The 461,373-nt window shown below is 67.2% G+C and carries 400 protein-coding genes and 2 pseudogenes (2 of these 402 only partly in view); 206 read left to right on the top strand and 196 right to left on the bottom strand.

What is annotated here, in order from left to right; genetic code table 11:
- Both WS57_RS18265 and WS57_RS18260 read left to right on the top strand, forming a co-directional pair.
- Positions 1-1,309, top strand: partial view of an amidohydrolase gene (locus WS57_RS18265; RefSeq protein WP_069244671.1) — the 3' portion only. Its footprint begins 569 nt before the window's first position; the window shows 1,309 of its 1,878 coding nt (coding positions 570-1,878); the start codon falls outside the window, past its left edge; the stop codon is at positions 1,307-1,309.
- 92 nt (positions 1,310-1,401) lie between these two features.
- Entirely contained in the window at positions 1,402-2,073 is a 672-nt protein-coding gene (locus tag WS57_RS18260) for a hypothetical protein (protein WP_059605251.1), read from the top strand.
- Between the two features lie 71 nt (positions 2,074-2,144).
- Here the strand turns inward: WS57_RS18260 and WS57_RS18255 are convergent, their stop codons facing one another.
- On the bottom strand, positions 2,145-3,257 hold the full coding sequence (locus WS57_RS18255; RefSeq protein WP_059605459.1) for an alkene reductase: 1,113 nt from the start codon (positions 3,255-3,257) through the stop codon (positions 2,145-2,147).
- Between the two features lie 166 nt (positions 3,258-3,423).
- On the bottom strand, positions 3,424-4,641 hold the full coding sequence (locus WS57_RS18250; RefSeq protein WP_009692466.1) for an MFS transporter: 1,218 nt from the start codon (positions 4,639-4,641) through the stop codon (positions 3,424-3,426).
- A gap of 243 nt (positions 4,642-4,884) precedes the next feature.
- Here WS57_RS18250 and WS57_RS37150 point away from each other — a divergent pair, with 243 nt between their 5' ends.
- Positions 4,885-5,130 (top strand): hypothetical protein, encoded by a 246-nt coding sequence (locus WS57_RS37150; RefSeq protein ID WP_155741102.1) that lies wholly within the window; start codon positions 4,885-4,887, stop codon positions 5,128-5,130.
- A gap of 78 nt (positions 5,131-5,208) precedes the next feature.
- Here the strand turns inward: WS57_RS37150 and WS57_RS18245 are convergent, their stop codons facing one another.
- The 12 genes from WS57_RS18245 to WS57_RS18190 form a co-directional block, all read right to left on the bottom strand.
- Positions 5,209-6,126: a LysR family transcriptional regulator gene (locus tag WS57_RS18245; RefSeq protein ID WP_069244670.1), complete on the bottom strand. Its 918-nt coding sequence runs from the start codon at positions 6,124-6,126 to the stop codon at positions 5,209-5,211.
- A 54-nt stretch (positions 6,127-6,180) separates the two neighbouring features.
- Complete coding sequence (locus WS57_RS18240; protein ID WP_069244669.1) at positions 6,181-8,442, bottom strand: xanthine dehydrogenase family protein molybdopterin-binding subunit; 2,262 nt, start codon at positions 8,440-8,442, stop codon at positions 6,181-6,183.
- Complete coding sequence (locus tag WS57_RS18235) at positions 8,442-8,942, bottom strand: (2Fe-2S)-binding protein (protein ID WP_069244668.1); 501 nt, start codon at positions 8,940-8,942, stop codon at positions 8,442-8,444. Before WS57_RS18235 ends, WS57_RS18240 begins: the two co-directional genes overlap by 1 nt.
- Positions 8,939-10,219: a c-type cytochrome gene (locus tag WS57_RS18230; protein ID WP_069245446.1), complete on the bottom strand. Its 1,281-nt coding sequence runs from the start codon at positions 10,217-10,219 to the stop codon at positions 8,939-8,941. The genes WS57_RS18235 and WS57_RS18230 overlap by 4 nt, the downstream gene beginning before the upstream one ends.
- 269 nt (positions 10,220-10,488) lie before the next feature.
- Positions 10,489-11,187 carry a hydrolase gene (locus WS57_RS18225; protein WP_069244667.1) on the bottom strand — a complete coding sequence of 233 codons (699 nt, stop codon included), beginning with the start codon at positions 11,185-11,187 and terminating at the stop codon, positions 10,489-10,491.
- Between the two features lie 176 nt (positions 11,188-11,363).
- Positions 11,364-12,494, bottom strand: a complete 1,131-nt coding sequence (locus WS57_RS18220) for an FAD binding domain-containing protein (RefSeq protein ID WP_009692459.1) — start codon at positions 12,492-12,494, stop codon at positions 11,364-11,366.
- A 46-nt stretch (positions 12,495-12,540) separates the two neighbouring features.
- Positions 12,541-13,674: an amidohydrolase family protein gene (locus WS57_RS18215; protein WP_069244666.1), complete on the bottom strand. Its 1,134-nt coding sequence runs from the start codon at positions 13,672-13,674 to the stop codon at positions 12,541-12,543.
- A 40-nt stretch (positions 13,675-13,714) separates the two neighbouring features.
- A complete protein-coding gene (locus WS57_RS18210; RefSeq protein WP_069244665.1) occupies positions 13,715-15,349 on the bottom strand; it encodes a cation acetate symporter in 1,635 nt (544 codons plus the stop codon).
- Positions 15,346-15,705 carry a DUF485 domain-containing protein gene (locus tag WS57_RS18205; RefSeq protein WP_059513631.1) on the bottom strand — a complete coding sequence of 120 codons (360 nt, stop codon included), beginning with the start codon at positions 15,703-15,705 and terminating at the stop codon, positions 15,346-15,348. The genes WS57_RS18210 and WS57_RS18205 overlap by 4 nt, the downstream gene beginning before the upstream one ends.
- Positions 15,706-15,769: 64 nt before the next feature.
- Positions 15,770-16,996 carry an FAD binding domain-containing protein gene (locus WS57_RS18200; RefSeq protein ID WP_009688485.1) on the bottom strand — a complete coding sequence of 409 codons (1,227 nt, stop codon included), beginning with the start codon at positions 16,994-16,996 and terminating at the stop codon, positions 15,770-15,772.
- A 1-nt stretch (position 16,997) separates the two neighbouring features.
- Positions 16,998-17,480, bottom strand: a complete 483-nt coding sequence (locus WS57_RS18195) for a VOC family protein (protein WP_009688484.1) — start codon at positions 17,478-17,480, stop codon at positions 16,998-17,000.
- Between the two features lie 134 nt (positions 17,481-17,614).
- On the bottom strand, positions 17,615-17,887 hold the full coding sequence (locus WS57_RS18190) for a ubiquitin carboxyl-terminal hydrolase 14 (protein WP_059513634.1): 273 nt from the start codon (positions 17,885-17,887) through the stop codon (positions 17,615-17,617).
- A gap of 216 nt (positions 17,888-18,103) precedes the next feature.
- On the opposite strand from WS57_RS18190, the gene WS57_RS18185 reads away from it, so the two are divergent.
- The gene (locus tag WS57_RS18185) at positions 18,104-19,375 is read left to right on the top strand and encodes an NAD(P)/FAD-dependent oxidoreductase (protein WP_009688482.1); all 1,272 of its coding nucleotides are present in this window, start codon (positions 18,104-18,106) and stop codon (positions 19,373-19,375) included.
- Between the two features lie 24 nt (positions 19,376-19,399).
- Here WS57_RS18185 and WS57_RS37145 read toward each other — a convergent pair whose 3' ends face one another.
- Genes WS57_RS37145 through WS57_RS18175 form a run of 3 tightly spaced genes read right to left on the bottom strand, consistent with a single transcriptional unit; the run spans position 19,400 to position 22,026 of the window.
- On the bottom strand, positions 19,400-19,561 hold the full coding sequence (locus WS57_RS37145; RefSeq protein ID WP_009688481.1) for a hypothetical protein: 162 nt from the start codon (positions 19,559-19,561) through the stop codon (positions 19,400-19,402).
- 24 nt (positions 19,562-19,585) lie between these two features.
- A complete protein-coding gene (locus tag WS57_RS18180; protein WP_069244664.1) occupies positions 19,586-21,013 on the bottom strand; it encodes an efflux transporter outer membrane subunit in 1,428 nt (475 codons plus the stop codon).
- Positions 21,010-22,026 (bottom strand): HlyD family secretion protein, encoded by a 1,017-nt coding sequence (locus tag WS57_RS18175; RefSeq protein ID WP_059513640.1) that lies wholly within the window; start codon positions 22,024-22,026, stop codon positions 21,010-21,012. The genes WS57_RS18180 and WS57_RS18175 overlap by 4 nt, the downstream gene beginning before the upstream one ends.
- Positions 22,027-22,109: 83 nt before the next feature.
- On the opposite strand from WS57_RS18175, the gene WS57_RS18170 reads away from it, so the two are divergent.
- Together WS57_RS18170 and WS57_RS18165 are read left to right on the top strand one after the other, a co-directional pair.
- Positions 22,110-23,690, top strand: a complete 1,581-nt coding sequence (locus WS57_RS18170; protein ID WP_059605461.1) for an MFS transporter — start codon at positions 22,110-22,112, stop codon at positions 23,688-23,690.
- 321 nt (positions 23,691-24,011) lie between these two features.
- Positions 24,012-24,437: a DUF3331 domain-containing protein gene (locus WS57_RS18165; RefSeq protein ID WP_009692701.1), complete on the top strand. Its 426-nt coding sequence runs from the start codon at positions 24,012-24,014 to the stop codon at positions 24,435-24,437.
- Positions 24,438-24,476: 39 nt separating this feature from the next.
- On the opposite strand, the gene WS57_RS18160 is transcribed toward WS57_RS18165, so the two are convergent.
- Entirely contained in the window at positions 24,477-25,118 is a 642-nt protein-coding gene (locus WS57_RS18160) for an HD domain-containing protein (protein WP_009692702.1), read from the bottom strand.
- A gap of 468 nt (positions 25,119-25,586) precedes the next feature.
- Between WS57_RS18160 and WS57_RS18155 the strand changes: the two genes are divergently transcribed.
- Together WS57_RS18155 and WS57_RS18150 are read left to right on the top strand one after the other, a co-directional pair.
- Entirely contained in the window at positions 25,587-27,386 is a 1,800-nt protein-coding gene (locus WS57_RS18155) for a winged helix-turn-helix domain-containing protein (RefSeq protein ID WP_059605272.1), read from the top strand.
- 367 nt (positions 27,387-27,753) lie between these two features.
- Positions 27,754-29,217 carry a mechanosensitive ion channel family protein gene (locus WS57_RS18150; protein ID WP_059513644.1) on the top strand — a complete coding sequence of 488 codons (1,464 nt, stop codon included), beginning with the start codon at positions 27,754-27,756 and terminating at the stop codon, positions 29,215-29,217.
- Positions 29,218-29,289: 72 nt separating this feature from the next.
- Here the strand turns inward: WS57_RS18150 and WS57_RS18145 are convergent, their stop codons facing one another.
- Positions 29,290-30,198 (bottom strand): LysR family transcriptional regulator, encoded by a 909-nt coding sequence (locus tag WS57_RS18145; RefSeq protein WP_059513646.1) that lies wholly within the window; start codon positions 30,196-30,198, stop codon positions 29,290-29,292.
- 210 nt (positions 30,199-30,408) lie between these two features.
- Positions 30,409-30,687, bottom strand: a complete 279-nt coding sequence (locus WS57_RS18140) for a XapX domain-containing protein (protein ID WP_009692707.1) — start codon at positions 30,685-30,687, stop codon at positions 30,409-30,411.
- Positions 30,688-30,998: 311 nt separating this feature from the next.
- On the opposite strand from WS57_RS18140, the gene WS57_RS18135 reads away from it, so the two are divergent.
- From WS57_RS18135 to WS57_RS18120, 4 genes are all read left to right on the top strand, one after another.
- Entirely contained in the window at positions 30,999-31,685 is a 687-nt protein-coding gene (locus WS57_RS18135; RefSeq protein WP_059513649.1) for a hydrolase, read from the top strand.
- Between the two features lie 168 nt (positions 31,686-31,853).
- Positions 31,854-32,021, top strand: a complete 168-nt coding sequence (locus WS57_RS18130; protein WP_009692709.1) for a DUF1427 family protein — start codon at positions 31,854-31,856, stop codon at positions 32,019-32,021.
- Positions 32,022-32,040: 19 nt separating this feature from the next.
- Complete coding sequence (locus WS57_RS18125; RefSeq protein WP_059513652.1) at positions 32,041-33,930, top strand: amidohydrolase; 1,890 nt, start codon at positions 32,041-32,043, stop codon at positions 33,928-33,930.
- 1 nt (position 33,931) lies between these two features.
- Entirely contained in the window at positions 33,932-34,378 is a 447-nt protein-coding gene (locus WS57_RS18120; RefSeq protein WP_059513656.1) for a DoxX family protein, read from the top strand.
- A 99-nt stretch (positions 34,379-34,477) separates the two neighbouring features.
- On the opposite strand, the gene WS57_RS18115 is transcribed toward WS57_RS18120, so the two are convergent.
- A complete protein-coding gene (locus tag WS57_RS18115; protein WP_059605275.1) occupies positions 34,478-36,331 on the bottom strand; it encodes an ABC transporter ATP-binding protein in 1,854 nt (617 codons plus the stop codon).
- 308 nt (positions 36,332-36,639) lie between these two features.
- On the opposite strand from WS57_RS18115, the gene WS57_RS18110 reads away from it, so the two are divergent.
- From WS57_RS18110 to WS57_RS18100, 3 genes are all read left to right on the top strand, one after another.
- A complete protein-coding gene (locus WS57_RS18110; RefSeq protein ID WP_009693721.1) occupies positions 36,640-37,206 on the top strand; it encodes a TetR/AcrR family transcriptional regulator in 567 nt (188 codons plus the stop codon).
- A gap of 177 nt (positions 37,207-37,383) precedes the next feature.
- Positions 37,384-37,809, top strand: a complete 426-nt coding sequence (locus WS57_RS18105; protein WP_069244663.1) for an organic hydroperoxide resistance protein — start codon at positions 37,384-37,386, stop codon at positions 37,807-37,809.
- A gap of 44 nt (positions 37,810-37,853) precedes the next feature.
- A complete protein-coding gene (locus tag WS57_RS18100) occupies positions 37,854-38,891 on the top strand; it encodes an alpha/beta hydrolase (protein WP_069244662.1) in 1,038 nt (345 codons plus the stop codon).
- 81 nt (positions 38,892-38,972) lie between these two features.
- On the opposite strand, the gene WS57_RS18095 is transcribed toward WS57_RS18100, so the two are convergent.
- Positions 38,973-39,794, bottom strand: a complete 822-nt coding sequence (locus tag WS57_RS18095) for an alpha/beta fold hydrolase (protein ID WP_069244661.1) — start codon at positions 39,792-39,794, stop codon at positions 38,973-38,975.
- A 440-nt stretch (positions 39,795-40,234) separates the two neighbouring features.
- Between WS57_RS18095 and WS57_RS18090 the strand changes: the two genes are divergently transcribed.
- The 3 genes from WS57_RS18090 to WS57_RS18080 all read left to right on the top strand — a co-directional run bounded on the left by WS57_RS18090 (position 40,235) and on the right by WS57_RS18080 (position 41,846).
- Positions 40,235-40,606 (top strand): CidA/LrgA family protein, encoded by a 372-nt coding sequence (locus WS57_RS18090; protein WP_069244660.1) that lies wholly within the window; start codon positions 40,235-40,237, stop codon positions 40,604-40,606.
- A complete protein-coding gene (locus WS57_RS18085) occupies positions 40,603-41,337 on the top strand; it encodes an LrgB family protein (RefSeq protein ID WP_009693727.1) in 735 nt (244 codons plus the stop codon). The genes WS57_RS18090 and WS57_RS18085 overlap by 4 nt, the downstream gene beginning before the upstream one ends.
- Positions 41,338-41,528: 191 nt before the next feature.
- Positions 41,529-41,846, top strand: a complete 318-nt coding sequence (locus WS57_RS18080; RefSeq protein WP_059605281.1) for a hypothetical protein — start codon at positions 41,529-41,531, stop codon at positions 41,844-41,846.
- A 115-nt stretch (positions 41,847-41,961) separates the two neighbouring features.
- On the opposite strand, the gene wrbA is transcribed toward WS57_RS18080, so the two are convergent.
- Positions 41,962-42,564: an NAD(P)H:quinone oxidoreductase gene (wrbA, locus tag WS57_RS18075; protein ID WP_059513665.1), complete on the bottom strand. Its 603-nt coding sequence runs from the start codon at positions 42,562-42,564 to the stop codon at positions 41,962-41,964.
- Positions 42,565-42,624: 60 nt separating this feature from the next.
- Positions 42,625-43,350 carry a pirin family protein gene (locus WS57_RS18070; protein WP_009692386.1) on the bottom strand — a complete coding sequence of 242 codons (726 nt, stop codon included), beginning with the start codon at positions 43,348-43,350 and terminating at the stop codon, positions 42,625-42,627.
- Positions 43,351-43,476: 126 nt separating this feature from the next.
- Here WS57_RS18070 and WS57_RS18065 point away from each other — a divergent pair, with 126 nt between their 5' ends.
- The 10 genes from WS57_RS18065 to WS57_RS18020 all read left to right on the top strand — a co-directional run bounded on the left by WS57_RS18065 (position 43,477) and on the right by WS57_RS18020 (position 53,613).
- A complete protein-coding gene (locus WS57_RS18065; RefSeq protein ID WP_038455189.1) occupies positions 43,477-44,361 on the top strand; it encodes a LysR family transcriptional regulator in 885 nt (294 codons plus the stop codon).
- A gap of 188 nt (positions 44,362-44,549) precedes the next feature.
- Complete coding sequence (locus WS57_RS18060) at positions 44,550-44,744, top strand: DUF3311 domain-containing protein (protein ID WP_009692389.1); 195 nt, start codon at positions 44,550-44,552, stop codon at positions 44,742-44,744.
- Between the two features lie 78 nt (positions 44,745-44,822).
- Positions 44,823-46,217 (top strand): sodium:solute symporter family protein, encoded by a 1,395-nt coding sequence (locus WS57_RS18055; RefSeq protein ID WP_060253865.1) that lies wholly within the window; start codon positions 44,823-44,825, stop codon positions 46,215-46,217.
- A 37-nt stretch (positions 46,218-46,254) separates the two neighbouring features.
- A complete protein-coding gene (locus tag WS57_RS18050; RefSeq protein ID WP_009692391.1) occupies positions 46,255-47,922 on the top strand; it encodes an amidohydrolase in 1,668 nt (555 codons plus the stop codon).
- Positions 47,919-48,926 (top strand): CobW family GTP-binding protein, encoded by a 1,008-nt coding sequence (locus WS57_RS18045; RefSeq protein ID WP_069244659.1) that lies wholly within the window; start codon positions 47,919-47,921, stop codon positions 48,924-48,926. The genes WS57_RS18050 and WS57_RS18045 overlap by 4 nt, the downstream gene beginning before the upstream one ends.
- Before the next feature lie 131 nt (positions 48,927-49,057).
- On the top strand, positions 49,058-50,173 hold the full coding sequence (locus WS57_RS18040; protein WP_009692394.1) for a lysozyme inhibitor LprI family protein: 1,116 nt from the start codon (positions 49,058-49,060) through the stop codon (positions 50,171-50,173).
- A gap of 324 nt (positions 50,174-50,497) precedes the next feature.
- Positions 50,498-51,295, top strand: a complete 798-nt coding sequence (locus WS57_RS18035; RefSeq protein ID WP_059513671.1) for a TonB family protein — start codon at positions 50,498-50,500, stop codon at positions 51,293-51,295.
- Between the two features lie 34 nt (positions 51,296-51,329).
- Positions 51,330-52,133 (top strand): MotA/TolQ/ExbB proton channel family protein, encoded by an 804-nt coding sequence (locus tag WS57_RS18030; RefSeq protein ID WP_059513674.1) that lies wholly within the window; start codon positions 51,330-51,332, stop codon positions 52,131-52,133.
- 2 nt (positions 52,134-52,135) lie between these two features.
- The gene (locus WS57_RS18025; protein ID WP_009695129.1) at positions 52,136-52,570 is read left to right on the top strand and encodes an ExbD/TolR family protein; all 435 of its coding nucleotides are present in this window, start codon (positions 52,136-52,138) and stop codon (positions 52,568-52,570) included.
- Positions 52,567-53,613, top strand: a complete 1,047-nt coding sequence (locus WS57_RS18020) for an LLM class flavin-dependent oxidoreductase (RefSeq protein WP_009695130.1) — start codon at positions 52,567-52,569, stop codon at positions 53,611-53,613. The genes WS57_RS18025 and WS57_RS18020 overlap by 4 nt, the downstream gene beginning before the upstream one ends.
- A 306-nt stretch (positions 53,614-53,919) precedes the next feature.
- Here the strand turns inward: WS57_RS18020 and WS57_RS18015 are convergent, their stop codons facing one another.
- From WS57_RS18015 to WS57_RS17985, 7 genes are read right to left on the bottom strand one after another with little or no spacing between them, the layout of a single operon-like run.
- Positions 53,920-55,254 carry an LLM class flavin-dependent oxidoreductase gene (locus tag WS57_RS18015; RefSeq protein WP_069244658.1) on the bottom strand — a complete coding sequence of 445 codons (1,335 nt, stop codon included), beginning with the start codon at positions 55,252-55,254 and terminating at the stop codon, positions 53,920-53,922.
- A 28-nt stretch (positions 55,255-55,282) separates the two neighbouring features.
- Entirely contained in the window at positions 55,283-56,971 is a 1,689-nt protein-coding gene (locus WS57_RS18010; RefSeq protein ID WP_069244657.1) for a dipeptide ABC transporter ATP-binding protein, read from the bottom strand.
- Positions 56,968-57,837, bottom strand: coding sequence for an ABC transporter permease (locus WS57_RS18005; RefSeq protein ID WP_060253878.1), 870 nt, complete (start codon positions 57,835-57,837; stop codon positions 56,968-56,970). The genes WS57_RS18010 and WS57_RS18005 overlap by 4 nt, the downstream gene beginning before the upstream one ends.
- 13 nt (positions 57,838-57,850) lie before the next feature.
- A complete protein-coding gene (locus tag WS57_RS18000; protein ID WP_059513685.1) occupies positions 57,851-58,849 on the bottom strand; it encodes an ABC transporter permease in 999 nt (332 codons plus the stop codon).
- 56 nt (positions 58,850-58,905) lie between these two features.
- Positions 58,906-60,546: an ABC transporter substrate-binding protein gene (locus WS57_RS17995; RefSeq protein WP_069244656.1), complete on the bottom strand. Its 1,641-nt coding sequence runs from the start codon at positions 60,544-60,546 to the stop codon at positions 58,906-58,908.
- On the bottom strand, positions 60,543-61,166 hold the full coding sequence (locus WS57_RS17990) for a GNAT family N-acetyltransferase (RefSeq protein ID WP_155774324.1): 624 nt from the start codon (positions 61,164-61,166) through the stop codon (positions 60,543-60,545). The genes WS57_RS17995 and WS57_RS17990 overlap by 4 nt, the downstream gene beginning before the upstream one ends.
- Positions 61,163-62,323 (bottom strand): MsnO8 family LLM class oxidoreductase, encoded by a 1,161-nt coding sequence (locus tag WS57_RS17985; RefSeq protein ID WP_009694320.1) that lies wholly within the window; start codon positions 62,321-62,323, stop codon positions 61,163-61,165. Before WS57_RS17985 ends, WS57_RS17990 begins: the two co-directional genes overlap by 4 nt.
- Here WS57_RS17985 and WS57_RS37650 point away from each other — a divergent pair.
- From WS57_RS37650 to WS57_RS17975, 3 genes are all read left to right on the top strand, one after another.
- Positions 62,310-62,471: a hypothetical protein gene (locus WS57_RS37650; RefSeq protein ID WP_167361735.1), complete on the top strand. Its 162-nt coding sequence runs from the start codon at positions 62,310-62,312 to the stop codon at positions 62,469-62,471. The genes WS57_RS17985 and WS57_RS37650 overlap by 14 nt on opposite strands.
- A gap of 133 nt (positions 62,472-62,604) precedes the next feature.
- On the top strand, positions 62,605-63,912 hold the full coding sequence (locus WS57_RS17980; RefSeq protein WP_059513898.1) for an NtaA/DmoA family FMN-dependent monooxygenase: 1,308 nt from the start codon (positions 62,605-62,607) through the stop codon (positions 63,910-63,912).
- A gap of 160 nt (positions 63,913-64,072) precedes the next feature.
- Entirely contained in the window at positions 64,073-65,290 is a 1,218-nt protein-coding gene (locus WS57_RS17975) for an acyl-CoA dehydrogenase family protein (protein WP_059513691.1), read from the top strand.
- Positions 65,291-65,340: 50 nt separating this feature from the next.
- On the opposite strand, the gene WS57_RS17970 is transcribed toward WS57_RS17975, so the two are convergent.
- A complete protein-coding gene (locus WS57_RS17970; RefSeq protein WP_069244655.1) occupies positions 65,341-66,525 on the bottom strand; it encodes a porin in 1,185 nt (394 codons plus the stop codon).
- A gap of 438 nt (positions 66,526-66,963) precedes the next feature.
- Between WS57_RS17970 and WS57_RS17965 the strand changes: the two genes are divergently transcribed.
- The 3 genes from WS57_RS17965 (at position 66,964) to WS57_RS17955 (ending at position 69,201) form a co-directional block, all read left to right on the top strand.
- Positions 66,964-67,308 carry a DUF3088 domain-containing protein gene (locus WS57_RS17965; protein ID WP_069244654.1) on the top strand — a complete coding sequence of 115 codons (345 nt, stop codon included), beginning with the start codon at positions 66,964-66,966 and terminating at the stop codon, positions 67,306-67,308.
- 321 nt (positions 67,309-67,629) lie between these two features.
- Positions 67,630-68,160, top strand: coding sequence for an OsmC family protein (locus WS57_RS17960; RefSeq protein ID WP_069244653.1), 531 nt, complete (start codon positions 67,630-67,632; stop codon positions 68,158-68,160).
- Positions 68,161-68,202: 42 nt separating this feature from the next.
- Entirely contained in the window at positions 68,203-69,201 is a 999-nt protein-coding gene (locus WS57_RS17955; protein WP_069244652.1) for an ABC transporter substrate-binding protein, read from the top strand.
- 24 nt (positions 69,202-69,225) lie between these two features.
- Here the strand turns inward: WS57_RS17955 and WS57_RS17950 are convergent, their stop codons facing one another.
- The gene (locus WS57_RS17950) at positions 69,226-70,581 is read right to left on the bottom strand and encodes an LLM class flavin-dependent oxidoreductase (RefSeq protein WP_069244651.1); all 1,356 of its coding nucleotides are present in this window, start codon (positions 70,579-70,581) and stop codon (positions 69,226-69,228) included.
- A gap of 432 nt (positions 70,582-71,013) precedes the next feature.
- On the opposite strand from WS57_RS17950, the gene WS57_RS17945 reads away from it, so the two are divergent.
- From WS57_RS17945 to WS57_RS17910, 7 genes are all read left to right on the top strand, one after another.
- Entirely contained in the window at positions 71,014-71,427 is a 414-nt protein-coding gene (locus WS57_RS17945; RefSeq protein WP_009694300.1) for a DoxX family protein, read from the top strand.
- Positions 71,428-71,560: 133 nt separating this feature from the next.
- Positions 71,561-72,526 carry a dTDP-4-dehydrorhamnose reductase family protein gene (locus WS57_RS17940; protein WP_059513703.1) on the top strand — a complete coding sequence of 322 codons (966 nt, stop codon included), beginning with the start codon at positions 71,561-71,563 and terminating at the stop codon, positions 72,524-72,526.
- Positions 72,527-72,682: 156 nt separating this feature from the next.
- Positions 72,683-74,080, top strand: coding sequence for a DUF389 domain-containing protein (locus WS57_RS17935; protein ID WP_059605316.1), 1,398 nt, complete (start codon positions 72,683-72,685; stop codon positions 74,078-74,080).
- A 307-nt stretch (positions 74,081-74,387) separates the two neighbouring features.
- The gene (locus WS57_RS17930; RefSeq protein ID WP_059513707.1) at positions 74,388-75,737 is read left to right on the top strand and encodes a reverse transcriptase family protein; all 1,350 of its coding nucleotides are present in this window, start codon (positions 74,388-74,390) and stop codon (positions 75,735-75,737) included.
- A 353-nt stretch (positions 75,738-76,090) separates the two neighbouring features.
- Complete coding sequence (locus tag WS57_RS17920) at positions 76,091-76,420, top strand: H-NS family nucleoid-associated regulatory protein (protein WP_009694378.1); 330 nt, start codon at positions 76,091-76,093, stop codon at positions 76,418-76,420.
- Between the two features lie 294 nt (positions 76,421-76,714).
- A complete protein-coding gene (locus tag WS57_RS17915; RefSeq protein WP_009694377.1) occupies positions 76,715-77,962 on the top strand; it encodes an MFS transporter in 1,248 nt (415 codons plus the stop codon).
- A 45-nt stretch (positions 77,963-78,007) separates the two neighbouring features.
- Positions 78,008-78,586: a Rossmann fold nucleotide-binding-like protein gene (locus WS57_RS17910; protein WP_009694376.1), complete on the top strand. Its 579-nt coding sequence runs from the start codon at positions 78,008-78,010 to the stop codon at positions 78,584-78,586.
- 37 nt (positions 78,587-78,623) lie between these two features.
- On the opposite strand, the gene WS57_RS17905 is transcribed toward WS57_RS17910, so the two are convergent.
- Positions 78,624-79,520, bottom strand: a complete 897-nt coding sequence (locus WS57_RS17905; RefSeq protein WP_069244650.1) for an NAD(P)-dependent oxidoreductase — start codon at positions 79,518-79,520, stop codon at positions 78,624-78,626.
- Positions 79,521-79,680: 160 nt separating this feature from the next.
- A complete protein-coding gene (locus WS57_RS17900) occupies positions 79,681-80,931 on the bottom strand; it encodes a LysR family transcriptional regulator (RefSeq protein ID WP_069244649.1) in 1,251 nt (416 codons plus the stop codon).
- A 75-nt stretch (positions 80,932-81,006) separates the two neighbouring features.
- On the opposite strand from WS57_RS17900, the gene WS57_RS37140 reads away from it, so the two are divergent.
- The 9 genes and pseudogenes from WS57_RS37140 (at position 81,007) to WS57_RS17860 (ending at position 90,631) form a co-directional block, all read left to right on the top strand.
- Positions 81,007-81,243, top strand: coding sequence for a hypothetical protein (locus WS57_RS37140; protein WP_155755095.1), 237 nt, complete (start codon positions 81,007-81,009; stop codon positions 81,241-81,243).
- 173 nt (positions 81,244-81,416) lie between these two features.
- Positions 81,417-81,935 carry a hypothetical protein gene (locus WS57_RS17895; protein ID WP_236871965.1) on the top strand — a complete coding sequence of 173 codons (519 nt, stop codon included), beginning with the start codon at positions 81,417-81,419 and terminating at the stop codon, positions 81,933-81,935.
- A gap of 88 nt (positions 81,936-82,023) precedes the next feature.
- Positions 82,024-83,328 carry a gallate dioxygenase gene (locus WS57_RS17890; RefSeq protein ID WP_069244647.1) on the top strand — a complete coding sequence of 435 codons (1,305 nt, stop codon included), beginning with the start codon at positions 82,024-82,026 and terminating at the stop codon, positions 83,326-83,328.
- Positions 83,329-83,455: 127 nt separating this feature from the next.
- The gene (locus WS57_RS17885) at positions 83,456-84,805 is read left to right on the top strand and encodes an MFS transporter (RefSeq protein WP_059513724.1); all 1,350 of its coding nucleotides are present in this window, start codon (positions 83,456-83,458) and stop codon (positions 84,803-84,805) included.
- A gap of 79 nt (positions 84,806-84,884) precedes the next feature.
- Positions 84,885-85,910: an amidohydrolase family protein gene (locus WS57_RS17880; RefSeq protein WP_009694367.1), complete on the top strand. Its 1,026-nt coding sequence runs from the start codon at positions 84,885-84,887 to the stop codon at positions 85,908-85,910.
- 2 nt (positions 85,911-85,912) lie between these two features.
- Entirely contained in the window at positions 85,913-86,596 is a 684-nt protein-coding gene (gene ligK, locus WS57_RS17875) for a 4-carboxy-4-hydroxy-2-oxoadipate aldolase/oxaloacetate decarboxylase (RefSeq protein ID WP_009694366.1), read from the top strand.
- Positions 86,597-86,610: 14 nt separating this feature from the next.
- On the top strand, positions 86,611-87,318 hold the full coding sequence (locus WS57_RS17870) for a substrate-binding domain-containing protein (RefSeq protein ID WP_059513901.1): 708 nt from the start codon (positions 86,611-86,613) through the stop codon (positions 87,316-87,318).
- Positions 87,319-87,413: 95 nt separating this feature from the next.
- Positions 87,414-89,349: pseudogene (locus WS57_RS17865) on the top strand (tannase/feruloyl esterase family alpha/beta hydrolase).
- Between the two features lie 64 nt (positions 89,350-89,413).
- Positions 89,414-90,631: a porin gene (locus WS57_RS17860; protein WP_069244645.1), complete on the top strand. Its 1,218-nt coding sequence runs from the start codon at positions 89,414-89,416 to the stop codon at positions 90,629-90,631.
- A gap of 110 nt (positions 90,632-90,741) precedes the next feature.
- Here WS57_RS17860 and WS57_RS17855 read toward each other — a convergent pair whose 3' ends face one another.
- Complete coding sequence (locus WS57_RS17855) at positions 90,742-91,830, bottom strand: porin (protein WP_069244644.1); 1,089 nt, start codon at positions 91,828-91,830, stop codon at positions 90,742-90,744.
- Positions 91,831-92,066: 236 nt separating this feature from the next.
- On the opposite strand from WS57_RS17855, the gene WS57_RS17850 reads away from it, so the two are divergent.
- Complete coding sequence (locus WS57_RS17850; protein WP_038455131.1) at positions 92,067-93,413, top strand: MFS transporter; 1,347 nt, start codon at positions 92,067-92,069, stop codon at positions 93,411-93,413.
- Between the two features lie 14 nt (positions 93,414-93,427).
- A complete protein-coding gene (locus WS57_RS17845) occupies positions 93,428-94,267 on the top strand; it encodes an IclR family transcriptional regulator (RefSeq protein WP_009694358.1) in 840 nt (279 codons plus the stop codon).
- 45 nt (positions 94,268-94,312) lie between these two features.
- On the opposite strand, the gene WS57_RS17840 is transcribed toward WS57_RS17845, so the two are convergent.
- The 6 genes from WS57_RS17840 to WS57_RS17815 form a co-directional block, all read right to left on the bottom strand.
- Positions 94,313-95,431: a polyamine ABC transporter substrate-binding protein gene (locus WS57_RS17840; RefSeq protein WP_069244643.1), complete on the bottom strand. Its 1,119-nt coding sequence runs from the start codon at positions 95,429-95,431 to the stop codon at positions 94,313-94,315.
- 256 nt (positions 95,432-95,687) lie between these two features.
- A complete protein-coding gene (locus WS57_RS37865) occupies positions 95,688-95,909 on the bottom strand; it encodes a hypothetical protein (protein WP_052102108.1) in 222 nt (73 codons plus the stop codon).
- 395 nt (positions 95,910-96,304) lie between these two features.
- On the bottom strand, positions 96,305-97,651 hold the full coding sequence (locus WS57_RS17830; protein ID WP_069245445.1) for an amidase family protein: 1,347 nt from the start codon (positions 97,649-97,651) through the stop codon (positions 96,305-96,307).
- 2 nt (positions 97,652-97,653) lie between these two features.
- A complete protein-coding gene (locus WS57_RS17825) occupies positions 97,654-98,985 on the bottom strand; it encodes an MFS transporter (protein ID WP_069244642.1) in 1,332 nt (443 codons plus the stop codon).
- A 2-nt stretch (positions 98,986-98,987) separates the two neighbouring features.
- Entirely contained in the window at positions 98,988-100,463 is a 1,476-nt protein-coding gene (locus WS57_RS17820; RefSeq protein ID WP_059513739.1) for an N-acyl-D-amino-acid deacylase family protein, read from the bottom strand.
- 135 nt (positions 100,464-100,598) lie between these two features.
- On the bottom strand, positions 100,599-101,501 hold the full coding sequence (locus tag WS57_RS17815; RefSeq protein WP_059513742.1) for a LysR family transcriptional regulator: 903 nt from the start codon (positions 101,499-101,501) through the stop codon (positions 100,599-100,601).
- A gap of 158 nt (positions 101,502-101,659) precedes the next feature.
- On the opposite strand from WS57_RS17815, the gene WS57_RS17810 reads away from it, so the two are divergent.
- On the top strand, positions 101,660-102,829 hold the full coding sequence (locus WS57_RS17810; RefSeq protein ID WP_059605342.1) for a porin: 1,170 nt from the start codon (positions 101,660-101,662) through the stop codon (positions 102,827-102,829).
- Positions 102,830-102,878: 49 nt separating this feature from the next.
- Here the strand turns inward: WS57_RS17810 and WS57_RS17805 are convergent, their stop codons facing one another.
- Entirely contained in the window at positions 102,879-103,856 is a 978-nt protein-coding gene (locus WS57_RS17805) for a bifunctional helix-turn-helix transcriptional regulator/GNAT family N-acetyltransferase (RefSeq protein WP_059605344.1), read from the bottom strand.
- Between WS57_RS17805 and WS57_RS17800 the strand changes: the two genes are divergently transcribed.
- Positions 103,855-104,445, top strand: a complete 591-nt coding sequence (locus tag WS57_RS17800; RefSeq protein ID WP_230945614.1) for a hypothetical protein — start codon at positions 103,855-103,857, stop codon at positions 104,443-104,445. The genes WS57_RS17805 and WS57_RS17800 overlap by 2 nt on opposite strands.
- Positions 104,446-104,543: 98 nt before the next feature.
- On the opposite strand, the gene WS57_RS17795 is transcribed toward WS57_RS17800, so the two are convergent.
- The 3 genes from WS57_RS17795 to WS57_RS17785 form a co-directional block, all read right to left on the bottom strand.
- On the bottom strand, positions 104,544-105,050 hold the full coding sequence (locus WS57_RS17795) for a hypothetical protein (protein WP_059513751.1): 507 nt from the start codon (positions 105,048-105,050) through the stop codon (positions 104,544-104,546).
- A 96-nt stretch (positions 105,051-105,146) separates the two neighbouring features.
- The gene (locus WS57_RS17790) at positions 105,147-105,974 is read right to left on the bottom strand and encodes a DUF2262 domain-containing protein (RefSeq protein WP_069244641.1); all 828 of its coding nucleotides are present in this window, start codon (positions 105,972-105,974) and stop codon (positions 105,147-105,149) included.
- A gap of 106 nt (positions 105,975-106,080) precedes the next feature.
- Positions 106,081-106,965, bottom strand: coding sequence for a LysR substrate-binding domain-containing protein (locus WS57_RS17785; RefSeq protein ID WP_069244640.1), 885 nt, complete (start codon positions 106,963-106,965; stop codon positions 106,081-106,083).
- Between the two features lie 166 nt (positions 106,966-107,131).
- Here WS57_RS17785 and WS57_RS17780 point away from each other — a divergent pair, with 166 nt between their 5' ends.
- Genes WS57_RS17780 through WS57_RS17770 form a run of 3 tightly spaced genes read left to right on the top strand, consistent with a single transcriptional unit; the run spans position 107,132 to position 108,872 of the window.
- Entirely contained in the window at positions 107,132-107,689 is a 558-nt protein-coding gene (locus tag WS57_RS17780; protein ID WP_069244639.1) for a sugar ABC transporter, read from the top strand.
- Entirely contained in the window at positions 107,682-108,008 is a 327-nt protein-coding gene (locus WS57_RS17775) for a hypothetical protein (protein WP_069244638.1), read from the top strand. Before WS57_RS17780 ends, WS57_RS17775 begins: the two co-directional genes overlap by 8 nt.
- 18 nt (positions 108,009-108,026) lie before the next feature.
- On the top strand, positions 108,027-108,872 hold the full coding sequence (locus tag WS57_RS17770) for an MBL fold metallo-hydrolase (RefSeq protein WP_069244637.1): 846 nt from the start codon (positions 108,027-108,029) through the stop codon (positions 108,870-108,872).
- A 79-nt stretch (positions 108,873-108,951) separates the two neighbouring features.
- On the opposite strand, the gene WS57_RS17765 is transcribed toward WS57_RS17770, so the two are convergent.
- Positions 108,952-109,836 (bottom strand): LysR family transcriptional regulator, encoded by an 885-nt coding sequence (locus tag WS57_RS17765; RefSeq protein ID WP_009693348.1) that lies wholly within the window; start codon positions 109,834-109,836, stop codon positions 108,952-108,954.
- 140 nt (positions 109,837-109,976) lie between these two features.
- Between WS57_RS17765 and argC the strand changes: the two genes are divergently transcribed.
- Positions 109,977-110,903, top strand: a complete 927-nt coding sequence (argC, locus tag WS57_RS17760; protein ID WP_059513763.1) for an N-acetyl-gamma-glutamyl-phosphate reductase — start codon at positions 109,977-109,979, stop codon at positions 110,901-110,903.
- A 140-nt stretch (positions 110,904-111,043) separates the two neighbouring features.
- Here the strand turns inward: argC and WS57_RS17755 are convergent, their stop codons facing one another.
- Complete coding sequence (locus tag WS57_RS17755) at positions 111,044-111,898, bottom strand: LysR family transcriptional regulator (protein WP_009693350.1); 855 nt, start codon at positions 111,896-111,898, stop codon at positions 111,044-111,046.
- Positions 111,899-111,996: 98 nt separating this feature from the next.
- Between WS57_RS17755 and WS57_RS17750 the strand changes: the two genes are divergently transcribed.
- Genes WS57_RS17750 through WS57_RS17745 form a run of 3 tightly spaced genes read left to right on the top strand, consistent with a single transcriptional unit; the run spans position 111,997 to position 114,735 of the window.
- Entirely contained in the window at positions 111,997-113,412 is a 1,416-nt protein-coding gene (locus WS57_RS17750; RefSeq protein WP_069244636.1) for an MFS transporter, read from the top strand.
- A gap of 10 nt (positions 113,413-113,422) precedes the next feature.
- The gene (locus WS57_RS37135; protein ID WP_155774323.1) at positions 113,423-113,659 is read left to right on the top strand and encodes a hypothetical protein; all 237 of its coding nucleotides are present in this window, start codon (positions 113,423-113,425) and stop codon (positions 113,657-113,659) included.
- Positions 113,656-114,735: a tartrate dehydrogenase gene (locus tag WS57_RS17745; RefSeq protein WP_060253948.1), complete on the top strand. Its 1,080-nt coding sequence runs from the start codon at positions 113,656-113,658 to the stop codon at positions 114,733-114,735. Before WS57_RS37135 ends, WS57_RS17745 begins: the two co-directional genes overlap by 4 nt.
- Positions 114,736-114,776: 41 nt before the next feature.
- Here WS57_RS17745 and WS57_RS17740 read toward each other — a convergent pair whose 3' ends face one another.
- From WS57_RS17740 to WS57_RS17725, 4 genes are all read right to left on the bottom strand, one after another.
- Entirely contained in the window at positions 114,777-115,847 is a 1,071-nt protein-coding gene (locus WS57_RS17740; RefSeq protein ID WP_069245444.1) for a PAS domain-containing protein, read from the bottom strand.
- 162 nt (positions 115,848-116,009) lie between these two features.
- Positions 116,010-116,975, bottom strand: a complete 966-nt coding sequence (locus WS57_RS17735; RefSeq protein ID WP_009693355.1) for a PDR/VanB family oxidoreductase — start codon at positions 116,973-116,975, stop codon at positions 116,010-116,012.
- A gap of 87 nt (positions 116,976-117,062) precedes the next feature.
- Positions 117,063-118,523, bottom strand: a complete 1,461-nt coding sequence (locus tag WS57_RS17730) for an NAD-dependent succinate-semialdehyde dehydrogenase (RefSeq protein WP_059513775.1) — start codon at positions 118,521-118,523, stop codon at positions 117,063-117,065.
- Positions 118,524-118,548: 25 nt separating this feature from the next.
- Positions 118,549-119,697, bottom strand: coding sequence for an aromatic ring-hydroxylating oxygenase subunit alpha (locus WS57_RS17725; protein ID WP_059513778.1), 1,149 nt, complete (start codon positions 119,695-119,697; stop codon positions 118,549-118,551).
- Between the two features lie 372 nt (positions 119,698-120,069).
- On the opposite strand from WS57_RS17725, the gene WS57_RS17720 reads away from it, so the two are divergent.
- From WS57_RS17720 to WS57_RS17705, 4 genes are all read left to right on the top strand, one after another.
- Entirely contained in the window at positions 120,070-121,512 is a 1,443-nt protein-coding gene (locus WS57_RS17720; RefSeq protein WP_052102105.1) for a purine-cytosine permease family protein, read from the top strand.
- Between the two features lie 32 nt (positions 121,513-121,544).
- Complete coding sequence (locus WS57_RS17715) at positions 121,545-121,760, top strand: hypothetical protein (protein ID WP_009693360.1); 216 nt, start codon at positions 121,545-121,547, stop codon at positions 121,758-121,760.
- A complete protein-coding gene (locus WS57_RS17710; protein ID WP_059513781.1) occupies positions 121,757-122,659 on the top strand; it encodes a LysR substrate-binding domain-containing protein in 903 nt (300 codons plus the stop codon). Before WS57_RS17715 ends, WS57_RS17710 begins: the two co-directional genes overlap by 4 nt.
- A gap of 230 nt (positions 122,660-122,889) precedes the next feature.
- Positions 122,890-123,444: an NADPH-dependent FMN reductase gene (locus WS57_RS17705; protein ID WP_009693363.1), complete on the top strand. Its 555-nt coding sequence runs from the start codon at positions 122,890-122,892 to the stop codon at positions 123,442-123,444.
- 76 nt (positions 123,445-123,520) lie between these two features.
- On the opposite strand, the gene WS57_RS17700 is transcribed toward WS57_RS17705, so the two are convergent.
- The gene (locus WS57_RS17700; protein ID WP_009693364.1) at positions 123,521-124,822 is read right to left on the bottom strand and encodes an NAD(P)/FAD-dependent oxidoreductase; all 1,302 of its coding nucleotides are present in this window, start codon (positions 124,820-124,822) and stop codon (positions 123,521-123,523) included.
- Between the two features lie 411 nt (positions 124,823-125,233).
- Between WS57_RS17700 and WS57_RS17695 the strand changes: the two genes are divergently transcribed.
- The 4 genes from WS57_RS17695 to WS57_RS17680 all read left to right on the top strand — a co-directional run bounded on the left by WS57_RS17695 (position 125,234) and on the right by WS57_RS17680 (position 129,908).
- Positions 125,234-126,745, top strand: coding sequence for an aldehyde dehydrogenase family protein (locus WS57_RS17695; RefSeq protein WP_009693365.1), 1,512 nt, complete (start codon positions 125,234-125,236; stop codon positions 126,743-126,745).
- 54 nt (positions 126,746-126,799) lie between these two features.
- A complete protein-coding gene (locus tag WS57_RS17690) occupies positions 126,800-127,492 on the top strand; it encodes a helix-turn-helix transcriptional regulator (RefSeq protein ID WP_167361734.1) in 693 nt (230 codons plus the stop codon).
- 103 nt (positions 127,493-127,595) lie between these two features.
- Positions 127,596-129,035 (top strand): APC family permease, encoded by a 1,440-nt coding sequence (locus WS57_RS17685; RefSeq protein WP_009693367.1) that lies wholly within the window; start codon positions 127,596-127,598, stop codon positions 129,033-129,035.
- 54 nt (positions 129,036-129,089) lie between these two features.
- Positions 129,090-129,908, top strand: a complete 819-nt coding sequence (locus WS57_RS17680; RefSeq protein ID WP_059605378.1) for a molybdenum cofactor biosynthesis F family protein — start codon at positions 129,090-129,092, stop codon at positions 129,906-129,908.
- 70 nt (positions 129,909-129,978) lie between these two features.
- Here the strand turns inward: WS57_RS17680 and WS57_RS17675 are convergent, their stop codons facing one another.
- Positions 129,979-130,695: a TetR/AcrR family transcriptional regulator gene (locus tag WS57_RS17675; RefSeq protein ID WP_167361733.1), complete on the bottom strand. Its 717-nt coding sequence runs from the start codon at positions 130,693-130,695 to the stop codon at positions 129,979-129,981.
- 77 nt (positions 130,696-130,772) lie between these two features.
- On the opposite strand from WS57_RS17675, the gene WS57_RS17670 reads away from it, so the two are divergent.
- Positions 130,773-132,158: a porin gene (locus tag WS57_RS17670; RefSeq protein ID WP_230945616.1), complete on the top strand. Its 1,386-nt coding sequence runs from the start codon at positions 130,773-130,775 to the stop codon at positions 132,156-132,158.
- A 64-nt stretch (positions 132,159-132,222) separates the two neighbouring features.
- Here WS57_RS17670 and WS57_RS17665 read toward each other — a convergent pair whose 3' ends face one another.
- Positions 132,223-134,658 carry a PEP-utilizing enzyme gene (locus WS57_RS17665; RefSeq protein WP_069245443.1) on the bottom strand — a complete coding sequence of 812 codons (2,436 nt, stop codon included), beginning with the start codon at positions 134,656-134,658 and terminating at the stop codon, positions 132,223-132,225.
- Positions 134,659-134,966: 308 nt separating this feature from the next.
- Positions 134,967-136,061 carry an AraC family transcriptional regulator gene (locus tag WS57_RS17660; protein WP_009693374.1) on the bottom strand — a complete coding sequence of 365 codons (1,095 nt, stop codon included), beginning with the start codon at positions 136,059-136,061 and terminating at the stop codon, positions 134,967-134,969.
- Between the two features lie 232 nt (positions 136,062-136,293).
- On the opposite strand from WS57_RS17660, the gene WS57_RS17655 reads away from it, so the two are divergent.
- The 4 genes from WS57_RS17655 (at position 136,294) to WS57_RS17640 (ending at position 141,881) form a co-directional block, all read left to right on the top strand.
- Positions 136,294-137,658 (top strand): APC family permease, encoded by a 1,365-nt coding sequence (locus WS57_RS17655; RefSeq protein WP_038455069.1) that lies wholly within the window; start codon positions 136,294-136,296, stop codon positions 137,656-137,658.
- Positions 137,659-137,707: 49 nt separating this feature from the next.
- Complete coding sequence (locus WS57_RS17650) at positions 137,708-139,096, top strand: aspartate aminotransferase family protein (protein ID WP_069244635.1); 1,389 nt, start codon at positions 137,708-137,710, stop codon at positions 139,094-139,096.
- A gap of 27 nt (positions 139,097-139,123) precedes the next feature.
- Complete coding sequence (locus tag WS57_RS17645) at positions 139,124-140,548, top strand: aldehyde dehydrogenase family protein (RefSeq protein ID WP_069244634.1); 1,425 nt, start codon at positions 139,124-139,126, stop codon at positions 140,546-140,548.
- A gap of 145 nt (positions 140,549-140,693) precedes the next feature.
- Entirely contained in the window at positions 140,694-141,881 is a 1,188-nt protein-coding gene (locus tag WS57_RS17640; RefSeq protein WP_060253975.1) for a beta-propeller fold lactonase family protein, read from the top strand.
- Between the two features lie 50 nt (positions 141,882-141,931).
- Here the strand turns inward: WS57_RS17640 and WS57_RS38200 are convergent, their stop codons facing one another.
- Positions 141,932-142,066 (bottom strand): hypothetical protein, encoded by a 135-nt coding sequence (locus WS57_RS38200; protein ID WP_006405345.1) that lies wholly within the window; start codon positions 142,064-142,066, stop codon positions 141,932-141,934.
- 466 nt (positions 142,067-142,532) lie between these two features.
- Between WS57_RS38200 and WS57_RS17630 the strand changes: the two genes are divergently transcribed.
- A complete protein-coding gene (locus WS57_RS17630; protein ID WP_069244632.1) occupies positions 142,533-143,006 on the top strand; it encodes a hypothetical protein in 474 nt (157 codons plus the stop codon).
- Positions 143,007-143,080: 74 nt separating this feature from the next.
- Positions 143,081-143,893 carry an alpha/beta fold hydrolase gene (locus tag WS57_RS17625; protein WP_009688578.1) on the top strand — a complete coding sequence of 271 codons (813 nt, stop codon included), beginning with the start codon at positions 143,081-143,083 and terminating at the stop codon, positions 143,891-143,893.
- A 15-nt stretch (positions 143,894-143,908) separates the two neighbouring features.
- Here the strand turns inward: WS57_RS17625 and WS57_RS17620 are convergent, their stop codons facing one another.
- From WS57_RS17620 to WS57_RS37130, 4 genes are all read right to left on the bottom strand, one after another.
- A complete protein-coding gene (locus tag WS57_RS17620) occupies positions 143,909-145,897 on the bottom strand; it encodes a DUF4034 domain-containing protein (RefSeq protein ID WP_236871944.1) in 1,989 nt (662 codons plus the stop codon).
- A 14-nt stretch (positions 145,898-145,911) separates the two neighbouring features.
- The gene (locus WS57_RS17615) at positions 145,912-146,691 is read right to left on the bottom strand and encodes a DUF1266 domain-containing protein (protein WP_069244630.1); all 780 of its coding nucleotides are present in this window, start codon (positions 146,689-146,691) and stop codon (positions 145,912-145,914) included.
- A complete protein-coding gene (locus WS57_RS17610) occupies positions 146,688-148,004 on the bottom strand; it encodes a hypothetical protein (protein WP_059513793.1) in 1,317 nt (438 codons plus the stop codon). Before WS57_RS17610 ends, WS57_RS17615 begins: the two co-directional genes overlap by 4 nt.
- Before the next feature lie 354 nt (positions 148,005-148,358).
- On the bottom strand, positions 148,359-148,556 hold the full coding sequence (locus WS57_RS37130; protein ID WP_155648694.1) for a hypothetical protein: 198 nt from the start codon (positions 148,554-148,556) through the stop codon (positions 148,359-148,361).
- Between the two features lie 37 nt (positions 148,557-148,593).
- Here WS57_RS37130 and ampC point away from each other — a divergent pair, with 37 nt between their 5' ends.
- On the top strand, positions 148,594-149,763 hold the full coding sequence (ampC, locus tag WS57_RS17605) for a class C beta-lactamase (RefSeq protein WP_069244629.1): 1,170 nt from the start codon (positions 148,594-148,596) through the stop codon (positions 149,761-149,763).
- 177 nt (positions 149,764-149,940) lie between these two features.
- Positions 149,941-150,603, top strand: coding sequence for an ankyrin repeat domain-containing protein (locus WS57_RS17600; RefSeq protein ID WP_081337642.1), 663 nt, complete (start codon positions 149,941-149,943; stop codon positions 150,601-150,603).
- A 62-nt stretch (positions 150,604-150,665) separates the two neighbouring features.
- Here WS57_RS17600 and shc read toward each other — a convergent pair whose 3' ends face one another.
- Positions 150,666-152,711, bottom strand: a complete 2,046-nt coding sequence (gene shc, locus WS57_RS17595; protein ID WP_069244627.1) for a squalene--hopene cyclase — start codon at positions 152,709-152,711, stop codon at positions 150,666-150,668.
- Between the two features lie 52 nt (positions 152,712-152,763).
- Between shc and WS57_RS17590 the strand changes: the two genes are divergently transcribed.
- On the top strand, positions 152,764-153,474 hold the full coding sequence (locus WS57_RS17590) for a TetR/AcrR family transcriptional regulator (RefSeq protein ID WP_059513802.1): 711 nt from the start codon (positions 152,764-152,766) through the stop codon (positions 153,472-153,474).
- Positions 153,475-153,483: 9 nt separating this feature from the next.
- Here the strand turns inward: WS57_RS17590 and WS57_RS17585 are convergent, their stop codons facing one another.
- The gene (locus WS57_RS17585; protein WP_059513805.1) at positions 153,484-154,587 is read right to left on the bottom strand and encodes a helix-turn-helix transcriptional regulator; all 1,104 of its coding nucleotides are present in this window, start codon (positions 154,585-154,587) and stop codon (positions 153,484-153,486) included.
- A 377-nt stretch (positions 154,588-154,964) separates the two neighbouring features.
- Between WS57_RS17585 and WS57_RS17580 the strand changes: the two genes are divergently transcribed.
- Entirely contained in the window at positions 154,965-155,216 is a 252-nt protein-coding gene (locus tag WS57_RS17580; protein ID WP_038455045.1) for a hypothetical protein, read from the top strand.
- A 201-nt stretch (positions 155,217-155,417) separates the two neighbouring features.
- Here the strand turns inward: WS57_RS17580 and WS57_RS17575 are convergent, their stop codons facing one another.
- Positions 155,418-156,113 carry an alpha/beta hydrolase gene (locus WS57_RS17575; RefSeq protein ID WP_069244626.1) on the bottom strand — a complete coding sequence of 232 codons (696 nt, stop codon included), beginning with the start codon at positions 156,111-156,113 and terminating at the stop codon, positions 155,418-155,420.
- 47 nt (positions 156,114-156,160) lie between these two features.
- Between WS57_RS17575 and WS57_RS17570 the strand changes: the two genes are divergently transcribed.
- Positions 156,161-157,213, top strand: coding sequence for an AraC family transcriptional regulator (locus WS57_RS17570; RefSeq protein WP_155774322.1), 1,053 nt, complete (start codon positions 156,161-156,163; stop codon positions 157,211-157,213).
- Between the two features lie 101 nt (positions 157,214-157,314).
- Here the strand turns inward: WS57_RS17570 and WS57_RS35890 are convergent, their stop codons facing one another.
- Positions 157,315-157,656 carry a DUF4189 domain-containing protein gene (locus WS57_RS35890; RefSeq protein ID WP_167361732.1) on the bottom strand — a complete coding sequence of 114 codons (342 nt, stop codon included), beginning with the start codon at positions 157,654-157,656 and terminating at the stop codon, positions 157,315-157,317.
- Positions 157,657-158,193: 537 nt separating this feature from the next.
- Between WS57_RS35890 and WS57_RS17565 the strand changes: the two genes are divergently transcribed.
- The 4 genes from WS57_RS17565 to WS57_RS17550 all read left to right on the top strand — a co-directional run bounded on the left by WS57_RS17565 (position 158,194) and on the right by WS57_RS17550 (position 162,127).
- Positions 158,194-158,577: an ATP-dependent protease gene (locus WS57_RS17565; protein ID WP_069245442.1), complete on the top strand. Its 384-nt coding sequence runs from the start codon at positions 158,194-158,196 to the stop codon at positions 158,575-158,577.
- Between the two features lie 629 nt (positions 158,578-159,206).
- Positions 159,207-160,193 (top strand): TRAP transporter substrate-binding protein, encoded by a 987-nt coding sequence (locus tag WS57_RS17560; RefSeq protein ID WP_059513812.1) that lies wholly within the window; start codon positions 159,207-159,209, stop codon positions 160,191-160,193.
- Positions 160,190-160,768 (top strand): TRAP transporter small permease, encoded by a 579-nt coding sequence (locus WS57_RS17555; protein WP_069244624.1) that lies wholly within the window; start codon positions 160,190-160,192, stop codon positions 160,766-160,768. Before WS57_RS17560 ends, WS57_RS17555 begins: the two co-directional genes overlap by 4 nt.
- Before the next feature lie 6 nt (positions 160,769-160,774).
- A complete protein-coding gene (locus tag WS57_RS17550) occupies positions 160,775-162,127 on the top strand; it encodes a TRAP transporter large permease (protein ID WP_038455020.1) in 1,353 nt (450 codons plus the stop codon).
- Positions 162,128-162,183: 56 nt separating this feature from the next.
- On the opposite strand, the gene WS57_RS17545 is transcribed toward WS57_RS17550, so the two are convergent.
- The 5 genes from WS57_RS17545 to WS57_RS17525 all read right to left on the bottom strand — a co-directional run bounded on the left by WS57_RS17545 (position 162,184) and on the right by WS57_RS17525 (position 169,065).
- Complete coding sequence (locus tag WS57_RS17545; RefSeq protein WP_069244623.1) at positions 162,184-163,266, bottom strand: PHB depolymerase family esterase; 1,083 nt, start codon at positions 163,264-163,266, stop codon at positions 162,184-162,186.
- A 423-nt stretch (positions 163,267-163,689) separates the two neighbouring features.
- The gene (proP, locus tag WS57_RS17540; protein WP_069244622.1) at positions 163,690-165,159 is read right to left on the bottom strand and encodes a glycine betaine/L-proline transporter ProP; all 1,470 of its coding nucleotides are present in this window, start codon (positions 165,157-165,159) and stop codon (positions 163,690-163,692) included.
- Positions 165,160-165,499: 340 nt separating this feature from the next.
- A complete protein-coding gene (locus tag WS57_RS17535; RefSeq protein WP_069244621.1) occupies positions 165,500-166,336 on the bottom strand; it encodes a formate/nitrite transporter family protein in 837 nt (278 codons plus the stop codon).
- Between the two features lie 315 nt (positions 166,337-166,651).
- On the bottom strand, positions 166,652-168,013 hold the full coding sequence (locus WS57_RS17530; protein ID WP_069244620.1) for a nitrate regulatory protein: 1,362 nt from the start codon (positions 168,011-168,013) through the stop codon (positions 166,652-166,654).
- 155 nt (positions 168,014-168,168) lie between these two features.
- Positions 168,169-169,065 carry a helix-turn-helix domain-containing protein gene (locus WS57_RS17525; RefSeq protein ID WP_060297333.1) on the bottom strand — a complete coding sequence of 299 codons (897 nt, stop codon included), beginning with the start codon at positions 169,063-169,065 and terminating at the stop codon, positions 168,169-168,171.
- A gap of 182 nt (positions 169,066-169,247) precedes the next feature.
- Between WS57_RS17525 and WS57_RS17520 the strand changes: the two genes are divergently transcribed.
- The 5 genes from WS57_RS17520 (at position 169,248) to WS57_RS17500 (ending at position 174,567) form a co-directional block, all read left to right on the top strand.
- Positions 169,248-170,075 carry an SDR family NAD(P)-dependent oxidoreductase gene (locus tag WS57_RS17520; RefSeq protein WP_060297338.1) on the top strand — a complete coding sequence of 276 codons (828 nt, stop codon included), beginning with the start codon at positions 169,248-169,250 and terminating at the stop codon, positions 170,073-170,075.
- Between the two features lie 89 nt (positions 170,076-170,164).
- Complete coding sequence (locus WS57_RS17515; protein WP_069244619.1) at positions 170,165-171,928, top strand: FAD-dependent oxidoreductase; 1,764 nt, start codon at positions 170,165-170,167, stop codon at positions 171,926-171,928.
- 14 nt (positions 171,929-171,942) lie between these two features.
- Positions 171,943-172,284, top strand: a complete 342-nt coding sequence (locus WS57_RS17510) for an NIPSNAP family protein (protein WP_009694882.1) — start codon at positions 171,943-171,945, stop codon at positions 172,282-172,284.
- A gap of 32 nt (positions 172,285-172,316) precedes the next feature.
- Positions 172,317-173,084: a glucose 1-dehydrogenase gene (locus WS57_RS17505; RefSeq protein ID WP_059513831.1), complete on the top strand. Its 768-nt coding sequence runs from the start codon at positions 172,317-172,319 to the stop codon at positions 173,082-173,084.
- A 100-nt stretch (positions 173,085-173,184) separates the two neighbouring features.
- Positions 173,185-174,567, top strand: a complete 1,383-nt coding sequence (locus tag WS57_RS17500; RefSeq protein ID WP_069244618.1) for an MFS transporter — start codon at positions 173,185-173,187, stop codon at positions 174,565-174,567.
- A 68-nt stretch (positions 174,568-174,635) separates the two neighbouring features.
- On the opposite strand, the gene WS57_RS17495 is transcribed toward WS57_RS17500, so the two are convergent.
- The 7 genes from WS57_RS17495 to WS57_RS17465 form a co-directional block, all read right to left on the bottom strand.
- Positions 174,636-175,466 (bottom strand): aldo/keto reductase, encoded by an 831-nt coding sequence (locus tag WS57_RS17495; RefSeq protein WP_059513837.1) that lies wholly within the window; start codon positions 175,464-175,466, stop codon positions 174,636-174,638.
- Positions 175,467-175,535: 69 nt separating this feature from the next.
- Complete coding sequence (locus tag WS57_RS17490; RefSeq protein WP_059513839.1) at positions 175,536-177,350, bottom strand: FAD-binding protein; 1,815 nt, start codon at positions 177,348-177,350, stop codon at positions 175,536-175,538.
- A 228-nt stretch (positions 177,351-177,578) separates the two neighbouring features.
- Positions 177,579-178,799, bottom strand: a complete 1,221-nt coding sequence (locus tag WS57_RS17485; RefSeq protein ID WP_069244617.1) for a porin — start codon at positions 178,797-178,799, stop codon at positions 177,579-177,581.
- Positions 178,800-178,928: 129 nt separating this feature from the next.
- Positions 178,929-179,771 (bottom strand): shikimate dehydrogenase family protein, encoded by an 843-nt coding sequence (locus tag WS57_RS17480; RefSeq protein ID WP_069244616.1) that lies wholly within the window; start codon positions 179,769-179,771, stop codon positions 178,929-178,931.
- A complete protein-coding gene (locus tag WS57_RS17475; RefSeq protein ID WP_069244615.1) occupies positions 179,768-182,329 on the bottom strand; it encodes a branched-chain amino acid ABC transporter ATP-binding protein/permease in 2,562 nt (853 codons plus the stop codon). The genes WS57_RS17480 and WS57_RS17475 overlap by 4 nt, the downstream gene beginning before the upstream one ends.
- A complete protein-coding gene (locus tag WS57_RS17470) occupies positions 182,326-183,195 on the bottom strand; it encodes a branched-chain amino acid ABC transporter permease (protein ID WP_059605439.1) in 870 nt (289 codons plus the stop codon). The genes WS57_RS17475 and WS57_RS17470 overlap by 4 nt, the downstream gene beginning before the upstream one ends.
- Positions 183,196-183,312: 117 nt before the next feature.
- Positions 183,313-184,611 (bottom strand): ABC transporter substrate-binding protein, encoded by a 1,299-nt coding sequence (locus WS57_RS17465; RefSeq protein ID WP_069244614.1) that lies wholly within the window; start codon positions 184,609-184,611, stop codon positions 183,313-183,315.
- 183 nt (positions 184,612-184,794) lie between these two features.
- Between WS57_RS17465 and WS57_RS17460 the strand changes: the two genes are divergently transcribed.
- Complete coding sequence (locus tag WS57_RS17460) at positions 184,795-185,853, top strand: Gfo/Idh/MocA family protein (RefSeq protein WP_069244613.1); 1,059 nt, start codon at positions 184,795-184,797, stop codon at positions 185,851-185,853.
- Here WS57_RS17460 and WS57_RS17455 read toward each other — a convergent pair.
- The gene (locus WS57_RS17455) at positions 185,850-186,770 is read right to left on the bottom strand and encodes an NAD-dependent epimerase/dehydratase family protein (RefSeq protein WP_069244612.1); all 921 of its coding nucleotides are present in this window, start codon (positions 186,768-186,770) and stop codon (positions 185,850-185,852) included. The two genes, WS57_RS17460 and WS57_RS17455, sit on opposite strands and share 4 nt — an antisense overlap.
- Positions 186,771-186,908: 138 nt before the next feature.
- On the opposite strand from WS57_RS17455, the gene WS57_RS17450 reads away from it, so the two are divergent.
- From WS57_RS17450 to WS57_RS17430, 5 genes are all read left to right on the top strand, one after another.
- A complete protein-coding gene (locus tag WS57_RS17450; RefSeq protein ID WP_060254042.1) occupies positions 186,909-188,654 on the top strand; it encodes an FAD-dependent oxidoreductase in 1,746 nt (581 codons plus the stop codon).
- Entirely contained in the window at positions 188,651-189,262 is a 612-nt protein-coding gene (locus WS57_RS17445) for an NIPSNAP family protein (RefSeq protein WP_069244611.1), read from the top strand. The genes WS57_RS17450 and WS57_RS17445 overlap by 4 nt, the downstream gene beginning before the upstream one ends.
- A 30-nt stretch (positions 189,263-189,292) precedes the next feature.
- A complete protein-coding gene (locus WS57_RS17440; protein WP_060254046.1) occupies positions 189,293-190,126 on the top strand; it encodes a sugar phosphate isomerase/epimerase family protein in 834 nt (277 codons plus the stop codon).
- 107 nt (positions 190,127-190,233) lie between these two features.
- Positions 190,234-191,643 (top strand): MFS transporter, encoded by a 1,410-nt coding sequence (locus WS57_RS17435; RefSeq protein ID WP_081337639.1) that lies wholly within the window; start codon positions 190,234-190,236, stop codon positions 191,641-191,643.
- 95 nt (positions 191,644-191,738) lie between these two features.
- Complete coding sequence (locus WS57_RS17430) at positions 191,739-192,608, top strand: IclR family transcriptional regulator (protein ID WP_038454979.1); 870 nt, start codon at positions 191,739-191,741, stop codon at positions 192,606-192,608.
- Between the two features lie 139 nt (positions 192,609-192,747).
- Here WS57_RS17430 and WS57_RS17425 read toward each other — a convergent pair whose 3' ends face one another.
- The gene (locus WS57_RS17425; protein WP_069244610.1) at positions 192,748-193,422 is read right to left on the bottom strand and encodes an HAD family hydrolase; all 675 of its coding nucleotides are present in this window, start codon (positions 193,420-193,422) and stop codon (positions 192,748-192,750) included.
- 206 nt (positions 193,423-193,628) lie between these two features.
- On the opposite strand from WS57_RS17425, the gene WS57_RS17420 reads away from it, so the two are divergent.
- Positions 193,629-194,840 (top strand): sugar transporter, encoded by a 1,212-nt coding sequence (locus WS57_RS17420; RefSeq protein ID WP_038454975.1) that lies wholly within the window; start codon positions 193,629-193,631, stop codon positions 194,838-194,840.
- Here WS57_RS17420 and aliA read toward each other — a convergent pair.
- The 4 genes from aliA to badH are packed head-to-tail and all read right to left on the bottom strand — an operon-like array spanning position 194,821 to position 199,299.
- A complete protein-coding gene (gene aliA, locus WS57_RS17415; protein WP_069244609.1) occupies positions 194,821-196,479 on the bottom strand; it encodes a cyclohexanecarboxylate-CoA ligase in 1,659 nt (552 codons plus the stop codon). The two genes, WS57_RS17420 and aliA, sit on opposite strands and share 20 nt — an antisense overlap.
- A 39-nt stretch (positions 196,480-196,518) precedes the next feature.
- Positions 196,519-197,670: a cyclohexanecarboxyl-CoA dehydrogenase gene (gene aliB, locus WS57_RS17410; RefSeq protein WP_009695261.1), complete on the bottom strand. Its 1,152-nt coding sequence runs from the start codon at positions 197,668-197,670 to the stop codon at positions 196,519-196,521.
- A gap of 48 nt (positions 197,671-197,718) precedes the next feature.
- Positions 197,719-198,501 carry a 2-ketocyclohexanecarboxyl-CoA hydrolase gene (badI, locus tag WS57_RS17405; RefSeq protein WP_060254056.1) on the bottom strand — a complete coding sequence of 261 codons (783 nt, stop codon included), beginning with the start codon at positions 198,499-198,501 and terminating at the stop codon, positions 197,719-197,721.
- Between the two features lie 30 nt (positions 198,502-198,531).
- The gene (badH, locus tag WS57_RS17400; protein WP_009695263.1) at positions 198,532-199,299 is read right to left on the bottom strand and encodes a 2-hydroxycyclohexanecarboxyl-CoA dehydrogenase; all 768 of its coding nucleotides are present in this window, start codon (positions 199,297-199,299) and stop codon (positions 198,532-198,534) included.
- 218 nt (positions 199,300-199,517) lie between these two features.
- Here badH and WS57_RS17395 point away from each other — a divergent pair, with 218 nt between their 5' ends.
- From WS57_RS17395 to WS57_RS17380, 4 genes are all read left to right on the top strand, one after another.
- Positions 199,518-199,946, top strand: coding sequence for a MarR family transcriptional regulator (locus tag WS57_RS17395; RefSeq protein ID WP_081056688.1), 429 nt, complete (start codon positions 199,518-199,520; stop codon positions 199,944-199,946).
- Positions 199,947-200,157: 211 nt separating this feature from the next.
- Entirely contained in the window at positions 200,158-201,264 is a 1,107-nt protein-coding gene (locus tag WS57_RS17390; RefSeq protein WP_006483756.1) for an S-(hydroxymethyl)glutathione dehydrogenase/class III alcohol dehydrogenase, read from the top strand.
- Between the two features lie 16 nt (positions 201,265-201,280).
- Positions 201,281-202,129 carry an S-formylglutathione hydrolase gene (gene fghA / locus WS57_RS17385; RefSeq protein ID WP_069244608.1) on the top strand — a complete coding sequence of 283 codons (849 nt, stop codon included), beginning with the start codon at positions 201,281-201,283 and terminating at the stop codon, positions 202,127-202,129.
- An 89-nt stretch (positions 202,130-202,218) separates the two neighbouring features.
- Positions 202,219-202,602, top strand: a complete 384-nt coding sequence (locus WS57_RS17380; protein WP_059518782.1) for a VOC family protein — start codon at positions 202,219-202,221, stop codon at positions 202,600-202,602.
- A 55-nt stretch (positions 202,603-202,657) separates the two neighbouring features.
- Here the strand turns inward: WS57_RS17380 and WS57_RS17375 are convergent, their stop codons facing one another.
- From WS57_RS17375 to WS57_RS17360, 4 genes are all read right to left on the bottom strand, one after another.
- Positions 202,658-203,671 carry a GlxA family transcriptional regulator gene (locus WS57_RS17375; RefSeq protein WP_081056886.1) on the bottom strand — a complete coding sequence of 338 codons (1,014 nt, stop codon included), beginning with the start codon at positions 203,669-203,671 and terminating at the stop codon, positions 202,658-202,660.
- Positions 203,672-203,741: 70 nt separating this feature from the next.
- Positions 203,742-204,533, bottom strand: coding sequence for an ABC transporter ATP-binding protein (locus WS57_RS17370; RefSeq protein ID WP_059518780.1), 792 nt, complete (start codon positions 204,531-204,533; stop codon positions 203,742-203,744).
- A gap of 38 nt (positions 204,534-204,571) precedes the next feature.
- On the bottom strand, positions 204,572-205,336 hold the full coding sequence (locus WS57_RS17365; protein ID WP_059518778.1) for an ABC transporter permease: 765 nt from the start codon (positions 205,334-205,336) through the stop codon (positions 204,572-204,574).
- 15 nt (positions 205,337-205,351) lie between these two features.
- Positions 205,352-206,074, bottom strand: coding sequence for an ABC transporter permease (locus tag WS57_RS17360; protein ID WP_009692137.1), 723 nt, complete (start codon positions 206,072-206,074; stop codon positions 205,352-205,354).
- A 294-nt stretch (positions 206,075-206,368) separates the two neighbouring features.
- Between WS57_RS17360 and WS57_RS17355 the strand changes: the two genes are divergently transcribed.
- The 3 genes from WS57_RS17355 to WS57_RS17345 are packed head-to-tail and all read left to right on the top strand — an operon-like array spanning position 206,369 to position 209,323.
- On the top strand, positions 206,369-207,406 hold the full coding sequence (locus WS57_RS17355) for an aromatic ring-hydroxylating dioxygenase subunit alpha (protein WP_069244607.1): 1,038 nt from the start codon (positions 206,369-206,371) through the stop codon (positions 207,404-207,406).
- Positions 207,407-207,423: 17 nt separating this feature from the next.
- Complete coding sequence (locus WS57_RS17350) at positions 207,424-208,410, top strand: PDR/VanB family oxidoreductase (RefSeq protein ID WP_069244606.1); 987 nt, start codon at positions 207,424-207,426, stop codon at positions 208,408-208,410.
- A gap of 52 nt (positions 208,411-208,462) precedes the next feature.
- Positions 208,463-209,323, top strand: coding sequence for a transporter substrate-binding domain-containing protein (locus tag WS57_RS17345; RefSeq protein ID WP_069244605.1), 861 nt, complete (start codon positions 208,463-208,465; stop codon positions 209,321-209,323).
- 94 nt (positions 209,324-209,417) lie between these two features.
- On the opposite strand, the gene hutH is transcribed toward WS57_RS17345, so the two are convergent.
- Both hutH and WS57_RS17335 read right to left on the bottom strand, forming a co-directional pair.
- A complete protein-coding gene (hutH, locus tag WS57_RS17340; RefSeq protein WP_059518768.1) occupies positions 209,418-210,986 on the bottom strand; it encodes a histidine ammonia-lyase in 1,569 nt (522 codons plus the stop codon).
- Positions 210,987-211,162: 176 nt separating this feature from the next.
- Complete coding sequence (locus WS57_RS17335) at positions 211,163-212,092, bottom strand: LysR substrate-binding domain-containing protein (protein WP_069244604.1); 930 nt, start codon at positions 212,090-212,092, stop codon at positions 211,163-211,165.
- A gap of 292 nt (positions 212,093-212,384) precedes the next feature.
- Here WS57_RS17335 and WS57_RS17330 point away from each other — a divergent pair, with 292 nt between their 5' ends.
- The gene (locus WS57_RS17330; protein WP_059518764.1) at positions 212,385-213,158 is read left to right on the top strand and encodes an ABC transporter substrate-binding protein; all 774 of its coding nucleotides are present in this window, start codon (positions 212,385-212,387) and stop codon (positions 213,156-213,158) included.
- A 60-nt stretch (positions 213,159-213,218) separates the two neighbouring features.
- Here WS57_RS17330 and WS57_RS17325 read toward each other — a convergent pair whose 3' ends face one another.
- Positions 213,219-214,172, bottom strand: coding sequence for a LysR substrate-binding domain-containing protein (locus tag WS57_RS17325; protein WP_069244603.1), 954 nt, complete (start codon positions 214,170-214,172; stop codon positions 213,219-213,221).
- A 162-nt stretch (positions 214,173-214,334) separates the two neighbouring features.
- Here WS57_RS17325 and WS57_RS17320 point away from each other — a divergent pair, with 162 nt between their 5' ends.
- The 3 genes from WS57_RS17320 (at position 214,335) to WS57_RS17310 (ending at position 217,738) form a co-directional block, all read left to right on the top strand.
- Complete coding sequence (locus tag WS57_RS17320) at positions 214,335-215,384, top strand: aromatic ring-hydroxylating dioxygenase subunit alpha (RefSeq protein ID WP_060299271.1); 1,050 nt, start codon at positions 214,335-214,337, stop codon at positions 215,382-215,384.
- A 1-nt stretch (position 215,385) separates the two neighbouring features.
- Positions 215,386-216,537: a 2Fe-2S iron-sulfur cluster-binding protein gene (locus WS57_RS17315; protein WP_069245440.1), complete on the top strand. Its 1,152-nt coding sequence runs from the start codon at positions 215,386-215,388 to the stop codon at positions 216,535-216,537.
- A gap of 76 nt (positions 216,538-216,613) precedes the next feature.
- The gene (locus WS57_RS17310; protein WP_069244602.1) at positions 216,614-217,738 is read left to right on the top strand and encodes a DUF2817 domain-containing protein; all 1,125 of its coding nucleotides are present in this window, start codon (positions 216,614-216,616) and stop codon (positions 217,736-217,738) included.
- A gap of 150 nt (positions 217,739-217,888) precedes the next feature.
- Here the strand turns inward: WS57_RS17310 and WS57_RS17305 are convergent, their stop codons facing one another.
- Positions 217,889-218,830 carry a dihydrodipicolinate synthase family protein gene (locus WS57_RS17305; protein ID WP_009692150.1) on the bottom strand — a complete coding sequence of 314 codons (942 nt, stop codon included), beginning with the start codon at positions 218,828-218,830 and terminating at the stop codon, positions 217,889-217,891.
- Positions 218,831-219,416: 586 nt separating this feature from the next.
- Here WS57_RS17305 and abaF point away from each other — a divergent pair.
- From abaF to hutC, 10 genes are all read left to right on the top strand, one after another.
- On the top strand, positions 219,417-220,796 hold the full coding sequence (gene abaF, locus WS57_RS17300; protein ID WP_069244601.1) for a fosfomycin efflux MFS transporter AbaF: 1,380 nt from the start codon (positions 219,417-219,419) through the stop codon (positions 220,794-220,796).
- Between the two features lie 161 nt (positions 220,797-220,957).
- Positions 220,958-221,638 carry a GntR family transcriptional regulator gene (locus WS57_RS17295; protein WP_009692153.1) on the top strand — a complete coding sequence of 227 codons (681 nt, stop codon included), beginning with the start codon at positions 220,958-220,960 and terminating at the stop codon, positions 221,636-221,638.
- 110 nt (positions 221,639-221,748) lie between these two features.
- Positions 221,749-222,765: a GlxA family transcriptional regulator gene (locus WS57_RS17290; RefSeq protein WP_009692154.1), complete on the top strand. Its 1,017-nt coding sequence runs from the start codon at positions 221,749-221,751 to the stop codon at positions 222,763-222,765.
- Between the two features lie 135 nt (positions 222,766-222,900).
- A complete protein-coding gene (locus WS57_RS17285) occupies positions 222,901-224,112 on the top strand; it encodes a M24 family metallopeptidase (protein ID WP_009692155.1) in 1,212 nt (403 codons plus the stop codon).
- Between the two features lie 671 nt (positions 224,113-224,783).
- On the top strand, positions 224,784-226,166 hold the full coding sequence (locus WS57_RS17280; protein ID WP_081056885.1) for an MFS transporter: 1,383 nt from the start codon (positions 224,784-224,786) through the stop codon (positions 226,164-226,166).
- A gap of 340 nt (positions 226,167-226,506) precedes the next feature.
- Entirely contained in the window at positions 226,507-227,370 is an 864-nt protein-coding gene (locus WS57_RS17275; RefSeq protein ID WP_059518752.1) for a substrate-binding periplasmic protein, read from the top strand.
- 9 nt (positions 227,371-227,379) lie between these two features.
- On the top strand, positions 227,380-228,153 hold the full coding sequence (locus tag WS57_RS17270) for an amino acid ABC transporter permease (RefSeq protein WP_009692158.1): 774 nt from the start codon (positions 227,380-227,382) through the stop codon (positions 228,151-228,153).
- Positions 228,143-228,934, top strand: a complete 792-nt coding sequence (locus WS57_RS17265; RefSeq protein WP_059518750.1) for an amino acid ABC transporter ATP-binding protein — start codon at positions 228,143-228,145, stop codon at positions 228,932-228,934. The genes WS57_RS17270 and WS57_RS17265 overlap by 11 nt, the downstream gene beginning before the upstream one ends.
- Before the next feature lie 172 nt (positions 228,935-229,106).
- The gene (gene hisC, locus WS57_RS17260; RefSeq protein ID WP_009692160.1) at positions 229,107-230,249 is read left to right on the top strand and encodes a histidinol-phosphate transaminase; all 1,143 of its coding nucleotides are present in this window, start codon (positions 229,107-229,109) and stop codon (positions 230,247-230,249) included.
- Positions 230,250-230,355: 106 nt separating this feature from the next.
- Positions 230,356-231,090: a histidine utilization repressor gene (hutC, locus tag WS57_RS17255; RefSeq protein WP_059518748.1), complete on the top strand. Its 735-nt coding sequence runs from the start codon at positions 230,356-230,358 to the stop codon at positions 231,088-231,090.
- 45 nt (positions 231,091-231,135) lie between these two features.
- Here the strand turns inward: hutC and WS57_RS17250 are convergent, their stop codons facing one another.
- The 5 genes from WS57_RS17250 to WS57_RS17230 form a co-directional block, all read right to left on the bottom strand.
- Positions 231,136-232,515, bottom strand: coding sequence for an FAD-binding oxidoreductase (locus WS57_RS17250; RefSeq protein WP_009692162.1), 1,380 nt, complete (start codon positions 232,513-232,515; stop codon positions 231,136-231,138).
- A gap of 188 nt (positions 232,516-232,703) precedes the next feature.
- The gene (locus WS57_RS17245) at positions 232,704-234,011 is read right to left on the bottom strand and encodes an MFS transporter (protein ID WP_009692163.1); all 1,308 of its coding nucleotides are present in this window, start codon (positions 234,009-234,011) and stop codon (positions 232,704-232,706) included.
- Positions 234,012-234,118: 107 nt separating this feature from the next.
- The gene (locus WS57_RS17240) at positions 234,119-234,970 is read right to left on the bottom strand and encodes an NAD(P)-dependent oxidoreductase (protein ID WP_009692164.1); all 852 of its coding nucleotides are present in this window, start codon (positions 234,968-234,970) and stop codon (positions 234,119-234,121) included.
- Between the two features lie 14 nt (positions 234,971-234,984).
- The gene (locus tag WS57_RS17235) at positions 234,985-235,986 is read right to left on the bottom strand and encodes a transketolase family protein (RefSeq protein ID WP_059518744.1); all 1,002 of its coding nucleotides are present in this window, start codon (positions 235,984-235,986) and stop codon (positions 234,985-234,987) included.
- The gene (locus WS57_RS17230; RefSeq protein ID WP_009692166.1) at positions 235,983-236,864 is read right to left on the bottom strand and encodes a transketolase; all 882 of its coding nucleotides are present in this window, start codon (positions 236,862-236,864) and stop codon (positions 235,983-235,985) included. The genes WS57_RS17235 and WS57_RS17230 overlap by 4 nt, the downstream gene beginning before the upstream one ends.
- A gap of 183 nt (positions 236,865-237,047) precedes the next feature.
- On the opposite strand from WS57_RS17230, the gene WS57_RS17225 reads away from it, so the two are divergent.
- Positions 237,048-237,938, top strand: a complete 891-nt coding sequence (locus WS57_RS17225; protein WP_009692167.1) for a LysR substrate-binding domain-containing protein — start codon at positions 237,048-237,050, stop codon at positions 237,936-237,938.
- A gap of 370 nt (positions 237,939-238,308) precedes the next feature.
- On the opposite strand, the gene WS57_RS17220 is transcribed toward WS57_RS17225, so the two are convergent.
- From WS57_RS17220 to WS57_RS17185, 8 genes are all read right to left on the bottom strand, one after another.
- Positions 238,309-239,034 carry an aspartate/glutamate racemase family protein gene (locus WS57_RS17220; protein ID WP_155741263.1) on the bottom strand — a complete coding sequence of 242 codons (726 nt, stop codon included), beginning with the start codon at positions 239,032-239,034 and terminating at the stop codon, positions 238,309-238,311.
- A 14-nt stretch (positions 239,035-239,048) separates the two neighbouring features.
- Entirely contained in the window at positions 239,049-240,431 is a 1,383-nt protein-coding gene (locus tag WS57_RS17215) for an amidohydrolase family protein (protein WP_059518784.1), read from the bottom strand.
- Between the two features lie 77 nt (positions 240,432-240,508).
- A complete protein-coding gene (locus WS57_RS17210) occupies positions 240,509-241,882 on the bottom strand; it encodes a nucleobase:cation symporter-2 family protein (RefSeq protein ID WP_069244600.1) in 1,374 nt (457 codons plus the stop codon).
- Between the two features lie 58 nt (positions 241,883-241,940).
- Positions 241,941-243,038: a CobW family GTP-binding protein gene (locus WS57_RS17205; protein WP_069244599.1), complete on the bottom strand. Its 1,098-nt coding sequence runs from the start codon at positions 243,036-243,038 to the stop codon at positions 241,941-241,943.
- Positions 243,035-243,637 carry a UbiX family flavin prenyltransferase gene (locus tag WS57_RS17200; protein ID WP_069244598.1) on the bottom strand — a complete coding sequence of 201 codons (603 nt, stop codon included), beginning with the start codon at positions 243,635-243,637 and terminating at the stop codon, positions 243,035-243,037. The genes WS57_RS17205 and WS57_RS17200 overlap by 4 nt, the downstream gene beginning before the upstream one ends.
- Entirely contained in the window at positions 243,634-245,028 is a 1,395-nt protein-coding gene (locus WS57_RS17195; protein WP_059518738.1) for a UbiD family decarboxylase, read from the bottom strand. Before WS57_RS17195 ends, WS57_RS17200 begins: the two co-directional genes overlap by 4 nt.
- Before the next feature lie 77 nt (positions 245,029-245,105).
- Entirely contained in the window at positions 245,106-246,011 is a 906-nt protein-coding gene (locus WS57_RS17190) for an amidohydrolase family protein (protein WP_069244597.1), read from the bottom strand.
- A 32-nt stretch (positions 246,012-246,043) separates the two neighbouring features.
- Positions 246,044-246,946 carry an amidohydrolase family protein gene (locus WS57_RS17185; protein ID WP_009692178.1) on the bottom strand — a complete coding sequence of 301 codons (903 nt, stop codon included), beginning with the start codon at positions 246,944-246,946 and terminating at the stop codon, positions 246,044-246,046.
- Between the two features lie 243 nt (positions 246,947-247,189).
- Between WS57_RS17185 and WS57_RS17180 the strand changes: the two genes are divergently transcribed.
- Positions 247,190-248,080 carry a LysR substrate-binding domain-containing protein gene (locus tag WS57_RS17180; RefSeq protein WP_038454940.1) on the top strand — a complete coding sequence of 297 codons (891 nt, stop codon included), beginning with the start codon at positions 247,190-247,192 and terminating at the stop codon, positions 248,078-248,080.
- Between the two features lie 13 nt (positions 248,081-248,093).
- On the opposite strand, the gene WS57_RS17175 is transcribed toward WS57_RS17180, so the two are convergent.
- A complete protein-coding gene (locus WS57_RS17175; RefSeq protein ID WP_069244596.1) occupies positions 248,094-248,987 on the bottom strand; it encodes a LysR substrate-binding domain-containing protein in 894 nt (297 codons plus the stop codon).
- 105 nt (positions 248,988-249,092) lie between these two features.
- Here WS57_RS17175 and WS57_RS17170 point away from each other — a divergent pair, with 105 nt between their 5' ends.
- Together WS57_RS17170 and WS57_RS17165 are read left to right on the top strand one after the other, a co-directional pair.
- A complete protein-coding gene (locus WS57_RS17170) occupies positions 249,093-249,563 on the top strand; it encodes a (2Fe-2S)-binding protein (protein ID WP_069244595.1) in 471 nt (156 codons plus the stop codon).
- Between the two features lies 1 nt (position 249,564).
- Positions 249,565-251,811, top strand: a complete 2,247-nt coding sequence (locus WS57_RS17165; protein ID WP_069244594.1) for a xanthine dehydrogenase family protein molybdopterin-binding subunit — start codon at positions 249,565-249,567, stop codon at positions 251,809-251,811.
- A gap of 88 nt (positions 251,812-251,899) precedes the next feature.
- Here the strand turns inward: WS57_RS17165 and WS57_RS17160 are convergent, their stop codons facing one another.
- Positions 251,900-253,204, bottom strand: coding sequence for a spinster family MFS transporter (locus WS57_RS17160; protein WP_236871943.1), 1,305 nt, complete (start codon positions 253,202-253,204; stop codon positions 251,900-251,902).
- Positions 253,205-253,759: 555 nt separating this feature from the next.
- On the opposite strand from WS57_RS17160, the gene WS57_RS17155 reads away from it, so the two are divergent.
- Both WS57_RS17155 and WS57_RS17150 read left to right on the top strand, forming a co-directional pair.
- The gene (locus WS57_RS17155; RefSeq protein WP_009692184.1) at positions 253,760-254,122 is read left to right on the top strand and encodes a hypothetical protein; all 363 of its coding nucleotides are present in this window, start codon (positions 253,760-253,762) and stop codon (positions 254,120-254,122) included.
- A gap of 64 nt (positions 254,123-254,186) precedes the next feature.
- Positions 254,187-255,431, top strand: a complete 1,245-nt coding sequence (locus WS57_RS17150; RefSeq protein ID WP_038454930.1) for an aromatic ring-hydroxylating oxygenase subunit alpha — start codon at positions 254,187-254,189, stop codon at positions 255,429-255,431.
- A gap of 185 nt (positions 255,432-255,616) precedes the next feature.
- On the opposite strand, the gene WS57_RS17145 is transcribed toward WS57_RS17150, so the two are convergent.
- The 3 genes from WS57_RS17145 to WS57_RS17135 are packed head-to-tail and all read right to left on the bottom strand — an operon-like array spanning position 255,617 to position 259,715.
- Positions 255,617-257,281, bottom strand: a complete 1,665-nt coding sequence (locus tag WS57_RS17145) for a GMC family oxidoreductase (RefSeq protein ID WP_069244593.1) — start codon at positions 257,279-257,281, stop codon at positions 255,617-255,619.
- Positions 257,282-257,284: 3 nt separating this feature from the next.
- Positions 257,285-258,781: an aldehyde dehydrogenase family protein gene (locus WS57_RS17140; protein ID WP_059601694.1), complete on the bottom strand. Its 1,497-nt coding sequence runs from the start codon at positions 258,779-258,781 to the stop codon at positions 257,285-257,287.
- A 25-nt stretch (positions 258,782-258,806) separates the two neighbouring features.
- The gene (locus WS57_RS17135; protein ID WP_059601692.1) at positions 258,807-259,715 is read right to left on the bottom strand and encodes an MBL fold metallo-hydrolase; all 909 of its coding nucleotides are present in this window, start codon (positions 259,713-259,715) and stop codon (positions 258,807-258,809) included.
- Between the two features lie 334 nt (positions 259,716-260,049).
- Between WS57_RS17135 and WS57_RS17130 the strand changes: the two genes are divergently transcribed.
- On the top strand, positions 260,050-261,705 hold the full coding sequence (locus WS57_RS17130) for a methyl-accepting chemotaxis protein (protein WP_081074379.1): 1,656 nt from the start codon (positions 260,050-260,052) through the stop codon (positions 261,703-261,705).
- 84 nt (positions 261,706-261,789) lie between these two features.
- Positions 261,790-262,569, top strand: a complete 780-nt coding sequence (locus WS57_RS17125; protein ID WP_059601690.1) for an enoyl-CoA hydratase/isomerase family protein — start codon at positions 261,790-261,792, stop codon at positions 262,567-262,569.
- Positions 262,570-262,599: 30 nt separating this feature from the next.
- On the opposite strand, the gene WS57_RS17120 is transcribed toward WS57_RS17125, so the two are convergent.
- The 6 genes from WS57_RS17120 to WS57_RS17095 form a co-directional block, all read right to left on the bottom strand.
- Positions 262,600-263,592 (bottom strand): LysR family transcriptional regulator, encoded by a 993-nt coding sequence (locus tag WS57_RS17120; RefSeq protein WP_059601688.1) that lies wholly within the window; start codon positions 263,590-263,592, stop codon positions 262,600-262,602.
- Between the two features lie 230 nt (positions 263,593-263,822).
- Positions 263,823-265,004 carry a CaiB/BaiF CoA transferase family protein gene (locus WS57_RS17115; protein ID WP_059518726.1) on the bottom strand — a complete coding sequence of 394 codons (1,182 nt, stop codon included), beginning with the start codon at positions 265,002-265,004 and terminating at the stop codon, positions 263,823-263,825.
- Positions 265,005-265,022: 18 nt separating this feature from the next.
- Complete coding sequence (locus WS57_RS17110; protein ID WP_069244592.1) at positions 265,023-266,975, bottom strand: AMP-binding protein; 1,953 nt, start codon at positions 266,973-266,975, stop codon at positions 265,023-265,025.
- Positions 266,976-266,990: 15 nt separating this feature from the next.
- Positions 266,991-268,196 (bottom strand): acetyl-CoA C-acetyltransferase, encoded by a 1,206-nt coding sequence (locus tag WS57_RS17105; RefSeq protein WP_069244591.1) that lies wholly within the window; start codon positions 268,194-268,196, stop codon positions 266,991-266,993.
- Between the two features lie 92 nt (positions 268,197-268,288).
- Positions 268,289-269,038 carry an SDR family NAD(P)-dependent oxidoreductase gene (locus tag WS57_RS17100; protein ID WP_009692197.1) on the bottom strand — a complete coding sequence of 250 codons (750 nt, stop codon included), beginning with the start codon at positions 269,036-269,038 and terminating at the stop codon, positions 268,289-268,291.
- Positions 269,039-269,062: 24 nt separating this feature from the next.
- On the bottom strand, positions 269,063-269,938 hold the full coding sequence (locus WS57_RS17095; protein WP_069244590.1) for a MaoC/PaaZ C-terminal domain-containing protein: 876 nt from the start codon (positions 269,936-269,938) through the stop codon (positions 269,063-269,065).
- Between the two features lie 241 nt (positions 269,939-270,179).
- Here WS57_RS17095 and WS57_RS17090 point away from each other — a divergent pair, with 241 nt between their 5' ends.
- The 6 genes from WS57_RS17090 to WS57_RS17065 all read left to right on the top strand — a co-directional run bounded on the left by WS57_RS17090 (position 270,180) and on the right by WS57_RS17065 (position 278,916).
- Complete coding sequence (locus WS57_RS17090; protein WP_009692199.1) at positions 270,180-271,331, top strand: acyl-CoA dehydrogenase family protein; 1,152 nt, start codon at positions 270,180-270,182, stop codon at positions 271,329-271,331.
- 710 nt (positions 271,332-272,041) lie between these two features.
- Positions 272,042-275,560 (top strand): pyruvate carboxylase, encoded by a 3,519-nt coding sequence (locus WS57_RS17085; protein WP_069244589.1) that lies wholly within the window; start codon positions 272,042-272,044, stop codon positions 275,558-275,560.
- Positions 275,561-275,914: 354 nt separating this feature from the next.
- Entirely contained in the window at positions 275,915-276,784 is an 870-nt protein-coding gene (locus WS57_RS17080; RefSeq protein ID WP_038454906.1) for an IclR family transcriptional regulator, read from the top strand.
- Positions 276,785-276,791: 7 nt separating this feature from the next.
- Positions 276,792-277,580, top strand: coding sequence for an IclR family transcriptional regulator (locus WS57_RS17075; RefSeq protein WP_059601677.1), 789 nt, complete (start codon positions 276,792-276,794; stop codon positions 277,578-277,580).
- Between the two features lie 93 nt (positions 277,581-277,673).
- Positions 277,674-278,387: a nitroreductase gene (locus tag WS57_RS17070; protein WP_059601675.1), complete on the top strand. Its 714-nt coding sequence runs from the start codon at positions 277,674-277,676 to the stop codon at positions 278,385-278,387.
- Between the two features lie 115 nt (positions 278,388-278,502).
- On the top strand, positions 278,503-278,916 hold the full coding sequence (locus tag WS57_RS17065; RefSeq protein ID WP_009692206.1) for a YybH family protein: 414 nt from the start codon (positions 278,503-278,505) through the stop codon (positions 278,914-278,916).
- Between the two features lie 45 nt (positions 278,917-278,961).
- Here WS57_RS17065 and WS57_RS17060 read toward each other — a convergent pair whose 3' ends face one another.
- Complete coding sequence (locus tag WS57_RS17060) at positions 278,962-279,801, bottom strand: alpha/beta fold hydrolase (protein WP_009692207.1); 840 nt, start codon at positions 279,799-279,801, stop codon at positions 278,962-278,964.
- A 578-nt stretch (positions 279,802-280,379) separates the two neighbouring features.
- Between WS57_RS17060 and WS57_RS17055 the strand changes: the two genes are divergently transcribed.
- The gene (locus WS57_RS17055) at positions 280,380-281,015 is read left to right on the top strand and encodes a TetR/AcrR family transcriptional regulator (RefSeq protein ID WP_009692208.1); all 636 of its coding nucleotides are present in this window, start codon (positions 280,380-280,382) and stop codon (positions 281,013-281,015) included.
- A 31-nt stretch (positions 281,016-281,046) separates the two neighbouring features.
- On the opposite strand, the gene WS57_RS17050 is transcribed toward WS57_RS17055, so the two are convergent.
- From WS57_RS17050 to WS57_RS17030, 5 genes are all read right to left on the bottom strand, one after another.
- A complete protein-coding gene (locus WS57_RS17050) occupies positions 281,047-281,946 on the bottom strand; it encodes an alpha/beta fold hydrolase (protein WP_063837284.1) in 900 nt (299 codons plus the stop codon).
- A gap of 265 nt (positions 281,947-282,211) precedes the next feature.
- Complete coding sequence (locus WS57_RS17045) at positions 282,212-283,321, bottom strand: porin (RefSeq protein WP_009692210.1); 1,110 nt, start codon at positions 283,319-283,321, stop codon at positions 282,212-282,214.
- 670 nt (positions 283,322-283,991) lie between these two features.
- Positions 283,992-284,810 carry an SDR family NAD(P)-dependent oxidoreductase gene (locus WS57_RS17040; RefSeq protein ID WP_009692211.1) on the bottom strand — a complete coding sequence of 273 codons (819 nt, stop codon included), beginning with the start codon at positions 284,808-284,810 and terminating at the stop codon, positions 283,992-283,994.
- A 48-nt stretch (positions 284,811-284,858) separates the two neighbouring features.
- Positions 284,859-286,331, bottom strand: a complete 1,473-nt coding sequence (locus WS57_RS17035; protein ID WP_059518712.1) for an aldehyde dehydrogenase — start codon at positions 286,329-286,331, stop codon at positions 284,859-284,861.
- 29 nt (positions 286,332-286,360) lie between these two features.
- Complete coding sequence (locus tag WS57_RS17030; RefSeq protein WP_069244588.1) at positions 286,361-287,800, bottom strand: MmgE/PrpD family protein; 1,440 nt, start codon at positions 287,798-287,800, stop codon at positions 286,361-286,363.
- 328 nt (positions 287,801-288,128) lie between these two features.
- Between WS57_RS17030 and WS57_RS17025 the strand changes: the two genes are divergently transcribed.
- The 6 genes from WS57_RS17025 (at position 288,129) to WS57_RS17000 (ending at position 296,255) form a co-directional block, all read left to right on the top strand.
- The gene (locus WS57_RS17025; RefSeq protein ID WP_009692214.1) at positions 288,129-288,941 is read left to right on the top strand and encodes an enoyl-CoA hydratase/isomerase family protein; all 813 of its coding nucleotides are present in this window, start codon (positions 288,129-288,131) and stop codon (positions 288,939-288,941) included.
- A gap of 212 nt (positions 288,942-289,153) precedes the next feature.
- Positions 289,154-290,644: an aldehyde dehydrogenase family protein gene (locus tag WS57_RS17020; protein WP_069244587.1), complete on the top strand. Its 1,491-nt coding sequence runs from the start codon at positions 289,154-289,156 to the stop codon at positions 290,642-290,644.
- 39 nt (positions 290,645-290,683) lie between these two features.
- Positions 290,684-292,147, top strand: a complete 1,464-nt coding sequence (locus WS57_RS17015; RefSeq protein ID WP_069244586.1) for an aldehyde dehydrogenase family protein — start codon at positions 290,684-290,686, stop codon at positions 292,145-292,147.
- A 55-nt stretch (positions 292,148-292,202) separates the two neighbouring features.
- Entirely contained in the window at positions 292,203-293,273 is a 1,071-nt protein-coding gene (locus tag WS57_RS17010; RefSeq protein WP_009692219.1) for a zinc-dependent alcohol dehydrogenase family protein, read from the top strand.
- Between the two features lie 43 nt (positions 293,274-293,316).
- On the top strand, positions 293,317-294,771 hold the full coding sequence (locus WS57_RS17005) for an MmgE/PrpD family protein (RefSeq protein ID WP_059601668.1): 1,455 nt from the start codon (positions 293,317-293,319) through the stop codon (positions 294,769-294,771).
- 59 nt (positions 294,772-294,830) lie between these two features.
- Positions 294,831-296,255, top strand: a complete 1,425-nt coding sequence (locus WS57_RS17000) for an MmgE/PrpD family protein (protein ID WP_069244585.1) — start codon at positions 294,831-294,833, stop codon at positions 296,253-296,255.
- Between the two features lie 153 nt (positions 296,256-296,408).
- Here the strand turns inward: WS57_RS17000 and WS57_RS16995 are convergent, their stop codons facing one another.
- The 6 genes from WS57_RS16995 to WS57_RS16970 all read right to left on the bottom strand — a co-directional run bounded on the left by WS57_RS16995 (position 296,409) and on the right by WS57_RS16970 (position 302,314).
- Complete coding sequence (locus tag WS57_RS16995; RefSeq protein ID WP_009692222.1) at positions 296,409-297,269, bottom strand: HpcH/HpaI aldolase/citrate lyase family protein; 861 nt, start codon at positions 297,267-297,269, stop codon at positions 296,409-296,411.
- 3 nt (positions 297,270-297,272) lie between these two features.
- Positions 297,273-298,472: a CaiB/BaiF CoA transferase family protein gene (locus tag WS57_RS16990; protein WP_069244584.1), complete on the bottom strand. Its 1,200-nt coding sequence runs from the start codon at positions 298,470-298,472 to the stop codon at positions 297,273-297,275.
- A gap of 10 nt (positions 298,473-298,482) precedes the next feature.
- A complete protein-coding gene (locus WS57_RS16985) occupies positions 298,483-299,352 on the bottom strand; it encodes an FAS1-like dehydratase domain-containing protein (protein WP_069244583.1) in 870 nt (289 codons plus the stop codon).
- 71 nt (positions 299,353-299,423) lie between these two features.
- Positions 299,424-300,356 carry an electron transfer flavoprotein subunit alpha/FixB family protein gene (locus WS57_RS16980; RefSeq protein ID WP_060336437.1) on the bottom strand — a complete coding sequence of 311 codons (933 nt, stop codon included), beginning with the start codon at positions 300,354-300,356 and terminating at the stop codon, positions 299,424-299,426.
- Positions 300,357-300,371: 15 nt separating this feature from the next.
- The gene (locus WS57_RS16975) at positions 300,372-301,121 is read right to left on the bottom strand and encodes an electron transfer flavoprotein subunit beta/FixA family protein (protein ID WP_069244582.1); all 750 of its coding nucleotides are present in this window, start codon (positions 301,119-301,121) and stop codon (positions 300,372-300,374) included.
- A 20-nt stretch (positions 301,122-301,141) separates the two neighbouring features.
- Positions 301,142-302,314 carry an acyl-CoA dehydrogenase family protein gene (locus WS57_RS16970; protein WP_009687910.1) on the bottom strand — a complete coding sequence of 391 codons (1,173 nt, stop codon included), beginning with the start codon at positions 302,312-302,314 and terminating at the stop codon, positions 301,142-301,144.
- A gap of 113 nt (positions 302,315-302,427) precedes the next feature.
- On the opposite strand from WS57_RS16970, the gene WS57_RS16965 reads away from it, so the two are divergent.
- Positions 302,428-303,357: a LysR family transcriptional regulator gene (locus tag WS57_RS16965; protein WP_038454876.1), complete on the top strand. Its 930-nt coding sequence runs from the start codon at positions 302,428-302,430 to the stop codon at positions 303,355-303,357.
- Between the two features lie 12 nt (positions 303,358-303,369).
- Here the strand turns inward: WS57_RS16965 and WS57_RS16960 are convergent, their stop codons facing one another.
- From WS57_RS16960 to WS57_RS16920, 9 genes are all read right to left on the bottom strand, one after another.
- Positions 303,370-304,866, bottom strand: a complete 1,497-nt coding sequence (locus tag WS57_RS16960; protein WP_069245438.1) for a class I adenylate-forming enzyme family protein — start codon at positions 304,864-304,866, stop codon at positions 303,370-303,372.
- 70 nt (positions 304,867-304,936) lie between these two features.
- Entirely contained in the window at positions 304,937-305,623 is a 687-nt protein-coding gene (locus tag WS57_RS16955) for a nitroreductase family protein (protein ID WP_059602330.1), read from the bottom strand.
- 99 nt (positions 305,624-305,722) lie between these two features.
- Complete coding sequence (locus WS57_RS16950) at positions 305,723-306,889, bottom strand: CaiB/BaiF CoA transferase family protein (RefSeq protein WP_069244581.1); 1,167 nt, start codon at positions 306,887-306,889, stop codon at positions 305,723-305,725.
- 2 nt (positions 306,890-306,891) lie between these two features.
- Positions 306,892-308,130 (bottom strand): CaiB/BaiF CoA transferase family protein, encoded by a 1,239-nt coding sequence (locus WS57_RS16945; RefSeq protein WP_009691438.1) that lies wholly within the window; start codon positions 308,128-308,130, stop codon positions 306,892-306,894.
- A 112-nt stretch (positions 308,131-308,242) separates the two neighbouring features.
- Positions 308,243-309,409 (bottom strand): acyl-CoA dehydrogenase family protein, encoded by a 1,167-nt coding sequence (locus WS57_RS16940; protein WP_009691437.1) that lies wholly within the window; start codon positions 309,407-309,409, stop codon positions 308,243-308,245.
- Between the two features lie 25 nt (positions 309,410-309,434).
- Positions 309,435-309,899 (bottom strand): MaoC family dehydratase, encoded by a 465-nt coding sequence (locus tag WS57_RS16935; protein ID WP_027785836.1) that lies wholly within the window; start codon positions 309,897-309,899, stop codon positions 309,435-309,437.
- A 29-nt stretch (positions 309,900-309,928) separates the two neighbouring features.
- Positions 309,929-310,816 (bottom strand): HpcH/HpaI aldolase/citrate lyase family protein, encoded by an 888-nt coding sequence (locus WS57_RS16930; protein WP_069244580.1) that lies wholly within the window; start codon positions 310,814-310,816, stop codon positions 309,929-309,931.
- A gap of 201 nt (positions 310,817-311,017) precedes the next feature.
- Positions 311,018-311,638, bottom strand: a complete 621-nt coding sequence (locus WS57_RS16925) for a TetR/AcrR family transcriptional regulator (RefSeq protein WP_059602336.1) — start codon at positions 311,636-311,638, stop codon at positions 311,018-311,020.
- A 165-nt stretch (positions 311,639-311,803) separates the two neighbouring features.
- Positions 311,804-312,718: an alpha/beta hydrolase gene (locus WS57_RS16920; protein WP_069244579.1), complete on the bottom strand. Its 915-nt coding sequence runs from the start codon at positions 312,716-312,718 to the stop codon at positions 311,804-311,806.
- A gap of 331 nt (positions 312,719-313,049) precedes the next feature.
- Between WS57_RS16920 and WS57_RS16915 the strand changes: the two genes are divergently transcribed.
- From WS57_RS16915 to WS57_RS16875, 9 genes are all read left to right on the top strand, one after another.
- Positions 313,050-313,271, top strand: coding sequence for a hypothetical protein (locus WS57_RS16915; protein WP_035956503.1), 222 nt, complete (start codon positions 313,050-313,052; stop codon positions 313,269-313,271).
- Positions 313,272-313,283: 12 nt separating this feature from the next.
- Positions 313,284-315,329, top strand: coding sequence for a hydantoinase/oxoprolinase family protein (locus WS57_RS16910; protein ID WP_069244578.1), 2,046 nt, complete (start codon positions 313,284-313,286; stop codon positions 315,327-315,329).
- 8 nt (positions 315,330-315,337) lie between these two features.
- Positions 315,338-317,308 (top strand): hydantoinase B/oxoprolinase family protein, encoded by a 1,971-nt coding sequence (locus WS57_RS16905; protein WP_069244577.1) that lies wholly within the window; start codon positions 315,338-315,340, stop codon positions 317,306-317,308.
- 205 nt (positions 317,309-317,513) lie between these two features.
- Positions 317,514-318,305, top strand: a complete 792-nt coding sequence (locus tag WS57_RS16900) for a helix-turn-helix transcriptional regulator (RefSeq protein WP_009691427.1) — start codon at positions 317,514-317,516, stop codon at positions 318,303-318,305.
- A 289-nt stretch (positions 318,306-318,594) separates the two neighbouring features.
- Positions 318,595-319,587, top strand: a complete 993-nt coding sequence (locus tag WS57_RS16895) for an AraC family transcriptional regulator (protein ID WP_009691426.1) — start codon at positions 318,595-318,597, stop codon at positions 319,585-319,587.
- Positions 319,588-319,653: 66 nt separating this feature from the next.
- Positions 319,654-320,109 carry a nuclear transport factor 2 family protein gene (locus WS57_RS16890; protein ID WP_009691425.1) on the top strand — a complete coding sequence of 152 codons (456 nt, stop codon included), beginning with the start codon at positions 319,654-319,656 and terminating at the stop codon, positions 320,107-320,109.
- Between the two features lie 112 nt (positions 320,110-320,221).
- Positions 320,222-320,584 (top strand): hypothetical protein, encoded by a 363-nt coding sequence (locus WS57_RS37645; protein ID WP_009691424.1) that lies wholly within the window; start codon positions 320,222-320,224, stop codon positions 320,582-320,584.
- Between the two features lie 56 nt (positions 320,585-320,640).
- Positions 320,641-321,885, top strand: a complete 1,245-nt coding sequence (locus WS57_RS16880; protein ID WP_069244576.1) for an aromatic ring-hydroxylating oxygenase subunit alpha — start codon at positions 320,641-320,643, stop codon at positions 321,883-321,885.
- Between the two features lie 46 nt (positions 321,886-321,931).
- Positions 321,932-322,762: an aspartate/glutamate racemase family protein gene (locus tag WS57_RS16875; protein ID WP_009691421.1), complete on the top strand. Its 831-nt coding sequence runs from the start codon at positions 321,932-321,934 to the stop codon at positions 322,760-322,762.
- Positions 322,763-322,850: 88 nt separating this feature from the next.
- On the opposite strand, the gene WS57_RS16870 is transcribed toward WS57_RS16875, so the two are convergent.
- The 4 genes from WS57_RS16870 to WS57_RS37125 all read right to left on the bottom strand — a co-directional run bounded on the left by WS57_RS16870 (position 322,851) and on the right by WS57_RS37125 (position 326,797).
- Positions 322,851-324,311, bottom strand: coding sequence for an aldehyde dehydrogenase (locus WS57_RS16870; RefSeq protein ID WP_069245437.1), 1,461 nt, complete (start codon positions 324,309-324,311; stop codon positions 322,851-322,853).
- Between the two features lie 63 nt (positions 324,312-324,374).
- The gene (locus tag WS57_RS16865) at positions 324,375-325,430 is read right to left on the bottom strand and encodes a zinc-dependent alcohol dehydrogenase family protein (RefSeq protein ID WP_069244575.1); all 1,056 of its coding nucleotides are present in this window, start codon (positions 325,428-325,430) and stop codon (positions 324,375-324,377) included.
- A gap of 107 nt (positions 325,431-325,537) precedes the next feature.
- Positions 325,538-326,338, bottom strand: coding sequence for an SDR family NAD(P)-dependent oxidoreductase (locus WS57_RS16860; RefSeq protein ID WP_069244574.1), 801 nt, complete (start codon positions 326,336-326,338; stop codon positions 325,538-325,540).
- Between the two features lie 72 nt (positions 326,339-326,410).
- Complete coding sequence (locus WS57_RS37125; protein WP_155774320.1) at positions 326,411-326,797, bottom strand: hypothetical protein; 387 nt, start codon at positions 326,795-326,797, stop codon at positions 326,411-326,413.
- Between WS57_RS37125 and WS57_RS16855 the strand changes: the two genes are divergently transcribed.
- The 3 genes from WS57_RS16855 (at position 326,780) to WS57_RS16845 (ending at position 330,694) form a co-directional block, all read left to right on the top strand.
- A complete protein-coding gene (locus WS57_RS16855) occupies positions 326,780-328,045 on the top strand; it encodes a CaiB/BaiF CoA transferase family protein (RefSeq protein WP_069244573.1) in 1,266 nt (421 codons plus the stop codon). The genes WS57_RS37125 and WS57_RS16855 overlap by 18 nt on opposite strands.
- A 172-nt stretch (positions 328,046-328,217) precedes the next feature.
- Positions 328,218-329,165 carry a LysR family transcriptional regulator gene (locus tag WS57_RS16850; RefSeq protein WP_230952669.1) on the top strand — a complete coding sequence of 316 codons (948 nt, stop codon included), beginning with the start codon at positions 328,218-328,220 and terminating at the stop codon, positions 329,163-329,165.
- 215 nt (positions 329,166-329,380) lie between these two features.
- Positions 329,381-330,694 carry an MFS transporter gene (locus tag WS57_RS16845; protein ID WP_059667938.1) on the top strand — a complete coding sequence of 438 codons (1,314 nt, stop codon included), beginning with the start codon at positions 329,381-329,383 and terminating at the stop codon, positions 330,692-330,694.
- A gap of 73 nt (positions 330,695-330,767) precedes the next feature.
- On the opposite strand, the gene WS57_RS16840 is transcribed toward WS57_RS16845, so the two are convergent.
- On the bottom strand, positions 330,768-331,403 hold the full coding sequence (locus WS57_RS16840) for an SDR family oxidoreductase (protein WP_069244572.1): 636 nt from the start codon (positions 331,401-331,403) through the stop codon (positions 330,768-330,770).
- Between the two features lie 163 nt (positions 331,404-331,566).
- The gene (locus tag WS57_RS16835; RefSeq protein WP_059785826.1) at positions 331,567-332,487 is read right to left on the bottom strand and encodes an alpha/beta hydrolase; all 921 of its coding nucleotides are present in this window, start codon (positions 332,485-332,487) and stop codon (positions 331,567-331,569) included.
- Between the two features lie 149 nt (positions 332,488-332,636).
- Between WS57_RS16835 and WS57_RS16830 the strand changes: the two genes are divergently transcribed.
- On the top strand, positions 332,637-333,584 hold the full coding sequence (locus WS57_RS16830) for a LysR family transcriptional regulator (RefSeq protein WP_069244571.1): 948 nt from the start codon (positions 332,637-332,639) through the stop codon (positions 333,582-333,584).
- A gap of 79 nt (positions 333,585-333,663) precedes the next feature.
- Here WS57_RS16830 and WS57_RS16825 read toward each other — a convergent pair whose 3' ends face one another.
- A complete protein-coding gene (locus WS57_RS16825) occupies positions 333,664-335,175 on the bottom strand; it encodes an aldehyde dehydrogenase (RefSeq protein ID WP_069244570.1) in 1,512 nt (503 codons plus the stop codon).
- Positions 335,176-335,281: 106 nt separating this feature from the next.
- Positions 335,282-336,076 carry an SDR family NAD(P)-dependent oxidoreductase gene (locus tag WS57_RS16820; RefSeq protein ID WP_069244569.1) on the bottom strand — a complete coding sequence of 265 codons (795 nt, stop codon included), beginning with the start codon at positions 336,074-336,076 and terminating at the stop codon, positions 335,282-335,284.
- Between the two features lie 374 nt (positions 336,077-336,450).
- On the opposite strand from WS57_RS16820, the gene WS57_RS16815 reads away from it, so the two are divergent.
- Positions 336,451-337,413 (top strand): PDR/VanB family oxidoreductase, encoded by a 963-nt coding sequence (locus WS57_RS16815; protein ID WP_069244568.1) that lies wholly within the window; start codon positions 336,451-336,453, stop codon positions 337,411-337,413.
- Positions 337,414-337,556: 143 nt separating this feature from the next.
- Here the strand turns inward: WS57_RS16815 and WS57_RS16810 are convergent, their stop codons facing one another.
- Both WS57_RS16810 and WS57_RS38055 read right to left on the bottom strand, forming a co-directional pair.
- Positions 337,557-338,738 carry a porin gene (locus WS57_RS16810; protein ID WP_069244567.1) on the bottom strand — a complete coding sequence of 394 codons (1,182 nt, stop codon included), beginning with the start codon at positions 338,736-338,738 and terminating at the stop codon, positions 337,557-337,559.
- A gap of 345 nt (positions 338,739-339,083) precedes the next feature.
- The gene (locus WS57_RS38055) at positions 339,084-339,599 is read right to left on the bottom strand and encodes a hypothetical protein (RefSeq protein ID WP_236871942.1); all 516 of its coding nucleotides are present in this window, start codon (positions 339,597-339,599) and stop codon (positions 339,084-339,086) included.
- A 368-nt stretch (positions 339,600-339,967) separates the two neighbouring features.
- Between WS57_RS38055 and WS57_RS16800 the strand changes: the two genes are divergently transcribed.
- From WS57_RS16800 to WS57_RS16760, 9 genes are all read left to right on the top strand, one after another.
- Positions 339,968-341,158 carry an acetyl-CoA hydrolase/transferase family protein gene (locus tag WS57_RS16800; RefSeq protein ID WP_069245436.1) on the top strand — a complete coding sequence of 397 codons (1,191 nt, stop codon included), beginning with the start codon at positions 339,968-339,970 and terminating at the stop codon, positions 341,156-341,158.
- Between the two features lie 140 nt (positions 341,159-341,298).
- Positions 341,299-342,453 (top strand): CaiB/BaiF CoA transferase family protein, encoded by a 1,155-nt coding sequence (locus WS57_RS16795; RefSeq protein ID WP_059516607.1) that lies wholly within the window; start codon positions 341,299-341,301, stop codon positions 342,451-342,453.
- Positions 342,454-342,757: 304 nt separating this feature from the next.
- Complete coding sequence (locus WS57_RS16790) at positions 342,758-343,900, top strand: acyl-CoA dehydrogenase family protein (RefSeq protein WP_009688657.1); 1,143 nt, start codon at positions 342,758-342,760, stop codon at positions 343,898-343,900.
- A gap of 79 nt (positions 343,901-343,979) precedes the next feature.
- Positions 343,980-344,477: a MaoC/PaaZ C-terminal domain-containing protein gene (locus WS57_RS16785; protein ID WP_009688658.1), complete on the top strand. Its 498-nt coding sequence runs from the start codon at positions 343,980-343,982 to the stop codon at positions 344,475-344,477.
- A gap of 11 nt (positions 344,478-344,488) precedes the next feature.
- Entirely contained in the window at positions 344,489-345,700 is a 1,212-nt protein-coding gene (locus tag WS57_RS16780) for a thiolase family protein (protein ID WP_059516609.1), read from the top strand.
- Positions 345,701-345,719: 19 nt separating this feature from the next.
- Positions 345,720-346,139: a Zn-ribbon domain-containing OB-fold protein gene (locus WS57_RS16775; protein ID WP_009688660.1), complete on the top strand. Its 420-nt coding sequence runs from the start codon at positions 345,720-345,722 to the stop codon at positions 346,137-346,139.
- A gap of 106 nt (positions 346,140-346,245) precedes the next feature.
- Positions 346,246-347,466 carry a CaiB/BaiF CoA transferase family protein gene (locus tag WS57_RS16770; protein WP_069244566.1) on the top strand — a complete coding sequence of 407 codons (1,221 nt, stop codon included), beginning with the start codon at positions 346,246-346,248 and terminating at the stop codon, positions 347,464-347,466.
- A 21-nt stretch (positions 347,467-347,487) separates the two neighbouring features.
- Positions 347,488-348,636: a CaiB/BaiF CoA transferase family protein gene (locus WS57_RS16765; protein WP_059516613.1), complete on the top strand. Its 1,149-nt coding sequence runs from the start codon at positions 347,488-347,490 to the stop codon at positions 348,634-348,636.
- A 284-nt stretch (positions 348,637-348,920) separates the two neighbouring features.
- Positions 348,921-349,853 (top strand): LysR family transcriptional regulator, encoded by a 933-nt coding sequence (locus WS57_RS16760; protein ID WP_009688663.1) that lies wholly within the window; start codon positions 348,921-348,923, stop codon positions 349,851-349,853.
- Between the two features lie 15 nt (positions 349,854-349,868).
- Here WS57_RS16760 and WS57_RS16755 read toward each other — a convergent pair whose 3' ends face one another.
- Entirely contained in the window at positions 349,869-350,765 is an 897-nt protein-coding gene (locus WS57_RS16755; protein WP_009688664.1) for a LysR family transcriptional regulator, read from the bottom strand.
- Between the two features lie 105 nt (positions 350,766-350,870).
- Between WS57_RS16755 and WS57_RS16750 the strand changes: the two genes are divergently transcribed.
- From WS57_RS16750 to WS57_RS16730, 5 genes are all read left to right on the top strand, one after another.
- Positions 350,871-351,806, top strand: coding sequence for an alpha/beta hydrolase (locus tag WS57_RS16750; protein ID WP_009688665.1), 936 nt, complete (start codon positions 350,871-350,873; stop codon positions 351,804-351,806).
- A gap of 114 nt (positions 351,807-351,920) precedes the next feature.
- Positions 351,921-352,787 (top strand): oxidoreductase, encoded by an 867-nt coding sequence (locus WS57_RS16745; RefSeq protein WP_059516617.1) that lies wholly within the window; start codon positions 351,921-351,923, stop codon positions 352,785-352,787.
- Between the two features lie 239 nt (positions 352,788-353,026).
- A complete protein-coding gene (locus WS57_RS16740; RefSeq protein ID WP_069245435.1) occupies positions 353,027-354,472 on the top strand; it encodes an MmgE/PrpD family protein in 1,446 nt (481 codons plus the stop codon).
- Positions 354,469-355,047 (top strand): DUF2889 domain-containing protein, encoded by a 579-nt coding sequence (locus tag WS57_RS16735; protein WP_009688668.1) that lies wholly within the window; start codon positions 354,469-354,471, stop codon positions 355,045-355,047. Before WS57_RS16740 ends, WS57_RS16735 begins: the two co-directional genes overlap by 4 nt.
- Before the next feature lie 292 nt (positions 355,048-355,339).
- Positions 355,340-356,245 carry an alpha/beta hydrolase gene (locus WS57_RS16730; protein WP_069244565.1) on the top strand — a complete coding sequence of 302 codons (906 nt, stop codon included), beginning with the start codon at positions 355,340-355,342 and terminating at the stop codon, positions 356,243-356,245.
- Positions 356,246-356,415: 170 nt separating this feature from the next.
- Here the strand turns inward: WS57_RS16730 and WS57_RS16725 are convergent, their stop codons facing one another.
- Positions 356,416-357,156, bottom strand: coding sequence for a carboxymuconolactone decarboxylase family protein (locus tag WS57_RS16725; protein ID WP_009688670.1), 741 nt, complete (start codon positions 357,154-357,156; stop codon positions 356,416-356,418).
- 478 nt (positions 357,157-357,634) lie between these two features.
- Here WS57_RS16725 and WS57_RS16720 point away from each other — a divergent pair, with 478 nt between their 5' ends.
- Positions 357,635-358,579, top strand: coding sequence for an alpha/beta hydrolase (locus tag WS57_RS16720; RefSeq protein ID WP_009688671.1), 945 nt, complete (start codon positions 357,635-357,637; stop codon positions 358,577-358,579).
- A gap of 24 nt (positions 358,580-358,603) precedes the next feature.
- The gene (locus WS57_RS16715) at positions 358,604-359,509 is read left to right on the top strand and encodes an NAD(P)-dependent oxidoreductase (RefSeq protein ID WP_060255200.1); all 906 of its coding nucleotides are present in this window, start codon (positions 358,604-358,606) and stop codon (positions 359,507-359,509) included.
- Positions 359,510-359,605: 96 nt separating this feature from the next.
- Here the strand turns inward: WS57_RS16715 and WS57_RS16710 are convergent, their stop codons facing one another.
- From WS57_RS16710 to WS57_RS16695, 4 genes are all read right to left on the bottom strand, one after another.
- On the bottom strand, positions 359,606-360,385 hold the full coding sequence (locus WS57_RS16710; RefSeq protein WP_059516670.1) for an IclR family transcriptional regulator: 780 nt from the start codon (positions 360,383-360,385) through the stop codon (positions 359,606-359,608).
- Between the two features lie 48 nt (positions 360,386-360,433).
- On the bottom strand, positions 360,434-361,186 hold the full coding sequence (locus WS57_RS16705) for an IclR family transcriptional regulator (RefSeq protein ID WP_236871941.1): 753 nt from the start codon (positions 361,184-361,186) through the stop codon (positions 360,434-360,436).
- Positions 361,187-361,447: 261 nt separating this feature from the next.
- Complete coding sequence (locus WS57_RS16700; protein ID WP_069244563.1) at positions 361,448-362,386, bottom strand: alpha/beta hydrolase; 939 nt, start codon at positions 362,384-362,386, stop codon at positions 361,448-361,450.
- A gap of 166 nt (positions 362,387-362,552) precedes the next feature.
- Positions 362,553-363,125 carry a nuclear transport factor 2 family protein gene (locus tag WS57_RS16695; protein ID WP_069244562.1) on the bottom strand — a complete coding sequence of 191 codons (573 nt, stop codon included), beginning with the start codon at positions 363,123-363,125 and terminating at the stop codon, positions 362,553-362,555.
- A gap of 286 nt (positions 363,126-363,411) precedes the next feature.
- On the opposite strand from WS57_RS16695, the gene WS57_RS16690 reads away from it, so the two are divergent.
- From WS57_RS16690 to WS57_RS16675, 4 genes are all read left to right on the top strand, one after another.
- Complete coding sequence (locus WS57_RS16690; RefSeq protein WP_069244561.1) at positions 363,412-365,070, top strand: flavin-containing monooxygenase; 1,659 nt, start codon at positions 363,412-363,414, stop codon at positions 365,068-365,070.
- Positions 365,071-365,146: 76 nt separating this feature from the next.
- Positions 365,147-365,899 (top strand): SDR family NAD(P)-dependent oxidoreductase, encoded by a 753-nt coding sequence (locus WS57_RS16685; protein ID WP_059516632.1) that lies wholly within the window; start codon positions 365,147-365,149, stop codon positions 365,897-365,899.
- Positions 365,900-366,024: 125 nt separating this feature from the next.
- Complete coding sequence (locus WS57_RS16680) at positions 366,025-366,780, top strand: SDR family NAD(P)-dependent oxidoreductase (protein ID WP_059516633.1); 756 nt, start codon at positions 366,025-366,027, stop codon at positions 366,778-366,780.
- 132 nt (positions 366,781-366,912) lie between these two features.
- On the top strand, positions 366,913-367,695 hold the full coding sequence (locus WS57_RS16675; protein WP_069244560.1) for an SDR family oxidoreductase: 783 nt from the start codon (positions 366,913-366,915) through the stop codon (positions 367,693-367,695).
- A gap of 215 nt (positions 367,696-367,910) precedes the next feature.
- Here the strand turns inward: WS57_RS16675 and WS57_RS16670 are convergent, their stop codons facing one another.
- Positions 367,911-369,533, bottom strand: a complete 1,623-nt coding sequence (locus WS57_RS16670) for a GMC family oxidoreductase (RefSeq protein WP_069244559.1) — start codon at positions 369,531-369,533, stop codon at positions 367,911-367,913.
- A gap of 12 nt (positions 369,534-369,545) precedes the next feature.
- The gene (locus WS57_RS16665; RefSeq protein ID WP_038454793.1) at positions 369,546-370,829 is read right to left on the bottom strand and encodes an MFS transporter; all 1,284 of its coding nucleotides are present in this window, start codon (positions 370,827-370,829) and stop codon (positions 369,546-369,548) included.
- Here WS57_RS16665 and WS57_RS37120 point away from each other — a divergent pair.
- A complete protein-coding gene (locus WS57_RS37120) occupies positions 370,828-371,355 on the top strand; it encodes a hypothetical protein (protein WP_155774319.1) in 528 nt (175 codons plus the stop codon). The two genes, WS57_RS16665 and WS57_RS37120, sit on opposite strands and share 2 nt — an antisense overlap.
- A gap of 20 nt (positions 371,356-371,375) precedes the next feature.
- Here WS57_RS37120 and WS57_RS16660 read toward each other — a convergent pair whose 3' ends face one another.
- From WS57_RS16660 to WS57_RS16645, 4 genes are all read right to left on the bottom strand, one after another.
- Positions 371,376-373,490 carry a TonB-dependent receptor family protein gene (locus WS57_RS16660; protein ID WP_069244558.1) on the bottom strand — a complete coding sequence of 705 codons (2,115 nt, stop codon included), beginning with the start codon at positions 373,488-373,490 and terminating at the stop codon, positions 371,376-371,378.
- Between the two features lie 165 nt (positions 373,491-373,655).
- Positions 373,656-373,976 carry a DUF2946 family protein gene (locus tag WS57_RS16655; RefSeq protein ID WP_230945519.1) on the bottom strand — a complete coding sequence of 107 codons (321 nt, stop codon included), beginning with the start codon at positions 373,974-373,976 and terminating at the stop codon, positions 373,656-373,658.
- A gap of 76 nt (positions 373,977-374,052) precedes the next feature.
- Positions 374,053-375,516: a PepSY-associated TM helix domain-containing protein gene (locus tag WS57_RS16650; protein WP_059602405.1), complete on the bottom strand. Its 1,464-nt coding sequence runs from the start codon at positions 375,514-375,516 to the stop codon at positions 374,053-374,055.
- Between the two features lie 245 nt (positions 375,517-375,761).
- The gene (locus WS57_RS16645; protein WP_059602407.1) at positions 375,762-376,247 is read right to left on the bottom strand and encodes a hypothetical protein; all 486 of its coding nucleotides are present in this window, start codon (positions 376,245-376,247) and stop codon (positions 375,762-375,764) included.
- Positions 376,248-376,738: 491 nt separating this feature from the next.
- Here WS57_RS16645 and WS57_RS16640 point away from each other — a divergent pair, with 491 nt between their 5' ends.
- The 4 genes from WS57_RS16640 to lpdA are packed head-to-tail and all read left to right on the top strand — an operon-like array spanning position 376,739 to position 381,762.
- Positions 376,739-377,971, top strand: coding sequence for a 3-methyl-2-oxobutanoate dehydrogenase (2-methylpropanoyl-transferring) subunit alpha (locus WS57_RS16640; RefSeq protein WP_009694724.1), 1,233 nt, complete (start codon positions 376,739-376,741; stop codon positions 377,969-377,971).
- Positions 377,972-377,973: 2 nt separating this feature from the next.
- The gene (locus WS57_RS16635; RefSeq protein ID WP_038454783.1) at positions 377,974-379,014 is read left to right on the top strand and encodes an alpha-ketoacid dehydrogenase subunit beta; all 1,041 of its coding nucleotides are present in this window, start codon (positions 377,974-377,976) and stop codon (positions 379,012-379,014) included.
- 1 nt (position 379,015) lies between these two features.
- Positions 379,016-380,365, top strand: coding sequence for a dihydrolipoamide acetyltransferase family protein (locus WS57_RS16630; RefSeq protein ID WP_059516645.1), 1,350 nt, complete (start codon positions 379,016-379,018; stop codon positions 380,363-380,365).
- Between the two features lie 5 nt (positions 380,366-380,370).
- On the top strand, positions 380,371-381,762 hold the full coding sequence (gene lpdA / locus WS57_RS16625; protein ID WP_059516672.1) for a dihydrolipoyl dehydrogenase: 1,392 nt from the start codon (positions 380,371-380,373) through the stop codon (positions 381,760-381,762).
- Positions 381,763-381,879: 117 nt separating this feature from the next.
- Here the strand turns inward: lpdA and WS57_RS16620 are convergent, their stop codons facing one another.
- Together WS57_RS16620 and WS57_RS16615 are read right to left on the bottom strand one after the other, a co-directional pair.
- Positions 381,880-382,095, bottom strand: a complete 216-nt coding sequence (locus WS57_RS16620; RefSeq protein ID WP_038454741.1) for a DUF3820 family protein — start codon at positions 382,093-382,095, stop codon at positions 381,880-381,882.
- 39 nt (positions 382,096-382,134) lie between these two features.
- Positions 382,135-382,449: a hypothetical protein gene (locus tag WS57_RS16615; protein WP_009694717.1), complete on the bottom strand. Its 315-nt coding sequence runs from the start codon at positions 382,447-382,449 to the stop codon at positions 382,135-382,137.
- 268 nt (positions 382,450-382,717) lie between these two features.
- On the opposite strand from WS57_RS16615, the gene WS57_RS16610 reads away from it, so the two are divergent.
- Genes WS57_RS16610 through yjfF form a run of 4 tightly spaced genes read left to right on the top strand, consistent with a single transcriptional unit; the run spans position 382,718 to position 387,374 of the window.
- Positions 382,718-383,680, top strand: a complete 963-nt coding sequence (locus WS57_RS16610) for an ABC transporter substrate-binding protein (RefSeq protein ID WP_009694716.1) — start codon at positions 382,718-382,720, stop codon at positions 383,678-383,680.
- Positions 383,681-383,737: 57 nt separating this feature from the next.
- Complete coding sequence (locus WS57_RS16605; RefSeq protein ID WP_059516647.1) at positions 383,738-385,252, top strand: sugar ABC transporter ATP-binding protein; 1,515 nt, start codon at positions 383,738-383,740, stop codon at positions 385,250-385,252.
- Positions 385,249-386,289, top strand: coding sequence for an ABC transporter permease (locus WS57_RS16600; protein ID WP_059516649.1), 1,041 nt, complete (start codon positions 385,249-385,251; stop codon positions 386,287-386,289). The genes WS57_RS16605 and WS57_RS16600 overlap by 4 nt, the downstream gene beginning before the upstream one ends.
- Entirely contained in the window at positions 386,286-387,374 is a 1,089-nt protein-coding gene (gene yjfF, locus WS57_RS16595) for a galactofuranose ABC transporter, permease protein YjfF (protein ID WP_038454705.1), read from the top strand. The genes WS57_RS16600 and yjfF overlap by 4 nt, the downstream gene beginning before the upstream one ends.
- Positions 387,375-387,441: 67 nt before the next feature.
- On the opposite strand, the gene WS57_RS16590 is transcribed toward yjfF, so the two are convergent.
- Both WS57_RS16590 and WS57_RS16585 read right to left on the bottom strand, forming a co-directional pair.
- The gene (locus tag WS57_RS16590; protein ID WP_009694711.1) at positions 387,442-388,530 is read right to left on the bottom strand and encodes an aldose epimerase family protein; all 1,089 of its coding nucleotides are present in this window, start codon (positions 388,528-388,530) and stop codon (positions 387,442-387,444) included.
- 27 nt (positions 388,531-388,557) lie between these two features.
- Positions 388,558-389,754 (bottom strand): XylR family transcriptional regulator, encoded by a 1,197-nt coding sequence (locus tag WS57_RS16585; RefSeq protein ID WP_069244557.1) that lies wholly within the window; start codon positions 389,752-389,754, stop codon positions 388,558-388,560.
- A gap of 261 nt (positions 389,755-390,015) precedes the next feature.
- On the opposite strand from WS57_RS16585, the gene xylA reads away from it, so the two are divergent.
- From xylA to WS57_RS16560, 5 genes are read left to right on the top strand one after another with little or no spacing between them, the layout of a single operon-like run.
- Positions 390,016-391,338 (top strand): xylose isomerase, encoded by a 1,323-nt coding sequence (gene xylA, locus WS57_RS16580; protein ID WP_059602424.1) that lies wholly within the window; start codon positions 390,016-390,018, stop codon positions 391,336-391,338.
- Positions 391,339-391,342: 4 nt separating this feature from the next.
- Positions 391,343-392,821: a xylulokinase gene (gene xylB, locus WS57_RS16575; protein WP_059602426.1), complete on the top strand. Its 1,479-nt coding sequence runs from the start codon at positions 391,343-391,345 to the stop codon at positions 392,819-392,821.
- A gap of 49 nt (positions 392,822-392,870) precedes the next feature.
- Positions 392,871-393,899 (top strand): D-xylose ABC transporter substrate-binding protein, encoded by a 1,029-nt coding sequence (gene xylF, locus WS57_RS16570; protein WP_009690583.1) that lies wholly within the window; start codon positions 392,871-392,873, stop codon positions 393,897-393,899.
- A 60-nt stretch (positions 393,900-393,959) separates the two neighbouring features.
- The gene (gene xylG / locus WS57_RS16565; RefSeq protein WP_009690582.1) at positions 393,960-395,519 is read left to right on the top strand and encodes a D-xylose ABC transporter ATP-binding protein; all 1,560 of its coding nucleotides are present in this window, start codon (positions 393,960-393,962) and stop codon (positions 395,517-395,519) included.
- On the top strand, positions 395,516-396,727 hold the full coding sequence (locus tag WS57_RS16560) for a sugar ABC transporter permease (protein WP_009690581.1): 1,212 nt from the start codon (positions 395,516-395,518) through the stop codon (positions 396,725-396,727). The genes xylG and WS57_RS16560 overlap by 4 nt, the downstream gene beginning before the upstream one ends.
- 534 nt (positions 396,728-397,261) lie before the next feature.
- Here WS57_RS16560 and WS57_RS16555 read toward each other — a convergent pair.
- Both WS57_RS16555 and WS57_RS16545 read right to left on the bottom strand, forming a co-directional pair.
- Entirely contained in the window at positions 397,262-399,334 is a 2,073-nt protein-coding gene (locus WS57_RS16555; RefSeq protein ID WP_059602431.1) for a Na/Pi cotransporter family protein, read from the bottom strand.
- A 452-nt stretch (positions 399,335-399,786) separates the two neighbouring features.
- Entirely contained in the window at positions 399,787-400,722 is a 936-nt protein-coding gene (locus tag WS57_RS16545) for a LysR family transcriptional regulator (protein ID WP_009690579.1), read from the bottom strand.
- A gap of 395 nt (positions 400,723-401,117) precedes the next feature.
- Between WS57_RS16545 and WS57_RS16540 the strand changes: the two genes are divergently transcribed.
- The 7 genes from WS57_RS16540 (at position 401,118) to WS57_RS16510 (ending at position 409,021) form a co-directional block, all read left to right on the top strand.
- The gene (locus tag WS57_RS16540; protein WP_009690577.1) at positions 401,118-402,731 is read left to right on the top strand and encodes an ATP-dependent acyl-CoA ligase; all 1,614 of its coding nucleotides are present in this window, start codon (positions 401,118-401,120) and stop codon (positions 402,729-402,731) included.
- 135 nt (positions 402,732-402,866) lie between these two features.
- Positions 402,867-404,213 carry an MFS transporter gene (locus WS57_RS16535; RefSeq protein ID WP_059602439.1) on the top strand — a complete coding sequence of 449 codons (1,347 nt, stop codon included), beginning with the start codon at positions 402,867-402,869 and terminating at the stop codon, positions 404,211-404,213.
- 25 nt (positions 404,214-404,238) lie between these two features.
- Positions 404,239-405,408, top strand: a complete 1,170-nt coding sequence (locus WS57_RS16530) for a thiolase family protein (protein ID WP_009690574.1) — start codon at positions 404,239-404,241, stop codon at positions 405,406-405,408.
- Positions 405,405-405,731: a Zn-ribbon domain-containing OB-fold protein gene (locus tag WS57_RS16525; protein WP_009690573.1), complete on the top strand. Its 327-nt coding sequence runs from the start codon at positions 405,405-405,407 to the stop codon at positions 405,729-405,731. The genes WS57_RS16530 and WS57_RS16525 overlap by 4 nt, the downstream gene beginning before the upstream one ends.
- Positions 405,721-406,434: an SDR family oxidoreductase gene (locus WS57_RS16520; protein ID WP_009690572.1), complete on the top strand. Its 714-nt coding sequence runs from the start codon at positions 405,721-405,723 to the stop codon at positions 406,432-406,434. The genes WS57_RS16525 and WS57_RS16520 overlap by 11 nt, the downstream gene beginning before the upstream one ends.
- 39 nt (positions 406,435-406,473) lie before the next feature.
- Entirely contained in the window at positions 406,474-407,712 is a 1,239-nt protein-coding gene (locus WS57_RS16515; RefSeq protein WP_069244555.1) for a dienelactone hydrolase family protein, read from the top strand.
- Positions 407,713-407,896: 184 nt separating this feature from the next.
- The gene (locus tag WS57_RS16510) at positions 407,897-409,021 is read left to right on the top strand and encodes a porin (protein WP_236871940.1); all 1,125 of its coding nucleotides are present in this window, start codon (positions 407,897-407,899) and stop codon (positions 409,019-409,021) included.
- Positions 409,022-409,182: 161 nt separating this feature from the next.
- Here the strand turns inward: WS57_RS16510 and WS57_RS16505 are convergent.
- Positions 409,183-410,393, bottom strand: a protein-coding gene (locus tag WS57_RS16505) for an IS3 family transposase (protein WP_155774291.1) whose coding sequence is annotated in 2 segments (ribosomal slippage) — positions 409,183-410,078 and positions 410,078-410,393 — 1,212 coding nt in all. Because the reading frame shifts where the segments join, the coding sequence is not laid out codon by codon here.
- Positions 410,394-410,453: 60 nt separating this feature from the next.
- Here WS57_RS16505 and WS57_RS37115 point away from each other — a divergent pair.
- The 3 genes from WS57_RS37115 to WS57_RS16490 all read left to right on the top strand — a co-directional run bounded on the left by WS57_RS37115 (position 410,454) and on the right by WS57_RS16490 (position 413,178).
- Positions 410,454-411,014: a hypothetical protein gene (locus WS57_RS37115; protein WP_155774318.1), complete on the top strand. Its 561-nt coding sequence runs from the start codon at positions 410,454-410,456 to the stop codon at positions 411,012-411,014.
- 321 nt (positions 411,015-411,335) lie between these two features.
- On the top strand, positions 411,336-411,800 hold the full coding sequence (locus WS57_RS16495; protein WP_009687183.1) for an Ivy family c-type lysozyme inhibitor: 465 nt from the start codon (positions 411,336-411,338) through the stop codon (positions 411,798-411,800).
- A gap of 367 nt (positions 411,801-412,167) precedes the next feature.
- Entirely contained in the window at positions 412,168-413,178 is a 1,011-nt protein-coding gene (locus WS57_RS16490) for an IS110 family transposase (protein WP_069244554.1), read from the top strand.
- Between the two features lie 372 nt (positions 413,179-413,550).
- Here WS57_RS16490 and WS57_RS16485 read toward each other — a convergent pair whose 3' ends face one another.
- The 7 genes from WS57_RS16485 to argH all read right to left on the bottom strand — a co-directional run bounded on the left by WS57_RS16485 (position 413,551) and on the right by argH (position 420,748).
- Positions 413,551-414,936 carry an MmgE/PrpD family protein gene (locus tag WS57_RS16485; RefSeq protein WP_059516806.1) on the bottom strand — a complete coding sequence of 462 codons (1,386 nt, stop codon included), beginning with the start codon at positions 414,934-414,936 and terminating at the stop codon, positions 413,551-413,553.
- Positions 414,933-415,847 carry a polysaccharide deacetylase family protein gene (locus WS57_RS16480; RefSeq protein ID WP_069244553.1) on the bottom strand — a complete coding sequence of 305 codons (915 nt, stop codon included), beginning with the start codon at positions 415,845-415,847 and terminating at the stop codon, positions 414,933-414,935. Before WS57_RS16480 ends, WS57_RS16485 begins: the two co-directional genes overlap by 4 nt.
- Positions 415,844-416,716, bottom strand: a complete 873-nt coding sequence (locus WS57_RS16475; RefSeq protein ID WP_069244552.1) for a polysaccharide deacetylase family protein — start codon at positions 416,714-416,716, stop codon at positions 415,844-415,846. Before WS57_RS16475 ends, WS57_RS16480 begins: the two co-directional genes overlap by 4 nt.
- Positions 416,717-416,723: 7 nt before the next feature.
- Positions 416,724-417,563 (bottom strand): ABC transporter substrate-binding protein, encoded by an 840-nt coding sequence (locus WS57_RS16470; RefSeq protein ID WP_069244551.1) that lies wholly within the window; start codon positions 417,561-417,563, stop codon positions 416,724-416,726.
- A gap of 82 nt (positions 417,564-417,645) precedes the next feature.
- A complete protein-coding gene (locus tag WS57_RS16465) occupies positions 417,646-418,449 on the bottom strand; it encodes an amino acid ABC transporter ATP-binding protein (protein WP_081337634.1) in 804 nt (267 codons plus the stop codon).
- Positions 418,446-419,321, bottom strand: coding sequence for an amino acid ABC transporter permease (locus WS57_RS16460; RefSeq protein WP_059516799.1), 876 nt, complete (start codon positions 419,319-419,321; stop codon positions 418,446-418,448). The genes WS57_RS16465 and WS57_RS16460 overlap by 4 nt, the downstream gene beginning before the upstream one ends.
- Positions 419,315-420,748 carry an argininosuccinate lyase gene (argH, locus tag WS57_RS16455; protein ID WP_069244550.1) on the bottom strand — a complete coding sequence of 478 codons (1,434 nt, stop codon included), beginning with the start codon at positions 420,746-420,748 and terminating at the stop codon, positions 419,315-419,317. Before argH ends, WS57_RS16460 begins: the two co-directional genes overlap by 7 nt.
- A gap of 126 nt (positions 420,749-420,874) precedes the next feature.
- Between argH and gcvA the strand changes: the two genes are divergently transcribed.
- Positions 420,875-421,753 carry a transcriptional regulator GcvA gene (gcvA, locus tag WS57_RS16450; protein ID WP_009688103.1) on the top strand — a complete coding sequence of 293 codons (879 nt, stop codon included), beginning with the start codon at positions 420,875-420,877 and terminating at the stop codon, positions 421,751-421,753.
- 29 nt (positions 421,754-421,782) lie between these two features.
- On the opposite strand, the gene WS57_RS16445 is transcribed toward gcvA, so the two are convergent.
- From WS57_RS16445 to WS57_RS16440, 3 genes and pseudogenes are all read right to left on the bottom strand, one after another.
- The gene (locus WS57_RS16445) at positions 421,783-422,313 is read right to left on the bottom strand and encodes a GNAT family N-acetyltransferase (RefSeq protein WP_059516796.1); all 531 of its coding nucleotides are present in this window, start codon (positions 422,311-422,313) and stop codon (positions 421,783-421,785) included.
- A gap of 228 nt (positions 422,314-422,541) precedes the next feature.
- A pseudogene (locus WS57_RS38050) lies at positions 422,542-422,658 on the bottom strand (RES domain-containing protein); the annotation flags it as partial.
- A complete protein-coding gene (locus tag WS57_RS16440; RefSeq protein WP_009688105.1) occupies positions 422,625-423,533 on the bottom strand; it encodes a LysR substrate-binding domain-containing protein in 909 nt (302 codons plus the stop codon). The pseudogene WS57_RS38050 and the gene WS57_RS16440, both read right to left, overlap by 34 nt.
- 99 nt (positions 423,534-423,632) lie before the next feature.
- Between WS57_RS16440 and WS57_RS16435 the strand changes: the two genes are divergently transcribed.
- The gene (locus WS57_RS16435; RefSeq protein ID WP_009688106.1) at positions 423,633-424,586 is read left to right on the top strand and encodes an AEC family transporter; all 954 of its coding nucleotides are present in this window, start codon (positions 423,633-423,635) and stop codon (positions 424,584-424,586) included.
- 27 nt (positions 424,587-424,613) lie between these two features.
- On the opposite strand, the gene WS57_RS16430 is transcribed toward WS57_RS16435, so the two are convergent.
- From WS57_RS16430 to WS57_RS16390, 9 genes are all read right to left on the bottom strand, one after another.
- A complete protein-coding gene (locus WS57_RS16430) occupies positions 424,614-426,008 on the bottom strand; it encodes a phosphomannomutase/phosphoglucomutase (protein WP_069244549.1) in 1,395 nt (464 codons plus the stop codon).
- 136 nt (positions 426,009-426,144) lie between these two features.
- The gene (locus WS57_RS38045) at positions 426,145-426,558 is read right to left on the bottom strand and encodes a flagellar transcriptional regulator FlhD (RefSeq protein ID WP_230945455.1); all 414 of its coding nucleotides are present in this window, start codon (positions 426,556-426,558) and stop codon (positions 426,145-426,147) included.
- A complete protein-coding gene (locus WS57_RS16420) occupies positions 426,548-431,053 on the bottom strand; it encodes a cellulose biosynthesis protein BcsC (protein ID WP_069244548.1) in 4,506 nt (1,501 codons plus the stop codon). Before WS57_RS16420 ends, WS57_RS38045 begins: the two co-directional genes overlap by 11 nt.
- A 1-nt stretch (position 431,054) precedes the next feature.
- A complete protein-coding gene (gene bcsB, locus WS57_RS16415) occupies positions 431,055-433,577 on the bottom strand; it encodes a cellulose biosynthesis cyclic di-GMP-binding regulatory protein BcsB (RefSeq protein ID WP_081337694.1) in 2,523 nt (840 codons plus the stop codon).
- Between the two features lie 4 nt (positions 433,578-433,581).
- Positions 433,582-435,780, bottom strand: coding sequence for a UDP-forming cellulose synthase catalytic subunit (bcsA, locus tag WS57_RS16410; RefSeq protein ID WP_059519300.1), 2,199 nt, complete (start codon positions 435,778-435,780; stop codon positions 433,582-433,584).
- Positions 435,777-436,556, bottom strand: a complete 780-nt coding sequence (gene bcsQ / locus WS57_RS16405; RefSeq protein ID WP_009689709.1) for a cellulose biosynthesis protein BcsQ — start codon at positions 436,554-436,556, stop codon at positions 435,777-435,779. Before bcsQ ends, bcsA begins: the two co-directional genes overlap by 4 nt.
- A complete protein-coding gene (bcsP, locus tag WS57_RS16400; protein ID WP_059519302.1) occupies positions 436,553-436,966 on the bottom strand; it encodes a cellulose biosynthesis protein BcsP in 414 nt (137 codons plus the stop codon). Before bcsP ends, bcsQ begins: the two co-directional genes overlap by 4 nt.
- Positions 436,967-437,002: 36 nt before the next feature.
- Positions 437,003-437,467, bottom strand: coding sequence for a cellulose biosynthesis protein BcsD (bcsD, locus tag WS57_RS16395; RefSeq protein ID WP_038454630.1), 465 nt, complete (start codon positions 437,465-437,467; stop codon positions 437,003-437,005).
- 733 nt (positions 437,468-438,200) lie between these two features.
- Positions 438,201-438,434: a flagellar transcriptional regulator FlhD gene (locus WS57_RS16390; protein ID WP_009689712.1), complete on the bottom strand. Its 234-nt coding sequence runs from the start codon at positions 438,432-438,434 to the stop codon at positions 438,201-438,203.
- Positions 438,435-438,767: 333 nt separating this feature from the next.
- On the opposite strand from WS57_RS16390, the gene galU reads away from it, so the two are divergent.
- The 4 genes from galU to WS57_RS16370 all read left to right on the top strand — a co-directional run bounded on the left by galU (position 438,768) and on the right by WS57_RS16370 (position 443,176).
- A complete protein-coding gene (gene galU, locus WS57_RS16385) occupies positions 438,768-439,652 on the top strand; it encodes a UTP--glucose-1-phosphate uridylyltransferase GalU (protein ID WP_009689713.1) in 885 nt (294 codons plus the stop codon).
- A gap of 95 nt (positions 439,653-439,747) precedes the next feature.
- Positions 439,748-440,329: a phosphatase PAP2 family protein gene (locus tag WS57_RS16380; RefSeq protein WP_009689714.1), complete on the top strand. Its 582-nt coding sequence runs from the start codon at positions 439,748-439,750 to the stop codon at positions 440,327-440,329.
- A gap of 143 nt (positions 440,330-440,472) precedes the next feature.
- A complete protein-coding gene (locus WS57_RS16375; RefSeq protein WP_009689715.1) occupies positions 440,473-441,738 on the top strand; it encodes a glycosyltransferase WbuB in 1,266 nt (421 codons plus the stop codon).
- A 31-nt stretch (positions 441,739-441,769) separates the two neighbouring features.
- A complete protein-coding gene (locus tag WS57_RS16370; RefSeq protein WP_059519305.1) occupies positions 441,770-443,176 on the top strand; it encodes a UDP-glucose dehydrogenase family protein in 1,407 nt (468 codons plus the stop codon).
- A gap of 149 nt (positions 443,177-443,325) precedes the next feature.
- Here WS57_RS16370 and WS57_RS16365 read toward each other — a convergent pair whose 3' ends face one another.
- Positions 443,326-444,225, bottom strand: a complete 900-nt coding sequence (locus WS57_RS16365) for a glycosyltransferase family 2 protein (protein WP_236871939.1) — start codon at positions 444,223-444,225, stop codon at positions 443,326-443,328.
- Positions 444,173-444,730 (bottom strand): putative acyl transferase, colanic acid synthesis, encoded by a 558-nt coding sequence (locus WS57_RS16360; RefSeq protein ID WP_009689719.1) that lies wholly within the window; start codon positions 444,728-444,730, stop codon positions 444,173-444,175. The genes WS57_RS16365 and WS57_RS16360 overlap by 53 nt, the downstream gene beginning before the upstream one ends.
- A 560-nt stretch (positions 444,731-445,290) precedes the next feature.
- Between WS57_RS16360 and WS57_RS16355 the strand changes: the two genes are divergently transcribed.
- Both WS57_RS16355 and WS57_RS16350 read left to right on the top strand, forming a co-directional pair.
- Positions 445,291-448,770, top strand: a complete 3,480-nt coding sequence (locus WS57_RS16355) for a hypothetical protein (RefSeq protein WP_155774316.1) — start codon at positions 445,291-445,293, stop codon at positions 448,768-448,770.
- Between the two features lie 151 nt (positions 448,771-448,921).
- Positions 448,922-450,055, top strand: coding sequence for an acyltransferase family protein (locus WS57_RS16350; protein ID WP_069244546.1), 1,134 nt, complete (start codon positions 448,922-448,924; stop codon positions 450,053-450,055).
- Between the two features lie 80 nt (positions 450,056-450,135).
- Here WS57_RS16350 and WS57_RS16345 read toward each other — a convergent pair whose 3' ends face one another.
- The 10 genes in view from WS57_RS16345 to WS57_RS16300 are tightly spaced (at most 50 nt apart) and all read right to left on the bottom strand, a layout consistent with a single transcriptional unit that may run on beyond the window.
- Positions 450,136-450,642 carry a hypothetical protein gene (locus WS57_RS16345; RefSeq protein ID WP_155774315.1) on the bottom strand — a complete coding sequence of 169 codons (507 nt, stop codon included), beginning with the start codon at positions 450,640-450,642 and terminating at the stop codon, positions 450,136-450,138.
- Positions 450,643-450,655: 13 nt separating this feature from the next.
- Positions 450,656-451,798, bottom strand: a complete 1,143-nt coding sequence (locus WS57_RS16340; RefSeq protein WP_009689724.1) for a glycosyltransferase — start codon at positions 451,796-451,798, stop codon at positions 450,656-450,658.
- Positions 451,799-451,845: 47 nt separating this feature from the next.
- Complete coding sequence (locus tag WS57_RS16335) at positions 451,846-453,000, bottom strand: glycosyltransferase (protein ID WP_009689725.1); 1,155 nt, start codon at positions 452,998-453,000, stop codon at positions 451,846-451,848.
- A 34-nt stretch (positions 453,001-453,034) separates the two neighbouring features.
- Positions 453,035-454,396, bottom strand: a complete 1,362-nt coding sequence (locus WS57_RS16330) for a hypothetical protein (RefSeq protein WP_069244544.1) — start codon at positions 454,394-454,396, stop codon at positions 453,035-453,037.
- Positions 454,396-455,604: a glycosyltransferase family 4 protein gene (locus WS57_RS16325; RefSeq protein WP_081337632.1), complete on the bottom strand. Its 1,209-nt coding sequence runs from the start codon at positions 455,602-455,604 to the stop codon at positions 454,396-454,398. Before WS57_RS16325 ends, WS57_RS16330 begins: the two co-directional genes overlap by 1 nt.
- The gene (locus WS57_RS38250) at positions 455,594-456,217 is read right to left on the bottom strand and encodes an acyltransferase (protein ID WP_081337631.1); all 624 of its coding nucleotides are present in this window, start codon (positions 456,215-456,217) and stop codon (positions 455,594-455,596) included. Before WS57_RS38250 ends, WS57_RS16325 begins: the two co-directional genes overlap by 11 nt.
- Before the next feature lie 4 nt (positions 456,218-456,221).
- A complete protein-coding gene (locus WS57_RS16315; RefSeq protein WP_059600728.1) occupies positions 456,222-457,523 on the bottom strand; it encodes a lipopolysaccharide biosynthesis protein in 1,302 nt (433 codons plus the stop codon).
- A gap of 1 nt (position 457,524) precedes the next feature.
- Positions 457,525-458,487, bottom strand: a complete 963-nt coding sequence (fcl, locus tag WS57_RS16310; RefSeq protein ID WP_009689730.1) for a GDP-L-fucose synthase — start codon at positions 458,485-458,487, stop codon at positions 457,525-457,527.
- A 5-nt stretch (positions 458,488-458,492) separates the two neighbouring features.
- Positions 458,493-459,611: a GDP-mannose 4,6-dehydratase gene (gmd, locus tag WS57_RS16305; RefSeq protein WP_009689731.1), complete on the bottom strand. Its 1,119-nt coding sequence runs from the start codon at positions 459,609-459,611 to the stop codon at positions 458,493-458,495.
- Positions 459,612-459,661: 50 nt separating this feature from the next.
- On the bottom strand, positions 459,662-461,373 hold the 3' portion of the coding sequence (locus WS57_RS16300; RefSeq protein ID WP_059519318.1) for a polysaccharide biosynthesis tyrosine autokinase. Its footprint extends 502 nt past the window's final position; the window shows 1,712 of its 2,214 coding nt (coding positions 503-2,214); its start codon lies off the right edge, out of view; its stop codon occupies positions 459,662-459,664.

Raw genomic sequence — 461,373 nt, 5'->3', positions numbered from 1 at the left:
CGGCATGCTGATCGCGCGCCCGGACATGGGCGTGCTTCACACCGCGCTCGAGAAGGGCCCGAAGCTCGGCATCGACGACCAGATGAATTCGATGCGGCATTTCATGCGCGAACTGAACCGCCTCGGCGTGACGAGCGCGATCGATGCCGGCGGCGATTTCCAGGCCTATCCGGACGACTATGCCGCGATCATGACGCTCGCGCAGCGCGGCGAGATGACGGTGCGCATCGCCTATAGCCTGTTCGTGCAGCATGCCGGACGGGAGCTCGACGACTACGCGCGCTGGGTGACGCTGGCGAAGCCCGGCGACGGCGACGCGTTCCTGCGGATGAACGGCGCCGGCGAGCTGCTGGTGTACTCGGCCGCCGATTTCGGCAATTTTCTCGAACCGCGCCCCGACCTGCCCGCCGCGCTCGAGGCCGAACTCGCCGCGGTGGTCCGCCTGCTGGTGCGGCACCGCTGGCCGTTCCGGCTGCACGCGACGTACGACGAATCGATCGGCCGCTTCCTGAACGTGCTCGAAGCGGTGAACCGTGACGTTCCGTTCGACGGGCTGCGCTGGTTCTTCGACCACTGCGAGACGATTTCGGATGCGAACATCGCGCGCATCGCCGCGCTCGGCGGCGGCGTGACGGTCCAGCACCGGATGGCGTTCCAGGGCGAGTATTTCATCGCGCGCTACGGCGCGCAGGCCGCGATGCGCGCGCCGCCGATCCGCACGATGCTGGCGGCCGGGCTGCCGGTCGGCGCGGGCACCGACGCGACCCGAATCGCGAGCTACAACCCGTTCCTGTCGCTGTACTGGATGGTGTCGGGGCGTACGGTCGGCGGCACGGCGCTCTATCCCGAGTGCAACCGGCTCAGTCGCATGGAAGCGCTGCGCCGCTACACGGTCGGCAGCGCGTGGTTCTCGAACGAGGACGATCGGAAGGGGGCGCTGGTGCCCGGTCAGTACGCGGATTTCGCGGTGCTGACCGACGATTACTTCACGATCGACGAAACGCAGATCAAGTCGCTGTCGTCGGTGCTGACCGTCGTGGGCGGCAAGGTCGTGCATGCGGACGCGGAATTTGCGCCGCTCGCGCCGCCGCCGCTGGCGATCAGCCCCGCGTGGTCGCCGGTGGCCGAGTTCGGTGGCACCGGCCGGCGACAGCCGGCGGTGTCCGTGCCGGTGTGCGCCGCGCCCGATCGCGGCCCGCACGACAGCACCGCGCGCGCGCGCACTCGTTTCACACAGTGCCTCCATGCAGCGGCGATGGACGCGCTGGAGCGCTGCGCAGGATTCCGTCAACCGAGCGCCGCCTGCTAGGGCGGCGTCAGGCGGCGCGTGACCGCTTGCGTCGACGGGCGCCGCGAACGATCGACAATTTGCCGCCCCGGCAGGGGGCAGAAGGAGACGAAATGAGTACAGCGCAAACGTGCGCACCTGCCGACGACGAAGTCGCGGGCGTGCGCATACCGCGGTCGCAGATGGCGGTCGAAGCCGCCGAGGCGGCGCGTGCGTCGCTGCCGCGCGCGATTGCCGATCACGCCTGCCGGCTATTCGTGCTCGCGTCGCTCGCGGCCCGGCGCGCGAAGGAGCCCTGCGACGCCGATGCGCTGTATGTCGCCGCGATGTACGCCAACATGGGGCTGAGTACGGCGTACGGCCGTTCGACCGCGCGCTACGAGCTCGACAGTGCCGATGCCGCCCATGCGTTCCTGCTGCGCCATCAGACCTCGCAGTGCATGCGCGACGACGTGTGGCGCGCGATCGCGCTCCATACGACGCCGGGCGTGGCCGCGCGCGTGTCGCCGCTCGCTCGCGCACTGGCGTCGGCGGTATCGACCGACCTGATGGGCGTCGACTTCGACGCGTATTCGCCCGAGGAGCGGCGCGCGCTGCTCGCGGCCTACCCACGTGGCGACGGGTTCGGCGAGGCCTTCCTCGACGCGGTTGCGCGCGGCGTCGCGCACCGGCCGGCATCGACGTTCGGCACCTGGAGCGCCGACGTGCTCGAGCGCGCCGATCCGGATTTTCATCGGCCGAATTTCTGCGGACGCGTGCTGGGCGCACGCTGGAAGGACGCCTGACATGAAGCCGGCCGGATCGCGCAGATCCGGCCGGCTTTGTCGGCAAGTCCGCTTGCCGACCGTATGGCCGATCAGGCGTCCGCGTCCGCGCCATCGTGGCGCGCATAGTCGACGTAACCGGCGCGGTCGCCGCCATACCAGCCGACCGCCTTCGGCGCCGCAAGCGGCGCATTTGCCGCGATGCGTTCAACGAGATCGGGGTTGGCGATGTACGCGCGTGCGAACGCGACGAGATCGGCGTCGCCTGCGTCGATCAGCGCCTGCGCGGCATCCGGCGCGATGCCGCCGTTGACGACCAGCGTGCCGCCGAAGTGCTTGCGCGTGTTCTCGACGATGCGCGGCAGGTCGGGCTCGCCGCTCCAGCCGTTGGTGTCCGCCGCGTGCACGTACGCGACGCCGGCTTCGTCGAGCAGGCGGCCGACATACGCGTACGTCGCATCGGGATCCGCGTCGCGCACGTTGTTGTACTTCGCGTACGGCGAAATGCGCACGCCCACGCGGCTCAGCGGCATCACGCCGCCGACCGCGTCGACGATCTCCGCAAGGAAGCGCGCGCGGTTCGCGAGCGAGCCGCCGTAGCGGTCGTCGCGGCGATTCAGCGTCGACGACAGGAACTGGTGCGGCAGGTAGCCGTTGGCGGCATGGATTTCGACGCCGTCGAAGCCGGCCGCCTTCGCGCGGACGGCTGCCTGGCGGAATTCGTCGACCGTTGCGGCGACTTCTTCGGTCGTCATCGCCCGCGACGGGGTCGCGTGAATCTTCGTGTAATAGCCGTTCTGCAACTGCGCCCATACCTGCAGTTGCTCGAGATCGTCGTTGACGCCGGACGGCGACAGCGGCGCTTCTCCGCCGAGCAGCGTCAGCGAGCTGACGCGGCCGCCGTGCCACAGCTGCGCGAAGATGCGGCCGCCGTTCGCATGGACCGCGTCCGTGATCCGCTTCCAGCCGGCCGCCTGCTCGTCGGTGACGAGCCCCGGCGTCAGTTCGAATGCTGCGGAGGCCGGGCTGACGTTGGTTGCCTCTGTCACGATCAGGCCGGCGGATGCGCGCTGCGCATAGTATTCGGCCATCAGTTCGGTCGGCTGGCCGCGCGACGGCGCGCGCGAACGCGTCATCGGCCCCATCACGATGCGGTTGGGAAGCGACAGGCCGCGCAGATCGTAGTGGCTGAGCAGGGAAGACATGATGGATTCCTTTTGCGTGATGCGGGGCGGGCGTCGCTGCGTAGCGTTCGATGGCGACGGCGCAACGACGGGCCCCGCGTAAAGTTCGGTAAGCGATGTGCCGGCAGCGTTCCGGCGCGCGAACGACCGGTGCGGCGTTCGCGCGTGAACCGGTGCCGGCGCCGGTTCAGGTTCGTGCGTGGCGTTCCGCGTGCGGACGCCCGATGGCGAGGTAGTGCGCGAGCGCAACGATCGGGAACGCGCCGGCGACGGCGGCGACGAGCGGCCAGCCGCCATGCTCGTAGAGCGGGCTCGCGAGCGCGGAGCCGACCGCGCCGCCGATGAAGATGCTCGTCATGTACAGTGCGTTCAGGCGGTTGCGGCTCGCCGCATGCAGCGCGTAGATTTCGCGCTGGCCGAGCACCATGTTCATCTGCACCGCGAAATCGAGCACGATGCCCGTGACGACGAGGCCGTACAGGCCGGCGCCATGGATCAGCGCGACGGCGTACGACAGCGCGCCGGCAACCAGCGCGATCAGCGTCGCCCGTACGGTATGGCCGGCGTCCGCGAGGCGGCCCGCGACCGGCGCCGACGTCGCGCCGATCGCGCCGACCAGCGCGAACAGGCCGATGGCCGATTGCGACAGGCCGTAGTGACGCGTCAGCTCGACCGGCACGGCGGTCCAGAACAGGCTGAACGACGCGAACATCAGGCCCTGGTAAAAGGCGCGATGGCGCAGCACCGGCATCGTGCGGACCAGATGCAGCAGCGACCCGATCAGTTCGAAGTAAGTCGCGCGATGATCGGGCCGGCGCGACGGGATCGTCAGCGCGAGCACGGTCGTCACGAGCGTCATCAGCACGGCCGCGGCGGCGAACACGAAGCGCCAGCCGAACGCGTCGGCGACCACGCTCGACAGCGGACGGGCGAGCAGGATGCCGAGCAGCAGCCCGCTCATGATCGTGCCGACCACGCGGCCGCGCGAATGATCCGGCGCGAGGTGCGCGGCGAGCGGCACCAGGATCTGGACGGCCACCGAGCTGAAGCCGACCAGCAGCGAAATCACGAGGAACAGGCCGGGCGTCTGCGCGGCCGCTGCCGCCGCGAGGCTGGCGATCGACACGAGGGCCGTGACGATCATCAGCTTGCGGTTCTCGAGCAGATCGCCGAGCGGCACGATGAAGAACAGGCCGAGTGCGTAGCCGATCTGGGTGAGCGACACGATCAGGCTCGCCGATTCACCCGACATATGGAGACTCGGCGCGATGAGTTCGGTTATCGGCTGCGCGTAGTACAGGTTGGCGACGATCGCGCCGCAACTGAACGCGAACAGCAGGATGAGGCCCTGCGTGAGCTTGGCCGCGTGCCCGTGGGCCGGGAGCGGGGTAGGTTCTGCTGACATGGTCGACTCCTTGGATTGAGATGTCGGGTGCCCGAAGACCGGGCGGGCGTTGCGATTGCCGTCGCGGCGAAACGGAGACCGCCGCATTGATGTCAAGCTTATTGATCGATCGATAACAGCGGAATGGGTCCGGCGCGCAATCGAGCATTGCGTGCCATGCAAAGGGGACGGACCGTAGGCGGGTTCATGTGCGGATGCCGAGATGGGCCGCGGACCGTACGCTGGCGCTGGCGAGGCCCGCCGATGCGACTCGTGCGTGGCCGCCTACGACGCGGTGCGCGACGTGATATCGGGCGCGGAAGCAGCGCCTGCGCGACGGTGACGGCGTCGGCGAGCGCCTTCGTCGCCGTGCGCGTCGAGAAATGCCGTCATGCGACGCAGCGCCCTGACGCCGCCGTCGAGATGCGGCCACAGCCCGCCGCGGCGCTCATGGACGACGACGTGGCCGACGCGGTTCAGCGTAATGGCGGCGGCCAGGGCCGCGATTGATTCACGTGAACCCGATCGATGCGGTGCCCGCCGCGGCGCGCGCCCGGCGGCGTCCACCGCGTGCTTCGGTTGCGTGATTCAGCTGCGCCTGCCCTGCAGCGTCGGAATCTGCGCGAACAGTCCCGCCAGCCAGTCGACGAACACCTTGAGCTTGACGGGCGTATGCCGGTTGGGCGGATACAGGATCGAGATCGGCCGCGGCGGCGTGTTGAAATCGGTCAGCACCTCGCGCAGGCGCCCCGATTTCAGATACGGCTCGACCAGGTACAGCGAGGTCTTGATCAGGCCGATTCCGGCGACGCCGCACGCGATGTAGGTATCGGCGTCATTGACCGCGACGGTGCCGCACATCTGCACGATGCGCGTTTCGCCGTCGACCAGGTAATCCCAGGGACGCGGCCGGCCGGTGTCGGCCGAGATGTGGCTGATCGCGACGTGCTGCGCGAGCTCGTCCACCGTTTCGGGGGCGCCGCATCGTTCGAGATACGCGGGGGCCGCGCAGGTGCAGGTGGTCAGGCTGCCGATCCGTTTCGCGACCAGCCCCGAGTCGTCTAGCGCGCCGATGCGCACGACGCAGTCGACCCCTTCGCCGACCAGATCGATCTGGCGATCGGTGACACCGAGTTCGACCGAGATGCCCGGATGGGCAGCGAGGAATTCCGGCAGCGCGGGCACCATGATCTGCTTGGCCATCGCCGGCGGCAGGTTCACTCTCAGCCGGCCGCGCGGCACGTTGCGCGCCTGCGATACCGCCGCTTCCATGTCGTCGATCTCGCGCAGCACGCCGACGCAGCGTTCGTAATAGGCCTGCCCGTCCTCGGTCAGCGAGATCCGGCGCGTGGTGCGGTTCAGCAGCCGGCAGCCGAGATGCTGCTCCAGCGTGCTCAGCAGCGCGGACACGCGCGGCGTCGTGAGCCCGGTCGTGTCCGACGCGCGCGTGAAGCTGCCCGTCTCGACGATGCGCGTAAACACGCGCATCGAAAGCAAGGTATCCATCGTTCAGAAGTCTCCCGGCTGTGTATTGCGGACGCGATTGTCGGTGGGGTGCCGCTACGCGTCGATCCGCTGCCTGAGCCCGTCGCCGGCGAACGGCATTTCCCGCATGCGCTGGCCAGTGGCGTCGAAGATCGCATTGGCCAGCGCGCCAGCGGTCGGCCCCATGGAGGCCTCGGCCGCACCGAGGAACGGCGCGCCCGGACGATTGATCAGGTGCACGTTGATGCTTTGCGGCGCGGCGCCAAAACGGAGGATCGGATAGCTGCTCCAGTCGAAGCTGCGGATGCGCTGCGAGTCGTATTGCAGCGCCTCGTACAGCGTCCAGCTGGCGGCCTGCACGATGCCGCCTTCGATCTGGTTGCGAATGCCGTCCGGCGACACGATCTGGCCGGCATCGACGGCGACTTCCGCGTGCTCGAGCGTCACCTGGCCCGTTTCCGGCACGACCGAGATGTCGATCGCGATCGCGACGTAGGCCATCAGGTTCTTGTACTTGCCGAACGCGAAGCCGACGCCGCGGTTGCGCTCGCGCGGCGGCCGCGGCCAGCCGAACCTGGTTGCCGCGAGCTGGATCACCTGGCGCGCGCGATGATCCTGCATGTGCCGCAGCCGGAATTCGACGGGATCGATGCCCGCGGCGTGCGCCAGTTCGTCCATGAAGCTTTCGATCGACCAGATGTTCGTATGCGCGCCGAGCGAGCGCATCGCCGATGTCTGCAGCGGCATCGTCGGCGAGAAGTTGTTGACGATGTGCATGTTCGGCAGCGCATAGAGCGGGATCGCGTTGCGATCGCCGCCGCCCTCCGGCTGCAGCATCGGCGTCGACGGCGCGGACACGAACGGCGGCTCCAGCATGCGCGCAGGCAGCAGCCGGCCCGCATTGACGATGCGCTCGTTGTGCGAGCTGCTCCACAGCGCGTAGTGCCAGTCGACGATGCGGCCGTTCGCGTCGAGCGAGGCACTGAGTTCGGTCACCATCGCCGGCGTGAAGTGGTCCCACGTATGTTCCTGCTCGCGCATCCATTGCACGCGGATCGGCTTGCCGGGCATCGCGGCCGCGATCAGCGCCGCATGCGCGGCCGCGTCGTCCGCGCCGTTGTGCCCGTAGCAGCCGGAGCCCTCGGTGTGAATGCAGCGGACCGTCGCCTTCGGCATCGACAGCATCTCGGCGAGCGCGTCGCGCAGCGGATAGACACCCTGCGAGTGCGTCCACACGGTCAGCGTGCCGTGCTCGAGATGCGCGACCGCGCACGACGGCCCGATCGAGCCGTGCAGCAGGTAGTTCTTCAGGAAGGTGGCGGTGAGCGTCTTCGTCGCCGGCGCGACGTCGGCATGCGTGTTGGCGATCTCGATGCGCTGCGTCGCGATTCGCTTCAGGTCCTGATGCACGGTCTTGCGATCGGGCAGCGCCCGGCCGGGCGACCAGCGGCTGCCGGCGGCCAGCGCGCGCTGCGCGACCACCGCCTGCCATTCGCCCTGCGCGACGACCGCGAGCAGGCTGCCGTTGCGCACGATGCGCACGACGCCCGGCATCTTCAGGATCGCGGCTTCGTCGAACGACAGCAGTTTCGCGTCGTAGACGGGCGGCATCACGACGCGCGCGTGCAGCATGCCGGGCAGCTCCATGTCCTGCACGTAGCTGATGCCGCCCGTGACCTTGTTCGGAATGTCGACGCGCGGAAGCGACGTGCCGATCACCGCGAACGTGTCCGGACGTTTCAGCGGAGAGGTCGGCGTCGCGTTGCGATGCAGGTCGACGGTGCGGATCGCGTCGCCGTAGCGCATCGTGCGGCCGTCCGGCGCCTTGATGACCGCGTCGGCGACCGTCAGCGTGCGCGGGTCGACGCCGAACTGCTTCGCCGCGCCGTCGACCAGCAGGCCGCGCACCTGTGCGGCGGCGTTCAGCAGCGCGGTGCCGCTGTCGGCCATCGTGTGGCTGCCGGCCGTCAGGCCTTCGTCCGGCGACGCGCCGGTGTCGGCGGTCAGGAACGTGATCAGCGAGGGCTTCATGTTCAGCTCCTCGGCCGCCACCTGCAGCAATGCGGTGCGCACGCCGGTGCCGAGTTCGACCTTGCCGGTAAACACGGTGACCTTGCCGTCGGGCGCGATCTTGATCCATGCATCGAGCAGCGGGTTGGTCTTCAGGCTGCCGGCCAGCGTTTCGGTGGCCGAGGACACGTGCACGGCTGCGCCTTCGTCGGCGAGCACGACTTCGGCGGCGGCGCGCGCCGTCGGCGCGAGGCTGAACGCGACGAAAAGCGCGCCGGAGACCATGAAGTGCCGGCGGCCTTCGTCGATGTCGTCGGGTGCGTTCATCAGATTCCCTTGCTGATCATCACGGGAGCGGCAGCCTGCTCCGGGGCCGGCAGGCCGGCGACCTGGCGAATGGCGGCCAGGATCCGCATGTGGGTGCCGCAGCGGCACAGGTTCGGTTCCATGTGCGCGCGCAGTTCGCGCTCGGTCGGCTTCGGATTGCGTTCGAGCAGCGCCTGCGCGCGCATGATCATGCCAGCGATGCAATAGCCGCACTGCGCGGCCTGGTGATCGATGAACGCCTGCTGAAGCTTGCCCGGATGCTCGGCGCTGCCGAGACTCTCGATGGTCCTGACGCGGCGCTCGCCGAGCGCGGCGACCGGCATCAGGCACGAGAACATCGGCTTGTCGTCGACGATCACGGTGCATGCGCCGCATTGCCCGAGGCCGCAGCCGAACTTCGCGCCGTGCAGATGCAGGTCGTTGCGCAGCGCGTACAGCAGCGGCGTGGACGGATCGATGTCGAGCGTGTGCCGCACGCCATTCACGGTGAGGGTGATCATCGCGCGCCGTCCTCCTTTCTGAGTTTGGCGGCCAGGGAATCGATATCGCTCCACGCGGGGCGATCGGAGTAGGTGGCGCGCAGGTAGGCGGCGAGGTCCGCGATCTGCGCGTCATCGTACTGGTCGAGGTAGGACGGCATGTAGTTCAGCGTGTCCTCGCCGTGCCAGCCGATGCCGTTGAACATCATCTGGATCGCGTTGCGCGGCGTGTCGGCGTTGACGGCCGTGCTGAACGCGAGCGTCGGCCGTTCGCCGATCGACTGCATCGGCGCAGCGGGGCCGTGGCACTGCGCGCACGAAGCCTGGAACAGCACCGCGCCGCGTTGCGCAGCGGGCGACGTCGCGCTGCGTTCGACGATGCTCGCCGCCGGCCGTCTGCCGCCCGGCTTCTGGATCGACAGCAGGTACGCGGCGATCGCCTCGACGTCTTCGACCGGCACCGTGGCGAGATCGCGCGTGACGGGCAGCATCGGGCCGGCCGCTGCGCCGTGCTCGCTCGCGCGGCCGGTGCGCAGGTACGTGACGAGCTGCGCCTGCGTCCACGGGCGGGGTGCACTGGCGAGCGTATTGAGCGGCGGTGCTTCCCAGCCGTCGACGATGCCGCCGTCGAACGCCTTGCCCGCTTGTTCGCCGCCGATCGCGTTCAGCGGCGAATGGCAGGAAGCGCAGTGCCCGAGGCCGTCGACCAGCGCCTTGCCGCGATTCCATTGCGCGGATTGGGACGGGTCGGGCTGGTACGCGCCCTTGCGCAGGAACAGGAGGTTCCAGAACGCGAGCGGCGGACGGAAGTTGAGCGGGAAAATCAGGTCGTTCGCCGGCGCGGTCGCGTGAACGGGCGTGCGTGTCATCAGGTACGCGTAGGCGGCCGAGATGTCCTCGTCGGACATGCGCGTGAAATGAATGTACGGAAACGCCGGGTAGAGCAGATGGCCGTCGCGGGCGATCCCGCTGCGCAGCGCACGCGCGAATGCGTCCCGCGACCAGCGGCCGATGCCGGTGTCGGCATCCGGCGTGATGTTGGTCGCGTAGATCGTGCCGAACGGCGTCACGAGCGGCAGGCCACCGGCGAACGGCTGGCCGTCCTTCGCGGTGTGGCAGACGACGCAGTCGCCGAGCGCGACGACGCGCGCGCCGGCGCGAACGAGCTGCGGATCGAACGACGCGCGCGCGGGCGGATCGATCGGCGCGATCGAAGGCTGAACCATGATGCCGATCGCGATCGCCAGGCCGACGAGCGCGACGCCGGCCGCGCCGAACCAGAGTCGTTTGTGCTTCATGCGGGCTCCACGCGGATCGGTTCGCTGCGCACGCGCGCGGCGGTCGCGTGGGCGCGACGTATCGACGAACGATTCGGCCGCTGGGCGCGTGCGCACCGGCGTCGATTCGCGACGGAATTCATGGCGTTACTCCATTGGGGGCCGCATCGCGTGTTCGTGCGGCAAACGATGCGGCCAGTCTACGCGGGCGGTGCTGTCAAATCCTGAAGTCGCGCTGAAACGTTCTGAACGCGCCGGCAGGCGCGGCCACACCTGCCGGCGCGCCAGCCTCACTTGTTCGAAACCGGCGCCGGCACGGGCGCGAGCATCGTGTGCGCCTGCTTCGTGCGCTGAGGCTGCTTGTGGACCATCGTGGCCGCATAGTCGACTCCCATCCCGTATCCGCCGGAATGCTCACGGACGATGTCCATCACGGCCTCGTAGGTTTCCCGACGCGCCCAGTCGCGCTGCCATTCGAGCAGCACCTGCTGCCACGTCACCGGCACGACCCCCGCCTGGATCATGCGCTGCATCGCGTAATCGTGCGCGTCCTTCGACGTGCCGCCCGACGCATCGGCGACCATGTAGATCTCGTATTCACTTTCGTCCATCGCGCACAGCGCGAAGGTGAGATTGCACACTTCGGTCCACAACCCGGCGGCTACCACCTTCTTGCGGCCGTTTTTCGCGAGTGCGTCGCGCACTTTCTGGTCGTCCCACGAATTCATCGACGTGCGTTCGAGCACGGGGTGGTCCGGGAATACATCGAGCAGCTCCGGGAACGCATAGCCGGAAAAGCTTTCGGTCTCCACCGTGGTGATCGTGGTTGGGATGTTGAAGGCCCGGGCTGCCTTCGCCAGCCCGACCGCGTTGTTCTTCAGCGTTTGCCGGTCGATCGACTGCACGCCGAGCGCCATCTGGGGCTGCAGGTCGATGAACAGCATCTGGCTGTTCTGGGGTGTCAGGACGTCGAGTTTAGGATTGCGCATGACTGGATCTCGCTGTTCCAATGAAAAGCCGGTTCGGGACGCCGGCGCGGATGTCGCAGCACCGGACGGGAGTCGGCGGACCGGGATTCGCGCAATGCGTCCGCCGTGCAATCGAGCGTAGGAGGCCATGTCGCGCAACGAAAATTAATCGTTATGAATCGGCATGCGCGTGCCCGCTATCGGCGGTGAGGCGTGCCGAGGTCGAACGACGCGGCGAGTTGCGGCCCCTTTTCCAGCAGCGACTTTACTTCCGTGCGTCGTTGCGCGGACCATCGCGCCAGTCGCTCCGCGACATCGGTCGCATTCGCCGGCAGCGCTTCGGCGAGCGACACCGCATCGTGCGCCGCCTTCGACGTGCCGGACGCGGTATGGGGGCGCACCGTGCAGGCAGCGTCGCCGATCAACGCGACGCGGCCGTCGACGAAGTCGGGACTCAGCGCATCGAAGATGACCTGCAGGAACGGCGCGCGGGTCGCCAGCACCAGTTGCGACAGCACTGCCGGCAGCCGCTCGGCGGCGAGCGAGCGCAGCGTCGCGACGGCCTCGTCGGCAAGCTGCCCGGGATGGAGCGAGGCGTGATGCACTTTGCCGGTTCGATCGGTCAGGTGTCGGCGCAGCGCGTCCGGATCGGCTTCGTTGCGATACCAGAGCCAGTTGAAGCGCCGTGTGCCCGGTTCGAGCGATCCGTCCAGCGCCGGAATCAGGAAGGCCATGAACAGCTCGCCCGGCGCCTTGTGGAGCGTCATGTTCTCGACCAGCGTCGCGATGGCGGACACGTCGAACCCGGCTTCGTCGACGATGCCTCGCCATGCGAGATAGCCGGCAAACGACGGCGCGTAGTCGGGAAAGAGCCGTGCGCGCAACCGCGAACCGGTGCCGTCGGCGGCGAGCAGCACATCGGCGCGCAGCCGTTCGTCGTCGATCTGGACGTCGACGCCGTCGGCGTCCTGTGTGAAGCCGGTCACGGTGCGGCCATAGCGAATCCGCCCGGCCGGCAAGGTCTCGCACAGCGACCGGTAGACGGCGTCCCACGACGAGAACGGCAGCATCTCGGGCTCGTCGCGCGTGAGCGTGCCGTCGCGGTCGATCCAGCGCCGCCGGTGGGTCGGTACGCTGATCATGTGGCGGCAATGACGGCCGTGCTGCTCGAGGAATGCCATCATGCGACGCAGCACGGCCACGCCGCCGCCCTGGCCGCGCAGCGGGACGGGCGAGCGTTCGTAGATCGTCACGTCGTGCCCGATGCAATCGAGCGTCAGCGCGGCCGTGAGGCCGGCGATCGAACCGCCTGCAATGACTATCTTCATCGTGCGTGACTCCGTGTTCGACAGAGGGCGCTCGCCGGCCGCCGCGCTAGATCCGCAGCAGCTTGCCCGCATTGCCGCCGAGGATCAGCGCGCGCTGTTCGGCCGTGAGGTCGAGGCGGTCGAGAAAGCGGACCGGCTGCGCGTAGCCCATGTCGAAACAATAGTCGCTGCCGAGCACGAGCCGGTCGATGCCGACGTGGGCGATCAGGAAATCCAGCACCGGCCCCGAATGAGACACCGTGTCGTAGCTGAAGCGCCGCAGGTAGCTGCTCGGCTTCTGCGCGAGCCGGCGCGTTTCCGGACGGACGGTCCAGCCGGCGTCGAGGCGCCCGACGAGGATCGGCAGCGCGCCGCCCGCATGCGGCAGCGTGACCTGCAGGTTCGGATAACGATCGAGCACGCCGCCGAGGATCAGATGCGAGCCCGCGATCGCGGTATCGAACGGATTGCCGAGCAGGTTGCTCAGGTAGTAGTCGCCGAGCCGCGCGCCGCCGACGGTCTGCTGCGGATGCAGGAACACCGGCAGGTTCAGCTGCTCGATGCGCGCAAAGACGGGCGCGAACCGCGGATCGTCGAGATCGCGGTTGTCGATGTTGGTGCCCATGTAGATGCCGCGCACGCCTGGCAATTGCACCGCGCGCTCGAGTTCGTCGATCGCGTCCGCGGCATCGAGCATCGGCAGCGTCGCGAGGACGACGAAGCGTGTCGGGTGACGCTGGTAGACGCGCGAGGCGGCCGTATTCCAGGCACGCGCGAGCTTCGCGTTGAACGAACGATCGCCCCAGTACGCCATCGGTACGCTGAGCGACAGCGCCTGCACGTCGACGCCGGACGCATCCATGTCGCGCAATCGTGCATCGACGTCGATGAACTTCATCGGCAACGGGCCCAGCCCGCCGGCGGGCGTGCGGAACGTGAACGACGTGTCGTCGCACGCGAACGAGCCGCCGAACCGTTTGCCTTCGCCGCCGACCAGGTCGCAAAAGCTTTCGGGGTAGTAGTGCGCGTGAATGTCGATCGAGCGGGGGCGGTGCAGCGGCAGGGCGACCGGGGCGGCCGGCGCGCTTACGGGTTCGGCCGCCGACGCGCGGCCGCCGGCGACGGCGCTGCCGGCAAGCGCGGCCAATGCGCCGAGCGCGCGGCGCCGCGCCGGAGAGATACAGCAGGTGCAATTCAGCATGTCGTGTTCTCGTGGTGGATCGGATCGTCGGAAACGCGGTTCAGCCGCGTGGCGTCATGCCCATTTCGCATGCGACGAGCTGCGTGTCGAACTGCTCGCGTTCCCGTCGCGCGCCGGCCGAGCGATCGGTCACGGAGAACAGGACGACGCCGACGAACGCCGCCGCCATCGAGAACAGCGCCGGATATTCGTACGGATAGACCGCATGCGCATGACCGAGTACCTGCACCCAGACGGTCGGACTGAGCACGGTGAGCGTGACCGCGGTGGCGAGCCCAAGCAGGCCGCCCAGTACCGCCCCGCGCGTGGTGAGGCCGCGCCAGTAGATCGAGAGCAGCAGCACAGGAAAATTCGAACTCGCCGCGATCGAAAACGTCAGGCTGACGATGAACGCGATGTTCTGTTTCTCGAACGCGATGCCGAGCAGGATCGCGAGCACGCCGAGCACCAGCGTCGTTGCGCGCGCCACGCGCATCTCCTCGTGGTCGGACGCGCGGCCGCGACGCAGCACGTTCGCATAGAGATCGTGCGAGATCGCCGACGAACCGGCGAGCGTCAGGCCGGCGACCACGGCCAGGATGGTCGAGAACGCGACCGCGCAAATGAAGCCGAGGAACACGTTGCCGCCGACCGCATGCGCGAGATGGATCGCGACCATGTTCACGCCGCCCGCGATGGCGCCGGACGCGTCGTGGTACTGCGGGTCCGACGCAACGAGCGCGATGGTGCCGAAGCCGATGATGATGATCAGCACATAGCCGGCGCCGACGATGCCCGTCGCATAGAGGATGCTCTTGCGGGCCGCCTTGACGTCGCCGACCGTGAAAAAGCGCATCAGGATGTGCGGCAGGCCGGCCGTGCCGAAGATCAGCGCGAGACCGAGCGAGACCGCCGAGACCGGATCGGAGACCAGCCCGCCCGGGCGCATGATCGCCGCGTGTTTCGGGTGGACCAGGATCGCCTGCGCGAACAGCGCATCGAGGCTGAAGCCGAAGCGGCTCAGCACCATGATCGCCATGAAGGCTGCGCCGGCGAGCAGCAGCACGGCCTTGATGATCTGGATCCAGGTGGTCGCCAGCATTCCGCCGAAGAACACGTAGACAACCATCAGCACGCCGACGATCAGCACGGCGACCGTGTAGTTCAGCCCGAACAGCAGTTCGACCAGCTTGCCCGCGCCGACCATCTGCGACACGAGGTACAGCAGCACGATGACGATCGAGCTCGATGCCGCGAACGCGCGGATCGGCCGTTGCCGCAGGCGATAGGACACGACGTCGGCGAGCGTGTACTTGCCGAGGTTGCGCAGCGGCTCGGCGATCAGGAACAGGATGATCGGCCAGCTCGCGAGGAAGCCGACCGAATAGATCAGGCCGTCATAGCCGCTGGTGAACACCAGCGCGGAGATGCCGAGCAGCGACGCCGCCGACATGTAGTCGCCGGCAATCGCCCAGCCGTTCTGGATCGCGGTGATCTTGCCGCCCGCCGCGTAGTGATCGGCCACACTGTGGTTCCTGCGCGCGGCCCAGCGCGTGATGACGAGCGTCGACGCGACGAACAGCAGGAACATGCCGATTGCGACCGGATTGTGCCCGTGCGCCAGCGCGGCAGGCCCGGCCGCGAACGCCGGTGCGGAGCCGGCCGCGGCCATCGATGCGAGAAGCAGGCGTTTCATTGATCGCCTCCGTGACGAATGGTCGCGACGATCGTGTCGTGCACCGCATTGGCCTGGAACACGTAGAGCGCGACCAGCGCGAACGTGACGACGAACATGCCGAACCCGACCGGGATGCCCCACGGGGTCGGGCGGCCCGGCACGATCGGCTGTCCCAGCAGCGTCGGCGAAAATGCCAGCGTGAGGATGAACGCGAAATAGAGCGCAAGCATGACAAGCGCGAGGGACCAGGCGAACAGCCTTCTGCGCCTGACGAACGCGCGGAAGCGGGCGTCGCGCAGCAGCGGATGGAGGGCCTGCGCCGGCGCGTCCGGAGCGGGCGCGGTGCCGGCGGCGGCCGGAATCGGGTGGTTCACGGTGTCTCCTTATGGTTGGGTATCCGGGCCGGGCTGCGGCGCTGCGCGCCGCGCCCGCCGTCGCTCAGAAATGCGGCGGAACGGCGGTGTCCCGCATCACGACTTCCGGCGTGCGATAGCGCTCGGCCATTTCGCGCTCGGTGTCGTCCTTGAGCTGCGCCTGCATGTAGGCGCCGAGATGGCGCGCGTGCTCGACGATCGCGGCGCCGAATGCGGTGCGCGTTTCGCTGTATTCGTGCAGAGCGTCGAGTGTGTCGGCGCGCGTGGCGAGTGCCGTGACGAGCGCGAGCGCATCGCCGGCGGCCTTCGTGACACCCATCCCGCAATGCGGCCGTGCGACGAATGCGGCGTCGCCGAGCAGCGCGATACGGCCGAACGCCATGTTCGGCACTTCGAGGTCGTAGATCGGCTGGAACAGCGGCTGCGTCGCGCGCGCCACGACCTCGGCGAACTGCGGGGCCAGCAGCGCGTGCGCGGCCTGTTCCATGTCGTCGAGAACGTCGCGCCGGATCAGCGTCGGCGGAATGCCGCCCGCCCACAGCTTGCCGGTCGCGTCGGTCAGCAGGTTCGGCAGGTCCGTGTCCTCGCGGGTCGCGCGATACCAGACGTAGTTGTAGCGCCGCTCGCCGGGCTGCGTGCTGTTGCCCTGGCCGGCGACGGGATAGCCGAGAATCTGCTCGTGCGGCGGCAGGCCGAACGCGAAATTGCCGAACAGCGTCGAGTGGGTCGCCTCCGACAGGTTGCGTTCGTCGACCAGTCCTCGCCACGCGACGTAGCCCGCATAGCGAAGCGTGGCGTCCGGCAGCAGCTTCTCGCGGATCGCCGAGCGGAATCCGTCGGCCGCGATGACCAGATCGGCGTGCACGACGGAGCCGTCGGACAGCGTGACGGAGGCGCGATCCGGCCCGTCCGCGACTTCGGTGACGACGGCGCCCGCGTGGTAATGCTGGTCGGGCAGCGCTGCGCGCAGCACGTGGTACATCTTGCTCCAAGCGGTGAGCGTCTGCGGCAGCCGGCGCTCCGATACCACGGTGCCGTCCTTGTCCAGCGTGATGCGCGACTCGACCTTCACGCCGATCGATGCGTCGATGCGCACGCCGGCGGCGAGCATCACGTCGAACAGTTCCGGATGCGTGACGATGCCGGCGCCGCGGCCCGACAGCGCCTCGGGCACGCGTTCGTAGACGTCCACGTCCCAGCCGTTGCGCAGCAGGAGATTCGCGGCGAACAGGCCGCCGAGCGAGCCGCCGACGATGGCGGCCTTGCGGTTCGTCGAAGTGCTGTGATTCATGTCAGTCTCCATGAGCGACACCGGCCGATGCGGCGGTGCCGGGGAGTGCCAGGCCGGCGACCTCGGCGGCAGGGAAATTGAGTTCGATCGTCACGCCGGACGGATCTTCGATGAAGACCTGGTGCAGCCCGAGGCTCGGCACGGTGCGGTCGCGCCACGCGATGTTTTCGGTACGCAGCGTCTGCCACATCGCCTCGACGCCGGTCGCGAGGAACGCGATGTGGTCGACGGTTCCGGTGCCGGTCGCCGGCAGGTCCTTGTCGCCGAGATAGGCCGTGAGCCCGTCCGGGTTGGCCGGATCGACGCCGATGACGTGAACCGTGCCGTAATCGGCTTCGTCGTCGCCCTTGTAGAGCCACGCGCCGGGAAAGTCGAACGGCGGGCGATAGCCGCGCCTTAAGCCGAGCACGCGTTCGTAGAACCGGCACGATCTTTCGAGATCGAGCGTGCGGATCGAGTAATGCGCAAGTTTGGAGACTGGCATGGGGCACCTCTTGTTTATCGATAGATAAGTTATCGTTCGATAAATAATAGTCGAAAAAATCGGCGAACAAAAGCTGCGAGCGGACCGTGTTAACCCGCGGTCCGAAACGGTGCCCGATGCCGCAGCGCGACGCGTTACGCCGGGACCTCGCCGGCCATGCCGCCGTCCGCATAGCACCAGATCCAGCGCTCGCCGGGCTCGATCGAGCGCGCCAGCGGGTGGCCGGTTTCACGAAAATGCCGGCTGGCATGGCGATTCGGCGACGAGTCGCAACAGCCGACGTGCCCGCATGTCAGGCACAGCCGCAGGTGCACCCAGCGGCTGCCGGATTTCCTGCATGCCTCGCAGTAGTCCTTGTCGGTGGTCAGGATGCGCGCTTCGCCGAGATGAGTGCAGATCGTGACCATCTTCCGCTCCGATGCCGGCGACAGGACCGCTCGCAGCAAGGCCGGCGCGGCGCTGCGAGCGGGGTGGGATACGGTTCATTGTGGACGGCCGGAACGCGGCCGGACCTTAATTCTTATTAAGCGGTGTGGTTCGGCGGTCGCGAGGACGTACAGTCTCGGGAACGGCCGGCGCGTGATCCGAGCGCGGTCCGGTATGGCGGTCGGCGGGAGAAACCCATGGCTCAGTCGCAGCATGTCAAGGTAATCGGTTTGCCGAACAGCAAGGAAGCCTATGCGATCCGCGACTTCCTGAAGCGCGGGGTGGTGGAGTACGAATGGTGCGAACTGACGTCGGACACCGATTGCATGCGCGAGCTCGGCATCGCGCCGCTGCGCGACATCCGGCTGCCGGTCGTCGTGTTTCCGGACGGCTCATGCCTCTACCAGCCGACGCTGCCGGAGATTGCCGCCAAGCTCGGCTGGGTTTCGCGGCCGCGTTTCGTCGAGTACGACGTATCGATCTATGGTGCGGGGCCGGCCGGCCTGTCGGCGGCCGTCTACGCGGCGTCGGAAGGGCTGCGGGCCGTCGTGATCGAGCGCGATGCGATCGGCGGGCAGGCAGGCACGAGTTCGCTGATCGAGAATTACATGGGATTCCCGGAGGGCATTCCGGGGGCGGAGCTGGCCGAACGGGCGCGCCAGCAAGCGGTGAAGTTCGGCGTCGAACTGCTGATGATGCGCGAGGGCGTGCACGCGACGTTCGTCGACGGAAAGATCCGCGTCGATCTCGCGGACGGCTCGATCCTGACCGCGCGGTCGAACATCTGCGCGACCGGGATCGAATACCGCAGTCTCGGTTTGCCCGACGAGCAGAAATTTCTCAATGCCGGGCTGTTCTACGGGGCGGGATCGAGCGAGGCGCCGATGTGCGAGGGCAAGCACGTGTTCGTCGTCGGCGGCGGCAATTCGGCGGGCCAGGCCGCGATGAATTTCGCGCGGCACGCGCGCGAAGTCACGATGATCGTGAGGGGAGCGTCGCTGGCGACGACGCTGTCGCGCTACCTGATCGACCGCATCGAGCGCACGCCGAACGTGACGGTCCGCTACGGCTCGACCGTCGACGCGCTGCACGGCGACGGCCGGCTCGAAGCGATCGGGCTGCGTTCGGAAGGCAGCGCGCGCGAAGTGCTGCCGGCCACGCACCTGTTCGTCTGCATCGGCGGCGCGCCGAATACCGAATGGGCGCGCGATACGAACATCATCCGCAATCCGGGCGGCTATCTGGTGACGGGCAGCGATCTTTACGACTGCCCCGAATTCGAGCGCGTGTGGCCGCTCGAGCGGCGGCCCTACTATCTGGAAACGAGCGTGCCCGGGTCGTTCGCGGCCGGCGATGTCCGCTCGGGTTCGGTCAAGCGGGTGGCGTCGGCGGTCGGCGAAGGGGCGATGGCCGTGACTTTTGTGCACCGGTTCCTGAGTGAGGACGCGCGTCGTGCGGGCGGAGCCTGATCTGCGCTGTGTAGGCTCCGCCGTTCACGCCGTCTCACCGCTTCGCTGCGTCGTCGACAGCGGCAGCCAGAACGTCGGCACCGTTTCCCGGTCGGCGTGCGGCGCGGCCGAAAGCGCGCCGCCGTGCGCCTCGACGATCGGCCGGCCGCCAGGTGATTTCGAATTCGCGCAGTGTGTCCGGTTCATCCATCGCGTCGCGCCGAGATCTTTTCAGAACCGCCCGGTGCGGTCGGCCACGTTCGCCGCGGTCGCTGCCGGCGCCGTCCATCCGCCGCCAAGCGCACGCACGAGGTTGACCGTCGCGATCGCGAGCGACTGACGGCTGTGAATCAGCTGGCGTTGCGCATTCAAAGCATCGCGATCCGCGTCGATCACCTCGAGATAGCTGACGTAGCCGTGCCCGTAGCGGCTCAGCGACAGGCGCGCCGCGGCTTCGGCGGCGCGCGCCGCATTGTCGTAGCGCACGATCCGCTCACGCTCGGCGGCAATATCGTTGAGCGCGTCCTGCACCTCGCGCAGCGCGCGCAACGCGGTCGCGCGATAGTTCGCATCGGCGAGTTGCGCACCGGCCGTCGCGGCTGCGACCGCGGCGTCGCGCTTGCCGCCGTCGAACACCGTTTCCGCCACACTCGCGCCGAGGCTCCATAGCGAGCTGTTGCGGGCGAGAAACGTGCCGAGGTCGCGGCTGGCGAACCCGCCCTGGGCAGTCAGCGTCAAGGTCGGCAGCCATGCAGTGCGCGCGACGCCGATTTCGAGCGACGCCGCGTCGACGCGCCGCGCCGCCGCATAGACGTCCGGCCGTTGCGCGAGCAGCGACGACGGCAGTCCGGGCGGCACGGTCGGTACCCGGATCGCAGACACAGTCGGCGCAATCGTGAATGCAGTCGGCGACGCCCCGGTGAGTGCGGCGAGTGCGTCGACGAGGTTTTCGCGCAGCCGCCGGCTGTCCGCGAGATCGGCGCGGGCCGTATCGAGATCGGCCGCCGCACGCAATGCGTCGAGATCGCCGGCGGCGCCGGCCCGCACGCGTGCGGCGATTACGTCGAGCGCGGTGCGGCGCAGCTCGATCGCGCGCGCGAGCGTGGCGAGATCCTGTTCGACGAAATGGAGTGTCAGATAGTCGCTCGCCACCTCGGTCGCGACGCGCAGCCGAACGGCCGCGCGATCCGCCGCGGCTTCCAGTACGTTTTGCTTCCCGATTTCCGCGTCGCCGCGCAGGCGCCCCCACAAATCGACTTCGTAGCTGGCGGCGAAGGGCACCGACCAGTTGTGCATCGTGCGTTTCGGCAACGCGTTGTCGACGGTGCCGGACACGCGCGCGCGGCTGAATGACGGCGCGACGCCGACGCGCGGCGCCAGTGCGGCTTCTCGCACGCCGAGCAGCGCCTGCGCCTGATCGACGCGCGCTGCGGCGGCGCGGATGTCGTCGTTGCCGGCGAGCGCGGCGTCGACGAGCGCGACCAGCGACGCGTCGCCGAACGACGCGGGCCATTCCGCGAGCGGCAGCGCTGCTTCGCCCGGCGCATCCGCATGGCGGAACCGGTCGTGGCCGACCGCGACGGGCGTGAGCGGTTGCGGCGCGATCGTGCACGCGCCCAGCGGGCCGGCGACAAGCAGCGCGACGACGATCCGCTTCATGGCAGCTCGCGGCTGCGCTGCAGCGTGACGACGACCGACAGGCCCGGCCGAATGCGCGGCTCGGCCGCAGCCGGGCCGTCGAGCAGGATCTTGACGGGCACGCGCTGCGTGACCTTCGTGAAGTTGCCGGTCGCGTTGTCGGGCGGCAACAGCGAAAACTGCCCGCCGGTCGCGGGTGACAGACTGTCGACGTGCCCTGCGAAGCTCAGGTCCGGCAGTGCGTCGAAGCGCAGGCGCACGGCGTCGCCGGCCCGCACATGCCGGAGCTGGGTCTCGCGGAAGTTCGCGACGACCCACGGATGCGGTTCGACGAGCGTCAGCAATGCCTGGCCGGGCGCGACATGCTCGCCGGTCTCGACGGTCTTCTTGCCGACATAGCCGTCGGACGGCGCGACGACGGTCGTGTACCGGCGCTGCAGCTCCGCATCGCGCAACTCGGCATCGTTCTGGTTCGACACGGCGTCGGCGGCCTGCTGCGCGGCCTGCGCGCTGCGACGCTGCGCTCGGGCCGCGTCGATGCGGGCGCGGGCGGACGTGCGCGCCGCATTGGCGGCATCGAATTCCTGTTGCGACAGCCCGCGTGGGGTTTCGCGGGTCAGCTCGCGCGCGCGGGCGTAGTCGAGCTCGGCCTTTTCCGCGTCGGCATGCGCGGATACGAGCGTCGCGTCGCTCTGCTCGACCAGCGCACTGGCGCGGCTTGCCTCCGAGCGTGCCTGCGCGACGCGTGCCCGCTGCAGTGCGACGCGCACGTCGAAATCGCGCGGATCGAGCTGCACGAGCGGGTCGCCCGCGTGCACGAACTGGTTGTCGTTCACCAGCACGCGCTCGACCGTGCCAGCCACGCGCGGCGAGATCACGTGCAGGTGGCCCGTCACGTACGCGTCGTCGGTGCCGCGATCGTGCGCATCGAATTCATAGAGCAGCAGCGCGACGAGCAGCAGAGCGCTTGCGGCGATCAGCGCGATCGGCCATCGGCGCGACCGCGCGGGCGTGTCCTGCGAAGGGGTGGTCACGGTCGGGATACTCCATCGAACAGACGGGTTTCGTCACATCGCGCTATGCTTGCGCGAGCCTCATGCACGGGAGCCGCTCGACGATGGACACCACATTCGCCCCCGCCGGCGCGACACAGGGGCCGGCAGCCGCGCCGGCCTCCGACATCCCGACATTTCGTTCGATCGCCGCGATCGCGGCCGTGCTGCTCGGCGCGATCATCTCGACGCTGACGTCGCGCATCACGTCGCTCGGGCTGGCCGACATACGGGGCGCGCTCGGCGTCGGGTTCGACGAGGGCGCGTGGATCAACACGGCGTTCACCGCAGCGCAGATGTTCGTCGGGCCGCTCGCGATCGCCGCGGCCTTCGTGTTCGGCACGCGGCGCGTCCTGCTGGCAGGCGCCGCAGTATTCCTGGTGGTCGAAAGCGTGCTGCCGCTGTGCACGCGCTTCAATACGTTCATCGCGCTGCAGAGCGTGGCCGGCTGCGCGTCCGGCGTGTTCGTGCCGCTGACCGTCGGCTTCGTCGTGCGCACGCTGCCGCCGCGGCTCGTTGCGTTCGGCATTGCCGCCTATGCGATGAACCTCGAGATGTCGCTGAACCTGTCGGCGACGCTCGAAGGGTGGTACAGCGAACACCTGAGCTGGCGCTGGCTGTTCTGGCAGAACGCGCTGCTGACCGTGCCGTTCATCGTCTGCCTGCTGCTGTCGCTGTCCACCGAGCCGATCAGGCGCTTCGCAGCCGGTATCGACATGCGCGGCATGCTGCTCGGCGCCGGCGGCTTCGCGTGCCTCTGTATCGCGCTCGATCAGGGCGAGCGGCTGTTCTGGTTCGAGTCGCCGCTGATCGTCACGCTGCTGGCCATCGGTATCGTGATGGTGGCCGCCTTCCTGATCCACGAACTGGCGTCGCGACGAGCCGGCCTCGATCTCGGCTATCTCGCGCTGCCCAACGTCGCGCTGCTGATCCTGCTCGTCGGCCTCGTTCGCTTTACCGTGCTCAACACGAGCTTCATTCCGTCGGCGTTTCTCGCGAGCACCTACGGGCTTCGCCCGCTTCAGATCGGCGATACGCTGCGCTGGATCGCGATGCCGCAACTGCTGTTCGCGCCGTGCGTGGCCTGGCTGTTGCAGCGCGTCGATCCGCGCCGGCTGATCGTGGCCGGATTCGCGATGGTGGGAGTCGCCTTCGCGCTCGGCGCGCGCCTCACGCCCGTATGGGCCGAACCCGACTTCATTCCGTCGCAATTGCTGCAGGCATTGGGCCAGACGATGGCGCTCACCTCGGTCGTGTTCTTTTTCGGCAAGCATGTGACGGCCGAGCACGCGCTGACGTTCGGCGCCGTCGTGCAGACGACGCGCCTGCTGAGCGGGCAGCTCGGCACGACTTCGATCGCGGTGATCCAGCGCATCATGGAAGCTACCCATTCGAATCTCGTCGGTTTGCATGTTACGCGGTCGGATCCGCAAACGCTGGAGCGCCTGCGTGCCGGTGCGGCATTGCTCGTGTCGCATGGCGCGACCTTCGCGACCGGCGATCAGGCGACCTATGCACTGCTCGACCGGGCGGTGCGCGTCCAGGCGACCACGCTCGCGCTGGCCGACAATTTTCGCGTCGCGATGGCTTTCGCGGCTGCGGGCGTGTTGATCGGATTGCTGCTGAGGCCGGCGCGTGTGCAGTGAACACCCGACGCCGGACGGCATGCATCGACGATCTTAGCGAGGGCGTGCACCGCAATGGAATGGCGGCGGCCTGAAGTGTCCTGAAACAGGCTAAAAGCGCGCCGGCGTGATGGCGGTGCGGCACCGCTCGGGCTGACCAGAAAAATTAAGCCCCGGAATCAAGACTCTTCAGCGGCGCTCGGTTATCGTCAGCATCAGGTCATCCCGTCGCGGTCCGGTCGCGATCATGGTCGTGGTCGGGGGCGCGCGTCGGCGGATGACTATCGTGATGCGAGCCGGTGCGACCAGTCCGGCCTGTGCCACTTGCCTGGATCCGCCGCCATGGACGCATTCAATCGCTGGGAGCACGTGATGACGCTCCTCGCCCCGTCGCCCGCTGCAAGCTGCGGTGCACCATCGAATCTGCGCGACCCGGTCGCCGCGCGCCGCCGCTATCGTGACGATCCGCCGCCTGCGTCGAGCGGCGACGTGCGCCGCCGTTGCGCGATCGTCGCGACCGAGCGGCAGACCGACTCATCGGTGCTGGTGTCGTGGAGCGACCCGACGCGCTGCCGGTACGACGAGCAGCGCTGGATCAGCGCCAGGTCGCGCGCGCTTGGGCGCTGCGCGCTGACCGGCATGACGATTCGTCCCGGTGACGCGATCTATAAGCCGCAGTGGCGCGGAGCGAAGCGCCCGGCGAACTATCGGGAGATGATCCTCGCGGCCGAACTGGACCGGTTCGTCATCCGGTTCGCCAGTTCATGAGCTGGAACGATCGGCCGGGGGCCGCCCGGCGCGGCGGACTCAGTCGATCCATTTGGAGCCGAGCACCAGGCCGCAGAAATTCGTCCGACGATAGTCCGGGTCGCAACGTTCGAGCACGTCGGCGCAGACGTTGCCGAACGCAGTCGCCGGGCGATGGGCGATTCCCGCACCAAGCGCCTCGAGGAACAACTCCTTGAAACCCGGGCCGCGCGGCCATGCGCGCAGGATTTCATCGCGTGCGGAGCGGCTCACTTCGTCGAAATGACGCGCGAAGAGATCCGTCTCGATGCCGGCGCCGAGCAGCATCGTCAATGGCGTCATGTACGGGTGAATGCCGAACGTCGCATGCAGCGCGATCGCGCGCCAGACCTCCGCCGCATCGTCGGCGGCGACGCCGTGTGCGTCGAGGAACGCGTGCGCGGCGTTCGCGCCGTCGATCTCGAAGCGTTGGCGCGAATGCCGGTAGCGCTCGGTCAGGCCGAAGTCATGGAACAGCGCGGAGACGTACAGCAGTTCGGCATCGAACGCGATATCGCGACGCCGACCGAGGATCGATGCAAACGCGAACACGCGCATCGCGTGGCGGAACAGCAGTTCTGGTTCGCTGGCGCGCACGATCGCGGCGGCCTCGCGCGCCATCGGGCCGTCGGGAATCCGGATGCCGGCGATACGGGTGCCCATGATCGTGTTCCTCGCGGCGTGGCGGCGGTCGCTTGACGCTGACGGCGTCGGAAGATGGTCGCGCGTCGCGCCGCTGAATGTCTTGAGCCGAACCTGAATTTTTCTGAACGGAAAATCGGCCGATCGCTGCCTCGGGAATCAGTCCAGCCGTGCATCTCAAGTCGTTTTTACCTGAGTGCAACTGTGTACGATTCATCCGTCAATTCGATTAACTATGCCGAATAAAGTCAGTGGAATCGATTCATGGATGAACCTCGATTTCGCGAATTGAAAATGCCGGACGCTCCCGGAGTGTCCCGCCATGCACCATGGGAAGGGCCGCTACCCGCGGTTTCCATCGATTCAAAAAATTTGCTCAGTGGGTTCTGATAATTTGAATCAATTGAATCGGTAAATGCCGTAGCATGTGCATCAAACCGGTGTCATTTCTGACAGGGCATCAATGAATGAAGTCGTTTAAAAATTCCCATGATCCGGATTGGAACCCTTCACGTTTTTCTCGACCGGCGTGAAATTCGCGCGAACGGCAAGCTGCTGCGCGTCGGCAGCCGCGCATTCGAAATTCTCGAACTGCTGATTCGGGCGAACGGTGCATTGGTATCGAAAGACGAAATCATGCAGCGCGTGTGGCCGCACACGATCGTGGAGGAAAACAACCTGCAGGTGCATATCGCCGCGCTGCGCAAGGCACTGGGCGACGACCGCAACCTGATCATCACGGTGCCCGGGCGCGGCTACCGGCTGGTCGGCGGCCGGGTCGAAAGCGCCGCGCCCGTGCGTCCTGCGGCGTCGCGGCTGACGGCCGCGCCGACCGCGCTGGTCGGCCGCGAGCAGACCGTCGCCGAGGTGCTGGCCGCGGTCGACAGCGCGCGGATCGTGACGCTGGTGGGCGCGGGCGGCATCGGCAAGACGCGGGTCGCGCTCGAAGCGGCGATGCGGGCCGAGGCGAGGTTTCCGGATGGCGCCGCGTTCGTGTCGCTGGCCACCGTCGCGTGTCCGCAGTTCGTGCCGGACGCGCTGGCGGGCGCGTTCGGCATCGTTCAGCCGGCCGGCTCGCTGACACTCGACGCGGTACTGGATACCGTCGCGCATCGCCGGATGCTGCTGGTGCTCGACAATTGCGAGCATCTGCTCGACGCCGCCGCGCAGATCGCGACCGCGCTGACCGAATCCGACGCCGGCCTGTGCGTGCTCGCGACCAGCCGCGAGGCGCTGCGTGTCCAGGGCGAGCGGCTGTGTCCGATTCCGCCGCTCGAGGTCCCCGGCGAAGACGCGGGGGATGCCGAGATCCTGAACGCAAGTGCAGTGCAGCTGTTCTCGGCGCGCGTGCGCGCGGCCGACCCGCGCTTCCCGCTCGACGAACGCAGCGTGTCGCTGATGGCGGCGGTATGCCGGCGTCTCGACGGCCTGCCGCTCGCCATCGAGCTCGCGGCCGCGCGCGCCGCGGTGCTCGGCATCGATGTGCTGGCCGCACATCTCGACGACCATTTCAGGCTGCTGACCGGCGGGTTTCGTACCGCATTGCCGCGTCACCAGACGCTGCAGGCGATGTACGACTGGAGCTACCGCCTGCTCGGCGATTCGGAACGCCGACTGCTCCGGTGGCTCGGCGTGTTCCGGGACAGCTTCTCGATCGATGCGGTGCGCGATATCGTGGGCACCAAGGGCCTGTCCGATGCGGAACTGCTCGACTCGATCGGCAGCCTCGTCGCGAAGTCGCTGCTCAGCCTCGACGGCGCGCACGACGCGCCGCGCTACCGGCTGCTGACGACGACGCGTGCCTACGCGCTGCAGCAGCTCGAGAACAACGGTGAATGCGCGGCCGCGGCACTCGCGCATGCGAACTATTTCCTTGCGTTGTTCAGGCTCGCGTCCCGCGCCGGCAACGGCGGTGACGGGCCGCGCGCCGAATCGCGGCGCGAAGTGGTCCGGCGCGAACTCGGCAATCTGCGCGCGGCGCTCGACTGGGCGTTTTCGCCGAACGGCAATGCTGAGGTCGGCATTGCGCTGGCGGCGGTGGCGGTGCCATGCCTGTTCGACCTGTCGCTCGTGGACGAGTGTCGCGAACGGGCGCGCACGGCGCTCGACGCGATGCGCAATATGACGGACACGCGCGCACTCGTGGATGCGCGCGTGCGTCTGCTGGCCGCGTATGCCGCCGCGCTCGCGCATACCGCCGGGCCGCCGCAGGTCGCGCACGACGCATGGTCGGAAGTGCACGCGCTCGGGTTCGAGGGGGGCGAGGCCGAGCCGCCGCGCGAGCCCTGATCTCGCGCGGCCGCCGCGAGTTCAGAACGTTTCAGCTTGAACACAGGACGGCGTCGATTGGTACGTCTACATTGCATGCACGGGGACTATCGGTGCTTCGCGCGCGCATGCGGGCGGGCCGACATCGGCGCACCGTCGCCCGTCGAGGTGTCGCGACGCCCGCATGCCAGCGTGGGGTGCCGGTCGGCGCCTGGGTCGCCGCGGCGGCCTCGCACGTCAACCAACGATGACCGCATGAAACCTGTCCAGTCCGCCCTGATGACTTCCGATACGCTGCCGGCGCGCGCTCGCCGGCGCCGGTAACCCGCGCCATGCGATCGCTCGGACTTCCGGCCTGTCTCGCAACGCGCGTGCGACCTGTTTCGGCATGCTGAACCTGTCCGCCACGGTCGTTTACGGCGCACCGATCGTCGTTGCCGATCTCGCCGCATGGCGGCTGCTCGGGGCCGGCCGTTCGACGACGAAGGCGGTCTGGCGCTGCGTGTCGTTCGCCGCGTTGACCTATGTGCTGTTTGCCACCGGCGTGAGCCCGCTCGCGGTTCCGCCATCGCCCGACCGGTTCGACCGGCTGGCGATCCAGGCGATCGGCGTCGCGTGGTGGCTGCAGTGCGCGCTGGTGTTCAGCCTGATGCTGGACCGCCTGTTGTTGCCGCGCGCATGGCGTACCCAGCGGCTGTTTCATGACATCGCCGCCGGCATCGTGTTCGGCGCGGCTGCGGTGGCCGCGCTGGGCAACCTGCTGGGCCTGCCGCTGAGCGGCGTGGTCGCGACGTCGGGCGCGATGGCCGTGATCCTGGGCCTGGCCGTGCAGAACACGCTGAACGACGTGTTCTCGGGCCTCGTGCTGAATACCACCCAGCCGTTTCGGCTCGGCGATACGGTGGCCATCGGCGCTCTGGAAGGGCGGATCGTCGAAAGCAACTGGCGCGCGACCAAGATGATCGACAGCCTCGGCAACCTGGTCGTCGTGCCGAACAGCGCGGCGGCGAAGGCGACGATCGTCAACCTGAGCGAACCCGCGAGCGTGCACGGCGTGACGCTGACCATCGAGATCGATCCGGCGGTGCGGCCGGCCATCGTCGTCGACGCGCTCGACCGCGCTGCCGCCAGTTCGCTCGACGTGCTGACGAGTCCCGCGCCGGTCTCGGTCGTCAAGGCATTCAGGACCAACTCCGTCGAATATGAACTCGTCTGTTACGTCGACGCGCTCGAAAAAAAGTTGAGGGTACGCAACCGGCTCTACGATCTCGCCCACCGGCATCTGGCAGCGGCGGACATCGCGCTGCGCCCGCTCGGTGGGACGGGTGCAGCCCACCGGCCGGTATTACGCGGTCAGCGGCTGTTGCACGCGGTCGAGCTCTTCAGGCAGCTCGACGACGAGGATCTGGCGGTGCTGGCCGATGCGCTGGCGTCGCGCGTATTCCATGCCGGGGAGACGATCTATGCGTCGAATTCCGATGCGCGCCTGCTGACGATCGTCGGGTCCGGCGTTGCGTCGGTGTTCGTGCCGGCCGCGACCGGCGACAAGGAAGTCAGGCGAATGGCGCCGGGCGACGCGATCGGTCAGTCCGTCGTGCTGGCCGGCACGCAACTGCATGCGACGGTCTACGCGGTGACCACCGTGACGGCCTATCAGCTGAGCAGCCGCGACCTGTCGCCGCTGATTGCGAGAAAACCCGAGCTCGGGCGCCTGATGTGCGAATCGCTGACCGAGCACATCGCGACCGAGGAGCGGATGATGATTCCGCCGGCCGCGCAGGCGCATGCGTCGTTCAAGCTGATCGAGTGGCTCGAGAAGGAGATGAAGCGCCTTCACGAGTCGTTCGGTTGACGCGGCCGCAGCATGACGGAAGCGTGCGTGCCGATCGGTGCAATCGGCGTGCGCGGCTCGCGCGCGACGGCATCAGGCGAGCGCGGTGAACCGGTCGACGAGGTTGGGGCGCGCGAGCTGCTCGACCCACCAGTGCAGCGCGCGCCCGGCCTCGTCGCCGCGCCATGCGATATAGCAATGGGTCGTGTCGCGCATGCCGGTGACCTGGCGCGCGACGAGCTTGCCCTGCGCGATCGCGCGCGCCGCGATGCACTCCGGCAGCGTGCCGACCGCGAGCCCCTCGCACTGCGCGGCCAGCTTGGCGGCGAGCGTGGGCACCGCGAGATACGGCTGCCCGGCGTCGATGGCGATCGAACGCGGCTGCAGTTCGCGCGAGGTATCGCTGATCACGGCGCCCCGATACTCGACGACCGACGCCATCGACAGCGGCTCGGGCAATGCCGCGAGCGGATGATCGGGCGCGACGGCGAACACGTGTCTGAGCGTACCGATCGGCCGCGCAACGATGTCAGGCAGCTCCGGCGGCTCGCCGGCCGCGCCGACGACGAGATCCGCGCGGCGCGAAATCAGCGCGTCCCAGGTTCCGCCGAGCACTTCGGTGGACAGGCGCAAGCGCGTGTCCATCTCGAGTCCGTAGAACGTATGCACATACGGCCACAACGCTTCGAAGGGCAGGATCTCGTCGATACAGAGGCGAAGCTCCGTTTCCCAGCCTTGCTGGGCGCGCTGCGCCTTGAGTTCGAGTTGTTCGGCCGCATGCAGCAGCCGGCGGCCCTCTTCGACGACCACGCGGCCCGCGTGCGTGAGCTTCGCACGACGTCCGCTGCGGTCGAACAGCGCGACGCCGAGGTCGCCTTCGAGCTTTTGTACGAGGTAAGTCAGCGCGGACGGCACGCGATGCAGCAGCTCCGCGGCTTCGGCGAACGTGCCGGTTCGGTCGATCGCGTCCAGCGCTTCGAGTGCTTCGAATGACAGCTTCATGATGGATTCCACGATGGCGTCGGGCTGTCATGTTATCGCCACGCACCGCTTGGTCCAATACGATTCAGAATAATTCATCCCGCAGCGGGGCCGCAGGCGCCATGCCGCTTCGCGCCGATCGCAGCGTGCCACGCCCGCGAGTTCGGCCGGCCCGCCAGTCGCGCCCCAGCATTTCCGTTTCCTCGAATCGCCGAATTCGGTCGACGCGCGTCACACCGGCGTCGATCGACGCTTCTTCGCCGCATCGGATGCGTGGCCGCCCGGCAGCGGACCGAACATGTGCTGGCTGCACTGCGCGTCGCTCCACGCGGCCTTCAAGCGGATCCCCGACAGCATCCGGCGGGCGATCGGCAGAATCTGCTCGCCCGCGAGAATGCCGAGCAGGCCGGCCAGCGCGATGGTCGGCGGAGCCGGCGACGCCACCCCGATCACGAAGTAAACGAGGCCGGCAAGAACGCCGGCCAGCAGCGAAGAAATATACGCTTTCATAATTCGGCTATGAACGAATGACTACCGTGTGAAAAATACGAGCAAATACCGATCGGATTGCGATCTTGAAGTTGTTGTCTAGCGTATCAGGCCTTTTTCGGGCTGTTCATTAAATGGGATGTTTTTAAGAACTTTTAAGGAATTGCTTGGGCGATTTTATTCGTCGAGTTGATTGGTTGGCGATACCATAAATCCGCGTTTTGAATTGCAGCGGCCGGCAGGCAAACCTTCCGGCCCAGCGCGTTGGCCGCCTCCCGGATCGCCGGCGAGGCAGGCTCTCTATTTCCCCCGCGTCAAAGGACACGACCGTCATGAGCAATCCGAAGCTTGAAGTACTCACCCCCCATAACAGCCAGCTGATTTTCATCGATCAGCAGCCGCAAATGGCGTTCGGCGTGCAGTCGATCGATCGGCAGGTGCTGAAGAACAACGTCGTCGGGCTCGCGAAGGCGGCCAAGGTGTTCAATATCCCGACCACGATCACGACGGTGGAAAGCGAAAGTTTCTCCGGCCACACCTATCCCGAACTGCTCGACGTGTTTCCGAACCAGAAGACGCTCGAACGCACGTCGATGAATTCGTGGGACGACCAGAAGGTGCGCGACGCGCTCGCCGCGAACGGTCGCAAGAAGGTGATCGTGTCGGGGTTGTGGACGGAAGTCTGCAATACGACGTTCGCGCTCTGCGCGATGCTCGAAGGCGACTACGAGATCTACATGGTTGCCGACGCGTCGGGCGGCACGTCGAAGGACGCGCACGACTTCGCGATGCAGCGGATGGTGCAGGCCGGTGCGGTGCCGGTCACCTGGCAGCAGGTACTGCTCGAGTGGCAGCGCGACTGGGCGCACCGCGAAACCTACGACGCGGTGATGGCGATCGTGAAGGAACATTCGGGCGCCTACGGGATGGGTGTCGACTACGCGTACACGATGGTGCACAAGGCCGCGCCGCGCACCGCGACGCCGCACGAATCGATCCCGCCGGTCCCGGCGAAGTAACGCAGTCGTTGCGACCGTCGATGCCGATGCGACGTGCCCGATGCGGACACGCGGCATCGGCCGACCTGAATCGCGGGCGGCGGCGCGTGATCGATTCGCGGCTGCCGCTCGCGGCGCGATTGCCGGCGCGTACGACCTGCCTTCCTACCTGTCCGAGAAATGGATCGTATGGAACCTTATCTGGTTTCCCTTGGCGCGGGCTTGCTGATCGGTGTGATTTACAGCGCAATCAAGGTCCGCTCTCCGGCGCCGCCGCTGATCGCCCTTGTCGGGTTGCTCGGCATGGTGATCGGCGTGCAGGCCATTCCCGCCGTCAAACAGCTTTTTGGCTTCTGATCGAAACGAGGTGACGTTTATGACCGCAACCGAGTCCCAACCGGATCTGATCCTTCACAACGGAAGGTTCACGACCCTCGACCGTGCGAACCCGGCCGCGACGGCCGTCGCGATTGCCGCTGGCCGTTTCGTTGCGGTTGGCAACGACGCCGACGTGATGCCGCTCGCCGGTCGTGAGACCAGGATCGTCGACCTCGACGGCCGAACGGTGCTGCCCGGCCTGATCGACAACCACTGCCACCTGATTCGCGGCGGCCTGAACTACAACATGGAGCTGCGCTGGGACGGCGTGCCGTCGCTCGCGGTCGCGATGGAGATGCTGAGACGGCAGGTCGCGGTCACGCCTGCGCCGCAATGGGTGCGCGTGGTCGGCGGCTTCACCGAGCATCAGTTCGTCGAGAAGCGCCTGCCGACGATCGACGAGCTCAACGCGGCCGCGCCCGATACGCCCGTGTTCATCCTGCACCTGTACGACCGCGCATTGCTGAACGCGGCCGCGCTGCGCGTGGTCGGCTATACGAAGGACACGCCGGAGCCGCCGGGCGGCACGATCCTGCGCGATGCCGCGGGCAATCCGACCGGCCTGCTGCTCGCGAACCCGAACGCGACGATCCTCTACGCGACGCTCGCGAAGGGGCCGAAGCTGCCGTTCGAATACCAGTACAACTCGACGCGCCACTTCATGCGCGAGCTGAACCGGCTCGGCGTGACGGGCGTGATCGACGCGGGCGGTGGCTCGCAGAACTACCCCGACGATTACGAGGTGATCCGCAAGCTGCACGACGCGGGCGAAATGACGGTCCGCATCGCGTACAACCTGTTCACGCAGAAGCCGAATGCGGAGAAGGAAGACTTCGTGAACTGGACGAAGAGCGTCAAGTATCACGACGGCACCGATTATTTCCGCAACAACGGCGCGGGCGAGATGCTGGTGTTCTCGGCGGCCGACTTCGAGGATTTCCGTGTCGCGCGCCCGGACCTGCCGGCGCAGATGGAAGACGATCTCGAAGGCGTCGTGCGCGTGCTCGCGCAGAACCGCTGGCCGTGGCGGCTGCATGCGACCTACGACGAAACGATCAGCCGCGCGCTCGACGTGTTCGAGAAAGTCGACAAGGACATTCCGCTGGCCGGCCTGAACTGGTTCTTCGATCACGCGGAAACCGTCTCCGAGAAATCGATGGACCGGATCGCCGCGCTCGGCGGCGGCATCGCAGTCCAGCATCGCATGGCGTACCAGGGCGAGTATTTCGTCGAGCGCTATGGCGCGCAGGCGGCCGAGGCGACGCCGCCGGTCGCGAAGATGCTGTCGAAGGGGCTGAAGGTCTCGGCCGGCACCGACGCGACGCGCGTCGCGTCGTACAACCCGTGGGTGTCGCTCGCGTGGCTCGTGACGGGCAAGACGGTCGGCGGGCTGCGTCTGTATCCGCAGCGCAACCTGCTCGATCGCGAGACGGCGCTGCGCATGTGGACCGAGTACGTGACGTGGTTCTCGAACGAGGAAGGCCGGAAAGGGCGCATCGCGGTCGGGCAACTCGCCGACCTGGTCGTCCCGGATCGCGATTTCTTCGCGTGCGCGGCGGACGATATCGCCGGCACGACCGCATTGCTGACGGTGGTCGGCGGCAGGATCGTGTGGGGCGCGGGCCCGTTCGCGTCGCACGACGCGCCGATTCCGCCCGCGATGCCCGACTGGTCGCCGGTGCGCGAGTACGGCGGCTATGGCGGCTGGGGCGCGACGCAGCGCAACGGCGCGCCGCTGCAGCGCGCGGCGGCCGCGGCGATGTGCGGCTGCGCGACCGCGTGCGGGTTGCACGGGCATGCGCATGCGAGCGCGTGGAGCCGTGCGTTGCCGACCTCGGACGCGAAGGGCTTCTGGGGCGCGTTCGGCTGTTCGTGCTGGGCTGTCTGAGATGTCGACGACAACCGGCCAGTACAGCCCCGGATGGATCCGGGTCCTGCTTGCTCAGCCGTGGGTCGGCGCACTGGTCCGACTGGCGCTGGTATCCGCCTTTCTGATCGGCGGCGTCGACAAGGCACTGCACTTCGACGACGCGATCGCGGAGCAGGCGCATTTCGGCCTGCATCCGGCCGCGCTGTGGGCGGCGCTGGCGATTGTCGTCGAGATCGGCGGTTCGCTTTGCGTGGTGCTGCGCCGCTTCACGTGGCTCGGCGCCGGCGGCCTCGGCATGCTGACGCTCGTCGCGATGCTGGTGGCGAACGACTTCTGGAACCAGACGGGCGTCGCGCGCTTCATGGCGCTCAACAGCTTCTTCGAGCACCTCGGGCTGATTGCGGCGCTCGTCCTCGTCACCGTGCTGGGTGACGTTCAACGCGGGGAGGCGGGGCGCCGCGCCTGATCGCGGGTCCGGCCGGTCGAAACGGGACGCGGATTCAATCCCGAACCCGCCCGCGAGCATCGCGTGCACACATGCTCACGGGCGGCTTCGCCGCAACGCTCACTGCGCGGGTGCCGCCTCGTCCGCCGTCTCGCCGAGGAAGCCGCCGCTCTGGTGCGCCCACAGCGCCGCATAGATCCCGCCCGCCTGCAGCAATTGCTGATGCGTGCCTTCCTCGACGATGCGCCCTTCGTCGAGCACGATCAGCCGGTCCATCGCCGCGATCGTCGACAGCCGGTGCGCGATCGCGATCACCGTCTTGCCGCTCATCAACTGGTCGAGGCTGTGCTGGATCGCGACCTCCACTTCCGAATCGAGCGCGCTGGTCGCTTCGTCGAGCACCAGGATCGGCGCGTCCTTGAGCATCACGCGCGCGATCGCGACGCGCTGCCGCTGGCCGCCCGACAGCTTCACGCCGCGCTCGCCGACCTCGACGTCGTAGCCGCTGCGCCCGTGCCGGTCGCGCAGCTGCTCGATGAACCCGGACGCTTCCGCGCGCACGGCCGCATCGCGCAGCTCGCGCTCGGTCGCATCGGGGCGGCCGTACAGGATGTTCTCGCGCATCGTCCGGTGCAGCAGCGACGTGTCCTGCGTGACCATGCCGATCGCGGCGCGCAGGCTGTCCTGCGTGACGTGCGCGATGTCCTGCCCGTCGATCCGGATCGCGCCGCCGTCGACATCGTAGAAGCGCAGCAGCAGGTTCACGAGCGTCGACTTGCCGGCGCCCGAGCGACCGATCAGCCCGATCCGTTCGCCGGCGCGAATCGTCAGGTTCAGGCCGTCGAACACCGGCTTGTCGTTGTCGTCGTGCGAGAACTGCACGTTGTCGAACACGATCGTGCCGTGCCGTACCACGAGCGGCCGTGCATCGGGCGCGTCGACGACGCTGCGCACGCGGGTCAGCGTCGTGATGCCGTCCTGGATCGTGCCGACGTTCTCGAACAGCTCGGTCATCTCCCACATGATCCAGTGCGAATAGCTCGACAGCCGCAGCGCCATTGCGATCACGGCCGCGACGACGCCCGCGCTGGCCTCGCCATGCATCCACAGATACAGCGCGAGCCCGGCCGAGCCGACCAGCAGCAGCGTCGACAGCAGGTGGTTGACGATCTCGAACGCGCTGACGAGGCGCATCTGCGCATCGCCGGTGACCTTGAACGCTTCCATCGCGCGGCGCGCGTGGTCGGCTTCGCGCCGCGTGTGCGAGAACAGCTTCACGGTCGTGATGTTCGAATAGGCGTCGGTGATGCGGCCCGTCATCAGCGCGCGCGCGTCGGCCTGCTGGCTGCCGACGCGTCCGAGGCGCGGCACGAAATAGGCGCAGGCCGCGCCGTAGCCGAGCGCCCACAGCGCGAGCGGCACCGTCAGCCGCCAGTCGAAGCTGGCCGCGAGCGCGAGGATGCCGATCAGGTACGCGGCGACGCCGATCACGACGTCGACCGACATGAACAGCGCGTCGCGTACGGCGAGCGCGGTCTGCATGATCTTGGTCGTCACGCGTCCGGCGAATTCGTTCGCGTAGAACGACAGGCTCTGGTCGAGCATCAGCCGGTGAAACAGCCAGCGCAGGCGCATCGGGAAGTTGATTGCCAGCACCTGATGCTTGACCATCGTATGCAGCGCAATCAGCAGCGCGCTGCCCGCGAGGATCGCCGCAAAGCCGGCCAGCGCGCCGAAGTGCCGGTCGCCGAAATTCGCCGGCGTCGCGGACGACAGCCAGTCGACGACGCGCCCCATCATCGCGAACAGCGCGGCCTCGTACGCGGCGAGCGCGGCGGAGGTCAGCGCGATCAGCAGCAGCCAGCCGCGCGCGCCCTTCGTGCACGCCCAGACGAACGAGAAGAATCCCTTCGGCGGCGTGACGGGGTCTTCGAGCGGAAAAGTCGGCAGGCGCCGTTCGAACCACGAGTACATCGAGCTTTCTCCTGGAGGCGATCGGCCGGGCATGCGCATCGGCCCGACCGGAGCGGCGCTTGTTGCCGCATCGTTCGGCAGCGAGTGTCGCATTGATCGGGGGCGGCTGCTTGCCGGTTGCCTGCCGGCGCCGCGTCGGACCGGCGTGTTGCCCGATGCGGGTCGAGGGGACACCGAGGCGCCGCGAAAGCGGCGGCCCGTCCGCCCGGGCGTCGCACGGGGTGCCGGGTTCCCGCATTTTCCGCGGATCGGATTGAAACCGAAAAAACCGCTTGACTCTCTATCTACGAGTAGATAAAGTTCGATCCATGGAAACGACACCGACCGTCCGCGAACAGATTCTCGACCACGCGATCACGCTGATGATGCTGCGCGGCTACAACGGCTTCAGCTATCGAGACCTGTCCGACCTGGTCGGCGTGAAGACGTCGAGCATCCATTACTACTTCCCGTCGAAGGACGACCTCGTGCTGGAAGCGGTATCGGTGTACAGCGACGACGTGCTCACGGCGATGCGCGCGATCGATCCGGCGCTGCCGGCCGACGCGAAGCTGAGCCGGTATACGAAGCTGTTCGGCCGAACGCTCGGCGACGGCGACCGGATCTGCCTGTGCGGAATGCTGGCGGCCGATATCGAATCGTTGCCGGACACCGTGCGGCACGCCGTGCAGACGTTCTTCCGGGCCAACGAGAACTGGCTCGCGGAACTGCTGGCGCAGGGCGCGAAGGAAGGTACGCTGGTGTTCAGCGGCGATCCGGAAACGGCGGCGCGAACCTTGTACGCGGCATTCCAGGGCAGTGTGCTGGCGAGCCGGCTGTTTCATACGCGGGCGCGCCTGGAGGATGTCGAGGCAGTCTGGAAAGCGCGCGCCTGACAGGCCGCGCAAAAGCAGGGCGGTTCGCCGCCCTTTGTTTGGGCTTTGTTATCTATCTTGTGGTAGATAGATGATGCAAGGCGGGTGCATCGGGCACCTGCTTTTTTTGGGCATGTTTATCTATCTATGAGTAGATAAACAAAAGCTGTTCCACTTACTTGTCGAAAGGAGTCTGTTATGTCGATCGAAAAAGTGCTCTACCGTGCTCACGCAAAGGCAACCGGCGGCCGCGACGGCCGCGCCACGGTAGCCGAGAGCAACCTGGACCTGAAGCTGACCACGCCGCGTGAACTCGGCGGCGCCGGCGGCGCGGGCGCGAACCCCGAACAGCTTTTCGCGGCCGGCTACAGCGCGTGCTTCATCGGCGCGATGAAGTTCGTCGCGGCCCGCGACAAGATCGCGATCCCCGCCGACGCATCGGTCGACGGCAGTGTCGGCATCGGCGCGATCCCGAACGGCTTCGGCATCGAGGTCGAACTGAAGGTTTCGCTGCCGGGCCTCGACCGCGACGTCGCGCAGACGCTGACCGACCGCGCACACCTCGTCTGCCCGTACTCGAACGCGACGCGCGGCAACATCGACGTCACGCTCACGCTCGCCTGATTCACGACTGTCCGAACCGTCCATCGATTACCAAGGAGTCCATCATGAAGATCGTCAAGCCGCTGTTGATCGCCGCCGCCGCCGTCGCAGCCATTTCGTCCGCCGCACCGGCCGCGTTCGCCGCCGGCGCCGAATCCGTGCAGCCCGATGCGGTGACCAGCCGGTTCCTCGCGGCGCTGAACGGGCAGAAGGGCCCGGGCCTCGAGACGCTGAGCCCCGCGAAGGCACGGCAGGTGCTGGTCGATGCGCAGAACGGCGTGAAGGTCGACCTGTCCGGCATCGACGTATCGAACCGTACGATCGAGCAGGACGGCGTGTCGGTGCCGGTCACGATCGTTCGTCCGCAGGGCGCGACGGGCACGCTGCCGGTGTTCATGTTCATCCACGGCGGCGGCTGGGTGCTCGGCGACTTCCCGACGCACGAGCGTCTGGTGCGCGATCTGGTCGTGCAGTCGGGCGCGGTGGCCGTGTTCGTCAACTACACGCCGTCGCCGGAGGCGCATTACCCGGTCGCGATCAACCAGGCCTATGCGGCGACGAAGTGGGTGGCCGCGCACGGCGCGGAGATCGGCGTCGACGGCAGCCGGCTCGCGGTGGTCGGCAACAGCGTCGGCGGCAACATGGCAGCGGTCGTCGCGTTGATGGCGAAGGACAAGGGCGGCCCGGCGATCCGCTTCCAGGGCCTGATGTGGCCGGTCACGGATCACGACTTCAACACGGGTTCGTACAACGCGTATCAGCAAGACCACTTCCTGACGCGGCCGATGATGAAGTGGTTCTGGGACGCGTACACGAAGAGCGACGCGCAGCGCAACGAGATCTACGCGTCGCCGCTGCGTGCGAGCACCGCGCAGCTCAAGGGTCTGCCGCCGGCGCTGATCCAGGTCGCGCAGTTCGACGTGCTGCACGACGAAGGCGAGGCCTATGGGCGCAAGCTCGATGCGGCGGGCGTCGAAGCGACGACCACGCGATACGACGGCACGATCCACGATTTCGGCCTGCTGAACGCACTGGCCGACGATGCGCCGACCCAGGCCGCGATGAAGGCGATGGCCAACGAAATCGCGACGCGCCTGAAGTAAGGCGGTGGCGTCGGGCCCTTGCCGCGCAGCAATGCGGCAGGGGCGCGAGCATTCCGCCGGCGGGCCGATGGCCGCCGTTACTTACGACTGCAGGAACGTGAGCAGTGCGGCATTGATCGTCGGTGCGTCGACCACGCACATCCCGTGCGAGCCGCCCTCGATCACCTTGAACTGCGCGTTTTTCACGATCTCGGCGGACAGGCGCCCCGAATCGTCGATCGGCACGATCTGGTCGTCGTCGCCGTGCAGGATCAGCGTCGGCACGTCGATCTTCCTCAGATCGTCGGTGTAGTCGACTTCGGAGAACTCGCGGATGCACAGGTACTGGCCGTGAATGCCGCCCATCATTCCCTGTGCCCAGAACGCGTCGATCGTGCCTTGCGACACCTTCGCGTCGGGGCGGTTGAAGCCGAAGAACGGGATCGCGAGATCCTTGTAGAACTGCGAGCGATTGTCGGCGACGCCCTTGCGGATGCCGTCGAACACGTCGATCGGAAGGCCGCCGGGGTTGGCGGCCGTCTTCAGCATCAACGGCGGCACCGCACCGATCAGCACGGCCTTCGCGACGCGTTTCGTGCCATGGCGGCCGATGTAGTGCGCGACTTCGCCGCCGCCTGTCGAGTGGCCGACCAGCGTCGCATCGTGCAGGTCGAGCGCGTCGAGCAGCGCGGCGAGATCGTCGGCATAGGTGTCCATGTCGTTGCCTTGCGACGGCTGGTCCGAGCGTCCGTGGCCGCGCCGGTCGTGTGCGATCACGCGGTAGCCTTGCTGCAGCAGGAACAGCATCTGCGCGTCCCAGGCGTCGCCGCACAGCGGCCAGCCGTGCGAGAAGACGACCGGGCGGCCGCTGCCCCAGTCGCGGTAGTAGATCTGCGTGCCGTCTTTCGTGGTGATCGTGGTCATGACTTGCGCTCCTGGTGAGTTGTGCTGGCGATGGACGGCGACCGGTATCGCGCGGCGTGATGGCGACGCGACAGCGGCGTGACGACGGTGCGGCGCGGGCCGGCTTCGACGCCGCCCCGCGCAGACTGTTGAGCAGCATAGGCCGATCCGGCCGGGCCGGCCTGAATTCCGCCTGAAATTTCATGAAGGCGCCGCCGGGCCTGCGGGAGAGGCGCGCCGGACGGGCGACAGTCCGCTTCGGGCAACGACGCGCGACAGAACATTTCAGAACGCCGAGGGCCGTCGAGGCGCTACGCGGCTATCGTGAACCGACCGGGCCGCACGCGGCCCGCGCCGCCGGCATTATTGGTACGATCGCGCCTATCGTTCACGCCGGCCGCCGCGCGCAGGCCGGCCCGTCGGCCGCGCGGCGTCGCGGCCACGTTCAGGAGAAGCGCTTCATGCTGCAGGCGTTCGCGGTGTTGCTGACCTTCCAGTGTCTCGGGGAAGGCGTGTCCTATCTGTTCGGGCTGCCGGTGCCGGGCCCGGTGATCGGCATGCTGCTGCTGTTCGGTTTCGTGATGCTGCGGCCGCAGGTGGCCGAGGCGATCGAGCCGACCGCGCTCGAACTGCTGCGTCACCTGTCGCTGCTGTTCGTGCCGGCCGGCGTCGGCATCATGGTGTCGGCCGATCGCGTGCGCGGCGATGCGCTCGCGGTCGTTGTCGCGCTGGCCGTGAGCACCACGCTCGCGATCGCCGTGACCGCGCTCGTCACGCGCGCGCTGCTGCGTCGCCAGCGCCGCGCGGGCGCCGGCGTGGAGGGCTCGCAATGACGGCCTTTCCGAAACTCGGCGCGATCTGGGTCTATCTCGCCGCGAGTCCGCTGCTCGGCCTGACGATCACGCTGCTCGCCTATCTGTTCGCGCAGGCCGTCTATGCGAAGGCGCGCTTCAATCCGCTCGCGAACCCGGTGCTGATCGCGGTCGCGGTGATCGTCGTGCTGCTGACGGTCACGCATACGCCGTATCCGACCTACTTCGAAGGCGCGCAGTTCGTGCACTTCCTGCTCGGCCCCGCGACCGTCGCGCTGGCGTTGCCGCTTTACCGCCAGTGGTCGAAACTGCGACGCAGCGCGCTGCCGCTGCTGATCGGCCTGCTCGCGGGTTCGCTGACGGCGATCGTGTCGGCGGTCGGCATCGCCGCGCTGTTCGGCGCGTCGCATCAGACGATCGCGTCGCTCGCGCCGAAATCCGCGACGACGCCGATCGCGATGGCCGTCGCCGCCGAGATCGGCGGGATTCCGTCGCTGACGGCGGTGCTGGTGATTTCGACCGGGATTTTTGGCGCGGTGTGCGCACGTGGCATCCTCAATACGCTGCGCATCGACGAGCCGGCCGTGCGCGGCTTCGCGCTCGGCGTCGCGTCGCACGGGATCGGCACCGCGCGCGCGTTCCAGGTCGGCGAGGAAGCCGGCGCGTTCGCCGGGCTCGGGATGGGGCTGAACGGCGTGCTGACCGCGTTCGTCGTGCCGATCCTGCTGCCGGTGCTGTCGCGCTGGATCTGAATCGGGCCGGTCGCGGGTATTCCCCGACGGCTGCCGCGGGTTGCCCGATACGGACGTATGCGGGCCGTTATCGGGAGAATTCAGGAACGCACACGGACAAGCATGCGGCGATCGGCTAACGTTGCAACGGCGCCGTCATTGAGGCCGGCGCTGCTTGACCCACAACCAACAATCGACAAGGAGATCCGGCCATGAAGCAGTCTCGCGTGGTTTCGGTGGCAGTGGCGGTAACGGCGTCGTTCGGTCTGTTGTTGACCGCCGCGCCGGCGGCGTTCGCGCAGGACCAGACGGACGCGTCGGCGGCATCCGCGCCGACGCAGAAGCAGCTCGACAAGGCGAAGAAGAAAGCCGCGCGCAAGGCGGCGCGGGCGCGGCATGCGTCGGACCTGAAGGCGATCGGTACCGGCACCGGCTACCGGCTGACCAACGACCAGAGCAACTATCCGCAGAACGCCGTGCAGAAGCCGCCGGCGAAAGCGGCGCCGGCCACGCCGGCTTCGGGCCAGTAACGGCCGGAACGCGCGCGGGCGGACGGCGGCCTGGCCGGCGCCGTCCGCCCGCGCGTTTTTGTCGCGGCGGCTGCCGCGACGCATTCGAGGCCGCGCAGCAGCGCGGCCCGTGCGTTTACGACGCGAGCTTGCTCGCGAGTTCCGCGACGTGCTTGCCCTGGTAGCGCGCGATGTCGAGCTCGTTCGCGCTCGGCTGGCGGCTGCCGTCTGCGCCCGCGAGCGTGGTCGCGCCGTACGGCGTGCCGCCCGTGATCTCGCTCATGTTGACGAGCCCGCTGCATGCGTAAGGCACGCCCGCGATCACCATCCCGTGGTGCAGCAGCGTCGTGTGGAACGACGTGATCGTCGTTTCCTGGCCGCCGTGCTGCGTGCCGGTCGACGCGAACACGCTGCCGAGCTTGCCGACCAGCGCGCCCTTCATCCACAGGCCGCCCGTCTGGTCGAGGAAGGTGCGCATCTGGCCGGCCATGTTGCCGAAGCGGGTCGGCGTGCCGAAGATGATCGCGTCGTAATCGGCGAGCTCGTCCGGCGTGGCGACCGGCGCGGCCTGGTCGACCTTGATGCCGATCGCCTTCGCCTGGTCGGCGGGAATGGTCTCCGGCACGCGCTTGACCGTGACCTCGACGCCGGGCACCGATTTCGCGCCTTCCGCGACGTGCTGCGCCATCGTTTCGACGTGCCCGTAGGACGAGTAGTAGAGGACGAGTACCTTGGCCATGTTGCGAATCTCCGATTGAAAGGCCCCGCATCGGGCGGGGCCAGGTTTTCCGGGCGGGCGTTATGCCCACTCGGCCGTGACTTCGACCGGGCGCAGGTCGAATACCAGCACTTCGGCATCTTTGCCGTCGGCGAACGTCAGCGCCTGCTCGCCGCGGATGCGCGCGCCGTCGCCTTCGCCGAGCGTCGTGCCGTTGACCGTCACGCTGCCGCGTGCGACATGCACGTACGCGAAGCGGTCCGGCGCCAGCTCGAGCGTCGCGCGCTCGTCGCCGTCGAACAGGCCCGCGTAGATCCGCGTGTCCTGGCGGATCTTCAGCGAACCGGCGTCGCCGTTCGGCGACACGACGAGCGCGAGCTTGCCGCGCTTGTCGTCGGCCGCGACATTCGTCTGCTGATAGCGCGGCTCGGCGCCTTTCTCGGCCGGCCCGACCCAGATCTGCAGGAAGTGGACCGGCGTGTCGTGCGAGTGGTTGAACTCGCTGTGACGCACGCCGGTGCCGGCGCTCATCAGCTGCACGTCGCCCGGCACGATCACCGAGCCGGTGCCCATCGAATCCTTATGCTCCAGCGCGCCTTCCAGCACGTACGACAGGATTTCCATGTCGCGGTGCGGGTGCGTGCCGAAGCCGCGGCCCGGCGCGACGCGGTCGTCGTTGATCACCAGCAGGTCGGAAAAGCCGACCTGCTTCGGATCGTAGTAGTTGGCGAACGAAAACGTGTGGCGGGAGCTGAGCCAGCCATGCTCGGCACGGCCACGTTGGTTTGCTGCACGGGTCTCGATCATGATGGTGTCCTTGATGTCGCCTCGCCTCGGAATGGGTTCGGCGCTTCGTTGACATGCATCGTAGGTCAATCTATTTGACAAATAAATGGCTATGGAGATAATCACCGTCACATCGAGGTGGACAATATGGAACTCAACGATCTCCGGATCTTCGTCGCGACGGTCGACGCGGGCAGCTTCACGGCGGCGGCCGACCAGCTGATGCTGTCGAAGCAGTTCGTCAGCCGGCGCACGATGGCGCTCGAGGCGTCGCTCGGCGTGCGTCTCCTGCATCGCAACACGCGCAATCTCGCGGTCACCGAATCGGGGCAGGAGTTCTATGCGCGCGCGCAGCGGATCCTGGCCGAGGTCGCCGACGCCGAGCAGGCGATGTCGGTGCGCAGCACCGAACTGCACGGCTCGCTGAAGATCAGCGCGCCGCTGTCGTTCGGGATCACGCATCTGTCGCCGCTGATCGCCGAGTTCCTGTCCGCGCACCCGGCCGTGCGGCTCAACCTCGACCTGACCGACCGGCGCGTCGACCTGATCGGCGAAGGTTTCGACCTCGTGCTGCGGATCGGCGCGCTCGAGGATTCGACGCTGATCGCGCGGCCGCTCGGCGCGTGGCGGATGATCGCGTGCGCGAGCCCGGCCTACCTGAAGCGGCACGGCGCGCCGGCGACGCCGGCGGAGCTCGCGAACCACACCTGCCTGCTGTACGGGCGCGAACGGCGCGTCGGCTGGGAGTTTCGCGTCGACGGTGCGGCGCGCACCTTCGACGTGCAGGGGCCGCTGGTCGCGAACAACGGCGAAGTGGTGCGCGACGCCGCGATCGCGGGCCTCGGCATCGCGCTGCTGCCGCATTTCATCGTCGGCGGGGCGCTCGACGGCGGCGCGCTGGTGCCGGTGCTCGACGCGTATGCGCCGGCGCCGATCACGCTGAACGCGGTGTTCCCGCAGCACCGCGAAGGCTTCGTCACGCTGCGCACCTTCATCGGGTTTCTGGCCGAGCGGTTCGGGCGCGCCGCGTAACGGGCCGCGCGCGGCGCGCCGCGTCGCCATCCGTCGCTGGTCCAAACGATTCCCCGTGTCTGGCACTATCCCGCGTCTTTTTGTCTTCGAATACTGGCCTCGACGATTTCGCGCGGCCCCGTCGTGCCCCATCGCGGCCGCGCACCCGCATCGCTGTTCCGGACGAATCCATGATCGAGGAGGCGCGCATGCTCAGGTATCTGATCGGCATCGGTATTCCGTATCTCGGCGTATTGGGCGTGCTGCCGTGGGTCGCGTCGCAGGATCGCTACGTGCTGGGCGTGCCGTTCGTCTTCATGTGGATCTTCGCGTGGTTCGTGCTGACCTCGGGCTGCCTGTTCGCGTGCTGGATGCTGTTCGACCGCCGCGCGAGCGGCGCATAGCCGGCGTTGCTTCGCGGTGCGCCGGCCGCGGCCGTTTTCCGGCGACTCCCTCGTTCCCGTCCTTCCGCAGAGGTGCGCATGTCAACGGTCGTTTTCGCCGCGCTGATCGCGCTGTCGCTCTACCTCGCGCTGCGTTCCCGTCGCGGGCACGGCAAGCAGAGCGTGCATGACTTCTTCGTCGCGTCCGGCCAGTTCGGCACCGCGCTGCTGTTCTTCCTGACCGCCGGCGAGATCTACAGCATCGGCACGATGGTCGGCTTTCCCGGCGGCATCTACGCGAAGGGGCCGACCTATGGCGTATGGTTCCTCGGCTATATCCTGCTCGCCTACCCGATTGGCTATTTCATCGGCCCGAAGATCTGGGAGGCCGGCCGCCGTCATCGCGCGATCACGCTCGCCGACCTGTTCAAGGGGCACTACGGCAGTCGCGCGCTCGAACTGATCGTTGCGCTCGCATCGATCCTGTTCCTGATCCCGTGGGGGCAGATGCAGTTCACGGGGCTGGCCGCGGCGCTCAAGGGGCTCGGCTGGCACGTCGAGCCGCTGTACCTGATCCTGGTATGCGCGGCGCTCGCGTTTACCTATATCGCGATCTCGGGCGTGCGCGCGTCCGCGTATATCGCGATCCTGAAGGACACCCTGATGCTGCTTGCGATCGTCGTGACGGGCGTGGCCGTCGCGTGGAAGGTGGGCGGCGTGCATCCGGTGTTCGACGCCGCGAGCCGGCAGGTCAGCAACACGATGACCGCGCCGCAGCTGCGCTTCTCGATGAGCACGATGCTGTATCAGTCGCTCGGCTTCTACATCATGCCGTTCGCGGTGCAGGGCTTCTTCACCGCGCGCGGACCGAACACGATCCGCCGCACGCAGGTCGCGATGCCGCTGTACATGCTGATGTATCCGTTCCTGGTGGTCGCGTCGTACTACGCGATCACCGCCAACCTGAAGCTCGCGTCGCCGAACGACGCGTTCTTCGCCGCGGTCGTGCATTTGCTGCCCGGCTGGCTGATCGGCCTCGTCGCGGCCGGCGCCGCGCTGTCGGGGCTGCTCGTGCTCGCCGGCATCTGTCTCGCGATCGGGCCGATCGTCACGCGCAACCTGATGCCGAACCTGCCCGAGACGCGCCAGAAGCGCGCGGCCAAATACGTGATCGTCGGCTATCTGCTGCTGTCGATCACGACCACGCTGCTCACGCCGAACCTGATGCTGACGCTGATCAACACGACCTTCTACGGCATCACGCAGTTCCTGCCCGGCGTGCTGATCCTGCTCGCGCAGCGCCGCGTGCGGCCCGCCGCAGTGGCTGCGGGGATGCTGTGCGGGCAGGCGCTCGCGATGCTGTTCTATCTTTTCCATGTCGATTTCGGCGGGATCAATATCGGCCTCGTGTGCCTGATCATCAACGTGCTCGTCGTCGCGGCCGTGCACGGCATGCTGCGCGGGCGTCCGGTCAAGCGTTACGCGGTGTCCTGACGCAGCGCCGATGCGTCGTACCGAGGGAGTCCAGTTCATGCAGGCAGTCGCACATCCGCTCGCGCCCGTGACGATCTTCACGGCGCGCCGCATCCTGACGATGAATCCCGCGCAGCCGGCGGCCACCCATGTCGCCGTGCGCGACGGCCGCATCCTCGCGGTCGGCGACGCCGCCGATGCAGCGGCATGGCGCGCGCAGCACGGCGCATGCACGACCGACGACACGCTGCGCGACAAGGTGCTGATGCCGGGGCTCGTCGAAGGGCATTGTCATCTGATGGAAGGCGCGATGTGGGATGCGGTGTACGTCGGCTACTACGACCGGCGCGGGCCGGACGGCACGCTATGGCCGGGCCTGCGCTCGCTCGACGCGGTGCTCGACCGGCTCGCCGCGGCCGAGCGCGCGATGACCGACGACGGGCCGCTGCTCGCGTGGGGCTTCGATCCGATCTTCTTCGGCACGGCGCGACTGACGGTGCGCGAGCTCGACCGCGTGTCGGCGCGCCGGCCGATCGCGATCCTGCATGCGAGCGTGCATCTGATGAACGTGAACGGCGCGATGCTCGCGCAGGCGGGCATCGACGAGGACACCGACATCGACGGCATTACGCGCGACGCCGACGGGCGCCCGACCGGCGAGCTGCAGGAGTTCGCGGCGATGTTCCCGGTCTATCAGACGATCGGCGGCAAGCTGGCGATTTCCGCGAGCGAGAAGCCGCACGCGATTCGCAACTTCGGCCGCGTCGCGCAGCTCGCGGGCGTGACGACGGCCACCGATCTCGTCAACGACCTGTCGCCCGATGGCAATCGCACGCTGCGCGACGTGACCGACGATCCCGACTATCCGGTGCGGATCGTGCCGGCATTCGCGCCGCAGCGCAATCCGGCCCGCGGCGCCGACAGCGTGCTCGCGGCGATCGGGCGCAATACCGACAAGCTGCGCTTCGGGCCCGTGAAGTTCATCGTCGACGGGTCGATCCAGGGCTTTACCGCGCGCGTGCGCTGGCCCGGTTATGCGGGCGGCCAGCCGAACGGGCTGTGGCTGATTCCGCCCGCGCAGCTTGTCGACGCGTTCGAGCCGTTCCATTGCGCGGGGCTGCAACTGCACGTGCATACCAACGGCGACGAAGCGACCGAGGTCGTGCTCGACGCGATGACGACGCTGCTCGCGCGCCACCCGCGCCCCGATCATCGCCATACGCTGCAGCATTGCCAGATGGCCGACGCCGCGCAGCTCGCGCGCGTCCGTGCGCTCGGCCTGTGCGTGAACTTCTTCGCGAATCATCTGTACTACTGGGGCGATGCCCATTACAGCCAGACCATCGGCCCCGATCGCGCAAACCGGATGAATCCGGCCGGCTCCGCGCGGCGGCTCGGCGTGCCGTTCGCGCTGCATTCGGACGCGCCGATCACGCCGCTCGATCCGCTGTTCACCGCATGGTGTGCGGTGCGGCGCGAAACCGCGTCGGGCCGCGTGCTCGGCGAGGGCGAAAGGATCGGCGTCGACGATGCGCTGCGCGCGATCACGCTCGGCGCCGCCTATACGCTGAAGATGGATCATCTGGTCGGCAGCATCGAGGTCGGCAAGTTCGCGGATTTCGCGGTGCTCGACGACGATCCGTCGGCATGTGCGCCCGAGCGCCTGAACGCGCTGACGGTATGGGGCACCGTGCTCGGCGGGCGTGTGTTCCGGTCGCCGCGATGAGCGCGCCGCTCGCGATGCGGCTCGCGCCGATCGATCTCGCGGTGGTCGGCGGCTATCTCGGCGCGGGCAAGACGACCGTCGTCAACGCGATCCTGCAGGCGCCGCACGGCCGGCGCATCGCGGTGCTCGTCAACGATTTCGGCGCAGTGAACATCGACGCGCGGCTCGTTCTCGCGCGCGGCGACGACCTGATCGAACTCGACAACGGCTGCATCTGCTGCACGATCGGCGGCGCGCTCGTCGATGCGCTGACGCGTGTCGCGACGCGCGGCGCGCGTCCCGATCTGCTGCTCGTCGAAGCGAGCGGCGTGGCCGACCCGGCGAAGATCGCCCAGATCGGATTACTGAACGGCGCGTTCCGGTTGACCTCGGTGCTGGTCGTCGCCGATGCGCTCGCGTTGCCGGACACGCTGGCCGATCCGCTCGTCGGCGCGATGGCACAGCGACAGCTGGATGGCGCGAGCGCGGTCGTCGTGACCAAGCTCGACCTGCTCGCGCCCGCGCAGCGCGACGCGGCGCTCGCCGGCGTGCGCGCGCATGCGCCGACCGATATCGTCGTCGCGGCGACGCACGGCGCGATTCCGCTCGCGCTGCTGTTCGATGCGGCGGTGCCGGATCGCCGGACGACGCTGCGCGTCGCGCGCGGGCACCGGCCGATCGGCAGCGACACGATGCCGGCGCTCGCGAGCACGACGATCGCGGTGCCGGACGTGCTCGACAAGGCACGCTTGCGCGCGTGGCTGAAGGCGTTGCCGCGCACGATCCTGCGCGCCAAGGGCATCGTCCGCGTCGCGGATGCCGACGGCGTCGCGCTGCGTGTATGCCAGCTCGCGGCGGGGCGAACCCGGTTCGCTTCGATCGAGGACGAAGGACCGACCGAGCCGCCGGGCGTGATGGTATTCATCGGGATCATCGACGCGTCGACCGACGCGATGCTGCGCGACGGACTCGCGCAATGCGGGACGATGGCCGGCAGCTTCGAGACAGCATCGAACGTCGATTGATCGACGCGATGCGTTCGGGTTACGCTTCGGCGGGCGACTGCATGCGTCGCCTGCAGGACCGGGCATTTTTACCTTGAACGTATCGGGCGCGTAGAAACTGCGCGCCCGCGATTCAGCGACGATCCCATCCGATGACAAACGACAGACGATCGAATGCTCGCATTGGCGAGCGAGGGCCGGCGACGCTTGCGTCGCGTGGTGCGTGGCATATCAACCTGCGATCGGTCGCGACCGCGGCGCTGCTGGGGTTGCCGATCGCCGCGCACGCGGCGGGCTTCGACTGCGCGAAGGCGGCGTCGCCGACCGAGAAGGCGATCTGCGCGGACGCCGCGCTGTCGAGGCTCGACGGCGAACTCGCGACCGCATGGAAAGCGGCGCTCGCGAAAGGCGGCGACACGGGCGCGCTGAAAGCGTCGCAACTGAAATGGCTGAAGCAGCGCGACCGCTGCGGCGCGGACCGCGACTGTCTGGGCGACCGCTATCGCGAGCGGCTCGCCAGCCTGAACGGCGCGCCGCTCGCGGCCGATCGCTGGCAGCAGACGTGGTACAGGGACAGCGACAATCCGTCTGTCGGCGGCGGCCTGACGTTTACCGGCACGGCGCCGCGCCTTCACTTCACGCTGAGCGGCAACAACGGCGGCAACACCGGCGCACTCGACGGCGACGTCGTGCTGCACGGCGACAGCGGCACCTACCGGTACGATCAATGCAGGCTCGATTTCAGTCGCAAGGGCGCACGCATCCACGTGACGCAGCACGGGGCGGACTTCGATTGCGGCGCCGGGGCGGGCGTTTCTTATGACGGCGACTACGTGACCGCCGCGCAGGACCAGGCCCGTTCGCCGGCCAGCCTGCTGAGCCTGAAGGTCCTGACCGACGCGAAGCAGGATGCGGCCGCGCACGCGCTGCTCGGTGCCGACTATCAGGCGCTGGTCGATACCGCCAATTCCGGCGCGAAGGAACAGGATCTCGACGGGCTGCATGCCGACGTGCAGTCGCTCTGGGTGCGCGGCATCGCGACGACGAACGCGGCCATCGTGATGAGCCGCGGCACCGATCTGTGGATCGGGCTGCTGGTGTTCGATGCAGGCAACAAGCTGCGGATGCGTTACTACTCGAACGTGCCGGCGTGGCGCAAGACGATGCCCAAGACGATTCGCGCGTGGCACGACAATCTCGACAAGGTCAATCGCGAGGTGGGCGGGCTGGCTGCCGGCGAGAGTATTCCGGTCGACGTGATGCGGTGAAGGGAGCGGTGCCGCACTGTGGCGAATACGGGATTCGTTATCAGGGTGGGGCAGTGAAGCATCGGAGCAATCGGTATTTTGCGTGCGGCCGCGCTTGACTAAGATCAAGCACTCGTGCGGACACCCGATTCGATAACCGGTCCGCCGGGCTCGGATCATGGACAACCGCACAGACTTCCCATCGCTGATTTCGCTGCCGCAACGCGAGCACCGTCCTCCTTCGGTGCGCGCGAGAGCACGCGCATTCGCGGAGCCCGCGTCGCGCGCGGTGCCGCGCTTCGTCGAGCATATCGGGCCGAGTTTGGCGCTCGAAAGGGGCCGCCGATGAGTACGCTCGAGCCGGGCTCGTTCGAGTTCGCGTTACCCGCCGTGCCGCCCCGTCCGTCCGGTGTCGCTGCGCGCTGGCGCGATGCGCGCGGGCCTGCAGCGTCGATCGCACTCCATGCGCTCGCGCTGGCGGCGCTGCTCGCATGGTCGACGCATGCGCCGCACGAACGGCAGCCTGGACGGACGATCGAACTCGTGTTGACGCAGTCCGCACCGGAGCCGGTCCAGCCGCCTTCGACGGCGCGGCCGCCGCAGCCGCCCCAGCCGAAAGCGCAACCGGCGCCGCCGCGTCGGACCGCGCCGCCCGTTGCGCGCGCACCCACTCCGCGCGCGGCCGCGCCGGCCGATACGTCGAAGCCGATCCAGGCGACGCCGGCTCCTTCTGCCGAACCCGCACCGGCCGCCGCACCGGCGGCGCAGCCAACACCGACGGCCGCACCCGACGCACCGGCCCGCTCCGCCGCGCCGAGCGCACCCGCGCCGGCGCGCGTGATCGGCCAGGAGGGCATCCCGAGCGATTACGTGCGGCAGGTGTTCGAGCGCATCAACCGCAGCGCGATCGACCGCTATCCGCGCCTCGCGCGCCTGAAGCATCTCGACGGCCGCGTCGGCTACCGGCTGGTGCTGGCGCCCGACGGTTCGCTGGTCCGCTGCGACATCCAGCCGTCCGGCGAAGACATGCTCGACGCCGCCGCGCTCGACGCGATCCGCGCGGCCGCACCGTTCCCGAAGCTGCCGGATCTCGGCGGCTCGTCCTACGTCCTCAAGGGGGCGATCGTCTACCAGTCCGAATGACGATCGTCGACCGACCTCAAAGGAAAACCGCACCATGACGACAGCACAGCTCGTGCAGCATCTTTCTCCGTGGGACCTCTTCGTGCAGGCCGACGCGATCGTGAAGGCGATCATGATCGTGCTGGCGCTCGCGTCGCTGCTGACGTGGGCCGTGATCGCCGACAAGCTGATCCGCTTTCGCGAACTGCGCGCCCGCGCGCGGCGCTGGAGCGCGGCGCTCGACACGCCCGAGCGCTTGCGTGCGCTCGCCGACGCGCTGCGCACGCAGCCGGCCGATCCGTTCGCGCGGATCTACGCGGCGCTCGGCAGCGAATGGGACGACAGCCAGCGGCGCGGCCTCGCGCGTTCGCCCGCGACCTTCGACAGCCTGAAGGAGCGGCTCGCGCGGATCGGCCAGATCGCGATCGGTGCCGAGCTCGACACGCTGCAGCGCGGGCTGCAGCTGCTCGCGACGGTCGGCGCGGTCGCCCCGTTCGTCGGCCTGTTCGGCACCGTGTGGGGCATCATCAATTCGTTCCAGGGAATCGCCGCAACCAACAACACGAGCCTGTCGGTCGTCGCGCCGGGGATCTCGGAAGCGCTGTTCGCCACCGCGCTCGGCCTCGTCGCCGCGATTCCGGCGGTGGTCGCGTACAACCGCGCGTCGGGCGATCTCGGCCGCTATGCGAACCAGCTCGGCGCGCTGACCGGGCGTGTCGAGGTCGAGCTGTCGCGGCTGCTCGATGCGGGTGAAGCGCGGCCCGATGCAGGCGGCGACGCGCAGCGCGTCGACGATACGCGCCGTCACGATGCGCGCGCGCCGGTCGCGGGCGCGCAGGTCGCCACGAGCGGAGCGTGATCATGGGCGCGAAACTGTCGGGCCCGCGCGGCCCGGGCGCATCGTTCGGCGCGCCGGTCAGCGAGATCAACGTCACGCCGCTCGTCGACGTGATGCTGGTGCTGCTGATCGTGTTCATGATCGCGGCGCCGCTGATGGCGTCGGGTGTCAAGGTCGATCTGCCGACCAGCAACGCGCGGCCGCTGAACGAGGAAAAGCCGCCGATCGCGGTCAGCATCGATCGTCGCGGGCAGGTGTTCGTCGACAAGTCCGCGGTCGCGGCCGGCCAGCTGCGCGCCGCGCTCGCGAGCGCGACCGGCGGCGATCGCGAGCGGCGCGTCTTCCTGCGCGGCGATCAGGCGCTGCCGTATGGCACCGTGATCGCGACGATGGGCGAGATCAGCGATGCGGGCTACGCGAAGGTCGCGCTCGTGTCCGAGCCGCCGAAGCAACGATGACGCTCGCGGCCGACGGCGTGCGCATCGCGCGGATCAGCTTCCTGACGCCCGGCAACTATGCGGCCGACGATCCGCTGCCGGGCCTCGAGCAGACGCTCGACCTGTTCCGGATCGGCGAAGCGCTCGGCTACGACAGTGCGTGGGTACGGCAGCGGCATCTCGAGCGCGCGGTGTCGTCGGCGGCCACGTTTCTCGCGGCGGCGAGCCAGCATACGACGCGGATCGGGCTGGGCGCCGCGGTGATCCAGATGGGCTACGAGAATCCGTTCCGGCTGGCCGAGGATCTGGCGACCGTCGACATCCTGTCGCGAGGCCGGCTCAACGTCGGGCTTAGCGCCGGCGCGCCGCCGCACGGCGCGTTGCTCGGCGACCGGCTGTTCGACGCCGCGCCGGAGCAGATCGACTTCTCGCATGCGCGCGTCGCACGATTGCGCGCGAATTTGACGGGCGAGCCGCTCGGCGACGAACACAGCTTCGTCGAATCGCCGGCCGGCCGCGAGCGGCCGCGCGTGATGCCCTACGCGCCCGGGCTGACGCAGCGGCTCTGGTATGGCGGCGGCTCGCTGCGCTCGGTCGAATGGGCGGGCCGTCACGGCTTCCACCTGCTGATCGGCAACCTGAACCGCGGCGAGTGCACCGACGACTTCTTCGTCGCGCAGCGCAGCCATATCGCTACGTACCGCGCGAACTGGCGCGGCGCGCAGCCGCCGCGCATCGCGCTCGGGCGCGTGATCGTGCCGACCGACAGCGCGGATCGGGCCAGCGTGCGGCGCTATCGCGCATTCGCCGCGCAACGGTTCGAGCGCACGCTCGGCCCGCAGGGCCCGAAGCGGACGCTGTATGCGCCGGACCTGGTCGGCAGTGCCGCGGAGATCGTCGAGCGGTTGCTGGCCGACCCGATCGTCAGGCTGACCGGCGAATTGCGGCTGGAGCTGCCGTATGACTTCGCGGCCGACGAGTACGTGCAGATCCTCACCGACTTCGTGCAGTATGTCGCGCCGCATCTCGGATGGCGAATCGGCGAGGCGGTTGCGGTCGCGTAATCGGAGACGAAGGGGGGATCGAGTGCCATGAGCGATCCCTCCATCGTTTCGCGGCAAGACAAGCGCACATTTGCGGCAGCAATGCCCGTTCTATCGGCGAGAAGTCCATCACCGTGACGACTCGCGGCGTCACCGTCGCCGAACAGCACGAACAGCACGAACAGCACGAACAGCACGAACAGCACGAACAGCACGAATCGCTCGACGGCACGGCGAACGAACGCGCGTTCTGCAAGGAGATCGACTTTCCCGACGAACGTCTACACGGCGCGCGTCGCCGCTCATCGCGCAGGGGCGGGCCGCGCGTTACGCGGCCCGCGCGTACCGGTTGCGCGGGTACGGCAACCCGAGATGCTCGCGCAGCGTCGCGCCGTCGTAATCGCGCCGGTATACGCCGCGTTCCTGCAGGATCGGCACGACGCGTGCCGCGAACTCGGCGAACGCGGTCGGCGTGCCGCCGCGCACGATGAAGCCGTCGGTCGCGCGCGCGTCGACCCATGCCTGCAGCCCGTCGGCGACCTGCTCGGGCGTACCGGCGAAACTCGGCCGCGGCGTGGCCGCCTCGAGTGCGACCTGGCGGAGCGTGAGGCCGCGTTGCGCGGCGTTGCGCTTGATCGTGTCGGTGGTGCTGCGGAACTGGTTGCTGCCGAGCTCACCGAGATCCGGGAACGGCGCGTCGAGCGCGTATTGCGAGAAGTCGTGGTGATCGAAGTAGCGGCCGAGATAGTCGAGCGCATGGTCGATCGTCACGAGCCGCGCGGTGTCCTGGTACTGCGCTTCCGCATCGGCCGCCGACGCCGCGACGATCACGCTGACGCCCTGGAACACCTTCAGGCTGTCGGGCGCGCGGCCGTGCGCGGCGAGCCGCTGCTGCACGTCCGCGTAGAACGCCTGCGCGAGCGGGATCGTCTCCTGGCGCGTATAGATCGCATCGGCATACTCGGCGGCGACACCCTTGCCGTCGTCCGATGCGCCGGCCTGGAACAGGACCGGCCGGCCTTGCCGCGAGCGGCCGATGTTCAGCGGCCCGGCGACCGAGAAGAATTCGCCGACGTGGTTCAGCGTGTGCAGCTTGTCGGGATCGAAGAACACGCCGCTGGCCTTGTCGCGCACGAACGCGTCGTCTTCCCATGAGTCCCACAGCCCCTTCGTCACAGTCAGGAATTCCGATGCGATCCGATAGCGCAGCGCGTGCTCCGGATGCGCGGCGCGCGAGAAATTCTTCGCGGATCCTTCGAGCGGCGACGTGACGACGTTCCAGCCCGCACGGCCGTCGCTCAGGTGATCGAGGCTCGAGAACTGCCGCGCCACGGTGAAGGGATCGCTGTACGACGTCGACAGCGTGCCGACCAGCCCGATGCGCTTGGTCACGAGCGCGAGCGCCGACAGCAGCGTCAGCGGTTCGAAGCGGTTCAGGAAGTGCGGGATCGATTTCGCGTTGATGTGCAGGCCGTCGGCGACGAACAGCAGGTCGAACTTCGCGGCCTCGGCCTGCTGCGCGAGTTCGCGCACGAAGTTCACGTTGATGCTGGCATCGGCGACGGCGTCCGGGTGTCGCCACGCGGACATGTTGCCGGACGCGCCCTGGATGATGGCGCCGAGATGAATCGGGCGGGAAGCAGTGGAGGTCGATGAGCTCATGGCGGGGTGAGGTGAAGGCGGATGGAGGTCAAGCGAACGCGGCGCGCGCGGGAACCGGATGCGCATCGGGCCGCATCGGCAGCCTGGGCAGCGCGTCGAGCAGCGATGCGGTGTACGGATGCGACGGCGCGTCGAACACTTGCTCGACCGGGCCGCCTTCGACGACGCGGCCGCGCCGCATCACGAGAATCCGGTCGGCGACGTGGTGGACGACGCCGAGGTCGTGCGAGATGAACAGCATCGCGGTGCGATGCTCGGCCTGCAGGTCGGCGAGCAGGTCGAGCACCTGCGCCTGGATCGACACGTCGAGCGCGCTGACCGGTTCGTCCGCGACCAGCAGCGCCGGATTCGATGCAAACGCGCGCGCGATCGCGACGCGCTGCCGCTGGCCGCCCGACAATTCGCGCGGATAGCGGTCGATGCACGCGGCGCCGAGCCGTACCTCGTCGAGCAGTTGCAGCACGCGCCGGCGCTGCGCGTCGCCGCGGATGCCGATCGCGTCGAGGCTTTCGCCGATGATCCGGCCGACCGGATAGCGCGGGTCGAACGAGCTGTACGGGTCCTGCGCGATCAGCCGCAGCCGTGCGCGCCGCGCGCGTCGCGCGGCCTCCGGCACGCCGCTCCACGGTTCGCCGTCGAGCGTGACGGTGCCGCTGTCCGGTTCGACGAGGCCGAGCACGATTCGTGCGACCGTCGATTTGCCGGAGCCCGACTCGCCGACGATGCCGAGCGTTTCGCCACGCGCGAGCGCGAACGATACGCGATCGACCGCGGCGGGCGCGTCGGGATCGCCGTAGTGCTTCGTCACCGTATCGACGGCGAGCACCGGCGCGCCCGCGTCGATCCGCTTGGGCGGCAGCGGGATGCGCGCGGGCGCAGTGCTCGTCGCGGCCGCCCGTTCGGCGGTTGCGAGCCGGAAGCCGCGCGACGCGGGCGTCGGAATCGCCGCGAGCAGCTGGCGCGTGTACGGATGCGCGGGCGCGGCGAGCACGTCGCGCGCGAGCCCCTGTTCGACGACCTGGCCGGCCTGCATCACGAGCACGCGGTCCGCCAGCTCGGCGACGACCGCGAGGTCGTGGCTGATCAGCAGCACCGCGTCGCCGGCGTCGCGGCGCGCGCGTAGCAGCGACAGGATTTGCCGCTGCACGGTCATGTCGAGCGCGGTGGTCGGTTCGTCGGCGATCAGCAGCGACGCGCCGCCGGCGATCGCGGTGCCGATCAGCACGCGCTGGCGCAGGCCGCCCGACAACTGATGCGGATACTGCGGCAGCCGCCGTTCGGGATCGTCGATGCCGACCGTGCGCAGCAGTTCGGCGCTGCGCGCGCGGACGTCGCGTCGCCGCGTGTCGTGCAGCGCTTCGGCGACGAGGTCGCGCACGCGCCACAACGGATCGAGCGACACGAGCGCGTCCTGCAGCACGTAGCCGATCCGGCGGCCGCGGATCGCGCGCCAGTCGCGTTCGCGATGGCGGCGCGCATCGACGCCGGCGATCTCGAAGCGCGCGGCGTCGATCACGGCGTGCGGGCCGTTGAGCCCGACGAGGCTGCGCGCGGTGACGGATTTGCCGGAGCCGGATTCGCCGACGAGCGCGACGCATTCGCCGGCATGCACGCGCAGGTCGAGCGGCCCGACGACGGGCTTCGTGCCGCGCGGCCCGCGAAACCCGATCGTCAGGCCTTCGAGCTGGACGAGCGGCGCGGAAGCGAGGGGCGTCATGCGGCCTCCCGGCGCTCGAAGCGCGCCTGCCAGTAGCCGCCGAGCGCATTGACCGCGACCACCGTCGCGGTGATCGCGAGGCCCGGCCAGACCGCGATCCACCATGCGTCGTACAGGTAGTTCCGGCCTTCGGCGAGCATCAGCCCCCATTCGGCGGCGGGCGGCTGCGGCCCCATGCCGAGGAAGCTCAGCCCGGACGTACCGATGATCGCGGTGCCGAGCCCGATCGTCGCGAGCACCGGCACTTGCGCGATCGCGTGCGGCAGTACGTGGCGCCACACCAGCAGCGCGGGCGCGAGGCCGAGCGTGCGCGCCTGCTCGACGTAGCCGGAGGTCGCGACGACGAAGGTCTGCGCGCGCACCACGCGCGCGAAACGTGGCACCGACGCGACGCCGAGCGCGAACACGAGGTTCGCCGCGCCAGGGCCGGTAAACGAGATCAGCATCAGCGCGAGCAGCAGGTCGGGAAATGCCGACACGACATCGAGAAAACGCGTGATCAGCTCGTCGAGCCAGCCGCGCGCGAGGCCCGCGAGGAGCCCGAGCGCGGTGCCGAACAGCGTCGCGACCGCGATCGCGGCCGCGCTGATCGACAGCGAGTAGCGCGCGCCATAGACGACGCGCGAGTAGATGTCTCGGCCGAGCTGGTCGGTGCCGAGCCAGTGCTCGACGCTGCTGCCGAGTTGCGCGGCCAGCGGGTCGGCCGCGAGCGGATCGTGGCGCGCGAGCCAGCCGGGCGCGACGACCGCGATCGCGTTCAGCAGCAGATAGACGGCCGCGAGCGCGAGCCCCGGATGGCGGCGCAGCCAGCCGATCGCGCCGGTTGCCGTGCGCGGGCGCAGCGGGAGATCGTAAGTCGTGGACATGGTCGCTCCTGGTTCAACGCCGCGCGCGCCGGTCGCGCAGGCGAGGATCGATCAGCAGGTAGAGCAGGTCGACCGCGGTGCTGAGCGCGACGTAGATCGACGCGGACAGGATCGCGATCGCGAGGATCACCGGCATGTCCCTGGACAGCACCGCGTCGACGGTGATCTTGCCGAGACCGGGCCGGCCGAACACCTGCTCGGTGATCACCGCGCCGCTCAGCAGCCCGCCGACGAGCCAGCCGGCCAGCGTGACGGCCGGCAGCGCCGCATGACGCAGCGCATGGCGCACGCGCAGCGCGAGGCTGCCGATGCCCCACGAGCGGACCGTCAGCGCGTACGGCTCGTCGAGCGCGCGCTCGATGCCTTGCCGCAGCACGCGGCCGATCACCGCGCCCTGCGCGAGGCCGAGCGACAGCGCCGGCAGCACCAGCGACGCGAAGCCGCGATCGCCGGCGACCGGGAACAGCTTCAGCGTGAAGCTGAACACGAACAGCAGCATGATCCCGAGCCAGAACGACGGTGTCGAGGCGAGCAGCAGCTCGATGCCGGATGCGGCGCGCCCGGCCCAGCGGCGGCCGGCCGTCGGCACCGCGAGGCCGACCGCAAACACGATCGTCACGACCAGCGCCGCGCCGGTCAGCTTCAGCGTCGGCCAGAGCTGGCCGATCACGAGCGGCGCGACATCGGTGTTCAGGATGTACGAGCGGCCGAAATCGCCGTGCAGCACGCGCCCGAGGTAATGCAGGTACTGGACCGGAAGCGGCGCGTCGAGTCCCCATTCCTGGCGGATCGCGGCCTCGATCTCGGGCGTGCTCAGCTGCTCGCCGATCAGGATGCCGACGATGTCGCCGGGCGCCAGGTGCACGGCCGCGAACGACAGCGTGACCGCGGCCCACAGCACCAGCGCGCCGGTGGCGAGCCGCGCCGCGACCGGCGAGCGCAGCCGACGGCGCAACGACGCGCGCGGCGCGGCGGCCGGTACGGCGTCCGGAACGGTGGTCGGATGATTCATGCGGGGATTCTCCTGTCGGCCCGGCGCAAAACGGGGGCGGCTCGGTGCGCCGTCGTCTACTTGTTGATCCAGACGTCGTACGGGTTCTCGGGCATCTGCGCGAACGAGCGGAAGCGCAGCCCCTGCACGGCCTTCGCGGCGGCGATCTGGTCTTCCGGTTCGTACAGCGGAACTGCATACGCCTGCTCGTTGATCGCGAAGCGCTGCAGCTCGCCGTACAGCTTCCTGCGCTCGGCGACGTTGTGCGTGCGCGCGGCCGCCTGCAGCCAGCGCGTCAGTTCCGGCGCCGCCGCGCGGCTGTAATTCAGCGCGCCGCCGCGATCGACGGGCAGGTAGTGCCCTTCGATGTCGATGCCGTCCGGCGGCGTGTTCGAGTTCGCGATCGAGCCGAATTTGCCGCTTCGGCGCGCATCGACATAGGTGCCGTCGTCGACGTACTGAATCTTCAGGTCGACGCCGAGCCGCTGCCGCGCCTGGGCCTGCAGCGCCTGCAGCAGCACGTCGCGCTGGTCCCGCACGGTCGCCTGCGCCTGGATCACCGCGATCGTCAGCCGCTCGCCGTTCCTGGTGCGGTAGCCGCCACCGTCGCGGGCGCTCCAGCCGGCCTCGTCGAGCAGCCGGTTCGCGAGCGTCGGGTTGTTGCCGTAGGTCTTTTCGATCGACGCGTCGTAGAGCGGATCGATCGGCGACGTGATGCCCCACGCGCGCGTGCGTTCGCCGCGATAAATCGACTGCACGATGCCGGTCGTGTCGAGTCCTTCGAGCAGCGCGCGGCGTACCTTCACGTCCTGCGTGGGGCCGTAGTCGACGTTCAGGAACAGCGAATACGGCGTGCCGGTGTTCAGCGCGCGGCGGTACGTGAAGTCCGGGTTCTGGCGGATCCGCGCCGCGTCGTTGCCCGATACGCCCTCGATCACGTCGACCTGGCCCGACAGCAGCGCGCCGGTGCGCACCGACGATTCCGGCAGGAACCGGTAGACGACGCGGTCGAGATACGCGGGGCCCTGATGGCCGGCGGTCGGCGACGCCCAGCGATAGTCGGGATTCTTCGCGAATTCGATTTCCTGCCCCTTCACGTAGCGGCGCAGGATGAACGGGCCGGTGCCGGCGATGTCGGGGCCTCCCGCTTTCAGGCCGGGCCGGCCGAACGCGTTCGGCGACAGCAGCGCAAACCGGCCAGCGAACGTCAGGAACGGCGCATACGGCGCGTCGAGCGTGATCACGACGGTGCGCGGGTCCGGCGTCCGGACGTCCGCGACGTGCGCGATCAGGCCCGCGAGCTGGCTGCCGCCCGAATACGCCGGATTGCGCGCGTTCAGGAAGTTGCGCGCGACGGCCTTCGCGTCGAACGGTGCGCCGTCGGTGAACTTCACGTCGTCGCGCAGCGTGAACGTGTAGGTCTTGCCGTCCGCGGAGACCTGATAGGCGGTCGCGAGCCACGGCACGTAGCTGCCGTCCGGCTTCTGCGCGAGCAGGCTTTCGTATGCGTTGCGCAGCAGCAGCTCGACCTTGTCCTGACCGTTCAATTGCGGATTCAGCGTGCGCGGCTCGGTTTCGACGCCCCAGGTCAGCGTGCCGCCGGACACGGGCGTGCCCTGCGCGAACGCCACCGACGGCAACGCGAGCGCGAGCAGCAGCGTGGCCGACACGGTGCGGCGCGAGGCGCGGAAAGCGAAATCCGGAAAAGCGAATGTCATGCGGGAGAGTCCTTCAGCAGAGACGTGGCGAGTGGGACGCGGCGCGCATCGATGTCACGCGCGTGCATGGATGCGCTCGGCGCGCCGACCTCCGACGGATCCCGGTAGAGCGCCGGGATCAGGATCTTTCTGAGCCAGACGAGCGGCGTGCCGAGCGCATTCGTGGAGCGGTCGAACGCGACATAGCCGTCGCGCTCGTAGTACGGCTGAAGCCACGGATGATTGCTCGCCGTCGCGAGATAGGTCGCAGGCGCCTTGACCTGTGCCGTCAGGAACCGCGACTCGACATGCGCGAGCAGCGCGCGGCCGAGTCCCTGCCGCTTGAATGCCGGTGCGACCGCGAACCAGTGCAGGAACGGATAGGGCATGCGATGGCGTTCGTCCGCGACCCACGGAAAGCGCACGGTGAGCGTCGCCGCGAGCGTCGTGCGGCCGTCGTCGTCCAGATGTTCGAGCACGAACGTCGTCTCGCGCGCGACCGTCTGCGCGATGCGCCCGATCGGCGCGCGCATGATCGTGAAATGCACGCCCTGCGGCACGAGCGGTGCATACGCGGCTTGCAGCAGCGCATGGAGCGCCGGCACGTCGTCGGCATCGGCGATGCGGATCGCGGCGGTCATCGTGCGGCGCTTGCAACGACGGGCTCGCGCGTGGCGACGGGCACGCTCGAGGTTTGCACGAGCGCGTCCGGCTCGCGTTGCGACGTCGCGTTGCTCGCGGCATGCGCAGGCGCGCCGGCGAGCAGCCGCAGCGACGCGACACGCGGCGCGGCATCGGCGAGCGGCGTGTCGACGACGAATTCGGCAATGCCGTAGCGGCGGTGCAGCGCATGGAGTTCATCGAGGACGTCGTCGCGCGTGCCGTGCACGATGCGCGTCTCGCGCGGCTCGATCCGGTGCGCGCCGCCGCCGGCCTGGCGGATATACGCGTGCGCCTGCTCGATGCTGCCGACGTTGACCGCCGGCGTGTCGCCGACCTGCACGCGAAAGCCGCGATGCCCGTCGGCGAGCCGCGCGGCCACGTCGCGCGTGTCGGCGACGATCACGGACAGCGCGAGCAGCGGCGTGCGGCCGCCGGATGCGTCGCGATACGCATCGAAGGTCCGTTCGAGATCCTCGGTGGACGCATTCAGATGCGATGCATAGACGAACGCCCAGTCGAGCCGCGCGGCAAGCGCCGCGCTGTCGGCGCTCGCGCCGAGCAGGAACGGCTGCGCGGAGGCGGGCGGTCGCGGGCTGGCCTGCAGCGTCGCATCGTCGGGTGCGGATTCGTCTGCCGGCGCATCGTTCTGTCGGAGATAACGGCCCAGCTCGGCCGCGAGCTCGGCGAACGACGCGCGTCGCGCCGGATCGTAGCCGGCCTGCAGCGCGCGCGTCGACAGCGGCAGGCCGCCGGGCGCCTTGCCGATGCCGAGATCGACGCGATCGGGCGCGAGCGACGCGAGCAGGTTGAAGTTTTCCGCGATCTTGTACGGACTGTAGTGCTGCAGCATCACGCCGCCGGAGCCGACCCGGATCCGCCGCGTCTGCGCGAGCACGTGGGCGATCAGGATCTCCGGCGACGGGCACGCGAGCGCGGCCGTGTTGTGATGCTCGGCGAGCCAGTAGCGGTGATAGCCGGCGGTGTCGGCGAAGCGCGCCAGCGACACGCTGCGCGCCAGTGCGTCGGCTGCGGTTTCGCCCGGTGCGACGGGGCTCTTGTCGAGCACGCCGAGCCGGAACGGCAGGGACGACAAGGCCGAAGGCGCGGAATCGGAATGAAGGATGTCGGACGTCATGATGGAGCGACCGGCGCGGGTGACGCGGCGCGATCGGCTGGTTAGGCATCCGGCATTATTTTTCGTCGCGATTCGCGCGGTCAAACAATCAAGAAGAATATCGAAAGCCGAAAATATTGGTTCCGGCCGGCCGGGCGGCTTGCGTTAAGGTCATGGGCTGGACGCCGTGAAGCTGGCAAGCGACAGGATGCGCCACCGTCATGCCAGTGCCGGATGGAATCATGAGGAAAGCTGATGAAAAACGTGATGAAACGATGCGCGGCGCGCGCCGGAGCCGCGAGATGAGCGGTGCACGCAGGCGGTTGAAGACGCTGGTCGGCGCCGCGAGCGTTCTTTACGCGCACGGCGACGCCGATGCGGGGCAGGGCATGCGCCGCGCGATCGCGCTCGCACGCCGGGCGGAGGCCGAGAAGATCACGGGCCTATTTACGGCCGATCTGCTGCAGGCCGATCCGGACGGACTCGCCGGCACCACCGGCAGCCAGGAGCCGATCGTCGCGCTGGCCGCGCTGAGCCAGGCGACGTCGTCGATCGGGCTCGTCGCGACGGTATCGACGACCTATCACCATCCGTACAACCTCGCGCGGCTGATCGGCACGCTCGATCATGTGAGCGGCGGCCGCGCCGCATGGAACGCGGTCACCTCGTCGGTCGGCGAGGAGAATTTCGGCGACGCCGCGCTGCCCGATCCGGAGCAGCGCTATGCGCGCGCAACCGAGTTCGTCGAAGTCGTCAACGCGCTGTTCGATGCGAACGATCCGGCCGCCACGCGTCGCGCGGCGAGCGGCGGCGTGTCGGTCGATCCGCGCAAGCTCGGCGCGATCGGCTATCGCGGCGCGCACTTCCAGGTGCGCGGGCCGCTGAACGTGCCGCCGTCGCCGCAGCGGCGCCCGGTGCTGTTCCAGGCCGGGCAGTCGGCGAGCGGCGTGACGCTCGGCGCGCGGTATGCGGAAGTCGTCTATACGTCGCAGCCGACGCTCGACGATGCGCGCGCGTTCGTCGCGGAACTGCACCGTCAGGCGGCTGCGTTCGGCCGCGGCGAGCGGCTGCCGTTCGTGATGAACTCGTTTCATTCGGTGATCGGCGAATCCGACGCCGACGTCGCGCGACGGCTGCGCGACAAGCACGAGCGCATCGACTACGAACAGGGCCGGCTGAAACTCGCCGACATGCTCGGCGGCGGTGTCGATCTGCGCGATCTGCCGCTCGACCGGCCGTTGCCGGAATCGCTGCTGCCGACGCTCGACAGCGTGCATCGGCGGCGCGGACGCGTCGCGATCTTCGTCGGCTATGCGCGGCAGCGGCTGACGCTGCGCGAGCTGATCATCCGCGCGCAGGAGACCGGCCACTGGTTCGTCGCCGGTACGCCCGAGCAGCTTGCCGACGCGATCGAGACGCGCTATCGCGCGGGGCTGGTCGACGTGCTGTCGCTGCACGGGCTGGGCCAGCCGGACCAGGAGGCGCTGTTGCTCGACGGGCTGCTGCCCGAGCTGCGTCGGCGCAAGCTGATCGACACCGATTATGTCGGCGACGATTTCCGCGCGAATCTCGAACTGCCGGCGTTGCGCTACGAGACCGAGCCGGCGTGAGGGCGCGTACGATCGAGCACGACCGGCCTATCCCTGCGCGCGCATAACCAAAGCTGAAATCGGCTTTTCTCGCGCGGCGCATGCGTCCCTATACTTTTCCGGATCGCGCGCGCCGGGTTTGCCCACGCGCGCGCAGCCATTCGAGAAAAAGGAACGCTGAATGAATGCCCGCGATGTCTCCGCCACGCATGACCGTCTTTCCAGCGCGCTTGCCGCGCTGCCCGCTCTTGCGAACGCGATCGGCGAGGATGCCGCGCAGCGCGAAGCGCGCCGCGAACTGCCGTTCGACGGCTTCGCCTTGTTCCGACAGTCGGCGCTCGGCGTGCTGCGGCTGCCCGCCGAATGGGGCGGCCTCGGCGGCTCGCTCGTCGACCTGTTCGACGTGATCGCGACGCTTGCCGCCGCCGATTCGAATCTCGCGCATGCGCTGCGCATCCACTACGACATGATCGAAACGCTGCGCCTGTCGCCGCGCACGCCGTTCAACGAGATCCAGCTCGAACGTGCGCTTGCGGGCGCGATCTTCGGCGGCGCGTCGACCGAGCGCGGCACGTCGCGGCCCGGCGAGAACACCGTCGTGCTGCGTCGCGACGGCGACGATTATCGCGTCACGGGCCGCAAGTACTACTCGACAGGCACCGCGTTTGCCGATTACGCGCGCATCAACGTCGAGGACGAGCACGGCGGCACGGTCGCGGCAATCATCCCCGTCGCGCGCGACGGCGTGCGGATCCTCGACGACTGGGACGGGATGGGTCAGCGGATGACGGCGAGCGGCAGCCTGCTGCTCGAGGACGTGCGCGTGTTCGCGGACGAAGTCGTCGCGCGCGATGGCGGCACGCTCGTCGGCCGGCATTGCGGCGCGCTGCGCCAGCTGCACCTCGTCGCGACCGGCGCGGGGATCGTCCGCAACGTGGTCGCCGATGCGCGCCGCTACGTGCTCGCGCATGGCCGCCCGGCGCTGCATAGTCCCGCATCGACCGCGCGCGACGATCATTTCGTGCAGCAGATCGTCGGCGAGTTGTCGGCGCACAGTCATGCGATCGACGCGCTGGTGCGCGACAACGCGCGTGCGCTCGACCGCTCGGCCGACGCGATCGCCGCCGGCGACGACGACGCGGATGCGCGCGTGCTCGACAGCGCGCTCGCGACCGCGCGCACGCAGCTGATCGTCAGCCGGCTCGCGCTGCATGCGGCCGAGCGGCTGTTCGAGGTCGGCGGCGCGTCGGCGACGTCGCGCGCGCACAACTTCGACCGGCACTGGCGCAACCTGCGCACGATCTTCAGCCACAACCCGTTGCTGCACAAGGCGCGCGTGATCGGCGACTACACGCTGAACGGCGTCACCACGCACCTGACCGAGGGGCGCGTGTTCTGACGCGCGCCGCCACGCCGCCGGCTGCCCGGCCCGAGAGCCGGGCGCACTGCTCAGAACTTCACGCGAATGCCGCTGACGACCGCCACCTGACGGTTGGTCGACGACGCGCTGCCGATGTTCGCGATCGACGCGATCGCGCGGTAGCCACCCGCCGTCGCCGTGCTCGGATCGCCGGCGGCGAGCTGATAGATCGCGGACAGGTAGAGATCGGTGCGCTTCGACAGCGCGTAGTCGAAGCCGAGCGTGAACTGATGCCAGCGCGGCTTCAGCGTCTGGCCGCCGGTGCCGGGCAGGCCGCTCGCGCGGCCGTCGGTAAACGTGTAGACGCCGATCAGCGTCGCGCTCGGCGTGAGCTGGTAGCGCGCGTTCACGTCGTAGTTGTTGAACTTGCGCGACGAGCCGTCGACATAGTCGAGCTGTGTATGGCTCCACGCGAGGCCGAGCGTCGCGGCGCCCAGCGCGTAGTTGCCGCCCACCACCGCGATCTGCTGCGTGCGCACGCCGCCGTTCAGCCCGTAGAAAAATGCACCGCCGTAGTCGTTGCCGGTCGTGCTGGTCGCGCCGCCCACCGCGCCGCTCGTGTTCGACGTCGCGTTCGGATGATTGAGGCGCACGTAGCCCGCGCCGGCCGACAACGGGCCGTTCACGTAGTTCGCGGCGACACCCCACGCGTTGTTGTTCGAGAAGCCGGTGCCGGCGCCGCCGTTCGCCTGGTTGCTGAACGCATACAGCACGTCGGCCGTGAAGCCGGCGATCGTGTCGCTGCGGAATTTCACCGCGTTGTTGATGCGAAAGCTCTGGTTCAGGTTGTCGTTGTCGCCGACGTGCGTCGCCGGCGACCAGAAGCCGGGCCCCGCATAGGCCGCGACGAGATCGGTGATGGGCTCGTACTGGCGGCCGAAGGTCAGCGTGCCGATCCCGGTCTTGCCGAGGCCGACGTAGGCGGAGCGGCCGAACAGGCGGCCGCCCTGGCCGAGACCGCCGTCGCTCGGCCGGAAGCCGCTTTCGAGCGTGAACACGGCCTTCACGCCGTCGCCCAGGTCCTCGACGCCTTTCAGGCCCCAGCGGCTGCCGCTCAGCTTGCCGCTCGTCTGCTGGATGTTGCGCGCGCCACCCTGGTTGTTCGTATACGCGAGCCCCGCGTCGACGAGCCCGTACAGCGTGACGGAACTCTGTGCGTGCGCGGCGAACGATGCGACGGAAGCCAAACCCAGTAGTGCAGTTTTCTTGATCATGAAAATCCTCTGGTTGTTATCGGTACGACGTTGAGGACCCCGATGCTATTGATTCGGGTCGCGATCGCGAATCGGCGATGTGCGTTTTGCAAATCTGTATTTCATCGATCGACGCTTGCGGCGGCCGGCGTCGAAGCGAATCCGAGGCGATCGCGCCGGCCTCGTTCGTTCGAGCGCACGCGCCGCGTCATCGACGGAAATCGCCGGGCGCCGATCGCCGCGTGCGCAGATATCGATAGATGAAATCGATCCGAGCGCACGCGCTGCCGCGATGCGTTTTTGCAACACCGCCGCGCACCGGCGCTCGTTGCCTGCGCGTCATATCGATGACAGAAATCGTTGGTTTGACGCGCGCGCGTCGCCCGCTACAGTCTGCGCTCCGGCATCGGGCCGGGGCGCGGCGCGCCGCCGCAACGCTTTCCATGGAGGTCGAAGAACATGAGTCGCGATGTGCTGTTTCTGCTGGAACCGGGGTTCGCCGATCCGAAGCATCCGGGCGAGCGTTTCGTTTGCCCGCACGGGCTCGCGATCGAAGGGCTGCTCGCGAGCGATCCGTCGCGTGCGGCCGGCCTCGACGTGAAGCGGGTCGGCTTCGCGCGTCCGCGGCACGACGTGATCGCCGCGCTCGACGACGCGCATCAGGGCTTGCCGGTGCTGGTGCTCGGCAACGATCGGGCGGCGCCGGACGATGCGCAGTCGCTCGGCGACGTGCGCTACGTCGCGGATTCGCGCCGCATTCTCGAATTGCTCGCCGAGCGGCACGGGTTTCCGAAGCTGCATTGATGCCGATCGATGCATCGCCGGCCGCCTGCCCGCAATTGAGGCATCGCGACGTCAAGCCGGCGGCGCGAACCTCGCCGAAAGTTGTCCACAGGGTTATGCACGAAAATTGTGGATAGATTGGCGTGCGCGCGGCGCGTGTCGGCGAACCGGCGTCGGCGCAGGTTCGATGCGCAGCGATGTGACGGCAAAGCGAATCACGCGCGTGCTGATTTGCTTTGCCGGAATGATCGTTTTGCCGGGAATTGACGACGCACTAGCATGAGAAGCCCGGCGATGCACGGCAGTTCGCGGTGCCAATCGACGGCATCACGCTCCCCGATCATGACGACACTGAACGACTACCTGATACAGAAACGCGACGCATGGCGCGCGAAGCAGGACGCCGCGCGCAACGATCCCGAATTCAAGGCGACTTCGCTGAAGGCGAACGTGCGCGCGCTCGGCCGCAGCGGCGTGCGCGAGATCCGCATCCGCGACTTCCAGGTGATCAGCGACAGCCCGCCGGATTTCGCGGGCTACAACCTCGGGCCGGCGTCGCCGGAACTGCAGCTGGGCGTGCTCGGCAGCTGCCTCACGCACATCACGCTGATCCAGGCCGCCGAGCGCGGGCTGAAGATCGATTCGATCGAGGTCGAGGTGACCGGCGACCAGCATCCGCTCGCGCAGCAGCCGGGCTTCGAGCACGTGCCGGTGTTCCCGCACAACATCCGCTACACGCTCGATATCGTGTCGCCCGAACCGGCCGACACGATACGCGAGCTGCATCGGGCAGTCGAAGCCGTGTGCCCGATCTTCAATCTGCTGCGCCTGCCGCAGACGATCGACGGCACGCTGCGGCATACGCACGCGTAGTCGCGCTTTTTCTCTGTTCACCTCGTTGCGCAGGAGTATCGGATGTCGTCAATGTCATGGATGCGTCGCCGCGTGCTGCTGGCCGGTGCGGCGCTCGCGGCGGGTGCGCGGGTTCCGCGCGTGGCGGCCGCTTCGCCGTCTGCTTCCGTCGATCTCGCCGGCACGACGCTGCGCGTCGCGACCTACAAGGGTATCTGGCGTCCGCTGTTGCAGGCCGCCGGTCTGGCCGATACGCCGTACCGGATCGACTGGCGCGAACTGAACAACGGCGTGCTGCATATCGAGGCGCTCAATGCGGACGCGCTCGACATCGGTTCGGGCAGCGAAATTCCGGCGGTGTTCGCCGCACGGCAGAAGGCCAGCGTGAAATTCATCTCGCGCACGCGCGAGGACCTGAACAACCAGGTCACGCTCGCGCGCAGGGAAACGGCGATCCGCGGCATCGCGGACCTGAAGGGCAAGCGCGTCGGCTACGTGCGCGCGACGACGTCGCATTATTTCCTGTACCGGCAGCTGGCCGAAGCGGGCCTCGGCTTCGACGACATCCAGCCGATCAACCTGTCGCCGACCGACGGCTTGTCGGCCTACGATCGCGGCGACATCGACGCGTGGGCGATCTACGGCTACAACGGCCAGCTCGCGCGCGACCGCTACGGCGCGCGCGTGCTGAAGACCGGCAAAGGCTACCTGTCCGGCAACTTCCCGATCTATGCGAATCCGCGTGCGCTCGACGATCCGCGCCGGCGCGCGGCGACAGGTGACCTGTTGCTGCGGCTGCGCCGCGCGTACGCGTGGGCCAATACGCATTTCCCCGATTACGCACGCGCACAGAATCGCGAGACGCGCGTGCCGGTCGCCGATCTCGTCGAGCTGTTCGACCGGCGCAGCGACGATTTCGCGCTGCTGCCCGTCACGCCCGATGTGATCGCGCAGCATCAGCAGGTTGCCGACGCGTTCGCGCGCATCGGTGTGCTCGACGGCCCGGCGAACGTCGCGCCGTTCTGGGACACGGCGTTCAATGCGCTGGTCGCGTCGGCCTGATGCGCCGGCCGGCGCGGCGTGCGTTCAGGTCGCGAGCGCCGCGTGTCGTTCGGCGGCGCGGCGGCCGGCCGCGCGCGGCAGCCCGAAGTGCTCGCGCAGCGTGCGGCCCGCGTAGGCGGTCCGGAACAGCCCGCGCCGACGCAGGATCGGCACGACGCCATCGACGAAATCCTGCAGGCCGCCCGGCAGCACGTCGGGCATCAGGTTGAAGCCGTCGGCTGCGCCGGCGATGAACCAGCGTTCGATGTCGTCGGCGATCTGCTCGGGCGTTCCGACCAGCACGCGATGCCCGCCGCCGCCGGCCAGCGCGCGGATCAGCTGGCGCACCGTGTAGCCGTGCGTGCGCGCGTGGGCGAGCGTCGCATGGAAGAACGTGTGATTGCCGTTGCCGCCGCCCGGCAGCGCGAGATCGGCCGGCAGCGGTCGATCGAGCGCGAGCCGCTCGGCGGCGATCCCGAGCGTGCCGGCCAGCCGATTGACGCTGTAGCGCCACGGAATCAGGTCGACCAGTTCGTCGCGCCGGCGAATCGCGTCGGCTTCGGTCGCGCCGATGATGGTCGTGAGGCCGGGCAGCACGCGCAGCGCGTCGTCGCCGCGCCCGAGCGCGGCGGCGCGCGACTTCAGCTGGCGTGCATACGCGAGCGCCTCGTCGAACGATTGCGACGCGGAGAACACGGCTTCGGCATGCCGCGCCGCGAGCTCGCGCCCGTCGGACGACCCGCCGGCCTGGACCAGCACCGGATGTCCTTGCGCGCTGCGCGGCAGGTTCAGCGGCCCGGCGACGTCGAAGTGCGCGCCGCGATGGTCGATGCGGTGCACCTTGTCGGGATCGACGAAGCGGCCGGCGGCCCGGTCGCCGATGAACGCATCGTCTTCCCAGCTGTTCCATAGCGCCTTCACGACCTCGGTGAACTCGGCAGCCCGTTCGTAGCGCAGCGCATGATCGGGCACCGCGTCGCGCCCGAAATTGCGCGCGGAGCCGAGGTCGGCCGTCGTCACGATGTTCCAGCCGGCGCGGCCGCCGCTCGCATGATCGAGCGACGCGAAGCGGCGCGCGAGGTTGTACGGCTCGTTGTAGCTGGTCGACGCGGTGCCGATCAGGCCGATGTGCGAGGTGGCCGCCGCGATGCACGCGAGCAGCACGGTCGGCTCCAGCGCGGTGATCGGCCGGAAGTCGATCTGGTCGGCGATCGACGCGTTGTCCGCGAGAAACACCGCGTCGAACGCGGCAGCCTCGGCGATTCGCGCGACGCGCACGTAGTGCGCGACGTCGACGAACGCGCGCGGATCGGCATCGGGCACGCGCCAGGCCGACGGCACGAAGCCCGAATGCAGGATGTTGACGTTCAGGTGAAGCTGGCGCGGCGGGACGGTTTTCACGGGACTCCCTGCAAGGGCGGCCGCATGCGCGGTCGATCGGCGACGACGCTGGCCGGGCGGACATTGTCGGCAAACCGCGTGCGCGCCGCCACGAAGAAATTCGCGGATGGTTATGCGGTGCGGGACTTTGCGAGTGGGCGGTGAGCCGGCCCCGGCATCGGTAGCGATCGCCGCGTATTGTCCACTTTATCGAGACAGCGAATCCTTTTTCGCCGGATTGATGATTTTTATTGAGACAGTAGACTGCACCCGTGCTTCGCCAGAACCGATCCGGAGCAGGCGCCCCGAACGCGCAAGCGGATCGATTCTTCGGCAGCAGGCCGCCATGCCCGTTGTCCGATCGTGCGAGGAGTCGTCCGTGCCGAGCCCGCCCGCCATCCCGGCGGGCGTCGGCGCCGGATGCGTCGAACCGTCCATTCAAGGGTGAATGCAATGCGTTACATGTCGCTGGAATCGAAGAAGGACGAGCTGCTGCTGGCCGCTCGCGTGCTGATGATGATCCTGTTCGTGCTGTTCGGCTGGCAGAAGCTGACCGGCTTCTCGGGCACCGTCGCGTACATGGCGTCGACCGGCGCGCCGTCGCCGGAACTGTCGGCGGCGATCGCGGTGGCGGTCGAACTGGTCGGCGGCGTGCTGATCGCGGTCGGCTTCTATACGCGTCCGCTCGCGCTGGCGTTCGCCGCCTATACGCTCGCGACCGCGTTGATCGGCCATCGCTACTGGGCGCTGCAAGGGATGGACCAGTATCTCGCGATGATCAACTTCTACAAGAACGTGGCCCTCATCGGCGGCTTCCTGCTGCTCGCGATGAGCGGGCCGGGGCGGTACTCGCTCGACCGCAAGTAAGTCGCCGCGCGCTTCGCGGATGCGGCGAGGCCCGGCGCACGGCGGTGCGCCGGGCCTTTTTGCCATCCCGCGCCCGCTTGGCTAAGATCTGCCGATCGCAAACAGAAAACGGCTTCGGCACGCATCGTCCGCCATGACAGTGAGTTCTTCGTCGACTTCCCCCGCCACCGTGCTGCTGATCGGCGCGTCCGGCCTGCTCGGCCGCGCGGTGGCCGCCGCGCTGGCCGGCGAACCGTCCGTCGCGCTGGTCGCGACGGTGCGCAACCCGCAGACGGCCGGCGCCCGATTGCTGACACTGCCGCCGGACCGGCTCGCGATCCTCGACGTGCTCGATCAGGCTGCGCTCGAGCGCGCGTTCGACACCTGCCGGCCGGCCGCCGTGATCGTCTGCGCGGCCGAGCGGCGACCCGACGTGTGCGAACGCGATCCGTCCGCCGCGCGTGCGATCAACGTCGACGCGCCGGCGCGCATCGGCGCGCTCGCCGCGCGCCACGGCGCATGGACGCTCGGCATCTCGACCGACTACGTGTTCGACGGCAGCGCGGCGCCGTATCGCGAAGACGCGGTCCCGAATCCGCTGAATATCTACGGCCGCACCAAGCTCGAAGGCGAGGCGGCGTTGCTCGCCGCGTCGCCGCTGTCGTGCGTGCTGCGCCTGCCGCTGCTGTACGGCCCGATCGCCGACTGGAGCGAGTCGGCGGTGACGAGCCTCGTGCCGGCGACCGTCGGTTCCGCGCGCCCGGGCGCCGACGCGGTCGGCATGGATGCCTGGGCGATCCGCTATCCGACCTACACGCCGGACGTTGCCGCGGTGATTCGCGATCTGACGCTGCGCCATCTGGCGGGCGCGAGCGTCACGGGCATTCGTCACTGGTCGGGCCGCGAGCCGATGACCAAATACGAGATCGCGCGGCGGATCGCCGCCGCGTTCGGCATCGACGCCTCGCTCACGCCGATCGACCGGCCCACCGACGCGACGCCGCGTCCGTACGACTGCCATCTGGACGCATCGCGCCTGCGCGCGCTCGGCATCGATCACGAGACGCCGTTCGATACGGGGCTGCGCGCGGTGCTGCGCAGTGCGCCGCCGGTGCCGTAAGCCGGTGCGCCGCGGCGCGTGCGATCCGTCGCCCACCCGCGCCGATTGTGCGAACGCGGCCCGTATGCGATGCTCTTCTCGCCGCGCGCGGGCCGGGCCACGCGATGCCGACGGCATGTCGTCGCGGCTTCCCCGGGGTAGAACCGAACAACAACCATGACCACCGTATCCTCCCGCCCGCCGGCTCGCACGCTCGTGCGGGCGCGCGCCGTGTTGCGCCAGTACTTCAGCCTGCGCGAAGGCCAGGCCGACCGCGAGACGATCGACCAGGACATCCGCAGCGGCGTCGGGCTGCGCGGCACGAACCTGTGGATCCTGATCTCCGCGATCTTCGTCGCGTCGATCGGCCTCGACGTGAACTCGACCGCGGTGATCATCGGCGCGATGCTGATTTCGCCGCTGATGGGGCCGATCATGGGGCTCGGCTACGGAATCGGCATCTACGACTTCGCGCTGATCCGGCGCTCGCTGAAGACGCTCGCCATCGCGACCGCGATCAGCCTCGCCACGTCCGCGCTGTATTTCTCGCTGAGCCCGCTGACGGGGGAGCATTCGGAATTGCTCGCGCGCACGTCGCCGAGCATCTGGGACGTGCTGATCGCGTTGTCCGGCGGCCTCGTCGGGATGGTCGGCGCGACGCGCAGCGAAAAGACCAACGTGATTCCGGGCGTCGCGATCGCGACCGCGCTGATGCCGCCGCTGTGCACGGCCGGGTACGGCCTCGCGCACGGCAGCCTGCCGTACTTCGCCGGCGCGTTCTACCTGTTCTCGATCAACTGCGTGTTCATCGCGTTCGCGACCGTGGTGGTGACGTGGGTGATCCGCGCGAAGCCGGTCGCGCCCGTCGACGAGACGATGCAGCGCCGCGTGCGGCGTTTCGTGCTCGCGGCGGTCGTGCTGACGGCCGTGCCGAGCGTGATCCTCGCGTATCGGCTCGTCACGCAGGAAGTGTTCAATGCGCGCGCCGAGCAGTTCATCAAGGCCGAGCTGTCGCTGCCGTTGTCGGTCGTCGCGAGCAAGCGCATCGATCCGCGCACGCGCGTGATCGAGGCGACGCTGGTCGGACAGCGGGTCGACCAGGCGAAGCTCGACCGGCTCGCGGACAAGCTGCCGGGCTACGGATTGCGCGACAGCCGGCTCGTGGTGCGGCAGGCCGGCGACGAGCGGATCGACACGGGCGCGCTCGCGTCGTCGCTGAAGGCGAGCATCGCGCAGGACCTGATCGCCGCGAACGACGCGACGCGCAGCGAAATCGACGCGAAGGACCAGACGATCGCGCGCCTGCAGCGCGAGCTCGACGCGCGCGCGACGCAGCAGGCCGAGCTCGCGCGCGTCGCCCGCGAGCTGCGCACGCAGTACCCGCAGATCCGCGAAATCCTGTACGGCGCGACCGACGCGTGGGATGCGGGTGCCAGTGCGCCGGCCGCGCAACCGTTCGTGACGTTCGTCGTCTCGAGCGCGAAACCGCTGCCGCGCGCGGATCGCCAGCGGATCGAACGCTGGCTCGGCGTGCGGCTCGATTCCCCGCGCGTGCGCGTGGTAACGAGCGGATGACGCGCGTCGCACGCTGATGCGTCGTCGTCGAGCGGGGCAGGCGAGCGGGCGTGCCTGTATCGCCGAAGCCGGTCGCGCGAGCCTGCCGCACATTTGACACACCGCGTCTTCGCCGCTTACAGTCCCGTCGCGGGGCGGTGGGTCAAGCACACCCCCGGAGCAGGCAGTCGATGTTCCAGGACTACGGGGCTACCCCGTGGATCAGACCGACACCCCGATGCGTCGCAAGAGCGTGAGCTGCGCGTTGCGCAGCGTGAGCTCTCGCAGGACCTGGCACGTTGACTCATCGTCCCGCCCTTCGATTTTCATGCACGCGTCCCTGTCCGACACCGTCCATACGATCGCCGAGGCGATGCTGGCCGGTTCGCCCGAGCCCGACGGCGTCGCGGCCCGCATCGCGGCCGTGACCGGCGACGCATCGCCATGGGTGCGCCCGCTCGCCGACGCCGCGACCGTACGCTTCGGCCCGCGCTGGCCCGATCTCGACATCGACATACTCGCGCGCTTCGGCGCCGATTCGCCCGGCTTCGTGCGCGCGTGGTACGGCGCCGACCGGCCGGCCGTGATCCGCATCGTGCGGCGGCCGCCGGTCCAGCGGCCGCTGCCGCCGCCGCTCGCCGGATGCGACGTGCCGCACTGGCCGACCTGCGGCGATCTGGCCGAGTGGCTCGGACTGGATGCAGCCGAACTCGACTGGCTGGCCGAGCGCTGGCGCGTCGACGCGCGCGGCAGCGAAACGCCGCTGCATCACTACACCTACATGGCCTGCGACAAGCGCCGCGGCGGCAGCCGGCTGATCGAGATTCCGAAAGGGCGGTTGCGCGAAACGCAGCGCCGCATCCTGCACGGGCTGCTCGACCGCGTTCCGCCGCACGCGTCCGCGCACGGTTTTCGCAAGGGGCGCGGGATCGTGTCGTTTGCGGCGCCGCACGCGGATCGCGAGGTCGTGATCCGCTTCGATCTCGCCGATTTCTTCGTGTCGGTGCGCGCCGCGCGCGTGCATGCGCTGTTCCACACGCTCGGCTATCCGGCCGAAGTCGCCCGTGTGCTGACCGCGCTGTGCACCAACCGGGTGCCGTCGGCGCGGCTGCTCGCTGCCGACCTGCGCGACCGGTTCGACTGGACCAGCCGCCAGCGCTACCGCAACCGGCATCTGCCGCAAGGCGCGCCGACTTCGCCGGCGCTGGCCAACCTGTGCGCGTTCCGCTTCGACATGCGGCTGGCTGCGCTCGCGCGTTCGCTCGATGCGACCTATACGCGCTACGCGGACGACCTGGCGTTCTCGGGCGGCGCCGCACTCGCGCGCGCGATCGACCGGCTGCAGGTGCGGGTCGCCGCGATCGCGTTCGACGAAGGCTTCGCGCTGCAGCTGCGCAAGACGCGCGTGATGCGGCGCGGCGCACGGCAGGAGCTGGCCGGCGTGGTCGTCAACCGTCATCCGAACCTTGCGCGCGACGAGTTCGACCGGTTGAAGGCGATCCTGACCAATTGCGTGCGGCACGGGCCGGCGTCGCAGAACCGCGGCGCGCATGCGGATTTCCGCGCGCATCTCGCCGGCCGCGTCGCGCACGCGGCTGCGCTGAATACGGCGCGCGGCGCAAAGCTGCGCGCGCTGTTCGAGCGGATCGCGTGGGGCGCCGCCGACGCGGGCCCGTGACGCGTCGCGCGGCGGCCGAAGCCGGCCCGCGCGCGCATGCCCGAGGCGACGCGACGAGCCGGCCGGAGTGCAACACGCGGGTCGCGCACTGCTATCATTCGCGCCATGCCGCCCCGTGCCAGGGGGCGAAGCCGGACGGTGCGGAGGCCGCCGGCGGCGGCGCGCGTTACCGCGTGCGCCGCGTGTTGCGATCGAACGGCCCGGTTTGACGCGCGCCGCGAAGCTTTCGGCGCGATTCGAAAGCCTTACAGAATCGATGCGCCGTTCACATATCGCAACACAGATCGGCGGAACTTCGTGTTAGGTTCCGCCATCGGAATTTTTCAGAAAACATGCCCAAAGAGGATGAGTACATGACCCAGGCCCTGCAGGATCTCGAGGCACAACTTCGGGACCTGAACATCAAGCTGTCGGAACTCAAGCAGAAGGAGAAGCAGGCCGCGCTCGCGGCCTTCAAGGAACAGGTCGATCTGTACGGAATCACGCAGCAGGAAGTGCTGAGCGCGCTTGGCTATATCGTCCAGCGAAAACGCAAGGCGCCGGCCAAGTATTACGATCCGACGTCGGGTCGCTCGTGGTCGGGGCGCGGCCCGAAACCCAAATGGCTCGAAGGCAAGGATCTCGACGCGTTGCTCGTCGATCGCGAAGCCAAGACCTGGTGGCCCGGCGAAGACCAGGGCTGACGCAGTGCGCGCCGGCATGCAGCCGGCGCGATTCGGCCCGCACGAGCGGGCTTTTTTCCGGCAACAGTCAAGGCCTTTCCGTCGATGTCCGGTCCGCGCGACATCGGCGGTTTCACCGCCGCCATCGGCCTTTCGCGGCCCCGGCCGGCAGCCGTCGTTTCCCTTCCTTTCCCGTCGATGGCCCGACGATGCGCGCCGTTTCGCGCAGCGCACGGCCGATCTGCGCGCTCGCTCGCGCGCTTCGTTCGCGCGAATAGGCCCTAGAATGTCGCCCAATCTCTCCGGCAGGACACCATGGCAGCAAACATGAAATCTTCGGCGCTCGGCGATCCGGCGGCGCCGCCCGTCGGGCAGGTCGGCCCGTACGCCTGGAAGGCGCTGGCCGGCTCGGCGATCGGCTACGCGATGGACGGCTTCGACCTGCTGATCCTCGGCTTCATGCTGCCCGCGATCAGCGCGGCGTTGCAGCTGACGCCCGGGCAGGGCGGCGCGCTGGTCACGTGGACGCTGATCGGCGCGGTCGCGGGCGGCATCGTGTTCGGCGCGCTGAGCGATCGCTACGGGCGCGTGCGCGTGCTGACCTGGACGATCATGCTGTTCGCGGTCTTCACCGGCCTGTGTGCGTTCGCGCGCGGGTTCTGGGATCTGCTCGTCTACCGTACGATCGCGGGCATCGGCCTGGGCGGCGAGTTCGGCATCGGCATGGCGCTCGCGGCGGAAGCGTGGCCGGCCAGCAAACGGGCGCGCGTGTCGTGCTATGTCGCGCTCGGCTGGCAGGCGGGCGTGCTGCTGGCCGCGCTGCTGACGCCGCTGCTGCTGCTTCATCTCGGTTGGCGCGGCATGTTCGTGGTCGGCGTGGTGCCGGCGCTGCTCGCCTGGGTGCTGCGCAACAAGCTGCACGAGCCGGAAGTGTTCGTGCAGCGCGCGGCGCAGCCGAAGGCCGGCGCGTTCCGCATGCTCGTCGCGGATGGCCGCACCGCGCGCATGAGCCTCGGCATCGTGATCCTCTGCGCGGTGCAGAACTTCGGCTACTACGGGATCATGATCTGGCTGCCGACCTTCCTGTCGAAGCAGATGGGTTTCTCGCTGACGAAATCGGGGCTGTGGACCGCGGTGACCGTGGTCGGCATGATGCTCGGCGTGTGGGTGTTCGGTCAGCTGGCCGACCGCATCGGCCGCAAGCCGACGTTCCTGCTCTACCAGCTCGGCTCGGTCGCGACGGTCGTCGCGTATGCGCGGCTGTCGGACCCGACCGCGATGCTGTGGGCGGGCGCGCTGATGGGGATGTTCGTCAACGGGATGGTCGGCGGATACGGGACGCTGATGTCCGAAGGCTATCCGACGGCCGCGCGCGCGACCGCGCAGAACGTGCTGTGGAACATCGGCCGCGCGATCGGCGGCTTCGGGCCGGTCGCGGTGGGCGCGCTGGCCGCGCACTACTCGTTCCAGACGGCGATCGCGCTGCTCGCGGGCCTCTATGTGCTCGACATGATCGCGACGCTGTTCCTGATTCCCGAACTCAAGGGCGTCGAACTCGAATAAGCGCGCCGCGCGGCGCAGCAACTTCAACGGAATACGGCACTGACGATGCAACGCAAGACGATCGGCGTCATGGGCTCGGGCAAGGAACCGTGGCTCGCCTTCTCGGAACCGCTCGGCGCGTGGCTCGCGCGGGCCGGCTTCAACCTGCTGACGGGCGGCGGCCAGGGCGTGATGCTGGCCGTGTCGCGCGCGTTCGCCGCGGTGCCGGAGCGCGCCGGCCGCTCGATCGGGATCCTGCCGACGCAGCCCGATCCGCACGCCGGCTTCGTGCCGCTCGACGGCTATCCGCATCCATTCGTCGAGATCCCGGTCCTCACGCCGCTGCCGCGCCGCGAACCGGACGCCGATCCGCAGCGGATCAACCGCAACTACGTGAACGTGCTGAGCAGCGATCTGATCGTCGCGCTGCCGGGCGGGCCCGGCACGGCCGAGGAGATTGCGCTCGCGCAGCGCTGGCGCAAGCCGCTCGTCTGCTTCGGGCCGGACGGCGCGTTCTGCGATCTCGCACCGGGCGCGACGTGCACGGCGTCGCTCGACGACGTGATCCGCTTCGTCGAGGCGGCGTTTTCGCCGGCAGCGGCGACGGCATCGGCATCGGTGCAGGCCGGCCCGGCATCCCGATAGCATCCGGCGCCCGCGGCGTGCCTGCGATCGACGGCCGCTATCGTTGCCGGCCGTCCAGCCGGTCGAGCAGGTTTGCCCAGTCGAACGGCTGCAGCGTCTGGTAGTCGATGTCGTGTTCGGCCATCCGGTCGACGAATCGATCCTGAAGCCGCGCGCACGCGGCGCTCATCTCCGGCTCGACGCCGCCTTCCCGCACCGTTTCGGCGACCTCGCGCATCTCGGCCGCGCGCCGGCGGCCATGCTCGGCGACGCGGCTGACCAGGTAGCCGGGCAGGTCGGGCATCGTTGCGAACCTGTCGAAGGTCTCGCGCAGCGACGCGAGCACGAGCGCGTCGGCGCCGTACGCACGCGCCGCGCCAAGGCATTCGACGGTCAGCGCCTCGATGCCCTTGATCATCACGCTGCGGCACATCTTCGCGGCCGACGCGACGCCCACCCGGGTCGACACGGCCCGCGCGTCGAAGCCGAGCGCGTTCAGTTCGCGCGCGACCGGCTCCGCGCGCGGGCCGCCAAGCAGCATCGGCACCGCGAGGCCGTAGGGCGGCACGGGCGCCATCACGGCCGCTTCGACGTAGTGGGCGCCGGCCGCCTCGATCAGCCGCTGGCCGTGCTGCTTCGTCGCTGGCGACACCGAGTTGATGTCGATGAAGGTCTGGCCCGGGCGGATGTGCGCGGCGACCGCTTCGGCAACCTGCACATCGGACGACGCGGTGACGGCGGACACGATCCAGCGCGCGTCGCGAATCGCGTCGCCGGGCGTCGCTTTCGCGGCGACGTTCGCGCGTGCCGCCTTCGCGCGCATCGCCGGCGCGAGCTGCGCATCGTCGAGCTGCCGGTCGTACATCGTCACGCGCAGGCGGCGGGCGGCGAGCGCGCCGCCGAGCAGGCCGCCGGCTTCGCCGAAGCCGATGAACGCGATCGTCGATTCGGTCATGCGTGTGCTCCTTCCTGAACCTCGCGCGCTGCGCGGGTATCGCACCCGTTTATTCCGGTGCGGCGCGCCGATGCCGGGCCGACGGCCCTTCATCGCGCATTGTCCGTGGACGTCTGCGTCGCATGCAATGCGAACCGGGCGCGATCGCCATGCGTTTTCCTTATTGCGCGGCGGTCGCGCGGGGCGTGCGCGCGACTTCGGTCGCGACGAGGCGAATCGCGTCGATCAGCGCGCGCGCGGCCGGCGACGGCGGGCTGCCGCTGCGCGTGATCAGGCCGATGTCGCGCGTCGTTTCGCGCATCGGGACGTCGAGCACCGCGAGCAGCCCCGATTCGCACTCGTAATGCAACTGCTGCGCGGACAGCACCGCCAGCATATCGGTATGCAGCAGCAGCCCGCGGATCACCGCGAGGTCGGCCGTCTCGACCGTCGGCATCGGCGGCTTCAGCTTGGTTCGCCTGAACAGCGCGTCGAACAGGCCGCGCGCGGGCGCATGGCTGCGCGGCAGGATCCACTGCGCATCGGCGAGGCTGCGCAGACTGAGGTTGCGCACGGCCGCGAGCGGATGGTCGTGCCGCGCGAGGACCACCAGGTTCTCGGACATCAGCCGCTCGTTCTCCAGGCCGCTCGCCGGATCGTTCGCGCGCAGCGCGCCGAGAATGAAGTCGATATCGCCCGCGCGCACGCCGGCGACGAGCGCCTCGTACGCGCTTTCGTCGGTGATCACGCGCACCTTCGGAAAGCGCGTGACCACGCGCGCGACGGCTTCCGGCAGGATCAGCGTGCGGCCGAGCGGCAGTGCGCCGACGGTCACGACGCCCTGGATGCTGCCGTGCAGCGCGGCGACGTCGTCGGCGACGTGACGCAGTTCGTTCAGCGCGCGGCGCACGTGCAGCAGGAAGGTTTCGCCGTCGGCGGTCAGCAGCAGGCCGCGCGGATGGCGATGGAACAGCGCGAAGCCCGCGCCGCTTTCGAGAATCCGGATCGCGCTGCTGACGGCCGGCTGCGTGACGCCGAGCGTGCGCGCGGCGCTCGGCATGTGCCGGTGCCGCGCGAGCGTCGAGAACAACTGCAGCCGCCGCGTATTGAGCAGGTAGGCAGGCAGCCCGCTTTCGGCCGGCGCGCGTCGGCGCGACTGGCGCAGCGCGCACCAGTTCGCCAGTTCGCCGAGCTCGGCAAACACGCGCTCGGCGCGCTTGAGCACCGCGCGCCCGACCGGCGTCGCGAGCATGCCGGACGGCTTGCGCTCGAACAGCGGCTCGCCGAGCGCCGCTTCGATTTCCTGTACGGCGCGCGTGACGGCCGACTGCGCGCGAAACAGCGTCGCGGCCGCGCGGCTGACGCTGCCGGTGTCGGCGACGCGCTGCACCGCGTGCAGGCATGCGAGATTCGGGAGTTCGGTGTGGTCCATGTATCGGGCGGCTCGCATTGCAGCGGCGACGGCGGTCGCGGCACCCTTTCACGCGATGCCCGCCGGCGCCGGCAGATGACGATCGACTTTACCGGAACGGCGGCGCCGGAGCTTGCGTCGTGCTTATCGGCCTATCTGTTTTGTTTATCGATTGTGAATCGTGCGGAATTGCGACGGGGTCGGGGAAGCTGGGCGAGGTCGGCCGCGACAGCCGTGCCGGACGGGCTTCCCGCGCAATGGACCGACACGCGCTTCGTCCCGGAAAGCCCGTTCGGGCATGCCGTTTCGACGAAATATAAGGGTTTACACTGACTTTTTGACCGTGCCGCCGAATGCGTAATTTCGAGTCCGACAGCCGCATCGGCGAGCTGAACGGCGCATCGGACCGCCATCTGTTTCATTGTTTGTCCGATCACAACGGGCGTCTCGCCATGCGAGACGATCCATCCGACGAATGAGGCAGCGCAATGGCACGACAGCATACGATGGGCATCGACGGGCAGCGTGACGCGGCGGATCGCCGCGCATGGGCGGACACGATTCGCGCGGGCGTGCGCGGCGGACTGACGGGCGCGGTGCTGATCTGGGTCTACGAGGCGCTCGTGTGGGTCGGTGCGCAGCATCTGATGCCGCTGGCGGGCATCCCGCGCAATGCGACCGGGCTGGTGTTCGGCAAGGCCGCGCAGGACGCGCTCGGCATCGCGGCATACTTCATCGGCACGGCGATCCACTTCGCGTTCGCGATGGGCTGGGGCGTCGTGTTTGCGGCGATCTGGCCGTGGTTTCGCCGGCGCGGCTATGAAGCGACCTTCGTCGCGCTGTTCTTCGCGATCGTCGCCTGGATCGTGATGCACGTGCTGATCATGATCGCGTCGAGCAATCACCCGAATTACTTCGACCCGAACGTGATCATCGGCGGGTTCATGTCGCATTTCGTCTTTGCGGTGCCGCTCGCGCTGGTGGTCAAGCGCAGCCTGGCGCCGCAGCCGCCCGGCCGCGCATAGGCGGCGGGCGCGGCACCCACGTATTCAATCTGTCGCGGACCGGCGAACCGGCCGGTCCGCATTCGAGCATCGCGAAGGAGCAACAGGCATGGCACGGATCATCGGGGGCACTGCGGCCTCCCACACGCCCACGATCGGGTTCGCGTTCGACAAGAACAAGCGCGACGATCCGGTCTGGGCGCCGATCTTCGAGAACTTCGCGCCGCTGGCCGCGTGGCTGGACGAACAGCGCCCCGACGTGCTGCTGTTCATCTACAACGACCACGTGACGTCGTTCTTCTTCGATCACTACTCGGCGTTCGCGCTCGGCGTCGGGCCGCAATGGCATCCGGCCGACGAGGGCGGCGGCGCGCGCGACCTGCCGCCGATCGCCGGTGATCCCGCGTTCGCCGCGCATATCGGCCAGTCGCTGATGGCCGACGAATTCGACATGTCGTTCTTCCAGAACAAGCCGCTCGACCACGGCTGTTTCTCGCCGCTGTCGGTGCTGTGCCCGCATCGTCCCGACTGGCCGGTGCGGCTCGTGCCGCTGCAGATGGGCGTGCTGCAGCTGCCGGTGCCGTCCGCGCGCCGCTTCTACCGGCTCGGACAGGCGCTGCGCCGCGCGATCGAAAGCTATCCGGAGGACCTGCGCGTCGCGATCGTCGCGACCGGCGGGCTGTCGCACCAGGTGCACGGCGAACGCTCGGGCTTCAACAACCCGGAATGGGACGCGCGCTTCCTCGACCTGTTCGAGCGCGACCCCGAGCGCCTGGCCGGCATGACGCTCGGCGAATATGCGACGCTCGGCGGCTTCGAGGGCGCCGAGGTCGTCATGTGGCTCACGATGCGCGGCGCGTTGCCGGCCGGCGTCGTCTGCCGGCACCGCAGCTACTACCTGCCGTCGATGACGGGCATCGCGACGGCCATCTACGAAAGCGCGGACACCGAGGTCGATGCGGTCGCGGCCGAACGCCACCGGCAGCGGCTGGCCGCCGAACTCGCCGGCGTCGAAGAACTGCCCGGCACCTATCCGTTTACGATCGCGCGGGCGGTCGGCGCTTACCGGATCAACGACTACCTGCACCGGATGATCGAACCCGCGCATCGCGCGCAATTCCTGGCCGAACCCGAAGCGAGCTTCGAGGCGGCCGGACTCAGCGACGAGGAGCGCGACCTGATTCGCCGCCGCGACTGGCCGGGCCTGCTGCGCTACGGCGTGATCTTCTTCCTGCTCGAAAAGCTCGGCGCGGTGACGGGCGTCTCGAACCTGCACATCTACGCGGCGATGCGCGGCGAATCGCTCGAGGATTTCCAGCGCACGCGCAATGCGCCCGGCGCGCTGTATTCGGTCGCGGGAAAGAGCGCAGGGCCGCTCGGCTGGGACGACGCGGGCCGCAAGGACGGCGCATAGCGGGACGCGCGGGCGCGGCAAGCGCGCGCCCGCATCGACCGGTTCGGCAACGTACCGAACCTCATGAACAGGACTGCGAATCGAAGCGAAAAGGAAGATTCGCCGTCAAGGAGACAGGAGAAACATGATGGCAAGTGGAAAGACAGTCGACATCAAGTCGTTCATCGACGACCGGCCGGTGTCGCGCTACCAGTGGCTGCTGGTCGTGCTGTGCTGCCTCGTCGTGATCGCCGACGGGATGGACGTCGCGATCATGGGCTTCGTCGCGCCGTCGGTGATACGCGACTGGGCGATCTCGCGGCCGGAGTTCGGCCTGGTGATGAGCGCGGCGCCGATCGGCCTCGTGATCGGCGCGCTGGTGGCCGGCCCGAGCGCGGACCGGTTCGGCCGCAAGCGCGTGCTGATCGCGTCGGTGTTCCTGTTCGGCCTCTTCACGATCGCGACCGCGCATGCGGGCTCGCCGGTCGAGATGGCGGTGCTGCGGCTGCTGACCGGCATCGGTCTCGGCGCGGCGATGCCGAACACGACGACGCTGCTGTCGGAATACGCGCCGCAGCGGATGCGCGCGCTGATGATCACGTTGATGTTCACGGGCTTCAACCTCGGCTCGGCGTTGATCGGCTTCGTCGCCGGCTGGCTGATTCCCGTGCACGGCTGGCGTGCGGTGCTGTTGTTCGGCGGCGCGCTGCCGCTGCTGCTGATTCCGCTGCAGCTCTGGCTGCTGCCCGAGTCGGCGCGGCTGCTGGCGGTGCGCGGCGCGCCGTCGCAACGGATCGGCGCGCTGCTGAACCGCGTGTGCGGCGGGCAGTTCAGCGGCGACGAGACGTTCGTGTCGAACGAGCCGCCGCTGCCGACGCGCAAGCCGATCGGCGTGCTGTTCTCGCAAGGCTACGGGTTCGTCACCGTGTCGCTGTGGATCACGTATTTCATGGGGCTGCTCGTGATCTACCTGCTGACGGGCTGGCTGCCCACGCTGATCAAGGACGCGGGGCTGTCCGTGAGCACGGCCGCGAACGTGACCGCGATGTTCCAGATCGGCGGCACGATCGGCGCGATCGGCGTCGGCTGGCTGATGGACAAGGTGCGGCCCGCGCCGGTGATCGGCGTCGCGTATCTCGGCGGCGGGCTGTGCGTGGCGCTGCTCGCATGGGCCGGTGCACTGTCGTCGTCGCTCGCGCTGCTGGTGTTCGCGGCCGGCTTCTGCATGAGCGGCGCGCAGACCGGGCTGAACGCGTATGCGCCGGGCCGCTACCCGACCGTTGCGCGGGCCACCGGCGTGAGCTGGATGCTGGGGATGGGCCGCTTCGGCAGCATCTTCGGCTCGGCGATCGGCGGCGCGCTGCTCGGGATTGGATGGAAGTTCGACGCGATCCTGTCGATGCTCGCGGTGCCGGCGACGCTGGCCGCGATCGCGATCATGACGACGCAGCGCGCAGGCGCGATCGAACCGCAGAAACTGGAAAACCCGGCGCACTGACCGCGGTGCGCGGGCGGCAAGCCCGCGCGGCGCGGCATTCGGTGAGCGGCCGGACAAGTCATCAATTGCAGGAGTGTCAATGATCATCGATATCCACGGCCACTACACGACCGCGCCGAAGGCGCTGGAAGCATGGCGCAACCGCCAGATCGCGAGCATCGGCAGCCCGTCGGAACAGCCGAAAGTCGCGGAGCTGAATATCGGCGACGACGAGCTGCGCGAATCGATCGAGCTGAACCAGTTGCGGCTGATGCGCGAACGCGGCCTCGACCTGACGATCTTCAGCCCGCGCGCGAGCTTCATGGCGCACCACATCGGCGACTTTGCGGTATCGAGCACCTGGGCGGCCGTCTGCAACGAGCTGTGCCATCGCGTGCACCGGCTGTTCCCCGATCACTTCGTACCGGCCGCGATGCTGCCGCAAAGCCCCGGCGTCGATACGTCGACCTGCATTCCGGAACTGGTGCGCTGCGTCGAGGAATACGGCAACGTCGCGATCAACCTGAATCCCGATCCGTCGGGCGGCCACTGGACCAGCCCGCCGCTGTCGGACCGCTACTGGTATCCGATCTACGAGAAGATGGTCGAGTACGACATCCCCGCGATGATCCATGTGAGCACGAGCTGCAACGCGTGCTTCCATACGACCGGCGCGCACTACCTGAACGCGGACACGACCGCGTTCATGCAGTGCCTGACTTCCGACCTGTTCGCCGATTTCCCGACGCTGCGCTTCGTGATTCCGCACGGCGGCGGCGCAGTGCCGTATCACTGGGGGCGGTTCCGCGGGCTCGCGCAGGAGCTGAAGAAGCCGCTGCTGAAAGACCATCTGCTGAACAACGTGTTCTTCGATACCTGCGTCTATCACCAGCCCGGTATCGACCTGCTGACCGGCGTGATTCCGGTCGACAACATCCTGTTCGCGAGCGAGATGATCGGCGCGGTGCGCGGGATCGATCCCGAAACCGGCCACTACTACGACGATACGAAGCGCTATATCGAGGCGTCGTCGCTCGACGCCGAGGCGCGCTACAGGATTTACGAAGGCAATGCGCGGCGCGTGTATCCGCGCCTGGATGCGCAACTGAAAGCGAAGGGGCTTTGATCATGACTGAACTCGGCGTGGTTTACCGCACGATCCACCGCGCGGACCGCGATGTCGCGGCACGGCTCGGTGCGCTCGGCTCGGCGACGGTGCACGAGGCGATGGGTCGCACCGGCCTGATGAAGCCGTACATGCGGCCGATCTATCCGCGCGCGCTGGCGTCCGGCACGGCCGTCACGGTGCTGCTGCATCCGGGCGACAACTGGATGATGCATGTCGCGGCAGAACAGATTCAGCCGGGCGACGTCGTCGTCGCGGCGATTACCGCGGACTGCACCGACGGTTACTTCGGCGACCTGCTCGCGACGAGCTTCAAGGCGCGCGGCGCGCAGGGGCTGATCATCGACGCGGGCGTGCGCGACGTCGCGGTGCTCGAGGCGATGCAGTTTCCGGTCTGGAGCAAGGCGATTTCGGCGAAGGGGACGATCAAGGCGACGCTCGGCTCGGTGAACGTGCCGGTGGTCTGCGCGGGCGCGCTCGTGCATCCCGGCGACGTGATCGTCGCCGACGACGACGGCGTGGTCGTAGTGCCGGCCGCGAATGCCGCCGCGGTGCTCGAGAAAGCCGTCGCGCGCGAGACGAACGAAGCGGCGAAACGCGCGAAGCTCGCCTCGGGCGTGCTCGGCCTCGACATGTACGACATGCGCGAGCCGTTGCGTCAGGCCGGCCTGCGCTATATCGACTGATGGGGACGCCGACGATGGAGCAGGCTGTGCGCACGGACGTCGCCGTCACCGGCATTTCGTCGATGGCGACGCGGCCGCTGCTCGTGCGGCTGGCGGCCGCGTATGCAGAGGACACGGGCTGCCGCGTGGCGGTCACGTCGGTCGGCGGCGTCGATGCGGCGAAGCGCGTGCAGGCCGGCGAGCCGTTCGATTTCGTCGTGCTCGCGTCCGACGCGATCGCACGGCTCGCGGCGGACGGTCGCGTCGTGGCGGACAGCCGCGTCGAGGTCGCGCGCTCGGGTATCGCGGTCGCCGTTGCGGCCGGCGCCGAGCGGCCCGATATCGACACCGAAGCGGCCGTGCGCGACGCGGTGCTGCGCGCGCGCCGGATCGGCTTTTCGACGGGCCCGAGCGGTGTTCACCTGAATCGGCTGTTCGCGCGCTGGGGGCTGACGGATGCGCTTGCGCCGCGCATCGTGCAGGCGCCGCCGGGCGTGCCGGTCGGCATGCTGATCGCGTCCGGCGAGGTCGACCTGGGCTTCCAGCAGTTGAGCGAGCTGATGCATGTGCCGGGCGTCGCAGTCGTCGGCGCGTTGCCGGATGCGATCCAGGCGATGACGGTATTTGCGGCGGCGGTGTGCGACTCGGCGCGCGACCGCGCGGCCGCGGCGCGGTTTCTCGCGTATCTCGCGTCGCCGCAGGCCGCGACCGTGAAGCGCGAGCACGGGATGGAGCCGGCCTGAGCGCAGATGCCGCACGCCGCAGCCGGTTCGAAGCGATAAACAGATCAGATGGCATTGCGGATTCTTCGCAACGCGGTCGAGCAAGTGATTTAGCTATGCTGATAAACGAGCGAAGCCGGTTTCGGCCTGCTTCGTTCGAGGATGGACGAACCCTCTCACCGGGCCGGAACGCTTCGCCGAAGCGCGGCCCGCCAATCAGAACGACAGGAGACAGTCATGCAGACGAACTGCAGGGCAGGGTGGATGCTGCGCGCGGCGCATCGCGCGGCAGATAGCGGACGCAACAGGCTGGCTCGCCTGCTGGCGGCCGGCGTGGTGTGGCTGTGCGCGGCGATGACCGGCTGGCCGGGCGCCGCCATCGCGGCGAGCAGCGCCGGCGGCCTCGCGAATCTGCCGGCCGTGATGCCGGCGATGTCGTGCCAGGCGGTCGCGGCGCTCGACTTGAGCGGCGTGACCGACGGCGCCGTCACGATCACCTCGGCGACGCTGCTGCCGGCCGGCACCGTCGTCGGCAACAACACGCTGCCTGCCCCCGTCTGCGACGTGAAAGGCACGATCGGCCCCGGCGCGTCGCTGTTCGAACTGCAGCTGCCGACGCAGGGCTGGACGCAGCGCTATCTGCAGACCGGCTGCGGCGGATTGTGCGGCAACCTGTCGGTCAATGCGCCGATGGCGTCGACCTGCGTGCCGGTGACCAACGGCACGATCGCGATGGCCGCGACCGACATGGGCCACGAAGGCGGCAACGACGGTTCGTGGGCGCTCGCTCCGACCGCGAAGCTCGACTTTGCGTATCGCGCCGAGCATGCGACCGCGCAGGTGGCCAAGGCGATCATCAACCGCTTCTATGCGCGACCGGCGCGCTACGCGTATTTCGACGGCTGCTCGGACGGCGGCCGCGAGGCGCTGATGGAAGCGCAGCGCTACCCCGACGATTTCGACGGCATCGCGGCCGGTGCACCCGCGAACGACCTGATCGTGCAGAACACGTTCCACCATGCATGGCCGAACGCAGTCAACACGGATCCGAAGACGGGCAACGCGATCCTGCTCGCCGGCAAGCTGCCGATGATCCACGCGGCCGTGCTGAAGGCGTGCGACGGGCTCGACGGTGTCGTCGACGGCGTGATCGACAACCCGCGCGCGTGCCATTTCGATCCGGCGACGCTGGCATGCGCGAACGGGCAGTCCACCGCGACGTGCCTGACGCCGCAGGAAGCCGACGTCGTGCGCCGGATCCACGACGGCGCGACCACCGCGGACGGCACGCGCCTCGAACCGCTCGTGTCGCGCGAGTGGGGCTCGGAGCTGAACTGGAGCCTGTTCGTTCCGGCCGCCGCGACGACGCCGAGCGGCACGATCAGCTTCGTGCTGCCGTTCCTGCGCTATCTCGACTACTACAACGCGTCGTATCCGTCCGCGACGATCGGCGACCTGAAGTTCACGCTCGACGGTTTCATGAAGACGGTGATCCCCGTGTCGAACTACCTGGCCGCGACCGATCCGGACCTGAGCCGCTTCGCCGGCCGCAACGGCAAGCTGCTGCTGTGGCACGGCCTCGAGGACCAGCATATCTCGCCGCGCTCGAGCATCGAATACTACGAAGCGATGAAGCGCTACATGGGCGATGCGAAGGTCGACCGCTTCGCGCGCTTCTACCTGTTCCCCGGCGTCGCGCACTGCGGCGGCGGCCAGGGGCCGAACGTGTTCGACATCCTGACGCCGCTGATGGCGTGGACCGAAACGGGCGCGACGCCCGGCCGGATCGTCGCGTCGATCGTCGATGCGAACGGCAACACGACGCGCACGCGCCCGGTGTTTCCGTATCCGGCCACCGCGCGCTATACGGGCAGCGGCAGCACCGACGACGCGGCCAATTTCGTCGCCGACACGCCGAAGGCCGCTCCGTTCGTCGACCTGCACTGGGCCGGCGAATGGCTGTACTCGCCGGGCTACGAAGCGACGTGCCGCGTGAACGGTTCGCAACTCGCGTGCACGGGCGGCAACGGCTGGCATGCCTATCGTCCGTGACGGGGCAGCGCGCGACGAACACGACAACCCACCCTCTCAATCACAAAACGAAGGAGACAGATCGATGAAGAAGCAGGCATTACGCGCGGCGCTGACCTCGGGCGTTGCGATGGCGGTCGCCGTACCGGCGCTCGCGCAGAGCAGCGTCACGCTGTACGGGATCGTCGACAACGGCATCGGCTACCAGAACAACTCGACGACGGTCGGCTCGACGACGGGCGGCAAGTCGATCGTCAAGATGAACCAGGGCGTGTGGGCGGGCAGCCGCTTCGGGCTGAAGGGTGCGGAGGATCTCGGCGGCGGCACGAAGGCGATCTTCACGCTCGAATCGGGCTTCAACTCGGCCACGGGCGGCGCGCAGTATACGGATGCGATGTTCGGGCGGCAGGCGTGGGTCGGCTTGACGAACGCAACCTACGGCACGCTCACTGCGGGCCGGCAATATGCGTCGTACTACCAGACGATGTCGCCGTTCAGTCCGACCACCTGGATCACCGGCTACTACGGCGCCCATCCGGGCGACGTCGACGGGCTCGACACGATCTACCGCGCGAACAACACGATCGAGTACACGTCGCCGAAGTGGTACGGCGTGACGCTGAGCGGGTCGTACTCGCTCGGCGGCGTCGCGGGCAGCACGAACGCGGGCTCGACCTGGGCGACCGGCATCCAGTACGCGGCCGGCCCGCTCGGCGTCGGCGTCGCGTTCGAGCGCATCAACAACTCGAATACCGCGGGCGGCACGTGGGGCGCGAATTCGACGACGTCGAACAGCGGCTCGCAGATCGGCGTCTCGGCGGTCACGAACGGCTACCAGACCGCAAAGGCGCAGCAGCGCTTCGCGGTCGGCCTCAGCTACCGGTTCAGCGACGCGTGGGACGCGACGGCCACGTACACCAACACCGAGTACATCCCGGGCGCCGCATCGAAGTTCTTCAATACGGCGATCTTCAACACGGCCGGCGCGGTGCTGCACTGGAAGCCGTCGGCGGTGTGGGATTTCGGTGCGGGCTATGCGTATACGCGCGCGACGGAATCGAACGGCATCACCGACAGCGCGCAATATCACCAGTTCAACCTGTCGCAGTACTACTCGCTGTCGAAGCGCACCGGGCTGTACCTGCTCGAAGCGTATCAGCACGCGAAGGGCAAGACGCTCGGCACGAGCGGCGCCGGCAGCATCGTCAATGCGACCGCGACGCTCGGCGACGGGATGAACACCACGCCGTCGTCGACCGGCAACCAGTTGGCGGTCGGTGCGGGGATCATTCACCGGTTCTGAGCCTGGCGCGAAGCAGCGCCGGTTTCATGGGGCAGCGCGAACGGGCCGGCAGGCCCGTTTTTCGTGGTCGCGCGTCTGCGGGCGTGGGGGCGATTGCCCGGCAACCCCCTTCAGAACGAATGCGTGATCCCCACATGCGCAAGCAACTGCGACCGGCCCGACGACGGCCCGTTCGGATAGGTCGCCGCCGTCGCGCCGTTGCCCGACGCGAGCTGCCACGTCAGCGTTGCCTGCACCTGCGTACGCTTCGACAGCGAATACAGGTTGCCGGCTTCGAGCGTATTCCAGTGCATGCCGTCCATGCGCGAATACGTGTAGTCGAGCGTGACGGCCTCGGCCGCCGTGAACTGGTAGAGCGTGCCCGCATCGATGTTCTGCATGTGCGTGGCCGACCGCGCGCCCTTGATGTCGGTGCGCGTGTACAGCAGGTTGACCGTCCACGGCTGCACGATCCGGTACGTGAGCCCGATGCCGAGGTTGTCGACCTCGTTGGACTGGAAGGTCTGCTGCGCCGACAGCGTCTGGCCGAGAAAGTGCGTCCAGCCGAAGTAGTTGTAGAGATCGAGCACGCGGCGCTTGGTCGTCATGTAGGTGACGCCGGCCGACAGCGGGCCGCGATCGTAGGTCGCGTACGCGCCCGCGCTGTGCCCGCTCGCATCCGAGCCGGCAAAGCCGTATAGCGCGCCGACCCGCACGCCGTACCAGTCCGGGCTGCGGTATTTGACGGCGTTCTCGATCTGGTAGCCGTTGGTCAGGCTGTCGAGGTTGCCCGCATGGAACGAGTAGAGGCTCCGATTCCAGAACGCATTCGAATAGCGGATCGCGACGTCGTCCATCAGGTCGGACTGGCGGCCGAGCGTCAGCGTGCCGAGCGGCCCGTCGAGGCCGACGTAGGCCTGCCGGTCGAACAGCGTATTGGTCTTGATCAGTGCGCCCGTATTGACGTTGAAGCCGCTCTCGAGCGCGAACACCGCGCGATAGCCGCCGCCGAGATCCTCGTTGCCGCGCAATCCCCAGCGCGTCGGCGAACCGATGCCCGAGGCAGTGCCCCACGACGCACCGCCGCGCTTGTTGCTGATGTACGTGATGCCGGAATCGACCTGCCCCCATAGCGTCAACGCGGTGCTTTGCGCATGGGCGAGCGAAACCAGCGAGACGCCGCAGCCGGCGATCAGGAGCGTGCGAGGCAGGATTTTCATGTGTCGGGGTCGGGAGTGGGTTGGGGACAGATCTTTACCTGAATGACCATAGGTGGTCAGTTTGTTATTCCGTGGAAAAAATCATAGGACTGCCGGCTGACTCGGCGCAAGCGGAAAATAATTAAACGCTTCTTGACCCGTGCTTTTGGCCGCGCGATCATCGCGGCTCCAATGGTCGAAATGCCCATATGTGGTCATTTCGGAACCGTACCAACGACACAGACGAGAGACGACCGATGCCTGACACCCCCGCCCGGAAACCCACGCGCATCCGCTTCCTGATGCTGTTTCTCGTGTTCGTCGGCACGGTGGTCAACTATGTCGACCGCGCGAACCTGTCGGTGGCCGCGCCGCTGCTCAAGCACGAGTTCGGACTCGACCCGGTGGCGATCGGCGTGCTGTTCTCCGCGTATTCGTGGACCTACGTGCTGGCGAACCTGCCCGGCGGCTGGGTCGTCGACCGCTTCGGCTCGCGCGCGATGTATGCGCTGGCGCTGCTGATCTGGTCGAGCTTCACGTTCCTGCAGGGCTTCGCCGGCCGCTTCGCGACGCTGTTCGGGCTGCGGCTCGGCGTCGGCGTCGCCGAGGCGCCGACCTTCCCGATCAACAACCGCGTCGTGTCGATCTGGTTCGCGCAACGCGAACGCGGCAGCGCGACCAGCGTGTATCTGGTGGGGCAGTACATCGGCATGGCGGCGTTGACGCCGGCGCTGTTCTGGATCGCCGGCACCTTCGGCTGGCGCGCGATCTTCTTCGCGACGGGCCTCGTCGGCATCGTGTGGGCCGGCATCTGGTATCTGCTGTATCGCGATCCCGAGCAATGCCGATGGGTGAACCAGGCCGAGCTCGATCACATCCGGCGCGGGGGCGCCGTCGTCGAAACCGGCAAGCCCGCGCGCGGCGAGCCGTTCCCGTGGCGCAAGCTCGCGATCGTGTTCAGCAACCGGCAGATCGTCGCGATCTGCGCGGGCAAGTTCGCGTCGCTGTCGTCGCTGTACTTTTTCCTGACCTGGTTCCCGAGCTACCTGATCAGCGAGCGGCACATGACGGTGCTGAAGGCGGGCGGCGTCGCATCGGTGCCGTTCGTCGCCGCGTCGATCGGCGTGCTCGCGGGCGGCGCGTTGTCGGACTGGCTGCTGCGGCGCGGCGCGAGCGTCGGCACGGCGCGCAAGACGCCGATCATCACCGGCCTGCTGCTGGTGCCGACGATGACGCTGACGGTGCTGACCGACACGAACTGGATCGTGATCGCGATCATGTCGTTCGCGTTTTTCGCGCAGGGCGTCGCGTCCGCGTCGTGGTCGCTGATCGGCGATATCGCGCCGCGCAGCATGCTCGGCGTCACCGGCGGTGCGGTCAACTTCGTCGGCAACCTGTCTGGTATCGTTACGCCCATCGCCATCGGCTTCATCGTTCGCGAGACGGGTTCGTTCGGTTGGGCGCTCGGGTTGATCAGCGTGTTCGCGGTGATCGGCGCGCTGTGCTACACGTTCCTGCTCGGCGAGGTCAAACGCATCGACCTCGATCCGCCCGAAAGCGGCGGCCGCTCGCCCGAGCCGCTGAAGTCGACCGTGCAAGACTGACACGCCAGCCCACGATGAATCCAGATACGCCCGATACGACCGGCACGCTTTCCGACGACGAGACTTACCTGGTGCCCGCGCTGGAGCGCGGCCTCAGGGTGCTCGAACTGTTCAATGCGCGCGAGCCGGTGCTCACGCCCAACCTGATCGCGCAGCGGCTCGGCCTGCCGCGCACGACCGCGCTGCGTCTCGTGCAGACGCTGCACACGCTCGGCTACCTCGAACGGGCCAATCGCGACCGCGACTACCGGCTCGGCGCGCGCGTGATGAAGCTCGGCTTCGACTACCTGAGTTCGCTCGCGCTGACCGATATCGGCACGCCGGTGATCGAGCGGCTGCGCGACGAGACCGGTTTCGCGAGTCACCTGGTCGTACGCGACGGGCGCGACGTCGTGTTCGTCGCGAAGGCATGGACGCACGATTCCGTGATGAGCGCGATCAAGGTCAATATCGGCACGCGGATTCCCGCGCACGCGTCGGTGCACGGCCATGTGCTGCTCGGCGATCTCGATCGTGCGGAGCTCGAAGCGCTGTTTCCCGAACCGATGCTGCCGACCTATACGCCGCATACGCCGCGCACGGCCGCCGAAGTCCATGCGCGTGCGCAGAAATATGCGGCGGAAGGCTACGCGCTGAGCGAGTCGTCGTTCGAGCCCGGCATCTCGGTGATCAGTGCGCCCGTGCGCGACGGCAGCGGGTTGATCGTCGCCGCGGTCACGCTGACGGTCGCGCGGCCGTTCCTCGAGAAGTCGATGCTCGACCAGGGGCTCGTCGGCAAGGTGCTGAAGGCGGCCGGCGAACTGTCCGAGCGGCTGAACTACCACGCGCCCGATCCGGCGGCCGCGCACGACTGACGCGTCACGCGCGGCCGGCACCGGTCGCCGGCCGCGCTTCGCGATTCAGCGCCCGGTCTTCAACTGCGCCCACAGCCGGTTTTGCAGCCGGCGGATTTCCGGCGGCATCGGCTTGAGCAGCGTCATCCGGCTCAGCACAGCGTCGGACGGATACACCGACGGATCCTGCGCGATCGCGGGCTTCACGTACTGGCGCGCGGCTTTGTTCGCGGTCGGATAGAACACCGCATTGGTGATGCCCGCGTTGACCCTCGGGTCCTGCAGATAGTTGATCCACTGCAGCGCGGCATCGCGATGCGGTGCGTCCTTCGGGATCACCATCATGTCGAACCACAGCAGCCCGCCTTCCTTCGGATTCGCGAAGCGGATCTCGTACGGGCGCTTCGCTTCCGCCGCGCGGCGGTGCGCGATGCCGACGTCGCCCGAGTAGCCCAGCGACACGCACAGGTCGTTGTTCGCGAGATCGTTGATATAGCCCGACGAGTTGAACTGCGTGATGTACGGGCGGACTTTCTTCAGCACCTCGTATGCGGCCTGGTAGTCGGCCGGATTCGTGCTGTTCGGGTTCTTGCCCATGTATTGCAGCGTCGCGGCGAACACGTCGACGGCCTGGTCGAGGAACGACACGCCGCAGTTCTTCAGCTTCGCCATGTTGGCCGGGTCGAACACCAGCGCCCAGCTGTCGACGGGCGCCTTGTCGCCGAGCGCCTTCTTCACGGCCTGCGCGTTGTAGCCGATGCCGTCGGTGCCATAGGCCCACGGCACGCCGTACTGGTTGCCCGGATCGGCGTCGGCGACCATCTTCATCAGCAGCGGATCGAGATGCGACAGGTTCGGCAGCTTCAACTTGTCGAGCGGCTGGTAGACGTTCGCCTGGATCTGCTTGGCCATGTAGTTCGACGTCGGCACGACGATGTCGTAGCCCGAATTGCCGGACAGCAGCTTGGCCTGCAGCGTGTCGTCGCTGTCGTAGTTGTCGTAGCGAACGCGGATGCCCGTCTGCTTCTGGAAGTTCGGGATCGTGTCCGGTGCGATGTAGTCGGACCAGTTGTAGATGTTCAGCTCGCCGGCCGCATGGGCGTTCGGACCACTGAAAGCGGCGAGGCCGGCGACCGACATCAGGGCGGCGATGGAGAGGGCACGGCGAAGCGTTCGGATTTGCATGACGGGATCCTCTGTAGCGAGGCGCGCGGCGACGGACGGTCTGCGGTCGCGGCGCGACGGTTCATGGGCTGGGCAAGGACGGATGCATCGTGCCGGCGTTCGGGGGTGAACGGCGGTGCGGTGCGATCGGGAAAACATTCAGGGGTCCGTCTGATTCCGCGTCGCCTGCGCGAGTCGCGTGCGAGCACCCGCGCCGCCGGCGAATGGCTGGCGGACGGAGCGCGACGGGGAAACCGGACGGAAAGGAGGGGCTGCGCTATGGCAGCAGCGACGCGATGTCGTCGATATGAATCGCGACGCTCGCGCAGGTCGCGACCGCGTTGTGGCGGCTGACGGAACGGCGGGACAGGATCGTATAGATCGACAGGGGCAGGCGCGGGCCTCGACGACCGTCACGGTCGTCGGACGACGAGATGGCGGGACGCACGTTTCGTGCATCGCCTCGTCTCCACCGCACCAGCGGGCCACGGATTCTCACGATTACTCTCGACCGGGTTGTTGAAAGTATTGAACACCTGGCGATCGTCGGACGACGCGCATCTCAGCCTTCGATCATCGCGTGGGCGGTGTCGTGGCGACGGCGTGGCCGGCCGGACTGAAAGGCGGACATCGAAGCGAAGCGCCTGAAAATGACGTTCCCGTGAATCATCAGGTAAATCGCTGTAAGGATGTCTTGGGATTTTCCCTAGGGATTCGATCGCTTGCCGACGTGATCGGGTAGCGGGCGGTCGCCGTCGAAGCGAGGTGACGAGAGGGTTTTCCCGAGTCGGGGCAGGTCGGAGGTGATGAGAATATTCGACGCTCGCCGTGTGCATCCGATACGGCGAAGATCAGGCGGGCATCGTCTCGAGATCGTCGAACCGCCCGACTTCGTCAGCCCGGACCCACGAGTCGCCGCCCGGCGTCCAGGCATCGCCGCTCGTCGCCCGGCCGGCCGATCAGCTGCACGCCGGCCGGCAGTTCGCCCGCCGCGTGGCACGGTGCGCTGACCACCGGCAGTCCGGCGAACGATATCGGTTGGGTGAACATGCCGAGCGTCGCCTTCGGATCGAGCGCCTCGCCATTGACGTCAACCGTTGCGTCCGAGAAGCGCGGCGCGACGTACGGCGTCGCCGGCGCAATCAGGATATCGAAGCGTTCGAACAGCGCCGCGAGGCGCGCCTGCCACTCGGCGCGATGCGCGAGCGCATCGACGTACGCGGCGTCGGCGATGTCGAGCCCGAGGCGAATGCGCTCGCGCAGATGCGCGGACACGAGCGACGCGTCGGCATCGAGCAGCGCGCGATGACGGCGCGCGACCTCGAAGTTCGACACGATGCGCGCGCTTGCCCGTATCGGCTCGAGCACCGACTCGTCCATCGGCTCGGCTTGTACGTGGTCTTGTTGCGCGAAGCGCGCGGCCGCCCGCTCGACCGCGCGACGCACCTGCGCATCGGCACGGCGTTCGAATTCCCCGGTCAGCACGCAGACGCGCAGCGGCGCGTGGCCGGTGGATATGTCGCCGCCGTTCGCACACGACAACGCGTCGTAAAGCGCACAAAGATCGTCGAGGTTCGCCGCGAACCCGCCGGCCACGTCGAGCGAGGTCGCATACGGCACGCAGCCGTCCATCGACAGCCGGCCATGCGTCGGCTTGATGCCCCATACGCCGCACAGTGCAGCCGGCGCGCGAATCGAGCCGTTCGTGTCGCTGCCGAGCGCGAGCGATACGTGGCCGGCGGCCACCGCGGCCGCCGATCCGCTCGACGAGCCGCCGGTCATGCGCGCGGTATCGGCCGGCAGGCGCACCGCGCCGAAATGCGGATTCACGCCGGTTGCGCCGCACGCGAACTCGTCCATGTGCGTCGCCGCGACCGGCACCGCGCCGGCCTGCACGAGGCGGGCGACCATCGCCGCGTCGCGGCGCGCCGCAGGCTCGCGAAGCCGGGTCGGCGAACCGGCGACAGTCGTGTAGCCCGCGACGTCGAAATTGCTCTTCACGGCGAACGGCACGCCCGCGAGCGGCCCGACCTCGCGGCCGGCGCGCACGCACGCGTCGATGTGCGCTGCCGCCTCGAGCGCACGCGTATCGAAGCACGTGCTGATCGCGTTGAACTGCGCATGGCGCGCGGCGATGTCGTCGAGCGCGTGCTGCGCGACTGCGACGGCGCTCAGCCGGCCCGCCCGGACCGCGCGCGCGATACCGAGCGCGTCGCGCATGTCGATCGTATCGGTCGGCATGATCATGTGCGGCCGATGAAGCGGCGCGGGATCGACAGGATCAGCGCGGCCGCGCCGAACAGCGCGAGCGCGAGCAGCGCGACGCCGATCTCGGTGCTGCCCGTCAGCGCTTTCAGATAGCCCATGATCGACGGCCCGACGAAGCCCGCGACGGCCGCGCCGATGTTCACGAGCCCCGCGCCGCCCGCGGCGGCCTCGCCGGCAAGGATGCGCGACGGCAGGCTCCAGAACATCGCGAGCGTGCTCATGATGCCGGCCACGCCGATGGTCAGGCACACGACCGCGAGCAGCGGGTGCGCGCTCGTGCCGACGCTCGCGAGCAGCGCGACGCCGCCGACGATGACGGGCGCGGCGGTGTGCCAGCGCCGCTCGCCGGTGCGGACCGAGTGCTGCGCGTTGAGCACCATTGCGACCGACGCGACGAGGTACGGAATCGCGCTGACGAGACCGACCGCGAAGTTGCTGAGCGAGCCGAGCGCCTTGATCATGGTCGGCATCCAGAAAATCAGCCCGTAGTTGCCGACGTTATACAGGAACGACGTCGCGAACAGCAGCCACAGCGTCGGCTCGCGCAGCGCGGCGCCGAGGTTGGCGCGCTTGCCTTCGGTTTCCTGCGCCATTTCCGCGTGGATCATGCGTTTTTCGGCATCGGTCAGCCAGCGGGCGTCGTCGACGCGCTCGGTGACGGAGGCGAGCAGGTACAGGCCGAGCAGCACGGCCGGCAAGCCTTCGAGCAGGAACATCCATTGCCAGCCGCGCAGCCCGAAGCCGCCGTGCGTCGCGTCCATGATCCAGCCCGACAGCGGGCCGCCGATCACGACGCCGAGCGGCATCGCGAGAAACAGCAGCGCCATCACGCGCGACAGGCGCCGCGACGGAAACCACACGCTGAAATAGGCGATGACCGCCGGGAAGAAGCTCGCTTCGGTCACGCCGAGCAGGAAGCGCAGTACGTAGAAAGTGGTCTGGCCTGTCGTCGCGAGCGTGCCGATCGACACGACGCCCCACGCGAGCATCGAGCCCGCGATGCATTTCTTCACGCCGATACGCTGCACGAGCCAGCCGGCCGGCACCTGCAGCAGCAGGTAGCCGACGAAGAACAGCCCGGCGCCGACACCGTACGCGGCTTCGGACAGGTGCAGGTCCGCCGCCATCTGCAGCTTCGCGAAGCCGACGTTGACGCGGTCGAGATAGCCGAAGAAGTAGCACACGAGAATCAGCGGGATGATGCGCCGCGTGAGCTTGCCGTACAGTGCGTCGATGTCGGCGGCGGTGCCGGCATCGCGTTCGGATCGCATGTCCTGCATCCGTGCCGCGTCGTTGGTGCTTGCCATGATCAGTTCCCCGCGAGGTGGTCGTTGTGGCGAATCGGCGTGCCGGCCTGACGGCGCAGCGCGCGACCGGGGCGCGCGCCCGTATGCTGCCCATGCGCGAGCACCGCGCGGCCGTTGACGAAAACGTGTTCGATACCATCCGGGCGCAGCGTCGGCTGCTCGAAGGTCGCGCGGTCCAGCACGCGTTCGGGGTCGAACACGACGAGGTCGGCGCAGTGACCGACCTTCAGCTCGCCGCGCCCGGCGAGACCGAACTGCGCGGCCGTGAGCCCGGTCATCTTGTGCACCGCCGTCTCCAGCGGAAAGAGTCCGCGCCGCCGCGAGAATTCGCCGAGCACGCGCGGGAAGGTGCCCCACAGGCGCGGATGCGGGCGCGTGTCGTTCGGCAGTCCATCCGAGCCGACCATCGTCAGGTCGTGCCGGAAGATGCGCTCGACGTCGCCTTCATCCATCACGAAGTAGATCGCGCCAGCGGGGCGCAGCGCGTCGATCGCCGCGTCGACCGAATCGCCGAACAGCGGCAGCAGTTCGTGGAAATCTCGGCCGGCCAGTTCCGGATGCGGCTTCGACCATGCGAGCATCACGCGCGACGATTGGCGGATGCGATCCGCACGCAGCATCGTCGAGGTGGCCGTGTACGGATGGCAGTCGAGGCATAGCGGTTGCAGCGCGCGCTGCGCGTCGATGCGCGCGAGCGTCTCGACCGAGCGCCCGTGGTTTTCCTTGCCGGCGACCTTGTGGTGCGACAGCACGACGCGCACGCCGAGCGCGCGGCCGATCGCAAACGCCTCGTCGAGCGACGCGAGGATCTGCGCGGTCTCGTCGCGCAGGTGCGTCGCGAATACGCCGCCGGTGTCGCGCAGCGGCGCGCACACGTCGATCAGCTCGGCCTGCGTCGCGGCCGCGGCGGGCGGGTAGAACGTGCCCGACGACACGCCGAAGGCGCCCGCGGCCATCGCCTCGCGCACGTCCGCGCGCATCGCGGCGATCTCCGCCGCATTGGCTTCGCGCTGCAGATCCGCGACGTGACGCACGCGCAGCGTCGAGTGGCCGACCAGCGCGGCCGTATTGACCGCGGCAGGCGTCGCGTCGAGCGCGTCGAGATAGGCGGCGAAGCTCGGAAAGCGGAAGCGCTGCCATGCGCCGAGCAGGTCGAGCGGCTGCGGCACGTCGCGCTCGGCCAGCAGCGGCGCAAGGCTGATCCCGCAGTTGCCGGCGACGACGGTCGTCACGCCCTGCGCGACCTTCGGCTCGACATCGGGATTGGTCAGCACGAACGCGTCGTCGTGCGTGTGGCTGTCGATGAAGCCGGGCGCGACGATGCGGCCCGAGACGTCGATGACCTGATCGGCCGACGCGTGCGACAGGTCGCCGATTGCGGCGATGTGCGCGCCGCGCACGCCGAGATCGGCGCTGAAGCGCGCGGCGCCAGTGCCGTCGATCAGTTCGCCGTGGCGCAGGATGACGTCGAAATGCATGGTGGCTCCTTGCTGCAGCCGGGCCGTGGGGTGACCCGGTACTGTCTGCCACCTATCGTCTGCGGCCAATTTTCGGCCGTCCAATGCGAGTCTGCTGGCGATTCATGCGCGAACGCTATCAAACCGGCATGCGCGTCATTCGCGCGCGGCGGCGGCCTTGACCAGCGCGCACAGGTCGCTCGCCATGCTCGACATCGATACCGCGCGATGCCGGACGATGCCGACCGTGCGCGAGATGACGGGGCTCGTGATCGGCACCGCCCGCACGTCGGGCGATGCGAGCATGCCGACGCCTTCGACCGCGCTGCGCGGCAGGATCGCGCTGCCCACGCCGGCCGCGACCAGCGCGGCGACGCACGAGATGTGCTCGACTTCGTAGAACCAGCGCAGGCGCACGGCTTCCTGCCCCATCAGCATTTCGAGCAGCAGCCGGTTGCCGCTGTCGCGCCCGCCGATCACGAGGCGCGCGTGGCGCAGCTCGGCGAGCGTCACGCCGTCGGCCTGCGCGAGCGGGTCGTCGCGATGCACGGCCAGCACGTAGCGATCGGGAAACAGCGGCTCGAACAGCAGATCCTCGTCGTCGCCGGGATGCAGGCTCACGCCGAACTCGGCGATGCCCGCGCGCACCTGCGACAGCACGAAGTCGTGATTGCCGTCGAGGATCTGCACGCCGATCAGCGGATATTTGTCCGCATACTGAAGCAGCACCTTCGGCAGCAGTTGCGCGACGACGGTCGGAATGCTCGACACGCGCACCTTGCCGTAGCGTTTCTCCGCGATTTCCTGGATCGACGACAGCATCATCCCCAGTTGCGCGATCTGCTCGCGCGCCATCGGCAGGAACTGGCGGCCCACGCCGGTCAGCGTCACGCTGCGCGTCGTGCGCTGGAACAACTCGACGCCGAGCGCCTGCTCCAGTTTCTGAATGCGACGGGAGAGCCCCGGTTGCGTGAGATGCAGCTTCTCCGCCGCACGATGGAACGTCCCCAGTTCCGCGACGGCGACAAACGCTTCCAGTTCCGAGTTTTCTACTTTCATAGCGCTTCCGCATCAATTCCAAACTGGTCGTCATTGGACGACGGATTTTGATCCACCGACCATTGTCACCGAAAAATATTCGCGTTGCCGTGCAGCGCTACGCCGGCAGCGACGCACGGAAAGTTTCCTCCACAACCATCAAGCGACCTTACCCGACCATGAGACCAGTCAATCGATTCGCATTCCAAATCACGTTGTCGACGCTGTGCTGCGCTGCGGCACACGCGCAGAGCAGCGTCACGCTGTACGGCTTGCTGGATGGCGGCGTCGCGTATGTCAGCCATGCCGCCGCAGCGGACGGCACGAGCGGGTCTGCGTTCCGGTTCGGCAATGCGATGTCGGGCAATCGCTGGGGTCTGAAGGGCAGCGAGGAATTGGGCGGCGGATTGTCCGCGGTGTTCCAGCTCGAAAGCGGCTACAGCCTCGGCACCGGTGTTGCGGCGCAGGGTGGGCGCGAGTTCGGGCGCACGGCGATCGTCGGCTTGTCCAGCACACGCTGGGGGACGATCAGGATGGGGCGTCAGTACGATCCGCTCGTCGATCTCGTTTCGGCGCTGACCGAGGATGCGTACTTCGGGCTGACGTTCGGGCCGCCGGGCGATGTCGACAACTACGACGGCAGCATGCGCGTGAACAACGCGATCAAGTACACGAGCCCGCTCGTCGGCGGCGTGCGGTTGGCTGCGTTGTACGGTTTCGGCGGCGTGGCCGGCGCGACGTCGGCCGGGCAGACGTGGAGCGTTGCGGGCAGCTACGCGTACGGGCCGTTCTCGGTCGCGGCCGGCTATTTCTCGGCAAACGGCGGCAATGCGATGAACGGTGCGGGCGTGCGCACGTGGAGCGCCAGCGCGGACAGTCCGTTCAACACGGCTGCCAATGCCGGATTTGCGAGCACGCACGCGGTGAATATCGTTCGCATCGCGGCGCAGTATGCGGCCGGCGCGTGGACGGTCGGTGCGGGATACTCGCGCACCGAGTATGTGCCCGACGGCGCGTCGGCGTTTCATGTCCGCACGCGTTTCAACGACGGATCGGCGTTTGCCAACTACCGGATCGGCGCGGCGCTGAATGCGGGTATCGGGTATCACTACACGTGGCTCGCGGGCGCGAGCTCCGCGCATTATCACCAGCTCAATGCGGGCATCGACTATCTGCTGTCGAAGCGCACGGACGTCTATGCGATCGCGGCGTTCCAGCGCGCGTCGGGGACGACGCTCGGTGCGGCGGGCACGCCGGTGGTTGCGCAGGCCGTGATCGGGGACTACGGGTTGAATGCGGGCGCGAATACGCAGACGATTGTCGCGATCGGGATGCGGCAGCGGTTTTGATTGCGTTGTTACGCGTGGCGACAGAACGCGCGGCTACGCATCCTCGATGTCATTGCTCCGGCCGTTGCCGAACGAAGCGCTGCTCGGTGACGGTCGTGCCCCATTGCGCGCCTTCAGCTTCACTGTCGAGCGTAAAGCCGAACGACTCGTAAAGATGGCGGGCCGAATCGAGACCCTTGAACGTCCACAGGTAGGTCTCGCGGAACGGATAGTCGTCGACGAAGCGCATCGCGCGCGTCATCAGTTCACGCCCGATGCCGGTGCCGCGCAATGCATCGCTCACGATGAACCAGCGCAGGTGCGCGACGCCCGTCGCCGCGTCGCCGTCGATCGCGAGAGACGCCACCGCGCGGCCGTCGTCCATGCAGAGCCAGAGCGCGCGGCCTTCGGTCGGCAGCGTGGCCGCGAACGCCGCGAGCTCGGTCGCGACCCGCTTCTCGAAAAAGGCGCCGAATCCCCAGTGTTCGGCATAGAAGCGGGCATGGAGGCTGGCGATGTCGCCGATGCAGCCCGGTTGATAACCTTCGAGAATCGGCGGCGCGTCGGGTTGACGAGCTGTCGTCCTCGCCGCATTGTCCTGCGCGAGCGCGTCCGCATAAAGCGCGAGCGAGCGCAGCAGCGCCTGCTGATCGGCGGGCATCAGGCGGCGCAGCGCATTCGACACCTGGTCGGTCGCGAACTGGTCGATGCGTTTGCGCAGCTTTTTGCCTTCCGCGGTCAGAAACAATGCAGCCGTGCGCGCATCGCCGCTCGAGACGCGGCGCTCGACGAGGCCGGCCGCTTCGAGCCGCGCCAGCTGTCGGCTGGTGTTCGACTTGTCGAGCCGAAGGATCTGCGCCAGATCCTTCGCGTTGATGCCCGGCGACATGCCGATCTCGAGCACCGCGTGAACGGCCGACGGCGCCCAGTCGCTGTCGGCCAGCGTCGCGCGCATGAACCCCAGTTCGCGCACCAGCTTGCGGGAGAAGTCGCGCAGCTCGAGGATGGTTGCATCGCGCGGCTGTGCGGGAAGGTCGACGAGGTCCATGATCGGTCCTGGAAAGTTGCGTATCGCAATCGATAATAGTTGCGACACGCAACTCAATCAAGCGAAATTTTCGGCGCGATGCGCGCTGGTGAAACGCGTGATCTTCGACGCAATTCGAGGCACACTTGCACTCAGGATCTGCCGCGCGTCGATCCGAAGAATCGATGGGCACGCAATGGAGGTTGGCATGAACGGACTGCGATCATCGGCTGCCATGCTGTGTGTCGGGTGCAGCATCGTCTGCGGCGTTGCGCATGGCGCGGGCGGCGAGGATGCATCGCCATGTCGTGCGGCGAACGCTGCGCCGCCGGATAGGCAGTTTATGTTGCCGGATCAACCGGGAGCGGCGACGAACCCGGATACGACGGTTCGCAGCTTTTCGACTCAGGGATGCGCCGGTGCCGTGCTGAAGGGCGAGCACGGGACAGCGACAGTCAACGGGGACAAGGTCGAATTGAGGCAGGGCACGGTGTACGTGAACGGCATTTCGTACGGGGCGGTGACGCCGGCGCAAACGGTCGAATACGATGTCGCGCGAGGTGCGCGCACGTTGAGGGTGGATGGGGAAGTGCGCACGCCGGTGCGATGACGAGCGTCAATCGTGAGTTCGATTCCGAACAGCAGAGCGAAGGTGCGATGCGGCTTCATGTTTTTGTCCTTCGCGTCAATTGCGCCGAACGTCCGGACCTACCGATCCAGACGCTCGGCGATCGTCCCGATACACAGCAGGTGACGGCCGATCTGTTCGCGACCATGGATCAGTTCGCACTTCATCAGCCCCGTATAAAGACGCTCGAATCCCGGCATGGGGACCGTTACCGGCTGCCAGGACTCGTATCCCCGGATGCACCGGTTATGGTTGAGGGAATAGGTCGTCGGTGATCTGGTCAGTGGCGGCAGTTCGGGAAACGCGCGCGGCATGACAGGCGGCACGATCGGTGATCCGGGCAGGATCGCCGACGTGCTCGCCGACAGGAAGTCGTCAAAGCGGATCAGCGCAGAGATGGCCTTGTGCAGGCAGGATTCGTATGCTGCCTCGTGCGATTCGTCGGGCGACGGCGATGGAATGGTTTCGCTGAACAGCCCGAAGCGCTCCCTGGGCTCGCCGAAAAAGGGCCTGGGAGCATAGGCGAACTGCGCGGACGCGTCGAGCGCGCAGCTCGCGAGGATCAGCGGCAGCAGGTACTTTTTCAAGCGTGCGGCTCCATCATGTTCAATGCGTTCTGATCCGCGCCGGCGTCGCGTGCCATTCGGGCGAACGTGGCTCTGACGCGACGTCGGCCGCCCGGCTCACCCTGCGATACGCGCGCTCCTCGGCCCTCGATCCAGGCTGCCGTCGACCACGACCACATGCCCGAAAAACAGGTCGCCGTCGGCGAAGCAGAATTCGAATCCGGCCTGCGCGTCGATCGAGATCGATTGCAGCGCGAGTCGCCGTTTGAAGTCGTCGGCCGACACCTCGGATTCGCCTTCCTCCATCCATGTGGACTGCTTCAGCTTCAGCAGATCGGCAACGGCCTGCTCGGAGACGCGTGCATCCCAGGTCGCGGCGTCGCGCCATAGCGCATGCGCGTGCTCCAGTACGGACGGCAACGTCTCCACCGTTGCGGCTTCGAGGTAAAGCCGAACGTCGGCGCCGTTCCAGTTTGCATGCGCTTCGAACCAGCCGACGCGCCTGTCGAACCGGCAGGTGCCGAACAGCGTGTCCTCGTAGGTGACGGGCAGCTGAAGCTGACGCGCACGCTCGGCCAGTTCGGGATCGTCGATCGGCGTCGGCAGCGCGTCGAGCCAGGCCTCCGGCCGGGCCGGACTCGCATCCATCAGCAGGCGGGCCGGCATCCGGATCGGCTGAAGCGGCCTTGCCGCTTGCCGATACCGCTCGATTTCGTCGTCATCGGCCCGTCGCGTCAGATTCAGTGGACCGTCCTGCCATGGTTCGCCGGCCACGCGCCATGCGTCCAGCGTCAATCGCAACGTCCACTGTTGCGCGTCGCCGAGCTTGATCGCCGCGACGCCGGTCGGATCCGCGATTCCTTCGACCATCACGACGGGCGCCGCTGCCAGACGCGCTTCGATTTCTGCGCGACGCCGGGACAATGCTTCCCATTCGTCTTCCATGTCCGGCGGTCTCTCGTGAAATTTTGTCCGATGATTGTCGGCGATCCGGAAGGCGCTGTCGAATGCCGCGTGAGTTTGAGCCACGTGCGACAGTGCGACGCGCTGCTCATTCGCGCGCTTCACCGACGATCCATTTCGCGAAGGCCCGCAGTGGTTCGCCAGCCAGTTCGAGCGGTTCGGGCAGGACGAGGCAGAAGGTCTTGGTGATCGCGCTGCCGTCGGGCCAGGGCGCGACCAGCCGGCCCTGTTCGAGTTCTGCGCCGACATAAAGACGCGGCACCAGCGCGACGCCGAGGCCGGCCAGCGCCGCTTCGATCAGCATCGCGTGGAGATCGTAACGCGCGCCGACCGCGCAATTGGTCAGCGTGATGCCGGCCGCCTGCGCATAAGCCTGCCACGCGTCCGGGTTTTGTCGCCGGTGCAGGCGCGGCAGTTCGTCCAGCGACGGGTTCGGTCCGGCCTGCGCGAGCAGCGCGGGACTGCAGACGGGCACCAGCACTTCCTCCAGCAGCGGATGCAGATGCATCCCCGCCCATGCCGGATGCTCGAAATGAATGGCCGCATCGAAACCGCTGCCCGACAACAGGAACGGCTCCATGCGCTCGGCGATATGCACCGTGATATTCGGATGCGCGTGTTGAAAACGCTTCAGCCGCGGAATCAGCCAGCGCGTGGCGAAGGTCGGAATGGCGGCGATATCGATGCTCGCGCCTTCGGCGGGCTGCCCCATCAGGTACAGGCTGTCCCGCTCCAGACGGTCCAGCATCTCGCGGACCTGCAGCGCGTATCGCGCCCCGTTGGGCGCCAGTCGGACCCGGTTGCCGATTCGCTCGAACAGGGGGACGCCGAGGAATGCTTCGAGCCGGCCGATCTGACGGCTGACGGCGCCTTCGGTTCGGGCCAACTCGTCGGCGGCCCGCGCGAAGCTGCCGTGTCGAGCCGCGGCCTCGAACGCCTGCAGCGCGGAATTGCTCGGAATCTTGCGTGGCACGGGTATCTCGCCGATCGGGATGGAGTGAGGTCAGCTTGAGCAAATGTCACTGAAGCCTGACTTTATTTCGTTTTATCTGCGGCAAATGCGAGCTTAGCATGACGTTACTGCACTGAGCATTCAGCGTTTTGCAGCTTGACGCGCATTCTCTCCGAAGGACGAACCGATGATCTATACCGTGGAATGCAGTTTCGCCGATCCCGACAGCGAAGCCGAATGGAACGACTTCTACAGCCTCGAAAAGCTGCCTGCGCTGATTTCGGTGGCCGGGTTCCAGACCTCTCAGCGGTTCAGGGCGACAAGCGCCGGGTGCCCCGTCTATCTGGCCGTTCATACGATCGACGGTCCCGACGTGCTGAGCAGCGACGAATATCGCGAGAAAGGCGGCGGCAATTTCGCGAGATGGCAGCCGCACATCACCGACTGGCATCGCAATCTCTACAGCGATATCGGCCTGGCACCGGCGGTCAACGACGACGAATGTCTCGCGCTTTGCGCAAGCGGTCCCGATCCGCTGATCCGGATCGGCGCGGCGCCGCTGGCGATGCAGGCCGTCGGGCTCGAGCAGTTTCCGCCGCGCCGCTGGCTCGCGGTCCTGCCGCGGGACAACGCGCGGCTTGCCGAGCGCGTTGTCGAAGACATTCATCTTTACCTGCCGATGACGAAGCAGCTGACCCGCGCCCGCTCCGTTTCGACTGCACCGGCCCGGGCCCGCGATGCCTAACCTCACTTTCCATATCGATGCGACGCGGATGCCGTCCGACGAAGCGCTTGCCGCGCTTTCGCGCGACTGCGTCGAACTCTGCACGAACGTTCTGGAAGCGGCGCTGAAGAACGTCCACGTCATTTTTGTGGATGTCCGGCACGGGCATGGGCATCCGGTCTTCGTGGACATCCGCTATCGGGTCGACACGTTTCGCACGCCGTCGGTCATGGCCCGGTTCATGGAGGCGCTGGATCATGCGATCGCGCTTCGCACCGGTCTTGCGGCGCGCATCCGTTGCTTCGGTCATGCCGCATCGAACCTTCACGCCAGAAACTAGCCGTTCCGGAGCAACACGATGTCCACGCTTGCCTTTCCCGGCCAGCCGGTCGGGGATTACACGATTACCGCCATCAGCGACGGCTATCTCACCGCCAGCCTCGACTTCCTGTCCAATATCGAGACGTCGGAGGCATCGAGGATGCAGCGCGAAGCAGGGCAGCAGGCGCCCGACGCCGTGCATATCAACTGCTACGTCGTGCGTGGAGCGGGCCGCACCGTTCTCGTCGACGGCGGGGCCGGCGGCATCCGGCAATGGGGCGGTCGCCTGAAGGCCAACCTGGCGCTGGCCGGCATCGAGCCCGCGGCGATCGACACGATCCTGCTCACGCACGCTCATCCCGATCATGTCGGCGGACTGCTCGATCATGCGGGGCAGGCGGCCTTCCCGAATGCGGAACTGGTTGCGCACGGGCGAGAGGTCCGGTTCTGGCGGGACGACGGCAATCTCGCCCGCGCCAGCGAGCGCGCACGCGGCAACTTCCAGATCGCACGCCGGGTGTTCGACGCCTATCGCGACACGCTGCGCACCTTCGACGACGGGCAGGTGCTTCCCGGTATCCATGCGATGCCGCTGCCGGGGCATACCGACGGGCATACCGGTTATGTGCTCGAGTCCGGCGATCAGGGGCTGCTCGTGTGGGGAGACGTGGTGCATTTCCCGCACATCCAGATCCGGCGGCCGGACGTCTCGATCGCGTTCGATCAGGACGGGACCGCGGCCGCCGCCACGCGATCGCGGATTCTGGATCGGGCCAGTTCGGACGGGCTGTTGATCGCCGGCATGCATCTGGGAGAAGCCGGTTTCGCCCGGATCGGGCGGACGAAGGACGGGTATGGCCTGCTTTACGAGACCGAGCGGTGAGGTGGCGAACGCAAGCGCATGACGTGCCGCAAGCGGGCGGCGCTCTGCGGCAACGAACCGAAGCGACCCGTCCCGATGCTTATGCCAGTCGCAGATCCCACAACACATCGAGCACGTGCTGCGTCGCGCGCTCGACGTATCCCGCGCGATGCGCGATCCCGAGCCGGCGCCACAGCGCCGGGCGCAGCGCACGCATGACGATGCGGCTGTCGGGTAACGGCGTCGTGGCTTCGTGCGGCAACAGCGCGGCACCGTAACCCGCCGCGACCAGACTCTTGATCGCGTCGTTGTAGTTGAGCTGGATGCGCGGCACCGGATGATGGCCGGCGGCCGCGAACCATTCGGCAGTCAGACGCGACAGACGGGTGGTTGCGTCGTTGAGAATCAGCGGGCGGGTGGCGAGCCATTCCGGCGTGATGCGCGCCGGACAGCGCCAGTGCGCGGGCACGAACGCCATCACGGGGTCGCGGCGCCACGGCTTGATCACGAGGCCGGCCGTCGGCGGCTGGGGCAGCGCGACCAGCCCGACGTCCAGCGTGCCGTCCGCGAGCCGGGACAGCGTTTCCTGCGACGTGAGGACCGCGACCTGAACGTCGATCGCGGCATGGTGCCGGCGCAGCACCTCGAGCGCCTGCGGCAACAGGTGCGCGATCGCACCGGTCGACGCGCCGAGCCGCACGCGGCCTTCGAGCCCCTGCACCTGGCGCTGGATATCGTCCAGCGCCTGCTCCGCGTCGGCCAGCAGCCGGCGCGCGCGCTCCACCAGCAACTCGCCTATCGCGGAAGGCCGGACGTGCCCGCGCTTGCGCGACAGAAGGGGCGCGCCGAGCCGCTGTTCGAGTTCGGCGATGTGGAGACTGACCGTCGGCGGCGCGAGATGCAGCGCGCGTGCCGCATCGGCGAACGAGCCGCGCTCGGCAATGGCGACCAGCGTGCGCAGGCGGTCCAGGCTGATTTCTCGCATGTCGGCATCCTGATTCAGAAAAACTGAATTTCAGCGTTGTGAAATTCAACTTTCCCTATTCTAGCCGTCGGCCGAACATAAGGGCTCGTTCGTTTCGTCGATCGATCCGTTATCACTCGCAGTCACCGGAGTATTCACGTATGAGCCCTCCCGTTGTTTTCATCGATGGCGACCAAGGCACCACCGGCTTGCAGATCCACGAACGGCTGCGCGACCGGACCGACCTCAGGCTGTTCACGCTGCCCGCCGCCGAGCGCAAGGATCCGCGGCGGCGCGCGGAAGCCGTCAATGCCTGCGACATCGCGATCCTCTGCTTGCCGGATGCGGCCGCGCGCGAGGCCGTGGAGGCGATCGTCAATCCGGCGGTCAGGGTCATAGACGCCAGTTCGGCGCACCGTACCCAGCCGGGCTGGACCTACGGCTTTCCGGAAATGGCGCCGGGACAGGCCGAGCGCATTGCGAACGCACGTCGGGTCAGCAATCCCGGTTGCTATCCGACCGGCGCAGTCGGCTTGCTGCGTCCGCTGCGAGCGGCGGGACTCATTTCGGACGACTATCCGCTCAGCATCCACGCGGTATCCGGCTACTCCGGTCGCGGACGCGCCGGCGTGGAGGAGCACGAGGGGCAGGGAGCGGTCGCCGCGCCGGCCTATCAGGTATATGGCCTGGCGCTCGCGCACAAGCACGCGCCGGAGATCCAGCAGCACGCCGGGCTCGCGCAGCGCCCGATCTTCGTGCCTGCGTACGGCGCGTTTCGTCAGGGAATCGTGCTGACGGTGCCGCTGGCATTGCGGATGCTGGCGCCCGGCGTGGATGGCGCCATGTTGCACGCGTGCCTCGCGCGTCACTATGCGGACGCGACGCATGTACGCGTGTTGCCGCTGGACGAATCGTGCGCGCTGACGCATCTGGATCCGCAAGCGCTGAACGGCACGAACGACATGCACTTGCACGTGTTTGCGAATAGGGAGCACGGACACGTGCTGCTGTCGGCGGTGTTCGACAATCTCGGCAAGGGCGCATCGGGTGCCGCGGTGCAGAATCTTGATCTGATGCTTGCGCGGTAGGGCAGCGGTGTTGTGTTGTCGTTATCTCCGCTCGGCCCGCGCTTTACGGCTTGGGCCTGTTTTTCGAGCCGGCGCGCCCGACAAAGGCGACGAAGGGACAATCCAACACTGGCCCGCACGCGCTCCCTGCGGCTTCACGCTCAAAACGTGGTCCCGACCGTCTCCGAAACGAAATCGATCACCGCGCGGATCAACGGCGAACGCCGGAGATCGGCATGCACGACCAGCCAGATTTCTCGATGGAACGGTTCGCCGTCGAACGGCAGGCGCTGCAATGCAGGATCGTTGTCGCCGATGAACACCGGCAGGCCGGCGACGCCGATGCCGGTGCGCGCGGCCGCCTGTTGCGTCGTGATGTCGCTGACCTCGCACGCGATGCGCCGACCGTCGGCGATCGACTGCAGCCATTTCTGATGCGGCATTTCCGCGTATTGCGCGTCGTAGGCGATGAACGCCCATCGATCCGGTTGCGACGCGTGCGCGTAGTCGCGACTCGCATAGAGCGCGAACGCCATCACGCCGAGCTTGCGCGTGACGCTTTGCGGTTCCTCGGGCCGGAACAGGCGGATCGCGATATCCGCTTCACGGCGTCCGAGGGACACGCTTTGCACCTGGCTGACCAGCGCGAGCCGGATGCCGGGATGCAGGCGCGCGAATGCATGAAGATGGTTCGCGAAGAAGTTGCTCGCGAGAACGGGCGGAACGCTGACCGTCACCGTCCCGTGCATCGGCAGATGTTCGGCCAGCGCGAGCCGCTCGATCGCGAACGCGTTTTCCTCCATTTTCTGCGCGAACGCGAGCACCTGCGTGCCGGCGGCCGTCAGCCGGCATGCGCGCGGCAACCGGTCGAGCAGCCGGACTTTCAGTTCGCTTTCGAGTGCGCTCACGCGCCGGCTGACCGTCGCGTGATCGACCTTCAGCCGCCGGGCGGCGGCCGACAGGCTGCCCGATTGCGCGACGGCCACGAAGCAGCGCAGGTTCTCCCAGTCGAACATCGGTGCATTTTCTCCGGTTTGCTGTGCGGTTTTGCGGAATATTCGCACAGAAGGCGATTCTCTACGCTTGACGCTTTCCTGTTCGAACGGAGCTGCGCATGCGTGCATCGTCAAAACATCATCCCGGCCTGGTGCTGGCTGCGGCCTGTCTGGGTTTCGTCGTCGTGCTGGTCGACGTCAGCGTCGTCAATGTCGCGCTCGATGCATTGCGCGCCGCCTTTCGCGCCGACGTCACGGGCCTGCAGTGGGTCGTCAACGCGTATGCGCTCGTTTTTGCGTCGTCGCTGCTGATGGCCGGCGCGCTGGGCGACCGCTTCGGTGCGACGCGCGTGTTCATGGCCGGCTACGCGATCTTCACGCTGTCGTCGATCGGCTGCGGACTCGCGCCGTCGCTGCCGGCGTTGATCGCGTGGCGGCTCGTGCAGGGCATCGGCGCGGCGCTGCTCGTGCCGAATTCGTTGGCCGTGCTGCGCGTCGCGTTTCAGGACGAAGCGGCGCGCGGCCGGGCGATCGGATGGTGGGGCGCGGGCGGCGGCATTGCGCTGGCAGCGGGGCCGGTGATCGGCGGCGTGCTCGTGGCCGCCTGCGGCTGGCGCAGCATCTTCCTCGTCAACGTGCCCGTCGGTATCGCGGGTATCTGGATGACGTGGCGCTTCGCGCCGGCGATGGCCGCGCAACCCGATCGCAGTCTCGACGTTCCCGGCCAGTTGACCGGCGCGCTCGCGCTCGCGACGCTGACGTTCGCGTCGACCGAAGCGAGCGCGCTGGGCTGGGGAAGTCCGGTCGTCCTCGGCATGTTCGCGCTATGCGTCGCGCTGGGCATTGCATTCGTGCGGCTGGAGGCGCGCAACCCCGCCGCGATGTTGCCGGCCGCGCTGTGGCAGGACCGGACCGTTCGCAGCACGACCGTGATCGGCATGATCGCGAACCTGGTGTTCTACGGCATCGTCTTTGCGCTGAGCCTGCTGTTCCAGTCGATCTGGCACGCGACGCCGGTACGCACCGGTCTCGCCTTCCTGCCGATGATGGGCGTGCTGATGGTCATGAACATCGTCGCCGGGCGGCTGGCCGACCGGGTCGGCGCGCGCGCGCTGGCGACGGCCGGTCTGCTGGTTTCAGCGGCCGGCTATCTGGCGATGTGGCCGGCGCTGGATGCGCAATCGCACGGCCTGCTTGCCGCAGCGATGCTGGTCGCGGGTGGCGGCGTTGCGTTGACGATACCGACCATCACGCACGCGATGCTCGGCGCGGTATGTCGCACGCAGGCGGGGATCGCATCGGGGCTGCTGAATGCGGCCCGTCAGGTCGGCGGCGTGATGGGCGTCGCCGTGTTCGGGTTCTTCGTGCGTCATGCCGATCGCGCGTCGTTCATCCGCGGCATGGGGCAGGCGCTGCTCGTATCGGCGCTGCTGCTGGTGGCCGGGGCGGTGATCGCATGGAGCAATCTGGGCGCGGCGCAGGCGCGGGTGCCACGCGAGCGGGACGGCAGCAGGCTTGCCGAAACGGAGGTTTGAGCGGGCGCGCATGGCGCGCTCGGTTGCCGGCGCCGCGCCGATGCGCGGCATCCCCGGGCCGCTCCGCGATTGTCCACGATTCGTGTACGACGCATCCCCGGTCGAGCCGATTATCCGCGCCGCACTTTCCGGCATCCTGTCGTCCATGCGCTGCGTGCATCCGCGCACGCCGCCCGAGCGTCGCACACCGGCGCATCGAACCGGACGCAAGACGCAACCAACGACAGACACGGAGAACCGGAAATGACCCAGACGTTCAAGATCGCCGCGATCGCCGGCGACGGCATCGGCCAGGAAGTGATGCCCGAAGGCGTGCGCGTGCTGCAGGCCGCATGCGCGAAGTTCGGCCTGAACCTCGAGTTCACGCATTTCGAGTGGGCGAGCTGCGACTACTACCTGCAGCACGGCAAGATGATGCCGGACGACTGGTTCGAGACGCTGCGCGGCTACGATGCGATCTACTTCGGCGCGGTCGGCTGGCCCGACAAGGTGCCCGACCATATTTCGCTGTGGGGCTCGCTGCTGAAGTTCCGCCGCGAATTCGACCAGTACGTGAACCTGCGTCCCGTGCGCCTGCTGCCCGGCGTGCCGTGCCCGCTCGCGAACCGCAAGCCCGGCGACATCGATTTCTACGTGGTGCGCGAGAACACCGAAGGCGAATACACGTCGGTCGGCGGCAAGATGTTCGAAGGCACCGATCGTGAATTCGTGCTGCAGGAGTCGGTGTTCACGCGTCACGGCGTCGACCGCATCCTCAAGTACGCGTTCGAACTCGCGAATACGCGCCCGCGCAGGAAGCTGACGGCGGCGACCAAGTCGAACGGCATCGCGGTCAGCATGCCGTACTGGGACGAGCGCGTCGCGGCGGTCGCGGCCGGCTATCCGGAGATCGCGTGGGACAAGCAGCACATCGACATTCTCTCCGCGCGTTTCGTCCTGCAGCCGGACCGCTTCGACGTGGTCGTCGCCTCGAACCTGTTCGGCGACATCCTGTCGGATCTCGGCCCGGCATGCACGGGCACGATCGGTCTTGCCGCGTCGGCGAACCTGAACCCCGAGCGCACCTTCCCGTCGCTGTTCGAGCCCGTGCACGGCTCGGCGCCGGACATCTTCGGCAGGAACATCGCCAACCCGATCGCGATGATCTGGTCCGGCGCGATGATGCTGGATTTCCTCGGCGACGGCGACGCACGCTTCAAGGACGCGCACGACGCCATCATGCGCGCGATCGAAACGGTGCTGGTGAACGGGCCGCGCACGCCCGACATGGGCGGTACCGCCGATACGACGGCAGTCGGCAAGGCGGTCGCGGCCGCGCTCTGACGCTCGCCGCGCGCAATGCGAGATGCGCTCGCAGCCGGGCTTCAGTGCGGCGTGGTCGCCGCGGCCGGCTGCGTGGCGAACGCGATCGCGTCGGCGGGCTCCGCCGCGCGGCACATGGCCGTCACGCGCACGCCGTCGCCTTCGTCGTCGGGGCGCGCGCGACCCTGCTCCAGCATCAGCCGCACCGTGCCGTCCGGCAGCAGCGCGCGGTACAGCGCGCGATAGTCGCCGTGCTTCGCCATCGCTTCGTGCAGCGCGGCGTCGCGCGCCGCACGATCGTCGGGATGCACGCGCGCCTGCAGTTGCGCGTGACGATGCGGCGCATCGTCACGCTCGACGCCGAACAGCCGGCACCATTCGTCCGACACGATCACTTCATCCGGCGCCTGCCGCCATTGCCATGCACCGCGGCCGGCGAGGCGCTCGGCGTCGGCGAGCAGCGCGATCTGCGCGCGCAGCTGCTGTTCGAGCGCCTTGCGCGCGCTGATGTCGATCGTCGTGCCCACCATCCGCGTCGGCCGGCCCGCATCGTCGACGAGCGTCGCGGTGCGCGATTCGATCCAGCGCACGGTGCCGTCCGGCAGCACGATCCGGAACTCCCACACGTACGGCTTGCGCGCGTCGACCGCTTCCTGCAGCGCGCGGCTGTTGAGCCAGCTGCGCTCGTCGGGGTGCAGGATGTCCCAGAACTCCTCGTTGCTGTGGATTTCGCGACCGTAGAGCTTCGCGCAGTTGTCGGAATAGATCAGCTCGTCGGAGACGAGATTCCATTCCCAGGTGACGATGCCGGCCGCTTCCTGCGCATGCTTCATGCGCGCTTCGCTCGACACGATTTCGGCCGTATAGCGGCGGCGCAGGTCGGTCATCGGCAGTTCGGGCTGCGCACCGATGCCGAGATCCTTCACCGCGTCGTCGCCGTAGCGCAGCCAGACCCAGTTGACGTCGAGGAACGCGGCGAGCTTGCGCAGGTTCGAATAGTCGATCTCGCCGCCGCGCGTCCACTTGTGCACGGCCGGCCGCGAAATGCCGACCACGTCGGCCACCTGCTGCAGGCTCAGCTTCTTGTGCTCGAGGAGCACCTTGAGACGGAACGCGAACGTATCCTCGGACATCCATTCCTCTTTCTGACGGCGGCGCGCGGCCAGGCGACAAGGCGGCATCGCCCGCGGCGCGCGGGGTGCGGGCCGCGGGCGATGCCGCCGCGTCGGAAAGGAACGGCGCGCCGGGGGTTCCTGTATCCGGCGTAGTTTACCGGATACGGCGCGCGGAAAAATTTACAGGTCGATCACGAGGCGCGGCGTGCGCGCGCGCGACACGCACAGCAGCATGGTTTTCTGCGCGGCTTTTTCGTCGTCGTCGAGATACTGATCGCGGTGATCGGCTTCGCCTTCGAGGATCGCGACCTCGCAGGTGCCGCACACGCCTTCGCGGCACAGCGAGTCGATCTTCACGCCGGCGCGTTCGATGGCCTGCAGGATCGTCGTGTCCTCGGGCACCTCGAGCTCGATGCCCGAGCGCGCGAGCACGACGGTAAACGCCTGGCCGGCCGTGTCGGTCGCGGCGAACTGTTCGGAATGGAGCTGCGACTTCGGCCAGCCGAGCAGCGCGGCATTCGCATGGACGGCGTCGTTCAGGCCTTGCGGTCCGCACACGTAGACGTGCGCGTCGGCCGGCAGCGACTTGAACAGCTGCATCAGGTCGAGGCGCTGGCCGAGGCTGTCGACGTAGGTGTGCACGTTCGCCGCATGCGGGCCGGCCTTCAGCTCGTCGACGAATGCGCCGTGGTCGGGGCTGCGGTACGCGTAATGCAGTTCGAGTTCGAAGTCGCCGCCGGGCGCATGCTCGGCGAGCTGCGCGAGGAACGGCGTGATGCCGATGCCGCCGGCGATGAACACATGGCGGCGCGCGTTGCGTGCGAGTTCGAACAGGTTCGCGGGCGAGCCGATCGCGAGCCGCGTGCCGGCCGCGACATGCTCGTGCATGAACGCCGAACCGCCGCGCGAGGCTTCCTCGCGGCGCACGGCGATCTGGTATTGGTGCGTGTCGTGCGGCGAGCTCAGCAGCGAGTACGCGTTGTGGTGCCACTGATCGCCGTTCTGCATCGACACGAGCACATGCGCGCCGCCGCTGAACGGCGGCAGCGGTGCGCCGTCGGGCAGCGCGAGCGTAAAGCGCTTGATCAGCGGGGTCAGGGTCTCGACGGCGACGACGTCGACGAAGATCGATTCACGGGCGTTCATCAGGCATTCCTTTGCCGGCGGATAGAGCAGGGGATTCGGTACAGCACAAAAAGGCGCGCGGCCGAAGCGCGCGCGCCGGTCACGGGATCAGGCGCTCACGCCGCCCATGCACAGGTATTTGATCGACAGGAAATCCTCGATCCCGTACTTGGAGCCTTCGCGTCCGATGCCCGATTGCTTGACGCCGCCGAACGGCGCCACTTCGTTCGAGATCAGCCCGCTGTTGATGCCGACGATCCCGTATTCGAGCTGCTCGGCCACGCGCCACACGCGGCCGATGTCGCGGCTGTAGAAGTACGCGGCGAGGCCGTAGATCGAGTCGTTCGCGAGACGCACGACTTCGTCGTCGGTCGAGAAGCGCACGATCGGCGCGACCGGCCCGAAGATTTCCTCGCTCAGCACGGCCATCCCCGGCTTCGCGTCGGCGAGCACGGTCGGCGCGTAGAAGTTGCCGCCGCGCGCGTGCGGCGTGCCGCCCACCAGTACGCGCGCACCCTGCGCGACCGCGTCGCGCACGAGGCCGTCGACCTTGTCGCGCGCGGCTTCGTTGATCAGCGGGCCGATGTTGACGCCGGCATCGAAGCCGTCGCCGACATGGAAGGCCGCGACGCGTTCCGCGAAGCGGCGGCAGAATTCGTCGTACACGGTGTCGTGCACGAAGAAGCGGTTCGCGCACACGCAGGTCTGGCCCGCGTTGCGGTACTTCGACAGCAGCGCGCCTTCGACCGCGCGGTCGAGATCGGCATCGTCGAACACGATGAACGGCGCGTTGCCGCCGAGTTCGAGCGACATCTTCTTGACGGTATCCGAGCACTGGCGCATCAGCAGCCGGCCGACTTCGGTCGAACCGGTGAAGGTCAGCTTCTTCACGAGCGGGCTCGAGGTCATCTCCGCACCGATCTCGCGCGACTTGCCGGTCACGACGTTGACGACGCCGGCCGGAATGCCGGCTTCCTCGGCGAGCGCCGCGAGCGCGAACGCGGACAGCGGCGTCTCGTTCGCGGGCTTGATCACGATCGTGCAGCCGGCCGCGAGCGCGGGGGCCGCCTTGCGCGTGATCATCGCCGCAGGGAAATTCCACGGCGTGATCGCCGCGCACACGCCGACCGGTTCCTTCGTCACGACGAGGCGCTGATCGGGGTTCGGGCTCGGGATCACGTCGCCGTCGATGCGCTTGGCCTGCTCGGCGAACCATTCGACGAACGACGCCGCATAGGCGATCTCGCCGCGCGCTTCGGCGAGCGGCTTGCCCTGTTCGCGCGTCATCAGCACCGCGAGGTCTTCCTGGCGCGCCATGATCAGCTCGAACCAGTTGCGCAGCAGGCGCGCGCGCTCCTTCGCGGTGGTCCTGCGCCACGTCGCGAACGCCGCGTGGGCGGCCTCGATCGCAGCGCGCGCCTCGGCGGCGCCCATGTTCGGCACGCGCGCGATCAGCTCGCCGGTCGACGGATTGGTGACGTCGAGCACTGCGCCGTCGTCGGCGCCGCGCCACGCGCCGGCAATGTATGCCTGCTCGCGCAGCAGGCCAGGTTGTTGAAGGGAAGTCATGTCGATGTCGTCCTGGTACGGGGTGTCAGTCCTGATACTTTTGTGCGAGCAGATGATGGAAGTGCGCGATGCCATGCTCGCTGACGCCGCTGCGGCGCTGGTCGACCATGATCCGGCCCTGGCCGCGATAGCCGCGCGACTTCAGCCCCTTCTGCACGCTCTCGACGAGGCGCAGGTCTTCCGGGCGGAACACGTTGCGATACCACTCGATCAGGTTCTTCTGATAGTCGGTCAGCTCCTCGTTCAGGAAATAGATGTCGTAGTGCTGCAGCGTCACTTCGGCGTTGACCGGGAACTCATAGATCACGGTCATGAAATCGGCGCCCGGCGGCACGTTGAACATCGTGCACGGCCACGCCCAGAAGCCCTGGAAGCTCGCGTCCTTGATCGACGGGTCGAGCTTGAACGAGCGCTCCGACGATTCCGCATAGCCGAACTGCAGCGTCCAGTTGCCGTGCAGCGTATGCGTGTACTGATCGATCTTCACGGAGTCGGAGAAGCCGGGATGCGCGGGGCCGCAGTGGTAGCACTCGAGATAGTTGTCGACGATCGACTTCCAGTTCGCGGGCGTCTCGCTGACGAAGCGCGCGGCGAGCTTCAGGTCGTCGATCACCGGGCACGCGGCGCGCAGGCGCGCCTCCATGCCGGGCAGCTGCGCCTCGACCGTGCCGGCATTCGGGTTCAGGTTGATGAACACGAAGCCCGCGTATTCCTCGACCTTGACCGGCACGAGGCTCGAGTTCTCCTTGTCGAACTCCATCACGTGATCGCAGTTGTTCGCGTGCGCGAGCGCGCCGTCGAGCTTGAAGGTCCATGCGTGGTACGGGCACGTGATCACGTTCTTCGCCTTGCCGCTGCCTTCGAGCAGCTGATGGCCGCGGTGCGGGCAGACGTTGTAGAACGCGCGCAGCACCTTGTCCTTGCCGCGCACGATCAGCACGTTTTCGCCGATCACTTCGCGCGTGACATACTGGTTCGCATCGGCCAGTTCGCTGCGGTGCGCGACGCAGATCCACGTGTCGGCGAAGATCTTCTCCTCCTCGGCCTTGAAGACCTCCTGCGACGTGTAATAGGTCTTGGGAATCGTCCACGCGAGTTCCGGGTTCGAGCAGAAATCGGCCGGCAGTTGCGGCAGCTTGGCTTTCTGGTGGAATTCGATCGGCAGGTAGGTCATGGCGTCGGGCTCGGGAGAGGTGTTTTGATAAACTGACGGTTACGGTAAAACTAACGGTTAACGAAATATAGGAGATATGCAGACGATTTGGGATCAGGGTTATCCCGGAACAGGCAACCATTTGCTGACGTTTGAACGCCGAATTCGTCTGATATTTGCTGGAAATCACGAACGCGTTGATTCGACCTTGCGTCAATAGGAAATTGCGCTAGTACGGTCGGCCTAGCGAAATGCGTACCATTGTTAACTGATAGTTCATTGTTAACTGAAGGTAACGTCGCCGGTGTCCGGTGATCAGCCGCGCCGCAGCCGGGTTTCGATCCGGCTGCGGCGCGGTGCGTGACCGCCGCCGACAGACGCAATGGAGGAGACATGAGACAACAGGCAGTGGCCGACGGCCTCGCGATGGAAGGTCGCGGCAAGTCGCGCATCGAGGCGCGTTCGATCGACTATGTGCCGCTCGCGGAGCGGCGCGGCAAGGCGTGGCACTTGTGGCCCGTCTGGTTTACCGGCGACGCGAATCTCGCGACGATCGCGTGCGGCGCGATCGGCGTGAGCATGGGCGGGAATCTGCTGTGGAGCGCGATCGCGGTGCTGATCGGCAATCTGCTCGGCACCTTCTTCATGGCGTTCCATTCGAGCCAGGGCCCGCAGCTCGGGCTTCCGCAGATGATCCAGTCGCGTCCGCAGTTCGGCTACATGGGCGCGCTGCTGGTATGGATCGTCGCGCTCGTCACGTATGTCGGCTACAACTCGTTCAACCAGCTGATGGCCGGCCAGACCGCGCATCACCTGCTCGGCACGGAGCCGCACGTCAGCTATATCGTGTTTACCGCGATCGCGGTGGGGCTCGCGATCTTCGGCTACGACCTGATCCACAAGGCGCAGCGCTGGCTCGCGATCGCGCTGCTGATCGCATTGAGCGTGTTCAGCGTCGGCATCTGCGTGAAGGTGCCGTTCCCGGCCGGGCAGCTGTCGTTTGCCGGCTTCAAGGCGACGCCGTTCCTCGTGCAGCTGTTCGCGGCGGCGGCCTACCAGCTGTCGTGGTCGATCTACGTGTCGGACTACTCGCGCTACCTGCCGCCCAAGACCGGTGTGCGCGCAACCTTCTGGTGGACCTTCACCGGCGCGCTGATCGGCGGCGCGTGGATGATGCTGGTCGGCACGGCCGCCGCCGCGCTGAACTCGAAGATCGAGATCGCCGACGCCGTGCAGCGGGCGGGCGACGCGATCCATCCGGGTTTCGGCTCCGTCACGCTGCTGCTGTCGCTGCTCGGGCTGCTTGCGATCACGGGCCTGAATTTCTACGGCGCATCGCTGACGCTGCTCAGCATCACCGATTCGTTCCGGCCGCTCAAGTCGAGTGCGGGCAAGCGCGTGGCGAGCCTGCTGATCGTCGCGGTCGTCGCGACGTCGCTCGCGTTCGCGGCGTCCGACGACTTCATGGGCAAGTTCGGCGACTTCCTCGGCATCCTCGGTTACCTGTTCACGCCCTGGACCGCGATCAACCTCGTCGACTTCTTCTTCGTGCGGCATACGCACTACTCGGTGCGGGAGATCTTCAATCCGCGCGGCATCTACGGACGCTGGAACTGGCGCGGCCTCACCGCGTATGCAGTCGGCTTCGTCGCGATGATCCCGTTCTTCAAGACCGAGATGTACAGCGGCCCGGTCGCGCGTGCGCTCGGCGGCACCGATATCGCGATGCTGGTCGGCCTGCCGGTTGCCGCGCTCGTCTATCTGTGGGCATGCCGCTCGCTCGATACCGAAGCGGAGCGCAAGCTCGTCGAGGCGGCCGATCGCGGCCTGAACTGATCCGCACGGATCGTCGACTTCGCGATGAAACGATGAATCGGACGCTGAAGCAGATGCTGTCGCTGGTGGCGCTGGGTCTCGCGTGCGCGGCCACCGACAGCCGTGCGCAGGGCGGTGTCGCAGGAAGCGGAGAGGTTGCCTGCGCGTTCGGCGCGGGCAGCGCGCACATCGCGAAGCGAGGCGACGAGGACGCAATCTCACGCATGCATCGGGAATTGCGATACGTCTCGAACGGAGCCGCGCAATGAACGAGACGAGTGCGATGCCGGAACTCGGCGACCTGCGCGTGTTCTGCATGGTCGCGCGCAAGGCGAGCTTCAGCGCGGCGGCCGACGCGCTTGCGATGTCGTCGTCGTATGTCAGCAAGCGGGTCGGGATGCTCGAGACGAGCCTCGGGATTCGCCTGCTGCATCGCTCGACGCGCCGCGTCTCGGTGACGGACGCCGGCGAGCGCGTATATGCGTGGGCCGAGAAGATCCTCGACGACGTCGAGCATCTGGTCGAGGACGTGTCGAGTACGCGCCGCGTGCCGCGCGGCACGTTGCGCGTGTCGAGCAGCTTCGGCTTCGGCCGCAATGTCGTCGCGCCCGCGCTGGCCGAATTGTCGGACCGCCATCCGCAGCTGAACGTGCGGCTGGAACTGTTCGACCGGATCGTCGATGTCGCGGCCGAGGGTTTCGACGTCGACATTCGTATCGGCGACGAGATCGCCGGCCACCTGATCGCGAAGCGGCTGGCGACGAACCATCGCGTGCTGTGCGCGTCGCCCGACTACCTGGCGCGGCATGGCATGCCGAAGCAGGTCGGCGATCTCGCGTCGCACGCGTGTCTCGCGATCAAGGAGCGCGACCATCCGTTCGGCGTGTGGCGGCTCGATGCGCGCGGCGAGACCGTGTCCGTGCAGGTCACGGGGCCGCTGTCGAGCAATCACGGCGAAGTGGCCGTGCAGTGGGCGCTCGCCGGGCGCGGGATCGTGCTGCGCTCGGTGTGGGACGTGCAGCCGCTGCTCGACGCGGGCCGGCTGCAGCGTGTGCTGCCGGGCGTCACGCAGCCGGCGAACGTCTGGGCCGTCTATCCGGCGCGGCTTGCGCAGTCCGCGAAGGTGCGTGTGTGCGTCGAGTTTCTGAAGGACAAGCTGGGCGCGTAGTGGCGCGGGTTATCGTGCCGTTGCTCGTATTCGGGGCGTCCGGTGTGCGGCGTCGCCGCGCCGAAGAACGTCGAGCCGCCACCCTGCAGATCGATGACTGGTTCGCTCGGCCCGCGTAGACCGCCCGAATCCGCGCATCACGTCGCAACTGCACATGTCGATCGAGCCTGCGCGGTACGAGCACTCGCGCGTGGGATACTACGCCTCCGATCGGCTGCGGTGATATCAAGATGGTCCGTCTGCTTTCCCTGTCCGGTAGCCTGCGCGCTGCGTCGTCCAATACGCATGCACTCGTCGCGGCCGGCATGCTGGCGCCGCCCGGCGTTGTCGTCGAGCACTACAACGAAATTGGCGAGCTGCCTCACTTCAACCCGGATTTCGAAGACGCGCTTCCTGCGCGCATCATTGACCTGCGCGCCCGAGTGAACCAGGCCGACGGGCTGCTCGTCTCCTGCCCGGAGTACGCTCGCGGGATCCCCGGCTCCTTCAAGAACATGCTGGACTGGCTGGTGGGCTGCCCGAGATTTTCGGGGAAGCCGGTCGCGCTTTTCAATACCTCGCCACGCGCATCCGCTGCCCAGGCTGCGTTGAAGCTGGTCCTGGACACGATGTCGGCAACGCTCGTTCCGGAGGGTTGCGTCACGCTTCCATTGCTCGGCAGCCAGACCGATCCGTTTGCGATAGCGAATGATCCGGTCAGCAGCGAAATACTGCGGAAGGCGCTTCGCGCGTTCGTCGACCATATCGTGACGACGTCATCCGGGGCGTCGGGGACGCCGGAGTAGGGCAGCTGCCGAAGGTCGGCTCGCGCGTTGCGAGAGGACCTCTACCAGGCGCGGCAGCGGCGGGCCGTCGAAATCTCTACCGTCGCCCATTAAAATAGCCGTGTAACTGATGGGTCACTTTACCGAGTGTGCAGATGACGGTGCGGAAGTGTTCTTTTCCGATGACACGCGCACGCGGGATCGAACTCATGACGCTCCATTCGCGAGAGCCATGTGTCATACCGTCGACGACGACACGACTGACGACATGACTGGGCGTGACGCCGAAGCCGGAGTAGCCTTGCACGAAAAACGCGTTCGGTTGATCCGGCAGCGTGCCGACCTGGGGAAACAGGGTTGCCGAGCACTCCATCGGACCGCCCCAGCCAAGATCGATCTTGACGTCCCTGAGATACGGAAAGATCCGCAGCATCGCGTCCCTGTTGTACTTCTTGAAGTCTTTGGGGATGTACTCCAGAAAGTGCGTGACGGTGCCGAACAGCAACCGATTCTCGTTCGTGACGCGGTAATAGTCGATCGCCGGCCGGACGTCCGTGAACGCGCCGCGGATCGGGCTGATCTGCCTGATCAACTCGTCGGACAGCGGCTCGGTCACCAGTTGGAACGAATAGGTGCTGATGATCGTCTTGTCGAGCCGAGGCTCCAGGCGGTTGATGAATGCGCCACACGCGAAGCAGATTTTTTGCGCAGTCACCGAGCCTTTTGCGGTCCTGACCTTGATGGACTTGCCATAGGTCACCTCGACAACGGGCGAGTTTTCGTAGATGCGGCCACCCAGGCCGGTAACGGCGCGCGCCTCGCCCAGTAGCAGATTCAACGAGTGTATGTGCCCGTTGCCCATATGCATCAGTCCGGCGCCGTACGCGTCCGAGCCGAGCATCCTGCGCAGTTCCGCGCCTTCGAGGTAGGCAATCTCTTCATCGGGATTGAGCTCGCGAAACTCCTTTTCCCATTGACGCAACAGCTTGGCCTGGCGGTTGTTGAAGGCCAGGTATCCATATCCGCGCTGAAAGTCGGCGTCGATGCCGTATGTGTCGATACGCCGCTGGATGGTGCTGGCGCCTTGGTCGCTGATGCTGAAGATCGCCTTCACGCCGTCGTCGCCGACATATTTGCGGATTTTTTCGAGATCGTGCCCGATGCCAGCCATTACGTGCCCGCCGTTCCTGCCGGAGCCGCCGAAGCCGAGATAGTTGCTTTCTAGCACCACGACATTCGTGATCCCTCGCTCCGCAAGTTCCAGTGCGATGTTGACGCCCGAGAAGCCGCCTCCGACGATGACGACATCTGCTTCGATATCTTCCTCGAGCGCGTCATAGCGATCGTGGTATTTGCGGGTCATCGTGTAGTAGGTGGTCGGCGATTCAACGGAAAGCAAGGTACGTCTCCTGTCGGGTCGAGAAAAATCCGGCATGCCCGTCGGAACGTGCAGGCGGGCATCGTTGCTGATCTGTGATGGCGGCTCTTTTAAACTAGGTCACATGACATATTATTTGGTGTTGTGCGACATGCTTCCTATTGGCGTTTACTCGCAGCGGGCGCTGACTCGGTCCCTTTCCGAGTCGTCAGGCGGAAGACGCACGCATCGGCTATCACAATCAGACTTTCGGTTGATGCATGCCGACACGGACCGACCTAATCTCCTGGTCAGATGCCTGCTCGTCCAATTCCGGCCCCTGCAAGCACATCGCAAGCTGCACGGGAGCGCATGCGGGTTTATCCAGGATTGCAATCGAGCTTGCTGCACCTTATAAAATAGGTCTATCGACCTATACATGATGGAGTTGCCATGTTGCACGAAACGACGAACGCCCGGCTTGTGGAGCGCCTGGCGCAGGTGAGCGCCTTTCTCGACAGAACCCATGGTGCGTTCATCGACGGGAAATCCGTGACGTCGTGCACCTCGCGCTTTATCGACATCTACAATCCGGCGGACGGGAACGTCGTCAGTCGGACCATCGCCGGTACGGAACACGAAGTGTCATTGGCGGTCGCCAGCGCGCGGCGCGCCTTGGGTGTATGGCGCGACATGCGACCGGCGGACCGCGAGCGCTGCCTGTTCCGGCTTTCCGAACTGATCCAGGCCAACGGCGAAGAACTCGCTCAGCTCGAGACGATCAATCAAGGCAAGTCGATCCAGCATGCCCGGGCGATCGACGTGGCGGGATCGGTCGAATACGTGCGATACATGGCAGGTTGGGCGACGAAGATAGAGGGTTCCACGCTCGATCTTTCCATTCCCGTTCCGCCCGGCTCGCGAAACCTCGGTTTTACGTTGCGCGAGCCCGTCGGCGTCGTGGGCGCGATCGTTCCCTGGAACTTCCCGATGATGATTGCGCTGTGGAAAATCGCGCCGGCGCTCGCCTGTGGCTGCACGATTGTCATCAAGCCGTCGGAAGATACGCCGCTCACGGCGTTGCGCATCGCCGAACTGGCGATCGAGGCGGGCATTCCGCCCGGCGTGGTCAATGTCGTGCCCGGCTATGGTCACGATGCGGGGGCGGCGCTGGTCCGGCACCCCGACGTCAACAAGATCACGTTCACGGGATCGACGGAGACGGGGCGGCGCATTGGTGTTTCAGCGCTGCAGAACATGACCCGTTTCACGCTGGAACTGGGCGGCAAGAATCCGCTCATCGTTCTGTCGGATGTCGATCTCGCGCAGATCATGCCGGGACTCATGGGCGCCTGCTTTCTCAATCAAGGCCAGGTCTGCGCGGCCGCATCGCGTCTGTACGTGCATCGCGCGGCTTACGATCGCGTCGTCGCGGATCTCGAACGCGCAATCGGCAATCTGAAGCTGGGGCCGGGCCTCGATATGTCGGCCGATATTCAGCCGCTCGTCTCGCGTGCGCACGTAGAGAAAGTCGCCGCACTCGTCGAGGCCGCGGGAAAAACCGCGCGGATCGTGACGGGCGGTCGCCGTCCCGATCGCGCGGGCTTTTATTTCGAGCCCACCCTGATCGTCGATGCGGACGCTGAAAATCCGTCCGTGCGCGACGAGATCTTCGGGCCGGTGATCAGCGTCACGCCGATTTCGGACCTCGAAGAGGCGATTGCGCTGTCCAACGCGTCGCGCAACGGGCTGGCGGCCAGTGTCTGGACGAATGACCTGAATTCCGCATTGCGCGGAATCCGGAAGCTGGAGGCGGGTATGGTCTGGGTCAACAGCCACATCCCGGTCGATCCCAACCTGCCGTTCGGCGGGATGAAGCAGTCGGGTGTCGGGCGCGAACACGGGCGTCAGATGATCGAGCAATACACCGAACTCAAGTCGGTGTGCATTCCCGTGCCGCGCTGATGCGAAATGTGCGGCGGGATTCCACGGTATCCCGGATTGTTGCAGGAAATCATCATGATCGCGCCTGAACGCCATTCGACAATCGAACGGTTCATTGGGGAAACCATGAACTGCTTTACTCGCATGACCGGCGCGGAGCGCCTGGCACTCTATATCTGCGACGCCGGCATGACGATCGATTTTTTCGAGCGGCGCGGCTTGCCGGATGCGTTTCATCGCCAGTATCTCGACGACATGTACCGGCTGGACCCATTCGATGAGAATCTCGCCGATCTTCCGGATGTCGATGTCGCGTTGCTTTCCGATCATCTTGCGCACGACGGCGCCGGTGCCGAATACCGGCGATTTCTCGAGTCCTTCCAGATCGCCAATATGGTCGAAATGGTTTTTCGGACCGGCAACGTGCTCGCGGGGATGAGCGTATGTTTGCCGCAAGCATGCGATAGATCGACAACCGAATCGATCTGCAAGGCTGCGCATGCGTTCCATCCATACATTCTGTTCAACCTTTCGGTCCTGTTCAAGGATGGCAAGATCGGCAGCCGCGACGACATCATCGCCCGCTACGGATTGTCGAAGCGCGAGGCGCAGGTCGCGGAACTCATATGCAAAGGATTCAGCAACGGCGATCTTGCACGTGCGCTTCATGTGAGCGTCGCGACAGTCAAGACCCATCTGCTCAACATATTCGCGAAGACGTCCGTTACAAACCGGACGTCGCTGGTCAGTCTGTTGATGAACCAGTAGGCCGCGCATCGTCTGGCGCGCCGAACCCAACAAGAACAAGACCCCGGCTGCAAGTATTTGCCTCACCCGAATCAGAGAAACGCAAGAAAATCAGGAGACAAAGATGACAAGTGATGGGCAGGAAAAAACTTCGCTGAGGAAGAATGCGCTCGGCTGGATCAGCATCGTTTTCCTCGTGATCGCGACCAATGGTCCGCTCACGGCGCTGGTGGGCGGTGCACCGCTGGCGATCGGCCTCGGCAATGGCGCGGGTGCGGCGGGAACCTATGTCGTCATCGGCGTGCTCTATCTGATCTTCAGCGTGGGATTCTGTGCGATGAGCCGTCATATCCGCAACGCCGGGGCGTTTTATGCATATATCGCGCATGGACTCGGCCGACCTTTCGGCATCGGCGGCGCATTCCTGGCCATCCTGGCCTATAACGCGATGCTGATCGCGTGTTACGCGATGATCGGCTTCTTCCTCGGCTACGGCATCCACGCGCATTTCGGCATCGATGTGCCTTGGTGGGTCTGCGCCCTGGGCGCGATGACGGTGGTGTTCTACTTCGGCTACAAGAACATCGAGTTCAGCGGTCGCGTCCTCTTTGCACTGATGCTTGCCGAAGTGCTGATCATTCTGCTTCTCGATGCTTCGATTATCGGCAAGAGCGGGGCTGCGGCGCTTTCGGTCGCCCCGTTCCTGCCGGAGCATGTATTTGCGCACGGCTTCGGGCCGTCTATCGTGTTCGTCGTGGGCAGCTACATGGGCTTCGAGACGACCGCCATCTATGCCGAAGAAGCGCGCGATCCGTCCCGCTCGATTCCGCGTGCGACCTATGCAGCAGTCACGATCATCCTGGTGTTGTACGCCGCATCGGTCTGGCTGGTGACGAACGCCTACGGCATTCCGCAGGCGATTGCCGAAGCAACGAAAAACCCGGGCGATATGTGGTTCGTGATTACCGAGCGTTATCTGGGCAACAGTGCTGCAGACGCCACCAACATCCTGATGATCACGAGCCTGATGGCGGCGCTCATCAGTTTCCACAACACGTCGTCGCGCTACCTGTTTTCGCTCGGGCGCGAGCGTATCGTCTGGGCGCGCTTCGCCGAGCTTCATCCGGTCCAGCAGACACCGCTGTTTGCCGGTGTCGCGCAGATCGTCATCGGCGTCGCGATCATCGCCGCAGCGGGTATCGGCGGCGCCGACGCGATGCTGGTTGTGGTGCCGCTTGCCAGCGTGCCCGCGGCAATCGGCATCGTCGCCGTTCAGGCGATGACGGCACTCGCCGTGATCGGCTTCTTTGTTCGCGATCACCGCGGCATATCCGTGTGGCGCCGCGTGGTCGCGCCGGCACTCAGCGCGCTCGGGCTGTTCGTTTGCCTTTATCACGTGATCCGCAACGTATCGCTGATCACCGGCTCGACTACGTGGCTATCCGAAGCGCTGCCGTGGATCACGCTGGCGGTGGGGGGGCTCGGCGCCATGTTTGCCTGCTGGCTCAAGAATGCACGTCCGCAGCTTTATAGCGGGCTGGGACGCGTGCTTGACGAAGCCTGATCGATTTCGCCCAATCCGCCATTTCGCCAGATGGCCTTTATGTGAGACTGAAAGATGAATTACAGCATCGAAGAAACAGTGATGGAGCAGAAGTACGTACCCGTCGAGGAATGGCCGACGCTCGCCGAAATGGCCGAGGGCTTCGCCGAGCACAAATATCCCGCGACCTCTCTGCTTGCCGGAACGAAAGCCGTGTTCCGCTTCGAGAACGGCTGGCTGATCGAGCATCATTTCGTCGACGAGAAGACGCTCACCTGGACGATTCTCGAGGGCGAGGGAACGGGAATGTCGGCGTCTCATCCCTATGAGGCGATGGAGGTGAGGCCCGGCATCGTCTTCGTCGAGTTCTACAAGGAAGGCTTCGACGAGGCCGTGACGCTCGTCTGGAAACTGGCGAGCGGGAATGTATTCGTTGCGGTGTCGTCTTTTTATGAACGCGACGGTCAAAAGCGGACGAAGACCGATTTCGCCGCGGCAACGGTCGAAGGAAAAGCGGGCAACGAACCGATTACGCAGTCGTCGTCGCTCGTCGGCAAGCGCATCCTGTATCGCTACAGTTCCGATGACTGGTACGAGCATGTGTACCTTGGGCGCGAGCAGATGGCATGGCATTGCGTCAACGGCGCGGAAACCGGTCTGGCCGACGTCGAGCGATGTGCGTACTTCGACGTTGCGCCGGGACTGACGATACTGTTCTGGACCGAAACGATCATGCCGGTCGAATCGGTCGTCGTGGTCGACCTGGAGCGGATGCGCTCGACGGGGCGTTTCTTCTGCTGGGATCCGAAGCCGGACCGGATGGTGCATCTGACGTTCGGCTCGAAGGCCAGTCTATTGAACGAAACCACTTATCCGGGTTCGTTCAACGACTGAACGGGCGTTTTCGATCGCCGCGCGCTTCGATCCTGAATCGCTTCCGATCCGATTCTTCGGAAGGAGGCGTTCAGGAAACCTGCCTGCTGGGCGCGACGTTCGATGGCGCCTTGGCCAGCGACATGACGGCGCGCATGAGCTCGGCTTCTATTCCCCGGAGGTCGCGGACAAACGTCGTGCGTTGAGGGATCAGTATCATGAGCCCCTCGACCTGGCAGGAGATCAGTGCCGCCCTCAACATGCACTCGTGCGCGGTAAGCCCGGGATTGATCTGCGCAATGAATCGGGCAAACACCGCGCGCTGCGCCTTGTAGATACGATCGACGATTTCGCGTGCGAAGTCCTGTGTCTGCGCGAGCGCCCAGATATTGAAAAAGACCGACTGCACGCGCGGCTTCTTGACTTCGGCGACAGAGTTGCGCAGTACTGCTTCCAGACGCTCGACCGGGTCGAGCCGGGTGTCCCGCTCGATTGCTTCGAATTGCTCGAGGTAGGCCGACGTCAGCTGCGTGATCACCGCACCGAGCAGATCCTCGCGCGTCTTGAAGTGAAACTGAAGATTCGACAGGCTGATTCCCGCCGCATTCGCGACCTTGCGCATCGTGAGCTCGCCATAGCCTTCTTCAGAAAGCATGTCCGTCGCCAATGCGAGGATGCGTGCGGTCGTGTCGCGGCCACGACGGGTCGAGACTCGTGCGGAACGTGCTGGTGGTGACGTGTCGCCCGCGCCGCCCTGGCGAGCGGTGACGTCGGAAACCGGCTGTGTATTGGCGGCACTTCGGGGCATTCCTTGCTCCAGGACGCAGGATCGAATCGCCATTTTCGCGCATTTCACCTCGCTCAGATAGAGGCAGGTACGTCTCGGTGGTTTCCCGAACGCCGCGAAGAATCAACCGGACGGCTGATTTTTTCCGCGAGTCGTCGAATAAGAATCGATGTAATCCGTTCGGCCTCGCGTGCGAGGCGTCGCGTGAAAAGTCACGCGGCGACACGAAGCGGAACGACAACGATTTTTCAGGAGACGAAGTGATGGATCGGATGCATCGAAAGCTCGGGTTCGGCGTGATCGGATTAACGCTGATGGGCGTATCGGAAGTGCTGCATGCGCAAAGCAGTGTGACGCTCTATGGTACGGTCGACACCGGCCTGACGTACGTCAGCAACCAGCAAATCGGATCGGCGGCCGGTGACGTTGGCGGTAAAAGCGCGTGGTCCATGACGACGGGCAATCTCGCGCCCACCGCGTTCGGTATCCGTGGCACGGAAGATCTGGGGGGAGGAACCAGTGCCGTCTTCAACCTGCAGAACTATTTCCTCTCGAACAACGGGGGAATGTTCCAGGCGAACAATCTCTTCGATGCGACGGCGATGGTCGGCCTCAGATCCGACAGGTGGGGACAGCTGACGGCAGGCCGGCAATTCGACTCATACACGAATGCGCTGGCGCCGTTTGCCATCAGCAATAACTGGGCAGGGCCCTTGGGGGCGCATTTCGGGGATATCGACAATCTCAACGCGGCTTTCAACCTGAACAACAGCATCCAGTATCAAAGCCCGGCGTTCTACGGTTTCAGCGCAGGCGGTACGTTCAGCTTCGGCAATCAGGCGGGTTCGTTTGCGAAGAATCGTGGATGGGCTTTGGCCGCTACCTGGTCGCACGGGCCGCTGTCGCTGGGCGCGGGCTATTTGTCGTTGCGCAATCCGCTCGAGGCTGCGCTCGGCGGATCGTCCGCATATATCGGCGAATTGAGTTGCGGCCAGAGTCCTGCGAGTTATTGCGCACTTCATGATGCCGACGAACTCAGGACGTTCGGCGTTGGAGGAAGCTACGTGCTGGACAAACTTGCCGTGAGCGCTGCCTTGACCCGCGCGACGCTGGTTGGCAGTCGCTATCTGGTCGCCGTGGGTGGTCCCGTCAGCGACGTGCGATTCGATACGGCGGAACTGAGCGGCCTGTACAACGTGACGCCAGCGCTTCAGATCGGGCTCGGCTACAGCTACACGCGCGCCGATATTCGCACGAAGGACGCGAACACCAACATACACAAGCTTTCGCTGGGCGGAATTTACAGCCTGTCGAAGCGCACGCAGCTTTATGCAATCGGAAACTTCGAGAAAATGTCGGGCGTCGGACTGGGGCTCGATCCGGCGAGCGGCGCCTTCGAGAACTATGCACAGCTGGCTTATCTTGGCAGCGCCAATTCATCGGCTCAGCTCGCAGTCTCCGTCGGGATCAAGCACAACTTTTAGCGTCCTGGTCCACGGGTCGATCGGTCCGTGCGCGCCTGGCCGGTTCCGGGCAGCGCGGCCCCGCCTATTCGACCAACGTCAACTCCCCATCGCAAAGCCGCACCTCGCGCCCGACCCATTCCGCATCGACGCGCGGCAGCACCGCCGACGGCTTGCGCAGTTCGCGCAGCAGCGTCGCGCCGTGCGACAGCCTGCCGCCCATGCGCGCGATCACCGCGCGCGCGGCCTGGTACTGCGCATGCCGGCCCGGGTCGAGCGTGTCTTCGAGCAGGATGTCGCGACCGAGCACGCCCTGCGTCTGGCCCGGATAGATCATGAAGCCCGCGGCTTCCTCGACGCCTTCGCTGCCGTCCTGCCAGAAGCTGCCGCCGCGTTCGCGCGGTTCCGGATGAGGCGCGAACCATGTATCGCGATCGGCGGCCGGCATCGCGTGATGCAGACGGAAGAACACGCGCATCAGGTTGTCGCGGTACCACTCGCGCACCTGCAGATACCAGCCGCGCATGCCGGGCGCGCCCAGTGCATGCAGCAGCCGCACCGGCCACGGCCAGCGCGGAAACGCCTGCAGCGGCAGATCGGCGTGCGCGGGCCGCGCGGTGCCCGGATCGGTTTCCCACGGCAGGCGGTGCGGGCTGTCGTCGAGTTGCCCATAGACGGTCGGCGGGCGGCCCCACAGCGCGCCGCCGCTGCTCGCCAGCGATGCCGCGATGCACAGGTTGCCCTGCACGACGAACACGTAGAAGCGCGTGAACCAGTCGGCCAGCTGCTGGCCGTCGGCGCCGCGCGCGACGAGTTCGGCAAGCTCGCGGTCGTGGCGGCGCAGGCCGCGCTCCAGCGCCGGCAGGCGCGTGCGCGCGACGCGCAGCATGCGCCAGAACACCGGCAGCGAACGCAGCAGCCGCAGCGGGCGCCAGCGCAGCGGCGGCGTCGCGCCGCCGACCTCGCCGCTGTAGTTGCCGGCCGATACGCCCCAGTCCGCGAGGCGTGCGAGGAACAGATCGTTGTTGATGTACGACGCGCCGCCATAGAGCGCGGTGAACGGTTCGTTGTCCTGCAGTACGCGTGCGTCCCAGCGCGCCATGATCGCCGGGATGCTGCCGGCGGCGCGCCGCTGCGCGTACTCGACGAGCCGGCTCGGCTGCGGCGGCAGGATTTCGGCGATGTTCGCCGACGTGAGGTGGCGATGCCAGCCGTAGCTGCTGATCGGGCGGTATTGCAGCAGCCACAGTTGCTGCCCGTCCCACGCCCATTCGACATCGCCCGGCACGTAGTGAAACACGCGCAGCACCTGTTGCAGGAAGTCCCACAGCCGCCGCGCGCTCAGCCCGCGCGTGGTCGGGAACGTGCCGCGCTGCCACGGTTCGCCGAGTCGCGACAGGATCGCGCGCTGCGGGCTCGCATGCCCGTCGGCCAGCGCCTCGAGGTGGCCCTCTACCCATTCGATCTCGACCGCCAGATGGCGGACGAACGCGATGCCGGACAGCACCGGCGTGACGAACCGCTGGACCACGACTTCCTCGAGGCCGCCGTCCAGCAGTTCGGCGACGCGCGTCGGCGCCTGCGACGCCGGTTCGCGCAGGAACGTGGTGTGCAGCCCGGCATTGGCCGCGTCCGCCTGGTCCTCGCCGTGGCTCGACGAGCGGATCGCCCACAGCGCGTCCGGCTGGCTCGCGAGAAAGCCGGGCAGTCGCGGGTCGTCCGCGCGGTTCAGCGACAGCGCGGGCGGCACCGGCAGGCCGGCCATCGCCGCGAGCTTCAGGCGTCCGCCCTTGGTATGCGCGACGAAGCCGGCGTCGCCGGCTTCCAGCCACGCGGCGAATTCGGCCGGCGCATCGATCCACGGAGAGTGTCCCCAGCCGGCCTGCAGCGTAATCGTGAGGTCGGCGCGCGCGAGGATCGCCGACCACGCCGCAGCCTGCCGGATGCCGAGCAGGCGGTCGCGATCGCCCCACACCAGCTCGATGCGATCGGTGACCCATTCCAGCAGGTTCAGCGCGGTATCGGCGCGCACCAGGTCCCAGTGCGGGACGAACGCGCGGCAGCGCGCATAGCCGGCGCCCATCCGGCGGTACTGCGCGCGCGTCCAGGTTCGGTGCGAGAACTTGCGCGCGAACAGCGCCGGATGATGTGACAGCAGCCAGTGAATGGCGTGGCGCAGCGGCCGCGGCGTCATCAGCTTCGGCAGATGACGCTGCCAGAGGAACGCGCCCACTGGCGACAGCAGCACGCTGCGGCTGAAGTGGCCGGGCCGCCGCTGCAATGCGTGCAGGACCAGCAGCGCGTTCACGCCGACCGCGACGATCGCGTGGCCCGCTTCGGTCGCGTCCAGCAGCGCCTGTGCGTACGCGTCCAGGTCTTCGCACGGCGGTTCCGGATGGTCGCCGAAACCGGGCAGCTCCAGCGGCACCGGCCGGTAGTGCCGGAACTGCGGCAGCGCGTCGTCCCACCAGTCGGCCGCGCTGCCGTTGCCGGCGAGGAGGTACAGAATCGGTTTGCTCATCGGTGCGTCGTCGGTCGGTGGCGCGCGGTGCGGCTTCCGCGGTGCAGGGCTGGCCCTGCGCACCGGATCGCTCGTGTCGGTCGTCGATCGCGATCGTCGCGGCGGCGCGCGCTCGATCGATCGCGCAGCAACCCCGGTCGATGTCGTCGCATCGATCTTTTCATCACGCATGCCATGCGTCGAAACGGTTTCGACGGCATCGCATGTCACGCGGAATCGGCACGTGGCCGCGGCCCTGTTGTCGTTGGTTCAGGCGCGCATTCTACGCGAGTTGGCGGCCGCCGGACGCGGTGCGCGCGCGAGTACTTTCACGCATCGTCGTCGCGGCTGTCGCGCGGCGCGCGTCCGGTCCAGCGCCGGTAGGCATGACGAAAACTGCGCGGCTCGCTGTATCCGAGATGCTCGGCGATCGCCGCGACCGTCAGTGCGTCGTCGTCGAGCAGCCGCGCCGCCTCTTCATGGCGCACCGTGTCCAGCAGCGACTGGAACGTGACGCCGTCCTTTTCGAGCCGCCGGCGCAGCGTGCGCTCGGTCATGTGCAGCGCGTCCGCGAGCGACGTCATCGACTTGAAGCGCGACAGGTCGCGTGCCATCAGTTCCTTCGCGCGATCGGCGAACCGCGTCCCGACCGAGGCGGCCCACTGCCGTTCGAGCGCCTCGCACTGGCCATGCAGCGCGTTGAAGCTGACCTCGTTCGCGAGGCGCGGCGTTTCCGTGCCGTTCACGCTGGTGAACACGAGGCTGTTCTCGCCCGCGTTGAACCGGACCTTGCAGCCGAAGTGACGCGCATACTCGGCGCCGTTGCGCGGCGCGCGCCGCGCGAGCAGCAGCTGCGCGGGCCAGGCCGGCTTGCCGACCAGGTCGGACACGATCAACCGCAGGCTCGACAGGCACATGTCGGTCTGGAACACCTCGAGATCGGGCTCGCCGTTGTAGCGGCCGATCGTCACGCTCATCCCGTCCGCGTGCGCGTGCACGCGCACGTCGAAGTACAGGCCCATGAACAGCGGGAACTGGCTCATGCACTTGAGCGCCTGCATCACCGAGCCGCTGATCAGCATCGCGTAGCCGGCGAGGCCGAGCGTCGACACATGCAGCCGGCCGCCGATCGACAGGCCGATCGACGGCACGCCGCTGCACCGCAGCAGATTCCTGAAACAGCGCTGTTCCTGGCCGCGGTTCACGTGCAGGTTCGGCGACGCGACTTCGGCCGCGCCGAGCCCCGTGCCTTCCAGCAGCGCGGCGCTGTCGATGTGCCGCACGCGGCACTCGTCGAGCGCGACCGCGATCGCGTGGACGGTAGCCGGAATGTCTTCCTGGCGTCCGGCCGGACGCGCGAGTCCGAGCGCCGAACGCAGGCTGCGTTCGGCCCGGCTTTGGTTTCGGTGAGACCTGCTGTCCATGGAGAGAAAGGGGCGGCGAAGGAGTCGCGTAAGAACATAGCCGGAATGGCCGTGCAACGCCAGCCGCGCATCGGGCCGCCGGCGATGCGTCCGGAAATATCCCCCGATTACGTCCGCATTTCTCATTCGTCCTCGAATTTTTGGCGCACGACACTTTTTCCGAACCGCGCACCGGGGCCGTTGCCGGGCGCAGCCGAGTCGAAGTCATGGACGCCATTCACGTGAGGACCGCATGAGAGACAGCCGCACCGATCGACGCGCGCCGGACGCCGCGTCTGCTGCACCCGGACAACGCAGCGCCGCACCGTCGCTCGGCCTGTTCACGCTGGTGATCTTCGGCCTGGCCTACATGCTGCCGATGACGGTCTTCACGACCTACGGCCTCGTCACCAGCGAAACGAACGGACACCTGACGACCGCCTATGCGGTCACGCTGGTCGCGATGCTGTTTACCGCGCGCAGCTACGGACACATGACGCGTCTGATGCCGAGCGCCGGGTCGGCGTATACGTTCGCGAGCCGCAACTTCGGCACCTCGGCCGGCTTCATGGTCGGCTGGGCGTTGCTGATGGATTACCTGTTCATTCCGATGATCAGCTATCTCGCGATCGGCATCTACATGAAGCAGCTGTTCCCGGCGGTGCCGTCGAGCGTGTGGATCGTCGGCAGCATCGCGTTCATCACTGCGCTGAACATCGTCGGCATCCGGCTCGTCAATCGCGTGAACCTGATCCTGATCGCCAGCCAGCTCGTCTTCATCGCGGTGTTTCTCGTCGCGTCGGCGCGGCTCGCCGGCGGGCGCGGACTCGAGATGGCGATCGCGCTGCCGGCGTCGGGCGATGCGCGCGCGATCCTGGCCGGCTCGGCGATCCTGTGCCTGTCGTTTCTCGGCTTCGATGCGGTCTCGACGCTGTCCGAGGAAACCCGCGAGCCGCGCCGCACGGTGCCGCGCGCGATCCTGCTCTGCACGCTGTCGAGCGGCGTGCTGTTCATGCTGATCGCGTATGCGGGCCAGGTGGTGTTCCCCGACTGGCGCAGCTTCAAGGATCTCGATTCGGCCAGCCTCGAACTGATGCAGCGGATCGGCGGTCATGCGTTGTCGGCGTTCTTCGTCGCGGTGTACGTGGCCGGCTGCTTCGCGAGCGCGATGGCCGGGCAGGCGAGCGTGACGCGCGTGCTGTTCGCGATGGGACGCGATCAGGTGCTGCCGGAACGCGTGTTCGGGCACCTGCATGCGCGGCTAGGCACGCCGGTGCGCGCGACGCTCGCGGTCGGCGCGGTATCGCTTTCCGCACTGTTCATCACGCTCGATCTCGCGTCGACGATGATCAGCTTCGGCGCGCTCGTCGCGTTCGCGGTCGTGAACCTGTGCGTGATGCGCAGCTATCTCGCGCGGCCCGAGCACCGGCATGTCGCGGGCTGGATCAAGTACGGGCTGATGCCGGCGATCGGCTTCGTGCTCAATGCATGGCTGTGGTCCGGGCTGTCGCGCCAGACCTTTTACGTCGGCATCGCATGGCTCGCGGTCGGACTGTGCCAGCTCGTGTGGCTCACGCGCGGATTCACGCGCCCGGCGCCGACGCTGACGATGAATTGAACGGCCGGTCGTGGCACCGGCATTGAAACCCGCAAGGAGGAACGAGGCAATGAACGTCAATCACGAGGCGGACCTGCAGGCGCTGGGCAAGCGCCATCTGCTGATGCACTTCACGCACGCCGATGCGTATCGCGATCACGCGTTGACCGTGTTCGACCGCGGCGAAGGATGCTGGCTCGTCGATCGCAACGGCAAGCGCTATTTCGATGCGCTGGCCGGGCTGTACTGCGTGCAGGTCGGCTACAGCCACGGCGTGGAGATCGGCGATGCGATCCGCGAGCAGATGGCGCGGCTGCCGTTCGCGACCAACTGGGGCTACGGTCACGAGCCCGCGATCCGTCTCGCGCACCGGCTCGCGACGCTCGCGCCGCACGGCCTGAACCGCGTGTTCTTCACGTCGAGCGGGTCGGAGTCGAACGAATCGGCGATCAAGCTGGTGCGCCAGTACCACCAGGCGCGCGGCGAGCCGCAGCGGCGCAAGTTCATCGCGCGGCGCGTCGCGTATCACGGCACGTCGTTCGGCGCGCTCGCGCTGAACGGGATGACCAACTTCCGCAAGCACTTCGAGCCGCTGATGGCGGGCGTGCGGCATGTCGGCAACACGAAGCGCTACGGCCGCCCGCTCGACGAGACCGAAGCGCAGTTCACGCGCCATCTGCTCGACGAGATCGAGTCGCTGATCATCCAGGAAGGCCCGGACACGGTCGCGGCGATCGTTGTCGAGCCGCTGCAGAACGCGGGCGGCAGCCTGACGCCGCCGGCCGGCTATACGGCAGGGCTACGCGAGATCTGCGACCGGCACGGCGTGCTGCTCGTCGCGGATGAAGTGATCTGCGGGTTCGGCCGGCTCGGCGAATATTTCGGGTCGCGCCGCTACGAGTTGAAACCGGACATCCTGACCTTCGCGAAGGGCATCGCGTCGGGCTATGTGCCGCTCGGCGGCGTGATCGCGAGCGATGCGGTAGTCGACACGGTGCTCGGCGGCCCGCAGCAGATGTTCCTGCACGGCGCAACCTACGGCGGCCATCCGGTCGCCTGCACGGCCGCACTCGCGAACCTCGCGATCATCGAGCGCGAGCGCGTGTTCGACAACGTCCGCGACAACCAGGGCCATTTCCGCACGCTGCTCGACGGCCTGCTCGAATTGCCGTGCGTCGGCGACGTGCGCGGCGACGGCTATCACTATTCGCTGGAACTGGTGACCGACAAGCACGCGCGCCGCTGGTCGGCCGGCATCAGTGCGCAGGCGTTCGTGTCGACCGTGCTCGCGCCGGCGATCTTCGACGCGGGGCTGCTGTGCCGCGCCGGCGTCGACCACGAAGGCACGCCGATCGTGCAGTTCTCGCCGCCGCTCGTGATGTCGCGCGACGAGATCAGCTGGTTCGTCGCGCAGATTCGCGACATCCTCGCCGACGCCTATGCGCGCGCGACGCGCTGAGCGCACCAACCTACCGGGGAGCATTCGATGCGTACGTCACAACAGTCCTATATCGGCGGGCAGTGGTGCGATCCCGTCGACGCGCAGTCGATCGACGTGATCGATCCGGCGACCGGCCGCCCGTATGCGCGGCTCGGAATCGGCGGCGCGGCCGACGTCGATCGCGCAGTCGGCGCGGCGAAGCAGGCATTCGACGCGTACTCGCGCTGGACGGTCGATGCGCGCGTCGCGCTGCTGCGGCGCGTGCTCGACATCTATCAGCGCCGCTACGAGGAGGTCGCGCAGACGATCAGCCAGGAGATGGGTGCGCCGATCGCGTTCGCGCGCGCGATGCAGGCGGCGGTCGGCACCGCGCATCTGGAGCAGACGATCCGCGCGCTGCAGTCGTTCCGGTTCAGCACGCAGGCCGATTCGCTGTTGGTGTCGCACGAACCGATCGGCGTGTGCGCGCTGATCACGCCATGGAACTGGCCGATCAACCAGATCGTCTGCAAGGTCGCGCCTGCGCTCGCCGCCGGCTGCACGATGGTGCTCAAGCCGAGCGAGATCGCGCCGTTCAGCGGCATCCTGTTCGCGGAAATCCTGCACGAGGCGGGCGTGCCGCCCGGCGTGTTCAATCTCGTGCACGGGCTCGGGCATGGGGTCGGCGATGCGCTGTCGCGCCATCCGGACGTCGACATGGTGTCGTTTACCGGTTCGACGCGTGCGGGCATCGAGGTCGCGAAGGCCGCCGCCGATACCGTGAAGCGCGTGCATCAGGAACTGGGCAGCAAGAGCCCGAACCTGATCCTGCCCGACGCGGACATCGAGGACGCGGTCACGCGCGGCGTGCGAAGCTGCTTCAGCAACAGCGGCCAGTCATGCAACGCGCCGACGCGCATGCTCGTGCACGCGGAGCATCTCGCCATCGCGGAGCGGGCCGCGCGCGAGGAGGCGCGGCGCACCGTGGTCGGCGATCCGCGTGCGCCGGATACGACGATCGGGCCGGTCGTCAGCCGCACGCAGTTCGAGCGCATCCAGCACTTCATCCAGCTTGGGGTCGACGAAGGCGCGACGCTGATCGCCGGCGGCCCCGGGCGACCGGAGGGGCTGGGCGATGGCTTCTACGTGCGACCGACCGTGTTTTCCGGCGTCACGCCGGACATGACGATCGCGCGCGAGGAAATCTTCGGGCCGGTGCTGTCGATCATGACCTATCGGTCCGAGGAAGAGGCGATCGCGCTCGCGAACGATTCGGTGTACGGGCTCGCGGCCTACGTGCAGTCGAAGGATCTCGAACGCGCGCGTCGCGTCGCGGCGCGGCTGCGCGTCGGCAACGTCCACATCAACTATCCGCCGTGGAATCCGGCCGCGCCGTTCGGCGGCTACAAGCGCTCGGGCAACGGGCGCGAGTATGCGGAGTTCGGCCTTGCCGAGTATCTGGAAACGAAGGGGACGACCGGCTACGCGTGATGCGCGCGGCGGGCAGCGGTGCGCGCCGCACGCCGCACGCCGCGATCGCACGCTTTCGTGCATCATCATGCGATCGCGCCGGTCCGTCGCGCAGCCGCGGCGGGCGGTCCGGCGCGCCTGCAACCGACCGGAGAACCGACTGCCCATGCAACCGAATCCCTTTCGACTTCGCCGCGCCCGCGTGCTCGTCGCGCTGGCGCTGTCCGCCGCCACCGTGGGCGCGCATGCCGCCGACTGGATCGTGTCCGGCAACGACGGCAAGTACCAGCGCGTCGAAGGGCGCGACACCTATCTGCCGTCGCCGCCCGCCGACACGCTGACGCTGCTCGACGCAAGCACGTTTCCGCCGAAGGTCGTGCGCCAGGTCGACGTCGAGAACGGCATCCAGGGGCCGCCGCAGGCCGTCGCGATCACGCCCGACGCGAAGCTCGCGCTCGTCGGCGCGCCGACGCGCTACGACGAGAACGCGAAGCAGCTCGTCTACGACACGTTCCTGCAGGTCGTGAATCTCGACGCGGCGCCGCCGTCCGTCACGCGCATCGAACTCGGCACGCATCCGCAGGGCATCGCGATCGACCGCGCGGGGCGGCTCGCGCTCGTCGCGAACGTCGACGGCAGCGTGTCGGTGCTGCGCATCGACGGCACGCACGTGACGCTCGACGGCAGCCTGAAGATCGGCAAGAAGCGGCTCGCCGGGATCAGCTTCACGCATGACGGCAAGCATGCGCTTGTCTCGCTGCGCGACGAGCAGGGCGTCGCGGTGCTGAACGTCGACGACGGCAAGGTGACCGACAGCGGCACGCGCCTGAGCACGGGCGTGGCGCCCTATACGATCGACGTGTCGAGCGACAACCGCTGGGCGGTGGTCAGCAACGTCGGGCTGGCCGGCCTGCCGGGCTACACGGGCACGCTCGCGGGCGATGCCGATTCGGTCGCGCTGATCGACGTGTCGCGCGTGCCGTTCCGCACGGTGCAGTACCTCAGCGTGCCGTCGCTGCCGGAAGGCGTCGCGATTTCGCCGGACGGCAAGTGGATCGCCGTGCAGGCGATGGACGGCTCGAACCTGACGCCCGACAATCCGGGCCGCCACAAGCTCGGCAAGGTGCTGCTGTTCGCGATTCGCGACGGTCGCGCGGTGCAGACGGGCGAGGCGACCGGTGGCGAGGCCGCGCAAGGGATCGTGTTTACGGCCGACAGCCGTTACGTGATCGTGCAGTTCAACGTCGAACGGCAGCTCGCGTTGTACGCGGTCGACGGCGGCAAGCTGCGCGATACGGGCAAGCGCATCGCGCTGACGGGTGGGCCGTCGTCGTTGCGCACGCTGCCGCGCTGAGGCAGCGGCGGGGGATCGGAGGCGGTGCGCGACGGCGTCGCGCGCCCGGTCTACGGACGCAGCAGGTCGAACCCGCCGAACACGACCACGCCGCTGAGCGCGATCATCGCGACCGAGTGCTGGCCGAAGTAGAGAATCGCGGCCGCCAGCCACGTCGTGATGCAGAAGGCGCCGATGCGGGCCATCGTGGGTTCCTCGAAAAACGGATGAAGTGAATGCGGATTGCCGTCCGTGCCGCGCGCGTCGGATCGCATGCGGCGGGTGCTGCGCGGGAACGGGCGGAAAGTCGCCTGCGAGGCCGCGGCTGCAGCCACGGCGCGGCGCCGGCGGCAGGTGTCGCATGCCGCCCGACGCAGGCGGTCGCGCGGGTGTCGAAGCCACCGGGCGCATGGATTGCCCGGCAACTGTCGACGCGCGGACCGGGCCGGCGAAGCGGCGATTTTACCAGCGTCGCCGGCGTGTTCATCTGGCCCTTGGGGCCGGAAATTCGCATCGACCGACGGTGTTCGACGGCGGCCCGCCGCAGCCGCGTCAAAGCGAGGGCACGCCGCAGGCGATTCAAGTTTCGTGTGACGAATGCCGTAAACCGGTTGCAAGGTAGGCGCGGCTCGACCGCGAACGCGACTCGCTCATTCATGACGGACCGACACGATGCAGATCGATCTTTCCACCGCCATCCGCTCCCCGCTGACGACCAGCGACGCGCCCGCCGGCACGCCCGGCGCTGCTTCGGCCGCGACCACGCCGCCTGCCGCATCGTCGTCCGGCGGTGCAACGGGGACGTCGGGCGGTTCCGGCACGACGCCGCCCGGCGCGGCGGGCCAGGCGGCCGGCGCATCGGGCGCATCCGCCGCATCGGCTTCGTCGTCCGAGGATCCGGCGGTCAAGCAGTTGAAGCAGCTGATCGAACGACTGCAGAAGCAGCTCGCGCAGGTGCAGCAGCAGATGGCGCGCGCCGCGCAGCGCGCGAAGGACGACCCGGCCGCCGCGGTCGAACAGCAGTCGCTGGGTGCGCAGGCCAACGCGCTGTCCGCCGCGCTGTCGACGGCGATCGCGCAGCTCGCCCAGGTGCTGCAACAGTCGGGCGGTTCGTCGTCCGGCGGGCTCGTGTCGACGCAGGCCTGACATAACCGGGTCGCGGCCCGCGACCCACAGGCCTACAATCGGAAGCTCGTCTCTCCTGAAAGGACGGCACCACGATGCAAGCGGAATTCGCCGACGACGCGCTCGCGTACTTCGATGCACACGGCGCCCCGCCACTGCCGGCGGCCGATGTCGAAGGATGGGTGGAGCACGATGGAGCACGCCTGTGGCATGCGTCGTTCGGCGACGGGCCGCCGGTCGTGCTGCTGCATGGCGGCCTCGGCCATGCGGGCAACTGGGGTCATCAGGTACCGGCGCTGCGCGCGGCCGGCTATCGCGTGATCCTGATCGACAGCCGCGGGCACGGCCGCAGCACGCGCGACGAGCGGCCCTATTCGTACGAACGCATGGCGTCGGACGTGCTCGCGGTGATGGACGCGCTGAACGTGCCGCGCGCGCGTTTCGTCGGCTGGAGCGACGGCGCATGCATCGCGCTGGTGCTGGCTGCCCGCGCGCCGGCGCGCGCGGCCGGCGTATTCTTCTTCGCGTGCAACATGGATCCGGGCGGCACCCGCGAGATGGTGCCGAGCCCGCTGATCGATCGCTGCTTCGCGCGACACCGCAAGGACTACGCGCGCCTGTCGGCGACGCCGGCGCAGTTCGACGCGTTCGTCGCGGCCGTCAGCGAAATGATGCGCACGCAACCGGATTACAGCGCGAGCGATCTCGCCGCGATCGGCGTACCGGTTGCGATCGTGCAGGGCGAGCACGACGAGTTCATCCGGCCCGAGCATGCCGCATACCTGGCTCGCACGATCCCCGGCGCGACGCTGACGATCCTGCCCGGCGTGAGCCACTTCGCGCCGCTGCAGCGCCCGGCCCGCTTCAACGCGACGCTGCTCGCGTTTCTCGCGCGACTGCCGGACTGACGTCCGCGCGCGGCGTCACACCATCGCGTTGTCGGTGCCGGGAATCTCGTGCGCCTTGATCTGCTTGCGGTACAGCTTGTACTGCAGCTTGCCGAGCATCCCGTCCTCGTGGGTGTCGCGCGTGACGTTGAGCACGTATTCGTCGTCGGGCGCGATCGCCTGCGCGCCCATGATCCAGCGCACGCTTTCGCGGTAGTTGTAGAGCGACTTGTCGCGGTTGTCCGCCAGCAGCGACGACAGCGCGGCCATCGCCGTCGGGTTGCCGCTTTCCGCGTGCCGGCGCACTTCGTCGACATAGCGGTGGCGCGACGGGATGTCGTCGAGGTCGCCGATGAACATCAGCATGCACTCGAGGCCCTCGCTGTGCTTCATCTCGTGCGCCTTGCGCGCCGCCTCGACCGCTTCGGCCTGCATCCGCGTGCGCTCGGCCGGATCCCTGCTTTCCCGTCCGATCGCGTAATACGTATATCCGAGCTTGTAGGCGGCCGCGTTGCCGCCGTCTTCCATCCCCTCGCGGAAATAGTGCGCGGCGCGGTACAGGTCGCGCTCGACGTGCATGCCGTCGTAGTAGAAGCAGCCGAGCAGGAACTCGCATGAGTTGCCGCCGGCCTCGTAGCCGAGCTGGCAGATCGCGAACGCATCGGCGGGGCGGCGGTGCTCGTCGCGCATCGCGTCCGCGAGCTGGTTCCACGCGAGCGAGCCCGGCTCGTGCTGACGCGCGGCTTCGAGCCACGCATCGCCGCGCGCATCGTCGCGTGCGAAGCCGAAGCTGCCGGTGCGATGCGCGTAGCCGCGCAGGATCAGCGCCGCCATGCACGCGCGGGCGTCCGACGCGCGCTCGATCGCGCCGGTCAGCCAGGTGCCGTGCGGATCGAGATCGAGCGCCAGCCGCACGCCCATCGCCATCGCGTGGTTGTTGTCGATCGGGTGATGGCTTTCGGCCTGCTGGAGCCGCGCGTAGGCCTTGTCGTACTCGCTGCGCATGAAGTGGCTGTGCGCCATCCAGTGCAGCGTCTCCCAGCGGTGATACGGATGCAGCGCGGCCTGGGCGCGCGCGAGCGTCGCAGCCATCGCGGTTCGCGCATCGTCTTCGTCGGTGGTCGAGTCGAGCGTGTTGCCGCTGTAGTCGTCGCGCCAGATTTCGTGACGCAGCCGGTCCTTCTCGACCGCATCGAGATGCGCGCACGCATCGGAATCGACGAACGCGCGGATATGGTCGTGCGAGCCGCCCCAGCGCGGCAGCATGTACCAGATGAAGGTGCGCATCGTGAAGTACTGGCGCGGGTGCACGTGCAGCGTCGCTTCCATCCAGTACCACTTGCCGCGCCGCAGTTTCCTGCCCGCCACCGGGCCGGGCAGCGCTTGCGGAAACTCGGCCGGGCACGCGACCGGCTCGTCCGGGTTCAGCCCCGAGCGCGCGAGCATGCCGGGCAGCGCGGCGCGCGTGGCCGCGTCGTCGGTATCGACGTCCAGCCGCAGCTCGGTCACCGGCCAGCGTCGTTGCTGAATCAACTGCGTCAGCCATGCCGGTTCGTCGAACGACGCGACGCTCGTGAAGATCACCATCGGCGCGCTCCACATCGTCGGCGCAAGCAGCAATGCACGCAGCGCGGCGACGTGGGTCAGCACCGCGCATGCATGCGCGCAGATCCAGCCGGCCTCGGTGACGGTCTGCGCCCAGCCGCTGCCGCGATACTCGTATGCCCAGTGGTGCCAGTAATGCGCTTCGCAGAGCCACGCATGTGCGGAGCGCGGGTTCGCGGCCTGCCACGCGCGCAGCCGCGCGAGACCTTCGGCGCCGGCCGTCATGCACGGGTACAGATCGGCGGGCAGCGCGTCGACGTAGCGCGCCTCGGCCGTGCGATCGTCGAGGCTGGCCGCCAGCGCGGCGTCGAGCTGCGTGTCGAGCGCGGCGTAGTCGCCCGCGCGCAGCAGTGCATCGACGTCGCAGATATGCCATTTCGACGGGGCGGGCGGAATCAGGTCGGCGGAGACGGAGGACATGTCGGTATCGGCGGTCATGACGAAACGGGTTGGGGATCGAAGATGCGGTAGCGGTTCCACGGCAGCGACAGCCAGTTGCCGGAGGCGTTGCGCAGGTATTCGCGCACTTCCAGCGTCGCGCGCGACGATGCGGGGCCGTCCTGGCCGCTGCCGCGCAGCCAGTGCTGGCGTGCGCGCGCATACGCGAGGCCGAAGTCTTCCCAGCTGTCGAAGCTGTCCTGTGCGCGCTGCGCGTTGAGCAGCAACACGAGCCATGCCTGCGGCTCGGGCACCCAGCCGAGCAGCGCGACGCAGCGCACGAGGAACGCGGTGCGCGCGCAGTCGAACGCCAGCGCGTCGCGCACGCGGCCCTTGGCGGCGAGTTGTTCGTAGAAGCCTTCATGCGAGCGGCCGACGCCGCGTATCCAGCCCTTGAGCGCAGACTGCACGTGCGCGGCGACCTGCGCGTCGGACAGCTCGGCCGGCAGGTCCAGTTCGCGCCGCACCTGACGCGCGAGCTGCTCGCGCTGCGCATCGGGCAGCGGATAGACGAGATCGTCGCAATCGCAGCGCAGGCCGTTGCGGATCAGCAGGATGTCGGCCAGCGCGAGCGACCAGCGGCGGCGGTTCGGCGGCGCCTGTTCGGCGCGCGTGCGCGCGAGCGACACGGCGACGGTTTGACGGACCGGCACTGCGCTGTCGGCGCCCGCGGCCTGGTCGGCGTCGACTTCGCGCACCAGCCGCGCGGCGATTCGCAGCGAGCGCCATACGTACCACACGAGCCACAGGACGGCCGCGCCGAGCAGCAGCTTCATGACGGCCTCCCGTCCACGGCGGCAGGGCCTGCCGTCGCGAGCGCCGCGCACAGCGCGGGATCGACAGGAATCCCTTCGATTTCGAAGCATGCGGCCGGCGTCGCGCCGGGCTGCGGTCCCGCGGGCAGCGCATCGGGCGGCAACGCGTGCCGCGCAGCCGCCGCGACTGCCGGATCGATCTGCCGGAGCTGGCCGAGCGCATGCGGTGCATTGCGCAGCAGCAGCCATTGCAGGACGGCCGGCGGCTGCTCGAAATGCTCGATCAGATGAAAGTTCTCGCTCATCACGCTCAGCAGATAGTCGGGCGAGCGCACCTCGGTGATGAAGGTCCATTCGCCGGCGGTTGCGTCCGGCGCGTCGGGCTCGAACACGAGACCCATGCCCTCGCAGTCGGGATGTCGCTCGCCGCGCGGCGCGAGCGCGCGCAGGAACAGGCGGACGTCTTCGGTATAGCGGCGCACCGGATGGCGATTCTGCTTGCCCTTGATCTGGTCGATGCGCAGTGCGTCGCCGTGCGTCGACAGGCTGATCGTCACGTGCGGCTGGTTGCCCGCGCCGCGCAGCGTGAACAGCCGCAACCGGCCGTCCTGCACGGCCTGTACGTACTGTTCGCCGTAGCCGCCGCGCAGCCGCCGGCGATCCGCGAACTGGCCGAGGCAGTGCTGCATGCAGTACGACTCGTAGGCCATTTCCTCGCGCAGCGCCGGGTGATCGCCGGCGAATTCGAACACGATGCCGTTCGGCGTGCGCAGCACCTCGCGCAGCGCGAGGCCGCTGCTCGGCACCCAGCCCTTGTCGCGCCGCGCCTGCATGCGCTGGTGCTCGCGCGTCCACAGCTCGAACGCCATCGCGCAGGTGATGCGCTGCAGCTTCTGCGCGTCGCGCGTACCGATGCGCGCGTGCAGGAACTCGACCAGCACGCGTTCGCGCTCGAGCAGCAGCATGTGCTCGGGATCGATGAAATAGAGCGGCATCGGTTCGGTCGCGACCGGCGCAGCCACCGCGCTGGCGGCGAGGTCGGCGCCCGGCGCGACGGCGGCGTGCTGCGCGGCGCGCGCGCGAAACCGGCGCACGAGCCAGTCGGGCGCCGCGCGGTCGGCACCGGCCAGTGCGCGATAGTCGTCCAGCGAGTGCAGCGGCTGCGCCTGTTCGAACGCGCCGATCACCCAGCGGAAGAAATGATTGCCGAGCCAGGCGAGGATCTCGGCCGGATCGCCGCGCTCGGCGCTGCGGCGCGCGATGGCGGCCTTGATGTCGGGTGCATTGACGACATCGCGCGGCCGATAGGCGGACGCGGCCACGGTTTCGGTCACGGGGAACGGTCTCCGGTCAGGACGAGGCAATCGACGCGGTGCGAGCGGAACCCTGGACGGGCCAGGGGCTCGCAGGCGACGACACATGCGATGCGCGGCGGCATGAGATGCAGGTCGGGCGATTCGCGAAAATCACGCGACCGGGCGACCGCTCGTCAAACTGGAACGGATGGGCGAATCGGGATTCATGGTTTCTCTCAGTATGGATTTTATTTTTTGGGTTTCGCGAGTCTACTGCGATCCATGCGGGCGAATCAATCGCGCGGCGTGGCGGCGCGCGCGTTTCTGACAGGATTTATCGGTCCTTTACTGTCTTGAATGCATCGGCATTGAATTGGCGGCATTGTCGAGCTGTTAAAACCGACAGGTATTTCCGATAAACGGAGATTGGATCGGGTTGGGAGGGGCGGTGTGCGCCGACACTTCGATCCATAAGTTTTTCTTTCGGCCGGCGAAAAATATCGTCGATTGTTCGCGTGCGGCCGACAGCGGATAGTCCTGCTTCGGCAGAGTGCGCGCTTTCCCATGTGCGATGCGCATGCCGTCGTTCATTCAAACCACGTCAACCCTCATCGAAGGAACAGGAAACATGCGATTCAACGTCACCCGCTTCGTCGCGACGCTGCTCGTCGCCGGCTGCGCTGCCGCGACGGCCGGCCGGGCGGCTGCCTTCACGCCGGACGACGTCCGGCAGGCCGTGGACCGGACCGTTGCGCCGCTGATGAAGCAGTACGAGATACCTGGCATGGCGATCGGCGTGATCGCCGACGGTCGGCCCCATGTATTCGATTACGGCGTGATGTCGACGCAGACCGGCCAGCCCGTCGCCGCCGATACGCTGTTCGAAATCGGCTCGGTCAGCAAGACGCTGACCGCGACGCTCGCAGCCGATGCGCAGGAGCGCGGCGAACTGTCGTTGACGGATCCGGTGAGCCGCTATGTGCCGGCGTTGCGGCGCCGGCCGTTCGGTCGCGTGACGCTGGTCGAGCTCGGCACGCACACGGCCGGCGGCCTGCCGTTGCAGGTGCCGGACACGATCCGCGACGAGGCCGGGCTGATGCGGTATCTCGATGCGTGGCAACCGGCGTACGCGCCGGGCACGCGCCGCACGTATTCGAACGTGAGCGTCGGCATGCTCGGCTGGATCACCGCGAAGGCGGCGGGCGGCGATTTTTCGACGCTGATGACGCAGCGGCTGTTCGCGCCGCTCGGCATGACGCATACGTACGTCGACCTGCCCGATGCGCGGATGGCCGACTATGCGCAGGGCTACGCGAAGGACGGCAAGCCGGTGCGGATGACGGGCGGCGCGCTGTGGCGCGAGGCATACGGCGTCAGGACCACCGCCGCCGATCTGCTGCGCTTCGTGCAGGCGAACCTGGGGCGGGCCGATACGCCGCCGCAACTGCGGCGCGCGATCGAGCGCACGCACGCGGGCTACGTGCGCGCGGCGCCGCTGACGCAGGACCTGATCTGGGAACAGTATCCGTATCCGGTCGCGCTGCCGACGCTGCTCGAAGGCAACGGCATGAAGATGATCGTCGACGCGACGCCGGCGAGCGAACTGAAGCCGCCGCAGCCGCCGCGACAGGATGTCTGGATCAACAAGACAGGATCGACCAACGGTTTCAGCACGTACGTCGCCTTCATTCCGGCGAAGCGGGTCGGCATCGTGATGCTCGCAAACCGCAGCTTCCCGAACGATGCGCGCGTCGAGGCCGCTTACCGGATCCTCGCGTCGCTCGTCGACGGGCGCTGACGTTTCCGTCGTCGGGCGGGTCAAAGGATGCGGCCGGCCCGCTCCGCGAAGGGCCGAGGCCCGTATCGCTCGTTGTGTTCTGCCTGACGAAATACCGGCATCGCATGTCCTGCCGTTTATGATGGGTGCACCATGCGGCGGCACGATCGTCGGCCGCCGCTCGACACGGAGACTCGATTGACCATCGTATGGGACGGAATCATCGGCGCCGACGCGTTCGGCGACGCGCTTGCCGACACCCGACACGCGCTGGCGGACGCCGGCCGCAACGGCGACTGGGCGACGGTGCTGGAGATCGTCGCGCGTCAGGCGTCGCTCGTCAACGCGACGCGTCCCGGCGGGACATCGCTGTATGCGCCGCTGCATCAGGCTGCATACGGCGGTGCGCCGCCGGACGTCGTCGCCGGGCTGCTGCGCGCCGGCGCGTGGCGCATGCTGCGCAATGCGCAGCGCGAGCGCCCGGTCGATATCGCGCTGACGCGCGGCCACCGGTCGCTCGTCGAATGGCTGACGCCGCAGCCGGTGCGGTTCGTGCCGGACGATACGCTGGCGAACATCCAGCGCCATTTCCACCAGATGATCGTCGGCCGCATCGCACACCTGCGCGTCGATGCGCTGCGCTTGCCCGAACTGGAGCCGCTGCTCGAACTCGACGCGCAGGCGGGCCCGGTATGGTTCGCGGTGCCGGGCATGTACGGCGGGTTTCGTTACGCGCTTCGTGCGGAAGGCGAGGCGGCGATGCTCGTCTCCACGAGCTGGTGTCGCGTCGTGGCAGGCTCGGGCCAGCGCCACGAGATCACGGCCGACGGCTGCACGCTGGTCGACGAGGGATTCGTGTGACGGGAAAAAGACCTCGGGCGGCAGCGCGCTCGAACGCGAGCTGCCGCCCGAGGCCTGTTGGCTTATGCGACGGCGGGAAGCGTCTTGCCGGCCGACGGCGCGCTGCTGCCCGATGATGCCGCCGCACCGGCCAGCCGCCGATACCGCGCCAGCGCCCACAGCGGGAAGTACGCGGTGTAGCCGTGATACTTGAGGTAGTAGATGCGCGGAAAACCCGGCGCGTTGTGCGAGCGGTGCCACCAGAAGCCGTCGTCCTGCTGCACCGACAGCAGATACGCGATGCCGCGCCGCACGGAATCCGACTCGCAGTCGCCGAACGCCATCTGCGCGAGCAGCGCCCATGCAGTGCAGTTCGACGTGCTCTCGCCGCCGTTGGTGCCGGCGAGCCGCGGATCCAGATAGCTGTCGTTCGTCTCGCCCCAGCCGCCGTCCGCATGCTGGCGCGCGCGCAACCACGCGAGCGCGCGTGCGATGTACGGCTGCGACGGGTCTTCGCCGGCGAGCGCGAGGCCGGCCAGCACGCTCCACGTGCCGTAGATGTAGTTCGTGCCCCAGCGGCCCCACCAGCTGCCGTCCGCTTGCTGCGTGCGCTTCACGTAGTCGATGCAGCGCGCGAGCGCCGCGCGGTCGTCCGCGCGCTTCGTCACGCCGAAGCACAGCAGCACGCGGCCCGATACGTCCTCGGTCGGCGGGTCGAGCAGCGCGCCGTGATCGGCGAACGGAATCGCGTTCAGGTACAGGCGGTCGCAGTCCGCATCGAATGCCGCGAAACCGCCGTTGCGCGACTGCAGCCCGCGCATCCAGTCGAGCGCGCGCGCCACGCGCTGCGCATACGGATGCGAGCCGTCGGCATTGCGATGCGTGCGGCCGCGACGGTCGAGCATCGCGGTGACGACCGCGCTGTCGTCGATGTCGGGGTAGTACGGGTTCGCATACTGGAAGGCCCAGCCGCCCGGCTGTGTATCGGGGTGCGCGTTCTCGATCCAGTCGCCGCGCAGGTCGTCGACCTGGCGTTGTGCGAGCCAGTCGTAGGCGCGCGCGATGCGCGCGTCGAGCGCCTGCGCGGCCTCGGCGTTCTCGCCCGATTCGGGCGCGGCCACGCCGCGCGCCTGCTCGAGCGCCATCGTGCTCCACGCGGTATCCCATACCGGCGACAGGCACGGCTGGCAGTACACGCTGCCGTCGGGGCGCGTGACCAGCAGTTTCTCCAGCGCGCTGTCGCAGTCGCGCCGCAGTGGATGATCGTCCGGGTAGCCGAGCACCTGCATCATCTGGTTGGCGTAGACGATCGGCGGGAAGATGCCGCCGAGCCCGTCCTCGCCGTTCATGCGCTCCGCGCACCACGCTTCGGCGTGACGGATCGCGCGCTGCCGCAGGCGCTTCGGCAGCAGCGGTTCGAGATGGCGGACCGCGCGGTCGAGCATCAGGAACGCGCGGCGCATCCCGCGCGCGGGCGGGAAGTAGTGGCGTTCGTCGTCCGGCGGCGTGACGAACAGCTCGCGGATCGTGATGTTGCGCGGATTGCGTGCGCGCGCCTTCAGCGAGCACAGCGCGAGCAGCGGCACCATCGTCGTGCGCGCCCAGTACGCGACCTTGTACATCGAGATCGGCACCCACTTCGGGAACAGCACGAACTCGATCGGCATGAACGGCGTCGCGCGCCACGGCACCTGTCCGAAGGTGGCCAGCAGGATCCGCGTGAACACGTTCGAGCGCGCGGCGCCGCCCAGTTTCAGGATCGCTTCGCGCGCGCGCACCATGTGCGGCGCATGCTCGTCATCGCCGGCCGCCTTCAGCGCGAAATAGGCTTTCACGCTGCACGACACGTCCGGCGCGCCGTCGACGTACAAGTCCCACCCGCCATGCGTGTCGAGCCGCTGGATCGCGCGCAGGTAGCGGGCCATCTTCTCCTGGCGCGCGTCGTCGATCCTGTCCATGAAATGCATCATCAGGATGTATTCGGCGGTGATCGTCGCGTCGGATTCGAGTTCGAAACACCAGCTGCCGTCGGGCTGCTGCAACCGCGCGAGCGCGTCGCGGCCGCGCGCGACGGCCGCATCGAGCGCGGACCGGGAGAAGGGCGTGGATGGATTCATGCGGCGAATCATACCATCCAGACGGAATGTTTATATCGAGACCGCGGATGCTAAGATCCGCGCTATGAAAAAACGCCTCGACCCCGCGCCGCGCGACATGGCCGCGCCCCAGGAACCGGCCGTGCGCGCCGGCGCGCCGGCCACCGAACCCTTGCCGCCGGCCTCGGCCGGCGTGCGGCGCAAGAAGGCGCCGGAGCAGGTGCGCGCGCAGTTGCTCGCGGCCGCATCGGACATCGCGACGCATCAGGGCGTGGCCGCGCTGACGCTCGATGCCGTCGCCGAACGCGCCGGCGTGACGAAGGGCGCGCTGCAGTATCACTTTGCGAACAAGCAGGGGCTGCTGGATGCATTGTTCGGCCAGGCGACCGAGCGCTTCGCCACGCAGATGGCGGTGCGCGCCGCCGCGGATCCGCACGGCGACGGCGCGGCGGCGCGCGCGTACGTGCACACGGTGCTCGATACCGCGCATCCGGCCGCCAGCACCGACGTGCTGCGCGTGCTGGTCGCGTCGATGATTACCGAGCAGGACACGCGCGCGCGCTGGTCGGTGCCGATGCGCGAGTGGACCCGCGCCGATCCGGTGCCGCTCGAACGGGCGGCGACGCTGATGATCTGCCGGCTCGCGGCCGACGGCCTGTGGATTTCGGAACTGCTCGACAGCGTGCAGATGTCGGCCGAACTGCGCGCGGAGATTGTCCGGCAGCTCGACCGCATGAGCGCCGGCGAACCGCCCGCGCGCACCGGCGCCGGCAGCAGGCGCGGCCGGCGCGGCTGAGCGCTGCCGTCAGTCGCCGAACAGCGCGACGAGCTCGGCGAGGCGCCTGACGCCCGTCTTCGCAAAGATCGACTTGATCTGGCTGCGCACCGTGCTGATGCGCACGCCGCTGCATTGCGCGTATTCGGCGGGTGTGAGACCGCTCGCGAGTCCGGTCGCGACGGCCATTTCCGCGCGCGTGAGCGTGAACGGACGCTGCTCCGCATTCGATCGCGCGACGCGTTGAAACGGGCGGCGCAGCAGCAGCATCGCGAGCGGCCGCGTGTCGCGATCGAGGTGGACGGTCAGTTGCGGCTTCAGCGGCACGACGTGGATTTCGAGTGCGGGACGCTGCTCGCGGTCGAGCGCGTACAGCGGCCGCGGATCGACGAGCGGCCGCGGCGCGCAGGCGTCCTTGACGCGCTGCCCGAGCTGCGGTGCGATTTGCGATGCCCACACCACCAGCCGGTCGGCCTGCACGCGGATGTCGGTCGAATGCTCGAGCGCCGCGATCGCGGCGGGATTCAGGTAGCGCACGCGCAACGTGTCGTCGACGACGATCACCGCGCGCGGCAGTGCATCGAGTGCCGCGGCCATCGTCGACGCGCGGCTTTGCGCGTGCGCGACGGTTTGCCGGACGCGAAACACGTTCGGCAGATGATCGAGCACGCGCTGCAGTTCGCGGATCGTCGCGGGATCGTACGGCCGGTGATTGACCGGCCGATGCACGGCGAGGATCAGCCGGCGATCGCCGTCGAGCTGCATGCCGCCGCACGAATAGCGAAGCCCTTCGCGGATATAGAAGTCCTGGTAGTACTCGCTGCGCGCGACGACGCGGTCGGGCAGGAAGCGATGCATCGGGTACATGTGGCCGGGCGGTTCCCGCATCAGGACGTCGCGCGCGAGATCGAGGCCGTGATAGTGGCTTGCGTACGCGTCGGCCCAGCCGGCGCCGTAGCCGGTGAAGCGGTATTCGAGGAAGCTGCCGGTGCCGGCGTCGTGCACGAAGCAGTTGGCGGCGCGCGCATCGGCGAGCACCGTCAGCGCGTTGAGGGCGGCGTCCCACTGTTCCGGGTCGATGGCGGCCGCATAGAGCGCCGCGATGGATGCGTCGGCCGATCTTGCCCTGGACATCTCCGTTCCCCCGTTGTCGCGCGGCGTGCGTGTCGTGCGCCGTGGCATCGCATTTGCGCCGGTGTCCGGTGCGGATGCCGTGCGGTCGATTCTAGCAAGCGCCCCCAGTTTTGGGGATGCCGGTGCGGGGCGGAATGGTTAGGATCGGCAACAGAATAGCGGGGTGACTCTGTCGTGGTGGGCGTGCATTGATCCGATGATATGGGGAATGTCGTCGGGGCGCCGGCGATAGCGCGGAGTCAAACAAGACGAACGACGTTCCGACACACCACGCCGATATCGTGGGCGATCGACGCACGCAGTCATGCGGTGCAGCGCGCCCGATATGGCGTGGATGACGGCAGGTCGGATGTCGTATTCCAGGGGGCTGTGAAAAAATGCTGACGAGAGACTATGTCGAACGCGAGATTGTTCATATCCAGAGAATGATCGCGATGCTGGAGAACGATGCGGATGCGGGAGAGGTCGTGATGGCGGGGGCCGTCAGGGTGAGTCGGCCGAGTTATTGGCGGCGGCGGCTTGAGGAACTGATGGCCATGCCGGATATGCCCGGACATGTCAGAAGAATGGGGGAGACGCTGCTCGCGAAGGTCGATGGGATGGAGTCGAGGTTGGTGGATGTGAAGTAGGTTCCTGGGGTGCTGCGCGCCGATCCGCAGTCCGCCGAAAGGCCGAGACCATGGCTTCAGCGCGTGCCGCGCATCGGCATCCGGTTTTCGGCGGGCAGCGAAACGCTTCCCGCGCTGCGGAAAGGTATTCGTCGCCGACATCTGTTCACGTCGATGTGACGCGCCAGATGTCGGCTATGCCTTTATGTCGCGAATATGCCCTCACGCGGCGGTGGTGCTTGCTGCTTCGTCGATGAGATCGGCCACCTCTGGCGCTTTCGATGCCAACGACGCATGACCGGTGGCAAGCGTGATGACTTTACGTGCACCCAGCCGGCTCGACATGTGCTCCTGATTCACAGGCGCGATCATCCGGTCCTCGCTCGAAATCTGATACCACGACGGCTTGTGCTTCCACGCGGGCTCGCCGATGTTGTCGGCGAAAGTGCTGGCGAGCGGCGCCTTTTGCGTCACGGCCATCACGAGCGCCTCGTCCGCACTCAGATCCTGGCAGAAGCTCTCGTGGTACTTGTCGGCCTTGATCCACAAGTAGCCGTCACTATCCGGTGCGAGATTGGCTGCGGCAGCCGGCAAATGCTGCTGTGTGATCGCACCGGGGCTTTCGCCCGAGTCGGGAGCGAAGGCGGCAATATAGACCAGGCCCACCACGTTGTCGGCATTGCCGGCTTGCGTTATGACGGCGCCGCCGTAAGAGTGCCCGACGAGCAACACCGGGCCCTGAATTTGAGCAATCATCTTGCGCGTGCGCTCGGCATCATCGGCCAGTGATGTCAGCGGCAACTCGACGGCGTGGAGATCCGAATACCCTTTGCGCGCCAACTCTACAATCACTTTGCCCCAGTGCGCGGCTCCTCCCCAAAATCCATGGACGAGCAGAATTGCAGGTTTGGTACTCATGTGCGTGCTCCGTTAGTGATGCTCGATTTCATGTGAAGAAGAGCCCCGTGAGCAAGGGGATCGCCTTGGTCGGCATGCAACTGGACAAAGCTGCATCGGCCGACCAGATTATTGGCTTAGGAAAGTGGAAAATCTACGACCGAAACGCCAAACTTTATGCCGAAACACCAGAGCAGGGAGCGGAGGGGCGGAGTGCTCAAGCGGCCACGCCGCATGCGATAGACGTCTTTTCCGAAATCTACGCCCGTGCAACCGTGCGAGCCAGCGTGGTCGGGGCGACGAATATCAACCGGCAATTTCCGCTGCGTTTCGAGAAAGCGGGCGTGTACATTCATGTGGTCCAGCAGGGCGCTGCCCGGCTTCGGGTCGATGGACGAAAGGACCACACCGTGTTGCTGCCGGACGACGTTGTGACGGTGAGGGCGACCGGGCCACACCGGGTAGAACCCGAGGTGTATTCCGACACGCGCGGTCACCAGGATGCGACGGATGCCCGCGTGATCACGGCCATGCTTCGTTTCGATGAACTACATGGCACGGCGATGATGACGGGCATCCCCGAGATAGTGCACCTCCGGGCGCGCGAGCATGACGGCGCGACAACATCGTCGAACCCGTGGATATCGACCACCATCGCGGCGATCGAACTTGAGCTGCGCTGCCCGTCAGTGGGAAGCGAGATCATGTTGGCCAAGACGGCCGAACTGCTGTTCGTTTGGGTGATACGACATTACCTGCACCGCGAGCCCGATCTGAAAAAAGGCTTGATGGCCGCCCTGAAAGATCCTGCCGTCAATCTGGCGTTGTCGAAGTTTCATGCCGATCCGAAGCACGACTGGACGGTGCCCGAACTCGCCAGACTGGCGGGCCAATCGCGCTCGACGTTCTGTCAGCGTTTTGTGGACGCGGTCGGGATGACGCCGATCCGGTACCTGACGGATTTGAGAATGAGGCTCGCTGCATACTTGCTGACGTCGTCGAATCTCCACGTCGTCCAGATCGCGGATCAGACCGGCTATGTTTCGCAATCGGCATTCGGACGCGCTTTCCGACGATCACATGGCGTCAGCCCGTCCGAGTATCGCAAACGACGGGCGTAGTACCGGCACGATCGGTAGCCCTTCGATGGGCTCATTGTGCGAATGCCTGCAGGAAAACAGCGGCCATCGCCGCTTGCCTGGCGCCAGCGCCGTGTATCGTGCTAGTGGACTCGAACGGCGAAGCTGCAGTCGCTGTAGTAAACATGGCAGTTCTTGTCCTTTGCGCTACATGCCTCGGTGGCGTTGTTGACGGCATCATCTCTGGTCAACCCGGCCCTTACGCTATATCCGTGATCGCCAACAAGCATGGCTCCGCAAGCATTGCGATAGGAAACATCGAGCGAGCAGTTCACCCCCCCTTTCTTCTGGCAATCCGACATGGCATTGCTCTCGGCAGTTGCCTGGTCGGACATGTTGCGGGACGTGCCGAGCGACCCCCGAATGCCGTCGGTGGCAATGGCGCCCCAGCGCGATTCCCATTGAGGCGGGGATGGCTGCGACATTTGCTGTCGATCGACCCGCTGACAAAGCGGTATGGGGGCAACGCCCTGGCCGCCCTGGGTCTGTCCGACAACCACCTCGCCAGGTCCTGGGCTGCGACAGGGATAAGTCTGTGCATGGCCCGTTGTGTGTATCAGCCACAATGCGCAAATCAGGCATTTGAAAAATAAGTGCTTCATGGCTCGGACTAGAATTCAAGAGGTTGTTACAGCCCGCGAATTAAAGTTGTCACTGGCTGGCGCGTTACGAAGACCGGGCGCGCGAGGGTCTCCATTCGTATTTTTCTGAAGATACCATTTTCGCGATAGTTGCATGGCCGCCCCTACGCCTCGCCGCGTGACGACGTCGCGGGGACGCGGCCCAACGGATCGTGCGACGGCGGTCGGCTGTCAATACATGTCGGACCGTCCGTCTGCCCGTAACGCAGCAACGCAGTCACTGCGCGGGCGGCCCGTCGCGACCACCGTCCGCGCCAAAGGGCACGTTCCACCATCCCGCAGCCCATGCGATGATTCGCCATGGTCAACATGGGGAGCGGAATGACGACTACCTTCGACGAGGCGACAACGGCGGCGATCACCGCGTTTGCCCAACTGGATTTCTACACGGCTGTGCAAGCGATGCGCGCCGAGGCCGACTACGATCACGAACGCGACCAGTGGATCTCGCGCTATATCGACGAGCACGGCGGCGGCGCGGACGATGCCGCCTACGACGCTTTGCACGCGCAGGCCGAGGCAAGCCCGGAATACGCGCAGTTCCTCGATACGGTTCGCCGGGAAATCCTCGAATACTTCGGCGTGACCGACAGTCAACTGGACTGCATGGTCGTTCTGCGCAATGACGACAGCGACGAGCTTTGGGCGGAGGTCAACCGGCAGCGGGTTGCGCTCGGAACCGGTGAAGTGCGCGGCGATATCTGATCCTTGCTCGCCGTTGGCGCCCCGCCCGTGCAGGGCACCACGGTGCATGTAAGTAATTTGTATGGATGCGTCGGTTGATACGATCCGGCGCGTCAATCAATTCCTCCACTCTAAAAAAGTCCGACGCTGACGGCGGCCCAATCGACCTGTCGCGACAGGCTCGTCGAAGCGCTGTTGCCGAGCGAAATCGCCGATTCACCGACCCGCACCGCACGCCGGCAAACGGCAGGCAGACACGGCGCATCCGTCAGTCATCGTACAACTAGACAGACAAATTACCCCCACGCATGGCGAGCCCGATATCGCCCCAGCAACCGCCGCACGCACCTTGCCGACCGTCGGGAAAACGTTTCATTTTCCGCGCAAAACAAAGCGCGAAGGCGCACTTTCCCCCCTCCAGTCAGCTCGCCCTTCCAGCCTCCTACGGGTATGCACCGAGTGAGTTAAACGGTTAACCGCCGTACAGTCACGCACACATCGCACAACATATGACTGTACGGCGCGATCCCGGTCAGGCGGGGCACGCGGCGAAGCCGTCGCGAAGGGAAGCCTGCCGTGCTCGTTGCCGACACCCGATGCCGGCGCCGACATCGCCGCACGACAACGAGCAACCTCCAAGGAGACTGACGATGAAGCACCGATTCACCCGTTCCCGCAGCGCGCTCGCCATCTCGCTGCTGGCCGCTTTCGCGGCGTCCGCGCAGGCGCGCGTGTTCCGCTCGGCCGACGTGCACGGCGACAACTTCCCGACCAACATGGCGGTGAAGTTCATGAGCGACGAAGTCTCGAAGCAGACGGGCGGCAAGGATTCGATCAAGGTGTTCGGCAACAGCGCGCTCGGCTCCGAAAAGGACACGATCGACCAGGTGCGGATCGGCGCGATCGACATGGTTCGCGCGAACGGCGCGGCGTTCAACGAGATCGTGCCGGAATCGCTGATCCCGTCGTTCCCGTTCCTGTTCCGCGACATCGACCATTTCCGCAAGGCCATGTACGGCCCGGCCGGCCAGAAGATCCTCGACGCGTTCGCGGCAAAAGGCATGATCGCGCTGACCTTCTACGAGAGCGGCGCGCGCTCGATCTACGCGAAACACCCGGTGCGCTCGCCGGCCGACATGAAGGGCCTCAAGGTGCGCGTGCAGCCGTCGGACCTGATGGTCGACGAAATCAAGGCGATGGGCGGCACCCCGACGCCGATGCCGTTCGCCGAGGTCTACACGGGACTGAAGACCGGCCTCGTCGACGCGGCGGAAAACAACCTGCCGTCGTACGAGGAAACGAAGCACTTCGAAGTGGCGCCCGATTACTCGGAAACGCAGCACGCGATGACGCCGGAAGTGCTCGTGTTCTCGAAGAAGGTCTGGGACACGCTGTCGCCGCAGGAGCAGGCGGCAATCAGGAAGGCGGCGGCGGATTCGGTGCCGTACTACGAGAAGCTCTGGACCGCGCGCGAGGCGTCCGCGCAGCAGACGGTGACGAAGGGCGGCGCGAAGATCCTGCCGGCGTCGCAGATCGATCGCGCGGCGTTCGTGAAGGTGATGCAGCCCCTGTGGACGAAGTACGAGAAGACGCCGCAGATGAAGCAGATCGTCGACGAAATCGAGGCGACCAAGTGACGCGTCGCGCATCCCTCGACAGTACGGCGGCCGCGCCGGCAACATCGCCGGCCGCCGCGCAGAACGGCGCGGCAACGACGCGCTCGCACGGCGCGCCGCTGCTGCATCGCGCGAACGACGTGCTGTGCCGCCTGCTGGCGATCATCGCGTCGCTCTGCCTCGCGGCCCTCACGGTGCTGGTGTTCTATTCGGTCGTGATGCGCTACGTGTTCGACAACGCGCCGGATTTCGTCGAGCCGGTCGCGCTGCTGCTCGTGATCGTGATCGCGATGTTCGGCGCGGCGATGAAGGTGCGCGACGGCGGCCATATCGGCCTCGACTCGTTCGTGCGCCGCCTGCCGCCGAATGCGCACACCGCCGCGATCGCGTTCCAGCACCTGAGCCTGATCGCGTTCGCGATCGCGATCCTGGTCGGCTGCGGCAGCATGGCCATCGAAACGATGGGCGACCGCATCCCGATCATCGGCCTGCCCGAAGGCGTGCGCTACCTGATCACGATTCCGGCGGCGATCGCGATCATCCTGTTCTCGCTCGAGCACCTGCTCGCGCTTCGCCACCGTTCGTCACGCCCATAAAACGCCATGGAACTCGCGATCCTGACCATCGGTTTTCTGATTTTCCTCATGCTCGGCGTGCCCGTGTCGTTCGCGCTCGGCATCGCCTGTGTACTGACCTATGCGGTCGAAGGGCTGCCGATCGCGACCGCGATGCAGTCGATGATCTCGGGGATGAATGCCTTCTCGTTTCTCGCGGTCCCGTTCTTCATCTTTTCCGGCGAACTGATGCTGCACGGCGGGATCGCCGATCGCATCCTGCGCTTCGCGCAAGCGACGGTCGGCCATTTCCGCGGCGGTCTCGGCATGGCGAACGTCGTCGCCTGCACGCTGTTCGGCGGCGTGTCGGGCTCGCCGACCGCCGATACGTCCGCGATGGGCGGCGTCGTGATTCCGCTGATGAAGCGCGAAGGCTACAGCGCGGCCTATGCGGTCAACGTGACGACGCATGCGTCGCTCGCCGGCGCGTTGATGCCGACCTCGACCAACATGATCATCTACGCGTTCGCCGCGCAGGGGATCACGGGCATGCTGAACGGCCAGCAGGTGAGCGGCGTCTCGATCGGCGACCTGCTGTTCTCGGGGCTGCTGCCGGTGCTGTGGGTGATGGGCTTCGTGCTGGCAGCTGCATACTGGCAGGCGGTGCGCCACGGCTATCCGCGTCGCGCGGACGGCTCGTCGGCGCTGCCCGCATTCCCCGGCTGGTATGCGGTCGCGCGCAGCTTCGTCGGTGCGGTGCCGGGGCTGATGGTGATCGCGATCATCCTCGTGTGCGTCGCGAAGGGGATCGCGACGGCGACCGAGGCGGCCGCGATCGCCGTCGTGTACTCGCTCGTGCTGACCACGATCGTCTACCGCACGCTGACGCTCGAAAAGCTGCGCCGCGCGCTGTCGCATGCGGCGCGTACGACCGGCGTCGTGCTGCTGCTGATCGCGGTGTCCAACATGCTGCGCTTCCAGATGTCGTACCTCGAGGTGCCGGACGCGATCGAAGGGCTGCTGAAGCAGTCGACCGCCGCGCCGTGGCTGATGCTGCTGTACATCAACATCATCCAGGTGTTCCTCGGCACCTTCGTCGACATGGCCGCGCACATCCTGATCACGACGCCGCTGTTCCTGCCGATCGCGATGGCATGCGGCGTCGGGCCGGTCCAGTTCGGCATCATGCTGCTGCTGAACTGCTCGCTCGGGCTCGTGCACCCGCCGATCGGCTCGGTGCAGTTCGTCGGCTGCGCGATCGGCAACGTGTCGATCGGCGAGACGACGAAGGTTGCGTGGCCGTACTATCTCGCGATCTTCAGCGCGATCAACATCGTCACGTACCTGCCGTTCTTCTCGACGTGGCTGCCGAGCCTGATCAGCGGGCATCCGGTGTATTGAGGCGACGGTCGCGGGCGGGCGCCGGCGGCGTTCGCGACCGACATCAATGGAAGGTCTTATCGCCGCCGCTTGCGACGCTGACGTCGAAAGAAATTCCAGAACATCGACGTGGCGTCCGGCCCCTTCGCGGAATGGAATGCCTCGCGCGGGTCGCCGCCGCTCCATGCGTGTGTCAGCCCGTGCACGATGCATACGCGCACGACCAGCCGCCCTGCGCCGAGATAGTCGGTATAGTCGGCGCCGCCCTGGCTGTACGTGCGCTGTTCGCCGATGCGCAGTTCGCCTTGCGCGTCGATGAGCCGGTTGAGCCGCGCGAACTCGATACCGAGTTGCACGGCATTCTGCTTTGCGACCACCGCATCGAATTCGCCATGCACGATCAGGGCCGGCATGCCCGGATAAGTCGCGATGTCGACGTGCTCGTCGATCACGCGCACCGGGTCGTCGCGCGTGCCGCGACGCATCAGGCTCATCGCGGCGAGCGTCGACGACGGCGCGGCGATCGCCGGGCCGGAGTGCAGCCCGACAGCCGCGAACAACTCGGGATGCTCCACGACGAGCCCGGCGGCGAGCCCCGCGCCCGCGGAAATGCCGGCCAGGTAGATGCGCTCGCGGTCGAGGCCGTACTGTCGTACCAGCGCCTCGACGAGCGACGCGACGGCCGGTACTTCGGAATGCGATTCATCGCCATGCCAGTTCCAGCAGCGGTGCGCATGTGCGGTCTTGGCCTGTTCGGGAAGCACGACGACGAACCCGGCGCGTTCCGCGAGACGGCAAATGCGCGTGCCGGCGGCGAACGATTCCGCGCTCTGCTTGCAGCCGTGCAGCATGACGACGGCGGGCAGGCCGACCGTCGTCGCCGGCGCGGCGGGCAGGTACAGCGCATACGCGAGATGATTGACGAAGCGACCGGCTGTCGGGCGTGCCGAGTGAAATGAACGCAGCCAGGTGCCGGGCAGCTTGCCCGACGAGGCGCGGCCCGCCGGCGCCTTCGCGTTGCGCTTCGCGGCGGCTTGCGCCTTGGCGGCGCGTGCCGGGGACGAGCGCGACTTCGCGGCCTTCTTGGCGGAAGGTACGCCCGCCACTTTCGACAACAGGTCGAAAGAGCTCGACCAGATGCTGGATTTTTTCCTGGGCATGAGGGTCTCGGTTAGTCGGACGCGGCGAAATGGCCGGCCCGAACCTGCGTTCGACAGACATCGACCGCAGGCAGCGCGCCGCGTCGGTCGATCTTCGTCGATACCCGAGAAAATTTGCAGAATCGTGAAGGTGCGCGAGTCTGTCCGCATGCGCGGCGACACGACTCGTCAGAGGATGTTGCGGACCGCGTTCGGCTTTCCCGGGCTCGAAGACGCGAAGGCTGCCCGGGCAATTTATCACGCGCTGGTTCCGGACGCAGGCCGACGAAGCGAAGCGGTGTCGTGCGTGATACGTCGTCGTACCCGCGATCGGTGTCGTCACGCCGCTGCTGTGCCGGCAGACGCGCGCGGCGCCCGTCACGCGACAGGCGGATTCCATCCGTTCGCGCGCGAGCTGACGCGCGAACGGCGCATGATGTCCGATCAGGCGCGCTTGCCGAGCCGCGCGAGCCTGCGATCCGGAACGCGGACGTCGTCGGCCTGTCCGCGCATCAGCGCGAGTGCTTCGGCCCGGCTCGATACGCACGGCCCGGACCCGGGCAGCGGCTGGCGCGCCGTCTCGCGCAGCGCCAGCACCGACACGATGCCGATGAACGACGCGCCCATCAGGTAGTACGCGGGCATCATCAGGTCGCCGGTTGCATCGACGAGCCATGCGGTCACGAGCGGCGTCGTGCCGCCGAACAGCGATACCGACACGTTGAAGCCGATCGCCAGCGCGCCGTAACGGATCTTCGTCGGGAACAGCGCCGGCAGCGCGGACGGCATCACGCCGGTGAAAGTCGACAGCAAGGTGCCGTAGATCAGCATGCCGCCGAACACCGGCAGCATTCCGCCGGTGCGGATCAGCATCAAGGCCGGCACCGACAGCACCAGCAGCCCCGCGCAGCCGAACATCATCACGCGCTTGCGGCCGATCCGGTCCGACAGGTGGCCGGCATAGAGCGTCATCGGCATCATCAGCACCATCACGAGCAGCACCAGGAACAGGCCGTGCGATTCCTCGACGTGCAGCGTCGCCGACAGGTAGCTCGGCAGATACGACAGCGCCATGTAGTCGGTGACGTTGAAGATCAGCACGAGGCCGACACATTGCAGCAGCGGCTTCCACTGCTCGGCAAGCAGTTCGACAAGCGTATGCCGCGGCTGCGGATTGGCGTTGCCCTCGCGCGCATCGATTTCCTTTTTGAACGCCGGCGTTTCCTCCAGCTTCATTCGCACGTACAGGCCCACGAGCCCGAGCGGCCCGGCGATGAAGAACGGCACGCGCCAGCCCCACGACAGCAGCGCTTCCTGCGAGAGCGACGCGGTAAGCACCGCGACCGTGCCCGCGCCGAGGATGTAGCCGGTCAGCGTGCCGAATTCGAGGAAGCTGCCCATGAAGCCGCGGCGCTTGTCGGGCGAGAATTCGGCGATGAAGGTCGCGGCGCCGCCGTATTCGCCGCCGGTCGAGAAACCCTGCACGAGGCGGGCGACCAGCAGCAGCACGGGCGCCATGATGCCGATCGACGCGTAGCTCGGGATCAGGCCGATCGCAAAGGTGCCGACGGCCATCATGATCATCGTCATCGCGAGCACGCGCTGGCGGCCGATGCGGTCGCCGAGCGGGCCGAACACCATGCCGCCGAGCGGGCGCACGAGGAACGCGGCCGCGAAGGTGCCGAAGGTGGCCAGCAGCTGCGCGGACGGGCTGCTGGACGGGAAGAACACCTTGCCGAGCGTGACGGCGATGTAGCTGTAGACGCCGAAGTCGAACCATTCCATTGCGTTGCCGAACGCCATTGCACCCACTGCACGCTTGAGGACGGCGTGGTCGACGATCGTGATGTCGTCCAGGGTAAGGGACGGGCGCGAAGATCGTTTTTTCGCGGGGCGCGCTTGCGACGGACTCAATGAACTCTCCTGGAGGGTGTCGGGGCCGACCGGTCGGGCGATGGGCGAAGGCCGTCCGGCAGAGGCGGGCGCAACGCGGCGGCGCGCGCGTGCGAGTCGCGTCGAAGGACGTGACGGCGCACGCCGCGGGCGATACCGGGCAGGTCGGGCGTGCGATCCAGTGTAGAGAAACCGGCGGCGCCGACTTTCGGTCATGCGTCCGCAACCCGGCAGCAAGCGACACGCGCCGGCGCCGCGATGCGGCCCCCGCCACGGCGAGGGCGCCGCGCGCGGCGGCCGGGGAGCGGGCGGGCGCCCGTCCCGGCCGGCCGGTCAGTCAGTCAGTCGCTCGGCGAGTCAGTCAGGCTTCGCGCGTGGCGATGCTGGCCGACGGCCGGCGCTTGGGCGCGGTCTTGTAGTGCGTGCTGTACAGCGTCGCGCCGACGAAGGTCAGCCCGCCGACGAGGTTGCCCAGTACCGTCGGAATTTCGTTCCACAGCAGATAGTCGAGCAGCGTGAAGTGGCCGCCGAGCATCAGGCCCGACGGAAACAGGAACATGTTCACCACCGAATGCTCGAAGCCCATGTAGAAGAACACGAGGATCGGCATCCACATCGCGATCACCTTGCCCGACACGGAAGTCGACATCATCGCCGCCACCACGCCGGTCGACACCATCCAGTTGCACATGATGCCGCGCACGAACAGCGTGAGCATGCCGGCCGCGCCGTGTGCCGCGTAGCCGAGCGTGCGTGCTTCGCCGATGCCGCCGATCTTCTGGCCGATCAGGTTCGGCGCCTCCGAGAACCCGAACGTGAAAATCACGGCCATGAACACGGCCACCGTCAGCGCACCCGCGAAGTTGCCGCAGAACACCAGCGCCCAGTTGCGCAATACGCCGCTCCAGGTCGCGCCCGGGCGGCCGTCGAGCACGGCGAGCGGCGCGAGCGTGAAGACGCCGGTCAGCAGGTCGAAGCCCAGCAGATACAACATGCAGAAGCCGACCGGAAACAGCAGCGAGCCCACCAGCGGATTGCCGGTGTTGACCGTGATGCTGACCGCGAACGCGGCGGACAGCGCGAGGATCGCGCCAGCCATATAGGCGCGGATGAGCGTATCGCGGGTCGACATCGAGAGTTTCGATTCGCCGGCGTCGACCATCTTCGCGACGAACTCTGCAGGAGCGAGGTATGCCATGGATATGCACTCGTAAAATGGGACAAAAAAAATCCGCGCAACGCCCCCGCCACGATGTGCGGGTGCGTTGCGCGGACGTCGTTATCCACGTGATCGGTCGCCGTGCAGCAGCACGGCGCGCGTACCGGGCCGCCTTTAGCCCGACGCCATGGATAGCGCAAGTTCCATACCAGTTCGACAGGATGCGCGCCGCGGGCGGCTGCACGCGTTCGTGCCGGCACGACGGCCTGCGGTGCATCGGCGTGCCGCACCCGCGCGGTGCAGGCTGCACTGTCGGTGTCCTGAATGCGCGCCGTGCCGGTGCGCGCCGCGCGATCAGTGCGGGGCGTCGTCGTCCGGCGTGTCGGGCGCGTGTCGGCGCATGCGTCGCGCGGCCGTGACCGTGGTCGTGGCCGCCGTTCCGGCGAATGCCTCGGGTGCCGCGAGCGCGGCTTCCGCAATTTCGGCGAGCGGCCGATTGCGGTCCATCGATGCTTTCTGCAGCGTCCGGTACGCAGCGTCCTCGCGCATCCCGAAGCGCGCCATGAGCATCGTCTTTGCGCGCTGGACGAGCCTGCGTTCGAACAGCGTGCGCCGTGCCGCATCCAGTTCGACTTCCGCGCCGGCCAGCGTGGCCGACTGCGATTCGAGCAAGGACCTGAGGCGCGCGAGCGTCGACGGGGTCGCGCTCGTCAACCGTTCCGGCAGCACGTGGACGGCCGTTCCGTCGACGGGCCCGCCGTCCGAGAAGAAGTGCTCGAGCGCCCGTGCGTGCGGCGGCGGATTGTCGCGCAATTGCGCCATCAGGCATTCGGAATCGCGCAGCGTCTGCCGCGCGGCGTCGATCCGTTCGTCGCAGGCACGTCGGACATGCAGCGTCAGCGCGATCTGCAGATGCCAGAGATCGTCGATTCGCGCGCTGGCCGCGTCGAACCAGGCTTCGCTCAGGCCGGCGTCGAGCGCGTCGCCGACAGCAGCCGTGCAGAGCGTGCGCCGCAATTGTTCGAACGTCGCAGTGCCGGGTTGCGTCGAACGCAGCCGCCACCATTCGTCATGCTCGGCATTCGCGAAGTTCGCAAAGACTTCGAGGCTGCGCGCCTGCGCGTCGCACAGGTACGACAGGCGCTCCTGCTGGTCCGCCGAAAAGCCGCCGGCCGCGAACATGTGCGCGCCAACCGCGCGCTCCTGACCGGCTTCTTCCTTGCCCTGCACGATATGGACGAGCGCGACCAGCATGCTGGAGATCGACGGGTCGGGCGCGCCGTCGGCGAGCTGGAAGATCAGCTCCATCAGGCTGCCGATCACGGTGCTGAAGGCCTTCACCGATTCCGGCGCGGACACCGCAAGCGCGTCGACCCGTTCGCGCAGCGTGTCCAGCGACTCCAGGTCGATCAGCGCCCACGCGATCGACGACAGGATCTGCGACGTCGCGTGGCTGGCGGGCGCCAGCTCGCGGTCCAGCCGCGTGCGCAAACGGGCCAGCAGCGGTGCACCGTCGCGGCGCGCGGCTGCACGTTCGGTGGGAAAGCGCGTGCCGCGCGAGGCGAGATAGAGGCTCGTTGCACCACGTTCGCGCTGCAGCGCGTGGATCAGGCGGCCGAGCAGGTCGATCAGTTCGATCCGCCCGGCCAGCCGGCGGAGCGACTCGATTTCCCGCTGCTTGGCCAGCAGGGCGAATGGCAGAACGGAGGCAGGCATGGCGCGCCGCGACTGTCGTGGACGGATCGATGCAGTGTAGCGGGAACAATATTCGGCGGGGGCCTTGTGCCTGCGTTCGGCCGGGGCGGGCGGTCAGGGAAGGCGCGGCGGCGACGCAAGGAGCGACGCGCCGCAGCGCAGCGTCGACCGATTCGCTACGGCGCCAGCATCAGGTCGCGATGCGCGGACGCGCGGAACTCGCCCGGCGTCAGCCCGGTCTGCTTGCGGAAATAGCGGCTGAAGTACGCGCTGTCGACGAAGCCCATTTCGTGCGCGATCTGCTTGACGCTCAGGTTCGAATAGACGAGATCGCGCTGCGCTTCGCGAATCAGGTGTTCGTTGATGACGGCCGTCGTCGGGATGCCCAGTTCCTCGCGGCAGACGCGCGCGAGCTGCGCGGCGGTCACGCCGAGGCGCTCCGCGTAGAACTCGACCGGCTGGTGCTCGCGAAAGTGCGCGGCGATCAGCTCGTGAAAGCGTCGCAGCAGCGTGCCGCGCCGGTCGGTGAGTGCATGCGGCGGCGCCGCCGCGAGATCGCTCAGGCGCGCGACATGCACGAGCAGCGCGACCAGCAGCGCCATTCCGGCGGCGCCGCGTCCGCGCGACGCGCCGCGGAATTCCTGTTCGAGCAGCGAGAAAAGCGGCATCAGCATCGACACGCTCGCGTCCGGCCCCCGGACCGGAATCACCGCGGCGCGCTGCAGGACCGGCAGCACGCCGGGCGCGACGACCTTCAGCAGTGCGTCGGGCGCACGTTGCGCGACGGTGATCACCAAGCCGTCGATCTCCGGCGAGAACTCGAACGCATGCACGGTCTGCGCGGGCAGCAGCACGAGGCACGGCGGCGCGAACGGGTGCTTTTCGCTCTCGATCACGACATGCCCGCTGCCGTCGCGAATGTACAAAATCTGCAATAGCGCATCGTGCCGGTGCGCGGCGATATGCCAGTCGTTGGGCCGGCTGCGCTCCGGGATCCATTCGAAGTTGAACGCGTCGTACCAGGGCGGACGGGCCGATTCGCCATACAGATCGTAGTTAGGGATTCTCCTCATGTCGGCTGGCCTCCTGTGTACAAATTGTCCTGTTGCCTGATGCGTTTGTCCAGTTTTCGCACATGACGCGCTTCTATACTTTTCTCACCGGCGCGGCCCATGTGCATCGCAGCCGCGACCGAACCCTCCATACGAGATGCACCGGAATATATCGCCATTCATTAGAAAGGATCACGAATCATATGTCGGAGACAGGCAATCACCAGCCGGACTGGCTTCAGCTCGGCCGGCAGGTATGCGTCGTGACGGGCGCGGCGGGCGGCATCGGCGCGTCGATCGCGCAAACGCTGGTCGCGGCCGGCGCACGCGTCGCACTGCTCGACCGCGATGCGGACCGTACGATCGCGCTGGCCGAACGGCTGCGCGGCAGCGGCGGCGACGTCGTTGCGATCGCATGCGACATCGGCGACCGCGCCAGCGTCGCGCAGGCGGCCGAGCACGTGCAGCGCGAGCTCGGCGCACCGGACGTGCTCGTCAACAACGCGGGGCTGCTGCGCGCCGGCGGCATCGAGACGATCGACCTCGATGCGTGGAATGCGATGCTGCAGGTCAATCTCACCGGCTACATGCTGTGCGCGCAGGCGTTCGGCCGCGCGATGCTCGCGCGCGGCTCGGGAGCGATCGTCCACGTCGCGTCGATCGCGGCGCGCCATCCGCAGACGCACAGCGGCGCGTACAGCGCGAGCAAGGCGGCGGTCGCGATGCTGGCGCGCCAGCTCGCGGCCGAATGGGGGCCGCGCGGGATCCGCAGCAATACCGTGTGCCCCGGCATGATCCGCACGCCGCTGTCCGAGTCGTTCTATGCGGACGGCGACATCGAGGCGCGCCGCAGCGCGATGACCGCCAGCCGGCGCATCGGGCGTCCCGACGACATCGCGAACGTCGTCGCGTTTCTCGCCAGCCCGCGCGCGGGCTATGTAAACGGTGCGGAGCTGGTCGTCGACGGCGGCCTCGACGCGATGCTGATGGACCTGGTTCCGCGGCCCGGCTACGAAGCGGGCGCGAAGTAATTCAACGACATGGCGTGCGCCGCACACAAGGCCGCCCGCGAACGTGCGGCGCGGTCGAGCGGCACCGCCATCGGAAGGAGGAGAACACCATGAGCGACCAGCAGCGCTCTACCCAACTCACCTGCGACCTGCTCGTGATCGGATCGGGAGCAGGCGGCCTGTCCACCGCGATTACCGCGCGCAAGGCGGGGCTCGACGTCATCGTCGTCGAGAAGGAAGCGTGCTTCGGCGGCACGACGGCTTTTTCCGGCGGCGTGCTGTGGATTCCCGGCAATCGCCATGCGTTGGCGAACGGCGTGCGCGACACGCGCGAGGCCGCACGCACCTATCTGCGCGGCGAAGCAGGCGCGTTCTACGACGACGACGCGATCGAGGCCTTTCTCGAACACGGCCCGGCGATGCTCGACTTCTTCGAACGGGAAACCGACGTGAAATTCGTCCCGACGCTCTATCCGGACTATCACCCGAACCTGCCGGGCGGCGTCGACATCGGCCGCTCGGTGGTCGCCGCGCCGTTCGACGCGCGCGGCCTCGGGCGCGATCTCGAGCGCCTGCGTCCGCCGCTGAAGACCATCACGTTCATCGGCATGATGTTCAATTCGTCGAACGCGGACCTCCGGCATTTCTTCAATGCGACGCGCTCGCTGAAGTCGGCGTGGTACGTGACGAAGCGGCTCGCGTCGCATCTGAAGGATCTCGCACTGTATCGCCGCGGCGTGCAGATCACGAGCGGCAATGCGCTCGCCGCGCGGCTCGCCAAGTCGGCTCTGGACCTCGGCATCCCGATCCTCACGAATGCCGCTGCGCGCGAGCTCACGATGCGCGACGGGCGGATCGTCGGCGCGACGGTCGATGTCGAAGGCGTGCCGACCGGCATCGTTGCGCGGCGGGCGGTCGTGCTCGCATGCGGCGGCTTCTCGCACGACGTGGCGCGCATTGCCCACGCGTATCCGCACGTCGCGCGCGGCGGCGAGCACGTGTCGCCGGTGCCGGTCGGCAATACCGGCGACGGCGCGAAGCTGGCCGAGCGCGTCGGCGGCCGCGTCGAGATCCGCTATCCGCAGCCGGCCGCATGGATGCCGGTGTCGCGCGTACCGTTCGGCGACGGACGCTTCGGCGTGTTTCCGCATCTGCTCGACCGCTACAAGCCCGGGGTGATCGGCGTCACGCGGCGCGGCACGCGTTTCACCAACGAATCGAATTCTTACCACGACGTCGGCGCCGCGATGATCGACGCGTGCCGCGACGACGCCGAGACCGCGATGTGGCTCGTCTGCGATCACGCGACGATCCGCAAGTACGGCCTCGGCTTCGCGAAGCCCGCGCCGGTGCCGCTCGGGCCGCTACTGCGCAACGGCTATCTGGTCAAGGGCGACACGCTCGCGGAACTCGCGCAGCGGGCCGGCATCGACGCAGCGAATCTCGCGGCCACCGTGCGCCGCTACAACGAAGGCGCCGTACGCGGCGAGGACCCGGCGTTCGGCCGCGGCACGACGTCGTTCAACCGCTATCTCGGCGACCCGGACCATCATCCGAACCCGTGCGTGGCGCCGCTCGGCGACGGCCCGTACTACGCGCTGAAGGTGCTGATGGGCGATCTCGGCACGTTCGACGGGATTCGCACCAACGTGCCCGGGCAGGTACTGGCGGCCGACGACCGGCCGATCGCCGGGCTCTACGCGGTCGGCAACGACCGCGCCAGCATCATGGGCGGCAACTATCCGGGCGCGGGCATCACGCTCGGGCCGATCATGACGTTCGGGTACCTGACCGCCCGCCACATCGCCGGCATCGCCGACCCGACGCCCGCCGTTGCCGAAACGCACGCCGCCGCCGCGCGCGCGACGGCCTGACTCCGGAGTTCACCATGCCTGACTCGAAAGCCTTCATCGACCACCGCATCTACACGATCCGCCCGCGCGGGATGGCGGAATTCCTCGAGATCTTCGACCGGCTCGCCATGCCGATCCAGGTAAGGTATCTCGGCCCGCCGGTCGGCTTCTACATGAGCGACATCGGCGCGCTGAACCAGGTGGTTCACCTGTGGGGCTACGACAGCATCGCGGATTACGATGCGCGCCGCACCGCGCGCGACGCCGACCCGGAATGGCCCGCCTATCTGCAGGCATCGGGCCATCTGATCGTCGCGCAGGAAAGCCGCATCGTGCGTCGCGTCGATTTTCCGAGCCTCGCGTATCTGACGCGCTGACCACCGCGCGACCGACAAAAACAGGAGACGACATGAGCAACCTGCGTGTGGCGATCGTCACGGGCGGTGCGGACGGCATCGGCTGGGCCTGCGCAACGCGGCTCGCCGACGACGGCTATCGCGTCGCGATCGCCGACCTGGACGGCGAGCGCGCGATGCGGCGGGCGGCGGAACTTGGCGACGGGCACGTCGGCGTGCGCGTCGACGTTGCCAGCGAGGAGGACGTGGCCGCGTTGATGCGCACCGTCGCCGAGCGCTTCGGCCGGATCAACGTGCTGGTCAACAATGCGGGAATCGGCGAGCAGAACGCGCCGACGCTCGAGCAGTCGGCGGCGGCCTTCGACCGGCTGCTGGCCGTGCATGTGCGCGGCACGTTTCTCGCAAGCCGCGAAGCGGCGCGCGTGATGCTCGCGCGCCGGTCCGGCGCGATCGTCAATCTCGGCTCGATCGCCGGCCAGGGCGGGATTCCGACGCGCAACGCGTACGGCGCCGCGAAGGCCGCGATCGCGTCGCTGACGCGCTCGATGGCATGCGAGTGGGCGCGCGCTGGCGTGCGCGTCAACGCGGTCGCGCCCGGCTACGTGGCGACCGAACTGGTCGAAACGCTCGCGCGCAACGGCCAGTTGAACCGCGCGGCGATCGAACGACGCACGCCGCTCGGGCGGCTGGCGGACCCGGACGAGATCGCGCGCGCGATCGCGTTCCTCGCCTCGGACGCGGCGAGCTACATCACCGGCACCGTGCTGAACGTCGACGGCGGCTGGCATGCATACGGCGCTGCGCAAGCCGCGCCGGACTGAGCGTCGCGGTCGATCCCGACGCGCGACGGATAACGAAATACGGAGACACCCGTGCGCGAGCGACGCAGACGCGCCGCGCACGGACTACAGGAGACAGACGATGACAACCCCCCAGCGTACGCTCGACGTGCAGTCGTTCATCGACGCCGAACGCTTTTCCCCCTGCCAGTGGCTGATATTGATCCTCTGCTTTCTGGTCGTGGCCGCCGATGGCTACGACACGGCCGCGATCGGCTTCATCGCGCCGGCGCTGGTCCAGGACTGGGGCATCGCGCGCAGCGCGCTCGGCCCGGTGATGAGCGCGGCGCTGGCCGGGCTTGGCATCGGCGCGCTCGCCGCCGGCCCCTGTGCGGACCGGCTCGGCCGCAAGACCGTGCTGGTGCTGTCGGTGGCATGCTTCGGCGCGTGGAGCCTCGTGTCGGCGCACGCGCAGTCGATCGGCACGCTGACGGCATTTCGCTTCCTGACCGGCCTGGGCCTGGGCGCGGCGATGCCGAACGCGGTCACGCTGATGTCCGAGTATGCGCCGGCGCGGATTCGCGGCGTCGCGGTCAACGCGATGTTCTGCGGGTTCTCGTGCGGACTCGCGGTCGGCGGCATCACGTCGGCATGGCTGATTCCGCACTTCGGCTGGCAGAGCGTGCTGAGCGCAGGCGGGATCGGTCCGATCGTGCTGGCCATCGCGCTGGCCATGCTGCTGCCGGAGTCCGCGCAGTATCTGGCCGTGCGGCAGGGCACGCATGAGCGCATCGCGCGGATCCTCGCGCGGATCGCGCCGCACGAGCGTTTCGACGGCTGTACGTTCGTCGCCGCCGGAGCGCGCGCGGAGACGGGTAGCGGGAGCGGGGCATCCGCGCTCGCGCAGGTGCTGTCGGCACGGTTCCGCACGCGCACGCTGCTGCTGTGGGCAGCCTATTTCATGGGACTGCTGATCTACTACCTGCTGACCAACTGGATGCCGACGCTGTTTCGCGACGCAGGCTTCGACACCGAGCACGGCGCGCTGATGACGTCGCTGTTTCCGCTTGGCGGCGTGCTCGGCAATCTGTGCGCCGGCTGGCTGATGGATCGCTTCAATCCGAACCGGACGATCGTCTGCGCGTACGTCGTGGCCGGTGCGCTGGTGCTCGTGGTGAGCCGCACGATCGGGCACGCCGCATGGCTCGGCACGCTGATCTTCCTGTGCGGCACCGTCGTGACGAGCGCGGTGACGTCGATGTCCGCGTATGCGGCGAGTCTCTATCCGACGCGCTGCCGCGCGACGGGCGTCGCGTGGATGCTCGGCATCGGCCGGATCGGCGGCGTGGCCGGCGCGTTCGTCGGCGCAATGCTGATGGGGCTCGGCTGGCGCTTCGGCGACGTGTTCAGCCTGCTCGCGATGCCGGCGCTCGCGGCGGCCGGCGCGCTGTACATGATCGGCGGCCGCCGGGCGGATGGGGCGGAGCAGGATCGCGCGGCGGGGCCGGCGGTGCAGCAGCACTGAGCGGGCGGGATGCGCGGGCGTCCGCGCGGCCGTTGCGGCTGTCGCCGCGATCGACACGCGCGCCGGCGTTACGCGGCAGGATCCCACTGCGGCGCGAACGCCGGGCTCACGAGCCGCTGATCCTTGGGCAGCCCGGCAATCAGCGCGCGATCGTCGTCGTCCAGTTCGATGTCGAGCGAGGCGAGATTGGCGAGCTGATTGTCCTTCCCGGCTGCCTTCGGCACGGCGGCGACATTCGGCTGGTCGAGCAGCCATTTGAGCGCGACCTGCGTCGGCAGCACGCGATGCTTGTCGGCGATCCGCTGCAGTTCCGGGATCGTCGACACGCGGTTGCGCGCGAGCGGGCTGTACGCGATCAGCGCCATGTCGTGCTGCTCGGCAAACTGCAGCAGCCGGGTCTGGCCGAGCAGCACGTGGTATTCGACCTGCATCGCGGCCAGCGGCGCCTGCATCACGTCGACGACTTCGTGCAGCAGCGCGAGCGGAAAGTTCGCGACGCCGATCGCACGGGCGCGGCCCTGTTCCCTGAACGACACGAGCGTGTCGATCGTTTCCGCGAGATTCCAGTCGGGTGCCGGCCAGTGGATCAGGAACAGGTCCACGTAGTCGGTGCGCAGCGCGCGCAAGGTGTTGTCGAACGATTGCCGCATGCGTTCGGGGCTCAGCTGGTCCCACCAGACCTTGCTGGTCACGTGGATCTGCTCGCGCGGGACGGCCGATGCGGCGATCGCATTGCCGACTGCCGCTTCGTTGTCGTATGCGGCGGCGGTGTCGACATGCCGATAGCCGGATTCGAGCGCGCTTGCGACGGCGCGCGTACACGTGTCGCCGAGCATCGGCCAGGTGCCGAGGCCCAGTTTCGGCAGGTTCAGCGAATGGCGGTTGACGATGCGTTGCATCAGCGGTTCCTCCTCGATGATGGGGCGGGGGCGGCCGTCGCATTATGGCAGGCCGTGCGCGCCGGTTCGTCAGTCATGCGCGTCGGCGCACGCGGGCCGGTGCGGCGCCGCGGGCGATGCGTCGCCTGCCGTAGAACCGCTTGCCGTAGGACCGCCCGCCGCCACCTCTCCATGCGCAGCGAATTTCGCGATGCGCCAGCCGAACACGATCGCCGGCCCGAGCGTCGTGCCGGGGCCGGGATAGGTGCCGCGGAAGATCGACGCGAGATCGTTGCCGCACGCGAACAGGCCGGGGATCACGCGCCCGGCGTCATCTAGCACCTCGCCGTTCGCGGTGCCGCTCAGGCCCGCGCTGCACGCGAGGTCGGCGGGCCATACGGTCACCGCGTAGTACGGCCCGGAGCCAATCGGCCGGATGCACGGGTTCGGCTGTTGCGCCGGGTCGCCGTTGAAGCGGCTCATCGGGCTGCTGCCGCGCTGGAACGCGGGGTCCTTGCCGTCGGCGGCGTCACGGTTGTAGGTCTCGACGGTGCGCGCGAGACCGCCGGCGTCCACCTGCAGCTTCGCGGCCAGCTCGGCCAGCGTCGCGCCTTTCACCAGGTAGCCGGCGCGTTCGAACGCGGCGATGCGGGCTGCGCTGCGCGCAGGCATCAGCAGGCCGAGGCCGTACGTGTGGATGAACGCGTCGTCGACGATCAGGTGGGCCGGCACGCTCGGCCCGTTGCCGTCGTCGCGCAGCATCCCCATCACGAAGTCGTGGTACGAATTCGACTCGTTGACGAAGCGTTCGCCGCGGCGGTTGACCGCGATCAGGCCGGGCTTCGCGCGGTCGAGGATGATATGCGGCCATACGCTGTCGCCGCCGGAGCCGGTGCCCGCCGCACGGCGGATCGAGCACGGCATCCACAGCCCGGCGCTGTCGCCGCCGTCCTCGACGCGTGCGCCGACGCGCTGCGCGCGATCGACGCCGTCGCCGGTATGGGTGTCCGGCGACAGCGACAGCGGCTGCGCGGCGGCCGGGAACAACTGCCGGCGCAGCGCCGGATGGCGTGTGATGCCGCCGGTCGCGAGCACCACGCCGCGCCGCGCGCCGATCCGCCTGCGGCCGCCGTCCGGCGTCGCGACGATCGCGCCGGTGACGCGGCCGTTCTCGCGCACGAGTTCGAGCAGCGGCGTGTCGAAGCGCACGTCGACACGCCGCTTGAGCAGGCTGTAGTAAAGCCGTGCGGCCAGCGCGTTGCCCATCACGAGCTGCGTGCCGCGCGCAAAGCGCAGCCGGTCGAGCGCATAGCGGCCGACAACGGCGAGCGTGCGCGTGAAGTTCGCGACCGACGCGAACGGCGCGAGCAGCGCGTTCAGGTCGCTGCGCGCGACCATCATCCCGCCGAGCCCCATGAATTCCTTGCGCGGCGGCCGCACGCGCGCGAATGCGCGGCCGAGCACGCGCGCATCGAACGGCGCGGGCACGAGGGCGCGGCCGCCGTAGGCGGCGCCGGGCCCGTTCACGTAATCGGGATGCGCGGCGGCGGCGACGAATTTCACGTCGCTGATGCGCGCGAGTTCGTCGATGGCCGCGGGACCGCTTTGCAGAAAGGCTTCGCGCGCGTCGTCGCCGCCCCGCATGCCAACCACCGACTGCAGAAAGCGCCGCGCATCGTCGACGCTGTCGGGAACGCCCGCATCGACGCTCAGGCGCGTGCCCGGCACCCACGTCGTGCCGCCCGACGTGGCCGTGATGCCGCCCACCGCAGCGGTTTTTTCGCACACGAGGACGGCCAGCCCCTCGTGATCCGCGACCAGCGCGGCGGTCATGCCTGCCGCGCCGGCGCCAAACACCAGCAGATCCACTTCTTCGTCCCAGCGCCGTTCGACGACCGCACCCATGTCCACGTCTCCTTCGTTCCGTGCCGCCGCGCGTACCGATTCGACGCGCGGCGGACGATGTCTTGATGATTGTGGAATGTTATTCCAATAAATCTAAAAGTGGAATAGTGTTCTAAAAAAGTGCGATGCGGGCAGGCCGACCGCGTTCCGTCGCGGGACGCAAAACGAACACGCCCGCATGCGCGGGCGTCAAAGCGTCAAAGCGACGAACGAAGCCGCCGGCGTCGTTCAGAACCGGTGCACGATGCCGACGCCAGCCGCGAACTGGCTGCGCGTCGACGACGGCGCCGAGTTGAAGCCGTCGCCGAGCGTTGCGGTCGCGGCGATGATCTGGCCGCTGCCGTTCGTGCCGAGCGTGGTGCCGTTCGCACGCTGGTACGCCTCGAGCGCATAGAGGCCGGTGCGCTTCGACAACGCGTAGTACTGCGACAGGTTGAACTGCTGATACTGCGCCGCGTTCGTGATGCCGTTGGCCTTGGTCGCGCGCGTGAAGCTGTAGCCCGCGCCGAGATCCCACGCGGTGCCCGGCTTCCAGTGCAGCACGAGGCCGCCGGTATTGAAGATCGCCGTCTGCGCGAACTTCGAGCCGGCGCCCGGGATGTACTGCACGTTCGAATAGGTCGCCGACACGTCCCATGCATCGTTGAACGCATAGCTCGCGCCGACCGCGAAGCGCTGTTGCGCCTGCGCGGTCTGATAGCCGTTCGTGAGCGCGGACACACCCGCCTGTGCGCCGTTGTTCGACGTCGTCGAATTCGCGCCGAACGCGCCGCCGCCGGGCGTCGAGTTGTTGATCCGCGAAAAGCCGACCGCCATCCCGAGCGGGCCGTTCGCGTACTGGATCGCGGTGGTCCAGGTCGAACCGGCGTTCATGCTGCCCGCGACGCCGCCGAGCGAATACGAGCCGCCGAACGTGAAACCGTAGAGCCTCGGCGACGTGTACTCGATCGTGTTGTTGGCGCGATAGATCGTGTCGAGTCCGTCGATATCGCCGGGATGCGCGCCGAAGAAGCCGGTCAGCCAGTTGGTCGGGCTGTACGGTGAAAGGAGCTGGTAATACGACGCGTATTGGCGGCCGAACGTCAGCGAGCCATACGCGGGGTTCGTGAAGCCGACCCACGCCTGGCGGCCGAACATCGCGTCGGTGTACTGCTGCGCGCCGTTTGCGGAGTTGAGGCCCGATTCGAGCACGAACACGGCCTTCGTGCCGCCGCCGAGGTCTTCCGAGCCCTTGACGCCGAAGCGGCTGCCGGCCCATACGCCGGTCACCATCTTCACCGACGCATGGCCGCCGGCGGCGGAGCCGAGCGTCGTCTGGCTGCTCTGGTATGCGATGCCGTTGTCGACGACGCCATAGAGCGTGACGCTCGACTGCGCGAACGCAGGCGAGGCGGCGAGCAGTGCGGCGCCGGCCGCGAGCGCGCGGGGGGCGGTACGACGATGTTTCATCGGGTGTCTCCTGATTGTTGTGGCGATACGGGGACGGCGGCGCGGCGCGCCGCCGTCGTACAGCGAAAGCGGATCAGCGGCGCACGCGGCGTCCGGGCAGGCTCGGGCGTGCGCGCATCGCGCAGGCGCTCATGCGGCGGATTCCGTCAGGAACGCGACCATGCGGTCGCACACGCGCGCGAACATCTGCGTGCCGGTGACGGTGCGGCAGCCGCGTGCGCGCGCCGCTTCGATGAAGGGTGTCAGCGGCGGCTTCGTGACGACGTCGCCGACGAACGTGGTGGCCGGCACGCGCGACACGTCGACAGGCAGCGGATCGTCCGCGCGCATGCCCATCGGCGACGCATTGACGATCACGTCGAACGCCTCGGGCGCGACCTCCTCGGTGGCGATGCGCACCGCGCCGCGCTGCAGTGCGGCGAGCCGTCCGACGAGTGCGCCGGCGCGCACGGCGTCGTTGTCGCGCACCTCGATGGACGCGGCGCCCGCCATCACCAGCGCGTGGCCGATCGCCGAACCGGCGCCGCCCGCGCCGACCAGCAGCGCGCGCTGCCCGCGCAGGTCGCAGCCGGCATCGGCGAGCGCGGCGACGAAGCCGGTGCCGTCGAACATGCCGCCGTGCCAGCCGCCGTCGGCCGTGCGGCGCAGCGTGTTCACCGCGCCGAGGAACGCAGCTTCGTCGGACAGGCTCGTGCAGAACGCGGCCGCGCTGAACTTGTGCGGGACGGTGACGATCACGCCGTCGACATTGCGCATCGGCGACACGCCCGCGAAGAACGCCGCGAGATCGTCCGGCGCGACGTGGGCAGGGACCACGAGCGCATCGCGCCCGGCTTCGCGCAGCGCGGCCGTCACGCCTTGCGGCGAACGCACCTGCGCAATCGGGTCGCCGACGATGAAGTGGATGCGCGTCGCGCCGCTCAGGCCTTCGTCGAGCGAAACGGGAACGGGCGCGGTCAGGGGGGAAGTCATGCTGATTTCATCTCCAGGGTTGAACCGGCATCGTCGTGCACGATGCCGAGCAGTCTTGCCTGCGTGGCCGCGTCCTGTTCGAGCGCGGCCGCGCTGCTTTCATGGGCGACGCGGCCGTTGACGAGCACGTACGCGCGGTCGGCGATCGGCAGCACCATGTCGGCCTGGTGTTCGACGATCACCACGCTCGCGCGCTCGCGCAGCTTCACGACCGCGTCGAGCACTTCCTGCACGACGGCGGGCGCGAGCCCTTCGAACGGCTCGTCGAGCAGGATCGCCTTCGCGGGCGCCATCAGCGCGCGCGCGATCGCCACCATCTGCCGCTCGCCGCCCGACAGGTGTTCGGCGCGCGCGTCCTTGCGCGTCGCGAGGCGCGGGAACAGTGCGAACATCTCGTCGAGGCTCGCGCCGCCCCTGCGCGCGGCGAGTCGCAGGTTTTCCGCGACGGTGAGGTTCGGGAACAGCCGGCGGCCCTCGGGCACCATCGCGAGGCCGAGGCGGTTGATCTCGTGCGCGGGGCGGCCGGTGATGTCGTGGCCGTCGAACGTGATGCGCCCGGCCGTGACGTCGGCGACGCCGGTCGCGGCGCGTAGTGTCGTCGTCTTGCCGACGCCGTTGCGGCCGAGGATCGCGACCACTTCGCCTTCGTGCAGCGTGATGTCGATGCCGTCGAGGATCGTGTTGCCGGCGTAACCTGCCGTCACGCGCTCGAGACGGAGCAGCGGCCGGCGCGCGGCCGCCGCGCCGTCGTGCACGCGACGTTCGTCGTCGCGCGCGGCCAGCCGTGCATCGACCGGCCGTTCGCCCTTCGCATGACCGAGGTACGCTTCGATCACTTCCGGGTGGCGCGCGACCTCGGCGGGCGAGCCGTCCGCGATCAGCCGGCCGCGATGCAGCACGCTGACGCGATCGGAGATCGTCAGCACGCGGTCGATGTCATGCTCGACCAGCAGCACCGCGTGATGGTTCGCGAGCTCGCGAATGATCGCGGCGACGCGCACGCGATCGGCTTCGGCGAGACCGGCGAGCGGCTCGTCGAGCAGCAGCAGTCGTGCGCGCGTCGCGAGCGACAGCGCGATTTCGAGCAGGCGCTGCTCGCCGTGCGACAGGCTTTCGCACGCGTGTGCCGCGCGCTCGACGAGGCCGACCGCCGCGAGCAGCGACCAGGTCTGCGCATTCTGTTCGTCGAGCGTGTGCGCGTCGCGCCACAGGCCGAGGCGATCGTGCTGCGCGGCCTGCACGGCGACGCGCACGTTCTCGAACACGGTCAGGTTGCGGAACACACTGAGGATCTGGAACGAGCGGCTCATGCCGAGCCGCACGCGCCGGAACATCGCGAGCTTCGTCACGTCGCGGCCGTCGAACGTGATCGTGCCGGCGCTCGGCGACAGCACGCCGGTCAGCATGTTGAAGAAGGTGGTCTTGCCCGCGCCGTTCGGGCCGATGAAGCTGTGCAGCCGGTACGGATGGACGTCGAGGTCGATCCGGTCGGCGGTCACCAGCGAGCCGAACCGCTTCGACAGGCCGCGCACGCTCAGCACCGGCGTAGCGGGATCGGAGTCGATGCGGCTTGCGCGATACGGTGCGATGACGTCGGGACGCGCGGGAATCGTGTCGCGCACGAGTGTCCAGCGCGAGCGCCGCAGCACGCGCTGCACGATGCCGTGGATGCCTTCGGGCGAGAAGAACGCGAACGCGATGACGATCGGCGCGAAGATCAGCCACCAGTGCTCGGTGAGGCTGCTCAGCTTGTCCTCGAGCAGGATGAACGCGATTGCACCCCATAGCGGCCCGAGAAACTGGTGGACGCCGCCGAGCACCGTCATCAGCAGGCTGTCGCCCGCGTGTTCCCAGCTCAGGTTGTTCGCATACGCGCCCTGCAGCATCAGGCACAGCAGGCCGCCCGCATAGCCGATCACGGCCGCCGAGATCACGAAGGCGTGCAGCTTGAGCCGGTAGGTGTCGTAGCCGAGGCTCGCCGCGCGCTGCTCGTTGTCGCGCAACGCCTGCAGCGCGCGCCCGAACGGCGCGTGCACCATGCGCCACAGCAGCCAGGCCACGGCGATCACCGTCACGCACGCGAACACGTGGAAGCCGGTGGCCGTCGGGAAGGTCGGGCGCGGCACGTTCTGCAGGCCGTTTTCGCCGCCGGTCACGTCGGTCCACTTGAACGCGATCTCGAACGCGATCTGCGAGCAGGCGAGCGTGAGCAGCGAGAAGTACAGCCCGCGCCGGCGCAACACGATCGCGCCGATCAGCGCGGCCAGCACGGTCGTCACGATCACGCTGGCCGCGAGCGCGAGCACCTCGTTGCCGAGCACGCGCAGCAGCGACACGGCGACCAGATAGGTGGCCGTGCCGAAGAACACCGATGCGCCGAACGGCACGAGCCCCGTATAGGCGACGAGCAGGTTCACGCCCATCCCGTACAGCGTGTAGATCGCGATCTGCGTCGCGCGTTCGAGCGGTGTGCCGGTCGCGGTGAGCGCGAGCGACACGACGATCAGCGAGAGGGTCAGCACCGCGACCGGGTGCCGGGTCAGATGGCCGAGTTTCATTCGAAGCGCTCCCAGCGTTCGCCAAACAGCCCGCGAGGGCGTACCAGCAGGACGACGGCCATCAGCACGTACATCGCGACCGACGAGCCTTCGGGAAAGAACTGCACGGCCAGCGCGGTCACGATGCCGACCAGCAGGCCCGCAACCACGGCGCCCGCGAACGAGCCGAGGCCGCCGATCGTGACGATCACGAACGCGGGCATCACCGCGGCGGTCGCCATGCCCGGCGTGACCGTGAGCAGCGGCGCAGCCAGCACGCCGGCGGCGCCCGCGAGCAGCGCGCCGAGCGCGAACGCGCCGGTCAGCACGCGCGGCAGGTTGATGCCGAGCAGGCCGACCATCTCCGGATCGCGGCTGCCGGCGCGCAGGATCCGCCCGTACGGCGTGTAGTTCATGAACCACCACAGCGCGACGAGGATCGCGACCGTCGCGGCGAGCACGAACAGCCGGTATTTCGTGATCAGCAGCGGCCCGTAGACGAGCAGGCCGCCGAGCGCATCGGGCGGGCTGAACGGCAGGCCGCCCGCGCCCCACACGAGTCGCGTCAGCGCGGTGATCAGCAGCGACAGCGCGAACGTGACGATCAGGCTGAGCAGCGGCTCCTTGCCGTACAGCCGCCGGATGAAGACCACCTCGATCAGCACGCCGACCGCGGCGACCAGCAGCGGCGCGAGCACGACGGCCGCCCAGCCGAACTGCGTCGACAGCGCGATCGCGAAATACGCGCCGAGCGCGAACAGCGCGCCGTGCGCGAAATTGACGATGCCGAGCAGCCCGCAGATGATCGACAGTCCGATCGCGAGCAGCACGTAGAGAAACCCCAGCACCAGTCCGTTGGCGACCTGGGACAACACCATTTCTGCCATGCCCTTCTCCAGTATGCGGCCCGCCGAACCCGCGCCGCGCGGGCGCGGGGCGGACGGCGTGCACGGGATACGCTCGAGGCTTGCCGGCGCATGCGCCGGCGATGCGGCGGCGCGCCGTCAGCGCGCGGCCATCGTGCAGCCGATCTCCTGACGCGTGCCGTACAGGCGGTCGAGCTCGGCGGGGTTCTGCGGCACGACGGAGATCGGGTCGAGCCAGTCCCATTTGTCGGCGATCCGGTCCTTCACCTTGAACACGGTCCAGCGCCGCAGCAGCTGGTGGTCCCATGGACGGAAGTGCGCAGGGCCGCTGCCGTCGACCAGCTGCACGGTCTCGAGGCTCTGCACGATGTCCGCGCCGGACGTGCTTTTCGCCTGGTTGATCGCCTGCAGCAGCGCGCGCGTCGTGAACCAGCCGATCCATGCCTTGTCGGCGGGCGGCTTACCGTACTTCGCCGTGTAGCGCTTGACGAACGCGACTTCGTCCGGCGAATGGCCGGGCGAGCTGAAGTGCCACGGCTTGCCGTAGTAGCCGGTCGCCGCATCGACGCTGATCGACCACAGATCCGAATCGCCGATGATCGGGCACGCGACCGGGATCCGGCCTTTCATGCCCATTTCCGCGTATTGCTTCAGGAACGTCGACAGGTCGCCGCCCGGCAGCCCGAGCAGCACGACATCGGGCTTCGACTGGCGGATCTTCAGGATGAACGAGCTGAAATCGGTCGTGTTCAGCGGCGTGACGTCCGCGCCGGTGATCGTGCCGCCGGACTGCTTCAGCAGGTCGGACATCGAGCGCTGGATGTCCTGTCCGTACGCGTAGTTGGCGACCAGGAAGTGCCATTTCCTGCCGATCGCGAACAGCGACGGCGCGAGCGCGCGGCAGGTGACGGGCGTCGGGCTCAGCACGCGGAACGTATACGGGTTGCAGCTGCTGCCGGTCAGCTCGCGCGCGGCGGCGTTCGGCGCGATATACGGCGTTTTGGTGCGCCACGCGACCGACGACATCGCCAGCGACGTGCCGCTGTTGGTGCCGCCGATCACGGCGATCGCCTTGTCCTGCTCGACGAGCTTCTGCATGTTCTGCTGCGCCGACTGCGGATTGGGTTCGTCGTACCACACGAGATCGATGCGGCGGCCGCGCGCGTGATTGCCCGCGTCGTCGAGCGCGAGCTTGACGCCGTTGGCGATCACTTCGCCCTGTTCGGTCCATACGCCCTGCTTGGCCATCAGCAGGCCGAGCTTCAGCGGTTGCTCGCCCTGGGCGCGCACGATCGCGGGCGCGGCCAGCGCCGCCGCGCCGCCCGCGAGCGCCTTGCCCGCGGTCACGAGCCACGCGCGCCGCGACGGCGCCGGGCTGTCGGACGCGTCGCGCCGATGGCTGGAAAGGGTGTCGTCCTGCTGCTGCTGGTCCGTCATCTGTCTGCGCTCCTGTTCCCGGTGATGGGTCGACGCCGCGCCATCGCGGCGCGCGGCAAATTTTTGGTGAACTCTAGTTCAAACTGGAATAGCATTCAACAATCAAAGATGATTTCAGGAAATCCGGGTATTCACCCGGTTGGTCGCGGACACGCGTCGTAAACCCGAAAAGGAGATGAAGCGATGGCAAGGAGACGGCTGGCAGTGATCGGTGCTGGTGCGATCGGACGGATGCATGTGGAGCGCGCGCGGGTGCATCCGCAGGTGGAGGTGGTGGCGATCGCGGACCCGTCGCCGGCGGCGGAGCAGTTCGCGCGCGCCGAGGGGTTGCGCTGGTTCGCCGACTACGCGGCGATGCTCGACGCGGTGCGTCCGGACGGCGCGATCGTCGCGACGCCGAATGCGACGCACGTGGCGGTCGGCCTCGCATGCATCGCGCGCGGCGTCCCCGCGCTGATCGAGAAACCGGTGTCGGACAGCGTCGACGCGGCGGCCGCCCTGAGCCGCGCCGCGCGCGAAGCCGGCGTGCCGCTGCTGGTCGGGCACCATCGTCGCCACAATCCGATACTGCGGCGCGCCCGCGAGATCGTGCAGTCCGGTCGGCTCGGCCGGCCCGTCGCGGCCAATGCGCTCGCGACGTTCTACAAGCCCGACGCGTATTTCGACGTCGAGTGGCGCCGCCAGGCAGGCGGCGGCCCCGTGCTGATCAACCTGATTCACGACATCGACATCATGCGTTTCCTGCTCGGCGAGATCGTCGAAGTCTGCGCGCAGACCTCGAACGGCGTGCGCGGTTTCGACGTCGAGGACACCGCCGCGGTCCTGCTGCGCTTCGACAGCGGCGCGCTCGGCACGCTGGCCGTGTCGGACTGTGCGGTGTCGCCGTGGAACTGGGATCTCGCCGCGGGCGAGGCCGCGCACTATCCGCGCCAGCAGGTGAATACCCATTTCCTGATCGGCACCGATGCGTCGCTCACGCTGCCGCAGCTCGATCTCTGGACGTACCGCGGCGCGAAGGGCTGGCACGAGCCGCTGACGGTCGAGCGCTGCACGCCGCACGAGGCGGACCCTTACCACGAGCAGCTGCGCCATTTCGCGGCGGTGATCGCCGGTGACGAAGCGCCGCTGTGTTCGGCGGACGACGCGGCGCGCACGCTCGCGGCGACGCTCGCCGTGCATCGCGCGGTGGCGGCGCGCACCGCGGTGGCGCCCGCCGCCGTCGTGAGCGTGAGCAGGCCCTAGCGACCGGCCGCGGCGAGCGCCGGCACGCCGTGGCGATAGAACGCGATGGTCTGCCGCAGGCCGTCGTCGAGCGCGGTGCGCGGCAGGCCCGGCAGCAACCGCGCGAGCGCGGGATCGTCGGGGAAGTCGGTCGCGATCGGCAGCGGCGGCCCGTCGGCATCGATGCGCGCAGCCGGCGCGAGGGCCGCGATCCGCTCGATCAGCGTGGTCACCGGCGTGATCTCGCCGGCCAGCGTGAACGCATGCGCGCCATCGAAGTCGTGCAGTAGCGCGGCCTCGTACGCGGCCGCGACATCGTCCGCGTACACGAGGCCCGTCGTGCCGCAGAACGGAATCGTGTAACGCTCGCCGCGCGCGGCCGCGCGGCATGCGAGGCTCGGCCCGGCGCTCGAGCCCGTCTCGCGTCCGGCGCCGTAGACCACCAGCGGACGGAAGCCGATGCTTGCGATCCCGTGGTCGTGCCAGTACGCACGCGCCGAGCCTTCGCATGCGAGCTTGAACGCGCCGTAGTGGGTCTGTGGCAGCGGCGCCGCGCCGTCGTGCGGGCCGAACACGCCGGCGCTGCTCGCATAGAGCACGCGCCGCAGTCCGGCCGCGCGCGCGGCCTCGAACACGTTCAGCGTGCCGATCAGGTTGACGTGCGCGCCACGCACCGGATCGGCCGCACAGGCGGGCGTGAGGATGCCGGCGAGATGGATCACCGCGTCGCAGCCGTCGAGCGCGCGCGCGGTGGCCGCCGCATCGGCGACGTCGCCCGTGCGCCAGTGCACCGCCGCGGCGCGCGTGGGCGCGAGCGCGTCGACCAGGCGCGGGTTCGCGCCCACGTCGAAGCTCACGCAGTCGATGCCGCGTGCCAGCAGCCTCCTGATGATCCATGCGCCGAGAAAACCGCTGCCGCCCGTTACCAGTACCCGCATTGTCGTGCCTCCCTGTCGTCACAAAGTCTTTGCGAAACTCGAATTAGTGGAATAGTATTCCACTTCGAAAGAACATTCCATAAACGTCGCGATGACATCGCATCCGGCGTTGGAGACACTGAACGGGCGATAGCGAACATGAAGCGTGAACCGATACTCGACTGCGACGTGCTGGTGCTGGGCTCCGGCGCGGGCGGGCTCGCGGCGGCGGTGACGGCGGCCGCGCAGGGCCTGCGCGTGATCGTCGCGGAGAAGGAGGCCGTGTTCGGCGGCACGACCGCGTGGTCGGGCGGCTGGATGTGGATTCCGCGCAATCCGCTCGCGACGCGCGCGGGAATCCGCGAGGACATCGACGCGCCGCGCACCTATCTGAAGCACGAACTGGGCGCGCACTACGACGCCGACAAGGTCGATGCGCTGCTCGAACGCGGCCCCGAGATGGTCGCGTTCTTCGAACGGCATACGGCGGTGCGCTTCATCGACGGCAACCGCATTCCCGATTTCCATACGACGCCGGGCGCCGGTGCGGGCGGGCGCTCGGTCTGCGCGATGCCGTTCGACGGCCGCGAGCTCGGCCCGCTGATCGACAAGCTGCGCGAGCCGCTGTCGGTCACGACGATCAAGGGGATGGCGCTCGCGTCCGGGCAGGATCTCGCGCATTTCTATCGCGCGACGCGCGCGCCGAAGTCGGCGCTGTACGCGAGTCGCCGGCTGGCTGCGTTTGCGTGGCACAAGCTGCGCTACGGACGTTCGATGCATCTCGTCAACGGCAATGCGCTCGTCGCGCGGCTGCTGAAATCGGCGGCCGATCGCGGCGTCGACCTGCGCACGCATGCGAAAGCGATCGGCCTGATGCGCGACGCCGAACGCGTGACCGGCGCGCGGGTCGAGATCGACGGCATCGTGCACGAGATACGCGCAGCGCGCGGGGTCGTGCTTGCGTGCGGCGGCTTTCCGCACGATCCGGCGCGGCGCGCGCAGACTTTCGCGTATACGCCGTCCGGGCGCGAGCACTGGTCGGCGGCGCCGCTCTGCAATACCGGCGACGGCATCCGGCTCGGCGAAACGGTCGGCGCGCATTTCGACCAGACGCTCGATGCGCCGGCCGCGTGGGCGCCCGTGTCGCTGGTGCCGCAGGCGGGCGCCGCCGCCGTTGCATTTCCGCACCTGATCGAGCGCGCGAAACCGGGCGTGATCGCGGTGACGCGCGCGGGCCGGCGCTTCGTGAACGAGGCGTCGTCGTATCATGACTTCATCTCCGCGCTGCTGGATACGACGCCCGCCGGCGACGAAGTCTGCGCATGGCTGATTTGCGACCACCGTTTCCAGCGGCGCTACGGGCTCGGTTTTTCGAAGCCGCGGCCGTTCCCGGTCGGCCCGTACCTGCGTTCCGGCTACCTGAAGCGCGGCGCGACGCTCGAGGCGCTGGCGCACGCGTGCGGGATCGATGCGCGTGCGCTCGCGGACACGGTGGCGGCGTACAACCCGTATGCGAAGCAGGGCGCCGATCCGGCGTTTCACAAAGGCTCGACGCCGTACAACCGCGTGCAGGGCGATGCGGCGCATCGGCCGAATCCGTGTCTCGCGCCGATCGAGGCGGGGCCGTTCTATGCGGTGAAGCTGTTGCCCGGCAGCCTCGGCACGTTCGCGGGCCTCGCGACCGACCGCGACGCGCGCGTGCTCGATCGAAGCGGCGCGGCGATCGCCGGCCTCTATGCGGTCGGCAACGATGCGGCCAGCATGATGGGCGGCTGCTATCCGAGCGGCGGCATCACGCTCGGGCCTGCGATGACCTTCGGCTATCTCGCCGCGCTTTCTCTTGCCGACGCCGCGCCCGATGCCGCGCGCGCCGGTGTCGATTCATCCTCGAGGACAATGCAATGACACTGTATGACGTAGTGACGCTCACGGTGAAGATCGGCGCGAATGCGCAGGTCTTCGAAGGGATCCAGGCAAGCGGCGATCCGCAGGGCGGCCGGCTGCTCGGCTGCTGGTATTCCGACATCGGCACGCTCGGCCAGGTGCTGGTGCTGCGCGGCTATGCGTCGGAAGCCGCGCTGGTCGCCGAGCGCAAGCGGATGCTGCTCGAAGGCAACCCGTTCGGCTGCGGCGACGCCATCGTCGACGTGAAGACGGCCAGCTACGCGCTGTTCCCGTTCCTGCCGCCGATCGAGCCGGCCGTGCACGGCGGCATCTACGAGATGCGCGTGTACGGCACGAAGCTCGGCAGCCTGCAGCAGACGATCGACGTGTGGGAGCAGGCCGTGCCGGAGCGTATCAAGCGCTCGCCGCTGGTCGGCGCGATGTATGCGCTCGACGGCGACGTGCCGCGCTTTCTGAACATCTGGCCGTATGCGAGCGTGGACGAGCGTTCGCGCATCCGGGCGGAAGCGGTCAGGGACGGCATCTGGCCGCCGAAGGGCGGCCCGGCGCACCTGACCACGATGGCCTCGACGATCTGCGTGCCCGCGCCGTTTTCGCCGCTGCGCTGAACCTGACGCAATGACGATCAAGGAGACGACATGACCCAGCCTCAATCCCGCGCGCTGTCGCTGTCGGCGCTGACCGTGCTCGAGCTGAATCCGCCGCAGATGGTGCAATGCGCGGTCGACGCGGGCTACGACTACGTCGGCCTGCGCCTGCTGCCGGCCACCGATAGCGAGGTCCGCCACGCGATCGTCGGCGACACGCCGCTGCGGCGCGAGACGCTGGCGATCCTGCGCGATACGGGCATGCGCGTGCTCGACGTCGAGATCGCGCGCCTGAAGCCCGATACCGACGTGACGGACTACCTGCCGATGCTCGAAACGGCCGCGGAACTCGGCGCGCGCTACGTGCTCGTCGCGGGCAACGATCCCGACGAAGCGCGCACCGTCGAGCGGCTCGGCCGGCTGTGCGATCTCGCCGCGCCGCTCGGCCTGTCGCCGTCGCTGGAGCCGATGCCGTGGACCGACGTGAAGGATCTCGACGCCGGTGCGCGCATCGTCGATGCATGCGGCCGTCGCAACACCGGGCTGATCGTCGATCCGATCCACTTCGACCGCGCGGGGTCGTCGCTCGACACGTTGCGCGCGTTGCCGCGCGACTACTTCGGCTACGTGCAGTTCTGCGACGCGCCGGCCGAGCGGCCGACCGACGTCGATACGCTGCTGTTCCAGGCGCGCTGCGCGCGGCTGGTACCGGGCGACGGCGGCCTCGATCTGGCGGGCATCCTGCGTGCGCTGCCCGCGCACCTGCCGGTGAGCGTCGAGGTGCCGAACCAGCAATGGGCGAACACGACGCCTGCGGTGGCGCGCGCGCGCCGGCTGCGCGAAGCGACACGTGCGGTGATCGACGCGGCGGCCGTGCCGGCCTGAGCGCGCTGCGGCGGCAACGACGGGCCCGGGCTTCACCTGCGGCGTGACGCCGGCGTGAGGCCAGGGCATTCGACACGACGACAACAACGATACTCCGGAGACATTCGATGACTTCCTCGCAAGCGGCCGCACGGCCACGACCTCGTATTAATCAGTATCGCGAAACGGCTCGGATCGAGCCGCTCGACGTCCAGCACTTCCTCGACGCGCAACCGGTCGGCCGCTTCCAGTGGCTGGTGCTGCTGTTATGCATGCTGATCGTGATGCTGGACGGGCTCGACACGGTGATGATCGGCTTTATCGCGCCGTCGATTTCGAGCGCATGGGCGATTCCGCGCGACGCGCTCGGCCCCGTGATGAGCGGCGGCCTGCTCGGCCTCGCGTTCGGTGCGCTCGCCGCCGGCCCGATGTCCGACCGCTTCGGCCGCAAGACGGTGATGGTCGGGGCGGTGCTGTTCTTCGGGATATGGAGCGTGGCGTCGGCCTTTGCGACCGGCGTCGCGTCGCTGACGGCGCTGCGCTTCCTGACCGGCATCGGCTTGGGCGCGTCGATGCCGAACGCGGCCACGCTGATGGCCGAGTATGCGCCGCCGCGGCGCCGGGCACTGATGGTGACGGCGGTGTTCTGCGGTTTCACGTTCGGCGCGGCGGGCGGCGGCTTCGTGAGCGCATGGCTGATCGAGACGTGGGGCTGGCATTCGGTGCTGCTGCTGGGCGGCGTGCTGCCGGTCGCCTACGTGCCGGTGCTCGCCAGATGGCTGCCCGAATCCGCACGCTATCTTGCGCTGAAGGAGAGCCGGCGCGTGCGTCTGGTCGGCGTGCTGAACCGCGTGCAGCCCGGCATCGCCGACGCGCGCACGCGCTTCGTGTCGCACGAACCGGCGCGCGACGCGCGCAGCCCGGTGCGGGCGATCCTGTCGCGCGAGCACGCGTTCGGCACGGTGATGCTGTGGATCTGCTACTTCGCGGGCCTGCTTACCGTCTACCTGCTCGGCAACTGGCTGCCGACGCTGATTCGCGGGCTCGGGTTTTCGCTGGGCGAGGCGGCCGTCGTCGGCGCACTGTTCCAGGCCGGCGGCACGGTTGGCTCGGTGCTGATCGGCTGGCAGATGGATCGCTTCAATCCGCACCGCGCGCTCGGCGCGACCGTGCTGGCGGGTGGCGCGCTCGCGTGGTACATGGGCGCGTCGGCCCATTCGTTCGCGGTCATCTGCGTGCTGGCGCTTGGCATCGGCTATTGCATGAACGGCTCGAATACCGGCTTTTGCGCGCTCGCGGCCGGTTCCTACCCGACCGAGATGCGCGCGACCGGCACGAGCTGGATGCTCGGCGTCGGCCGCTTCGGCGGTATTGCGGGCGCGATGCTGGGTGCGGCGATGCTGCACGCGAACTGGGGCTTCGGGCAGGTGTTCGCGGCGCTCGCGGTGCCGGCGGCGGTGGGCGGCGCGGCGGTGCTGCTCAAGGGCGCGCGTCATCGCGGCACCTTCGTGCCCGTCGGCGTGAGCGCCGGCCACTGAGCGCGTGCGGCGGGAGCATCCGCTCGAGGATCTGCTTGAGTTCCAGTATGGAATTGTGTTCTCATTTGCCATCACGATACGAATGAGAAGGCGCCATGGCAGGAAATCTCGAGCGTGCGCTCGCAGTGCTGGAATTGCTGGCAAAGAACGGCGGTCGCATGCCGCTGGCCACCATTGCCGATACGCTCAATATTCCGCGCAGCGGGACGCACCGGCTGCTGTCGATGCTGATCGACGAAGGGTTCGTGCGGCAGGACCAGGAGCATGGCGAGTACATGCTCGCGCTGAAGCTGGTGTCGCTTGCGCTGATCTACCTGTCGACGAGCGGGATGTTCGACATTTCGCAGCCGGTGCTCGACCGGCTGGCCGAGGCGTCCGGCGAACTGGCGCGGCTCGGCGTGGTCGAGGACGATCACATCACGTTCGTCGGCAAGGCGCAGGGCGCGAAGTCGGGGTTGCGCTACGACCCCGACATGGGCAGCCAGCCGCCGCTGCATTGCACCGCGAGCGGGCAGGCGTGGCTTGCGACGCTGCCCGACGAACGTGCGGTCGAGCTGGTGTCGAAGCAGGGCGGGCTTGGCGCGAAGGCACAGAACGTGCCGCGCGCGCCGAAGACGATCCAGCAGTTCCTGAAGGACCTGAACGGCGCACGCGAGCGCGGTTACGGGGTCGCGATCGAGACCTACGAGGTCGGCATGACGTCGATCGCGGCGGCGGTGCGCAATCCGGTCACCAACGAAGTGGTCGGCATCGTCAGCCTGGCCGGCCCGACGAGCCGCTTGCCGGAGTCGCGGCTCAAGGAGCTTGCGCCGTTGCTGCTCGAGGCGGCGTCCGACATGAGCGCGGCCACGCTGGGCTCGCCGTGGTTCAAGCGCGCGGGCGCGGCCGGCGTGCCCGCGCAAGCGGCGCCGGTGCCGGTTGCCGCGGCGAAGCCGGCGGCGCGCGGACGGACCGCGAAGCGGTAACGCGCGGCGCCGCGTTGCGTGATGCGGGGCGTCGGCTCCCGGCTCGCTTCGGCGTGGCGCGCTCCAGCCGCCGTTCGTTCATCCATGCCGCCGCGATTGCGACCGCGACGGGTCCTGCGGCTACGTCGATCCGCGCGACTCAAGGCCGCGCAGCAATCTCGTCGAGATGCCACAGCAGATCCGCCGGATCGTCATACACGCGCAGCGCACCCGCGCGTTCCAGCTCGTCGCTGCCATAGCCGCCCGACAACAGCCCGACGCCGAGCGCGCGGCAGCGGCTTGCGGCGAGCATGTCCCAGATGCTGTCGCCGACCACCACGGTGTGCTCGATCGGCACGTTCAGCTTGGCCGCCGCAGTCAGGAACAGGTCGGGGTCGGGTTTCGCGTACTTGACCTGGTCGCGCGTGACGACGACCTGCTTCGCCGGATCGACGCCCAGCGCCTCGAGGTTGATCGCGGCCGTTTCCATTCGTCCGCTGGTGGCGATCGCCCAGCGGATCCCGGCGCTCGACAGCGCGGCCAGCAGTTCGCGCGCGCCCGGCAGCGGCCGGACCTGCGCGCGCAGCCGCTGGTACGCGGCCGCGTGCAGCCGGGCGAGCCGTTCGACGCGTTCGGCGTCGATGTCGCCTGCCGTCTCGCGCAGCAGCTGGTTCAGGAACAGGCCGCCGCTCATCCCGATCTTGCGGTGGATGCGCCACACCGACAGCTCGATGCCCTCGGCATCGAGCGCTTCCTTCCACGCGAGGACGTGCTGATAGACGCTGTCGACGAGCGTGCCGTCGAGATCGAACAGAAAGGTCGTTTCAATGCGCATGTGATTCTCCTGGCTCGACAGGAATCGGGCAACGCGCCCGCCTGTCGATACATTATCGGCGTCCGGCCATGTCATCGCCATGTCCCCCGCGCGGGGTCGCCGCGATGCGCCGGGCGCCGCTGGTACAATCGCGGCGATGCGCCGGACGGGGCTTGCCGCGCCGCGCGCGTTCCCAACCCTCGTCCCTCGTCACGTCGATTCCAGGTATGGCAACACCGGACGCCGTCAGTTCCAGGCATGCGTGGTGGGGCGTTGTCGCCCTGGCGCTCACCGCCTTCATCTTCAATACCACCGAATTCGTACCGGTTGCGCTGCTCAGCGCGATCGGCGACAGCCTGCACATGCAGCCGACCGATGTCGGGCTGATGCTGACGATCTATGCGTGGGCCGTCGCCGTCGTGTCGCTGCCGCTGACGCTGCTCACACGCCACGTCGAGCGCCGCCGGCTGCTGACCGGGGCGCTGCTGGTGTTTGTGGTCAGCCATGTCGTGACCGGCGTCGCATGGAACTTCGCGGTGCTGATGGTCGGCCGGCTGGGCATCGCATGCGCGCATGCGGTGTTCTGGTCGATCTCGGTGCCGCTCGCCGTGCGGCTTGCGCCGAGCGACCGGAAAAGCCGCGCGCTCAGCATGCTGGCGATGGGCACGGCGATTGCGATGGTCGCCGGCATTCCGCTCGGGCGCGTGATCGGCGAGGCGTTCGGCTGGCGCGTCACGTTCCTGATCATCGCGGGCGCGGCGGGCGTCGCACTGCTGCTGCTGCGCGCGACGCTGCCCGAGCTGCCGAGCCAGGGTGCCGGCTCGCTCGGCAGCATCGGCGTCTTTCTGCGCAAGCCGGCGCTGGTGGCGCTGTATGCGATCACCGTGCTGGTCGTGTCCGCACATTTCACGTCGTACACGTATATCGAGCCGTTCGTGCAGAGCGTGAACCATGCGAGCAACAGCCGGATCACGTATGTGCTGATCCTGTTCGGCGTCGCAGGCATGCCGGCCGCGCTCTGCTTCAACCGCCTCTATCCGCGCGAACCGGACAAGTTCCTGCTGGCGTCGATCGTCGCGTTGTCGGGCTGCCTGCTGATCCTGTTCCCCTGCGCGCTGAACATCGTCACGCTGTCCGTGCATACGCTGGTCTGGGGCGGGGCGATCGTCTGTTTCGGCCTGGCGATGCAGGCCTGGGTGCTGAAGCTCGCGCCGGACGGCGCCGATCTGGCGGTGTCGATCTTCTCCGGGCTGTACAACGTCGGGATCGGCGCCGGCGCGCTGCTCGGCAACCATATCGCGGGCGACTTCGGGCTGCCGTGGCTCGGTACCTTCGGCGGCCTGGTCGGGATGCTCGCGGTCGGGATCGCGTGGCTCGCGTTGCGGCTTCATGCGAAACGGGCGGAGCGCGATGCGGCGCTCAGCCGGGAGCATGCCTGACTAGCTCCCGAAGCCGGAATTTCTGCACCTTGCCGGCCGGCGTCGTCGGCATTGCATCGAGCAGCAGCAGTCGTTCGGGGATGTACTGCAGCGCGACCTTGTGGTCCTTCAGGAACGCGACGATTGCGGGCAGGTCGATCGTCATGGCCGGCTTCGGCACGACCACCGCGCAGGCGCGCTCGCCGAGACGGTCGTCCGGATACGCGACGATCGCGACGGCGGCGATCGCCGGGTGTCGGTACAACAGTGCCTCGATCTCGACGACCGGGATGTTTTCCCCGCCGCGGATGATCACGTCCTTGCTGCGGCCCGCGATGCGCAGGTAGCCGCGCGCATCGATGAACGCGAGATCGCCGGTGTCGAACCAGCCGTCGGCGTCGACGCCGTTCAGGTGCGGACGGTGCAGATATCCGGCGAATCCCGAGCACGAGCGAACCAGCAGGCGACCGGTAACGCCCGGCGGCGCCGGCGCGTCATGCTCGTCGAGCACCTTGAGTTCGACGCCCGGCAGCGCACGCCCGTCGGTGTTGAACGCGCGCTCGTCGTCGTCGTCGAGGCGCGTCAGCGTGACGGCGCCGAGTTCCGTCATGCCCCATGCGGAAACGACCTTCGCGCCGAGCGCCGCGCGTGCGCGTTCGACGAGCGGGCCCGGAATCGGCGCGCCCGCGCACAGGAACGTCTTCAGGCTCGGCACGCGCGTGCCGTGCTTCGCCGCCGCATCGGCCAGGTCGGTCAGGAACGCGGTCGAGGCCATCGTGAAGGTCGCCTGTTCCTCGTCGATCAGCCGAAGCGCCAGTTCGGGATCCCACATGTCCTGCAGCACGGCGTGCGCGCGCAACGCGACGGGCATCATCAGGCCGTACATGAAGCCGGTCTGGTGCGCCATCGGCGACGCCATCAGCACCGTGTCGGCGGCCGACAGCTGCATCGCGCGCGCATATGCGACGATGTTCGACATCAGCGTGTTCGCCGTGTGCAGCGTGCCCTTCGGTTCGCCGGTCGTGCCCGACGTATAGAGCAGCTGCGTCACGTCGTCCGGCCCCGGACGGTGGCGCGTCAGAATCGCAGGCGCGTCTGCATCGTTTTCGCGGTCAGGGCCGCAGAGCAGCGCATCGAAGCTGTGCGGCGCCGGCATGCCGGCCGATTCGGCGCCGATCACGACGACGTGCGCCAGGTCGGGCAGCCGTGCCCTGAGGCCGTCGAGCATGTGCTCGTAGTCGAAATTGCGATAGCGCTTCTGCACGATCATGACCTTGCTGCCGGCGTGCGCAAGCATGAATTCGAGTTCACGTTCGCGGAAGATCGGCATCAGCGGATTGATCACCGCGCCGATGCGCGAGCAGGCGAGGTAGGTCAGCGTGAACTGCCAGATGTTCGGCAACTGCATCGACACGATGTCGCCGCGGCCGACGCCGAGGCGCGCCAGTCCCACCGCGATGCGGTCGGCCATGCGCGCGAGTTCGCGATAGGTGAAGCGCACGCGCGTGCCGTCGTCGGCGCAGACCGCCGTGAGCGCCGGCCGGTCGGGAGACTCGGCGACGGCGGCGTCGAGCGCATCGTTGATCGTGAGTTCGGGCCACCAGCCGTTCGCGATGCTTGCCGCGCGGCGGGATCCGATCAGGCCGGTGTCGAACTTCATGTCGTGTCTCCGGACGGTGGTCGGTGGATCGCGGCCGCGTTACGCGGGCACCGCATCGCGCCCGGCATGCGTGCGGGCAATGATCGTCTTCATGATCTGCGCGGTACCGTCGCCGATCTGGAATCCGAGCACGTCGCGCAGCCGCTGTTCCATCGGGCCGTGATCGTAGCCGCCGTGGCCGAACGACAGCAGGCACTGGTGGATCACGTCGTACGCGAGCTTCGGCCCCCACCATTTGCACATCGCCGCTTCGGCGGTATGCGGCAGATTGCGATCCTTGAGCCACAGCGTCTGCAGGCACAGCAGCCGCGCCGCGGCGACCTGCGTCTCGTATTCGGCGAGCGGGTGCGACACGCCCTGGAACGCCGACAGCGGCTTGCCGAACGCTTCGCGCTGCGCGACGTACTCCCACGTCTCCTCGAGGCTGACTGTCGCGACGGCCAGGACCTGCAGCCCGATCAACGCGCGCGAGAAGTCGAACCCCTGCATGACCTGCACGAAGCCCTTGCCTTCGTCGCCGAGCAGATGGTCGGCCGGCACGCGCACGTTGTCGAAGAAGATCGAGCCGCGGCCGATCGCACGCTGTCCGTGGCAGTCGAACCGGTTGCGCGTGATGCCCGGCAGGTCCATCGGCACCAGCATGGCGGAGACGCCGCGCGCACCCATCTCGATCGTGCCGGTGCGGGCGAACACGACGGCGGCGTCGGCCTGGTCGGCCGCCGAGATCGACGTCTTCTCGCCGTTCAGCACGTATTCGTCGCCCACGCGCTCCATCCTCAGGCGCAGGCTGGCCGCATCGGAGCCGCCGCGCGGCTCGGTCAGCGCGATCGCGAGCAGCGCGTCGCCCTGCACGAGCCGTTCGAGCCACGGCCCGGCGATCTCGGGCCTCGCGTGCTGCGACAGGATCTGGCCGTTCAGCGATGCGAGCAGGTTGATGTAGGACAGGCTGAGGTCCGCGCGCGCGATCTCCTCGTGGATCACGCCGGCAGCGAGGCAGCCGAGGCCCTGTCCGCCGTACTGCTCCGGCAATTCCGGCGCGATGAAGCCCATGCGGCCCATTTCGCGCATGATCGCGCGATCGAGCACGCGGGTCCGGTCCCGCTCCAGAAAGCCCGGCGCGACCGATCCCTGCGCGAAACGGCGCGCGTGTTCGCTCAGCGCCGTGAGGTCTTCGTCGAGATAGGGATTCAACATGTGTCTCCTCGATGAGGCGGGTTCATGATGGGGCGGCGCAGATCGTCACTTCGCGTACTTGCGGAAATCCGGCTTGCGCTTCTCGTTGAAGGCCTTCACGCCTTCCTTCGATTCCTCGGTGTCGTAGTAGAGCTTCAGCGCATACATGCCCATGCCGGCGATGCCGGCCTGATGCGCGGTGTCCATGTTGAAGGAGCGCTTCGCGATCGCGATTGCGGTCGGGCTCTTTTCCATGATCTCGTCACACCACTTCTGCACCTCGGCGTCGAGTTGCGCGTGCGGCACGACCGCGTTGACGAGCCCCATCGCCAGCGCTTCGGCAGCCGGATAGCGGCGGCACAGATACCAGATTTCGCGCGCCTTCTTTTCGCCGACCGCGCGTGCGAGATACGCAGTGCCGAAGCCGGGATCGACCGAACCGACCTTCGGTCCGACCTGGCCGAATACCGCGTTGTCCGACGCGATCGTGAAGTCGCAGATCGTGCACAGCACGTTGCCGCCGCCGATCGCATAGCCCTGCACGCGCGCGATGACCGGCTTCGGCACGTCGCGAATCGCGTTGTGCAGTTCCTCGATCGGCAGGCCGATGGTGCCGCGGCCGTCGTACTGGCCTTCATGCGCGGACTGGTCGCCGCCGGTGCAGAACGCGCGATCGCCGGCGCCGGCCAGCACGATCACGCCGATCTCGCGCGCGTAGCCGGCCCGCGTGATCGCGTGGATCAGTTCGTCGCAGGTCTTGCCGCGGAATGCATTGAGCTTTTCCGGACGGTTGATCGTGATCCATGCCGCACCGTTGCGGACTTCGTAAAGAATGTCTTCGTAATGCATGTCGCTTCCTCTTCGATGAATGAAGCCGGCTCAGCCGGCCATCGTCAGGCCGCCCGATACGCTGAGCACCTGTCCGGTGATGAAGCCCGCATCGTCGCTGGCGAAGAACACGACGGCGCCGGGCAGGTCGCCGGGCTGCCCGATGCGGCCGAGCGGGATCGAGCGCTGAAAGGCTTCCATCAGCTTGTCGGGATTGCCGGCGCCTTCCCGGTATGCAGCGAACAGCGCCGTGTCGGTCGGCCCCGGGCACACGACGTTGACCGTGATGCCGTGGCGGGCATGCTCGCGGGCGATGGTCTTGGAGAACGACACCAGACCGCCCTTGCACGCGGCGTAGACTGCTTCGCCCGACGAGCCGACGCGCGCCGCGTCGGACGCGACATTGACGATGCGGCCGCGCCGGCGCTCGACCATGCCGGGCAGGATCGCGTGATGCAGGTGCAGCGCACCGGTCAGGTTGATCGCGATCAGCTTGTCCCATTGCGCCGGTTCGGTCTTCACGAACGGGCGGAATACGTCCCAGCCGGCGTTGTTGACGAGCACGTCGACCGGGCCGAGCCGGGCCTCGGTCTTCGCGACGGCCGCGTCGACATCGGCGCGGTTCGTGATGTCGCAGCGAATCGCGTCGGCCGTGCCGCCTGCCGCGCGAATCTCGTCGCGCACCTGTTCCGCCGCCGCCAGCGACAGGTCGAGAATCGCGACGCGCGCGCCTTCCGCCGCGAAGCGTCGGCAGGTCGCGCCGCCGATGCCGCCACCGCCGCCGGTGACGACGACCGTTTTGCCTGCGAGTCTTTCCATGAGCGTCTCCGTTTGCTGTCGGTCGTACTATTGGGTTCGAGCGATTCGGCCTCGAAGCCAGATATGTAAATATATTGACGTATACTAGGCGGCGATGCCGGTGTCATCAAGTTCCGAATCATCAGGAAAAACCCGTGGATAAACCCGTAAAAAATCCGGAAAAAGCCAAGCTCGAGCTGGCCAATCGACTATTCTTCAGACTGTACCAATGTGGAAATATGTTGCATAAAACCGGGACGCGGGCGGTCGAGGCCGAAGGCCTGACCACCCAGCAATGGGCAGTGCTCGGCGCGTTGTCGCGGGAGGAGTCGGCCAACGGCATGAGCGTCGGCGACCTCGCGCGCTACTTGATGGTGAGCCGGCAGAATCTGTCCGGGCTGATCGGCCGGATGGAGCGCAACGGGCACCTGACGACGTTCGCCGACGAACGCGACCGCCGTTCGCGCCTGGTGCGCATGAGCGACGCCGGCCGGCGGCTGTGGACGCAGGACGCGATACCGAAGATCAATGCGTACTACGGCGACGTGCTGTCGGACTTCTCGACCGACGACGTGACGCATGCGCTGCACTATCTGCTCAAGCTGCTCGACAACATGAAGCGCATCGACGATGACGGCCGCGCGGACGGCGAACCGGACGACGATTGAGCGCAGGCGGCCCGCGTCGCGCGAGCGCCGGACGCGTCTCGCGACAAGGTCCGACGCCGCAGCCATCGCACGATCGTGCGCTGCCCGCCGGGCGTCACCTCGATTCGGCCAACATCGCCCGCGACTCGGCCAATCTGGGCGTCGGAATCGAATGGATCACGCGAACTCCTGCGACACTCGCACGATCCATTTTTTTCTCGAAGAGACGCCAATGAAAACGAAAGCAGCGATTGCATGGAAGGCGGGCGCGCCGCTGACGATCGAGGAAGTCGATCTGGAAGGGCCGCGCGCCGGCGAAGTGCTGATCGAAGTGAAGGCGACCGGCATCTGCCACACCGACTACTACACGCTGTCCGGCGCCGATCCCGAAGGCATCTTTCCGGCGATCCTCGGCCACGAAGGCGCGGGCGTCGTCGTCGACGTCGGCCCCGGCGTCGGCACGGTGCGCAAGGGCGACCACGTGATTCCGCTCTACACGCCCGAATGCCGCGAGTGCAAGTTCTGCCTGTCGCGCAAGACCAACCTGTGCCAGAAGATCCGCGCGACGCAGGGCAAGGGCCTGATGCCCGACGCGACCTCGCGCTTCTCGCTCGACGGCAAGCCGCTGTTCCACTACATGGGCACTTCCACGTTCTCGAACTACATCGTCGTGCCCGAGATCGCGGTCGCGAAGGTGCGCGAGGACGCGCCGTTCGACAAGATCTGCTACATCGGCTGCGGCGTGACGACCGGCGTCGGCGCGGTGGTCTACTCGGCGAAGGTCGAGGCCGGCGCGAACGTCGTCGTGTTCGGCCTCGGCGGGATCGGGCTGAACGTGATCCAGGGCGCGAAGATGGTCGGCGCGGACAAGATCATCGGCGTCGACATCAACCCGAAGCGCGTCGAGCTCGCGAAGAAGTTCGGCATGACGCACTTCATCAACCCGAACGAGGTCGAGAACGTCGTCGACCATATCGTGCAGCTGACCGACGGCGGCGCGGACTACTCGTTCGAGTGCGTCGGCAACGTGAAGCTGATGCGCCAGGCGCTCGAATGCACGCACAAGGGCTGGGGCCAGTCGTTCATCATCGGCGTGGCGGCAGCCGGCGAGGAAATCAGCACGCGTCCGTTCCAGCTGGTGACGGGCCGCGAGTGGAAGGGCTCGGCGTTCGGCGGCGCGCGCGGGCGCACCGACGTGCCGAAGATCGTCGACTGGTACATGGAAGGCAAGATCAACATCGACGACCTGATCACGCACACGCTGCCGCTCGAGCGCATCAACGAAGGCTTCGACCTGATGAAGGCCGGCGAGTCGATCCGCTCGGTCGTGCTGTACTGATCGAGAGGGCGCGACCATGCTCGAACTCGTTTCAGCGCACGCCTGCCACGGCGGCGAGCAGCGCTTCTATCGTCACGATTCGACGACGATCGGCCTGCCGATGAAGTTCGCCGTGTACCTGCCGCCGCAGGCTGCGCACGGCCGCGTGCCGGCGCTGTTCTATCTCGCGGGGCTCACGTGCACGGAGGAGACGTTCGCGATCAAGGGCGGCGCGCAGCAGTATGCGGCGCAGCACGGCATCGCGCTCGTGATGCCCGATACGAGCCCGCGCGGCGCGGGCGTGGCGGGCGAGACCGACGCGTGGGATTTCGGCGTCGGCGCGGGCTTCTACGTCGACGCGACCGAAGCGCCGTGGTCCGTGCATTACCGGATGGAGTCGTACGTGACCGGCGAGCTGCGCGAGATCGTGACGGCCGAACTGCCGATCGACGGCGCGCGGCTCGGGATCTTCGGGCACTCGATGGGCGGACACGGTGCGCTGACGCTGGCGCTGCGCCATCCGGACCTGTACCGGTCGGTATCGGCGTTCGCGCCGATCGCGGCGCCGACGCGCTGCCCGTGGGGCGAGAAGGCGTTCTCGGGTTATCTGGGAGAGGATCGCGAAGCGTGGAAGGCGCACGACGCGAGCGAGCTCGTCGCGCGTGCGGATGCGCCGAAGTTCGCGGACGGCATCCTCGTCGACCAGGGCCTCGCCGATCAATTCCTCGCGAACCAGCTGAACCCGGACGTATTCGAAGCCGCGTGCGCGAAGGCCGGCCAGCCGCTGACGCTGCGCCGTCATGCGGGCTACGACCACGGGTATTACTTCATCTCGACGTTCGTCGCCGATCACGTCGCGCATCATGCGCGCGTGCTGGGCGGTTGACGGCGAAGGGAAGCGGCCGCGATCGGTCGATCGCGGCGCACGACACTCCGGATGCCGCGCGGCATTCGATATCGACAGGAGACAGCACGATGACGGTATTTACGCATGTGACGCTGGGCACGAACCATCTCGATCGCGCCCGCTCGTTCTACGACAAGGTACTCGGCGAAATCGGCCTGAGCCGCATGGCCGATCTCGGCGACAACGGTTCGATCTGGGGCGACGGCGCGCCGTCGTTCTTCGTGCTGAAGCCGGTGAACGGCGAGCCGGCGACGGTCGGCAATGGCGTGACCGTGTCGTTCCAGGCGCCGAGCCGCGCGGCGATCGACGCGTTCCACCGGACGGCGCTGGCCGCCGGCGCCGTCGACGCGGGCGCGGCCGGGCCGCGCAACTGGGCACCGCATGCCTATGCGGCCTACGTGCGCGATCTCGACGGCAACAAGCTCGCCGCGTATTGCTTCCAGCCGGCCTGACGCGGCATCGCAGCGGCACGATCGCCCCGGTGCATGTCGCCGGGGCGGTTACTTGTCACGCCGCATCGACGCTGCCGTCATGCGCCGATGCGGGTCGCTGAGCCGGGCCGAATCGTTCGCGATACGCGACCGGCGTGATGCCCAGCAGTTTCTGAAACGCTTTTCGCATCGCTTCGTACTGCCCGAAGCCGGTGTCGGCCGCGATCGTCTTCGCCGGCAAATCTCCTTGTTCCAGCATGCGCCGCGCGGCTTCGACGCGCGCGCGTTCGATGAACGCGGACGGCGTCATTCCCGTTTCGCGCTGGAAGCAGCGATTGAAATTGCGCACGCTCATCGACAGGCGCGCGGCCATCTCCGCCGCGCCGACGCGCGTCGCGAGATTCGCGAGCAGCCAGTCCTGCAGGTCGCGAATGCCCGGGTGCGACGTGGTCTGGCTGGCGAGATGCGCGCTGAACTGCGATTGGCCGCCCGGCCGCTTCAGGTAGACGACCAGGTCGCGCGCGACGTCGAGCGACACGGCCGCGCCGAAATCCTCCTCGACCAGCGCCAGCGCGAGATCGATGCCCGCGGTGACGCCGGCGGAGGTCCACAGTGCGCCTTCGCGGATGAAGATGCTGTCGGGATCGACGCGCACCGCCGGGTAGCGTTCCTGCAGCGAGCGCGCGGACGCCCAGTGCGTCGTCGCGCGCTTGCCGTCCAGCAGCCCGGCCGCGGCCACGAAGAACGCGCCCGTGCACAGCGCCGCGGTGCGCTGCATGCGCGGCGCGGCGGCCTTCACCCAGTCGACGATCTGCGGTGTCGCGTCGACGGCCTGCTCGATCTGCCGCGCGCCGACGATCAGCGCCGTATGCGGCACGGCGAGCGGATTCAGCGCCTTCGACGCATGCAGCGACACGCCCGTGTCCGAGCGAACCTCGCCGCTTTGCGGCGCCGCGAGCCTGACGTCGTAACCGGCGTCGAGCCCGCGCTGTTCGAGGTGGACGTTCGCGTAGCTGAATACGCTCAATGGCCCGATTGCTTCGAGCGCCTTGAAGCCCGGGTAGATGACGATATCGACGGTGATGAGCATGGTGCGGTGCGGATGCGGCTGGCGAATACGGCGAAGCATCGCACAGATGACGCATCCACGGCGTAGCCGCTCAGTGCGCGGCGCGATCGCGGTGACTGGAAACGAACTGCCGGAAGCGTTCGGAGCGCAGCTCGCCGAATACGTCGGCGGCCGTGCCGTCCGCCTCGACCTGTCCTTCGTGGACGAACATCACGCGGTTCGATACGTGGCGCGCGAAGCCCATCTCGTGCGTGACGACCAGCATCGTGCGGCCTTCCTCGGCGAGCGCACGCATGACGCGCAGCACTTCGCCGACGAGTTCGGGATCGAGCGCCGAGGTCGGTTCGTCGAACAGCATGACTTTCGGCTTCATCGCCAGCGCACGCGCGATCGCCACCCGCTGCTGCTGTCCGCCGGACAGATGGGACGGGTAATGCGCTCGCTTGTCGGCGAGCCCGACCTTGGACAGCAGCGCTTCCGCTTCGTCGACGGCTTCCGCGCGCGAGCGCTTCTGCACGCGCAACGGTCCTTCGAGCAGATTGTCCAGCACGGTCATGTGCGACCACAGGTTGAAGTTCTGGAACACCATGCCGATCTGCGAGCGGATCCGGTCGACCTGCCGGCGATCGCGCGGATGGAGCTTGCCGTCGCGCCGGCGTGCGAGCGAGAGCGTTTCGCCGCACAGGGCGATCGCGCCGTCGTCTGGCATCTCGAGCAGGTTCATGCAGCGCAGCAGCGTGCTCTTGCCCGAGCCGCTCGCACCGAGTATCGAGATGACGTCGCCTTCGCGCGCGTCGAGCGAGATGCCGCGCAATACGGCGTGAGGGCCGAACGACTTGTGCAGGTTGGTGACCGACAGCGCAACGGGAGTCAGCGCATTCATGGGGTTCTCCGGTGGACGAGGAAGGACAGGGACGGACCTTACGGGGCGACCCGGCTGTCGCGCGCGGCCGCGACGGCTGCGTCGGGCGAGACCCGCGCCGGCGCGACGCTACGCGGCGCGCGCAGATGCCGCGACAGGCGGTTTTCGAGGCAGCCGAACGCGCGCACGATCGCGAAATTCAGGCCCAGGTAGATCAGCGCGGCGCACAGGAACACCTCGCTGGTCCGATAGGTCTGCTGGATGATCTGCTGCGCGACGCCGGTGACTTCCCACACGGTGACGAGACTGGCGAGCGCGGTCGATTTCACCTGAAGAATCGCTTCGGTCGTATAGGCCGGCAGACACTGCCGGAGTGCGATCGGCGCGATGATCCGGCGCAGCAGCGCGAATCCCGACAGGCCGATCGAATAACCGGCCTCGATCTGCCCGACCGGTACCGCCATCAGTCCGCCGCGAATGATTTCCGCGGTATAGCCGGCCGTGCACAGCGCGAGGGCAATCACCGCACACAGGTACGGCTCGCGCAGCACCGGCCACAGCAGGCTGTGACGCACGAAGTCGAACTGGCCGACCCCGTAGTAGACGAGAAACAGCTGAATCAGGATCGGCGAGCCGCGAAATACGAGGATGTAGGCGCGCGCAAGCCGGTTCGGCAGCCAGTACGGCGACACGCGCATCGCGACGATCACGAGCGCGAGCATGCCGCCCAGCGTCATCGACGCGAAGAACAGGCCGAGCGTCGTCGGCACTGCGGACAGCAGCCTCATGAGCGTATCCAGGAGGAAGTCGGTTTCGGATTGCATGGCTGTCGTCTCCTGTCAGTGGCGTGCAAAGCTGCCGCGAAACGTGCGGGCAACGCGCGACTCGGCGTGGTTGAAAATCCGGTTGGACATCGCGGTCATCAGCAGATAAAGCGTGCCGCCCGCAATGAAGAACACGAAATACTGGTGCGTCGAGCCGGCTGCGACCTGGCTCGCCCGCAGCAGCTCGGCAAGACCCGTCACCGAGATCAGTGCGGAGTCCTTCAGGCTGAGCTGCCATACGTTGCCGATGCCGGGCAATGCATAACGCAGCACCTGCGGAATCAGGATGCGCCGCATCAGCGTCGCGGTCGGCATGCCGATCGCGCGGGCCGCCTCGAGCTCGCCGCGCGAGACCGCGAGCACCGCGCCGCGGTAGACCTCGGCCTGGTATGCGCCGGAAATCATGCCGACGGCGAGTGCGCCGATCAGGAACGGCGGCAGGCCGATGAAGCCGTCGACGCCGAACCACCGGCCGACCATCGTGACCAGCGACGAGCCGCCGAAATAGAACAGGTAGATCACCAGCAACTCGGGGACGCCGCGAAACACGGTCGTGTAGAGGTCGCCGGCCGCACGCAGCACGCGAACCCTCGACAGCTTGGCGGCCGCGATGCCGGCGCCCAGCAGTGCGCCGACCGCCAGCGCGGCAAGCGTCACCGCGACCGTCATCAGCGCCGCGAACAGCAGCGCGCCTCCCCAACCCTGCGGCCCGAAGCCGAGCAATTCGATCGTCGTCATGCGTGTCCTCCTTTCCGTGAATCGATCATTTCATCGACCAGCCGTGCGATGCAATTCGTGCGATTTGTCTATACAAGGCTGCACAATTCATAAAACCGGCGCAAGCGCTTTTGGCATGAATATCGAGTCGATTCGGGGAAGTCCCTAGGTTTTTGAATTTCCATATCAATTGAATGGCCGGCGGATTCAGGAAAACTAAAAACGCGAATTAGATTAAATCGTTTGATTTTGTAATCGACGGGTTTCTATTCTCTCGCTCAGAGAACGATGGATTTCACATGAGCGAGGTGAGCAATGTATTTACGGAATGCATGGTATGTGGCGGCGTGGAGCGACGAGATCGACGATGCGCCGGTCGGGCGCGTGCTGCTCGGCGAGCCGGTGGTGTTCTACCGCAATGCCGCGCGCGAAGTCGTCGCGCTCGAGGACGCGTGCCCGCACCGCAAGCTGCCGCTTTCGATGGGCACGGTCACCGGCAATCATCTGCGCTGCGGCTATCACGGCCTCGAATTCGGCGCCGACGGCGCCTGCACGCGCGCGCCCGGCCTGTCGCGCATCCCGCCGAACGCCTGCGTGAAGGCGTATCCGGTCGCGGAGCGCTACGGGCTCGTGTGGATCTGGATGGGCGCGCCGGATCAGGCCGACCCGGACACCATCCTTGCGGTCGAGCATTACGGCGAGCCCGGTTGGGGCGTCAACCGCGGGCCGGCGATGAACGTGGATTGCCATTACCTGTACATGACCGACAACCTGCTCGATCCGTCGCATGTCACGTACGTCCACAAGACCTCGCTCGGCAATCACGATACGGCCGAGGTGCCGGTCAGGATGTCGATGCTGGAAAACGGCGTGCTGGCGTCGCGCTGGATGATGAATTGCGATCTCGCGCCATTCTTTCTTCCGTATGTCGGATTCAAGGGACGGGCCGACCGGCTTCAGCATTACGAAGTGCGTTACCCGTCCCATGCGATTATTCGCGACATCATTGCGCCGGCCAATTCAGGCGCGCCGCAAGGCATATTGCATCCGGACGTGTTTTTACTCGACTCATACAATTTCGTTACGCCGGTGACGGAAAACAGCTGCCGCTATTTCTGGTTCCAGGTGCGCAATTTCCGGGCGGACTGCGCCGATACCAGCCGCGCGTTGACCGCCGACTTCATCGCTGCCTTCAACGAGGACCTGACGGTGTTGTCCGCGGTCGATCGCGGGATGGCGAACCGGCGTACGCCCAATACCGATATCGAGTCGGACGCGGCACCGATCCGGTTCCGCCGGACGCTGAAACGCCTGATCGATATCGAGCAGGCGGCGCAGCCGGCGCTGCAATGACGCGTCGGGAGGGACCAATGACGGATCGAACCGAAACGGTCGAAGTGCTGATCGAACCCGCGGACGGTGGAACGCACGATACGCGCGTGTTCCGGATGCGCCGGCGCGACGGTCTGCCGCTACCGCCTTACCGCCCGGGCTCGCATATCGACGTCCATCTTCCGGACGGGCTCGTGCGGCAGTACTCGCTATGCGGCGCGGATTGTCATGCGCCGGAATACCGGATCGCCGTGAAGCGCTCCCCGGTGTCTCGCGGCGGTTCCGCGTGGCTGCACGATCAGGCGAGCACCGGCATGGCATTGCGGATCGGTTTGCCGCGCAACGCGTTCGCGCTCAGCGACACGGCCGCGTGTCATCTGCTGATCGCGGGCGGTATCGGCGTCACGCCGATTCTGTCGATGGCCCATGCGTTGCACGCGGCCGGGCGCCGCTACCGCTTCGACTACTTTGCGCGTCGCGACGAGGACGTCGTGTTTCGCGACGAAATCACGGCCGCCGCGCCGCTGGCCGCGCATACGCGTCTTCACCTGGGGCTCGGGCCGGAGATGGCGCGCGAGCGGGTGGTCACGCTTCTTGCCGGTGCGGCGGCGGATACCCATGTGTACGTCTGCGGGCCGTCCGCGTTCATGCAGATGACCGTCGAACTGGCGCGCGCGGCGTTGGGCGATGCAAACGTCCATCAGGAAGCGTTCAGTGCGCCTGACCTGTCCGGAACCGAGGACCGCGAATTCGAACTGCGGCTCGAAGGGCGTGACGGCGCGATAGCGGTCCCGCCCGGCAAATCCGCGCTGGCCTGCCTGCGCGAAGCGGGCGTGCCGGTGGACTCGTCGTGCGAGGTCGGCGTATGCGGCACGTGCGCGATGCGGGTCGTCGCCGGCGAGTTGCTCCACCGCGACACCTATCTCACCGACGACGAACGCGCGGCCGGAACGGTTTTTCTGCCGTGCGTGTCGCGCGCGCGTTCGGCCGTGCTGGTGCTTGCGGGCGCCGCCGCCGATCTGTGACGGGCGCGATCGATTTCACGACGTAACGACAACCCAAGCGAGGAGCATTCGAATGAACAGCAAGCGAAGGATGGGACTGAAGGCGGCGGCATGTGCATTCGTCGTCGCGGCCGCTGCGATGGCGGCGCCGGGCGAGGCACGGGAGTGGAAGACGGTCACGATTGCGCTGGAGGGCAGTTACGAGCCGTGGAATCTGACGCGTCCCGACGGGACGATCGACGGTTTCGAACCGGAACTCGCCCGCGACCTGTGCGGGCGCATGCGTGTGCAGTGCAAGCTGATGTCGCAGGACTGGGACGGGCTGATTCCGGGATTGAACGCGGGCAAGTTCGACGTGATCATGGACGCGCTGTCGATCAGCGAGGACCGCAAGCGCGCGATCGCGTTCTCGAAACCCTATGCGAACACGCCGGCCGTGTTCGTGTCTGCGGGGCCGGTCGGCTTGCCGAAAGTATTGCCGAACGCAGCGCCGCTGAGGCTGACCGGCGATCCGGCGAGTGACCGGGCGGCGGTCGAGCCGCTGCGCGCCGCGCTGAAGGGCAAGTCGATCGGCATCGTCACCGGATCGGTCTACAGCGCGTTCATCAACCGGAATTTCAAGGACGTGGCGAGCATTCGCGAATACAAGAACGCGCCGGATCACGATATCGACCTGCTCAACGGGCGTATCGACGTCGCATTCGACGATGCCGCCTACTACGCGTCGGCGCTGGCGAAGCCGGGCAACGCCGCGCTCCGCATCGTCGGGCCGAAGATCGGCGGCCCGATCTGGGGCGACGGCGAGGCACTCGGCCTGCGCAAGAGCGATGCCGACCTGAAGACGATGTTCGATCAGGCGATCGCGGCCGCGATTGCGGACGGCACGGTCCGGCGCCTGAGCGAGAAATGGTTCAAGACGGATGTGACGCCTTGATCGCGGTCCGGCGCAGCCTGTGCGCCGGCACTTGCTGTTTCCGAATGAATCGGGCGGCGACCGTCGATCCCCGACAGGGATCGACGGTCTTTTCTTATGCGTGCAACGCGCCGGTGATGCGCTCGACCACCGCGGACACTTCGCCGTCCGCAACCAGCGTGTGAATGTACGCCATGTCGGGATGGAAACAGCGGTCGTCGTCGACCTTCGGTACGGCTTGCCGGATGCGCGAATACACTGCGGCCGTGGCCGGCGACGCGTCGGCAGGATCGAAGAAGTCGAGCGCCTGCGCGGCGATCATCAGCTCGATCGCCAGCACGTGGTGGAGCTTTTGCGACGCGTCGTAGGCCTTGCGTGCGGCAAGGTACGCGAAGCTGACCGGGTCTTCCTGATTGCCGCTGGTCGACACGCTGTCGACGGAAGCCGGATGCGACAGGATGCGCATCTCGCCGAGGAGGCCGGCCGCCGTGTACTGGACGATCATGTAGCCGCTGTGCAGGCCGGGGCGAGGCGCGAGGAACGCCGGCAACTCGCTGAAATGCGGATTGACGAGCCGGTCCGCGCGTCGCTCCGAAATCTTCGCGAGATTGGTCATCGCGATGCACAGCAGGTCGCTGGCGATGCCGACGAAGGTGCCGTCGAAGTTCGCGCCCGAAATCGCGAGACCGTCGTCGCCGTGCGGATGGATGACCGGGTTGTCGCCGCTCGAACCGATCTCGTCGAGCAGCGCGTCGCGCGCATCGTCGATCGCACGCTTCGACGCGCCGTGCACTTGCGCGATCGCACGCAGGCTGTAGGTATCCTGAAGACGATAGTCGACGAATCGTTCCGCCAGTGCGCTGCCGGCAAGCAGCCGCCGCAGGTTGTCCGCCGCGTTGGCCTGATGTGCGTGTTTCTTGACCGCGTGATAGCGGGCATCGAGCGAGCGCGTGGTTCCCTTGAGCGGCTGGAACGACAGCGCGGCGGCAATGTCGGCGACTTTCGAACCTTCGATCGCGTTGTGAAGCGCAAGCAGCCCCAGCGCGGTGACCGACGTCGTGCCGTTGAGCAGCGCGAGACCTTCCTTACAGCGCAGCGTATGCGGCTTGAGGCCGGCCGCCGCCAGCGCGTCCTTGCCGGGCATCCGCGTGTCTTGCCACAGCGCTTCGCCTTCGCCGATCAGCACCAACGCCATGTGCGCCTCAGGTCCGAGATAACCGACCGAACCGTCGCCGGGCGCGATCGGCACGATGTCGCGATTCAGCAGTTCGGCGATCAGTTCGAGCAGTTCGAGTGTGACGCCCGAATAGCCCTTGCCGAGACTGTTCAGCACCATCAGCTGAGTGGCGCGTACGACTTCGCGCGGCAGCGGCGCGCCGACCGAGACCGCGTGCGAGCGCACGATGTTGCGCTGCAGTTGTTCTGCTTCGTCGGGACGGATCACGCGTGTCGAGTTGTCGCCGAATCCGGTCGTCACGCCGTAAACCAGGCGGTTTTCGGCGAGAAACCGTTCGACCAGCGCGCGCGATTTCGCCACACGTTCGCGATAGGCGGGCGACAGCCGCACGCGCGCGCCGTATTTCGCGACGGCGATGAATTGCTCGAGCGACATGTCTGCATCGCCGAGCGTGACTTCGTCGATGTCTTGCGGACGAGTCGGGAGAAGGAGATCCGGGGCGTTCATGGTGTCGTTGTGCTCCTTGGAGAGTGATCGGTGCGAAGCCTGGCAACGACGTGCGTCGCCTGTCCGGCGACCGGCGAGCCAGGATTCGCCACCGAGCATAGGAGCGGCAAACGGGGGCCGACAAATCATTTAAATTGGCCGCGCCTTATAGTTTTTCTAAACGCGGCGCGCGGCGTTCAATCGAATGCCGCGTCGATGTCGCGAACGGTCTGTTCGACTTCCTCGACGAGCCAGTCGAGAAAGGGCTGCGCGCCGGGCAGGTCGAGCGTGCCTGGCTGCCAGACCAGATAGTAGGGGCGCGGCATCGGCAGCGACACCTTGAACGGCGCGACGAGCTGGCCGGATCTGAGGCCGTCGGCGGCGAACAGCCCTTGCCCGAGCGTGACGCCGCGCCCGCCGACCGCCGCGTCGATCGCCATCGAGGACAGCGAATAGCTGAGCGGCGCGAGCGTATCGGGAACGGGCACGCCCGTCGCGGCGAACCAGTTCGCCCAGGTGGGCGGCGACAAATCGGCCCAGCCCCATTCGACATGGACCAGCGGGTAGTGCAGCAGATCCGCCGGCTGCGCGAGCGGCTGGGCCGCGCGAAGCAGCGACGGCGCACACACCGGCATCACGCGATCGACGAACAGCAGGCGGCAGGGCGTGCCGTCGGTGGGCGGCTTGCCGTAGGTCATGCGGAAATCGGCGTGATGCTCGCCGCGTTTCGGCTCGCGATCGGTCGCCTCGACGTGTACGCGCACCGCTGCAGACCGCGCGCGCCATTTTTCGATCCTGGCGGCGAACCAGTGCGTGGCCACGGAAGGGAAGGTGCTGAGCGTGAGCTGCGGTGCCTCGCGCGTGGCGTGCAGCGCCGCCTGCCCGGCATGAAAGCATTCGAAGCCGCGCGCGATGTGCCGGTGATAGAGCCGGCCGAGTTCCGTCGGGCGCAGGCCGCTGCTCTCGCGGTCGAACAGCACGATGCCGAGGAATTCCTCCAGCACGCGGATCTGCTGGCTGACGGCGCCAGGCGTGACATGCAGCGATTCGGCGGCGGTCATCACGTTGCCGTTACGAACGACGGCATCGAACGCCTGTAGGGCGCGCAAGGGCGGCAAACGGTTCATTCCGTCGATCCTGTAACGACATGGGGCGTGGCGCGGAGCGAACGGTATTCTCGGCGGCGGATCGCGCGATTGTCCAGCGCTTCGTCGCTATCCTGCGTCGGACCGGCCGTACGCCGCTGCGGATTCCGCAGACGATTGCGTGATTTTAGAAAAACTTAAGCGATGCACAGCACAAGGCCCCTGTTCGGCGCAATTGTGGATTTTTAAGCTTGGTCCGGTCGTTTCACCTCATCGGCCGATGCGCAACCCATGCCAATGCGCGCCGGGCCCGCCCGAGTCCCCAGGAGCACACATGAAAAAAACCATTGCCGGTCTGGCCATGCTGATGGCCGCTGCTGCCGCCCATGCGGGCGACGCGACACGCCTTCGTTTCGGCGTCGATCCGTCCTACGCGCCGTTCGAATCCAAAGCGCCGTCGGGGCAGCTCGTCGGTTTCGACATCGACGTCGGCAACGAGATCTGCCGTCGCCTGAATGCACGATGCGTGTGGGTCGAGACGGCATTCGACGGAATCATCCCGGCGCTCAAGGGCCGCAAGTTCGATGCGATCCTGTCCGCGCTGTCGGTCACGCCGCAACGCGAGACGCAGCTTGCGTTCTCCACGTCGCTGTTCAATACGCCGAGCCGCCTGGTCGGCCTGCGCGGCCGCGATATCAAGCCGACCGTCGCGTCGCTGCGCGGCAAGCGCGTCGGCGTCGCGCAGGGCTCGACGCAGGAGACCTATGCGCGCACCTACTGGGCCCCCGCCGGCATCGAGGTCGTGTCGTATGCGAACCAGGAACTCGTCAACAACGACCTGCGCGCGGGCCGGCTCGACGTGACACTGACCGACATGGTCGCGGCCAGCGAAGGGTTTCTGAAGACGCCGCAAGGCGCCGGCTACGTGTTCCTCGGCGAGCCGGTCGTCGACGAGAAGACGCTCGGCAAAGGCGTGGCGATCGGCTTGCGCAAGGACGACGGCGCGCTGCGCGACAGGATCGACGGGGCGATCGCGGCGATGAACCAGGACGGCACGCTGCGCCGGCTGGAGCGCCGCTATTTCGATATCGAACAGTCGAATCCGTAGCCGGCGCCGGTTCCGCTACGTGCCGCTTCACGCGTCGGACGCAGAGCGGCGTGGTCCGTGCTACACCGTTCCGGTCGCGCTGGTCGCAACCAGGCGATCGCTGACTTCCTGCTGCTCGCGTGCGCGCGTCAGCAGCCAGCGATGAAAGTTGCGGCATTCCGGCTTGTCGAACGCGCTTTTCTTCCACGCGACGAAGTACGGCCACGGCAGCGGCAGCCCCGACGCGATCGGCACGACGAGCCGTCCGGCCGCGACGTCGTCGCAGATCATCGACGACTGCGCGAGCACGAAGCCGTGGCCGTCGATCGCGGCCTGGATCGCGATGCTCGACAACGACAACGCGAGGCGCACCGGCGAGGCCGCCGAGGCGTCCACGCCGTGTGCGTCGAACCAGTCCTGCCACGACGGCGGCGATGCGAACTTCGGCTGCCAGTCGATCGCGATCAACGGGAGCGGCAGCAGGTCGGCCGGCGTCTCGAGCGGCGCGCACTCGCGCAGCAGCTGCGGGCTGCAGGCGGGCACCACCGCGTCGCGAAACAGTTCGATCGCGTTGTCGACGTCCGCGACGCGATCGCCGTAGCTGATCCGGAAATCGATCTCGCAGCCGTCCGGAGACGGCTCGGCATGCGTGCCGTCGAGATAGACGCTCAGTTCCGGGTACGCGCGTTGCCATTCGATCACGCGCGGCGCGAGCCATTTCGACAGCAGCGACGGTAGCGCGCTGATCCGCAGGTTGCGGTCGTGCCGCGCGCGCTCGACTTCCGCGTGCGCGATGCGCAGCCGCTCGAACGCATCCGCGCAGCGCTCGTGATAGCGGCGCCCGGCCGTCGTGAGCCGCAGCCGCTTGCCGTCCTTCTCGAGCAGGCTGAGGCCGAGCGTGTCCTCGAGCAGTTTCATCTGCTGGCTGACGGCGCCCGCCGAAATGCCGAGGCGTTTGGCGGCCTCGGCGATGCCGCCGCAGCGGCCGACGGCCTCGAAGACCTGCAACGCGCGCAACGGAGGAAGCGTACTCATGGCGATGGATCCCGCAAAAGCGTGAAGCTGGACGAAAGTCGTTTTAGAGATACTAAAGCATCGATCAGTTGTGGGTAGCTATTCTTTCGTGACCGGGTTTCTTATGCTTTCGTCTACGGCATTGAGACCGGGGCGCGAGGCTCCGGACCACAGGAGAACCGGATGTTTTTGAGAAACGCTTGGTATGTCGCGGGATGGGACAAGGACGTCACGCGCGCGCTGACGCCGGTGACGATGCTCGGCGAGCGCATCGTGCTGTATCGCAAGGCCGACGGCACGCCGGTGGCGCTCGAGGATGCGTGTCCGCACCGGATGCTGCCGCTGTCGATGGGCCGGCTGACGGGCGATGACGTCGAATGCGGTTACCACGGGCTGACCTTCGACTGCTCGGGCGCGTGCGTGCGCGCGCCCGGTTCGGCGCGGATTCCGGCGCAGGCGGTGGTGCGGCGGTATCCGGTGGCTGAACGCTATGGGCTCGTGTGGGTGTGGATGGGCGACGAGGCGGCCGCGGATCCCGACGCGCTGCTGACGATCGACGAATGGGACGATCCGGCCTGGGGCCTCAATCGCGGCGACGCGATGACCGTCGATTGCCATTACCTGTACATGACCGACAACCTGCTCGATCCGTCGCATGTCGCGTGGGTGCATCGGTCGTCGTTCGGCAATGCCGCGTGCGAATCCGAACCGCTGAAGACGAGCGTCGCGGCAAACGGCGTGACCGTGTCGCGCTGGATGCGCGATGTCGACGTTGCACCGTTCTATGCGAAATTCGTTCGCTTCGCAGGGCGCTGCGATCGCAAGCAGCACTACGAGGTGCGGTTTCCGTCGGTCGCCGTGATCAAGGCGATCTTCGCGCCGGCCGGCACCGGCAGCGACGATGGCGTCGCGCATCCCGACGTGTTCCTGATGAACTCGTACAACTTCATGACGCCGGTCGACGAATCGCAGACACGCTACTTCTGGTTCCAGACGCGCAATTTCGCGCCGGGCGACGAGCAGGTGTCGCGCGCGTTCGACGAGGACGTGCGCCATGCGTTCGAGGAGGATCGCGCGGTGCTGGCCGCCGTGCACGCAGGCATGGCGCGCCGGCGCAAGCCGAATATCGATCTCGCGATCGATTCCGGGCCGCTGCGGTTCCGGCGTGCGCTCGGCCAGATGATCGAAGCGGAACAGGCGGCCGCGGCCGTTGCATGCGACGCGGGGCGATGACATGGTCGACGCCGGTTTGATTGCCGGGCAGGCGGCCGCGCCGGACCGGTTCGAGCGCTTTCGCGTCGCGCGACGGATACGCGAGAGCAGTGCGATCGTATCGTTCGAGCTCGTGCCGGTGGACGGCACGCGGTCGCTTGCGTTCACGCCCGGCCAGTTCGTCGTGCTGCGGCTGACGCTGCCGGACGGCGAGCGTGTGCTGCGTCACTACAGCCTGTCCGGCGACCCGGCCGACACGACGCGCTGGCGCATCTCGGTCAAGCGCGAGGCGGGCGGCGGCGACGTGCCGCCGGGGCGCGGCTCCACGTATCTGCACGCGAACGTCGACGTCGATGACGAACTCGAGCTGGCCGGCCCGGCCGGCGCGTTTGTGTGCGACGAACGCAGCGAGCGGCCCGTCGTGCTGATGAGCGGCGGGGTCGGCGTGACGCCGCTCGTCAGCATGCTGTATCGGCTGTCGCGCGCGTCGCAGCGGCGCGTGCATTTCATTCACGCATGCGAGCACGGAGCAGTCCATGCGTTCGCGGACGAAGTGCGCGCGCTGGCCGCGACGCGGGACGGCATCGACGTCCACGTCTGCTACCGGCAGCCACGCGAAGACGATCTCGCGCGCGGCGGCTTCGACAGTCGCGGGATCGTGACGCGCGAGCTGCTGCAATCGCTGCTGCCGCTCGACGACTACGACGTGTACCTGTGCGGGCCGCCCGGTTTCATGCAGGCGAACTGGCGCCTGCTGCGCGGGCTGGGCGTCGCGCGCGAGCGGATTCGTTATGAATTTTTCGGGCCGGCGACGGTGCTCGACAGCGAGGTAGACGCATCGCGGGCCGAGGTTGCAGCGGCCGGCGAGCGGGCGAATGCCGAGCCCGCCGATGTCGCCGGCGACGCGATCACCGTGCGTTTCGCGCCGCACGGCGAGCCGATACACTGGCGGCCGGAGCACGGAACGCTGCTCGAAATGGCCGAGCAGGCCGGCTACGCGCCGACGTTCAACTGCCGCGCCGGCCTGTGCAATGCGTGCATGACGCCGCTGCTGTCCGGCAGCGTCGCATATGACGAAGAGCCGCTGTCGCCGCCGCCCGAAGGTTCGGTGCTGCTGTGCTGCGCGCGACCGACCGGCGCGGTGACGCTCGATCTGCCATGCGCGCGCCGCTGATGCGAGACGGCGGCGCGTTCGCGCCGAACAGGCGAAGCGCGGTGCAGCCTGCCGCACGAATCATGAGGATTCGACGATGAAGTACGGTTTTCCGGCCGATGCCGATTTCACGCGGCAACGCACGCAATTCCTGCAGACGGCCGAAGCGGCCGGCGCGACGGTGACGAGCCATCCGCATCCGCTGGCCGGGCCGGCGGGCGAGCCGCTTGCGACCGACGTCGCGTGGCTCGGCCCGCGTGACGCGCGCCGCGTGCTGGCGGTCGTGTCCGGCACGCACGGTGTCGAAGGCTATTACGGATCCACGTGCCAGACGGAATGGCTGCACGAACTGTCCGGTCGCGCGCTGCCGCCCGGCGTGGCCGTGCTGCTGATTCATCTGATCAATCCGTGGGGCACCGCATGGGTGCGGCGCGTCAATGAAGACAACGTCGACCTGAACCGCAACTATGTGGATTTCGACGCCGCGCTGCCGGTCAATTCGGGTTACGAATCGATCCACGACATCTATACGTGCCGCGATTTCGACGGCCCGGAGCGTCGGTCGGCGGACCAGCGGCTCGACGCGCATCTGCGTTCGCTCGGCTGGCCTGGCTATCAGGCGCTGCTCGGCGCGGGCCAGTACCGGCATGCCGACGGCCTTTTCTACGGTGGACAGCGCGCGACCTGGTCGAACCGCACGTTGCGTGGCATCGTCGCGCAGCATGTGCGGCCCGCGCAGGTTGCGATCGCGTTCGACCTGCACACCGGCGCGGGGCCGTTCGGGCATCCGATGCTGATGGCGATCGCGCAGGCGCGCTACCCGGCGCTCGGCGATGCCGAAAAGCTGTTCGGTCCGTGGCTCTATACGCTGCTGACCGCGCCGGATGCGGCGGTCAGCGATACCGGCGTGGCGGCGCGCGCGACCGGCTATACGTCGCAGGCGATGCTCGATGCGTTGCCCGACACGCACCTGATGCAACTCGTGATCGAATGCGGGACATTGCCGGAAATGCCGATGCATACGGCGCTGCGCGACGATCACTGGCTGCATCTGCATGGCGATCCGCACGATGCACTCGGCAGGCGGATCAAGCGCGCGCTGTTCGATGCGTTCCTGCCGGCCGATTCCGACTGGCGCGAGATTGCGTGGCTGCGCACGCGGCAGGTGCTGGATCGGGCGTTGTGCGCGTTGCCGGGGATTGTGCCGGCGGTGGGCGGGTGAGGAGGGCGTGCTGCATAGCCGAGCGGCGTGGATCACGGCGTTGCCGGCCTGCCGCGAACGCGTAAACAAAAAAGCCACGAATCGCTCCGTGGCTTTTTCTTCACGCGGCCTTTTCACGGCCGCGCCTCATACTGCACCGCGCGGCCGCGCTTAGGCGATAGTCTTCGACCAGTTTGCATACCAGTTGCGGAACAGCGTGTACTGCGTTTCCGCGTAGTTGCGTTGCGCGTCGCTGAGCGCATCGGTTTCGTTGAAGTGCAGCGTGTATTCCTTGTCGCCGTTCAGCACCATCAGATGCTTGTAGAACAGGACGAGGTCGCAGCCTTCGTCGAACGACGACAGCACGGCCAGCGCCGATTCCAGTTCCTTCGCACGCACGCGCGCCACCGCGTCACCCTGCGCGGCCTTCTTGCACAGATCGACCAGTTGCAGCACTTCGCGCGGCAGCGCGTTGCCGATCCCGGTGATCGCGCCGGCGGCGCCGCAGTTCACGAAGCCGTGGAACACCTGCGTGTCGACGCCGGCCATCAGCGTCACGCTGTCGTCCTGCGACGTGATGTTCTCGGCCGCATAGCGCATGTCGGCGGCGCCGCCGAATTCCTTGAAGCCGATCAGGTTCGGGTGCTGACGACGCAGTTCGAAGAACAGGTCGGCGCGGGTCGCGAAGCCGTAGTACGGGCTGTTGTAGATCACGGCCGGCAGGTTCGGCGCGGCGTTCAGGATCGCGGCGAAGTGCGCCTTCTGCGCGGCCGGCGACGCGCCGCGCGACAGCACGCGCGGAATCACCATCAGGCCGTGTGCGCCGACCTTCGCGGCATGCGCGGCGTGCGACACGGCTTCCTTCGAGTTCACCGCGCCCGTGCCGACGATGGTCGGCACGCCTGCTTCGACCAGGCGCGCAACGCCTTCCTGACGCTGCGCTTCGGTCAGCAGCGGCCAGTCGCCCATCGAGCCGCAGTACACCACCGCGCGCATGCCGAGTGCCACCAGCTCCTTGCCCTTCTTCACCAGCGCGTCGAAATCCGGCTGACGGTCAGCGGTGCACGGAGTCATCAGGGCCGGAATGGTGCCGGTAAAAATGTTGTCGCTCATCTCGTTTCCTCATTCAGATAGGGTCAACCGCCATTGCTGGCAACTTGGGCTGGACGCGCACTCGCCGTTTCGTCATCGCCGGTGCGATCCGGACGGCGGTCTGCCACCGCTTGTTTGCCTCGGTGCCGAAACGCGCCTCCGGTTTCGCCCGAGAGTCAGCCATCGACGAGGTCATTCTAGCCAGTTCGCATATTTTATACAATATAAAATAAAAAGGGCGTGACGAGGCGGGTGGTTCGGTAGATGGAAAGCGGGCGGGGAGCCCTGTCACAGCGGCCTGTGGCGGGGCAGGGCGGTGGTCATGAGACGGCCGGCACGCGGGTGTTCCGGCGGGGTCAATGGCCCCGCGAGCCCGACCGGATCGGCGCCAGCGTACCCACGCAGCATGTTCGTCTCCCCACGAAGCGGTCCTTTCGCGGCCCATCCGCCCGGTGGCGAGTTGTCCTCCCGGCCTGTCGCATTTCCGCCGAATGCATTTTTGAGATTCCATGGATTGCGTATTGGATATTGTATAAAATCTTTCGGCGAGCTTACTCGCGAGGCAGTCCGTCAAGGGCAATGCAAGACAACGAGAGGAGATACGGAGATGACAAGTCAGGTCGGCGAAGCAGTCTCGTCAGGCAATGCGGCGGCCGTGCAGGATGCGGTGTCGAAGCGGGAATTGAAGCGGGTCGTCGCGGCGTCGATGGTCGGGTCGGTGGCGGAGTGGTACGAGTTCTTCCTGTACGGAACCGCGTCGGCGCTGGTATTCGGCACGCACTTCTTCAAGAAGACGGGCAACCCGATCGACGGCCTGCTCGCCGCGTTCGCGCTGTACGCGGTGGGTTTCGCCGCGCGGCCGATCGGCGGGCTGGTATTCGGTTACTACGGCGACAAGTTCGGTCGCAAGTATCTGTTGCAGGTGAGCCTGATCGTGGTCGGCATCACGACGTTCCTGATGGGGTGCCTGCCGACCTTCGATTCGATCGGCTACTGGGCGCCGGTGCTGCTCGTCACGCTGCGCCTGATCCAGGGCTTCGCGTTCGGCGGCGAGTGGGGCGGCGCGATCCTGCTGGTGAGCGAGCACAGCCCGGACAACCGTCGCGGCTACTGGGCGAGTTGGCCGCAGGCCGGCGTGCCGGCCGGCAACCTGGTCGCGACGATCATCCTGCTGGTGCTGTCGAGTTCGCTGTCCGAAGCCGACTTCCTGTCATGGGGCTGGCGCGCGGCGTTCTGGTTCTCGGCGGTGGTGGTGCTGATCGGTTTCTGGATTCGCCGCAAGGTCGACGATGCGCCGATCTTCAAGGAAGCGCAGGCGCGCCGCGAGCAGAAGCAGGAAAAGCAGCTCGGCGTGGTCCACGTGCTGAAGTTCCACTGGCGGCAGGTATTGATCGGCATCGGCGCGCGTTTCGCGGAAAACATCCTCTACTACATGGTCGTCACGTTCTCGCTGACGTACCTGAAACTGGTCGTCGGCGCCGACACCACGCGCATCCTGAAGCTGATGTTCGCGGCCAACGCGATCCATTTCTTCTTCATCCCGCTGATGGGGCTGATGTCCGACCTCGTCGGCCGCAAGCCCGTGTACCTGACGGGCGCGGTGCTGACCGCCGGCTGGGGCTTCGTCGCGTTCCCGATGATGGACACCGGCAACGACTGGATCATCATGGCCGCGATCGTGCTGGGCCTGTTCATCGAATCGATGACGTACTCGCCGTACTCGGCGCTGATGACCGAGATGTTCCCGACCAACGTGCGCTACACCGCGCTGTCGCTGTGCTACCAGGTCGCGCCGCTGATGGCCGGCTCGCTCGCGCCGCTGATCGGCCTGTCGCTGCTGGAGCGCTATCATTCGTCGACGCCGATCGCGCTGTATCTGGTCGTCGCGGCGGCGATCTCGATCGTCTGCGTCGGTCTGGCGAAGGAAACGCGCGGCAAGTCGCTGCGCGACGTCGATGCGGAGGCCGGCCGGCGCACGCACGCGTAGCCGGGCGCCCGAAGCCCGGTCGCAGGGATCAAAGCCACCGTCGACGGTGGCTTTTTTGCGCAGGCAGCGGCGGGGCGCTCTGCTAATATTGTAGAAAGTATGCAATATCCGTCGCTGCGTCGGCGCCTGCCCGACCGTCATCCCCCAGTCCGAACCGGAACATGAACGAGAAACGCCCTGCTCTTGTCTACGCCACGCGCGCCGAAGCCGCGGCAAACGAATTGCGCCGCCGCATTCTGACCGGGGAATATGTCGACGGCTATCAGCTTCGCCAGGATGCGCTCGCCACCGAACTGGGCATCAGCCGCATTCCGCTGCGCGAAGCGCTCGTGCAACTCGAGAGCGAAGGGCTGGTGAAGATCCTGCCGCACAAGGGGGCGATCGTATCGGAGCTGTCGCCGGAAGACATCACCGAGCTGTTCGAGCTGCGCGCGCTGCTGGAGCCCGTGCTGCTGAAAAAATCGATCCCGAAGCTGACCGCCGACGATTTCGCGCGGCTCGACGCGATCCTCGAGGAATACAGCGAGGTGCTGCATGCGAGCCAGTCCGGGCGCTGGGGCGAGCTGAACACCGAGCTCCATCATCTGCTGCTGTCGCGCGCCGAACAGCCGAAGACGGCGGCGATCGTCGCGTCGCTGCTGCAGCAGACCGACCGCTACACGCGCGTGCAGCTTTCGCTGTCCGTGGCGGCGCGCGACGTGGCCGAATCCGAGCACGCCGAGCTGGTCGCGCTGTGCCGCAAGCGCGACGTGCGCGCAGCGGCCGCGCTGCTGAAACGCCATATCGAGCATGCAGGCGACGAGCTGAATGCGTTCCTGCGTCAACGCCGGCTCGGTCGTTGACATCGTTGCCGCGCCTGCGCGCGCCGGCGCCGTGCATTGCCGCGACCGGACGCCGGGCGCTATGATGCCGCATCCTTCCTGCCCGTCGGTCCGGTGGCGCCGATCCCCCGATGTCGAAAAACGCGTTCGTTCCGTCTGCGTCGTCCCGATCGCGCGAAGCCATTCATGACCTTCGCGTCGTCCGGTACGGCTTCCTGCTGGTCGACAATTTCTCGCTGATTGCGCTGAGTGCCGCGATCGATCCCTTGCGCATCGCCAACATGGTCGTCGGGCGGCGTGTCTACGATTATCGGCTGATCGCGCCCGGCGACGATGTCGTCCGGTCGAGCGACGGCATCCGCGTCGTGCCGGACGTATCGATGTCGGACAGCGAAGCGTTCGACGTCGTGTTCGTGGTCGGCCCCAATCCGGTGCCGCGCCGGCGCACCGGCGCGATCGTCGACTGGCTGCGCCGCCAGGCGCGCAGCGGAACCGCGCTCGGCGGCCTCGACACCGGCAGCTACTTCCTCGCGCGCGCCGGGCTGCTGAACGGCTATCGCTGCACGATCCACTGGGAGGACCAGGACGTGCTGATGGAGCAGTTCCCGAAACTGACGGTATCGACGCGCCTCTACGAAGTCGATCGCGACCGCTATACGTGCAGCGGCGGCGTCGCGCCGCTCGACCTGATGGTGCATCTGCTGGCGGCCGCGCCCGGCAGCCGCGCGCTGGCCGCGCGCGTGCTCGAATTGCTGGTCGCGGAACCGCGCAGTCGCGAATACCGGCAGCAAACCTCGCTGCGCCAGTACATCGGCGCGGAGCACGAGAAGCTCGACGAGGCATTGCAGCTGATGGAAAGCAATGTCGAGGAGACGCTTTCGGTGCCGGAGATCGCCGAGCATCTGCACGTGTCGCAGCGACAGCTGCAGCGGTGGTTCCAGGATCGCCTCGGCAAGTCGCCCGCGCAGGCCTATCTGGAGATTCGCCTGCTGCGCGCACGGCAACTGCTGTACCGCACCGCGGCCTCGCTGGAGGACGTATGCGCACGCACGGGCTTCACGTCGACGACCCATTTCGCGACGCGCTACAAGGAACAGTTCCAGATCTCGCCGATCGCCGACCGGCGCCGCTATCAGAACGCGCTGTAGGGCTTCGTGCCGGTCTGGTGGTTAACCCGGCATGGCCAATTCGCGAACGATGATGTCCATCGCGGAAATCTTCGAATTCGTCGAACTTCTACCATCTGCTCACACCCACCCCGCTTTTTACCGAGGAGCGAGCACATGAAGATGGAGAACCTGATTCGAATCGAGAACGGCGAGAAGGTGAAGCACACGTTCTCCGATGCCGAATATGCGAACCGTCAGCGCAAGCTGCGCGAACTGATGGCGCGCGAGAACATCGATGCGGCGCTGTTCACTTCGTATCACAACATCAACTACTACTCGGACTTCCTGTACTGTTCGTTCGGCCGCAAGTACGGCCTCGTCGTGACGCCCGACAAGGTCGTGTCGATCTCGGCGAACATCGACGGCGGCCAGCCGTGGCGGCGCACGGTCGGCGACTACAACGTCGTCTACACCGACTGGCAGCGCGACAATTTCTTCCGCGCGGTGCAGGCCGAGATCGACGATCGCGGCCGTGTCGGTATCGAGTTCGACCAGGTGCCGCTCGACGTGCTGGCGAAGCTGAAGGCGGCGCTGCCGTCGGTCGAGTTCGTCGACATCGGCGTACAGACGATGCGCATGCGCATGATCAAGTCCGACGAGGAGATCGCGCTCATCAAGCATGGCGCGAACGTCTGCGATGTCGGCGGCGCGGCGCTGGCCGCCGCGGTGCGCGAAGGCGTGCCCGAGCACGAGGTGGCGCTCGCATCGACGCAGGCGATGGTGCGCGAAATCGCGCGCCGCTTTCCCGATTCGGAGCTGATGGACACGTGGACGTGGTTCCAGTCCGGCATCAACACGGACGGCGCGCACAATCCCGTCACCACGCGCAAGGTGCAGAAGGGCGACATCCTGAGCCTGAACTGCTTCTCGATGATCGCCGGCTACTACACGGCGCTGGAGCGCACGATGTTCTTCGACCACTGCCCGGACGAACACCTGCGCCTGTGGAAGATCAACGTCGAGGTGCACGAGGCGGGCCTGAAGTTGATCAAGCCCGGTGCGCGCTGCAGCGACATCGCGTTCGAACTCAACAAGATCTACGCGGAATACGGGCTGCTGCAGTACCGGACCTTCGGCTACGGTCACTCGTTCGGCGTGCTGTCGCACTACTACGGTCGCGAGGCAGGGCTTGAACTGCGCGAGGACATCGATACGGTGCTGGAGCCGAACATGGTCGTGTCGATGGAGCCGATGATCATGCTGCCGCAGGGCCATCCCGGCGCAGGCGGTTATCGCGAGCACGACATTCTCGTCGTCGGCGAGCGCGGCGCCACCAATATCACCGCGTTCCCGTACGGGCCGGAGCACAACATCATCAAGGGATGACCGGCGCATAGGCGCGCGGTTTCGGCTTCGGTCGCGCGACGGCGGCCGTGTAAAGAAATGCAGGCGACGGGGCGATCCGGCAGGATTGCCCCGTTTTGCTTTGGTCCGTCGAACGCCGGGTCGATCGTGGGTCCGATCGCGATCGATGCACGGCTGTCGTATTCGTCCCCTGTATTCGCGAGCAGGTGCGTTTCGACACATGGCTCGATCGAGCCCCTATCATTCGTCATCCTGCCGAATCGTCCGACTTGATGATCAGGCGTTTGCACGGCGTGCGGAACGGACCGATCGTCTGTCCGGACGCGCGCGTCTCGTCCCTTCCATCCCGTTCGCGCTTTCATGGCGCGGCGACATATCGTTTCGCTCCACGATCCACGCCGCTCGGCGTTTCCCGCGGCTTGCCGATTTCGACGCAAGATCGCCGAAGATGCGACGCTTTCCGCACGCGAATGCGGCAGCGCTGCCGCCCGCCGGATTCTGCGGTGTTAACCCTCGATGTCGAATCCAGAGAGTCGATTGTCGAAAATGAAAATCTTCCTGGGGCGCCAGCTCCTACCATGCGCTTGAACGGCCGCGATTCGTGCGCTGCGCAGCGCAAGCACCGAACGATCGATCGAATCACGGATGGCGGCCACGACACCGCAACGTACGATTCAGTTTGGAGACTGAGCATGAGTACCAGAAAGCTAATGTCGGGCCGGTCGGCGGATGCCGGCGCATGGTTGCCGGGCCAGGGCGGCGCGATCCATTCGGGCGGCGGCGCGACCGCGCGCGAAGCGGCCGATCCGAAACTGTTGAAGCGGGCCGCATGCGCGAGCTTCATCGGCAATTTCGTCGAATGGTTCGATTACGCGTCGTACGGCTATCTCGCGACCGTCATCGCGGTCGTCTTCTTCCCGAAGAGCGACGCGACGACCGGCTTGCTGGCCGCGTACGGCGTGTTCGCGATCTCGTTCGTGATCCGGCCGCTGGGCGGCGTGGTGTGGGGGCACTTCGGCGACCGGGTCGGGCGTCGGACCGCGCTGTCGCTGTCGATCCTGATCATGTCGTGCTCGACGTTCCTGATCGCATTCCTGCCGACTTATGCGCAGGTCGGGATGCTCGCGCCGGTGCTGCTGTTGCTGGTGCGCGTCGTGCAGGGCTTCTCGGCGTCCGGCGAGTATGCGGGCGCGTCCGCGTTCCTCGCCGAATACGCGCCGGAAGGCAAGCGCGGCATCTATACCAGCATCGTGCCGGCCAGCACCGCGGCAGGGCTGCTGTTCGGCTCGATCTTCGTCGCCGTGATGCACGCGGTGATGACCTCGCAGCAGCTGCACGACTTCGGCTGGCGCCTGCCGTTCCTGCTCGCCGCGCCGTTCGGCCTGGTCGGACGCTATATCCGCATTCGTCTCGAGGACACGCCGAAGTTCAAGGCGCTCGAAGGCGCGCACCATGTCGCACAGGCGCCGGCCACCGAACTGCTGACGCGGCATCGCGGCAGGATGCTGATCGCGTTCGGCGTGACGTGCCTGAATGCGGTCGCGTTCTATCTGGTGCTGAGCTACATGCCGACCTACCTGTCGACGGAGCTGGGCATCGGCGAGACCGAGTCGTTCATCGCGGCGACGATTTCGCTGGCCGCATATATCGGGCTGATCTTCCTGATGGGCGCGCTGTCGGATCGCGTCGGACGCAAGACGATGCTGATCGGCGCGTCGGTCCTGTTCGCGGTGCTGACGGTGCCGCTGTTCAAGGGGCTGGCGGGCGCGAGCTTCGCGACGATCGTGATGATCCAGATCGCGTTCGGCGCGTTGCTGACGATGAACGACGGGACCCTGCCGTGTTTCCTGTCGGAGATTTTCCCGACGCGCGTGCGTTACAGCGGCTTCGCGTTTTGCTTCAACGCGGCGAATGCGCTGTTCGGCGGCACGGCGCCGCTGGTCGCGACCTGGCTGATCGGTGCGACCGGCAGCAAGCTGGCGCCCGCGTGGTATCTGGTCGGGGCGGCCGGCGTCGCGCTGGTCGCGATGCTCGCGAGCAGCGAGACGGCGAAGCGGCCGCTGGCGGACGATTGACGGTGCGGTGAATCGGTCGGCGCTCTCCGGTGCGCTTGAACGGACGCGTCGCGGGGCGGGATGACATTCCGCCGCGCGCCGCGTTTTTTTATTTCCCCATTTCGCGTGTCCGTCTCATTACGCGCGGTCTAGTCTGCAAGACGCAGGCCAGACCTTATCAGGGAAAGTCATGAAATCGCACAAACCTATGTTTATAAAGAAGTTTGACGCGATATCTTGATAAGGTCGCGGCAGCTCTCGAAAAACATTTTGGCCGGCATTTTGTTGTGGTCTAGTCTGGTCTAGACAGCATGGGCGCCACGCCTGTGCGCTTCCACGACCCTCGTCCGGAGTGTTTGCCATGCCAGCCATCAAACGTCTGTTCGTTTTGTCCGTTGCATCGGTGTTGTCCTCCAGTGTCGTCCCGAGCGCCCACGCCGGCTGCCTCGATGACGTGAAGGCAGCGGGCGTGCTGCACGCTGGCAACGGCCTGATGGGAACGCGGCCGTTCGCATGGCAGAACGAGGACGGCACATACGGCGGCCTGGAATCGGACCTGTTGAAAGAGGTCGGCAAGCGCATCGGCGTGCCGAAGACCGATTTCGTCGTCACCGAGTGGAGCACGCTGATTCCGGGGCTCAAGGCCAGGCGATGGGACGTGATCTTCTCGTCGATGTCCGCGACGCAGGAGCGGATCCAGAACGCCAACGTACGGTTCTCCCGTCCGTATTTCCTGCTGTATGACCAAATCATCGTCAAGACCGATTCACCGATCCAGTCGCCGGCGGACTTGAAGGGGCGCAAGGTCGGCACGACGCTCGGCACGAACGACTCGCTGAATGCGCATCGTCTCGCCGACGAAGGAAAGATCGGCGAGGTGATGGATTTCAATACGTTCGGCGAGCCGTTCGCCGCGCTCCAGAACGGACAGGTCGATGCGGTGCTGCTCGATCAGGGCACCCTGCTCGGGCAGCGCGAAAAGATGAAGAACCTGCGCGTGGTGGGCCAGCCGATCTACTATCGCCCGAAGCCCGAGTGGGCCGCCGCCGAGGCGAAGGCGAACTACCGGTTCGGTTCGAGCGCGGTCGCGGTGCGCGCGGAATGCACGGATCTGCTGAACGCGGTGAACAACGCGCTGCTGTCGATGGATCAGGACGGCACCCGGCAGCGCATTCTCGTCAAGTACGGTGCATGGTCGGCCGAGCAGGCGACCCTGACGAAATGAGGAAAAACCATGCAAGAGTTTTTCCTGCACATGATTCCACGCTACTTCCCGTTTCTGCTGAAGGGCGCATGGATCACCATCGAGCTGTCGCTGATCAGCATGACCGGCGCGATCCTGCTCGGTCTGGCGGTCGCCATCGGGCGACTGTCGCCACGGCGCTGGATCGCATGGCCGTTGCAGTGCTACGTCGAAATCTGGCGCGACGTGCCGCTGGTCGTCCAGTTGCTGGTGATCTATTTCACGCTGCCGCAGATCGGCCTGACGCTGCCGGGCTTCTGGGCCGGCGTGCTCGGTCTCTCGCTGAATCTCGGCGCCTACCTGTCCGAAGTATTCCGGGCGGCGATTCAGTCGATCGATCACGGGCAGCGTGAAGCCGGAATGACGATCGGCATGTCGAACGCGATGATCTACCGGCGCGTGATCCTGCCGCAGGCGATGAAGGTGGCGTTGCCGACGGTCGGCGGCTACTTCATCTCGCTGATGAAGGATTCGTCGCTGGTGTCGTTCATCGCGGTGAACGAACTGCTGCGTCACGGGACGATCATCATCGCCGAAACCTTCATGAGCATGCAGGTGTACCTGATGGTCGCGATCATTTACTTCGCGATGAGTTTCGCCGCAGCGCGCGGCGTGCGCTGGATCGAGCGGACCTTCACGCCGGCCCATCGCGGCGGCCGGCGCACGGCTTCGCGCGCGGTCGCGCGTGCCGGATCGTACGAGGCGTCCGTCGGCGCCGTCGGGGCAATGCCCGCACAGGGGCGGGGGGTGAATCTTGAACGCTGACGTCAATCATGACGCGGAGCCGATCATCGAGGTCCGCGGGCTGCAGAAATCGTTCGGCACGCTGAAGGTGCTCAACGGAATCGACCTGTGCATTCGACCGGGCGAGGTCAATTTCTTCATCGGACCGAGCGGCGGCGGAAAGTCGACGCTGCTTCGCTGCATCAACTTTCTCGACGTTCCGACCGGCGGCGAAATCCGTTTCGACGGCGAGTCGCTTTGCCGGCAGGAAGGCGCGGTGTTTCGCGTGATTGCCGAATCCCGGCTGCGCATCGCGCGTCGCAAGATGCCGATGGTCTTTCAGCAATTCAACCTGTTCGCGCACCGGACCGTGCTCGAGAACGTCATCGAGGGGCCGATTCACGTGCTCGGTTGCACGCGCGATCAGGCCGTTGCGGAAGCGGAAGCGATCCTGAAGCAGGTCGGCCTCGAAAAGCGGCTCGATCATTATCCGGATCAGCTTTCCGGCGGGCAGAAGCAGCGCGTCGCGATCGCGCGTGCGCTGGCGATGAAGCCGAAGGTCGTGCTGTTCGACGAACCGACTTCGGCGCTCGATCCGGAACTCGTCGCGGGCGTGCTCGACACGATTCGCGCGCTCGCCGATGCCGGCATGACGCTGGCCATCGTCACGCACGAGATGAGTTTCGCGCGCAAGCTGGCGGACCGCATTCATTTCGTTGCGGATGGAACGATTCACGAGTCGGGCGCGCCGGAAGATGTGCTGTCGGCCGATCGGGACTCGAAGAGCCGCATCGCGCATTTCCTGCGCGCGGTCGAACGATAGCTTCCGGCGTCGCGCGGCGAGACCGCATACCAACGCGTATTCACAGGAGGAGCACTCAGATGATTCGCGAGCGAATCGAAGCACGTGTCGCAAGCCCGTCAGCAGGCGATGATCTTGTCGCGCATCTGTCGTCCATGCAACCGGGGCAGCCCGGTCAAGCGCGGGTGGCCGTATGAGCGATGTCGAAACCGAAACGGGACCGGACATGAACGCCGTGCCGTCGTATATCCGTACCTTGCCGATGTACGTGCCGGGGCGATCCGAGCAGTCGGTGGCGCGCGAATACGGGCTGTCGCGCATCGTGAAGCTGGCGTCGAACGAGAATCCGCTCGGCTGCAGCCCGCGCGTCGCCGAGGTGCTGGCGGACGTGATGTCGCGGCACAGCGCGACGCTTTCGCGGTATCCGGAAAGCGATGCGCACGAACTTCGCGGCGAACTCGCGCGATACCACGGCTTGCCCGAAAACCGGTTTGCGGTCACGAACGGGTCGCACGAACTGATCGACCTTTGCGCGGCGCTGGTCTTGCGCGACGGTTTCGCCGGGCTGTATTCGCAATACGCGTTCCAGGCCTATCCGATCAGCATCAGGGCGCGCGGCGCGCATGCATGCGAAATCGGCGCGCTGCATTACGGGCACGATGCCGCCGCGATATGCGCGGCGCTGAACGACGATGCGGGCGGGCGGATTCGGCTGGTCTACGTATGCAATCCGAACAATCCGACCGGCACGCTGCTGACACCGGATCAGGTCGAACGCATCGTCGAGCAGGCCGGCACCGATCGTCTCGTCGTGCTGGACGAAGCGTATATCGACTATGTCGATCCGGCCCTGCGCGTGGATGCGGCGGCGCTCGTCGAGCGTTATCCGCAGCTGGTCGTTGCGCGGACGTTCTCGAAGGCGTACGGGCTCGCATCGCTGCGGATCGGGTACGGGATCATGAGCGCGGAACTGGCGGACATGATTGCGCGGATTCGTCCCACCTTCAGCGTCAATGCGATGGCGCAAACGGCGGCATCGGCGGCGCTGTCCGACCGCGCGTTCCTGGCGCGGACGCAGCAGAGCAACCGCGCGGGCATCGAGCAGATCACGCACGCGCTTCGCACGAGCGGCATCGAATATGTGCCGACCCATGCGAATTTCATCGCGATTCGCCTGCAGTATGCGGCCCGCACGACGCAGAGGCTGCTCGAAGCCGGTGTGGTGATCCGGCCGCTGGGCGCCTATCGGCTCGACGATTTCGTCCGCGTGACGATCGGCACGGAGGAGGAGAACGAGATCTTCCTCGATGCGCTGCTCGACGATCGCGAACCCTGAGCGCCCGGGTATTGCCGTCCGGAGACGGCTCGATCGATCGCGCGACCGCATCGTGTTTCGACAGGGCCACGGTTCGTGGACGGCGACGACAGGAGAGAACGACAACATGCAGAAGATCGGCGTGCCGTTCCGGAAGATCAAGGCACTGGTGCGCGACAAGGTCCGGAGCGGCGAGTGGAATGTGGGGGAGCGCATTCCGTCCGAAGTAGATCTCGCGTCGGCGTTCGGGGTGGCGCGCATGACGGTCAACCGCGCGCTTCGCGAATTGACCGCCGAGGGCATGCTCGAGCGCGTCGCCGGCGTCGGCACGTTCGTCGCGGAGGGCAAGCCGCAATCCAACTTGCTGATGATCGCGCACATTCGCGACGAAATCGTCGCGCGCGGGCATCAATACTCGTGCCGGCTCGTCCGGCATGAGCGCGAGCACGTACCGCTCGACATCACGCGCGCGCTGGACCTGGCGCCCAACGATCAGGTGTTTCACCTGGTCTGCGTTCATCTGGACGACGGCCGCCCGCTTCAGCTGGAAGATCGCTACGTCAACCCGGCCGCGGCGCCCGGTTTTCTCGCGCAGGATTTCACGGCGGAACCGCCGTCCGCGTACCTGTACAACAACGTGTCGCATTTCGAGCTGGAGGTCGAGCATGTCGTCGATGCCGCGCATCCGTTGCCGGATCAGGCCGCGCTGCTCGAAATCGAGGCCGGCGAGCCCTGTCTGATCCTGACGCGGCGCACCTGGACCGGCGGCGTTCCGGTCACGATCGCGCGCTTCGTGCATCCGGCGAACCGCTACAGCCTGGGATCGCGATTCAAGCCGCATGCGCTGCGCGGCCAGATATGAACGGCGGCGCGCCCGACAGCGGGCAGCGCCGGGTGCCCGTCGAGGTTACGGCAGCAGCTTGCCGGGATTGAGAATCCCGTTCGGATCGAGCGCCTGCTTGATGGCGCGCATGCAGGCCAGTTCCGTCGCGCTGCGGGTATGGCCCAGAAAGGCGCGCTTGTGCACGCCGATGCCGTGTTCGGCCGAAACGGAGCCGTTGAATTGCCTGACGAGATCGTAGACGACGGCTTCGGCCGCCGCAGGCTCGACGTCGGGAATCGAGCGGCCGTCGATCGTGATATGGAGATTCGAGTCGCCGATATGACCGAAGAAGCACGCGCGCGCGGTCGGCCAGCGGGTTTCGAGTTCGGCGCGGCACTGGCTGACGAAGGTCCCGATCTCGCCGATCGGGATGCTGATGTCGAAATTGATCGGCGCGAGCCTGATGGGGAATTCGGCCGTTGCCTCGCGAATTTCCCACAGCGCGTGCGCCTGCGTGTCGGATTGCGCGATGACCGCGTCGAGCAGCAAACCGGATTCGAGTGCGTCGCCCAGCGCGCCGGTGAAGCGTCCGCTTCCGTCTTCGGCATAGCACGTGTGCTCGATCAGCGCATAGAGCGGATAGGCCGCGGAAAAGGGCGATTGCCGGCTTCGCGAGAACGACACGCCCAGCTCGAAGAAGTCCGGCCACATCAATTCGAATGCGCTGAGCTCCCGTCCCAGGCGCGCTTTCAGCGTTTGCAGCAGCGTGACCGCGTCGGAATAGCCGGACAGCGCGCAGAGCGCCGTTTGCCGGCCCGCGGGGCGGGGCGCGACGCGCAATACGGCACGCGTGATGATGCCGAGCGTGCCTTCGGATCCGATGAACAGATGACGCAGGTCGTAACCGGTGTTGTTCTTGATCATCTTGCCGAGGCCGCTCAGTATGCTGCCGTCCGCCAGCACGACTTCGAGGCCCAGCACCTGATCGCGCGCGGGGCCCGACTGGATGACGCGGATGCCGCCCGCATTGGTCGCGAGGTTGCCGCCGATCTGGCAGGTTCCCCGCGCGCCCAGATCGAGCGGGAATTCGAAATCCTCGGCCGCGGCGGCTTCTTGAATCGCCTGCAGTGTCGTGCCTGCCAGCACGGTCATCGTCGATGCGGAGCGGTCTATTTCCTCGATGCCGGTCATTCTTTCGAGCGAAATGCAGATGTCGCGCGAGGTCGGCACCGCGCCGCCCGCGAGCCCGGTCAATCCGCCCTGCGGGACGACGCTTTGCCTGGCCGCATTGCATAGCCGCAGCGCGGTGGCGACCTCTTGCGTATTGCGCGGCAGCACGACGGCCAGCGGCGCATGCGGTGCTTTCGCGCTCCAGTCGCCGCGGTGGCGATCGGCGATGGCGTCGCCGGTTCGTAGCACATCCGCGCCGAGCGCGTCCTCGAGGGCATGCAGAATCGCTTCCATGTCGTTCCTGTCGCAGGGTGTGGATTAGGCATCATGGATAGTTGTATATACCGCCGATTCCGCTCGATCAAGTCGGTGATCTACGCAGACATGGAGGGGCGCGCGACAAGCGTCGTCGGGCCGGTTTCGCGACCGGTTCATGTCGGGGCTCGGTGCGACCGCATGCGCCGCTGCCGGCCGGCCATGCGTTACGCGGCGAAACGGCTCGCCGCGCTTTGCCGCAGGTTGCGCTTTTCCAGCACGGCGGGTGCGGTTTCCTTCATCGCCAGCGCGCAGCATGCCGACACCACGCCGAGCAGCGAGAACATCAGCGCCGGTCCGATCCAGCCGAACGCGCCGTACATGCCGGTGGCGACGATCGGCAGCAGGCCTGCGATCACCGATGCGCCGTTATAGCCGAGCGAAATGCCCGACGAGCGCACGTTGGCCGGAAACTGCTCCGAGAACCAGCTCGCCTCGACCGCAAAAATCGGATCGTGACTGAAGAGCAGGGACAGCGCGACCGCGACGATCACCATGACGATCGCGCCGGTGTTGATCAGCATGAACATCGGCACGCCGAAAGCGATGGTGAACAGCGCGCCCGTCATGAATACCGGACGGCGGCCGACCTTGTCGCTCAACGCGCCGTAGACGAGGTGGCTGACGAGGCCGAGCGCGGAGCCGAGCAGCGTCCCCCACAGGATATGGCGCGTCGTCGACACATGCGCGAGCGCCACATACGACAGCATGAAACTCGTCGTGATGTAGTAGCCGCCCGTTTCCGCCATGCGCAGGCCGACGATCTTCAGGATGCTGCGCCAGTCGCTCCTGATCACTTCGAGCGCGGGCTGCCTGACGACCTTGTTCTCGGCCTTCACCGCTTCGAAGGCCGGCGATTCCGACACGCTCATCCGGATGAAGATGCCGATCGCGACCATCACGAACGACATCAGGAACGGCATCCGCCAGATCCAGTCGCCTTCGAACAGCGCGGCCGACAGCAGGAACGCGCCGTTCGCGAGCAGCAGGCCGAGCGGAATGCCCAGTTGCGGGACGGCGCCGAACAGGCCGCGGCGTTTTTCCGGCGCATGCTCGCAAGCCATCAGAACCGCGCCGCCCCATTCCGCGCCGAAGCCGATGCCCTGCACCATGCGCAGCAGGATCAGCAGGATCGGTGCGAGCACGCCGGCTTGCGCGTAAGTCGGCAGGCAGCCGATCAGCACGGTCGCGCCGCCCATGGCGACGAGCGACCAGAACAGCACCGCCTTGCGGCCGAGGCGATCGCCGTAGTGTCCGGCGAGATAGCCGCCGAACGGGCGCATCAGAAAGCCGATCGCGAGCGTCGCGAACGACGCGAGGATGCCGACGATCGGCTCGGTGGTATGGAAGAAGATCTTGCCGAACCATGCGGCGGCGGCGGTGCCGTAGATGAAGAAGTCGTAGCTCTCGACCGCCGAGCCGATCATCGACGCGACGGCGACCTTGACCGCGCGGTCTTTGTTGTTGCTGCTCATGGTGTGTCGTCTCCGATACTTCAATCGGCCGCGTCCGGGGGCGGATGCGGCTCGAGGTGCGTCGCGCTTTCGTCGAGCGCGTTCAACGCGTCAGTGGCATCCCGGCTTCAGGCCAGGCTCCAGGTTTCTATCACGCGGCTGTCGTCGCGCAGACCGAGACCCGCGTCGGCGGCTGCGTGATAACGCGCGTTGGCGATCGACAGCAGCGGCACGTCGGCGCCGCAGGCCTTTGCCGCGCCGCACACGAGATCGCTGTCCTTCACGAAGATGTTGATCGAACTCGTCACGTTCACGTCCGTGCCTTGCAGCATGCGCGGCCCGCGATCCGACAGCATCCAGGAACCGGCCGCGCCGCGCTCGACGAGTTCGAGCACGGCGTGCGGATCGAGGCCGAGCGCACGCGCCAGATTCAGCGCTTCCGCTGCCGCCACGATATGCACCGAGCACAGATGCTGATTCACGACCTTGATTGCCTGGCCGTCGCCGAGCTTCGGGCCGGTGACCCGCACGCTGCCCATCGCGTCGAGCACCGGGCGCACGGCGGCGATGTCCGCCGCGTCGCCCGACGCGAAGATCACGAGCTCGCCGGTCTTCGCCCGCGCGGTGCCGCCGGTCACCGGCGCATCGACGACGCGCGCACCCGCGGCGGCGAGGCGGGCGCCCTGTTCGCGCACTGCCTCCGGTCCGACCGTCGACATGATGACCCACGTTTGTCCGTCGAGTGCCGTGCCGATACCGTCGACGAGCGACGCGAGCTGCTGCGGGGTCGCGACCATCGCGACGACGACTTGCGGCGCGGGCGCGGCGGCGAAGCCGTCGACGGCCGCAAGACCGCTTTCGCGTGCCGCGTCGCGGGCGTGCGGCGACAGGTCCACGCCGGTCACACGGTGGCCCGCGCGCTGGATTTGCAGCGCCATCGGCAGCCCGATGGCGCCGATGCCGACAAATGTCACGTTCATGTTCGTGCTCCCGATTACTTCAGCCACGTCTTGATGTTCGCGACGATCGATGCCGTCGAGATGCCGTAGCGATCGTGCAGCGTCGGCAGCGCGCCGGCGTCGAGAAACCGGTCCGGCAGCGCGATCTGGCGGAATTCGGGCATCACGCGATGACGCACGAGCGTGCTCGCCACCGCATCGCCGAGGCCGCCGATCACGCTGTGGTTCTCCGCGACGATCACGAGACGTCCGGGCTTCCTGCACTGCTCGACGATGGTCGCCTCGTCCAGCGGCTTGATGGTCGGCACGTGCAGCACGGCGACGCTCGCCGATCCGTCGTCCAGCGCCTGCGCGGCTTCGAGCGCGCGCATGGTCATCAGGCCGGACGAGATGACGAGCACGTCCGCCCCCTCCCGCAGCAGCTTCGCCTTGCCGAGCTCGAAGCGGTAATCGTAGTCGTCGAGCACGGCGGGCACCTTGCCGCGCAACAGGCGCATATAGACCGGGCCGTCGTAGGCGGCGATTGCCGCAACGGCCTGTTCGGTGTCGAGCGCGTCGCACGGATCGATGACGGTCAAGCCGGGAATCGCGCGCATCAGCGCGAGGTCTTCGGTTGCCTGATGACTCGGGCCGTAGCCGGTCGTGAGTCCCGGCAGCGCCGCGCAGATCTTCACGTTGAGGTTTTCTTCCGCGATCACCTGATGGATGAAGTCGTACGCGCGGCGTGTCGCGAACACGGCGTAGGTCGTCGCAAACGGAATGAAGCCTTCCTTCGCCATGCCGCCTGCCGCGCCCATCAGCAACTGCTCGGCCATGCCCATCTGGAAATGGCGTTCCGGGAACGCCTGATTGAAGACGTGCAGATCGGTGTACTTCGACAGATCGGCCGTCATGCCGACGATGTTGCGGCGCTTCTCCGCTTCGGCGACGAGCGCATGGCCGAACGGCGCGGGGCGCGTCTTCTGGCCTTCCGCGGCGATCGACGCGATCATCGCGGACGTCGTCAGGCGGGGTTTCTTGTCAGCCACGGCGCTCATGCGTCGTCTCCTTGTGCTGCTGCGTGGTGTCGGTCGAGCGCGGCGATCGCCAGCTGCCATTCTTCGGGATCGACCCGGATGAAGTGATTCTTCTCGCGCGTTTCCAGGAACGGCACGCCTTTGCCCATCGTCGTGTCGAGCAGGATGGCGCGCGGCCTGGCTTCCTTCAGCGCGCGGCAGCGATCGAACGCGGCGACGAGCGCGGCGATGTCGTTGCCGTTCACACGCTCGACATGCCAGCCGAACGACGCGAACTTGTCCGCGAGCGGTTCGAAGGCGAGCACGTCGTGCGACGCGCCGTCGGCCTGCTGACGGTTGATGTCGACCATCGCGATCAGGTTGCCGAGGCGGTGATGCGCGGCGGACAACGCGGCTTCCCAGGTCGCGCCTTCGTCGAGCTCGCCGTCGGACATCGAGTTGTAGACGAACGCCGGACTGCCCTTCAGGCGCAGGCCGAGCGCCATGCCGACGCCGATCGCCAGGCCCTGTCCCAGCGAGCCGCCCGAGATTTCCATGCCGGGCGTATAGGTTGCCATGCCGGACATCGGCAGGCGCGAATCGTCGGCGCCGTAGGTTTCCAGCTCCTCCTCGGGAATCGCGCCCGTTTCGATCAGCGCGGCGTAGAGTGCGATCGCGTAATGGCCGTGCGACAGCAGAAAGCGGTCGCGGCCTTCCCATTGCGGATCGTCGGGGCGGAAGTTCATCGCGTGGCACCAGGCGACGGCGAGGGCGTCGGCGAGTCCGAGCGCCTGGCCGATATAGCCTTGTCCCTGCACTTCGCCCATGCGCAGCGCGAACCGGCGGATGCGGTACGCGTGAGCGGCGAGCGCGGCGAGTTGTGCTGAGTGCGGGCCGGCGTGCGGCCCGGCCTCGGTCATCGTTGTCATGGCGGTTCCTGCGAACGGGGAAAAGATTCTCGACATCCCGCGATCGCCGAAGTTGTCTCCTGTTCAGCAATCGGATGGTGTGGATGCGAGGTGGGACAAATTTAGCCTTGACAATCGGGGCTGACAAAAGAAAAGATTGCACCAACTGATGAATATCATTCACGAATTACGCGCATGAACGCATTCCGCAAGGTTCCGCTTTCGTATATTCGGGTTTTCGAGGCCGCGGGCCGCATGCTGTCGTTCGCCGATGCGGCCCGCGAACTGAGCCTGTCGCCGAGCGCGGTCAGCCATTCGGTGCGCAAGCTGGAAGACTCGCTCGGCCATCGGCTGTTTCAGCGCAGCACGCGCGAAGTGCGGCTGACGCGCGAAGGCGCGATGCTGATGGAGCATATCCAGCGCGGCATGGACGAGATGCAGCGCGGTTTCGCGCTGCTGGCAAGCGACGCGCGCACGCCGCTGCGGCTCCACACCGCGCCGAGCTTTGCGACGCAGTGGCTGCTGCCGCGGCTCGCGGGCTTCGTGCGCAATCATCCGGACATCGACCTGCGATTTTCCGCGAGCACCGATTACGCGCGTTTCGACGACGATTTCGATCTCGACATCGTCTACGGCGAGCCGAAGCCGTCACCGCACGAAAAGATTCCGCTCGCGCTCGAGGGGCTGGCACCGTTGTGCACGCCGGCGCTCGCGGAGCGCATTCGCAAGCCGGAGGATTTGTATCGCGTGCCGCTGATTCAGTGCGAGGTGCAAATGTATCAATGGAAAGGCTGGTTCGAAGCCAATGCGCTGCCGCCGCCGACGCATTACGGGTTGCGCTTCGACCGCAGTTCGATGGCGATTGCGGCAGCCGTCGACGGGCTCGGCGTCGTGCTCGAATCGACGCTGCTGTCCGAACGCGAACTGCAGCGTGGCGAACTCGTGCGACCGCTGGCCGGATCGACGAAGAAAGTGGAATACGTGGGGCACTACCTCGTGCATCCGCGCACGGCCCATCGGCACGACGCATTCGAGACGTTCAAGGCGTGGTTGCTGAATGCGCTCGGCATTGTCGACCGGTCGTGATGTCGCGACGAACGGCGCGGCCTGTTCAAATTGTCGTACGTAGCGGAACCCTCTGCTGCCATATCAACGTCTTCAGTGCGCCGAGCCTCGATGCTCATTCCATGCGGATGTCGAGTCGTTTGTACCAGACGACCTCGACATGCCTGCTGCCGCCTGCGATCGGGCGGCCGAACACGATGCGGGTGCGTGGTGTCGGTCGTTCGCGGTCGGTTTCGAGCCTCACCCTCCGATCGAATTCAAGCTTCTACGTCATGGATCTACACGCCGCGATGCGCGCTTGTGCGCGGGTCGTCGGGAGCTGCACGATGGCGGCCGCTGCCCGCATCCTCAATCTGGCACGGCCGATGGTCAGCGCGCATCGACAGCCCCGTCAACTGACCGAAAACAGCTGCCCCCACCTTCGCAACACCCGCGTATCGACATCCACCATCCGCAGCGCCTTCCACACGACCGTCGACACCGTGTCGTACGCCGGGATCCCGGTCGCCTGCTCGAACGGCGCGGCCAGATGGGCGGCGTGCAGGTTCGTGCAGAACGTCGCGACGGCATCGGGCCTTGCCTGCGCGGTGTTGCGCATCAGCGCGGCGATCTGCGTGTCCGGTACTTCCGCGAAGCTGTAGTTGTCGCGCAGCCCCAGATGGCGTTCGGCCACGCAATCGATGCCGAGCTGCGCGTACTGACGGACGATGCGCTGCTGCACGTCGTCGAGATAGGGGGTGACGAGGCCGAGCCGCCGCACGCCGGTTCGTTCGAGCAATTCGTTGAGCGCGAGCACGGAGGTCGTCGCGGGAATGCCCGTCGCCTGCTCGATCGCGCGGCATAGTGCGGCGTCGCGCTCGAAGCCGAGCCAGCCGGCCGATGTGCCGCTCCAGCCGATCACGTCGACGCGCGCGTCTGCGAGCTGCCGGGCCGCGACGAGAATGCGCTCCGCGTCGAACTGGTCGAGCGCGGCCGCACTCAACGCGATCTCGGTCACGGTGAAGCGCGCGAAATGCACGCTGACGTTCGGCAGTTCGGCGACGATTGCCGAGGTCAGCGGTTCGAGCGCGGTGTTGGACGACGGCGTCAGGATGCCGATGCGGATGCGCGAAATCACCGGATGGCCTCCGCTCAATCGAGCAACTGCCGCACTGCGTCGGCGGCAGCGCGGCGCAGTGCGGGCAGGTCGAGCCCCGGGATCTCGCCGTCGTCGACGACGACGCGGCCGTTCACGATGCTGTATCGGACCGGCGCGGGTTCGCCCGCCACGACCGGCGCGATTGCATGGTCGTGGAAGCCGTTGAAGCGCGGGCCGCTCACGTCGTACAGCACGAGGTCGGCAGCCTGCCCGACTTCGAGCGTGCCGACCGCGCCGAGCCCGAGCACGCGCGCGCCGCCCTGCGTGCCCCAGTGCAGCACTTCCTCTGCAGTGGTGGCCGACGCGCCATGTGCGGCGCGATGCACGAGCCATGCGAAATTCGCTTCGTGCGTCATGCTGCCCGATTCGTTCGACGCAACGCCATCCACGCCGAGCGAGACCGGCACGCCGGCGGATGCCATGCGCGGCGCGGGCGCGATCCCGCTGCCGAGTCGCGCGTTGCTGACGGGGCAGTGCGCGCAGCCGGTGCCGGTCTCGGCGAGCATCGCGATCTCGTTCGGTTCGAGATGGACCAGGTGCGCGAACCATACGTCGGGACCGAGCCATTCGTGATCGGCGACGAACTCGACCGGCAGCTTGCCGTAGCGCTCGCGGCAGAAATCGACGTAGCGCGTCGTCTCCGACAGGTGCGAGTGCAGCCGCAGGCCCATCCCGCGCGCGGCGCGCGCGACTTCAGGCAGCAGCGCGGGCGGCAGCGAGAAGGTCGGCGTGGTTGGCGCGACCACCACGCGGCGCATCGATGCGGCGCTCGCGTCGTGATAGCGTGCCTTCAGCCGCTCGATGTCCGCGAGCATCTGGTCGAGCGTCTCGGGCTGCAGCGCGGTGCCGGCGAAGCCGGGATGGTCGCCGGCCGCCTGCAACGCGCCGCCGCGGCACAGCACGAAGCGCATGCCGAAGTTCGCGGCCTCGTCGAACAGCAGATCGCCGGTCTCGGTCGTGCCGCCGGCGTGATACAGATAATGGTGATCGGCGCAGGTCGTGACGCCCGACAGCAGCAGTTCCGCGAAGCCGAGCCGCGCGGCGATGCGGGCGAGGTCCGGCGTGAAGCGCGCGACGCGCGGATACGGCACGGCCGCGAGCCATGCCTGAAGATCGGCGTTGATGCCGGCCGGAACGGCCTTCAGCAGGTTCTGGAACAGATGGTGATGCGTGTTGATCCAGCCCGGATAGACGACGCAGTCCTGTGCGTCAATTACGCGCTCGTCGGGCAGCGGCGCGAGATCGGGCGCGATCGATTCGATCCGGCCGTCGCGGATGCGGATGTCGGGGCGGCCGAGCCGCGCGGCGTCGCCGGCGCGACCGCTCATGACCGCGATCGGATGGCGGATCAACAGCGAAGAAGAGGGCAGGCTCACGATTCGTTTTTCCTCTGCATGGTGTGGGACCTCGTGCGCCGCGCGCCGGCTCGACGCCGTGCGCGGCGCGGCGGGATTCATTCGCATTCGCGCGCCATCGGGCCGCGATGCGCGGCGTCGGCGGCGACGTGCGCTTCGCCGGGTTCGGCAGCCTGCACGCCGTTCAGCAGCGCGTTGAGCACGACCGACACGAGGCACGCGAGCACGACGCCGCTATGCAGGAACGGCTGTGTCCAGTCGGGCATGTGCGCGAACACCTTCGGCGCCATCACCGGAATCAGCGCGGTCGCGATCGTGAAGCCGACGATCAGCACGTTGTAGCGGTTGCCCTCGAAGTCGACTTTCGCGAGCGTCTGCACGCCGGCGGCGACGACCACGCCGAACATCGCGATGCCCGCGCCGCCGAGCGCGGCCGACGGCGTCGAGGCGACCACCGCGCCGATCTTCGGCACGAGCGCGACCACGCACATCAGCACGCCGCTGACCGCGACGATCCAGCGGCTGCGCACGCCGGTCAGGATCACGAGCCCGACGTTCTCCATGAACGCGATGAACGGAAACGCGGCAAAGGTGCCCGCGATCGCGCTGGCGATGCCGTTCGCGCGCAGGCCGCGTACCACGTCGTCCTCGCTCACCTGCTTCTCGACGATATCGCCGATCGCGACGAACAGCCCCATCGACTCGACCATCTGCACGATCATCACGACGACCATCGTCAGCACCGGCACGATCGCGAACACCGGCGTGCCGAAATGAAACGGGTAGGGCACCGTGAACCACGGCGCTGCCCCGACGTTCGAGAAATTGCCCATCCCGAGCGCGATCGCGAGCAGGCTGCCCGCCACGAGCCCGATCAGCACCGACAGGTTGCGCAGGAACGCGTTCGCGAAGCGGTTGACCGCGAGGATCACGATCGCGACGACGAGTGCGACCGCGAGGAAGGACAGATCGCCGAAGCGCAGTTTCGCGGCGTCGCCGCCGCCGGCCCACTGGTACGCGACCGGAAACAGCTGCAGCCCGATCACCGTGACGATGCAGCCGGTGACGACCGGCGGGAACAGCCGGCGCAGCCGGCCGACCAGCGGCGCGGCGAAGGTCGTGACGATGCCGGCGCCGATCACCGCGCCGCAGACGCCCGCGAACCCGACGCCGGGCGTCAGCCCGATCGCGATCACGGGGCCGACGCTGCTGAACGCGACGCCCTGCAGGATCGGCAGGCGCACGCCCAGCTTCCAGACGCCGACCGTCTGCAGGATCGTCGAGATGCCGGAGCAGAACAACGCGGTGCTGATCAGGACGGTCGTGTCGGCGGGCGACATCTTCAGCGCGGACGCGACGATCAGCGGCACCGCGATCGCGCCGATATAGGCGACGAGCATGTGTTGCAGGCCGAGCGTCAGCATCTGGCGGCGCGGCAGCATCCGGTCGACGGGATGTGAGGCAGAGTTCATGGGCATGTCTCCTGATGTTCGTTATCGGGCGGACGCGCTGCGTCCGCCGGGCGTCCCGTCAGGCCGCGACCGATGCGGCGAGACAGGCATGGAAACGGTCGGTCAGCGCGGCGCGATCGAGATCGCGGCCGATGAAAACGATGCGCGACGAGCGCGGCTCGCACCCCCACGCCTGCGCGGCGCGCAGTTCGATCACGCCGTGCACGCCTTGCAGCACGTAACGCTGCGCGCGGCCGTGCACGGCGAGGATGCCTTTCATGCGGAACAGGTTTGCGGTGTCGGCGTTGCGCAGTTCGCCGAGCCAGGCTTCGAGCGCGTCGAGATCGACGTCCGCGTCGACCTCGATGCCGACCGACGACACGCTGTCGTCATGTTCGTGATGATCGTGGTCTTCGTGCCCGTCGTGCGCATCGTGCTCGTCGTGCGCATGTGCGCCGTGCTCGTCCGCATGAGCGTGCTCGTCGGCATGCAGTCCGTCGCTTTCGACGAGGATCTGCGCGAATTCGTTGGCGCCGATGCCGAGAATCCGGTCGAGGTCGACCTGCGCATAGCTCGACGTGACGATCTCGGCGGTCGTATTCAGCTCGCGCAGCCGCGCGGTCAGCGCATCGATCGACGGCGCATCGACCAGGTCGACCTTGTTGATCACGATCCGGTCCGCGCAGACGATCTGGTCGACCGCCTGGTTGTCGCGGCCGTCGAGCACGAGGTCGTCGAGATGCGCGCGGATATGCTTCGCATCGACCATCGTGACGACCGCGTCGAGCGCGACCTCCTTCGCGATCGGATCGTCGAGAAAGAACGTCTGTGCGACCGGATACGGATCGGCGAGCCCGCTCGTCTCGACGATGATGTGATCGAGCCGGTCGGGCCGCTGGACCAGCATCCGCACGATGCGCACCAGATCCTCGCGCACCGCGCCGACGCAGCACACGCAGCCGTTGGTCATCTCGTAGATTTCCTCGGTCGATTCGAGCACGAGCCCGCCGTCGATGCCGATCTCGCCGAACTCGTTCTCGATCACCGCGATCTTGCGACCGTGTTTCTCGCGCAGGATGTAGTTGAGCAGCGTGGTCTTGCCCGCGCCGAGAAAGCCGGTGAGCACGGTGACCGGAATCTTCTGGACGTCGCTGTGGGTGGTGTGGATATGGGTCATGATGCGTCTCCGTTGAGCAGGTTGGGCTGCGATGCGTGTTCCTTCCAGCGATGGACGGTGCGGGAATCGAGATCGAACAGGTCGAGCACGCGGCCGAGCGTGTGATCGATCATCCGGTCGAGCGAAGCGGGGCGTGCGTAGAAGGCCGGCACCGGCGGCGCGACGATCGCGCCCATCTCGGTGACGGTCGTCATGTTGCGCAGATGCGTGAGCGTGTACGGTGTCTCGCGGGCGAGCAGCACGAGCCGGCGGCGCTCCTTCAGCACGACGTCGGCCGCGCGTGAAATCAGGCCCGACGACATGCCGGTCGCGATTTCGGCGAGCGTCTTCATCGAGCACGGCGCGACGATCATCCCGAGCGTGCGGAACGAGCCGCTCGAAATCGGCGCGGCGATGTCGTCGCTGCGATAGAGCACGCTTGCCCGCGCGGCGACGTCGGCGAGCTTGTGGTCGGTCTCGTGCGTCATCGTCAGCGCGGCCGCACGCGACACGACGACGTGCGTCTCGATATCGAGATCGCGCAGCATCGCCAGCAGCCGCATCCCGTATACGAAACCGGACGCGCCGCTGATGCCGACCACGAGTCGCCGCGCGCTCATCGTGCGGCTCCGGCGGCCGATGCGAGCAGGGCGGCGGCGCGCCGCATCGCGGCATCGCCGACGCGGGCACGCACGCCGTCGAAGTGCGAGCCGCGCGTCGCATCGATCCCCATCCGCGACGTGGTGCCGTCGGCGGACGACGACGGGTCGAGCGGGCTGCCCGGCAGGCCGTCGACCACGAACAGGTCGCGATGCGGCTGGAAGTGCGTGGCGATCGCCCACAGCACTTGCGCGTCGTCGTCGATGTCGACGTCGCTGTCGACGGCGACGACGTTCTTCAGATAAGGATCCCAGCCGAGCAGCGCGAGCATGATCTGGCGCGCCTCGCCGTCGCGCGTCTGTTTCAGCGCGACATAGCAGTGGAAGTGCGTGCCGGAATTCGGATAGTGGATCGCGGTGACGGCCGGGAAGCGCGCCTTCAGCTTCTCGCTCATCTCGGCTTCGCGCGGCAGGCGCGCGAGCGTCAGATGTTCCGCGTACGGGCCGCCGACCACGTCGACGAGCCAGGCGTCGTCGCGCCGCATCATCGTGTCGACGCGCAGCACGTTGTTGGTCGAGCGATCCGACGAGTAGCCGGTGAATTCGCCGAACGGGCCTTCTTCGGCATGCGCGTGCGGATCGATCGTGCCTTCGAGCACGAACTCGGCGGCGGCCGGCACGCCGATGCCATGCCGCGGCGTGCGCACGAGCTGCAGCGGCGCGCCGAACAGGCCGCCCGCGAGCGCGCGCTCGTCCGCCCCGAACGGCACGCGCGCGGCGGCGGCCAGCATGAACAGCGGATGCGCGCCGATCACCATCGCGACCTTCAGCGTATCGCCGCGCGCTTGCGCGGTTTGCAGCATGCGCCACAGATGGCCGCGCGAATGCAGGCTCGTCGCCAGCGCGTTGCGCGCATGCGGCATCGAGCGGTGATAGCTGAGGTTCGCGACACCGGTGACCGGATCTTCGGCGACGATCACCGCATTGGTTACGTACGGGCCGCGGTCGGTTTCGAAGTGGCGGATCATCGGCAGCTGCGCGAGGTCGACCGCGTCGCCTTCGACAATATGATCGAGCACCGGGCCATGCGGCACGACGACCGGCGCGACCGGCGCGTTCGCGCGCTGCTGCCAGGCGTCGAACAGGCCGTTCGCATCGGTGCCGAACAAGCGGCCGATCCGCGTGCGGGATGCGAATACGTTGGTGACGAGCGGTGTCGACAGGCCGTCGACGCGCTCGCATACGAGCATCTCGTGCCGGCCGCGCGCGGCGAGCGACGCGACGACGGCCGTGACGTCCTGGTCGGCGGACAGCGGCTGCGCGATCGTCAGCACGTCGTCCGGAAAGCGTTCGCGATACGTGTTCGCGAAATGGTGGAAATCCTGCTGCTCGGCGAAAAGGCTGGACGCCATGATGCACTCCGTCGGATGCGGAAAAGGAAAGACCGGATCGCACCTGCGTGCGAGCATGCGATCCGGAAGCCGGCGCGTTACACGTAGGTCGCCTTCAGGCGCAGTTCCGCTTCGGCGAGATCCTTCGGCGGCTTGGTCGGCTCGATGCCGACGAGGCGGGCGATGTTGTTGCCCATGTAATCCTCGAGGCCGTCTTCGTCGAGATCCATCCCCTGCGGCGCGGGCCCGCACAGCATTTCCAGTTCGCGCAGCCACATGCCGGGCTCGTTCGGCGGCGAATCGGTGCCGAACACGATCTTGTTGCGCGGCAGCTCGCGCGCGAACTCGACGATCCGCGACTGGTAGCACCAGCCCGACTCGCAATAGACGTTCGGCGTGTCCATCGCCATCCAGAACGCCTCGAACGAGTAGTTGCCGCCCGTCTGGATCCCGAAGTGACCGATGATGAAGTTCACCATCGGAAACTCACGGATGATCGGGTAGAACTGCGTCGGAATGGTGTAAGGCCCGTCGCCGGTATGAATCAGCACGACGATGTTGTACTTCGCGCAGACCTTCATCGCCGGGCGCAGCCAGTCGAGCGCGCGATCGGGCCGGTAGCCGTGCATGTTCGCGTGCAGCTTCACCATCTTGAAGCCGTACTCCCTGATATGGAACTCGAGCTCGGCCGCGCCGTTCTCCGGGCCCCAGCGCGGGTTGTACGTGAAGTTGCCGATGAAGCGGTCGGGGTACTTCTGCGTCAGTTCGGCGATGTACGCCATGTAGTCGCGGATACCTTCGCGGCCGCGGCGGTTGCCGTCGCGATAGCCGGTGTTGCCGGGCGGCGGCTGGATGAAGCCCATGTCGATGCGGCGCGGCTTGCCGTTGATGATGTACGGGCCGTCCATCATCTTCAGCAGGCGTTCGCCGGTGAACGGTTCGCCGGTATGGCGCCAGGCCTCGTCGACGAGGTTGGTCGGGTGCAGGTGCGTATCGATGATCATGCAATGCTCCGGAATCGGGAGGGGGCGCCGGCTCAGGCGGCGAGCAGCGCTTTCGCTTCTTCGACGGTGCGTGGTGCGGGCGTCGGTTCGAGGCCGATCATCCGCGCGGTGTTGTTGCCGAGGTAATCCTCGAGCGTGTCCTCGTCGAGATTCATCCCCTGCGGCGGCTCGAAGCACAGCACTTCGAGCAGGCGCAGCCACATGCCCGGTTCGTTCGGCGGCGTGTCGGAGCCGAACAGGATCTTGTGTTTCGGCAGCACTTTCGCGAATTCGACGATGCGCGACTGCAGGCACCAGCCCGATTCGCAGTACACGTTCGGCAGGTCCATCGCGAGCTGGAACGGCTCGAAACAGTAGACGCCGCCCGTCTGCACACCGAAGTGCGCCATGATGAAATTGACCGTCGGGAATTCCTTGATCATCGGCACCCACTCGGTCGGGATGCTGTACGGGCCGTCGCCGGTGTGCAGCTTCACGAGCACGCCGAGTTCCGCGCATTTCTTCAGCGCGGGGCGCAGCCAGTCGAGCGCGCGGTCGGGGCGGTACGCATGCATGTTGGCCTGGAACTGCACCATCTTGAAGCCGAGCTTGCGCACGTAGTGATCGATCGCATTGACGCCGTTCTCCACGCCGCAGCGCGGGTTGTAGACGAAGCAGCCGATGAAGCGGTCGGGATGCTTGCGCACCATCTCGACCGTATACGCCATGTAGGCATCGATCGACTCGGTGCCCGACTTTTCGCCGTCGGTATAGGTATAGATGGTGTTGCCTTGCGGCGGCTGGATGAACGCCTTGTCGACGCGGCGCGGCTTGCCGTTGATGAGGAACGGGCCGTTCATCGTCTCGATCAGGCGCTCGCCGGTGAACGGCGGGCCGTCGTGACGCCACGCGAGGTCGACGAGATTCGTCGGGTAACAGCTGGTGTCGATGATCATCTACTCGATCTCCTTGAGAGGAACCGGGGGAGCCGGTTGCCGGTTCGCGGGCAGGCACGTCGATGAAGCGACCCTGTCGGTCGGATTCACGCGGCCCTTTTCAAGGCGCATTTTTTTTCGCGCCTTCCCCTCGCCGGCATCGAGTGACACACTGCGACGTGCACTGCTGCTTGGGACCGAGTGTCACAAGCCGAATGTGCTCTGTACAATATTTTTTACTGACGCTCTTGATACGTTTGCGATATGGACATGCGTGTGTTGCGTTACTTCGCGGTGCTGGCCGACGAACTGCATTTCGGGCGCGCCGCCGCGCGGCTCCATATCTCGCAGCCGCCGTTGAGCCAGCAGATCCGGCTGCTCGAGGAGCAACTCGGCACCACGCTGTTCGTGCGCTCGCAGCATCGCGTCGAGCTCACCGAGGCAGGGAAAACACTGAAGGAACAGGTGCCGCTGATCGTCGCGCAGTTCGATCGCGCGATCGATCTCACGCGCTGCGCGGGGCGCGGAGAAGTCGGGCGCCTGGCGGTCGGCATCATCAGCTCGGCGATGGTCGCGCCGATTCCGCAGGCGTTGCGCGTGTTCGCCAGGCGTCATCCGCACGTGCATTGGTCGCTGCACGAGATGACGCCGGCCGCGCAGATCGACGCGTTGAAGGAGAAGCGGCTCGACGTGTGTTTCTTCCGGCTGTTCCAGGACGATCCGGCGATCCGCAGCGAAATTGTCGTGCGCGAGACGGCGGTCGCGGTGCTGCCGCTCGATCATCGGCTCGCGGCGCGCGAAGCGATCGCGCTCGACGAACTCGCCGACGAGCAGTTCGTGTCGTTCGGCCTGCGCCAGTCGCACCTGGCGAGATTCCTGCAGCAGAGCTGCGTCGATGCGCGCTTTACGCCGCGGATCGCGCACGAAGTCGTCGAAGTGCATACGCTGCTGTCGCTCGTGCGGGAAGGGCTCGGCGTCGCGCTGCTGCCGGCGTCGTCGCAGCAGATCGCGACGGGCGGCGTCGCGTTCGTGCCGCTGTCGACGCCGGCGCTCGAAGTGTCGCTGCAGGCGCGCTACCGGGCGGACGATACGTCCGCGGTGCTCGGGTCGTTCCTCGATACCGTGCGCGAGGTCGCGGCGGAATTCGGCGCCTGATGCAACGCACGCTTCAGTGCACGAGCGATGCCGCGGCCAGCGCGCCGATCGCGTCGACCAGCGGCTTCACGCGCGCATGCCGTTCGCGCGGCCAGATCGCATGGAGGTTGTAGTGCGTCGGAATCGCGATCGAGCACAGCTCGACGAGCCGTCCGTCGCGGCGTGCGTCGGCCGCCAGCAGCCCGCGCACGAGCCCCGCGCCGAGCCCTGACGCGAGCGTCGCGACGAGTCCCGCCGCGTTGTCGAACACCGCGACCGTCTCGGGCTCGACCGGCTCGAGGCCGGCCGCTTCGAGCCACGGAATCCACGAACGCTTCGTATAGCCGAGCAGCGGCAGGTCCAGCACCTGCGCGGGCGTGAGCGGCGCGCTGAGGCCGTAGCGCGCCAGCAGCGCGGGCGCGGCCATCGCGGTCAACCGGTCGGGACAGACCAGCGCGCTGTCGACGCCTTCCCATTCCCCGTAGCCGTAGCGCAGCGCGACATCGACGCGGTCGAATGCATCGCGGTCGTGGCGCGGCGCCGACAGCACCGTCAGCGTCGCGCCGTCGAGCGCGCGCATCAGCGCGGGCAGCCGCGCCGGCAGCCAGCCCTGCATCAGTTCCGGATCGACGTCGACACGGATCGACGGCGCGGTCGTGCGGCCCTTCACCGACGACAGTGCGCGATCGATCTGTTCGAGCCCGTCCGACAGCTGGTTCGCGAACAGCGTGCCCGCGTCGGTCAGGATCACGCGGCCGCCGGCCCGCGCGAACAGCGGCTGGCCGATGAATTCCTCGAGCGAGCGGATCTGCTGGCTGATCGCGCTGTGCGTGAGCGCCAGCTGGCGCGCCGCGCTGGAAAAGCTGCCGACTCGCGCGGCCTGCAGGAACGCCTGCATCGACTGGATCGAAGGGTAGCGCTTGAGCATCTGTTAGTCCGACTGACAGGGATTCGACGAAATGATCGCTGGCGTACCCGCGCCTCGCGTTTCGATAATGCGCCGACACCATGAACGCGAATCAGGAGACCGCGCATGATCGACATCGTCGTGAACGATACACGCCATTCGCTCGAGAATGTACCGGAGGATATGCCGTTGCTGTGGGTGCTGCGCGACCGGCTCAAGCTCACCGGCACCAAGTTCGGCTGCGGCAAGGGACTGTGCGGCGCCTGCACCGTGCATCTCGAAGGGCAGGCCGTGCGGGCGTGCCTGATTCCGGCCGTGGCCGCCCATGGCCGGCACGTGACGACGATCGAAGGGCTGTCGCCGAACGGGCGGCATCCGCTGCAACTCGCGTGGGTCGCGGAGGACGTGCCGCAGTGCGGCTATTGCCAGCCGGGGCAGTTGATGCAGGCCGCGGCGCTGCTGAAGGGCGGCCAGCCGGTCGACGATGCGGCGATCGTGCAGGCGATGTCCGGCAACATCTGCCGTTGCGGCACCTATGCGCGCATTCATCGCGCGATCAAGCGCGCGGCGTCCGGCGAACCGGCGAAGGAGGCATGACATGCGCGACGATCACGCACAGGGCGGCGCAAACGCCGACGGTACGCCGCGCCGGCGTTTCCTCAAGCAGGGTTCCACGCTGCTCGCCGCCGGCATCGCGATCGGTTTCCGGATGCCGGAGGCGGCGGGCGCGGGCAAGCCGGTCAGCGGCGATCCGCAGCCTTCGGCCGGCGAATTCGAACCGAACGCGTGGGTGCGCGTACTGCCGGACGACACGATCAAGCTCGTCGTACACAAGCACGATTCGGGCACCGGCACGCGTACCGCGCTGGCCGCGGTGGTCGCCGAGGAACTCGACGTCGATCCGTTCAAGGTCGACGTGATCACGCCGGAGGATCCGTTCTTCGCCGACTACATCCATCCGCTGTGGAAGGTGTTCTCGACCGGCGGCAGCACCAGCGTCGCGATGGAGTACGAGCGGCTGCGCCGCGCGGGCGCGACTGCGCGCGCGATGCTCGTCGAGGCGGCCGCGCGGCAATGGCGCGTGCCGGCGTCGGCCTGCACGACGGCCGACGGCGTCGTGTCGCACGCGGCGAGCGGGCGTCGGGCAACGTATGGCGAGCTCGCATCGGACGCCGCTCGGCTGCCGGCGCCGCGGCAGGTCGTGCTGAAGACGCCCGCGCAATTCCGCTACATCGGCAAGCTGCGCAACAAGCGCGGCGCCGCGCAGAAGGCCGACGGCTCGTTTCCGTACAGCATCGACGTGTCGCTGCCCGGCATGCTCGTTGCCGTCGTGACGCGCGCGCCGGTGATCGACGGGCGCGTGCGCAGCGTCGATGCGAAGGCCGCGCTTGCGATTCCCGGCGTGCGCGAAGTGCTGCAGATTCCGCCGCGTCCCGACGTGCTGGGCGGCAACCAGGCCGGCGTCGCGGTGCTGGCGGACGACTACTGGTCCGCACATCGCGGACAGGCCGCGCTGACGATCGAATGGGAGGACAGCCTGTTCGAGACCTTCGACAGCAGTACGCTCGCCGCCCGTCAGGCCGCATGGATCGACGATCCGGCCGCGCGCGTGGTGCCGACGATCGCCGACGGCGATCCGGCGCCGGCGCGCGCGGCCGGTGCACGCACGGTCGAGGCGTCGTATTCGATGCCGCACAAGGCTGCGAACCCGCTGGAGCCGGTCAACGTCACCGTCTGGGCGCATCACGGCGGCATCGAGTACTGGGGCGGCCTGCAGGTGCCGTCGACCGCGCTGGAGGCGGCCGAGGTGATCGGCGGGATTCCGTCGCATCGCGTGACGCTGCACGAGCTCGTGTCGGGCGGCAGCTTCGGCGCGCGCGAATCGAAGTACTGGCTGTTCGAGGCGACCTGGCTCGCGGTGAAGACCGGCAAGCCGGTGAAGCTGATGAACAGCCGCGAGGACGAAATGCGCGCGCTGTTCTATCACGCGGCGAGCCATCATCGTGGGCGCGCGGTGCTCGATGCGCACGGCAATCTCGCGTCGCTGTGGTTGCGCGGCGTGATGCCCGCCTCGCCGCAGCAGTGGGAGCCCGGTTATCTGGAGCGCACCGACCGCATGGATTTCAGCACGACCGAAGCGATCACGAAGTGGGAGTTCGCGTATGCGGCGCCGCATCGCGACATCGGCTGGATCCGGATGGAAACGGGCGTGCCGACCGGGTGGTATCGCGCGGTCAGCTATATCCCGAACGTGTTTGCGGTCGAATCGCTGATGGACGAGGCCGCGCATGCGGCCGGGCGCGACCCGGTCGAGTTCCGGCTTGCGCACATGCGCGAGCGGCCGCGGCATGCTGCCGTGCTGCGCGAAGCGGCGCAGCGCGCGGGATGGGGACGGCCGCTGCCCGACGGTGTCGCGCTCGGCGTCGCGACCAACCAGGCCTACGACAGCTATGTCGCGGTGGTCGCGCGCGTCGTGCGCAAGGACGGTGCGGTGCGGGTGGAGAAGCTGACGTGCGTGGCCGATTGCGGGATCGCGGTGTCGCCGGGCGGCGTCGAAGAGCAGCTGTATGGCGGCTTGATGTGGGGCCTCGGCCATGCGACGTCCGATCGAATCGATTTCAGGCATGGCCGCGTGCAGCAGGCGAACTTCGATACGTATCGCGTGATGCGGATGAGCGACATGCCCGAGACCGACATCCGTATCGTGAACGGCGATCCGGCGAAGCCGGGCGGGGTCGGCGAACTGTCCAGCCCGGCCGTGACGCCGGCGCTCGCGAATGCAGTGTTCCGGCTGACGGGGCAGCGCCTGCGGGAGACGCCGTTCGACCTGTCGTCGTTAGCATGAAGATGCCCTGGACGGGCCCGATCGGGCGTCGCCGCGCCGCTGCGCGTTCCGCGCTCGCGGCGACGCCCGCCGGGGATGCCGGACGGCGTCAGGCAGCCTGATCCCCGTGCTCCTCGGCGAGCAGGCGTCGATAGTGGGGCAGCGCGGTGAACAGCAGCCATGCGGCAAGCGCGGCCGCGATCGTGCAGACGATGCCGATCGAATTGCCGACCATCTTCGGGTTGCCGAACACGCGATCGGTCATGACGGCGATCAGCGTCGGGCCGAGCCCGAACCCGATCAATTGCGCGAAGAACGAATAGAGTGCGCCGACGGTGCCGCGCATCCGGCTGGGCGCGACGAGCTGGAGCGCCGCGGCCATGCATCCGGTCGGCAGCGTGAAGAAGAACACCGTGCCGGCGGCCGCGGCGAGCGTGCTCGTCGCGTCGGGCGCGAACGGGATGCTCGCACAGCAGAGCAGCATCGGGATCATCGAGAACGCGGCGGTGCGCAGCGGCGCATCCGCATAGCCGCGTCGTTCGAACCGGCGCACCGCCCACGGGCCGGCCAGTGCGCCGGCGATCCCGCATCCGACCACCAGCGCGCCGAACCGGAATCCGACTAGCGCGGCGGGCATGTCGTGCGAGCGGATCAGGTAGGTCGGCATCCATGCGGGCATGCCGAGCACGACGATCGCGAGCATGCCGACGCCGAGCAGGATGCGTGCGTAGAACCCGCGCCGCGCCCACAGGAATGCAGCCGAATCCCGCGTCGAGAACTGGCGGTCGTCCGCGCTTCCGCTGACGACCTTGCTGCGCATCGGCTCGCGCACCGTCAGCCAGACCAGCAACGCGAACAGCATGCCCGGCAGTCCGATCAGCACGAATGCCAGCTGCCAGGTCTCGAATCCGGCGAGCGCCGGAAACTGCTGATGGACATCGCGGGCGAACGAGATGACGAGGCCGCCGGCGACGAGCGACAGGCCGCCGCCGAGCATCGGCCCGAGGATGAACACGCTCATCGCGCGCGGCATCTTCTGCGCCGAGAAGCAGTCCGCGATCATCGACAGCGCGATCGGAAACACGCACGCCTCGCTGGCCCCGACGCCGAAGCGCGCGAGGAACAGCCCCTGGAACGTCGTCGCCTTGCCGCACAGCGCCGTGAAGACGCACCACAGACAAATGCCGACCAGCAGGATATTGCGACGGTTGGTCACGTCGACGAGCCGGCCGAACAGCGGCGACGCGATCAGGTACGCGGAAATGAACGCGATGCCCTGCACGAGGCTGAGCTGCGTGTCGGAAATGGCAAGCGAATGACGGATCGGGTCGACCAGCAGGTTGAGCAGCTGGCGGTCGATATAGGCAAGCGAATACGCGAGCGTCAGCATGGCCAGGATGTACCACGACCGCATGCTGTCGTGGACGACCCTGGACGAGGTCCGTCCTGCACGCGTGTCATCCAGGCCGCCCACGGGCGGGACTTCATTCATGGCATTCCTCATCATGTCTCCGAGACGGTCGTGTCGAACATCGGGGCGGGCGACGTGCAGTGCCGCCATCCGTTTATCAAACTATCGTTAGGTAGTTTGTAGTGCCCGGGCAGGAAGTGCCATGCGTGTTATCCATTAAGCGCGGTTTTCCAGCGCGGGCGGACCGCGCATCCGCCATGCGGGTTTGACCGGATGGAGCGATCGTCGGCACTCTATCAATCTACCGTTCGTTAGATAAACGGATCGACGGCGAAGGCGCCGCATCCGCTTGCCGGCTGGACGATGTTTCGAAGTACGGAATACGCAATGCGGCAGATGGAACGTGCGCCGCCCGCGTGCCGGATCGGCCCCCGCGCGACACGCGCGGCAGCGGCCCCGGGTCGAAGTCGCCAGCCCCCGTATCACGCTGTGACACGACGCGATGCACCGCTGCCCATCCCGGGCCGGGGTGCTGCGTTTCTGAACTGGAGGAGCACGATGACTGACGATGCATCACGCGATTCAAGGCGCCTGCCGGCAGGTTTCGAGGCGCTCGAACCGTTTCTCGACCACTGGAGCGCGGAGACCTCGCACGCGCGCTGGATCAATCGGGCGGCGACGCCGTACCCGGAGATCGTCAGGTTTTACGAAGCGATGTCCGGGTATGCGGAGCAGGCGACCGTCTACCTCGAGCAGTTTCCGCTCGACGACATGCCGCCGCCCGCGCAGAACCTGTTCCGCCTGCTGCTCGCGATGTGCCATGCGGCGATCGCGGTCGAGATGCACGAGGCGCCGGGCATCCGGCATGCGCCGCCCGCCCATGCATTGAAGATCGTGACCGGCTTTCAGCCGCACGGCTGAACGCGCCGCGTCGCGTCGCTTCGATTTACCACCTCGCCGTCCCTCATACCTTTCAGGAGCTGGCATGAACCATCCTGGCGAACTCAAGCCGAGCTTGACCGAATCCGTCGGCCTGTCGACGAACCCGATGCCAACCACGCTGTACACCGATCCGGCACAGTACGAAATCGAACGCGAGCGGATTTTCCGCCGTGCGTGGCTGATGGTGGGCCGCGTCGAGCGGATTCCGAAGCCGGGCGATTTTTTCGTGAAGGATCTCGCCGTGGCCCGCGCGTCCGTGATCGTCGCGCGTGCCGAGGACGGCAAGATCCGCGCGTTTCACAACGTCTGCGCGCATCGCGCGAACATCGTCGAGCACCGGCCGAGCGGCAACGCGAAGCGCTTCGTGTGCCGCTATCACAGCTGGAGCTACAACAACGCGGGCGAGCTGGCGAACGTGCCCGACGAGTCCGGCTTCTTCCATCTCGACCGGAAGAAATGCGGGCTGACGCCGGTTGCGCTCGACGTGTGGGACGGCTGGATCTTCATCAACCTGGCGCCCGCGCCCGAAGTCAGCCTCGCCGAATTCCTCGGACCGATGGCCGAGGCGCTGTCCGGCATCGACTACCCGAACGCCGACAACGCGATCGTGCTGCGCGGCGAATTCAAGGCGAACTGGAAGGCCGTCGCCGAGAATTTCAGCGAGGTCTATCACATCGCGTCGATCCACCCGAAGACGTTCGGGCCGATCTACACCGGCAAGGAAAATCCGTTCGGGCGGCCGCTGGACGCGAACCTGCGCGGCGCGCATCGCTCGTTTTCGCTGTGGCTGAACCAGAACGTCGCGGTGCCGGAGCACGCGAAGGTGATGCGCTGGCTGTTCTCGGCCGGCGAGACGGTGACCGGCACGCGCAACGACGCGCAGGCCAATCCGCTCACCGAGCACCGCGGCGTGAATCCGGGCCGGCATCCGGACTGGTCGCAGGACGTGAACTGGTTCTTCCCGAACTGGCATCTGCAGATCTCGGCGAACCAGTTCTGGACGCATGAATTCTGGCCGACGTCGGCGAACACGACGGTCTGGGAGGCGCGCTTCTACAACAAGAAGCCGAAGAGCGTGCGCGAGCGGCTGCAGCTCGAACACTTCACGTCGCACATCACCGACGGGATGCTCGAGGATCTCGGCAACATCGAGTCGATGCAGGCCGGCATGGAGACGGGCGCGAAGCCGTTCGTCTACTTCAACGAGAGCGAGATCCTGTGCCGGCACGGGCTCGAGCAGGTGGTCCGGTGGTCGTCGGCGTCGACCGTGAAGGACGCGATCGCGTAGCGGAGAAGGCCGCGATCGGTCGCTGCCCAATGGTGGCGACGATCGCGGACGTCTCGCGTGGGTGACGTCGCGCAGCGACGGCGGTGCACCACGCACGTCAGCCGACATCGCCCGATACCCGTTTCGACGGGCCGTGAAAGCGGCGGGTCGCGCCGGCGCCCGAACCTGCCGGGCGCCGGCCGCAATCAAGCGGTGTCGAACACGCGCGCGCTCGGGACGCCGTCCGTCTTCGCATCCTCGACCAGCATCGCGGCGGCCTTCTCGCCGATCATGATCGTCGCCGCATTGGTCGCGCCCGAGATCGGCAACGGCATCACGGACGCATCGGCGACGCGCAGCCCCTGCACGCCGCGCACGCGCAGCCGCGCATCGACCACCGCCATCGGATCGCTGTCGGGCCCCATGCGCGCGGTGCCGTTGTGGTGATAGACGGTGCCGCCGCGCTGGCGCGCGAACGCGAGGATCTCGTCGTCGGTCCGGACGTCGTTGCCGGGGAACATCTCGTCGACGTAGTACGGCGCGAACGGCTTCGCCTGCAGCACCGCGCGCGCCATCCTGACGACGGCCACCATCGCGCGCTGGTCCGATTCGTCGGTCAGGTAGTTCGGCTGCACCTCGGGCAGCTCGTCGATGTGCGCGGAGCGCGCCTTGACCCAGCCGCGGCTGTCGGGCCGCTGCTTGTGGCCGCCCAGCGTCATGCCCGGGTAGCGATCGAGCAGTCCGGGCAGGCCTTCCTGATAGCTGCCGGGCGTGAACGACACCTGCAGGTCGGGACGCGCCAGCGACGGTTCCGAGCGGAAGAAAAAGCGCATCGGCACCGGGCCCATGCTCAGGATGCTCGGCCGGCCGAGGAAGTAGCGCGCGATCTCGCGGGCCAGCGGCAGGCCGCGGCCGCGCTCGTTGAGCGTGGGGACGCCCTTGACCTTGACGGCCACGCGCAGGTTGAAGTGGTCGACCAGGTTGGCGCCGACGCCGGGCAGGTCGATCTGCGTCTGCACACCGATCGCGCGCAGATGCGCATCGTCGCCGATGCCCGAGATCTGCAGCAGGCGGGGCGTGTTCAGTGCGCCCGCCGCGACGATCACCTCGCGATTGGCGCGCACCTCGCGCTCGGGAGCGCCGCTGCCGCCCGCGCGATATCGCACGCCGGTCGCGCGACGGCCGTCCAGCAGCACGCGCGTGGCGGGGCTGTCGGTCCGCAGCGTGACGCGGCCGCTCCGGACGGCCGGATGCAGGTAGGCGCGCGCTGCGCTCCAGCGTCGCGGCGCGTGGCCGCGCGTGTCGATCATGAAATGCCACGGGCCGACGCCGTCCTGTGCTTCGGCGTTCGAGTCGGCCACGTACGGATAGCCGAGGCTCTTGACGGCCTCGACGAACAGCTCGCACAGCGGCGCCGGCATGATCGGGTCGGTGACGATCAGCGGCCCGCTGCGGCCGCGGTAGCGGTCGTCGCCGGGCCCGATGCGCGTCTCGGCCTTCTTGAAGTAGGGCAGCACGTCGTCGTAGGACCAGCCCGGATTACCGAGCGCGGCCCAGCCGTCGAAGTCGGCATGCTGCCCGCGGTTGTACACCATCCCGTTGATCGAGCCCGAGCCGCCCACCACCTTGCCCTGGGTCAGCTCGATCGTGCGTCCGTTGGTGCCCGCGATCGGGCCGCTGCGAAAGCGCCAGACGAGCCGGTCGTTGAACAGGTTCTTGATGTAGCCCGCCGGGATGTGGATGAACGGGTTGGTGTCGGGTGGGCCGGCTTCCAGCACGCACACGGTATGGCCGGCTTCGGCGAGCCGCGCGGCCACCACGCTGCCGCCGCTGCCCGCGCCGACGACGACGTAGTCGAAGGTTTCGCTCATGGGTCAGGCATCCAGATTGAAATTGACGGTCTTCAGTTCGGTGAACGCCTCGATCGTCGACCAGCCGCCTTCGCGGCCGACGCCCGAGCGCTTGATGCCGCCGAACGGCGCGTTCGGAATGCTGGCAAAGCCGTTGACGCCGATCGCGCCGCTTTTCACCGCGCGCGCCACGCGGAACGCGCGGCTGACGTCGGTGGTGTAGACGCAGCCGGCGAGCCCGTATTCGCTGTCGTTGGCGATGCGCACGGCTTCCTCTTCCGTATCGAACGGAATCACCGACAGTACCGGGCCGAAGATTTCTTCCTGCGCGATCCGCATGTCGTTGCGCACGTTCGCGAACAGCGCCGGCTCGACCCAGTTGCCGTTGCCGAGCGCGCCGCCCGGCAGGCCGCCGCCGGCGAGCAGCGTCGCTCCCTGCGCGACGCCGCTGTCGACGTACTCGAGCACGCGCGCCTGGTGACGTCGCGAAATCATCGGCGCGGACGTCGTCGCCGGGTCGAACGGATCGCCGAACCGAACGTTGCCGAGCTGTTCGCGCGCGTGATGCAGGAATTCGTCGACGATCGAACGATGCACGACCGCGCGCGACGGCGTGGTGCAGACCTGGCCCGACAGGAACGTCGAGCAGAGGCCCATCAGCGCCTGCGCGGTGGCCGCCACGTCGCGCGTGTCGGGAAACACGAGCGCCGCGCTCTTGCCGCCGAGTTCGAGCGACAGGCGCTTCATGGTCGGCGCGCTGGCCACGGTGATTTTTTCGCCGACGAGCGGGCTGCCGGTGAACGTCACCTTATCGACGCCGGGGTGCGACGTCAGCGCCGTGCCCGTTTCGGTCGCGCCGGTGACGAGGTTGAACACGCCGGGCGGCAGGTCGCTGTCGGCGAGGATCTGCGCGAGCCGGCTCACGGCGAGGTTGGTGAGCTCCGAGGGCTTGACGACCACGGTGCAGCCGCAGGCCAGCGCCGGCGCCACCTTCATCGCGAACGTCATCACCGGGCCGTTGTACGGCAGGATCGCCGCGACGACGCCGACCGGGTCGCGGAAGGTCATGTACTGCATGTTCGACGCGCCGGAGAAGATCGGCAGCGTGTCGCCATTGATCTTGTCGATCCAGCCGAGGAAATGATCGAAGATGTCGGCGGCGGCTTTTGCCGATACGCGCGACTGACGGCTGAAGGTGTACGGGATGCCGTTGTCGAGCGTCTGCAGTTGCGCGATTTCGTCTTCGGCCGCATACAGCCGCTCGACGATCGGCTGCAACAGGCGCTTGCGATCCTGCGCGCGCATGCGCGGCCACGGGCCCGCGTCGAACGCCTTGCGCGCCGCGGCGACGGCCAGCGCGACGCCGCGCGTGCCGGCTTCCGCGAAGCTGGTCATGACTTCGTTCGTGCACGGATTGAGCTGGTCGAAACGCGCCTCGGGCCAGTCGAGCCACTGGCCGTCGATGAACAGGCGGCCCGGGCGCACCTTCAGCGCGTCGAGCCGGGAAACGAGACTGAGCATGGAATCGAGTCGGTCAAGGTCAAGGTCAAGGTAAAGGGCGTGACTTCTGCACGCCGGTGAACACATAGTCGCCATTTGCGTCCCTGCTGATCCGGCCGAACGACGGCGCGCAGAAATGCGTGCAGGTGAACAGCGTCGGGCTGCCGTCGAGGCGCGACAGCAACGCGTGCCGCGTCGCCGACGATTGCGCGTGGTCGTAGTCGAGCACGAGCGCCATGTCGGGCCGCGCGATCTGCACCGGGTGATGCATCGCGTCGCCGCCGATGATGAACTGCTCGGTGCCCGCGTCGACCGCGACGGCGATATGGCCGATCGTGTGCCCGGGCGTGGAGAACACCGAGATGCCGTCGCCGAGGTCGGTGTCGCGATCGATGAAGTTGGCGAGTCCCGCATCGACGACGGGCCGCACGGATTCATGGAACGAGATGTTCTGCGCGTCGTACATCGCGTCGTCGGCGTCGCCCTGTTGCGCGAACGCGTATTCGGCCTTGCCGAAGTGGTAGGTCGCGTTCGGAAAGGTCGGCAGCCAGCGGCCGTCCTGCTTGTAGGTGTTCCAGCCGACGTGATCGAAATGCAGGTGCGTGCACAGCACGTCGGTAACCGCGTGGCGGTCGATGCCGGCCTGTTCCAGCGTGGCCAGGAATTCAAGCTGCAGTTCGGCGAACGCGTCGAAGCCCGCGATGTCCTTGTCGTTGCCGACGCAGGTGTCGATCACGAGGATGCGCTTGCCGGTCCGCACGACGAAGCACTGGCTGACGGCGCGCATGCGGTGTTGTTCGTCCACGTACGGCGGCTTCATCCACGGAATCGACTTCATCACGTCGGGCGTCGCCTCGGACAGCAGGGCGCCGAGAATCCCGCTGATGTCCATCTCGACGATCTGCACGACTTCCGCATGGCCGATCCGCGAGCGAATGGTATGCAGCAACGGCATGGTGGTTTTCCTCGGAATGGGTTGCACGACGGATCACGCTGAACCGCACGCCGGCGGCGCGGCGTGCGCGCCGGTCGATCGCCCATTCGATCACGGCGCATGCCGTTGCCGCGGCATTTCCGGCGCACTGTTTCGTCCTTCGAAAGAGAAAGCCGTGATGCCGTGCAACACGCGCGCTTCCAACCCCCGGAACAACGCGCGCGCCGCATTGCGGATCGCCGCGCGACGGGCCTTTAATGCAGGGCAACGGCAGCGCAACCGCATGTGTTGCACGGGATGGCAAGCGCGCCCGATGCGCGCTGTCCATTCATAACAACGAGGAGATGCCATCACAATGAAGCTGTCATTCAAGCAGAGGCTCGGGTTGCCGCTGGTCCTGAGCCTGTTCTGCCTTATGCTGCTGTCGGTCACGGATGCGTACCGGAATCGCGACGTGCGTCTCGAGGAGCGCAAGTCCGATCTCGTGCATGCAACGCAGATCGCGCTCGCCACGATCGAGTTCTACGCGAAGCGGGCCGACGCGGGAGAGCTGAGCGCCGAACAGGCGCAGAAGCAGGCGATGGACGTGATCCGCGGCCTGCGCTACGGCGAAGCGGGCAGCGGCTATTTCTCGATCGTGAATTCGAAGGGCGTGGTGTTGATGTACCCGTTCGATGCCTCGATCCAGAACAAGCCGTTGAGCGAACTGAATCCGAAGGCCGCTGCCATCGTCCAGCAGCAGATCGAGCTGGCAGCGCGAACCGGCAGCGGATTTCAGCGCTTCGACTATCCGAAGGAAACCTCCGGCGTGACGACGGACGCCCCGCGTATCGCGTATGTCGATACGTACCGTCCATGGGACTGGGTGATCAATACGAGCCTGTTCGTCGACGACATCGACAGCGCGTTTCAGGCGAACCTGCTGCAAAGCCTCGGCATCCTTGCGCTGATCGCGCTGGTGCTGAGCGGCATCGTCGTGGCGCTCAATCGCGGCATCGCGCGGACGATAGGCGGCGAGCCCGGCGATGCGGTCGAGATTGCCGGGCGAATCGCGGCCAACGATTTCACCGCCGCCATCGCGACCGCGCCGGACGATCGCGGCAGCCTGCTCTATTCGATGAAGCGCATGCAGGCGAATCTGTCCGCGGCCATCAACGGCATCAAGGCGAGCGCGAATTCGATCGCCTCGGCGGCCGCGCAGATCTCGGCCGGCGATCTCGATCTGTCCCGGCGCACCGAGATGCAGGCAGCGTCGCTGCAGGAAACCGCGGCGAGCATGGCGGAACTCTCGTCGAGGGTCGGCCAGAACACCGACAACGTTCGGCAGGCGAGCCAGGTCGCAGTACAGGCCGTGCAGTCGGCCGAGCGCTGCAATGGCGTGGTGTCGCAGGTGGTCGAGGCGATGGGCAGCATCGACGCGAGCTCCGGCAGGATCGCCGAGATTGTCGGCATCATCGAAAGCATCGCGTTCCAGACCAACATCCTCGCGCTCAATGCCGCCGTCGAAGCCGCGCGTGCAGGCGAGCAGGGGCGCGGCTTCGCCGTCGTCGCATCGGAAGTGCGTTCGCTCGCCCAGCGCTCGTCGTCGGCATCGAAGGAAATTCGGGACTTGATTCACGAATCCGTCGGACGCGTCAGGGGCGGCGTGGAACTCGTGAACGCCGCGGGCGCGTCGATGGCGGAGATCGTGCAGGCGATCTCGCGTGTGACGGCCTTGATGGAAGAAATCGCAGCGGCCTCGGTGGAACAGGGGCACGGCATCGATCAGGTCAACCAGGCCGTGTCGGAAATGGACCGGGCCACCCAGCACAATGCCGCCTATGTCGAGGAAGTCGCCGCCGCTGCGCAGTCGCTCGACGATCAGAGCAAGCAGCTCGTCGCGATGATTTCGAATTTCGTCGTGCGCGAAGTCGACACGCCGCCGATGCCGGAGGTGGCGCCGACGTCGCGAGATGGCGCAGCCGCGCTCGTGCGACGTCCGCTGCCAGCGAGCGAGTCCTATGCGATGTAGCGCTGGACGCGATGCCGCGATAGCCGGGAACGATCGCGCGGCGCCACCCGGCTTAAACCGGCTCGGCCGAACCCAGGAGACAAGATGGCGAACACGTTGCTGACAGACGACTCGACGCCTGGCGTTCGCGTCGTCACGCTGAATCGTCCCGAGCGCATGAATGCGCTCGACGGCGCGACGCTCGCGGCGCTGAACGACGCGGTGCGCACGGCCGACGATCCGGGCCGCGAGATCCGCGTGATCGTGATTCGCGGCAGCGGCCGCGCGTTCTGCGCAGGCAACGACCTGAAATGGCTGGCGAGCGGCGTGCTCGCCGATCCGGCCGCGCACATGCGGCACCAGGACCTGATGCAGGATACGTTCGCGCGGATGGAGGCGTCGCGGCAGATCGTGATCGCGTCGGTCAACGGTTACGCGGTGGCGGGCGGCTTCGAACTGGTGCTGGCGTCCGACATCGTGGTTGTCGACGAACAAGCGGAACTCGGCGATGCGCATCTGCAGCGCAACCTGCTGCCGAGCGGCGGCGGCTCGCAGCGGCTGCCGCGCAAGATCGGACTGGCGCGCGCGATGTATTACCTCGTCACGGGACGGCGCATGACCGGGCGCGACGCCGAGCGCATGGGGCTCGCGTCGCTGGCGGTGAGCGGCGCGGAACTCGATGCCGCGACGATGCAGCTGGCCCGAGAGATCGCGCGGACCGATGCCGATGCGCTCGCGGCGATGAAGCAGATGACGCGCCGCGCGCTCGAGATGCCGCTGAACGACGGGCTGACGATGGAGCGCTGGATGCAGTACCGCTACCGGACCGAATCGCCGTCGCTGGCGGCATCGGTGCAGGATTTCGCGCAGCGCGACCGCGGTTGAGCGGCGGCTGGCCGCGCGGCATGCACGCGGTCAGGACCGTCTGACGCGCCGCTTGCGCGGCGCCGGCGCGACGGAAGCGGCAGGCGCGCCCGCGTGCGTGGCTGTGTCGGCGGCCAGCCGTTCACGTTTTTCGACGAGGAAATCCATCAGCGCGCGCACCTTCGCCGGCATCTGCTCGCGCGACGGCGTGTACAGATAGTAGCCGGGAAACGGCTTGCACCACGGCGCAAGCACGCGCACCAGCGTGCCGGCATCGAGGTGTTCGCGCAGCGCGATGTCCTGGTGCTGGATCAGGCCGATACCTTGCAGCGCCGCGCGTATCATCCCGTCGTCGTCGTTCGTGACCACGCTGCCCTGCGGCTCGACTTCGAACGCGTGCCCTTCGACCTCGGACGACGTGAATTCCCAGCGATAGATCGCGCCGCTCGTCGTATGGCGATAGCACAGGCAGTTGTGGCCGATCAGGTCGGCGGGCGTGGCCGGCGTGCCGTGACGCGCGAAATAGTCCGGCGAGCCGGCCACGACCATTTCGAGCATCGGCGTGATCGGCACGGCCACCATGTGCTCGGCCAGGCTCTCGCCGAGCCGGATGCCCGCGTCGTAGCCGTCGGCGATGATGTTCGACAGCCCGTCGTCCATCACGAGTTCCACCCGCAGCAGCGGATAGCGCGCCATGAATTCGCCCAGGTGCGGTTCGAGCAGCGTGCGCGCGGCCACGCGCGACGTGTTGATGCGCAGCAGCCCGGACGGTTCGTGGCGGACTTCATGCAGGTTGCGGATCGCCGCCTCGATCGAGCCGAATGCCGGCCGCAGCGTGTCGTACAGCCGTTGGCCGTCCTCGGTCAGCGACATGTCGCGCGTGGTGCGGTACAGCAGCTTCACGTTCAGCTGCCGTTCCAGCGCTTTCAGGTTTTGCGACAGCGCGGCGCGCGACACGCCCATTTCGGCGGCGGCCTTGGTGAAGCTCAGATGGTGCGCGATGTGCACGAACCAGGCGAGGGAAGGGAGCTGGGACGGATCCATGATGCCATTGTCAAGTGTGACTGACGAATATAGTTGAAATTCGATGGCCAGGTAATCGGCGAAATGCCGATGTCGGCCGGGCGGCGGGAAGGGGAATCAGGCGGGAAGCGGGAAGTGCCGGCGCGGCGCGCCGCGCGGCCACGCGGGCCGCGAGCCGGCACGCGTGCATCGAGACAGGCAGAGATCGCGCGCACCGGCCGGCGGTGCGCGCGACGACGCGGCCGGTCCGGTCAGACGATCTTGCGCGATCGCAGCTCGGCCACCGCGCGTGCATCGAACCCGATGCCGGCGAGGATTTCATCGGTATGCTCGCCAGTCAGCGGCGGTCGCATGCGGATTTCCGGCGGCGTGCGCGACAGCGACACCGGCGTCGCGAAGATCGGCACCTTCTTCGGCGCGCCGGGATAATCCATCCAGCGGATCACGTCGGCGGCCTTGATGGTTTCGTCCTCCAGCGCCTGACGCGGCGAGTTGACCGGGCTGGCCGGGATGCGCGCCTGCTCGAGCGCGGCCAGCGCCTCGGCGAGCGTCTTGTCCGCACACCATTCGCTCATCAGGTCGCTCAGGAACGCGCCGTTCTCGCCGCGCAGCGTATCGTCGGCGAAGCGCGGATCGTCCAGCAGTTCCGGGCGGCCCACGAGCTGCGTCCAGCGCTTGAACATCGGCCGGCCGATCACCTGCGTGATGAACCAGCCGTCCCGCGCCTTGAAGATGTCGGACGGCGCATAGCCGGACGCGCGGTTCAGCGTGGCCTGCCGGTCGAGCCCGAGCAGCGCTTCCTCGATCAGCGCGCCGCTGGCCATGTTCAGGCCCGTGCACAGCAGCGACGCGCTGACTTCCTGCCCCTGGCCGCTGCGCTGGCGTTCGTAGAGCGCGAGCATCACGCCGAGCGCGCACGAAAACGCCGTCGCGAAGTCGACCACCGGCACCATCGCCTTTTGCGGCCGGTCGGGCGTGCCGGCCATGTAGACGGCGCCGCTGAGCGCCTGGCCGACCCCGTCGAAGCCGACGCGGTCGCGCACGGCTTCGCTGTTGCCGAACGCGTTGGACGCGACCAGGATCACGTCGGGCTTGATCGCGCGCAGGCTGTCGTAGTCGAGGCCGAGGCTCTTGAGCGTGCGCGGCGGCATGTTCGCGATCACCACGTCGGCATCGGCGACCAGCCGGCGCACGATCTCGCGCCCTTCGGGGCTGTCGAGATCGAGCGTCATCGAGCGCTTGTTGCGATTGACCTGCAGGAACAGCGCGCCTTCGCCGTGTTCGGTCACGGGCACGATGAAGCGATCCTCGCCGCCGCCGACGCGGTCGATGCGGATCACGTCCGCGCCGTAGTCGGCGAGCAGCGCCGAGCAGAACGGCCCGGCGATGAAGCGTCCGAAATCGAGGACCTTGATGCCTTCGAGTACTTTCATGTTTCGTTCACGGTAGGGTCAGGCGGAGGTCGCGGCCGCGCGCACTTCGTCGAGCGCGCCGGGATTGTCGAGCGACGACAGGTCGCCCGGCGGCTGCCCGCAGTACACGCTGCGGATCACGCGCCGCATGATCTTGGAACTGCGCGTCTTCGGCAGCTGCGCGACCACGTGCACGCGGCCCGGCCGGAACGGGCGACCGAGTCGCTTGTCGACGTGGCCCGACACGAGGGCCTCGAGATCGGCGCCGGCGATGGCGGCGTCGGGCTTCGGCACGATGAACACGACGAGCTTCTGCCCCTTGTCCGCATCGGCCACGCCGATCGCAGCGGCCTCGGCCACGTCCTGCAGTTCGAGCACGACTTCCTCGACCTCGGCGGGCCCGAGGCGCTTGCCGGCGACCTTCAGCGTGTCGTCGGAGCGGCCCATCATGAAGTAGTTGCCGTCGGGCGTGCGCAGCGCCAGGTCGCCGTGCACCCAGATGCCGGGAATGGTCTGCCAGTAGGTTTCCAGATAGCGCTCGTCGTCGCGCCAGAACGATTGCGTCATGCCGACGAACGGCGCACGGATCGCCAGCTCGCCGACTTCGCCGGTCACGCTGACGCCGTCGGCATTCACGACGTCGGCGGCGACGCCGGGCGACACGGTATTGAAGCCGCTCGGCGGAATCGGCCGGATCGGCACGCTCGCGAGCAGTGCGCCCGACGCCTCGGTGCCGCCGGTGTAGTTGATGACGGGCGCGGTGCCGTCGCCGAAGCGCTGCAGGAACCAGTTGAAATGCTCGGGTGCGATGCCTTCGCCGGCCGTGATCAGCAGGCGCACGGTCGAGCGGTCGCCTGCGAGCGCCAGCGCTTCGTGGCTGGCCATGCCGCGGATCAGCGTCGGCGCCGAGCCGAAGTGCGTGACGCGGTGGCGTTCCACCACGCGCGACATGCGCGACCAGTCGGGATAGTCGGGCGCGCCGTCGTAGCACACGAGCGTCGCGCCGCGCAGCAGCGCGCAGCCGAGTACCAGCGTGCCGGCGATCCAGCCCATGTCGGCGGGCCAGCAGTAGACGTCGCCGGGATGCACGTCGAAATGGACGAGCGAATCGTGCGCGATCTTGATCGGGAAGCTGCCGTGCGTATGGACCACGCCCTTCGGCTTGCCGGTGGTGCCCGACGTATAGATCACCATGAACGGCGTATCGGGCGTGACCGACACCGGTTCGATCGCGTGGCCGGCTGCGGCGCGCGCCGTGTCCTGCCAGTCGAGGTCGCGTGCGTCCTGCGCGGTGTCGCCTTCGCCGCGCTTCCAGATCACGTGTTCGAGCAGCGGCAATTGACGCCACGCATCGCGCAGCGCGCCCTGGACGTCCACGCGCTTGGTGCGGCGCGAGAAGCCGGTCGACGCGATCACGATGCGCGCTTCGGCCGCCGACAGGCGCGCGACGATCGCATCGACGCCGAAGCCGCTGAACAGCGGCACGACGAGCGCGCCGAGATGCACGATCGCGAGCAGCGAGACGGTCGCCTCGATGCCGTTCTCCATCAGCAGGCCGATGCGGTCGCCCTGCTTGACGCCGCGCTGCGCGAGCCCCGCCGCAAAATCGCGCACACGCTGTTCGAGTTCGGCATAGGTCACTTCGCTCACGCTGCCGTCCTCGCGCTCGGCCACCACGGCCTTCTGCTGCGCGGTGGCGGGGTGGCGCGCCCAGCCGTAGATCGTGTTGACCCAGTTGAGCCTGCCGCCGGGGAACCAGCTCGGAAACTGCGGGCCGCGCGACAGGTCGACGTAGCCCGTGGGCGGCACGTCCCACGCGATCGCGCATTCGCGCATCACGGTCTGCCAGTAGCGCTCGGGCTCGTCGATCGACACGCGCATCAGTTCTTCATACGACGGCACGCCGAGCGCGCGCATCAGCGTCACGATGCCGGCGTTCTGCAGCTCGCGCTGGCCGGGTTGCCACACGCGGGCGGATTCATGGTCGGTCATGATCGGTCTCCTTGCTCAGGCGCGCTCGACGATCATCGCGATGCCCTGGCCGCCGCCGATGCACATCGTTTCGAGGCCGTAGCGCACCTTGCGGCGCTGCATCTCGTGCAGCAGCGTGGTCGCGATGCGCACGCCCGTCGCGCCCACCGGGTGACCGAGCGAGATGCCCGAGCCGTTCACGTTGAGCTTGTCCTCGAGCGCGTCCATCGAGCTGCCCCAGCCCTTGACGCAGGCGAGCGCCTGGCACGCGAACGCTTCGTTGAGCTCGATCAGGTCCATCTGGTCGAAGCGCAGGCCCGTGCGTGCGAGCACCTTCTGCACGGCAGGCACGGGACCGATGCCCATGCGCGCCGGATCGCAGCCGGCAGCGGCCCAGCCGACCAGCCAGCCGATCGGCGTGAGGCCGAGTTCGTCGAGCTTGTCCTCGGCGACGATCAGGCAGGCGGCGGCCGCGTCGTTCTGCTGGCATGCGTTGCCGGCCGTGACGACGCCGTCCTTCATGATGGTGCGCAGCCTGGCGAGGCTCTCCGGCGTCGTGTCGCCGCGCACGCCTTCGTCCTGCGCGACGATCAGCGCATCGCCCTTGCGCTGCGGTACCGAGACGGGAACGATCTCGCCATCGAAATGGCCGGCCTGCTGCGCGGCCGCGGCGCACCGGTGGCTGCGCGCGGCGAACCGGTCGGACGCCTCGCGCGTGATGTCGTACTCGCGCGCCAGCGTCTCGGCCGTCTCGATCATGCCGCTGATGCGGCCAAAGCGGCTTTCCGGCTGCGAGCGCTCGCGGCCGCGGTCGAGCCGGTCGTGCATCGTGACCGAACCGGCGCGCTTGCCCCAGCGCATGTCGGTCGTATAGAACTCGACGTTGCTCATGCTTTCGACGCCGCCGGCCATCACGACGTCGGCCGCGCCGGTCTGCACCATCATCGCCGCGGTGGCGAGCGCCTGCACGCCGCCGCCGCAGCGGCGGTCCAGCTGCATGCCGGCCACTTCGATCGGGAAGCCGGCCTGCAGCGCGACCCAGCGCCCCGTACACGGCGTCTCGCCGCTCGCGTAGCTTTGCGCGAACACGACGTCGTCGAGGCGCGCCGGGTCGAGCCCGGTACGCTCGACGATGGCGCGCGCGACGGTGGCGCCGAGTTCCTCGACGGGAACGCCCTTCAACGTTCCGCCGAACGCGCCCACCGGGGTGCGCAGCGGAGAGACGATGGCTGCTCGTTTCATTTGGAATGCCTTGTGAATGTCGTCAATGATCGGCCACCGTCGCGCGCGTGTCACGCGCCGGCGGCCCGGGTCGTGGTGGTGTGGCGGCCGGATCAGCCGTAGCGTCCGCCGGTCACGTGCAGCACTTCGCCGCTGATGAAGCCGGCGCGCTCGCTGGCGAGGAACGCCACCGCGTCGGCGATGTCGTCCGGACGCCCGACGCGCTTGATCGGCTGCGCGGCCACCGCACGCTCCTTGATCGTTTCGTAGGTCGGCAGCGCCTGCACCATTTCCGTTTCCATGAAGCCCGGCGCGACGCAGTTCGCGGTGATCCCGTAGCGGCCTTCCTCCATCGACAGCGCCTTGGCCATGCCGATCAGGCCGGCCTTGGCGGCCGAGTAGTTGGCCTGCGTCGGGTTGCCGAGGTAGGCGCGCGAGCTGATGTTGATGAGCCGGCCCCAGCCCTGCTCGATGAAGTGCGGCATCACCGCCTTCGCCGCCAGGAACGCGCCCTTGAGCATGACGTTCATCACGAAGTCCCAGTCGTCCTCGCTCATCTTCACGAGGTACTTGTCGCGCGGCGCGCCCGCGTTGTTCACGAGGATGTGCACGCCGCCGAAATGCGCGACCGTTTCATCGACGAGGCGCTGCACGTCGGCCGCGCGCGTGATGTCGCCGACGATGCAGTGCGCGGCCAACCCTTCGTCCTGCAGCGCTCGGGTGGTGGCTTGCGCCAGCTCGGCATTGATGTCGGTGACGACGACGCTCGCGCCTTCCTGCGCGAGCCGGCGCGCGGTGGCCGCGCCGAGGCCGCGCGCCGAGCCGGTAACGATGGCGACCTTGCCGGTCAAACCCAGATCCATGTGTGTCTCCTGAAGAATTGCGTGTCAGCGCAGGTCGACCCGCGCATTGCTCAAAACCACCACGTTGCGCTCCACGGCCGTGACGCGCAGCGAAACCGTATGGCCGCGCACCCACATCTCGGTGCGCAGCGTGTCGCCCGGCCAGGCCGGCGCAGTGAAGCGCACGCGCATGCCCGCGAAGCGCGTGTCGTCGTAGGCCAGCACCGTGCGCAGCACCGCGTGCGCGGCCACGCCCATCAGCGCCATGCCGTGCAGGATCGGGCGCGCAAAGCCGGCCGCCGAGGCGACCGCCGGGTCCGCGTGCAGCGGATTCAGGTCGCCGCTCAGACGATAGATCAGCGCCAGGTGGGCGGGCGTGCTCAGCTCGCACACGTGGTCCGGCGCGCCGTCGGGCATCGCGTGGGGCGCCGGCAGCGGCTCGGTGCTGCCGCCCGCGCCGAATCCGCCGTCGCCGCGCAGCAGGCTCAGCTGCACGACGGTCGCGAGCAGGCGGCCCGTGCCGGCATCGGCGATCTCGCGCGTCTGCTGCAGGAACGCGCCCTTGTCCGCGCCCTTGTCCCACAGGCCGGTGATGCGCGTCGTGCCCGTGACGCGGCCGCTGGCCGGCAACGGCGCGTGAATCCGGATCTCCTGTTCCGCATGCAGGATCTTTTGCCAGGTGATGCCGGTGTCCGGCTCGCGTGCCCAGAAACCGGGATAGGCGAGCACGTTCGCCATGGTCGGCAGCGCGCGCAGCGCCGTGCCGTCGCGGCCTTCGTAGACGTAACGCAGTTGTCCCGCGTCGACCGGATCGGCGCCGAGGCCCACGCCGAGCGCGTAGAGCTGCGTATCGCGCAGCGAGTACGCATGCTCGATGGGCGGGAACGGACGGGACAGCAGGTGATCGGGCTGGAGCGGCATGGCGAACGTGACGGCAGTGGATTCGAGTGCTCACGATGGAACCGCGCGGTTCTCGGGTCAACGGATCGGCGCAGATTGTTCCGTACCTTGGCAGGCGCCCGGGCCGCAGTGCTCGCGGGGCCAATGCCGGCCGTGCCCGCGCCATTTCATTCTTCGGAACGTTTTTGGCCGCGCAATTGTTTCGGGCCGGCCGCCGGCGCAGCATCTCATCGTTTTCCTTATCTTTTTCAGGCGCACCGACATGATTCGCGATCAAGAAACGCTCAACGGCCTGCTCGACTCCATCGCCCGGTTCGTGCGCGAGCGGCTCGTGCCCAACGAGGAGCTCGTGGCCGAAACCGACGAGATTCCCGACGACATCGTCGCCGACATGAAGGCGCTGGGCCTGTTCGGCCTGACGATTCCGGAGCGCTTCGGCGGCCTCGAGCTGACGATGGAGGAGGAGGTGCTGGCGGTGTTCGAGCTGTGCCAGGCTTCGCCGGTATTTCGCTCGCTGCTCGGCACGACCGTGGGCATCGGCTCGCAAGGCATCCTGTTCGACGGCACGCCCGAGCAACAGGAGAAGTACCTGCCGCGCCTCGCGACCGGTGAGCTGATCGCCTCCTTCGCGCTGACCGAACCGGAAGCCGGCTCCGACGCGGCGTCGTTGCGCACCACCGCGATCCGCGACGGCGACGACTACGTCGTGAACGGCACCAAGCGCTTCATCACGAACGCGCCGCATGCGGGCATCTTCACGCTGATGGCGCGGACCAACCCCGACGACAAGGGCTCGGGCGGCATCTCGGCGTTCATCGTCGATGCGAAGTCGCCCGGCATCAGCTTCGGCAAGCGCGACAAGAAGATGGGACAGAAAGGCGCCCATACCTGCGACGTGATCTTCGACAACGTGCGCGTGCCGGCCGCGAACCTGATCGGCGGCAAGGAAGGGCAGGGCTTCAAGACGGCGATGAAGGTGCTCGACAAGGGGCGCATCCATATCGCGGCCGTCTGCGTGGCCGTGGCCGAGCGGATGCTGTCGATGGCGCTGGCCTATGCGATGGAGCGCAAGCAGTTCGGCAAGCCGATCGCCGATTTCCAGCTCGTGCAGGCGATGCTCGCCGACAGCAAGGCCGAGATCTACGCGGCGCGCTGCATGGTGCTGGACGCCGCGCGCCGGCGCGACGACAAGCTGCCGGTCAGCACCGAGGCGTCGTGCGCGAAGCTGTTCGCGTCCGAGATGTGCGGCCGCGTGGCCGACCGCGCGGTGCAGATTTTCGGCGGCGCCGGCTACATGGCCGAATATGCGATCGAGCGTTTCTATCGCGACGTGCGACTGTTCCGCATCTACGAGGGCACGACGCAGATCCAGCAGATCGTGATTGCGCGGAACATGGTGCGCGACGCGCAATAAGGCGCGGTGCGCGGCCTCGCCATTTCAAAATCAAAACCTCAATTTCAGAATTGAACGAATTTTGAAACCGCCTTTGAACGCTCTCCACGCGAGTCGGGGCTCTCCGCTGGAGATCCGATGTGGCCTGCTTTTTGCGTGATCGAACCTCGACGCATTCGGCGCCCGCCGGTCGCGCAGGCATTCCCTGAGCCGGACGGGCCTGACCGAAGAGCGAAAAGCTTCTATCAACGTAAGGTGATGCAATGACTGGCTACCCAAAGCGAAATGGCGTACCACAGGACGATGCGCACGGGCTCGGGCACGAGCGCGGGGCGGCACGCGTCCGGGCGACGCCGCAGCCCGGCGACCGGCCGCGCGATGCGAACTGGGCGTGGGCGCGATCCGGGGCAGGATACGACTGGATGGATCACGCACCGCTTTTCGAGCACCGCGACTGAAGTCGTGGCGGGCCGCGTCGTGGCGCGTGGCCGCCCTGTGCCGATAGACGACCGGCCGGCCGGTCTCCTTTTTGTCTGCCCGGTTGGTCGGCTGGATGCTGTTCGTCGTCGCGCCGTCGATAGCGGTTATCGGGCGATATGACGACGATGTCGACTGGCGAAAGCCGGGACGAAGCAACCCCGTGTGACCGACGCGACGATCCGTCGCCGCCCCGTGAATCGGACAGGCGGAGGAAGGCGCGTCGGCGAACCCTCATTCAACCATTCACATCCATGGCTGCCGTGACGCCTACCCCCATCCAGTCCATCCTGATCGCGAACCGCTCGGAAATCTCGATTCGCGTGATGCGTGCCGCCGCCGAGCTGAACATGCGTACGGTGGCGGTGTATTCGAAGGAAGACCGCCTCGCGCTGCATCGCTTCAAGGCCGACGAGAGCTACCTGATCGGCGAAGGCAAGAAGCCGCTCGCCGCCTATCTCGACATCGACGACATCCTGCGCGTCGCGCGCCAGGCCAGGGTCGACGCGATCCATCCCGGCTACGGCTTCCTGTCGGAGAACCCCGATTTCGCGCAGGCCGTGATCGACGCGGGCATCCGCTGGATCGGCCCGTCGCCCGACGTGATGCGCACGCTCGGCAACAAGGTCGCGGCGCGCAATGCGGCGATCGCGGCCGGCGTGCCGGTGATGCCGGCCACCGCGCCGCTGCCGGACGATCTCGACGCGTGCAAGGCGCTGGCCGCCGAGGTCGGCTATCCGCTGATGCTGAAGGCGAGCTGGGGCGGCGGCGGGCGCGGCATGCGCGTGCTGGAAAACGCGCAGGACCTCGAGACGCTGCTGCCGGTCGCCCGCCGCGAAGCGCTGGCCGCGTTCGGCAACGACGAGGTCTACGTCGAGAAGCTCGTGCGCAATGCGCGGCACGTCGAAGTGCAGGTGCTCGGCGACATGCACGGCACGGTCGTGCATCTGCACGAGCGCGACTGCACGGTGCAGCGCCGTAACCAGAAGGTCGTCGAACGTGCGCCGGCGCCGTATCTCGATCGCGACGGCCGGCACGCGCTGTGCGAGGCGGCGCTGCGGCTGATGCGCGCGGTCGGCTATACGCATGCGGGCACCGTCGAATTCCTGATGGATGCCGACACGAACCAGTTCTACTTCATCGAAGTGAACCCGCGCATCCAGGTCGAACATACGGTGACCGAAATGATCACCGGCATCGACATCGTGAAGGCGCAGATCCGCATCACCGAGGGCGGCAGGATCGGGTTGGCGGAAGACGTTGCGGACAGCGACGGCGCGATCGTCGAGCGCGCGGCCGGCGTGCCGGCGCAGCAGGACATCCCGCTGAACGGCCATGCGCTGCAATGCCGGATCACGACCGAGGATCCGGAGAACGACTTCCTGCCCGACTACGGCCGGCTCACCGCCTACCGCAGCGCGGCGGGCTTCGGCGTGCGGCTCGACGCGGGCACCGCGTACGGCGGCGCGGTGATCACGCCGTACTACGATTCGCTGCTCGTCAAGGTCACCACGTGGGCGCCGACCGCGGCCGAATCGATTCATCGGATGGATCGCGCGCTGCGCGAATTCCGCATTCGCGGCGTCACGTCGAACCTGCAGTTTCTCGAGAACGTGATCAATCATCCGGCGTTCGTCGCCGGTGACGTGACGACGCGCTTCATCGACAGGACGCCGGAACTGCTCGCGTTCGCGAAGCGCGGCGACCGCGCGACCAAGCTGCTGCGCTATCTCGGCGAGCTGAACGTGAACGGCAACGCGGAGATGAACGGCCGCACGCTGCCGGCGCTGCCGTTGCCGAAGCCGGTGCTGCCGAAGGTCGATACGGCGCGGGCGATTCCCGCCGGCACGCGCGACCGCCTGCGCGAACTCGGCCCGGAAAAATTCGCGCAGTGGATGCTCGAGCGCAAGCAGGTGCTGCTGACCGACACGACGATGCGCGACGCGCACCAGTCGCTGTTCGCGACGCGCATGCGCACGGCCGACATGCTGCCGATCGCGCCGTTCTACGCGCGCGAGCTGTCGCAGCTGTTCTCGCTCGAATGCTGGGGCGGCGCGACCTTCGACGTCGCGCTGCGCTTCCTGAAGGAAGACCCGTGGGAGCGCCTTGCGCAGCTGCGCGAGCGCGTGCCGAACATCCTGTTCCAGATGCTGCTGCGCGGCTCGAACGCGGTCGGCTATACGAACTATGCGGACAACGTCGTGCGCTTCTTCGTGAAGCAGGCCGCGAGCGCGGGCGTCGACGTGTTCCGCGTGTTCGATTCGCTGAACTGGGTGCGCAACATGCGCGTCGCGATCGACGCGGTCGGCGAGAGCGGCATGCTCTGCGAAGGCGCGATCTGCTACACCGGCGACCTGTTCGACGCGTCGCGCTCCAAATACGACCTCAAGTACTACGTCGGCATCGCGCGCGAACTGCAGCAGGCCGGCGTGCACGTGCTCGGCATCAAGGACATGGCCGGAATCTGTCGTCCGCAGGCAGCCGCCACGCTCGTGAAGGCGCTCAAGGAGGAAACCGGACTGCCCGTGCATTTCCATACGCACGACACGAGCGGCATCGCTGCGGCCTCGGTGCTGGCCGCGATCGGCGCGGGCTGCGACGCGGTGGACGGCGCGCTCGACGCGATGAGCGGGCTCACGTCGCAGCCGAATCTGTCGAGCATCGCGGCGGCGCTCGCCGGCAGCGAGCGCGACCCGGGGCTCGATCCCGATCGCCTGCACGAGGCGTCGATGTACTGGGAAGGCGTGCGCCGCTATTACGCGCCGTTCGAATCGGAGATTCGCGCGGGCACCGCCGACGTCTATCGGCACGAGATGCCGGGCGGCCAGTACACGAACCTGCGCGAGCAGGCGCGCTCGCTCGGCATCGATCATCGCTGGACCGAGGTGTCGCGCGCGTACGCGGACGTGAACCGGCTGTTCGGCGACATCGTGAAGGTCACGCCGACCTCGAAGGTGGTCGGCGACATGGCGCTGATGATGGTCGCGAACGACCTGAGCGTGGACGACGTGCGCAACCCGGACAAGGACATCGCGTTCCCCGAGTCGGTCGTGTCGCTGTTCAAGGGCGAGCTCGGCTTTCCGCCGGACGGCTTCCCGGCGGAACTGTCGCGCAAGGTGCTGAAGAGCGAACCGCCGGCGCCGTACCGCCCCGGCGATCAGCTTCCGCCCGTCGATCTCGACGCGGTGCGCGTGCAGGCCGAGGCCGCGTGCGAGCAGCCGCTCGACGACCGGCAGCTGGCGTCGTACCTGATGTATCCGAAGCAGACGGTCGACTACTACGCGCACGTGCGTGCGTACAGCGACACGTCGGTGGTGCCGACGCCGGCGTTCCTGTACGGCCTGCAGCCGCAGGAGGAGGCGGCGATCGAGATCTCGCCGGGCAAGACGCTGCTCGTGTCGCTGCAAGGGCAGCACGCCGATGCGCAGGACGGCATCGTGAAGGTGCAGTTCGAGCTGAACGGCCAGCCGCGCTCGGCGCTCGTCGAGCAGAAGACGGTCGTGCAGGCCGGCAAGGAACGGCACGGGCTGCAGCGCGCCGATCCGGGCAACCCGCTGCACGTGGCCGCGCCGATGCCCGGTTCGGTGGTGACGGTGGCCGTGCAGCCGGGCCAGCGCGTGACGGCCGGCACGACGCTGATCGCACTTGAAGCGATGAAGATGGAAACCCACATCGCGGCCGAGCGCGACTGCGAAATCGCGGCCGTGCATGTGAAGCCCGGCGAGCGCGTCGCGGCGAAGGATCTGCTGATCGAGCTGAAGGGCGCGGCGTAACGCGGGCGGTGGCGGCGCGGCGGATCGCTGTCGCGCCGCGCCGTCAGGCCTTTTCGGTATTCGTCTGACGTTCCGTACTTTGATTCGTCGTGCCGCGCATGTTCCGTCTCGAATTGAGCGGAAAAGCACCGTCCCGGACTGCGGGCGGCGGGTTCTCGTGCTGCAGGCTGTTTCAAAGTACGGAACATATCGCCACTACAATTGACGTGTTTCCCGGTTGGCTTCTCTAATGAAGCCATCGGACGGTCGCATGCCGCGCGCGCCGCCACCCGGCGTGGCGGGCCGCGCTGACCGACCGGTACACGCAAGTTCACGGCCGCTTCCAGAGCCGGATCGAGACAAACGGAGCCATCGATGTCGCCGCAGTCGAACCGGGCAGCGCTGCCCCTGTCAGGACAGGAAAACGCGGGTTGGCACGAGGGGCCCGCCGGAGACAGCGAGCGTCCGGAAGGCGGGCCCGCGTCCGGCGCGATGGTCGTTCCGCTCGCGCGCAGCCTGGCGATCCTCGCCGCGTTTTCGCCGCACGAGCCGTGGCTCGGCAATCAGGAACTCGTGATCGAGACGGGCATCCCCGCACCGACGGTGTCGCGGATGGCGCGCTCGCTCGTCGCGCTCGGCTATCTCCACTATTCGCCGCAGCGTCGCAAGTATCGGCTGGCCGCGCCCGTGCTGTCGCTCGGCTATGCGGCGATCGCGCATTCGAACGTGCAGCTGCTGGCGCGGCTCGAGATGCAGGCGTTCGCGAACGCGAACGAAACCTACGTGATGCTCGGCACGCGCGACCGCCTCGACGTGATCGTGCTGGAGACGTGTGCGGGCAAGCCGGCCTCGGTCGATCTCAAGCTCTATGCGGGCACGCGGCTGCGCATCGCGTCTTCGCCGATGGGCTGGGCCTTGCTGGCCGCGCTGCCGGAACTCGAGCGCTTCTACCTGCTCGGCAATATCGAACGCAAGACCGGCCGCGACTGGCCGACGCTGCGCCGCCGCATCAGCGAAGGCATTTCCCAGGTGCACAACGTCGGCTACTGCATGTCGCTCGGCGAATGGGAGCCGGACCTGACGATCCTCGCGGTGCCGCTGGTGGTGCAGGATCACACGCCGCTCGTGCTGGCCTGTGTCGGGCGCAGCGCCCGGCTCGGGCGCGCGCGCGTCGAACGCGAACTCGGGCCGAGGCTGGTGGCCGCGGCCCAGCATCTGCAGGAGCAGGCGGTCGTGACCGACTGACACGCCCATGAATCGAACCGACAAGCAACATGGCGTCACGCTGACCGTCGAGCGCGGGCTCGAGGTGCTGCATGCGTTTCGCGCGGCGCGCGCGCCGCTGTCCAACGCGGAACTGGTGCGGCGCACCGGTCTGCCGAAGGCGACGGTATCGCGGCTGACCACGACGCTGATCTCGATCGGCTACCTGCGCCGGGTCGGCGGCGGGCGGCAGTTCGAACTCAGTGCCGGCGCGTTGAGCATCGGCCACGCGTATCTGGAAGCCAATGCGGTCACGCGCCTCGTCGCGCCCGTGATGCAGAAGCTCGCCGACAAGCTGAACCTGTCGGTTGCGCTCGCGGTCCCGCATCGGCTCGACATGGTGTATATCGCGTGGCGCGCAAGCGCGCGGATCGCGACGCTGCGGCTCGGCGTCGGTTCGCTGCTGCCGATGGCGACGACCGCGGTCGGGCGCGCCTATCTGTACGGGCTGCCGGAAGCGACGCGCGCGCCGTTGATGGCCGAATTGCTCGACGCGGCGGGCGACGATGCGCCCACCGTGCGCGAGAACCTCGATGCGGCATTCGAGGATCTGCGGCAGTCGGGCGTGTGCATGTCGGTCGGCGAATATCAGCGCAACGCGTACGGCATTGCGCTGCCGATCGTGGTCGGCCGCACGCAGACGCTGATGGCGCTGAATTGCGGCGCAGTGGAACTGGAGCCGGACATGGCGGCGATCCGCGAGCGCGTGACGCCGGAACTCAAGGCGGCGGCCAGGACGCTGTCCTTCATCCTGAGCGACGTCGACTGCGAGCCTTGATGATGATCGGATTCAGTGTGCCCATGTCGTCGTTATGACTAACTAATGGTAGTTCCAATCGAAATGTATGGTACCGCTAACCGGAGACGTGGGATGCAGGCGCAACGCGACGGAAGAAACGCAGGCGACCGCTCGGCAGCCGATGTGGAAACGCTTGAGCGCATCGCCGCCGAGCGCTTCACGTGCCGCGCCTATTTGCCGGACGCCGTGCCGACCGACGTGATCGAGCGCATCGTCGAGATCGCGAAACGCGCGGCGTCGTGGTGCAACGTGCAGCCGTGGCATGCGATCGTCACGTCGCGCGACACGACCGAGCGTTTCCGCGCGGCGCTCGTTGCGCATGCGGCGCAGCATCCCGGCATCGACGCCGACATGCCGTTTCCGGACGAATATCGCGGCGTATACGGCGAGCGTCGGCGGGAAGTCGGCTATGCGCTCTATGCGGCGCTCGGCATCGCGCGCGACGACCGCGCGGCGCGCGAGCGACAGGTTGCCGAGAACTTCCGGCTGTTCGGCGCGCCGCATGTCGCGCTGCTGACGATCCCGGCCGAGCTGGGGCCTTACGCGGCGCTCGATTGCGGCGCGTTTGTCGCGTCGTTTCTGCTGGCGGCGCGCGCACACGGCGTCGCAACCACCGCGCAGGCGGCGCTTGCGCATCATGCGCGGTTCATTCGCCGCTATTTCGGCATCGGCGACGAGCGCCGGTTCGTCTGCGGCATCGCGTTCGGTTATGCGGACACGACGCATCCGGCCAACGCGTTCCGCTCGACGCGCGCCGCCACCGCGGACGTGATGCAGATGGTCTGACGCACGCCGTTCCCGTCGATTCGCGGCGTGCGAACGCATGGCGCGAGCGAACGGCCCGATCGACGCATCCGACCGGCAGCCACGCATGCCGGCGCCCTAAAGAGGAGACAACACGATGACTGGAACGAACCCCACGCCCGGCCCCGCGCTGGCGGTCGTGCAGGCCGCATGGAACGCGGCGGCGCGCGACTGGAATGCCGATGCGCTGACCGGCGTCTACACAACCGATGCACTGTTCTTCGGCGGCCGGCCCGGTCACGCGGCCGGGCACGACGCGATTCGCGCGTACTTCGCGTCGTACGAAGGCGTGATCCGGTCCGCGACGCTGGAACTGGTCGAGCAGCAGTTCATCCGGTTCGGCGACGACTGCTTTCTCGCGCAGGGCTTCGGCGAATTCGCGTTCGTCCTCGGCGACGGCACGACGTCGCGCTCGCGTCTGCGCACGACGCTCGTGATCGCGGCGCAGCAGCACGAATGGAAGATCCGCCAGCACCATTTCTCGGCTTCGCCGGAAACGCCCCCGATCTGAGGGGATTCGCCCGCGCGGGCGTCGGGCGCCCGCATACTGGGCGCCTTACTCCGTGCCGACGTGACGCGCGAGAAACTGCTCGGCGGCGCGGCCGAACACGTCGTTGCGATCGCCGGCGACCATGTGTCCCGCCGCGGCGACGTTCACGTATTCGGCGTGCGGGCACAGCTCGAGAAACTCGCGCACGCCCGCTTCGCTGACCACGTCGGAACTGCCGCCGCGCACCAGCAGCGTGGGCAGCGCGAGGTTGCGCGCGCACGCGCAGAAGCGGGCATGACGGGCGGCCAGGTCGGTCGTTCCCGACAGAAAGCGCGGATCCCAGTGCCAGTGATAGCGGCCGTCGTCGCCGAGCCGGACGTTCTTCGACAGGCCGGCATGATTGCCCGAGCGCGAACGGTGCGAGCGATAGCGGCCGATCGCGTCGGCGACTTCGTCGAGCGAGCCGAATCCGTCCGGGTTCTGCTGCATGAACGAACGGATGCGCGCGACGCCGGCCGGCTCCGTGTACGGCACGATGTCGACGAGGATCAGCGCACGCGCGTCGAGCTTGCGTTCGCCGATCGCGACGAGGCTCGTGCCGCCGCCGAGCGACGCGCCGATCAGTACCGGCGGGCGACGCGCGCCGAGCACATCGACGACGTGGCGCAAATCCCGCACGAACGCATCCTGACTGTAGTCGCCGTCGGCGCTCCAGTCCGAGTCGCCGTGCCCGCGCGCGTCGAAGGCCACTGCGAAATAGCCGGCGCCGCCGAGCAGCGCACCGGTGCCGCCCCACGCATGACGCGTCTGGCCGCCTCCGTGCAGCAGCACGACGAGCGGGGCGTCGGGATGGCCCCATGTGTCGGCGGCGAGCCGCACGCCGTCGGCGGTACGCCACAGATGCATCGGCTCGGGAGTGCCGGGAAGGCGGCGTCCCGGCCTGGCCGGGGTGCGCGCAACGGATTCGCTGGATGGCGTCATGGCTGAACAATGATGGAGTGGCGGAGCAGGGCGGATGCGGCGCACGGTTCGCCGCGCCTTCAAACTTCGCCGGTGCGCGCATGCGTGTCAACGCGGCCGGCTGCGGCGTTCCGTACAGTGAGCGTGCCGGCGACGCGCGTCGCTGCGGCTGCGCGCGGCTGGCCGCGCGATGTCGGCCGGCAAGCGAGAGATTCAGGCAAGCCCGCGGCCGCCGCGCCGCGCGACGGGTCGTCCCGCCAGGGTTGCGGTTCGCTGGCTCGCGCCATGAAAATACGCTACCCTGTCAAACATTAGTTTTGTGTCACAGGGCGGCAGGCGAGAGGATCAGGCAGTACCCGGGAGACGGAGACACGCCGCCGGCCGCCGTCGCGCGCCGGAACGGCAACGGGGCGATCGCTCGCGCGGCGTTTTTCACTTCATCGAGATTCTTGACAACAGCGGACGGCGGATACACGAACGTGCGAAAGCGAAATGTAAATCCCAGCGCGGATACCCGGGAAACCTTGCTGCGGCTGGCCGCGCGCTCTTTTGCGACGCAGGGCTATGCCGCGACCACGATGCGCTCGATCGCGGACCAGGCCGGGATCGAGGCGGCCAGCATCTACTATCACTTCTCGTCGAAGGAAGAACTGGTCGACGTCGTGATGGAGCACGGCGCGGACAGCATCGTGCAGCACATCAACGAGCATTTCGACGCACTGCCGCCCGATGCGACGGCCGAGGCGCGCTTCAAGGCGGCGCTGCTCGGGCAGATGAGCGCGCTGATCAAGTTCGGCGACTACGCGCTCGCGCACGGCCGGCTGCTGACCCAGTTGCCCGAGAAGGTGCGGGAGCGCCAGGTCAAGCGGCGCGAACGCCATCAGCAGCTGTGGACGGCAGTGTTCGACGGCTTGCGCGCAGAAGGCCTGCTGCGCGAGGACGTCGATATCGCGCTGTGCCGCGTGTTCGTGCTCGGCTGCATCAATTCCGTCCAGACCTGGTTCGACCCGAAGAAGGGCTCGCTGGAAAAGGTCGCCGATCAACTCAGCGCGATGTTCTTCGAAGGCGTGAAGCCCGCGGCAGGCGCGAAGCCATCGGCCGCCGCGAAGCCTGCCGCGAAAGCGAAGCGCAGCACCCGCAAGAGCGAACTGGCCGCCTGATCGGGCCGGCGCGACGTGCCGGCTGGCACGCTCACGCGGCGGCGCGATGCCGCAGCGCCCGGTCGCGCGGCATCCGGCGCTCGAGAAAATCGAGCACGGCATGGCCGAACAGGTCGTTGTGTTCGCCTGCGCCCGTATGGCCGGCATTCCGCACGTCCGTGTGTTCCGCATGCGGGCACAGGCTCAGGAATTCGCGGGCGCCGGCCTCGCTGACGATGTCGGAGTCGGCACCGCGCACGAGCAGCGTCGGCAGCCTCAGGCGGCGCGCGGCGGCTGCAAAGCGCGCATGGCGGCGCGTCAGGTCGCGCGGCCACGCGAGAAAATGCGGATCCCAGTGCCAGCGATATTTCCCGTCGTCGTAGCGCAGGCTGCGCGCGAGGCTTTCCTCGCTGAGCGCTTGCGGCGGATGCGCGCGATAGTGGCGGATCGCGTCGGCCGCCTCGTCCGGCGAGCCGAAACCGTCCGGCTGCTGACGCATGAACGACTGCAGGCGCAGCGCGCCGGCCGGTTCGACGAAGGGCGCGATGTTGACGAGCACGAGCGCCGCCGCATCGACATAGCCTTCGCCGACGGCAAGCAGGCTCGTTCCTCCACCGAGCCCGGCGCCGACGAGGATCGGACGTCGGCCGTCGAACATCGCGGCCACCCGCTCGAGGTCGCGGATCATCGCGCCCTGGCTGTAGTTGCAGGTCGGCGACCAGTCGGACTCGCCATGACCGCGCGCGTCGAACGCGATCGCGTAAAAGCCCGCCGCGCCGAGCAAACGGCCCATGCCGCTCCACGCGTGCCGCGTCTGCCCGCTGCCGTGCAACAGGATGACCGGCGCGCCGTCGGGGTCGCCCCATGATCGGCCGGCGAGCCGGAGCCCGTCGGTGCTCGTCCACGTATGCCGGATGCCGGTCGGCCCGGCCGCATGCGTTCGCGTCGTCATTGCATTCTTCATGATTCGATTGCATTCGCGTCGCGGGGCCGCCCTTCGTCGAGCCGCAGCGCGGCGCCCGCGATCCGTGGTCCTTGTCCACCGGCGTTCGGCTGCGACGCCGGCATGCCGTCCGTGCCGGACAGGTCTGCGCACGGTTTCGCCTACGTTCGCCGCGGCGGGCAATCGAGTCAATCGCGGCGGCCGGAATGTTCCGTACTCCGGCCGGACGACGGCGGTGACGCATCGCTTCGCGTCACCGTCGGCGATCGCCAGGCTAGAACCGCTTGTTGATGCCGACGATCGCGCCGACCGTCGTGCCCGACACGCCGTACAGCGCATTGTCGATCGACAGCCCGAATCGCTCGCGGCCGTGGTTGTTCACCGCGCCCACCTGCATATAGAGCGAGGTCGCCTTCGACAGGAAATAGCGCGTCGTCAGCGCGCCGAGCAGCGTGTGATTGTCCGAGTCGTGCGGGTCGCGGATGTACCAGAGGCCGGCGTTGATATCGAGCTGCGGCAGCGCGTAATAGTCGAAGCCGACGTTCCAGACGTTGTTGGTGCCGCCATTCACGACGCCGCCGGCCACCGTCGTCGGCACCTTGTAGCTCGTGAACGACCCCTTCACCGTGAAGCGGTCGAAGTGGTAGCCCGCGCCGATCATGCGGCCGAAGAACGGCTGCTGGAAGGTGGTCAGCCCGGCGGAGCCGCGGCCTGAACTCGAGTCGTACATCGCGGCGTTCACGACCAGCCCGCGAAACTCGTAGCGCGCGCTGAGCGAGTACTGCTGCCCTGCGCGATAGTCGCCTGGCACGCCGCCGAACGCATACATCGCACTGCCGGAAAACCCGGCGAACTTCGGGCTCGTATAGGTGATCGCATTCGGATTGAAGGTGCCGACAAACGTGTTGTCCGCATAGACGGAGAACGCCGTGCCGAACTGGCCCGCGTTGCGCGGATCGGACTCGTAGATCGCCAGCACGAACGGCGAATACTGCACGCCCGCCTTCAACTCGCCGAAGTTGCCGTTGAGCGCCAGCCATGCCTGGCGGCCGAACAGATTGCCGTTGCTGTTGTCGAAGCCGCCGTTGACGACGCTGACGCCGCTTTCCAGCCTGAAGCTCGCCTTCAACCCGCCGCCGAGGTCTTCCTGTCCGAACAGGCCGAAATTCGACGGCTCCAGTCCGCCGTTGATCAGGCTGAACTGCTTGCCGCGATTGGCGCCGGTCGCCGAATTGAGCGTCTTGCTGGTGAACAGCATCCCCACGTCGAGCGTGCCGTACAGCGTGACGCTGCTTTGCGCCCACGACGACGCGGGCAGCAGCGCAATGCCAAGCGCGATAACTGTCTTCTTCGTGCGCAGCCCTGATGATCGGCTTACATTCATTTCGATATCCGAATTTAACGAGAGGTGGAGGAACGGTGCATATCGGGCTGCTGAAGCCTTGCAGCGATATTCAGGGCCGTCGATCGGGTCGCGATGTCCGGCGGCGGACAGGCGGTTCCGGGCTCGGCATTAATCTAACGTTCGGTAGATTGCGGTGCACGACATCGAATCTCCATTGGGTATAACCCGAGGCGAATTCGTGCTTTCGTGCGATGATCCATTGGATGAATTTCGGCGTTCCGTACTTCAACGCGTTCAAGCGAATTTGAATTTTAAAAAATCGTCTGTTTTACGGAATAAATCGCATGGAAGCGTTTCCAGGCAGGTAACCGAAGCCGTGTTTGCGCGAGTGAAGCGGGATGCCTGGGCCACGAGGCGTTTTACCCGACGGAACGATTTTTTTCGCGCGTCTGTCGGAAACCGCAGATTCGGCGACTTGAACGGGCAGGCGAATGCGCGCTGCCGGAGCGCGCGTGAATGACGGCGGAGAAGGAATGTGGTCGGAGGCGATCCGCGGCCAGCCTGACGAGGATCAAACCGGCGATGCCCGCAGCCCGATGGTTCGCGTCGGGCGATGCAGGCGACTCAGGCGAGCGCCCGCGACGACAGCCCGGGCGGGTCGTCATCGCGAGCAGCACGAACTGCACGAAAAGCGCTTCGCGCAGCGCGCCTACTTGCCCATCGGTTTCGCGAACATCATGTGCGACATGCCGCCGTCGCACGCGATCGACTGCGCGGTGATATAGCCGGCGGCCGGCGACGCGAGATACACGATCAGGTCGGCGACTTCCTCCGGCTTGCCGACCCGGCTCATCGGCAGCATCGTCGCCAGTTGATCGAGGATCTCCTGAGGCACCGAGCCGCGCGCCATCGGCGTATCGATCACGCCCGGCAACACGACGTTGACGCGCACGCCATAGGCGGACCATTCGTGCGCCATCTGCCGGCTGAGCGTAATGAGCGCCGCCTTGCTCGGACCATACGCGCCGCCCTGCGAATAGCCGTGCACGCCCGCGAGAGAAGCCGTGTTGACGATGGCCGCATGCGCGCTCTTCTTCAGATGCGGCAGCGCGCTGCGCGCGAGCATCAATGCGCCGTCGACGTTCACCTGGAAGCCGGCGCGCCATTCGTCGATCGGCACGTCCTCGAGCATTCCCGAGCGCACCAGCGCGGCGGTGTTGATGACGACGTCGAGCCGTCCGAAGCGCTCGACCGTCGCGGCGATGGTCGCATCGATGTCCGGCTGTTTCGACACGTCGAGACCGAGCGCGATCGCCTCGCCGCCGTTGCGCACGATCTCGCCGGCGACGCGCTCGGCGTGGCCGGCGTTCAGGTCGGCCACCGCGACGGCGCCGCCGTTGGCCGCGAAGGTCTTCGCGCTGGCCTCGCCCATGCCGCTGCCCGCGCCGACCACCAGCGCGACCAGCCCCTTGATGCGTGAATGGACCATCCAGTCGCTCGGCGCGTCATGGCTGGATTCGGTGTTCATCGGTTGCTCCTCGTGATGTCAGGTGATGGATGGTTCGTACGCCGGCACTCAGGCGGCCGGCTGGTCCAGGACCACGGTCTTGGATTCGAGGAACGCTTCGAGGCCGCCCGTGCCGCCTTCGCGTCCGATGCCCGATTGCTTGAAGCCGCCGAAGCCGATCGAGAAATCGGTGCGCGACGCGTTGTGGCCGACCGAGCCCGCGCGCAAGCGGCGCGCGACCTGCAGCGCCCGCTCGGTGTCGTGCGTGAACACCGCGGCATTCAGGCCGAAGATCGTGTCGTTGGCCATGTCGATCGCATGTTGCTCGCTGTCGGCCGGGATGACGGACAGCACCGGGCCGAAGAACTCGTTCTGCGCGATGCGCGAGCGGTTGTCGACGTTCGCGAACACCGTCGGTTCGAAGAAGAAGCCGCGCGTCAGATGGGCGGGCCGCTTGCCGCCGATCGCGAGCCGCGCGCCGTCGGACACGCCTTGCGCGACCAGTCGCTCGACCGCGTCGCGCTGCGCCGCGGTCGCGAGCGGCCCCATGCTCGTCGCGTCGTCGAGCGGATCGCCGAGCACCATGCCGCGCGCGGCCTCAACGAGCGCATCGACCATCCGGTCGTGCTTCGCGCGCGGCACGATGATGCGCGTGAGGCTGTGACAGACCTGTCCCGACAGATAGCTGAAATACGGTGCGCCGAGCACCTTGGCGGCCGTTTCGACGTCGTAGTCGTCGAGTACCACGGCAGGCGATTTGCCGCCGAGCTCGAGCGTGACGCGCGCGACGCGCTCGGCCGCCACCGCGCCGATGCGCCGGCCAGCGCCGGTGGAGCCGGTGAAGGTGATCTTGTCCACGCCGGGATGGCGCACGAGCGATTCGGACACGGTCCGGTCGGCCGTCAGCATGTTGACCACGCCGGGCGGCAGGCCGACCTCGTCGCAGATCTGCGCGAACAGATGGCCTGAACTCGGCGTCTCGGGCGAATTCTTGATGACGACCGTGCAGCCCGCGAGCAGCGCCGGTGCGATCTTGTAGGCAAGCAGTCCGGCCGGCCCGTTCCACGGCACGATCACGGCCACCACGCCGACCGGCTCCTGCACGCGGTAGGCCTGATGGCCCGTCACGGCGCGCGCGGGCTCGACGAACGGATAGCTGTGCGCCATGGCCGCGTACTGGCGGAACGCGCCGCTCAGGAACAGGCCGATGCGCGGCTTGGCGATCCGGTACAGCACGCCGGACTCGATGCTCCAGCCGCGCGCGAAATCGTCGTTCAGCGCTTCGAGGCGGGCGGCGATTTTCTCGAGGAAGGCGCCGCGCTCGGCCGGCGACAGGCGCGGCCACGGCCCGCGATCGAATGCATCGCGCGCGGCGCGCACGGCAGCGTCGACGTCGGCTTCGTTGGCCATCGCCGCGTGCGCGACCACGTCCTCGGTCGCGCAGTTGAGCACCGCACAGGTCTCGGTGGAAGCGGGCGCCACCCAGCGGCCGCCGATATAGAGGCGATCCGCGTGCGGCATGTTCAGCGAAGGAGGGTTCATCGTTGACGGTTCTCCGGTTGCGTGTCGGCTTATCGGCCGGCGGCCCGCACGAACTGGCGGATCACGGTGCCGAAGTCGTCCACGTGTTCGAGGTTCAGCACGCTGTCGACGACGCGATCGACGGTCGCGGCCGGCAGCAGGCCGTCGACGAAGGTGCGGAACTTGCCGACCAGTTCGTCCGTCGTCATGTAGGTCGACGGATCCGCCGACGGCGTGCCCTTCGGGAACATCTTCTCGCCGGCGAAGACCTGGCCGCGTGCGCGCACCTCGACGCGCGACGGGCGGCTCGAAATGTCGGCCGAGATCGACTGGAAATAGGTCGGATGCGTTTTCAGCGAGACGCGGTTCATCAGCGCCATCACGGACGGGTCGAACACGACGGCCGGATCCTGCCAGCGCGGGCCCGGCGGAATGCGGTGCGCCGCAACGGCGAGCCCGTGCGAGAAACAGAACTGCGCGTCGTGCACCTCGAGAATGTCGCGGTTCGTGAAGCAGGGCAGCACATAGGCCCAGCCTTCGCCGTGCGACGTGATGCTCTCGATTTCGTCGGGCTTCAGGTCGTGCTGCGTGACGATGTCGATCAGCAGGTCGAGCGGCGCATGCATCACGCGGCAGTGCGGATAGGGCTTGAACATCTGGAAGGCGGGGAAGCGCCACGTGTCGCCGAGGTCGGCCGTGATCAGCTCGGGCGTCCAGCGGTCGGTGCCGATGAAGCTCGCGTAGCCGTTGACCTCGTCGTCGAGGATCCGCAGATCGCCGCGGTGCCCGAGTTCGCCCATGTCGGCGGCTGTCAGCGCGACGTTGGTCAGGCCGCCGGCCAGCTGGTACTTGATGGTCGCGGTCGGCGCGTGCGTGAACCACGCGCGCTGCGCATTCACGGGCGCCGAGGCGGCGGCAAGACCCAGCGCGTTCGCCAGCTGCGCGGCCGACAGGCGCTTGAGCTTGCCGGCGGAGGCGGTCGCGCCGAACACGGTGCTGCTGTAGCCGACCACCGATGCGGGGTTGGCGGACTTGCCGTCCTTGGTGTCGCGATAGCCGGCCATCGCGGCGCCGAAGCGATACGAGATCTCGTGCGACACGGCCACCGCGGCGATCAGTTCCTTGCCGGAGCGCCGGTGCACCTCGGCGGTCGCAAAGGCGCCGGGCAGCACGTACGGGCTCACGTGGCCCGGCAGCAGCACCGAGTCCGCATCGAGCGCGTTCAGCAATTCGCTGTTGGCGAACGCGGCGCCGTAGACGGTGGTACGCTCGCCGGTACCGATGATGGTCGCCTCGCCTGCGGTGCCGCCGATGCGGCGGCCCATCTCCACACCGATGCGCCCGCGCGGATGATCGATACCGGCCAGCGCGACGCCCAGCGAATCGAGGATGTCGCGCTTGCATTCCTGCACGACGAGGTCCGGCAGCCGCGCGGTGTCGACGCCGGCCGCGAAATCGGCCAGCTGCTGGACGATGGTGGGGGAAGTCATGTGTCTCGCTCCTCGTTCGAATGCTGTTTATGTCTGGACAAATGCGATTAGCGTTGGCTCGCGTGCCGTCGTGTGCAATGGCTGCGATCGAAACGTTCCGTTCTTCGAAAGTCGCGCATGGCCGCGCACGCGAGCGAATTGCCGCATGCGGGGATACCCTGATGGGAAATCGACGCATGCAAAATAGAATAACAACTGTTAGTTAGATTTTGCGCAAAGACTCGATGGTCGGTAGCGCTGTTCCATTGCAGCGCGAACCGACGCACGCTTGCTTTCCCGGCGGGGCCGATGCACGCCGCCCGCCGCTCTCCCACTTCCCGGACTACGCATGAAATACGAAGATTTCCAGTTCCTCCTGTTCGATCGCCAGCCGGACGGCGTCCTGCTCGTCACGCTCAATCGTCCGGAGGTCATGAACGCGACGAACAACCGCATGCACTGGGAACTGACCAAGGTCTGGGGCGTCGCCGCCGAAGACCCGAGCGTCAAGGTCATCGTCGTGACCGGTGCCGGCGATCGCGCGTTCTCGGCGGGCGGCGATCTCGCCGTCGTCGAGGAAATGGCGGCCAGCCAGGAGGCCACGCTGCGCGTGATGAAGGAAGCGTCCGACATCGTCTACAACATGCTCGCGTGCGACAAGCCGATCATCTCCGCCATCAACGGCACGGCCGTGGGCGCCGGTCTCGTCGTCGCGCTGCTGGCCGACGTGAGCGTGATGGCGGAGGATGCGAAACTGACCGACGGGCATGCGCGCCTCGGCGTGTCGGCCGGCGATCATGCGGCGATCGTATGGCCGCTGCTGTGCGGGATGGCCAAGGCCAAGTACTACCTGATGACGGCGGATTTCGTCGACGGCAGGGAAGCCGAGCGGATCGGGCTGGTCAGCTTCTGCACGCCGCGCGCCGACGTGCTGCCGCGCTCGCTCGCGATTGCGGCGAACCTCGCGCGCGGCAGCCAGACCGCGATCCGTGCGACCAAGAAGTCGCTGAACAACTGGATGCGGCTGGCGGGCCCGATCTTCGACAACTCGCTCGCGATGGAGATGCTGTGTTTCCTCGGCGCGGACGTGAAGGAAGGCGTCGCGGCATTGCGCGGCAAACGCCAGCCCGAGTTTCCGTCGGCGCAGCTGCCGCAGTCGTAGGCGATCGAATGCCGGGGTTGCGGCCCGGCTGCTGCAGCCCTTTATCTAACTAACGATAGGTAAAAATCGCGCATGCCGCGACCGCTTCTCGACGGCATGGCGCATATCGAAGCCACACGCTGTTCCTGCGCATGGTGCCCGGCATTTCGAATTCGGACGCGCGGCGACGTTCCGCTGGCCTGACGAACGCTGCGATATCAACTGGAGATTTCATGACGACCGTAACTGACGCTGCACAGGCCGCGCGCGCGAAAGCGCTCGCGTGGATCGGACAAGGCACGAAGCGTCTGCTGATCGGCGGGCGATGGGTCGACGCCGCATCGGGCAAGACCTTCGAGACGATCAACCCAGCCACCGAGCGGCCGCTCTGCCGCGTCGCCGAGGCCGACAGCGCCGATGTCGACGCGGCCGTGGTCGCGGCGCGCAACGCGTTCGACGCGCCGTCGTGGTCGGCGGTGTCGCCGCACGCGCGCACGCGCGCGCTGCTGAAGATCGCCGACGCGATCGAGGCCCATGTCGACGAGCTGGCGGCGATCGAATCGCTCGACAACGGCATGCCGCTGTGGTTCGCGCAGGCCGCGGCAGGCGCCACCGTGGACATCGTCCGCTACTACGCGGGCTGGTGTTCGAAGGTGCTCGGCACCACGATCCCGTCGGACGGCAGCACGCTGATCTACACGCTGCGCGAGCCGCTCGGCGTGTGCGGCCAGATCATCCCGTGGAACGTGCCGATCCTGATGGCCGCGATCAAGATCGCGAACGCGTTGTGCTGCGGCAATACGGTGATCCTGAAGCCGGCCGAGCTGGCCTGCCTGACCTCGATCCGGCTCGCGGAGCTGATTCAGGACACCGACCTGCCGCCGGGCGTCGTCAACGTGCTGCCGGGCTTCGGCGCGACGGCAGGCGCGGCGCTCGCGCAGCATCCGGGCGTCGACAAGATCGCGTTCACCGGCTCGACGGCGGTCGGCAAGCAGATCGCGCGCGACGCGACGCTGAACCTGAAGAAGGTGACGCTCGAACTCGGCGGGAAGGCGCCCAACGTGGTGTTCGCCGACGCCGACCTCGAAAAGGCCGTGCAGGCCGCGGTAAAGACGTTCTGCGGCAACTCGGGCCAGGTGTGCTCGGCCGGCACGCGCCTGTTCGTGCAGGAAAGCATCCACGAGCAGGTGGCGGAGCGCGTCGCGCAGCTGGCGGCCGGGTGGAAGGCCGGCGACCCGTTCGCGGCCGACACGAAGATCGGCCCGCTGATCTCGGCAACGCAGCGCGAGCGCGTGCAGTCGTACATCGGCGTGGGCCGCGAAGGCGGCGCGACCTTGCGGCTCGGCGGCGAGCCGTGGCGCGGCGCTGGCTATTTCGTCGAGCCGACGATCTTCGACAACGTGCGCAACGGCATGCGCATCGCGCAGGAGGAGATCTTCGGGCCGGTGCTGTCGATCATCCCGTTCCGCGACGAGGACGATGCGGTGCTGCAGGCCAACGATACGACCTACGGGCTCTCTGCCGCGGTCTGGACGCGCGATGTCGCGCGCGCACACAAGGTGGTGCGCGCGCTCAAGGCCGGGCGGCTGTGGATCAACACGTTCGGCGAATCCGATCCGGCGATGGCGTTCGGCGGATACAAGCAATCGGGCTGGGGCCGCGAATTCGGCCAGGAATCGATCGACGCCTATACGCAGACGAAGTCGATCATGCTGCGCATGTGAACTTCGGCGTCCAGAACATCTTCAGGAGACTTCATCAACATGAACATTCCGCATTTCGTGTCGGGTACCAAGCAGCTGCTGATCGGCGGGCAGTGGGTCGAGCCGGCCGGCGGCGAGCGCATCGAGGCCATCAACCCGGCCACCGGCGAGGTGCTGTGCCATATCGCGCAGGGCAGCGCGCAGGACGTCGATCGCGCGGTGGCCGCGGCGCGCCGCGCGTTCGAAGGACCGTGGAGCCGCTTCACGCCGCACGAACGGCGCAAGCTGCTGCTGCGCGTGCATGACGCGATTCTCGATCACTTCGACGAGCTCGCGCTGATCGAGACGCTCGACATGGGCGCGCCGCTCGCGCGCACGCGCGGCTACAAGGAATGGCTGTCGCAGCTGCTGCAGTTCTACGCATCGCAGACGGGCGCGGGCGCGGTGGAAACGCCGCCGATGTCGATCGCGCCGAACTTCACCACGCTCAAGCAGTTGATGCCGGTCGGCGTGGTCGGCGGCATCATCCCGTGGAACGGCCCGCTGATGGGGATGTGGTGGATCTACGGCCCCGCGCTGGCGACCGGCTGCACGGCCGTGCTGAAGCCGGCCGAGGATGCGTCGCTGTCGTCGCTGCGCGTATCCGAGCTGATGATGGAAGCGGGCGTGCCCGACGGCGTGATCAACGTCGTGACCGGCTACGGCAAGGACGTCGGCCAGGCGCTGGCCGAGCACCCGGACGTCGATCGCGTCGCCTTCACGGGTTCGGTCGGCACCGCGCAGGCGATCGTGCGCGCGTCGGCCGGCAACCTGAAGCGGCTGCAGCTCGAACTCGGCGGCAAGTCGCCCGACATCGTGTTTGCCGATGCCGATCTCGACAAGGCCGTGCCCGGCGCGGCGATGGGCGTGTTCACGAATACCGGCCAGGTGTGCGTGGCCGGCACGCGGATCTTCGTGCAGCGCGCGATCCACGACGAATTCGTGCAGCGCATGGCCGCGTTCGCCGGCACGATCCGCATCGGCGACGGCCGCGATCCCGACACGCAGATCGGCCCGCTGATTTCCCAGCGCCAGCTCGAACGCGTGATGCATTACGTGGACGTCGGCGGCAAGGAGGCCCGGCTCGTGCACGGCGGCGGTCGACCGGACGGCGCGCCGGCCGGCGGGTTCTTCATCGAGCCGACGGTGTTCGCCGACGTGCGCAACGACATGACGATCGCGCGCGAGGAGATCTTCGGGCCGGTCGCGTCGGTGATTCCGTTCGACACGATCGAGGACGCGCTGCGGCTCGCGAACGATACGCCGTACGGGCTCGCCGGCGGTGTATGGACCAGCAGCCTGTCGACCGCGCACCGCGTCTCGCAGGGGATTCGCTCGGGCACCGTGTGGGTCAACTGCTACGGCGTGATCGATCCGGCGGTGGGTTTCGGCGGCACGAAGATGAGCGGCTACGGCTGGAAGGGCGGCAAGGAGCACGTCGAGAGCTTCCTGTACCCGAAGGCCACCTATATCAATCTGGTCTGAGCCGGCACGGCGCCGCGTCACGACCGCATTCCCGCAGGCACAGGAGACACAAGACATGAAAGGCGTGGTTTTCAGAGGCGAACGCAGGCTGGAGATTCTCGATTTCGACGATCCGACGCCCGGCCCCGCCGATGCCGTGATCGAAATGAAGGCGTCGGGCATGTGCGGCAGCGACCTGCATTTCTACCGCAACAAGCCGGCCGACGTGATCCGCTCGCTGGGCTTCAAGGATCTCGCGTCGCGCGGCATGTCGGAGGACACGCCGATCATCGGCGGTCACGAGCCGTGCGGGCGGATCGTCGCGGTCGGTTCGGCCGTCGATCCGCGCGCGTTCAAGGTCGGCGATCGCGTCGCGGTGTTCCACTACGAAGGCTGCATGCACTGCGATCACTGCCGCACCGGCTGGACGCAGATGTGCAGCCACGGCGCGGACATCCACGGCGTGATCAAGCACGGCGGCCACGCGCACTACATGAAGGTGCCCGCGACCTCGCTGGTCCATCTGCCCGACGAAGTGTCGTACGCCACCGGCGCCGCGATTTCCTGCGGCACCGGCACGGCGTGGGGCGCGCTGCTGCGCCTCGGCATCAGCGCGCGCGACACGCTCGCGGTGTTTGGGCTGGGCCCGGTCGGCCTGTCGGCCGTGCAGCTGGCCGCAGCGATGGGCGTCGAGGTGATCGGCGTCGATATCGCGGCCGATCGCGTCGCGCGCGCGAAGGATTTCGGCGCGGCCCACGTGATCGACGGCAGCCGGCAGGACCCGATCGAGGAGATCCAGAAGCTCACCGGTGGTCTCGGCGTGACCTGCGCGATGGACTGCGCGGGCGGCGACGTGCCGAAGCAGCAGGCGGTGCGCAGCACGCGCCCGTGGGGGCGGATCGCGCTGGTGGCCGTGGGCGGCAACCTCAACGTCGACGGGATGAAGGACGTGATCGGCAAGCAGCGCACGATCCTCGGCTCCTATACGTTCTCGGAAGTCGGCATGAAGGACTGCATCCACTTCGTCGCCGATCACGGCGTGGACGTCGACAAGCTGTTCACCGATCGCTGGCAGCTCGAGCAGGCCGACGAGGCCTACCGGCAGTTCGACGCGCAGGCGGGCGGCAAGGGCGTGTTCGTGTTCTGAGCGCACCGTCGCGAGACACGTCGAGAGACGAGGAGACAGAAGCATGGCGAGATTCGAACGCCAGGGGATCGAGGATCCGATGGCCACGCTGTGCCGGATGGCACTGCAGACGCAGTACGACGACCTGCCGGCCGGCGTGGCGCGCCATGCGCGGCAGACGCTGCTCGACGCGATGGGCGTGACCATCGGCGGCTCGGCGATGGAGGGCATTCCGGAGATCGTGTCGCTCGTCAAGGAGCGCGGCGGCAATCCGCAGACGCCGCTGCCGTTCTACGGCGGCCGCGTGCCGGCGCACGAGGCGGCGCTCGCGATGGGCCCGATGCCGCGCGCGATGGATTGCGGCGACCTGCACGAGGAAGCCGGGCATGTGACCGAATACGTGGTGCCGACGCTGCTCGCCGCCACCGGCCTGCGCGGCAAGGTATCGGGCAAGGAATTCCTCGCGGCGATGGCCGTCGGACAGGAGATCCTGGTGCGGCTCGGCACCGCGTACAAGGTGATCAACCGCGCGATCAAGCATCACGAATGCGGCGGCCATTACATCTTCGGCGCGGTCGCGGCCGTCGGCAAGCTGCTCGGGCTGACGCAGGACCAGCTCGAAAACGCGCAAGGCATCGCGCGGACCATGACGCAGCCCAATACGATGGGCATCTATTCGCCGGCCACGCTGATGGTGCGCATGCATCACGGGCTCGTCAGCCAGGCCGCGATCACGTGCTGCCAGCTGGCCCAGCGCGGCATCACCGGGCCGCGCGCCGAGGTGCTGACCGGGCCGAAAGGGTATCTGGGCACCGCGCGCTGGGAGACCGATCCCGACTTCATCCTGCATGCGCTTGGCGAGCACTGGGAGATGGAGAACATCATCACCAAGGGCTACAGCGCGTGCTATTTCTCGCATTCGTCGATCGACGCGATTCGCGAACTGATGCGCGCACACCGCTTCGGCGCGGCCGAGATCGCCGGCATCCATATCGAGACCTCGACGCCGGGCTGGCGCGCGGTGTGCGAGCCGCAGGACAAGAAGTGGCACCCGGTCACGGTGCCGGAGTGCCAGTTCAGCCTGCCGTACGTGGTCGCCATCGCGGCGTTCGACGACAAGGTGTTCCTCGAGTCGTACAGCGAAGCCGCGCGCCGGCGGCCCGAGGTGCGCGAGCTGATGACGCGCATCACGGCCGCGGAAAACCCCGACGTGTCCGACTGGGGTGCGCGCATGACCGTCACGCTGCATGACGGGCGCACGCTGGCGAAAGAGTGCATATACGTGAAGGGCCATCCGCGCAATCCGTTCACGGAGCAGGACTTCATCGCCAAGTTCAGGCTGTGCGTGCCGTATTCGGCGATCGACCTGCCGCAGCAGACCGTCGACCGGATGATCGACGACATCCTGCATCTCGACGCGGTGGAAGACGTCGCGGCGGTGTTGCTCGATCCGCTCGTGCCGTCCGGGGAGGAATCGGCAGTCCGGCCGGCTTCGCCGGACCGCACCTGCCCCGCATGATTTTTCATGGCCCGCGCGAGAGCCGGGCCATTTACCATTCGATCATTCAGGAGACTTTCATGACTGTCACCCGCGAGACCCGCTCCGTCGCGCCGGACAACTGCCCGCCGCTCGAGCAAGCGGTGGTGCGTTTCATCCAGAAACTGAAATACGAGCACCTCGAGGCGCGCGCGCTGGCCGGCGTCAACCGCCTGATGCGCGACCAGATCGCATTGCAGGTCGGCATTTCGAAAATGCCGTGGTCCGAGCAGCTGCTCGCCTACGCGAAGGCCGGGCAGCGTCCGGGCAAAAGCCGCGTGAGTGCGTCGGCGCTGACGATGAGCGCGGCCGATGCCGCGTTCGTCAACGGTTCGTACGGGCACGGCTTCGAGTACGACGACGCGCACGGCCCGAGCTACAGCCATCCCGGCAGCTGCGTGATTCCGGCCGCGCTCGCGATCGGCGAGGAACTCGGCGCATCGCTCGAGGAGGTGATCGTCGCGATGGTGGCCGGCTACGAAGTCTATGCGCGCATCGGCCTGCTTGCCGCGCCCGAACTGCTGCAGCGCGGCTATCACCCGCACGCGACGCTGTCCAACTTCGGCGCGGCGGCCGTGGCGGCCAAGCTGCGCGGCTTCGACGCGGAGACCACGCTGCACGCGCTCGCGATCGCGCTGAGCCACGTGTCGGGCACGACCGAATACACGTCGACCGGCGGCTCGATCAAGCGCATCCACGCGGGCATCGGCACGCGCAACGGGATGGCGGCGGCCGACATGGCGCACGCGGGCATCACGGGCCCGCGTGCGTTCCTGAGCGGCAACAAGGGCTTCTTCCGCACCTTCCTGCAGCGCACGGCCGGCGACAACGCCGAGCGGCGCTTCGACCTCGATCGGCCGTTCGAGATCGGCACCGTGTGGCTCAAGGCGTATTGCGCGTGCTACTGCACGCACGCGTACATCGACGCGCTGCGGCCGTTCGCGGCGCGCCGCGACGAGATCGCCGACATCCACCTGAAAATCACGCCGCACTTCAACGTCGTCGTCGGCACAGCCAACGTCAATGCGTATACGCCGAAGAACATCGAGCACGTGCAGTTCAGCCTGCCGATCCAGGCAGCGTTCACGCTGCTCGGCAAGGGCAACGGTTATCCGGTCCATCGCGACTACCTGGCCGGCAAGATCGACATGGCGCCCGTGATCGAGATCGCGCGCAGCATCCGCATCAGCGAGGCGCCCGAGCTCGAGAAACAGTATCCCGGCAAGTTCGTCGCCGACGTGACCGTCACGTTCAAGGACGGGCGCACCGAGCACGTGTTCGTCGGCGATCCGATCGGCACCGACACGAATCCGATGCCGGAGCACGAGCAGGATGCGAAGTTCATGGACCTGACGACCGACGTGCTGGGCGCCGAGCGCGCGCGTGCGCTGCTGGCCGCGCTGCGTGAGCTGAATCCGGCGACGAAGGCGGCGGAGCTGACTGCCATGTGGGCGGTGGAAGGCTGAGCGGGGCGGTCGTCCGGAGCGGTGTGTGCGTTCCGGGCGGCCGCTGCGGCGATGCGAGACGATGCAAGACAACGGGCGGCGCCGGAATACCGGACGCCGCCCGTTTTTTCATCGGCGTGCGGATTCGAGGCCGACGCCAGCGAGCCGCTAAGCTTATCGCGCCGGCTTCCGCACGCTCGCGACGATTGCCTCGGCCGCGCGGATCACGGGCAGGTCGACCATGCGGCCGTCGAGGCTGAACGCCGCGCCGCCGTGCTTCGCGGCTTCGTCGAGCACGCGGCGCGCCCACGCATGCTCTTCGTCCGAATAACCCATCGCATCGTTCACGCCGCCGACCTGCGCGGGGTGGATGCACAGCTTGCCGCCGAAGCCGAACGCGCGTGCACGCTGCGCGTCGGCGGCCAGCCGTTGCGCATCGTCGGTGCGCGTCGTCACACCGTCGATCGGCGCGGGCAGCTGTGCGCGGCGCGACGCGGCCACGAGCGCGTTGCGTGCGAACGCCAGCTCCGGTTCATCGGGCGACGCGCGCATGCCGAGATCGAGCTGGAAGTCGAGATGGCCGAACGCGAGACGCACGACCTGCGGATCGCGCGCAAGCGCATCGGCCGCATCGAGCCCGGCCAGCGATTCGATCAGCGCGACGAGGCGCGCCGCCTCGCCGAGCTGCTGCGCGACGCGGCGCAGCGCTTGCGCGTCTTCCGATTTCGGCAGCATCACCGCGACGCCTTGCGCGGTCCAGTCGCGCAGCAACGCGAGATCCGTGTCGTGCCACGGCGTGCCGACGGCGTTCACGCGCACCACGGTGCGCGCGCGCTGCTCGGGCGTGAACTGCGGCAGGTGCCGCGAAAGCTGCGCGCGCGCGTCGTCCTTGCTGCCTTCGGGCACCGCGTCTTCGAGGTCGATGACGATGCAGTCGGCGGCCGTATCGAACGCCTTTGCAAAGCGCTCGGGACGCGTGGCGGGCACGAACAGCAGGCTGCGCGCATGCAGTACGGGGGAAGGAGAGGTCGTCATGGCTCAGATTACGCCGTCGGCGCGCAATTGTTCGATATCGGCGTCGCTGCGCCCCAGTTCGCGCAGGATCGCCGTGCTGTGTTCGCCGAGCGCGGGCACCGGATCCATGCACACGTCGAAGCTGTCGATCGTGGCGGGCGGCAGCAGCGCCTGCAGTTCGCCGGCCGGCGAACCGACGGTGCGGAAGCGGCCGCGCGCATGCAGCTGCGGGTGCGTCCACAGATCGCCGACCTGGTTGACGGCGGCATTCGCGATCTGCGCTTCGTCGAGCCGCGCGATCACGTCCTGCGCGGTGAGATCGGCAAACACCTGCTCGATCACGGCCTTCAGGCTCGCGCGGTTCTCCGAGCGGCGCACGTTCGCGTCGAAACGCGGGTCGGTCGCAAGGTCCGGGCGGCGCAGCACGATATCGCAGAACACCTTCCACTCGCGCTCGTTCTGCAGGCCCAGCATCACGACGCGGCCGTCGCCGGCCGTAAACGGCCCGTACGGGTAGATGGTCGCGTGTGCCGCGCCGTTGCGGCCGGGCGGCTGCTGGCCGTCGTACGCGTAGTACATCGGGAAGCCCATCCACTCGGCGAGCGCCTCGAGCATCGAGATTTCCACGTGCGAGCCTTTGCCCGTGACGCCGCGCTGCAGCAGCGCGCTGAGGATGCCCGTGTACGCGTACATGCCGGCCGCGATATCGGCGATCGAATTGCCGGCCTTGCACGGTTCGTCGGGCGTGCCGGTGATCGACAGGAACGCAGCCTCGCTCTGGATCAGCAGGTCGTAGGCTTTCTTGTCGCGATACGGGCCGTCGCCGCCGTAGCCGGAGATGTCGCAGACGATCAGGCGCGGATATTTGGCATGCAGCGCGTCGAACGACAGCCCCATGCGCGCGGCGGCGCCCGGTGCGAGGTTCTGCACCAGCACGTCGGCCTGCGCGACGAGCTCGCCGAGCACGTCCTGTGCAGCGGCTTGCTTCAGGTCCAGCGTGAGGCTTTCCTTCGAGCGGTTGGTCCAGACGAAGTGCGACGCGAGGCCGCGCGTGCGGTGATCGTAGGCGCGCGCGAAATCGCCGACGCCGGGCCGTTCCACCTTGATCACGCGCGCGCCGAGATCGGCGAGCTGGCGCGTGCAGAACGGCGCGGCGATCGCGTGTTCGAGCGTGACGACGGTCATCCCGCTCAGCGGGCCGGGTTGAGCTTGGCGAGCTTGCATGGTCGGGTCGCTATTCCAGTTCGATGCTGGCCTGCATGGCCAGCTGTCCTTGCGGGCCGCGCGCCCACACGCGCGCGGTATGGCCTTCGAGCTTGCCGTTCACCGTGAACGGCGCGGTGTCGAACAGCGGGCTGACCGCCTTGAAGTCGAAGGCGCGGATCGTCTTGCCGGGGTGCCTGCGGCGCAGTTCCTCCATCAACAGCATCGCGATCAGCGGGCCGTGCACCACCAGGCCCGGATAGCCTTCTTCGTGCATCGCGTAGGGCCGGTCGTAGTGGATCCGGTGGCCGTTGAAGGTGAGCGCGGAAAAGCGCATCAGCAGCACCGGATCGGGGATGACGATGCGCGAATACTGTTCGTCGGTCGGCGCCGGCTGTGGCGCCGGCTGTGGCGCGGGCGCCGGCGTGCCGGCCGCGGCGGGCGGCGGCGCGTCGCGATAGACGATGTCCTGTTCTTCGCGGATCGCCACGCCTTGCGCGTCGCCGATCTCGTGCAGCACGGTCACGAATACGAGCCGGCCGCTGCGGCCGGATTTGCTCTGCACGTTCGCGATCGTGGAGCGGCGCTGTATCGGCGTATCCACGGCAAGCGGACGCAGGAACTGCAGCCGCCCGCCGGCCCACATGCGGCGCGGCAGCGCGACCGGCGGCAGGAAGCCGCCGCGCCGCGGGTGACCGTCGATGCCGATGTTCGACTGCCGCTCGCCGGGCAGAAAGTACAGCCAGTGCCACAGCGGTGGCAGGACGTCCGGCAGCGCGGACGGCTCGGCGTCGTCCAGCGTAGCCCGCAGGAGGCGGATCGGCGCGGGCGTGATGCGGTCCGCGCTGTCTTCGCGGCGGCCGATCCACGCGTCGAATGATTCGGGTTGCTCGCCAGTCATGTCGTTTCGCGTTCTCGATGATTGAAGCGTCGTGAAGGCTGCCGTCAGTCGCGCTGCGGCAGCCGTTCCCGTCAGAGTTCGTTGACCAGTTCCGGCACGAGCGCGAACAGATCGCCGACGAGACCATAGTCGGCCACGCTGAAGATCGGTGCTTCTGGATCCTTGTTGATCGCGACGATCACCTTCGAATCCTTCATGCCGGCCAGGTGCTGGATCGCACCTGAGATGCCGACCGCGATGTACAGCTGCGGTGCGACGATCTTGCCGGTCTGGCCGACCTGGTAGTCGTTCGGCACGTAGCCCGCGTCCACTGCCGCGCGCGAAGCACCGAGTGCGGCCGACAGCTTGTCCGCCAGCGGCTCCAGCACCTTCGTGTAGTTCTCGCCGCTGCCCAAGCCGCGGCCGCCCGAGACAATGATGCTCGCCGACGTCAGTTCAGGACGGTCCAGCTTCGTCACTTCACGGCTGACGAACTGCGACTTGCCTGCATCGGCCGCCGCTTCGATCTTCTCGACCGACGCGCTGCCGCCTTCGGCCGCGACCGGATCGAAACCCGTCGCGCGCACCGTGATGACCTTGATCGGGTCGCTCGACTGCACCGTCGCGATCGCGTTGCCGGCGTAGATCGGGCGCTCGAACGTGTCGGCCGAATCGACCGCCGTGATGTCCGAGATCTGCGCGACGTCGAGCTTCGCGGCGATACGCGGTGCGATGTTCTTGCCGTACGCAGTCGCCGGCGCGAGGATGTGCGAATAGTCCTTCGCAATGTTCAGCGCGGTTGCTTCGACGTTTTCCGCGAGGCCCGCTTCGAGCTGCGGCGCATCGGCCAGCAGCACCTTCGCCACGCCGGCGATCTTCGCGGCCGCATCGGCTGCGCCCTGCGCGTTGTGACCGGCGACCAGCACGTGAATGTCGCCGCCGATCTTCTGCGCCGCTGCCACCGTGTTCAGCGTCGCGGCCTTGATCGACGCGTTGTCGTGTTCTGCAATTACCAGAATCGTCATTTCTATCCGCTCCCTTTACAGCACCTTGGCTTCGGTCTTCAGCTTCTCGACCAGCGTCTTCACGTCCGGCACCTTCACGCCGGCTGCGCGCTTCGGCGGCTCGGCCACCTTCAGCGTCTTCAGACGCGGCGCGACGTCCACGCCGAGGTCTTCGGGCTTCACCGTTTCCAGCGGCTTCTTCTTCGCCTTCATGATGTTCGGCAGCGTCACGTAGCGCGGCTCGTTCAGGCGCAAATCCGTGGTGACGACTGCGGGCAGTTGAAGCGACAGCGTTTCCGCGCCGCCGTCCACTTCGCGTGCAACCGTCGCCTTGCCGTCGGCAATCGTCACCTTCGAGGCGAACGTCGCCTGCGGCAGGCCTGCCAGCGCGGCGAGCATCTGGCCGGTCTGGTTCGAATCGTCGTCGATCGCCTGCTTGCCGAGGATCACGAGCTGCGGCTGCTCCTTGTCGACCAGCGCCTTCAGGATCTTCGCGACGGCCAGCGGCTCGACGCCGTCGTTCGACTCGACGAGGATCGCGCGATCCGCACCGATCGCCAGCGCCGTGCGCAGCGTTTCCTGCGCTTGCGCCACACCGACCGACACGGCCACCACTTCGGTCGCCACGCCTGCTTCCTTCAGGCGCACCGCTTCTTCAACAGCGATCTCGTCGAACGGGTTCATCGACATCTTTACGTTCGCGATATCGACGCCGGATTGATCGGACTTCACGCCGACCTTCACGTTCGCGTCGACCACGCGCTTCACGGGTACGAGAATCTTCATGAAAAGGCTTCCTTCGAGAATCAGTAGGAGCGGGGCAGTTGCAGCACGTGCTCGGCGACGTGCCCCAGGATCATGTTGGTGGAGATCGGCGCGACCTGATACAGGCGCGTTTCGCGGAACTTGCGCTCGACGTCGTATTCGCAGGCGAAGCCGAAACCGCCGTGCGTCTGCAGGCATGCGTTCGCCGCTTCCCAGCTCGCCTTCGCGGCCAGGTACTTGGCCATGTTGGCTTCGACGCCGGCGTTCTGGCGCGCGTCGATCTTCTCGCAGGCACGCCAGCGCATCAGGTTCGCCGCTTCGAGCTCGATGAACGATTCGGCCAGCGGAAACTGGATGCCCTGGTTCTGCCCGATCGGGCGGCCGAACACCTTGCGCTCGCTCGCGTAATCGCGGGCCTTCTCCAGGAACCAGTAGCCGTCGCCGATGCACTCGGCCGCGATCAGCGTGCGCTCGGCGTTCAGGCCGTCGAAGATCACCTTCAGCCCCTTGCCCTCGGTGCCGAGCAGCGCGTCTTCCGGCAGTTCGAGATTGTCGAAGAACAGTTCGTTGGTCTCGTGGTTGACCATATTGAGGATCGGGCGCACGGTCAGGCCGTTGCCGATCGCCTTGTCCAGTTCGACGATGAAGCAGGAGAGGCCGTCGCTCTTCTTCTGGACCTGCTCCAGCGGCGTGGTGCGCGCGAGCAGGATCAGCAGGTCGCTGTGCTGGACGCGCGAGATCCACACCTTCTGCCCGTTGATGACCCAGCGGCCGTCCTTCTTCACGGCGGTGGTCTTCAGCTTGGTCGTGTCGCTGCCGGTGCTCGGCTCGGTCACGCCCATCGACTGCACGCGCAGCTCGCCCGCCGCGATGCGCGGCAGGTAGCGCTGCTTCTGCGCTTCGGTGCCGCTGAACACGATCGTGTTCATCACGTACATCTGGCCGTGGCAGGCGCCCGAATTGCCGCCGGAGCGGTTGATTTCCTCCATGATGACCGACGCCTCGGCCATCGACAGGCCCGGGCCGCCGTAGTCCTGCGGGATCAGCGCGGCGAGCCAGCCGGCCTGCGTGAGCGCGGTCACGAAGGCCTCGGGATAGCCGCGCGCTTCGTCGATCTTGCGGTGGTATTCGGCCGGGAACTGGCTGCACAGGGCGCGCACGGCGTCGCGGATTTCCTGGTACTGGTCGGGGGCGGAAAAGATGGAGGCGCTCATGAATCCTGTCTCGTCATTGGCATCGGTTAGGTCCATAATAAGTTTTGATGGATGAACCAAAAAATAGAATTTTCTGATCGATGGATCAGTTTTCGGTATCGAGGAGCCCTGCGATGGACCTGAAGCAACTGCGCGCCTTCGTCACCGTGGCCGAAACCGGCAATGTCACGCGTGCGTCGAGCCTGCTCAATCTGGTGCAGCCGGCGGTGTCGCGCCAGTTGCGCCTGCTGGAGGAGGACATGGGCACCGAACTGTTCGAGCGCGGCCGGCACGGAATGCAGCTGACGCCGTCGGGCAAGACGATGCTCGAATACGCACGGCGCATCCTCAACGAGGTCGCGCGCGCGAAGGCCGAGATTCAGCCGACCGACGGGCCGGTCGCCGGCATCGTCAGCATCGGCCTGCTGGCCAGCACCTCGGACCTGCTCGCGACGCGGCTGGCGAGCGAGGTCGCCAGCCGTTACCCGCATATCCGGCTGCGGCTCACGATCGGCTATGCGGGCCACCTGCAGGACTGGCTCGAAGCCGGCGACGTGGATGCCGCGCTGCTGTACGGGCAGAAGGAAACGCCTGCGCTGCACGTGAAGGCGCTGATCGAGGAAAGCCTGTGGGCCGTGGCCGCGCCGTCGGTCGGGCTCTCGCGCAAGCGGCCGCTGGCGCTGTCGCGTGTCGCGAGCGAGCCGTTCATCCTGCCGTCCGCGCCGCAGGGGCTGCGTGCGGCGATCGAGCACGCGGCGGCCGAGGCCGACGTGACGCTGCGCGTCGTCACCGAAACCAATGCGCTCAGCGTGCAGAAGGATCTGGTCGCGCAAGGCCACGGCTGGACGATCCTGCCGGCCGTCGGCGTCACGCGGGAAGTCGAGCAGGGCACGCTGAGCGCGGCGCCGCTCGCGTCGCCCGGCATCAAGCGCACGATCGTGCTGGCGGCGCCGAGCAGCCGGCAGGCCACCGCACCGGTGCGCTGCGTGGTCGGCGTGCTGCTCGACTGCGTGAAGGCCACGTTCGACGAGGGCCAGTGGCCCGATGCGCGCTGGCTCGGGTAGGGCGGTCGCGGCCTACAGCCGTTCCAGCAGCTGCCGCCGCATCAGCTTGCCGTTGCTGTTGAACGGCAGTGCGTCGACGGCAATGATGCGGCCCGGGTGCTTGTACGGCGCAAGCTGTTCGCGCAGATACCGGCGCAGCGCGGTTTCGTCGAGCGGTCGGCCGCCGTCGAGTTCGACGAACGCGACGACGGCCTCGTTGCCGTCCGCTTCGCGCTGGCCGACGACGGCCGAGTTGCGGATGCCCGGGAAGCGGTTCAGCGCCTGTTCGACTTCGCCCGGATACACGTTGAACCCGGAGCGGATGATCATCTCCTTGAGCCGGCCGACGATGAACAGCGCGCCGTCGTCTTGCAGCTCGCCGAGGTCGCCCGACGCATACCAGCCGCCGTCGCGCATCACGGCGGCCGTGGCCTGCGGATCGCGGAAATAGCCGGGCATCAGGCCGACGCCGCGCAGCCAGATTTCACCGCGCTCGCCGGCCGGCAGCGGGCGGCCGTCGGCCGGATCGACGATGCGCAGCTCGGCGCCCGGGAACGCGTAACCCGCGCTCGTATCGGCGCGCGCTTCGCCGAGGCGCGTCGCATGCAGCGAGCCCGCGTACTCGGACAGCCCGTAGCCGTGATGCAGCGTCTGCCCGAACAGCGCCTCGACCTGCTGCTTGAGCGCGAGGTCGAGCGGCCCCGCGCCGGCATACAGATAGCGCAGGCAGGGTGCGTTGGGACGCGCGATGCGATGTTCCGCGCAATGCCGCAGCAGCCGCGAGAACAGCATCGGCGGCCCTTGCACCTGGCTCACGCGCCGCCGTGCGAGCGCGTCGAACAGTTCCGCCGGCTCGAACTGCGCGCGCATTTCGAGCGCCGCGCCCGCATGCAGCGACGCGAGCAGCACAGTGCCGAGGCCGAAGATATGCGTCATCGGCGCATACGCGTAGACGCGGTCGTCGGGGCCGAGCGCGCGCGATTCGGCCGACACGCGCGCGAAATGCAGCACGCCGCGGTGCGTCATCATCACGCCCTTGGGTGCGCCGGTGGTCCCCGACGTGAAGATGATGGCCGCCACGTCGCTCGCGAGCGGCTCCGGCTCCGGCCGCGCCGCCGCACGCGCGGCGCTGCGCGCGAGGCCGCTGACGCACGACGGGCGCGCGTCGTGCCGCGCCGCGTGCGCGCCGGCCGCCGACGAAACGCCCGACGTGAAATACAGCACGCGCGCGTCGGCCTTGGCGGCGAACGCATCGACTTCTCCGGGCGCCATGCGCGCATTGACGCCGCACGACCATGCGCCGAGCCGGCTGCATGCGATCAGCAGCGCCGCATGTTCGGGGCAGTTCTCGGCGACGACCAGCACGCGGTCGCCGCGGCGTACGCCGTCGGCGCGCAGCTCGCCTTCGAGCCGGTCGGCCAGCGCGCCGAGATCCGCGTAGCTGAGGCTGCGGTCGGGCAGATGGATGAACGGGCGCGCGGGCGCCTCGGCTAGCCAGCGATCGAGCAGTTCATGAATGCGTTCGGCCATCTTCGATGTCTCCTTGTCCTCGCATACGATGCGCTCGGCGCGGCGACCGCGCAATACGCGCGCAGCCGTCTCACGCGAAGCGCAGCAGATCGTCGACGGCGGCACGCGTGGTGCGGAACTGGTTCACCGGATGCGCGTCTTCCGCATAGCCGAATGAAATGCCGCAGATCATGTGCTGCGTGTCGGGAATGCCGAAATACTCGCGCACGAAGTGGGCGTGGCGCGCCAGCGCGCCTTGCGGCGTGGTCGCCACGCCATGCGCATAGGCCGCAATCAGGAACGACGACACGAAGCCACCCGCGTCGACGAGCGCATACGGGCCGAGCTCGGCCGGCACCGTGACGATCGCCACGTGCGGCGCGTCGAACAGGCGGAAGTTGCGCAAGGCCTGCTCGGCACTGCGCTCGCTGTCCTTCGGCCCGATGCCGAGCGCCGAGTAGAGCGCGAGGCCCGCGCCGCGCCGGCGTTCGCGATAGACGCCTTCGTAGCTCGGCGGGAACGGCAGGTCCGATTCGTTGTCCGGATGGTCGGCGACGCGCTGCATCAGTGCCTGCCGAAAGCGCTCGGTGCTTTCCGGCGTTTCGGTGACGACCAATTGCCACGGCTGCACGTTGCACCACGACGCCGAGCGGCCGGCCATGCCGACGATGCTGCGGATCAGTTCTGGATCCAGCGCGATGTGCCGATACGCGCGGCAGGTGGAACGGCCGCTCGTCAGGCGATCGAGCGCGACGAGTTCGGGAGAGGGCGATGTCATGTCTACGGTCCTTGCCAGTGCCCGGCCCGCGCGCTGCGAGGCGCGACGGGCGCGGGCGGAAAACGGCGGCGAGCAGCGCGCCGGCGCTGCTCGTCCACGTCAGATGAACGTCTGCTGCGCGCGCAACGCCTCGATGCGCGCGTCGGGCAGCCAGTCGCGCAGCGCGGCGATCGCGTTGTCGGTCGTCGGCGCCGCGGGCGGTTCGGGCCGCACGGCCGGCGTGCGCGAAAAACGCGGGCCGGGCGCAGGATGCGTGACCCCGTCGAGCTCGACGAAGGTGCCGCGCGCCTTCACGTGCGGATGGTGCGGCGCTTCGTCGAAGTCGAGCACGGGCGCCACGCACACGTCGAGATGGCCGAGCAACTGCGCCCACTCGTCGCGCGTGCGCTCGCGGAATTTTGCGGCGAGTACCTGCTTTGCTTCGGGCCATTGCGCGCGGTCCATCTGCGCCTGCAGCGCCGGATGGTCCTGCAGCCCCAGCTGTTCGAGCAGCAGCCGGTAGAACTTGTCCTCGATGGGCCCGACGCTCACGTACTTGCCGTCGGCGCACGCATATACCTCATAGAACGGCGCGCCGGTGTCGAGCAGGTTCGTGCCGCGCGCCTTGTCGAGCATGCCGGCTGCATGCAGGCCCATCGTCACCGTCATGATCGACGCGACGCCGTCGACCATCGCCGCATCCACGACCTGGCCGCGCCCGGAGCCGCGCGCTTCGAGGATGCCGGCGAGCAGCCCGAAGGCGAGGTAGAGCGAACCGCCCGCATAGTCGCCGAGCACGTTCAGCGGCGGCGTCGGCGCCTGCCCGGCGCGGCCCATCGCATGCAGCGCGCCGGTGACCGAGATGTAGTTCAGGTCGTGCCCGGCCACCTGCGACAGCGGGCCGTCCTGCCCCCATCCGGTCACGCGCCCGTACACGAGGCGCGGATTGCGCGCGAGGCAGGGCTCGGGCCCGAGGCCGAGGCGCTCCATCACGCCGGGGCGAAAGCCCTCGATCAGGCCGTCGGCTTGCTCGATCAGTTCGAGCACCATCTCGACGGCGGCGGGATCCTTCAGGTCGACGCGCACCGACTTGCGGTTGCGCAGGCCGAGGTCGAATTCGACGGGGCGCGGCGCGCCGAGCCCCGACGGTTCCTTGCGGTCCACGCGGATCACGGTCGCGCCGAGATCGGCGAGGAACATCGCGGCCAGCGGGCCGGGGCCGATGCCCGCGATCTCGACGATCCGGACGCCGGCGAGCGGGCCGTGGCGGGATGGTGCAGCGGACATGATCAGATCACCCCCTCGTCGCGCAGTTGTTGCAGGCGATCCTCGGGCAGCTTCAGCAGCCCGCGATAGATCTCGTCGTTGGCGGCGCCGAGTTCCTGCGCCGGCTGGTCGAACTGCACGGGCGTCTGCGACAGCTTGATCGGCAGGCCCATGCCCATCGCGTCGACGTCGGCGAGTCCCGGGTGCTCGAGCCGCACCACCGCGCCGCGTTCCTGCAGCACCGGATCCTTCAGCACGTCGAGCGGCGAGCGCACGGGCGCGGCCGGCACGCCGCGCCGGACCTGCAGTTCCTCGACGACTTCCGCGGTGCTGTGCCGGCTCGTCCACGCCTCGATGATCGCGTTGATCTCGGCCGCATGCTTCATGCGCGGGCCGCGCGTCGCGTAGCGTGGGTCCGTGACCATCTCGGGGCGGCCCACGGCTTCCATCAGGTTGCGGAACCAGTCCGGCTGGAACGCCACCATCGCGACGTGGCCGTCGCGCGTGCCGTAGACGCCGAACGGCACGAGGCGATCCTGGAAATTGCCCGAGCGCTTCGAATAGCCGTGCTTGAGGAACACGTCGAAGTGCTCTTCGGCCACCAGCGACGACAGGCAGTCGAGCATCGACACCTGCACGCACTGGCCCACGCCGGTGCGGCCGCGGTGGATCAGCGCGGCGAGGATGCCGTTGACGGCGTACAGCGGCGCGATCAGGTCGGCGATCGGCAGGCCGGAGCGCGTCGGCGGGCCGTCGGCGAAGCCCGTGACGTCCATGATGCCCGACAGCGCCTGGACGATGATGTCCATGCCCTTCAGGTTCTTGTACGGGCTCGGTTCGCCGAACGCCTTGATCGACGCATAAATGATCTTCGGATTGACCTCGCGCACGCTGTCGTAGTCCACACCCAGTCGCGCGGTGACGCCTTCGCTCGCGTTCTCGATGACGACGTCCGATTCCTTGACCAGTTCCATGAACAGCGCCTTGCCCTGCGCCGATTTCAGGTCGAGCGTGATGCTTTTCTTGTTGCGCGCGCGATTGAGGACGGTCAGCGACACCTCGTCGTCGCCCTTGACGCCGAAATGGACGCCGTCCTTGCCGACGTACGGCGGATTATTGCGCGCGATGTCGCCCCCGCCGGGCGATTCGATCCGGATGACTTCCGCGCCCATGCCGCCCAGCAGCAGCGATCCATAGGGTCCGGCCAGGGCCACGGTCAGATCGAGTACGCGGATCCCTTCCAACGGTCTTGCAGCTGACATGCTTGTCTCCTGAGGCGGGCGCGCGACCGGGGCGCAGCCCGCAGACATGGCTTTTATGCCGGTTCGACGGCCGGCGCTTCCCGTTTCGGGGAACGCCGGCGCATGGCCGGCTTCAGTACGATTTCGGCAAGCCGAGCTTGCGCTCGGCAATGTTCGACAGAATGAGTTGCGGGGTGACAGGGGCAATGTAGCCGATCCACGCCTCGCGCATGAAGCGCTCGACGTGATATTCCTTCGCATAGCCGAAGCCGCCGTGCGTGAGGATCGACGTCTGGCACGCGTTCATGCAGGCCTCGGACGCCAGCAGCTTCGCCGCGTTCGCTTCCGAGCCGCACGGCAGGCCCTTGTCGTAGAGGTCCGCGGCCGCGAAGATCATATGGTTCGCCGCTTCGAGTTCCGCCCAGTTGCGCGCGAGCGGATGCTGCACGCCCTGGTTCTGGCCGATCGGGCGGCCGAACACGACGCGCTCCTTCGCATACTGCGTCGCGAGCTTGAGCACCGCGCGGCCGATGCCGATCTGCTCGGCCGCCACCAGCACGCGCTCCGCGTTCATGCCGTGGAAGATATAGCTCAGCCCCTTGCCTTCCTCGCCGATCAGCGCGTCCTTCGACACCGGCATGTCGTCGATGAACAGCTCGTTGGTATCGACGGCCGCGCGGCCGAGCTTGTCGATCTCACGGATCTCGACGTATTTGCGGTCGAGCTTCGTGTAGAACAGGCTCAGGCCCTCGCTGTGCTTCTTCACTTCCTCGATCGGCGTCGTGCGAGCGAGGATCAGCATGTGATCGGCCACCTGCGCGGTCGAGATGAAGACCTTCTTGCCCGACAGCAGGTAGTTGCCGTCGGGCTGCTTCTTCGCGACGACCTTCAGCTTGGTCGTGTCGAGGCCGGTGTCCGGCTCGGTGACCGCGAAGCAGGCCTTGTGCTCGCCGCGCGCGAACGGCGGCAGCCACGCCTTCTTCTGCGCGTCCGTGCCGAAGTGTACGACCGGCTGCAGCCCGAAGATGTTCATATGAATGGTCGATGCGGCAGCCTGCCCGCCGCATTCGGCGACCGTGCGCATGAACAGCGCCGCCTCCGTCACGCCGAGGTTGGCGCCGCCGACGTCCTCCGGCATGCAGATGCCGAGCCAGCCGCCGCTCGCGACGGCCGCGAAGAACTCGTGCGGGAATTCGTGGTTCTTGTCCTTGTTGCGCCAGTATTCGAGCGGGAAGTCCGCGCAGATCTTCTGCGCCGCATCGACGATCGCGACCTGGTCGGCGCTCAGTTGGTAGTCCATTTCCGGATCTCCTGCGGGAACGAGGTCAAGCCTGGGCGGCGGCGGGGCGCAGCATCATCAGGCCCGTGCGCACGGCGGTGCAGACGATCTCGTCGCGCTGGTTGCGCGCGACGTGCTTGAACGTGACGATGCCCGAATCCTTGCGGCTCTTCGACAGGCGCGTGTCGACGATCTCCGTCTCGACGCGGATCGTGTCGCCGTGGAAGGTCGGCTTCGGGAACGCGATCTCGCCGAAGCCGAGATTGCCGAGCGTCGTGCCGAGCGTGGTTTCGTACACGGTGATGCCGGCCACCAGCGCGAGCAGGAACATGCTGTTCACGAGCCGCTGGCCGTACATCGTGTTCTTGCTGTATTCGGCGTCGATGTGCAGCGGCGCGCAGTTGTAGGTCATCGCCGAGAACAGCACGTTGTCGGTCTCGGTCACCGTGCGGCGGATCGCATGCTCGATCACCATGCCGGGCTTGAATTCTTCGAAGTAAAGGCCTGCCATTTTCCGTCTCCTGAGTGTGGGGTGAGCGATCAGCGGTTGAACGACTGCGCGAGCGCGATGATTTCGCGCGCCGTTTTCGCATGCGCGATGTCGATGTGTTCGCCGTCGTAGATGCACGATGCGCGGCCTTCGGCCTGGGCCTTGTCGAGCGCGTCGATCATGCCCTGGTAGAACGCGACTTCCTCTTCGGTCGGGCTGTAGGTGCGGTTGACGATCTCGACGTTCGACGGATGCAGCACCAGTTCGCCGCTCATGCCGAGCTGGCGGTCGTTCGCCGACGAGACCTTGAGTCCTTCGAGGTCGTGCACCTGCTGCCAGACGCCGCCGATCGGCAGCTTGCCGGCCGCGCGCGCTGCCATCACGATGCGCGACTTCAGGAACTGCGTTTCGCGACCCTCGAGCGACCAGACGGTCTTGAGCGCGCGCGCCACGTCGGCGTTCTTGGCCGTCGCGCCGACGATCGCCGGCACGCGTTCGTGCTGCGCGATTTCATACGCAAGCTGCAACGAGCGGGCGGTTTCCAGCAGCGGAATCACCTTGGTGTGACCGACCTCGACGCCGGCGCGGTACTCGGCTTCGGCCAGCATCGACGCGACCGTATGGATGTCCTCCGGCCCGCATGGCTTCGAAATCACGATGCCCTCGACCACCGGGTTCACGATCGCGAGGATGTCGTCGAGGTCGTACAGGTGCGCGCTGCGGTTGATGCGCACCCAGATGCGCTGCTGCTGCTCGGCCAGCCACGCCAGCTTGGACCGGACGATCTCGCGCGCCTCGACTTTCTGGGCCGGCGGCACGCTGTCCTCGAGATCGAGGATCAGCGCATCGGCCCCGGACTGGATGGACTTCTCGATCCAGGTCGGCTTGTTGCCCGGAACGAAAAGAAAGGAACGGATCGGTTTCATCTGCGTCGTCATGACTGTCTCGGCCTGTTGATGGGATCGGCTGTTTTACCGTTAGGCGTTACCTAACAACTGGTAGTTAGTTTGATGCGCAAATGCCGGGACCGTCATTGGGGTTTATACCGAGGGCGATCGCTGTGACGCACCGCGGAATACGCCGGCTCGCGGGGCCAGGGCGGCGTGCGGCGTTGCGCGGTGCGGCGCAGCGCGGCGCGATCAGGGTCGCGCCGACGGCCCGACGCCGTGGAAGAAGATCGTGCAGAGCTGATCGGCGATCCGTTCCAGCGAGCCCTTCTGCGGGTTGAACCACGACTGGATCGAATTGATGCTGCCGAGGATGTGGATCCGTGCGAGTGCGATGTCGACGTCTTCGCGCAGGAGGCCTTCGGCGCGCAGGTCTGCGAGCAGCCCGTTCCAGAGCGCCTGGTGATGTTCGCGCCGGGTGACCTGCCGCGCGCGGATCGCGTCGGGCAACTGGCCGAGCAGCCGGCCGTGCGCAACCGCGAAATCGCCGTGCATGACGAGGCCGCGCATCTGCCCGAGCACGGCGGCGCGGAACCGTTGTTCGGCCGTCGCGTCGGGGCCGAGCGCGTTCAGGCGCTCGTTGAGGTGATGGAGGATGTGGGCGGCGCCTTGCTCCATCACCGCCTCGACCAGTTCTTCCTTCGACGAAAAGTGGTAGTAGATGCTCGCTGCCTCGATGCCGGCCTGATCGGCGATGTTGCGCATCGTCGTGGCCGAGTAGCCCTGCATGCCGAACGTGCGCGCGGCAAAACGGATCAGCGATTCGCGCGTCTCGCACGGATTGACGGAGTTCGACTTCGGTCGTTTTGCCATGCCCCTGCAGCCTGCCGATGGTGAGTCATGTCGACATACTAACAGTAGTTAGGTTGGCATCGGGCAGGCGGCATTCGTCGGACGAACGGCTTGCCGCGCGGAGGCGGTGAGCCGTTGGTTCGGGTTTCGGCGGCGGGCGCGCCGTCGCGCGCCTGCCGCGCCGCGTTACAGCTTGCTGACGAAGAACGGCGCCAGCACGGAGACGGCTTCGTCGACGTATTGCGGCACGTCGTACAGCGACATGTGGTTCGCGCCTTCGACCACATGGAAGTGCTTGTCGGCACTGGCCGCGCGCGCGAACAGGTCATCGCTCATCCACTTGCTGCCCGCGACGCTGCCGGCCACGATCTGCAGCGGCTGCGTGAGGAACGCTTCGGCCTTGTTATACGCGTCGTACGTAATGATCTGGTTGAGGCTGCGGGCGGTCATGAAGCCCGGTGCGTTCGGATGCTCGCAGCGTGGCGTGTGGTAGTACTCCCATGCTTCTGCCAGTTCCTGGTTCGGCGCATCTTCCTTGCGCATCGGCGCGAGCGGCAAGGTGGCGAGCTGCGCGCCCGACGCGTCGGCGGTGCGCGCCTGCGAACCGTGTGCAAGGAACGGAATCGCGTCGGCATCCTTGACGGTGTTTTCCCAGCCGTTGCGGAACATCGAGCCGATGTTGACCGCGCTGACCGTGCCGAGCGCCTTGATGCGGCGGTCGTTGATCGCCGCATTGGCCGCGTAGCCGCCGCCCGCGCAGATGCCCATCGCGCCGATCCGGTCGGCGTCGACGTACGGCAGCGTCGTCAGGTAGTCGATCACGGCGCTGACGTCTTCGGTGCGGATATACGGGTTCTCGAGCTGGCGCGGCTCGCCGGTGCTTTCACCCTGATACGACGCGTCGAACGCGATCGCGGCGAGGCCGTGCTCGGCCAGCTTCTGCGCGTACAGGCCGGCCGTCTGTTCCTTCACGCCGCCGCCCGGATGCGCGACGACGACGGCCGGATACTTCGCGTTCGAATCGAAGTCGGCCGGGACGTGGATGACGGCGGCCATCGTGATGCCCTGGCCGTTCAGGTTCCTGAAGTTGACTTTCTGCATGAGGACCTCGTGGAATGCAGCGAAAAAGGGGGGGCGCCATCGGCTTCGTGATGCGCACCGTCAGGTCGAATGGTAGGAAGCACGCCAGCCATCCACAAGCGCGGGCCGGCTACTACAGATGTAAGCCGGGCTTGACAATGAACGGCAGCCTGTCCCCCCGGAAGGTGATGCCCGGCGGCGCACGCCGTTCCTATCATCGGTTCCGTCGCGCATTCGATCAATGAATGCGACGAAACGGATCACAACCGACAGGAGACATTCCCATGACATCCATCATGTCGCGCCGCCCCCGGCATCGCGCCGGCGCCGCCGACCAACCGGCGAGGACCTCATGACTTCAACGCGAATGACAAGCCCTGCGCTGCATCTCGAACGCACGCCGGTGGACGGTATCTGCCCCGCGTGCGAATCGACGCGGCTCGCGCGCTATCCCGTGCATTCGGAAGGCGGCTGGTTCGACGTCGTGAAGTGCCAGGCCTGCCTGCATTCGATCCGGCGCGAGCCGGCGTCGCGGCTCGGCCCCGTGCTGCGCCTGCTGTCCGACACCTTGTAGGAGCGAACCCGGATGATTGCCATCGACGTAGGCGGTACCTTTACCGACGTGGTTTCGCTGCGGGACGGCCGCATCGAGACCGCGAAGATCTCGACGGACTACGACGACGTGACGAAGCCGATCCTGGCCGGCGCGCGGGAACTGAACGCCGCGGACGCCCGGGCGTTCAACCACGCGAGCACGCACGGCCTGAACGCCGTCATCACGCGCCGGCTGCCGAAGATCGGATTCCTGACCACCGAAGGCCATCGCGACATACTCGACATGGGGCGCGTCTGGCGTCCCGCGTCGGCGATTCTCGATCCGCGCTGGCGCCGCAGTTTCGGCGACGCGACGCGCCCGCTGGTGCCGCGCTATCTGCGTCGCGGCATCCGCGAGCGAATCCTCGCCGACGGCTCGGTGCTGTTTCCGCTCGACGAAGCGCAGGCGCGCGAGGAACTCGAGGTGCTCAAGCGCTGCGGCGTCACGGGCGTGTCGATCTGCCTGCTCAATTCATACCTGAATCCCGCCCATGAAATTCGTCTGAAGGCGCTCGTGCGCGAAGTCCTCGGCGACGTCGCCTGCTCGATCTCGAGCGAGGTATCGCCGCTCGCACGCGAGTATCCGCGCGCGTCGACGACCGTGATCGACACCTTCATGAAGATCATCTACGCGGACTACACCGGGCGGCTCGAGCACGGCCTGAAGGCGGCCGGCTTCAGCGGCGAGCTGAATTTCGCCGACTGCGCGGCGACGCTCGTGCCGGTGCGGCGCGCGATGGAGCAGCCATACCGCATCGTGTTTTCCGGGCCGTCGGCGGGCGCGATCGGCAGTGCGCACTTCGGCGCGATGATCGGCGAGCCGAACCTGCTGTGCGCCGACGTCGGCGGCACGTCGCTCGACATCAGCGTGGTCACGGGCGGCGCGCCATTCGTCAACACCTCGTTCGAGCTCGAGCACGACCTGGTGGTGAACGCGCTCGCGATCGACGTCACGGCGATCGGCGCGGGCGGCGGCAGCATCGTCGCGATCGGGCCGGCGGGCGAAATCCAGGTCGGGCCGGCCAGCGCCGGTTCGACGCCGGGGCCCGCCTGCTACGGGCGCGGCGGCACGCAGCCGACCACCACCGATACCTTCCTGATGATCGGCGTGATCGACGAGCAGAGCTTCGCGAACGGCGCGATCCGGCTCGACCGCGCGTTGTCACGGCGGGCGTTCGAGCAGCTCGACACGGCGTTCACGCTCGCACAGCGCGTGCGTTACGCCTACGAGATCGCGATCCACAACATCGCCGAAGGCCTGCTCAACGTGGCGATCAAGAACGGCATCGACCCGCGCGACTACAGCTTGATGGCGTACGGTGCGGCCGGGCCGATGCTGCTGCCGGGCGTGCTCGACACGCTCAGGTGCAAGCAGGTGATCGTGCCGCCGAATCCGGGCCTGTTCTCGGCGCTCGGGCTGCTGTCGGCCGACCAGGTGTTCACGGCCAGCCGCAGCCTCTACGCGATCCTCACGGCCGAACTCGCACCGCAGGTCGATGCGCTCTACGCGACGATGGAAGCGCAATTGCGCGAAGGGCTCGACGCCGATGCGCGCGTCACTTTCGAGCGCAGCTTCGACGCACGGCTGGCCGGCCAGAGCTGGGAGACGCCGTTCGTGCCGGCGCCGAACGGCACGATCGACGCGGCCGCGATCGAGACCATGATCGCCGCGTTCCATCGCAGCTACGAGACGCGCTCGGGCAACCGCTTCGAGTCCTTCCCTGTGCAGGGCGTGACGTTCCGCGTGCGTGCGGTGCTCGAGACGCCGAAGGTTGCCTATCCGGAACTGCCCGCGCGCGGCGCCGAGCCGCTGCGCCCGAGCGGGCGCACCACGCTGCGCTATCTCGGGGACCTGTCCGACGCGAGCGGCGAAGGGCGCCAGGACGCGGATGTCTATCGACGCGATGCGCTGCGTCGCGGCGACGTGATCGACGGGCCGGCCGTCATTAACGAAGGCTTGTCGACCACGCATATCGGCGCGCGTCAGTACGCGACCGTGGGCCGTTTCGGCGAAATGCTGATCCGCAACAAGGAATGAGCGCAACCATGAATCTCCAGACCGATATCGCCGCCGCTGCGCGCGGCGGCGACACCCGCGAGCGGATCCGCGCGCTGTCCGACGCGCAATTCCATGCGCGCTACGCGTGCGAGCGCTTCACCGCGACCGTGCTGATCAACCGGCTGCGCTACGCGGTCGAGCACATGTCGACTGGCTTCATGCGCGAAGCGTTTTCGCCGATCATCCGCGACTGGTACGACTTCGCATGCACCATCAGCGGGCCGCCGGAGATGGACTATCCGATGCCGGTCGTCAGCAACAGCCTCGTCGTGTTCCTCGGCACGATGGGCGACGCAGTGCGCAACGCGGTGCAGGAATACGGGCCGCACAACCTCGCGCCCGGCGACGTGCTGATCTGCAACGACCCGTACCGCGTCGGCACGCACGTCAACGACGTCTGCTTCATCCGTCCGGTGTTCGTCGACGGCCGGCTCGTGTCGTTCGTCAACATGCGCGCGCACCAGCTCGACATCGGCGGCGTCGTGCCGGGCGGTTTTTCGGCGACCAAGCGCAACGTCTACGAGAACGGCCTCGTGATTCCGCCGATGCTGCTGTGGTCGAAGGGCAAGCCGGTGCGTTCGACCTTCAGCCTGATCTTCGACAATTCGCGCTTCGGCGGCCTGCTGCTGCCTGACTTCCACAGCATCGCGCATCAGCTCGAACTCGGCGAGCGGCTCGTGCAGGAAAACATCGCCCGCTACGGCCTCGACGCGTATCTCGGCAGCCTCGCCTATGCGTGCGACGTCTCGGCCGAACGCATGCGCGACGCGATCGCGCGCATTCCCGACGGCGACTACACGGGTTCCGCGCTGATCGATGCGGACGGCGTCGACGACAGCCTCGACTATCGCGTCAACATTACGCTGCGCAAGCGCGGCCACCGGATCGAGGCCGATCTGTCGGGCAGCTCGGCGCAGGCGCGCTCGTCGATCAACTGCGGGATTCTCGATGCGAAGACAGCACTCGGCGTCGCGCTGACGTTGCTGCTCGATCCCGAAGCGCCGTTCACGTCCGGCACCTGGCGCGACATCGACCTGGCCGCGCCGGCCGGCACGCTGCTGACGTCGCTGCCGCCCGACGGCGCGATCATGATGTTCTGGGAAAGCAGCGGCGCGCTGGTCGCGGCGATCCTGAAGGCGCTCAACCCGGTGCTCGGGCCGAATGCGGTAGCGGGAGACTACGGCTCGACCAGTACCCATAACGCGTATGGCGTGACGTCGGCAGGCACGCCGTGGGCCAACGTCTGCCAGTGCGGCGGCGAGCACGGCCCCTGGGGCGCGACGAAGGAGGCGGACGGCGACAGCTACACGGTCTTGCTGACGCTGAACAACCTCGACCCGGCGACGGAATCGATCGAGGCCGATTCGCCGGTCGTGCTGCTGCGCAAGGAGCACGCGATCGACGGCGGCGGGCCCGGCACGCATCGCGGCGGCGCCGCGCACCTGAAGGACACGCTGTGGCTGACGGCCGCCGAGCACCATAGCGCGCCGTTCCGCACGCGCGAGCCGAGCGGCGTCGGTGCGAACGGCGGCAGCGCGGGGCCGTGCGGCGGCGTCTGGTTCTTTCCGCCAGCACCGGGCGAGGACGGCCGCCCGCACGCGCTGCTTGGCACGGAGCCGGACGTCTATGCGGCCAGCACGCCGGTCGCTGGCGTGCTCGACCCGGAGCGCAAGGTGCTCGATCCGCAGCGCGGACGCTACCACTACTATGCGAGCCAGCCGGTGTGGCGCACAGCACCGGGCGCGATATCGCGCTACATCACGAACGGCGGCGGCGGCTGGGGCGACCCGTTCGCGCGCGATCCGGCGAAGGTGCTGGCCGACGTGCGCGACGAGTACGTCAGCGTCGCGGGTGCGGCGCGCGACTACGGCGTCGTGGTGACGGGCGATCCGCGCCGCGACCCCGAAGGGCTGCGCATCGACGAAGCGGCGACACGGCGCCTGCGCGCAGCGCGCTGACGACGTTTGCATGTGTTGCAACGGCCGGATCCGGCGATCCGGCCGTACACTTACCTTGCCGAGCGACGTACAGGAAAACACCAGCTATCGAACGCCGATCCGAATACCTAACATGCGATAGGTCCGGCTTCCGTCCCGCGCACGATCTGCGGGCGCGGAGCCGGATCGCGTTGAATCCATCGTGTTGGGACAGACGGAGGCGAGCTTGTCCGCTGCGGCAATCGGATCGAACAACCCGCTCGACAGCCTGATCGGCGCGATCGGCAGCGCGGCGTTTCCCGAGCGGGCCGGCGCGTCGCTGCGCGCGCTGTGCGGCGCGGAGCTCGCGTTCATTTTCCGTATCGTCGATGCGCGTCCGGTCGAGTTCGTGTCGATCGGCTGCGACGGTTCCGATCGTGTCGAGCACGTGCGCAATACCTATCTCGGCGGCCGATGGTGGCAGTTCGACGACGAGATCAACGAACTCGGCTCGAGCAGCGGCGATGCCTGCCGGCTGCTGAAGACGGACTTCAAGCTGTCGGCGCCGCCGCGCCTGCGTCAGACGCTCTACGGGCAGCTGAACATCCGCGACCGGGTGCTGATGTGCGGCCGCGTCGGCGGCGACCCGCTGGTGCTCGGCATCACGCGCTCGGAGCAGCTCGGCCCGTTCGAGACGCGACAGGTGGATGTGCTCGGCGAGCGTGCGGCGACCCTGCTGTCGATCGTCGCCCGGCATTACGACCTCGCGATGCGCGCGCGCCGGCTGCCGGGCCTATTGACCGACCTCGCCGAAATCGAACGGCAGGTCGCGCTGTCGGGCGAGCGGCTGACCGCGCGCGAAACCGAGGTGTGCGCGCGCTATCTGTACGGCTTGCCGACGGCCGGAATCGCCGCCGATCTCGGCATCGGTACGGAGACCGTCGTCACGTACCGGAAGCGTCTTTACGAGCGACTGTCGATCGGCAGCCACCGCGAACTGCTGCTCTGGTATCTGAACGTCTGCGGTCGTTTGCAGTGAAGGCGCGCGTTTCGGCCTTTCACGGTTCGCGCACGGCATCCACAGTACGGAACGAATTCGCCGCACGAATTGACTTGCGTTCGCGCTGGAACGAGGCTGGCTCAGATCGCGTCCGGCCGTGCGCGACGCCGTTGCCGGCTTAGACGTCGCGCCGCGCCCGCCGCCGGACACCAGAACATATTCAGCGTCGCGGCGGCCAGGACCGGCCGTGCGGCCAGGAGACAGACGATGCGGGTCCGCCGTGGTCCGATGGACGGTGCGCCGGGCATCGTTCACGGATGGATGGCCTATGGACTCGCTCTCGGATGTGCTTGCGCGGCTCAAACCGCACAGCCAGTTCTATGCGGGACTCGACGCGGCGGGCGAGTGGTCGTTCGCGTTTCCCGAATATGAGGGAATCAAGTTCGCCGCCGTACTGCACGGCGCATGCTGGGCCGTGATCGAAGGCGTGGCGCAGCCGGTCCGCTTCGAGAAGGGCGATTGCTTCCTGCTGAACAGCCGGCGCGGCATCGTGTTGTCGACCGACCTCGCGCTCGAGCCGCAGGATTCGACGGCGATCATGGATGCGGTCGCGCGCGACGGCATCGCGGTGCACGGCGGCGGCGGTGACGTGCTGCTGATCAGCGGCTTCTTCGCATTCTCGGGCGACCATGCCGCACTGCCGTTCGATGCGCTGCCGCCGCTCGTCAGCGTGCCGCGCGCGTCGAGCCAGGCAGAGGTGCTGCGCTGGTCGCTCGACCAACTGACCGCCGAGCTGCGCGACCCGCAGCCGGGCGGCGCGCTGGTGTCGAACCATCTGCTGCACCTGATGCTCGTGCAGGTGCTGCGCCTTCATCTGGCGGCCACGCCCGCCGGCTGGTTCATGGCACTGTCCGACCCGCGGATCGGCGCGGCCATCAGCGCGATCCATGCGGAGCCCGCGCGCCACTGGACGCTCGACGAACTGGCGCGCATCGCCGGGCTGTCCCGAACCGTCTTCGCGCAGCGTTTCAAGCGCCTCGTCGGCGCGACCACGATCCACTACCTGACGCGCTGGCGCATGCTGATCGCGGCCGACCGGCTGCGCGCCGGGCACGAGACCATCGCATCGATCGCTTTCTCGCTCGGCTACGAATCGGAAAGCGCATTTTGCACGGCCTTCAAGCGAACCATGTGCTGCTCGCCGACGCAGTATCGCCGTCAGGCGCGCGCGGCAGATCCGTACGATCTCGAAACAGAAGCGCACGGCGGCGATAGGTCCGAGCGGCCGGGCAAAAATAACATGACGCTGTGTCCGATCTAGATCGCCGCGCTTCGCCACGCTGCTTCTGTCCGGGCACGCATCAACCTATAACGGGAGACAACCGGCATGACCTCCAGCGATTCCAGCCTCGACGCCGCACTGCGGCGACTCGTCGATACCGACGCGATCCGCACGCTGATGTCGAAGTACTGTCACGGCATCGACAAGCACGACGAGGCGCTGTTCATGAGCATCTGGGCCGACGACGGCATCTACGAGCTGCCGCGCGGACAGACGGCCGGCATCGACGGGATCCGGCAGCTCGTCCACAAGGTCTGGCGCGAGGTGCCGAAGTGCCACCATCACATCACCAATCCGCTGATCGAGATCGATGGCGATCGCGCGACGGCGGCTACCGACGTGATCTATTACCGGCAGACCGACGACGGCGTGCTGCAGCTGCTTTCGGGAACCTATGCCTTCAGGTTCGCGAGGATCGCCGGCGCATGGAAGACGACGTATCTGAAATTCTCCAGCTTCGGCACGGTCAGCCCTGTCTTCAAGGAAAACATCGGCGGGTGAGGGTGTAATCCGCCGGAGAAGCGGGCGGTCGTGACGAACCGCCTCGCGACTAGCAACAAACCTAATGATTCGGATACCGATGCAGTTATCAAAATGAAGAAGGAGACACCGAATGACCGAACATGCACTCGATGAATCGCAATGCTTGCCGCAAGGCTTCGAGGAACTCGCCCCGTTCCTCGCGGACTGGAACGCGCCCACCTCGCACGAGCGATGGATTCGGCGCGCGGCGATGCCTTACGCCGAGATCGTCCGCTTCTACGACGCGATGTTCTCGCGCGCGGAAGAGGCGACACGCTATCTCGAGCAGTTCCCGCTCGACGACATGCCGGCACCGGCGAACAACCTGTTTCGCCTGCTGCTGTCGCTGTGCCACGCGTCGGTCGCCGTCGAAATGCACGAGGCGCCGAGTATTCGCCACGCGCCGGCCGAGCATGCGCTGCGGATCGTAACCGGCTTTCAGCCGCACGGTTGAGAAGCGACCGATCGTCCGTCGCAGTGGACGGCCTTCATTCATCAGCAGGAGTCAGCATGAATCATCCGACCGATTTCAATCCGGGCCTGACGCGTGCCGTCGGCCTCGGCACCGACGCGATGCCTACCTCGCTCTATACCGACGCGGCGCAGTTCGAGCTCGAACGCAAGCAGATTTTCCGACGCGCATGGCTCATGGTCGGGCGTGTCGAACGCATTCCGAATCCCGGTGATTTCTTCGTGAAGGACCTCGCGGTCGTCGATGCGTCGATCATCGTCGCGCGCGCGGCGGACGGCAAAGTCCGTGCGTTCCACAATGTCTGCGCGCATCGCGCGAACATCGTCGAATATCGCGCGTCAGGCAACGCGAAGCGTTTCGTCTGCCGCTATCACAGCTGGAGCTACGACAACGCCGGCGCGCTCGCGAACGTTCCCGACGAAGCCGGCTTCTTCGGCCTCGACCGGAAAAAATGCGGGCTGACACCAGTCGCGCTGGAGATCTGGGAGGGTTGGATCTTCATCAACGTGGCGCCGGAGCCGGAAGTCACGCTGCGGGAATTCCTCGGGCCGGTGGCCGACGCGCTGGCCGGTATCGAATACCAGAATCCCGATCATCCGATCGTGCTGCGCGGCGAGTTCAAGGCGAACTGGAAGGCCGTCGCCGAAAACTTCAGCGAGGCCTATCACGTCGCGTCGATTCATCCCCGGACACTGGCGCCGTTCTACACCGGGCCGGCCAGTCCGTTCGGGCGCCCGATCAGCGTGCGGCTTCACGGCCCGCACCGCTCGATGTCGTGGTGGCTGAACCCGCTCGCGCAGCCGTTCGCCGATTCGAAGGTCGGGAAATGGCTGTTCTCGGCCGACCACTCGGTGACGGGCACGCGCAAGGCCGGGCAGACCAATTCGGTCGTCGAGCACAAGCACGTGAATCCGACGAAGGACGCGAACTGGGCGAGCGACGTCAACTGGTTCTTTCCGAACTGGCATCTGCAGATTTCCGCGAACCAGTTCTGGACGCACGAATTCTGGCCGACCTCGGCATCGACGACCGTCTGGGAAGCACGCTTCTATTACAAGAAGGCCGCGACCGTGCGCGATCGGCTGCAGCTCGAGCACTTCACGTCGCAGATCACCGATTCGATGCTCGAGGATCTCGGCAACATCGAGAGCATGCAGGTCGGGATGGCATCGGGCGCGAAGCCCTTCGTTCATTTCAACGAGAGCGAGGTGCTGTGCCGGCATTCGCTCGAACAGGTCGTCAAATGGTCGAACGCCGTGACGATGAAGGATGCGCTCGCGTAGGTCGGCCCGATTTCAGCTATCCAGTGCGGTGAAAAGGAGGAGAACGATGGGAACGAGAATTCTGTGGCAGGCCGAAAACCGCTCGAACGATGCGGACTTCGAGGGGGTGACCGAAACCTATGCGGCGATGCTGAAGTTCGCGCATCAGGTTGCGAGGCCCGATACCGAGATCACGCTGCGCTACATGGAGGAAGCGCCGCGTTCGTTTGCGAATAATCTGATCTACCCGCGCGCGGTCACGAAGGTGCAGGTCGTCAACCGCGTCGTCGAGGCCGAGCGCGAAGGATTCGATGCGGCGCTGGCCGGCGTCTGCATCATCGACGCGTATTCGCAGGAATGTCGGCAGACGGTCCGGATGCCGGTACTCGGCGGCGCGGAATCGACGATGCTGATGGCGCAGCTGGTCGGCAAGCGCTTCGCCTGGGTGACGATCGCGCCGTCGTTCGTCGAGCCGTTCGAAGCGCATATCCGTCAGCACGGCTGGGCGGATCGCGCGATTCGGGACCGGCCGGTGCGCGCGCTCGACCCGTCGTGCTGGCTGGCGATCGTCGACGCGGCGAAGGGGCGGCCCGAGCGCTGGATCGAGATGTTCGACGAGGCCGCCCAGGCCTGCGTGCGCGACGGCGCCGATACCGTGCTGTGCGGCTGCAACCCCGGCGGCGCGTTGCTGGGGCTGGCCGGCTATCGCGAGGTGCGCGATACGGGCGTGCCGGTGATCATGGGGCCGGCGGCGATGGTGAAACTGGCCGAAGCGATGGTCGACCTGCGCAGAAGCCTCGGCCTGACCAAGTCGGAGGCCGTGACCGGCGCGTATCGGACGACGCCCGCTCATATCCTCGAAGAACTTCAGGCAATGGGGAAGAAGCTCGTCGCTTGAAGCCGGCGCGGCGATTCGTAAGGGTTGCGCCAAAGCGATGCGCGGACGGGGAGTCCGTGCATCGCCGGCGCCGATGCATCGTCCGCGCTCAAGCCATGACGATGGTTTTCGATTCCATGAACGCGGTCAAGCCTTCGACGCCGCCTTCGCGGCCAATGCCAGACTGCTTGAAGCCGCCGAAGCCGATCGAGAAATCGGTGCGCGGTCCATTATGGCTGACCGTGCCCGAACGGATCTGCCGCGCCGCGTGCAGCGCGCGGTCACTGTCGTTCGTGAAGACCGCGGCATTCAGGCCGAACGGTGTGTCGTTCGCGATCCGGATCGCGCTCGCCTCGTCGTCGGCCGGAATGACGCTCAACACCGGCCCGAAGATCTCTTCCTGCGCGATGGTCGAGCGATTGTCGACATTGCCGAACACCGTCGGCTCGAAGAAGAAGCCGCGCGGCAGCGCGGCCGGCCGCTTGCCGCCGGCGGCAAGCGTGGCCCCTTCGGCGATGCCCTTCGCGACGTAGCGCTCGACGGTCTCACGCTGGCGGGCGCTCGCGAGCGGGCCGGAGGTCGTGTCCGGCGCGAACGGATCGCCGACCACGATCCGTGCGGCGATGTTCGACAGCGCCTCGACCATCGTGTCGTGCTTCGCACGCGGGACGATCACGCGCGTTAGACTGTGGCAGATCTGCCCGGTGTTGTAGCCGAAATAGGAGGTGCCGAGCACGTTTGCCGCAGTCTCGATGTCATAGTCGTCAAGCACGACGGCGGGCGATTTTCCGCCGAGCTCGAGCGTGACGCGCGCGATCCGGTCGCCGGCGATCGAAGCAATCCGGCGGCCCGCAGAGGTGGATCCCGTGAATGTGATCTTGTCGACGCCGGGGTGGCGGACCAGTTCCTCGGACACGTCGCGATCGGCCGTCACGACATTGACCACGCCGGGCGGCAAACCGATTTCTTCGCATATCTCGGCGAACAGGTAAGCAGAGCAGGGCGCTTCGGGCGACGACTTGATCACCAGCGTGCAGCCGGCGAGCAGCGCAGGGGCGGTCTTGTACGCCATCAACCCGGCCGGGCCGTTCCACGGAATGATTTCGCCGACGACGCCGACCGGCTCGTAGACGCGATAGCCGAGGTTGCCGGTCACCGACCGGTGCTCCTCGATGAACGGAAAGGTCGATGCCATCTCCGCGTACTGGCGGAATGCGCCGCTGATGAACAGCCCGATACGCGGTTGCGCGACCTTATAGACGATTCCGGTCTCGATCGACCAGATGCGTGCGAACGCGTCGTTCAGCGCTTCGAGACGTTCCGCGAACTTGCCGAGATAGACCGCGCGCTCCTGCGGCGTCATCCGCGGCCACGGGCCATTGTCGAACGCGTCGCGCGCTGCCGCGATGGCGCGCTGCATGTCCGCGGACGCGGCTTTCGCGACGGTCGCCACGACTTCTTCCGTCGAACAGTCGAGCACATCGAACGTTTCGGCGGTGGACGGTTCCACCCATTGCCCGCCGATATAGAACGCTCGAGGATGCTTGAGGTCGATCGTTCTCTTGGTCATCTGCTTCTCCATGGCCGTCACTGACGGTAGGTTCCGATTACGGACGGCACGCGGCGCGTGCCGTCAAAATACGATGACGCCTTTGCCACTCGTTTGCTGATTGAAGTGCGCATAGGCCTCACCGGCTTGTTCGAGCCGCCACTCGTCGGTAAAGAGCTGGTCTACCTCGACGCCGTGGTCGGCGATGAAACGCGCGCAGTCCGTCATGCCGACTTCGGAGAAGGTAAAGGAGCCGATCAGCGTCCGTTGCTTGCCGATCAGGTCCTTCATCGCATCCACGGTCAGATTGCCGCCGACTGCGACGAGCGCCACACGTCCCCATACTTTCGTGCTGCGTATGGCCTGCGCGCGCGGCAACTCTCCGCCGGCGCATTCGACTGCGCAGGACACGCCTGTTCCACCGGTCAGCTTGTGGATCTCGGCGACCGGATCGACCTGGCTGGCGTCGATGCCGTGCGCGACGCCGAAGGCTTTCGCGCGTTCGACGCGAACCGGATTGATGTCGATGCCGAACACCTCGATACCCATCGCGGCGGCGAGTTGCGCGGTGGACAGACCGACCGGGCCCAGGCCGTAGACGGCAAGCGTGTCGCGCGCGCTGATATCCAGGCGCAACAGCGCGCCGTATGCGGTGCCGGTGCCGCACGCAATGGCCGCACCGCCCTTGAACGACACTTCCTGCGGCAGATGGACCAGCGACGACACCGGCACCTTCATGTAGCTCGCGTGGCCGCCGTGACTCAGCACGCCGTAGATGCGCGCGCCGTGATCGCACAGCTGGGTCCAGCCGGTGCGGCAGTGATCGCAGCAACTGCAGCCTGCGTAGTGAAAGACCATCACGCGGTCGCCGGGCCGGAACATCGCCGGATCGACGCCGGGCCCGAGCGCAGCGACCACCCCGCAAGGTTCGTGTCCGCCGATCACGAGATCGGATTCCATCCGGTCGCGCATGCCGAGCATGCTCAACGACTCGGCCATCCCGTGGCGGTAGTAGTGAAGGTCGGTGCCGCACATGCCCGACGCCTTCATTTCGATGACGGCTTCTCCGTATCCCGGAACGGGATCGTCGAAATCGAGTACGTCGACCTTGCAATTGCCCTGAAAAACCATGCCGCGCATGAGCGTTCTCCGAATGCGGGTGCTGGAACCGACGTGTGCGTTTCGCCCGTTGCGCGAGGCATCGAAGATACCGGCGCGATGAGTTGGGGCGCGACGCGCCGGCACGATCAATGAACGGTCAGCCCGCCGGTCGGGCTCAGCGTGGCGCCGGTCAGATAGGCCGACTCGCTCGATGCCAGGAAAGCGACGACCTGCCCGATGTCGGCCGGCGCGGCCACACCGAGCGGGCAGCCGGCGACGATCTTTTCGTATTGTTTGCGGTGGTGTTCCGATACCGTGCTGTCGGCGCCGAACACGGCTTCCCACGACGGGCTGTCGCGCACGACCGTCACGCATACGCAGTTGACGCGGATCCGGTCGAGCGCCAGTTCCTTCGCGATTACCTTGCTCGCGCGAATCAGGCCGCCGGCAAAGGTCGACACGGCGGTCTGGCCCGGCGTCGGGACGCGGCCGCCTTCCGACGTCACGAAGATCACGCTGCCGCCGCCGCGCGCGCGCATATGGGGCAGCGCAGCCTGGACCGGGAACAGCTTGGCGGCCGTATTCTCGGCAACCAGCGCCGCGACGCGCGCCAGGTCGATGTCGGCGAATGCGCCGCGGACCTGCGGGGAGCGCGCCTCGTCGTCGTTGCCGCCGGCATTAGCGACGACGATGTCGATGCCGCCGTGGCGGCGGGCCGTTTCCGCGGCCAACGCGTCCATGTCGGCCTTCGAGCGCACGTCGCCGGCCAGAAAATCGGCCTGACCGCCGGCTTGCCGCAGCTCGGCCAGCACCGCCTCGGCCTTGGCCGCGTTGCGGCCGCTGATCACGACCGTCGCGCCACGCGCAGCGAGCTGCAATGCGATGCCTTTGCCGATGCCACCGGTGCCGCCGGTGACGATGGCTACTTTCCCTTCAAGACTGCTCATCGAAAATTGCCTTCAGGACAGTGAAAATTGGGTTCGGACGCATGGTCGGTGTCGAGTGCGCGCGCTGCGTGCCTATCCGCAGAAGAATCGGGCGGCATGGATTGCGTGAAAGCCCGCGGGAGCCGCGGCCGTCGCCTGTCTGTTTGAGCAATGGTAGGGACGAGGCAGCGCGAATTCGAGTGCTGTTTCTCGAATGACGCGTTGCGCTTTTTCGAACCGGCGCCGGATGGCGCCGTGCTGCGGTGCGCCGCAGCGTGCATGCGGCTCGGGCCGTTCTCGAAACTGCAACGCCGGCTTCGCGAATCCGCATTTGAGCGACGCGCTCGACTCACCTAACATCGTCCCTATCAGGCGATGCCGGTCATTGACGAGCCAGGTGAAATCGACGCCCGTTTCGATCGGCGCGCGAAAACAGCAGCAGACGAATGAAAAGGAGACAGGATGGACGCGGTACTTCACGACTCGCGGGTCGGCTCGGAAACCGGCTCGAAAGTCGGCGCGGAACGGCCGTTGGCCGGCATCCGCGTGCTGACGGTCGAGAACTTCATCGCGGCGCCGTTTGCTTCGATGTGGCTGGCGGACGCGGGAGCGGAAGTCGTCAAGATCGAGAGGCGCGAGGGCGGCGATTTTGCGCGCGGCACGAGCCCAGTCAAAGCGGGCGCCGACGGCAAGCCGAGCGGGCTCGCGTTCCTGCGGACCAACCGGAACAAGAAGAGCGTCACGCTCGATCTGAAGCACGACGAGGGGCGGCGCATCTTCACGGCACTTGCGGCACAGGCCGACGTCGTGATCGAGAACCTGCGGCCGAACGTGATGGACCGGCTCGGACTCGGTTACGCGGCGCTGAGCGAGATCAACCCGCGTCTGATCTATGGCGCCATTTCCGGTTTCGGGCACGACGATATCCTGCCCAGCCCGTACGGCGACTTTCCCGCGTTCGATATCGTGGGGCAGGCCATGAGCGGCCTCATGTATCGTCCCGAACGGACCGGCGACCGCCCGACCTATCTGGGCTTTTCGCTGGCCGATATCCAGTGCGGCATCCTGGCGCTCTACGGCGTCGTGCTGGCGCTGCTGCACCGGCACCGCACGGGAAGGGGCAAGAAAATCGATATCTCGATGTACGACGCGTCGCTGATTCTCAACGAAATATCGGTCACGATGTATTCCGCGACGAAGCAGACGTCGCCACCCGGCGTGCATGCCGTCACGGCGCCGTTCGGCACCTATCGCGCAAAGGATGGCTACATCGTCATCGCGGTGCTGGGCGAACACATCTGGAAGCGGTTCGCCGACGTGATCGGTCGTCCGGAACTGACGAGCGACCCGAGATTCGCCGATGGCGTGTCGCGCAAGCGGCATCTGGACGCGCTGAACGTCGAGATCGATGCGTGGCTCGCGGACCGCTCGCGCGAAACGGCGCTGGCGACGCTGCGTGCAGGCGGTGTGCCGTGTTCGACCGTCAACGATGTGCCCGACCTGTTCGACTGCCCGCACGTTGCCGCGCGAAAGATGCTGATGACGCTCGACGATCCGGTGTGGGGGCCCATTCATGTCGCGGGGAACCCGATCAAGATGTCGGACGTGCTCGAGCCGGAGGCCAAGTCGCCGCCGAACCTCGGCGAACACAATTCCGGCGTGCTGCACGAATGGCTCGGCATGAACGACGGCGAAATTGCAAGATTACGGGAAATGAACGTCATCTGAATCCGGCATGACGACGCTATGCAGCCGGACCGGGCTGCGCGTCGGTGGGCGCGCGTGATGCCGTCCGGCGAGACCGGATCTTCTCGCGGCAGCGGCCCGATCGGATAGCGCCCACGTCCCGATTGACGTCGGCTCCCCCACCGGCATAGTCTTTCCGTCCTGGGTGTTCGATATGGCCGCACCGGATGATCATGGAGGGGAAATGGCAGGGCTCAGTCTCCACAATTTGACGAGACGCGTCGACCTGTTCACGTTGCGGTTGTTTCTCACCGTCGTCGAGGAACAGCAGATGCGTCGCGCGGCGCTGCGGGAGAACATCACGCCGTCGGCTGCGACGAGACGGATCCAGGATCTCGAGGAGATTGCCGGCATCGATCTCTTCGAGCGGCTGCCGGGCGGCATGGTGCCGAGCGCCGCCGGCGAAGTGCTGGCGCGACATGTGCGCTTGCTGTTCGACAATCTCGACGTGATGCGCCGCGAAGTCGCCGAGTTCACCGAAGGCGTGCGAGGCCAGATCCGCATCAGTTCCACCAGCACGATCATCGTTCAATTCCTGGCACGCGAAATCGCCGAATTCACGCGGGACTTTCCGCTGGTCGATATCGAACTGCAGGAGGATGCGAATTCCAGCGTGGTCGGCGCCGTCGTGAGCGGCAAGGCCGATGTGGCGATGTTCTACGCCACCGACGATATCGACCGCGATGCGCTCGAGGTCATCGAGTATCGAACCGACCGGCTGGTTGCCGTCGTGCCGAAAGGACATATGCTCAGCGAACGCGCGAGCGTGACAACACGCGACTTGCTCGAGCAGAACATCATCGGCCTGTCGGCGACGACTTCGATGATGACGCAGCTGAAAAACGCGGCAGCCGCGCTGGGGCACGAACTGGTCGTGAAGTATCGCGTCAGTACGATCGAAGCGGCTCGCAGTCTCGTCAAGGCCGGCCTCGGCGTGACGATTCATCCCGAAAGCATGCTGCCGCTCGAGGACTTCGCCAAAGTGACGCTCGTCGCACTGGATGAGCAATGGGCGTTGCGCCGGCTTTGCATCGGCACGAAGCGCGGCGATTCGCTGCCGGCAGCCACGAAAGCGTTCGTTGCACAGTTGACCGATCGCTGATTTTCGTCCGGCGTTGCGCGGCATCCGGCCGGATAGTCCGTCGCGGTACGCGTGGTCCGCTGCGGTTTTCCCGATGACGAATTCATCGATTCGAATGCGCCGAACCGGTGTTTCGAAATCGATCACTTGGACGAGACATTTCGGATCTCTACATTTAAGGCGAAAACAAAAATCCCGATTTATAACGGGATTCCATCAATGAAATAGGAGACGACGTGAACGATTCTTCCATCGCGACTCGCAGCAGTTTGCTCGTAGTCATCTTGTGCTTCATGACGATCGCCGTCGACGGCTACGATCTGATCGTCTACGGTGCAACGGTTTCGGCCTTGCTTGCGGAGCCCGGCTGGGGCCTCACGGCCGCCGGAGCCGGCATGATCGGTAGCTGGACGCTGGCCGGGCTGATGCTCGGTCTGTTTGGTGCGGGCTCGCTGTCCGATCGCATCGGGCGACGCAAGCTGATCATGGCCGGCGTGTTCTGGTTTTCCGTCGGTTCGCTGCTCTGCGCGCTGGCTCATTCGCCGACCCAGTTGGGTATCGCCCGTTTCCTGACCGGCATCGGGCTCGGGAGCGTCGTGCCGTCGTCGGTCGCGCTGACGGTCGAATATGCGCCGAGAAATCGGCGGCAGCTCTATAACGCGCTGGCGCTCACCGGTTACGCGGTCGGCGGCGTGATTTGCGCGCTGCTCGCCATTGCGCTGCTGCAGAGCCATGGCTGGCGGGTGCTTTACGGGGCGGGCGCGCTGTACGTTGTCGTGCTGCCTCTGATGGTCTTCTTCCTGCCGGAATCGGTCAATTTTCTGGTCGATCGCAACCGGATGGACGAAGCGCGTGCATTGGCGGCTCGCTACTCGATCGATTTCGATCGTGTGCTGGCCGAACACAAAAACCAGGCGTGGTCGCATGCCGGCGCTGGAGAACTGCGCGGCTTCCGGCTGTTGATGTCGACGGAATGGCGCTCTGCGGTGCTGCTGTTCGCGATCGTGTGCTTCTGCGGTCAGATCGTCGTCTACGGGATGAACGTCTGGCTGCCGACGCTGATGCGCAAGGCCGGTTATCCGCTCGGATCGTCGCTGCATTTTCTGCTGGTGATGCAGTTCGGCGCAGTTGCCGGCAATCTGTTCGGTGCATGGCTCGCCGATCGAGTGGGGTCCCGAAAGATACTCGTCGCGTTCTTCGTCGTGTGCGCGCTTTCGTTGCTCGCACTGAGCCAGAAGCCCGAGTACGGCTGGCTGATGCTTGCGGTATTCGGCGCGGGACTCGGCTCGATCGGATCGACCACGCTCGGCTACGGCTATATCGCAGCGTATTTCCCCGCATCGTGCCGCGGTTCGGCGATCGGCACGGCGCAGGGCCTCGGCCGGATCGGCTCGGTGCTGGGCCCGATGATCGGCGGCTGGGTCGTCGGATCGAATCTCGGACAGTCCTGGCATTTCTACGTCTTCGCGATTCCGTCCGCGATCGCCGCGCTGATGGTGACGCGGATTCCGAGGCGGGCGCAGTTGAATGCGTCGTACGCGGAGGCCTGACCGTGACGCGTGTCGTGCCGGACGCATCGTCACGACACGTGCACGTTGCTATCGATCGGGTCGCGTTGCGGCGTCATATGAAAGCGGGTTTGTCGCCGTCGGTGCCCGGCTTGCTGACGCCGACGTTGGCGCGTTTCAGCCTGTCCGGATGTTCGATGAGATCGACGACGAGCGAAGCTACGCTCTTCCGGGACACTTCGGTGCCCTTGAACGGCGCGTCTCGTGCGGTGAGCTCGTAACTGACCTCGTCGTCGTTCTGCAGCCACGCTGCGCGCAGGATCGTGTAATCCACGTCCGACGCCTCGATCAGGTCGGCGGACCGGCGATAAGGCGGCAGATACTGACCGATCTCCCGGCGATTCCATTCGCCGAACTTGCCGGGCACCTCGTCGTAGATGCCGAGCGAGTTGACGAAGATCAATCGACGGACATGGGCGGCCTTCATCGCGACCAGAATGTGTTCGGTTTGCGTATCCACGTCGCCGGACAGGTTCGCGTACACGACGTCGTGTCCTTCGACGATCCGCGGCAACAGTTTCTTGTCGAGCACGTCGCCGATCACGACGTTCGCGTTGGCCGGCTCGTTGCCGGCCAGCTTTCTGGGATTGCGCACGAGCAGTGTCTGCGTGACGCCGCTTTTCGTGCCGAGCATCTGGACGGCCCAGCGGGCAATCTGTCCGCTTGCGCCGAGGATCAATACCTTGGTCATGATGGTGTTCCGGGTTCTGACAGCGAAGTCCGCGCGACGCGCGGATAGAGGTTCGGATGAAAACCTGCCGATGCGCGGGCGCGAGCGGACGTCGTGCGGCGCACGCGCGCTCGTGTCGACGTGGCATGCACGCCTCGCGGCGCACGATGCCGGCACCGCTCGATTACAGGTTTTCCTTGTAGAACGGAATCAGTTTGGCGAGCGCCTTGCCGACGGGTTCGGGTTTGTCGTACAGATCGTAGTGAGACCAGCCTTCGACCACCACCAGTTCCTTCTTCTTCGACGCCGCACGACCGATGATTTCGCAGCCATCGCGGTATGCGCCGAACGCACCGACCTTGTCGCCGACCACGACCATCAGCGGTTGCGTGAGCAACGTTTCGCACAGATGGAACGCGTCCCAGCCCACGGCGGCGGCCTGATGCGAGTACAGCGAACGGTTGACGCCGTTCGGCGCGCGGCCGCGGTCCGACCGATAGTATTCGGTCGCACCATAGAGATCGACTTCGGTCAGGCCCGCTTCCCGGGCGGCCTCCGGCGACGGCGGCAGCAGGTCGTCGACACGCAGCGCAGCACCTCGCGCTTCCGCGGTGCGCTGTTTGGCCATCGCCTCGAGCGCGCCGATCGGATCGTAGTTGCTGAAGCCCTCGCGCATCAGGCGGCCGTAGTTGGCGCCGGTGACCGTGCCCACTGCCCGGATGCGGCGCTCGGTCATCGCCGCGTTGATCGCATAGCCGCCACCGCCGCAGATGCCCAGCACGCCGATGCGGTTTTCGTCGACATACGGCAGCGTCACGAGGTAGTCGCAGACGACGCGAAAATCCTCGACGCGCAAGGTCGGATCCTCGATATAGCGCGGCTCGCCGCCGCTGTCGCCTTGAAAGCTCGCATCGAATGCGATGACGACGAAGCCTTCGCGGGCCAGCGCCTCACCATACACGTTCCCCGACGTCTGCTCCTTGCAACTGCCGATCGGGTGCGCGCTGATGATGGCGGGATACGTGTTGTTTTCGTCGAAATTCGGCGGGAAATAGAGGTTGGCGGCGATATCCCAATACTGATGGTTGATCTTGACGCTTTTCATGACGGCTCCGTCCAAGAGGTGAGGGGGTTCGCAAGGCCGAATCGTTTGCGGCCGGGCGACGACGACTTGAATATAGCGAGCCGATTGACGTCCCGAAAGATTGCAATCTCGACTACAGTGGTATTTTCAAATTGACAATGTTCTTCGGTATGGATCCGTCCCTGCTCCCGTCGCTGGCGTGGTTCGCCCACGTCGCGCACCATCGCAGCTTTACGAAAGCCGCTGCCGAAATGGGCGTATCGCGCGCCAATCTGTCGCAAAACGTGAAAGCGCTCGAGCGTCGACTGAACGTCAAGCTGCTGTATCGCACCACGCGCGACATGTCGCTGACCGAGGAAGGGCAACGGATCTACGATGTCTGGTATCCGGCGCTGGTCGCGCTCGAAAGAACCATGGACGCGCTGCACGACGCGCGCGATGAGCCGTCGGGATTGATTCGTCTGAACACGTCGCGCGTCGCGGCCAAGACGCTGATCGAGCCGCATCTGGAGGAGTTCAGCACGCGCTTTCCGCGGCTGGGCCTGGAACTGGTCATGGACGACGGCCTCGCCAATATCGTGGCAGACGGCTGCGACGCCGGGATCCGGATCGGCGAGAGCCTTGCGCCGCACATGATAGCCGTGCCCATTACGCCGGCCCTCGAGATGGCGGTGGTCGGCACGCCGGCGTATTTCAGGCGCTATGGCGAACCGCTGACGCCGACCGATCTGACCGAGCACAATTGCCTGCGCTTCCGGCAGGTTGGCGGTGCGATTCATCCGTGGGAGTTCACGTCGCCGGAAGACGCCGGCCATACCTTCACGATGGAGCCGCGCGGCAGCATCACCACCAACGATGACGACGGGATGATCCGCGCCGCGCTGCAGGGCGTCGGGCTCATCCAGCACATCGACATTGCCGTGCAGCCGCATCTGGACTCGGGCGCGTTGATCCGCGTGTTGCGACCGTGGTGCAAGCCTTTTGCAGGCTTTTACGTCTATGCGCCGACGCGGACCCAGATGCCGGCCAAGGTCCGGGCACTGATCGATTTCCTGGTGGAGAAACGCGAAGCCGTTTCGGCTTCACGTCCATTGGAGTCGGCGCGCGCCGGTCGTTGACCGTCAAGCGGTGTATCGGCGGCGCGAGCCGATCCGAGTGAAGCGCTCGTTGTGGCCGTCCGCCCGCGAGCGCGCGCGTTCAGTCCGCGTACAGGTTCGGAAACTGCCCGGTGGTGCTGATCACCGTCGTGCGGGTTTCCAGATAAGGGGCAAGCGCGTCGATCCCGTTTTCGCGACCCCAGCCGCTGGCCTTGAAACCGCCGTACGGCGTCGACCACCGCAGGAACGAGTAGGTATTGACCCACACCATGCCCGCGTCGATACGGCCCGACACGCGATGCGCGCGGCCGACGTCGCGCGTCCACAGGCCTGCCGTCAACCCGTACGGCGTGTCGTTTGCGATCGCGACGGCCTCGTCTTCGCCGTCGAACGGAATCAGCGACGCCACCGGGCCGAAGATCTCGTCGCGCGCGACGCGCATGCGGTTCGTGACGCCGGCGAATACGGTCGGCTCGACGAAATAGCCGTCCGCGAGTTCGGGCGTCGCGATGCGATGGCCGCCGGCGACGAGTTCTGCGCCGTCCTGCTTGCCGATCTCGATGTAGGACAGCGTCTTGTCGAGCTGCGCCTGATGCGACTGCGGGCCCATGTGATTCGTGTCGATCGACGGCATGCCGACGCGCACCGACTTCGCGCGTGCGCGGAACGCGTCGACGACGCGATCGTAGATCGACCGCTCGACGAGCACGCGCGAGCCGAGCGCACAGCTCTGCCCGGTCAGCCGCCATGCGGATGCGGTGGCGGCGTTGATCGCGTTGCCGAGGTCGGCGTCCGCGAACAGGATATGCGGCGCCTTGCCGCCGAGTTCGAACGTGAAGCGCTTCAGGTTGTCGGCGCCATCGCGCACCATCTGTTTGGCGGTCTGGCTCGCGCCCGTAAACGAGATCTTGTCGACGTCCGGATGCTTGACGAGATGCGCGCCGGCCGTACGCCCGTAACCGGGCACGACGTTGAACACGCCGGGCGGAAAGCCCGCTTCGTGGACGAGGCGCGCAAGCTCGAGCGCCGATACGGGCGTTTGCTCGGCCGGCTTGACGACGACCGTGCAGCCGGCCGCGAGTGCGGCGCCGATCTTCAGGCAGGTGGCGAGCAGCGGCGCATTCCACGGGATGATCGCGCCTACCACGCCGATCGGCACGCGCGTCGTGAACGCGTGCACGCTGTCGTCGATCGGGATGGTGGTGCCTTGCGCCTTGTCCGCCAGCGACGCGAACCACTGATACCACTGCACCTGCGCAGTCAGGCTCGCGCGATGCTCGCGCACGAGATTGCCGTTGTCGCGCGACTCGATGATCGCCAGTTCGGGAACCGCCGCGCTGAAGCGCTCCGCGAGGCGGCGCAGCAGCGCCGCGCGCTCGTGTCCCGGCGTGCGGCGCCACGGGCCGAACGCGGCGCGCGCCGCGGCGACCGCACGATCGATGTCCTGCGGGCCGCCCATCGGAGCGATCGCCCAGGGGCGGCCGGTGGCCGGATCGATGCTTTCGACCAGCTCGCCGTCGATTGGCTTCACCCATGCGCCGTCGATATAGAGGTGCTCGAAGCGGCGCAATGATGTGTCATCCGTCACCGCGTGTTGTGAGGCATTCGACATTCGGTACTCCGGTCAGGTGATGCGTGTTTCGTGAAAGCGCGCCGGGCGTGCGGCGCGATGGCGTCGCGGTCGCGCGCGCATCGCGCCGGTCCGCGAACATCGCCGCTCAGATCGGTGTGTCGGCGACGCCGCCGTCCGCCCGCAGCGCGGCGCCCGTCGTCGCCGACGCGAGCGGCGAGCACGTGTAGAGCACGAGATTGGCCACTTCGTCGACCGACGCGAAGCGTCGCGTGATCGACGACGGACGCAGCGCCTTGACGAGTTCCGCGCCTTGTTCTTCGATCGTCTTGCCGGTACGGCGGATTTCCGCTTCGAGGAAGTCCACGACCCCTTCGCTGAGCGTCGGCCCCGGAAGGACCGCGTTGACCGTGACGCCCGTTCCAGACATGCGTTTCGCGAGGCCGCGCGACAGGCCGAGCAGCGCCGTCTTGGTCACCGCGTAATGCAGCATGTCGGGCGGCGTGCTGATCCCGCACTCGGAACTGATGAACACGACGCGTCCCCAGTCGCGCGCGCCCATGTTAGGCAGGTACGCCCGCGCCAGCCGGACGCCGGACATGATGTTGAGATCGAGGTACTTCTGCCAGGTCGCGTCCGGGATTTCGAAGAAATCGGCGGTCTCGTAGATCGCCGCGTTGTTCACGAGAATGTCGCAGTCGGGCACCTGTTCGACGAGGCGGTTGCAGCCGGCGGCGGACGACAGGTCGGCGGCCGCGCCGCGCACCGTTGCACCGGGAATCGCGGCCCGGATCGCGTCGACGGCGGTTGCGATCCGCCGCTCGTCGAGATCGTTGACGACAACCTCGGCGCCGCACTGCGCGAGCCGCTTCGCGATCGCATGGCCGATGCCCTGCGCGGCGCCCGTTACGACGGCAAGCTTGCCGTCCAGCGTGATCTGCATGATGTCTCCTTGCCTTGTTGGGTCGATTCTGTCGGCGCGTCGCGATCGTTCGTTCCGTGCAGCGAGCCGCAAACGGCAAGCGGCCAGCGCAGCGCCGGCGGAAGGCGTCGCGTGCCGATCTTAAGCAGCCGCCGTCGCACGGACCATGCTGCAGCGTTCGCATTTCTTGCGCGATCGTACGGAATCGCGTTGTCTGCGCGAGACGTAACCGCGGGCGCTCGAACCGGCACACGCGTGAGTGCGTATGACCCCGGACGCGTCGCTGGTCGCGAGCCGTTCGATTCCCCGAAGTACGGAACGTCGAAACGCGCCGAATTGACACACGTCCGCCTCGCCCCTGTAATCGCCCCCATCGAAGGGAGGAGGGGACGAACATGATCGACGGACTGACGGTCCGCGTCGCGGCGAGGCACGACGAAGCCGCCGACATCTGCAGTTTCGAGCTCGTTCGCGCGGACGGCCGGCCGCTGCCGCCGTTCTCGGCCGGCGCGCATATCGACGTGGCCGTGCCGGGCGGCCCGACGCGCCAGTACTCGCTGTGCAATGCACCCGACGAAAACCACCGATACCGGATTGCCGTGCTGCGCGATCCGAACTCGCGCGGCGGGTCGGCCGGCATGCACGATCGCGTGAATATCGGCGACACGCTGACGATCAGCGCGCCGAAGAACCATTTCCCGCTCGCGCATGACGCGAAGCACAGCCTGCTGCTCGCAGGCGGCATCGGCGTGACGCCGATCCTCTGCATGGCGGAACGGCTCGCGCGCATCGACGCGTCGTTCGACATGCATTACTGCACGCGATCGCGCACGCGCACGGCGTTTCTCGATCACATCGCGCGCGCGCCCTATGCGGGCCGCGTGCAGTTTCATTTCGACGACGAAGCCGCCGAGCAGCGCTTCGATATCGCGGCGCGACTCGCCGTTCCCGAACCCGGCACGCATCTGTACGTTTGCGGACCGAAGGGCTTCATGGACGCCGTGCTGACAACCGCGCGTGCGAACGGATGGCCGGAAGCGCAACTGCATTACGAGTTTTTTGCGGCCGAGGCGCGGCAGACGGAACAGGACGGCCGGTTCGAAGTGCAGATCGCGAGTTCGGGCCGCGTGATCGTCGTCGAGAAGCACGAATCGGTCGTGCGGGCGCTCGCGAAAGCCGGCATCGAGATCGAGACCTCGTGCGAGCAGGGCCTGTGCGGAACCTGCGCGACGCGCGTGCTCGCGGGCGAGCCCGAGCATTTCGACCATTGCCTCACAGCCGAGGAGCGCGTGGCGAACGACCAGTTCATGCCGTGCTGCTCGCGCTCGAAATCGGCGCGGCTGGTGCTGGATCTGTAGCGGGCGGGCCGGCTGCGACGACCGGTCGCGCGCGTCGTTGCGGTAAACGAAAAAAAGACGCGCCGCCCGCATCCACCGCGAGGTTTCCGGCGGATGCGGGCGGCGCGCCGCTTCGATACGACGACCGAAGTCGTCGCGGCGCATCAGAACTTGTGCCGCATCGCGACGCGCAGCGCGACCTGATGGTTCGACGTCGACGGCGTCAGCTGGTTGATGGACGCGACCGCGCTGTGACCGGTCGAATCGGTTCCGCTCGCGCGCTGATAGGTGCCGACGAGGTACACGTCGGTGCGTTTCGACAGGAAGTAGTCGGCGCCGAACGACGCCTGGTTGTAGTGTGCGCCGCCGGTCGCATCGGCGCCGCTGTTCTTCGTATACACATAGTTCGCGCCAACCACGAGGGCCGGCGTGATCTGGTATTTCACGTTCAGCTCGGCATTGTTGAACTTTGCGGTGCCGCTGATGCCGCCGGCGGGCACGGGGCCCGACGTGGTATCGCCGAGATGGCGGAACTGCGTGTTCGAATAGGTCGCGCCGAGCGTCAGTGAGCCGATCGTGTAGGCCGCGCCCGTGCCGATCACCTGCAGCGTGTGCGCAGACGCGTAACCGGAAATCACCGGCGACGCGCCGAAGTTCGAGCCGGGCACGCCGTTCACGGTTGCGGCGACGGTGCCGCCCGCGCCATAGAACGACGTGTTCGGGTTGCGCACGTTGAGGTAGCCCGCGCCCATCGACAGCGGGCCGTTCGTGTAGCTGGCGCCGGCCGACCAGATCTGGTTGCGGCCCGTATGCCCCGACACGCCGCCCAGCGAGTACAGTGCGGTCGCCGTCAGGCCATGGAAAACCGGGCTGGTGTACTTGATCGCGTTGTTGACGCGATTGGTGTTGTTGAAGTTATCGTTGTCGGACGGGTGGGCGGCGAGATAACCGCCCCACTGATCGCCCGCTTCGAGCAGGCCGACCGAATCGACGACGGAATCGTACTGACGGCCGAGCGTGACGGTGCCGTACGGGCCGGACAGGCCGACATACGCTTGCCGCCCGAATTCGAGACCGCCCTGGCCGAGCTTGCCGGTATTGAGATCGAAGCCGTTCTCCAGCACCGCGAGCGCGCCGTAGCCGCCGCCGAGGTCCTCCTTCACGCGCAGCCCCCAGCGGCTGCCGTTGAGCACGCCGCTCGCGAGGCTGTACAGATGATGGCCGGACGCGTTGCTCACGTAGTTGACCCCTTCGTCGATAATCCCGTACAACTGTACGCTGCTCTGCGCATGTGCCGTACCGCCGACGCAACCCACCGCTGCGCAAAGCGCAATCGTCCTTTTCATTGACTGTCTCCAAAGTTTCTTCTGAATGGTCGTATCGTGACGTCGCGGCCGGTGCGATCAATCAATTGATCCGGAAAACTAATTGACTGAACAACGAACACCCGCTTGCCGCAACGTTCGGTCGATTAGATGCGTGGCCGATATCACCGTCAATCGATCGGGCAATCCGATTCCGTGCAGTGAAAGAGGTGCTGCGCGATGCGTCGCGAACAGCGTGGAGACCCTTAAGGGTAAAGCCGCAGGGCGAGGGTTCGATCGCGATGACGGTCGCGATCGATCGCGTACAGGTGTGGGAGGGCGTGCCGATTCATGGCGCGACGATGCGCCGGCAGGATCGAAGCGTCATTACTTCACGAGATGAATCTTTCTTCGCGATCGGTCGGACTTCGACGTCGCATCGAGGCGGCGGGTGCCGCTGCTCTCGACGTTTTCCTTGGCGATGCGCATCGCCTGATCGAACTGCGTGCCGGTGGCGACGTGACGATGGTCGACGCTCACGAGCCATCCGCGGCCGCTGTGACACCAGCGGATCCGCCGCTCGTCGAGCAAGGCGGCGAACCATCGCCACAGCGCGGCATCTTCCGCGTTGGCGTTTTCTCTCGCGCGCGCACGCGCGACCGTCATGCTCGATCCGTGATCCTCGATTCGTTGCTTCTGCATGGTCTGAGTCCTGCAATGAGCCAGGTCGGCCCGTGTGTTCCGGCACCGCGCCGTCTCGGTCGAACAGGGCAGCGCCCTCGACGGCGACACGCCACGCGGTAGCGTCAACAGTGTCGGTTCGACGGGCGCAGCGTCAATAGCGTGCAGGCGACGATTCCGTACTTCGGAAGCCGGATGCGCCACGCCGAGCGCACCGCGCATGACGTGCACCGCGTACCGGACCAAAACGCGCGATGCGCGCGTTCCGACGTACGGAACACGCCGCGCGTGCACATTGACGCTCCCCGTTGAGCGAATCACGATGGGCGGCGATGCCTGTCGCATCGTCCGTCGAGCTTCGTCGCTTCGGACAGGCGCCCTTCGGGACGCGATCGCGACGCGCGCGAACTTCAACCCGTCATGTTGACGATTCCGGATGGCGCATACGACGCCGGAGCGCTCGACCTGATCTTCGATCTCGCCCATCCATGAACCATCCCGCATGCGCGCCCGCGCACGCATCGGCCGATGCCCGTCAGGCCGGCGACTGCGATGCGCTTTCCTCGCTGATTCGTCCCGGCGACACCGTGATGTGGGGCCAGTCGCACGCCGAGCCCGTGACGCTGATGCGCGCGCTGGTCGCGCAGCGCCACAGCTTCAAGCGCATTCGCGTCTTTCTCGGCATCGGCCTCGCCGATGTCCTGACGCCCGAGCATGCCGACGCCATCGATTTCCTCGCCTACTGCGGCAGCGGCGCCAACCGCAAGCTGGCGCGCGCGAACGTGCTCGACATCCTGCCCGCGCACTATTCGCAACTGCCTGAACTGGTCCGCAGCGGCGCGTTGCGGATCGACGTCGTGATGCTGCAGGTCTCGCCGCCGGACGAGCACGGCCGGTACAGCCTCGGGCTTGCGCGCGAATATCTGGTGGAAGCGCTCAAGCATGCGCGGGCGATCGTCGCCGAAGTGCATCCCGATGTGCCGTGGACCTACGGCGGCCCGTTCCTGCGCGCTGCCGACATCGATTTGCTCGTGACGTCGGACACGCCGTTTCCGGACGCGGTCGCAACCGAGCCCGGGCCCGTGGAGCAGGCGATCGGGCAGCACGTCGCGTCGCTGGTCGAAGACGGCGCGACGCTGCAGACGGGCATCGGCGCGATCCCGGACGCTGTGATGGCCGCGCTACACGACAGGCGCGACCTCGGCGTGCACACCGGCAGCGTCGGCGACGGCATCGCGGCGCTCTGCGAAGCCGGCGTCGTGACGAATGCGCGCAAGACGATCGACGCGGGCATCACCGTCGGCGGCGTCATCATCGGCTCCGCGCGCGTGCGCCGCTTCGCCCATCGCAATCCGGCGCTCGAACTGCGCGGCACCGAATACACGCACAACCCGCACGTGCTGCGCCGGATCGAACGCTTCACCGCGATCAATTCCGCGGTGGAGGTCGATCTGACGGGGCAGGTCAACGCGGAAGTCGTCGGCGGCACGTATGTCGGCGCGGTCGGCGGCGTCGGCGATTTTCTGCGGGCCGCGCAAGCCAGCCGCGGCGGCGTGCCGATCGTGGCGCTGCCGTCTACCGCAGGCGCGCACAGTCGCATCGTGACGACACTGTCGGGCCCGGTGACGGTGCCGCGCAGCGACGCGTGCGTGATCGTCACCGAATACGGGATCGCCGATCTGCGCGGCCTGTCGCTCGCGCAGCGCGTGCCGAAGATGATTGCGATCGCGCATCCCGATCATCGCGAACGGCTCGCGCGCGAGGCCGGCCTGTCCGCCTGACGCAGCCACGTAAGTCGATCGGCGCGTGCATCCGGCCGGTTCGATCCCGCCGAAGCGGGGTTTCAATTATTCGAAATTGGCCTGTTGGCCCGACCCGCGTAAGCTGGATCGAAAATGGCCATCACATGGAGACAATCGGAATGGGCAATGCAAAGGGGCCGCTGGCCGGCGTCAGGATCGTGGAACTGGGCGGCGTCGGGCCGGTGCCGTTCTGCTGCATGCTGTTGTCGGATCTGGGCGCGGACATCATCCGCATCGACCGCCCGCCCGGCTACGACGGCGGCCAGCCGGGCGATCCGCGCTTCAATCTGCTGAATCGCGGCCGGCGCAGCGCCGCGTTCGACCTGAAGAAGCCGCAAGCGACCGACGCGGTGCTCAAGCTCGTCGCGCAAGCCGATGCGCTCGTCGAAGGATTCCGTCCCGGCGTCGCGGAAAAGCTCGGCCTCGGGCCCGACGCGTGCCTCGCGGTCAATCCCGCGCTCGTCTACGGCCGCATGACGGGCTGGGGGCAGGGCGGACCGCTCGCGCAGGCGCCGGGCCATGACGTCAACTACATCTCGCTGACCGGCGTGCTGCATGCGGTCGGCGCAGCCGGCGGGCCGCCCGTGATTCCGCTGAACCTGGCCGGCGATTTCGGCGGCGGCTCGCTCTATCTCGCGCTGGGCGTGGTGTCGGCGCTGCTCGAAAGCCGGCGATCGGGGCAGGGGCAGGTCGTCGACGCCGCGATGGTCGACGGCTCGGCGTCGCTGATGACGCTGTTCTACGGCATGTTCGCGAGCGGCTACTGGAAGGACGAACGCGGCAGCAATCGTCTCGACTCCGGCGCGCCCTGGTACAACGTCTACGAGACGAAGGACGGCCGGTGGGTCAGCGTCGGCTCGAATGAAACACGCTTCTGGCGCAATACGCTGGCGCTGCTCGGCTTGCGCGAGGAAGACATGCCGGATCAGCACGACCGATCGCGGTGGCCGGAAGTGCATGCGAAGTTCACCGAGCTGTTCCGCACGCGCACGCGCGACGAATGGTGCGCGCTCGCCGAAGGCCGCGAGGTCTGCATCGCGCCCGTGATGTCGCTGACCGAAGCGCCCACCCATCCGCACCTGCGCGCGCGGCAGACCTTCGTCGAACGCGACGGCGTCGTGCAGCCCGCACCGGCACCGCGCTTCAGCCGGACGCCCGGCGCGATCCAGTCGTCGCCGGCGCGTCCCGGCGAACATACCGACGCCGTGCTCGGCGACTGGGGATTCACCGCCGCGGAACTCGCGACGCTGCGCGAGGCCGGCGCGATCGCGTGACGCGAACGCTGCATGCATGACGCGCCCGCACCGCACGCGGGCGCGTCGCTGCCGTTCTTCGACCTGCACGTTCCTCCTTCCCCGCGCATCGCGCAAACGTCACGCGGCGCGGCGGCACACCTGTCGCCTCCCTGTCTTCGCCACGCGCCGACACCGCTTGTGCACTGCACCCAAGCGCTTCGACATTTTCGAATCGCCGCTTCAAAAATGGCCAGTTGGTTCGCGACGCTGCAGGCCCTAAGCTCGATTCCACGATGAACAGCGCGGCTGCCCGAGCAGACGCCGATAACTGGAGCGAAGACAAATGGCTAACTTTCTCGACGAATCGCAAAGCATGTGGCTCGACACCGTGAACAAGTTCATGGACAACGAGATCACGGTCGAATACGTGCGCAAATGCGACATGAATCGCGATTACCCGTACGAGGCCTACGAAAAGATCGCGAAGCAAGGCTGGCTCGGGATCCTGATTCCCGAGGAAGAGGGCGGCTCGGGCGGCGACATCTTCGACTATTCGCTGATGGCTGAAGGCCTCGGCAAGTTCGGCTTCGACTTCGCGTGCTCGGTGCTGGTGCCGACCTTTACCGCGATGAACATCATCAAATTCGGCACGCCCGAGCAGAAGAAAAAATACGTGCAGCCGTTCATCGACGGCAAGATCCGTTTCTCGGTGTCGATCTCCGAACCCGACGCGGGCTCCGACGCCGCGAACACGAAGACGCGTGCGCGCCGCGACACCAACGGCGACTGGATCGTCAGCGGCCAGAAACTGTGGTGCAGCGGCGCGGCCGCGAAGGACACCGTGATCGCGATGCTCGTGCGCACCAGCACGGACGACAAGCACAAGGGCCTGTCGGTGCTGCTGATCCCGAACGACACGCCGGGCATGGTCATCAACAAGCTGCCGACGCTGTCGCGCCACGCGACCGGCACGACCGAGATCTTCCTCGACGAGGTGCGCGTGCCGGCCGACGCGCTGCTCGGCGAAGAGGGGCAGGGCTGGCGCATCATCACCGAGCACCTCGAGCTCGAGCGCTGCGCGGTCGCGGCCGCCTATACGGGCAATGCGCAGCAGGCCGTCAATACGGCGACGCGCTATGCGCACGACCGCATCCAGTTCGATCACCAGCTATACGACTTCCAGGTGATTCGCCACATGCTCGCCGACTGCCAGACCAAGGTCGACGCCGCGCGCCTGCTCTGCTACCGCGCCGCACGCATGGCCGCCGATCACGTGCCGTGCAGCCGCGAAGTGTCGATGGCGAAGCTGTACGGCTCGGAGACGCTGAAGGAATGCGCGCTGGCCGGCATGCAGATTCTCGGCGGCTACGCGAACCTGCCCGAAGCCGACATGGAGCGCTACCTGCGCGAGAGTATCCAGTCGACGATCGGCGGCGGCACGTCGCAGATCCAGCGCACGATCATCGCGAAGTCGATGCGCCAGTAACGGCAACCGCGACTTTTACGGGCGCGGCACGCATGCGGCCGCGCCGCACCCCGCCATTCCATCATCAGGAGACACCGCCATGAGCGGCATCAACAACAGCATCAACATTCCGCTCGACGAGCTCGAAGTCGGCCAGAAATTCCGTTCGCCGGGCCGCACCGTGACCGAGAGCGACGTCGTGATGTTCTGCATGTTCACCGGCAACTGGATCGAGATCCACTCGAACAAGCAATATGCGGAGAAGACGCGCTGGGGCGAGCGCATCGTGCAGGGCATGCTGACGTTCTCGCTGATCTCGGGCCTGTTGCAGTTCGGTCCGGCGATCCAGGCCAACTACGGCGTCGACAAGATGCGCTTCCTGAACCCGGTGAAGATCGGCGACACGGTCTACGCGACCGCCGAAGTGATCGCGAAGAAGGACAAGGACGACAAGTTCGGCGTCGGCACGATGCTGATCCAGGCGTACAACCAGCGCGGCGAAGTCGTGCAGCGCAGCGAATGGAGCCTGCTGATGCTGCGCAAGCGCGCCGACCTCGACGCGCTGATCGCCGAAGCGCAGCCCGATTTCAAGGTCTGAGGAGCGCAGCCATGACTCCTCGTCCGGTTGCGGCGATCGTCGGCATGGGCGACGCCTACGCGTCGCGCGCGAATCGCAAGGACCCGCTGCAGTTGGCCGCCGAGGCGACGCTCAACGCGCTCGCCGACGCGGGCATCGGCAAGGACCGGGTCGACGCCGTGTTCACGGGGCGCTCGCCCTGGGCCGACAAGCGTTCGCAGTGGAGCAACATCTTCATCTCGCACATGCAGATGCCGGTGACGATCACGAGCGAGCTGACGATGCACGGCGCGGGCCTGACGTCGACGCTCGCGATCGCGTCGCAGATGATCGCGGCCGGCCGCGCCGAGTATGTGCTGTGCCTGCAGAGCGACGCGACCGAGCTGTTCGTCGACGCGGTCGCGATGGGCGCGGAAGCCGATGCGGATCCGCAGTTCGAGATTCCTTACGGCCCGACGATTCCGGCGCTCTATGCGCAGGCCGCGCAGCGCTATTTTCACGAGTTCGGCATCACCGAGGACGATCTCGCCGATGTCGCGATCGCGAACCAGCGCTGGGGACGTCATCATCCGCATGCGGCGAAGGCGAAGTTCGGCGAGATCGATCGCGCGGCGGTGCTGTCGTCGCCGTACGTCGCGACGCCGCTGCGCCGCTGGATGTGCTCGACCTGGGGCGGCGGCACGGGCGGCGCGTTGATCGTCACGTCGCCGGAGAACGCGCGTCACGCGCGCGATCCGGTCTACCTGCTCGGCTACGGATCGGCGACCACGCACGAGTACCTGACCGATCGCATGAACCTGCGTCGCTGCCGGTTCGACAGTCTCGGCGCATTGCCGAACCTGACGACCACTGCCACTGCCGAAGCGGCGCGGCAGGCCTATGCGATGTCGGGCCTGACGCCCGCCGACATCGACATGGCACAGATCTCGGTGAACTTCGCGCATATGGGGCCGATCGTGATGGAGGATCTCGGCTTCGCGAAGAAGGGGCGCGGCATCGATCTCTATCGCGAAGGTCGCACCGGCGTCGACGGCGACCTGCCGACCGACACCAACGGCGGCTGGCTGTCGTTCGGGCAGCCCGGCATCTCGTGCAACATGGACAGCATGATCGAGGCCGTCCGGCAGTTGCGCGGGACGGCGCTCGGGCTTGCGCCGTCGCGCCGGCCGCAAACCGTGCTGGTGCAGGGCGCGGGCGGGATGCTGGCTGCCGGCGCCGTGCTGCTGCTGTCGTCCGCAACGTGATATCCGACCGGAGCATTCCATGACCGAAACGCATTCCCCGAATGCCTGGCCGCAGCCCTACCGGCTGCTCGACGCGCAACCGTACTGGGACGCGCTGGCCGAAGACAAGCTGACGTACCAGCGCTGCACGTCCTGCCACGAAGCCGTGTGGCCCGCTCACTCGTTCTGCACGCACTGCGGCGCGAAATCGCTCGACTGGACCGAATCCTCGGGCCGTGGCGAAATCTATTCGCACAGCACGATCATGCGCGGGCCGACGCCGGTGTGGGCCGGCATCGTGCCGTACACGGTCGGCTTCATCCGCATGGACGAAGGCTACTACCTGTTCGCGCAGATCGATGCGCCGGCGGAGACGATCGCGATCGGCCAGCGCGTCGAGGTCCGCTTCGTACAGCGCGGCGCACAAAAGTTGCCGGTATTCGTGCCGTCGACAAACTGAGGGCCGCGCGCGGCGCGCCGGCCCACCGGCGCCCGCGCGGCGTGCCCCGCTCACGGAGGAGACATCGTGAAGCCCTTTGATTTTCATCGCGTCGACGGAGGCTGAGATGGCCGGACCGCTCGACGGAGTACGCATCCTCGACCTGACGTCGAACTTCATGGGCCCCTACGCGTCGCTGCTGCTCGCCGACATGGGCGCCGACGTCTGCAAGATCGAATCGCGCGACGGCGACACGACGCGCCATATCGGCCCGAGCCGCCATCCGGGCATGGGCCCGATCTTCCTGCACCTGAATCGCAACAAGCGCAGCCTTGTGCTCGACCTCAAGCATCCGGACGGCATCGGTGCGGTGAAACGCATGGCCGAAGCGGCCGACGTGCTGCTCTACAGCATGCGGCCGCACACGATGGCGAAGCTCGGCATCGCGTACGAGGACGTGCGCAAGCTCAATCCGCGCATCATCTACTGCGGCGCATTCGGCTTCGGGCAGAACGGTCCCTATGCGTCGCGCCCGGCGTACGACGACCTGATCCAGGCCGCGGTCGGAATGCCGGTGCTGCAAAGCCGCAAGGCGGGGCCGCCGACCTATGTCGCGACGGCGGTCGCCGATCGCGTGGTCGGCATGGCGACCAGCAATGCGGTCGCGATGGCGCTGTACCGGCGCGAGAAGACCGGCGTCGGACAGCAGGTGTTCGTGCCGATGCTCGAGACCTTCGCGCATTTCGTGCTCGGCGATCATCTGTACGGGCACACGTTCGTGCCGCCGCTCGGCGACTGGGGCTATGCGCGGATGATGAATCCCGACCGCCGCCCGTATCGCACGCGCGACGGCTATATCGGCGTGAACGTCTATGCCGACCATCACTGGCAGCGTTTCTTCGTGCTGTCCGGGCATCCGGAGATGGCCGACGATCCGCGCTTCAACAACATCGGCGGCCGCACCGAGCATATCGCGCAGCTGTATGCGTTCCTCGCGAGCGTGTTCGAGACGCGCACCACGGCCGAATGGGTGAACGCGCTGACCGAAGCCGACATTCCGGTGATCGAGATGAATACGCCCGAAACGCTGATCGACGATCCGCACATGCAGGCGGTCGGCTTCTTCGCCGAGCAGGAGCATCCATCCGAAGGCCGGATCCGGACGCTCGGCATCCCGCAGCAATGGAGCGAAAGCGCGCCGGAATTGCGCTATCCGGCGCCGCGCCTCGGCGAGCATTCCGCCGCGCTGCTGGCCGAGTACGGCTTCGGCGCCGAGGAAATCGACCGGATGCTGGGGTCGGGCGGCGCGTACGCGCCGGACGCGAGCGGCTCGCCGCAATCGCAGTAAAACGAAAACAGGAGAAGCGACATGTTGCGTGACCTGCCGCTGTCGGGCGTTGTGGTGGTCGAACTGAGCGATAGCGCATCGGCGCCGTTCGCCGGAAAAATCCTGGCGTCGCTGGGCGCCGAAGTCTGGAAGATCGAGCGCCCGACCGGCGACTCGGCGCGCGGCTGGGGGCCGAGCGAATGGAAGGGCAGCGGTGCGGCGTATCACGCGCTGAATCGCGGCAAGCGTTCCGTCTGCATCGACATCAAGGACCGCGAGCAACTGGCGACGCTGCACCGGCTGATCGCCGAGCATGCGGACGTGTTCATCCATAACCTGCGGCCGGGCTCCAGCGCGCAATACGGCCTCGATGCCGACAGCCTGCGCGTGACGAAGCCGGAACTGGTCTACTGCGAGATCGGCGCGTTCGGCCATCTCGGACCGTTGAACACGCTGCCCGGCTACGATCCGCTGATGCAGGCGTTCTCGGGGATCATGAGCATCACCGGCGAGGAAGGGCAGGCGCCGGTTCGCGCCGGCGTGTCGATCGTCGATTTCGGCTCGGGGCTGTGGGCCGTGGTCGGCATCCTCGCGGCGCTGTATCGCCGCCAGATCAAGCACTGCGGTGCGACCGTCAACGGCTCGCTGCTCGAAACGGCGATCGGCTGGATGACCGTGGCGATCGCGAACTACAGCGCGGACGGCGATACCGGCGGCCGGCACGGATCGGGCGTCGCGTTCATCGTCCCGCATCGCGCGTATGCGACGGCCGACGGCTATCTGATCGTCAGCGCCGCGAACGATGCGCTGTTCGCCAAGCTGTGCGCGGCACTCGAGCGCCCCGAATGGGCGCGCGACGAGCGCTTCGCGACCAATGCGGCGCGCCTGCGCAATCGCGCGGAGATCGACCGCCTGATCGGCGAGCAGCTCGCGACGGAGAGTCGCGCGACGTGGCAGGCGCGCTTGCAGGCGGCGGGCATTCCGGTCGCGCCGATCCAGACTACCGCCGAGGTGGTCGCGCATGCGCAGACGCACGCGCTCGGCATCATCGAGAAACCGTCCGACGACGAGATCGGCCTGGTCGGGCTGCCGCTGTCGTTCGACGGCAAGCGCCCGCCGCCGCTGCACGCGGCGCACGACATCGGCGCCGACAACGCGTCGCTCGATGCGCTGCTGCGCACCGGCCGCTAGGCGCGTCGCGGCAACGGTCTGATGATTGGCGGCGCGGCGGGGCGACCGTCGCAGCTGCGCCACGGAGATCGGCGCACCGCGCGCGGCCGTGCGCGATCGCACGGCCGCGTCCCGCCGCGCCGTTCGCGTCGATCCGGTGTACGATCGGCGTCGAACGCCGCGATCCTTCACGCGCCGCGCGCGCGCCGCCACGTCTCGTTTCCCGCACGACGCGCCCGGCACGACGACGGCGCGCAACCGGCCGCGGCGCCGACAACGTCATCGAGACGTGCATGAGGGGAGACATGAGTACATTCAATCGCCTGCACCTGATCCGGCAGGTCGATCTGTTTACGCTGAAGCTGTTCCTGTCGGCGGTCGAGGAGCAGCAGATCGGGCTCGCGGCGATCCGCGAGAACGTCGCCGCGTCGACCGCGACCAAGCGCATCCAGGACCTCGAGGACATCGCCGGCATCAAGCTGCTCGAACGCAGCCCGAAAGGCGTCGCGCCGAGCCCGGCCGGCGAGGTGCTGGTCCGCTACATTCGCCGCATCTTCGACGACCTCGACGACATGCGTTCCGAGATCTCGTCGTTTACCGACGGCATGCGCGGCGAACTTTCCGTCGCGTCGGCGCGCTCGATCATCGTGCCGTTTCTCGCGCGCGAGATCGGCGAGTTCCAGCGCGAGTATCCGCTCGTCGATCTGGTCGTGAACGAACTCGAGAACGCCGAGATCGTGCAGGCCGTCGCGCGCGGCGATGCGGACGTCGGCGTGTTCGCGGCCGCGCACGAGCTCGATCTCGGCGGCGTCGACGTGACGCCTTACCGCGAGGACCGCCTCATCGCGGTCGTCCCGCTGGGTCATCCGCTCACGGCGCGCGCCAGCCTGACGACCGAGGATCTGCTGTCGGAAAACCTGATCGTGGTCGGCGCGATGCTCGGCGCGATCCGCGCGGCCGCGCGACGTATCGGTGTCGATTTCGAGCCGCGCTACGGTGTCAGGAGTGCGGGCGTCGCCGTCAGCCTCGTACAGGCCGGCCTCGGCGTGACGGTGCAGCCCGAGTGCCTCGTCAGTCATGAACTGTTCAGCCGCGTCGCCGTGATGGAGCTGGCCGAGCCGTGGGCCGTGCGCCGCATCCATATCGCGACCGCGCGCGGCCGCGAGCAAGGCCCCATCGCGCGCGCGCTGATCCGGCAACTGCTGGACCGCCCGGCCGGCGACGCGCCGGCGGCGTGATGAAATGCGCGGCCCTCAGGGCTTGCGGTATTTCAGCGCGTCGACCAGCAGCGAGAACGCGGAGGTCGCGTTTCGCCGGTTCGCGTAATAGAGGTGGTAGCCCTCGAAGGTCTTGCGCCAGGCGCCCAGCACCTCGACCAGCTGCCCGGACGCCAGCGCCGTGCGCACGTATTCGACGGGCAGGTAGGCAAGCCCGAGGCCGGCAAGCGCCGCGTCGCGCACCGGTGCGATGCTCGTGTACACGAGCGGGCCGTCCACCTTGATGCGTTGCTCGTTGCCGGCCCTCGTGAAAATCCACGGGAGAAATTCGCCGTGCGTCGGCAGGCGCAGGTTGATGCATGCATGCGAGACGAGATCGGCCGGGCGCTTCGGCGCAGGATGGCGGTCGAGATACGCGGGCGCGCAGACGACGGTCATCGGAATGTCGGGGCCGATGCGCACCGCGATCATGTCCTTCGCGACGAGGCGGCCGCGCCGCACGCCGGCGTCGAAACGGCCGTCGACGATGTCGGCGAGCCCGTAGTCCGTCGTGATCTCGATCCGGATGCCCGGATGATCGGGCAGGAAGCGCGCGATGGCCGGCTGCAGCACGCTCTGTACCGCGAATTCGTCGGCCGTCAGCCGGACCACGCCGGTCGGCTTGCCGACCAGTTCGCCGATTTCCTCCAGTCCTGCATCGATTTCGCTCATCGCGGGGCCGACGCGGTTCAACAGCCGTTCGCCGGCCTCGGTCAGCGACACGCTGCGCGTCGTGCGCGCGAACAGCCGCAAGTCGAGCCGCGCCTCGAGGCCGCGAATGGTCTGGCTCAGCGCCGACTGCGACACGCCGAGCCGCGCGGCCGCACGCGTAAAGCTGCGCTCTTCCGCCACCATCACGAACGCGGACAGATCCTTCAGATTGTTGCCGGCCATTGAGAACCTCTGCTTATGACTTCAAGAAGATTTTGCAGGATTATCACTCGGCGAGCCAGTCTTTAACATGGTCGCTGTTTCGACTTCGCAATCGAGGACAAGGCCATGTCGCAATCCGTCACATTCCGCAATCGATCGGTGGACGTTGCAGCCGATCTGTACTTCCCGCCGAACTTCGACGCCGGCACGAAGTATCCGGCCATCATCTGCGGCCACCCGATCAGCAGCTGCAAGGAGCAGACCGCGTCGATCTACGCGCAGAAGCTGGCCGCGCTCGGCTTCGTGACGCTCGCGTTCGACGCCTCCCATCAGGGCGCGAGCGGCGGCGAGCCGCGCTACCTCGAAGATCCGGCGTCGCGCGTCGAGGACTTCCGTTGCGCGGTCGATTATCTGGTGACGCTCGATTACGTCGACGACGCGCGTATCGGCGTGCTCGGCATCTGCGGTGGCGGCGGCTATGCGGTCAACGCCGCGATGACGGAGCGCCGGATCAAGGCGGTGGGCACCGTCGTCGCGGCCAACTACGGCCGCATCATGCGCGAAGGCAACCTGTCGGCCGACGCGGCGCTCGCCACGCTCGACGCGATCGGCAAGCAGCGTACCGCGGAGGCGCGCGGCGCCGACCCGCTGATCGTCACCTACATTCCCGCGTCGGAAGCCGAGCGCAAGCAGGCCGGCATCAACGACATCGACATCGTCGAAGCCGTCGACTACTACACGACGCCGCGCGGCCAGCAGCCGGGCTCGCCGAACAAGCTGCGCTTCTCCGGCCTGCAGGCGGCGGTGGGCTTCGATGCGTTTCACCTCGCGGATCAGTTGCTGACCCAGCCGCTGCAGATCGTCATCGGCAACAAACCGGGCGCGTTCGGGTCGTACCGCGACGGCTACGAACTGTTCGAGCGCGCGCGTTCGAGCCGCAAGAACCTGTTCGTGGTCGACGGCGCGAGCCACTACGACCTGTACGACAAACCGCAGTACGTCGAGCAGGCCATGTCGAAGCTCGGGCCGTTCTTTCAGGAAAACCTCGCGGCCGCGCGTTGACGCTGGCGGGACATTTCCGCGCACGCGTTTCCGTTTTTCATCGTCCGGCGATCACGCCTATGCCGCGCGCTGCGGCGCGGCGTGACGACGTCGATCTATCAAGAGAAAGTTTTCATGGCAAAGATCTGGTTCATCACCGGCGCCTCGTCGGGTTTCGGCAAGGCATTGGCCGAGCACGTGCTGGCTGGTGGCGATTGCGCAGTCCTGACCGCGCGACGCCTGGCGCCGCTGCAAGCCATCGCCGGCCGCTACGGCGACCGCGCGCTCGCGCTGCCGATGGACGTGACCGACGCAGCCGCGCGGGCGACCGCGCTGCAGGCCGCGTTGCAGGCGTTCGGCCGCATCGACGTGCTGGCGAACATCGCCGGTCGCGGTTCGTGCGGCGCGGTCGAGGAATTTTCGTCGGCCCAGCTGCGCGAGCAGATGGAGCTCAACTTCTTCGCTGCGGCCGAGCTGACGCGCGAGGTGTTGCCGCACATGCGCGCGCAGGGCAGCGGCCACGTGCTGAACCTCACCAGCGTCGCCGGGCTCGTGACGTTCCCCGCATGCGGTCCGTATTGCGCGGCGAAGTTCGCGCTCGAAGCGTGGAGCGAGGCCTTGCATCACGAAGTCGCGCCGCTCGGGATCCGCGTCACGCTCGTGGAGCCCGGCGCATTCCGGACCGAATTCGCCGGCGACGCGAACATGCGGCCGGAGCAGTCGCTCGACGCGTATCGCCCGATCGTCGCGCCGATGCTCGACTATTTCGAACGCGAGGCCGGCAAGCAGGCGGGCGACCCCGCGAAGGCCGCGCGCGTGATGGTCGATGCCGTCAATAGCGACGTGCCGCCGTTGCGGCTGATGCTGGGCCAGGACGCGTATCGCGCCTGGGACGCCGCGATCGCCGCGCGTGAGGCCGATCTGGCCGCATGGCGCGATCGAGGCGAAGCGACGGCCTACGATGGCGTCGAAGTGACGTCGATCGAGTCCCTTTCCGCGTAGGGCGGTGGATACCGCGCGTTCGCTCCGACCATTCGTGTCGCGCCCGATCCACGATCGGGCGTGCGCATTGCCGCCACCGGCATTTCAAAGTACGGGAGGGATGCCCCGTGCAAATTGACGGGTGCACCGATGCCCGCGCATCGTGACGGTACGTGCACCGCGTGCCCGCGTATCGCGGCCGCACGCGCGATGCGGCAGCGCGCGCCGCCCGGCGGCCGCGTCACGACAGGAGACGAAGCATGCAATCCCCCAACGGCGCTGGAGAATCGGCGTCTGCACCGACGGATGTCACCGCGGCCATCGTCGCGCATGTCGCGTCCGTGGCGAACCGGTGCGCGACCGATGCCGATACCGCAGCACTGTGCCGGCTTTTCCTCGACAACTTCATCGTCTCGCTGTGGGGCGCGACACGGCCGTGGACGACCCAGATCGCGGGCTGGTCGCGGCGTTTTGCCGGCACGGGCGCGAGCCCGGTCCTCGGCGGCGACTGGACGGCCGATGCGTCCGTTGCCGCGCTGGTGCACGGCACGGCCTCGCACAGCTACGAGCTCGACGACACGCATAACGAGACGCTGAGCCATCCCGGCGCGGCCGTGATACCGGCGGCGCTGGCCGTCGCGGCGGACACCGGCGCGTCGCAGGCCGCGCTGTTTCGCGCGGTGGCCGCCGGCTACGAGGCGATGGCGTTGGTCGGCGCGGCGGCGGGCGGGATGGAAACCGTGCATCGCGGGTTTCATCCGACGGCGATTTTCGGCACCTTCGGCGCGGCCACCGCCTGCGTGGCGCTTCATGCGTATCGTCACGACGCGCCGGTCACGCCGGAAGCGCTGATTCGCGCCTGGGGCCATGCGCTGTCGCAGGCAAGCGGCTCGATGCAGTTCTCGGCGGAGGCGGCTGGCGGCGAGGTCAAGCGCGTTCATGCGGGCATCGCGGCACGCAACGGCGTGATCGCCGCCGAATTTGCGCAGATGGACGCGGTGACGGCGCCGCGGTGCGTCGTCGAAGGCGCCTACGGGCTCGCCGCGCTGTTCGGCGGTCCGCTGCGCGCAGTCGAACGGCATGACGCGCTGCAGATCCATGCGATCAGCCTCAAGCCGTACGCCTGTTGTCGCTTGTTCCACTCGACGATCGACGCGCTGGCTGAGTTGACCGACAACTTTGCGATGCGAACCAACGACATCCGCGAGATCGTGATCAGCGGCCCACCGCTGATCGCGGACCAGCATATGCTCGCGCAACCCGAATCGACGATGGCCGCGCAATACAGCTGTCCGTATATCGTCGGCGCGACGCTGAGCTACGGGCCGTACCGCTATGACGCGTATGACGACGCGTTTCTCGCCGATCCGCAGATCCGGCGCATCGCGCAGCGCGTGCGCTTCGAACCGAGCGACGCGCTGACGCAGTATTACCCGACCCGCTTCGCGACCGGCGCGCGGATCGTGCGCGACGACGGCACCGCGCGTGCCAGCGTCGTGATCGACAGCGTCGGGACGCCGGCCAGACCGTTGACGCTCGAGCAGATCATCGCGAAGGGCGACGGTCTCGCGGCGCATGGCGTGCGGACGTCGGCGGTCAGGCAGTTCGCCACGCTCATTCAGGACGCTCGCAGCGACGGCCGGACGCTCGCGCATGCACTGGCGAATGTCGCGCGCGAGATCGAGGCTGCCGGGAGGGCGCAATGAGCGTTCACGACAACGGCGCGGCAACCGACGCGGTGACGCGCGAGCCGCTGCATACGAGGCGGATCGCGTTCGAGGGATTCAGGCGAAGCGACGGACTCTTTGAAATCGAAGGTCATCTGACGGACCGCAAACCGCACGATTTCGCGCCGCCCAGCGGCGTGCGCGTGGTGCCGGCGAACGATCCGATTCACGACATCGGGCTGTGCGTGGTATTCGATCTCGATATGGTCATCCACGCGGTCAGCACCTTCATCCGCGCCTATCCGTACCGCGAATGCCCGGGCGGCGGCGCGTCGCTGCAGGCGCTGGTGGGGTTGCGGATCGGGGCGGGCTGGGGCGGCGAGGTACGCAAGCGACTGCCGCCCGGCGAAACCTGCGCGCATCTGCGCGAAATCCTGATCCCGCTCGCAACCGCGGCCATCCAGGCCGTCAATCCGCTGCGTGCCCGAGGTTTGCTCGAAGCAACCGACGCCAGCGGGAAACCGCTCAAGATCGACAGCTGCTACGCATACGGTGCGTCGCGCGAACTCGTCCGGCAGCACTGGCCGATGTTTCATCAGCCGAGCAAAGGCTGACCGATCACCGCATCGAAGCGGCCTGCGGCGGCCATCGTCACGCTGCCGGTCGGTCGCGCCGGGGAACCGGCGCGATCGTCCATGACAACGCGCGCCGATCCGCGCGGTCCATTCATCGGCTGCCGTCCCGGCAAGGCTTTCCGGTTGGAAACGCAGGTCTTGATTGATAAGCCTGGCTTATTGGCGCATGAACTTCATGCAGTCTAGTTGCTGGCGACATCGACGACTATATTCGACCAGGTCCGGGATGCAAACGTCGAATCGCCCCGGTGAAACATCAACTGGAGAACTCATGCAATCAGTCAAATTTCCGAACGGCGCGCTTGAAATGGCCGCGAACCTCTATTTTCCCGAAGGCTTCGACGCGGCCCGCAAGTATCCGGCCATCGTATGCGTGCATCCGGGCGGCGGCGTCAAGGAGCAAACGGCCGGTCGCTATGCGGAGCAGCTGGCGCGCGAAGGCTTCGTCACGCTCGCGTTCGACGCGTCGTTCCAGGGGGAAAGCGGCGGCACGCCGCGGTTTCTCGAGGATCCTTATGCGCGCGTCAACGACGTGCGCAGTGCGGTCGACTATCTGGTGACGCGCGATTGCGTCGATCGCGACAGGATCGGCGCGCTGGGTGTCTGCGCAGGCGGCGGCTATGCGATCCACGCGACGATGACCGACCGGCGCATCAAGGCGGTTGGCGGTATCAGCACCGTCAATATCGGCAGCATGTTCCGCGTCGGCTGGCGCGGCGACGAGCCGGCGGCGAAGGCGATCGGGCTGCTCGAACTGGGCGCCGCGCAGCGCACGCGCGAGGCCGACGGCGAGCCGGTCGCGTATCTGCCGTTCTCGCCGACGAGCCTCGACGGCGTCGAGGATCGCGACATGCGCGAAGCGTACGACTACTACCGTACGTCGCGCGCGCAGCATCCCAACACGCCGAGCCAGTTCACGACCAGCAGCCTGCCGCAACTGGTGACCTACGACGCATTCGCGTCGGCCGACGTGCTGCTGACGCAACCGCTGCAACTGATCGCCGGCAGCGACGCCGGCTCGCTGTGGTTCAGCCGGGACATCTTCGACAAGGCGGCCAGCACCGACAAGCACCTGCACGTGATCCCGGGCGCCACGCACATGTCGCTTTACGATACGCCCGAGCAGATGCGCGAAGCGGTGTCGAAGCTGGCGCCGTTCTTCGGCAAGCACCTTTGATCCAGCGCGCGAGCGGGGCGTCGGTACGATCGCGTACGCGGCCGGCCGAGCCCCTCCGACGCGAACGCAGCGGTTTGCGCGATGCGCCGCATCAGCCGCACCCCGCGATCGAGTGCCGGATGTCGCCCGGATCGCTCAACCGGAACTAGCCTGTTTTCAGGCGCGTGCAGTCAGGCCCCAGCGGATCTCAAACGGGGTACGCCGAGCAGAAAGCTCTGCATCCCGACACAACTGACGATCTGCATGACCTGCAGCACTTGCGCCGGTGTCGCACCGTAGCGAAGCGCGTTGCGCGTATGAATGCGGACGCCCGGCTCGAAGAGGTGTGTCGTCGATACGTCGATTGCCACGTACAACAATTCCTTGACGACCGGCGCCAGCTCGCCGGTCTTCCACGGTGCCGACGAAAACGCCGTATACCCGTCGAAGAACGCGGGAGAACTGCGAACCATGCCTTGCAACTCGTCGCTCCAGTAACCGCGGCGCTCGGTGAACTGCGCGCGCACTTTCTCGAAGGCGTCGTCGAGCGGGAACACCGCATCGAGCGATTCGCCGGTGGCGGCAAGCGCTTCGAGCAGGATTGGCACCCCGACCATATACGCATGAATGCCGAGAACGGAGGCGACCTGAAGCACCTCGCGCAGTTCACCGCGGGTTGCGCCGTGTTTCACGGCGGCTTCGACGTGGTGGCTGACGGCCTCGGAATTCAGGTGCGTCACGCTTGCATTGGCGGCGATCAGGACGAAGTCGCGTATCTTCGGTTCGAGGTGCGTCGCGCCCATCGCGACTTCGGCCATCGACAGATAGCTGGCGAAGAAGGCAGGGTCTTCCTGCAGCGCAGATTCGAGCCCGTTGTTCCAGAAGCCGTGCAGATGTTCGAATCGTGTCTTCAGAACGTTTGAATCGTCCATTCCTTTCCTTTGCGTGGCGCACGAACCCGAATGCGGGCGGCTACCCAAGAATAGACGCTGGTCGAAGGTGCCGGAAGCGGGTTGCATACGGCGTTTCCGTACAGTGGAATCGAATCCGCAGTTGCCCGCAACGCGATGACGCGGCGCCCGGCATGAGCGCCGCCGCGACGAATCGAGCCGACGCCGCTCTCCTCGCGAGATATTGCCCGTTCCGTTGTACGGAAAGCACCGTGTGCCGACATTGACCACGACCCGGCACGTCGGCACGCTTTGCATGAATGGCGCGGCCGCGCTCGCAGCGACCAGCGTGTTCGGATTGCCCGCGTCAGTCCAGTGCAGGAAAACTGCCAACAGGGAGATGAACGATGCCTCTTTTCAATAACGTGTCAACGAATCGACGACTCGCTTTCGACGCACGTCTCGAGTCTCCCGCCACGCCGGGCCGTGAACCCGCGCAGTGCATCACGGAGTAGCGCGTATGGCGCTCGACCCTGAAATCGCCGCGATTCTGCGCAGCCTCGAATCGACGCCGCCGATGGAGAGTCTGTCCGTCGACGCGCTGCGCGCAGGCCTGGCCTATCCGCCGCTCGATCGACGCACGATGGTCGGCGAGGTCGTCGACCTCGAAATACCGCTGGCAGGGCGCTCGTTGCCGGCTCGCTTGTACCGGCCGCGGCCGGAGGCCAGGCAAAGCGACGGCGTGATCGTGTTCTTTCACGGCGGCGGCTTCGTGATCGGCAATCTCGACACGCACGATCACGTGTGCAGAGATCTATGCGAGGGAAGCGGGGCGGCCGTGATTGCGCTCGACTATCGGCTTGCGCCCGAGCACCGCTTCCCTGCCGCGGTCGACGACTGCTTCGACGCCGTGGGCTGGATCGCGCAACAGGCGGAAACACTGTCGCTCGATGCGTCGCGCATCGTCGTGGCGGGCGACAGCGCGGGCGGCAACCTCGCAGCGGTGACCGCGCTGAGGATCCGCGACGAAGGCGGCCCGTTGCTGTGTGCGCAGGTACTGATCTACCCGGTGACCGACTACCACACGCCGCCGACCCGCTCGTACATCGAGAACCAGTCCGGTTATGCGCTCACGCGCGCGGCGATGATTCGGTTCTGGCACGACTACGTCGCGAACGAGCGGGATGCGTTTCATCCGCATGCCTGCCCGCTTCGCGCAAGGTCGCTGGCGGGATTGCCGCGCGCGCTCGTCGTGACGGCCGGCTTCGATCCCTTGCGCGATGAGGGGGATGCCTATGCGAATCGCCTGTTCGACGCGGGCGTGCCCGTCACGTTGAGGCACTACGAAGGCATGATCCACGGCTTCTTTCGCATGGGGCTCGCGTGCGCGGCGGCAAAGGAAGCGCTGACGGAGGCGGCGGCCTGGATCGGCGGTGCGATCGCGCGTCGCGGCGTGACTGCCTGATCGATAAACGGATTCGGGATTCAAATGGATACAGTGAAACATATCGGCTTTCTCGGTCTGGGGCAGATGGGCGGCCCGATGGCCGAGCGCTTGCTGGGGCAATCGTTCCGCCTGCATGTGTACGACCCGTCGCCCGCGGCCCTGAAGCCCTTTGTCGACGGCGGCGCGGTCATCCACGATTCGCCGCGCTCGGTCGCCGATGCGGCCGGCATCGTATTGGCGTGTCTGCCGAATCGCGACGTGTCGCTGGCCGTCGGCCTGGGCCCGGACGGCGTCGTGCACGGGACGGCGATCCGCCTGTACGCGGAGATGTCGACGATCGGTCAGGACATGATCGTGCGTATCGGCGACGGGCTGGCGGAGAAAGGCATCGGCATCGTCGATGCGCCGATCTCGGGCGGTGCGCCCGCCGCGCGGGCGGGTACGCTCGCGATGCTGGCGGCCGGCGCGCCGGCGCTCGTCGAGCAGGTCATGCCGCTGCTGTCGCTGATCGGCAAGGACGTGTTCGTGATGGGCGAGCGCGCCGGCATGGCTCAGATCATGAAGATCGTGAACAACATCATCATGGCGACCAATCTCGTCGTCTGCTCGGAAGGGCTGGCAATGGGCGCGAAGGCCGGTCTCGACCCGGACATGATGATGCGGCTGCTCGACGCCGGTACGGCGCAGAGTTTTGCAGGTTCGAAGATGCTGAGCCGCGCCGTGTCGGGTCGATTCGACTATGGCGCGGCGCTGGCGATCATCGAAAAGGACATGTCGCTCGGCTTCGACGAAGCGCGTCTGCTGCATATCGCGACGCCGACGATCGACCGCGCGCGCGATGTCTGGCATGCGGCATACGATGCGGGACGCGGTGCCGACGATTTCACCTCGATCCTGACGTTTGTCGCGGAGCAAGGCGGCACCTGCGTGCGCGGGCGAGCGCGTTGAGCTCGCGCGTCATCGACGCCGCGTGGCGAGTGCGCGACGCGGCGTCGTGTTCAGGCCAACCGTGCGGGCGGCCGGAGCAGGAAATGTTCAGGCCGGTCACGGCTCGTAGCGAACCTCGCGAAGCAGCATCTCGAGATCACGCGCCGCCTGTTTGAGTGCCGGCACGATGTGTTGCCTGATGGCGTCGAGGTCCGGATCGGGCCGGATCGCACCACAGCTGAGCGACATCGGTGTGGCGGAGCGGCCGACGCTGATCGGTAACGCGATGCCGTATGCATGACGCTGGAATTCGCCGAACGACATGCATACGCCGTTCGAGCCCAGATCGTCGAACGCGTTGTCGATGCCGATGCGCATCGCTTCGCGCTGGGGGCCGGCGGCTTCCAGCAACCGCGCGACGTATTGGCGTCGCTCCGGTTCCGGCAGCGTCCAGAGCCACGCGCGCCCGATCGCCGTCCAGCCCATCGGCAGCAGTGAACCGACGCCGAGGCGCAGCGTGGCGATGCCTGCGCTGGTCCGATGCGCGATATACAGCATGTCGAGCCCATCGGGCGCGGCAAGCGCGACGGACACGTTCAACCGGTCGGCAAGCTGCTGCATCGGCGAATGGGCGAGTCGCGTGACAGGGTTGGTTTCGAGGTAGGCGTACCCGATGCCGAACACGCCTGTAGCGAGTTCGAACTGCGTGCCGCCCGCCACGCGGCGGATGTAGCCGAGATGGATCAGGGTAGAGGTCAAACGCGAAACGGCCGAGCGCGACATGCCCGTGCGCTGCGCCAGTTCTCCGTTGGTCAGCGGCGTGCGCTCGGCGTGAAATGCGCGCAAAACCTGCAGGCCGCGATCGAGCGTCTGTGTGACATGGGGTGCCTGGGGCATTGCGACTCCCGGACGATCGAGCTGCCTCGTCATGGTGTTCTTCCGTGTTCAGACGCAGGGCGGCACACGCTCGCGAAGCGTCTGCGCAATCGCGACGAGGCGCGGGCCGAGTTCCCGTTCGAGCCTCGCCTGCGCGAGGCGGGCCGTGCGGCCGACGCAGCCGAGCACGAGTGGCGGCCGGTCGGGAAGCGGGACGGGCGCGGCGACACACGCCAGCTCCGGTTCCCAGTCGCCATGCAACATGCCGAACCCCAGTTCGCGCACCTGCGCGACTTTCTCGAACATGCGGCGCCCGATGGTGGGCCAGTTGTCGTCGGCACGCCGCTCGAGCTCGCATTGCAGGTAGCGGCATTCCGCTTCGGGCAGGGCGGCCAGCAATGCCCATCCCATCAGCGAATACGCGATATGCATGCGCATGCCGGGCCGCAGCCGCAGATCCAGCACGGTGCGGCTGCCGATCTGGGTATCGAGGATCAGGATGTCGAGGCGGTCGCGCGTGCCGAGCAGTACGTAGCTATCGGTCGCCTCGGCCAGTTTCCGCATTTCGATGCTGGCGAGCCGCTGAAGGTCGGGATCGGCGACGGCCGCGTAGCCGAGCGCGAGCGACGCGGCCGCGAGCGCATATTTCCGGCTGGCCTTGTCGTGGTGCAGGTAGCCGAGTGCGACCAGCGACCGGAGCAGGCGCAGCGCAGTCGGCGGCGGAATGCCGGTTGCCTGTGCGATCTCCAGATTGCTCAGCCAGCCCTTGTCCGGGCCGAACGCCGACAGGATCGACAGCCCGCGTGCGAGCGGCGTCACCATCGCGCTGCTCGGTGCGCGTTCGCCGCGAGGCAGTTTGGGCCACGCGGTGTCGACGCCGTGCGGGCCATTGCCGGACCTCGCGTCGACGTGTGTCGGCAAGGATCTACCGGGGTGCATCCGTGTCTCCGTCTGATTCTTCGATGGCGGAACCTGTGCTTGTCCGGCCCGCCTATGCGCATCATGTCGAATCGTACTACCATCGCGCCCGTCATGGCGCGGCGGCATGCCCGCCATTCGGTTGCGCGGAGCGCGGTCGGCAGGTCAGTGCGACGCACGCGCAGCGAGGATGCGGAGGTGCTCGCATATGAAGCTCAGGCCGGCGCGGCTTCCGGGCAGAACGCCAATCATCATGAGAAAGCCGTGCATCTGTCCGGCTGCGCGCAGATGATGAACCGGCACGCCGGCTTGCACGAGGCGCTGCGCGTAGGCTTCGCCTTCGTCGCGCAGCACGTCGTGCTCGGCGGTGACGACGATCGCCTCCGGCAGACGCGAGAGGTCGGCCTCCCTCAGCGGCGAGGCGAGGCTTGAGTGCCGGTCCGCGTCGGTTGGCGCATAGTGGGTCCAGTACCACATCATCGCGTCGCGACTGGTCAGAAGCTGATTGTCGGCGGCGAGGTACGAAGGCCGATCGAACCGGCAATCGGTCACCGGGTAAACGAGCAACTGGCCGGCGAACGATACCGTTTCCTCCTGCCGGGCGAGCAGCGTGACCGCGATCGCGAGGTTCGCGCCCGCGCTGTCCCCGCCGACGATCACCGGCAGTGTCGTGCCGAACAGGGCAGCTTGTTGCGCGACGAGCCACCGCGCGGCCTGCCAGGCGTCGAATACCGGGCCCGGAAATGGATGTTCCGGCGCCTTCCGGTACTCGACGAGCGCAACCGCGACACCCGCACCGGCGGCGATTTCCCGGCACAGCGGCGTGAATTCGTCGATGCCGCCGACCACCCAGCCGCCGCCGTGAAAATAGACGAGCAGCGCTTGCGGACCTTCGTCCGGCATGAACAGGCGTGCGCGGAGCGAGCCGCCGTCCACCGGGATATCGAGCGAAATGGTGGCGCGTACGTCGGCTCCCGCCGACAGGATCGTGCCGATTCGTGCGAACGCGGCGCGCGCCTCGTCCGGCGTCATCAGGTGACGCGGCTTCGATGCTGTCGCGGCGAGCTTGCCGATGAAGGCGCGGGTTTCATTGTCGAGGCTCACGATATCGACTCCTCGGGGGCGCGATGCAGCGCAACGAAGCCGTGAAAAGCCGGGCGCGCGTTCGACGGCGTCGAGCAGCGGTTCATGTGATGTCTCCGTGGTTCCATCAGCCGACTGGATCGATTTCGTCGGCATTGGTCGCGTCGCCGAGGGCGAGCGCCGTGCGTCAGCTCAAGCCGACTTCCGCCCGCAGCGCGAACACCGGGTCGTGCCGGTCACGCCGGCCGAGCGTCCACGCCGGGTTGAGCGTGTTGTCGGCTGCGTCGACGAGGTGCGACTGTATGGCGTCGAACACGGTTCGGCGACGCGCGACCCGCCACTCGTCGTTGCGTTTCTCGAAGCGGTCGACATAGCGTCCGAATACTTCGACGCGGCTGTTGTGGGTGCTGTCGGCATGTTTCGCGTCGAGCATCGACCGATGTTCGCTGGCCTGCGGCGCGAGTTCCAGCCGCGCGACGAAATACGTTTCGACGGCGGCGACGCCATCGGACGCGAATTCGACGAGACAGTTGCCGAGGAAGTGCGTGGAGGTCAGCAGGCTCGGGGCGTCGTGCCGCTCCCTGACCCATGCGATGAAGGCGTCGCGTGTGCCCTTGAAGTCCGCGTGGTCGTCATGGCAGTCCTCGAAGAACGCGGAACGGACGAGTTCCCAGTCGCGACGGTCGACGCCGCGAGCGTAGCGAAGCATCACGTCGCGGATCAGGTCCTTGTCGATCAGGCGTTGCAGGGCGGCAGACATGGCGCGGCACTCCTTTCATTTTCCTGCCTCCACGATGAAGAGCCGGCCGGTATCGCGTCAATTCGCGCGGCGCGCGTCTGCCGTACTTTGGAATTTCGCACGATCGTGCGATGCGATATCCCGATACGGCCGGCCGGATGGCGCGCCGCTCCCGATCCGGCAGGCACGAACGGAACGTCCGGGCGATTTCAATGTACGGGAAGGCGTCGCTGTCGCAATTGATGCGGACCGGCATGCGGTCATTCAATAGATTCCAGACAAGCAACCATCTTCAGGAGACACAGAAATGAACCAGGCCTCGGACGTGCTGGACGCCGTCATCGTCGGCGCCGGCTTTGGCGGACTGTATGCGATCAAGCGACTCACCGATGCCGGTTTTCGCATCCAGGCATTCGAATCGGGCGACGGCGTCGGCGGAACGTGGTACTGGAATCGCTATCCGGGAGCGCGGGTCGATCTCGAATGCTGGGACTACTCCTATTCGTTTTCGGCGGAACTTCAGGACGAGTGGGACTGGCCCGAGCGCTATCCGACCTCCGCGGAACTGATGCGATACCTGAATCACGTGGCCGACCGCTTCGACCTGCGTCGGCACATACGTTTCAATACGCGCGTCGAATCCGCGGTGTTCGATGAAAGACTGAATCTCTGGAACGTGGCGACCTCGGACGGAAAGGTCACACGCGCCCGCTTCTTCGTGCCGGCGACCGGCGTGCTGTCGGTGCCGAAACCGCCCGAGATTCCGGGAATCGACACGTTCGCGGGCGAAAGTCATCACACCGGCCGCTGGCCGCATCACGAGGTCGATTTCAGCAACAAGCGGGTCGGCGTGATCGGCACGGGCTCGTCGGGCATCCAGGTGATCCAGGCACTTGCCGGCAAGTGCAGGCATCTGACCGTGTTTCAGCGCACGGCGGTCTACGTCGTGCCGGCGAAGAATCATCCGTTGACCCCGGAAATGCGTGCGCGCGTGCGGGCCACCTACGCGGAACGTCGCGCGATCAGCCGCCTCACGCGTTTCGGCATCGCGGTGCCGTTTCCCGTCGAATCCGCGCTCGACGCTACACCCGACGAGCGCCGCCGGAAGTATGAAAACGCATGGGAGAACAGCCAGTTGCTCGGTTTTCGCATGTGCTACGGGGACATCCTGTCGAACGAGGCAGCCAACGAAACGGTGGCCGAGTTCATCCGCGGCAAGATCCGCGAGACGGTGAAGGACCCGGCCGTTGCCGAGAAGCTGATGCCGCGCGGCTTTCCGTTCGGCACGAAACGCCCGTGCCTCGGCGATACCTACTACAGCGTCTACAACCGCGACGATGTCACGCTGGTCGACCTGAAGGCGACGCCGATCGAGCGCGTGGTGCCGGAGGGCATCGCGACAAGCGAGGGCCTGCACGAACTCGACGTGCTGATCTATGCGACCGGCTACGACGCGCTGACGGGCGCACTCACGCATATCGACGTGCGCGGTGTGGGCGGCCTCAAGCTGAACGACAAATGGGCCGCAGGCGCGAAGACCTACATTGGCCTGATGACGAGCGGCTTCCCGAACCTGTTCACGGTGACGGGGCCCGGCAGCCCGGGGCCGCTCGCGAACATGTCGATGAGCATCGAGCAGCACGTCGACTGGATCGCGCGCTGCATGGTGGATCTGCGCGAGGCGGGCGTCGACCGGATCGACGCCGACCCGAAGGCGGAGGAGGACTGGATGGCGCACGTTCAGGACGTCGTGTCGAAGACGCTCTATCTGAAGGCGAACTCCTGGTATGTCGGCGCGAACGTGCCGGGCAAGCCGCAGGTTTTCCTGCCGTATCTGGGCGGGCACGGCACGTACCGCAAGAAATGTGACGACATCGCGGCGGCCGGCTATACGGGATTCGTGCTGACGCGCGCCGGCGATCGCACGACCGAATCGCGGCCTGCCACGATGGAAGACGCAGCATGAGCGCAAGGGCGGGGACGCGTTCCCGACGGGCGATGAGCCGACGTGAAGCACCGGCATGGCATCAAGGAGACACGAAATGGGCAGGTTGGACGGCAAGGTCGCGTTCGTGACCGGCGCGGGGGGCGGCATCGGGACGGCGATCTGCAGGCAGTTCGTCGCCGAAGGCGCACGCGTACTGGCAGGCGATATCCATCTGGATCTCGCGCGGGCGGCTGCCGACGGCAGCGGCGGCGGGGAAAGCATCGTCGCGCTCAGGCTCGATGTAACCGACAAGGAAAGCGTCCGTGCGGGTCTGGCACGGGCCGAGGAAGCCTTCGGAAAGATCGACGTCCTGTGCAATACCGCCGGCGGATCCACGCCGCACGACGCTCGCGTGACCGATGCGCCGGAGGAAGAATTCTGGCGAGCGATCAGACTGGATCTGTTCGGCACGTTTCTCGTATGCAAATACGGCATTCCTTATCTGCAACGCGCGGGTGGCGGTTCGGTCATCAACTTCTCGTCGATGGTCGCGTTGATGGCACTGACCGACCGCGACTGTTATACGGCGGCGAAGGGCGGCGTTCATGCGCTGACGCGCTCGATGGCGCCGGAGTATGCGCCTGACCGCATCCGCGTGAACGCGATCGCCCCGGGACTGACGCTTTCGGCGCGTGTGCGTCATCTGGTCGATGAGCGGGAGGAGCTTCGCAAGCTGGCGGACCAGTGCCTGCTCGGGCCCTGCGAACCCGTCGATATGGCGCATGTCGCGGTCTATCTGGCTTCGGACGAGTCGCGACATACGACGGGGCAGATCATTCCGGTGGACAGCGGGGTCACGATTTATTGACTGGATTTCCGCACCTGTTTGACGGTGGAATGACCCGACCCGGGCGATCGGATCACGATGGACGATCCCGAGCAAGCACGCCAATCCCGTAAAAACAGTCTGGTTTCAACCATGGAGCAGAAACGATGCTGATCAGCAACAAGACGGCCGTTGTGACCGGCGCGGCGTCCGGAATCGGCGCGGCCATCGCCGAGCGTCTGGCCGAAGAGGGCGCGCATGTGATGCTGACCGACGTGGACGACCTGCGCGGCAACGAACTGGCAACGCGACTGATCGGCCGCGGCCTGAAGGCGAGCTATCTCCACTGCGACAGCAGCAACCTCGAATCGATCGCCGCGATGACGGCCAGGGCCGTTGCGCAGCATTGCCGGGTCGATGTGCTGGTGAATAACGCAGGCGTGACCCGGAAGATCGGACTGCTCGACCTGACGCCGGAGGACTGGGACTGGATCCAGAACATCAATACGCGCGGACTGTTCTTTACCATGCAGGGTTTCGCGCGCCACATGGCCGAGGCGGGCGGTGGCGTCGTGGTCAACATCGCATCGATTGCAGGCAAGGGGGCGAAGGCCACCTCGAATGCCTGTTATGCCGCGTCCAAGGCCGCGGCCATCGTGATGTCGCGTGTGGCCGCGAACGAACTGGGCGCCCGCGGCATACGAGTGAACGCGGTCTGCCCCGGCGCAACGCGTACCCCGTTGCTGGACGAGCTGGAAAAGGCCAATCCGGTCGGTTTCCGGAAGATGCTCGACGAAACTGCGCTCGGCCGTTTCGCGAGCCCGCGCGACATCGCCGACGCAGTGCTGTTTCTGGCCTCGGATTTATCGAGCAGTATTACAGGCCAGTCGATCAACGTCGACAACGGCCTGATGTGGGACTAAACGGCGATGCGTAGTAATTTGTCGGCGTCGCTCGATGTTCGTCGCTGCGTCATGCCGCGGCCGGTTCAAATGCTTCGGAAGCGAGACGAGCCGCCCGCTTGCAATCCGTGAAACCGTCATCAGGGGAACGCGATGGATATGGAAATCTCGGGGCAAAGCGTCCTGGTTACCGGCGCGTCGCAAGGCATCGGCGAGGGACTGGCGAGATCGTTTGCCCGGGAGGGTTGCGATCTATTGCTGGTTGCGCGGTCGGCCGAGAAGCTTGACGCGCTGGCAAGCGAACTGCGGGCCGCACACCGCGTGAAGGTCGGCGTGCTGGCGCTGGACATGACGCGACCGGGCGCGATCGCCGACATCGTTTCGTTTGCGGGCCATGCCGACATCCTGGTGAACAACGCGGGCGCGATTCCGGGCGGCACGTTGTGGGATGTCGACGAGGACGCGTGGCGCAAGGGCTGGGAACTGAAGGTGTTCGGCTATATCAACCTGACGCGCGCGATGTACATGGAGATGAAGACGCGCGGGCGCGGCGTCATCCTGAACAACATCGGCAACGGCGGGCAAAACTTCGATTTCAACTACATCGCGGGTTCGACGGGCAATGCCGCCCTGATGGCTTTCACCTGCGCGCTGGGCGGACGTAGCCTGGAAGACGGCATTCGCGTGTTGGGCGTCAATTCCGGGCCGGTGGGTACGGAGCGCATTGCCAAGGTACTCCGGAACCACGCGTCGCGGTTGCTGGGCGACGAAGCGCGCGCCGATGAACTGATGGCGGGCTACCCGCTGGGCCGCGCGGCGACCGTGCCGGAGGTCGCCGACCTTTTCGTCTTTCTGGCGTCGCCTCGCTCGAATTACACCAGCGGCACGATAGTCACGGTGGACGGAGGCATCACATCCCGGCGATCGGTGGCGTGAGCCGGAACGCGACTGGCCAGCCACCCGGCAAAGGGCACGCAAACGGCGACGTGAAGGCAAATGCCGACGCCGGAATCGTGCAGGCATGCGTGTGCTGCAACACGAACGGCGGTGCTGTCAGCAAAGCGCTATCGAAGCTGGCGCCGTCAGCACCGCGAGGGGGTGCGTCGACGCGATCACGCCCGCACCCCGCCGAACCCCTCCGACCCGAACGCTCAAGCGGAGACCGATCGACAAGCGACAGCCTCCGCGCGAATCATGTCGGCGGCTTTCTCGCCGATCATGATGCACGCCGGGTTGGTATTGCCGGCCACGATCCGCGGCATGACCGACGCATCGACCACGCGCAGTCGCCCGACGCCGCGCACGCGCAGCCACGGATCGACGACGGCCCGCGAATCGCTGCCCATCCGGCACGTGCCGACCTGATGCCAGCCGCTGTTGCCGAAAGTCTTCAGATGCGCCAGCAACTGCTCGTCGGTCGTGGCCGATGCGCCGGGCGCGAACTCGTCGACGATCCTCGACGCGAGCGGGGCGGTTTCCGCGATGCGCCGCATCAACCGCAACCCTGCGATCGAGCGCCGGATGTCGCCCGGATCGCTGAGGTAGTTCGGGTGAAACGCGGGAGGCTGCAACGGATCGGATGACTTCAGTTCCATATGACCGCGCGAATCGGGCGTGAGCAGCACGACCGACGCGCCGACGGCCGGGAAGTCGTCGATCACGGGCTCGCCCGATGCGGCGATCTTGAACGTCATCGGGCTGACCGTCAGCTGCAGGTCCGCTTCCGGCCGTCCGGGCTCGCTGCGCGCATAGGCCGTCACGGGTGCCGCGCCCAGCGCGAGATAGCCGCCGCCGGTCAACAGATAGCGCGCGCCCTCCAGGTACTTCCGCAGCCCGCGCAGTCGATGGTTGTACGAACTGTCCGGCGTGACGCGCCACGCAAACGAACCGAACCAGTGATCCTGCAGGTTCCTGCCCACCTCGGGGGAATCGACGGCCGCGACGATGCCGTGCCGGTGCAGGGCCGCAGGATCGCCGATGCCCGACAGCATCAGCAGATGCGGCGACGCCAGCGCACCGCCCGACAGGATCACTTCGCGTGCGGCGACGATCCGGCGCTGCTCGCCGCGATCCAGCACGTCGATACCGACGGCCTCGCCCTCTTCGAGCACCACGCGCGTGACCCGCACGCCGGTCCGGACGGTCAGGTTGCGGCGATGGCGCACCGGTTCGACGAAGGCGTTGTACGCCGTATGCCGGCGTCCGTTCCGGATCGTGTATTGCCGATATGCGACGCCTTCGTGAGGCGGCCCGTTCAGGTCCGCGCTGCGCGGTATGCCGGCCTGCTCGGCGGCCGCGATGAAGTCGTCGGCGGTCGGATGCCCGATCGCGGCGTCGCTGACATGCAGCGGACCGTGTTCGCCGTGATAGTCGTTCGCGCCGCGCTGGTTCGTCTCCGAGCGGATGAAATACGGCAGCACGTCCGCCCAGCCCCAGCCGTCGTTGCCGAGTGCGGCCCAATGGTCGAAATCGCCCGGCTGGCCGCGCATGTAGATCATGCCGTTGATCGAACTGCTGCCGCCGAGGCCCTTGCCGCGCGGCCAGTACACGGTACGGCCGCCGAGCGTCGGCACGGGCTCGGTGTCGAACGCCCAGTTGAAGCGCTTGTCCATGAACAGCTTGCCGGCGCCGGCAGGCATGCGCACCCAGAAGTTGTCCATGCTCGGTCCCGCCTCGACGAGCAGCACGCGCACGGCCGGATCCTCCGACAGCCTGCCGGCCACCACGCAGCCCGACGAGCCTGCCCCCACCACGATGTAGTCGTAGATTTCCATCGCGCGGGCCGCTTATTCGGATTTCGGAATCAACGGCACGAAGATCGCCGCGACGACGGCCGGAATCGCGAAGGCATAGAAGTTCCAGTGCATCGCGAGGTCGGCGCCGACGATCCAGCCGCCGATCATCGGCCCCAGGACCGAGCCGAAGCGCCCGACCGCCTGCGCGCCGCCGAGCGCGGAGCCGCGGCATGACACCGGGAAGTGCGCGGCGATATAACCGTAGATCAGGCTGCTGGTGCCGATCGAGCCGAGCCCGGCACCGAACACGGCCAGCATCAGCCAGGCGGAGCCGAACTTCTGGCTCAGCGCGATCAGCGACAGTCCGCCGATGACGAGAAACGGAAACATCACGCGCTTGGTTCCGACACGATCGGCCAGCCACGCGCCGCCGAGCATCCCCGCGACGGCGCCGCACTGCATCACCAGCAGAAACTCCAGCGACGAGCCGAGCGGATAGCCGGCCTTTCGCATCAGCTGCGGCAGCCATGCGTTGAGCCCGTAGATGATCAGCTGCACGCAAAACGCCATCAGCGCGAGCAGCAGCGCGGTGGTGCGGAACTCGCGCGACAGCACCTGACGGTAGCCGCTTGCCGGCGTATCGCCGTGCGAGGCGCGCTGCGCCTGCTTGTCGTGCAGGATCTGCTCGAAATCGAGCGCGTAGCGTGCCGCGAGCGCCCGCGCTTCGTCGACGCGGCCGCGATCGATCAGGAAGTCCGCCGACTCGGGAAGACGGAAGTACATCACGGGCAGGATCAACGCATAGAAACCGCCGAGCGCGTACAGCGTGCGCCAGCCGTGCTCGTGAAGCAGCGCGATGGCGAGCAGCGCGCACAGGATGCCGCCAACCGAGTAGCCGGTCAGCGTAAGCGCGTTGTAGAGCTGCCGGCGCGGCTTGGGCGCGTATTCGACCGACAGCGCCACGGCGGACGGCACCACGCCGCCCATGCCGATGCCGGCGATGAAGCGGGCGACGCCGAGGAATGTCGGCGAAGTCGCGACCGCGCAGAGGACGGTGCCGATCGAGAACCACAGCACGCCCGTCATCAGCAGGCGGCGGCGTCCGATGCGGTCGGTCAGCGGCCCTGCCGCCGCGAGCCCGACCATCAGGCCGACGAGGGTCCAGCTGCCGATCATGCCGGCAGCGGCGGGGCTCAGGTTCCAGCCGGGCTCGTCCAGCAGACGCGGGACGGTTGCGCCGTACACGATGAGGTCGTAGCCGTCCGCCACGATGGTCAGAAAACAGAGAAAGACTACGAAAAGCGGGCTTCTGGCCGGCGGTCCTGCGTGATTCATGTCGTCTCCTTACCTTTTTTGTCTATGTATTTCCACGCGCATCACGATGGCGTCCACGCGCGGCTTGCCTGCGAAACAGCGGGTGCTCGACGGGATGGCCGCCAGCACACTCGGATGGTTCTTTTATGGAAATGCGTCGAGTTCGGACGAACTCGCGTGGTGGCGCCTGCATCGGTGCGATCCCTGGCTGTGGTTCGGCGATTCCGAACGGCAAGCACTGCCCGGTGGAGCACAGGTGAACGAGCCGGCATTGCGGCGGGTGTCGGCAATGCGTGAGGAACAGCGTAAGAGCATGTCCCGGGCAAACCAATTGAGATTTTTCGAAGCGGGGATTCGCGCGGCTCGAATCCAGCCTGACTCGGGACGGGTATGGCGGCGCGGATTCGAACAGAGCGCGCACGCCATTCATCACGTTCGAATCGTCATACGTGGCGCACGCTTGGTCGAGCAGCCGCAGATTCGACGACGCGTTCGTCGGAACGAACCGGCAATGCGGCGCTCGTCACCCGCTCGTCACACCGGCTGACGAGCGCCGCACGCGCGCCGTCAGAACGCGTACCGCATGCCCGCAAAGACGCTGCGCCCTTCGCCCGGATAGAAGATCGCGGTATTCGCGGTGCGCGCGTTCGCGACCGTGCTGATGTCGCTCACGTAACGCTTGTCGGTCAGGTTGCGCGCGTCGACGAACACCGACAGTCCGTTGCGGAAGTCGTAGCCGGTCTGCAGGCCGAGCAGCGCGTAGCTCGGCACGCGCAGCGTGTTCGCGTCGTCGGCCCACGCACCCGACGGCACCCAGTCCAGCGTCGCCGCGATATGGAAGCCGCTCGGCCGCACATAGCCGAGCGTCGCGCGCAGCACGTTGAGCGGCACGCCTGCGATGCGGTTGTTGCCGTACTGCGGGTCGTTCCTGAAGCGGAAGTCGTTCAGGTTCCAGATGCCCGACAGCGTGATCCGGTCGCCGACGCCGCGGCCCGTGACGTTGCGAAGCAGCTCGACCGTCGCGCCGGCCTCGATGCCCTGCAGCACCGTCTTGTTCGCGTTGAACGTCGAGGCCGGGATATCGGGATTCGTCGTGTATTGCAGCAGCTGGTCGCGCACCAGCGAGCGATACGCGGTGACGTCCCAGCTCACGCGGTCGCGCGAGCCGCGCGTGCCGAACTCGAGCGTCCACGCGTGCTGCGCCGCGAGCGGCGTGAAGCGCGTCGTCCCCGAGAAGGTCTGCGTCAGGTCGGTGAAGTCGGGCACGTCCTGGCTGCGCGTGATGTCGACGTACGCCTGCGTGTTCGCATCCGGCTGCCACATCAGCCCGAGCTTCGGGTTGACCCCGCTGTAGCTCGCGTTGGTGGACTTGTAGCGCGCGTCGCCCGGCAGCCCGCCGTAATCGATGTATTCGCGCACCGAGTGCAGCGCCTTGACGCCCGTCATCAGCGCGACGGTCGGCAGGAAGAACAGCCGGTTCTCGACATAGGCCTCGTAGTTGAACGCGGTCTGCGTCGAGTCGAGCGTTTGCGCGCCCTTGTTGCCGTTGACGTTGTAGTACTGCCTTGCCTGCGTGCGCCCGCCGAAGAAGCGCGCGCCGACGATCAGGTCGTCGCGCATCCCGCCGACGGTCAGGCGTCCCGTATAGCGCGGCGCGAAGCCGTAGGTCCAGCCGTCCTGGTCGAGCGCCTGGAAGATCGGGTGATAGAGGCTCTTGTGTATCGCCCACGTGTCGAACTGCAGCTCGCCCGAATCGAGCCTGATCGTCGTGCGGTTGGCGATCCGCTCGGTGCGCGTGTTGCGCGCCTGGTCGCCCGACACCGCGTTCGGCGCCGCCTTGGTCGGATTGTTCAGCGCGTCGGACAGCGACAGCGTGCCGGGCAGCAACTGGTCGACCACGTAGACGCCGACATAGAAACGCGTCTCGACCGTCGGGCTGAAACGGTAGCCGACGTTTGCATTGAACTGCTCGTACTGGCCTTTCGAATGATCGCGATAGCCGTCCGCGTGGTTGACGCTGAAGTTCGCGAGGAAGTCGAGCGGGCCGATCACGCGCGATACCTGCGCGCTCGTCCGGAGCGTGCCGTAGCTGCCGCCTTCCACGCGCACGATGTTCGGCGCGTCGGCCGTATAGGCGGTCGGCGTGATGAAGTCGATCGCGCCGCCGAGCGTCGACGCACCGTACGCGAGGCCGTTGCCGCCCTTGTAGACCTCGACCGCCTGCAGCGCGAGCGGGTCGATCTGGTAGTAGTCGCCGCTGCCGTCCGCGAGGTTGGTCGGGATGCCGTCCTGCAGGATCTCGAGGCCGCGCGTGTGATAGGCGCGCGCAATCCCCGACCCGCGGATCGACAGCCGCAGCTCCTGCCCGTAGCGGTTCTCGACGAACACGCCCGGCACGTCCTTCAGCACGTCGCGCAACGTGAATGCGTAGGTGTTCCGGTAGCTGTCGGCGTCGACGAAACCGACCGAGCCGACCGTCCGGTCGAGCGTGCGCTTCAGGTCCCCGGTCGATTTCGACGTCAGCGAATCCGCCGTGCGGGTCGCGTTGACCGTGATCGCGGGCAGCGTCGATGCGGCCGGCGCATCGGCGGACGCGGCGGCGCTCTGCGCGCACGCGGTCGATGCGGACAGAACGGAGATCGCGCCGGACAGCGCGAGGACAATGCGAGTCAAGGGAAACATGTCGTTGTATGTCGTTATGGTGAATGCGGAACGCAAGCGATGCGCACACGGCCGACAGCCGTGCGCCGCACGCGGTCGCGCGCGGGCCCGGCATCGGTCGTCGGCATGGCAGGCAATCGGCGCGGACGGCCGCGCACGGTCGCGTCGGCTCGTTCGCGAGATACGTCAGGCGCGCGCGGCAGGCGGCCCGCGCGCGGCAAGCGCATAGCGCTTCGCCGGGCGATGGGCGGAAGGGACGGGCAGTTCGGGCGGCGCGTGCCGCACGGCCGGCGACGCGCAGAAGGACACCGCATATTGCAGCGGCGGATGGCCGGCAAGCAGGCCGCAATAGCCGCAGCGGTCGACATGCGTGCCGGACGGCGCATGCGGTTCCGGGTGCGCGGCAAACGGGTTGCCGCTCGCCGAGCAGATTGCCGCGAACGGCGCATGCGGGTCGATCGCGCTCGCGCGCAGTTGCGAGATCAGCGGCGCGACGAGCGCCAGCACGAGTGCGAACAGCCCGAGCCACGCGGTGGCCCGGGCGCGGCGCGTCGGCGTTTGCGATGCGCCGGCGCGAAGCGAATCAGGCTGCCGCGCGCGCCGCACGACCGAACAACAGACGATCGACGAGCCAGACCGCGACGATCGTGAGCCCCATCAGCGGGAACACGATGCCGAGCAGCACGAGCGCGGCGATCCAGCCGCGCATCGGCGGCGCGCCGCGCTCGCGCGACGGCGCGCCCAGCTTGCCGGCCGGGCGGCGCTTCCACCACATCACGGTGCCCGTTACCGCCATCGCGGCCAGGCCGAGCGACAGCACCGCGCAGAGGAGCTGGTTCGCGAGCCCGAAGTAGCGGCCCATATGCAGCGACGTGCCGTACGACACGGCGCGCGAGACGGCGCCGTAGTCGGCGTAGCCGATGTCCTTCAGTACCGCGCCGCTGTACTGGTCGAGATAGATCGTGCGTTCCGCCTTCGGGTCGGCGGGGAAATACGATGCGGTGAACACGCCGTCCGGTCCGGACGGCAGCGCGAGCGTGTAGCCGTTCGTCACGCCCAGCCCCGCGACGATCGCGATCGCGCGATCGACCGATAACGGCGCCGGCGTCGGGGCCGACGGCGAATGCGGGACGGGTACGTTGCCGACCGCCCACGGCGTTTGCGGCAGCGGCAGGTCGTCCATCACCATCCCCGGCATCGACTCGCCCGCTTCATGATGATGGCCGCCGTGCGCGGGCGGCTGCGCAGCCGCGGGCTGCGCTGGTGCGCCCGCACGCGTCGAGCGCACCGATGCGCCGCCCCACGCGCCTTCCGGCGCGCCGAGGTTCACGGTCGCGGCAAGCGCCTTGAAGTTCTTGCCCCACGAGCCCGACCACGGCAGCCCCGTCAGGATGAACGCCACCGTGCCGGCGGCGAGCCAGATGCCGGCCGTCGCGTGCACGCTCTTCCATAACGGCCGGCCGCGCAGCGACAGGTCGGGGCGCAGCGCGCGGCCGATGCGCGCGCTGCCGCGCGGCCACCAGAGCGCGATGCCGGTGCCGATCATCACGAGGGTCCAGCATGCGGCAAGCTCCATCAGCAGTTCGCCCGTCTTGCCGAGCAACAGCTTGCGATGCAGCATCCGGTCGACCTGCATGAAGCGGCGCTCGACGCTCAGCGTGCCGAGCACGCTGCCGTCGTACGGGTTCACGTAGACGCTCTCGCGGCTGCCGTCGGGCATGCGAAACACGTATTCGGCGCTGCGGTCCGGCGCCGTGGGCACCTGCACGGATACCGGCGTCGCGCCGGCCGGCATCGCCGCGCGCGCCTTCGCGAGCAGCGTGTCGGCATCGAGCCGCGGCGTGTCGCGCGGCTCGACGACGAGCCGGTGCGGATACAGCAGCGGCTCGATCTGCGGTTGAAAGCAGTAGAGCGTTCCGGTGATCGCGAGGATCACGAGAAACGGCATCACGAACAGGCCGGCATAGAAATGCCAGCGCCAGAGCGTCCGGTAACCGGCGCTCGCGGAACGGGCAGGCGAGGCTGCCTGCTCGACGGTAGTCGACATGGTGTCAGCTCCTGGTGCGCGTCGAACGGCAGGACCGGCGCAAGCCGGCTGCCGTCGACGTGCGTCACACCCGGACGGCGCGCATCGGCGCAACGGACGGCGCGGCGTCAGGCGCAAACGATGCGCAGCGCTGCGTCGCCCGCGCGATGCGGGCTACGGATGGAACGCGTGATTCAGGTCGTGCGAAACGAACGGAGTGGCGACGACGCGTGCACGTCGCGTACACGAATCATCGGGAGAAACGTTCAGCAGAACGCAGGCGGGGCGCGCGAAGGGGGGCGATCGTCGAAGATCGATCGCACGAATGGAAGATTGTCGAAGCGAGCCCGGAACTGCTGCCGCACTGCAGCGGGAAACAGCAGCACCAGCGCTACAAACGACGCCAGCGCCGTGAACAGCGCGGCGCCGAATGCGCACAGGCTGTCGCCGCTTCCGGACGGCGGGGATTTGTCGGCATGCGCGTCATGCCTGAGCGCATCGACGAGCGCCAGCGCGTCGTTGGCCGGCGTGACCGGCGCGCTCGTATCGAAGCGGGCCGCCAACCCGGCCACGCTGACGATCAGCGGGCCGCGACCCGAACACAGCACCACCGAGCCCGCATCCTGACCGTCCGGATCGAGCATCACGGCGCCCGACATCAGCGCGCGGGACAGCAGCGTCACGAGGATGAAGCCCCACAGAAGCTGTCGCGCGACGCCTTGTCCGAGCAGGAAGCGGCGAAGTGTGTTCATGGCGCGCGATTGTACATCGAATCGATATCGTCCCTCGATCCGGCGCGCTTGATGGTCGGGATGCCGGCATCGATATGCGTGGATAGGGTGGGCGATCCGCGGGTTTGCGGAAGCGACGCATGCGGGGAGGGGGATGGATACCCGGTTGGGCGGAATACGCGAAATATTACAAAAAGCCGACATTCAAGGCCGTTTTGAACTACCACGACGCGCCCGCTGCCCGCACGCAAGCCGAACGCCGCGAAATCGGTCGGGCGCGAGGCTCGCGATTCCGCGCGTATGCCGATGTGCGCGCACGACACGTCCCATGCGGCACTGCACATGGCAAATATGCTCATCGAGATCGAGCGGCTTGGTCATCGACGGCCGCCCCGGCATTCCATAAATTCGTCAGGTTGGCGTGCTTATCCGTGCGCCAGCCCGCGCGCAGGCCGGCAACCGGCCGCGCGTTCCCATCAGCGTGAGACACAATCGAGCGTGGAGACGACACGATGAGCCTGTCAGAGCCATTGCGTCTGCATGTGCCGGAGCCCACCGGGCGCCCGGGCTGCAAGACGGACTTTTCCTATCTGCATCTATCGCCGGCCGGCGCGGTGCGCCGCCCGCCCATCGACGTTGCCGCGGCGGACACCGCCGATCTCGCCCGCAGCCTCGTGCGCGTGCTCGACGACGACGGCAGGGCCGTCGGCCCGTGGGCGCCGGACCTCGACGACGCGCGGCTGATCGCCGGCCTGCGCGCGATGCTCAAGACCCGCATCTTCGACGCGCGCATGATGATCGCGCAGCGCCAGAAAAAGATTTCCTTCTACATGCTGAGCCTCGGCGAAGAGGCGATCGGCACCGCGCACGCGATGGCGCTGCGCGACGGCGACATGTGTTTTCCGACCTACCGGCAGCAGAGCATCCTGATCGCGCGCGACGTGCCGCTCGAACGGATGATTTGTCAGCTGATGTCGAACGAAGGCGATCCGCTCAAGGGGCGCCAGCTTCCGGTGATGTACTCGGATCGCGAAGCGGGCTTCTTCTCCATCTCCGGCAATCTCGCGACGCAGTTCATCCAGGCGGTCGGCTGGGCAATGGCGTCGGCGATCAAGGGCGACACGAAGATCGCGTCCGCATGGATCGGCGACGGCGCGACGGCCGAGGCCGACTTTCACACCGCGCTCACGTTCGCGCACGTGTACCGCGCGCCGGTCGTGCTGAACGTAGTCAACAACCAATGGGCGATCTCGACGTTCCAGGCGATCGCGGGCGGCGAAGGCACGACCTTCGCGGGCCGCGGCGTCGGCTGCGGAATCGCGTCGCTGCGCGTGGACGGCAACGACTTCCTCGCGATCTACGCGGCGTCGAGCTGGGCGGCCGAACGCGCGCGCCGCAATCTCGGCCCGACGCTGATCGAGTGGGTGACCTACCGCGCGGGCCCGCATTCGACCTCGGACGACCCGAGCAAGTACCGGCCGGGCGACGACTGGAGCCATTTCCCGCTCGGCGACCCGATCGCGCGCTTCAAGCGCCACCTGATCGCGAAAGGCATCTGGTCGGACGCCGCGCATGATGCGCTCACGGCCGATCTCGAGGCCGAGGTGATCGCGGCGCAGAAGGAAGCCGAGAAGTACGGGACGCTGGCCGACGACCGGATTCCGTCGCCGGCGTCGATGTTCGACGATGTCTACAAGGAGCTGCCCGCGCACCTGCGCCGTCAGCGCCAGGAACTGGGAGCGTGATCATGGCGCAACACGAGACAGGGTCGGCCACGCAGCCGATGACGATGATCCAGGCGCTGCGCTCCGCGATGGACGTGATGCTCGGGCGCGACAGCGACGTGGTCGTGTTCGGGCAGGACGTCGGCTACTTCGGCGGCGTGTTCCGCTGCACCGAAGGATTGCAGGCCAAGTACGGCAAGTCGCGCGTATTCGACGCGCCGATCTCGGAAGGCGGGATCGTCGGCGCGGCGGTCGGGATGGGGGCTTACGGGCTGCGTCCGGTCTGCGAGATCCAGTTCGCGGACTACTTCTATCCGGCATCCGACCAGATCGTGTCGGAAGGCGCGCGGCTGCGCTATCGCTCGGCGGGGCAGTTCACCGCGCCGATGACGATCCGGATGCCGTGCGGCGGCGGCATCTACGGCGGCCAGACGCACAGCCAGAGTCCGGAGGCGATGTTCACGCAGGTCTGCGGATTGCGCACCGTGATGCCGTCGAATCCGTATGACGCGAAAGGGCTGTTGATCGCGTCGATCGAGAACGACGATCCGGTGATCTTCCTCGAGCCGAAACGGCTGTACAACGGGCCGTTCGACGGCCATCACGAGCGGCCGGTGACGTCGTGGCTCAAGCATCCGGGCAGCGCGGTGCCGGAAGGCTATTACACGGTGCCGCTCGATACGGCCGCCGTGGTGCGGCCCGGCAACGACGTGACGGTGCTGACCTACGGCACGACCGTGCACGTGTCGCTCGCCGCCGCCGACGAGACCGGCATCGACGCGGAGGTGATCGACCTGCGCACGCTGTGGCCGGTCGATCTCGACACGATCGTCGCGTCGGTGCGCAAGACGGGCCGCTGCGTGGTGGTGCACGAAGCGACGCGTACCTGCGGCTACGGCGCGGAACTGGTGTCGCTCGTCCAGGAGCACTGCTTCTACCACCTGGAGGCGCCGATAGAGCGCACCACGGGGTGGGACACGCCGTATCCGCACGCGCAGGAATGGGCGTATTTTCCGGGGCCGGCCCGGGTTGGCGACGCGCTGCGACGCGTGATGGAGGCGTGAGATGGGCATTCATGTGATCAAGATGCCGGATATCGGCGAAGGGATCGCCGAGGTCGAACTGGTGGCCTGGCATGTGGAAGTCGGACAGACGATCACGGAAGACCAGCCGCTCGCCGACGTGATGACCGACAAGGCGGCGGTGGAGATTCCGTCCCCGGTCGCGGGCAAGGTGCTCGAACTCGGCGGACGGATCGGCGAGATGATGGCGGTCGGCAGCGAGCTGATCCGTCTCGAAGTCGAAGGCGAGGGCAATCTGAAGCCGGGCGCGAAAGGGCGCGACAAGGATGCGGCTGCGTCGCCGCGTGCGAAAGGCGACGACGCGCATGCCGGATCGTCCGAAGCATCCGCGACATCCGCCGCATCCGCTGCGCCCCGGTCGTCGAAGTCCGCCCATCATGTCGAGAAGCACGCGCCGGCCGAGCATCGGCATGCGGAGCACGCGGTGCCGACGCCGCGCGCGGCGCTCGAGCCCGGCGAACGGCCGCTCGCGTCGCCGGCGGTACGCCAGCGCGCGTGGGACATGGGCATCGAATTGCGCTACGTGCGCGGCACCGGTGAAGCCGGGCGCATCCTGCATGCCGATCTCGACGCGTATGCGCGCACGGCGGGCGCTGCCGCACGACCGTCGCCGGCGCACGGCTACGACGAACGCAACGACGAAACGGAAGTGCCGGTGATCGGCCTGCGCCGTGCGATCGCGCGCAAGATGCAGGAGGCGAAGCGCCGCATTCCGCACTTCAGCTATGTCGAGGAAATCGACGTCACCGAGCTCGAAGCGCTGCGCACCGAGCTGAATCGTCGCCATGGCGACACGCGCGGCCGGCTGACGCCGCTGCCGCTGCTGATTCGCGCGATGGTGATCGCGCTGCGCGACTTTCCGCAGATCAATGCGCGCTACGACGACGAAGCGGGCGTCGTCACGCATTACGGCGCGGTGCACGTCGGGGTCGCGACGCAAACGGATGGCGGTCTGACCGTGCCGGTGCTGCGTCATGCGGAAGCGCGCGACGTGTGGTCGATCTCGGCGGAAATCGCGCGGCTGGCCGACGCGGTGCGCGCCAATCGCGCGCAGCGCGACGAGCTCAGCGGTTCGACGATCACGATTTCGAGCCTCGGCGCGCTTGGCGGGATCGTGTCGACACCCGTCATCAACCATCCCGAGGTTGGCATCGTCGGCGTGAACCGGATCGTCGAGCGGCCGATGATCCGCGATGGCGCGATCGTCGCACGCAAGATGATGAACCTGTCGTCGTCGTTCGATCATCGCGTCGTCGACGGCGCGGACGCCGCCGAATTCATCCAGGCGGTGCGCGGCCTGCTCGAGCGCCCGGCGCTGTTGTTCGTGGAGTGAGCGCGATGAAGAACGAACACACCACGCTGCTCGTGATCGGCGGCGGTCCGGGCGGTTACGTCGCCGCGATTCGCGCGGGCCAGCTCGGCATTCCGACGGTGCTCGTCGAACGCGAACGGCTTGGGGGCACCTGCCTGAACATCGGCTGCATTCCGTCGAAGGCGCTGATCCATGTCGCCGACGCGTTCGAGCAGGCGTGCGGACAGGCCGGAGAAGGGCTGCTCGGGATTCGCGTGCGCACGCCGGAGATCGACATCGCGAAGAGCGTCGCATGGAAGGACGGCATCGTCGAGCGGCTCACGCGCGGCGTCGGCGCGCTGCTGAAGAAGCACGGCGTGCGCGTGCTGCATGGCGACGCGCGCGTGATCGACGGCAAGACGATCGAAGTCGCGGCGGGCGACGACACCACGCGGATCGCCTGCGAGCATCTGCTGCTCGCGACGGGTTCGGAGCCGGTCGAGCTGCCCTCGATGCCGTTCGGCGGGCATGTCGTGTCGTCGACCGAAGCGCTGTCGCCCGCGTCGCTGCCGAAGCGGCTGCTCGTCGTCGGCGCCGGCTACATCGGGCTCGAACTCGGGACCGCCTATCGCAAGCTCGGCGTCGAGGTCGGCATCGTCGAGGCCGCGCCGCGTGTGCTGCCCGCGTATGACGCCGAACTCGCGAAGCCGGTCGCCGATTCGCTCGCGCGGCTCGGCGTCGGAATGTGGCTCGGCCACAAGGTGCTCGGGCTCGCGAACGACGGTGCGGTGCGCGTGCAGGCGCCCGACGGCGCGGAACGGACGCTGCCGGCCGATCGCGTGCTGGTCGCGGTCGGCCGCCGACCGCGGGTCGACGGCTTCGGGCTCGAGTCGCTGCCGCTCGACCGCAACGGCCGCGCATTGCGCATCGACGACGCGTGCAGGACGTCGATGCGCAACGTGTGGGCGATCGGCGACGTCGCCGGCGAGCCGATGCTCGCGCATCGCGCGATGGCGCAGGGCGAGATGGTGGCCGAGCTGATCGCCGGACGTCGCCGCAGGTTCACGCCCGCGTCGATCCCGGCCGTGTGCTTCACCGATCCGGAGGTCGTCACGTCGGGCTGGTCGCCCGACGACGCGAAGGCGGCCGGCGTCGACTGCCTCAGCGCATCGTTCCCGCTGGCGGCGAACGGACGCGCGATGACGCTGCAGGCGACCGACGGTTTCGTGCGCGTCGTCGCGCGGCGCGACACGCATCTGATCGTCGGCTGGCAGGCGGTCGGGCGCGGCGTGTCGGAGCTGGCTGCGGCGTTCTCGCAGTCGATCGAGATGGGCGCGCGGCTCGAGGATGTCGGCGGCACGATCCACGCGCATCCGACGCTCGGTGAAGCGATGCAGGAGGCGGCGCTGCGCGCGCTTGGCGCGGCTTTGCATATTTGAGGCAGCGGGTTCGGTCGGCGGGAGCGCGCTGTCTGCGTTGAAGCCGCGGTGATCGCCGCCGAACCCGAGTGGGGCGTGTGTCGCCGATGGCGATCAGCGACACACGCCCGACCGCTTCTATCCGCGTTTGCGCAGCGGCTCGAGCAGCCCCTTCAGGCCGTTATGGTCAATCTCGTGCATCAACGCGAGCAACCGACCGATTTCGCCGCGCGGAAATCCTTCGCGAGCCATCCAGTTCAGGTAATTCCCGGGGAGATCGGCAATGAGCCGCCCCTTGTATTTGCCGAAGGGCATGGTCATGCTGACGAGGCGTTCAAGGTCTGGCGCTTGCATGGCGACTATTGTGCACGGATGTCCGTTCCTGCGTGCGCGTTACGCGTCTTTGAGCCAGGGCATTTCCACGGGCGATACGACCAGCTGCCGGAACTCGCGTTTCAGATCGAAGATGAAGCCGACCAGGATCATGGAGTCGGCGTAAGGAATCGGAAAGACATGCGGATTTTCCGGCGTGCGCAGCGGGCGCTCGGGCGTGTCCGCGGTCGCCGCGGCGTTCTCGCGAACGCTTTCCAGTTCGTCGGCCATGGCCTGGCCGCTGACTTTCAGCACACGACTACGCAGGTCGCTGAAGGGCTCGATGCGCGGAGCGTCTTCGTGGTATTCGGGTACTTCGTATACGAACCAGGACATTTTCGTCTCCCGACAGAAGGGGCGATATTGTAGCGTCGCCCGGCGGCTACGCTCGCCCGCGCCCGCACCCATCCTCACTTAGGTGTTTATACGTATGCCGATTCCAATATCGCTTCAATCCAAAATTTCATTGGAAGGTTATCGGACTTGTTCCTAGACTGATCCGGGGCGCATCGACCGGACGGACCGGCGCAGCTCCGCGCCGCGTTCGCGCCACGCAGAAACAGAACAGCGCCGCGGCACACAACGACATCATCGGAGACGAACCATGACATTTTTCAGGAAGCTGGCGGCCGGTGCGCTCGTCGCCGCGGCGACGACCTACGCGGTGGGCGCGTACGCGCAGCAAAAGCCGATCACGCTCGGGTTTTCGCAGGTCGGCGCGGAGAGCGCATGGCGCACCGCGAACACCGTGTCGGTGAAGAGCGCGGCGAAGGACGCCGGCATCAACCTGAAGTTCTCGGACGCGCAGCAGAAACAGGAAAACCAGATTCGCGCGATCCGCTCGTTCATCGCGCAGAAGGTCGACGTGATCGCGTTTTCGCCGGTCGTCGAATCGGGCTGGGAGCCGGTGCTGACCGAGGCGAAGGCCGCGCACATCCCGGTGATCCTGACCGATCGCGCGGTCGACGTGAAGGATCCGTCGCTGTACGTGACGATGATCGGTTCCGACTTCCTCGAGGAAGGACGCCGCGCCGGCCACTGGCTCGAAGAGCGCTACAAGAACGACGCGGGTCCGATCAACATCGTCGAGTTGCAGGGCACGGTCGGCTCGGCGCCGGCCAACGATCGTCGCGCGGGCCTGCTCGAAGTGATCAGGAACAACCCGAAATTCAAGGTGATCGCGTCGCAGAGCGGCGACTTCACGCTCGCCGGCGGCAAGCAGGTGATGGAAGCGTTCGCGAAGACCTACGGCAAGCAGATCAACGTCGTCTACGCGCACAACGACGACATGGCGCTCGGCGCGATCCAGGCGATGGAGGAGGCCGGGATCAAGCCGGGCAAGGACGTGAGCGTGGTGTCGTTCGATGCGACGAAGGGCGGCTTCCAGGCGATGATCGCCGGCAAGATCAACGTCGACGTCGAATGCAGCCCGCTGCTCGGGCCGCAGCTGATGAGCGCGGTGAAGGACGTCGTCGCCGGCAAGTCGCTGCCCAAGCGGATCGTGACGAACGAAACCGTGTTCCCGATGAGCGTCGCCGCGCAGGTGCTGCCGACCCGCAAATACTGAGATCGCGCACGGGCGGCAGGGCGCCGCCCGGATCGCAACCGCTTCGAGGGAGCGTTCATGACGAATCCGCCGGTGGTCGAGATGATCGGCATCGACAAGGCATTTCCGGGTGTCAGCGCGCTGCGGCGCGTCGACTTCCGGCTGTATCCGGGCGAAATCCATGCGCTGATGGGCCAGAACGGCGCCGGCAAGTCGACGCTGATCAACGTGCTCACCGGCGTGCATGCGCACGACGCGGGCGAGATCCGCGTCGGCGGCGCGCCCGTGCGCTTCGCGGCGCCGCGCGAAGCCGAGGCGGCCGGGATCCAGACGCTCTACCAGGAAGTCAATCTGTGCGCGAACCTGTCGGTCGCGGAGAACATCTTTGCGGGACGGCAGCCGATGCGGCGCGGCGCGATCGACTGGAACGCGATCCATGCGCGGGCGCGTGCCGCGCTGGCCGAGCTCGACCTGTCGCTCGACGTCACGCGCTCGCTCGACGCGTATCCGATCGCCGTGCAGCAGATGGTCGCGATCGCGCGCGCCGTGTCCGTCGACGCGCGCGTGCTGATCCTCGACGAGCCGACCTCGAGCCTCGACGACGGCGAAGTCGCGCGACTGTTCGACGTGCTGCGCCGGCTCAAGGCATCGGGCATCGCGATCCTGTTCGTCACGCACTTCCTGGAGCAGACCTATGCGGTGTCCGACCGGATCACCGTGATGCGCAACGGCGAGCGCGAAGGCGAGTACCTGGCGCGCGACCTGCCGGTCGATGCACTGGTCGCGAAGATGACGGGCCGCGAGCAGATGTCCGACACGCTGCAGGCGGGCGCCGCCGCGGCCGGGCAGACGACCGGTGCAGCCGCGCCGTTCCTGTCGATGCAGGGCGTCGGCCGGCGCGGGATGATGAGCCCGCTCGATCTCGACGTGCGGCCCGGCGAAATCGTCGGGCTGGCCGGGCTGCTCGGCTCGGGCCGCACCGAAACCGCGCAGCTCGCGTTCGCCGCGGCGCGTCCGGATACCGGTGCGATCGAGATCGGCGGCGCGCGCGCGCGGCTGACATCCCCGCACGACGCGGTCCGGCACGGGATCGCGTATTGCCCGGAGGATCGCAAGAAGGAGGGCATCGTCGCCGCGCTGTCGATCCGCGAGAACATCGTCCTCGCGCTGCAGGCGCGGCGCGGCTGGTGGCGGCTGATCGGGCGCGCGCGCCAGCGCGAGATCGCCGATTCCTACATCGCGCGGCTCGGCATCAAGGCGCGCGACGCGGAGCAGCCGATCGGGCTGCTGTCGGGCGGCAACCAGCAGAAGGTGCTGCTCGCGCGCTGGCTCGCGACGGACCCGAAGCTGCTGATTCTCGACGAACCGACGCGCGGCATCGACGTCGCCGCGAAATTCGACATCATGGAGCGCGTGCTCGCGCTGTGCGCGAAAGGGCTCGCGATCCTGTTCATCTCGTCGGAGATCGGCGAGGTCGTGCGCGTGAGCCACCGCATCGCGGTGCTGCGCGACCGGCGCAAGGTCGCCGAACTGAGCGGCGCCGATGCGTCCGAGGAGCAGGTGTACCGCTTGATCGCGGGAGGCCAGTCATGATGCGCTTGCGCACGCTGTTTCGTCATCCGCTTGCGTGGCCGGTGCTGACGCTCGCGCTGCTGCTCGCGCTCGATGTCGTGCATCGTCCCGCGTTCCTGTCGGTCGTGCTGCTCGACGGCCACCTGTTCGGCGCGCCGATCGACATCCTGAACCGCGCGGCGCCGCTCGCGATCGTGTCGCTCGGGATGACGCTCGTGATCGCCACGCGCGGGATCGACATCTCGGTTGGCGCGATCGTCGCGATCGCCGGCGCGGCCGCGGCGATCGTGCTCGACGCGGATCCGTCGCGGGTCGGCGCGGCGCTTGCCGCCGCGCTCGGCGTCGGGCTGCTCGCGGGCGCGTGGAACGGCCTGCTCGTCGCCTTCGTCGGGATGCAGCCGATCATCGCGACGCTGATCCTGATGGTGGCCGGCCGCGGCGTCGCGCAGCTGCTGACGGGCGGCCAGATCATCCCGATCGGCGCGCCTGCCTACCTCGCGCTCGGCGGCGGCTATCTCGCGACCGTGCCATGCGCGGTGTGGATCGCGCTCGCGACGATCGCCGCGACCGCGCTGCTGGTGAATCGCACGGCGCTCGGACTGTTCATCCGCGCGATCGGCGTGAACCCGGTCGCGACGCGGCTCGTCGGGCTGCGCTCGGGTGCGGTCGTGTTCGGCGTCTATCTGTGTTCGGGCGTGATGGCGGCGCTCGCCGGCATCCTCGCGAGCTCGAACGTGCGCAGCGCCGACGGCAACAACGCGGGGCTGCTGCTCGAACTCGACGCGATCCTCGCGGTGACGCTCGGCGGCACGTCGCTGCTCGGCGGCCGCTTCAGCCTCGCCGGCTCCGTGCTCGGCGCATTGATCATCCAGACGCTGACCTATACGACCTATTCGATCGGCGTGCCGCCCGAGGCGACGCTGGTCGTCAAGGCGATCGTCGTGATTGTCGTGACGCTGATCCAGTCGGAGGCGGCGCGTGCGCCCGTCGTCCGGCTCGCGTCGAAGCTGCTGCCTTCCGCGCGTTCGCGCGCCACTCCCGGAGCGATGCAACGATGACCCGATTCCTTGGCCGGCTCGCCGACCCGCGCACGCTGCCGATCGTCGTGACGATCGCGCTGTTCATCGCGCTGTTCGGCTTCGGGTCCGTGATGTACACGGGCTTCTTCTCGATGCAGGTGCTCACCGGGCTGCTCGTCGACAACGCATTCCTGCTGATCGTCGCGATCGGCATGACCTTCGTGATCGTGTCGGGCGGGATCGACCTGTCGGTCGGCTCGGTGGTCGCGCTGACGACGATCCTGTGCGCGGTCGGCGCCGAGCGGCTGCACTGGCCGGTGTGGGCGATCGTGCCGCTGGTGCTCGCGCTGGGCACGCTGTACGGCGCCGCGATGGGCGCGCTGATCCACTATTTCAGGCTGCAGCCGTTCATCGTCACGCTGGCCGGGATGTTTCTCGCGCGCGGCGCGTGCTTCCTGATCACGACGCAGTCGATCACGATCAACGAGCGGACGTTTCATGCGATCGCGGGCATCAGCGTGCCGGTCGGCGGCGGCACGCTGAGCGCGGGCGCGCTGATCGCGCTCGCGACGCTGGCCGCCGCGATCTACGTCGCGCATTTCACGCGCTTCGGCCGCAACGTGTATGCGATCGGCGGTAACGAGCGCTCGGCGCTGCTGATGGGGCTGCCGGTCGCGCGCACGAAGATCGGCGTCTACGCGCTGAGCGGGCTGTGCTCGGCGCTCGGCGGCGTGGTGTTCACGTTGTACGTGCTGTCGGGTTACGGGCTGCAGGCGCAGGGCATGGAGCTCGACGCGATCGCCGCGACCGTGATCGGCGGCACGCTGCTCACGGGCGGCGTGGGTTACGTGATCGGTTCGGTATTCGGCGTCGGCATCCTCGGCACGATCCAGGTGCTGATCACGTTCGACGGCACGCTGAGTTCATGGTGGACGCGGATCGTGATCGGCGCGCTGCTGTGCGTGTTCTGCATGCTGCAGCGGGTGATCGAGCGGCATGCCGCGCGGCGCCGTACGGGCGGCACGGGGCTCGATGCGCAGCGGCGCAAGGACGATACCGCGCCGGCGCGGCACGCGCCGCCCGAAGAGGACGCGGCGCCGATCCCGACGATGCGGCGCGCGTAGCGCAGCAGTTCGCACGGCGCCGGCCGCACCGGGGTCTGTCGCGGGCCCGGGTGCGGCCGGCGCCGCGTCACGCGCGAACGGCGACGCGATACTGCGTCGTCTGCCGGTAGACGGCGCCCGGGTGAACGATGACCTCGTCGCGCAGGTCGGGCATGTTGACCTGGTCCGGAAAGCCGCCGGCTTCGACGCACAGGCCGGCGTGCCGCGCGCAGCGCGTACCGCCGCTCACGCGCACGCCGTCGAGATGGTTGCCGGTGTAGAGCTGGAGGCCGCGCTGGTCGGTCGACACGACGAGCTCGCGGCCGCTTTCCGGATCGTAGATGCGTGCGACCGGCCTGACCGCGCAGATGCCGTTGCGCAGCACGAAGCAGTGGTCGAAGCCGCGCGCCCGCGCGAGCTGTGCATGCGGCCAGTCGAGGCGCGCGCCGAGCGGCGCGCTCTGACGGAAATCGAACGCGGTGCCGGTCACGTCCGCGGCGCCGGTCGGGATCAGCGCGTCGTCGACTTCGAGGAAGGCATCGGCGTCGATGCTCAGCACGTGGCCGCGCACGTCGCTGCCGGCGCGGCCGTTGAGGTTGAAATAGCTGTGATTCGTCAGGTTGAGCGGCGACGGCGCATCGGCGACACCGGTGTAGTCGATCGTCAGCGTGCCGTCGTCGTCGAGCGTGTAGCGGACCTGCACGCTCACGTTGCCGGGGAAGCCGGCGTCGCCTTCGGGCGAATCGAGCTGCAGCGTGAGCCCGCCGCAGTCGTCGACGACGGCCCAGCGCTGGCGGTGAAAGCCGTTCGCGCCGCCGTGCAGCAGGTTGCCGCGCTCGTTGCGGTCGAGCCGGTAGTCGACGCCGTCGAGCGTGAAGCGCGCACCGGCGATTCGGTTCGCCCACCGGCCGATGGTCGCGCCGAGGTAGACGCCGGATTCGACATATTCCGCGGGCGTGTCGTGCGCGAGCACGATATCGGCGAAGCGGCCGGTGCGGTCGGGCGCGAGCCACGACACGACGGTCGCGCCGAGGTCGCTGACGACGACGCGCATCCCGTGCGCATTGCGCAGCGTGTAGCGCCGCACCGCGTCGCCGTCGGGCAGCGTGCCCCAAGGCTCGGAATGCAGGCGGGCGACGCCGGGCGCCGGGCGGGGGGAATCGGTATCGATATGCATGGGTGGATTCGATGTGAAGGGCCGGCTTCAGTGCGCGGCGACGGCGGCGCGTTCCTGGTATTCGCGCGGCGTGCATCCCAGCTCGCGCCGGAACACTGCGTACATGTACTGGAGCGACGTAAACCCGCAGCGGATCGCGACTTCGGCGCTCGATGCCTGTCGACCGGCGAGCAGCGCCTGCGCCGCTTCGAGCTTGTGGCGCAGGATCTCCTGATGCACGGTGCGCTGCAGTTCGCGCCGGAAGTGTTCTTCGAGCAGCGAGCGCGACACGCCCACGTAGTCGGCGACCTGTTCGGTCTTGATGCCCTGGCACGCGTACTGGCGGATGAAATGGCGGGCGCGCATCACGTGCGGGCTCGCGAGCGGCTGGTGGCGCGTCGATTCGAGCACGTTGATGCCGACCGGCGGCACGAGGATCCGCCGGTCGGGAAAACGCGCGCCGCGCAGCATCTGATGCAGCAGGTGCGCGGCGGTCCGGCCCATTTCCTCGGTGCCCTGGATGACGGACGACAGCGGAATGCGCGTCAGCGTGCGCGTGAGCGGATCGTTGTCGATGCCGATGATCGCGACCTGTTCCGGCACCGCGAGGCCGGCGATCAGGCAGGCCTGCAGCAGGTGCCGCGCGCGCGCGTCGGTCACCGCGATGACGCCGACCGGCTTCGGCAGCGCATGCAGCCAGCCGATCAGCTGCTCGATCGCATGATTCCACTCCGATGCGCTCGTCGACAGCCCGCGGTAGATCGGTGCGTCGAGCCCGTCCGCGCGCGCGAGCCGGTCGAACGCCAGTTCGCGCTGCTGCGCCCAGCGGTTCTGCTGCGCGACGGGCAGGCTGTACATCGCGAAGTGCGCGAGGCCGGCGCCGATCAGGTGCGTGTAGGCGAGCGACACGAGCTTCGCGTTGTCGGTCGCGATATACGGCACGCCCGGCGGATACTGCGCCGGATTCTCGTAAGACGAGCCGAGCGCGACGATCGGCAGCGGCGAGCCGGCGAGCGCGTCGGCCACGGCCGGATCGTCGAAGTCGGCAATGATGCCGTTGCCGTCGAAATGCTCGATGCCGGCGAGCCGGCAGCGGAAGTCGTCTTCGAGGAACAGGTCCCACACCACGCGCGTCGAGCGCAGGTACTGGCCGATGCCGCTGATGATCTCGCGGTCGTAGACCTTGTTGGCGTTGAACAGCAGCGCGATGCGGTGCGGCGTCTGGGCGGAAGGGGGACGGGTCATCTCGGTCTCGAAGCGCGCGCCGTCCGGGGCGTCACGCGGTTGTCTCCGGGCGCGCGCGGTGTCGCGCGCTTGTCTTGCGTTCGCCGATTGTAGGACGGAACGCGCGCCGTGCGCAGCACGCTGGCAAGAAACGTTAAGCGTGCTGCGCAATTTCGCAATTGCGGGCGCCGGGGCGCGGAGGCACGATCCAGCCAGATCGAATTCGGCGCCGCGCGATCGCGATGCGCGCCGCACCGCAACAAGAAACCGGATGGAGACGCCATGTCGTATTTCGAACAGATTCCCGCGATTCGCTACGAAGGTCCGCAGTCGGACAACCCGCTGGCTTACCACTATTACGACCGCACGAAGAAGGTGCTCGGCAAGACGCTCGAAGAGCATCTGCGGATCGCGGTGTGCTACTGGCACACGTTCGTGTGGCCGGGTCACGACATCTTCGGCCAGGGCGCGTTCAGGCGTCCGTGGCAGCAGCCGGGCGACGCGCTCGAACGCGCGCGGCAGAAGGCCGATGCCGCGTTCGAGTTCTTCTCGAAGCTCGGCACGCCGTTCTATACCTTCCACGACACCGACGTCGCGCCGGAAGGCGACAACCTTCGCGAATACGTGGAGAACTTCGCGCGGATGGTCGACTACCTCGGCGAGCGCCAGCAGGCGACCGGCGTCCGGCTGTTGTGGGGCACCGCGAACCTGTTCTCGCATCCGCGCTTCGCGGCGGGCGCGGCGACCAACCCGAATCCCGACGTGTTCGCATGGGCGGCCACCCAGGTGCGTCACGCGCTCGACGCGACGCATCGGCTCGGCGGCGAGAACTACGTGCTGTGGGGCGGCCGCGAAGGCTACGAGACGCTGCTCAACACCGATCTCGTTCGCGAACGCGAACAGCTTGCGCGCTTCCTGTCGATGGTCGTCGAACACAAGCACCGGATCGGCTTCGACGGCGCGCTGCTGATCGAACCCAAGCCGCAGGAGCCGACCAAGCACCAGTACGACTACGACGTCGCGACCGTGCACGGCTTCCTCACGCAATACGGATTGCAGCACGAGATACGCGTGAATATCGAGGCGAATCACGCGACGCTCGCCGGCCACTCGTTTCATCACGAGATCGCGAACGCGTTCGCGCTCGGCGTGTTCGGCAGCGTCGACGCGAATCGCGGCGATCCGCAGAACGGCTGGGACACCGACCAGTTTCCGAACAGCGTCGAGGAGCTGACGCTCGCGTTCTACGAGATTCTGCGCCACGGCGGCTTTACCACGGGCGGCATGAACTTCGACGCGAAGGTGCGTCGCCAGAGCGTCGATCCGGAGGATCTGTTCTACGGCCATGTCGGCGCGATCGACGTGCTCGCGCTCGCGCTCGAACGCGCCGCCGTGCTGGTCGAGAACGACCGGCTCGACGCGCTGCGCCGGCAGCGCTACGCGCAGTGGGACAGCGCGTTCGGCCGCGAGATCCTGTCGGGCGGCTACACGCTCGAGTCGCTCGCCGCCGATGCGCTCGCACGGGGCGTGAACCCGCAGCACGCGAGCGGCGCACAGGAACGGCTCGAGAATATCGTGAACCAGGCGATCTACGGGCTGCGTTGACGTGATGTACATCGGACTCGATCTCGGCACCTCGGGCGTGAAGGCCGTGCTGCTCGACCGCGACGGCGCGGTGCGGGCCAGCGCGAGCCGGCCGCTCGCGGTGAGCCGGCCGCGGCCGCGCTGGTCCGAACAGGCGCCGCACGACTGGTGGGATGCGGCGTGCGGCGCGCTCGCCGCGCTCGTCGCCGATGCGCGTGCGGCCGGCATCGATCCGCGCGACATCGATGCGCTCGGCCTGACCGGGCAGATGCATGGCGCGACGCTGCTCGACGCGCACGGCGACGTGCTGCGCCCGGCGATCCTCTGGAACGACGGGCGCGCGGATGCGGAGTGCGCGGAACTCGAGCGACTGGCGCCCGCGCTGCACGCGGTCGCCGGCAATCTCGCGATGCCGGGCTTTACGGCGCCCAAGCTGCTGTGGGTGCGCAGGCACGAACCCGAGGTCTTCGCGCGGATCGCGCAGGTGCTGCTGCCGAAGGACTATCTGCGCTACCGGCTGACCGGCGTGTTCGCGACCGATCCGTCGGATGCGGCGGGCACGCTGTGGCTCGACGTCGCGAAGCGCGACTACGACGACGCGCTGCTCGCTGCGTGCGGATTGTCGCGCGCGCAGGTGCCTGCCGTGTTCGAGGGCAACCGCATCACCGGCACGCTGCTGCCGGCCGTCGCCCGCACGCTCGGGCTGCGCGAGATTCCGGTGGTCGCGGGCGGCGGCGACAACGCGGCCGGCGCGGTCGGCGTCGGCATCGTGCGGCCCGGCGATGCGTTGCTGTCGCTCGGCACGTCGGGCGTTTATTTCGCGGTATCGGACGGCTTTCGCGCGAATCCGGACTCGGCGGTGCACAGCTTCTGTCACGCGCTGCCGCACACCTGGCACCTGATGTCGGTGATGCTGAATGCGGCCGGCTGCGTCGATTTCACCGCGCAGCTGGCCGGTTACGACGGCGTCGCCGCGCTGCTCGCCGACGCGGAAACGAACGCGCGCGCGGACCGCCCGTGGTTCCTGCCTTACCTGAGCGGCGAACGCACGCCGCACAACGACGTGAACGCGAAGGGCGTGTTCTACGGGCTGACGCCCGACACGCAGCGCGCGGATCTCGCGAACGCGACGCTCGAAGGCGTCGGCTTCGCGCTGCTCGACGGGATCGACGCGCTGCATGCGGCCGGGCTGGCACCCGAAAGCATCACGGTCATCGGCGGCGGCTCGCGCAGCGCGTACTGGACGCAGATGCTCGCCGACCTGAGCGGCCGCGCGCTGACGCTGCGCGCCGGCGGCGAGGTGGGCCCGGCGCTCGGCGCCGCGCGGCTCGCGCATCTGGCGCTCGAACCGGATGCATCGCTCGACGCGGTGTGCCCGCAGCCGCCCGTGGCGGCGGTGCGGGAGCCCGACATGGCGCGCCACGCGTGGTATCGCGACGTGCGGCGGCCGACCTTTCGCGCGCTGTATCGCGCGCTCGAACCGGTGTTTGCGGCCGGTGCGTGAAAGCCGGCTGCCCGGCATTCGTAGCAGTCCAATAAAGAGGAGTGGAGACATGAAAACCGTGACGCGTCGTACCGTACTGAACGCGCTGGCCGGCACCGCCGCGCTGGCGGCCCTCGCGCTTTGCGCGCCGCTTGCGCATGCGAGCAAGGACAAGCCCGAGATCGGCTTCTGCATCGACGACCTGCGCGTCGAGCGCTGGTCGCGCGACCGCGATTATTTCGTCGCCGCGGCGACGAAGCTCGGCGCGAAAGTGTCCGTGCAGTCGGCGGATGCCAGCGAGGAGCGGCAGATCTCGCAGATCGAGAACCTGATCTCGCGCGGCGTGGACGTGATCGTCATCGTGCCGTTCAATTCGAAGACGCTCGGCAACGTCGTGGCCGAAGCGCGCAAGGCGGGCATCAAGGTGGTGTCGTACGACCGGCTGATTCTCGACGCCGACGTCGATGCCTACATCTCGTTCGACAACGAGAAGGTCGGCGAACTGCAGGCGCAGGGCGTCTACGACGCGAAGCCGAAGGGCAATTACTTCCTGCTCGGCGGCGCGCCGACCGACAACAACGCGAAGATGCTGCGCGAAGGGCAGATGAAGGTGCTGAAGCCAGCGGTCGATCGCGGCGACATCAAGATCGTCGGCCAGCAGTGGGTGCCCGAGTGGAGCGCGTCGACCGCGCTGCGGATCGTCGAGGATGCGCTGACCGCGAACAACAACAAGATCGACGCGATCGTCGCGTCGAACGACGGCACCGCGGGCGGTGCGATCCAGGCACTCGCCGCGCAGCATCTGGCCGGCAAGGTGCCGGTGTCCGGGCAGGATGCCGACCTCGCGGCGGTCAAGCGCGTGATCGCCGGCACGCAGACGATGACCGTCTACAAGCCGCTCAAGCTGATCGCGAGCGAAGCGGCGAAGCTCGCCGTCGATCTCGCGAAGGGCACCAAACCCGCCTTCAACGCGCAATACGACAACGGCAGGAAGAAGGTCGACACGGTGCTGCTGCAGCCGACGCTGCTCACCAAGCGCAACGTCGACATCGTCGTGAAGGACGGCTTCTACACCCAGGCGCAGCTGGCGAGCCAGTAACGGCGCGACGCGCGGGCCGCCAACCGGCGCGTCCGCGCGCCTACTGCGAGGCATGAACGAATGACCGAACCCTTGCTGACGATGCGCGGCATCGTCAAGGAATTCGACGGCGTGAAAGCGCTCGACGGCATCGACCTGACCGTGCGGCCCGGCGAGTGCGTCGGGCTGTGCGGCGAGAACGGCGCGGGCAAGTCGACGCTGATGAAAGTGCTGTCGGGCGTCTACCCGCACGGCACCTGGGACGGCGAGATCCGCTGGGAAGGCGCGCCGCTCGTCGCATCCGGCGTGCGCGACACCGAGCGCGCGGGCATCGTGATCATCCACCAGGAGCTGATGCTGGTGCCCGAGCTGTCGGTGGCCGAGAACATCTTCCTCGGCAACGAGATCACGCTGCCGGGCGGGCGCATGCACTATGCGGCGATGATCGGGCGAGCCGAGGAACTGCTGCGCGAACTGCGGATCGACGCGATCAACGTCGCGCAGCCGGTGACGAACTACGGCGGCGGCCACCAGCAGCTGATCGAGATCGCGAAGGCGCTGAACAAGCGTGCGAAGCTGCTGATCCTCGACGAACCTTCGTCGTCGCTGAGCGCCGCCGAGACGCGCATCCTGCTCGACATCGTGCGCGACTTGAAGCGCCGCGGCGTCGCATGCGTGTACATCTCGCACAAGCTCGACGAGGTCGAGGCCGTGTGCGATACGGTCACCGTGATCCGCGACGGCCGCCATGTCGCGACCGAGCCGATGCGGACGCTGACGACCGACCGGATCATCGCGATGATGGTCGGCCGCGAGATTCGCGACCTGTATCCCCGCGAGCCGCATGAAATCGGCGAGGTCGTGCTGGAGGCGCGCCACGTGACCTGCCGCGACGTGACGAACCCGCGCCGCAAGCGGGTGGACGACGTGTCGTTCAGCGTGCGGCGCGGCGAGATCCTCGGCGTGGCCGGGCTCGTCGGCGCGGGGCGCACCGAGCTGATGCAGGCGATTTTCGGCGCGTATCCGGGCGCGTGCACGGCGACCGTGCTGATGAACGGGCAGCCGCTCGCGATCCGCTCGCCGTCCGACGCGATACGCGCCGGCATCGCGATGGTGCCCGAGGATCGCAAGCGCCACGGCATCGTGCCGCAGCTCGGCGTCGGCCACAACATCACGCTGGCGGTGTTGCGGCGCTTCGCGGCGCGCGGGCGGATCGACGCGGCCGCCGAGCTCGACGCGATCCGCACCGAGATGCAGCGCCTGTCGGTGCGCGCCGCGCATCCGTTCCTGCCGATCGCGAGCCTGTCGGGCGGCAACCAGCAGAAGGCGGTGCTGGCGAGAATGCTGCTGGCCGAGCCGCAGGTGCTGATTCTCGACGAGCCGACGCGCGGCGTCGACGTGGGCGCGAAGGCCGAGATCTACCGTCTCGTGTTTGCGCTCGCCAGGCGCGGCGTCGCGCTGATCGTCGTGTCGTCGGAACTGCCCGAAGTGCTGGGGCTGGCCGACCGCGTGCTGGTGATCGGCGAAGGCGAGCTGCGCGGCGACTTCGTCAACGACGGCCTCACGCAGGAACAGATACTCGGCGCCGCACTGAAGCCGGTCGCGCGGCCGACCGAACCTAACGCAGCGAGTGTGATATGAATTCCGAACTGTCTTCTTCCACGCCGGCCGCGCAGGACGCCGCGGCGCGCCGCCCGGGCGGCCGTCTCGACGGGCGTCCGCTGCGCCAGCTTTTCGTGCGCTACAAGATCCTCGCGCTGCTGTTCGCGGTCGTCGCGATCTGGGCGTTTTTCTCGGTGCTGACCGACGGCGCGTTCGTCACGCCGCGCAACCTGTCGAACCTGCTGCGGCAGATGTCGATCACCGGCATGCTCGCGTGCGGGATGGTGTTCGTGATCATCGCGGGCGAGATCGACCTGTCGGTCGGCTCGCTGCTCGGGCTGCTCGGCGGCGTTGCGGCGATCCTCGACGTGAATCGCCATTGGCCGGTCGCGGCGACGGTGCCGGCCGTGCTCGCGCTCGGCGTGCTGGCCGGCCTCTTCAACGGCTGGTGGTCGACCTATCGGCGCGTGCCGTCGTTCATCGTCGGGCTCGGCGGGATGCTCGCGTTTCGCGGCATCCTGCTCGGCGTGACAGGCGGCTCGACGATCGCGCCGGTGTCCGACGGGTTCGTGTTCCTCGGGCAGGGCTACCTGCCGCGCGTGGCGGGGGACGGCCTCGCGCTGCTGCTGTTCGCGCTCGTCGCGTTGCTGGTCGTGCGCCAGCGCGGCACGCGGCGCCGCTACCGGCTCGCGGTCGCACCGCTGTGGCAGGACGCCGTGAAGATCGCGGGCGCGGGCGTCGTGCTGTTCGCGTTCGTTGCGACGCTCGACCGGTACGGCGGCATTCCGGTGCCGGTGCTGCTGCTGCTCGCGCTGCTCGGCGTGTTCTCGTGGATCGCGACGCAGACCGTGTTCGGCCGGCGCATCTATGCGGTCGGCTCGAACCTCGAGGCGACGAGGTTGTCCGGCGTCGACACCGATCGCGTGAAGCTCGCGATCTTCGCGCTGATGGGGCTGATGTGCGCGTTCGCGGGCATCGTGAACACCGCGCGGCTTGCGGCGGGCTCGCCGTCGGCGGGCACGATGGGCGAACTCGACGCGATCGCCGCGTGCTTCATCGGCGGCACGTCGATGCGCGGCGGCTCGGGCACCGTCTATGGCGCGCTGATCGGCGCACTCGTGATGGCGAGTCTCGACAACGGCATGTCGATGCTGGACGTCGACGCGTACTGGCAGATGATCGTCAAGGGCGCGGTGCTGGTGCTGGCGGTGTGGATCGACGTGGTGTCGCGGTCGAATCGGCGGTGAGGGGGGCGGCCGGCCTGGAGGAGCGTACGCGGAACAGGCCGGTCGAACGCCTTCAGGACAGGCCAAGCCGGCGAGGCATCGAGTCGAAGTCGGCCTCGAAGTGGAACGCGCGGAAGTGATTTGCGCGCGGAACGAGCGCTACGGCCGACGGATGCCGGTGCAAGGGGCGTCCCATCGAGTTGCTTTGCATGCTCATCGGGTCTCGGAGCCGAGACGGCACGAAAAGCTGCGTTGAGACGGTGAAAGTGTTTCAGCGGTGGTACATCGAACCGATCATGCGGGGATCGTCCCTGCCGAGCGTGCCGCGCCCGAACGGCTGCGCGAGAGGCCGAAAGGACGTTTCAGTGTTGATACATAAGCGGCCCGGTCGAGAAGTTCTTTACCGACGCGTGGCGCAACGTGATCGCGTGACGCCAACCCGCCGCATCCGACCAGCGTCTGCTGGCGGGAATCTCGAAGGGCATCATTCATCCCGGGCGCGCGGGCGACGAAGCGCGCAAGGTCGTCGATTCTCATGCCCGGGCGTCAGCGTTGTTACCGCCCCTTGATCAGCAGAACAACAACGAGGATCGCGACCAGCGCAGCGAGCCACTTCAAGCCGGCGAACACCTTGTCGAGCCTTTCCGTCAATGCGCCGATGGCATTCCCGTCGCCCGCGCGCACCGCCACCTGCGCGGGCTGGCCGTCTCCGGGCAGGTTGACTTTCGGCAGATCGATGGCGAGATAGACGACATATCCGCTGGCTGATGGCGGCGTTTCCACCGGACTGCCGTCCTGGCCGGGGCGCAGGAACACGCGCAGCCCGCCGGCCTGCGGGGCGCCAGACGGGGCCGACGTGTAGACGCCCCGCAGGCACAACCCGGCCTTGACAGCGGTCACCCGTCCCGCTTCGACGCCGTCGGCAAGCGCCTGCATGCTGCTGGCCGGCACGTCGCACAACGCCCACCACTGAGCCGGCTCCTGCATCTCATCGTCGGACTCGTTGTAGCCGAGCCTTGCCGTGCCGAGCGGGTCGTCGGACAGGGCGATACCGAGTTCGTCCTGCAACGCGCGAAGACCTCGTCGTTCAGTCGCGCCAATCTCGCGGGCCGCGAAGGTGATGTGGACCGTGCGCGTGCTGTTGTGCGCCTCGCCAATGATCGACAGCCGGCAATCGTCCAGACTCGCGGTTCCCTGCACATAAGTCGACAGCGTCGAACAGGCTGCGCCGCCCGCAGGCTCCAGCCGCGTGACGACCTGGATGTCCTGCAGCGTGAGCCACAGCGACTTCACCGGGTAGTACGTCTGCACGTTGCCATCGGCGCCGATGCACTCGAGCGTATGACCGGCGCATTCCCTGATCTCGATACGATTTCGCGTGCGCGCGTGCAGCCGGTCGTCGCTTTCATGCAGGCCGCGTCCCTCGTAGTGGGCGAGTTGCGCGGCGTCGGGAAATGCCGTGGATGTCCTGGGCGCCATCCTGACGTCATCCAGAACGTCGTCGTGGCTGCGGACTGCCGTGACGAGCATGCCGGCACGGCCGATCGAGGCGGCGCGGGCCTGCGAAAGCATTCCGGACGGCGTATCGGCGACGGAAAGCACATTGCCGGCCGCCAGGCCGGGCGTGATCTCGGCCACCTGAGCCGCGAGCGGATCGACGTACGGCTGTTGCGGCGCGTCCGAGACTTTCACGAGCGCAGGAAGCAGTCGAGTCAACAGGTCTGCGTACGGCGCGAGCAGCGGCAGGAACAGACAGGCGAGCACCAGGTTGAACAGCGTATGGAAGTCGGCCACCACGCGTCCGTTGTCCGGTTCGATCCTGACCATGAGGCAGCCGATCGGCGTGAGTGCTGCAAGCGCAAGCACCACGCCGATCGACAGAATGAGCAGATTGCCGATCGACACGCGCCTGGAAGCCGCATCGTGCGTTACCGTCCCCTCCAGCACGGGGTGGATGGCCGCACCCAGGTTTGCCCCCATCACGAGTGCAAAAGCGGTATCGGGCGGGATGACGTTTTGCGCGCAGAGCGTCATGATCAGCAGAACGATAGCGACGTTCGAATCGGCGGCCCAGGTCAGACCGGCTGCCAGCACGACGTCGATCAGCGGCACCGTCGAGACGTCGCCCAGCAACATCCGAAGGCTCGGCGCATCCTCGTAGTCCGTCATCAGCTCCTGCAGATGATGCAGGGCGAGCAGCAACAGGCCCAGGCCGATGAACATGCGCCCCAGTTCATGTGCGCGCGTGTTCGATACCTTGCGAAACATCAGCATACCCACGAGTATCAGCGCGGGCGACACGGTCTCGACTTCGAACGACAGCGCCTGCACGATCAACGTCGTCCCGACGTTCGCGCCGAGCATCATGGCCAGCGCCGGGACCAGGCCGATGCGTCCCTGCGCGGTGAATTCCTCCGTCATGACGGCGGTCGTCGAGCTGCCTTGCAGCACCGCCGTCACACCCATGCCGCCGAAGAAGGCGGGAAGTCGCCCATCGAGCGCCCGTTCCAGCAACGACCGCAGGCCTGCGCCGAAGGCACGCTGCATGCCGGTCTGAAGCATCTGCGTGCCAAGCAGCACCAGGGCAATAGAGCCGGCGAGATCGATCAGTGTGAACGTGAATGTCATGATTGCGCTTCCCCGACGCCGACCGATTGCACTTGCCACTTTTCTGTCGCGCGGCCCGCTCGCACGCGCTGCTGGTTCTGACGGACACGCGAGTCCGAATGCATGTTGTTGCGTCGCGGAAAACGCAGCTGCGGGAGAAACACGTTCTACCGGGCGGATACGTTCGGGCGCGCGTCGTCGACAGCGCTACTCGTCAAGCAAGTAGCGTTCCGGCCTTGGCCATTCATTGCTTTGCGGGGATCGACGGGGCGAAACAGGTAGTGACGATGGCCTGATCCATCGAATGCGTTTCAGGATTGAAACGCTTTGCCGCGCGGGGATCTGGCCCGTACGGAATGGACGATCGCGCCGTGCCGGGTCATCCGGGCCTCGCGCGCGCCGATGACCTATCGAAACCGATTCGCCGATCCCCACACGGATTTGCGCGCGGCTATGGACCGGGCATATCGAGGTCAGCGGGTTCGTCGATCGAGATCGCGCCGGTATTGCGTCAATGTGTCGATGACGAGCGCCCGGAACCAGCGGTTGCCCTGTTCCGCGTCGTAGGCGTCGTGCCAATGCAGCGTGGACTCGAAGTGGGCGATGGGCACGGGCGTCGGAAAGATCGCGAATTGACCATACTCGTTCAGTGCCTGGGCCACGCCGCGCGGCAACGTGACCATCCAGTCCGTGCGCTGCAGGATCAGCGGGATTACGGTGAAATGCGGTACGCGCAACGCGATGCTGCGATGCAGGCCGCCGGCGCGCATGGCATCGTCGATGACAACGTGGCTGTTGTCGCTCGACATCACCGCGACATGCTTCATCTCGACGAACTGCGCGGCCGAAAGCTTGCGCGACGGCAGTCCCGGACGCTTGCGCGTCATGCACGCGTACTCCTCGTTGAACAGCAGCGCGAATCGCGTGACGGGCTTGAGCGCCGGCAGGTTGCCGATCGCGAAATCGAGCTGGCCCAGCCGCATTCGCTCCTCGATGTGGCTGAGCGGCACCTGGTCCGCCGAGATCTGGATCGACGGCGCAATGGCCTGGAGTTTCTCGCAGAGCAGCGGAAGAAATGCCTGCTCGCCGATGTCCGACATGGAAATCCGGAATTCGCGCGTGCTGGTGGCCGGATCGAACTGCTCGCCGTCCTCCAGCGCCTCCCTCACCGCGACGAGCGCGCGGCCGATCAGCGGCGCGAGCCGTTGCGCCGCCGGCGTGGGCAGCATGCCTTCCGGCGTGCGCACGAACAGCGGGTCATTGAATAGCGCGCGCAGCCGCCCCAGCGCGTAGCTGACCGCGGGCTGCGACAGCCCGAGCCGGCTGCCGGCCCGCGTGAGACCGCGTTCCTCGAGAATCGTCTGGAACACGCGCAACAGATTCAGGTCGGCGTTGTTGAAATCAGTCATGTCGATGTAGACGACGAGGTCGATGCATTCGGTCGATATGGTAGCCGAGACCTTCGCCCGACGGAGCGCGCCCGCCGCGATGATCCCGGCGCGCTGCCGGCGCCTGTTGCGGTTCGCTGCCGCCCTTCATTCGTATTCACGCGTCCGGATAAACCCGTAGCGTCGCGCGCATCGGGACGGTCGATGCACGCCGCGAGATCGCGCCGGTGCGCACGCCGATCGGGCGCAATGCGCCGGCCGGCTGGCGTGTCGGCGCGCGGGCCTCCGGGCGTCCCGATCCCTGCGCGCGACTGCATCCAAAATTTGGATGATGGCCATATTAATGATGAATTGGACCGATATCTGAGCGACTCCTAGACTGGGTTCCACACGACAACCCTGCTTGAAACGGTCCCATGCACACGATGGCTGAACAGATCGACACTTCATCCGATCGACACGCGAACCGCACGCTGCCGGCGATGCTGATGGCGCGCGTTGCACGCAACGGAACGGCGCCGCTTTTTTCCGATCGCGCCACGCAGTGGACCGCGGTCGATGCGATGGCGGCCGCCGCCGGCCGGGCGGGCGCGCTTGCCGCGCACGGCATCAAGCGAGGCGACCGCGTCGCGCTGCTGTGCTCGAACCGGATCGAGTTCATCGAGACACTGCTCGGCTGCGCATGGCTCGGCGCGGTCGCGGTGCCGATCAACACCGCCTCGCGCGGCATGCAGCTGCAGCACATCCTGCGCAATTCGGGCGCGCGCCTGATCGTCGCAGAGGCCGCGCTGCTCGAGGCCGTCTACTGCCTCGACGATGCCGACCTGCCGCTGGAAGCCGCGTGGGTCATCGACGACGACGCGCCGGCGCGGCACGCGGCGCACTTCGAAGTCCGGCCGTGTCCCGCGCGCGGCGACGCGCTGGCGCCCGCGGAACTGGCGAACGGCGATCCCTTCGCCATTCTCTATACGTCCGGGACCTCCGGCCTGTCGAAGGGCGTGATCTGCCCGCATGCGCAGTTCTACTGGTGGGGCGTGCACACGGGTGGTGACCTCGAAGTGGGGCCGGGCGACGTGCTCTACACGTGCCTGCCGCTGTTTCATACGAATGCGCTGAACAGCTTCTTCCAGGCGCTCATGCACGATGCACAGCTGGTCGTCGAACGCCGCTTCTCGGCGAGCCGCTTTTTCGAGTCGCTGATCGAAACGCGCGCGACGGTCACCTTCCTGCTCGGCGCGATGGTGCCGATTCTGCTGTCGCGTGCCGAGACGGCCCGGGAGCGCGAACACGGCGTTCGCGTTGCGCTGGCGCCCGGCGTGCCTGCGCAGTTCCAGGAGGAGTTCACGCGGCGCACGGGCATCGGCCTGATCGACGGCTACGGCTCGACGGAAACCAACTCGGTGATCGGCGGCAAGCTCGGCACGAAGCGCGTCGGCTACATGGGCAAGCTGGCGGAGGGGTTCGATGCGCGGGTCGTCGATGCCGACGACAACGCGGTGCCGGACGGACAGGCGGGCGAGCTTGTGCTGCGCGCAAGCGAACCGTATGCATTTGCGAGCGGCTACTTCGCGATGCCGGAAAAGACGGTCGAAGCATGGCGCAACCTGTGGTTCCACACCGGCGATCGTGTGGTCCGCAGCCCCGACGGCTATTTCCGGTTCGTCGACCGCCTGAAGGATGCGATCCGGCGCCGCGGCGAAAACATCTCGTCGTTCGAAGTCGAGCAGGTGCTGCTCGCCCATCCGGCAATCGAGTTGGCGGCCGTGTTCGCGGTGCAGTCGAACCTCGCGGAGGACGAAGTGATGGCCGCGCTGGTGCTGCGCGAAGGCGAGGCGCTGGATCCGCTGGATCTGGTGAAGTACTGCGAGCCTCGTCTGCCGTATTTCGCCGTGCCGCGCTTCATCGATTTCGCAACGGACCTGCCGAAGACGGAGAACGGGAAGATCAAGAAGTACCAGCTCAGGGAGCAGGGCGTGACGCCGACGACGTGGGACCTCGAGCGTTCGGGCTACCGGTTGAAGCGCGCATAGCCCGGCGCCCCCGACGATGGGGGCGCCCGCATCGCCGCGGGACGGGGATGGTCGAAGGACGGAAATCGCCCGTGCCTTTTCGCGATACATCCGCGATACATCAATTGCCATTGGCATCACGATACGGAGTACGACATGGGACGTAGCATGCAACCAGCCTCCGCGAGCAGTCCGCATCCGCCGGAGATCGATATTACGAGGGAGACGAGTAGCGGCAGGTCGTCGCTGCGGCGAATCGTGCTGGCGTCCGTGGCCGGCAACGCGCTCGAATGGTACGACTTCTTCCTGTACAGCACCGCGGCCGCGCTGGTGTTCGGCGAACTGTTCTTTCCAAAGGGAACCGACCCGCTCGTCGGCACGATCGCCGCGTTCGCCGGCTTCGCGGTGGGCTTCGCCGCCCGCCCGCTCGGCGGCGTGATTTTCGGCCACATCGGCGACCGCTTCGGCAGAAAGGGCGCGCTGGTCTGGACGCTCACCATCATGGGCGCGTCGACGTTCCTGATCGGGCTGCTTCCGACCTACGCTTCCGTCGGCCTGTGGGCGCCTGCGTTGCTGCTGGCCCTGCGCGTGCTGCAGGGCATCGCGGCCGGGGGCGAATGGGGCGGCGGCGTGCTGATGATCAGCGAATCGGCGCCGGCCGACCGGCGCGGCTACTACGCATCGCTGAGCCAGATCGGCGTCGGCGGCGGCTTCGTCCTGTCGGCCGCGGTGTTCTATGCGGTCCAGATGCTGCCGAGGGACGCGTTCATCGGCTGGGGATGGCGCGTTCCGTTCCTGCTTTCCATCATCATCTTCGGCATTGGCGTGTACATCCGCTCGCACCTGCCGGAGAGTGCCGAATACGCGCGTGCCGAGGCCGCCGGCAGGAAATCCGGCATGCCGGTCGTCGAGGTGGTCCGCAAGCATCCGAGGGAAGTGCTGATCGCGATGGGGCTGCGTGTCGCGGAGAACGGCGGCTCCTATATCGTGCTGGCCTTCTCGCTCGCGTACGGCAAGTTCATCGGCGTGCCGGCGCAGGTCATGCTGGCGGGCGTGATGGTGTCCATGACCGCCGAGCTGTTCACGATGATGCTCTGGGGGCGGTTGTCCGATCGCATCGGCAGGAAGCCGGTCTATATGATCGGCGCGCTCGGGTTCGTCGTCATCGCGTTTCCGTTCTTCTGGCTGCTCGACAGCAAGGTGCCGGCGCTGATCTGGATCGCGTTCCTGCTCGGCAACGCGATCTGCCACGGCGCGATGATCGGCACGCAGCCGAGCCTGATGGGCGAGCTCTTCAGTACCGAGGTGCGGTATTCGGGGATGGCGCTCGGCCACGAGATCGCGTCGGTGTTCGCCGGCGGCCTGTCGCCGATGATCGCCACGGCGCTGCTCGCGCACTACCGCGCCGCATGGCCGGTCGCGCTGCTGCTCGTCGGTCTGTCGCTGGTCACGGTGATCACGCTGCTGTTCACGCGCGAAACCGCCGTCCGCAAAACGCGGTGATCGCCGCCCGACCATGAGCGACTCAATGAACTGGCCGAATTTCGACGACGTGCTGATCGCAGGCGCCGTGGAGGTTGCCTACCGCCGCGCGCCGGGCGAGCTGACGACGAGCGACCTGCTCGCGCAGGCTTTCGGGGATGTGATCCGGAACGCCGGCTTCTCGACCAAGGATGTCGACGGGCTCGGCGTCGCGTCGTTCACGCTGGCGCCCGATCACGCGATCGATCTCGCCTGGCGCCTCGGCATCAGCCCGCGCTGGTGCATGGACGACTGCCACGGCGGCGCGAGCGGAATCAACCTGCTGCAGCATGCGGTGCGCGCGATCCAGGGCGGCGACGCGAACCTCATCGTGCTGGTGTCCGGCGACCGGTTTGCGCCCGAGGATTTTCGGCGACTCGTCGACAACTACAACCGCACGACCGCCACGTACCTGCGACCGTTGCCCAGCGGCGGCCCGAACAGCCTGTTCGCGATGCTGACCCAACGCCACGCCGCGCATCACGGGCTCGAGCGGGCCGACTACGGCGCGATCTGCGTCGCGCAACGCGCATGGGCCGCGCAGAACCCGGGCGCCGTGTATCGCGCGCCGATGCAGATCGACGATTATCTGGCGGCGCCGCTTGTGGCCGACCCGCTCGGCCGCTTCGACTGCGTGCCGGTCGTGAGCGGCGCCAATGCGCTGATCCTCGCGCGCGCGGACCTCGTGCGGGCGCCGGTGAACGTCAAGGTGCGCGCGCTGCAAAGCCTTTACAACTTCGACCATCAGCAGGCAGACGGATGGCGGACCTCGCTGGCCGTCATCGCGGCTGATCTGTGGAAGCAGGCGGGGGCGCTGCCTCGCGAGATGGACGTGGTGTCGGTGTACGACGATTACCCGGTCATGGTGCTGGCGCAGCTGGCGGACCTCGGCTTCGCGCCGGACGGCGACCTGCGCGCGCTGATCGGGCGTATCGGCGCGCGCGAGCTGCGGGTCAACACGTCGGGCGGGCAATTGTCGGTCGGGCAGGCGGGTGCCGCGGGCGGCATGCACGGGCTGGTCGAGGCGATCGTGCAGTTGCGCGGCGATGCGGGGGAGCGGCAGGTGCCGGACGCGCGGCTGGCCGTGGTCAGCGGCTACGGCATGGTGCAATACCGCTACGGAATGTGCGCGAACGCCGTCGTGCTGGAGCGCAGCGAGCAGGGAGGGCGGCGATGAAACTCGCGGTGTTTCGGTGTGCGCAATGCGGGCAGACGTGGTTTCCGGCGCGCTATTTCTGCCCGACGTGCGGGGGCGCGACGTGGGAGAACGTCGAGGTCGAGCGCGGGACGGTCTGCGAGTCGACCGTATTGCGGCATCGCGTGGCGGGCAGCGAGGATGTGGCCGTGAACATCGCCAGCATCAGAACCGATCGAGGGCCGGTGGTCATTGCCGCGATGCCGTACGCGCCGGCGGACGGCGACGCCGTGTCGCTGGCCATCGACGAGAACGCGCGGATTACGGCATGGGCGGACGAGACGGGGGATTCCGATGAACATTGACGGATGCATTGCGATCGTGACCGGCGCGAATCGCGGGGTCGGCGCGGCCTTTGTGGAAGGCCTGCTTGCCGCCGGCGCCAGGAAAATCTATGCGGCCTCGCGCGATCCGGATGCAATCGTGCGACGCGATTCGCGTGTCGTGCCGGTCGAGCTGGACGTCACGAACGCGCAGCAGATCCGGCGTGCCGCGGCGAACGCGCCGGACGTGACGCTGCTGGTCAACAACGCAGGCGTCAACCGGATGGCATCATGCCTGTCGACCGTCGATCCCGACGCCGCGACACGCGAGATGGAGGTCAACTACTTCGGCACGCTGAACATGATCCGCGCGTTTGCACCCGCGTTGCGCGAGAACGGCGGCGCGATCGTCAATATGCTGTCGATCCTCGCGCGGATCGCGTTGCCGTCGATGGGCTCGCTCTGCGCGTCGAAGGCTGCCGCGTTGCGGATGACCGAAAGCGTGCGCGCGGAACTTGCGAAAGACGGCGTGAGCGTGCTCGCGATCATGCCCGGTGCGATCGACACCGACATGAGCCGCGATTTTCCAGGGCCGAAGATTCCGGCGCCTGACGTCGTGAGCGCGACGCTCGACGCGCTCGCGGCCGGTATCGACGAACTGTATGTGGGAGACATGGCAAAGGCGATCGCTGCGGAACTCGCGAGCGATCGCATCGCGGTGCAACGACGTGTTGCGTCGGCCTGACGCGACCGGCGCATTTATTTCGAACCAACGGAGCAGATCGTGAGCGGCAACTATATCGACGTGAAATCCACCGACGGACGCAGCTTCTCGGCCTATCTTGCGGTCCCGCCGCAAGGATCCGGGCCGGGGCTCGTGCTTCTGCAGGAAATATTCGGCGTCAACGGCTACATGAAATCGATGGCCGATCGCTTCGCCGAAGAAGGCTATGTCGTGCTGGTTCCCGATCTGTTCTGGCGGATCAAGCCGGGCGTCGTGCTCGCGTATGACGGCGACGATCTGGCCACCGCGCTGGCATACAACGAGCAGCTCGATCTCGACCTCGCCGTAGCGGACATCGCGGCGACGCTCGACGCGCTTCGCGCGGTGCCGCAGCACGCCGGGACGGTGGGCGCGGTCGGTTACTGCCTCGGCGGCAAGCTGGCGATGCTGGCCGCTGCGAAGACCGGGCTCGATTGCGCCGTGAGCTACTACGGCGTCGGGCTGGATGCCTACCTCGACCGCGTTCCGGCGATCGCCTGCCCGATGGTCTTTCATTTCGCGGGCGATGATGCGCTTTGCCCGCCCGCGACGCGGGAAAGGATCCAGGCCGCGCTGTCCGCGAACACGTCGATCGAGCAATACGTGTATCCGGGTTGCGACCATGCGTTCGCGACGCCCGAGCGCGCGTCATTCGACAAGCCGGCCGCGATGATGGCGTATTCGCGCACGCTAGCGCTGCTTCGCAAGGTGCTCGGGCCCGTCCACGACCTGAACAGCCTGTGGGAACGCCACTGTTACTACGAGTTTGCCACGCGCGACGTGGATGCAATCATGCCCACGATGGTCGCGCAGCCGTACGTGAACCACGTGCCGACCATGACCGGCGGTGTCGGGCACGATCAACTCAAGCGCTTCTACCGCTATCACTTCGTGGACGCCAATCCGGAGGACACGCGCCTGATTCCTGTGTCGCGCACGATCGGGGCCGATCGCATCGTCGACGAATTCATCTTCTGCGCGACGCACACCTGCGCAATCGACTGGCTGGTGCCCGGCTTGCCGCCAACCGGGCGGTACTTCGAGATACCGATGCTGGCCGTCGTCTGCTTTCGCGGCGACAAGCTGTACAACGAGCACATCTACTGGGACCAGGCTTCCGTTCTGGTTCAGCTCGGTGTGCTCGATCCGGCAGGGCTGCCGATCGCGGGCATCGCCACCGCGAAGAAGATGTTCGACGAGACACTGCCGAGCAATGAACTGATGCGCAATTGGGCGTCGAGCGAAGGCAAGCCCATCTAACGCGGCGGCGCCCTTGGCCGGCAGGGCGCCTCGCCCGGTCCCTCTGAACGCACAAGTCGGAGACGGAACCGCTGTAACGCCCGAAGCAGGCGACGATCGCTGCAGCGTCGCCCTTGCATTGCGGCCATTTTCCCGCGCAGCAGATTTTTAAGAAGTAGCGTCGCTATAGATAAAGGAGATCGTCGTGAGAAAATGGCTTCCGGCATTATTATTAGGAATACTGTCGATATCGCATTTCGCACGTGCCCAAAGCAGCGTGACCTTGTACGGCATCATCGACGACGGTCTGACCTGGTCGAGCAACCAGGGCGGCCACAGCGCCTGGCAGATGCAGGGGAGCATTTCGCAAGGCAACCGTTGGGGCCTGAAAGGAGTGGAAGACCTGGGAGGCGGCTGGTCCGCGGTGTTCAGGCTGGAGAACGGTTTCAACGTCAACACCGGAGCGCTAAGCCAAGGCGGGCGATTGTTCGGCCGGCAGGCATACGTAGGTCTCGGAAATTCGCGTTACGGTACGGTGACCATGGGGCGACAAGGCGAAGCCGTTGGCGATTACATCGGCACACTTTCGGCGAACGGCATGCTGCCGGGCGGCATTCTGTTTCCGCATCCCGGCGATCTCGATAACAACGGCATTGACTTCCGTCTGAACAACGCCGTCAAGTACACGACGCCGACCATTGCCGGACTGACGGGCATGGCGATGTACAGCTTCGGGGGCGTCGCGGGCGATTTTGGCCGCACAAGTGCGAAGTCGTTTGCCCTGCAGTACGCCTACGGAGGGCTCCGGCTGGTTGGCGTCTACACCTCGATCGACCATCCGGCCCAGGCCGTCCCTGAAGGTCTCTGGACTGCGTCCAACACGGTCGACGGCAACTATGGCCTCGCGGCGGCCAGCTATAAGGTAATGGGCGTCGGTGCGACCTACACGTTCGGGCGGGCGACGATCAGCGCGGACTGGACGCATACGCGATTCGGCGATCTCGATCCGAAGCTCGGTGCGAAGATCGGCGGTCACGCCACGTTCGATATTGGCGAGATCGTCGGTGTTTACAGGCTCACGCCGAGCCTGCAGTTGGGTGTCGCGTACAGCTACACGGCGGGGAGCGTGTCGCAGACTGGCTACGCACCGGGCTATCACGAAGGCGACGCAAGCGTCGATTACCTGCTTTCCGTCCGTACCGACGTCTATGCGAGCGCGACGTACATGCATGCGGTACGCGGCGCCGTGGCGAATCTCGGGCCGGTGCTCGCGGCGTCCAGTTCACCCAATCAGACGGCGTTGCGTATAGGTATACGTCACAGGTTTTGAGTTCGCACGGGACGCGGCGAGGTCGCATCGTCCTCGTGAAGGTAGCAACCGGCTTCGACGTTGTTCCCGTCGAGATCGATCAAGAACGCGCAATAGAAGGGCTGTCGCCTGATGCCGGGGCTGCCGTTGTTGGAGTTGACCCTGTAATCCCGGACACGGCATCACACTAAGGTTGCTGAATCCATCGAGCGCCGGAACTCGCGAGGCGAGCGGTATTTCAGCGCGCTATGGGGATGCTTCTCGTTGTAATGCTCGAACGCGATGGCCAAGTTGCGTGCGGCAGTCGCTGCGTCCGGCTTCGGCATGAAGGCGACGTAGTCGCGTTTCATCGTCTTCACGAAGCTCTCTGCCATCCCATTACTTTGTGGGCTGCACACCGGTGTGGTCAATGGCTTCAGGCCGATGGCCACTGCGAACCGGCGCGTGTCGTCGGCCGTGTAGCCCGAACCGTTGTCACTCAGCCACTCGATTTCGGACGGGGTATGCAGCTCGTTGCCAAACCGATTTTCCACTGCGGCCAGCATGACGTCGCGCACGATGTCGCCGCTGTGACCTGCCGTCGTAGCCGCCCAGCTCATCGCTTCGCGGTCGCAGCAGTCAAGCGCGAATGTCACTCGAAGCGGCTCGCCGTTGTCGCAGCGGAACTCGAAGCCGTCCGAGCACCATCGCTGATTGCTGCGGGCTACGGCCACCTTGCCATCGTGCCGACGTTGCGGCCGAGGCGGTGCTGGACGCCGTTGCATCAGCAGACCGTGAGTGCGCATGATGCGATAGATGCGCTTCGCATTGAACGGCACCTGTCCGGCAGCAATGCGTTCATTGCGCAGCGAGCCCCACACCCGGCGATAGCCATAGCTGGGCAAATCGCCGACGACTCGGCGGATTTCCTCGACCACGCTCGCATCGTCCGTCTGCCGCGATTGACGGCCATCGCGCCACGTCGCCGGACGCGACAGTCGTGCCGATACGTTCGAGCGCGACACGCCGAGAACTTCACAAACCAGTTTCACTGGTCGTCCTCCGGCAGCGAGGGCGAGTGCGCTATCCATTTTTTTGCTCGGCCATACTCGACTGCTTCGCGGAGAATCTCGTTCTCCATGGTCTTCTTGCCGAGCATCCGTTGCAGCTCGCGAATCTGCTTGAGCGCGTCGGCCAGCTCTGAGGCCGGAACCACTTCCTCGCCAGCCTTGACCGCTGACAGGCTCCCATCCTGGTACAGCTTGCGCCAGTGGAACAGCTGGTTCGGGTTCACGCCGTGCTGCCGCGCGACCATCGAAACCGACTTCCCTGGTTCGAAACTCTCGCGAACCATCGCCAGCTTTTGCTCCGCCGTCCAGCGCCGCCGGCGCTCCGGGCCCGTCAACACTTCCATCACTTCCTGCCTGGTGTTAGTCAAAAACACAGTCTTATGCCTACCCGTTATTGTAAGTGGGTGACTGTGTCCGGCGTTTCAGGGGGCTGCTCCACACAGAAAGAAACCCGACTCGATCGATGGGTCAAATATGCACAGATTTTCGCATTTGTGACCGGTCCAATCGCGGTTGCTGTAGTCGGTTGGTTAGCGCAGCAGTCCGTCGCGGAATCCGGTATCAAACGCGACTATGTTCAGATGGCGGCTCAAATCCTGCGCGAGCCACGAAAGCCTGACGATGTTGCGGCCAGGAAGTGGGCGGCAGAACTGATCAATAAATATTCGCCTGTGAGCTTTTCTGATGAAGCCGCAAGCCAGCTAAGCCAATCTTCCGTGGCGATGCTGCATAGTAACCCACTGCTCAAGCCGGCGATGGAAGAGGATCTTCCACCGTGTCCGAAGATCGCCTTGGCTGATATTCCTGCTGAGAAGGTTCAATCCGTTGCCGCGCTAGAGAGGCTGTGTATGCGTAATGCATACGATCGTTTTTGGTTGAAGGTGTTCATCAACCTGATCGGTGGCTCCAACCACGATTCTGATGGACGGAAGGAGATCGCTGGTAACGGCAGCAAGCCACATTAATCAAGGATCGGGTTCGAGGACGTAACGAAACGTACTGCCGACCTTCCGAAAGGTGAGGGGCTCGGGCAATCCACCGACGTAGAATCCGCTGGTGCCGGCGAGGCACATCGGTGTTCGTCGCTGTGTCCCGTACGGCGTACTCGACAACCAGTATTGCAGCCAGGATTTGACGGGCGGCGGGGCCAACGAGACGGAGACGCTTCAGCGGTAGCTTGTCCGCGCGGATTGTGGATCGAATTTAAATATCAAGGAACGCTGTCTACGCAGCTGGTTCGCTGCACAATACAGACTCTACTTTCCAGTTGAGCGAAGGGGGCGGACATGCAAATCAAGACTTCGCTGGCGATTGCCATCGTGGCGGTATCCGTCGCGTCGTTGTCATTGGCTGAAAATCTTCCGCTGACGCTGAGTACGGTCAAGCGCGATCCAGTCGCAAGCAAGGCATTTGAGGCGATGAAAAAGGATCATGCGTTGCCGTCGTGGGTCGAGCGTGGCGGTACCGAAACGCGGGGGAATTCTGTCTCGTTCGATGGACGACAAATGATCGTCATGACGGCATGCAAGCCGCATGAATGTGGTTCTGAACGCTTCGCTATCCTGTACGATCCGCAAAGGAACGTGATGTATGGCCTGTTGCTGGTTGTCGATCCGAAACGAAGAGATACCGAACGCCTGACGTGGATGAATCTTCGCGATGGCGGCGAATCTATCGACGGGCGGGCAATCTTGTATGCGGCCCTGACGGGCAGCGTCGCCAACCACCCCGACGCGTTCAATTTTAAGTGATGGAGTTGCCCTAAAGCTGCTGCGTTATTGCGAGTCGGGCGGTGCGGCATGTGATGACATGACACCACCGTTGCGCGATCTGTTCGCACGAGACCTCGCGCCCGCCATCATACGATGGGTATGCCGGCGGCCACATCTGCAGCGCCGGCGAATTGTCGTTAAACGAATAGCTATAGGTCGTGACGGCCTCAAGGGTTAAGAGCCGTATACTTTAGTTTACATAATCATAGTTATCGTCGGATTGGATGTTAGAGCTTTTTAGATGGAATGGTCGCCTCCCGCCTTAACGGGCCGTCCGGCGCCGCAATCTCGCGTCCAGAGCATGCGACATTGCTGGTTCGGCAGCCCAGCCGCCAAGGAGAACCAAATGGAACCCACGACCATTGCCATCGATCTGGCCAAGCGCGTTTTCCAGATTCATTATGTCGAGCCTGAAACCGGCGCGATTCACAGCAAGGTACTCAAACGTGCCCAGCTCGCGCCGTTCTTCGCCAACCGGCCGGCGAGCCGCGTCGTTATGGAGGCCTGTGGCAGCGCTCATCATTGGGCCCGGGTACTGGCACGGCTTGGCCACGACGTGCGGCTCATCGCAGCTCAGTTCGTGCGGCCGTTCGTGAAGTCTAACAAGAATGATGCGGCTGACGCCGCGGCGATCTGGGAAGCTGCCCAGCGTCCCGGCATGCGGTTCGTGGCCGTTAAGACCGAAGACCAGCAGGCCATGCTGGCGATGCACCGGATACGCCAGCAATTGGTCCGGATTCGCGTCATGCAGGTCAACCAACTTCGCGGATTGCTCTACGAGTTCGGCGTCGTGTTGCCTCAAGGCCGTCGTGCATCGATCGAAGCCGCCAAAGCCGCGCTGGCGTCACTGGCCGACGAGTTGCCGGCCATGCTGCTAGACAGCCTGCAGGATCAGCTTTCGCGACTCTGTGCGCTCGATGAGCAGATTGCTCGGATCGAGCAACGCATTCTCAGTTGGCGGCGCAACGATGATGCATGCCTGCGCATCTCGGAGATTCCGGGCGTGGGCGTACTCACGGCAACTGCCGCGGTTTCGGTCATTGGACAGGCAAGAACGTTTCGCTCGGGGCGGGAGTTTGCCGCCTATCTCGGTCTCGTGCCGCGGCAGAACGGTTCGGGAGGCAAGATCAAGCTCGGTGGGATCAGCAAACGCGGTGACGTTTATCTGCGGACGCTGCTGATCCACGGCGCGCGATCGGTCATCTCGAGCTCAAAGCACTTGCCGGAGCGTTTGCGCCAGATGCTGTCCCGACGACCAACGAACGTCGTTGCTGTTGCACTCGCAAACAAGATGGCGCGAACAATCTGGGCGCTGCTGGCGCATGGCCGAACGTATGAGGCAGCACCGTCGCAGTAGTCAAGCTTCAATCCCTTTATCCCATCCACGGTTGCACAGGTGATGCTGAAAGATGGCAAGACAGGTTGGACCGCGCAAGGGCAAGCCTGAGACATTTCTCGGACCTCGAGTCCGCTATTTAGATTAGGAACCTTGCGGCGAAATCCATCGGGGCCGGCAGGCACGTCCTGCGATCGAGTCCGGATATAAGTCCGCAACCACCCTCCTCGCCACGATCAAAATTGCCTTGCAAATGGGAGGCGACCATATAAGTAATGTCCGGTTTGAGCTCGTTAGAAATGTCTGATCCCGGCTCCTGAGCCCGTGCCATGCTACGTGCTGGCATCCCCGGGAGCCCACCATGAACGGACGTGAACTAGTCACGGCAAGCATTCAAGATCGACTCTCCGCGTCCCCGGCAACCAGCTCGTTCAACACCCGCGCATCCGCTTGCCGCTCCAGCGACAGGCACGTCTCGCTCAACATATCGATCTGCGCACGACCGAGCGCCATGCCTGCCAGCGCACGATACTTCGTCAACAACGCCGCATCCGACAGCGGATTCCGCGGATCGCCGAGTGCGATCGGCACGTGACGCGATTCGCGCCGACCATCCGCGCGATACAGAATCACGGTCGGCTCGTCGAGATCGCCGAGCGCCGGATCGATCTCGATCGTAATGCGCTCAAGCAGCGCAGTGACGCGCGAATCCGTACGCCTGTCATCGCGATAAGCACCAATCCCCGTGTCGCCGAACGCAAGGGCCGCCGCAACCGCGTACGGCAGGCTCATCTGCGCCGACGACAGCGTCGACAGGTCGCAGCCGCCGCACATCCGGGCAACGAACGCGCTCGTCCGCACGACCACCCGTTCGATCTCGCCGGCCTCGAACGTGCAACCGTCCGCAAGCTGCAGTGCCGCGTCGACTGCCGCGTGCGCGCTGCGGCACGACGCATGCGGCTTGATCGAGCAGCGCATCAGTTTCCAGTGCGCGCCCAGGTCGTCGATCAATGCGTCGGGCGCCTGCGATTGCGCGGCGAACGCGTTGAAGAAACCACCCCACACGTCGTCGAACACCCTGGCAGGGCCGCTCACGCCTTCGCGCGCCAGCAGCGCCGCGAGCACGCCCCCTTCCGCAGCCCGGCCGGCATGCAGCCGCTTCGTCTGCGATCCGTCGTGGATGAAAGCCCACAAGCCGCTGGAGAAACTTGCCGCATGGCCGAGCGCGTCGCGCGTGCGCGCGGCGCCGAGGCCGAGCACCCGTGCACTCGCCGCTGCTGCGCCGAACACGCCGCAACTGAGCGTCGAATGCCAGCCCGCCCCGTTATGGGCTGAGTAGCCGCCGGACGCTTCGAGCACACGTCGTCCGACTTCGTAGCCGAGCACGATCGCCGTTACGCATTCCCGGCCGGACACGGGGCGGCCCGCGCACGACAGCGCGGCAAGCACGGCCGGCAGCACGACGGCGCCCGAATGATCGCAGCCGCCGGAATCGTCGAGTTCGAGCGCGTGCGCGGCGATCCCGTTGACGAATGCCGCATCGCGCGCGCCCGCAGTCCGGCGCGTACCCCATAGCGTCGCCCCACCCTGCCCGACGGGGGCGGTCAACGCGCGCATGCTGTGCGTCTCGACGGCCGACGTACCCGCCAGCGCCGCGCCGAACGTGTCGAGCACATGACGCTTCGCCTTCGCGACGACTTCGTCCGGCAATGCGTCCGCGTCCATCTGCGCGACGAACGTCGCAAGGCGCGTGGCGCGCGTTTCCGTCACCGCGTTCATCGACCGCACGCCTCCGCTACGCACTGCGCGAACACGTCGACCGGATGGCCCGGCGGATTGACCGGCATCCGGGCACGCCACCAGCGCGCGATCTCGCGCCCGGTCGCAAACCAGACGTCGCCCGTATCGCGCAAATGCGCAAGCAACTCGCGCAGCAGATCAATTCGCCCGGCCGTGCCGATGATCTCGGGATGCAGGCGCATCACGCAGCACAGCCCGAAACGTCGGAACCCGTCGACGTCGCGCCGCCAGTTGTCGAGCACGTCGCGGTACGCTGCGATGCGCGGCTGGCCGGTCGGCACGGGCGGCGACAGATTGAACTCGAAGTACGGTTCGTCCTCAAGTTCGTAGTGCAGCGGCAGTTCGACGAGACACACTCGGTCCGCGCCGCCGTCACAGTTGCCACGCGGATGAACGTATGGCAGATCGTCGCCGCGCCACGACGACGACCACGTGAAGCCTTCCGCAACCAGAAAATCCGCGAAGCCGTCGGCCCAGTTGCCGGTGAACGACCGAAAGCCCTCCACGTCGCAGCCAAGCGCGTTCGCGAGCGCAGCGTGCCCGGCGCGGCATGCCTCGACCTGCGCGGCCAGCGGCAGCGTGTCGAAATCCTCGCAGCGGTAGCCGCTCACACCAAGCTCATGGCCTGCCGCGGCGATCTCACGCACGACTGGCGTGTGCGTTTCGGCGACGACGCCCGGCACGAACCAGCTCGCCGGCACGCCGAATGCCTCGAATGCATCGAGCAGCCGGTCGACGCCGCGCGTCGCGCCGTAACGCCATACCGACAGCGACTTCTCGCGGCCGACAATGCGCGGCTCGCGCGTCTGGATGCCGTGCACGTCGTTGAAGTCGACCGTGATCGCGACCGCGCATCGCGCGCCGCGCGGCCATGGAGGCTGTGTCGTCACCGATCGCTCCGTGGTATGGGTTGTGCGTCTCGCGCGTGCTGCGCGAGCCACCAGTCGGCTACTTGATGGCAGCGCGCGAACCAGACGCCGTCCTGCGCACGCATGTGGCCGAGCCATGCTTCGAGCAGCGCGATGCGGCCCGGCTTGCCGCACACTTTCGGATGCAGTAGCGTCGTCAGGCACAGTCCTTCGCGGTACACGCCGTCGAACTCGCGCGTCCAGTTGTCGAGCGTTGCGGCATAACCCGCGATCCGGTCGAGCCCGGCCGGATAGTCGGGATTGCGGTGGTACGCGAGCGATGCGTAATCGTCGGTCTCCCAGCGGCCGGGAATCTCGACCAGCGGCGGTTCACCGTTCTCGCTGTGCAGCAGGTACGGCCGGTCGTCTCCGCGCATCGAGCTCGAATAGCGCACGCCGGCTTCGCGCAGCACGTCCACGGTCGCCGCGCTCCAGTCGCCGGACGGCGTGCGGAACCCGACCGGCCGCACGCCGAGCGTGCGCGCGAGGATCTCGGCCGACTGCGCCATGATCTCGCGCTGCCGCGCAGGCTCGAGCGTCCAAAACGCTTCGTGACGGTAGCCGTGATAGCCGATCTCGTGGCCGCGCTCGACGATCGCCGCGCATTGCGCGGGCCACGTCTGCGCGACCCACGCCGGCACGAAGAACGTTGCGGGCACATCGAAAGTCGCGAGCATGTCGAGCAGTCGCCCGAGCGCGCGCCACGGCCCATAGCTGCCGAGCGTGAAATACGCGGGCTTGCGCCAGATCGACCCGTTCAGCATCGCGTCGCCGGTCGGGCCGTCGAGATCGAACGCGAGTGCGACACATGCGCGCTGCGCGTCCGGCCAGCGGGGAGCGAGCTCGGCCATCGCGCGCTCAGTGCGTGCCGTTGATCATCGCCTTCGCCACTGCGTGCTCCTGCAGCCCCCACTTCGCGAGCAGCTTGTGATACGAGCCGTCCGCGATCAGCTGGTTGAGCGCCGTGGTCAGCGCGCTGCTCAGCGCGGTGTTGTTTTTCGCCACGCCGATGCCCGTGTACTGCGCCAGGAACGGCTTGCCGACCGGCGCATACGCGTTCTGCTCGAGGCTGTTCTGGTATGGCAGCGTCTCGCCGCCCTGCACGGCCGCATCGATGCGGTTCTGGCGCAGCTGCATGCGCGCGTCGGCGGAGCCGTCGGTGCCGATCACGACGATCGCCGGCTTGCCGTCCTTCACGCAGTTCTCCGCGCTCCACGCGGTCGTGTTGTCCGGGAACGACGTGCGTCGGCTCGACCCGACCCGCTTGCCGCACAGCGCGTTCATCTGCGGGAACTCGGCGGCGCGCGTCTTCAGCGTGTAGAACTGCGGGCCCGTCTCGATGTAGTCGACGAACGTCACCGCGTCGCGGCGTGTCGGCAGGTCGGTCATGCCCGACAGGATCATGTCGACGCGTTGCGTTGCAACCGCGCTCATCATCTGGTCGAAGCTCGTCTCGACCCAGTTCAGCTTCGCGCCCATCTTCGCGGCGAGCGCTTCGCCGAGATCGACGTCGAAACCCGCCAGCTTGTCGGTCGCCGGGTCCTTGTATTCGAACGGCGGGTAGTTCGGCACGATCGCGACATTCAGCGTGCGCTTCGCGGCGGCCGGCGCGGATTGCGCAATCGAGAACGAGGCGTGCAGTGCGGCGGCGCCGAACACGGCAGCACTCAGGATGCGGATCAGGAAGGTTGCTTTCATGGGAGCGTGGCCTTGTCGTGGTGGGCTTGGTTCGTTGACGGAGGAATCGTTCGGGCGCTGCTGCGCGGGGCGCCCTGCCCGTTCACGCAATCACCGCCGAGATGAAGTCCCGCGTGCGCGGGTGCGACGGTGCGGACAGCACCTGGTCGGGCGGGCCGCTCTCGACGATCCGACCGCCGTCCATGAACACGACGCGATCGGCCACCTCGCGCGCGAAGCCGAGCTCGTGCGTGACGACGATCATCGTCATCCCGCTCTTTGCGAGGTCGCGCATCACGGCCAACACTTCGCCGACGAGTTCGGGATCGAGCGCCGAGGTCGGTTCGTCGAACAGGATCAGTTGCGGATGCATTGCGAGCGCCCGCGCGATCGCGACGCGCTGCTGCTGGCCGCCCGACAGCTCGACCGGAAACGCGTCGCACTTGTGCGCGAGTCCGACGCGCGCGAGCAGCGCGCGTGCTTCCTCCTGCGCCTGCGCGCGGCGGCGCTTGAGCACCTGCACCGGGCCTTCGATCACGTTCTCGAGCGCGGTCTTGTGCGGGAACAGGTTGAAGCGCTGGAACACCATGCTCGTTGCTAGCCGCTGGCGTGCGACCTGACGCTCCGATAGCTCGTACAGCCGGTTGCCGTCACGCCGGTAGCCGGCGAGTTCGCCGTTGACCCACAGTGCGCCCGCGCTGATCGTCTCGAGCTGGTTGATGCAGCGCAGGAACGTGCTCTTGCCCGAGCCCGACGGCCCGATGATGCACAGCACTTCGCCCTGCGCGACGTCGAGCGTGATGCCATGCAGCGCCTGGAAGTCGCCGTACGACTTGCGCACGTCTACCGCGCGAACCACCGCGTTCGTCATGAGATTCTCCCGATGCTTGAGGGTCGTGCCGTTCATTTGCTGCCCGCCGAGCGGCCCGCGCCGCGCGCGAAGCGTCGTTCGACACGCGCCTGCGCGAGCGACAGTACGGTGACGACGGCGAGATACCAGATGCCGGCGACGATCAGCAGCTCGATCACACGCGCGTTCGCGTAGTAGATGTTCTGCGCGTTGTGCAGCATCTCCGCATACTGCACGACGCTCGCGAGCGACGTCAGCTTGACCATGCCGATCAGCTCGTTGCCGATCGGCGGCACGATCACGCGCATCGCCTGCGGCAGGATGATGCGGCGCAGCGCCTGCAGACGCGGCATGCCGATCGATTTCGCGGCCTCGTACTGGCCGGTGTCGACCGACAGCAGCCCGGCGCGCACGACTTCCGACGTATACGCGCCCTGGTTGATGCCGAGTCCGAGCAAGGCCGCGAGGAACGGCGTCATCACGTCGACGGTCCGGAATTCGGCGATGCCGGGGATGCCGAGCGTCGGGAATACCAGGGCGAGGTTGAACCACAACAGCAGCTGCAGGATGACCGGCGTGCCGCGGAACAGCCAGATATAACCCTGCGCGATCGCGCCGAGCACCGGGTTCGACGACAGTCGCATCACCGCGGTGACAACCCCGAGCACGATACCGAGCGTCATCGCGAGCACGGTCATCACGATCGTGTTGCCGAGCCCGGTCAGAATCGCGCGTGCGCTCAGGAACTGGCCGACGACGCGCCACTCGATCTGTCCGCGCGCGAATGCGACAGCTACGTAGGCGAGCGCGACGATGATCGCGATCGATGCGGCATAGCGGCCCCAGTAGCGCCGGCGCACGCGCACGAGGCCGGCGATCTCGTCGACCGCGGCGCCGTCGAGACGGCTCGAATCGGATGCACTCAGCATGATGGCCCCCGGTAGTCGGCCGCCCAGGCGGCCTGGCGTTCGAGCACGCTGCTCAGGCGGGCGATCTGTTCGCGCACGCGCGCGGGCGACGTGCCGCCCGCACCGGTGCGCGCGGCGACCGCCGCGTCGAGCGTCAGATGCGCGCGCACCGCCGGCGCGAGGCGCGCATCGACGGCCTGCAGCTGCTCCGTGCTCGCGTCGGCCAGCTCGATGCCGTCGCGCTCGCACGCGCGCACGAGCGCGCCGGTGATCTCGTGCGCTTCGCTGAACGGCACGCCCGTCAGGGCCAGCCAGTCCGCGACCTCGGTCGCGAGCGTGAAGCCGAGCGGCGCCTGGCGACGCATCTCGTCGACGTTCACGCGCATCGTGCGGATCATCCCCGCCATTGCCGGCAGCACGAGTTCGAGCGTGTCGATCGAGTCGAACGCGGCGCGCTTGTCTTCCGCAAGATCACGGTTGTACGCGAGGGGCAGCGACTTCAGCGTCGCGAGCAGGCCCGTCAGGTTGCCGATCAGGCGGCCGGCCTTGCCGCGCGTCAGCTCCGCGATGTCCGGGTTCTTCTTCTGCGGCATGATCGAGCTGCCCGTCGCGTAACCGTCGTCGAGGTCCACCCAGCGGAATTGCCGGGAGGCCCACAGAATCACCTCTTCCGACAGGCGCGACAGGTTCACGGCCAGCATGCTCGTGACGAACACGAACTCGGCGACGTGATCGCGCGCGGCGACCGCGTCGATCGAGTTCTCGCACGGCGCATCGTAGCCGAGCTCCTGCGCGGACAGCTCGGGCCGCACGCAGATGGCCGAACCCGCAAGCGCGGCCGCGCCGAGCGGCGAACGCGCGGTGCGGCGGTCCCAGTCGATCAGGCGGTCGGTGTCGCGATACAGCGACTGCGCATGCGCCAGCAGCTGATGGCCGAACACGATCGGCTGCGCGGGCTGCAGATGCGTGAAGCCGGCGGTCACGGTGTCGGCATGCCGGTTCGCCTGGCCGACCAGCGCGTCCTGCAGGTCGAGCACGCCGCGCACCAGCCGGCGCGCGTTGTCGCGCAGGTACAGGCGCAGGTCGTTCGCGGCCTGATCGTTGCGCGAACGTCCGGCACGCAGCTTGCCGCCGAGCGCCGGCAGCCGCTGCGTGAGCACGCGCTCGAGGAAGGTGTGCACGTCCTCGTCGGCAAGCGACGGTGCGATCGCGCCTGCCGCATAGTCGCGCGCCATGCCGTCCATCGCGGCCAGCAGCTGCGCGAGCTCGTCGTCGGTCACGATGCCGGCGCGGTTCAGTTCGCGCGCATGCGCCCGGGAGCCGGCCAGGTCGTACGGCACGAGGCGGTAGAAACTCGGATCGGAGCGGGACAGGTTCTGCAGCGCATCGGACGGCTGCGACTGGAAGCGGCCGCCCCACAGGCGCTCGATCGGTTCGGTAAGGCTCATTGCGGTCGACCTCGACTCGGTTGGATTGCCCCCACTGTAGGCATCCAATTTTTTTTGTTGTAGCGAGAAATTGAATCCGCTTAAATGAAATTTTTCTCAGCACCGTCGCCTTCGACGCGCCTGCCGATGCGCAACCGCCTGCCTCCGCTGAACCCGCTTCGCGCTTTCGAAGCCGCCGCCCGCCGCGGCAGCGTGTCGGCCGCCGCCGATGAACTGCACGTGACCGCGAGCGCGGTCAGTCACCAGATCCGCATTCTCGAAAGCACGCTCGGCGTCGAGCTTTTCGTCCGATCAAAGGCGCGCGTGAAGCTCACGCCCGAAGGCGAGGCGCTGCTGGAGCCGGTCGGCACCGCGTTCGACATGATCGCGAATGCGACCGTCAAGCTGGATTCACCGGCCGCCGTAGGCGATCTCGTCGTGTCGACGCCGCTGTCGCTGACGTCGCGCTGGCTCGCCCGCCACATCGGCGATTTTCTCGAGCGCTATCCGGGCATCCACCTGAAGGTGATTCCGTCGAACGACGACCGCGAGGTTTACTCGCCCGACGTCGACGTCTGCATCCGCTACGGCGAAGGCAACTGGCGCAACCAGCGCGTCGAGCTGCTCGCGCATCCGGCGCTGTTCCCGGTCGTGAGCCCCGCGTTGATGAACGGGCCCGAGGCGATCCGCAAGGTGCAGGATCTCGCGGGACGCACGCTGTTCTGCGAGCATGCGGGCTCGTGGATGCGCTGGCTGGCGGAGGCGAACGCCGACAAGCTGCCGGGCATCCGCATCCTGGAAATCGGCAACGCGCACATCGGCGTCGAAGCCGCGGTGCACGGGCAAGGCGTCGCGCTCGGCGACAGCCTGTCGGTGCGCGACGACCTGATCGACGGCACGCTCGTGCGGCCGTTCGGCGCAACGGTGCCGTCACGTCATGCGTACTACCTCGTCACGCGGCACGAACTGAGCGACACGCCGCTCGTGACCGCGTTCACGTCGTGGCTGCGCGCACGCCTTGCTTGACGCGGGCTCGCTTGCGGCCGGCCGGGACGTCACGAAACGAGGCTGGCGAAGTCGTCCCATACCATTACGATGTTCGGTGATCGCCAGATCGGCCCTGCATCGACATACTCGCCCGCGAACCTGCCCTTCATCGCCTGATAAAACGCGATTGCGGCCATGTTTCCCTTGACCACGCTCAATGCGGCGCCGGGATACCGCGATGCGTCCAGGTGCGTGGCGAGTCGTGCCAGCAACTGGCGGCCGATACCACGGCGCGCGAATTCGGGATCGACATAAAGAAACTTGATTTCGCCACGGCCGCCGAAGATCGGCTCCGATGGCGCACCGGCCGCTCCGATGCCGACGATTCGCCCATCGGTTTCCGCCACCAGCACCATCTGGTCGCGCTCGCCCGACGCCAGCTTCTCCCGCCACTTCCTGCCGCGATAGTGCTCGTCGAGGACGTCATGCGCTTGCCTCGGCGCGAGATCGCGATAGGTATGCCGCCAGACTTTGACGTGAAAATCGGCGATCGCCTGCGCATCGTCGAGCGTGGCGGGTCTGACGGATATTCCGGACATGGGGAACTCTCTCGGGCGGCGGGGCACACGCGGGCGCGGCGCTTCGGCAGATTGTCGGCGATCCGGGCGACGATGTCAGCACCCGGCGGTCGTGGTGCCCGTTCGGGCACCGCGACCGGTCAATGCGATGTGGTGCCTGCCGGCATCACGTAATCGCCGATCGAACCGCTGCCGCAAATATCGTTCGCCTCGCGGCCCCTATCGATCCCGATCGCGCCGCTGTGTCAACTATCCGAATAACCGAGGATCGAGCTTGAAAGGCTCTTTGCTGACCACTTTCACGCTCGGTCCAAAATCCGGATGAAGCGGGTTCAATAGCAGGTCGAAGTCGGTTGGACAGACCACCCCGAATCCCCCACGATATCAAGCCACCCCGGCAGACAAGGATTCCGGTTCTCTGTCGACCAGATCAACTGCTGCGCGATCATCGGCGCATCCTTCAACGGCCGGAACACCACGCCCGGCAGCGTAGCCTTGCCCATCGACTTCGGCACGAGCGCGACCCCCGCCCCTTCGTCGACGAGGCTCAGCACCGTCTGCTGCAACTGCACCTCGAACCGCACGTCGGGCACGAAGCCGTGCAGCCGGCAGGTTTCGACGATCGCCGCCCGCAGCCCCGGCGCCACCGCCTCGGCCGCCATCACGAACGGCTCGCCGGCAAGCCGCTCGATGCCGAGCCGCCGCGCCCGCGCCAGCGGATGGCCGGCCGGCAGCGCAATGCAGAGCGGTTCCTCGAACACCGTGCGCGAGTCGAGCTGCGGATGCGGCGTGCCGGCCAGTACGATCGCCGCATCGACCTCCATGCCGAGCACCAGCGGCGCGAGATCGTTCGACACGGTCTCGCGCAGGCTCAGCGCGACCTCCGGAAACGCGGCGCCGTAGGCGCGCGCATAGGCCGGCAGCACGCTGTAGGCAGAGCACATCGTGAAGCCGATCGTCAGTTGCCCGGCATTGCCGGCCGCCGCCGCGCGCGCATTGCGTTCGGCCTGCCGCACGGCCGCGAGAATCGCTTTCGCATCCTCGTAGAAGCGCTCGCCCGCGGCGGTCAGCACCACATTGCGCGGCGTGCGCTCGACCAGCGTCACGCCGAGCGACGCTTCGAGCGTCGCGAGCTGCCGGCTGAGCGGCGGCTGCGTCAGGTTGAGCCGCGCGGCGGCGCGGCCGAAATGTCGCGTTTCGGCGAGCGCGACGAAGTAACGAAGCGGCTTGACGTCGATCATGATGCAGAAAAGGTATCGTTGACGTATCCAATCGGCATTGGATTGTATCGCCAGAAACCCTTACGCTCTCGCCATCGTATCCGCCCCGCTATTGCTCCGATGGTCTCGACGTTCGGCATCCTGTTTCCCGTGTTCGCGCTGATCCTCGCCGGTTTCGCATGTCGCCGCTTCGGCGTGCTCGGGCCGACCGCCGCGTCCGAGCTCAACAAGTTCGTGGTCTGGCTCGCGCTGCCCGCACTGCTGTTCGACGTCATGGCGCATTCGACGTGGCAGCAACTCGATCAGTCGACGTTCATCGCGACGTTCTCGATCGCGTGCCTCGCCGTGTTCGTGCCGGTGCTGCTGGTCCAGCTCGCACGCGGCCGCCATCTCGCCGACGCAAGCGTCGATGCGATCGCGGCCGCCTATCCGAACACCGGCTATATCGGTTTCCCGCTCGGCATGCTCACGTTCGGCGCGGCGAGCCAGACGCCGACGACGATCGCGACGATCCTGGTTGCCTGCGTGCTGTTCGCACTCGCGATCGTGCTGATGGAGACCGGACTGCAGACGGAGCGCGCGCCGCATCGGCTGGGCGTGAAGGTGCTGGTCTCGCTCGCGAAGAATCCGCTGATCGTCGCGCCGCTCGCGGGCGTCGCGGTGTCGGCGGCGGGCGTGGTGCTGCCGGCCAGCGGCGAAACCTTCCTGAAACTGCTGGGCGGCGCAGCCAGCCCGTGCGCGCTCGTGAGCCTCGGCCTGTTTCTCGCCGAGTCGCGACCGTCAGGAACGGCCGGCCGCGCGAACCGCACGGCGCTCGCGCTCGTCGGCCTGAAGCTCGTGATCCAGCCCGCGCTGACCTGGTGGCTGGCGGTGCGCGTGTTTGCACTCGCGACGCCGCTCGCCGACATCGCCGTGCTGCTCGCCGCGCTGCCAACCGGCACCGGCCCGTTCATGCTCGCGGAGTTCTATCGGCGCGAGGCGGCCGTCACGTCGCGCACGATCCTGCTGTCGACGCTCGGCTCGCTGGTCACGCTGTCGATGCTGCTGGCGTGGACGCACACGCATGGCGCGTGAGCGGATGCGGCGCATCGCCGCCCGCATTCAGAACGGCAGCGTCACGTCCGGCTTCGCGGCCGTCAGCACGCGGCGGAAGTCGTCCTGGATGCGCTTGAGCCCGTCCTGCGTCTCCGCCTCGAAGCGCAGCACGACGACCGGCGTCGTGTTCGACGAACGCGCGAGACCGAAGCCGTCCGGATACTCGACACGCAGACCGTCGATCGTCACGACTTCGTCCGCGCCGTCGAACTTCGCTTCCTTCTGCAGCTTCTCGATCAGGCGGAAGTTCTCGCCTTCCTCGAGCTTCAGCTGCAGTTCCGGCGTGCTCATCGCATCGGGCAGCGCGTTCAGCACCGCGCTCGGATCGGCCGTCTTCGCGAGGATCTCGAGCAGGCGTGCGCCCGTGTAGAGGCCATCGTCGAAGCCGTACCAGCGATCCTTGAAGAACACGTGGCCGCTCATCTCGCCCGCGAGCGGCGCACCCGTCTCGCGCAGCTTCGCCTTCACCAGCGAGTGGCCCGTCTTCCACATCAGCGGCTCGCCGCCCTTCGACTTCACCCATTGCGCGAGGTGCCGCGTGCACTTCACGTCGTAGATGATCTGCGCGCCCGGGTTGCGCGACAGCACTTCCTCGGCGAACAGCATTAGCTGGCGGTCCGGATAGATGATCTGGCCGTCCTTCGTGACGACGCCCAGACGATCGCCGTCGCCGTCGAACGCGAAGCCGAGTTCGGCGTCCGTGTCCTTCAGCGCCTGGATCACGTCCTGCAGGTTTTCCGGGTGGGCCGGATCGGGGTGATGGTTCGGGAACGTGCCGTCGATGTCGGTGAAGCGCTCGACGAGCGTACAGCCGAGGGCCTTGAACAGGCGCGTCGCGAGCGGGCCCGCGACGCCGTTGCCGGCGTCGACCACGAGCTTCAGCGGCCGCGCGAGCTTGATGTCGCCGACGATGCGGTCGATGTACGCATCGGCCACGTCGTACTCTTCGTACGTGCCGCTGCCGCTCTCGAAGCGCTCGTCGACGATGCGGCGGTACAGCGCCTGGATCTGCTCGCCGTAGATCGCTGCGCCGCGCAGCACCATCTTGAAGCCGTTGTAGTCGGGCGGGTTGTGGCTGCCGGTGACGACGATGCACGAATCGACGCGGCGCTCGCCGCCTTTCAGCGCGAGCGGCACGCTCGCCGCGAAATAGCCGACCGGCGTGGGCACCATGCCGACGTCGACGACGTCGACGCCCGCCGCCCGCAGCCCGTCGGCGAGCGCGCCGACGAGTTCCGGCCCGGACAGGCGGCCGTCGCGCCCGACGACGACCGCGTCGCCGCCCTGCGCACGCACTTCGCTGCCGAACGCCCGGCCGATGCTGCGCGCCGTGTCGGCGTCGAGCGTCTTGCCGACCACGCCGCGAATGTCATATGCCTTGAAGATGGATTGGGAGATCATCGATTCTCTCTCGGTTCGTGCCGGGAAAATGCCCGCAGCACAGGTAATCGTGGACGGCGAAAGCGGCGCAGCGCGCGAACGGTCGGCCGCTACGCGGGCACGCTTGCCCGCGCCCCGAGCCGGCCGTGTCAGACCTTCAGGCGCGCCCCGGCGCGGCGCCGGCGCGAAACTCGCAAAACAGTTCGCCGCGATCGGCGAGTTCGTCGATTTGCGCCAGCGTGAGCGCGGCGATCGCGGATGCGGTTTTTTCCGTGATGCCGAGCTGCCGCATCGCTTCGTCCCGGTTGGTCAGGATCATCCACTTCGCCAGCATGAGATACGAGCGGTTGAATTCCGCGATCGCATCGGAGATATCGTCCTGTTCGGCCATGATCGTGTCTGTTCGGGCCGCGCCGCATGCGAGCCGCCCGTTTTGCGCGGCGGCGATCTTGCAGCGCCCCCGGGTTTTCGATGACACGACTCTACGTCCCGCGCCCGCTGACCGGCGGACAAAGCCTAGAAGAAATCCGCCAGGCCGGCGTCGCACGGAGCGCCGCCGTTCAGTTCGCATCGACCAGGTACGGCGACCCGAACGTGCGCGGCGGGAACGGCTGCATGCCGGCTTGCGGCGTGAAGCTGTAACGCAGATAAACCGCCGCGACCCACTCGCGATACTGGTACGCGTTGCCGAACGAGGCGGTCGCGCCGACCGCGAGCTGCGGCGCGACCTGATACTCGCCGCGCGCGGCCAGCGAATAGGCAATCCCCGTCTTGCTGCGCGCGGGATACACGGCGCCCGGGTCGAGCCCCGGCGTCTGGCTGCCGGCGGCATTCGCCGCGGCCTGCGCCTGCATGGCCGGATCGAGCGGGAAATACGGCACCGCGTTCTGCCGGTAATGCTGGACGCCGACCGAGCCGTTGACGTCGTATGTAAACGGTCCCGAGCGGCCCGCATACTCGATCGGCACGTTCAGGATCACATATTGCTGCGGGCTGAAATAGCCGCCCTGCCCGTACGTGAAATACGACTGGTTCCGGCTGAAACGCATCCATGTCGCATTGATGCCGAGCGTGAAGGTCTGGTCGGCATCGCGGAACAGCCGCGTATACGCGCCGCCGCTGCCCTTGCCGGCGAAGTTGCGTTCGACATGGTGCCCGTCGTAGTAGTCGAATGCGCCCTGCACATAGGCGCCGCTCGTGCCGTCGTCCCAGCTCAGCGCGCCGCGCACGCCGCTGCGCGTCACGCCGCCCCACTTGAGCCCGGCGCCCGCATCGCGTGCACCCGCGAACGACAGCAGGCTGTCGGTCACCGCGCGGCGCGTGACGGCCAGCGAATAGGCGGCGCGGTCCGTCATCGCGCCGCTGTAGCGCACGCCGCCGACCACGTCCTGATACGGAAAACCGACCGGCGTCGCGCCGATGTCGGCTTTCAGCTGCTTGCCTTCGTAGCCGACCGACAAGCCCACGCCGCTCGCCGTCTGCGAGCCCGGCGAACCGCCGGCGGCCGAGCGTGCAAGGCCGCCGCCGAAGCGCGCGAGCGTCGCCACGTCCGTACTCGCGTCGCCTTCGTCGAGCATGACGGGCGTCGCGGTCACGACGACGTGGCCGTTGCCCGCCTTGATGCGCCCTTCGAGCGGCGCCTCGATGTCGGTCAGCCCGGACAGCCCCGCTTCACCGGCTCGATTGCGAAACACGAGCCCGCCGCTGACGGTGCTCGCCTGCTCGCGATTCACCTGCGCAAGCTCGGATGCGACGTCGAGCATCTGCACGTCGGCGTTCGCCATCGCGGCGCGCGGCGCCGGTGCGCCCACTGCCGCGTTTTGCGCATAGCCGGCCGGCGGTTGCGGGAGATACGCGGGCAGCGCGCGGGACGGGTACGCCGGATCCGGCGGTGCTGCGTCGATCGCCTGCCCGTATCCGGACGCGCGGGCGGCTGTTCGTGTGCGCGCCGGGTTCGCGCCGCGACGCGCAGGCCGGGTCGGGCCGGCGGACGAGGCGCGCGGCCCCGCTTCCTGCCGCGATTGCGCGGCCAGCGCGGCGGGCGACATCGGCCACGGCGTCGCGACGTAGCCGGTCGCGCCGTCGTCGGCATCGGCGATCGATGCGTCGTATCCGGCGGCAGGCATCGCTTGCGGCGCCGGGGCCCGGTCGGACGCACTCGCCGAATAAGCCCGATACGAGCGCACCGGCGATGCGCGCCCCGCCCCCGTTCCGGCGACGGCTTCCTGCCCGTAACCGCCGGTATCGCGCGCCGCCGCCAGCGACGGCATGTCAGGCGGGATCGTGCGCGATTCCGGTGCAACGGCGGGTGTCGAATAAGTCGCGGGCAGCGCGGGCGGCATCGTATAGGGCACGGTCGGAACGGAAGATGACGGGGTGGACCACGAAAGGCCGCCCGGCGACGGCGTCGCGGCGCCCGGATCGGCCGGCGCGCGCGCAACGTCGACGGCGGTCTTGCCTTCGAACGGATTGGTGCCGGGCAACGGATTCGCGCCGATTCGCCGCATCGCATCGTCCCAGCTGCGCGGAACGTTCGTTTGCGCGCGGCCGCTGCGCACCGGCGGCGCATTGGCCGCCAGCAACGCGCGTTGAAGATACTGCGACGCCAGCGTCAGCTTGCCTTCCGCGCGATACAGGCGGCCGATCGCGGCCAGCAGCGCCGGATCGTCGGGGGCGAGGCGCAGCGCGCTCGCCGCGAACGCGTCGCCGTCGCGCCATGCCTTTGCGCCGCTCGCCGCGTAGATCGCGGCGATCAGCAGGCCCGCATCGTCCGGCCGGCGGGCCAGCGCGACCCGATAGCACTTCAGCGCGTTCGCGGCGTCGCCGGCCGACGTATACAGGCGCGCGAGCGCGGCCTGCAGGTCCGGACTGTCGGGCAGCGCGGCCAGCCACGGCGCGATCACGGTGTAGCCGCCGGCCAGATCGCCGCTCTGTCGCACCGCGTCGGCCTGGCGTACGACGATCTCGACGTTCAGCCGGTCGAAATCGCTGCGCTGGTCGGCAGACAACGACATCGCCGCGAGCCGCCGCATCGCGTCGCCGAGCAGCGCATCCTGGCGCGCGGCGAGCAGGATGCGCGCGTATTGCAGCAGCAGGCCGGCGTTGTCCGGTTCGCGTGCAAGCGCACGCTGCACGAGCCAGCGCGCGCGCGACGCGTCGCCGGCCGCCAGATAGCCCGCCGACAGCAAGCTCGCGAGCGACGGCGTCTCGAGCCCGATCCCTTCGGCATCGCGCAACACGCCGAGCGCCTGGGTGCGCCGGCCCTGCTGCGCCATCCGCGTCGCAAGCGCGACTTGCTGGCCGACCCACAGCCGGTGCTGCAACGCCGTCATCGCGGCAGTGCGCTGTGCGGCCGGAATGCGATCGAGCCGCTGCAGCCCGGTCGTCCGGTCCTGCGTCTGCTCGGCCAGCAGCGCGCTCGCATAAAGCGCGTCGGGCATGTCCGGGTGCTCCGCGAGCAGGCCGTCCATCATGCTGCGCGCCGACGCGACCGCACCTTGCCGGACATAGACGCGCGCGAGGTCCAGCCGCAACCACGGATCGTCGGGACTGCCGGCGAGCGCATCCTCGAACAGGCTGCGCGCCGCGCCCAGGTCGCCGCGCGCTTCCGCCTGCCTCGCCTGCGCGGCCTCGGCCGTGCGGCGCAGGCGGTCGAGGCCGCCGGCCCTCTGCTGCTGCTCGGCGGTCAGTTGCGTCGCAAACTGCAATGCGTCGTCGCCGCGCCCCTGCGCGGCGAGCGCGCCGACGAGCCCGCGCACCGCGTCCGGGTTGTCCGCCTGACGGCGCAGCGCCATCCGGTACGCCTGCTCGGCGCCGCGCGGATCGCGGTTCGCCAGCAGCGCATCGCCGAGCAGCACCTGGGCGGTGACGTTCGACGGATCGGTCAGGATCGCGCGCTCGAACAAGGTCTTCGCTTTCGCGAAGTCGCCGTTGCTTTGTGCGCCGAGCGCGTCGCTGGTGTCGGCCCAGTAGGTCGCGCTGACGAGCGCCGGGCGCCAGCGCGCGGCATTGCCATGCCGGGACGCGCGCTCCAGGTCGTTGCGTGCTTGCGCGAAGCGTTCCTGCTTCAGTTCGACGATGCCACGGCCGCCCAGCGCGTCCGCATCGTCCGGCGACTTGTCCAGCACGCTGTCGAAACGCGCGCGCGCCGCGTCGAGATCGCCGCGGTCGAGTGCGGCGAAGCCGTCCGCGATCTCGCGGCCCCGCGCCTCGTTTGCGGCATCCTGCCGATCGTGCTCGCGGCCGGCCTGATCCTGCCGCACCATGCCGTCGTAGCGCGCCTTGACGGCCGCATCGTCGGGCGCCTGTTTCAGATACGCGAGATAGCGCGCCTGATCCGACGGCCGCGCGGCGAGCCACAGCAGCGCCTGCCGCCAGCCCTGCCGGGCCTGCTCGCCGACTTTCGCGTCGCCGGACAGCTGCTCGAGCCGCGCGATGCCGTCGCGGCGCGTCGCATCGCGATAGGTCAGATGCTGCGCATACGCGAGCGCATAGCGCGGATCCTCGGGATTGTTCCGCGCGAGCTGTTCGAGGCCGCGCCGCGCTTCGTTCCATCCGCTGGGCGTCGCCGCCAGCGCCTGGTAGTACTCGAGCTGCAACGAAGGCGACGACGGCGCGCCCTGCAGCGCGCGCTGATACTGCTGCGCGGCCAGCGCGCTCTGTCCCGTGCGGGCCAGACGCCGCGCGTCGTCGATCGCGTCGTCCCGTGCGCTCGACTCGCCGACGCGCTGTCCCAGTTCGTCGATCCGCGGAAAACCGGGCGCGGTCCGACGCAACAGCTCCAGATAGCGCCGCGCGCCGGTCGTGTCCTTGCGATCGGCGAGCACCATGCCCATTCCGAACAGCGCGTCGGGCTGATGCGGGTCGACGCCCAGTACCTTGTTCCATGCCTGCGCCGCGAGGTCGCCGCGACCGTGCGCCTGCCAGTACTTGCCCTGGTCGACGAGTACCTTGAGCGGATCGCCGGTGGCGGCGGCCGCCGCATGAGGCAGCGCAAGCATCAGCAGGAGACTGGCGATGCCGCCGGCGCGCGTGGCGGCGAGCCTGCCTGTTCGTCGCACTCGCATGTCACTCCTTCAACCGGCGCGTCGCCTGCGCGCGCAGCAAACGATAGAAGATCGCCGCGACGACGAGCGCGGCGAGCACGCCGCCCAGCGCGAGCAGCAGCGGATGGGCCGACAGGACCCAGCGCAGGCGCTCGATCGGCGGCAGCGCGCCGACGTAGTACGGCGTGCCGTCCGACGTCACCGTGACCGTACGGTCGCGAATCGTCACCATGCCGCCCTGGATCGACGCGAGCATGTCGTCGTCGAGCAGCGCGCGGCCAAGCACGGTATCCGCCTGCCCCGACGCGCCGATCAGCGCGACCGCGCTGCGCGCGCGGCGCAGCGGCGACTCGAAGCCGGCGATCAGCGCGCCGCTGCCGTCGGTGACGACGGACAGGCTCGCGCGCGCCCGCTCGCGCTCGACGCCGGGCGTGCCGCGCCACCAGTCGCCGAGCCTGAGCACCAGGTCGCCGAGATCGAACCTGCCGCCGTTGCCGTTGCCATTCGCGGCAAACGGCATCCGCGCGGCCCATCGCTCGAGCAGCGGCTGCGTGTCGGGGGCGCCGAGGATCAGCAGGTCCTTGTTGGCGAATTCGCCGACGCCGGCCGCATCGGTGACCGTCACGCCGGTCGCCGGGTAGCCGGTCGACGCCCCCATGCGGCCCATCGCGAGCAGGTACAGGCTGTAGACGTCGGGCGTCGGCGCGGCGGGAAGCACGACCGCCGTGTCCGACAGGTCCGCCATGCGTGTAAACGGGAAGCCGCTGTTGGCGAAGGCGGCAAGGTCCGGCAGCGCCATGTAGTGCGGAAACGACGACACGTCGATGGTCGAATCCTGATCGATCGCGCCTTGCACGTTCTGCAGCAGGCGCCCCGTGCACTCGCCGGAATCCGGTATCTCGTAGAAGAAATTCAGCCGCAGCTGCGTGCGCGGCGTGAGCAGCGGCGGCGGCACGTGAAGCGTCGCGCGCGCGTTGCCGGCGCCGGCTTCGCTGGCCAGCGCGGCCGGCAGGTAGCGGCTCAGGCGCCAGCCCGGGGAGGCCTGGGCAGGAATCGGCAATGCGTCCACGAACGTGTCGCCGACGCTCACGTTGAGCGACGAGCGGTCGGCGCGCGGGCGCACCGTGTATCGATAGCGCAGGTCGATCGGCGCGCCGCGCGTATTCCACATGAACAGGTCGGGCGGCACGCGCAGGTCGATCCGCACGACGCCCGCGTCGTATCCGGACACGGCGAGCGCGCGCTCGCCGGCCAGCTCGCCGAACTTCACCGCGCGTGTCGACGACAGCCAGTTCGGCGCGTCGTACGGCACGCGCGGCGCGACGCGCAGCGCCCCGCTCACCACCGCGCGCGTGCCGGCGAGCGTGCTGCTGCCCAATGCCAACGCGATCGCGGCGGTCTTCACTTCGGCCGGCGTGCGGCCGAGGACGAGCAATACTTGGCCGTTCGCCGGGGCCTGCCGCGCGACGACGGCCAGCGTCGGGCCGTCGATCGCCGGCAGCGGCAATCCGTCCGGGCGCTCGTCGGCGGTCGCAAACACCACCGCGTTGCCGGATCCCGGCAGGCTGCCGATCCGGGCCGGGAACAGCGCGCCGCGATACGCGGCCAGCGCGCCGAACCACGATGCGGCGATGCCGGCCGCCTCCAGCGTGTCGCGCGACGGACCCGACGCGAACACGAAAGGCAGTTCGAGACGCCGCACGTCGCGACGATCGAAGAACGGTGCGGGCAGCGCGCCGAGATCCGGCCGCACGGGCAGCGACGCGTAGCGCAGGTCGAGCCGGCTCGCGTTGCTGACGGTCGCCCACAGCGACGAGCTCGCCGGATTCTCGCAGCGACGCGTGTAATGGCCGATCAGCTGCAGGTTCAGGTGGTTGTATTCGGTGACGAAGCGCGGATCGATCGGCACGTCGCGCGCGACGGTCATCCCGGCCTGATCCTGCGGCAACGGCAGCGTCGCGGCCACTTCGCCGTTGACGAGCACCTTGAGCTGGGACAGATCGGGCAGCAGCGCGGGCGAATAGCTGTAGACCAGATGCAGCACGGCGCCCGTGACGACTTCGTCGCTGCGGACCGAGAACGCGACGCCGTTCTGCGCGTCGGTGCCGTGCAGCTGAAGCGGGTCGCGCGCGCCGAGATCGGCGAACGTCAGCGCCTGTCGTCGGCCGCCGGACACGAGCGCGCCGGGCTCGGCCGTGGTCGGCGTGCGGGCGAACGGGCGGCGTTCGTCGGCGGCCGGCACTTTCTCCGCGAGCCGCGGCGGCTGCGCGGCGACGGGGCCGAGCGGGATGGCCGGCGACGGCGGCGGCACGTCGCCCGATGCGGTCGCGACATCCGTTGCATGCCGGTCCGCCAATGCATGCACGGCCGGTTCCGATGCCGGTGCGCCGTGCGCAACGCCGCCCGCGAGCGCCGCCCAGAGCACGAGCGGCAGCAGCCGGCGCGCGCGCCGGACAGCAGGTACGACTGCGTTATGCCGCGATGCGCACGCGTGCCCGCGCGCGATGCCGCGTTGTCGCGGCTTCCACGTTGTGTTGTCGGCCATCATGTCATTTTTCTGTTGTTGCGTTGGCCGTATCGTCATCGTGACGGCGGACGCGCCGCCATGCGCGCAGGTCGGCGTACAGACGCGACACGAATCGCCGGAATCCCCGCAGGCTGACCTGCAGAACATGCAGGAACGCGCGCGGCGGCGAGTCGGGACGCCGGCCGGCGCCCCAGTCGATCCATGCGTCCGCGCGCGCGAAGGTCGAGCTGACGAGCTCGAACTCCTGGCGCTGCGACAGGTTGTCGAACCGCATGCCGACGCGCCCGCGCTCGACATATTCGATCGTGCCGGGAAACGCGTACTCGTCGACGCCTGTGAACAGCGACACGGTCACCGCTTCGCCGAGCGGAATGCCGACGTCGTCGGGCACGATCACGCCGATGCCGCCTTCCGAATAGTCGCGGGTCTCGCACGCGAGCGTCCGGCCGTTCGCAAACCGCAGCATGACCGGAATCGACGCTTCGACGCGATGCGCGACGCGCACCTGGCGACGCTCGTTCGCCGCCGACACGGCGACGCCGAGGATCAGGATGTTGTAGGCCGTCCATGCGAGGTTGAAGGCCGTCGTCTGCGCTTCGCTGCCGCCGTGCCGGCTGAGCGCGATATGCGCGATGCCCGCGGCCGCGCCGACGAGGTTCAGCACCATCAGGCTCAGGTATGGCTTGGAAATGGCCCAGTCGAAGTAGCCCTTGTCGATGCGTTCGCCCTTGGCCGTCACGTTGAACTTGCCGAGCCGCGGATTGATCAGCGCGAGCAGCGTCGGCAACGCGATGTACGACGCCAGCACCGACTCGTAGACTTCCGCCCAGAACGAATGCCTGAACCAGCGCTGCATGCGCGAGTTCGTCACGTTCGCGTGCAGCACGTGCGGCAGCGCATAGAGCGCCAGCGTCGTCGCGGAAGCGTGGATCACATGGGCGTTGAAGAACAGGAACGACAGCGGCGCGGTCAGGAACACGAGTCGCGGAACACCGTAGAAGAAATGCATCATCGCGTTCAGGTAGCAGAGCCGCTGGCCCAGTGTCAGGCCGCGCCCGAGCAGCGGGTTGTCGATCCGGAAGATCTGCGTCATGCCGCGCGCCCAGCGGATGCGCTGGCCGATGTGCCCCGTCAGGTTCTCGGTGGCGAGCCCGGCCGCCTGCGGAATCGACAGATAGGCCGTCGTATGACCGCGGCGATGCAGCTTGAGCGCGGTATGCGCATCCTCGGTCACGGTCTCGGTCGCGATGCCGCCGATCTCCTCGACCATCGAGCGCCGCAGCAGCGCGCACGAGCCGCAGAAGAACGTCGCATTCCACAGGTCGTTGCCGTCCTGCACGAGGCCGTAGAACAGCTCGCCCTCGTTCGGCACCTCCCTGAAGATGCCGAGGTTGCGCTCGAACGGATCGGGCGAGAAGAAATGATGCGGCGTCTGCAGCATCGACAGTTTCGGATCGCGCAGGAACCAGCCGAGGCCGATCTGCAGGAACGAGCGCGTCGGCACGTGATCGCAGTCGAAGATCGCGAAGTATTCGCCGTGCGTGATCTTCAGCGCTTCGTTGAGATTGCCGGCCTTCGCATCGCGATTGTGGTCGCGCGTCGTCCAGTGCACGCCGACCGATTCGCAGAACGCCCTGAATTCGTCGCGCCGTCCGTCGTCGAGCACGTGGATCGACAGCTTGTCGGCCGGATAGTCGAGTGCGAGCGCCGCGTAAACGGTCGGCTTGACGACCGCGAGCGGCTCGTTGTACGTCGGAATGAACACGTCGACGGTCGGCCAGTCGTTGCGCGACACGGGCAGCGGCAGCGGCTTGCGCCCGAGCGGCCATGCCGTCTGGAAATAGCCGAGCAGCAGGACCGCCGCCGCATATACCTCGGCCGTCACGAGCAGCGTGCCCCACGCCGCGTCGAGCGGATGCGACCACACCAGCGTGGTGCCGAGTCTCCAGACCATGTAGCGGCCGGTGGCCACGACCGACAGCACGATCATGACGAGCATCGCGTAACGCCCGGCGACGCGCCGGAACACCAGCGCAGATGCGATGCAGCAGGTCGCGAACGCGAGCTGCTCGATATCGTCGAGCGGGACGGTGCACACGAAATAGAGTGCGACGAGCGCGAACGCGCCGAGCGGCAGCATCAGCGCGCGGCCGGGCGCCGGCAGCGCGTCGATGAAGCGGTCGAGCGTCGGCGCGCGCGGCGTGTCGGCAGGCGCGGTCATGCGACGCTCCGCGTCGCGCCGCGCACGTCGATCGCGCGGACCAGCCACGCGCCGCACGCATTCAGGTCGGCCGCGGCCTGCGAGCGCGGGTCGTAGCGCAGCACGGTCGTGCGGCACGCGAGCGATTCCGGGACGCCCTGATCCGCGTGAATCACGCCGGCGAATCGTTGCCTGCCCAGCCGGTCGCACAGCACCCGAAGCACGTCGCGCGCCAGTTCGCGCGACTGGTCGACCTGGTTGACGACATAGCCTTCGCCGACGAAATCCGTGCGGGGCGTCGCATAGGTGTCGATCATCCGCTGCATCTGCGGGATCGTCGCATACGACGCGGCGTCGGCGAGCACGACGTTGAGCACGAAATGCGCGGCCGTCAGCGCCGCGCGCATGTAGACCGACGTGCCGGGCGGCGTGTCGACGATCACGATGTCGTCGTCGGCCAGGCCGAGCGACGCGAGCGCGTGCGCGAACCACGACGGGTCGCGGTCGAGCAGGCGCTCGAAGCGACGCTGCTCCGCTTCGTCGACGACGCCGAACGGCAGCACCTTCATCCCGTCTGCGACGACGGACGGCCAGCTTCGCTCGTCGAGCGCCGCGTCCGCGAGACCGTCGTGCATGTCGGGCGGCACGCCGAAATGCAGCTTCAGCGCGTTCTGCGGATCGAGATCGACGACGGCGACCTGCCGCCGCCCCGTCGCCGCGATCGAGGACGCGAGGTTGGCCGCCAGCATCGTCTTTCCGACGCCGCCCTTTGCCGAAACAATGGCGACGATCTTCATGGACGAATCGTCCGCGCCGCGAGCTCGGCGCTCACGCCCTCTTCAGGCGCTTCGGCGCGCAACCGGTCGAACACGCGAAGCAGCGGCTCCGACGGGTCCGGTGTGCGCGTCGCGTCCGGCGCTGCCGGCTTGCCGACCAGTTTTTTCAACAGGCCGGAGGACCGTTCCGTATTGCCGGAGCGACGGACGTGTTCCGTGGTCGCGCGTGCTTCGAACCGGGTCCGCTCGCCGCCCGACGACGCAGGCCGCGTCTGTTCCGGCGGCGCGCCGTCGGCCAGTTCGACGAGACCGAGCAACGGCCAGCGCGTGCGCGCCCGCTCGGCGTCCGCTTCCGCGCGGATCTCTTGATAGCGCTCGGCGTCGCCGCCAAAACGCTTGAACAGCGATTCGATATCGGATGAGGTCGGCATGGCGTGCTCGTTCGTTGTCGTGCAGAGGTCGGCGAGTCAGGCCGGTCGGTTCGTTGCTCGCGCGATACGCAGTTCGATCCTCGCGTCGTCTTCGACGGACGCCTCCTGCGCCACGCGCAAGCCCACCGCGCCGACGCTGTCGAACCAGCACTGGTAGGCGCCCTGCAGAAAGGCCGTCGACCATGCCAGATTTCCGCTGCCAAGCGCACGCAGCGGCGCCGCATAGTGGGTGATGCGAAGGAAATCGCGTTCGTCGGAAAGTTCGGCGTAGCCCCACTGCGCTTCGCGCCACCGCGCGTTCAGCGCCATTGCCAGGTCGCGCGTCGACTCGCATGACGGGAGCGGATGTGCGGCCGCGAAGCGCGCGCCGACGCGCGCCATCAGTTGACGCAACTCGTCGTGGTCGAGCTGATCGACAAACTCGCCGGCCAATGCTTCGAGGAATCCGCGCCATTGAGGCGACACCTGGCGCTCGAGCAAATGCTCCAGAACATCTTGCAACGGACGTGCTCCCCGGTGAGAAATGAACGGCGCGCCCCCAAACGGCGCTGACCGGCAACCGGCGTCCCGCATCGCGCACGTCCTGTGCGGGTATCGTCCTGATCGCGTTTCCGGGAATCGTATCGAATCGAAGTCGGCGAATGTGACCCGACATCTAGTCGAAAAACGCCAAGCTGATTGACATGGATCAAACGAACGGCTCGGCGGGGTCGGCGGGCGATCGTCGCGGATCGACCGATATGGCGGGCAGTTGCATCGCCGACCGATGCGCGCCACCAGCATCGCACGAAGCGATCGCTGCAGCGGGCGCGTCATCGAGATGAAGTGCGAACGGCGTTCGCGCGTACCGCGGCGTCCGGCTATGCCGCGCGCATCGCATCCGCGCGCCAGAAATCGCCGTCGGCGCCGAAAATCTTGCTGCGCCACCGCGTGCCGTCCCAATACACGGGGAATCCGCATGGATTGCCGGGCCAACGGCCTTCGCACCACATCGGTTCGGCGGGCGGGACGGTGCAAGGAAACCAGGCTCCGTCACGGAGGGGGCGCTGCTGCTCGGAAATTGTCGTTTTCATGGCGTCGGCGGTGTGGATTAAGTCTCAAAGGCGACACTATCAACCTTCTTTTTTGCAATTGCATTGCGATCGTAAATAATATTTGGTTGGACGCTTATTCATCTTTCATGCATGACAAGCGCACATGCGACGCGAACGCGGCCGCCAGCCCTTGTTTGCGCTTATGCGCGGGCCGGAACGACTTCCTCGCGCAGGTCGCACAGCGGCTCGCTGCGGCTCGCCAGTTCCTCGATCTGATCCGGTGTCAGCGCGATGATCCATGCCGCCATCCGGTTCGAGATGCCCAGCTCGCGCGCAGCGACCTCGCGGTCGATCTGCAGCATCTGTTGCACGAGGCCGAGGTATGTGAGGTTGAGCGCTTCGATCGCGCCGAAAATATCGTCCTGTTCCGCCATGACCCCTCCTGATTGAACGGCCGTCGAGCGCGATGCGTCGCGCCGGTGCGTCGTCGGCACGCTCGTGGTTTCCGGGTTCCGAAGCTCACCCTATGCCTGTCAATAACGTCGTCGCCGACAAACGCAAGATGAAATCCGCCATGCGCTACCTGTCATCGGGCTGTCGGATTCATCCAGGATTCAGTCGCCGCCATACGCGCGATTGATCCTAGGATTTCCCCAATTGCACGCATGCCGGCCATCGAATGGCGTTCCGTGTCGCGCCGAACGCTTCGGTGTGCGGCGAAACCCGATGTTGTCCGTTCTTCATCTCGAACCCATGGAACCACCGCTATGTTGAAAGTGACGAAAGCCGTATTTCCGGTCGCCGGGCTGGGCACACGCTTCCTGCCAGCCACCAAGGCGAGCCCGAAGGAGATGCTGCCGGTCGTGGACAAACCGTTGATCCAGTATGCGGTCGAGGAAGCGATTGAGGCGGGCATTACCGAGATGATCTTCGTGACCGGGCGCAGCAAGCGCGCGATCGAGGATCACTTCGACAAGTCGTACGAGATCGAGGCCGAACTCGAGGCGCGCGGCAAGGAGAAACTGCTTTCGCTGGTGCGCAGCATCAAGCCGAGCCATGTCGATTGCTTCTACGTGCGCCAGGCCGAAGCGCTCGGCCTCGGCCATGCCGTGATGTGCGCCGAGAAACTCGTCGGTGACAATCCGTTCGCGGTGATCCTCGCCGACGATCTGCTCGACGGCCCGACACCGGTGCTGCGCCAGATGATCAACGTATTCGACCACTATCACGCGTCGGTCATCGGCGTCGAGGAAATCGCCGCGGAAGACTCGAGGTCGTATGGCGTGATCGACGGCAAGCGCTGGGAAGACGATCTGTTCAAGCTGTCGGGCATCGTCGAGAAGCCCGAGCCGGCGAAAGCGCCGTCGAATTTCGGTGTCGTCGGCCGCTATGTGCTGAAGCCGAAGATCTTCACGCATCTTCGCGGACTGAAGCCCGGCGCCGGCGGTGAATTGCAGCTGACCGACGCGATCCAGTCGCTGCTCTCCGACGAACAGGTGCTCGCATACCGATACGACGGCACGCGCTTCGATTGCGGCAGCAAGCTCGGCTACCTGAAGGCGACGGTCGAATTCGCGCTGCGCCATCCGGAAGTCGCGGCGGACTTCGAGCAGTACCTGGTCGCGCGCATGGCGGAGCAGCTCGTCGCGTGACGACGCTCGCGCATCCCGGGGCTGCATGAAGCGCCGCGCAGCCGCGTTCGCGCGGCGCGCATTTGACGTGAAGGTTTCGACCAACGGGGTCCGGGATGTGGCTCGCCATCGGCAACCTCGGCGACGCGGCGCTGACGTTGCCGCTCGCCGCCGTCTGTTTCGCGTGGCTCACGCGCTCGCTGTACGGCTGGCGCATCGCGCTGTGGTGGCTGATGCTGAGCGCCGCCGCGATGCTGCTGGTCGGGCTCACCAAGGTTCTGTATGCCGGCTGCGGAGTGGAGATTCGCTCGCTCGATTTCCGCGTGATCAGCGGCCACACGATGCTTGCCGCCACCGTGTGGCCCATGGCGTGCCTGCTGTTGCTGCACGACGGATGGCACGTTCATACCGGTCCGGCGCTGTTTCCCGGGTTTGCGCTCGCCGCGACGATCGGCGTCGCGCGCGTACACGTCGATGCGCATACCGCGTCCGAAGTGATCGCGGGCTGGATGCTCGGCGTGCTCGTCACGATGCTGCTGCTGAAGCGGTGGAAGGATGCGCCGATTCTGCCGCCGTGGCTGCGCCCGCTGGCGGCTTGTTCCGTGCTGGTGGCATCCGGGATCGCGTACGGACATCATGCGCCGATTCAGGCGGCGATCGACAGGTATTCGTGGTTTCTGTGCGCGCGTCATTTCTGAGCGAAATGCGCATCTTCCGGTGCGGCACTCGCGACCGATGATTGGCGGTACGGATCAATATTCTGTCGGCCTTGCGCGATGGGCATTGCCGACAATGCGCGTGTCATGCACTGCACCATTTTCCCTTCTCTCGCTGGAAGCCGATGAAGATTCTCGTCTACGGCATCAACTACGCCCCGGAGCTGACCGGCATCGGCAAGTACACCGCCGAGATGGCGGAAACGCTCGCCGAAAAAGGCCATTCGGTGCGAGTCGTATGTGCGCCGCCGTACTACCCGGAATGGCGCATCGCCAGCGGATACCCGGCCCTGCGCTATTCGACCGAACAGCGCGGCGGCGTCGCGCTGTGGCGCGCACCGCTGTGGGTGCCGTCGCGGCCGAGCGGCGTGCGGCGCATCGTGCACCTCGCGAGCTTTGCGATATCCAGCCTGCCGCTGATGCTGCGGCACGCGCTGTGGCGGCCCGACGTCGTCATCTGCATCGCGCCGAGCCTGTTGAATGCGCCCGCGGGATGGCTCGTCGCGCGGCTGACCGGTGCGCACGCGTGGATTCACATCCAGGACTACGAGGTCGATGCGGCGTTCAACCTCGGCATGCTGAAAGGCTCGCTGCTGAAGCGCGCGGTGCTCGCCCTCGAGCGCGGGTTGCTGAAACGCTTCGATACCGTGTCGACGATCTCGGGAAAGATGATCGAGCATGCGACGCGCAAGGGCATCGATACGCACCGGCTCGTGCACTTCGCGAACTGGGCGGATACGCACTCGATTTATCCGCTGAAGCGGCCGAGCGAGTTGCGGGCCACGCTGTCCATCTCGCCGAACGCGGTCGTGGTGCTCTATTCCGGCAACATGGGGGCGAAGCAAGGACTGGAGATTCTGGCCGGCGCGGCGCAGCGACTCGTGTCGCGCGACAACCTGGTGTTCGTCTTCTGCGGCAACGGCCCCGCGCGCGACGACCTCATCGCGCGCTGCGGCGGGCTCGGCAACTGCCGGTTCATGGAGCTGCAGCCCGTCAGCCGGCTCAACGAGCTGCTGAACCTCGCAGACATCCACGTCCTTCCGCAACGCGCCGATGCAGCCGATCTCGTGATGCCGTCGAAGCTGACCGGGATGTTCGCGAGCGGCCGCGCGGTGATCGCGATGGCCAGCCCGGGGACGGAGCTGCATGATGTGGTGGCGCAGCGCGGCGTGGTGGTGCCGCCGGGCAATCCCGATGCGCTTGCGTCGGCGATCGATGCGCTGGCGGGGGATGGGGGGGAGCGGGTGCGGCTCGGCCAGGCCGGACGCACGTTCGCCGAGGCCGTCCTGTCGCGCGATGCAGTGCTGAACGAATTCGACACCCGGCTGCAGGCGCTGCGTACCACGCGATCCACCACCAACGTGTCCGGCGCACAGCATCCGGATTTCTGAAACCGCAATCGATCCCTCTCCATACCGCAACATGAAGATCACCATCATCGGTACCGGCTACGTAGGCCTCGTCACGGGCGCATGCCTTGCCGAGATCGGCAACGACGTGTTTTGCGTCGACGTCGATCAACGCAAGATCGACATCCTGAACGGCGGCGGCGTTCCGATTCACGAACCCGGCCTGAAGGAACTGATCGATCGCAATCGCGCGAGCCGGCGGCTGCAGTTCTCGACCGACATCGAGGCCAGCGTCGCGCACGGCGAGATCCAGTTCATCGCGGTGGGCACGCCGCCCGACGAGGACGGCTCCGCGGACCTGCAATACGTACTTGCCGCCGCGCGCAACATCGGCCGCTACATGGACGGCCCGAAGGTGATCGTCGACAAGTCGACCGTGCCGGTCGGCACCGCGCTGCATGTCCACGACGCGATCGCCACGGAGGTCTCGCGGCGCGGCCTGCGCCACGAATTCTCGGTCGTGTCGAACCCCGAGTTCCTGAAGGAAGGTGCGGCCGTCGACGATTTCATGCGTCCGGACCGTATCGTGATCGGCACCGACGACGACGAGGCCGGCGAGCGCGCCCGTGAGCAGATGAAGCGTCTGTACGCGCCGTTCAACCGCAATCACGAGCGCACGCGCTACATGGACGTGCGCTCGGCGGAATTCACCAAGTATGCGGCGAACGCGATGCTTGCCACGCGGATCTCGTTCATGAACGAGCTCGCGAATCTGGCCGACCGCGTCGGCGCAGATATCGAGGCCGTGCGGCGCGGTATCGGTTCGGATCCGCGCATCGGGTACGACTTCCTGTATGCCGGCGTCGGCTACGGTGGATCGTGTTTCCCGAAGGATGTGCGTGCGCTGGTGCAGACTGCGGCCGCATATGGCCGTTCGCTGCGGATTCTTGAGGCCGTGGAAGCGGTCAACGATGCGCAGAAGAAGGTGTTGCTCGAGAAGATCACCGCGCGTTTCGGCGACGATCTGACTGGCCTGGCGTTCGGTCTGTGGGGGCTCGCGTTCAAGCCGAATACCGACGACATGCGCGAAGCGCCGAGCCGCGAGCTGGTGGCCGGGCTGCTGACGCGCGGCGCGAGCGTGCGCGCCTACGATCCGGTTGCGGTCGACGAAGCGCGGCGCGTGCTTGCGCTCGATCTGGGCGGCGATCCGGCCGCTCATTCGCGACTGACGTTCGTCGAATCGCCGGAACAGGCGGTCGCCGGCGCCGACGCGCTGGTGATCGCGACCGAATGGAAGGTGTTCAAGAGCCCGAATTTCGCGGCGCTGATCGAATTGTTGAGCGAGCCGGTGATTTTCGATGGGCGGAATCTCTACGAGCCGGAGGCGATGGCGGAGCTGGGGGTCGAGTATTACAGTATTGGGCGGCCGTATGTGGCGGGCCAGCGGGCGGCAAAGACGCTGAGAATGGCTCGCGGCTAGGTCCGTCCTGCCGGTCGCGCGCGAATCTTGATGGCGGCGTCGTACCGCTTCGCGCATCTGAGCCATGGGTCGGTACCGCCGACCGACGCATGGCTCTACAATGGCCCGTTATCGTCGCCGGAAAGGGACACGCCCTTTCCGGCCTTCGCCTATCGCCCCGGCACGGTGCCGGCGGTGTCCTGCCTGTTGATCTGGTCCGTTTTCACGATGATCAGATATTCGTAGATCGACTGCAGCGCCGCATAAGTGAGTCCCGCCTTGCCATCCAGGAACCCGCGTTTCCCGACGTAAAGCAGCAGGAATTTCACCAGCGGCCGCATCGGAATGCGATAGAAAATCTCCTTCTGATGGAACCGCCGCTCGTGGAAATCGCGGCTCGTCAACGCCTTGATCAAGCTGAAGTCGGCCTGCCCTCGCCGGTTCTCGACGATCTGCATCGCTTCCAGCGTGCTGTAGCTGTTATGCCTGGCCACCCAGTGATCGAGGCCCTTGCTGAACGGAAAATGATCGAGATAGCCGGTGATGCGCGCGCTCGGCCCATCCGGAATCGAGATCGGATTCACGAGACGCTCGTAGCGCATCTTCTCGGGACGGAATAGCCGCAGATAGTAGGGCGATGTCTGCACATGCTTGAGCCAGGTGCCCATGAAGAAATCCCTGCGCTGGATGCTGAACGCCACGACGTCGCCGGCCGATGCGACGGCCTGCGTCGCGCTGCGGACCAGTTCCTCCGTCATCCGCTCGTCGGCGTCGATATAGAACACCCAAGGATGCTTGAACCGGATATTGGCCAGCCCCCAGTTCTGATGACTCGCCCAGTTGTCGAACGGGCGTTGCGTGACCGTCGCGCCAAACGCCTTCGCGATATCGACCGTCGCATCGGTGCTCATCGAATCGTACACGTGGATGTCGTCTGACCACGCGACGCTCTCGAGGCAGCCGGGCAAATCGCGCGCCTCGTTCTTGGTCAGAATGATGACCGAGATACCGGATTGGCTAGGTGTCATGCTTCGTCCGTTTTCCAATTTTTCTCGCCGGCATTCCGGCATAAACCGCCCAGGCGTCCGGCAGGCTGCGAGTCACGACCGAGCGGGCTCCGATCACGGCGCCGGCGGGAATCGTCACGCCCGGTGCCACAAACGCTTCCGCGCAGACCCACGTGTGAGACTGCAGGACGATCGGTGCAGCGACCAGTTGAAAATTGGTCGACTGGTAGTCGTGCGAGCCGCCGCAAAGATGAGCGCCTTGCGAGACGACGCAGTAATCGCCGATGACGACCTTGTCCATGTTGTAGATCGTCACGCCGTCGGCGACGCCCACGCGATTGCCGATGTCGAGATTCCATGGCGCCCAGACGCGCACGCCCGGGTACACGTGCACATGTTCGCCGATGCGCGCACCGAACAGACGCAGCAACGCGGCGCGCCATGCATGACATGGCCTCGGACTCGGCCGAAACAGCAGCAGCCACGTCCAACTCCATAACTGGCGCATCACGCGATTGCGCAGTGTGAACGACGGGGAGACGGTCGGATCGTTGCCCTGGATGATCATGGTCGCCTGTTCTGGACCGCGCAGTAGTCGGCCTGTCTATATGCTCCGCTCGCGTGTCGCGTGATCGTTGCAGCGTAGCCCGAGCGTGCAGAAAGACGCACACAAAGAGGGACTGCATACGAAATGCGCGCATTCGGCTGCGCGTCGAAGCGGAGGGAGATCACGCAATGAATCGCGTGTCGACCCGATGGCGAACGATATCATCGGCCTGTTTTCGGGCCGGCCATATTCCTGTCCGCTTTCGCCATGGGCGGTGCGTGCCGGGTTTCTGCCGCTTGCCGGATCGAGGTTCGCACTGACAGCCGCGCAGTCCGTTCGCGATCGATCCTGCGAACAGCCGTCACGACAGGAACCGTGGCGCGCGACCGGCACACTGATCGGCGAGGTTTTGGCGGAAGCCGACTCGATCCGGTGCGTGCGGAATTCGGCAATCTCGATTACGCTTGCGGCACGCGGCGTGGCGCCCCGCGTGTCGCCGTCGTCGACGCATTCGTCGTGTGCAGCAAGGCCCTCGATGCCTCGCCGCTGCTCCCTGCGCCGCCACGTTCAAGGTGATCCGCATGCCCGCAAAGCTCGCATCCCGATGGCGCAGCATCGTGCTGGCTGTCGCTGCAGCGCTGACAAGCGCGCCGTCCATCGCGGCGTCGCCATCGCCGGCATCCGCTCGACTGTCGATTCCGATACGCTTTTCGACCGCGCGCGCCGGATATGTGACGCTGGTGATCGACGACCCGAACGGCAGGCGCGTCCGAAACCTGATCAGCGAAACCCCGTTTCCGGCGGGAGACCATATCGCGTGGTGGGACGGCCTCGACGACGTCGGTCGCGACACCGACGCCGCAACGCATGGGCAGTATCACATTCCTGGAAAAATCGTTGCGCCGGGGCGATATGTCGTTCGCGGACTGGTGCGCCCGGCGATCCGGATCGCTTACGAAGGAACGCCGTACAGCAACGGCGCGCCTGCGTGGCAGACGAAGGATCGCAGCAGCGAGTGGCTCGCCAATCATTCCGCGCCCAGCGCGGTGCTGTTCGTCCCGGGCGGCGCGATTTCGGACCCCTCCGGCGTGAGGTCTGGGACCAGCGGCCAGGTGATCGTCGGCAGCTATTTCACCGAGGGCGGCAGCGGCCTTGCATGGCTCGACCTCGACGGGCACAAGCGCTGGGGGCAAATGTGGATCGGTGGCGGCTGGACCGGCGCAACGCAGCTGGCGCGAGATACGGGCGCGCATCGGTCGACGGACGTCTATGCCTACGCCGCGACGTCATGGCACGGCGACAAATACAACGGCAATGTCCGCGAACTGCGCCTGAACGCGCTCCTTTCACATCCGGGTGCGAAACCGAAGGACGGCCGCTTGGGTACGGGCGAGGACGTGCCGGTGCTCGACCCGCCCTACCGAATTCCGGGGACGGGCGGAAATGCGGACGCCCCGGACGTGACCGGCTACACGCAGCGCTTCGATCTCACCGGACTCGCCGCGCATGACGGTGTAGTCGTCGTCGCGTTCGGCCGGCTCAATCAATTGCTGTTCATCGACGCCGCCCGAAAGACGGTACTCGGAACCGCCACCGTTCGCGATCCGCGCGGCTTGTCGTTCGATGCGGCCGGTCGCCTGCTCGTGCTGACCACGCACGGCGTCCTGCGCTTTCGGATCGCCGCTTCCGCGCCGGCCCGGCTCGGTGCACCGGACGTAATCGTCGCGGCGGCCCTCGAAGATCCACAGTATCTGTACGTCGATGCCGACGGAACGCTGTACGTCAGCGACTGGGGGCAAAGCCACCAGGTCAAGGTCTTCAGCTCCGACGGCAAGCTGCTGCGCGCGATAGGACATCCCGGCAAGCCGGCAGTCGGACCTTATGATCCGCTGCACATGAACCATCCGGCGGGTATCACACTCGACGAGCGTGGACGCCTGTGGGTCGCCGAGAACGACAAGACGCCCAAACGCATCAGCGTCTGGAATGCCGCCGACGGCCGCCTCGTCAACGCATTCTATGGACCGAGCCGCTACGGTGGAGGCGGCGCCGTCGATCCGGTCGACCCGGGCCGACTGTTCCATGCGGACGAAGGCGGCGGCATGGAACTCAGGATCGATCCGTCCGGCGGTGCGGGCGTTCCGCAAGCGGTCTACTTCAGGACGGAAAGCGGCGACATCGGCTTGACCGGCAAAGGAACCGGCACGATGCCGGAATACCCGATTCATCGAAACGGCTCGCTGTACCTGACCAATGCGCATGCGTCCGAGATCAGCGGCCCACCCAGCGCAATACTCTGGCGTGTCGACAAAGGGATCGCGCATCCGGTCGCGGCGGCGGGCAGCACGCTCGACGGAGCCGGGAAGCTGCTGCCCGCCTTTTCGTCGGCGGCTATGCGGCAGCGCATGCCCTCGGGCGTCGCGCCGGAGCGGCAGCCGCTTCTGTTCGTCTGGTCCGACGACAACGGCGACGGGCGTCTCGATGCCGGCGAAGTCCAGTTCCTGAAGCCGGCGGCGACTGGCAGGAGCGGGCTGCTCGTAGGTGGCGTCGGCGTCGGCAATGACCTGTCCTTCACGATCGCGAACGCCGGCAACGTGGCGCTGCGCCTTGCACCGACCCGCATCTCGGCGCACGGCGTACCCGACTATGCGATCCAGGGCGGCGAGATTCTGGCCCGGGACGTGCAGCCGCCGGCGAGTTCGGGTGGCGGCCAGGTTCTGGTCGGCAACGACGGCTGGACCGTACTGACCACGCCCCCGGCCCCGTTCGCTGCCCAAGGCGTGGGCGGCGCACGCAACGGCGTGCCGATGTGGTCCTATCCGAGCCTGTGGCCCGGGCTTCATGCGTCGCACATTGCCCCGCTTCCCGAATTCCCGGGCGAGCTGATCGGTACGACGCGCGTGCTCGGCAATCCGGTCGACGCGCCGTCGCCGTCGAACGCCGGACAGTTATGGGCGATCAACGGCAACGAGGGGCAGATTTACCTGTTCACGATCGATGGCCTGTTCGTCGCCACGTTGTTCCGGGATGCCCGGACCCAGCCCGAGCCGTTGCCGCCGCGCGGCATTCGAGGCGCGGATTTCGCTTCGACGAGCCTGCTGCCCGAGTGCTTTCATCCGGTCCTGACCGAGACCGCAGACGGCAAGGTGTACCTGCAGGCCGGACATACCGGCTCGCTGTTCAGGCTCTACGGCCTTGACGGCATCCGACGCTTGCCCGATGCCACGATCACGGTCACGTCGCGGCAACTGGCAGATGCCCAGCGCCAGGCCGTGCTCGACGAACTCGCCCGGACGGCAACCACGACATTGCACCCCGGTGTGCTCGAGGTCGAGCGCGTGACCGACGATCGCATCACGGCTCGCACAAACGGTCCGGACTGGCCCGACGACGCGACCCGGTGGGTCAACATCGATACGCGCAACATCCTCGTCGGCAGCTGGGCCCGCCGCCAGGTCGACACGGACGCGGCGCTCGCGATTGCGCGCGATCGCCTGCTGATCGCGGTGAGAACCGACGATCCCGCGCTGCTGGAAAACAGCGGCGATGCGCTGCAGAACCTGTTCAAGACCGGCGGCGGCATCGATCTGATGCTTGGCACCGACGCCACTGCGGCGCCGGATCGCGCGCATGCGGTCAAGGGAGACGAACGCCTGCTCGTCGCACGCGTTCAAGGCAGAACGACCGCGATACTGTATCGCCCCGTCGAGCCCGGAAGCACCGCCGATTCGGCGACCTTCAGCTCGCCGCTCCGGACGATCCGGTTCGATCAGGTCATTGATGTCAGCGACCAGGTGGAACTGACGCAGGATGCCGACGTGAACGGCGCTGGCGGGACAAAGCGGTTCATCTACCGGTTGTCCGTTCCACTGCGGACCCTGCGTCTCGCCGCGCCGGCCGGTGCGAGCCTGAAAGGCGATATCGGCGTGCTGCGAGGCAACGGCATCGAGACGCTACAGCGCGCATATTGGTCGAACAAGGCGACCGGGCTGGTCAGCGACGTGCCGAGCGAGGCGGAACTCACGCCGAATCTGTGGGGGACGTTTCACTTCGGTCGCTGATGTCGCCACGCGGCTCGACACCGGGCACGCCCTGTCGCGATCGGCCAGATGTTGTCGGATCGCGCGCGCCGGCAGCCTCTACACTGTCCGGCAAGTCGCGGACCCGACGGGTGCGCATCAGGCCAGGCCGAGCAGACGGACCGGAGCAGCAATGCACAATCACGAGAAATTCGATGCGTTTCGCGGCGCCGCCGCGCTGGTCGTCGCCTTGTCGCATATTTGCCAGATCTACTTCGTCAGGCTCATCGGCGACACGCATCCGGCGTGGCTCCTGTCGCGCACGCTAGGGTTGCATGCAGTGATCGTGTTCTTCCTGCTGAGCGGCTACCTGATTACCCTGAGCATCCTGAAGAACGGCGAGTCGGCCGACGGCTTCAGCAGCCGGGAATTCGTCGCCGCGCGCATCGCACGCATCTATCCGCCGTTCATCGCCAGCCTCGCGGTGATCATGCTTTGCTGGCTTACGCTGCATGCGATGCATCTTCCCGGCGCCGATACGCGATTCGGCCTGCCGGCGGACGCCTATGCCGTTCCCGCGATGACCTTGTCGGCGCGGGAGTTCGTCGAGTCGCTGATGATGATCAAGGGCATGACGCGTGCGAATCCGCCGTTCTGGTCGCTGTATCTGGAAGTCTGGAGCTACGTGATCGCGTTCTTCTTCGCGCTTGGCGGCTTCACGCGTCACCGCGGCTTTCGTGCGGCGGCGCTGACGGTCGCGGTTGCGGCGGTCGTTGCGGCGTCGGCGGGAAAGGAGAACTTCGGCTTCTTCTTCGCGATCTGGTCGTATGGTGCGGCCATCTGCCTGATGACGCACTATCGCAGCCGGTATCGCAGCGGCGTGCTCGCTGCGGCCGGCAGCATCGGCGCACTCGTGATCGCGGCGCTCGCGGCGATCGACCCGCGGATGATCGGCGCCGGCTTCGCGGTGCACTCGATCGAATTGACCGCAGGCGCCGCTTTCGCCGGACTTTACGGCTATCTGTTGTTCGGGTGGCGCGTGCTCGATCGGACCTATCCGCGCTGGCTGGTTCGAACCGGCGACTTTTCCTACACGCTGTATCTCGTCCATTTCCCGATTCTGGCGCTCGGGCTTGCCTGGTCGCTCCACTGGATCGGCACGTCGCTGCTCCGGTCGGTCGCATGTGGAGCTGCCGCCTTCGTGATCGCTGTCGCGTTCGCGCGGATGCTCGCCAAGTTCGTCGAGCGGCCGAAGTATTTCAAGGCGCTGCTGCTGTCTGTCCGGTTGCCGATCGTCGGTTCGGGCTCGCTGGAGCGCGGCCGGTAGAGGCAATGGCATGTGTCGCGTGTCGCAGCAGCGACTGGCGCTGCATACGATGATCGCGAAACGCCTGCCGGCGTCGCCCGCTACCAGGGAAGCGGATAGACCGCCAGTTTGCCCGCGCTGCCCTGCGGATAGACGTTGGTCGGGTAGACCGCCGGCATCCCGGCCTCCAGCCCGTTGGCCGCCGGCGCCGCACGTGGCGCGCTGCGCGTACCGAGCCCCGCGCCGGGACGGCTGTCGATGCCCGCCCGCGCGGACGCGAGCGCGAGCCGCTCGGTGGGCGTCGGCGGAATGTCGGTCATTTTTTCGTAGGGTCGCGGCGCCGGTATTTCCGCCGGCGCCCCGAAGTTCGCCAGTTGGGCATCGTCGTAGGCGGTCGGTCCGCCCAGCAGCGGATCCGCCGCCGAAGTCCCGTTCGATTCCGGCAGGTGCTGTCCCTTCGACGCGATGCCGGTCGATGCGCCGATACGCTTTGCCGAATCGATGCGGGACACGCTTCCCGGCTGCGCGCCCGCCGCCACGCTCAAAAATGCCAATGCCGCGCACAGCGACATTCGAACCACATCCGTTCGCATGTTGATCGCACCCATTCCGTCGCGTCTCCTATTGCCCGCCGACAATCCGCAAATAGCTCAATGCGACCTGTTCGATATGGAACTTCTCGTTGAAGCATGCGAGCGCTCGTTCCCGCATCCGTTCCTTGGCTTCCGCCGTCGTGTGCAACCAGTTGCGAAGCACCTCCGTCACGCCATCGACCGTATCGCTTGCCGCGTACCCTGCGCCGTATTCGACGATCTCGCGCCAGATATTGACCTTGTCCGTAATCAATACCGGCACGCCGCATCCCAGCGCCTCGGCCACGGCAATGCCGAAGTTCTCCTGATGCGACGGCAGGCAGAACACGTCGGCAGAGCGCATCAGGTTCCACTTGTCGTCGCCCTTGACCATGCCCGCCCACGTGACGTCCTGTTCGATTCCGAGACGGACGGTTTCGCCGCGCAGCCGCTCCACCAGGCCGCTTTCGTCAGGCCCGGCGATCACGAGCCGATACTCGCGTTGCAACGCGCCCAGCGCCGCGAATGCGGCGATCAGCAGATCGCAGCCCTTCTTTTCGTGGATGCGGCCCAGAAACAGAATGATCTTGCGCGGGTCCGCCGCCGGTTCCGGTTCGGGCGCGGCTTGGGCGGATGCCGTCGGTGGCGGCGCGGTGCCATAGACCGTTACCGCTTCGTTTGCCCGGTATAGCGGAAACGACGTACGCGCGAGCATGCGCTCGGTCTCGCTGGTGAAGACGATCGACTTGGCGTGGTTCACGACGCGGCGCTCGATCACGAGCCAATACAGCAGCTTCTTCAGGTACTTGACCGGATAGGCCTTGTTGAACCACGGGTCGAGCATGCCGTGCGAATAGACGAAATACGGGACCGGACGGTGACGCAACGCGGCCCGCACCGCGGCGCCGTGAAACTGCCACAGGCCGTTTACCACGACCGCGTCGTATTCCGACGCATGCGCTTCGAGCCATCGGGTCAGCTTCGGATTGAAGCCGTATTTTCCCTTGCCCTTTCCCAGTCGGACCACGCGACCGAATGGACCATTTCGCGGCGCATTCCGCTCATCGTCGTCCAGACAGGCGATGTCGATGCTGTGCCCCAGCAGTTTCAGTTGCGCGGCCAGGCGCGTGACGCCTTCGATCGGCCCGCCCCCGGTCGCGTCGACCGACGAAATAACGTGAAGAAGCCTCAATCGCTCACCTCGATTCATCATCGCGTATCAGAGTTCCACGGCAGCCGCTACGCGTCCAGCAAGCGCCGGACGGCGTCTTCCATCCCGCGTTCGCCGAACATCGTCTCGGCGACGGTTCGCGCCCGGTCGATACTGGCCCGGTTGTCGCGGTACCGCGCGGCCGCGTCTTTCAGCAATTCGAGGATCGACGCAAGATCGTGTCCGACAACCTGCAGTGCGCCCGTAATCTCGCCGATACCGATGTCCGGCAGCGACGTCGACAGCACCAGCCGGCCCGACGCCACATACTCGATGACCTTGAACGGAAACACGCCGCTGCCCATCTTCTCGATCGGACTGTGGAGATTCAGCAATACATCGCATGCGGCGATCCGTTCAAACAACCGTTCCTCGGGGAGCACGCCATGGAAGGTCAGCAGGTTCGAGCGCCGTGCAGCTGCTTCGAACGCGCCGGACAGCGGGCCGGCTCCGCACACATGAATCTCGAACGCGGGATCGGCGTGTTCCGCCAGCGCCAGTACCTTCTCCGCGCCCTTCTCCGCGTTGAGACTGCCGAAATAGCCGACGACGGTCTTCCCGCTCGTCGTGCCGGAAAACGGCTCGCGCTGCGCGCACGCGATCGTCAATTTCCTTGAGACCACGCCCGGACACAGCATCGTCGGACAGCCGCTGCGCGCGGCTTCGCGGTTCTGCAACGTCTTGTTGACGGCAAGACACAGCGACGGCTTCGGCAACGCGTAGCGCCACGCCATCCAGTCGAGCGTCGATTTCGGATGCATCGCACGCCTCGCGAGCATCCAGTCCTCGAATTCCAGCACCACGCCCTTCCCGTATCGAGTGCGCAGCGCCCGTGCAAGCAGCGACTCGAGCGCGTAAGGGTTGTATATCCATATCAGCGACGGTTTGCCGTGCTGGCCGATCTCGCGGGCGACGGCATTCACCTCCAGCAGATTGAGCATTTTTCCGACCGGTCGAGACGGATAAGTGCGCAGCGACAACTCGCGGATGCGCGACCCGGCCAGCGTCCATTCGCGCACATGCCGTTTCCGCCAGGTGCTTTCGTTGTGTGCGGTATTGACCAGCAGCACGTCGCGCGACATGCGCGCCAGCAATCCGAGGAAGAACTCGATCTTCCTGACCGCCCCCAGACTGGTGTGCGCGATCCGGTCGGGCGGGCTGTAGGCCGCGATGAATACGATCATGGTTTCGGTTTCCGTCGATTGAACGTCACGCTCGTCACTGGCCCGCCTCGCCCGCCATCAACGTGCGAGGAATGCGACGGGCCGACACGGCCGTCACCGTGCGCGCCTCGCGGCGATCCCGCCAGAAGAGCGTGCCGAAACCGACGAAGAACGACGTCAGCAGGAAATAGTGTTCGAGGACATTCCCGCCGTTGAACGTCACCAGCGTGATAACGAGCAATGCCCAGTATCGCGCCTTCAAGTGGCGATTCCAGCGTGGTCTGACCTTGCTCAGAAAGGCGAACATGCCGCCCGCAAACACCAGCAAGCCTGCGATGCCGGTCTGGAAGATCAGCGTGATGAATGCGTTGTCGATCAGCCAGTTGAAGCGGAACTGCTTCGGATCGACACCGCTTGCCTGCAGATAGCCAACCGCGGTATTGGTTCCGACACCCAGACCGCGTCCGACGAACAGCTCGTCGAGGTCCGCATTCTCCAGGTCCGACAGCGTCGTCACCGCGTTGGAGATTCGCCCGCCCTTCTCCAGCTGCGAGCCGACGATGTCGCCGCGCCCCGCCGCCGCCATCAGCGACACGTAGCCGGCTGCGGCAGCCGCCAGCGCGAACGGGATGATGAACACCGTGAGAAGCATCTTGCGGCTACGCTCGGCGCCGTTCGCGATCAGTTCCCAGCACAGCACCGCCGCCAGCAGCGCGATCGAGATCACGGCAAAGCGCGTACCCGACAGCAGCGCGGTCATGAACGCCGACGTGATCAGCGCAATACGCTGCCACCCGCGCGCGCGATCGAGCAGCACGCTGAAGATCGCGAGCGCAAGACCGAACATCCCCGCAATTCCCGCGTTGCTGAACACTCCCGTGACGCGCCCCTGCACCAGCACGACGTGGGACAGCGAAGCGCCGAGCGACGCCTGCTTGTTGGCGACATAGACGTTCAGCACGCTGAATACCAGCAGCAGGATGATCAGCCTGCGCTGCACCGCCGGCGCCTGCGGAAAGTCCTTCGAGAACAGGAACAGGCCGAACGAACAATGCAGCAGCATCACCCAGCGAATGCCTGCCGGCAGGAAAAGCGCCGGGCTCAGCTCGGCGACGAATGCAATCAGACCGATCGACACGATCGTGGCGATCCAGATGAAGTAGAACGTGCAGATCTCGGAGATCTCGCCGGTCTGCCTTCTCCGGAAGATTGCGATCGGCCAATAGGCGCCGAACCCGAACACGAACAGGTCCTTCAGATAGCGGGTCGGGCCTGCGCCGTCCAGCGCGCCGGAATCGACCGTCCATAGCTGAACATTGCCGCGCACGATCGAATCGATCGCCAGCGGCGCATACTGCGCCATCCCGACGATGAACAACGCCGCGACGATATACGCAAAGTAATGGGACTGCCGCATCACAGCCTCGCTTCGATCATGTCTTTCATCAACCGCCGGTAGCGCTGCCAGTTGTAGACGTCCCGCACGAGCTCCTGCCCGCGCGCCCGCATCGCGGCAAACTGCGGACGCGACTCGATTGCCTCGAGAATGCCGGCACCGAGACTGTCCACGCTGTCGTCGACCATGAACCCGCACACGCCGGCAATGTCCTCGATTCCCGTATAGGGCGTCACGACGAGCGGCAGGCCGAAGCTCAGTGCCTCGAGACAGGCGAGCGACAGCGACTCGGACAGCGACGGCATCACGAACAGATCCGCATTCCCGTAGAGTTCGCCGACGCGCGCATGCGGAATCGTGCCGTGGGTGATCGTCACGTCTGGCGGGATGGCGAGCGTGCCCAGCTGGGCGACGAGGGCAGGCGCGAGTTCACCCAGCACGCTGACCCGCAAGGTCTCGCCGCCGAGCGCCGCGACCCACCGATCGCCCCAGGACTCGATCGCGGACAGCAGCAGGTGTCCGCCCTTGCGGATCGTGTTGGCGCGCGCGACGATGCGGAACTCGCGCCGCTCGCGAGCGACAGTCTCGCGAGCCGTCGTATGCGACGCAAAGAACGCGCCGTACGGAATCTTGTAGATATCGGCGGACGTAATGCCGCCTTTCAGCAGCGAATGCTCGTAGTACGTCGACGGCACCGTGACCACCTGCGCGTGACGCAGGATTGCGTCGTTCCTCGATTCGTCGTGTTCGGGAACCGGCAGTCCGAGCGTGCGGTGGTGGGCAGCGATGCGCGCCATTGCATCGTCGGTCTGGTTCAGGATCTGGTCGGACCAGATCCTGATGCCCGCCTGCACCGCAGCGTCGACCGTGCGCGGCATGTAGTCCTGCAGCGTGACCAGCCACGAGAATCGTCCGGCGGACGCCGAAACGTAACGCGCGGTCATCCGGTCGAATGCATCGCGAAAGGCGGCGGGCCGGGTCGCGCCCAGCGTGGCACGCAGCAGCGTCGCCGGGAGCGGGCAATGCACGCTCGACGCGGGCAGCCCCGGATGGGCGTAGCCGGCCGCGCGACGGCCGGCATTCAGCGGAAGCCGCGCCAGCCACGCCGTCAATCCCTTCCTGTAGAACGGCGTGATGAACTGCACGGGTCGACCGGATTCCGCGATCGCCGCGCCCAGCTCGAACGCGTGATGCTTGTACGGATGGGCCACCAGAACCTCATTTCCCATACTCGCCTTCCAGCTTCGTCTGATTGTTGGCCCCTACCCACGCCTCGAAGGGCGCACTGAACAGCGCCGGGTCGTATGCCAGCGTCCGAACCCGTGTTCTGGCGACCGGCGCCGCGGGATTACCGACGACGACCGCGTAGGGCGCGACGTCCGAGCGCACGACGGCGCCCGCCCCGACCACCGCGCCGGTCCCGATATGGACGCCGGGAAGAATCGTTGCGTTGGTCGCGATCCATGCGTAATCGTCGATCCTGACTTCGCGCGAATACATGCGCCAGTGCGGATCGCCGAGCGCATGCGAGGCCGTGAGGATATTGACCCCGTCGTTGATCACCACGCGGGATCCGATGGTGATCCGGTCGTGCGCAGCCATCGTCACATCCTCGGACACGAAGCTGTGCGAGCCGATGCTGATCCTGGCCGGCGAGCCTTGGATCCTGAAGCGGTACAACACCGACAGTTCGCCGATCTTGACGCCTTTCGCGCGCAGGCGCGCCTGGATCAGCGCAAGCCGGACCAGTCTGCGCAACATCAGCGCGCGCTTGACCCAGACCACCCACCAGCGGCGCGATCCGGGGCGCGGGCGCTCCCGATGGATCCACAAATATTTCATTGCGCTAGATCCCTCCCGGTGTCATGCCGCGAAACGCGCGCGTGACGGACACGAAAATGGCGATTTCCGCGACCACGACGGCCGCGACCGGCCCCGTCATCCCGACGATGGCGGACAACGCCCAGCCGACGCCTACTGCAACGGCAGAAATGGCGCAGAACTGAACCGACACGCCCGTATGCCGGTTCGTCGACATCAGCGCAACCAGCTTCACCTGATACAGCGACGTCACGACGGCGACGAACAGCAGACAGACAAGCACGAGCGGCTGGTACGGCAGCTTGCCGCGCCCCCAGAAGTCGATCAGCGGACGGCTGACCGCGATCAGCAGCACGAACGTCGCCACCGCGGCGAACGCGACAGTGCGCTCGGCCTTCCTGCGCAGCTCCGTCGCTTCGCGATGCTGGCCGCGCGCGTACAGGCTCGAGAAACGCGGCCAGACCGCGCGGCTGACCGTCGTGATGAGCTGCGTGATCGACCGCGACAGCGTGCGATACGCGTTGAACACGACAACCTCGCGCATGCCGATGAAATGCCCGACGACCAGCGTCATGCCCTGAATGCTCAACGCATTGCCGAGCGGGAAGCCGAGGAATGCAGCACCTTGCGGAACCAGCGATTTCAGCTCCGCAAGCGAACTCTTTGACAGCCCCCACTGCAGACCGCTGTCCGAGCGCCGCAGGCCGAGCAGGATGGCGAGCTGAATGACGGCGCGCGCGCCGCATGCGGCGGCGGCCGCCGCGACGATGCCGCCGCCTGCTGCGACGCAGGCGACCGTCGCCAGCCATTCGCCGAGACGGGCAAAAGACAGCAGGAACACACCGGCCGCATAACGATCGACCACGCGGAATGCGGCGTCGAACAGACCGGAATACAGGTTCAGCAAGGCCGTCGCGACCAGCAGCAGCAGCGCCCAGGATTCGTCATGCGAACCCGACCGGAATAGGAACACGAACGCCGCGCCGATCAGCGTTCCGAACAGCAGCAGCCCCGTCACGCCCGCGAATGCGCTTTGCAGCGTGACATTCGCGCGCTCCACCTCGCCGCGTGCATGAAGCATGCCGATCTTGTTGATTGCAACCGATACGATGCCGATATCCGACATCGCGAAGTAGGCGGGCACCGCGGAAATGACGATCCACTGACCGTAGCGGGTCGCCCCCCAGAAATGCAGGAATATCGGCAGCGAGGCGAGCTGGACGATGACCGTGATGCCCTGGTTGAAGATGTTCGCAACGACGCCGGAGAATATCGGCGACGATCTCAACGTGCCCTTCCTGAGCTGGTTCCTGAGGGTGGCGAGCATGTCACTTCCGCTGCGCCGAATGCAGGAAGTCGTCGTACGCGCGCCGCAGACCGTCGCCGAGCGCCATTTCCGGCCGATAGCCGATGGACCTGAGCTTCGAAATGTCCAGCAGCTTGCGCGGCGTACCGTCGGGTTTCGACGCATCGAATTCGAGTGCACCCGAATATCCAACGACGTCCGCGACCAGCGCGGCCAGATCGGCAATCGTGACGTCCTCGCCGGTGCCGACATTGATGTGGGACTCCATCGGACCGGTAATCCTCCGATACTGGTCGGCAGGCAGGTCCATCACGAGCACCGACGCCGCAGCCAGATCGTCCACGTACAGGAATTCGCGGAGCGGCTTGCCGGATCCCCAGACGCGCACGGCCGGCAGCCGGTCGACCTTCGCTTCGTGAAAGCGCCGCAACAGCGCCGGAATCACGTGGCTGTTGTCAGGATGGTAGTTGTCGCCCGGACCATACAGATTGGTCGGCATGACGCTGCGATAGTCGACGCCGTACTGCCGGCTGTAGCTCTCGCACATCTTGATGCCCGAAATCTTGGCGATCGCGTAAGGCTCGTTCGTCGGCTCGAGCTTGCCCGTCATCAGGTAGTCCTCGCGTATCGGCTGCTCGGCGAATTTCGGGTAGATGCAGGACGATCCCAGAAACAGCAGGCGCTTCACGCCGGCCTTGTACGCATGGTGAATCACGTTGGCCTGCATCATCATGTTCTCGTAGATGAAGTCGGCCGGATAATGGCTGTTCGCGTAGATCCCGCCGACCTTCGCGGCGGCGAGATAGACCTCGTCGATCGCGTTCTCGGCAAAGAACGCGCCGACCGCATGCTGATCCGTCAGGTCCAGTTCATGCCGCGACCGCGTCACGATATCCGCCTGCCCCTGCATCGCGAGTCGCCGGACGATCGCTGAGCCGACCATGCCGCGGTGGCCGGCAACGAAGATTCGTTTGGAGGTATTCATCGCGCTCACTCGTTGTATTCGAACGCCTTGAAACCCGCCAGCTTGATCAGTGCATCGCGCTTGGCGGCCTGGTAATCGGACTGGACCATCTCCTTGACGAGCTGCGCGAACGGTGTCGCGGGCTTCCAGCCGAGCTTTTCATGCGCCTTCGTCGGGTCCCCCAGCAGCGTTTCCACCTCGGCCGGCCGGAAATAGCGCGGGTCGACGCGAACGATCACGTCGCCGACGGCGATCTTGCTGTCCCGGCCGTCAATCGCCTCGACCACGCCGACCTCGTCGACGCCATGTCCCTCGAAACGGATCGTGATGCCGAGCTCGGCTGCTGCGCGCTGCACGAAGTCGCGCACGCTGTACTGCACGCCGGTGGCGATCACGAAATCCTCCGGCTGCTGCTGCTGCAGCATCAGCCATTGCATTTCGACGTAATCCCGCGCATGCCCCCAATCGCGCAGCGCCGAGAGATTGCCGAGGTACAGGCAATCCTGCAGGCCGACGGCGATACGGGCGATCGCACGCGTGATCTTGCGCGTCACGAAGGTCTCGCCCCGCACCGGCGACTCGTGATTGAACAGGATGCCGTTGCACGCGTAGATGCCGTACGCCTCGCGATAGTTGACCGTGATCCAGTACGCATACAGCTTCGCCACCGCGTACGGGCTGCGCGGATAGAACGGCGTCGTCTCTTTCTGCGGGATCTCCTGGACCAGGCCGTAGAGTTCCGACGTGGATGCCTGGTAGAACCGCGTCTTGTTCTCGAGCCCGAGGATGCGGATCGCCTCGAGAATGCGCAGCGCGCCGATGCCGTCGGCGTTCGCCGTGTACTCGGGCTCCTCGAAAGACACGGCGACATGGCTTTGCGCAGCGAGGTTGTAGATCTCGTCGGGCTGTACGCGCTGGATGATCCTGACGAGGCTGGTCGAGTCCGACAGGTCCCCGTGATGCAGTACGAATCGAGCGTCGGACACGTGCGGGTCCTGGTACAGGTGGTCGATGCGATCCGTGTTGAAGAGCGACGAGCGGCGTTTGATGCCGTGCACGTGGTAGCCCTTGTTCAGCAGCAGCTCGGCAAGATACGAGCCGTCCTGGCCGGTTACGCCTGTGATCAATGCAACTTTGCGGTCCATGTTGTTTCCTTACCGGGTTTCGTGATGGTTTCGATTGACAGCGGAAAGCCTCACCCTGCGTTGCTCTCGTATCCGTAGTAGCCTGCGTAGTAGGTGCCGTAGCCGACCCGTCGCTGCGGTACGTCGGTGAACAGCGCGCCCTTCACGATCACGCCGCCGTTCCGGAGCCGCTTCACGCTCTCCCGGATCTCGGACAGCGGGTGGAAGCCGTGTCGCACGACCAGCAGCGTCGTCGCCGCGTGTTTGCCGATCAGCACGCAGTCCGTAACCGCGAGCACCGGCGGCGTATCGACGATCACGATGTCGTAGTGACGCGAGCCGTAGTCGAGCAGCGCGCGGAACTGTTCGCTCATCAGCAGTTCGGACGGGTTCGGAGGCGACATGCCGTTGGGCAGCACGTCGAGTCCGGGCACCACGTCGCGGAGCACCATGCGGTCGAATTCCGCTCCGCCGATCACGTCGGACAAGCCTGCCCGCCGCTTCAATCCGAAATACGTGTGCACGTCACCGCGCCGCATGTCTGCATCGATCAGCAGGACGCGCTTCCCGGTCGCAGCCAGTACCGCCGACAGATTCGACGAGATGAACGTCTTGCCGACCTCGGGACGCGACCCGGTCACCATCACGATGTTGTTTTCCGCGTTGAGCAGCGCAAACTGCAGTGCGGTGCGCAAACTGCGCACGCCCTCGATGGCGACGTCGGTCGGCGCCTCGACCGCCAGCACGCGGGCATTCGCGCTGCCGGCCTGCGAGCCGCGATGGATCTGCTTCTGTTTCTCGCTGTGCGGCACGACGCCGTAAACCGGAAGTCCGATCGACTCGATTTCCTCGGAATGCTCGACGCCGCCATACAGCGCCTTGCGCACGAAGGCCGCGATGACGCCCGCCAGCAGACCGAGCACGGCGGCAAGCGCCACGACGACCGGCCGGTTGGGCCGGAACGGCCGTTCCGCGAGTTCCGCATAGTCGACCACGCGAACGTTACCGACCTGGCCAGCCTTCATGATCTTGAGCTGCTGCGCGCTGTTGAGCAGGTTCGTATACAGCTCGGTATTGACCCGCACGTCGCGAAGCAGCCGCAGCGCGGTCTGTTCGGTGTCGGGCAGCATCGATATGCGACGCGTCAGTGCATCCTGGGTCGATTGCATCGCCTTGATCTGCGCATCGAGCCCCGCGATCGACGGATGCGTGGGCGCGAAGCGCTCGGCCAGCCCGAGCCGCTGCTGCTGAAGATCGAGAAGCTTCGTCTTGTTGTCGACGATCTGTTGCAGCAGCAGCCTGCTTTCCTCCGACAGGTCGACCGTGCCGTTCTTGTTGCGGAACGCGTTGTAGCGGTCCTCGGCCCTGTCGAGCTCCTTGCGCAGCTGCGGCAACTGCTGATCGAGGAAGGTCAGCGTATGTTCAGCCTCGGCCGATTTGCGGTCGATGTTCTGCTTCACATAGTTGCGCGCGATCGCGTTGACGGTTTCGGTCGTCCGCGCATTGTCGGCACCGTCCAGCTTCAGGCCGATGATGCCGGAGTCCTTCGTCTTCTCGTCGATCGTCAGCGACTTCTGGATCGCGTCGATGGTCGCGAGCGTGGAATTGCGCACCAGCTGGAATTCCGTCTCCGGACGGGCAACGAGACGTTCGACGACAAGGTGCGCGACACCCTTGTCCTTCAGCGCGCCGCCGGCCTCGACGCCGGCCTTCCCGCGCAGCACGAAGTTGCCGTCCGGGTCGTACAGTTCATACGACTGGTCGGCCGTCGCCTTCAGCACGA

The organism is Burkholderia pseudomultivorans (assembly GCF_001718415.1).
Classification (GTDB): Bacteria; Pseudomonadota; Gammaproteobacteria; order Burkholderiales; family Burkholderiaceae; genus Burkholderia; species Burkholderia pseudomultivorans_A.
Note: the sequence above shows the minus strand (reverse complement) of the source record. Positions and strands in the feature narration are given on the sequence as shown.

Coding starts and splice junctions, on each gene's coding strand:
- xylG (WP_009690582.1), top strand. CDS start 393,960: ATGACCGAACCCTTGCTGACGATGCGCGGCATCGTCAAGGAATTCGAC.
- WS57_RS17820 (WP_059513739.1), bottom strand. CDS start 100,463: ATGCATTTCGACGTCATCCTGCGCCACGGCGAACTGATCGACGGCACT.
- WS57_RS17120 (WP_059601688.1), bottom strand. CDS start 263,592: ATGGATCCGTCCCAGCTCCCTTCCCTCGCCTGGTTCGTGCACATCGCG.
- WS57_RS16585 (WP_069244557.1), bottom strand. CDS start 389,754: ATGACCCGTCCCCCTTCCGCCCAGACGCCGCACCGCATCGCGCTGCTG.
- WS57_RS18055 (WP_060253865.1), top strand. CDS start 44,823: ATGTCAACGGTCGTTTTCGCCGCGCTGATCGCGCTGTCGCTCTACCTC.
- WS57_RS17800 (WP_230945614.1), top strand. CDS start 103,855: ATGATCGGTCCTGGAAAGTTGCGTATCGCAATCGATAATAGTTGCGAC.
- WS57_RS17955 (WP_069244652.1), top strand. CDS start 68,203: ATGTCGTCAATGTCATGGATGCGTCGCCGCGTGCTGCTGGCCGGTGCG.
- WS57_RS16530 (WP_009690574.1), top strand. CDS start 404,239: ATGAACTGGCCGAATTTCGACGACGTGCTGATCGCAGGCGCCGTGGAG.
- WS57_RS17250 (WP_009692162.1), bottom strand. CDS start 232,515: ATGGAAGCGATTCTGCATGCCCTCGAGGACGCGCTCGGCGCGGATGTG.
- WS57_RS16890 (WP_009691425.1), top strand. CDS start 319,654: ATGACCTCCAGCGATTCCAGCCTCGACGCCGCACTGCGGCGACTCGTC.
- WS57_RS18240 (WP_069244669.1), bottom strand. CDS start 8,442: ATGAACGCACCCGACGACATCGACGAAGGCCGCCGGCACTTCATGGTC.
- WS57_RS17530 (WP_069244620.1), bottom strand. CDS start 168,013: ATGCCTGCCTCCGTTCTGCCATTCGCCCTGCTGGCCAAGCAGCGGGAA.
- WS57_RS16380 (WP_009689714.1), top strand. CDS start 439,748: ATGTGGCTCGCCATCGGCAACCTCGGCGACGCGGCGCTGACGTTGCCG.
- WS57_RS16835 (WP_059785826.1), bottom strand. CDS start 332,487: ATGAAAAGCGTCAAGATCAACCATCAGTATTGGGATATCGCCGCCAAC.
- WS57_RS16815 (WP_069244568.1), top strand. CDS start 336,451: ATGATCGACGGACTGACGGTCCGCGTCGCGGCGAGGCACGACGAAGCC.
- WS57_RS17320 (WP_060299271.1), top strand. CDS start 214,335: ATGTTTTTGAGAAACGCTTGGTATGTCGCGGGATGGGACAAGGACGTC.
- WS57_RS17085 (WP_069244589.1), top strand. CDS start 272,042: ATGGCTGCCGTGACGCCTACCCCCATCCAGTCCATCCTGATCGCGAAC.
- WS57_RS18025 (WP_009695129.1), top strand. CDS start 52,136: ATGGGCGCGAAACTGTCGGGCCCGCGCGGCCCGGGCGCATCGTTCGGC.
- WS57_RS16990 (WP_069244584.1), bottom strand. CDS start 298,472: ATGCAAGCTCGCCAAGCTCAACCCGGCCCGCTGAGCGGGATGACCGTC.
- WS57_RS17080 (WP_038454906.1), top strand. CDS start 275,915: ATGTCGCCGCAGTCGAACCGGGCAGCGCTGCCCCTGTCAGGACAGGAA.
- WS57_RS18140 (WP_009692707.1), bottom strand. CDS start 30,687: ATGAAAGCGTATATTTCTTCGCTGCTGGCCGGCGTTCTTGCCGGCCTC.
- WS57_RS17680 (WP_059605378.1), top strand. CDS start 129,090: ATGAATTACAGCATCGAAGAAACAGTGATGGAGCAGAAGTACGTACCC.
- WS57_RS18170 (WP_059605461.1), top strand. CDS start 22,110: ATGGACACCACATTCGCCCCCGCCGGCGCGACACAGGGGCCGGCAGCC.
- WS57_RS17640 (WP_060253975.1), top strand. CDS start 140,694: ATGCAACCGAATCCCTTTCGACTTCGCCGCGCCCGCGTGCTCGTCGCG.
- WS57_RS17690 (WP_167361734.1), top strand. CDS start 126,800: ATGATCGCGCCTGAACGCCATTCGACAATCGAACGGTTCATTGGGGAA.
- WS57_RS18135 (WP_059513649.1), top strand. CDS start 30,999: ATGAGCAATCCGAAGCTTGAAGTACTCACCCCCCATAACAGCCAGCTG.
- WS57_RS17355 (WP_069244607.1), top strand. CDS start 206,369: ATGTATTTACGGAATGCATGGTATGTGGCGGCGTGGAGCGACGAGATC.
- WS57_RS17435 (WP_081337639.1), top strand. CDS start 190,234: ATGACTTCCTCGCAAGCGGCCGCACGGCCACGACCTCGTATTAATCAG.
- WS57_RS17070 (WP_059601675.1), top strand. CDS start 277,674: ATGCAGGCGCAACGCGACGGAAGAAACGCAGGCGACCGCTCGGCAGCC.
- WS57_RS17685 (WP_009693367.1), top strand. CDS start 127,596: ATGACAAGTGATGGGCAGGAAAAAACTTCGCTGAGGAAGAATGCGCTC.
- WS57_RS18085 (WP_009693727.1), top strand. CDS start 40,603: ATGACGGCCTTTCCGAAACTCGGCGCGATCTGGGTCTATCTCGCCGCG.
- WS57_RS16865 (WP_069244575.1), bottom strand. CDS start 325,430: ATGCGCGGCATGGTTTTTCAGGGCAATTGCAAGGTCGACGTACTCGAT.
- WS57_RS16475 (WP_069244552.1), bottom strand. CDS start 416,716: ATGGCCGAGCTCGCTCCCCGCTGGCCGGACGCGCAGCGCGCATGTGTC.
- WS57_RS18130 (WP_009692709.1), top strand. CDS start 31,854: ATGGAACCTTATCTGGTTTCCCTTGGCGCGGGCTTGCTGATCGGTGTG.
- WS57_RS18000 (WP_059513685.1), bottom strand. CDS start 58,849: ATGAATCATCCGACCACCGTTCCGGACGCCGTACCGGCCGCCGCGCCG.
- WS57_RS17630 (WP_069244632.1), top strand. CDS start 142,533: ATGCAGATCGATCTTTCCACCGCCATCCGCTCCCCGCTGACGACCAGC.
- hutC (WP_059518748.1), top strand. CDS start 230,356: ATGCAGAAGATCGGCGTGCCGTTCCGGAAGATCAAGGCACTGGTGCGC.
- WS57_RS18245 (WP_069244670.1), bottom strand. CDS start 6,126: ATGGATACCTTGCTTTCGATGCGCGTGTTTACGCGCATCGTCGAGACG.
- WS57_RS18060 (WP_009692389.1), top strand. CDS start 44,550: ATGCTCAGGTATCTGATCGGCATCGGTATTCCGTATCTCGGCGTATTG.
- WS57_RS17480 (WP_069244616.1), bottom strand. CDS start 179,771: ATGACTTCCCCCCTGACCGCGCCCGTTCCCGTTTCGCTCGACGAAGGC.
- WS57_RS16790 (WP_009688657.1), top strand. CDS start 342,758: ATGGCTAACTTTCTCGACGAATCGCAAAGCATGTGGCTCGACACCGTG.
- WS57_RS17535 (WP_069244621.1), bottom strand. CDS start 166,336: ATGGCATACCTCGCTCCTGCAGAGTTCGTCGCGAAGATGGTCGACGCC.
- WS57_RS16735 (WP_009688668.1), top strand. CDS start 354,469: ATGAGCGTTCACGACAACGGCGCGGCAACCGACGCGGTGACGCGCGAG.
- WS57_RS17295 (WP_009692153.1), top strand. CDS start 220,958: ATGAACGAGAAACGCCCTGCTCTTGTCTACGCCACGCGCGCCGAAGCC.
- WS57_RS37135 (WP_155774323.1), top strand. CDS start 113,423: ATGGCGCGCTCGGTTGCCGGCGCCGCGCCGATGCGCGGCATCCCCGGG.
- WS57_RS17285 (WP_009692155.1), top strand. CDS start 222,901: ATGAAGATGGAGAACCTGATTCGAATCGAGAACGGCGAGAAGGTGAAG.
- WS57_RS17755 (WP_009693350.1), bottom strand. CDS start 111,898: ATGTTCGACTGGGAGAACCTGCGCTGCTTCGTGGCCGTCGCGCAATCG.
- WS57_RS17005 (WP_059601668.1), top strand. CDS start 293,317: ATGGCGAGATTCGAACGCCAGGGGATCGAGGATCCGATGGCCACGCTG.
- WS57_RS16525 (WP_009690573.1), top strand. CDS start 405,405: ATGAAACTCGCGGTGTTTCGGTGTGCGCAATGCGGGCAGACGTGGTTT.
- WS57_RS17420 (WP_038454975.1), top strand. CDS start 193,629: ATGGCAACACCGGACGCCGTCAGTTCCAGGCATGCGTGGTGGGGCGTT.
- WS57_RS17910 (WP_009694376.1), top strand. CDS start 78,008: ATGCAACGCAAGACGATCGGCGTCATGGGCTCGGGCAAGGAACCGTGG.
- fcl (WP_009689730.1), bottom strand. CDS start 458,487: ATGAATACCTCCAAACGAATCTTCGTTGCCGGCCACCGCGGCATGGTC.
- WS57_RS17675 (WP_167361733.1), bottom strand. CDS start 130,695: ATGCCCCGAAGTGCCGCCAATACACAGCCGGTTTCCGACGTCACCGCT.
- WS57_RS17645 (WP_069244634.1), top strand. CDS start 139,124: ATGCGTACGTCACAACAGTCCTATATCGGCGGGCAGTGGTGCGATCCC.
- WS57_RS18230 (WP_069245446.1), bottom strand. CDS start 10,219: ATGAAGCACAAACGACTCTGGTTCGGCGCGGCCGGCGTCGCGCTCGTC.
- WS57_RS38200 (WP_006405345.1), bottom strand. CDS start 142,066: ATGGCCCGCATCGGCGCCTTCTGCATCACGACGTGGCTGGCGGCCGCG.
- WS57_RS16920 (WP_069244579.1), bottom strand. CDS start 312,718: ATGCAGAAAGTCAACTTCAGGAACCTGAACGGCCAGGGCATCACGATG.
- WS57_RS16905 (WP_069244577.1), top strand. CDS start 315,338: ATGAATCTCCAGACCGATATCGCCGCCGCTGCGCGCGGCGGCGACACC.
- WS57_RS17310 (WP_069244602.1), top strand. CDS start 216,614: ATGAAGTACGGTTTTCCGGCCGATGCCGATTTCACGCGGCAACGCACG.
- WS57_RS16975 (WP_069244582.1), bottom strand. CDS start 301,121: ATGAAGATTCTCGTACCCGTGAAGCGCGTGGTCGACGCGAACGTGAAG.
- WS57_RS17805 (WP_059605344.1), bottom strand. CDS start 103,856: ATGGACCTCGTCGACCTTCCCGCACAGCCGCGCGATGCAACCATCCTC.
- WS57_RS17090 (WP_009692199.1), top strand. CDS start 270,180: ATGATTCGCGATCAAGAAACGCTCAACGGCCTGCTCGACTCCATCGCC.
- WS57_RS17895 (WP_236871965.1), top strand. CDS start 81,417: ATGGGCATCGACGGGCAGCGTGACGCGGCGGATCGCCGCGCATGGGCG.
- WS57_RS17050 (WP_063837284.1), bottom strand. CDS start 281,946: ATGACGACGCGAACGCATGCGGCCGGGCCGACCGGCATCCGGCATACG.
- WS57_RS16630 (WP_059516645.1), top strand. CDS start 379,016: ATGGGCATTCATGTGATCAAGATGCCGGATATCGGCGAAGGGATCGCC.
- WS57_RS17170 (WP_069244595.1), top strand. CDS start 249,093: ATGATCGACATCGTCGTGAACGATACACGCCATTCGCTCGAGAATGTA.
- WS57_RS16750 (WP_009688665.1), top strand. CDS start 350,871: ATGTCGCAATCCGTCACATTCCGCAATCGATCGGTGGACGTTGCAGCC.
- WS57_RS17465 (WP_069244614.1), bottom strand. CDS start 184,611: ATGACGGACCAGCAGCAGCAGGACGACACCCTTTCCAGCCATCGGCGC.
- WS57_RS16740 (WP_069245435.1), top strand. CDS start 353,027: ATGCAATCCCCCAACGGCGCTGGAGAATCGGCGTCTGCACCGACGGAT.
- WS57_RS16840 (WP_069244572.1), bottom strand. CDS start 331,403: ATGACCAAGGTATTGATCCTCGGCGCAAGCGGACAGATTGCCCGCTGG.
- WS57_RS16930 (WP_069244580.1), bottom strand. CDS start 310,816: ATGACGACGCAGATGAAACCGATCCGTTCCTTTCTTTTCGTTCCGGGC.
- WS57_RS18250 (WP_009692466.1), bottom strand. CDS start 4,641: ATGTCAGCAGAACCTACCCCGCTCCCGGCCCACGGGCACGCGGCCAAG.
- WS57_RS16460 (WP_059516799.1), bottom strand. CDS start 419,321: ATGCTGAGTGCATCCGATTCGAGCCGTCTCGACGGCGCCGCGGTCGAC.
- WS57_RS17330 (WP_059518764.1), top strand. CDS start 212,385: ATGAAAAAAACCATTGCCGGTCTGGCCATGCTGATGGCCGCTGCTGCC.
- WS57_RS17230 (WP_009692166.1), bottom strand. CDS start 236,864: ATGACCGAGGCCGGGCCGCACGCCGGCCCGCACTCAGCACAACTCGCC.
- gcvA (WP_009688103.1), top strand. CDS start 420,875: ATGCGCAACCGCCTGCCTCCGCTGAACCCGCTTCGCGCTTTCGAAGCC.
- WS57_RS16660 (WP_069244558.1), bottom strand. CDS start 373,490: ATGTTTCCCTTGACTCGCATTGTCCTCGCGCTGTCCGGCGCGATCTCC.
- WS57_RS16850 (WP_230952669.1), top strand. CDS start 328,218: ATGGCCGCACCGGATGATCATGGAGGGGAAATGGCAGGGCTCAGTCTC.
- WS57_RS17615 (WP_069244630.1), bottom strand. CDS start 146,691: ATGAAGCTGCTGCTCGGCGCGGCCGTCCTGTGGCTCGTGTGGTACGTA.
- WS57_RS16445 (WP_059516796.1), bottom strand. CDS start 422,313: ATGTCCGGAATATCCGTCAGACCCGCCACGCTCGACGATGCGCAGGCG.
- WS57_RS17960 (WP_069244653.1), top strand. CDS start 67,630: ATGACGACACTGAACGACTACCTGATACAGAAACGCGACGCATGGCGC.
- WS57_RS17045 (WP_009692210.1), bottom strand. CDS start 283,321: ATGAATGTAAGCCGATCATCAGGGCTGCGCACGAAGAAGACAGTTATC.
- WS57_RS16430 (WP_069244549.1), bottom strand. CDS start 426,008: ATGATCTCCCAATCCATCTTCAAGGCATATGACATTCGCGGCGTGGTC.
- WS57_RS17165 (WP_069244594.1), top strand. CDS start 249,565: ATGCGCGACGATCACGCACAGGGCGGCGCAAACGCCGACGGTACGCCG.
- shc (WP_069244627.1), bottom strand. CDS start 152,711: ATGATTCGCCGCATGAATCCATCCACGCCCTTCTCCCGGTCCGCGCTC.
- WS57_RS18255 (WP_059605459.1), bottom strand. CDS start 3,257: ATGTCTTCCCTGCTCAGCCACTACGATCTGCGCGGCCTGTCGCTTCCC.
- WS57_RS17245 (WP_009692163.1), bottom strand. CDS start 234,011: ATGAGCAGCAACAACAAAGACCGCGCGGTCAAGGTCGCCGTCGCGTCG.
- WS57_RS16670 (WP_069244559.1), bottom strand. CDS start 369,533: ATGGAAATCTACGACTACATCGTGGTGGGGGCAGGCTCGTCGGGCTGC.
- WS57_RS16730 (WP_069244565.1), top strand. CDS start 355,340: ATGCAATCAGTCAAATTTCCGAACGGCGCGCTTGAAATGGCCGCGAAC.
- WS57_RS17495 (WP_059513837.1), bottom strand. CDS start 175,466: ATGCAACGCATCGTCAACCGCCATTCGCTGAACCTGCCGAAACTGGGC.
- WS57_RS16495 (WP_009687183.1), top strand. CDS start 411,336: ATGCAAATCAAGACTTCGCTGGCGATTGCCATCGTGGCGGTATCCGTC.
- WS57_RS17660 (WP_009693374.1), bottom strand. CDS start 136,061: ATGGACAGCAGGTCTCACCGAAACCAAAGCCGGGCCGAACGCAGCCTG.
- WS57_RS17395 (WP_081056688.1), top strand. CDS start 199,518: ATGTTGCATAAAACCGGGACGCGGGCGGTCGAGGCCGAAGGCCTGACC.
- WS57_RS17650 (WP_069244635.1), top strand. CDS start 137,708: ATGAACGTCAATCACGAGGCGGACCTGCAGGCGCTGGGCAAGCGCCAT.
- WS57_RS17485 (WP_069244617.1), bottom strand. CDS start 178,799: ATGAAACATCGTCGTACCGCCCCCCGCGCGCTCGCGGCCGGCGCCGCA.
- WS57_RS38045 (WP_230945455.1), bottom strand. CDS start 426,558: ATGCGAACTGAACGGCGGCGCTCCGTGCGACGCCGGCCTGGCGGATTT.
- WS57_RS18215 (WP_069244666.1), bottom strand. CDS start 13,674: ATGCTGAATTGCACCTGCTGTATCTCTCCGGCGCGGCGCCGCGCGCTC.
- WS57_RS17225 (WP_009692167.1), top strand. CDS start 237,048: ATGAACGCATTCCGCAAGGTTCCGCTTTCGTATATTCGGGTTTTCGAG.
- WS57_RS18160 (WP_009692702.1), bottom strand. CDS start 25,118: ATGGGCACCCGTATCGCCGGCATCCGGATTCCCGACGGCCCGATGGCG.
- WS57_RS17445 (WP_069244611.1), top strand. CDS start 188,651: ATGACACTGTATGACGTAGTGACGCTCACGGTGAAGATCGGCGCGAAT.
- WS57_RS17335 (WP_069244604.1), bottom strand. CDS start 212,092: ATGAACCGTTTGCCGCCCTTGCGCGCCCTACAGGCGTTCGATGCCGTC.
- WS57_RS17995 (WP_069244656.1), bottom strand. CDS start 60,546: ATGACATTCGCTTTTCCGGATTTCGCTTTCCGCGCCTCGCGCCGCACC.
- WS57_RS16350 (WP_069244546.1), top strand. CDS start 448,922: ATGCACAATCACGAGAAATTCGATGCGTTTCGCGGCGCCGCCGCGCTG.
- gmd (WP_009689731.1), bottom strand. CDS start 459,611: ATGGACCGCAAAGTTGCATTGATCACAGGCGTAACCGGCCAGGACGGC.
- badI (WP_060254056.1), bottom strand. CDS start 198,501: ATGCATTACGAAGACATTCTTTACGAAGTCCGCAACGGTGCGGCATGG.
- WS57_RS16675 (WP_069244560.1), top strand. CDS start 366,913: ATGGATATGGAAATCTCGGGGCAAAGCGTCCTGGTTACCGGCGCGTCG.
- WS57_RS17375 (WP_081056886.1), bottom strand. CDS start 203,671: ATGCTCATCACCGTCGATATCGTCATCTACCCGGGCTTCAAGGCGCTC.
- WS57_RS17450 (WP_060254042.1), top strand. CDS start 186,909: ATGAAGCGTGAACCGATACTCGACTGCGACGTGCTGGTGCTGGGCTCC.
- WS57_RS17515 (WP_069244619.1), top strand. CDS start 170,165: ATGAGCGACCAGCAGCGCTCTACCCAACTCACCTGCGACCTGCTCGTG.
- WS57_RS16690 (WP_069244561.1), top strand. CDS start 363,412: ATGAACCAGGCCTCGGACGTGCTGGACGCCGTCATCGTCGGCGCCGGC.
- WS57_RS17305 (WP_009692150.1), bottom strand. CDS start 218,830: ATGAGCGACAACATTTTTACCGGCACCATTCCGGCCCTGATGACTCCG.
- WS57_RS17185 (WP_009692178.1), bottom strand. CDS start 246,946: ATGATCATCGACACCAGCTGTTACCCGACGAATCTCGTCGACCTCGCG.
- WS57_RS16360 (WP_009689719.1), bottom strand. CDS start 444,730: ATGATCATCCAGGGCAACGATCCGACCGTCTCCCCGTCGTTCACACTG.
- WS57_RS17140 (WP_059601694.1), bottom strand. CDS start 258,781: ATGCTCAGTCTCGTTTCCCGGCTCGACGCGCTGAAGGTGCGCCCGGGC.
- WS57_RS16370 (WP_059519305.1), top strand. CDS start 441,770: ATGAAGATCACCATCATCGGTACCGGCTACGTAGGCCTCGTCACGGGC.
- WS57_RS16680 (WP_059516633.1), top strand. CDS start 366,025: ATGCTGATCAGCAACAAGACGGCCGTTGTGACCGGCGCGGCGTCCGGA.
- WS57_RS18020 (WP_009695130.1), top strand. CDS start 52,567: ATGACGCTCGCGGCCGACGGCGTGCGCATCGCGCGGATCAGCTTCCTG.
- WS57_RS18050 (WP_009692391.1), top strand. CDS start 46,255: ATGCAGGCAGTCGCACATCCGCTCGCGCCCGTGACGATCTTCACGGCG.
- WS57_RS16470 (WP_069244551.1), bottom strand. CDS start 417,563: ATGAAAGCAACCTTCCTGATCCGCATCCTGAGTGCTGCCGTGTTCGGC.
- argC (WP_059513763.1), top strand. CDS start 109,977: ATGAGCCCTCCCGTTGTTTTCATCGATGGCGACCAAGGCACCACCGGC.
- WS57_RS17010 (WP_009692219.1), top strand. CDS start 292,203: ATGAAAGGCGTGGTTTTCAGAGGCGAACGCAGGCTGGAGATTCTCGAT.
- WS57_RS16950 (WP_069244581.1), bottom strand. CDS start 306,889: ATGTCCGCTGCACCATCCCGCCACGGCCCGCTCGCCGGCGTCCGGATC.
- WS57_RS17345 (WP_069244605.1), top strand. CDS start 208,463: ATGAACAGCAAGCGAAGGATGGGACTGAAGGCGGCGGCATGTGCATTC.
- WS57_RS16860 (WP_069244574.1), bottom strand. CDS start 326,338: ATGAGCAGTCTTGAAGGGAAAGTAGCCATCGTCACCGGCGGCACCGGT.
- WS57_RS16335 (WP_009689725.1), bottom strand. CDS start 453,000: ATGATCGTATTCATCGCGGCCTACAGCCCGCCCGACCGGATCGCGCAC.
- WS57_RS16870 (WP_069245437.1), bottom strand. CDS start 324,311: ATGACCAAGAGAACGATCGACCTCAAGCATCCTCGAGCGTTCTATATC.
- WS57_RS16825 (WP_069244570.1), bottom strand. CDS start 335,175: ATGTCGAATGCCTCACAACACGCGGTGACGGATGACACATCATTGCGC.
- aliA (WP_069244609.1), bottom strand. CDS start 196,479: ATGAAGTTCGACACCGGCCTGATCGGATCCCGCCGCGCGGCAAGCATC.
- WS57_RS17860 (WP_069244645.1), top strand. CDS start 89,414: ATGAAGAAGCAGGCATTACGCGCGGCGCTGACCTCGGGCGTTGCGATG.
- WS57_RS16610 (WP_009694716.1), top strand. CDS start 382,718: ATGACATTTTTCAGGAAGCTGGCGGCCGGTGCGCTCGTCGCCGCGGCG.
- argH (WP_069244550.1), bottom strand. CDS start 420,748: ATGAGCCTTACCGAACCGATCGAGCGCCTGTGGGGCGGCCGCTTCCAG.
- WS57_RS18210 (WP_069244665.1), bottom strand. CDS start 15,349: ATGAAACGCCTGCTTCTCGCATCGATGGCCGCGGCCGGCTCCGCACCG.
- WS57_RS18100 (WP_069244662.1), top strand. CDS start 37,854: ATGAAGATCGTCAAGCCGCTGTTGATCGCCGCCGCCGCCGTCGCAGCC.
- WS57_RS17905 (WP_069244650.1), bottom strand. CDS start 79,520: ATGACCGAATCGACGATCGCGTTCATCGGCTTCGGCGAAGCCGGCGGC.
- WS57_RS38055 (WP_236871942.1), bottom strand. CDS start 339,599: ATGCGCGGTGCGCTCGGCGTGGCGCATCCGGCTTCCGAAGTACGGAAT.
- WS57_RS17125 (WP_059601690.1), top strand. CDS start 261,790: ATGGCGAACACGTTGCTGACAGACGACTCGACGCCTGGCGTTCGCGTC.
- WS57_RS17195 (WP_059518738.1), bottom strand. CDS start 245,028: ATGGCGTCCAGCCTTTTCGCCGAGCAGCAGGATTTCCACCATTTCGCG.
- WS57_RS17985 (WP_009694320.1), bottom strand. CDS start 62,323: ATGACGTCCGACATCCTTCATTCCGATTCCGCGCCTTCGGCCTTGTCG.
- WS57_RS16555 (WP_059602431.1), bottom strand. CDS start 399,334: ATGACATTCACGTTCACACTGATCGATCTCGCCGGCTCTATTGCCCTG.
- WS57_RS17695 (WP_009693365.1), top strand. CDS start 125,234: ATGTTGCACGAAACGACGAACGCCCGGCTTGTGGAGCGCCTGGCGCAG.
- WS57_RS17290 (WP_009692154.1), top strand. CDS start 221,749: ATGTCGAAAAACGCGTTCGTTCCGTCTGCGTCGTCCCGATCGCGCGAA.
- WS57_RS17900 (WP_069244649.1), bottom strand. CDS start 80,931: ATGGACCACACCGAACTCCCGAATCTCGCATGCCTGCACGCGGTGCAG.
- WS57_RS17735 (WP_009693355.1), bottom strand. CDS start 116,975: ATGAACGCCCGTGAATCGATCTTCGTCGACGTCGTCGCCGTCGAGACC.
- WS57_RS17765 (WP_009693348.1), bottom strand. CDS start 109,836: ATGCGAGAAATCAGCCTGGACCGCCTGCGCACGCTGGTCGCCATTGCC.
- WS57_RS17940 (WP_059513703.1), top strand. CDS start 71,561: ATGACAGTGAGTTCTTCGTCGACTTCCCCCGCCACCGTGCTGCTGATC.
- WS57_RS17930 (WP_059513707.1), top strand. CDS start 74,388: ATGCACGCGTCCCTGTCCGACACCGTCCATACGATCGCCGAGGCGATG.
- WS57_RS16665 (WP_038454793.1), bottom strand. CDS start 370,829: ATGAATCACGCAGGACCGCCGGCCAGAAGCCCGCTTTTCGTAGTCTTT.
- WS57_RS16855 (WP_069244573.1), top strand. CDS start 326,780: ATGGACGCGGTACTTCACGACTCGCGGGTCGGCTCGGAAACCGGCTCG.
- WS57_RS17325 (WP_069244603.1), bottom strand. CDS start 214,172: ATGAGTACGCTTCCTCCGTTGCGCGCGTTGCAGGTCTTCGAGGCCGTC.
- WS57_RS17275 (WP_059518752.1), top strand. CDS start 226,507: ATGCCAGCCATCAAACGTCTGTTCGTTTTGTCCGTTGCATCGGTGTTG.
- WS57_RS17160 (WP_236871943.1), bottom strand. CDS start 253,204: ATGCGGTCGTGGTACATCCTGGCCATGCTGACGCTCGCGTATTCGCTT.
- WS57_RS17975 (WP_059513691.1), top strand. CDS start 64,073: ATGAATGCCCGCGATGTCTCCGCCACGCATGACCGTCTTTCCAGCGCG.
- WS57_RS16420 (WP_069244548.1), bottom strand. CDS start 431,053: ATGCGAGTGCGACGAACAGGCAGGCTCGCCGCCACGCGCGCCGGCGGC.
- WS57_RS17590 (WP_059513802.1), top strand. CDS start 152,764: ATGAAAAAACGCCTCGACCCCGCGCCGCGCGACATGGCCGCGCCCCAG.
- lpdA (WP_059516672.1), top strand. CDS start 380,371: ATGAAGAACGAACACACCACGCTGCTCGTGATCGGCGGCGGTCCGGGC.
- WS57_RS37130 (WP_155648694.1), bottom strand. CDS start 148,556: ATGAACGACGGCATGCGCATCGCACATGGGAAAGCGCGCACTCTGCCG.
- WS57_RS16490 (WP_069244554.1), top strand. CDS start 412,168: ATGGAACCCACGACCATTGCCATCGATCTGGCCAAGCGCGTTTTCCAG.
- WS57_RS17060 (WP_009692207.1), bottom strand. CDS start 279,801: ATGCATCTGTGGCGTACCGCCGACGGCGTGCGGCTCGCCGCCGACACA.
- WS57_RS16560 (WP_009690581.1), top strand. CDS start 395,516: ATGAATTCCGAACTGTCTTCTTCCACGCCGGCCGCGCAGGACGCCGCG.
- WS57_RS18040 (WP_009692394.1), top strand. CDS start 49,058: ATGACAAACGACAGACGATCGAATGCTCGCATTGGCGAGCGAGGGCCG.
- WS57_RS16375 (WP_009689715.1), top strand. CDS start 440,473: ATGAAGATTCTCGTCTACGGCATCAACTACGCCCCGGAGCTGACCGGC.
- WS57_RS18235 (WP_069244668.1), bottom strand. CDS start 8,942: ATGATCACCCTCACCGTGAATGGCGTGCGGCACACGCTCGACATCGAT.
- WS57_RS18165 (WP_009692701.1), top strand. CDS start 24,012: ATGGACGCATTCAATCGCTGGGAGCACGTGATGACGCTCCTCGCCCCG.
- WS57_RS16755 (WP_009688664.1), bottom strand. CDS start 350,765: ATGGCCGGCAACAATCTGAAGGATCTGTCCGCGTTCGTGATGGTGGCG.
- WS57_RS17625 (WP_009688578.1), top strand. CDS start 143,081: ATGCAAGCGGAATTCGCCGACGACGCGCTCGCGTACTTCGATGCACAC.
- WS57_RS17965 (WP_069244654.1), top strand. CDS start 66,964: ATGAGTCGCGATGTGCTGTTTCTGCTGGAACCGGGGTTCGCCGATCCG.
- WS57_RS17180 (WP_038454940.1), top strand. CDS start 247,190: ATGGACATGCGTGTGTTGCGTTACTTCGCGGTGCTGGCCGACGAACTG.
- WS57_RS16315 (WP_059600728.1), bottom strand. CDS start 457,523: ATGCTCGCCACCCTCAGGAACCAGCTCAGGAAGGGCACGTTGAGATCG.
- WS57_RS16535 (WP_059602439.1), top strand. CDS start 402,867: ATGGGACGTAGCATGCAACCAGCCTCCGCGAGCAGTCCGCATCCGCCG.
- WS57_RS16965 (WP_038454876.1), top strand. CDS start 302,428: ATGGACCTGAAGCAACTGCGCGCCTTCGTCACCGTGGCCGAAACCGGC.
- WS57_RS17560 (WP_059513812.1), top strand. CDS start 159,207: ATGAAGCACCGATTCACCCGTTCCCGCAGCGCGCTCGCCATCTCGCTG.
- abaF (WP_069244601.1), top strand. CDS start 219,417: ATGACAAGTCAGGTCGGCGAAGCAGTCTCGTCAGGCAATGCGGCGGCC.
- xylA (WP_059602424.1), top strand. CDS start 390,016: ATGTCGTATTTCGAACAGATTCCCGCGATTCGCTACGAAGGTCCGCAG.
- WS57_RS18195 (WP_009688484.1), bottom strand. CDS start 17,480: ATGCCAGTCTCCAAACTTGCGCATTACTCGATCCGCACGCTCGATCTC.
- yjfF (WP_038454705.1), top strand. CDS start 386,286: ATGACCCGATTCCTTGGCCGGCTCGCCGACCCGCGCACGCTGCCGATC.
- WS57_RS17425 (WP_069244610.1), bottom strand. CDS start 193,422: ATGCGCATTGAAACGACCTTTCTGTTCGATCTCGACGGCACGCTCGTC.
- WS57_RS16330 (WP_069244544.1), bottom strand. CDS start 454,396: ATGCGGCAGTCCCATTACTTTGCGTATATCGTCGCGGCGTTGTTCATC.
- WS57_RS18150 (WP_059513644.1), top strand. CDS start 27,754: ATGCTGAACCTGTCCGCCACGGTCGTTTACGGCGCACCGATCGTCGTT.
- WS57_RS17240 (WP_009692164.1), bottom strand. CDS start 234,970: ATGAACGTGACATTTGTCGGCATCGGCGCCATCGGGCTGCCGATGGCG.
- WS57_RS18155 (WP_059605272.1), top strand. CDS start 25,587: ATGATCCGGATTGGAACCCTTCACGTTTTTCTCGACCGGCGTGAAATT.
- WS57_RS18115 (WP_059605275.1), bottom strand. CDS start 36,331: ATGTACTCGTGGTTCGAACGGCGCCTGCCGACTTTTCCGCTCGAAGAC.
- WS57_RS17110 (WP_069244592.1), bottom strand. CDS start 266,975: ATGACCGACCATGAATCCGCCCGCGTGTGGCAACCCGGCCAGCGCGAG.
- WS57_RS16485 (WP_059516806.1), bottom strand. CDS start 414,936: ATGAACGCGGTGACGGAAACGCGCGCCACGCGCCTTGCGACGTTCGTC.
- WS57_RS17430 (WP_038454979.1), top strand. CDS start 191,739: ATGGCAGGAAATCTCGAGCGTGCGCTCGCAGTGCTGGAATTGCTGGCA.
- bcsQ (WP_009689709.1), bottom strand. CDS start 436,556: ATGAAGATCGTCGCCATTGTTTCGGCAAAGGGCGGCGTCGGAAAGACG.
- WS57_RS17740 (WP_069245444.1), bottom strand. CDS start 115,847: ATGTCCGAGGATACGTTCGCGTTCCGTCTCAAGGTGCTCCTCGAGCAC.
- WS57_RS16910 (WP_069244578.1), top strand. CDS start 313,284: ATGATTGCCATCGACGTAGGCGGTACCTTTACCGACGTGGTTTCGCTG.
- WS57_RS17525 (WP_060297333.1), bottom strand. CDS start 169,065: ATGAGGAGAATCCCTAACTACGATCTGTATGGCGAATCGGCCCGTCCG.
- WS57_RS18095 (WP_069244661.1), bottom strand. CDS start 39,794: ATGACCACGATCACCACGAAAGACGGCACGCAGATCTACTACCGCGAC.
- WS57_RS17720 (WP_052102105.1), top strand. CDS start 120,070: ATGAGACAACAGGCAGTGGCCGACGGCCTCGCGATGGAAGGTCGCGGC.
- WS57_RS18090 (WP_069244660.1), top strand. CDS start 40,235: ATGCTGCAGGCGTTCGCGGTGTTGCTGACCTTCCAGTGTCTCGGGGAA.
- WS57_RS17545 (WP_069244623.1), bottom strand. CDS start 163,266: ATGCCCAGGAAAAAATCCAGCATCTGGTCGAGCTCTTTCGACCTGTTG.
- WS57_RS17935 (WP_059605316.1), top strand. CDS start 72,683: ATGACCACCGTATCCTCCCGCCCGCCGGCTCGCACGCTCGTGCGGGCG.
- WS57_RS16985 (WP_069244583.1), bottom strand. CDS start 299,352: ATGACTGGCGAGCAACCCGAATCATTCGACGCGTGGATCGGCCGCCGC.
- WS57_RS18200 (WP_009688485.1), bottom strand. CDS start 16,996: ATGAATCACAGCACTTCGACGAACCGCAAGGCCGCCATCGTCGGCGGC.
- WS57_RS17620 (WP_236871944.1), bottom strand. CDS start 145,897: ATGTCCTCCGTCTCCGCCGACCTGATTCCGCCCGCCCCGTCGAAATGG.
- xylF (WP_009690583.1), top strand. CDS start 392,871: ATGAAAACCGTGACGCGTCGTACCGTACTGAACGCGCTGGCCGGCACC.
- fghA (WP_069244608.1), top strand. CDS start 201,281: ATGCTCGAACTCGTTTCAGCGCACGCCTGCCACGGCGGCGAGCAGCGC.
- WS57_RS16545 (WP_009690579.1), bottom strand. CDS start 400,722: ATGACTGATTTCAACAACGCCGACCTGAATCTGTTGCGCGTGTTCCAG.
- WS57_RS17980 (WP_059513898.1), top strand. CDS start 62,605: ATGAGCGGTGCACGCAGGCGGTTGAAGACGCTGGTCGGCGCCGCGAGC.
- WS57_RS17455 (WP_069244612.1), bottom strand. CDS start 186,770: ATGCGGGTACTGGTAACGGGCGGCAGCGGTTTTCTCGGCGCATGGATC.
- WS57_RS16970 (WP_009687910.1), bottom strand. CDS start 302,314: ATGAGCGCCTCCATCTTTTCCGCCCCCGACCAGTACCAGGAAATCCGC.
- WS57_RS17030 (WP_069244588.1), bottom strand. CDS start 287,800: ATGACTTCCCCCACCATCGTCCAGCAGCTGGCCGATTTCGCGGCCGGC.
- WS57_RS16795 (WP_059516607.1), top strand. CDS start 341,299: ATGGGCAATGCAAAGGGGCCGCTGGCCGGCGTCAGGATCGTGGAACTG.
- WS57_RS37650 (WP_167361735.1), top strand. CDS start 62,310: ATGTCGGACGTCATGATGGAGCGACCGGCGCGGGTGACGCGGCGCGAT.
- WS57_RS18105 (WP_069244663.1), top strand. CDS start 37,384: ATGTCGATCGAAAAAGTGCTCTACCGTGCTCACGCAAAGGCAACCGGC.
- WS57_RS18045 (WP_069244659.1), top strand. CDS start 47,919: ATGAGCGCGCCGCTCGCGATGCGGCTCGCGCCGATCGATCTCGCGGTG.
- WS57_RS17550 (WP_038455020.1), top strand. CDS start 160,775: ATGGAACTCGCGATCCTGACCATCGGTTTTCTGATTTTCCTCATGCTC.
- WS57_RS17365 (WP_059518778.1), bottom strand. CDS start 205,336: ATGCAATCCGAAACCGACTTCCTCCTGGATACGCTCATGAGGCTGCTG.
- hisC (WP_009692160.1), top strand. CDS start 229,107: ATGAGCGATGTCGAAACCGAAACGGGACCGGACATGAACGCCGTGCCG.
- WS57_RS16955 (WP_059602330.1), bottom strand. CDS start 305,623: ATGACATCGCCCTCTCCCGAACTCGTCGCGCTCGATCGCCTGACGAGC.
- WS57_RS17100 (WP_009692197.1), bottom strand. CDS start 269,038: ATGGATCTGGGTTTGACCGGCAAGGTCGCCATCGTTACCGGCTCGGCG.
- WS57_RS18070 (WP_009692386.1), bottom strand. CDS start 43,350: ATGATCGAGACCCGTGCAGCAAACCAACGTGGCCGTGCCGAGCATGGC.
- WS57_RS16620 (WP_038454741.1), bottom strand. CDS start 382,095: ATGCAAGCGCCAGACCTTGAACGCCTCGTCAGCATGACCATGCCCTTC.
- WS57_RS18260 (WP_059605251.1), top strand. CDS start 1,402: ATGAGTACAGCGCAAACGTGCGCACCTGCCGACGACGAAGTCGCGGGC.
- WS57_RS16935 (WP_027785836.1), bottom strand. CDS start 309,899: ATGGCAGGCCTTTACTTCGAAGAATTCAAGCCCGGCATGGTGATCGAG.
- WS57_RS17095 (WP_069244590.1), bottom strand. CDS start 269,938: ATGCCGCTCCAGCCCGATCACCTGCTGTCCCGTCCGTTCCCGCCCATC.
- WS57_RS17200 (WP_069244598.1), bottom strand. CDS start 243,637: ATGAGCGCGCGGCGACTCGTGGTCGGCATCAGCGGCGCGTCCGGTTTC.
- WS57_RS17890 (WP_069244647.1), top strand. CDS start 82,024: ATGGCACGGATCATCGGGGGCACTGCGGCCTCCCACACGCCCACGATC.
- WS57_RS37150 (WP_155741102.1), top strand. CDS start 4,885: ATGCGACTCGTGCGTGGCCGCCTACGACGCGGTGCGCGACGTGATATC.
- WS57_RS17360 (WP_009692137.1), bottom strand. CDS start 206,074: ATGACGACGATCGAATTGCTCGGCTTCGGGCCGCAGGGTTGGGGAGGC.
- WS57_RS18145 (WP_059513646.1), bottom strand. CDS start 30,198: ATGAAGCTGTCATTCGAAGCACTCGAAGCGCTGGACGCGATCGACCGA.
- WS57_RS17575 (WP_069244626.1), bottom strand. CDS start 156,113: ATGAGTACCAAACCTGCAATTCTGCTCGTCCATGGATTTTGGGGAGGA.
- WS57_RS17500 (WP_069244618.1), top strand. CDS start 173,185: ATGACAACCCCCCAGCGTACGCTCGACGTGCAGTCGTTCATCGACGCC.
- xylB (WP_059602426.1), top strand. CDS start 391,343: ATGTACATCGGACTCGATCTCGGCACCTCGGGCGTGAAGGCCGTGCTG.
- WS57_RS17970 (WP_069244655.1), bottom strand. CDS start 66,525: ATGATCAAGAAAACTGCACTACTGGGTTTGGCTTCCGTCGCATCGTTC.
- WS57_RS37120 (WP_155774319.1), top strand. CDS start 370,828: ATGTCGTCTCCTTACCTTTTTTGTCTATGTATTTCCACGCGCATCACG.
- WS57_RS16710 (WP_059516670.1), bottom strand. CDS start 360,385: ATGCCCCAGGCACCCCATGTCACACAGACGCTCGATCGCGGCCTGCAG.
- WS57_RS17440 (WP_060254046.1), top strand. CDS start 189,293: ATGACCCAGCCTCAATCCCGCGCGCTGTCGCTGTCGGCGCTGACCGTG.
- WS57_RS16325 (WP_081337632.1), bottom strand. CDS start 455,604: ATGGGAAATGAGGTTCTGGTGGCCCATCCGTACAAGCATCACGCGTTC.
- WS57_RS16960 (WP_069245438.1), bottom strand. CDS start 304,866: ATGGCCGAACGCATTCATGAACTGCTCGATCGCTGGCTAGCCGAGGCG.
- WS57_RS17040 (WP_009692211.1), bottom strand. CDS start 284,810: ATGAACACCGAATCCAGCCATGACGCGCCGAGCGACTGGATGGTCCAT.
- WS57_RS16760 (WP_009688663.1), top strand. CDS start 348,921: ATGAGTACATTCAATCGCCTGCACCTGATCCGGCAGGTCGATCTGTTT.
- WS57_RS18185 (WP_009688482.1), top strand. CDS start 18,104: ATGGCTCAGTCGCAGCATGTCAAGGTAATCGGTTTGCCGAACAGCAAG.
- WS57_RS17580 (WP_038455045.1), top strand. CDS start 154,965: ATGCTGACGAGAGACTATGTCGAACGCGAGATTGTTCATATCCAGAGA.
- WS57_RS17210 (WP_069244600.1), bottom strand. CDS start 241,882: ATGAACTCTGCCTCACATCCCGTCGACCGGATGCTGCCGCGCCGCCAG.
- WS57_RS17145 (WP_069244593.1), bottom strand. CDS start 257,281: ATGAGCGAAACCTTCGACTACGTCGTCGTCGGCGCGGGCAGCGGCGGC.
- WS57_RS18125 (WP_059513652.1), top strand. CDS start 32,041: ATGACCGCAACCGAGTCCCAACCGGATCTGATCCTTCACAACGGAAGG.
- WS57_RS17705 (WP_009693363.1), top strand. CDS start 122,890: ATGGTCCGTCTGCTTTCCCTGTCCGGTAGCCTGCGCGCTGCGTCGTCC.
- bcsB (WP_081337694.1), bottom strand. CDS start 433,577: ATGGCCGACAACACAACGTGGAAGCCGCGACAACGCGGCATCGCGCGC.
- WS57_RS16705 (WP_236871941.1), bottom strand. CDS start 361,186: ATGGTGACGCCGCTCGCACGCGGGCTGTCGATCCTGTCGGCGTTCGGC.
- ligK (WP_009694366.1), top strand. CDS start 85,913: ATGACTGAACTCGGCGTGGTTTACCGCACGATCCACCGCGCGGACCGC.
- WS57_RS17915 (WP_009694377.1), top strand. CDS start 76,715: ATGGCAGCAAACATGAAATCTTCGGCGCTCGGCGATCCGGCGGCGCCG.
- WS57_RS17655 (WP_038455069.1), top strand. CDS start 136,294: ATGAGAGACAGCCGCACCGATCGACGCGCGCCGGACGCCGCGTCTGCT.
- WS57_RS18015 (WP_069244658.1), bottom strand. CDS start 55,254: ATGAGCTCATCGACCTCCACTGCTTCCCGCCCGATTCATCTCGGCGCC.
- WS57_RS17510 (WP_009694882.1), top strand. CDS start 171,943: ATGCCTGACTCGAAAGCCTTCATCGACCACCGCATCTACACGATCCGC.
- WS57_RS16820 (WP_069244569.1), bottom strand. CDS start 336,076: ATGCAGATCACGCTGGACGGCAAGCTTGCCGTCGTAACGGGCGCCGCG.
- WS57_RS16770 (WP_069244566.1), top strand. CDS start 346,246: ATGGCCGGACCGCTCGACGGAGTACGCATCCTCGACCTGACGTCGAAC.
- WS57_RS17745 (WP_060253948.1), top strand. CDS start 113,656: ATGACCCAGACGTTCAAGATCGCCGCGATCGCCGGCGACGGCATCGGC.
- WS57_RS16830 (WP_069244571.1), top strand. CDS start 332,637: ATGGATCCGTCCCTGCTCCCGTCGCTGGCGTGGTTCGCCCACGTCGCG.
- WS57_RS17105 (WP_069244591.1), bottom strand. CDS start 268,196: ATGAAACGAGCAGCCATCGTCTCTCCGCTGCGCACCCCGGTGGGCGCG.
- WS57_RS16345 (WP_155774315.1), bottom strand. CDS start 450,642: ATGGGTGCGATCAACATGCGAACGGATGTGGTTCGAATGTCGCTGTGC.
- WS57_RS18180 (WP_069244664.1), bottom strand. CDS start 21,013: ATGAAGCGGATCGTCGTCGCGCTGCTTGTCGCCGGCCCGCTGGGCGCG.
- WS57_RS17035 (WP_059518712.1), bottom strand. CDS start 286,331: ATGAACCCTCCTTCGCTGAACATGCCGCACGCGGATCGCCTCTATATC.
- WS57_RS17000 (WP_069244585.1), top strand. CDS start 294,831: ATGACTGTCACCCGCGAGACCCGCTCCGTCGCGCCGGACAACTGCCCG.
- WS57_RS17715 (WP_009693360.1), top strand. CDS start 121,545: ATGAATCGGACGCTGAAGCAGATGCTGTCGCTGGTGGCGCTGGGTCTC.
- WS57_RS18035 (WP_059513671.1), top strand. CDS start 50,498: ATGAGTACGCTCGAGCCGGGCTCGTTCGAGTTCGCGTTACCCGCCGTG.
- WS57_RS16725 (WP_009688670.1), bottom strand. CDS start 357,156: ATGGACGATTCAAACGTTCTGAAGACACGATTCGAACATCTGCACGGC.
- WS57_RS17370 (WP_059518780.1), bottom strand. CDS start 204,533: ATGAATGCGCTGACTCCCGTTGCGCTGTCGGTCACCAACCTGCACAAG.
- WS57_RS17920 (WP_009694378.1), top strand. CDS start 76,091: ATGACCCAGGCCCTGCAGGATCTCGAGGCACAACTTCGGGACCTGAAC.
- WS57_RS17025 (WP_009692214.1), top strand. CDS start 288,129: ATGAAATACGAAGATTTCCAGTTCCTCCTGTTCGATCGCCAGCCGGAC.
- WS57_RS16540 (WP_009690577.1), top strand. CDS start 401,118: ATGCACACGATGGCTGAACAGATCGACACTTCATCCGATCGACACGCG.
- WS57_RS18225 (WP_069244667.1), bottom strand. CDS start 11,187: ATGCGCAATCCTAAACTCGACGTCCTGACACCCCAGAACAGCCAGATG.
- WS57_RS16435 (WP_009688106.1), top strand. CDS start 423,633: ATGGTCTCGACGTTCGGCATCCTGTTTCCCGTGTTCGCGCTGATCCTC.
- WS57_RS16600 (WP_059516649.1), top strand. CDS start 385,249: ATGATGCGCTTGCGCACGCTGTTTCGTCATCCGCTTGCGTGGCCGGTG.
- WS57_RS17880 (WP_009694367.1), top strand. CDS start 84,885: ATGATCATCGATATCCACGGCCACTACACGACCGCGCCGAAGGCGCTG.
- WS57_RS16645 (WP_059602407.1), bottom strand. CDS start 376,247: ATGAACACACTTCGCCGCTTCCTGCTCGGACAAGGCGTCGCGCGACAG.
- WS57_RS16685 (WP_059516632.1), top strand. CDS start 365,147: ATGGGCAGGTTGGACGGCAAGGTCGCGTTCGTGACCGGCGCGGGGGGC.
- wrbA (WP_059513665.1), bottom strand. CDS start 42,564: ATGGCCAAGGTACTCGTCCTCTACTACTCGTCCTACGGGCACGTCGAA.
- WS57_RS17075 (WP_059601677.1), top strand. CDS start 276,792: ATGAATCGAACCGACAAGCAACATGGCGTCACGCTGACCGTCGAGCGC.
- WS57_RS17780 (WP_069244639.1), top strand. CDS start 107,132: ATGATCTATACCGTGGAATGCAGTTTCGCCGATCCCGACAGCGAAGCC.
- WS57_RS16895 (WP_009691426.1), top strand. CDS start 318,595: ATGGACTCGCTCTCGGATGTGCTTGCGCGGCTCAAACCGCACAGCCAG.
- WS57_RS16780 (WP_059516609.1), top strand. CDS start 344,489: ATGACTCCTCGTCCGGTTGCGGCGATCGTCGGCATGGGCGACGCCTAC.
- WS57_RS17710 (WP_059513781.1), top strand. CDS start 121,757: ATGAACGAGACGAGTGCGATGCCGGAACTCGGCGACCTGCGCGTGTTC.
- WS57_RS16810 (WP_069244567.1), bottom strand. CDS start 338,738: ATGAAAAGGACGATTGCGCTTTGCGCAGCGGTGGGTTGCGTCGGCGGT.
- WS57_RS18190 (WP_059513634.1), bottom strand. CDS start 17,887: ATGGTCACGATCTGCACTCATCTCGGCGAAGCGCGCATCCTGACCACC.
- WS57_RS17470 (WP_059605439.1), bottom strand. CDS start 183,195: ATGGCAGAAATGGTGTTGTCCCAGGTCGCCAACGGACTGGTGCTGGGG.
- WS57_RS16940 (WP_009691437.1), bottom strand. CDS start 309,409: ATGGACTACCAACTGAGCGCCGACCAGGTCGCGATCGTCGATGCGGCG.
- WS57_RS16765 (WP_059516613.1), top strand. CDS start 347,488: ATGTTGCGTGACCTGCCGCTGTCGGGCGTTGTGGTGGTCGAACTGAGC.
- WS57_RS17505 (WP_059513831.1), top strand. CDS start 172,317: ATGAGCAACCTGCGTGTGGCGATCGTCACGGGCGGTGCGGACGGCATC.
- WS57_RS16640 (WP_009694724.1), top strand. CDS start 376,739: ATGAGCCTGTCAGAGCCATTGCGTCTGCATGTGCCGGAGCCCACCGGG.
- WS57_RS16650 (WP_059602405.1), bottom strand. CDS start 375,516: ATGTCGACTACCGTCGAGCAGGCAGCCTCGCCTGCCCGTTCCGCGAGC.
- WS57_RS16390 (WP_009689712.1), bottom strand. CDS start 438,434: ATGGCGGAACAGGACGATATTTTCGGCGCGATCGAAGCGCTCAACCTC.
- WS57_RS17350 (WP_069244606.1), top strand. CDS start 207,424: ATGACGGATCGAACCGAAACGGTCGAAGTGCTGATCGAACCCGCGGAC.
- WS57_RS17115 (WP_059518726.1), bottom strand. CDS start 265,004: ATGAAAGTACTCGAAGGCATCAAGGTCCTCGATTTCGGACGCTTCATC.
- WS57_RS16915 (WP_035956503.1), top strand. CDS start 313,050: ATGACTTCAACGCGAATGACAAGCCCTGCGCTGCATCTCGAACGCACG.
- WS57_RS17990 (WP_155774324.1), bottom strand. CDS start 61,166: ATGACCGCCGCGATCCGCATCGCCGATGCCGACGACGTGCCGGCGCTC.
- WS57_RS18220 (WP_009692459.1), bottom strand. CDS start 12,494: ATGAAGATAGTCATTGCAGGCGGTTCGATCGCCGGCCTCACGGCCGCG.
- WS57_RS16720 (WP_009688671.1), top strand. CDS start 357,635: ATGGCGCTCGACCCTGAAATCGCCGCGATTCTGCGCAGCCTCGAATCG.
- WS57_RS16440 (WP_009688105.1), bottom strand. CDS start 423,533: ATGATCGACGTCAAGCCGCTTCGTTACTTCGTCGCGCTCGCCGAAACG.
- WS57_RS17830 (WP_069245445.1), bottom strand. CDS start 97,651: ATGCCGACCGATACGATCGACATGCGCGACGCGCTCGGTATCGCGCGC.
- WS57_RS17235 (WP_059518744.1), bottom strand. CDS start 235,986: ATGAGCGCCGTGGCTGACAAGAAACCCCGCCTGACGACGTCCGCGATG.
- WS57_RS17390 (WP_006483756.1), top strand. CDS start 200,158: ATGAAAACGAAAGCAGCGATTGCATGGAAGGCGGGCGCGCCGCTGACG.
- WS57_RS17665 (WP_069245443.1), bottom strand. CDS start 134,658: ATGAGCAAACCGATTCTGTACCTCCTCGCCGGCAACGGCAGCGCGGCC.
- WS57_RS17015 (WP_069244586.1), top strand. CDS start 290,684: ATGAACATTCCGCATTTCGTGTCGGGTACCAAGCAGCTGCTGATCGGC.
- WS57_RS16715 (WP_060255200.1), top strand. CDS start 358,604: ATGGATACAGTGAAACATATCGGCTTTCTCGGTCTGGGGCAGATGGGC.
- bcsA (WP_059519300.1), bottom strand. CDS start 435,780: ATGACCGCGCCTGCCGACACGCCGCGCGCGCCGACGCTCGACCGCTTC.
- WS57_RS17135 (WP_059601692.1), bottom strand. CDS start 259,715: ATGCCGTTGCTGCATACCATTCGCTCGCGGATCGGCCATGCGGAAGTC.
- WS57_RS16520 (WP_009690572.1), top strand. CDS start 405,721: ATGAACATTGACGGATGCATTGCGATCGTGACCGGCGCGAATCGCGGG.
- WS57_RS17280 (WP_081056885.1), top strand. CDS start 224,784: ATGAGTACCAGAAAGCTAATGTCGGGCCGGTCGGCGGATGCCGGCGCA.
- WS57_RS18110 (WP_009693721.1), top strand. CDS start 36,640: ATGGAAACGACACCGACCGTCCGCGAACAGATTCTCGACCACGCGATC.
- WS57_RS16925 (WP_059602336.1), bottom strand. CDS start 311,638: ATGGCAAAACGACCGAAGTCGAACTCCGTCAATCCGTGCGAGACGCGC.
- WS57_RS17770 (WP_069244637.1), top strand. CDS start 108,027: ATGTCCACGCTTGCCTTTCCCGGCCAGCCGGTCGGGGATTACACGATT.
- WS57_RS17315 (WP_069245440.1), top strand. CDS start 215,386: ATGGTCGACGCCGGTTTGATTGCCGGGCAGGCGGCCGCGCCGGACCGG.
- WS57_RS17845 (WP_009694358.1), top strand. CDS start 93,428: ATGAATCCAGATACGCCCGATACGACCGGCACGCTTTCCGACGACGAG.
- WS57_RS17725 (WP_059513778.1), bottom strand. CDS start 119,697: ATGACCTACCTGCCGATCGAATTCCACCAGAAAGCCAAGCTGCCGCAA.
- badH (WP_009695263.1), bottom strand. CDS start 199,299: ATGGAAAGACTCGCAGGCAAAACGGTCGTCGTCACCGGCGGCGGTGGC.
- WS57_RS37145 (WP_009688481.1), bottom strand. CDS start 19,561: ATGAACCGGACACACTGCGCGAATTCGAAATCACCTGGCGGCCGGCCG.
- WS57_RS17855 (WP_069244644.1), bottom strand. CDS start 91,830: ATGAAAATCCTGCCTCGCACGCTCCTGATCGCCGGCTGCGGCGTCTCG.
- WS57_RS16695 (WP_069244562.1), bottom strand. CDS start 363,125: ATGTCTGCCGCCCTGCAACGCCTGATCGACAAGGACCTGATCCGCGAC.
- WS57_RS17825 (WP_069244642.1), bottom strand. CDS start 98,985: ATGGCAAGCACCAACGACGCGGCACGGATGCAGGACATGCGATCCGAA.
- WS57_RS17840 (WP_069244643.1), bottom strand. CDS start 95,431: ATGCAAATCCGAACGCTTCGCCGTGCCCTCTCCATCGCCGCCCTGATG.
- WS57_RS17155 (WP_009692184.1), top strand. CDS start 253,760: ATGACTGACGATGCATCACGCGATTCAAGGCGCCTGCCGGCAGGTTTC.
- WS57_RS17885 (WP_059513724.1), top strand. CDS start 83,456: ATGGCAAGTGGAAAGACAGTCGACATCAAGTCGTTCATCGACGACCGG.
- WS57_RS35890 (WP_167361732.1), bottom strand. CDS start 157,656: ATGTCGCAGCCATCCCCGCCTCAATGGGAATCGCGCTGGGGCGCCATT.
- WS57_RS17775 (WP_069244638.1), top strand. CDS start 107,682: ATGCCTAACCTCACTTTCCATATCGATGCGACGCGGATGCCGTCCGAC.
- galU (WP_009689713.1), top strand. CDS start 438,768: ATGTTGAAAGTGACGAAAGCCGTATTTCCGGTCGCCGGGCTGGGCACA.
- WS57_RS17565 (WP_069245442.1), top strand. CDS start 158,194: ATGACGACTACCTTCGACGAGGCGACAACGGCGGCGATCACCGCGTTT.
- WS57_RS17850 (WP_038455131.1), top strand. CDS start 92,067: ATGCCTGACACCCCCGCCCGGAAACCCACGCGCATCCGCTTCCTGATG.
- WS57_RS17870 (WP_059513901.1), top strand. CDS start 86,611: ATGGAGCAGGCTGTGCGCACGGACGTCGCCGTCACCGGCATTTCGTCG.
- WS57_RS18030 (WP_059513674.1), top strand. CDS start 51,330: ATGACGACAGCACAGCTCGTGCAGCATCTTTCTCCGTGGGACCTCTTC.
- bcsP (WP_059519302.1), bottom strand. CDS start 436,966: ATGCCGACCTCATCCGATATCGAATCGCTGTTCAAGCGTTTTGGCGGC.
- WS57_RS16980 (WP_060336437.1), bottom strand. CDS start 300,356: ATGACGATTCTGGTAATTGCAGAACACGACAACGCGTCGATCAAGGCC.
- WS57_RS16945 (WP_009691438.1), bottom strand. CDS start 308,130: ATGTCAGCTGCAAGACCGTTGGAAGGGATCCGCGTACTCGATCTGACC.
- WS57_RS17020 (WP_069244587.1), top strand. CDS start 289,154: ATGACGACCGTAACTGACGCTGCACAGGCCGCGCGCGCGAAAGCGCTC.
- WS57_RS17585 (WP_059513805.1), bottom strand. CDS start 154,587: ATGTCCAGGGCAAGATCGGCCGACGCATCCATCGCGGCGCTCTATGCG.
- WS57_RS18080 (WP_059605281.1), top strand. CDS start 41,529: ATGAAGCAGTCTCGCGTGGTTTCGGTGGCAGTGGCGGTAACGGCGTCG.
- WS57_RS17750 (WP_069244636.1), top strand. CDS start 111,997: ATGCGTGCATCGTCAAAACATCATCCCGGCCTGGTGCTGGCTGCGGCC.
- WS57_RS17130 (WP_081074379.1), top strand. CDS start 260,050: ATGAAGCTGTCATTCAAGCAGAGGCTCGGGTTGCCGCTGGTCCTGAGC.
- WS57_RS18065 (WP_038455189.1), top strand. CDS start 43,477: ATGGAACTCAACGATCTCCGGATCTTCGTCGCGACGGTCGACGCGGGC.
- WS57_RS16590 (WP_009694711.1), bottom strand. CDS start 388,530: ATGCATATCGATACCGATTCCCCCCGCCCGGCGCCCGGCGTCGCCCGC.
- WS57_RS18005 (WP_060253878.1), bottom strand. CDS start 57,837: ATGTCCACGACTTACGATCTCCCGCTGCGCCCGCGCACGGCAACCGGC.
- WS57_RS17945 (WP_009694300.1), top strand. CDS start 71,014: ATGCGTTACATGTCGCTGGAATCGAAGAAGGACGAGCTGCTGCTGGCC.
- WS57_RS17520 (WP_060297338.1), top strand. CDS start 169,248: ATGTCGGAGACAGGCAATCACCAGCCGGACTGGCTTCAGCTCGGCCGG.
- WS57_RS17810 (WP_059605342.1), top strand. CDS start 101,660: ATGAGACCAGTCAATCGATTCGCATTCCAAATCACGTTGTCGACGCTG.
- WS57_RS38250 (WP_081337631.1), bottom strand. CDS start 456,217: ATGAAATATTTGTGGATCCATCGGGAGCGCCCGCGCCCCGGATCGCGC.
- WS57_RS16785 (WP_009688658.1), top strand. CDS start 343,980: ATGAGCGGCATCAACAACAGCATCAACATTCCGCTCGACGAGCTCGAA.
- WS57_RS17730 (WP_059513775.1), bottom strand. CDS start 118,523: ATGACTTCCCTTCAACAACCTGGCCTGCTGCGCGAGCAGGCATACATT.
- WS57_RS17190 (WP_069244597.1), bottom strand. CDS start 246,011: ATGATCATCGATACGCACCTGCACCCGACCAACCTCGTCGACGAGGCC.
- WS57_RS17270 (WP_009692158.1), top strand. CDS start 227,380: ATGCAAGAGTTTTTCCTGCACATGATTCCACGCTACTTCCCGTTTCTG.
- WS57_RS16465 (WP_081337634.1), bottom strand. CDS start 418,449: ATGAACGGCACGACCCTCAAGCATCGGGAGAATCTCATGACGAACGCG.
- WS57_RS16605 (WP_059516647.1), top strand. CDS start 383,738: ATGACGAATCCGCCGGTGGTCGAGATGATCGGCATCGACAAGGCATTT.
- WS57_RS16635 (WP_038454783.1), top strand. CDS start 377,974: ATGGCGCAACACGAGACAGGGTCGGCCACGCAGCCGATGACGATGATC.
- WS57_RS18120 (WP_059513656.1), top strand. CDS start 33,932: ATGTCGACGACAACCGGCCAGTACAGCCCCGGATGGATCCGGGTCCTG.
- WS57_RS16880 (WP_069244576.1), top strand. CDS start 320,641: ATGAATCATCCGACCGATTTCAATCCGGGCCTGACGCGTGCCGTCGGC.
- WS57_RS16875 (WP_009691421.1), top strand. CDS start 321,932: ATGGGAACGAGAATTCTGTGGCAGGCCGAAAACCGCTCGAACGATGCG.
- WS57_RS17380 (WP_059518782.1), top strand. CDS start 202,219: ATGACGGTATTTACGCATGTGACGCTGGGCACGAACCATCTCGATCGC.
- WS57_RS16615 (WP_009694717.1), bottom strand. CDS start 382,449: ATGTCCTGGTTCGTATACGAAGTACCCGAATACCACGAAGACGCTCCG.
- WS57_RS37645 (WP_009691424.1), top strand. CDS start 320,222: ATGACCGAACATGCACTCGATGAATCGCAATGCTTGCCGCAAGGCTTC.
- WS57_RS16745 (WP_059516617.1), top strand. CDS start 351,921: ATGGCAAAGATCTGGTTCATCACCGGCGCCTCGTCGGGTTTCGGCAAG.
- WS57_RS17815 (WP_059513742.1), bottom strand. CDS start 101,501: ATGAAAGTAGAAAACTCGGAACTGGAAGCGTTTGTCGCCGTCGCGGAA.
- WS57_RS37140 (WP_155755095.1), top strand. CDS start 81,007: ATGACGATCGACTTTACCGGAACGGCGGCGCCGGAGCTTGCGTCGTGC.
- hutH (WP_059518768.1), bottom strand. CDS start 210,986: ATGAACGCCCCGGATCTCCTTCTCCCGACTCGTCCGCAAGACATCGAC.
- WS57_RS18010 (WP_069244657.1), bottom strand. CDS start 56,971: ATGACGCCCCTCGCTTCCGCGCCGCTCGTCCAGCTCGAAGGCCTGACG.
- WS57_RS16355 (WP_155774316.1), top strand. CDS start 445,291: ATGCCCGCAAAGCTCGCATCCCGATGGCGCAGCATCGTGCTGGCTGTC.
- WS57_RS17490 (WP_059513839.1), bottom strand. CDS start 177,350: ATGGGTGCGGTCGTCGAACGGCGCTGGGACGAAGAAGTGGATCTGCTG.
- WS57_RS16800 (WP_069245436.1), top strand. CDS start 339,968: ATGTGGGGCCAGTCGCACGCCGAGCCCGTGACGCTGATGCGCGCGCTG.
- WS57_RS17205 (WP_069244599.1), bottom strand. CDS start 243,038: ATGACCCATATCCACACCACCCACAGCGACGTCCAGAAGATTCCGGTC.
- WS57_RS17150 (WP_038454930.1), top strand. CDS start 254,187: ATGAACCATCCTGGCGAACTCAAGCCGAGCTTGACCGAATCCGTCGGC.
- WS57_RS17065 (WP_009692206.1), top strand. CDS start 278,503: ATGACTGGAACGAACCCCACGCCCGGCCCCGCGCTGGCGGTCGTGCAG.
- WS57_RS16775 (WP_009688660.1), top strand. CDS start 345,720: ATGACCGAAACGCATTCCCCGAATGCCTGGCCGCAGCCCTACCGGCTG.
- WS57_RS17475 (WP_069244615.1), bottom strand. CDS start 182,329: ATGAAACTCGGCCATCTGACCCGGCACCCGGTCGCGGTGCTGACCCTC.
- WS57_RS17790 (WP_069244641.1), bottom strand. CDS start 105,974: ATGGAAGACGAATGGGAAGCATTGTCCCGGCGTCGCGCAGAAATCGAA.
- WS57_RS17175 (WP_069244596.1), bottom strand. CDS start 248,987: ATGCTCAAGCGCTACCCTTCGATCCAGTCGATGCAGGCGTTCCTGCAG.
- WS57_RS17460 (WP_069244613.1), top strand. CDS start 184,795: ATGGCAAGGAGACGGCTGGCAGTGATCGGTGCTGGTGCGATCGGACGG.
- ampC (WP_069244629.1), top strand. CDS start 148,594: ATGCGATTCAACGTCACCCGCTTCGTCGCGACGCTGCTCGTCGCCGGC.
- WS57_RS16995 (WP_009692222.1), bottom strand. CDS start 297,269: ATGACGACCTCTCCTTCCCCCGTACTGCATGCGCGCAGCCTGCTGTTC.
- WS57_RS16365 (WP_236871939.1), bottom strand. CDS start 444,225: ATGCCGGAATGCCGGCGAGAAAAATTGGAAAACGGACGAAGCATGACA.